Origin of the sequence: Dakarella massiliensis (assembly GCF_001182045.1) — a bacterium.
GTDB classification, from domain to species: Bacteria; Pseudomonadota; Gammaproteobacteria; order Burkholderiales; family Burkholderiaceae_F; genus Mesosutterella; species Mesosutterella massiliensis.
Map to the genome: position 1 here is coordinate 288,358 of NZ_CVTY01000007.1, position 461,373 is coordinate 749,730.

The window sequence follows — 461,373 nt, forward strand, 5'->3', positions numbered from 1 at the left end:
GTACTGGCTGATGACCCGGAAAAAGCTCTTTGACCGTCCGAGCGGCACGTCCTGGCTCTGGTGGGGCATCATCGCCTTTATGCTGTCGACGCTCGGCGCGACGCTCCTCACGCGTCACACGGTGGAGCCGCTCGCGAATCTCTCGCGCGCCGCGAAGGCGCTCGGCCGCGGGCAGACCCCTGAAGAACTCCCTGACACCGGCCCGACCGAAATCCGTGAGGTGAACAAATCCTTCAACATCATGGTGAAGGACCTTTCCCGCATGGAGGAGGACCGGGAGTTGCTGCTCGCCGGCGTGAGCCACGACCTCCGCACCCCGATCACAAGGCTGCGGCTCGAAGTCGAACTCGCGGATCTCCCCGAAGACTCCCGGAACGCCATGGTCCAGGATATGGAACAGATGGAAAACATCGTGAACCAGTTCCTCGGCTACGCGCGCCGCTCGAATACGCCGCTCGAACTCGTGAATCTCGGCGAAGTGGTGGCCGCCGCGATCAGCGCGAGCCGCATGCAGGAAGATCCCACGGTGTCGCTTGACAGTGTGATCCGGAAGGATGTCTACATCATGGCGCACCCGGCTGAAATCGCGCGTGTCGTGCAGAATCTCCTCGTCAACGCGAGCAAATATGGGCGCGATCCTGAAGGGAAACTGGAGATTTTCGTGAATACCGGGCTGCAGGGCGGAAAGGCGATTCTCTCCGTCGCGGACCGGGGTGACGGGATTCCGGAGGCCGAGATGGAACGCGTGCTCCGGCCGTTTGAGCGCGGCGAGCGGGCCCGCACCGGATCTACAGGCTCGGGCCTTGGGCTTGCGATTGTGGACCGCATCGCGCGGCGCAGCGACGGTCAGGTGAAGCTTCACACGAATAACCCGAAGGGGCTTGTCGTGGAAATCCGCTTCCCCCTCGCCTCGCCTCCGAAAGCGTCGAAGGGGCGGGATGAAGCGGACGCGTCAGCGAAAGGCGATCAGAAGATTTCCGCCTGAAGGCTCGGCTCAAGAAGGACAGCGGCAGTCGCTTCGATCGCCTGCCCTTCGCCCACTTCACCCATGCCTTCCTTCGTCTTCGCCTTGACGTTCACGTCCTGCTCGGCAACACCGAGAATCCGCGCGAGCTGCGTGCGGATCTTTTTCTTCCACTCGCCGAGCTTCGGCTCTTCGGCGTAAATCGTCGTATCCACGTTCACGATTTCCCAGCCCGCGTCGCGGACTTCGCCCACCACGATCTGAAGGAGACGGCGGCTGTCCGCATCCTTCCAGCGTTCGTCTGACGGCGGGAAACGCTCTCCGATATCGCCGCGGCCCGCGGCGCCAAGGATCGCATCCGTAATGGCGTGCAGCAGCACATCGGCGTCCGAGTGCCCGAGAAGTCCCTTTTCGTATGGGATCAGAATGCCGCCGAGGTAAAGCTTCCGGCCGGGTACCAGGCGGTGAATGTCGTAGCCTTCCCCAATATGAAATGCCATCTGTGTCTTTCTCCAGTCTCCCCTATTGGGGCGTTACGGGTGTTTGCGGTGCCGGCCTTCGGCGATCGCTTCCGCGATCAGCGCGTCATCCGGCGTCGTGATTTTAAAGTTTAACGTGCTGCCCGGGACAACGGAAACCGGAGCCCCGGCGCGTTCCATCGCGGAGGATTCGTCCGTGACCCCTTCGGTCCCGCGTCTGAGCGCGGATAGGAGCTCAGACAGCCTGAACGCTTGAGGCGTTGCCGCGCGCCAGAGCGATTTGCGGTCACGGGTCGCGAGAATCCGGCGGTCTGGCGACGCTTCCTTCACGGTATCCGCCATCGGCATCGCGAGGATCGCGCCGTGCCCCGCCGACAGCACCTCATCCCGGAGCTTCCGGATATCCGCAGGATCCACAAAGGGACGCGCTGCGTCATGCACCATGACCCAGTCCGTGCCGGACGCCGGGAAAACAGAGCCGCCTGAGAGGGTTTCGAGGCCGTTCATCACAGTGTCCGCGCGGGTTTGGCCGCCGCGGCGGACGACCCTCACGCCTTCGGGGAACGTTTCCTCATCGATCCAGGCGTCTGACTCTGACACCACGACGAGGATCCCGGAAAAAATGCCTGAGCCGTGAAGCGCCCGGACCGTGAGAGAAAGAACCGTTTCACCCGCGAGCCTCAGATACTGCTTCGGAACGGCGAGCCCCATACGGCGCCCGACACCGGAGGCCGGCACCAGGGCATAAAAACGGCTTTCTTCCTCTTTCACTCCACTCTTCCTTTCAGTCACGCTGGCGTTCAGTCCGGGCGGCGCACTTCCCCTCCAAACACAGGGATCGAACCGCCGCCCGAGTCTTTCTATAATCTTCAGGAATTGTAGCGATCCGGCACCGTTCGCCCAGACCGTAATTTCCCGTCCTTCAGAATTTTTCTTCATGACGAAAACACGTTTCCCCGGCCTCCTTGGCGACAGTCTCTTTGATAAACACCCGACACTCAGCCGCACGATGACGCTTCCCGCAGGGTCGCCCGACAGTGTCGCGATCGCGGAGGCCGCGCGGGAATGCGCGGAACAGGGCTCGATCCTCGTCGTGATCGCGGCGAACGCTTCTGACGTGATCCGGCTTGAGCAGGAAGTGGCGTGGGTCGATCCCTCGCTTTCCGTCCGGACGTTCCCCGACTGGGAGACGCTCCCTTACGATCTCCTCTCCCCGCATAAGGATCTGATATCGGAGCGGCTCGAAACGCTTTACCGGCTTTCATCCCGCGTTCCCGGCAGACGGTCTGACTCGGGGACCGCGATTGACCTGCTGCTCCTCTCCGCCTCAACCGCCGCGCTCCGGATCGCGCCGACCTCCTTTATTTCCGCGACCACATTCTTCTTCCGCCGGGGAGACATCCTCTCCACCACGGATCTGAAGCACCGGCTGATTCTCGCCGGCTACTCAAACGTTTCTCAGGTGATGGGGCCGGGTGAATTCTGTGTCCGCGGCGAAATCGTCGATATCTACCCGATGGGCGCGCCGAACCCGTACCGGATCGGACTCTTCGATGACGAGATCGAAACGATCCGGGTGTTTGATGAAAACACGCAGCATACGACCGGGGACGCAGAAAGCATCCGCATTCTCCCCGGGCGCGAGTTCCCGATCGATGAAGCGGGTGCCCTCACGTTCCGCAAAAACTGGCAGACCGCCTTCCCGAAAGCCGGCACCCGGTCTTCCGTCTATAAGGACATCGCAAACCACGTTCCGAGCCCGGGGAGCGAATACTATCTGCCGCTTTTCTTTGACGAGACAGCGACGATTTTTGATTACGTAGGAGAGGACGCCCGGTTCTTCCTCACAGGAGACGTGAACGCGGAGCTTGAGCGGTTCTATCACGAGACCGAGGCGCGGTACGAGTTCCTTTCGCATGACGCCGAGCATCCGGCGCTGCCCCCAGAACAGCTCTTCCTGTCGCCTGAAGCGTTCTTCAAGGCGCTCAGCCCCTTTGCCCGCTGGAAACTTGTGACAGCGGGAGACGGAACGCCCGTCTTCCCCGATCTCTCCGTTGACCGGAGAGCGAAGGATCCGCTTGAGCCTCTGAAGGCATATCGCGCGAGGACGCAGACTGAGAAGCGGAGGCTCCTCATTTCCGCGTCGTCCGCCGGGCGAGAAGAGACGATTCTCGAACTCTTCCGTGAGTATGGGCTTGCCCCGGACCGGGTGCCGGGGTTCAGCGCGTTTATCGACTCGGATTCCCCGTTCTCGATCACCCACGGGCCGCTTTATGACGGCTTCCTGATGGATCAGCCGAAGATCGCAGTGGTGACGGAGACCGAGCTCTACAAGGCGAATCCCCGCCGCAACGTGAGGCGACGCGACCGGAAGACAAACGTCGACTCTATGATCCGGGATCTCTCGGAACTCCGGATCGGGGACCCCGTGGTCCACGTGGAGCATGGCATCGGGCGCTATCAGGGGCTGATCACGCTGGACACCCAGGATGGGCCCGCCGAATGCCTTCAGATTGATTACGCGGACAGCGCGAAACTTTATGTACCGGTGTCGCAGCTGCACCTCATTTCCCGCTACTCCGGGTCTGACCGCGACCACGCGCCGCTTCACCACCTCGGGAAGGGCGAATGGGAAAAGGCGAAGCGGAAGGCCTCCCAACAGGTGCGGGACACCGCGGCGGAACTCCTTCACCTCTACGCGCACCGGGAAAACCGCCCCGGAATGGTCTTCAAGGTGTCGCCGACCGATTACGAAGCGTTCGCGGAAGGTTTCCCGTTTGAGGAGACGCCCGATCAGCAGGCCGCGATTGACGCGGTGCTCGACGATATGCAGAAGGGGAAACCGATGGATCGCCTCGTCTGCGGCGACGTCGGGTTCGGAAAAACCGAAGTGGCGCTCCGAGCCGCCTTTATCGCGGTGATGGGAGGCCACCAGGTCGCGGTGCTCTGCCCCACGACGCTGCTCGCGGAGCAGCACGCTCAGACCTTCCGTGACCGGTTCGCGGCGTGGCCTGTCCGGATCGCGGAGCTCTCCCGCTTCCGAAGCGGCAAGGAAACCGCGGCGGCACTCGCGGGTCTCGAGACCGGCTCAGTCGACATCGTGATCGGCACGCATAAGCTCCTCTCAGACACCGTGAAATTCAAGAACCTGGGACTCGTCATCATCGATGAGGAACATCGGTTCGGCGTGCGGCAGAAAGAGAAACTGAAGTCGCTCCGGGCTGAGGTCGACGTCCTCACGCTCACCGCGACCCCGATTCCCCGCACGATGTCGATGTCACTTGAAGGCGTGCGGGACTTCTCCGTGATCGCGACGGCGCCCGAGCGGCGGCTGGCTGTAAAGACCTTTGTACGGCCGGAAAGCAACGCGCTGATCCGCGAAGCCATTCTCCGTGAGCTGAAGCGCGGGGGCCAGGTCTACTTCCTCCATAACGATGTCGACACGATCCAGACGCGTTACGAGCGGCTGCTCGAACTGGTTCCCGAGGCCCGCATCGCGGTCGCCCACGGACAGATGCCGGAACACGCGCTCGAGCGCGTGATGCGCGAGTTCTATCAGCAGCACTACAACGTGCTTCTCTGCACGACGATCATTGAGACCGGCATCGATATTCCGACCGCGAACACGATCATCATTCACCGGGCCGATAAGTTCGGTCTCGCGCAGCTTCATCAGCTGCGGGGCCGCGTTGGGCGAAGCCACCACCAGGCCTACGCCTATCTCCTCACGCCGCCCGAGGCCTCCATCACGAAGAACGCTGAGAAGCGGCTTGAGGCGCTCCAGAATCTCGAGGACCTCGGGAGCGGCTTCTACCTCGCGATGCATGACCTGGAGATCCGGGGCGCGGGTGAGGTGCTCGGCGAACGGCAGTCGGGTGAGATCGCGAACGTCGGCTTCGACCTCTATAACCAGATGCTGAAGGAGGCGGTGCGGGCGCTGAAGCGCGGCGAAACGCCGGATGTCGAGCATCCGTTCGCGTCCGTCGCGGAAATCAATCTCCACGCGCCGGCGCTGCTCCCGTCTGACTACGTACCGGACGTGAACCAGCGGCTCGGGTTCTATAAGGAACTCGCCGCGGCCGAAACCCCGGACGCGATCGACGCCGTGGTCGAGAATCTCGCTGACCGCTATGGCGAGATTCCGCCCCAGGCGAAGACCCTGATCGATGAGCACCGGATCCGGCTCCTCTGTGAGAAGCTTGGAATCCGCAAGGTGGACGCTTCGGAAAAAGTGATCTACCTCACGGTCGCCGATAAACCGAAATTTGAGCCGCTTAAGTTCATCGACCTCATGCAGAGCCGGCGCGACATGCGGATGACGGGCCCGAATCGCGTTCAGATTTCCCAGTCAACGGGGAATATTGAGTCACGGATTGCGGCGGTTAAGGGAATTCTGGGTAAACTTGAGTAAATTTACCTAACCCCAAAAACCTTAAGGCACCCCCGTGCGAAGGAGTCTAGCGTGACGATGACGCCGCTTTCTTACGATCTCGTGATTCAGGGAAAGGATCTTTCCCGCAGCAACCTTCCTGCGGAAGCGGCGGGTCTCGCCGGCTTCATCGCGGAAATCTCGCCGGGGGCCGTGAGGCTTGAATCCGTGAATCCGCTCACCGCGGAACCCGTGATCGGGAGACTCCAGGAAGCGGGGCTCGACGCCGCGATGGTGCGTCATGGCCTGAAACTCACGGAATTCCGCCTCCTCGCGAGTGACCTCGACAGCACGCTGGTCGCGATTGAGACGCTCGACACGGTGGCGAAAAACGCGGGCTACGGCGACACAGTGGCGCAGGTAACCGAAGCCGCCATGCGGGGGGATATCAAGGACTACGCGGAAAGCCTCCGCTTTCGGATCGCCGCTGTGAAGGGCTGCCCCGTAAAGGCGTTCACGGATTTCGCGGAAACGATGCCGTACAGTCCCGGCGCGGAACGCTGGGTGAAGAGCTGCCGCGCAGCCAGTCTTGAGTGCCACATTGTGACGGGCGGGTTTGATGAAGTCGCGGCCGCGGCCGCGGAGAAACTCGGCGCGAACGGCTTTCACTGCAATAAGCTCGGGATCCGGGACGGGGTGCTGGACGGCACCGTGACGGGCCCCAAAGAAAACGGCGGGAAGATTGTGGACTCGGACGGCAAGCGTCACATTGTGGAGCAGCTTGCGGCGGACCGCGGCATCCCGGCCTGCGATGTCATCACGATGGGGGACGGCTGGAACGATGTGAAGATGCTGGAGTTCGCGGGGCTTGGTATCGCGTACCACGCGAAGCCCCGGGTCCGCGCCCTCATCCCGCATCAGATCAACAGCCTCGGGCTCGACTCCGCACTGAACTGGTTCGCGGACGGCCCGTATTGGGCAGAGCGCGCCGGAGTCTAAAATCCTATCCATACGCGATCCGAACGCGTCCCTGACAGAAGAAGAGGCAGAACACCTATGAAGCGCTTCACGATTTCGCTTGATGATGATCTCGCGGTCCAGCTCGACCGCCTGATGAAGGAACGGAATTACAGCAACCGCTCTGAAGTCTTCCGGGATATTCTCCGCGACATCATCGCGAAAGAGGACCTGACGCGGGGGGATGCCCAGGCGCTCGCCGTGGTGAGCTACAGCTTCAACCACCATAAGCGGCAGCTCACCGAGCGGATGAATGAAATCCAGCACGCGAATATCGGGCTTGTCGTCACCGCGATGCATATCCACGTGTCGCACGAGGTGTGCTCCGAAACCATCATTCTCCGGGGACCGGTGTCCGAGATCCAGAGTCTCGCGCTCTCGATTGTCTCGGCGCCTGGTGTCCACTACGGGAAGATCAACCTGATCCCGGTGGAACCGGATGAAGAGAATCATGACCACCCGCATGACCATGAGCACAGTCATGATCACGCGGACGGACACAGCCACGCGCACCCTCACACGCATCCCCATACGCACGAAGACTAAGCGTCATACTGACCCGGCGGCGCTGTCCTCTCCTCCGTGCCGCCCGGCCACATTCTTTTACCGATCTTCCGTCTCTGCATCACACTTCTGCCGCTGCGCTGATGCAAAGTGTCATATTTCGTCCCTACAATAGGGAAAGACAGCCAGAAGTGGGTTCTGAGGCACTGGATTCAGACGCTCTCTCACAGACTGTCCCATCCTTTCCCGCGGAACCGGAATTCCGGTCCGCGATCTGTCGCTTATGGCTGAAGAAAAAAAAGAAGATCAGGGCAGCAACACGCTTGTCATCGTCCTCTCCGTGCTCCTCGCGATCCTTGTAATCGGATTCGCGGGCTGGGGCGCGTGGCTCTGGACGCACCCGAGACTCCCGCCGCTTGAAGGCAAAATCACCGCGGCGTCGATCGACGTCGGAAGCAAAATCCCCGGCCGCATCCGTCAGATCCTCGTGAAGGAAGGTGACCGCGTGGGGCTCGGAGACCAAATCGCGATCGTGACGATCCCGGACACTGAGGTCCGGGCCCGCTCGGCTACCGCATCTCCGATGCGGCAATCGGGCAGCACTCTCAAGGACGAAACAATCCTCGGCACAAGCGATATGTCAGACGCCCGCACAGCGTACGAAGCCGCGATTGCCGCTGAACGCGCTGAGGAAAAGAATTTTGCCCGGGTATCCGGCCTTTACCGCCAGGGGCTTGTGCCCGAGCAGCGGCTGGAAGAGGAACGCGCGGCGCTTGACTCCGCGCGCGAAGCGGAGCGCGCCGCGAAAGAGGCATTCGTCCTCGGGAATCAGGGGACAGCCCCTGCCCCGGCTTCTCCCGCGGCTGGCAATAAGGGAAAGAGTGCCGATACGAAAAACGACGCGGTGATCCGCAGCCCGATGAATGGCGAGATCTCCCACATCTACCTCGGAGCCGGTGACGCCGCGCCAAGCGGGTTCCCGATCGCGACGATCGCGGATCTCTCCTCCCCCTGGGCCGCGTTTTCGGCTCCCGCAAGCACCGCGGCCGGCCTCAAGGAGGGGGACGTGATTCATATCCGGATTCCGGCGATCGGCGGCCCCGCTCATGAGTTCCGGATTGAGACGATCCGCGAGCGGCGGAACGCGAAGGGCGGCGACGCGGAACCGTTTGAGGAAATCCGGGCGCGGCCCCTGAAACCGATCCCCGGGCTTCAGCCCGGGATGTCCGCGCTTTTCGAGCGCCGCTCCTCATAACACAAAACCGCTTCAGACTATTGAATCTGAAGCGGTTTTTCGATTCCGGCGGAAAGAAAATTTGGCCGGTTATTCTTCCACCTGGAGCGCCACGAGGTCATGCTCTTCGGTGCGGACAATCTTCGCGCGCACGAATTCGCCAGGTTTCACCGGGCGGGTGACCGTGGCGTACACGACGCCATCCACCTCAGGGGCCTCGTGCGCCGTGCGGCCGACCGCGACGCCGTTCTCATCCTCAGGCTCATCAATCAGAACGGTTTCAACGTTCCCAATACGGCGCTTCAGCTTCTCCGCGGACACCTCGGCCTGCACTTCCATGAAGCGGCGGCGACGGTCTTCCTTCACGTCATCCGGTACGGCATCCGGGAAGTCGTTTGCCTTCGCGCCGTCAACCGGCGAATACGTGAAGCAGCCAACGCGGTCAAGCTCCGCCTCGCGGATAAAGTCGAGAAGGTGCTGGAACTCTTCCTCCGTTTCACCGGGGAAACCAACCACGAAGGAAGAGCGGATTGTGAGATCCGGACAGATCTCGCGCCACTTGCGGATCCGCTCAAGCGTCTTCTCGGCGTGCGCCGGACGGGCCATACGGCGAAGCACATCGGGGTCCGCGTGCTGAAGCGGAATATCGAGGTACGGGAGGATCTTCCCTTCCGCCATCAGCGGAATAATGCGATCCACCATCGGGTACGGGTACACGTAGTGGAGGCGGATCCAGAGACCGAGACGGCCGAGCTCGACGCAGAGGTCTTCAAGACGGGTATGCACGGGGCGGCCGCCCGCGAAGGCGAGCTTATAGCCGAGGTCAGAACCGTAGGCCGATGTGTCCTCCGCGATCACCATGATTTCCTTCACGCCGTCTTCCTTCAGGCTCCAGGCTTCACGCATGATGGAGTCCATCGAGCGGGAGTGAAGCTTGCCGCGGAGCTGCGGAATGATGCAGAACGTGCAGTGATTGTTGCAGCCTTCGGAAATCTTAAGGTACGCGTAGTGCTGCGGGGTCAGACGGACACCGCCGCCCGGAACGAGATCGAGGTACGGCGCGTGAGGAGCCGGAAGGTGCTGATGCACGAGCTTCACCACATCCTTCTCTTCCTCCGGTCCCAGAACGCCGAGCACCGCGGGGTTCCGCTTCATCACGAAATTCGTCCCGTCCGCGTCCTTCTTCCCGCCGAGGCATCCCATCACGATCACGCGGCCGTTTTCACGGGTCGCTTCGGCGATCGCGCCGAGGCTCTCCTCAATCGCCTCGTTGATGAACCCGCAGGTATTCACGATCACGAGATCCGAATCCCGGTAGTTATCGACGATCGAATAGCCTTCGCTCCGGAGCTCCGTAATGACGCGCTCGGAGTCGACAAGCGCCTTGGCGCAGCCAAGGGACACAAAACCGATCGTCGGAATCCGACGGGGCGTTTCGTTCAGCATGGAAGAAGATTTCCTTTTGATTTCAGTCTTTAAGTAATGGGGAGGCGATTATAAGGGATCAGAGCGCTTTGGGGTCAATCCAGGCAAGCGCCGCATGGCGCCCCGTTTCGCCGTGATCGCGGCGGTAGCTGAAGAAGTGAACCGGATCCGCGTAGGTCGAGAACCCGCAGTCCGCGATATCCTCGCGCTTCACGCCCTGCGACACGAGCGCGTCTGACGCGAGCCCCGCGAGGTCGCAGAGCCACTTCCCGGCTTCCGCCTTCGGTTTAAAGCGGGAAGCGGCGTCAGGAAGCCGCGCCTTCATCGCGTCGAGGACATCAGTCCCGACTTCGAAGTCATCCGCTCCGATCCGGGGCGCGAGCAAGGCGAGAATCCGGGCGTCCGGATCCGACAGTTTTTCCCTCATCAGCTTCACACCGTCCTGCAGGATACCGGCGGCGAGCCCCCGCCACCCGGCGTGAAGCGCGACCACGATTCTTCCCGCCGGATCCGTGAGGATCACGGGGAGGCAGTCCGCGGTCTGAATCGCGAGAACCACACCCGGGGTCATCGTCCAGCTGCCATCCGCCTCTGCTTCAGGCACCGCGTCATCCGCGTGCACGATTGCCGTTCCGTGCACCTGATGCAGCCACTTCGGGTCAGACCCCGCGTAGTCCGAGAGGAATCCGCGGTTCGTCCGGACGCAGACCTTCGCGTCTCCGCAGTAGAGACCGACATTCATGCCGCAGATACCGTCCTCGTTCCCGAAGGGGCCCGAGGACACCCCGCCCTCGCGAAGCGTGAAACAGGCGTGAACAGAAGCCGGTGCCTGCCACTGAGGAGTCAGAACGGCAAGCTCCGGTTTTTCAAGATTGGAAGCCATGGGATTAGTCGCTGCAGAAAAAATTAAGGATTGGGGGCTATTGTAGTCAGCCCGCCGCGCCCGCCCGAGGCTCTGAGACCCCGGGCCGGGGGAATGCCGGAATTATTCCCAGTCGGGCGCCGCGCCTAGCGGCGCCTCTTCATCAAACACCGTGACCGGCTGATCGAGCGGCCCGAAGCCGAGCGCCTGCATAACTTCCGTGAGATCCGCGGGAGGAGCCGCGAACCACTCCATCCGCTCGCCCGTCACCGGGTGCGTGAGCCCGAGGCGGCTCGCGTGGAGGCACTGACGCTTGATCGAGAAAACCGTGCCGTCATCAATCGGCTGGAGTCCGCCGCGGTACACGGGGTCTCCGAGGAGCGGGAGCCCGAGACTCTCGCAGTGAACGCGGATCTGATGCGTGCGGCCGGTTTCAAGGCGGCAGGCGACCCAGCTGATCACGCGCTTTCTGGCGTTTCCAAGAGCCACACGGGCGATATGGGTGCGGGCGGAGCGCATCGAGCCCGGCACGTCAACCGCAAACCGCATCGGGTGACGGGGGTCACGGCCGATCGGGCGGTCGACGAGCGTCCGCTCCGGGGCTTCGCCTCGAAGCAGCGCCCAGTACTCACGCTTCACTGTGCGTTCCTGAAGCTGACGGACAAGTGACGTTTCCGCCTCGAGCGTCTTTGCGACCACCATAAGGCCGGTCGTGTCGCGGTCCAGGCGATGGACAATGCCGGCGCGCGGCAGCACCCGGAGTTCCGGATAACGGAAAAGAAGACCGTTCAGCAGCGTGTCGTCCCAGTGCCCTGCCGCCGGATGAACAACGAGGCCGGAAGGCTTATTCACTACGATGATCGCGTCATCCTCGTACGCCACGTCAAACGGGACATCCGCGGGGGTAAAAGCGAGTTCCTCAGGGGACGGCTGCGCGGTCACCGCGACCACGTCTCCCTCATAGACCGGATCCCGCACCTTATCGACCGGTTTTCCATTTACCGTAACCGCGCCCTGCTTGATCCACGTCTGGAGACGGGAGCGCGAAACTTTAGGCATCAGGGCTGCGAGTGCCTTATCGAGCCGCTCCCCGGAGTTTTCCGCTGAGACAAGGTACTCGGTAAAGTTTTCTTCCTGTTCCGTTTCGCCCTTGGTCTCAAGGCTATAATTGACCACACTTTTCAATTTCTGGTTTCCTAGTAAATGAAGAAAGCATTGCGCCGCACCGCCCTCGGCATTTCGATGGCTGCCGTCATCACGCTCACCGCCTCCTGCTCCTGGCTCTCGACTGTGAACGATGATAAAACGATCAACTGGTCCGCTGACAAGCTTTACACCGAGGCCCGTGACTCGCTGGATAACAGCAACTGGTCGCAGGCCGAAGAGTACTATACCAAGCTTGAATCCCGGTATCCGTTCGGACGCTATGCCCAGCAGGCTCAGATCGAAATGGCGTACGCCTACTGGAAGGACGGCGATCCCGCCCAGGCCATTCAGGCGTGCGACCGGTTCCTGCGTTCGTACCCGAATCACTCCGCGAGCGACTATGTGCTCTATATGAAGGCGCTCGCCACGCTGAATGAGGATGACGGATTCTTTGCCCGCCTCACGCATCAGGACATCTCGGACCGCGACGCGCAGGCCGCGCGTGACGCCTGGGATACGTTCCGCGAGCTCGTGCAGAAGTATCCGGATTCCCGTTACGCCCCTGAAGCCCGCCGCCGTCTGAATGAACTCATTCTGGCGCAGGCGAATCACGAAGTGAAGGTGGCGAGATTCTACTTTATCCGCCACGCTTATGTGGCCGCGGTCGCCCGCGCCCAGCGTGTAATTACGGATTACTCACGTACGCCGTACCGTGACGAAGCCCTTCAGATCATGGCGGACAGCTATGGCTACCTCGGCATGAAGGATAACGAGAAGGACGTCCGCCGCGTGATCGCTCTGAATAAAGAGCATCCCGAAACGCAGGTGAAGATGCCGAAGATTGAGAAGCCGACGATTGAGGCTCCGAAGAACGTGCCTTCGACCCAGGTCCGTCAGCAGGCGAAGTAAAAAGCCATCGCTGAAGCCTCACAGTAATTCAATTAAGCCCCCGCTTCCTCAAACCTGAACTCCCGTGACATAGTTCTATATTGACTTAAACGTCATGGGAGGTTTAGGCAGGTTTAAAAGCTCAAGCATGTCTTGGGCTTTTTTCGTCAGAGGCTCCACAACCCATGTAGCTCTCGTTGGTGCCCTCACCGCTCTGATCCTCTTCAATGCGGCCAGTAACTTTTCCACCGAGTTATCGGGGAGTTTTAATTCCTGAGTTTCTCTTTTTTTAGCCTGCACTGTTATAGCCATCCTCAGAGACTGAGCGATTATGTGTACCATCAATTTGCCCATGTAAGAGGTTTGGGTTGCCTGCAGTCGGTCTCCTCCGTTAAGGACTTTAAACTGTCGGAAAGCCACCTCAACGATATTCCTGCGCCTGTAAATTCTTAGAGCCTCGATCGGATCTTCGAGCCAGTCGCTGCGGATAACAAAGCAGCCGGCAGTGCGTTCCCAGAGTCTGAGAGCCTCGAGGTTTTTCTCCCATATTTTCCTTTCCTTGCCGTCTTGCTCTTCTTTGCACTCAGTTATGAAGCGGGCAGCGAAGTTCCAGTCATCTCGATCTACGACTTTTCCATCGCGTTTTTTATCTAAGACCTTATCTATTTTCTTTAGTAGCTGCTTCTGCTGAGAGAGCGCAATTTCCGGGAACCGATACAGATGCACGAAGCAGTCACGATTTACTGAGCCGGCCTCTGTGTTTTGCTTCCAGTCTTCTTTTATGGTTCGGCAATAAACTTCATACTCACTGTTGTAAAAAGCGAGGTCGCAAAGTGCTTCACGGAACTTTGTAAATTTATCTTTTAAACCCTTTTCCACGATAGGAACGCCGGCGACGAAGCTGACATCGGTATTAAAAAGATTCTGAAGATTCATTAGGGAAGAGTAACCCCGGTCGGTCACCAGGACTGTCTCGTCAAGATCAAAGCCGTAGCTTTTCATCTGAGCCAGGATGGATTTGTAGACCGACTTATCGGTTATCGAGCCTTCGTCTTCTCTGGCATAGCAGACGTCTCCGTTCAAGAAATCCACGGCAAGCGTAAGGTTTATCTGTTTGAGTTCAGGATTCTGTTTGGCGTGCCCGTAAGCCGCATCCTCGATTGTCATAGAGAAGGTACTTATTGCCGTGGAGTCCAGCGCCATATACATCTTTTGCAGAGTTGAAGGCGGCATGGCCGAGCCCTGCTTCTGAGCCTTTTGTTTTATTTCCTCAAGCCATTTCTGATAATTCTGCTTGGATCGGTCAAATCGTAAACGGAAATAATTAACCATGTCCTCATGGTCGACTTGAGCAAGCAGTTCGCTGATGCGCTGAGAGCTTAAAGGAGCGCTTACAGGAAGCCAGTTGTCGGGAAGCCAGTCTTCATAGCCGTTCATGGCGCCCCCGTCTAAGAGCTGATAGACGGCCAAAGCCAGAAGGCCGGTTCCTAATTGTTTTCCGAACGCCGCCTGCAGGTTTTGCAGAATTCGGTTCTTGGAGGCGAACTGCCAAAGGGCCCAGGTGGCAGCGTAAGAAAGGTTGTTTGAAGCCCATGACTGCTCGCGCTGTTGAACTTCTTCTGCAGCATCCTGCTCGGATCTTTCAACGAGGGTACGATTTTCAAAGTAAAGCGTCTTGCCTTCATACTCAGGATGATTGGATAAGTACTTTTTGCCCAGTCTAAGTCTTCCGGTTGCTTCATTGAGCGTGCCGACATAAATCCTTTTGGCAATTCTTGACTGTTTCTTCACCGGATCCCACTCATTTCTATAGCCATAAACATAGGTGGAATCTCCTTTTCTGAAGGTGGAGAAACGGAAATGGTTGTCTGGTAGAGTTCTTGGTCGAGCCATAATAGTCTTTATCAATATTTATAGACTATAATATCAAGAATTACCCTTAATGTCAATCTCAACTATTTAAATTTACTAGGAATTTTTTCCAGAATGAAAAAATCCCGGAGCTATGTTCCGGGAGTTTGGGCTCAAAGGAACGCGGGGGCTTTTCTTTGCCGCGGAAGAAGAAAAACCCTTCAGCGCCTCGTCGTGTGCCGTCTTAAATATGGGGTGCGATTGATGGAGGGAAGCGACTTCTCCCGTTCCCCTCCCCTGTGTCCGAGCCGTTCTGCCAGGCGCCGCCAGATCCCTCTCAGATCCCGCGGCTCCTGTTCTCAGCAGGCAAAAGAAAACCTCCGGGAGAAGAGGAATCTTCTTACCGGAGGTTTCTGAATCCAGCTCGCCCGGAACCGCGTCCCGGGAGATTCTTAAAGACGGCTTTATAACTTCTCTTCGTCAGTCAGCGAATCCGTGCCGAACTCACCTTCGAGGCGGGAGACAACCAGGGCAGAAGCCGCGTCACCCACGACGTTAATGGAAGTACGGATCATATCGAGAATACGGTCAATACCGGCGATCAGAGCCACAGCCTCAAGCGGAATGCCGACCTGAGTGAAAACGAGGGTCGTCATAATGAGGCCGGCACCCGGGACGCCAGCCGTACCGATAGCGGCCATCACGCCCATCAGAACGATCGTGACCATGTCGGTCATCGACAGGTTCATGCCGAAGATTTCAGCAGCGAACACAGCGCAGACGCCCATGTAAATGGCCGTACCGTTCATGTTGATCGTGTTGCCGAGCGGAATGGAGAACGAGGCGATCGTCTTCGAAGCACCGAGCTGACGGGAAGCGCGAAGGTTCACAGCGAGAGCAGCGGCGGACGAGCAGGTCGTGAAGGCGACGAGCCACGGTTCAAAGATGCCCTTCAGGAAGGTCTTGATCGGCATACGGATCACGAACTTCACGAGGAAGCCGTAAACGATGATGCAGAAGAGAGCCGTCGCGATGAAGGAAGCGAGGATCAGCTTGCCGAGCGGCAGCAGAACCGCGAGACCGTGCTTGGACACCGTGTAGGTGATCAAGCCGAACACGCCGATCGGAGCGTAGTACATCACGACGTTCGTGAGGCGGATCATCACGTCGCCCGTCAGCTCAAAGATCTTGAGCAGGGGCTTGCCGCGTTCGCCAAGGCCGGCGAGGCAGCTGCCGAAGAAGATGGCGAACACGATGATCTGGAGCATGCTGCCCTTAGCCATGGCTTCCATTGGGTTGATCGGGACGAAGTTGAGGAACGTCTCAACAATGCTCGGGGCCTTCACAACCTTGGCAACCGCGCCAGTCGTGGAAAGATCGAGACCGAGGCCCGGGTTGATCACTTCAGCAATGCCGAGACCGAAGGCCACAGCGATAGCGGTCGTGATCATGTAGCAGAGAAGAACCTTCACAGCTACGCGGCCGAGCTTGGAAATATCGGTAATACCAGCGGCGCCGGCGACGAGGGTCGCGAAGACGAGCGGTACCACCACCATTCGGATCAGTCGAATAAACAGGTCGCCAAACGGCTTGAACCAAGTGGTGCCAACGTCAGCCGAAACAAACGCGCCCACGACGACGCCGAGCACGAGGCCGACGCACATCTGGACCGGCAGACTTAGCAGCCAGCTCTTTTTCTTCTTTTCTGCCATACATCCTCCCACATACCGGCGGATTGCCCGCCGTCATTAGTTTGTGTCCTATCCCGATCTCCCCCGGAAAAACTACCTCTGAAGGGAAAAACATGACCTTCGAACGGATAGGACTTATTTTCAGATTCTCCGTCAATATTACACTTTGAAGAAAATCTGCAAAATAATGTTTCTGAATTCTTAGCGTCTAGGTACTATTTGGTATGCCTTTTACATTCAACAGGTTATAAGGCTGCTTATCTCTTTTTCTCTACGGCATTTACCGTATTCCGCTGACTTCGCAAAAACCGGACATATTAAATAAGCTATTGATTATTTTTAATTTAATCGGCGTATTAAGCATAAATCCCTATTCGTGTCACTTTAAATTTGACACAAGTCAAGACAAAAACAGTTGAAAAACAATGAATCCCCTGTTTTCGGGGCTCTCAGTGGGTCATTCCGCGCGGATGCCCGGACGGCGGGATCTGGCGCATGGTCATCTTCCGGTCATTTTTGTTCACGATTGTCACGCTCCGTAAAACGGTTTGCCGGCAGTTTTTGTCCTACACTCAAGTGAAAATTGCGTTTCCTCTGAAGAGGCGCCGCAAAGGCTGTCCCTTCGGGAACTCTTTCCAATAAGGGAATTACGGATGAAATACCGTCTGATCTTCCTCGCCGTGGCATCCGCGTCGCTCGCGCTTTCGGGCGCCTCTGCCTATGCCGCTCTCCCCGCAGTGAACACTGCGGTTTCCGCTCCCGCGTCACACAGCGCGGGGTCTGAATTCTCCTGGTACAAGGCAGCTTTCCCCTGGGATCACTCCGACCTGAAGCCGGACCCCGCGATGACGTACGGTGTCCTCCCGAACGGTGTCCGCTACGTGATCCTGCCGCATCAGACGCCGAAAGGCCGTGTGTCACTCTACCTCGACGTTCAGGCGGGCTCCTACTTTGAGACTCCGGAGCAGCTCGGCTACGCGCACTATATCGAGCACATGGCGTTTAACGGCACAAAGCACTTCGCGCCTGGCTCCCTGATTCCTTTCTTTCAGAAGAACGGCATGAGTTTCGGGGGAGACACGAACGCGTCGACAGATCCCGTGGAAACGATCTACACGCTGGATCTCTCGTCCGGGTCATCCGATCAGCTGCAGAAAGGTCTTTCGATCCTTCGCGACTACGCAGACGGCCAGCTCTTCATTCCGAACGAGGTGAAGGAAGAGATGGGAATCATCCTCTCTGAAAAGCGGGCCCGGGATTCTGAATCCCAGCAGGCTGAGGACGCGTTCCGGAACTGGTTCTACCGCGGAAGCAAATTCACGGACGCGACAATCGGAAAAACAGAAACCATCAAGGCCGCGAATTCTGACAATCTCCGCCCGTTCTACGACACCTGGTACCGCTCGGACCGCATGGTCGTGATCGCGGTGGGTGACGTGAACCCGGAGAAAACCAAGGCCGAGATTGAGGCAGCGTTCGGTTCCATGAAGAAAGCCACCGCGTCGGACCCCGGCGCCGTGATCCCGTCGCTTGGGAACCCGACCGCATCTGGCGTCCGCGCCTGGGTGAGCACCCGGAAGGAATCCACCACCCGGATCATGGTCTATGTCATGCATCCACGCCGCCACGAATCGCCCTCCCGCGCGGCATCCGAACAGGATGTGGCAGACGGAATCGCCTCCTCCATCTTTGAGCGGCGTCTCCAGCAGCGTGAGGAGAAGTCTCCCGGCATCTGGCGCGGCGCGGGGTTCAGTTCCGATATCCGGAGCAGCCTGACCCCGGAAGCCGTCATGGTCGCGGTAACGTCGAACGACGGTTGGAAAAAAGCCCTGACGGGGCTTGAAGAAGAATCCGCCTCGGCGATCAAGTACGGCTTCACGAAGGAAGAACTCGATCTCGCGCTGAAGCGCTACGAAGAGAAGCTCCGCGCCGCGGTGCAGAACTATAACGGCTATCAGAACTCCGATATCGCGGGGGCGATCGCCTGGGCCATCAATTCGGATCAGGTGGTGACGAGCCCCGAGCAGGATCTCGAGTTATTCAACTCTATTAAGAAGGACATCACGCTGGAGCGCGTCAACGCCGCTTTCCGTGACGCGTTTAAGCCCGGAAACCGCACGATTCAGCTTTCAGGCGGCGCGAAAGCGACGACCGCTGAAGTGGTCAAAGTCTGGGAGGATGCAGCGTCTCAGCCCGTGAAGCCGCTCGCCGAGCAGTTGACCGTGAAGTTCCCCTACCTCACCCTCCCCGCGATGCCGACGGGGGCCGAGGCCGCCGCCTGGGAGCCGATCCTCTCCGGCAAGGCCTTCCACACCCGGGTTGCGGCGAAGGACCTGAATCTTCAGATTGAGGAAGCGACGCTTCCGAACGGGATCCATCTCTACCTGCAGCCGCTCACGATGGAAAAGGGCACCGTGCAGGCAAGCCTCATTTTCGGCTCCGGCACGCAGACCTACGAGGATATCGACGCCTGGAAACCGAAACTCGCTCAGTCCGTTCTTCAGCAGCATGGCGTCGGGAAACTCACTCAGACGCAGACCGCGGATACCCTCGGAACGAAGGGGATCGCGGTCGCTGAAAGCTATTCGCCTGACCACTTCTCGATCAGCGGCACCGCCCAGAAGGGCGACCTGAAGACGATGCTTGAGGCGCTCTGGACCCAGTACCAGCAGCCGACCGTGGACGCCGCGGATCTTACGCGGGTGAAAGAGTCGCTCGCCCAGAGCCGCCACCTGCTCTACGAAACCACCGCGGGCGCCGCGAGCTGGATGCCGCTCGCCTGGTTCACGGGAGATCTCGAACGCGTGAGACCGCTGTCGCCCACGAATCTCGACCGCTACACGCTTCCGACCGTGCGCGAAGTGATTGCTGCCTCCCGCACCGTCTCTCCGATCGCGATTGTGATTTCGGGTGACTTTGATAAAAAGGCCGCGGTGGACGCCGTGGCGCAGCTCTTCAACGCTGAGAAGACGGGCGCCGAATCCGGCGTCAAGCGTGAGTCGCCGCTCAGCTTCCCCTCAGGCCGCGAAAACCGTGTCGTGATCGCGGACACCGCGCCGAAAGCGTTCCTGAACGAGGCGTGGCGTCTCCCGAACACCGACGGGGCCGACCGGAAGACCGTGATGACGTACCGCATGGCGGCTTCGATCCTTTCCGATAAGCTCCGTGAGATGATCCGTGAGAAACTCGGCGCGGCCTACAGCCCGTGGAGCTTCTACTATCAGTCTCCGCGGAACGACGGCTTCGGCTTTATCTGGACCTCGGTGCAGACATCCCCGGACCAGCTCGCGCTCGTCCGCAAAACGCTCGGCCAGGTGATGGGAGACCTTGCCTCCAAAGGCGTCACGGAGGATGAGCTCGAGAAACTGAAGAAACCGATGATCACGGCGCTTCAGACGCAGCGGAAACTGAACGTCCGGTGGGAAGCGCTTCTCAGGCTTGAAGTGACCGAGAAGCAGCCCTGGATCAAGTGGAATGAAGAGGATATTCCGGCGCTGCAGGCGGTAACCGCGGATGATGTCACCGCCGCCCTCAGGCTCGCCTTCAAGAGCCAGCCCGCGATTCACATCATCACGACGGAAGATAAGACGGAATAAATCCCGGCTCCTCTTCTGAGTTAAAAACAATGCCCCGGCAGATTGCAGATCTGCCGGGGCATTTTGCTGGATTCGAAAAAACTCAGCCTCTGATCAGGCTTCAGACGCCTTGATCAGCGTTTCAAGCGCGGTCTTCGCAGCCTCAAGCTCCGGAGCCCAGAATTCAGGCGCGAGCTGCACCGCGGCGACGAGATTCCGGACAAAACGGCCGGCTTCTTCACCAAAAAGCTGATCCTTCTGATTCGCAAGATCCGTGAGGAAATCGGCGAGCACGGGCTCCAGCCCCTCACTCTTCAGGAATCCGGATTCCGGGTGATCGGAGAAATAGTTAAGGTACCAGTGAGCCTTCTGGAGATCCTCCGTCGGACGGCCTTTGAAGCGGCAGCGGAGCACGTACTTCAGGGCGTTTCCCGTCGTGAAGTCGAAGTGCGAGGTGAGCTCGATCACTTCGCGGCGGTAATGCGCGGCGTAGTGGGAAGGATGGTTCACGGCCTCTTTGGACGCACCGGCGACTTCTGAAATCGGCATGTTTTTGGGTTCCTTTCGTTTTTATTCTGAGAAAGCTGATCGCCTATCGTAACGCAGAGCGCCGGTTCCGGGCGACGCAGCTCAATATGAATGGAAGGAAGAAAGTCAGTTCCCTTCCTCCGGCTTCTTTTTCCTGCGGCCCGCGGTTTTCTTAGGCGCCGCGGCCTGCTCAGGAAGATAGGCAAGCGCCCGCATCGGGTCCTGCGTCCGGCAGAAGTCCGGAAGACTCTCGACCACGGTTCTCCCGTAGGAGTTCCACTTCGTGATGATCCGGGAGTCGCAGAGAATAAAGACTCCGTGATCCGTTTCGCTTCGGATCAGGCGGCCCGCACCCTGACGGAGCAGTGTCACCGCTTCCGGCACCTGGTAATCAAAGAACGGTTTCCCGCCCTGATCCCGGATCCACTTGCAGCGGGCAGCGACCACCGGGTCATCCGGGGGCGAGAACGGAATACGGTCAATCACGACAACCGACAGCGTCTCGCCCTTGATATCGATACCTTCCCAGAAACTCATCGATCCGACAAGGACAGAGGCCGGATCCTTCCGGAATTCCTCGATAAGGCCGCGTCTTGTACCGTCCCCCTGACGGAGAACGCGAAGCGGCATTCCGTCTTCATTCGCGAGCTGCTTCACGGTGTCCGCAATGATGTCCACGGCGCGGAGACTCGTGCAGAGGAAGAAAGTGCGTCCTCCCGCCTTTTTGACAAAGGGCCAGGCGCTCCGGGCGACAGACTCCGGGAACGCCGGGGAATTTGGTTCCGGGAGTCCCTTCGGTAGGTAAAGCGACGCGAGGCTGAAGTAATCAAACGGCGAGGGCCAGCTCGCGGTTTTCGCGTCGGGAAGCCCAATCTCCGTAAGGAAATGGCTGAAGTCTCCGGCAACCGAGAGTGTCGCTGACGTAAACACCCAGGCTTCGCCCTTTTCGTGCCGCAGCCGGTTCAGATCCTCCGCGAACGAAAGCGGCGTGTTGTAGAACCGCGTCCCGGTTCTTCCCTGCTGCACCCAGCGGACTCTCGGGGATTCGCCATCCGACACCGCCTCCGCTTCCGATTCAAGCCCGGGGAGTCTCAGCGGCTTCCGGTCAATCCCTTCAGGGACCGCTTCCGCGGCGGCCGCATCCTCTTCCTGACCCGCCGCAAACATCAGCCAGTCATTCACCTGCTCGATAAAGTTTTCGCAGCGGGGGAGAAGGAGATCGATATCCGCGTTCCGGCCCTTGTTCGCCTTGAGGACTTCGCTCAGATCGGAGAGCGCCCGCCCCAGCTGCTCGAGATCCGGGATCAGAAGCCCGAGATCCGGAATATCGTCGACCGACTTCCGGTCCCCTTCCAGGAAGTCAAGCTTGGTCGACACGGAAAGCGCCACTTCCTTCGCGGACCGGTCGACTTCGCTCGTCACGACGTCCCAGTTCGCGCCGTCCTTCGCGTTGGTTTTTCCGAGCTGCAGCGTGTCGCGCGCGAGTTCCAGCACCGCGTTCGTTGAAAAGAGATCACCGAAGAAGTCTGTCGCGATCCCGGGGAGCTGATGCGCCTCATCAATCACGGTGAGCGGCATCGAGGGGAGGATCTCGTCTGCTCCCTCATCCGCGATCGCGAGCGAACTGAGGAACAGGTGATGATTTACGACGAGAATATCGGCTTCCTTCGCCTCACGCCGCGCTTTTGTGAGGAAGCAGTCATCGTAAAGCGGGCACTTGGTGCCGAGGCAATTCACTTTGGTCGACGTGACAAGCGGCCAGATCATCGCGTTTTCAGGGATGTGGCCAAGTTCCGAGCGGTCACCCGTCTGGCTCGTGCGGCTGAAAATCTGAATATCGCGGAGATAGCCGACGTCTTCCTTTGACGGCACCCAGTCCACTTCTTCGAGCCGCTTCTTGCAGATGTAGTTCGAGCGCCCTTTGAGGAGCACCGTGTTCGCGTGAAGGTCCAGCGCTTCGAGAATGAGCGGCAGGTCCTTTGAGTACAGCTGATCCTGAAGCGGCTTCCCGGCGGTCGAGACGAGCACCCGGATACCGGAAAAAAGTGCCGGAACAAGGTAGGCGAACGTTTTGCCGGTACCGGTGCCGGCTTCCGCGACAAGCGTCCCCTTCTCCTCAATAGTCTGCGCGACAGCCTCCGCGAACTCCCGCTGACTCTCGCGCGGCACAAAGGACGGGAGCTTCTGCGTGAGAAGACCATGCGGGCTGAAGGCCTCGCGCACGTGCTGCACGAGCCGCGAAGGCTTTTCAGCCTCCCCCGCTGGCCCCAGCGCCAATTTCTCTTCACCCGCTTTCATGTTTCCTGACCTGTTCCTATTTAAAGAAGGTCTGAGCGCCTGGACTTCCCTCCGCTCTGATCTCCTGAATCCGTGAGCGGGTTTATCCCCGCACGCCGGCCGCTTCCGCGGCAGTATTCTCGCATTCTAATAGTTCGGGTGCCGCTCTTTGACACGTATGCCCGCCAAATGGCGGATATCGGGAAAAAGCTGTACCCTAACTGAGTATATTTATGTATCCGGAATAAAAAACGAGCGGGATCGATGAACCGCGGTTCTGAATGCCGCGCGCCCGCGTATCCGGATAACTGACCCCACGACGGACGCGTTGCGCCCGCGGTTTTTGAGAGAGAAGAGAAAGGACTATGAAGACTTACGAAAAGTCCCATAAGCTCGACCACGTCTGCTATGACATCCGCGGTCCGATCATGGATGAAGCGAACCGGATGATCCGGGCGGGTGAAGATGTAATGAAACTGAACATCGGAAACCCGGCCTATTTCGGATTCAAGACCCCGGAACCGCTTCTCAAGGCAATGGCGGAAAATCTCCCGAACACCGAGGGCTACACCGATTCCCATGGTCTCATGAGCGCGCGCCGCGCGATCGTCGACTACTGCAAGGAAAAGGGCATCCCAAATGTCGGCGTGGATGATGTGTTCACCGGAAATGGCGTAAGCGAACTGATCACGCTCTCCATGCAGGGGCTTCTCGATAACGGAGATGAGGTGCTCGTCCCCGCGCCTGACTATCCGCTCTGGACCGCGTCCGTGACGCTCGCGGGCGGTACCGCGGTGCACTATATCTGTGACGAAAAGAGCGGCTGGCTCCCTGATCTCGACGATATGCGTAAAAAGGTGACGCCCCGCACGAAGGCGATCGTCGTGATCAACCCGAATAACCCCACGGGCGTTGTGTATCCGCGCGAAATCCTCGAAGGGATCGTGAAGATCGCGCGTGAATTTGATCTCATTCTCTACGCGGATGAAATCTATGACCGCCTCGTGATGGACGGGATCGAGCACGTGGCGCTCGCCTCTCTCGCCCCGGACCTGCTCACGGTGAGCTTCAACGGTCTCTCAAAGTCCCACCTGATGGCCGGTTACCGCGTGGGCTGGATGTGCCTCGCGGGCGACAAGCGCCGCTACAAGGGCTATATCGAAGGCATCAATCTCCTCTCCGCCATGCGTCTCTGCTCGAATGCCCCCGGTCAGTCACTGATCGCTCCGGCGCTCGCTCAGCGCGAGAGCACAAAGGAGATGCTCGTTCCCGGCGGCCGCGTTTACGAACAGCGCGAATGCATTTACCGGATGCTGAATGACATTCCGGGCGTCTCCGCCGTGCACCCCCAGGCCGCGTTCTACATCTTCCCGAAGATCGACGTGAAGCGCTTCAATATCCATGATGATGAACTCTTCGCGCTCGACCTCCTGAAGCAGGAAAAGATCCTGATCACGCATGGCCGCGGCTTCCACTGGATCAATCCGGATCACTTCCGCATCGTCTACCTCCCGCAGGTTGACGTGCTGTCAGCGGCCTGCGAAAAGATGAAGCACTTCTTTGAGCACTACACGCAGGCCTGATCCGGCAGAGCGTCACGTCTCACAGCAAAAAAGCTTCCGGTTCAAAGCCGGAAGCTTTTTTGTTTCTCGCCCGAAAGAAAAACCTTCGGGACTCTGACACTTTTACTGGAACGGGTTAATCGATTCGCTCCGCTCTTTCCGCTCAGCCTCATACTTCTTCTGAAGCTCGATCCGGTTCTGACGGTCCTGCTCATTCCGGGTCGCGCGTTCGGCGCGTTTCTGCGCAAGGTCAGCTCCCTTCTGCTCGGCCTTCGCCTTGCGGTCAGCGGCTTCTGCCGCGCGCTTATTGTAGGATGCGACATTTTCGGGTTCTTTCGCGGCCTTCGCGGCATCCGCCGCGCGGCGCTCCGCGACACGCTCTACCGTCTTATCGTGCTGCTCGACACGCTTCGCGGCAGCCGCGGCATCCTCAACCGCTTTGGCCTGACGCTCCGCGATGTCAGCCTGACGGCGGGCATAGGTTTCTTCGTTCTGAAGTTCCTTTGCCTGCTTCTCCAGGGCTTCACTCTGCGCCTTCGCGACCCGTTCCTCAGCGCGGATCCGGGCTTCCATACGGGATTCGGCGCCCATCATGCGCTTCGTCGGGGCGTTGTCATCGAGGACCGCGCCGATTTCACCCGCGCTCGCTTCTTTCCCCGCCTCAATCTTTGCCTGGAGCTGACGCTCTTTTTCCTTCTGCGCGTTTTCGGCCCGGAGCCAGTCCTTCGCCTCAAGCTCCACACGGCGGAATTCCTTCTCCCGGTCGTAGGAATTCACGCGGTTCTTTTCCCAGCAGGCGCTGACGAAAAACCGGTCAATACAGGCATCGTGCTCAATCGCTTCCTGCTTCTTCAGCGCCGCGCGGTTGCGGTCAACGTCCGCGAGCGCGGCTTCCGCTTCATCATGCGTCTTGATAGAGCCCGCAGGCCAGCGCTGGAGGATGCTTGAGTCCGTCAGACGGTCAGAACCCGTTTTCGGAGCCGGCGTGAGACGCGCGGGATCCACATCGGCACCCGGCGCGGCGTTCGCTTTCGGTGCCCGGATCGTGGAGCCTGAAGTCATCACGGAACCGGATTTCCCAGCAATGCCGGTGCCGGCCGCGAAGACAGAACCTGAAATCAGCGTAAGCGTGAAAAGACAAACTGCAGACCGGGCAAAATGCATGGGAATAAAACCTCTGTACTGGGACAATCCGGAGTCAAGATCGGGATTTTCAAGTTTAGCGCAGGACGCCTGAAAAATCGAAGCCCCGCCCGTAAGGATTCGGTCTGAATCGCATCCGGCTGTAAAAAAGAGGAGAGAAGCGCCGCTTCTCCCCTCTCAATTCAAACTGCCGCGAGACCGATCAGCTATTCAGCGGACGCCCAAGAATCGTGAGCGCGGCTTCCCGGATCGCCTCAGCGAACGTCGGGTGGGCGATTGTCGTAAGCGCCACATCCTCGCACGTCGCTTCGGTCGCGAGGATGAAGGACGCCGCTGCGATCAGTTCTCCCGCTTCAGACCCCAGGATATGAATCCCGAGCACCCGGTCATTCTCGGCGTCTGCCACGATCTTCACGAACCCGTCTGTCTGCCCCTGAGCCCGGGCGCGGCCGTTAGCGGAGAAGAATGCCTTTCCAGCCTTCACCGTGTAACCCTCATTCCGGGCCTCGGCCTCCGTGAGTCCTACCCAGGCGATTTCAGGATGCGTGTAAATCACGGAGGGAACAAGCCGGTGATTGATCACCGGATGCTCACCCGCGATCTCTTCGGCGACCGCCACGCCTTCGTCACTTGCCTTATGCGCGAGCATCGGTCCGCGCACGAGGTCTCCGATCGCGTAGACTCCGGGGAGATTCGTGCGGCACCCCTCATCCACTTCGACAAATCCCCGGGCATCCGCCTTCAGCCCCACGGCTTCCGGGTTCACGGACTGCAGCGCCGGGACGCGTCCGATCGACACCATCAGCCGGTCAAACACCGCTTCCTTCTCTTCGTCTCCCGTGCGGTAACGAACCGCGACGCCGTCCGCCCGCTTTTCGACGGACTCCACACGGCACCCGAAGTGGAACGTAAAACCGGTCTTCTTATAAACCTGAAGCGCGGCGCGTGAAATCTCTTCATCCGCGATTCCGAGGAACCCGGGAAGCGCTTCGAGCATCGTTACTTCAGCACCCAGCCGCTGCCACACAGCGCCGATCTCAAGCCCGATCACGCCGGCCCCGATAATGCCGAGGCGCTTCGGAACCGTGGTCTGCTCGAGGCCTCCGGTCGACGTGAGAATCGTCTTTTCGTCCGGCGTAATCCCGGGAAGCATGCGGGGAACGGATCCCGCGGCCACCACAACGTTAGCCGCCGTGATTTCGGTGCCGTCCGATAGCCCGATCTTCCAGGCACCGGGCTTTCCGCCCGGGAGGAAGTGCGCGGATTCCGGGAAGAATTCGACCCCGTTTTTCTTAAAGAGCCAGAGAACGCCGTCGTTTGACTTCCGGACCACTTTGGCGCGGCGCGCCTGAATCACATCGAGATCAAAGGACGCCGGTCCGACATTGACACCGAGTTCGCGGAATGTCTCACCCGCGGACTCGTAGGCGAGAGAGGACGCGAGCATCGCCTTGGACGGAATGCAGCCGACGTTTGTGCAGGTGCCGCCAGGGGCAGCTTTGCCATCCGCGTCCTTCCAGGGATCCGCCGCCGCGGTTTTAAACCCGAGCTGGGCTGCGCGGATCGCGCACTCGTATCCACCCGGGCCCGCGCCGATCACGAAAACATCAAAATCAGTTCCTTCAGCCATCAGGCGACTCCCTTAAAGAAAGATCCGGACAGGATTCTCAATGAGTGAACGGAAGAAGAGCAGCGCGTCTGACGCCGTTTCCCGCTCCACCATGCGGCTGTCGAAGGAAAGCGCGGCGACCGCCACCCGGCGGGGCTCCCACGTGCTGTTCTTCCAGACCGCGGTTTCCTCGGCCCGGTGCACCGCGAGCGTCGCGGCCTGAGGCGGCGTCACAGCAGGGGTCGATGAAATCGTTCCGGCCCCCCGCCCCGTGATCAGCGTGATGTCGCCAAGCGACAGTTCCTGAGGCGTGAGGCTGCCGGCTTCAGCCCGGCTCCTCAGGTCTGACACCCGGCGAAGGAGCCCTGCGATGCCTTCGCGTCGGGACGCGACAACGGCCGGGTAAATGGTGCCAAGCGCCGTGTCCACAGCGAGATTCACGAGCGCGGTGCCTGAAGAGGCAGCCGGCGCGATCGCGGGGAAAGCTTCCGCCGTGCGGGAAAGCGCGGCGGCAAACACCGCGGATGCTTCAAGCGGCACGCCTTCACGCGCTTCAAACGCAGCGGACTCGTTTTCAATCAGGTCAAAGAGCGATGTGACATCCACCTTCTCGAAAAGCGTCACGGCGGCCGTTCCGAGGCTTAAATTCAGCCGGACTGAGGCCGCCGCTGACGCGACGCGCGAAGTGTCCCGCGAAACCGCGTGGGACGCGGGGAAGAAAACCGAAACCGGGGGTTCTGCCGGCGCGGCTGCCTGTGGCGCAGGAATCACGGCCGGCGCTGCCGGAACAGGAGCCGGCGCGGGTGTCGGAAGAGAAGTGGCCTTTGCTTCCACGTCTGCCTTTGTCACACGGCCGCCGACCCCGGTGCCCTGAAGCGCCCGGGCGTCGATCCCGGCTTCAGCCGCAGCCCTGAGGGCGGACGGCATCACGCGGGACTCAGCGGGTTTCTCTGCCGGAGCCGGAGCGGCTGCCTCAGGAGCCGGCGCAGGCTTGGGAGCGGGGGCCGAAGCTGCTGCGGCAGCGGCCGGAGCGGTCTCGGTCTTCGCCGCTCCCTCCTCCACCTTCGCCACGACATCACCGTTCTTCACCGTATCCCCTTCCTTCACGAGGATCTCGGTCACCACACCGTCGCACGGCGCGCTCACTTCGAGCACCACCTTATCCGTCTCAAGCTCAACCAGAACCTGATCCTCTTCCACCGCGTCACCCGGCTTCACCTTCCAGCCAAGCACCTCAGCGCTCGACACCGATTCGGATAGTTCCGGGACTTTGATTTCAATTTCACTCATGCTTATCTCTCCGGGGCGGCGAAATCTTCCGCCGCCCTCCGATCAGGTTGTCGTTATTCGCCCTTCACACCGCGCCAGGACTTCACAGGCGTACCGAATGCGGCATCCAAGAGCGCTGCCTCCTCGCGCTTGAAGCGCGCGGCGTAGCCCGTCGCAGGGGCCGGATTCTCATCACGCCCGGCGTAGGAGAGCCTCACGCTGCTCGGGATCAGATCAAGGAGCTGCGGGAAGAGCGAGTTCCACGGTCCCTGGTTCCGAGGTTCATCCTGGCACCAGACCACTTCATCAAGCCCCGGGTAGCGGGCCAGTTCGGTCGTGAGCAGTCCCGCGGGGAACGGATACAGCTCTTCCACACGGATGAGCGCCACGTCGTTTCGCGAAAGCTCCTCACGCTTCTTCAGGAGGTCGTAGTACACGCGGCCGCTCGCGAGCACCGCGCGCGTTACGCGCGCCGGATCCACTGCCGTATCACCGATCACCGGCTGGAAACCGCCGGATGTGAGGTCACTTAAGGGGCTCGCGACATTCGGATTACGAAGCAGGCTCTTCGGCGTGAAGAGAATCAGAGGCTTACGGTACGGACGCAGCACCTGACGCCGCAGCACGTGGAAAATCTGAGCCGCGGTGGTCGGCTGCACAACAGAGAAGTTGTCGCCTGCCGCGAGCTGCAGGTAGCGCTCAACACGGGCGGAGCTGTGTTCCGGGCCCTGTCCTTCGTAGCCATGCGGAAGCATGAGGACGATGCCATTCTGACGGCCCCACTTTGCTTCCGCTGACGAAATGAACTGATCGATGTTCACCTGAGCGGTATTCGCGAAGTCACCGAACTGCGCTTCCCAGATCACGAGAGCGTTCGGGGACGCGGACGCGTAGCCGTACTCAAAACCCATGACGGAGTATTCGGAAAGCGGCGAATCCTCTACCGTAAACGGCGCCTGATAGCGGGAAACGTGCTGCAGCGGAATATATTCGCCCACGTCACGCTTCGCGCGATCCTGATCATGCAGCACCGCGTGACGGTGAGAGAACGTGCCCCGGCCCGAGTCTTCGCCCGAAATCCGGACGGGGTGACCTTCAGAGAGGAGAGACGCAAAAGCGAGGTGCTCCGCCATGCCCCAGTCCACCGGAGCCGCGCCTTCCGCCATCTGACGGCGGCTGTCGAGCACACGGATCACGAGCGGATGCAGCCGGAACGCTGCAGGCACCGCGGTAATCGCGCGCCCTAGCTCAGTCAGCTTCGCGACCGGAACGCTCGTCGCGGGCTCAGTCTTCGCCTTCCCGATCCAGGGGCTCCAGTCCACCACGTGCTTCGCGCGGAGTGACTCAGGAATGACACGCGGATTTTCACTCTTCTTCAGGCGGTCGCGGACATAGCGGTCCATTTCCTGAGCACGGCCTTCGGGGATCGTGCCGTTCTCTTCAAGCGCCTTGCCGTAAAGCTCACGCACCGTGGGATGCACCGCGATCTTCTTATACATCAGCGGCTGCGTAACCGCCGGCGTGTCCTGCTCGTTGTGGCCGAGGCGCCGGTAGCAGACGATATCGAGCACCACGTCGCGGTGGAAGCGGAGACGGCACTCCATCGCGATCTGCGTCGCGAGCGCCACGGATTCCGGCTCATCGCCGTTCACGTGCAGCACCGGGGTTTCCGTCACTTTCGCGGGGTCCGTGCAGTAGAGCATGGAGCCCTTGTCGCGGGGGTCAGATGTCGTAAAGCCGATCTGGTTATTGATCACGATATGAACCGTGCCGCCCGTTCCAAAGCCTCGGGTAGAGGCAAGGTTCAGCGTTTCCTGCACGATACCCTGGCCCGAGAACGCGGCGTCGCCGTGAACGAGAATACCGAGCACCTGGTTCCCTTCGCGGTCACCAAGCTGATCCTCGCGCGCCCGGACAGAACCGAGCGCCACCGGGTCCGCGGCTTCAAGGTGCGAGGGGTTGAATTCCATCGACACCCAGATCGGACCTGAGGCGGTCGGGACCGAGTTCTCAAAACCGTTGTGATACTTCACGTCGCCGGACGGGAGGCTCTCGGCGGACTCCTTTCCGTCGAATTCGTCGTAAAGCGCCTGCAGATCCTTATTCTGAATATTCACGAGAACATTCAGGCGGCCGCGGTGCGCCATGCCGATCACTATTTCCTTCATCCCGCGGGACGCGGCATCCTCAACGATCCGGTCCATCGCGACGATGAAGGATTCACCGCCTTCGAGCGAAAAACGCTTCTGACCCGTGTAGCGCTTATGAAGGAAGTGTTCCAGCCCTTCGCTTGCGGTGAGCCGCTCAAGGATATGCACCTTCGCTTCCGGCGTGAAGGACGGAGCGGAACGGATGGACTCAAGCCTCTGCTGCCACCAGCGCTTCTCTTCCGGATCCGTGATGTACATGAACTCCGCGCCGATCTTTCCGCAGTATGTCTCGCGGAGCGCTTCGATCAGTTCCCGAAGCGTCATCGAGGCACGGCCGAAATACGTGTTCGCGGTCGAGAATACCTGATCGAGGTCCGCGTCGGTGAGCCCGTAGTACGAGGGATCGAGTTCCGGAATCACCCGGGCCGGCTGATTCTTCAGAGGATCCAGGTCCGAGATTTCGGCGCCGAGATTCCGGTACGCCGCGACAAGCTGCTGCACCGCGACCTGGCGCTGCGCGAAGGCGAGCACCTCATTCTCCGGAATGCAGCTCGGGCGGGCTTCAGCCCCCGCCCGGGCGATGACGCCTGAATCCGGAACCGCGCCGGTCTCAAGCTGCGTGAAGTATGTCTGCCAGGCTTCTGCCACCGCGCCCGGTGACTCCTTCCACCGTGCGTAAAGCTTCTCAATATAGGAAGCGTTGCTCCCGAGCGCCGGCCCTGCGGCGGCCAGATTCATCTGATCCATCTTCTAGAGACTCCCTTCGCCCGCACAAAAACGCGCGCGGCTCTTTTACGTGTCTCTATTTTGTCCCGAAATCAGAATGAATGACAGGACACAGGAAACTCCTGATTTACGGTACTGCTTTTCACTGTAAAAGCCGTTTTTCTGCGTGTAGAATCGCAAGAGAACACCGCCGGAAACACACAAAATCAGTACCGGCCGGCCGTTTCTGAACACCTGGCGAAGATCGTCCCCCGCGTTCCCGCCGGGCGATCCCAAAATCCAAGGAAGGAGATTGATCTAAATGGCTTGTCCTGCAAATCATCCGAAGCTAAATAAGACTGTCCGCGTCGCCGTTACGGGTACCGCCGGCAACATCGGCTACGCTCTGCTCTTCCGCCTCGCAAGCGGTGCCGTGTTCGGACCCAATACGCCGGTTCAGCTGCAGCTGCTCGAACGCGATAACGAACAGAGCAAGGCCGCCCTGCAGGGTGTCTGCATGGAGCTCTTCGACTGCGCCTTCCCGCTGCTCACGAAGGTGGTGACGACGAGCGACCCGCGCACTGCCTTTGACGGTGCCAATGCCGCCTTCCTGATCGGCTCGATGCCGCGCGGCGCCGGTATGGACCGCTCGGACCTGCTCCTCGCGAACGGCCCGATCTTCCAGGAACAGGGCCGAGCGCTTGACGAAGCGGCTGACCGCAATGTCAAGGTGCTCGTGGTTGGCAACCCCTGCAACACGAACGCCTACATCGCCTACCACCACGCCCCGAATCTCGATCCGAAGTGCTTCAGCGCCATGATGCGTCTCGACGCGAACCGCGCCGTCGCTCAGCTCGCTGAGAAGACCCAGAAGCCGGTCTGCTCGATCCAGGGTGTCCGCGTCTGGGGCAACCACTCGAACTCCATGTACCCGGATATCACCGCGGCCACGATCGCCGGCACTCCCGCGACCGAGCTCGTCGATGAAGCCTGGTATAACGACTACTTTCTCCCGACCGTCGCGACGCGCGGCGGCGCGATCATCAAGGCCCGCGGCAAGTCCTCTGCCGCCTCCGCCGCTTCTGCCGCGATCGACCATATGCGCGACTGGTGGAATGGCTCTGACGGCCGCGTGGTCACGATGGCGGTTCCCTCTGATGGCTCCTACGGCATTCCGGAAGGCATCGTCTGCGGCATGCCCGTGATCTGCACCGGAAACGGCAACTACGAAATCGTGAAGGATATTGAATTCACGGCTGCCGGCCGCGCCCGCCTCGATAAGACGGTGGCTGAGCTCGTGAAGGAAAGCGAAACCGTTGCTCCCCTGCTTGCGGAGTAACCAGACGCGAGAAGCCGTTTAGGCCTGGTTCTGACCAGGTGCCTCGCGGCTTCCCCCTTCCATACCGGCCGGGCGTCGCCCGGCCGATTCTTTTTGGTTAGTGACAGAAAAACCGAACCCCGATGCCTATTGCTTCTGAAATCCAGTCTCTTCTTGATCAGCTCCGGACCGCCCCCGCGGCCGATACCCCGCCGGACAGCGGTGCCCTCACCGTGATTGTCGACACGAACGTGCTCCTCGACTTCTGGGCGTTTCATGATCCGAAAACCGAGGCGCTGCTTCAGCTGATTGAGGATGGGGCCTGCACGATGCTGCGGGATGAGGCAACGGAGAAGGAATTCGCGGAAGTGATTCACCGGCCGGGATTCAAACTGTCCGCGGAAGATCAGACCGCGATTCTCACGCACTGGTTTCAGATCGCGCGCCGCCCGGCATCCCCAGCGAGAGACGCGCTTGCCCGGTGCCGCGATCCTCTTGATCAGAAATTTTTTGACCTCGCCTCAGGCTCCGGCTGCCCGCTGATCGTGAGCAAGGATAAGCTCGTGATGAAGGCCGGCCGCCGCTCCAAAAAAGAAGGCACCGCGGTGATGCTGCCGGAAGACGCCGCACGCTGGATTGAGGCGCAGCGGAGATGCTGAGATCTCAGGCTTTCGGGGATTCCGCTTCTGACACCTGAGTAACTTCGGCATTCGATTCCGGCTTATCGCCAAACGCGTCTTCACTCGGAAGCGTCTCAATATCGGAGAGACTCCGGTCCACGCGCTCCGTCCGTTTCTGAACCCGCTCCACCGCTTCCTGCGCCTGGCGGAGCCGTTTATCCACCGCGTCCATGGCTGCCGCGAACGCCTGGAACTCACTCTTCACGCGCCCAAGCAGCTTCCACACATCCGCGCTCCGCTCCTGGATCGCGAGCGTCCGGAATCCCATCCGGAGGGAATTAAGGAGAGATGAGATCACCGTGGGGCCGGCAGGGGTCACGCGCCACTTCTGCTGCAGCTCATCAAAGAGCCCCGGAATCCGGAGCACCTCGGCGTAAAGGCTCTCAGTCGGCAGATACATGATCCCGAATTCCGTCGTGTACGGTACCTTGAGGTACTTTTCCGCGATGTCCTTCGCGAAAGCGAGAACGCTCGTGCGAAGCGATGCCTGCGCGGACGATTCGGCGTCCCGGTCACCCGCCTCGCGCGCCGCTTCAAGCCGCTCCCAGTCTTCGCGCGGGAACTTCGAGTCAATCGGAAGCCACACTGGCGTAGAAGCATCCGGGCCCGGCATCCGGACCGCGAATTCGACCCGCTTCCCGGTTCCGGGAACGGTTTCCACATTGGTGCCGAACTGATCCGGCGTGAGGATCTCGGATAGGATCGCGCCGAGCTGCGCTTCGCCCCAGGTGCCGCGGGTCTTCACGTTCGACATCAGGCGGCGGAGGCTGTCCACGTTTTCCGAAAGCCCCTTCACTTCGCCGAGCCCCTCCTCAAGCGCCTGAAGCTGGGTCGCCACAAGGCGGAAATTTTCCGAGAGCCGCGTCTGAAGCGTTGTCTGAAGCTTCTCCTCGACTGTTGAACGCATCTGCTCAAGCTTCGCGTCGTTCTGCGCCTGAAGCGCGGTGAGTTTCTGGAACACCGTTTCGTTTACCGCGTTGATCCCGGCAGCGAGCGACGACTCCATCGAGGTGAGGCGGGCTGCCTGGCTCTCCGACCCCTTCCGGATCAGATCAAGCGACTCCCGTCTCACCGCTTCCATCCCCTCGCGGTTCAGGCTGTTCGCCTGGGTAAGCCGCATCTCAAGCCGGTTCTGACGCGCTTCCGCCACGTCTGAATTCCGGTCGAGCGCGTCCCGGATCGCGGCTTCAAGCGCCGCGGTATCCGTCTCCTCACGCTTTTCCCCGAACGCGATCTTCAGTAGAAGCACCGCGCAGAGCGCTCCGAGCGCGACTGACAGCATGAGAAGAAAAGAATCCATGAGGAAGAGCTCCTTGAAACGAGAGAAAAACAAAACCGTTCCGTGATTGTAGAAAACCGGAGAGGAAAAAGAAAAAACCGGCAGAGGAAAATCCCCTGCCGGCCGAGGTTCTGAGCGAGTGAATCGCGTCAGAGCACGTGCTTCAGGAAGGCGCGGGTACGCTCTTCACGCGGATTCACGACCACTTCGTCCGGCGTTCCCTCTTCGACGATCACGCCGCCATCCATAAAGATCACGTGGTCCGCGACCTCACGGGCAAAGCCGATCTCATGGGTCACGACCACCATCGTCATGCCTTCACGCGCGAGCTGCGTCATCACGGCGAGCACTTCGCCGACGAGCTCCGGGTCGAGGGCCGAAGTCGGTTCATCAAAGAGAATCGCCTTCGGATCCATCGCGAGAGCCCGGGCAATGCCGACACGCTGCTGCTGGCCGCCCGAAAGCCGCACCGGGTATTCATCGGCGCGGTCCTTAAGCCCCACGCGGTCCAGCATGGCGAGCGCCTTTTCACGGGCTTCGGCCTTCGATTTGTGACCGACAACCACCTGACCGATCATCACATTCTCGATCACCGTGAGATGAGGCCAGAGGTTGAAGCGCTGGAACACCATGCCGAGATGCTCGCGCAGGTGATTGAGATTCGTGCGGCGGCTCGTCACTTCGATGCCATCCACTAGGATGCTCCCCGAGTCCGCTTCCTCGAGCGCGTTGATACAGCGAAGAAGGGTCGATTTCCCGGAGCCTGACGGCCCGAGAATCACCACCTTTTCACCGCGCTTCACATCGAGGTCGATCCCGCGCAGCACCTCAAGCTTTCCATAACTTTTCTTCAGCCCTCGGATCTGAATCATGACGTCGGAAGACATGTTTTTCTCTTCAGCCATTATTTGTCGTCTCCCTTACCCATATGTTTTTCGAGCGCGTGGATGCCGCAGGCGAGCGCGAGCGTCATCACCCAGTAAATCGCGGAAATCGTGAGATACGGTTCCCAGTAACGGGCGGAGGCGCCAGCCACTGTGCGGGCGGCGTACGCGAGTTCCGTGAGACCGATCGCGGAGACGAGTGACGAGTCCTTCAGGATCGCGATCGCGTTGTTCCCGAGAGCCGGAAGCATGCGGCGGAAGGCCTGAGGAAGAATGATGTGACGCATGCACTGCCAGTACGTCATGCCGACCGAACGCGCGGCCTCAGCCTGCCCTTTATCGAGCGACTGGATGCCGGCACGGAACACCTCACTCATATAAGCGCCGGCGTTCAGCGAAATCGCGAGGAAACCGGCGATCAGCGCGCCGTAGTTGCTTCGGAGGTCGCGCGCGAGCTCGCCGCTCACGAGGAGCCCGTCCACCGGGTGCACAAACACCGGGAGGACCGCAAAGTACATCAGGAAAATCTGAACGAAGAGCGGTGTGCCGCGGAAGAAGCTCACCCAGATCGTCACGGGCCACCGAACACCGAAGTAGAGCAGTGCCTTGAGAGGCTGATGGCGGGCCTGCGCCATGCGGGCCATGCCGAGAATCATGCCAAGAAACACGCCGCAGATAACGCACGCGAGCGTGAGCTTGACCGTCATCTCCGCGCCTTCAATAAAGAGCGGCCAATAGTCGGAAAGGACGTCGAAACGGAACATTTGAAGTCAGTCAGTGCGGGAACCGGAGGGCATCAGTCAGACGCTCAGGTTTCCGGATAATGAAAAGCCCCGGCTCCGGCGGAAGTGCCGCGGGAACCGGGGCGGAAAGCCCGGCGGATTACTTGATCGGGAGCTTCGGGACCGGCGTGTTGCCGAACCACTTGTGATAGACCTTCGCGTAGGTGCCCTTCTTATAGACCTTGCGGAGACCATCGTTGATCTGGGCGAGCAGTTTCGTGTTGCCCTTGCGGACAGCGATACCGAAGTACTGTTCCTCGAAATTCGGGTCGCGCGTCATGTTGAAGTGCTTGCCGGGGTTCTGCTGCGCATAGTACGCGAAGACACCGACGTCACCGATCGCGGCGTCGACGCCGCCCGCGTTCAGCTCTTCAAGCGCGAGAGGGGTGTTGTCGAAACGCTTGATGTTGGGGCTCGCCTTGCCGAAAGCCTTCGAGCAGACGATGTCGCCCGCGGAGTTCGCGACAACAGCGACTTTCTTCCCCTTCAGGTCATTGATCGACTTCACGCGGAGGTTACGCTGCGTGAGGATCAGCTGATGCGCGGCGAAGTACGGGAGCGAGAAATCCACCGTCTGCTGGCGCTGCGGGGTGATCGTGATGCCGCTCATGATGATGTCGCGGTCGCCGTTCTTCACGGATTCGAAGATCACGCCCCAGAGCGTGTTCTGGAACTTCACCTGGAAGCCCGCGGCCTTCGCGATTTCCTTCATGAGGTCGATATCAAAGCCAACGATCTCTTTGGAAGGAGCCTGGAATTCAAACGGACGGTAGGTCGCGCCGGTGCCGACGGAGTAAACCGGGGCAGCGATGGCCGGAGCAGCAGTGAACACCGCGGCGGCAGCGGCCGCAGCGAGCAGGGAACGCCTCTTCATGAGCGAATCTCCTTTTTCTGGATAAGGGACCCACAGGCAGCGCGGCCGGAATACGGGTGAGCGGCAGCGCGGCCTCAAGCGGGAACTTAAAAATCGAGAGGTAATCTTAGTACGGAACCCGGCCGAACGTCGAGAATTTTTTAGTAAATTCAAGCGCCAGTCGGCGCAGAGTCCAGATATGACAATGCCCTGGTCCGACGAATCAGATCAGGGCATTACTGCTAACTGTCAGCTGCCACCTGGGCAGCGGAACAATTACTTGGCAGCGGCGGAAGAAGCCGGAGCGGAAGCAGCAGCGTCAGCCGGAGCGGAAGCAGCGGCAGAAGCCGGAGCGGAAGCAGCGACGGAAGCGTCAGCAGCGGCGGAAGAAGCGGGCATAGAAGCAGCGGCGGACGGAGCAGCGTCAGCAGCGGAAGAGGCCGGAGCAGAAGCCTGCTTGGAGCAAGCAACAGCCATCATGGCGATAGAAGCGGCGGCAACAATCTTCAGAGCGGTATTCATTTTTGAGACAATCCTCTAAAACAAACGTCCATCTAGGATGGAATCTATAAACTATAAACTGTTCCCCCCAGAAGTGGAGTGCGTAAATGTCGCTGCATTTCTGGTGAACGGAGCCATTCTATCTACTTTCGCGTGTGAGTGCCAACGGAATTAGGATAAACGCCAACCGGATATAACCCGGTAATGTAAACCCTAATACCGCCGGCCCGACGCCGAGACAGCGGGACTCCTGGGAAACTTGATTAAAAAAGCCCCGGAAAATCCGAAACTTGCCTTTTCATCCTGGGCACTGCCCAGGAATCAAAACACAGGGGAGATTGTATTCCGCCCCCACCCCCTTGGCTATCACGCAAATTAGGATGGTTTTGCACCGTAAGCACATACCCTGATAGGCCGCTTTTTTCCTATTTTATCGGTGTCTCCTTTTTCCTCCGGCCGTTTTTCCCTGTAGCGGGAATAAGAACTTGGCCCCCGGAATTGTCCACAAAACCGGGCTCAATGCCCCGGTTTCGGCGTCTGCAGAAGCGGTATCCTCCGCTCCCTAATCTTTCTCATAACCCCCGGCGGCCGCTCCGGGTTTCTAGAACCAAGGTCTCAAGGGGAAGCGGGGGACCGCCCCTCTCCCATCTCGTCAATACGGGATCCCGGGAGTCTCCGGAACGAGCCTGAAAGTGCGGTTGGAGGAATCGGAAAACCAGGGTTTCTTTTCCTCTCTCTATATATATTAGAGGGGGTCGGTTTTTCCCTCCTGGAAACCCCACCCGGATCCGGCTTCCAGCCCCGAAAAAAGAGGCCCTTCCCGATACAGGAAGAGCCTCGTCAAGAATTCATTCCACTGCGGTACCGGCATTGCTAAGCAAGCCAGTGATGGATGAACTAAAACACCCGTCAGTATAGCTTCGCTCCCACGCCTTCGCAGAAAACATTACGTAATTTTACTTTCCGGGTAATGTCCCCTTTCGGGGCCTGATTGAACGCGGAGTGTAGAAGACCAGGATTTCCGTCCGACACAGGACCCGCTGTCACAGCCCAGATATAAAGAAAAATCCCAGAACACAGGGTGTTCTGGGATTTCGGAATTTTGTGGTGCGCCCGGTAGGATTCGAACCCGCGACCCCCTGGTTCGTAGCCAGGTGCTCTATCCAACTGAGCTACGGGCGCAACTCAGGATGTGAATCTTATATGCGGAAATTACGTTTGTCAAATTTTTTCTTCACTTTTTTCTTCCGGATTTGCCCCGGAATTCCAAACAGGAAGAAAAACAGAGAGTTCCAGGCATCTCTAGCTTTACGGCCTCCCGCCACTCACGCCCATCCACCCGGCCTCTTCCCCCTGAAGCACGGCTGCCCGGTGTAACGCCCCCGGCAGAATCCGATAATTTTGCGTTTTACGCATTCAGAGTTTGCGGAATCCGCTTTTACTTCTACGTCTTCCGGACTACATAATGTAGCCATCAGTTCAGGATAAAAACCTTGGGAGCAGAAGCATGGCACGGATGGATGAATTTGACTGGCTCACGGAAATCAACCGCGCGAGCATTGTGACGAATCTCCGGTCGGGACTTATCAATCGGAGCACCGCCGTGATGGCGGCAGACGCCCTGAGGGGCGTTGTGTCCGATGTGAAAAGCGGAAAGTCCCCCCGCGCGAAACGCGTGATTCTCTATGAACCCCTTCTCATCGCGAAGGCCGGACCCGAAGTCACCGTGATTCATGCCGGCCGTTCCTCTCAGGACATGCATTCAACATTCCGGCTCGCGATGCTGCGGAGCGCGACGCTTGACCTCATGGAGTCGCTTGACGGGACGCTTGATGACCTCGCGCTCTTCGCCCGGAAAAACGAATCAACGCTTCTCCCCGCTTACACAAACGGGGTCGCGGCGCAGCCCACCACGCTCGCCCATCTCGTTTCCGGCTACATCGCGGGCTTTGCCCGGGACCGCGAGCGGCTGAGCGAATTCTATATCCGCATGAATGAGTGCCCGATGGGCTGCACCGTGCTGAACGGCACCGGGTGGCCGCTCGACCGGAACGGGATGTCAGACTTCCTCGGGTTTGACCGTCCGAGACGGAACGCTTTTGACGCGACCCAGATTTCGCAGGTGGATCTCCCGGTGGAACTCGCCGGCATCGTGGCCGCGATCGGCCTTCATATCGGGGAAATGATCGGCGGGATCATGACGCAGTACGCGCAGCCCCGCCCCTGGCTCCTCCTAAGCGAAGGGGGCGATAACACCTATGTATCTTCCGCCATGCCTCAGAAGCGGAACCCGGGGCTCCTCAACAACACCCGCGCGGAAGCCTCTGACGCCGTTGCAGCGGCCGAAGGCGTGTTCCTCCGGGCGCATAACGTGGTCTCCGGCATGATGGACGGAAAGAGCGCCGGAAAGAACACCGGGATGGCGGACACCGCGTCCTCCGCCCTCACGAAGCTCCGGCGCGTGATCGCGGGAATTGTCGTGAACCGTGACCGGGCGCTTGAGGAACTGAATCTCGACTGGACCGCAAGCCAGGAAATCGCGGATCAGCTCATGCTGAAGCACGGTCTTCCCTTCCGTATCGGCCACCACATGGCAAGCGCCATGGTGAGCTGGGCCCGCGCGAATAACGTCCGTCCGAGTGACTTCCCGTATGACGAAATGAAGGCGCTCTACCGGAAAGAGATCGAATCCGAATTCCCGGACGCGTCGCCTGACCTACCGATGACGGAAGCCGAATTCCACTCCTGCCTCGACCCGAAGTCGATTCTTGAGAAGCGTCAGACCGCAGGAAGCGCGAATCCGAAGGAAACCTCCGCGATGCTCTCCGAACAGGAAGCCCGTATCGCCTGGTACCGGGAGAACACCGCGATGGCCCGCGGCCGGATCGCGTCCGCGCATCAGGCGCTTGCGGACGCCTTTGACGCGATCCGCTGAAGCTTCAGACCCGCGCCGTTCACTTTTACTGATTCCTCAAAGGAGGATTGATCATGAGCATATTTCTGCCCATACTAGGGGTTGGCGTGACTATTCTGGCCGGCTGGGCCATGATCCGCCGCTACCAGACGCATATCGTGCTGCTTTTCTCAGGCCTTGTTCTGGTCGCTGCCGCCGCGTTTCTCGCCGGCGTCGATATCCTGCCAAAAGGCGTGAAGTCCTCCGGTTTCGCGGGGTTTGATATCTTCAATCTCCTCGTCTCGATCGGTAAGAAGCAGGCCTCCGGGATCGGCTTCCTCATCATGGCGGCCGGCGGTTTCGCGGCTTATATGGAGCGGATCGGTGCGGCGAACGCCCTTGTCCGCATCACGGTTTCGCCGCTTCGGAAGCTGAACAGCCCGTACCTCGTTCTCGTGCTCGGGTACCTCATCGGTCAGATGCTCGTCATGGTGATCCCGAGTGCCGCCGGTCTCGCGATGCTGCTCCTTGTCGCGCTGTACCCGATTCTGAAGGGCGTCGGGGTGTCCCCTGCCGCCGCTGTTGCCGTGATCGGCACGTCGGCCGGCATGACGCTCGGCCCCTCCTCAGGCACCGCGAACCTCGCGGCTAAAGTCGCCGGGCTCGACCCGATCATCTACTTCGTGCAGTATCAGCTTCCCGTCGCGATCCCGACACTCATCGCGGTTGCTGTCTGCCACTACTTCGTGCAGCGCTATTACGACCGAAAGGGGGACGATGTCTACCAGGACGCCGATCAGGTCCAGGCAAAAGAGGTGCCGTCGGTGCCGGTCTGGTACGCGGTCTTCCCGCTTCTGCCGATTGCCCTGATGATCATCTTCTCGAAACTCGTCATTTCGACCGTGAAGCTCGACACGATCGCCGCACTCTTCCTTGTCTGGGTGCTCGTGATCCTCGTTGAGCTTATCCGGCTCCGCAGCCCGAAAAAGATCTTCAAGGACGCCATGGCGATGTTCCAGTCGATGGGGAAGATGTTCGGCGGTATTGTCGCCCTGATTATCTGCGCGGAATTCTTCGCGAACGGCCTCAAGGTATCGGGCGTCATCACGGCGCTCATCGATTCCGCCCAGGGGATCGGTGCCGGGATGCTCGAGATGGCGGTGATCCTTGCCCTGATCGTGGGTCTCGTCACCTTCCTCACCGGGTCCGGTGTCGGCGCTTACTCGAGCTTTGCTGCCCTCGCTCCTGATGTGGCGCATGGCCTTGGCGGCACGGTGGCCTCGCTTGTGACCCCGATGCAGTTCGCGTCCGGCATGTTCCGCGCGATGTCCCCGGTGGCCGGTGTCATCATTGCTGTTGCCGGTGCCGCGGGTGTCACCCCGATCGCGGTCGTCCGCCGCACCTGGCTCCCGATGGCGGTCGGCATGATCGTGACCTTCGCCGCGAACGCGATCTTTATCGGCTGACCAATACACTCTCTTTCCCCGCCCCGGATGAATCCCGTCTGGGGCGAAACTATGGATTTAGCACCGCATGCCTTTCTCTGAATCGTTTTCCACTGAAAAGAAACACGCTTTCAGAAGGAGCTGAAATGAAATCTCTGATTACGCTTACCGCGGTTCTTGCCGCGATGCTCTCGGTGTCCGCTGCCGCGGACGCTTTGCCGCTTGATACCTCCGTAAAGCCTGCGGTGACGCGGCTCGCGAACCCGGCTCCGAAAACCGGTCTCTATGTCGGCAACTCCTTCACGTACTACAACTGCGGGCTCGTCGGCTACGTGCGGGGGTTCGCGAAGGCCGCGGGCATCCCGTGGCGCGCCCGGCAGATCACGATCAGCTCAGGCCGCCTCTCCTATCACCCGATGGCGCAGTATCTCGCGCCGCATGAACTCGACCCTTATGCGAAGGGAAGGGTGAAGGACGGAAAACTCACTGCCCCGATGTTTGACGTGGTCTTCATTCAGGCGCTCAGCACGGAGCCGATTGACGCGAAAAGCATTCCGACCTGGAAAAAGTATCTGAAATCTGAAATCGCCGAAGTGAAAGCCGCGGGGTCTGAACCCGTGGTGGTCGTTACCTGGGCGAAAAAGGATCAGCCGGAAGACACGAAGAAGCTCGCGGACTCGATTATTTCAGCCGCAAATGAAAATGGGGCCGCGGCGCTTCCCGTGGGACTCGCCTTCGCGGAAGCCCATGCCGGTCGTCCGGATATCAACTTCTATGCGCCCGACAAAAAGCATCCGTCAGCCGCGGGCTCCTATCTCTATGGCGCCGTGGCTTACAGCTTCCTCTTCCACCGGTCACCTGAAGGTCTGAAGTTCCTCGGTGGGTGCGATAAACCGCTCTCCGAAGCGGACGCCGCGTACCTGCAGTCAGTCGCCTGGAAGACCGTCAGAGCTTTCTACGGCTGGTAGTCATCCGGAATACATTTCCGTTCTACAATAATTCAACAAAGAGGAGCGGCTTCCCTTAACGCCTCTCCTCTTTGCTATATCCACTAAAGGAGAAACATAGATGCAGAGACGCTTATTGCTCAGTTCCGCTGCCGCAGCCGCTCTCGCCGCCGCGCTGACCGCCTGCGGAAAGAAGGAACCCGCGGCTTCCGCTGCCGCCGCTTCGAGCGCCGCTTCCGGTGAACTTCGCCCGATCACGATCGGCGTTACGGCCGGCACGAGTGAGGAAGTCGCTGAAGTGGTGACGAAGGAAGCCGAAAAAGCCGGACTCAAAGTCACAGTGAAGGTGTTCGGCGACTACCAGACGCCGGACGCTGCGCTCGCGAGCGGTGAAATCGACGTGAACAGCTACCAGCATGAGCCCTTCCTTCAGGCCTACAACGCGAATAACAAGACTGACCTCGTTGTGGCCGGAAAGACCTATCTCGCCCCGCTCGCCCTCTACTCGAAGAAGATCAAGAGCGCCTCCGAGATCAAGGACGGCGCGACGATCGCTATTCCGAACGATCCGTCGAACGGCGGCCGCGCGCTTCAGCTCCTCGCGAAGCAGGGCTGGATTGAACTGAAGCCCGATGTCCCCGCCACCAAGGTGACGAAGGCTGATATCACGAAGTACGTGAAGAAGATCAAGATCGTCGAAATCGAGGCCCCGCAGCTGCCCCGTTCGCTTGACGACACAACCGCTTCCGTGATCAATGCGGGCTACGCCTTTGCCGCGAACCTCACGAAGAAGGATCAGATCGTCGCGGAAGACAATACGTCTCCGTACGTGAACATCATCGCCGTGAAGAAGGGCCGCGAAACCGATCCGTCGATCGTGAAGTACATCGAAATCTTCCACACGGAACCCGTGAAGAAGTTCATCGAGGATAAGTACAAGGGTCAGGTCATTCCGGCGTGGTAACTGACCGCCGCTAGAACCTCCCGGAATCATTCCGGCATAGCGTCCGAAGGGGATCCTTCGGGCGCTTTTTTGTCCGGACAGCGGCTTTGGCTATATAGTAAAAGGCATTACGTATACGAAAAAAGACTGATAAGAGATAAAACACAATGATTGAGAACCGCCCTGACTCCTCAGATCCAGATCCCAAGACCGGGATTATCGGGCGGATTCTGTCGTCATTTGAGTCGCTTTCCGCGATCGGCGCGGTTCCCGGCCCCCGGGCTGTAACCGCGCTTGCCCGTCTCCACCGCGCGGACTTTATTGCCGGGCTCTCCGTGATCGGGCTTCTGCTCCCAGAGGCGGTCGCCTATGCCGTCATCGCCGGAATGCCGCCCGCCTCCGGTCTTATCGCGCTTTTCTGCGGTCTCGCCTGTTATCTGCTCATCGGCCGCAGCCGCTTCGCGATTGTGTCCGCCACGAGCTCCTCCGCTCTCGTGCTCGCGGTCGGTGTCGCGACACTCTCCGCGGTCCAGGCGGACGCGGATCCCGAGACCCTTGCCGCCGTGCTTGTCATGATGACAGGTTTCTGGTTCCTGCTCGCGAGGCTCCTTGGCTTCGGGCGCGCCTCTAACTTTGTCGCGAAACCGGTGCTCCGGGGCGTCACGATGGGACTCTCGCTCACCATCACGCTGATGCAGCTCCCGAAGCTCTTCACGCTGACACCCGACACCATGTCACCTTTCGGGCGGCTGTTCCACACGGTTCAGGCGCTTCCGACGCTCAGCCCCGCGCCGCTTCTCTTCGGCGCGGCGGCGCTTCTCGTCCTCCTCTTCTGGCGCTGGCCGAAGCAGCCCGCGAGCCTCTGGGTAATCGCGGTTTCGGTTGCCGCGACCTACGTGATCCCATTCCCCGAGTACGGCATTCCGCTTGTCGGGAATATCGACCTGCACCGGAACGCCCTGTCGCTTGAAAGTCTCGCGAACGCTGACTGGATCGGCGCTATTCAGATGAGCGCGGCGCTCTGCCTCATGGTGTACGCCGAGTCTTACTCAAGTATCCACGGGGCAGCGGCACGGCACGGTGACTCTCCTGACACGAACCGGGACCTGATCGCGCTCGGCACCGCGAACGTCGTCTCAGGTTTCTTCGGCGGGCTCGCCGTGGGCGCGGGCTACTCCGCGACAAGCCTGAACGAGGAGTCCGGCGCGAAAAGCCGGCTCTCTGCCGCTACCGCTCTCGCGGTCTGCGTTCTGGCGATCATTTTCCTTCTCCCGCTGGTTGAGCGGATCCCGGAACCGATCCTCGCCGCCATTGTGATCAACGCGGTGTCGCACGGTCTTTCCCCGAAACCCCTGCTCCCCTACTTCCGCTGGAAGCGCGACCGGCTGCTCGTCATCTCGTCCTTCCTCGCGGTGGCGATCCTCGGCGTGCTGAATGGTCTGCTGGTTTCTGTTGTCCTCTCCGTGGTGTTCATTCTCTTCAACGCTGCGGAGCCGCATGTCTCTGAACTCCGCCATCTCCCGGGGTCCCACAGCTACGTGAACCGCCTGATCTTCTCCACCGCGACCCCGGTGCCCGGGATTCTGATCCTGCGGCTTGATCAGCCGATGTTCTTCGCTAACGCCGAACCGATGATGAAAAAGGCGAAAGCGATATATGAGATGCGGCGCCAGACGGAAAAGATCTCCATTCTGATTCTGAGTCTCGAGGAATGCGCGGACCTTGACGGCACCGGTATCGAAGCGCTTCAGATGTTCGCGCGGGACCTCGCGCGCTCGAACTGCCGGCTCTTCATCTGCCGGCTCCACCGCCGGGCCCGTGAAGCGCTTTCTCACGCCGTGATTCCGGAGCTTCCGCTCACCTCGCTCTCGTTCCTCTCGGTCGACCGCGCGGTGAAAGCCGCGGTTGAGCAGAAAAAGACGGAACTTGAACTCCTCACGCGCTACCGGAAAGCCGCATCCTTCCGCCCCGAGGACGATTAGATCCGCACAGGCTTTTTCTGAGCGCTTAAAATGGCGCAGCCTCTTTTCTTCGCCTGAAACGGACTCTCTCCGCTTCAGGTAACGGGCGCCGCAGCACCCTCTTATCTCACTGATTTTCAAAGCGACATGCCACATAATCCTCAAGCACTGGAACTCCTTTCGCCCGCAAAGAACGCGGACATCGGTATCGAGGCTTTCCGCCACGGCGCGGACGCCGTCTATATCGGCGGGCCGTCCTTCGGCGCGCGGTCCGCTGCCGGGAACAGTCTTGAGGATATTTCTCGTCTCTGCGAAACGGCGCACCGCTTCCGCGGACGCGTCATGATGACACTCAACACCATTCTTCGGGACGAAGAGATCGAACCCGCGGCGAAGCTCGCCTGGGACGCCTGGAACGCGGGTGTTGACGCACTGATCGTCCAGGATATGGGGCTTCTCAAAGCAGATCTCCCGCCGATCCAGCTGCACGCCTCGACGCAGTGCGATATCCGGACGCCTGAAAAAGCGAAGTTTCTTGAAGAAACCGGATTCTCTCAGATCGTGCCGGCGCGTGAACTGACGCTAGAAGAAATCCGCGCGATCGCGGATGTCCTCACTTCGGCCCGGATTGAGTTCTTTGTGCACGGGGCGCTCTGCGTGAGTTACAGCGGCCAGTGCTACGCGAGCGAAGCTGTGAAGTGCCGGAGCGCGAACCGCGGCGCCTGCGCCCAGATCTGCCGCCTGCCCTTTGACGCCGCGCTTGAGGACGGCACGGTTCTCGCGCGCCACCAGTACCTGCTCTCTCTTAAAGACAACAATCAGAGCGGGAACCTCGCGGAACTTGTCGCGGCCGGTGTCCGGAGTTTCAAGATTGAGGGGCGGCTGAAGGATATGGACTACGTGAAGAACATCACGGCGTTCTATCGGAAGAAACTGGATGCATTCCTCAATACCCACCCCGAATACGCGAAGGAAAGCGTGGGGGATGTCCGTTTCTCTTTCACGCCGGACCCTGCGAAGACCTTTAACCGCGGCGCGACGGAATATTTTGTCCACGGCCGGATTCCCCATATCGCGACTATCACGACGCCGAAAAACGCCGGCGAACCGATCGGCACGGTGAAAAAAATCAATGCCCGCTCGATCGTGATCCGCGCGAACGAACCGCTTCATAACGGCGACGGTCTTACGTTTTACGATCAGAAGGGGGAACTCTCAGGGCTTCTCGCGAACCGTGTCGAGCCGCTCGAAGGACGGACAACGGAAATCTTTACGCGTGAGTCTCCCGCCAAACTCGCGAACCTCCGTCCGGGAACGCAGATCCTCCGGAACCACGATCAGGCCTGGACCCGGGAGCTTGAAGGGGACACCTCGATCCGCAAGATCCCGGTGAAGGTTGAGGCTTCCGTTGACCCGAAGGGTATTTCGCTTTCGATCGAGGACGCTGAAGGATGCCGCGCGGCGATCCGCGAAGCGATGACGCTCGATCCCGCGAAAAACGGCGTGAAATCGCTTGAGCAACAGAAAAACGCGCTTTCAAAGCTCGGCGACACCGACTATCGGGCCGATACGATTGAGCTTCACGAGGACACGCCGCTTTTCATCCCGGTTTCGGTCCTGAATAACCTCCGCCGGTCACTCGTCGACAAGTTTGAGGAAACGAGGCGCGGCGCCTTTACGCGCTGGGAACGGGCGCCCGTGAAGGTCGTTCCCTTCCCCGTGAAGACGCTCGACTACCGCGCGAACGTCTATAACAGCCGCGCGAAGGCGTTCTACGAAGAGCGCGGCGCGACGGTCACTCAGATGGCGTTTGAAACCGGTGAAGTCCGGGGAGAGGCGGAACTCATGCACTGCCGCCACTGCATCCGCTATACGCTCGGTATCTGCCCGAAAGATGCGATCAAGCGCGGCGAAAAGATCCGCCCGACCCCGATCATCCTCACCTCCGGCCCGATGAAATTCATCGCCCGCTTCCACTGCGGCCCGTGCGAAATGACACTCCACGGTGAACGGACCCGCGGGTGACATTCCGGTCTCCGGCGAAAGAGCCGGCAGCGCTTCCCCCATCCCGCCGCCGGTTTCATTTAGGACTTCAGCCGTAAAGACTACCTCTTAGAGCATTTACCGTAAATGCGGTATTAACAAAATCAATTTGTAGCAGATAATGGCTTTTACCTGTTATTTAATTAAAAGAAGATTCAAATGGATTATGCGTTCAAAGGCGGAGTGCTCTTCGTCAACGTAAGCGCCATTCAGGCGCTCGCGCTCGCGGTGCTCACGTACTATTTCGGCGTCTGGGTAAAGAAGCACGTCAGCATCCTCGAGAAGTACTCGATCCCGAGCCCGGTGGTCGGCGGCATTCTGTTCTCCATCGTGCTGTCGATTCTCGACGGCATGAACATCATGAAGGTGCATTTTGATTCGTCGCTGCAGACGCTTCTGATGCTTGCCTTCTATACGACGATCGGCCTTATGGCGAGCCTGAAGCTGATCAAGAAGGGCGGCACGCTCCTCATCTCCTTCTTCATCGCGGTTTCTGTCCTCGTGGTGCTGCAGAACCTCGTCGGCATGTCGATTGCCCAGGCGATGGGGCTCGATAAGCATTACGGCATTCTCGCCGGTTCCGTCTCCATGATGGGCGGTCTCGGCACGGCCGCGGCCTTCGGTCCGTTCTTTGAACACACCTACGGCGTCACGGGCGGCACGGCGGTCGGCATCACGGCTGCCACGTTCGGCATGGTCGCGGCGCTTGTCCTTGGCGGCCCGTTCGGCGAATGGGTGATTCACCGCTACAAGATCCAGACCCCCAAGCAGCCGCATGAGCCCGAGGAAAAGCTGATGCTGCCTTCTGACACCGAAGTGTCCATCACGTCCGAGCAGCGCGCGAACACCCCCACGTTCACGGACGAACTGATGAAGGCCGGCTCCATCGTCGCGCTCTGCATGGCGCTCGGCACTGTGGTTTCGAGCTACCTCGGTCAGTACATCACGCTCCCGGCCTATATCGGCTCCATGATCGTGGCCGCTATCGTCCGCAACATCGGTGACTTCACCCACTCCTTCTCTGTTGAAGGCAAGGGTCTCAACGCTGTCGCTGACATCAGCCTGATCCTCTTCGTCACGATGGCGATCAATTCGCTGAAGCTCTACGAACTCGTGAATCTCGCGATTCCGATGATCGTGATTCTCGCGGCCCAGACCCTGCTGATGCTCTGCTTTGCCTGGCTCGTCTTCATCAAGCTCTTCGGCAAGGAGTACGACAACGTGATGCTCGCTGTGGGCGGCATCGGTTTCGGCATGGGCGCTACGGTGAACGGCCTCGCGAACATGCAGGCGATCGGCGAAAAGTATGGTTCCTCGGCCCGAGCCTGGCTCATCGTGTCGATTGTCGGCGCCTTCCTGATTGACCTTGTGAACGCGCTCGTGATCACCTACATGGGTACGCTCTGAGTTTGATGTCTTCCGGGCGGCTGCGGCCTCCCGGAAACCACGCTCCAAAAAACGCTCTGGATCGGATGGATCCAGAGCGTTTTCATTTGCCCGAAAGACAGGGCGCGGCTTTACGCCTTCGGCGCCGTCTGATCGATGATATCGAGTGACGCTTCAATCTGCAGACCGTCAAACTTATTCGCGACATCCTTATTCGCGAGAATCATTTCGTACACCGCGTCCATCGCGGACTGCGTGGATTCGCGGATCGGGTATCCAGCCATGGTGCGCCCGATAAAGACTGAGGAAAAGATATCGCCGGTCCCGGAGAAGCTGAGCGGAATGAGCTTATAGGGAAGGACAAAATGGTGATCCGCCTTCGCGTCGTACCCGCAGACCACGGAGCCCTCTCCTTTCACCTGCATGCTCGTCACCACGACAGACCTCGCGCCCTGATCGCGGAGCTTCGCGATCAGCGCCTTCGCGTCATCCATCGAAATCGGGTCCTTCGAATAGGGAATGCCGGCGAGGTAGCAGGCTTCCGTGTAATTCGGGAGCAGGAAGTCAGAGACCGGGATCAGTTCCCGCAGGAAGCCGACTGTCTCCTCAGGGAGCCCCTGATAGAGCGAGCCTTCATCCCCCATGATCGGGTCTGTGAAAACCAGCGCCCCCGCAGTGCGCTGCGCCTGGCAGAAGTCGCGGACCAGAGACGCCTGTTCGCCGGATGTCATGAAGCCTGTCGACACCGCGTCAAAGTGGAACCCGAGGTGCTGCCAGATGCGGAGCGTATCCCGCATGTAATCCGTCGTATCGAGGAAAGCGTATTCACCGTACGCGAAGTTATTCGACACCAGCGCGGTCGGAAGGTTATAGAGGTCGTAGCCCAGGTGCGTGAGCACCGGAAGCATGGCAGAAAGCGCCACTTTGCTGTAGCCCGCCACGTCCGTGATCAGAAGCACCTGCTTCCCTTTTCCGTTTTTCTGCATCAGTTCTTTCCTCTTTTTTCACTCTGCTCCGCGGCCGCTTTTCCGGCCGCCTTCGGACTTTTATCGCGACGGCTGTGCTTAGCCTCCCGCTGCGCGGCAGATTCTCTTTCCGTCGTTCGGATCAGTTTTTCGCGTTCGAGTTTCGCCTTTTCATCCATCATGCACTTGCCGTAGGCGAACATCAGCGCCAGCACGCCGACACCCCCGATGGTGAGAGGGCTGTCTGACAGGTGAGCGGCAATCCAGGCGGCAGCGAGTCCTACAAAAACACTGACGGCCGCCGGAGCGAATCGGATTTTCGGCATCTCGGTAAACCTTTACGCATAAACAGCTGATCGGTCCATTCTATAGGGAGAGCGAAGAGCCTGTGCCGGACCGCGCGTAAGCGGATAAATCGTGACGCTCTTCCCCCTCCCTCCCAATCAACCGGATATTAGCGGCAGATCTGTCAAAAACTCTTCAAAATTCAATCACTCAGAAAACGGCTCCCCGGAAAACTGAAAGGCCCGGCATCTCTGCCGGGCCATCCCCCATCCGGAAGCCGCCTCAGATGAGGCAGCACCAGAAATTCATCAGCGGATGATCAGAATCGGGCACTCCGCTTCAGCCGCGACGCGGGTCGCGACAGAGCCGAGCACCGCGCTCTTGAAGTTCGTGAAGCCGTGAGACCCCATCACCACAAGGTCAAGCTTTTCCTTATTCGCGTAACGCGCGATCGCGTCACCCGGATTCCCGACGAGCCGCACGGCCCGGGGCTGGATCCCGATATCCTGCAGCGCCGGAATCGCGCTGGCCGTGGCGTATTCAAACTCCTGCTGCTTGTACTTCTCCGCATCTTCCATCGAGACCGTCGGCGCGTCACAGTCGTTCGCCGCGGTCATCAGATCCGCGTAGAAGTCTTCCACGGCGCTCAGCACCTCAAAATCGGCCTTATTGCCGAAGAGCTCACGGTTCTTGCCGATCCACTCTATCGCCTTCAGACCATATTCGGAGCCATCAACCGCGATGCCGACGCGAAGCGCGTCCTGCGCGGGAGCGGGTTTCTCACGGACCAGCAGCACCGGGGTATCGCATCCCGCGAGCACGGCGTTCGTCACGGAGCCCATAAAGAGCTTCTTCACGTTGGTCTTACCCTGGGCACCCATCACGACGAGGTCAGGCTTATAGGCGCCGATCTCTTTCACGATTTCTTCGGAAGGCGCGCCGACCACGCATTTTTCTTCAACCTTGATGCCCTTGATGCCAAGCGGTGAGCGGACCATCACGAAAGCCTTTTCAGCTCCGGCCTTGATCCAGCTGTCATACACATCGGTGTTCCAGATCTCCGTCACCACACGGCCGCGGGGAGCCGCCACATAGAACGCCTCAACCGCAGGCTTCTTCCCGATCATCGACGTACGTGACGCAATAAATTCAGCCGCATAGCGGCTGTAGGAGCTGCCGTCAACAGGGAGCAGTATTCTCATATCCATCTCCTTCCGTTCAGTTGGCCGGCGTGCTCATTCTGACTACAGGCACTACCGTCCTGATAATTGTCTTTTTTGCAACCTTTCCTTCACTCTCAAGTATACGCTTGTAAAAATAAGTTGTTAATAATTAGGGACAAATGCTAGTTTTTATCCTATAAGAGGTAGATCTGCCTCCGCAGGCTTTGTCAGGCGATGCTGAGAAGGTCTTCCCAGCGCGTCGTGTAGCAGGGCGAGAGCAGGCCGCGGCACATTTTCCAGCGGTCTGAGGCGATCGAGCTCCCGGTCACGATTACTTTCTTCCCGAACCGTCCCGTCAGGTCATCAAGCGTCCGCATAAGCCGCCGGCTCCGGTCGTCCTCTTCTTCCGTAAAGAGATCCAGCTGCGGCGAGATCCCGGGCTCCAGCCCCGTCAGCATGACACCCGCCTTCTTGAAGGCGAAGCCATCCCGCCACTTCGCGCGGACCACCCGGACCGCGGCATCGGTGATTTTCAGCGTATCCGCGGTTGCCCGCGGGAACGCCGCCACGCCGGCCGCAAAGTACTGGGGCACGTTCGGGTTGAAAATATTTGTCTGAAAAAAGACTTCAACCAGTGAAGCGGCCATTTTCTGGGAGCGCATCTTCCGGGCGGCCTCCGCGGCGTGCGTCGCGACACTTGCTTCCACCGCCGCGCGGTCCGCGACCGGTTCCGCAAACGACCGCGACCGCATGATCTGCTGCTTCGGGGGCGGCGCGGCTTCAAGCGCGAGGCACGGATGCCCGAGGAGCTCCTCATGCGTTCTCGCGAGCGTCACGCCGAACTGCTTCCGAACAAGCGAATTCGGGAGCCGTGTGAAGTCATACGCGGTTCTGCCCCCCATCCCTTCAAGCCTCGATCCGATCCGGCGTCCGATTCCCCAGATTTCCTCTACCGGGACGAGCTTCATCGCGCGCTCCTGCCGCTCTGGGGTCAGGCTCTCCCAGTCGAGCACTCCGCCAAGCCCCTTATAGGTTTTCGCGAGATGATTCGCGAGTTTCGTGAGCGTCTTCGTGCGGGCGGAACTGACGCAGGTCGGAATCCCGACTCCCCGCAGCACCCGGCTCCGGATCGCGGTGAGAAGCTCCGGGATCTCCTTCTCCACCCCGGTGAGATCAATAAAACACTCATCAATCGAATACGGCTCAATCGCCGGCACGAGCCGCGACACCGTTTTCATCATGCGGGCGGAAAGGTCGCCGTAGAGTTCATAGTTGGATGAAAACGCGACCACTTTCCCCGATCGGATCAGATCCCCGATCTTGAAGGCCGGCGTGCCGTTTTTGATACCAAGCGCCTTCGCTTCGGCGCTTCGCGTGACCACGCAGCCGTCATTATTCGAGAGCACCACGATCGGTGTCTTCAGCAGATCCGGCCGGAATACCCGCTCGCAGCTCGCGTAGAACGAGTTCGCGTCGACCAGCGCAAAACGAGGCTCCTGCAGCATCTTCCGCCCCCTTCCCCATGCCTCTTTTTCCCGGAGCCTGGCTTTCAGCGGCGCGAGGCCGCGGAGAAGCTCTGGATCACATTCGTCACGACGCCGATGAAGGACCACTCATCGCACTCGCCCGGAATGATCGTCCGGTAGAGACCGCTGCTGTTCTCGGGATGCAGCTCCATTTTCCCGTCCCGCTTCACGAGACGCTTCACGGTGAAATCCGTGTTGATCCGGGCAATTACAATGTCGCCGTCCCGGGGCTCAAGAAGGCGGGAAACCACAAGCAGGCACCCAGGCGTGATGCCGGCATCCACCATCGAGTCGCCGGTCACATGAACGACAAACGTGTTTTCGGGGTTCGGGGCGAGAAGGTCATTGAAGTCGAGCGGCTCATGCGCGTAGTCATCCGCAGGGGACGGGAAACCGGCCTGGACGCTTGAAACCTCATACTCAATCTCGGCGTGGGAGAGCTCCGTCTTCATCACCATGGCGCCTGGCGGAAGCTCCGCCGCGCTTTCGACATCAAGCACGTGGCGCATCCACATGTTGCCGCCCGCTCTCCTGAAGGTTTCTTTCTGAAGCGGTGTCACTGAGACCTGAAGGTGCTCGGTAAGCCCCTTCCCCTGCCCTTTCTTCCGGCCGGTGCCGGGTCTTCTGCCGCCCCACCCGGAGCGCGGCTTCGCGCCGTCTGCTTTCTTTTCCGCCATTTTCGAGATCCTCTTTCTGACAGCCTTCCCCGGGAGTTTTTCGATTCCCGGACAGCCATCATGATTAATTCAGTATTTTTTTCAAGATTACTTTACCTCACTTCCTCTCCGGCGGAAAGCGGAAACGGAGGAAATGAAAAGGACTGGCAGTGGGAAAGGCGGGAGGAAACCGAGGCGCGCATCCGGACAGATGGCAAAAAAACAGCCTGGGCAGGAAGGAGAGGAATCTGCCCAGGCAATAATGCAACAACCATTGGAGTTACGCTCCTATATTACGGATTTCCTTAAGAAAAAACGATAGACCGCTAGACCCAGCAAGGATCCTCCACCGGTAGTAGATCGTCTTAGGTCTCAGGTCCTAGAGGGAAAGGATTGGAGAACACGGCGGAACACCGCCACTCCCCAGAGTTTATATTTTCAGGATTTCATATAAAAACAATTTTTTATTATTTTTCATCTGTTTAATATATTTGATACCAAATATACGCTATCCGAAAGTATCTAGGAAAATGTCTCAGTTGTTTCACAAATAATATTTTTGAACCTAAGATGAATAAAGTCTATACATTCAGGATGTGACCGGTTTCATAGCCTGCCTGAATCAATTTTTACCAGGACAATAAAAATGTATAACTTTCTCCTTGCCTTTACGGTGTGCGGCGCTGCCGTGATCATCGGCGAGCTGGTGTCTTCCTGGACAAAAGCCTGGGTGCCCTCCGTCTTCGTGACGGCCTGCCTTTTCCTGCTCGGCTACTGGACGGTCCTCCCCCACGACCTCATCAAAGACTCCTACCTCATCCCGTTCGGCGGCACAATCTGCGTGATGGTGATGATTGTTCACCTCGGAACGATTATTTCCATGAAGCGGCTGCTGGAGCAGTGGAAGACCGTGGTGACGTGTCTTCTCGGGCTCCTCGGCATGTGCGTTGCCGCTTTCTTTATCTGCCCGCTCTTTATGGACCGGACGCTTGTGATCGCCGGTCTTCCCCCGCTCACGGGCGGCATCGTGGCAGCCACAATGATGCAGAAAGCCGCTATGGAGGCCGGCCTCACGGTCGCCGCGCTTTTCGCGATTTCGATGTACTGCATTCAGGGTTTCGCGGGTTACCCGCTCACCGCTTTTGCGCTGAAGAAGGAAAGCCGCCGGCTTCTTGAAGGCTACCGGAACGGCACCCTGAAGGCGTCAGAAGCGGACCGCGAAGCGATGCAGAACGCGATTGAGCTCGCGGCGGGCGGCGACAACGTGAAGCGCCTTCCGCTTCAGGTGCCGGAGAAGTACAACAGCTCGATCGTGATTCTCACGAAGCTCGGGCTCGTCGCCTGGGTCGCCTCGGTGATCGGCAAGTACACCGGCGTGTCTGGCGCCATCTGGGGCCTGATCCTCGGTGTCATCTTCTGCACGCTCGGGTTCCTTGACCGCGATTCGCTCCACAAGGCGAACTCCTTCAACATCATGATGCTCGGCCTCATCTGCTTCGTCTTTGACGGCCTGAAGGACATGACCCCGGAACTGCTTTTCGGCATGATCGGCCCGATGATCGGCTTTATTCTCGTCGGTGTTGCCGGCATGACGCTCTTCGCCTTCATCGCGTCGAAGATCCTGCACCGCAGCTTCTTCCTCTGCTTCGCGAACTGCCTTACCGCGCTTTACGGTTTCCCGTTTGATCAGATCATCACGGATAACACCTGCAAGACCGTCGCGAAGAACCGCGAGGAATACGATTTCCTGATGGGAAAGCTCTTCCCCTCGATGATCGTCGGCGGTTTCGTCACCGTGACCATCACCTCGGTCTTCATCGCCGGCATCTTCGTAAAGATGTTCTGATGAAGACGGCTGTTCTCTCTTGATTTCGCTTTGCCCGAGGCCCTCCCGTCTGACCGCGGAGGGCCTCAGCACATTTATTTTCTCAGGCTCCGGCACCGCGCCGGGCCTCTGTGTCAGTCAGAAAGGAATTGAAAATGGATCTGAAAGCTTTGGCAGAAAAATTCAACCCGTACCAAATCGAGATGCGCCGCTATTTCCACGCGCATCCTGAGGCAAGCACGAAAGAAGTGGAGACCGCGAAGAAGATCCGCGAAGAACTGACCCGAGCCGGGATCGAATGGCGCCCCTGCGGAAAGAACCTGACGACCGGCACGCTGGCCACGATTCACGGCGGAAAGCCCGGCAAGACTTTCCTGCTCCGCGGCGATATCGACGGCCTCTCCGTGAAGGAAAAGACCGGTCTCCCCTTCGCGAGTGAGAACGAAGGCTTCATGCATGCCTGCGGTCACGACTGCCATATCTCGATGCTCCTCACCTCGGTGATGATCGCGAACAGCATCAAGGATGAAATCCCCGGCACGATCAAGTTCATCTTCCAGCCGGCTGAGGAAGTGGCGCTCGGCGCCCTCGATATGATGGCGGACGGTGTTCTGGACGGCGTCGACGGGATGTTCGGCATGCATGTGTGGTCCGAACTCCCCGCGGGGACCGTGTCGCTTGAAGCGGGCGGCCGCATGGCGGCAACCGATCAGTTTGAAATCACGATCACGGGAAAGTCGGGCCACGCGGCGCTCCCTCATAAGTGCGTTGACGCCACGCCCTGCATGGCAGCCACCATCATGGATCTGCAGACCGTCGTGAGCCGCCAGGTGAACCCGGTGAGCCCGCTCGTTCTCACGGTCGGCAAGGTCACGTCCGGCACCCGCTGGAACGTGATCTCGGGATCCGCGAAGATCGAAGGCACGGTGCGGTCGCTTGACTCCGAGTCCCGCGATATGGCGGAAGAGTCCGTCAAGCGGATTGCCGCGAACACCGCCGCTTCCTACCGCTGCACGGCCGAGGTGAAGTATGACCGCCTCTGCGACAACGTCTATAACGATCCGGAAATCACCGCGTTCGGGCGCGAGGCCGCGAAGACGATCCTCGGGCCTGACTCGCTTCCCAACACGCCTCCCACGATGGGGGGCGAAGACTTCGGCTTCTACTGCAGCAAGGTAAAGGCCGCGTTCGCGCTCTTCGGTGTCGGAAACGCCGCCTGCAACGCCTGCTATCCGCAGCATTCGGACCACTACACGGTGGACGAGTCAACACTCGTGAAGGGTGCCCTGCTCTCCGTTCAGACGGCACTTAACTTCCTGAACGCCAATAAGTAACGCGGTCTGCCTGACCGCAGCTCACTCAGGAACAGCGTCTGAGTGACACGGAACCTCCTCCGGGGCCCCCGCCCTGCGAGGAGGTTTTTTATGAGGTATTGCCTGCCGCCGCCTCATCCGTCCGGTTCCCTCCCAGTTAATATGGGTAGAACACAAAAATTCCGAGGGAGGGCATCGAGATGAACTTCAATTCACTTCGCGACGCGTATCGCGAGGAAGTGATCAGGACGCGCCGCGCTTTCCACGCGGCCCCTGAACTCAGCGGACACGAGTGGAACACGGCTGAGCGGATCCGCGCCATTCTCACCGGCGCCGGCATCCCCTGGGAACCCTGCGGAAAGGAGCTTCCGGGGACGCTTGTCACGATCGACGGGGTCGGGGCCGGAAAGACCATTCTTCTCCGCGCGGATATCGACGCGCTGCCGATTGAGGAAAAGAATGATGTTCCCTATAAGAGCGGCACGAAGGGCGTCATGCATGCCTGCGGACACGACTGTCACATCGCGATGCTGCTTTCCGCCGCGAAAATCCTTTACGAACACCGGACCGTATTCCCGGGCCGCGTGAAATGCATCTTCCAGCCAGCGGAGGAAAACTCCCGGGGCGCGCTCGACATGATCGCGGGCGGCGTGCTGGACGGCGTCGACGCAGCATTCGGAATTCACGTCGCCTCCTCGGTCCCCTCCGGAAAAATCTCTCTTCGCAGCGGTCCTTCCACCGCCGCGACTGACTTTTTCAGGATCACGCTTCACGGCAGAAGCGGTCACGCCGCGCGGCCTAACGAATGCATCGATGTCGCGCCCGCGATTGCCTCTCTCATTCTTGAACTTCAGACCATCAAGAGCCGGGAAGCGAATCCGCTTTCCACTCTTGTTCTCACGATCGGCACCATTCATTCCGGCTCCCGCTGGAACGTGATTTCAGGCGAAGCCTCGATCGAAGGCACCGTGCGGAGCTATGACCCCGCGGTCCGGGATCTCGCGGAAACATCCCTCAGGCGGATTTCAGAGGATGTCGCGGCCGCCTACCGCTGCACTGCTGATGTGACTTACGACCGGCTCTGCGACGCGCTGGTGAACGATGAAACGATGACCGGCATCGCCCGCGAGGCGTCCGAAGCCGTGCTCGGTGCCGGGAGCACCGTGATCAACCCGCCTGGCACCGGGGGCGAGGATTTCAGTTTCTACGCAAACCTCGTGCCGTCATCCTTCGCACACCTCGGGGTCCGGAACGAGGCCTGCGGCGCTGATAAGCCGCAGCACTCGGACTGCTACATGGTGGATGAGAACGCGCTCGTTGATGGGGCCCTGATTCACGTGGCCACCGCGCTTCGCTTCCTCACCGGGTCCACTGGACAGAATTAGCTTAAGGGACGACTGAGACTATGCTGGATATTGAAAAGCTGAAAACCGAGTACGAACCGTACGTGATCCGCATGCGGCGCTACTTCCACGCGCACCCTGAGCTGAGCGGAAAAGAACTGAAGACGTCCGCCGCGATCCGCGCGGAACTGGACACCGACGGGATTGAGTGGCGGAGCTGCGGAAAGAGCCTCCCCCAGGGGACGCTTGGGACAATCAAAGGCGATCTGCCCGGAAAAACAATCCTCCTCCGGTCCGATATCGACGCGCTCCCGATCACGGAGGCAACGGGACTTCCCTTCGCGAGCGAGAACCCGGGCGTCATGCACGCCTGCGGGCATGATAACCACATCGCGATGCTGCTCACCGCGGCGAAAATCCTCGCCGCGAACCGGCATGAGGTCCGGGGCACAGTGAAAGTCCTCTTTCAGCCCTCCGAAGAGGTCGGAATCGGCGCTCTCGACATGATTGAGGACGGGGCGCTCGAAGGCGTCGACGCGGCGTTCGGCATGCACGTGTGGCCTGAACTCGCGTCCGGCCGCGTGTCGCTCGAACCCGGTGCCCGGATGGCGTCCACGGATCGCTTCCGCATTGATATCAAAGGAAAAGCGGGGCACGCCGCGGCGCCTCACCTCTGCGTCGACGCGACACCGGCCGCCGCGTTCCTCGCCGTGAACCTGCAGACACTTGTCTCCCGATCAATCAGCCCAGCATCTTCCGCCGTACTCACGGTCGGAAGCCTCCACTCAGGCTCCCGCTGGAACGTCACCTCCGGGAGCGCCTACCTCGAAGGCACCGTGCGGTGCTTTGATGAAGAGACCCGGAAGACGATCCGCGAAGGCATGAAGAGAATGGCGGACCGTGTCGCTGCAGCTCATGGCTGCACCGCGGAAACCACCTACACCTGGCTCTCGGACGCGGTGATCAATGACCCGGATATCACGGCGGTCGCGGCAGGGGCCGCAGCCGAAGTGCTCGGACCTGACGGTCTCGCCTCTGTTCCCCCGACGCTTGTCGGCGAAGACTTCGCGGTCATCATGCATCGGGTGCCGTCCGCTTTCGGATTCTTCGGTATCCGGAACGAAGCCGTGAAGGCTGCTTTCCCGCTTCACACGGATCGCTGCACGTCTGACGAATCCGGCTTGATCGGCGGGGCATTGATTTTCGTGAAAACCGCGTATAACTTTCTTAATCGGTAAAACGCTTTAAGAAGAGGCGGATCATGGGCACCATGAATGGATATAACACCGGGCTCCGGGCCCGCGAGGCGCTCGAGCGGCTGAAACTCGGGAACGACGCCTATGTGAACGGGCAGCGGTTCGGGGATCTCTCAGACGCCCGAAGGCTCGATACCGCGGAGCACGGCCAGAACCCGTACGCGGTGATTGTCTGCTGCTCAGACTCACGCTCGATCCCCGAAGTCGCTTTTTCCTGCGGTATCGGCGATATCTTCGTGATCCGGGTGGCCGGCAACGTGATCGATAACCATCAGCTCGGGTCGATCGAATACGCCGCCTCCCACCTCGGGATCCGCCTCATCGTGGTGCTCGGCCACACGCACTGCGGCGCGGTGGGTGCCGCGATTCACCACGCGCCCGAGGGGTACGTGAAGACAATCACGGATGAAGTGCTGAAGGCGATCGGGGACGAGAAGGACGAGTACAAGGCCGCCTGCCTCAACGCCGAAGGCAGCGTAAAGCGGATTGAGACGTCGCTTGAGATTCAGCGGGAAGAGTCTGAGCATGGACTCGCTGTTCTCCCCGCTATCCTCGATATTGAGACCGGCAAAGTCAGATTCCTCCGGGAACTCTAAAATTCAGATCCTGTTCCGTGAACCCCGATCCGTTCGGACCGGGGTTTCGTTTTTTCCGCCTGAATTTCTTCTTTTCCCATGACCGCAGTCCTTATCTTCCTCGCGACACTTCTTCTCGTGATCACCCAGCCCCGGGGACTCGGGATCGGCTGGAGCGCGGCAGCCGGCGCCATCGCGTCACTCCTTCTCGGAACCGTGACGCTCTCGGATATCCCGACCGTCTGGTCCATCGTCTGGAATGCTTCCGGGACGCTCATCGGGCTCATCATCATCACGCTTATCCTCGATGAAGCGGGGTTCTTCAAGTGGTGCGCGCTGAAGGTCGCACGGGCTTCAGGCGGAAGCGGCGCGAAGCTTTTCACGCTCATTATTCTTCTCGGCGCAGTCATGTCCGCGTTTCTCGCGAACGACGGCGCGGTGCTGATTCTCACCCCGGTGGTGCTCGCGCTTCTCACGCCGCTCGGCGTTCCGAAGGTGCATCAGCTCGCTTTTGTAATGGCAGCGGGGTTCATCGTGGATACTGCGAGCCTTCCGCTCGTGAGCTCCAATCTCGTCAACATTATTTCAGCGGACTTTTTCCGCTTCACGTTTACGGACTATGCCCGCGTGATGATTCCGGTTGATATCGCGTCAGTTGCCGCAAGTCTCGCGGTGCTCTGGATCGTTTTCCGGCGCAGCATCCCGAAGCGGGTCGATATCACGAAACTCCCCGCGCCGGACTCCGTGATCCGGGATCCCCTCCTCTTCCGAGCGGGGTGGGTGGTGCTCACGCTGCAGCTCGTCTTCTGCTTCGCATCATCCTTCCTCCGGATTCCGATTTCCGCCGTGACGCTGACATCCGCCGCCATCCTTCTCCTCCTCTCACGGAGGAACCGCGTGGTGCCTGCGGGGCAGGTACTGAAGGACGCCCCCTGGTCCATCGTGATCTTTTCGCTTGGCATGTATCTCGTGGTGTACGGCCTGCAGAATGACGGCGCGACCTCTCTCCTCTCCGCCGCGCTCAGCCGAATCGGAGACTCGGGAACCGGAGCCGCAGCGTTCGAGGCGGGATTCATCGCGGCCGCGCTTTCTAGCGTCATGAATAACCTCCCCTCCACCATGATCGGGGCGCTTTCGATCGACGCGGCGTCCGTTTCTGACGCGGTCCGGACCGCGATGGCCTACGCGAACGTGATTGGCTGCGACCTCGGGCCGAAGATCACTCCGATCGGAAGCCTGGCCACGCTTCTCTGGCTCTCGCTTCTCTCGCATAAAGGGATCCGTGTCACCTGGGGTTACTACTTCAGGCTCGGCGTCATTCTTACGATCCCGGTGCTCGCGGCGGCGCTCGCCGCCCTCGCGCTCGTGATCTGACCGCAAAGAAAGGGCCGGAAGAACGGGGGCCTTGCCGCCCCTCTCCTTCCGGCCTTCAGATCCAGTCAATCCGGATCAGCCAAGCTTCACAAGTTTCCAGATCTGCGAGATCGTTTCCGGAGCCGGTTCTTTCGCCCGGTCCGTGAAGTGCGTGTGAAGCAGGTGATGCGCGAGTTCGCTGTTCGGTTTTCCGAGGAACTCGTCATAGAGCCTGATCACATCCGGGTTCTCGTGACTCTGACGGTAAACGCGGGCGCGGTCGATCTGATACACGGTCTTCGCGCGGGCTGCGGCGTGCGAGAGGTACGAATTCTTGATCCGCGCCGTGCCGCCGCCATCGATACAGCCGCCGGGGCAGGCCATCACTTCGATGAACTGATAATCCGCCTTTCCGGACTTCACGCGCTGGATCAGTTCTTCCGCGTTCCGGAGACCATTCGCGACCGCAATCTTCACGCTGCCGCCAGCACCGAGATCGACCGTCGCTTCCTTGATCCCCTCCATGCCGCGGACCGGGAGATACTCGATCCCGTCGAGATTCTTCCCCGTCACCACGTGATGCACCGTGCGGAGAGCAGCTTCCATCACCCCGCCCGTCACACCGAAAATCATGCCGGCGCCGGTGTTTTCCGCCATGAAGGGCGAATCGTATTTCGAGGGTTCGAGAGTCGGAAGGCTGATACCGTAGCGGCGGAGAATGCGCGCGAATTCCCGGATCGTGATCACGAGATCCGTGTCCGGCATACCGTCACGCGCGAGCTGCGGCCGCGCCGCTTCCTCTTTCTTTGCCGTGCAGGGCATGATCGAAATAAAGCGGAGCTTCTTCGGATCGATGTTATGGGTCTTCGCGAACCACGTCTTCGCGAGCGCCCCGAAAATCCCCTGCGGCGAGCGGGTCGTGGAGAGATTCCCCATCATCTCGGGGTGATGCTTTTCCACGTAGGTCACCCAGCCCGGGCAGCAGCTTGTCATCATCGGAAGGGTGCCGCCCGTACGGAGCCGGTTCAGGAACTCGTTCCCCTCCTCCATGATCGTGACGTCCGCACCCCAGTTCACGTCGCAGACAAAGTCCGCTCCGAGCATCTTGATCGCGGTGATCAGCTGCCCCTCGGTGTTCTTTCCGGGCTCAAGACCGAATTCATCACCGATCGTCACCCGGGCGGACGGCGCGAAGGCGACGATCGTCTTGATTTCCGGATCGTCAAACCAGTCGATCGCGGTGTCGCACTGATCCTTTTCGCCAAGCGCCCCCGTCGGGCAGACAAGCGTGCACTGGCCGCACTCAACGCAGCCCGGAGAGTCGATCCAGCGATCCGCCCCGGCGATCCCGACACCGCGCTTCGTCCCGATGTCATCAAGCGTCAGAGCGCTGATCCCCTGCACTTTGCGGCAGACCTCAACGCAGCGCCCGCAGCGGATGCACTTATTCACGTCGCGTAGCAGTCCGTGCGCGCTCGTATCCACCGGACGCTTCGCGATGAAGCGGCCGTTGCAGCTGTTATTCTGCAGCCCCACATAGAGCGCCACGTCCTGCAGCTCGCAATTGCCGTGACGGACGCAGGACGCGCAGTCCTGGTCATGATCAGAGAAGATCCACGCAGCCTGCTGACGCTGGCGGTGACGGACTTCAGGCGTATGCGTGAAGACCGCCATGCCTTCGAGCATCGGCGTCGTGCAGCTCGTCACAAGCTCCCGTTTCCCGGGCGTTTCTTTCCGCTCGATCTCCGTAATGCACATGCGGCAGGTGCCAGGCGTGTGATCCAGCGGCAGCAGCGCGCAGAGCGTCGGAATGAAAATCCCGAGGCGCTTCGCGACCTGCAGAATCGTTTCCCCTTCCTCAAACGTGACGGGGCGGTTATTGATCCAGGCGTTCATCAGTTCGTCCCCCTCGCGGATGCGGTCAGGTTTTCGGTGTCAGGGCTGCGATGCAGCGCTTCGTTTCCGGGAATCGGGCGCGGTGTAGCGACAGCCATCATGCGGTAGCAGCGCATGCAGCGGTCCGCTTCGTAGCGGGCGACGTCGTCTGAAAACGTCTGATCCACCTCGCGGAAATTGCACTCACGGGATTCCACAGGAATCGTCGGAACGCGGTGCCGGGGCATCTTTTCCATCGGGACCGTCGGGCCGCCGTCCTCAAGAAGCTCACAGTCGCGGATGATTTCCCCCATCCTCGCGCGGGGCGTAAAGCCGACTGACCCGCGGGAGAGGTATTCATCAATCGAATTCGCGGCCTGCTGCCCTTGCGCAAGACCGCCGATCAGCGTGGTCGGTCCCGTCGCGCAGTCGCCGCCCGCGAATACGCCGGGGCGCGTTGTGGCAAGCGCCGGATTCACGCTGATGTTGCCATAGCGGTCCAGAATCACGCCGTCCGCGTCTGAAAACACGTCACGCTCGAGCTTCTGCCCGATCGCGGCGATCACCATGGCGCACGGCACATCAAATTCGCTTCCTTCCACCGCGCGGACCGCTGGGCGGCCGCGGGAATCCGTGCCCCGGATTTCCATCTTCGTGAGTTTCACGCCGGTGACGTGCCCGTTTTCGGAGAGAATCCCAACGGGGTTCGTGAGGAAATGGAATTCCACGCCTTCATCCCGCGCGGCCTCAATTTCCTCGCGGTCAGCGGAGGCCTGGGCCTCGGTGCGGCGGTAAACGATATGCACTTTCCCGGTCGCGATACGCTTTGCCGTGCGGCAGCAGTCCATCGCGACGTTTCCGCAGCCCACCACGACGACGTCCCCATGGATCTGGGGCGGGAGGCCGTCCGCAACCGATTTCTCGATTTCAAGAAGGAAGTCGATGCCGTTCTGATAGCCGGCGAGCGACCGGTCCTCAGCGGGAAGCCCAAGGTACGCGCCTTCGGCGCAGCCGATTCCGAGGAACACGGCGCCGTACCCGTCATCAAAGAGACTCGACACCGTGAAGTCGCGTCCTAGCCGCTGTCCGAAGTGCCATTCACCGCCGAGCTCTCCGATCGCGTCCGTTTCTTTCTGAAGCAGCCCCTTCGGGAGCCGGTACGGGGGAATGCCGCGAAGCGCCATGCCGCCCGCCTTTTCATCCTTATCGAAGATATCGACTGGGTAGCCCTTCATGAGAAGGTGATACGCGCAGTTCAGCCCTGCGGGACCCGCGCCGACCACGGCCACCCGGGCCTTTGAGTAGTCGATCACCGGATCCATGCCGTGGAAGAGGTCCGAAATCGCCGCTCCGGCGTTATCCGACACATAGCGCTTGATATCCTTGATCGCGACGGAACGGTCAACATAATTCCGGCGGCACGCCGCTTCGCACGGGCGCACGCAGACGCGGCCGCAGGTGGCGACAAGCGGATAGTGGTGCAGGAGCACCCCCGCCGCGAGATCCGGATGCCCGTCCTTCACGTAGTCGATATAGCGGGGAATATTCACGTGCGAGGGGCAGGCCTCGATGCACTTCGCCGTGATCGTCATATACATATCGCCTTTCAGCGGCGCCGCGGTGCTGATCAGGCGGTCCCTGAAGTATTTCAGCGCCCCGATCATCGCTTCCGGGGTCGTGCGTCCGATGCCGCAGAGACTCGTGTACTTCATCTGCTCAGCGGAGTCGAGCATGTGGTCCCAGTTGACCGTATCGCCCCGGCCTTCCACCGCGTCGCGGAGGCACTCCGCGAGCAGAATCGACCCGGTGCGGCAGGGCGTACAGGCGCCGCACGAATTCTCGCGCGCGAGCGCGTAGTAGCGAAGCAGCACTCCCGCGAGCGACACATTGGGGTCGAAGACGAGGAAGCCGAAATTACAGACCACCGCGTCCACCGGATTTCCCGGGTTAAAGGTCTCGATCTTATCGAGCGGCAGATCGAGGGGCGCGGCGCGCCCCCCTTCCGTGTTGTCGTACTTAACGCCTTTCCAGACGCCGTATAGGATCTTTCGCATAGGTTCTCTTTAAGTCGGAAGGCTCGCTGCGGGATCTCGCGCCCCGGCATCAGCCTTCCTTTCCGCGGCAGACACAGGGAGTCACCTCCCGGAGAGCCTGCCGTGCGTGCGTCTCCTCTTTGGCACGAATTGCTGGTTTTCCAGTCTGCTTCTTGCTTCGGGCGGTACCTGGAGTCCTCGCGGGGAAAAAATTCAGAGTTTCTTCCCCCGCCGGCTCTTCTCTTTTATCCGCCGTCTGACTTCACCATCATAGTAAGAAGCCCGCGCTTTTTGACCCGGCTTTGGCAGTACCCGGAAGTACTCCGAAAGCAGAGCCGGGAAAGCATATCCTCAGAGTCAGAGTTCCGCCACTGCCTCGATTTCAACGAGGCACCCGAAGTGAAGCTCCGGCACCGTCACCACGATCCGGGCCGGGCGATGGTCGCCGAAATACGCGGCGTACTCCTCGTTCACCGGACCCCAGTATTCCCCCTTCGTGGTATAGACGCGGCACTGAACGACCTTCGAGCGGTCGCTTCCCGCAGCCTTCAGCACGCGGTCGACGTTCTCAAGCGCCTGCCTCGCGTGTGCCCGGATATCGCCCTTGCAGACTTCGCGCGTATCCGGGTCAAGCGACAGCTGCCCTGACACATAGACCATGCCGTTTGAGATAACACCCGGCACGTAGTGCCCCGAATTCACCCCTTTGAAATGAGGATCCACGTATTTCATTCTGACGCTCCTAATTCTTTTTAATTATGTCTTACGGGTATGGATTGTAATGATTTTGGGGAAGAGAGACGAGAACTGCGCGCCAGAAATCTGACTCGGAGTAACCCGGAAAATGGCTTCCCCCGCTCTCAAACCCGGAGCCTGAACACGGGATCCCGGTGTCATCCAAAAAGCCTAGAATTTCCCGTTCGGATTTCGCGCCGCAGCTTTCTCCTGTCCGTTATGTTCCGCGGATAAGAGTGCTCCTCGGTCCGGCACCGAAAAGATTTGAAACAGTTGGAAAAACTGGAATTCAGACGGCTTTTTCACCATCTGTTAAAGTGCAGTACTGAGTTTTCGTTTTTTTATTTTTATCAGGGATCCTCTGACCTCAGATTCTTCATTATGCGATACGCTATTTTCGCGGCCGCCGCGGCCGCGCTTCTCACAATTTCCCTCGGGGCCTCTGCGGCGCCCGGAGTCTCAGTCCTCGAAGTGTCGAAGCCTGTCGGGCTCTCATACCTGATCGGAGAAGCGAAGAATCTGGAAATCGTGAAGGTAGAGGGCCGGATCGTGAAGCAGCTGGAAAAGAACCGCTTCCTCCTCACCGATCGCTCGGGGCACGCGGTTGAAGTGGTGCTGGACCCGAAATTCGGGCTTCCGAAGGTCGGAGCGCTCTGCCAGCTTTTCGCCCGGGTGCATAAGGGCGATAACGGCGTGGTGCTTCACGCCTGGTCGCCCCGGGTGATCGCGGATAACGCCGGCTGACCGCCCTCCCGGCTCCTTCGCCTCATTCGCCAAAGCGGCCCCCTTATAATGAGGGTCGCTTTTTTGTTTTTACTTTTTCTCCATTCAGGAATTCCATTCCCACTGCTGCCGCCATGTTTACCGTTACGCGTTACCACGACATCTCCTGCGGCCATCGGGTGTGCGGGCACGAAAGCAAGTGCTCCCACCTCCATGGCCATAACTACCGCATCACGTTCTGCTGCGCGGGAGAACTGGATTCGCTCGGGCGCGTGATCGACTTCTCGGTCATCAAGGAGAAGCTCTGCGTGTGGCTGGAGGAGCACTTTGATCACCGGTTCCTCATCTGGACCGAGGATCCGCTCGCGGATGCCCTCCTCTCGCTTGACCCGAAGGTGGTTCAGGTGCCGTTTAATCCGACCGCGGAAAATATCGCCGAGTATCTCGTCACCGTGGTGAGCCCTGAGCAGCTCCGCGGCACGGGCGTCAAGCTGATCCGCTGCGACGTGGAAGAAACGCGGAAATGCACCGCGACCTATACGCTTTGATTCGGGAAAGATAGGAACTGCTGCCAGAATGGAAGAAATCCGTTATTCCATCAACGAAATATTCGCGTCAGTACAGGGTGAAGGGCTGCTCGCCGGAACACCCGCGGTCTTTGTGCGGCTTCAGGGCTGCCCCGTGCACTGCCCCTGGTGCGACACCAAGTATTCCTGGAAAGAGGATGGCTCCGGAACCACGAAGATTCCGCTTTCCGAAGTTCTCGTGAAAGACAGCCGTCCGAGATCCGCGGACGCATCCCTTGATGAACTCGTGAATCTCATTCTGGAACGCTGGCCCCGTATCCCGCTCGTCGTCATCACAGGGGGAGAACCCGCTGAGCAGCCGATCCGGCCGCTCACCGAGCGTCTGATCGCAGCCGGGAAACGCGTATCGCTTGAAACCTCCGGGTTCCTTGAAATCGATGTAGCGCCTGAGACTTTCGTCACGGTGTCCCCGAAGATCACGGTCCCGGGCGGCCGGGTGCTCGACTCGGCGCTGGAGCGCGCGGACGAAGTGAAGATGGTGATCGGGGATGAATCAGACCTCGCCGCGCTTGACGCGATCACGGATAAGATCCCCGCGTCGACCCCAATTTCCCTTCAGCCGCTCTCCATGGAAGATTCCGCCGCGTCACTCTGCTTCCGGACCGCGGTGGAGCGCGGCGGCCGCTACCGCGTCTCGGTTCAGCTCCATAAGGTGCTCCGCGTTCGCTGAAACACGGTATCAGGGGGAGGAGTTCCCCTCCCTCACCGGTGTTTCCCCTCCCCTCTTTTGACGCAAATTTGAAATCGGCGCATTACTCTCCTGAGAGATTTTTTTAACTACGGCGAAGGCCCTGTTTTCTTCGCCTCTTTTCTCAGGATGTCATGACGACCCTCAATGAGACCCGCACGGGATCCGCGCTCACCGACGACGAAATCCGTGCGAAGTATGAAGCGCCTTTCCGGCACGGCGCGGGAATGGCGGACAGCCGGGCAAAACGCCTCGCCGCGGCCCACTTCATTGAATCGCTCCGGGAGGATGGCATCCCGATCAGCCGGGCCTGCCGTATTTTCGGCATGCCGCGAAGCTCCTTCTACTACCGGAAGGAAAACGCGCTCGTGTCCGTCAAGAAACGCCTTGAGTCGAACCTTGAACTTGCGCAGCGGATCCGGGCAGCACAGGAAGCAGCCGGCTGGACACTCGGAAGCCGCCGTGTCGCTGAAGCCCTGAAGCATGACGGGTACCCGAGAAAGCCCGGACACAACCAGGTCGCCGAAGTCATGCGGTCCGCGGGTCTCGGCCCCCGGAAAACAAAAGAGAAAGCCTGAACAAAATTCTTCTCTCCGGAAGAAAATGAGCGCCGCGGCGAGTCCCCCCGTCCGCGGCGCTCTTTTTGTCTTCCGGCCGTCCTGCTCTCAGGCGATCGCGCCCCAGACAAAGAGCAGCACGAGCTGCCCCGACAGAATCCGAAGGAACATCGAGACCGGGTACACGGTGGAATAAGCGGCCGCCGCGATGTTTCTCCCTGAAAGCGTCCCGATATAAGCAAGCGCCGGAGTATCCGTCATCGCGCCCGCGATGAGACCGGCAGCCGAATGGAAATTCAGGTGATAGACACGGAGCGCGATAATCCCGGCGATCAGCGCCGGCACCACCGTGATCACAGCGCCGAGCCCCGCGTACAGAAACACGCGGCCGTTTATCAGAGCCTCAGCAAAACCGTCCCCAGCCGCGAGCCCGATGCTCGCGAGGAAAAACACCATCCCGAACTCCCGCAGCATCAGGTTCGCGGACGGCGTCATATAGGTGATCAGGCGGAGTCTCGGCCCCCAGGATCCGAGAAGAATCGCGATCACGAGCGGACCTCCCGCGACACCGAGCTTCACCGGAACGGGCATCCCAGGGAAGGTGATCGGGAGGGACCCGACGAGAATCCCAAGCGCGATGCCGATAAAGAGCGAGAGCATATTCGGGTGATTCAGCTTCTGCTCCTCGTCGCCCAGGCGTTCAGCGAGACGCTTCACGGAATTTTCAGGTCCCACGCAGTAGACGCGGTCCCCGAGCTGCAGCGTGAGGTTGTGATAGGGGAAAAGCTGGAGGCCTGAGCGGAAGACCCGCGTGATGTTCACCCCGTCAAGCCGGCTGAGGTGAAGATCTGCCATCTGAAGCCCGTTCACCGAGGGGCGGGTCACGCGGATGATGCGGCTTGTAACCGGGGAATGCTCAATATCCGTGGCGAAGTCCTCCGCCTCGGAGCCAAAAAACGCGATGATCGTCTGGCGATGATCTGGGTTGGACACGATCCGGAGCGTGTCCCCTCTTTCCACCACGGTGTCCGCGCCCGGGCTTAAGAGCTCACCGCCATGAAGAATCCGGCTGCAGATAAAAGGCTTCCCGATGATTTCCGCGATCTCCCGGATCGTGCGGCCGGCAAGCGCCTTGTTTGTGAGCTCGACGTGAAAGAAAACCGGCTTATCTTTCGCGCCTTCAGTCGCGTCCCACGCTGCCTCTTCCTTCTCGAGATCAATCCGGAACACGCGCCTCAGGAACCGCACGGTGAGCACCGCGCCGATCACGCCAAGCGGATACGCGCAGGCGTAGCCGATCGTGATGTCTTCTCCGGAATAACCGAGTTCAGAAAGCATGTCCCGCGCGGCGCCCAGCCCCGGGGTGTTCGTCACCGCGCCGAAGTGGATACCGAGCATCTGGGGAAGTGACACAAGCCCCGGAAGGACCGCCGCGAAAAGGAGCGTAAGGAGGAGCCCCGCGAGGATGATCCCGATCGTGAGGAGATTGAGTGTCCGGCCGTTATGCGTCCGGAATGAATTGAAGAAAGACGGCCCGACCTGAAGCCCGATAAAGAAAACGAAGAGCACGAGACCAAAGTCCCGGATAAAGGCGAGCACCGCCGGGTCCACCCGGGCTCCGAGCGCCGATGCCACCAGTCCCGTGAAGAGGACAAACGTCACCCCGAGCGACACGCCCCGGATCCGGATCCGCCCCAGCGCCATTCCGGCCGCGATGACCAGCGAGTAGATCAAAGCCGCGTGGGCGGGTGACTGCGTATCGGTGAAGAGCGCTGTGAGCCAGGACATCAGAAAAACTTCTCCCTTCTTCTTTTTTATATACGCGCGGATCCGCAGATGAAACCGCCAGAGGAGCGGAGCCGGCTGAGCCCCGATTGTAAAACGAAGAGAAGGCGGTCTCTTTTAAGGCAAAGAAAAACCGGGCGGAGCGGGATTGCAGTTCCGCTCCGCCCGGTCCGGTGTCAGACACTATTTACGCGCTTCAGAGCTTCGTATCGAAAAGCGCCTTCTGCTGCGTAAACTCGATCATGCCGTAGACACCGCCCTCACGCCCGATGCCGGACTCTTTGTAGCCGCCAAACGGCGCCGCGGTGTCGCGCGGGCTCGAATTCACGTAAACATTCCCGGCTTCGATCCGGTGCGCCACGGCAAGCGCCTCATCCTTCGGCCCGAAGACGCCGGCGTTAAGACCGTAGCGGGTATCGTTCGCGATCGCGACCGCCTCATCCACCGTGCGGTAGGTGAGCACACAGAGCACCGGCCCGAAGATCTCATCCTGCGCGATCGTCATGCTGTTCTTCACATTCGTGAAGATCGTCGGGTGGATGTAGAGGCCCTTTCCTTCCGTGGGCACTTCACCGATCAGGAGCTTCGCACCCTCCTCGACGCCCTTCGCGATATAGCCCGCGATCTTCTTAAACTGGGCTTCGGAGGCGACAGGACCGAGCTTCACCTTCTTATCCTGCGGATTCCCGACCGTGTACTCGCGGGCGATTTCCTTCAGCTTCGCTTCGATCGCCGGCGCCTCAGCCTCCGGAATCAGGAGGCGGCTGAACGCGGTGCAGGTCTGTCCGGAATTGAGGAAGATCGAATTGAAGAGGATATGAATCGGCTCATCGTAATTCGTGATCCCCGGGAGCATGACGTACGGGGACTTCCCGCCGAGCTCGAGACTCACGCGCTTCACGGATTCGAGCGCGTGCTGCGCCACGGTGACGCCGCCCTTGGTCGACCCGGTGAAGGACACCATATTGACGAGCGGATGCGTGGAAAGCGAATTCCCGATTTCGCCGCCTCGGCCTGTAACGAGGTTAAAGACGCCCTTCGGGAAACCGGCCGCCTCGATTGCTTCCGTGAGGTAGTAGGCAGAGAGCGGCGTATGCTGGCTCGGCTTCAGGATCACGGTGTTCCCCATGAGGAGCGCCGGAACGATCTTCTGAATCACCTGACCGAGCGGATAGTTCCAGGGTGTGATGCAGCCGACCACACCGACCGGCTCGCGGTACGTGGTGGAGGCGCCCATCTTTTCAACGAGCGGCACCGTCGGCGCGAGATCAATATAGGAACGGGTTCTCGTGTACTGGTACTCCACCTGGCTTGAGCGCGTGAACCCGACCGGGCTCCCGAGCTCCTCGACGGTGATCCGGACGAGATCCTCTTCACGGGCACGGAATTCGGTGAGGAATTTCTCCATCAGCGCGATGCGGTCCGCGAGCGGCGTGTCTCGCCACGCGGGGAAAGCGGCGGAAGCGGCTTTCGCCGCCCGGTCGACATCCTCAGCGTTTCCGGCCGGCACCCGGGCGATCACGCTGCGGCTTGCGGGCTTCTCCACTTCGATCCATTTATCGGACGCTGACGGCACCCAGGCTCCGTCGATATATAGCTTCTCGAAATCCATCTTTCCTCCTTTCATCGGAAAGTTCCTATGGATTTATTGTGAACCCCTAAGGAACTCTCCTGATTAATAACGAGGGTAAACCCTTCATCTATCGTAATCCAGTTGCAGACCGCAGGTTTAACAGGTCTAATTAACCCGATTCCCTAATTTTTAGAGAAAACAACAATCCGCCGCCCTGAGTCACTTGCGGGCACGGAAAAACCTAAATTCAAAGGAAGGTCATCGTGGTCAACGTTAACCGTCGCGCCCTTATCGGCGCCGCCGCCTCTGCGGCTCTGTTGTCATCCATCCCTCAGTCAGCTCTCGCCTTTGGGCAGCGCCCGATTACGATCGTGGTGCCGTGGCCCGCGGGCGGCCCTCTGGATGTCTCTGCCCGCATTCTCGCGGACGCGGTTAAGGGAGACCTCGGCACTGTGATCGTTGAGAACCGGCCGGGTGCCGGCGGCACGCGCGGCGTGAGTTCTGTTGCCCGTGAGAAGCCGGATGGCCGCACGCTCGTCGTCGGCGCCGTCGCGACCCACGCGATCAACCCCTCGCTCTTCCGTCACCTTCCTTATGACCCGGTGAAGGACTTCACCCCGGTCACCCTGATCGCTCACGTGCCGAACGTGCTCGTGATCACGCCCGCCTTCCAGAAGAAGACCGGCATCCGCACCGTGAAGGATCTGATCGCCTACGCGAAGAAGAACCCCGGGAAGCTGAACTACGCCTCCGGCGGCAATGGCTCCGCGGGCCACCTCGCCGGTGAGCTCTTCAAGGCTGACACCGGTGTCAACATCGTCCACGTGCCGTTCCAGGGCGCGGGCCCCGCGAAGCTCTCCGTGATGAGCGGCCAGACGCAGCTGATTTTCGATAATCTCGCCTCCGCCACCGCGAATATTGAGGCCGGGAAATTCATTCCGCTCGCCGTGACAACCGCGAAGCGCGCGAAGGCGCTCCCGAAGGTCCCGACGCTTGAGGAATGCGGCCTGAAGGGCTTCAACATTTCCACCTGGTACGGCCTCTTCGTTCCGGCGAAGACCCCGACCGCGACCGTGGATAAGCTGAACGCCGCTTTCACGAAGGCGCTGCGCTCAAAGGAAGTGGACGCGCGCCTTGATAAGCTTGGCGGCGAAGCTGCTCCGACCACGTCCGCTCAGTTCGCGGCTCTCATCCGAGAGGAAATCCCGAAGTACGCGAAGATCGTGAAGATCTCCGGCGCGCACGTCGACTGATAACCCGGAAAAGCGGGGGGATCCTCGTCACCCCGCTCTTCTCCGGACGGTTTCTTTTTCGCTTCAATCTGCCGGAAATGGATCTGGGCAGAGCTGGTTTCCGGCTCTGCCCGTTCTTGCCTTCAGTGCGGGAGCATCTCACCCCCCGGCAGTTATCTGATTGATTGGCTTTCTCTTAAAAAGCGAGTTTTTCTTTTGCGCATCAAAAACGAGAGAGATTTCTGGGCGGGCATACTCTTCGCCGCCTGCGGTCTCTTCTTCATCATCACGGCCCAGGAGAACGAGCTTGGGTCCGCGGCCCGTATGGGCCCTGCCTATTTCCCGACGCTCCTCGCCGGCTGTCTCACCGCGCTCGGCCTCTTCTGCTCCGTGAAGGGACTTTTCTCCACGGGCGGCGCTCAGGATGGCGGCCGTGTCGGGCGCTTCCACTTCGGCCTCATGATCCTCATTCTCGGGGCGATCGCGCTTTTCTGCGTACTGCTCCCGTTCGCGGGCTTCGTCATCTCGATGGCCGTGATGATCGCCGTCTGCTCGCTCGCGAGCGGTGAATTCCGGGCAAAGGAAGTGATCGCGCTCATCGTGGTTCTCTGCGGACTCTGCTGGGTGATCTTCGTTTACCTCCTCGGTATGACGATCCCGGTGTTTCCTGAGTTTATGGTGGGGGAATAAGCGATGGATCTCGTTTCGAATCTGCTTCTGGGGTTTGAGAACGCGCTGTCTCTCACGAACCTCATCTACTGCTTTATCGGCGTGACGGTCGGTACGCTGATCGGCGTGCTGCCGGGCATCGGCCCGGTCGCGACGATCGCGATGCTGCTCCCGATCACCTATACGCTCGACCCGTCTGCCGCCCTCATCATGCTCGCCGGCATTTACTACGGCGCTCAGTACGGCGGCTCTACCACCGCGATTCTCGTGAATATTCCGGGTGACGCTTCCGCTGTGATCACGTGTCTCGACGGTCACAAGATGGCGACAAAGGGGCGCGCCGGCGCGGCGCTCGGTATCGCGGCGCTCGGCTCCTTCTTCGCGGGCTGCGTCGCGACTCTCGTGATTGCCGCTTTCGCCCCGCCGCTGATTCAGGTCGCGTTCAAGTTCCAGCCGGCCGAGTACTTCAGCCTCATGGTGCTGGGCCTCGTCGGCGCGATCGTTCTCGCGAACGGCTCGCTCATCAAGGCGTTCTGCATGACGCTTCTCGGGCTTCTCGTCGGCCTCATCGGCACCGACATCAATTCGGGGGCGCTCCGCTTTACGTTTGGTCTTGAGGATCTCCAGGACGGGCTTAACTTCGTCGCGATTTCGATGGGTATCTTCGGCTACGCCGAGATCATGAATCACCTCGAAGCGCGTCAAACCAGGAACTTCAATACGGGTTCGGTCGGCAAGGTCCTTCCCACCTGGGCGGATATCAAGAACTGCTTCGGCCCGATTGTCCGCGGCACCGCGATCGGTTCGATCCTCGGCGTGCTGCCGGGCGGCGGCGCCCTGCTCTCGTCCTTCGCCTCCTACACGGTTGAAAAGAAGATTGCCGGAAAGAACGCGGATCCCGCGTTCGGCGAAGGCAATATCCGCGGCGTCGCGGGCCCGGAAACCGCGAATAATGCCGGAGCTCAGACATCCTTCATCCCGATGCTGACGCTTGGCATTCCGAGCAACGCCGTGATGGCCCTCATGATCGGCGCCATGATGATTCACGATATCCAGCCGGGGCCGCTCGTGATGAGCTCGAACCCAGGCCTCTTCTGGGGCCTCATTGTCTCGATGTGGATTGGGAACCTGATGCTGATCATCCTGAATCTTCCGATGATCAATATCTGGGTAAAGCTCCTCAAGGTGCCGTACCGCTGGCTCTTCCCCGCGATCATCGCGTTCTGCGTGATCGGCACGTATTCGATCAATAACAATGTCTTCGATATCTGGGTGTCGATTGTCTTCGGGCTTCTCGGCTACCTCTTTATCAAGCTCGGGTGCGAGGCAGCGCCTTTCATTCTCGGCTTCATTCTCGGGCCGATGATGGAAGAGAACCTGAGACGCGCGTTGCTGCTCTCGCGCGGCGACCCTTCGGTCTTCGTCACGCGCCCGATCTCCTGCGGCCTCCTCATTGCCGCCGCGATCCTTCTCATCCTCGTCCTCGCCCCTTCCATCCGGAAGAAACGCGAAGTGGCGTTCCAGGATGATGACTAGGCTTCAGGTCACCGATTAACGTCTGACAAACCGGTCCGGGATTCACTCCCGGGCCGTTTTTTTCTTTCCGGTTGTGAATTTCTGTATATAAACAGAAATCAGTCTCAACTAGATATTCCGGATTATCAGTTATTTACTGAAATTTCACTTTCCCACCCGGTATACCATTGCCAAAGCCTGTTTCAACGGGTAAACTCTTCGTCGGATTCAGATACCTCTTTTGGCTTAGACGTCACCTGTCAACTCCGGCGAAGATCGGAAGAAAAACGTCTTTTTTGTATTACATATAAAAACAACAACTCCTGAATCCCGGCGGTCTCTGAGAAAGCCTTTGCCTGAATGAACCGAGAGACGGGGGAGCGATTCCCCGGGTGTTCCGCTTCAGGCGTCTTCAGGGCTCTCCCCGAGGCTAGAAGTAAATAGGAGAACCAGAGATGATTTTTCACCCCGTATCCCGGAGGTCCCTCTTAAAGGCTTTTATGGCTGCCGGACTCCCGATGATGCCTGTTGCCCGCGCGGTTGCCGACGCGATGAACAGCAAGGACACGTGCACCTGGTGCGCGTGCGTGATCAACTGCGGACAGCGCTGCGCGCTCCGCGTCTTTTCGCATAACGGGCAGGTAATCCGGATTGAAACGGATAACTCGCAGCCTGATACGCTCGGCCCCCGTCAGCTCCGGGCCTGTCAGCGCGGCCGCTCGATGCGTGAACGGATTTATTCGCCTGACCGCCTCCGCTTCCCGATGAAGCGAGTGGGAGAACGCGGCGAAGGCAAGTTCGAACGCATCTCGTGGGATGAGGCGCTCGACACGATCGCGAAGGAATGGACCCGCATCAAAAACCAGTATGGGAACGACTCGATCTACTGGCAGTACTGCTCGGGGCAGCAGTCGCTTGTGAGCTCGCGCCGCGCCTGGCAGCGCCTGATGAACCTGATGGGCGGGTACCTGCAGTACTACGGCTCCTACTCCAACGCTCAAGGGGCCGCCGCCTTCCCGAAGACCTACGGCGGCCGCCCGAGTTCCCTCCCGAGCGAAATCGCGAACGCCGAACTCTACGTGCTTTTCGGCAATAATCCGTCTGTCACGCGGCCGTCAGGCGGCGGCAAGGGTTTCCAGATTGACGCCGCGCTCACGCGTCACCGCCCGAAGAAAATCATCGTGATTGACCCGGCGTTCACGGATACCTGCACGGCGCGCGCCGACCAGTGGATCCCGATCCGCCCGGGGACGGACGCTGCCCTCATCTCCGCTCTCGCCTATGAATTCATCACGAATGGCTGGATCGATCAGGCGTTCCTCGACCGCTACTGCGTGGGGTTTGATGAGAAGACGCTTCCGAAATCCGCCCCCGCGAAGTCAGACTACAAGTCCTATATCCTCGGCGCGGGCCCCGACGGCACGGCGAAGACCCCGGAATGGGCGGCCCCCATCACCGGCATCCCGGTGGATGTGATCCGGAGCCTCGCGCGCGAAATGGCGATGACGAAGCCCCTCTTTGTCTCCCAGGGCTGGGGCCCGCAACGTCAGGCAAACGGCGAAGCCACCTGCCGCGCGATCGCCATGGTGCCGATTCTGCTTGGCCAGGTCGGTCTCCCCGGGACGAACACCGGAGCTCATGAAGGAAACACCTCCTTCCCCGCGGTCTATCTCCCGATCGGAAAGAACCCGGTTCAGGCCAAGATTCCGGTCTATATGTGGACGGACGCGATTCTCCGCGGCCCCGAAATGACGCGCCGCAACTCGGCGCTTCACGGCGCTGAGAAGCTCCGCACCGGAATCAAGATGATCGTGAATTCGGGCGGCAACACGCTGATCAATCAGCACGGCGACTGCAACTGGACGGATAAGGTGCTCCGCGACACGTCGAAGTGCGAATTTATCCTCGTCTGCGACAACATGATGACGCCGTCCGCGCGCTACGCGGATATCCTGCTCCCCGATACGCTTGGGCCTGAAACGAACGACGCGGCGTGCCAGGGCGGCTCGCACGGCGACGTGGCCTGCATGCTCGCGATCCAGGAAGCCGTGAAGCCGATGTATGACCAGAAATCGTCCTTCGAGATCTGCAGGCTTCTCGCCGCGAAGCTGGGGCTTGAGGAGAAGTTCACCGAAGGCCGCTCTCAGATGGACTGGGTGAAGTGGTGCTACGAGGAAACGCGTAAGAAGGTGCCGCAGCTCCCCGACTTCGCGACCTTCTGGAAGGACGGCATGGCGAAGGTCTGGGGTTACCGCAAGGACCCGATCGCGCTTGAAGCGTTCCGGAAGGACCCGATGAAGCACCCGCTGAAGACCCCGAGCGGCAAGATCGAAATCTATTCCGAACAGCTCGCGCGGGAAACCGCGGACTGGGAGCTTCCGGAAGGGGATGTCATTTCCCCGATTCCGATCTTCTACCGGACCTGGGATATGCCGGGTGACCCCGAAGGAAAGGCTTTCCCGCTGCAGTGCTTCGGGTTCCACGGGCACGGCAGGATTCACTCCACGTTCCATAACCTCCCGAAACTCCGCTACCTGCACCCCGACATGGTGGTGATGAACCCGATCGACGCAGAAGAGCGCGGCATCAGGGATGGAGAAAAGGTGGTGGTCTTCAACCGCCGCGGCGGCGTGATGCTGCCCGCCCGGGTAACGCCCCGCATTATGCCGGGCGTGATCACGATCCCGCAGGGCGCCTGGTATAAGCCCACGATGGTGAACGGAATGCGGATTGACGTCGGCGGCTGCATCAATACGCTCGCCGGACACCGTCCGAGCGCGTACGCAAAAGGCAACGCGCAGCACAACATCCTCGTCGAAGTGAGAACGGCCTGAGGCCGGAATCAGGAGCAGAAAAATGGGACAGAAAGGATTTTATTTTGATCAGACCCGCTGCACCGGCTGCCGGACTTGCTCCGTCGCCTGCAGTGACCTGCATAACTACGCGCCGGATATCGTGCTGCGCCGCGTGATTGAGTTTGAGGGCGGCACGTGGAAAGTGAACACCGACGGGACCTGCACGCAGAATGTCTTCGCGTACTACACGTCGATCGGCTGCAATGAGTGCGAGAACCCGGTGTGCGTGAAGGCGTGCCCGACGGGGGCTCACCACAAGCGGACCGAGGACGGCCTCGTTGTGATCGATACGGAGAAATGCATCGGCTGCGGCATGTGCGCGAAAGCGTGCCCGTACGGCTCTCCCGTCCTCGACACCGCTGCGAAAAAGATGCGGAAGTGTGACGGCTGTGTCGCGAGAACCTCAAAAGGCGGCATGCCAGTCTGCGTTGAGGCGTGCCCTGAGCGGGCGCTTGAATTCGGGGATATCGAGGAACTTCGGAAGAAGCACGGGAATAACGCCGCGATCGCGCCGCTCCCGGATCCCGCTGAAACGAAGCCCTGCCTCACAATCAGGCCCTGCGCGTCCGCGAAGCCCTCAGGCTTCAAAGGCGGCACTGCGCATCGGTTCTGATTGGTAAGTCAGAAAATTCACCTCTGAATCCCGTCCGCCGTCATCGGCTGGGCGGGATTTTTTTACGCGCCTCTTGAAATTTTCATCCCCTGCCCCCATTTAATTATTTATTGAAGTTTTACTTGGGGACGGCGTGTGCCGTCCGCTAGTCAGGAGATGCAATAGAAAATGGCTGCACAGGTTCACGGCTTCCAGACCGAAGTAACGAAGCTACTCAAGCTGCTCGCAAATTCCCTTTATTCCAATAAGGAGATCTTTCTCCGCGAGCTGATTTCAAACGCCTCTGACGCGGTTGATAAGCTTCGCTTCCTCTCGATTCAGGATCCGCTCCTCACGAAGGACGATCCGCTTTTCCATATCCGCGTGAAGGCGGACGAAGCAGCCGGCACCCTGACGATTTCCGATAACGGTATCGGCATGACGCTTGACGAAGCGAACGAGCACCTCGGCACGATCGCGAAGTCGGGCACTGAAGAATTCTTCCGCAATCTCTCGCAGGATCAGGCGAAGGCCTCCCAGCTGATCGGTCAGTTCGGTGTCGGTTTCTACAGCGCCTTTATCGTCGCGGACCGCGTGACCGTAGTGTCCCGCTCCGCGAAAGCGGCCGCGAACGAAGCCGTCCGCTGGACCTCTGACGGAAACGGCACCTATGAGTCCGAGCTCACGACGAAAGACACCCGCGGCACCGATGTGATCCTGACGCTCAAGGATTCTGAGAAGGAATTCCTGAACGAATGGACGCTCCGCGGCATCATCACGAAGTACTCCGACCACATTTCGACCCCGGTCTGGCTCTGGGAAAAAGAGACGCCGGCAGACGACAAGAAGGAACCCACCTGGAAGTGGGTTCAGGTGAATGACGCGAAGGCGCTCTGGACGCTGCCCCCGAAGGACGTGAAGGACGAGCAGTACAAAGAGTTCTATAAGCATCTGACGCACGACTACGATGATCCGCTCACCTGGGCGAATAACCGCGTTGAAGGCGACCTCGAATACACGAGCCTCCTCTATATCCCGAAGACCGCTCCGTGGGATCTCTATAACCGCGAGCAGAAGAACGGGCTGAAGCTCTACGTTCAGCGTGTTTTCATCATGGATAACGCCGAGGAGTTCCTCCCGAACTACCTCCGCTTCGTGAAGGGGCTCGTTGACACCGCTGACCTTCCGCTTAACGTGTCGCGCGAAATCCTTCAGGACAGCGCGGTGACCCGGAAACTCCGCCGCGCGCTTACGAAGCGCGCCCTCACGATGATCGGGAAGCTCGCCGAGGATAAGACGAAGTACGCTGAGTTCTGGAGCCGGTTCGGCCGCGTGCTGAAGGAGGGCCCGGTTGAGGACCGCTCGAACCAGGAAGAAATTCTGAAGCTCCTCCGCTTCGCATCGACAAAGTCCGGTACGAACACCGAAGACGTGTCGCTCACCGACTATGTCGCCCGGAAGCCCGAGAAGCAGAAGCACATCTACTACATTACGGCCGGCAGCTACGAAGCCGCCGCGAACTCGCCGTACCTCGAGACGCTGAAGAAGAAGGGGATCGAAGTGCTCCTCCTCTGGGACCGCGTGGACGAGTGGCTGATGGGCAACGTCGAAGCGTTCGACGGCAAGACCTTCATCTCCGCCACCGCGAAGGACCTCGACCTTGGGGAACTCGAGGACAAGGAAGAAGAGAAGCAGAAGGAAGAGTCCGAGAAGCAGCATAAGGGACTCGTTGAGCGCCTGAAGAAGGCGCTCGGCGGCAAGGTTCAGGACGTGAAGGTGACGGCCCGCCTCGTTGACTCCCCAGCCTGCGTGGTCGGAGCCCAGGATCAGATGCTGACGCAGCAGATGCGCCGCATGCTCGAAGCCGCGGGTCAGGCGGTGCCTGAAGAGAACTACACGCTTGAAATCAACCCCGATCATCCGCTGATCGGACGTATGGCTGCTGAAACCGACGAAGCGAAGTTCACGCAGTGGGCGAACTTCATCTTCGCCGAGGCGCAGCTCGCTGACCAGGGCACGCTGAAGGATCCGAGCTCTTTCATCAAGAGCCTGAATGAACTCCTTCTGAAGTAATTCGCAGTACCTCCGGAGCTGCACCAGAAACAGATCCGGAGCGCTTTGCTTAGTCTCTCTCTTGACTGCCGGAAAGCTGAAAAATCAGCTTTCCGGCCTTTTTTTATGCTGAACGGCCGAAATTTCACCCCTTTAAAGCCCGAAAAAGGCGGTTCTCCGGAAAGAACCGCCCTTCTTCACCTCTGATCCGCTCTGGAACTTACTTTCCGGCTTTCTTTACAACGGAGTCTGCCCAGTCAAACATAGAGTCCAGGTCATAGTCGCCCGCGTGGCCCTTCCCCCACTTCACGGCGAAATCCACGTCTGCCCCCTTTTCCGCGAGCTTCAGCGCGACAAAAGCGGGCACCGCGAGCACCGTATCTCGATCCTCAAAGCCGTGCCGGATCCGGAAGTGAGGCGCGATCGTCACGTCTTTCCTTGAAATCGAGGTGAAGGGATCGAGAAGCGCGACGGATTTCGCATCCGCCATCGCGTGATGCTTCGGATCCCGGGCAGCCGAAAACGCGGTGAAATGACGAGGTCCGTTTTTCACGGTCCCGAATTCATCGTTTTCACCCGACCCGGCATCAAACCAGTCGAAAGCCGGCACGGGTTTCAGGCGGTTCACTTCCTTCGCGTAAGTCTTCATATCGATCGCGGTGACATGCCCATCCTTCACGGTGAGGCACTTGAACCGGCTGATATCGGCTCCGGACTTCAGCGCTCCCTCCGCGCTCGCGATATAAAGCGACCGGATATAGTCCGCGAAAGTCCCGGTGCCATCCGACTTCAGTATCAGAGGCTTTCCAGCCGCGTCCTTCAGGGCGAAACGGTTAAGCGTCGCGGGGAACGCCCGCGCGAGCACCTTGGAAGCCGCGATCTGCTTCGCGCTGAGCGGAAGCCCGGCTGCGGCTTCAGTCGGCGCGTTATCGGGGCGGGCTACCGGCGCGGCGCCTTTTCCGGCAGCCTTCGGCGGCTGCATCATGCCGCCCGGAATCTTCCCCTGGTGATACACCGTCTCATCCTTGAACACCCATTCGTAGGCTTCGTCCGCGTGACTGAGGAGCGTGATCGGGCAGAAAACGATTGCGGCAAAAATATCATCCCGGGCTTTCGCGGCTCCGATTTTCTTCAGATACGGCAGATATCGGGGATCATTCCCGGTTGAGCCAAGGAGCACGGAAAGCGCGCCGCCCGCGCTCGTGCCGTCAGAAATAATCCGCTCCGTATTCCCGGCCGGCAGCTTATTTTTCACCGCCCGGAGATAACGGACCGCAGCCTTATAGTCGACGATGAGAGCCGGCGCTTTCCCGATGTAGCGGCCCGATGCGTCCTTTGTGGTCCGCCCGCGGATCTCAGGTGACACAACCACGTAGCCGCGGGCAAGCGCCGCGAGAAGCGCGCTTTCGCCGCCATCAAAATTCGCTTTCCTGGGATCCGCGATGTTCCCCGGCATATAGCCGCCGACCGAATTCGGAAGGAAGATCGGCGCGGTGTCCTTCGTGTACCCATTCACCGAGCCGCCCTTCAGATACGCTTCCGGCACATACACCGTGAGGCGCTGGCAGGAGGCACAGCTCGGGCGCTTCACGTACGGAATCTTCGCGTAGGTCTGCCAGGAGACAGTCACGCCATTCAGCGCCGCGGATTCTGTGACGCCGGTTTTCGGAAACTGAAAGCCCGAGGAAGCCAAAGCGGGAGCCGCGCTGACGGCGAGTGAAAGCCCCATCGCGAGGGCGAATTTCTTCATCTTCAATTGAACATTCCTTCCTGGAAAAAGATGCAGAGAGAAAAGAGCTTAGCGAATCTTCCCGGCACTTGATGCCGCTCCTTGAAAACCAACCCAATACACTGATTCAAAAGTATTTAATCACTGATTCGGGATGTATGCCTTTCTTTAAAACGAGTGTTCTTTTAAAATAAAAGTTACTCGGATTTTTCATCAGGCCGCAGATCATGCCCCCTTCTCCCACCGCCCCGCGGATTTCGCGCTTTGAAAGAAAACGGAAAGACGGCACGCGATATGTCTATGAGCGGGAGACCCGCTACAGCCCGGAGAAAGGCTACACGGAGACACTGAGAACTTCGCTTCTCTATAAGATCACGGCGTCAGGCGATCGTATCGCGACAAACGGCGTGGGACGGGAAACGCGACCTGCGGCTGACGACGCCGCCCGGGCGGGGCAAATCAGGCTCGCGCTCCGCGGCGCCTTCGGAGACAAAATCGGCCGGGCGGTCTTCTCTGAAGCCCGGGAGTTTCTTAAAACCCGGCTTGAGCCATCGGACAGGGGAGAGGCCAGCCGGATCGCCGCGCTTTACCGCGAAGTGGGGCTTGATCCTGACGCTCAGTCTGAGTTCCTCCGGCGGTTATCACCTGTCGACGGGAAATCCATCGGGATAGCATTCGGCCCCCGGCTTCCCTTTCCGCTCTCGGTTCCCAATACCGACCGGCTCCCGGGGCTCATGGATGTCCGGCTGATGCCCCCGCTTCAGCTGTTGATCAATTCCGCGTCAGGGCTTCCCGCGGCGTTTTCCAGGAAAAGCGCTTTCTTTCTTGATCCTATCCGGTCCCCGAATCTTCTCCTTGCGGGAGAAAATCCCCGGTCTGAACTCCTGAACCGCAGTTCGCACTTTCTGCTGAAACTCTCGGCGGGTCACCCGGCGATCCTGCCTGTCATTAACTCCCGTCTCCCGGAACTCGACTGGAAGAGCGATGTGCTGCCCGGGAATCCCGATCTGAAGTCTGCGGAAACCTCAGCAACCCTTCCCTTTCTCCCGGGGAAACGCCCTGCCCGGCTCTTTATTCTTCGGTCAAAAAACCGGCAGAACAACTTCGCCTCTGCCCTTTCCGCCGCGGTTCACGACGCAGCGGACGCCATCACATCGGGGCTCATGCCGTTTGACGCTGAAAACACTCTTCATAGCCGCTATCTCAAATTGATCCCCGGCCGCAGCCCTTCCCCCTCTCTCCGGATTCTTGACGCCCGGATCGCAGATGACGCGAAGCGCTTCGGTATCTTTGTCATCGCGACCGATCTGAAGATCTCTGCCCGGACCGCGCTCAGTTTCATTCAGGCACGGGACCGGATGGCAGAATTTTTCAGTGACCTCACGCGGCACCCGGATCGGGAGGCTTTCTGCGTCTGGACTCCGGAGCGGCTCGCCGGACGGGACTTCGTGAGGATCGTGTCACTCATGATTGAAGGGCCAGCAGTCTCTCCGGTTCTCACCGCTTCCCTCCCCTCTTCGCGCTAAACCGGAAACGGCTTTCCGGCCATATTTCAAAAACCCGGCCGCTATACTCGAAAAACTGATGAGGCCCCGCCGGTCATCGGCCTCACCCTCTACCTATCTGCGGAGCCGCCCCGACGCGGACGCTCCGGTGTTTTCCTGGTTTTGGCTTGGAATCATGCGGAAACTCTCTTACAAAGAAAAATTTATCCAGATGGACCGCGAGGCGGCAGCGACCGCCATCTGCGCGTTGATCATCATGGCAGCCTTCTGGGCCGCGCTTCTCCCCCTGAAGGATTCACCGGAAACCTTATTCGAGATGCCGCTCTGGTTCTCGGTCTCCTGCCTCGGGGGCTACGTGCTTTCTGTCGTCGCCGTGATTGTCCTCGTGAAGCGATACTTCCGGGATTTCGATCTCGATCAGGACGCACCCGAAGCGACTGAAACAACCAAGGGAGACGCCGCATGACGAACCCCGTGATGACACTCGTACCGGTGATGGCATTCCTCGCGCTGCTGCTTGCCGTGGGGTTTATCGCGAACAGGTCGCTCCGGAAGTCAGAAGACTTTGAGCGCGATTACTTCATCGCGAACCGCAGCCTCGGAGGCGTTGTTCTCGCGATGACGCTCGTCGCGACGTACGGCTCCGTAAGCTCTTTCGTCTCGGGACCGGGAGTCGCCTGGAATCTTGGTTTCGGCTGGGTCGCGTTTGCCGCGCCGCAGATCATCACCGGGTTCCTGCTCCTCGGCGTCGTCGGGAAAAAGCTCGCGGTGCTCGCCCGGCGCACGGATTCCCTCACGATCATCGATATTCTCCGCGAGCGCTACAGCTCAAACACGCTCTCCATCATCTTTTCCGCCGTGCTCCTCATCTTCTTCACCGCGATGGTCGTGGGGCAATTTATGGGCGGGGCTCAGATTTTCGCCGCAATCACGGGGCTCGACTATAAGCTCGGCCTCGTGCTCTTCGCTGCGGTCACCGTGATCTATACGTCATCCGGGTTCCGCGCCGTGGTGTGGACTGACGCGGTCTGCGCGGTTCTGATGCTCACCGGAATGGTGACGCTTGGCTACACCATTCTCGAGGATGGCGGCGGACTCTCGTCCATCATGCAGACGCTTTCAGCCGCGGATCTGACCCCAAATGGCGTCAGCCGTCATCTGCTGCCGGATGCGGGCGGGCTCCTCCCCTGGTCGCTGCTCTTCTCCTCCTGGCTCCTCGTCGGCTTCTGCACGGTGGGGCTCCCGCAGTCTCTCGTCCGATGCCTCAGCTATAAAAGCACCCGGGACCTCAGCCGCGCGATGGTGGTGGCGACCGTGATCTGCGGCGCGCTGATGATCGGAATGACGCTTCTCGGCGTTCTCGCGCGCGGCGTGATCCTCGAAAAACCGGTCTCAGGGACCGACGCCGTAATTCCGCTTCTCATCGTGAATCACATGCATCCGCTGCTTGCCGGCATCACGATCATCGGGCCGCTTGCCGCCACCATGAGTACAGTAAGCTCGCTCCTCATCGCGGCCTCTTCAACCGTGGTCCGCGATCTCTATGAGAAGAGCTTCGGAAAGAACCCCGCGGATATTTCGCATGACGCGAGTAAGAAAATCAGCGTCTCGATCACACTGCTCCTCGGCGCGGTGTCGATTCTTCTCGCCATGTACCCGCAGAGCATCGTGGTCTGGGTGAACCTCTTCGCATTCGGGGGACTCGAAAGCGCGTTCCTGTGGCCCGTGGTGCTCGGGCTCTTCTGGCCCCGTATGAATGCCTGCGGCGCGATGGCGGGCGTGATCGGGGGCCTGGGGCTCTATACGCTCGCGATGGCGACCGGGTTCCACTTCTATCACTTCCATAACATCGTGATTGGAACGGCAGCCGGGCTCCTCTTCTCGGTGATCGGGAGCTACTTTGGCACCCCCACCACGCGTTCCGTGAAGGCGGTCTTCTTCCCGCATAAGATCTGACACGGCAATTCCCGCCCATCAAAAACGCAGAAGGTTTTTCAGGCCTTCTGTGTTTTTTTGTTTTCCCCTGAAGAGATTCAGAACGACAGCTCCGCGAGTTCGTTGATCTTCGTGCGGAGCCTCCGGAAGCGGTTAATCAGCGCGATATGAAGGGCACTCGTCTCAATCGCCTTGAAGTCACCGCAGGACACCCGGTCCATGTGGGACTGAACAAGAGCGAGTTCGTTATCGTTCAGCGTCTTCCGGGTCGCGAGCAGCTTCTTATGAGCCGCCTCGCGCTTCACCGGGTCGTCCGCCGACAGGTAATCAAGCGCGGTCTTCAGGTCATCCGCAATTCTCGCGTGCGCCTCAAGAAGCTCCTTCTCACCCTGTTCATCAAAGAACCGCTCTTTCTTCACCTTATGCTCACCCAGCCCGGCGACTACCTTATCGATTTCGTGACCGATACTCTGAAGATCCGCATTCTTCGCGTGAAGCTCTTCCCAGCGGGCAATTTCAGACGGCGTGAGACTCGTCTGCACGATTCGGGAGAGGTAGCTGTTCACCGCGTGACAGCGCTGCCGGATCATCGGGTAGTCCTGCCGCAGGAGCATCACGGCGCCCACAGCCGGGTTCTTTGTGATGAGGCCCCCGGTCTTCCGCCAGAATTCACTCACGAACCAACAGGTTTTCTCAATCTCTCCTTCGGCGAGATGGAACGCGGTCTCGGGGTCGGAGAGCGAGTCTTCCGTCAGCGACTCGGTCCCCGTGCTTACCATCGGAGCGGCCGGCAGCAGCCGATCCACGAGCGCCGCGACCGGGTTCAGGATGACGAGACCCAGGACGCCTGAAATCGCGTTGAAGACCACATGGAACCAGATCACCTGGTCCGACGCCATCGATTCAAACGCGCGGCTCACCTCCGGAATGAGGATCAGTGCGGCTGCGCCGAGCACGAAACAGAGCCCCCGGAAAATGGTGTTCCCCATCGGGGCGCGGCGCGTCATCGCGTCACTCCCCATCGTGGTCGCGGAGGCGAGGAACGCGGTGCCGAGGTTTGCACCGAGCACGATCCAGAGGCCTGAAGACACCGTGAGAGCCCCTGCCGCCACGAGTCCCGCGTCAATAATTACAACCGCGAGCGACGAGAAGCAGAGAAAGGCGAGCCCGATACCGAGCACCGTGCAGAAGAAGGCATTTCCTTCAATCGGGTGAAAGAGCGCCATCATGGCAGCACTGTCTTTGATCGGGGTCGTGATGTGGCCGATCAGGGTGAGTGCGAGCATCACCACTCCAAGCCCCATCAGGACCCGCCCGAACTGACCGGGCGCGGTGTCCGACTTCTTCATGAAGAGATAGACACCGACCGCGATAAGAAGGGGCGACACCGCGTCGATGTTGAGCGACAGGACGCGCACCATGACAGCCGAACCGAAGTTCGCGCCAATCACCGCGGCGAGCGCGATCGCGGTTGAAACAAGGCCCTTCTTCTGAAGCCCCGACACGAGAAGCGTCGCAGCGGTGGAGCTCTGAAGAAGAGAGGAAAGGACGAACCCGGCACCAAACCCCGAAAACCGGTTCGTGAGCCACCGTCCGAGGAACGACCGGAGCTTCGCGCCGAAGGTCCGCATCATGCCGGTGCGGATCACGTACGTGCCCCACATGAGGAGCGCTACAGCGCCCGCGATATTGATGAGAATGACGATTTCTGCCACGGCTTCTCCTCAAGAAAAAGTTTCCGGGCCGTCCCGGACTGAAGACAGGCGGAATTTTATGCCTGAAAACTATTTTTGATGCACAAAATTATGTTTTTATTCAGCTTCGTTTAAGACTTCTGTTGATAACAAAAAACAACTAAATCTATATGTAACAAGGTATTGCAGACCCATCCACAATATGCACCCCATATGTTGATTTTTGAGACACATCATAATTTCCGGCAAGTCCAGCATTTACCGGATTTGCGGGCATTTCGGGGCGTTTTGCATAACACTATAGATAGTATGTGTGGCTTGTCATCAAAGGTACATATTGGCATACCGAGTGAAAAAAGCCTTACTTACTGAACAAACGATTGGTATACTGAAGTCCCCAGGAGAACGTTTATAAAAGGAAGAAAAATATGAAATATCGTTGCACAGTTTGCGGACACATCTATGATGAAGAACGCGAAGGCGTGAAGTTCGCTGACCTGCCCGACACCTGGACCTGCCCGACCTGCGGCGCACCGAAATCCAAGTTTGTTCCTGTTGTTGAGGGCCAGACCTGGGCTTCCGAGCACGTTCTTGGCGTTGCCAAGGATGTTCCCGAAGACATCAAGAACGACCTCCGTGCCAACTTCAACGGCGAATGCTCCGAAGTCGGTATGTATCTCGCGATGTCCCGCGTTGCTTTCCGTGAAGGTTATCCGGAAATCGGTCTGTACTATGAAAAGGCCGCTATGGAAGAAGCCAATCACGCTTCCCGCTTTGCCGAACTGCTTGGCGAAGTTCTGACCGACTCCACCAAGAAGAACCTCGAAATGCGCGTTGAAGCTGAATTCGGCGCCACCGAAGGCAAGACCGATCTCGCGAAGCGCGCGAAGCAGGCGAACCTCGACGCCATTCATGACACCGTTCATGAAATGGCCCGCGACGAAGCCCGTCACGGCAAGGCCTTCAAGGGCCTGCTCGACCGCTACTTCGGCGAAGGCAAGTGCTGCAAGTAATCTGCTGACTGTCCGCAGCAGTTCAGAGCTCCCGCTCTGACATAAGCACTGAAAGAGGCGTTTCGAAAGAAGCGCCTCTTTTCGTTTGCCCGCCGTTTTTCTTCCAGCCCGGCTTGGGTTCTGAATTCTAAAGGCAAAAGAAAACCCGCCTGGTGCTGTCACCGGGCGGGGCTGCTCAAGTCAATCAATGTGGTTACTGAAAGCTAAAAAAGGAGAAACTCATTTTCCGGGTTTCTCCTTTTTCTCTCTAGGAGCACTTCGCGAGCTTCTTCCAAAGGCCTTTTGCCGTATCGTATTCTTCTCTTGAAATCCGGCCATACGCAATATCGGCGTGGACTGTAACGAAATCACCCGGCTGAAGTTCTCCCAGCAGCCGCGTTGTTACCGTCTTCTTCATTCCAAGAGCTTCAACGATCGCGGAAGCCGCGTTGACGCTCACAACCCTTGCGGGCATTCCAATGCACATGTTTCCCTCTCCAAAGACACAGTGCGTTTGAGCGGATCCTTTGCACACGCAGACCCACCCAGTCCCTTTCGGAACTACAAAAATTCTATTCGTAATTCCTATAGAAAAAAAGAGTTCATAAGCCGTACGCTGAAGGGATTAGACTTTAGGGTTTAGATATCTGATTTCTATTAACTTTTTATGTATTACTGATACATATTCAGGAAATTCCTTCAGAACTTTAGCGTTTTCACCCGCTTTGAGCCACAATATCTGTAAGGGACTGTCCCATAAAGAGGGTTGGCCTGAAGGAGGTAGCAATCGGTTTCGACCGGTTTGAAGGGCTGTAAGAAACACCCCGCTCCCTCCTAAGTTGTAATTTTCATCATCCCCTCTCCTCTTTTCAGGATCGGATCCCCTGAACCATTGAGGAGGCGTGATTATGGAAAGCGAAAATGCCACTATCCAGCAGGAACCCGCGGCTGCCGGCACGGTTTCTCTTCCGACTGACTTCCGACTGAGGACTTCGGCCGGAAAACGCTTGATGAGGCGGAAACCTTTGCGGATTCCATCCTGAAACGGATCCGGGTGAAGGACGCAGAAGGCATCAAGGCTGACCTCACCTCCCTCCTCTCAGGCGCCGAACTCCTCACATCCGGAAAGAAGGATGACCGGGGGCTCCTTGCCACGCTGCCCGTGGTCGGAAAGCTCTTTGAAGCCTCGGGCATCGCTTCTCCTGAAGCCGAAACGCTCATGAAGTCGATCGGCGTGATCAGCGGAAAACTCGACGCCGCGCAGTTCGGGCTGATCAAAGACAGCGCGACGCTTGAAACCCTCGCCGCGAAAAACAAAGCGATCGGCGCGTCACTCGCTGAGCTGCTGGAAACGGGCGCTGAAGCGCTCAACACCGCCCGCAAGGCAGGAACTCCGCTTGACTTCAGCCGCTTTGAAACGGTCCTCCGGGGACTCAGCGGCATACGGGATGAAACGGAACGGATGGCGCCTCAGATCCGCCTGATCCAGGAGAATGACCGGGCGCTCGCCGGGAAGATCCAGTCGATCATCTTCGTACTCCTCCCCACGTGGCGGGAAGTCATGCAGACTGAAATCGAGCTCCGTGAGGACGGCGGTCCGCATGAACTGAATATCGACGGAAAGAAACCCGAAACGTTCCAAGAAGAGGCTCTGAGTGAAGCCTATCGGAAGCTGATCGCGGGGCTTGGTGAGGCGATCACGCTCGGGAGTGAGGCGGCGAGACTTCGCGAACTCGCGGATATCGGTCTCCAGCAGCTGAAGCGGGAGATCGTATATCTGGTTCCAAAAGCGGCAGCGACCGCCGCGCCAGAAGTCCGTCAGTCGCCGCTTCCGCCCGCTGAATAGCGTATCGGGACTAGCTTTCTCATCCACAAGGCCGCGGAACGCCGTTCCCGCGGCCTTTCCTTATTCCACCGCGATAACCGTTTTCCGGATGCCTTCCGGAATCTGCACATCCCAGATCCGGACCTGGATTCCAAAGGCTTCTGACAGGCTTTCTTCTGTCAGCACGTCTGACGCCCTTCCAAAGACCGGCGCTTTTCCCTTCCCGAGGAGTAGCGCGTCATCCGCGAGTTCCAGCGCGTGATCCGGATAGTGCGTGATAAAGACTGAACTCACTCCCTTTCCGCGAAGGGATTTCAGGGTCGACAAAATCCGCCGCTGGTTTCTGAAATCCAGCCCCGCCTCGGGTTCGTCGAGAAGGAGAAGTCTCGGGCCTGCAGCCAGCGCCCGGGCAAAAAGCGCGAGCTGATATTCGCCGCCTGAGATTTCACTGCAGAGCCGCCCCGCGAGATGCCGGATTCCGATGGTATCAAGCGCTTCAAGCGCCGCCGCTTCATCCGTTTCATCCGGTTCCCCGAATTCTCCGTGAAAGGCGATCCGGCCGAGCTCTGTCATTTCAAGCACGGTGACAGCGAACGGCGGCACCTTGGCCTGCGGCACGTAGCCGATCAGACGCGCGAGCCCTGCCGGGGAAAGGCTCTCTGACTTCCGGTCGCTGAAAAGCGTTTCCCCTTCGGTCCAGCGGAGGTGCCCGAGAAGAAGCCGGATCAGGGTCGTTTTCCCCGCGCCGTTCGGCCCCAGAACCGCGAGGATCCGGCCGGAACCGGTACCGTCACCAAACCGGAAGCTGACGCCTTTCAGCACCGGATCCCGGTGCCCATAACGGAAAAGCCCATTCTTAACCTGAAGTTCCATCGCGTGCCTCCTTTAAGCCTTCACGCCGCCCGTCCTGCGGAGCAGGTAAATAAAGGCGGGCGCCCCGATGAGAGACGTGAGGACAGAGACCGGGACTTCAGCGTCAAACACCATCCGGGCTCCGGCATCAACCGCAATGAGAAACAGTGCGCCAAGCAGAATCGACCCCGGGATCAGCCGCCTCACGGAACCGCCGAACAGCATCCGCGCGGCGTGCGGAATCAGGAGTCCGACCCAGCCGACCAGGCCGCAGAGCGCAACGATGGATGATGTAATCAGGGCGGAAGCGAGAATCGCAGTGAATCTCAGACGCCTCACCGGAATCCCGAGTGACCGGGCTTCATCCTCGGGAAGCGAGAGCGCCGCGAGTTTCCAGCGGTAGAGATAAAGAATCACGGTCCCGAGCGTCACAAAGGGGAGCGCCATGAGAATTCCGGACCATGTGGCAGACGCGAGACTCCCCATCAGCCAGAACGTGATCGAGGGAAGAACAGACTCTGGATCCGCCGCGAATTTGATCAGCGCCACGAGCGCTGAGAAAAGCGCGCTCACAACGATGCCTGAGAGGATCAGCATGAGAATCCGATTGGATCCCGGAACCCGGGACACCGAGGTCACAAGCGCTACCGCCGCGATCCCGAAGAGGAACGAGAGCGTCTGAATCCCGAGTCCCGACCACCCGAGGAGTATCGCGAGCGCCGCGCCGCAGGACGCCCCTGTCGCGACACCGAGCGTATCCGGGGTTGCGAGCGGATTCCGGAACAGTGTCTGAAAAGCGGCCCCCGACACCGCAAGACCTGCTCCGGCGATCACCGCAAGCACCGTGCGGGGAAGCCGGAGCCCGATCACCACGGTTTCCGCGGTTGGGTCCGGCGCGGCCTGAAAGACACCGGGGAACACAGCGTGGAGAAGCACTTCCGGGATATCGCGGAGCGGTACCGGGTAAGCGCCGGCCGCAAGCGACACCATCACCGCCGCGATCAGCAGCGCCGTGAGCCCGACGCCCCACCGGGCACCAAGCCCCGGCAGTGTCCGCGATCCCGTTCCCATACCGCTTACCTCGCGAGCTTCAGCGCCGTTCCGGTACCGCGTCCGGGGTCGAAGATCAAACGGATTTCAGCTTCCGACAGGTGGATCCCGAAGAGCTTTGAATAATAGTTTTCCGCCTCGCGCTCGATATTGATGTCGGAGAAGAGCGTCGGATAAGCGCATTTCGCGAGCCAGAGGAGCGTCACCGGCGTGTCCGCGGATGGCGTAAAGGTCCGGTAGGTGCCAAGCGGCATCTTGAAAACCTGCTTCTCCCGGACGGCCTTCACGGGCTTCCAGTCGTGATAAGCGTTCCGATACAGATCCTGAGGCTCAGCCGGCGTGAAATTCGTGATGAAGATGAGATCCGGATCCCAGGCGTAGACCTGCTCCATCGTGATCACCGCGTTCTGGTTCTGCGCCCGGATTGAAGAGGCAACGTTTCTCGCGCCGACCGCGTCGCACCAGTACTGTCCGAAGAAGTGAGAGCCCGAGGTGACAATCCGGTCCTTTCCATACTGGAAGAGGAAAAGTGTCTTCGGGCGCTTCGGCTGCGGGATCCGGCTGACACGGCTCCGGATCCGGCTCACCACGGAGGCTGAGTAGCCATGCACCGCTTTCGCTTTCGCGCCGCTATCCTCCGGGAACACCTGGCTCAGCAGCATCACCCACTCATCAAACGTCTTGATAACGCTGTAATTCCACTTTGTCGCGCTGACCGCGATCACCGGAATATGCGCGGCCTCAAGTTCAGCCAGTGTCTTCGGGTTTGAGGCGTTCGCGAACACGACCTGAGGCCGGAGCCTGAGAAGCACTTCGACATTCACCGTATCCCCGGTCATAAAGTCGGTTCTGACCTTCAGGATATCGGGATAGATCCGGGAAAGGATCCCGTGCCTCGCGGCACTCATGGAAACAGGAGACATGCCGGCGAGCTTTCCGCAGCCGCCAAGGAAAATCGCGGCGACAGAAGCGAACGGATAAATATCCGCCACCACGACCCGGTCTATCCGGAGGGGCAGCGTTACGCGTCTCCCCAGGTGATCCGTCACCACACGGGTCGGTTCCGCGGCAGCCCCGCGGGCCGCCAGGGCTCCGAGTCCCACGGCGCCTGCCTTCAGGGTATCGCGTCTTGTCATCAGCAGCATGGTTTTTCTCTCCTGCATCCTTCAGTATGTCGTCTTTTTATCTTTTTTCGCTGCCGGAAAAATTGAAGGGCGGAAAATTTCCGCCCTTCTGAGTCTTCGGTTTCTTCCGGGCATTCCGCTATCTTAGCCGGAGCGGAATGCCTGAGAAACGTTCTGAAAACCGGCTTTCTCTTTATTCCGATCGTTTCTCCGCCTTTTCGTGGAGCAGCGCGCTTCGGACCGTGTAGTCGGAAAGCGCGCGGCGGGCTGCTGCGATAGTCCCGAGCTTCCGGAGTTCAGGCGTGCAGGACGAAGTGATCAGCCGATCCCCCTGCCAGCGGAAACAGAGCAGCTTTCCGCTGCCATCCACGCCCGCCGCTCCGGCGCTTCCGATCGCGTAGCCGTACTTCCCGATCCCGGTGAAGGTATCCGCGGCATCCGGAATACCCGGCTCAAAAATATCGCGTCCCTGATAAAGGGCCGGTTTTTCGCCGAGAGCGATTCCCCGCAGCGTCGGGAAAATATCCCGATGGCTCACCCACTGAGACGAAGATGGCACCGCCGCGGGCTTAAACCCGTCAGGGAGCCAGAAGAGAATCGGAACGCCGTTCGCGTGGTGATACCAGCCGTTCGGCTGGTAGCTGAAGCGGGCATTGTGGTCACCGGTCGCGGCAATCAGCGTGTTCTTTCCCCAGGGTTCGCTTCTTACCCCCTCCACGAAATTCCCGAGCGCGTTTGCGGCATAGGAGTACGTCTGCAGCATCGAGACCATCTCATCATGCGGCTTCTGGATCAGGAACGGCGGGAGTTTCGCGGGATCCACTGCCGCGCCGGTCTCGTGATCGGGAAGGTGATGCGGCGGGTGGTTCGTCGCGGAGAGAATCATGAGAAACACGGGTTTCCCGTCCTTCGACGCTTTTTCAAGCAGCTCCTTCGCGTAGCGGAAGGTCCACTTGTCACCCACACCCCAGACACCCATTTCGGCTTCCGGGAACCGGCCCTTGATTTTCGACGCGCCAATCACCTCGTCAAACCCGTGGAGCGGGAGCGAGCGGTTCAGTTCCCGCCAGTTTTCGGTGCAGGACGTGAGGAAGATCGTCCGGTAACCCGCCCTCCGGAACGCGAGGACGTTAGAGAACGGGAACTGCTCATGCCCATAGCGGCTCTGCGAAATCGGAGAAAGCGGGGAATCGTAAAGGAGCCCCTCAAGCGACACGAAGGTGCCATTCCCGACCGGAATCCCCTGATGGGAGACGTAGCCCGACTTCATGGAGCGGGCGAGCGCCCCCAGGGTGTCGTTGGTCTTCGGGTCGTAGGAGTCAAATTCGTCCCGCCCCATCGATTCCATGAGAGCAAAGATCACGTTCGGCTGCTTCGCGTCGCGGGTCACGGGAGCCGGATTCTGCGGCAGCGAATCCTTCAGCGCGCGTTCTGCCGCTTCCGGATCCGCAAATCCCAGTTCACGAAGACCCGCCGCGGGTCCCCCCTTCAATTCAAGCGCCTTCTGATCCTTCGTCGCCACATAAAGCGCCTCAGTGCCGTTCGGCACGGTGGCGTTCACAAACGGAATCGGGGAAATGGAGAAATCCTGAAGCCTGAGCGGGAATTTTCCGAGGCTCCCGCGCATGGCGACACCAAGCAGCACCGTGAAAAGCACGGCGATCAGTGTGACCGCGGTCTTCGGACGCCGGAACTCCGGTACCCGGGCGTGGAAGAGCGACGGAATGAAAAGCGGAATGCCAGTCGCGATCGCGATCACCGCGAGATACGACATCACGGGCCAGTCAGAAAGGATGGTCTTCGTGATCGCCGTCGTATCGTCCTGCAGGAACCCAAAGATGATGGATGAGATCGGCGTCCGGTAGAAACCGTAAAAACCGAAATTGACCGCGTCGAGGAGCACGGAGAGAAAAACGCCAAGGACAAAGAACGCCTTCGCGATTTTTCCGGACACGGCAGCCTTAAGCCCGAGAAGCCAGAAAAGCCACGCGGGGAAAAGAAGAATCGATACCCACTTCAGATCGACCCGGGCCCCGAGCACTAAAGCGGGGAGCTCATCCGCGAAACTGATTTCAGGCGATCGGTACGCCAAAAAGAAGGCGAGCCTGAAGCCCGTCATGATGCAAAGCAGTGCCGCTGCCGCTGCAAGACCCCGGACGAGCCCCTGCAGCCACATTTTCCTTTCCATGAAGCCAGCAATATTCCTTAATGAGAATCAGTGACTCTACCACGCTGAAAGAAAAATGGCTGTCAAAAATCTGCCCCCGGAATTCCGACGCGGGGTCAGTTTTCTTCCGTAAAATGGCAGGCGTCTGATTCCGGACCGTCCGGCCCTTCGCTGCAGATCGGGATCACGGCGCGGATACCGGCACCGACCGCCCCTTCTCCCGCCTCAACGCGGGGCGCCGGGTGAATCCCCCGCTCCCCGAAGTAGTGCCTCGAGTCGCCCCAGGAATCAAACCCCACGGTGTCACCCGCCCACCGGACGCGGCCCGTGAGGCAGCGCTTGCATTGGTCAGACGTGTCCTCAATACAGGGTTTCCCGTCGTAAAGCTGATAGTCCGCTCGATGCTCGGGGAGCGTCACGATCGGCATCAGGATATTCGCGCCCGCTTTAAGACCGAGCTCCCGCCCCCGCTTATCCAGCCCCTGAAGCGCCGTGGTGGCCGCGATATTCACGTCCTTCAGCGCGAGGCGGGTCGCCGCGATCATGTTGAGCCCGAGGATAAAGCGGCGGCGGCAGGCGGCATCGGTATTCCCGCCCTCCGCCTCCACCCGGTCACCGAGCGGTGTCCCGCGGGACACGATGTAGGGGCCCATCCCGATCATGTCGATCCCGAGCGCTTTGAAGTAGAGGATGTCATCCGCGAGATTTTCCGCGGTCTGCCCCGGAAGCCCGATCATGACGCCGGTCCCAACCTGGTAACCGATTCTCTTCAGAGTCCGGAGACAGGCGTCCCGCACGGACCAGAGGTGGTGGCCGTCCGCGGGGTGCAGAGTCGAATAGAGATCGGGGTTCGATTCCTCGATCCGAAGGAGATAGCGGTGAGCCCCCGCCTCGAACCACCGCCTGTAGGTTTCTTCCGTCTGCTCACCGACGCAGAGCGTGATGCCGAGTTTCCCATCCGTCACGCGCTTGATCCCGCGGAGCGCTTCTTCAACGAAATCGATAAATTTCGGATCGGTCCGCTCGCCAGACTGCAGCACGACAGAACCATAGTGGTTCTCGTACGTCCACTTCGCGATCCCGAGGATTTCATCGAGCGTCGACTCAAAGCGGTGAACCGAACTGTGGCTCTTCCGGATTCCGCAGTAGAGGCAGTTCTTCACGCAGATATTCGAAAACTCGATGAGACCGCGGTAGTAGGAGACGCAGCCGACTTTCTCCGCTTTGACCCGATGAGCCGCCTCGCAGAGGAGCTCCCGCTCGGGATCTCCCTCTTCAAGCCCCACCGCGTACGCGAGGTCTTCCCTCGTCCACTCGTCCCGCGAAATGATGTCAGAAAGCCTTGTCATGCGGCGTCACTCCGGGCGGCTGCCGCTTCCCGCCACGCCTCAAGCGCCTCGGGGAACGGCGAGAGCGTCCGCTCCAGCACCCCCTGGAGGTGCGAAATCGCGATGCCGTAATTCGTCATCGGGATGCCCTGCTTCCTGCACTCCCGGAGCCGCGCGAGCATATGGCGGCGGGTCACCATGCAGCCGCCGCACTGGATCACCACGCGGTACGGCTTCAGATCCGTCGGAAAGTCTTTTGATACGGCAACCGTGATCTTCATCGGGCCGCCCGCGTTTTTCGCGAGCCAGTTCGGGATCTTCACGCGTCCGATATCCTCGCCCTGCGGGTTGTGGCTGCAGGTTTCGCAGATGAGGACCGGGTCACCGGGCTTCAGCTCGGGAAGCACAGCCGCGCCGCGCGCGAGTTCTGCGAGGTCGCTTTTACTCCGCGCCATGAGAATCGAGAACGTCGTGAGCGGAATCTCAGGCGGCACCTGGGCCGCCACCCGCTTCACCGCCTGGGAATCCGTGATCACGATAGCGGGCGGCACTTTGAGTTCGGAAATGACATCCGCGACCTGCGTTTCAAGCACAACGAGGCAGCGGGATTTCTGATCGAGAAGCTCCCGGATAGACTGGACCTGAGGCGGAATGAGGCGCCCTTTCGGCGCACCGAAGTCAATCGGCACCACAAGAATCGCCGTGCGTCCTTCGGGGATCAGCCCGGAAACGAGCGGCTGATCCGGTTCCCAGCCCGCTTCGACCGCTTTCACGATCGCCGCGCGGACTTCCTCAATTCCGGTTCCGAGCTTCGCCGAGCAGGCAACCGCCGGGATCTTTTCCGCGGCCGAGAAGTCAAGCGCCATTCTCTCCGCGGTACCTTCAGGGACGCGGTCCGCCTGATTGAAAACCACAACAGCCGGTGTCCCGAGCTCCCGGATATCCTTCAGAAGCTTCCGGTCCGCGGCGGTGACGCCGGTCACCGCGTCAACCACGAGAAGCGCGAGATCCATCCAGGAGAGGACCCCGAGCGACTTCCGGACACGCTCCGCGCCGAGCGCCCCAGTATCATCGATACCGGCGGTATCAATCAGCACCACCGGTCCGATCGGATGGAGTTCGCAGGCCTTTTCGACCGGATCCGTCGTGGTTCCGGGAACGTCTGAGACGATTGAAAGCTCCTGATTCGTGAGCCGGTTGATGAGAGAAGATTTCCCCGCGTTCCGGCAGCCAAAAATACCGATATGAAGGCGGAGCGCCTTCTGAACCTGAAGCGTGATCGGAACGGAATTCATACGGATGGAGCCTCCCGGCGTGAAGTCAATAGAGAGTGATGGCGGCCGCAGGAATTCCGCTCGCCCTGCCCACTCTGATCTGCTCATTTTACTGAGGAGAAGCGGGGTATCAGAGATCTCCGCGGGCGGGATAATCCCACTCCGTCTTCCTCAGGCAAAAAGGGCGGCATTTCTGCCGCCCTTCCTCTGATGAATCAGGATTTAGCTTTCAGCGTGATCCGTTTTTCATCTGTTTTCCCGCAGCCATAGCCGCATCCGCCGCAGTCTCCGCAGCAGGCAGGCTTTCCGGTCTTTGCCTGGCGGATCACGCGCCGGAGCGCGAGAGCCACGAGAACCACAATCACGGCACCAATAATGTAATTAGCCATATTTTCATTCCCTCCTTTATCAGGAGAATCCAAGCGCGAGGCCGATAAGCCTCACGATTACCGCAACCACCCAGGCAATGGCGCACTGGAAGAACACCATCTTCAGAGCCCACATGCCGCCCAGTTCACGCTTGACGGAAGCGATCGCCGCGACGCAGGGCGTGTAGAGGAGACAGAAAGCGAGCATCGAACACGCGGTGAGCGGCGTAATCGCAGAGGCGAGCTCCGAAATGCCGCCATAGAGCACCGAGAGCGTCGACACCACGCTTTCCTTCGCGAGAAACCCGGAAATCAGCGCTGTGCAGAGCTTCCAGTCACCGAGCCCCGCGGGTGTGAAGATCGGCGCGATCGCGCCCGCGATGAGGGCCAGCATGCTCTCGCCCGTATCCGCCACCATGTTCAGCCGGAAGTCAAAGGTCTGCAGGAACCAGACCACGATTGTCCCGATGAAAATCACGGTGAACGCCCGCTCCAGGAAGTCACGGGCTTTATCCCACATCAGACGCAGGGTGTTTTTGAGACCCGGCATCCGGTAATTCGGCAGCTCCATCACGAACGGCACCGCCTCACCCCGGAAGAGCGTGTTTTTGGACGCCATCGCGGTGAGAATCCCCATCAGGATGCCGCCGAAGTAAAGCGCGATCATCACGAGGCCGCCCGACTTCGGGAAAAAGGCGGCCGTGAAGAAGGCATAGATCGGCATCTTCGCGGAGCAGCTCATGAACGGGGTCAGCATGATCGTCATCTTGCTGTCGCGTTCCGACGGCAGCGTCCGGGTCGACATCACAGCAGGCACCGTACAGCCAAACCCGATCAGCATCGGCACGATGCTGCGGCCCGAGAGCCCGATCTTCCGCAGCAGCTTATCCATAAAGAACGCGACACGCGCCATGTACCCCGAGTCTTCGAGAAGCGAGAGAAAGAAGAAGAGCACAACGATGATCGGAATAAAGCTCAGCACGCTTCCGACACCGGTAAAGATGCCATCCTCAATGAGTGACTGCATCGCGTCATTGACGCCCGATGACGCAAGACCCGTTTTCACGACTTCTGTCAATGCGTCGATCCCCTCCGCGAGCCAGTCCTGGAGCGCCGCGCCGATCACGTTGAACGTGAGCCAGAAGACGAGCGCCATGATCAGGATGAAGGCGGGGATCGCGGTGTACTTCCCGGTGAGAATCCGGTCGATCCGGCGGCTTCTCACGTGTTCCCGGCTTTCATGCGGCTTCACCACCGTTTCGTGGCAGAGCCTGTCAATAAAGATGTAACGCATGTCGGCGATCGCGGCCGCACGGTCAAGACCCCGTTCGGTTTCCATCTGCTGCGCGATACGGTCGATCGTCTCGATTTCTGCCGGGTCGAGTTTCAGCTCCTCCTGAATCAGGCGATCACCCTCCAGGAGCTTTGCCGCCGCGAACCGGATCGGAATTGCCGCCGCCTTCGCGTGATCCTCAATCAGATGCATGACACCGTGAAGCGCGCGGTGCACCGCGCCTCCATGGTCATTTTTCCCGCAGAAATCCTGAAGCCCGGGGCGCTCCTGGTAGCGCGCGATATGGACCGCGTGGCGTACGAGCTCGTCCACACCCTGATTCTTCACAGCCGAAATCGGAACCACCGGCATCTGCAGGATCTGTTCCATTTCGTTGATATGGATCGAGCCGCCGTTCCCCTCCATCTCGTCCATCATGTTGAGGGCGAGGACCATCGGGACGTCAAGCTCCATCAGCTGCATCGTGAGGTAGAGGTTCCGCTCAATATTGGTCGCATCGACAATATTGATGATCGCGCTCGGCCGCTCATCGAGAATGAATTCCCGGGAGACGATTTCCTCACTCGTATAAGGAGAGAGCGAATAGATGCCGGGGAGGTCTGTTACCTCCGTATCCGGGTACCCGCGGATCGGACCGCTCTTCCGATCTACCGTAACGCCCGGAAAGTTCCCCACATGCTGATTCGACCCCGTCAGCTGATTGAAGAGCGTGGTTTTGCCGCAGTTCTGATTGCCAGCGAGCGCGAAAGTGAGTTTTCCCTTGACTGGACGGAGGTGCGCCTCAGGGTCATCGATCAGGCCTTTTTCCTCACCGAGGCCCGGGTGCGGGAGCTCAAGCTGCCGCTCCTCCTCATCAAACGTTTCCACATGCTCTGGCTCCCCCTCGCGGCTGATGTTGCGGATACCGATCTTCCCTGCATCCTCGAGTCTCAGCGTGAGTTCATAGCCATGCAGCCGCACTTCGACGGGGTCTCCCATCGGCGCGTATTTCACGAGCGTCACCCGGACACCCGGAATGAGCCCCATATCGAGAAAGTGCTGCCGCAGCTGCCCCTTCCCGCCGACGGAATTCACCGTCGCACTCATCCCGACCGGGAGATCCCTCAGGGTCTCGGCTGCCGGACCATTCGGGCTTTGATTTTTTGTCATTGGTAATTTTTATCTTTCTATGAGATCCGAGGCTCCGGGATGATGATTGGATTCTGGCTGCCGCGGTCTCTTCATGAGTCTTCCCGCTCAGAAACACTGGACAGAAAGCGGAAAAGACACATCTGGTTTTGAATGTTAATGATATTCGGTTTCACTTCGATCTGTGACGCAAAGCGCTTGATAATCCAGCGGAAAATCATTAATCTCTCAAAGCAGTTTGTCCGCCCGGCGGGCCGCCTGCGCGCTTTCACCCAGCCCCGCCTTTTTCCCTCCGAAACATCAGCTCCAACGGGAGCCTCTGCAGCATGGATCAGAAACCTGGTTTCGATATCATCGGCGACGTACATGGGCACGCCTCGCTTCTTGAAAAGCTTCTCAGAAAGCTGGGCTACGTGAAGTATGGGAAGACCTGGGGACACCCGGACGGCCGGATCGCGGTGTTTACGGGAGACCTCATCAACCGGGGGCTGGAACAGGTGGAAACCGTGAAACTCGTGCGCCGCATGGTGAGGCACGAAACCGCGTACTGCGTTGCCGGGAATCACGAGTACGCCGCTCTCTGCCGGTTCTGCGGCATCGGCCACGTTCATGGAACGGATTCCCGCATCACTTTCTTTGACTCCGCCGTGAAAGACCCGAAGACGCTTCAGAAACTGATGAAGTGGATCCGGACGCTCCCGCTTTGGCTTAATCTCGGTGAAATCCGCGTGGTGCATGCGTGCTGGGACCCGGACGCGATCCAGTCGATACTCGACGCCTGTGTCCGGGAAGGCGCGCTTCCGACACTCGGGCTCTATGAGGATGTCTTGCGGAGTTCGGGAGAGGAGTCAGATGCCGGACAGTCTCTCATCGCCGCGCTTGATCAGACGCTTAAGGGGCCTGAGGTCTGGCTTCCAAAGACACTTTCATACAAAAACGCGGAAGGCAAAGCGGTGACCCGAGTCCGCGTCAAATGGTGGGACCGTGGAATCACGACATACGAAGCCGCAGTGATTTCGGATCCATCGCGCTCTTTCCCGCTTGAGGATCTCCGGGAAAATCCCTTTGTGTTCAAACCCACCGTGCCCACGTTTATCGGCCACTATTCGCTTTCCGACACCGGGAACTTCGCGCCGCTTGACACTGCGGTTGCCTGCGTGGACTACGGAGCCGGAAAAGGCGGCCCCCTCACCGCCTACCGCTGGAACCGGGGTGACCGGCTGCCGCTGGATAAAAAACGGTTCACGGTGGTCTATCCGTAAAACGCGGAAATTACTTCCCCTATCTTTCAGACATCTGCCATGCAGCACTTTCTCAGCACCTTTCTCTACGTGATCGCCGCGCTGATCCCGATGGTGAATCCGCTTTCGGGTTCCATTTTCTTTCTCTCGCTCACTTCTGACCTCGGTCCGCGGGAACGCGCCTGGCTTGCTGCCCGGGTCGCTATTTACTCCTTCATCCTGATCGAGATCTCGGTTTACGCGGGCGTCTTCATCCTGAACTTTTTCGGAATTTCGATTGATGTGCTTCGGGTGGCGGGCGGCCTCGTGCTCGCGTCTGCCGGCTGGAAAGCGATTTCGAGCTTCGGGGGCGGAGAGAAGAAAAGTGAAAGCCGCGGCTCAGACGAACCGCTTGAGAAAGAACACTTTGAGCAGCGGGCTTTCTTCCCGCTCACGCTTCCCCTCATGGTGGGACCTGGCGCCATGTCAGTCTGCACCGCGATCGGCACCACACTCCCGACGACGTTCGCGAATACGCTCGGACTTAACTTGGCGTCAGCCGCGCTCTGCGTCGGTATCTGGGTCTGCTTCCGCTATGCCGGCCAGATTTCAAAGCGCCTCGGCGCCGCGGGGGCGGACGCGATCGTCAAGGTGTTCTCTTTCATCCTGATCTGCATCGGCATTCAGGTCCTCTGGGCCGGATTCAGCGGTCTCTGGACCGAGCTCGCACGGACAAGTCTCGCCTTCCTCGCGAAGTAATTCCGATAAGGAAAGAGCGCTGGAATAAATCCGCGCTCTTCCTCTTTTACCGAAACGTGAGGTGTTCCGGCATCCTGTCGGACTGCCTCGAATTTTTAATCCGATAAAGATTAATTTATTAAACAGAATCAGTTTACTTATATTCCATAAGGAGGCTGGTTTCCCGCCATCTTCCTTCATCGCGGCATGATCCTGAATCGGGGTACGGCGGATCTCCAGAAATTCGGCATTATCCTTCCAGAGCGCGATCCACCCGTCGATCTGCGTCGTGTCGTCCAGCACCACATCGAGATGGAACACCCCATCCGCGTCCTTCTCGAGTTTCTGCTCCCGGTTAAACGGCGTCTCCTTCAGATTCAGCGCGAGCACCGGGCTCCGGAAAGCGATTTCAAGCCGGCATTTCTTTCCCGTGCCGAAATTGAAGTTGGAGTGCCGGATATAGTCAGCGAGCCTGAAATCCTTCGGGCGGTCCGCTTCGATATCAAGAAGCCGGATATCCATGATGCGGTGAAGCGCGAGGTTTCGGAGATCCTCATACCCGGCGTAACGGCAGACGAGATAAATCCGGAGATCCTGCTGCACGAGCGCGATCGGCGAAACAACGGAAACTTTCTGCTTACCGTTCTTATTTGAATAGTTGATTTCCAGCTTCCGGTTCCGATAGAGCCCTTCCGTCGCGATCGAGAAAATCCGGGGCTTGATTTCCGGGGGAAGCGTCGGGATGCTCGTGAAAACAAGCGCTACCTTGTTCAGCCAGGAAGCCGCCGGGGTCGCCGCGGGGTGACTGAAGAGCTGGTCTCTCGCGGCATCAAAAACCTGAGAGAGCGAGGTGGAGATCGTGGTGGGAAGCAAATACTGCAGATACTGACCGGCAAGCGAGAGCAGCAGGCTTTCCTCAGGTGTCAGCTTCAGATCCGCGAATTCCGACTTCGGACTCGACCTCCGGTATCCGTAGGGCTTTGAGCGGCTGTCGCACTCCACATGCAGGCTCTCGGTTTCTGAGATTGACTTCAGGTAGCGCTGCAGAGTCCGGATCGGGATGTCGTACCCCGCCGAGAAGAGGCTGTTCCTGATTTCAGACGCTGTGATCAGCCGGTTTCTCGGAATCAGCTTCAGAATTTCAATAATGAGCAGAGCTTCCTGCGAAATAGAACTGACCCTGGCCATGCGTGCTCCCGGAATAAGAAAACTGAAAAAAGTGTAGGACTTTTATCTCTCCGATGCGGCGAGAAAAGCGCCTCCTGATGGCATGCGTCAAAAACTGACGCATGCGGCGGTACCTTAATAACATAACAAAGGAGGAGTTATGAACACCACAGATTTCAGTATCAAAGTTCTGGGCAAAACGATGCCCCTCACCGTCCTTGAGGCTCTCGGCCTTCTGGAAGCCGGCATCAAGACCGGTTTTGAACCAATTGCTGTAGCGCTTTCAACGCATCAGTCGCATAAGATCCGTACGCGGCTCGCCTCCTACCCGGAGCTTCCGCTTGAGGCGCTTGAGAACCTCGCGACGGATCCGGCGTCTGACGTCCGGGAAATGCTCTGCTCGAACTCCGACGCGGTCTCGCACCTTCCGTTCAGCTATCTTGCGGAACTGATCGGCGATGACCCCTATCTCTTTGAACTCGCGTCTCAGAGCGACCGGTTCAGCGAAAGGAAGGACCTCGATGAGATAGCGGAGTACTATCAGGGGAACGAGGATCCAGCGGTGCGACGTGTGGTGCAGGCAATTTTCGACCACACAATGCCGCTTAAAGGACAGAATAAAAAAGACTCCGAAGAGAATTTATAACAAAGGCAAAACCCGGGTCGCAGTGATGCGATACCAGAGTTAATAAAAAGGAGAAGGCGGATCGGCTTCAGAGCTGATCCGCCTTTCTTCATTCCGCGCCTCGCGTTTATTCCTTCACTGAGGCGCCGTGTGATGCCGCGAGTTCGCGCCTCGTGGTTTCGAGGTGCGCCTTCATGATCGCGGCCGCTTTATCGCCGTCCCGCATCCGAAGCGCCCGAAGGAGCTCCTCATGCTCTTCGTACGACTGAGTTTTCTCAGCTTCTGTTAGATGCACAACGCTTCGCGATATTTTCAGAAGCTCATCAAAGAAGAGCCAGAGAATCACCGCGATCTGGTTATCGCCGATCTCCGCGATTTTCAGATGAAACTGCCGCCCGGCGTCCTCTTTTTCCTTTTCACTCGCCTCACTTCTCAGCACGGCAATCAGCCGGGCGAGCTCATCAAAGTCTTCCGGCATTCCCTTCCGGGCAGCCTCCCGCACCGATACCTGCTCGACCGCGATCCGGATATCAAGGAGATCAATCAGGGTTTTGAGTCCCGGGGACGCGAGGAACGGTCCCACTTTCGCGAGTACCTGCCCAGGGTCAAGCTTCTGGACCACAACGCCCTTCCCCTTCACCTGATTCACGATCCCGATGTACTGAAGCGACTTGATGGCGTCCCGGATCGGAATCCGGCTGATGCCGAGACTGTTTCCGAGCTCGCGCTCTGAGGGGATCATGGTCCCGGGGGGATATTCCCCTTTCAGAATCCGGTCCCGGAGGATTTCAGCTGCCTGGCGATAAAGCGGCTCGCTTTCGCGGCTGAGCGGCTCTTCCGGCTCGGTTTTCTTTCCGTTCATCATGGCTTCAACTCTCTAAATAGACTGGCTCTCTTAGGTGCTGCCCCTGGGGCGGTCTGAAACTCTTCCGGTTTCTGCTCCGCTCTCTTTATATTTCCTTCCGCGACAAATATCTGATTCCATGGGAAATCCCTGAAAAAGCTCATTCCATGCACCAATCCAGAGCTTGGCGGAACCTCTTAGGAATCAGCGGATACCGCAAAGATAAGAATATTCTATTCGTGGTATACCAAAATAGCATCCTCTCCATTACTTTTAATTCCGGGTCCTTTGTGATACTCTTTGTTGCCTAGGTTAAATAGCATAGTTAATAAATAATAAGAACTAGGCAAAACCTAGGTAAATCACCTTATTTTGAATTGGAGAGGTACATCATGCATTTCGGTCACAAACTGATCACTTTCGCGGTCGGCCTGGCCATTGCTGTTGGCGCTCAGGCACTGCCCCAGGTCAAGATTCTTGCCACGGGCGGCACGATTGCCGGTACGGCTTCCAGCAGCACTCAGATGACGGGCTATAAAGCCGGCAACCTGGGTGTTCAGGTTCTGATCAACGCGGTCCCGCAGATCAAGCAGTACGCCGAGGTGTCCGGTGAGCAGGTTTCCAACATCGGTTCTCAAAACATGACGGACAAGATCTGGCTGAAGCTTGCCAAGCGCTGCAACGAGCTGCTCGCCGATCCAAATGTGTCCGGAATCGTGATTACGCACGGCACGGATACGCTGGAAGAAACCGCTTACTTCCTGAACCTCACGGTTCACAGCGATAAGCCGATCGTGATTGTCGGCGCCATGCGTCCGGCTACCGCCATATCGGCTGACGGCCCGATCAACCTGCTGAACGCCGTGAAGCTCGCGGCGGATCCTCAGTCGAAGGGCCGCGGCGTTCTGATCGCCATGAATGACATGATTAACGGCGCGCGCGACACGACGAAGACCGATACGACGAACGTCGCGACCTTCATGTCGCCTGAACTCGGCGCCTTCGGCTTCATCGCTTCGGGCCACAACTACTTCGTCCGTCAGACGACGAAGCGTCATACGTCGGGTTCTGAATTCGATGTGTCGAAGCTCGACTCTCTCCCCCGCGTCGATATCGTTTACTCTCACTCGAACGCGGACCGCGTGCCGATTGACGCTTTCGTGAAGGCGGGTGCCAAGGGCATCATCATGGCCGGCACCGGTGACGGCTCAGTGCATGAATGGGAAGAACCCGGGATTGTTGACGCCACGAAGAAAGGCGTGATCGTGATCCGTTCCTCCCGCGTGCCGAACGGCCCGGTAACGGAATCTCTCCAGCGCTACGCGGATGAAGGCATGCTGCAGAGCGGCACGCTGAATCCCCAGAAATCCCGTGTTCTGCTTCAGCTCGCTCTGACGAAGACGAACGACCCGAAGAAGATCCAGGAATACTTCGAAGAGTACTGATCAAGGGTTAAGCGCCCGACAAGAGTTTCAGTCCTCGGGCGCTTTGCTCTTCCCTCAGTCTCTCCAGAGAAAAAATCCCCGGATGGCTTCTGCAGAGTCATCCGGGGCTAGGAGAGAAGATCAATAAAAATCTAGGCGGTTATTCTCTCTTATCAAGACGTTGCAAGTCTGTATCCGGAGATGCAGTTCTGCCGGATTTTTTCTGTTTCCCCCGCCTCACCCCCTCCCGTACTCCTCAAAAAGCGACCTCAGCTCAGGAATCAGTTTCCTCGCCGCGGGTTTCGCCTCTGCCGCAATCTGCAGCTCAATTCCTTTGAAAAACGGCACCACCGTGAGTTCATTCCGACGGATTTCCCGCTCTATCACTCCCGGATCCGTGCCGAAAAAGATCCCGGCCCCCGATTTCGCAAGCATGATCCCGGTTTACATATCCGGAACAAAATGCGTCCGGGCGGTTTTCCCAGCGAGTTCGAGCGACTTCAGCATCGCGCGGTCAGCCTGAAGAAAAATGACCGGGATACGTCTGAAATCCTCAGGGCTGTAAGGCACTCCGGTCCGCCGGATCAGGCCGGGGGACGCGGTGAGCACCCAGGGCACAGACGCGATCCGGTTTCGGGGCGATGTTCCATCAGCGATCCTGGCCGTAATCGCGAGATCCGCGGATTCCCGATCGGCCTCAGACACGGTGAGGGAGAACGACACCGCCCCCTCATCCGCCGCTTTGGAGAAGAGCGGAAGTATCCGGGCTGCCGCGACTCTCGGGTCACGGAAGACCGTCAGTGTCACGGGTTCAGGCTTCTCATCAGATTCAAGGAGTGTCCTGACAGATGTCCGGATACCGGCGGCAAGCCTCGTTCCAAACGCGGTGAAGAAAACACCGGTCGGCTCCGCCCGGTATATCGGCTGATCAAACCGGCTCTGAAGATCATCCAGCCGCCGTTTGACAGAGGAAGGCGCGATCCCGCGCCGTTCCCCAACCTTCGAAAAACTCCCCAGCTCCTCAAGCTGAAGGAGCATCAGCCACGTATCCGGAATAAGCGATTTTTTCATTCGATCGACTCGATAAAAGGATTCTGCCGGCAGGCCTCTTCGAGAAACCGCACCAGATCCCGAAGCACCCCGGGGGCGGTTTCTTTCGCGATAAACGCGCGAAGCGGAAGCGGGAGAGAGTGCCACTGCGGGAGCACGTGAACGAGTTTCCCCGAGTCGAGATAGGGAGCCGCGAGGTACGCGGGAACCAGCACACCGATACCCTCCCCCGAGAGCGCGCAGAAAAGCGCTGAAAGATGGCTTCGGAGCGAAACTCTCGACTCCGCGTGAACCCGTCTGACCGATTTTCCCCGGGTGAAGGTGAGAAATCCGGGATCCACCGCGTCTTTCGGTCCGAAAAAGAGATGCCTCTCCAGATCCTCCGGATTTTCAGGCGTCCCATTCGCCTCAAGATACTCGGGGGCTGCGACACAGATCCGCGTCAGTGCCCCAAGCGGATGTGTTTCCACGTCTTCCATAAAGTATTCGCCGTGTCCCACCCGCAGATCGACCCCCTCCCAGAGCGGGTGGTACGTGCCGTGTGTCAGCCGGATATCGATCCGGAGCCCGGGGCGGCTTTCCGCGAACCGGACGATCAGAGGAGAGAGCAGCGTGACACCGGTCGTCGTGGGTACCGAGACCGCAAGGCTCTCATACCCGGGCTCTTCCGCCGTCACAGGATCCGCCTGGTAAAGGCTTGAAGCCGGTTCCTTCCATTTTCGGAACCGCTGGATGCCGGCGTCAGTCAGCGTAAAGACGCCATTTGTCACCCGAAAAAGCGGCTCCGCCGCTTCCCGCGTGAGGGCGTTAAGGAGCGTTTCCGCTTCTTCCGCGTGAAGCCCCAGCGTCTTCCGCTCCTTTGTAAGACTCCGCGCCTCCGCGCAGGCGCAGAAAAGCACCCGTGCGAGAAGCCTTTTCCCCGCGTCTTCCTTCATCACACTCTCCTCCGAAACCGGCGTCTCTATTTTAGAGGAGCGCCTCTCGGGCACCGCTTCAGCCGCTTCAGACAACAGGTTTTCTCCTGCCAATAAAAAAGGCTTCCGGTGAACCTCGTCCGGAAGCCTCTGAAAAAGCTCTTCCGGAATCCGAAAGAGTGAGAGAGAAAGAAAAATTAAGAATGACCCTCGCCCGGCAGCCGCTCATGGCTGCCGCCAGGCGGGGAGGAGAGAACTTTTTTACGAGGCTTTCGCGCGAGCTGCCGCCTCATCTGCGCCGACCCGTCCCCAGATCACCGCGGCTCCGAGCTGGGAACCCGACAGATAGTCGTCATAGAAGAGACCGCCGATCGCGTTCCCCGCGGCGTAGAGTCCGGGGACCGGCTTCGACTCCGTATTCAGCACTTCTCCCTTCAGGCTGATCTTCGGGCCGCCGAAGGTGGCTGTCATACCGCCGGAGAAGGGAACCGCAAGGAACGGCCCCTTTTCGATGGTGTACGGCTTCTTCATTGTGGCAGGCACCTTGAGCGCAGCGCCGCGCCCGGCGTGAACTGCGTCGTTATATTCAGAGACCGTCTTTTCCAGCGCTTTCGCGGGGACACCGATCTTCGACGCGAGTTCCCCGATCGAATTGGCTTCAAAAATCGGAGCCTTGGCGGCCTTATAGCGATCGATTCGCATAGCCACAATCGGAAGCTTCACAACGGACGAGTCGAGAATGGTGAAGGCTGAATTCCGGATCGTGTCCTTTGCCGTATGGCGGGCGATTTCGACGTAGGTCGACGCTTCATCCACGTACCGGTTCCCGAGCGTATTCACGCAGATCCCGAAATTCACCATCTGGGACGGATTCGCCTTGGTGGGTCCATGGATCGGACCGGCATGGAACTGGTCCATATTCACGTACATCGGGAAGAAGGGAGCCGTGAGAAGAATGTTTTCGCCAGTGAGAGTCATCGAACCCCGGATCGGCATCCAGGCCACTTCGCCTCCCATGAACTGGGTGACAAGCGCCTTATTCGCGTGGAAACCGCCGGTCGCGAGAATCACGCCGCCCTTCGCGTGAATCACAAGCGGCCCCTCGGGCGACACCGCTTTAACGCCCGTGCAGCGAAGCATATCGTCATGCAGCAGCTCAACCACCTTGGTATTGAACATCATCGGAACGTGCAGTTTCTCCACTTCCGCCATCATGTTCTCCACCATCTGGGAGCCGCCGGGACCGGCCTTCGAATCCACCTGATGGCTGCGGCCAAGCATCGGCTTGATCTGCATCGGAATCTTTTTCCAGCTGAGGTGGCAGCGGTCAGTGAGCCACTGCACAGCGCCTGCAGACTGCTCGCAGTACATCTTCGTGAGTTCCGGGTCACCTCGGCCCTTCGACACCATCATCATGTCCTGATAGAAAGAGTCAAGGTCATCGGTGATGCCGTCACGCTTCTGAACCCAGGTGCAGGCCGCGTTGACAAAGCCGCCCGCGTAAATCGTGTTACCCATCGGAACCGCGGACTTCTCAATGAGAAGCACCTTCGCGCCCCGGTCCGCGGCTTCGATCGTCGCCGCGAGCCCGGCGCAGCCTGCGCCGACCACGATCACGTCATAGGTAAGCTCCTTCGCTTTAGGAGCCTTCGCCGCATGAGCGGCAGCAGGAACCGCGGCGGCCGCGGCAGCAGCGGTACCCGCGAGGCCCGCTTTGAGAAAATTTCTTCTGGATGCAAAAGCCATGATTCATCTCCTTAGGCTGAGATCTTTCTAAAGAAGATCTCTTCTTTTTGGCTGAGAGGAATCTTATTAGGCTTATCCGGAAAACTTAATTACGCAAAACTATATTATATATTAAATTATTGATTTTAAATGTTTAAATAAAATTATTAAAATCAATTTCCGGAAACATTATCAGAATGCTTTGCGTAAATTGACCCAATCCTCGCCCGCTATGCCCAACGAAAAAAGCTGATTCCGGAACGGTATCCAAGAATCAGCTTTCTTTGGCGTTTCAGAAAAAAACGGTATTCGATCTCAGTTCTTTTCGACGAGGCACTTCACGAGTTTCCGGGCTTCACTCAGCGCATGCGTCGGATAGTCACGGTCCCAGGCCGCGCGTTCCGCCTGCGTCATCAGGCGGCCCCGGGTAAACGTCGGGTCGTAGGGGTCTGCGGCCCAGGGCTCTGAGAGAATTCTTCGGAGACTGTAGACCGCACGCTCGCGCTTCTTCGCGTCACCGGTTTCGTTAAAGAACCCCTGCACATTGAGAGCCCGGTCTTCCAGCGCGATCTGAAGCGTAAGGGTGTACTGCAGAACGCCCTCTTCCGTCACGTTCTTGATGATCGTGTAAATAAAGGGGCGGCCGGATGCCGTGCTGCCGCTTCCGACACGGATCAGGCCCTGGCTTTCTTCCAGAATCTCGTGGACATTCTCGATCACAGAATCCACGTCTCCAAAGGGAAGCGCGTCTTCCCGCGGGATCAGACTGAAAAACGCGACACCGTCAGACTCTTCGCTGTTAAATCCATAGATCTCAGCGTCCTCCGGATCCCCTTCCATCCGCTCCATACCGAGATACTCGGCCGGAATCACAAGGGAGACGCCGGATGCTGTGATCTCCCGCACCGACGCTGTCTCCACAGCCTTTTCGTCATAGGCCGCCTGAATGAGAAAATTCTCCATGTCCTTCACTTCCCTCAATGCGGCTCCTGCCGCGTAGCTCTCAGCTTTATAGCATCAGACTGAATTCTCTGCGATAGAGGATTTATCAAAAACTTGAGAAAATCCGTGCAATTTTCGGGATTCTCCTTTTTATGATCAAAGTATCGGTTGAACCAAAGGCGGAGTAAGTCAGTTTCTCTTACCCGCCCCACAATAGAGAGGAACGGATCTTATGACGAGTTTTTCAAGAAGGAGTGTTCTGATGGCTGCTGCGACTACGACTGCTCTTGCCGGTGCGGCGGGAAGCGCTGAGGCAAAGCGTCCCGAGCGGAACGCGGAGTTTGACGCGATTGAAAACCGGATGCTGGATCTCGGGAAGCGCGGCACCACGCTCAGTACCAATCAGAAGTACTTTGTGCTCCTCGCGGTAGCGACCGCTGTGGCGGCCGAAGGCGGCGTGCGGGATATCGCGGAACGCGCGCTCCGCGATAAGGTTCCCGGAACGCTGATCCGCGAAGCCATTTTCCAGACCTCTCCCTATGTGGGTCTTGCCCGCGCGAAAGCCGCGCTCCGCGAGGCCTACGCCGCGTTCCGTCACGCGGGCGTCAAGGTTGAGGCAAAGGGCGCTACGGTGAACGATCAGAATCGGTTCGAAAAAGGCCTTGACACCCAGGGCGGAATCTTCGGCCGCGATCACATTCTGAAGATGCACGAATCCGCGGCCGAGGGCGAAAAGGGCCTCATCGTCGATGACCTGACCGCCTGGTGCTTCGGCGACTACTACACGCGTGAAAACATTTCGATCAAGGACCGTGAGCTGATCACGTTCGCGTCCATCGCGGCGCTCGGCGGCTGCGAGCCGCAGCTGAAGGCGCATATCGCGGCGAACCTCTCGGTGGGCGCGACAAAGCAGAATCTCACCGATGCTCTCCGGGTCGCGGATCCCCTGCTCGGTTTCCCGAGAACGCTTAACGCGCTCGGGCTCGTCCGCGCGGCAAAGTAACCGCGGCATCAGCGGATAAAGCGAAGGCCGGGGCGGTTGAGACACCGCTCCGGCCTTTTGCTTTTTCTGAAATCCGGTGATTCTTTTCCCCGTTATTCCGAAGACAGCTCACGGATCCGCTTCTGATACGCCTTTCTGAGGCAGGCGGCGTTCTTGCAGGCGTTCCGCTCATTCCGGTACCAGTCCATCTGCTTTCTGCGGGACCAGCCCTGGTCCGAAGACTTCGCGCGGACCTTCACCCAGACTGCGTTCAGCTGCCGGTCAAGGTGCGAGAGCTCGGGGCTTCCGCAGACGAGTTTATCGGGGACGGAGGTCGCTTTGGCGCAGTCGTAGCTCGGACCATTCGGATCCCGGGGCGCCGCGGGAGCGGCAGACTCTGACGCGGGCTTTTCGCCTGAGGCCGCCAGCTGTGCCTCCTTCGCTTTCGCAATCAGAGCGTCACCCGCTTTGGCTTCGGCGCCGAGGGTTTCGGCGGTCCGGATCGCGCCTGAGAGCGACTGCGGAATGACCAGAGACACTTCGTGAGACGCGCCTCCGATCAGGCGGAATTCCATCGGGTCAGCAGAGAAAAGGATGGTGCCATCCTTCTGCACTTTCGGAAGACTGCGGAGTGCCGCGGCGGAGGTCTGGCCGAGCTCCTGCCATCCCTTCAGGGCCGCCGGGTCACCGGAAGGTGCGAGCACCCAGGCGGGCGCCTCGCCCTTAGTCTTTGCTGCGGACTCTTCCGCGAACGCGGCGTAAATCTTTTCAGAGCCCTTCCCCACCATGAATTCCGGATCCTGATCCCAGGCAACCGCGGGGACGGTCTTCACGATTTCGGCAGCTTCTGGCGACAGTTTCCAGCGGATCTCCGCCCGGCAGACATTCTTTTCACCCCCATCCGTGGTTTTCGAGATGACCGCCTGCTCCGGCGTCGCCGCGGCACCGCCTCCCACGGCCTTCACAACCGCCTCCTTCAGCTTCGCGAGAGTCTCAGGATCCTCGCAGGACGGAGACTGCGCGCTGCAGCCTGCCGCGAGAAGGGTGAAAAGAAGAATTCCTGCCGCCTGAAATTTCATTTCGCCTCCGGGAAAAGGTGTCGGATTAAAACTTATTTTTACATTTTAGCCTGTGACGCAGATCATTCATTTTTCTGAAGAAAAAAATCCCCGGATTTCCGGGGTTCCAGCGGTTTCAGTCCTCCCAATGGATTCAGAAAAACCTGGGCTCCGCCAGTCAGCCGAACCCAAACGGGTTGATAAAACCGCGGCAGTGTCGTAAACTCTTAAGGGTTTCTACTTTAGTGTGAAGGTGACACACTTCTGAAGAAACCTGCAAAAAGTCCTTTTGTAGCAACAAAAAACGGGAGACTGCGTCAGCGGTTCTCCCGTTTTCCGTTTCCGGATCCGTTTCTGATGATCACCTGAACTCCCGTGACATAGTTCTATATTGACTTAAACGTCATGGGAGGTTTAGGCAGGTTTAAAAGCTCAAGCATGTCTTGGGCTTTTTTCGTCAGAGGCTCCACAACCCATGTAGCTCTCGTTGGTGCCCTCACCGCTCTGATCCTCTTCAATGCGGCCAGTAACTTTTCCACCGAGTTATCGGGGAGTTTTAATTCCTGAGTTTCTCTTTTTTTAGCCTGCACTGTTATAGCCATCCTCAGAGACTGAGCGATTATGTGTACCATCAATTTGCCCATGTAAGAGGTTTGGGTTGCCTGCAGTCGGTCTCCTCCGTTAAGGACTTTAAACTGTCGGAAAGCCACCTCAACGATATTCCTGCGCCTGTAAATTCTTAGAGCCTCGATCGGATCTTCGAGCCAGTCGCTGCGGATAACAAAGCAGCCGGCAGTGCGTTCCCAGAGTCTGAGAGCCTCGAGGTTTTTCTCCCATATTTTCCTTTCCTTGCCGTCTTGCTCTTCTTTGCACTCAGTTATGAAGCGGGCAGCGAAGTTCCAGTCATCTCGATCTACGACTTTTCCATCGCGTTTTTTATCTAAGACCTTATCTATTTTCTTTAGTAGCTGCTTCTGCTGAGAGAGCGCAATTTCCGGGAACCGATACAGATGCACGAAGCAGTCACGATTTACTGAGCCGGCCTCTGTGTTTTGCTTCCAGTCTTCTTTTATGGTTCGGCAATAAACTTCATACTCACTGTTGTAAAAAGCGAGGTCGCAAAGTGCTTCACGGAACTTTGTAAATTTATCTTTTAAACCCTTTTCCACGATAGGAACGCCGGCGACGAAGCTGACATCGGTATTAAAAAGATTCTGAAGATTCATTAGGGAAGAGTAACCCCGGTCGGTCACCAGGACTGTCTCGTCAAGATCAAAGCCGTAGCTTTTCATCTGAGCCAGGATGGATTTGTAGACCGACTTATCGGTTATCGAGCCTTCGTCTTCTCTGGCATAGCAGACGTCTCCGTTCAAGAAATCCACGGCAAGCGTAAGGTTTATCTGTTTGAGTTCAGGATTCTGTTTGGCGTGCCCGTAAGCCGCATCCTCGATTGTCATAGAGAAGGTACTTATTGCCGTGGAGTCCAGCGCCATATACATCTTTTGCAGAGTTGAAGGCGGCATGGCCGAGCCCTGCTTCTGAGCCTTTTGTTTTATTTCCTCAAGCCATTTCTGATAATTCTGCTTGGATCGGTCAAATCGTAAACGGAAATAATTAACCATGTCCTCATGGTCGACTTGAGCAAGCAGTTCGCTGATGCGCTGAGAGCTTAAAGGAGCGCTTACAGGAAGCCAGTTGTCGGGAAGCCAGTCTTCATAGCCGTTCATGGCGCCCCCGTCTAAGAGCTGATAGACGGCCAAAGCCAGAAGGCCGGTTCCTAATTGTTTTCCGAACGCCGCCTGCAGGTTTTGCAGAATTCGGTTCTTGGAGGCGAACTGCCAAAGGGCCCAGGTGGCAGCGTAAGAAAGGTTGTTTGAAGCCCATGACTGCTCGCGCTGTTGAACTTCTTCTGCAGCATCCTGCTCGGATCTTTCAACGAGGGTACGATTTTCAAAGTAAAGCGTCTTGCCTTCATACTCAGGATGATTGGATAAGTACTTTTTGCCCAGTCTAAGTCTTCCGGTTGCTTCATTGAGCGTGCCGACATAAATCCTTTTGGCAATTCTTGACTGTTTCTTCACCGGATCCCACTCATTTCTATAGCCATAAACATAGGTGGAATCTCCTTTTCTGAAGGTGGAGAAACGGAAATGGTTGTCTGGTAGAGTTCTTGGTCGAGCCATAATAGTCTTTATCAATATTTATAGACTATAATACCAAGAATTACCCTTAATATCAATCTCAACTATTTAAATTTACTAGGAATTTTTTCCAGAATGAAAAAATCCCGGAGCTATGTTCCGGGAGTTTGGGTGATCAGATCAGCCCCGTAACGAGCACGATCACGACGAGGATCGGGCACGCCACGACGAGAAGCAGCCTGAAAATCCGGAACCACCGATCACTCGGCACCAGGGGAACCGAAAGCGCCTCACGGAACTTCGGCCACACAACCAGCCCCGCGAGAAGCGCCACGATGAGGCCGCCGATCGGAAGCGAAATGTTGGAGGTGAGGAAGTCGCACCAGTCGAAAACGTTCTTCCCAAGGAACTTCGTGTCGGCAAGCGGCCCGAAGGAAAGCGCGCAGAAGAAACCGATCACCATGATGACAAGCGTGCTGATAATGGCACCCGTCGTCCGGGAAACATGGAATTCATCGACGAGGAACGCGGTATCGAGTTCCAGCATCGAGACTGAGCTCGTCAGAGCCGCGAATGTGAGGCAGGCAAAGAACGCCACGGCGAACAGCCCGCCAAACGGGAGCTGGGCAAAAATCACCGGCATCGTGACGAAGGTGAGTCCGGGACCCGCCGCCGGATCGAGATGGAAAGCGAACACCGCCGGCATCACCATCAGGGCGCCGAGGATCGAGGCCGCAGTCGTGAGCCCCACGATCTGCGCGCAGGACTTCAGAATGCGGCTCCCCTGCGGGAGGTATGAGCCGTAGGTCATCATGCAGCCGCAGCCAACGCAGAGCGAGAAGAACGTAAACCCGAGCGCGGCGTAAAGACTCTTCCAGGTAAACGCCTCCGGTTTCCAGGCAAAGAGATAGCTGAGGCCTTCGGACGCTCCGGGGAGTGTCAGCCCCCGGATAATGAGGATCAGCATCAGGATAAAGAGCGCGGGCATCAGGATGCGGGAAAGCCGCTCAATCCCCTTACTCACTTTGAGCGCGACAACGCCCGCGGTAAGCGTGAGGAACAGCGCCTGATAGCCAACCGCGAGAAGCGGGTCTCCAGAAAGCGCGCCGAACCGGGCACCGAGCTCCGCCTGGCTTGTGACGAGCCCCCGGCCGAGAATCGCGTCGACGAGATACGCGATCGTCCAGCCGCCGATCACCGAGTAAAAGGAAAGTACGAGAAGACCGGTCACCACGCCGAGATACCCGGCCGGCACCCATTTGGAGCCGCCGAGTTTCCGCATGGTCGTCACGATAGAGCCGCGCCCCATGTAGCCGAGCGTAATTTCCGCTGTCAGGAACACAAAGCCCAGCGTGAGGGACAGGATCACGTACGGGATCACGAAGACCGCACCGCCGTTGCTTCCCGCGAGCCACGGGAACTTCCAGATCGCTCCGAGTCCAACGGCCGCCCCGGCTGAGGCGAGCACGAATCCGGCTTTCGAAGCCCAAGTCGCACGTTCTGGCATAGCTGCCCGCTCCTTTGTTTTTGTAAGGTATGAGTTAAAACCTTACCGCAGAGAGCGAAGAACAGGCAAACGTGAAAAGGCGTATCCGAAAAGGCTTAAGGAATCTCGCTCAGTCCCGCGACACGGCGCAGAAGCGGGATTTCGCGGGAAAGTACTGTCGGCTCACCGTGGCCCGGATAGAACCTGGTTTCGGGCGGAAGCGTGAGCACCCGGTCCCGGATGCTGGAAGCGAGTTTCGCGTCATCCCCGCCCGGGAAATGCGTCGCGCCGACCGCGCCATGGAACACGGTGTCACCCGAAAACGCGTAGCCGCCCGATTCCGAATAAAGAAGCGTGCTGTCCTCTGAGTGACCGGGTACATGGATCGCGCGGAGTGAAACCCCGGGATTCGACTGCAGCGAAAACACGGCCCCGTCCTGGAACGGGATCGCGCCCTCCACGGTGAAGGGACGGCCCATGGGGCCCGAGAGATTGAAAAACGTGCTCGACAGATACCGAAGCCCCGCTTCATGGATATAAACAGGCGGGTGCCCGAACGCCTCCCGGACGGCATCGATCGCTCCGATATGGTCAAAGTGACCGTGCGTGAGGAGGATCTTCTCAATCGTGAAGCCTCCGGGCCGGATCGCATCGATGATCCGATTCGGCTCCGCGCCCGGATCAATCAGAAACCCGTGTTTCGTCTCAGGATCGATATCGAGATAGGTATTTTCAATATCCGGTGTCGAAACTTCGATACGCGTAATCATGCCGTTCTCTTCAGTTATTCCCGATCAAAATCAATGCTGCAGCCGTCAGGCCCGCAGGTGAAGCCGGACCCGAAGGGTCCCCGCTGTCTTTCTCTATCCTCTTCCTCAAAGACCTGCTTCAGACCATCCTCCCAGCCCGCCTGGTCGAGCGCACCGGGAACGGAATATTTGCCATTGATAATGAAGAACGGGACCGAGGTGACTCCGGTGGATCTTGCCGTCATTTCATCCTCACGGACCGCGTCCGCGATAATCCGGGCTTCGGTTCCGGCATCCAGCGGTGCGTCAAGAAACGCCCTCACCTGCCCAGAAGGAATCCCGGTTTCTCCCGCGAGGCGGCAGAGCACCTCGGGGTTCCCGAGCTCCAGATGATCCGAGAAGTATGCCCGGAAAAAGCGTTCGCTCAGCTTCTCCGCGGCATCCCGGCCGAAATGCGCCTCAACAAACTTTCTCACCCGGTGGGCATCGAAAGTGTTTGACTGAATCGCGTCGCCGTACGCGAAAGGCAAGCCGGCCGCCGCGCCCGCCTCATCCACTTCTTTGATCCGGCCCTCAGCCTCTTCCCAGCTGAGACCCCGGGCAAGGAGCCGCGGGAACGTGGTTTCGCCCCCCATCTTCGGAGCGTTCGGCGCGAGTTCGTAGGCTTTCATCTCAAACTCAGCCGCGCGGCCGAGCGACTTCAGCGCGGCTTCGAGATTTGTTTCCCCGATCCAGCACCATGGGCACGCAAAGTCTGACCAGAATGTAATTTTCATCGCGCTCCTGCTCCTTTATCTGTTGACCGTACCGGCCGCGGGACCGCGGGCGTAACGGCTGTTAGAAGAAAGAATAGCAAAGGGACCGCATCGCACCGAGGCTTCTTTCACCCTAGAGTCAGCGGACCGGTGACGGCGCTGGTTTCGAGAGTTTCAGGAGTTCCGCGCGGCTCGCCGCGGCCGCCGCAAGATAGTCAGAATCTCCCGTGATCCGGGCAAAGACCGCGGCGGCGAGCTCCCGCCCCGCTTCCACGTCGCTCTGCCAGTGCGCGCCGCAGATCGCGCGGCTGTCACCCGCGCCGTAACCAAGCTTCAGAACCGGGACCGGATCGCCTGGGGCGACCGAGGTCAGCGCGAGCGCAAGCGCCCAGGCCATCGTGGTGTGACCTGACGGGTAACTCGCGAAGCGGTCAAATTTTTTCGCGAGATCCGGGCGGCACGTGGCGTCTTCCGGATGCGGAACCACGGGGCGGGGCCGTCTGAAGACTTCCTTTCCGGCCTTAAGTGACGGATAGACGCGCTTCATCGTGAGAAGGAGAAAAGCGTGTGTCGCAGGAGTCGCGTCTTTCGATATCTGAATCCCAAGAGGCTTTGAAAACCGGGCTTCAAAGGCTTTAAGCGGCGACATATCGGCGTCTTCCGCGGCCTGAAGGCCCCGGGGAGCCTTCCGAAGCGAAAGCCCCTCACGGTAGGAAGCGTCATCCGCGGCGCTCCGCCAGGTGCCGGCGGCAGGCGGTCCGGGGAGTAGCTCCGATGCGCTGATCGCTTCGGGGTACAGCGCGTTTCCTGCCGCAAACGCCGGGAGAGCCGCGGCCCCCGCGGCGAGCGAGAAAAGAATGAATGCCGCTTTCTTCATGCCGGTTCCTTAAAAGTCAATATGTCGGTTCGGATTTTTCAGGCGGTCATTCTATCGGATTGATGGCTCCGGGCTCCCGGTCCTCCGTGGCTTAGAATGGCTGAAGCCCGCTCACGACTCCGGAAAATCCACTCCTCTTTATGATCCGTCTTTACCACCAGAACCTCGCCTATCACCTGAGACGGGCAGCAGAAAACGCCCGTTCGGTTCTCATCGTGACACCGTACGTCAAAATCCGCGCGATTGAGGCGATTATTCCGCGCGGCATCTGGTTTGATGAGCTGACACTCGTGACACGCGGGGCACCGGACGACTTCGCAAGCGGCATTTCGGATCTGGACGCGCTGGACGCGGTCTGGTTGCTCGGGGGTGAGGTCTACCGGATTCCGAATCTTCACGCGAAGTACTACCGCTTTGACCGGATTTTCTTCACGGGAAGCGCGAATCTGACGGGGCGCGGTATCGGCGTAGGGCTCGATCAGAAGTGGAATGACGAAGTCCTCGCCTCAGACTTCACAAGCCGCGAGAGTCATGAGCTCGAACATGACTGGCGGATGGCCGCGGTACGGATTCCGCGGGACGCCGCGGGAGAACTTCGGGCATTTGTCGAAAGACGGCGGCGCGAGGGGTTCCTTCCGGACTGGTTCCGCCGGTGGGCCGCGCAGGAAGCGGGGCCGCTCCCGCCTGGGTGGCTCCCCGCCTGCCCTTTCCCGAATCTGCTCTACGACATCTTCCGGGGGCGGGATATCCGGGATCTCCTTCCTCGGGATACCGATGCCCGTTTTATCCGGGAACTCGCGGCCGAGGATCTCGCGGCGCTCGTGCCGCCCCCGGCACTCAGGTCGCCGGAAGAAATGGATCTTTATATCGGGACGCGGCTCGCCGGAAGCCCGTTTCTGAAAACCATTCAGTCGCTCTTCAGAACGGAAACCGGTCCGGGGCGTCCCTTCCTCAGTTTCGGCGCTCTGAAAGAGATGGTGAGAAGCCCGGCCTTTCAGGCGAATATCCGGGCGTATGACCAGGTGGAAGTGATCGCCCGCTGGCTTATCTACTTCCTCCCGGACACGTATTTCATTCCGTCAGGGCTTCCCTTCGCGCTGGGCCGCCGGAAGCGGATCCCGAATAGCTTCCGGACGGAAGATCAATAGAAACGTGTCAGGCCTCAGGCTCCGTCACGTAGGCCTTAAACATGTCATAGATTTCAGCAGGAAGCGGCACGGGCTTCAGCTCAGCTTTCTTTACAGCTGCCACCTTTACGCGGCCGTCTGTCAGCAGCTCATCCCCCCGCCACACGGACTGATTGAGGACGACGCTCGCGCGGCCAAGCTTCTCCACCCGGGTCTTCACGGTGAGAAGATCCTCGAGCTGCGCCGCCCGCTTGTATTTGATTGAAAGCTCCGCGACCAGAATCACGATCCCCTGCTCCGATTCGAGCTTTCTCTGATTCAGTCCATCCGCCCGGAGCGCCTCGCTTCTCGCGCGCTCCATGAACTTGATGTAGTTCGCGTGGTACACCACACCGCCCGCGTCCGTATCTTCCCACTGAACCCGGACCGGATACTCAAACACTTTGCTTTCAGACATTGTTATCTTTTCCTTTTGATACCTTCAGACAGAGACAGCCCCCGGAGACCGCCGCAGCCTGACTTTTCAGCTGCCCCTGAGTATACGGTGTCAGGATCCGATCGCCGCATCCATCCGGATTACCGGCTTTCGGTCTTCAGGAAAAAAATTAAGGCAGGAAGCCTGAGCGGCTTCCTGCCAGAAATTACCGTTTCCTCTCCCGAAGAGAGACCTCTCACGGAGGGGCGGCTGATTCTTACGCCGGAATCACGAGGAGCGGAACAGAACCGTCTGCCGCCACACGGCTCGTCACGGAGCCGAGAATGACGGAGGCGACATTATCGCGGCCGCGGGTCCCCATGATGACGAGATCAAGCTTCTCAGTCTTCGCGTAGTTCGCGATCTCGGTGCCCGGATCCCCCGTCAGGGCCACTTCCGTCACCGGGAAGTTTGCCTGTTCAAAAATCGGGCGGATCGTCGACATGGCTTCGTTCTTCCCCTTCTCTTCGATTTCGGGGATCAGCTGCTGAATTTCATCCATATTCTTTTCAGCGGCTTCACGCTCTGCCGGAATTTCAGGAAGCGGCACATCCGTCGGATATTCGTACGCGATCGCCTCAGCCACATCCACCACCGTGACCACGCGGACATCCGGCTTTTCGCCGAACATTTCGCGGTGAGCCACGATATAGCGGGCAGCGGCTTCGGAGTAGGGTGACCCGTCAACCGCCACGCAGACCTTCAGTTCCTTTCCGGGTTCAGAGGTGTACTCGCTGCGGATCAGCATCACGGGTACCGTGGTGCGGGCGAGAACCGCCGTGGAAACAGAGCCAAGGAAAAGCTTCGCGAAGTCTGAGAGGCCCCGGGATCCCATCACAATCAGATCCGCCTGCTCACGGTCCGCTTCTTCCGCGATCACCTGAGCGGGGTTTCCGATCACCACTTTTTCCTCAGTCTTCACATTCTTCAGAATGTCACGCACCTTCTTGAAGGCGGCTTCTGACTGGTGGTTGGTAGCGGCAGAACGCCGGAGTTTCAGCGCCGGAATCATCAGTTCGGCCGCCTTCTGCACATTCAGAAGACAGACCTCAGGATTGAAGTTCTGAAGCTCCGCGCGGCGCGCGATCACGTGCGCGGCATGGACACTGTATTCACTGCCATCAACCGGAAACAGAATTTTCATATTGGCTCCTTATAGAGGCGCAGCGCAGTCCGGCCTTCCTCCCTGAGCGGCCGATTCCGCTTTTGCCTGGACATCCCGGAGCTATCTCACTGAAGTGATAGTTTCCCTCTCCAGAAACACCCCGGGACTATATCAATCATTATATCTGTATTGCCCTGAAGTTCTTTTTTTTGTTATCCCGTACGGCATCCCGTCTTTTGCCGGTCACAGCCATCGCTTTTCCGCTTAAACTAAAAGGTTGTTGTCCGTTTTTTCTGCCCCTGACAAGGAGACACTCCCCATGAACCTTCGGCCTGAATTTCTGAGTCCCTTAAGAACGCTGACCGGAATTGATTCACCGTCAGGCGACGCCGAAGGGGTCACGAAGGCGGGCGACGTGATGGAGGGGATTTTCAGAAACCTTGGCTGGGAAACCGCTCGGCCTGAAGTCGGTTCCTACGGCCGCGCGTGTATTTTCCGGAATCTTCCGGAATCCGAGACGGTGGATCTCATGCTCTGCGCGCATCTGGACACCGTGCACTCAAGAGGAAGCGCCGCGCGCTACCCCTTCAGAATCGATGAGGGACTCGCCTTTGGCCCCGGTGTCGCGGATGACCGCTCGGGGCTCGCCGCCATCGCGGCTATCGCATCCGGCCTTCCCGCTGCCGTGAAAGACCGTCTTTCGCTTAAGGTTGTGCTGACGCCCGCTGAAGAAATCACTCCGCGGGAACACGCTGAGTTTCTCGAAAATGCGTCACGCGGCGTTCCGGCTGCTTTCATTTTTGAGCCTGGAAGGCCGGATGGCAGTTTTGTCCGGGCCCGGAAGGGATCGAGCACCGTCCGGGTGGACTTCCACGGGGTGCCGGCGCACGCGGGGAACCGTCCTGAGGATGGGCGGAACGCGATCGACGCCATGGCTGCCGCGATCCCGCAGCTGAAGCATCTCGCGTCTGAAATCGACGGGACGGCGATCAGCACCGGCCTTGTCTCAGGCGGCACAACGGCGAACACAGTGGCTGAACACGCATCGGTCACGTTTGACCTTCGGTACGGCTCGGACAGGGACCGCGATGAACTGATTTTCCGGATGCGGAAACTCTTTCTCACGGGGTTCGCGGACGGTGTGACATCAGACCTCATAATCGAGAGTCTCGGCCCGGCGCTTCCGCTTTCCGCGGAGTCCGCGTCTCTTATCACGCTCATCAACCGGGCGGCCGCGACGCTTCGCCTTCCCTCCCCTGTCTGGGTTGAAGCGGGAGGCGCGTCTGACGGAAATGAGCTCGCGTCTTTCGGTGTCGCCGTGATCGACGCCCTGGCGCCATCCGGCGGTCTGCTCCATAACCCGAATAAAGAGTATCTCGATCTCGCGACGGTCGAACCGCGTCTCCGGCTGATCGAAAAGGCGCTCGAACTTCTCGCGGCCGCGAAAACCGGGGCCTCTTCCGCCCGATAAAAAACGGGAAGGCGCTTCACGAGCCTCCCCGTTCTGTGACTGGATACCGAACGCGGGTCAGACGCCTTCAGGCGTTTTCCGGCTTTCGATCTTGATATCCTCGCCCCGCATGACGCCAAGCACCCAGCAAAGACCGCGCGCGAGCCGTGCGGCCGGTTCATTGAAGTGTCCGCCCCGCTCCCAGATCAGCGCCGTGGGAATTCCGGCCTCACGGCTGAGTCCGGCAATCGCAGATGTGACTGAGGCGTTTTCTTTGAGGTAAGGGTTCCGGGAGTGGCTCTCGGTGTCACCAAGCGACAGATACACCGCCTTCGGCGACCCCTTGATTCCCTGCTCTTTCGCGAACGGCAGAAACCCCGGGAACCAGAGCGAGCCGGAAGCCGAGACGAGATACGGGAAGTCGTCCGTCATGAAGAGCGAATAGGCGGAGAGAAGCCCGGACATCGAGTAGCCCGCGAGAATCAGCGTGGAGGGATCCAGGGCGAGGTGCTGCCCCGCAAACGGGATCACTTCCTTCTCAAGAAACTCGAGATACTGTGGCGCGCCGCCCGTGAAGTGGTCGGTTGATGCCATCACGGGGCCGTGAGCCCAGGGGGACAGATCCTCTTCCCAGTGAAGATCGGAAATCGTGACCAGATTCACTTCCGGCGCGCCGAGATTCCCGAGCAGCTCGAGCACCGTTTTCCCCTGTTCCTGATACTGGGTCGAGAAAATGACAGGCACCGGATATTCGCTCTCCCGGTAGACCTTCACCGTGCGGCCTGAAAGCGTTTTGCTCACAACGTAAGCCATCTTCTAACCATCCTCCTTCATTTGGTTCTTTCATCGTAACGCAAAGAGCGCAGATGCCTGACACTGAGCCCTCTTTCCCCTCCCTCTTTCGGGAAAAAGGCAATATCCGCGAGAACACCCCGGAGCCGTCCTAAAATAGTCGGACATCATCGGGACGGGGGCGAGCTTCCCCATCCCTTATCAACTGGAGAACCCGACATGATTTCCGGCACGCTGTCCGAGTGGGAAACCCTGAAGTCCTACCTTCCTGAAGTCTTTTCGCGCGCTTTCGCTTACCTTGCGGCGCATGGCGGCGACCTCGAAACCGGACGTCACGAAATTGAAGGTTCGGCATTTTACGTGAATGTTGAGGAAGGGATGACGCGTGACGCTGCTGACCGTAAGTTTGAGGCCCACGCGCGCTACATCGATATTCAGCTGCTGCTTGAAGGCGATGAGCGTCAGGACTTCATCACCCACGCGAATCACCTGACGCCCACAGATGATCGGCTTGAACGGGACGACATCGCCTTTTACCCGGATCTCGATCCGGCGGAAACCGTGACGATGAAGCCCGGTGACTTCGCGATCTATTTCCCGGGAGAGCGCCACGCGCCGAACCTCGCGGTCAAAAGCCCCGCCATGCATAAGAAGGCGGTGTTCAAGATCCGGGCAGATCTCGCGGAACTCTGACCCCCGGCAATCTCGTCCGGATACACGAAGGGCGGCTTTTCAGCCGCCCTTTCCTATGCCTTTGCCGCGCGATGCCGGAATTACGTCTCCGTCACCACGAGCACAGCCTTCACGCGCCCAAGCACCTCCGTTTCAGGCGGCATGGCGCTTGCCGGGTCATCCTCGAGCCCCCGCATGAGACGCGGTTTCCCATCCGGCTTAAACGTGTAGCGTCCGATCCGCTTCACGCCGTTATCCTGGACGAGATAAAAGCCTTCCGCCTGAGCGGTCTTCACGCTCCGGTCAACAATGAGAACGGAGCCGATCGGGATCAGCTGCCCCAGCGCCGGATTATCCATCCGGTAAGCGCTGATCGAGCCCGGTTTCAGACCGAACGACTCGATCGCGGATTTCGACAGCCGGACCGACTGCAGCACCCCTTCGCCGCGCGACGGGATGAGCGGCTCAACCGTCAGCTCCTCTTCAGACTTGGAAGGCGCGCCTGTGGTTCCGTTCACGAGTGACCGTGCCGGAAGCCCCAGCAGCTTCTCAAGCGCAACAATCTTATCTCTGGTCGGGCAGCTTGCCCCTGTCATCCAGCGCGATACCGCCGCCTTCGACACATCCATCGCCCGTGCGATTTCTGTCTGGTTATAGCCGCTGCCCTGAATAGCATCATTTACACGCGCAAGGCGTTCAGCGCGAAGCCCTTCTGTTGTGGCCATAATTCACTCCCCACTTCTATCAGGACAGCCTCCCGCATCTCCTCCGCGGCCGTGTGTTTGCCGCGGTCCGGTGAGCGAACCGACGCGGAGAAACTCTCCCGCGTTTCTGCTCATCCGGCCGATGACGGATGACTGCATAGTTCTTTCATTCTTTCTTATATGGGGCTCATTCTCTGGAGCCGAAGCTGAACAAAAATCCGGGCAATGAAGCTCGCGCCACAACCTGCGCGAATTAACCGGAGACTCTCTTTTTGTCTACTTATATTTTACAACAAGTTTACGATTTAAGTGGGTTTTAATTATTTTTACTTACTGTTTAACTTAATTTTTTTATTTTTTCGTATCACATGTAAATTTGACGAAGTTTTGACTACGGACATCTTTTTTCAACATTTAAGCCAAATTTATTTGTGAAAAAGAGGTCCCTGAAAAACGCCCTCCGGTCACTTTGGGAAGAAGGTAAGAATTCCGGATCCCACGAACTGAATACCGATCGAAATAAGAAGAAAACCCATGATTTTGGTGAGGACCCGGGTGCCGGACGGACCCAGCGCCTTTGAGCAGGAATCGGCGCCCCGCATGACAGCCCAGGTCAGGAAGGAGGAAAGCGCCGCTGCCGCGGTCACCGCGGCAAACATCGCGGCTTTCGTCTGGAGGCCGTCCGCCTCCGCGATCTGAGTGGAGAACCCAATCACTACGGCAATCGTCCCGGGCCCAGCGATTCCCGGCATCGCGAGCGGGAAGAATGCGCATCCGTCGTTCCCTTTTTCGCCGTGATCGGTATCATTCGGCGTCTTCGCGCCGAACAGCATCTGGTTCCCGATCACCGCCACCACAAAACCGCCCGCGATCCGCATGGCACCGTAGGAAATGCCGAAGAATGAAAGCAGGAGATTTCCGGCGACGAGACTCGCCACCATGATGAAAAACGCGTCGAGCGCAGCGTGAGCCGCCTCACTCCGGCGCCGCCCTGAGCTCCAGCCTTCAGTGAGACTGAGAAAAAGCGGGATCTTGGTGAGCGGATTCGTGATGACGACAAGGGACACGAGCGCGCCGAGAAAAAAGGATGAGGTAATAGCGGATTCCATGAGTACGGCTCTTGAGTTTCAACCGACAGAATCATCGTCTTTTCTTATCTATTACGCAAAATGAATGTTGAATATTGATGTTTTCAACAGTATTTTTATTGTTTTAATAACCTCACTCAGATTTGTTGCTATCCGGGATCCCTTAAGTGATCAGACCAAGCCTTTATGTTGCTCGCTGGTTCGTTAGGATCGGAGATAAGGTTTCCTATCACTCAAGGAATCAGAAGCATGTCAGGATTTCTCAACCGGATTGCAGAAGGACTCTTTTTTGAGACGGATCGCCGTCAATACTGGGACTACCGGCAATTCGGGCTCCAGGGCGAAGAGTTTGCGACCAAAGGTCCGGAAGGCACATCCATTTCCGGTCTTTGGCTCAAAGCTTTGCCTCAGGACGGGAAAACGCTTCAGGGCACCGTGCTTTATGCCCATAACTGCACAAGGAACTATGGCTATCATCTGCCGCAGGTCTCGTGGCTCGTTCCTGCCGGCTGGAATGTGGTTCTCTACGATCCGGAAGAAACCGGCCGTTCCACCGGAAAACTCACTCTGAACGGCATGGTGGATGACGCGGAAGCCGTTTACCAGTATGTCCGCGGTCAGCGAGGCGTTTCAGCCAAAAAACTTGTCCTCTTCGGGCAGGGACCGGGAGGCGAATCTCTGCTTCGTCTTCTCCACCGCCACCCGGATGGCGCGGCAGCCATCGTTCTTGAAGCTGTGACAGCCACGCACCGCGGGTGGATGATTCGCCGTTACGGACCAGGTGTCGGACATTTGGGCGCAGCGCTGCTACCCTCAACCATCACAGAAAACCCCATTGACGCGCTTCGGGAACTGAAAATCCCTGTCGCTTATCTGTATCCGGGGCGGGATGATTCGGTTCCTGAAAAAGAAATGGATGACATGCTGAAGGCTCTGCCTGAAAACCGGGAAATCTGGATGGCTCTGAAGGAAAAGCATCTCACCGCATTCGGTTATCCGACGGAATGGCGGGATCACTTCATTCAGTTCGCGGAAAAGTCGATCGCGAAGTAATCCGCCCTCCTCATATTTCAGGCGGTCTTCCCGAGCCTCGCGGCGTCAGTCGCCGCCTTGAGATTCTTTCTCGCGTAAGCCCAGACGCTGAGAGCACAGACGAGCGACACCGCACCGCCAAGCGACACCAGAACCCATCCTCCGTTATCCCAGAGAATCGCGGCAAGCGTTGAACCCACGGCTGCAAAAATAAAGTTATTCACGACAAAGGCGGTATTCAGCCGGCTCCTCGACTTTGGGGCAAGCAGAAAGAGCGTTGTCTGATTCAGAATGCCGATTCCCTGGAATGAAAGCGACATGAGAAGCGCGGCGAGCACCACCATCAGAATGGAGTGGCTTCCAAGAGAAGAAACAAGCATAGCAGCGACACCGAGCGCGATAAAACACCCCTGAGCCGGAATGCCGACACCCCGGTCCATGAGTCCCCCGACCTTCGCCGCAATCAGGGCGCCCGCAACACCCACGAGGCTCACAAGCCCGATTTCGAGTGTGTTGTAGCCAAAAGGAGGAGCGGCGAGAAGGAAGGTGATCGCGGTCCAGAATAGCTGCAGAGCACAGAAACCAAATCCCCCGATCAGCAGCACCGGTCCGACATTCGGTACACGGCGGGCTTCCGTGAAAACGGAAAGAATGAGTTTCGGATACGGCATTTTCACGCCGCCTGGCGCCGTCGGAATCCTCTTCCTGAGCGCAAAGATGAGGATGATATTCAGAACGGCTGCAACAATATAGATAGAGCGCCATCCCGCGAGATTCGCGATAAAGCCGCTCACGGTCCGGGCAAACAGAATGCCGATCACGACGCCGGATGTCACAATACCGACAATCCTTCCCCGGTCCTGCGGAGCGGCAAGCCCGCCCGCCATCGGAAGAATCACCTGCCCGGACACGGTCGTAAAACCAACCAGCGCGAGTGACAGCCCCAGCACTCTAAAGTGAGGCGCGAAAGCCGCGATCACGAGGGACACCGCACAGAGCGCGAGAAGCGTGGTGACGAGTTTCCTGCGATTCGCCATATCGCCAAGCGGCACCAGAAGCAAAATTCCGAGTGCGTACCCCACCTGAGTGGCTGTCATCAGATGGCCGCCGACCGACGCCTGCACGCCGAAATTCTCCGCGATCCGCGCGAGGAGCGGCTGCGTCCAGTAGAGATTCCCAACCGCAACGCCTGCGGCCGCCGCGAAAAGCAGCCTGAACTCCCGTGACATAGTTCTATATTGACTTAAACGTCATGGGAGGTTTAGGCAGGTTTAAAAGCTCAAGCATGTCTTGGGCTTTTTTCGTCAGAGGCTCCACAACCCATGTAGCTCTCGTTGGTGCCCTCACCGCTCTGATCCTCTTCAATGCGGCCAGTAACTTTTCCACCGAGTTATCGGGGAGTTTTAATTCCTGAGTTTCTCTTTTTTTAGCCTGCACTGTTATAGCCATCCTCAGAGACTGAGCGATTATGTGTACCATCAATTTGCCCATGTAAGAGGTTTGGGTTGCCTGCAGTCGGTCTCCTCCGTTAAGGACTTTAAACTGTCGGAAAGCCACCTCAACGATATTCCTGCGCCTGTAAATTCTTAGAGCCTCGATCGGATCTTCGAGCCAGTCGCTGCGGATAACAAAGCAGCCGGCAGTGCGTTCCCAGAGTCTGAGAGCCTCGAGGTTTTTCTCCCATATTTTCCTTTCCTTGCCGTCTTGCTCTTCTTTGCACTCAGTTATGAAGCGGGCAGCGAAGTTCCAGTCATCTCGATCTACGACTTTTCCATCGCGTTTTTTATCTAAGACCTTATCTATTTTCTTTAGTAGCTGCTTCTGCTGAGAGAGCGCAATTTCCGGGAACCGATACAGATGCACGAAGCAGTCACGATTTACTGAGCCGGCCTCTGTGTTTTGCTTCCAGTCTTCTTTTATGGTTCGGCAATAAACTTCATACTCACTGTTGTAAAAAGCGAGGTCGCAAAGTGCTTCACGGAACTTTGTAAATTTATCTTTTAAACCCTTTTCCACGATAGGAACGCCGGCGACGAAGCTGACATCGGTATTAAAAAGATTCTGAAGATTCATTAGGGAAGAGTAACCCCGGTCGGTCACCAGGACTGTCTCGTCAAGATCAAAGCCGTAGCTTTTCATCTGAGCCAGGATGGATTTGTAGACCGACTTATCGGTTATCGAGCCTTCGTCTTCTCTGGCATAGCAGACGTCTCCGTTCAAGAAATCCACGGCAAGCGTAAGGTTTATCTGTTTGAGTTCAGGATTCTGTTTGGCGTGCCCGTAAGCCGCATCCTCGATTGTCATAGAGAAGGTACTTATTGCCGTGGAGTCCAGCGCCATATACATCTTTTGCAGAGTTGAAGGCGGCATGGCCGAGCCCTGCTTCTGAGCCTTTTGTTTTATTTCCTCAAGCCATTTCTGATAATTCTGCTTGGATCGGTCAAATCGTAAACGGAAATAATTAACCATGTCCTCATGGTCGACTTGAGCAAGCAGTTCGCTGATGCGCTGAGAGCTTAAAGGAGCGCTTACAGGAAGCCAGTTGTCGGGAAGCCAGTCTTCATAGCCGTTCATGGCGCCCCCGTCTAAGAGCTGATAGACGGCCAAAGCCAGAAGGCCGGTTCCTAATTGTTTTCCGAACGCCGCCTGCAGGTTTTGCAGAATTCGGTTCTTGGAGGCGAACTGCCAAAGGGCCCAGGTGGCAGCGTAAGAAAGGTTGTTTGAAGCCCATGACTGCTCGCGCTGTTGAACTTCTTCTGCAGCATCCTGCTCGGATCTTTCAACGAGGGTACGATTTTCAAAGTAAAGCGTCTTGCCTTCATACTCAGGATGATTGGATAAGTACTTTTTGCCCAGTCTAAGTCTTCCGGTTGCTTCATTGAGCGTGCCGACATAAATCCTTTTGGCAATTCTTGACTGTTTCTTCACCGGATCCCACTCATTTCTATAGCCATAAACATAGGTGGAATCTCCTTTTCTGAAGGTGGAGAAACGGAAATGGTTGTCTGGTAGAGTTCTTGGTCGAGCCATAATAGTCTTTATCAATATTTATAGACTATAATATCAAGAATTACCCTTAATGTCAATCTCAACTATTTAAATTTACTAGGAATTTTTTCCAGAATGAAAAAATCCCGGAGCTATGTTCCGGGAGTTTGGGAAGCAGTGCGTCCGCCGTGGTGAGGCCCTGCCCCTCAGTTTTTTCTCCGGCCATTTTCCGCAGTCCTTTATGATTCCTTTATCTTTCCCGACATTATGCGACTGACCGGATCTGAGGACAGAGCTTAGAGACAGAAAAAGGGCAGAGAAATCTCCCCGCTCTACAAAACACTGAGGTTCAGTTCATCGTCCGACGCCAGGAAAAAAGAAGGGAGAGGAGAAGTTCCCGATTATTTTCCATTCCTCCCCTCCCCGGCCTCCCTGGATTACCGGAGACAAACCATGTTTCTTAGTAGAGAATCCCCGCGATGCCGAGACCGGTCGTCACAGCCACGATAGTTGCCACGAGCCCCGGAATCATGAAGGAATGGTTAAGAACGTATTTGCCGATATGCGTCGTTCCGGATCCGTCAAACGCGATGGCGGCAACCAGAGACCCATAGGTCGGAATGAAGAAGTAGCCGTTCACAGCCGGGAACATGCCGATCAGCGTCTGAGGCGGAATGCCAAGAGCAGCGCCGAGCGGCATCACAGCGCGGGCCGTGGCGGCCTGCGAGTAGAGCAGCACGGAAACAAAGAAGAGCACAAAGGCAAAGGTCCAGGACATCGCCTGAGCAATGCCGCCGACCGCGGCAAGAAGATCCGCCTTATTGGCGCCGACAAAGGAGTCACCGAGCCAGGCAAGACCGAAAATGCCGATCATGGCAACCACACCGGCGCGCATCGTCGGGGGTCTTCACGATATCGTCCACTTTCGGGCGGCAGGTCACGAGGATCGCCGCGGCGTTCACGAGCATGAAGATTTCCAGAACGGTCGCCATACCGAGCGGCTTGGTTTCACCGCGGAGCGTACGGAGTTCCGGAATAAGACCGGATGCCACAGCGATCGCGACAAAGACGAGGAACACAATAGCGGAACGCTTGGCGTGCGGCTTCAGCACCTTATTCGCGCCATTCGGATCCGGCATCTTCACGAGCCCCGCCTTCACACGGGCCTGGAATTCGGGGTCATCCGCGAGGTCTTTCCCGAGGAACATGGAGACAAAGCCCGCCACGATGACGCCCAGCAGCGTCGACGGAACGCAGATCGCGAGAATCTGGGCAAGACCGAAACTCGTCCAGTTATAGGCCGCGAACATACCGAGCATGGCCGCCGTGGCTGCCGAGACCGGGGACGCCGTAATGGATTGCTGAGAGGCAATCGTAGCCACCGCCATCGGGCGCTCCGGGCGGATACCGGCTGACATCGCAACCTCATAGATCACAGGCTGCAGCGGATACACCACATGTCCGGTTCCCGCGAGGAACGTAAAGAGCCAGGTGACGAGCGGCGCGAGAATGGTGATGTACTTCGGATTCGCGCGAATAATTCTTTCTGCCACAGACACCAGAAAATCGATGCCGCCGGCCGCATCCATCGTCGCGGCGGCTGTCACAACAGCAAGAATGATCAGCAGCACATCGACCGGCGGCGCTGTCGGCTTCACGCCGAAAAGGACCGCGATCAGGAACAGGCCGACACCGCCCCAGATACCGAGACCAACACCGTTAAACCGCGCGCCGATAAAAATCACGGCAAGCACGATCACGAGCTCAATCCAGAAAAATATTGACATAGATGACATGGAACCGCTCCGGGGGTGACCTGCTTGTTTTCCCCTTAGCGCTCCCTCCTCTCTCTTGGTTGCTTTGAACGGGCAGGGTTTTTATGCCCCGCCTCTTTTCTCCTTGCCTTCACTCGATTTCAGTTCGCAGAAGGTCTGACTATCTACCTATTCCATACCTCAGAATAAGTAAAATAGCCTAGGCAAATTATTGGAGAAGCCCGCTGCACGGTAAAGGTTCAAAGACGCTCAATAAGTGGAAAAAACAGCCATTTGTGCGGAAACTGATCACTTCAGGCGCGGACTCATACTGAGGAGGAAAGGCCATGAGGAAAATCGAAAACCTGGAAAACCTCCGCGTGTTCTGTGAAGTCGTAGAGACAGGAAGCGCGAGAGAAGCCTGCGAAAAACTCCATATTGAGCCAAGCAACGCCTTCCGGATTATCCGGGCCATGGAGAAAGAGCTGAAGACGAAGTTTTTCGACCGAAGCCAGCGCCCGATGAAGCTGACGCCTGAAGGCAAGCGCTACTACAGCTACGTTTTCAGAATCCTGCAGCTGGAAGAGGAACTTGAAGAGGAGTTATCGGATTCCGCTGACTCTCTCGCCGGGCCGATTCACGTGGCGTCGACAGCCGGGTTCCGTGAAAGCCTGATCGTGCCTTCCGCGGTCGAATTCCAGATGAAGCATCCGGGAATTTCGATCGAAGTCAAAGACATGGTGTCAGGCGTTTCCGAATTTCTGACAACCCCGGATAACGAAGCGAACGATATTGTCTTTATGTTCCGGCCGCAGGATGAGCTCCCCGAAGGCGCCATCCTCCGCGACTGCGGGCCGATGCATTTCGTCGCCTGCGCCTCACCGGCCTACGTGGCGCTGCACGGTGAGCCCGAGCGGCCATCTGACTGTATGCGCCACACGGGACTCCTCCTCAGACTTCCGAACCGGACCTCGGTTTCCTATCTCTCCAAAAACGGCGTGACAGAAAAGCTCGACAGGAAGCAGACCATGGCGTTTACGAGCCAGGTGAACGCGCGTGACGCGATTCTCCTCGGCGCAGGAATCGTTCCCGACATGGCGTTTGATCAGTGTGTGGACTATCTGAAAGACGGCCGTATCGTTCCGGTAATGCGGGGATGGACAAGGCCCCCTCGGCACTGCTGCGTGATCACGACAGAAAAGGCGCTTCGGAAAAAGCGCGTCAGGCTTTTCGCTGACTGGCTGACTGTCCGGGCGACAAAATACACGGAGGATATGAATAAGGCCTTTTTTTCCTTCCCGAGAAAGGGCCTCTGAAAAAGCCCGGATCCGTATTCGATCCGGGCTTTGTCCGCCTCGTTATTCATTCATATCCGTCGACGCCCTGCGCTCTGAGATGCGGTATCGCGGTCCGGATGAGCGTAATCGCGCCGAGAAGATTCGTTTCCAGAATCGCTTGGATATCGTCATCCGACAGCTCTTCCGCAGCGCCGAAAAGACCGTTGCCGGCGTTGGAGCAGATCACGTCAATCCTGCCGTGCCACGCGAAAGCGGCGTTCACCGTCCCGATCACGGTGCCGCCTGAGGCGGGCAATCTCGTGCCCGAAGCCGCTTGAAACGCCGGTAATCAGCCAGGTCTTTTAAGTCATCAGAAAATGATTCCTTTAAGTTTTTTCGATTAAAGAGAGGCAAGGAAGGTCCTGACACGGCGGCGGAGCGCTTCACCGCCGTCTGCTGCGGCTGACCCCGTAACCGCGAGTCCCGATGTCACACGCGCTTTCGGCGCGAGATGCTTCACGGTTCCTACCGTTGCCCCGATACCGCTCCCTTCATGCGTGCAGAACGGGATCACCGTTTTTCCTGCGAGATCCGCGGTTTCGAGGAACGTCTTCACCGGCATCGGCATCTCACCCCACCAGATCGGATATCCGATAAAGAGGACATCGGTATCCGTCATATCCGGAATCGGCTGCTTCAGAGCCGGGCGGCAGTCTTCCTTCAATTCCTTCGCCGCCTGATCGGTGCAGGCCCGATAGTCATCGGGATAAGCCGCGGCAGGGTTAATCGCGACCACCTCGCCCCCGGTCTCTTCCGCGATCACGTCCGCGAGTTTCGCCGTGTTGCCAACCTTAAGCGGCACGATTGACCCCGACACCCAGTTCATACCGGGGCGCGAAAACCGCGCCACAACGACTTTCTTTCCGCTGAAATCCATACTGTCACTCCTCCTATTTATTTCTGGTACCCCAGGCGCTTAAGCCAGGCGGTAATCTCAGGCTCCACCGGCTCGTTTCTCGCGAAACGCGTCCCGAGAATGCCGAGCCCCTCGCGTACCTCGGCCTTCTTCTGAAATGACCGGATCAGACTCGCCGTATTCCCGATCCCGCTCCCCTCATGGGTCACAAACGGAACAATCGTTTTCCCAGAGCAGTCAAGCTTCGAAAGCACGCCCCGCACGAGATACGGCATCTCGCCGTACCAGATCGGGTGCCCCCAGAAGATCACGTCGTACCCTCGGATATCCGGGATCGCTTTCGCGTCCCACGCCTTCCCGGCCGAGCGTTCCTCACGCGCAATCGCTGTGGTCTTCCGATAGTCAAACGGATAAGGCGTTACCGGCTCAATCCTGAAGAGAGGGGCCCCGAGCGTCTTCGCGATGATCTTCGCGAACTTTTCCGTGTTCCCAACCGGGAGATTCACCATGTCGCCCAAGACATAGTTCATGCCAGGCCGAGAAAAATAGACAATCAGAATTTTCGGAGCCTTCGTCCGAAGGGCAGGCTTTGCTGAAGCGCCGAAACTCATGAATCCAGGAACCGCCAACGCGGCTCCTGCTTTTAATAATGACCTTCTCTTCATGCCTTTTCCTCACTTTCCGGCTGCTGACTTTCCCCATCCGGTCTACGGGGAAACTGTAGTCTCAAGGCTCTTCAATGGGTTACGGGGAAATTTCTGTTTTACTTGCTTATTTTTATCAGCCCTGAAAAGCCTCTAAACCTTTTCTCTCTACTATTAAAATGATCAAAGCCTTATTTCCCCAGTCAGAAAATCCACATGAATAACGCTGATTACGCTGAGCGTCTGCGCTCAATCGCATCCCTTCACATGAAGCTGCTGCCTGAAGCCGGAGAAAGCCGCACGCTCTGCGGCGTCACGCTGCACCGACGCGATGAATCGAACTGTGCCGCCACCTGCTCGGCTCACCCTGGAATGGGGCTTCTCGTGCAGGGCGCGAAACGCGCCCTGATGGGTGGGAAAACGGTGGAATACACGGCCGGGGAATGCCTCGTGGTTGGGGTCGACATGCTGGACAGCTTCCAGGCGCTTGGCGCGACGCATGAAACGCCGTTCCTTGGCGTGTCATTTGACCTAGAAGAAGATGAGGTGGTGAAGATCACGTCCGAAATGGACGCCTGCGGCATTCCGATCCCGAAGCGCGCTGACGCGGAGGATCTCTCCGGAGCTGCCTGGATCATGCAACCGGACGTGAAGGTGATTGACGCCTACGCGAAACTTGTGGAACTCTTCGAAACGCCGGAAGAAGCCCCGATTCTCGCCCCGCTCATCCGGCGCGAAATCATTTTCCGGTTCCTGGTGAGCCAGGGCGGGGCCGCGTTCCGGCAGATCTTTACGGTCGGCGCGCCGGAGTACCGTATCCGGAAGGCCGCCTTTGAAATCCGCAAAAACCTCCGCAATTCCATTGACTTCCGTGAACTCGCAAAGAGTATCGGCATGAGTCATGCCGACGTTCTACCGGTATTTCCGCGAGGTCACCGGGCAGTCACCGCTCCAATACCAGAAATCACTGAAACTTCAGGAAGCCCGAAGAGCCATACTCTCAGGACTGCCGGTGGCGCAGACAGGTTATGAATTCGGGTACGAATCTCAGGCGCAGTTCTCACGCGACTACCGCAGCCAGTTCGGTCTCAGCCCCCGCGGCGACTTTGAACAGTTCCGGAAAGGCGAGGAATTCTGGCGTCAGAACGCCGCGAACTGCAGCTGGCCTGAAAGCCCTGAAGAGGCGCAGAAAAACACCTATCGGGCAATCAGCTAAGACCAGGGTAAGTTTCTCAGCGGAAACTCCCGCCTGAAACCGCATCAATATCGAGGAGAACTTGATTATGGCTTTTTACGGAAGCGCCAAAGGCGCGTCATTTGAGGATCAGATCCGGATGCTTCACACGGCTGAAGTGAAAGGATCTGAGGAGTACTACGTGCTGATCGCCCAGGCGCGCGAGCACGGCCTCAACGACCTCGCGGACGCCATGCAGGCCAACGCGAACGAAGACGCGGCGCACGGCGGCCGCTATGGCTCCATGCTGGGAGAAGGCGTGAGCGCTGAGGACGCCATCTGGGAACGCGCCCGGGCTTTCTGGCAGGCAGAGGCAAGCGCCCGACCCGCGCTTCAGGCGATCGCGGACAAAGTCCGCGCCGCCGGCCGTGACGATATCGCGGACGCGATCGAAGACACCATTCCTGAAGAGGACGGCCACGCGAAGCGCCTTGAAGCGGTTTTCAAGGCTCACGGGAAGACTCTGAAGTAAAGGAGCCGCATCTGCCGAAAGAAAACGGGAAGAAGCTTTTTGCTTCTTCCCGTTTGTTTTTAATCTGTTTATTCCGTTCAGCGCTTCCGCCTGTAAGAACGGTGCTCAGTCATCACGCCGAGAATCCTGATATTGCCGTCCTTCGAGTGGATCACCGGATAGAGATTGTTGCTCGGCAGTAGATCAAATTCAGGCTTTCCGGAAACGGGATCGGTCTTCGGTGAGTACTGCATAAACACCGCCCTGCCGGCGCCTGACGGAAGAGCTGCCACGCAGTCCCCTGAGACCGGAGCGATCGGTTCAATAATCACGACATCGCCCGCTGTGAAATGAGGCTCCATCTGCGTATCCTCAATTCTGAGCGCGAAGGAACCTTCCGCCAGCCGATGGTCCGTAATGGTCCAGCCCGTGGGCTCCCCATCCTTTCCGCGGCTTCGCAAAGCCACTTCCTCGCCTGTCAGCACCGGAATCCGGTTCGGATGAATCGCGCTGTCAATATCGGTTTCAATCTCGTGCGTAAAGGAAGCCGCTTTCCTCGCGAAAGCCGCGAGTTCCGGGGAGAAGTCATCAATCGCGCAGCCAAGACCCTCGGCAAACTTCACCGCGGCCGCGAGGCTCACCGGCCGACGGCCCAGGAGCAGCTGATTCACCATGCCGGCTGTGCCGATACCATAACGCTCACCAAACTCCCGCTGGGAAATTTTTGAACGCTTCAGAAAAACGGCTCTGAGCCGATCGTTATCGCTCGTCATGCCGGGCGCCTCTGACTTTCGTAATTGTTAACACTTCTATAATATCAAATTTGGGTGCCCGATATCAATTCCTCACAGAGTCACTCGGCGGACTTTTATCCGTTAAAATATTTCTGATCTACTTTGGAACGCCGACAAGCCACGGCTGCACGGGCATCGGCGTGGGTTCCCGTAGTGTCTTTCCGGTTTCCCATTTGGCTGCGGCGCGGGCCTTTCCGGAAATCGAAACGACATCAATCCGCCAGACAGCGAGGGCAGGTAACCGGTTTGTAAACTGGATTGCGTTCCGGGCATCGGAGTTCCCGGGAGCGTGACGCCTCACCAAAGCAACCATCGCCTGAGCGCGCTCTTCCGGATCCGTAACGATTGATGCTGTGCCTTCCACGATCGCGCTCGCGTAGTCAACCGTATAAAGTTCCGGAACCGTCATGTCCTTCCCGATACAAGTAAGGGATACCCGGCGGTTCATCTTCATGTTGTCTGACTTCCGGCCGCCCGGTTTTCCGGTGGCATGGAAGTAAATCCGCTTCCGATCAGCCGCAACCGGAGTGATGGGAACGCCATAGGGGTTTCCCTCGTCATCAACCGTGGCAAGCACTGCGTGATCAGTCCCCTCGACGACCTCCCAGGCCTGATCCACCGTGAGTTCACGCTCTTTACGCCTCATCGGGCGGTCTGCTGTACTGCCGTTCTGTTCTTTCATATTCACGAAATCTTTACGGTGTATACGTTAAGCATAGCTTTTCGGTATGCTATAGGGTCGAAAGCAAAGCTCTACAAGTTTGCGCCGCCTTCTTTCTGATTTTAAGTTTCGTGGGACGGTTTTCCTCTTCGGGAATACGGGTAAGGCCAATACCCCAGAAAATCGGAAACGAGGGCTTTAAAACCTCTCATAACTATAAAATGTTCAGCATCATCAAAGCCTCGGATATCACGGCCTGGTTCCTCGGCAGATCGGGCCGCGTCATGACGAAAGCGACACTCTCGTCGCTTTTCTATCTGTCGGAACGCCGCTCGCTGCTTGAGCGAAACCTGCCGCTTACGGGAGGAACTCTGGTTTCTCTCCCGGAAGGGACTGCTGTCCTTGAAATCAAGGAAATACTCGAGTCCGCGAAGCCGCCGCTTGCCTGGCTGACCCGTATCGGGACCCTTCCGGACGGCCGTCTGAAGCTGGACCTGAGACGGCAGCCGCCATCACTCCCGGTAAGCGAAACCCGGATTCTTGAAGAGGCGATCAGCGAACTCGGATCGCTCCCCCTTCCCTTTTTCGGTTCCCCCGCGCAGATCCGCGCTTACTACCCGGAGTGGACGGAACCCGTGGGGTCGGATCCTGTGCCGATTACGGCTGAAGCGCTCTTCGCCGCGCACGGGAAACCTTTTAACCGGTCCCATCTCCCCCGCGGCTGAACTCTGAAAAATCGGTTTCCGTTGGCGCTTCGCCCTATAATCAGCCCGCCCGGTCTGTTGAACCAATCACTGATATAGAAGAGGAGCGCATTTCCATGACGGATTCCCACGCAAAGCTTTTTGAGCCATTCACTCTGAATAACGGCGTCACGCTGCAAAGCCGGCTTGTTATTGCCCCTCTCACGCTTTACTGCCAGAACCCGGACGGAACGATGAGTGAAGCGGAACGCGATTTCATTTCAAGCCGCGGCCGGAATTTCGGCATGGTGATCCATGGCGCAACGCTCGTGAGTGATAACGGCCAGGGATTCCCCGGTCAGCCCCGCGCGATCCGTGATTACGACCTCCAGGCTCTGAAGGAACGTGTCCGTCTGACACACGCGAACGGCGCTCTCGCCATCGCCCAAATCCACCACGCCGGTATTCTCGGGAATCCCGCCTTTCTCCACGATCACGTTCCGGTGGGCCCGAGCGAAAACGAGGAACGCGGCGCGCGGGCTCTGATGCCGCCTGAAGTCAAAGCCATCATCCGGGCCTTCGCTCACGCTGCAGAGCTCTGCCTCGTCGCGGGATATGACGGCGTGGAAATCCACGGTGCCAACCGCTACCTGATCCAGCAGTTCTATTCCGGCGCGACCAATCACCGCACGGACGAATGGGGCGGCTCGAACGACGCCCGCATGCGGTTCCCGCTCGCAGTGCTCGACGCCGTGCTTCGCGTAAAGGAACGCTCCGGGAAGAAGAATTTCATCATCGGCTACCGTCTGTCGCCTGAGGAACCTGAAGAAGCCGGCATTACGATGAAGGAAACGCTTGCCCTCGTTCAGGAACTTATCAAGCGGGATATCCAGTACATCCACGTGTCTGAGAAGGAATTCTTCCAGAACGCCCGCCGCGGCGCGGACGACACCCGCTCAAGGCTTGACCTGATTCACGAGACGATCGCCGGAAAGACCGCTCTGATCGGTCTTGGGAACCTCTTCACAGGGGATGATTTTGATAAGGCGATCGGCACCGGCTGGGTTGAACTCGCCGCCACGGGGCGCGCCGTCATGCTGAACCCGGATCTCGCCACGCTGATCCGCGAAGGGCACGATTCTGAAATTCAGACAAAACTCGATCCCGCGAAGGAAGCGTCTTACCACTGCCCGAAGGTGCTGTGGCCGCGCCTCCCGCAATAAAATTAAATTTGGTTTTTCACTAAGAAGCCCGGAAGTTCATTTGAATGCCGGGCTTTTTTCCTGTCTTCATCTGGCCGAAAAAAGCCTCACAGCTCGTAATACCCTCGTCTACTATTACCGGAAACGCCAGGAGCACTGACTCTCAATCCGTTCCCCTGGTTTTTGAATAAAAAGGGTCCTTTTATGACTAACGATTACAGCAATCTCTTTCTTCCCTACACACTGAATAACGGCGTCACGGTCCCGAACCGGCTCGCTGTCGCCCCGCTTACGCTCTACTGCCAGAATCCGGATGGAACGGTGAGCGACGATGAACGCGATTTTCTGAAGCATCACGGCGAAGGTTTCGGACTCTATGTAACCGGAGCGACGCTCGTGGACGCCGGAGGTCAAAGCTTTTACGGTCAGGCCCGGGCGCTTTCAGAGGCTGACCTGCCGAGCCTCCGGGAAAGAGTGGAAATCGTCCGGTCACTTGGGGCGATCCCGATCGCGCAGCTGTTCCATGGAGGAATCCTCGCTAATCCCGACTTCCTTCCGGACCGTCAGCCGCGGGGACCTTCCGCCACGCCGGACGGAAAGGCATCGGAACTCACCGAAGCTGAGATTGAGTCACTGATTCAGAAGTTCGCGTACGCAGCTGAACTCTGCATGAAGGCGGGATACGCCGGTGTTGAAGTGCACGGAGCCGGTCCCTTCCTCCTCCCGCAGTTCGTGTCAGAGGCTACGAACAGAAGAACGGATCGCTGGGGCGGGTCGCTCGAAAACCGGCTTCGGTTCCCGCTCGCGGTGCTTGACGCCGTCATCGATGTCAAGGAAAAGGCAGGACGAAAGGATTTCATCATCGGCTATCGGATCACGCCTGAACAGCCGGGTGAAAAAGGTATCACGATGAAAGAGACCCTTGCCGCGGTGTCTGAGATCACCAAACGCCCGATTCAGTATCTCCATGTGTCGCAGCAGAACTTCTTCCACGCGGTTCGGCGTGGAGCGGATACGTCAAAGTCCCGGATGGAACTGATTCACGACGCGGTAGCGGGACGCTCTGCCGTGATCGGGGCCGGGGAACTTGTGACAGGGGCAGATTTTGAACGCGCTGTGACATCCGGCTGGACGGAATTCGCGGCCGCCGGGCAATCTGTCATGTTGAACCCGGATCTCGCGCGCCTTGTCCGTGCGGGACGGGATGACCTGATAGATCGATTCCGCGATGAATCCAAAAATGACAGCTACCACCTTCCCAAGGTGCTCTGGCCCTGGGTTCCGGATAAAGACGGCCCCGCAAAGCTTCCGTAAATAACCTCATCGGAAAAGCCTCCTGGCATCACTGCCCGGAGGCTCTTTTTTTCCCGGGATTCAAAAAGTTAAGGCGTGGAAAAAATTAATAAAAATTAATAATGTAATGTTTTTAATCCTTTATTGATCTACGGATTTCATGAAAAAACTCATAACTATCAGAAGATTTTCGTTATTTTTGCCGGTATTTTTAATTGAGAAGTGGAATCATTATTTATAATATTTTGTTTAATTTTAATGAGTTACAAGTTAATTTTATAAGGATTGATTTGTAATTATTAAATGTAATTGACGTTTACTTCCGTAGAGTGGATAATGGCATAGTCGTTTTAACCGACGCTTTGTCCAGTTATCACATCGAAGGTTAGTAAATTAATAAGATACTTATTTCTTCAGTTGCGGCTGCTGTGCTGGCCACCGTTTCTGGTGCGGCTCTTGCGGATTCCGCTGTTTACGTTAATAAAGCAGATATATCGGTACCGGATACTGATGTCGCCAATCAGACCGTTTCCAGCATCTATCCCTATGGCATCTCCTCCTACAACGGATTTGAGGCCTCCATTACCAATCCGACGATTGCCGTAACTGTCACCAGTTCAGGGAACGATCCGGAAGACGGGGCACTCGGCACGGCATACGGCGTGTTCAACATTCCCGGAAAGCAGAATAACGATGCAGAAGTTACTGGGGCTCTCTTAACCGTGGGCGGGGACACTTCGACGGTTTCCTTCACGACCTCTGCCAACGGTGTTTCGAGAGGCATTTATGCCGCCGGTGGCCTGGGAAGCGACGTGATTGTGAACGGCGCCTCCCTTACACTGGACGCTACCAGCGCGGAAAGCGTAGCGCATGGCATCGTTGCCCTGAACAACAGCACGGTTACCGTGAACAGCGACACGATCAATATCTCTGCGAACGGCGCTACCCGGGCTCGTGCGATTGAAGCTTCGGGGAGCACCGGCATCGGAACTGTTATCCTTGGAAAGGATTCTTCCGTCACAACTCTGAATGCCACCGCCAAGAACGGCACGGCATTCGGTATCTTTGCCGGCCCGAAGGTTGGCAGCACGGTTACCGTGAACGGCAAGTCTCTCACCATCAACGCTCACTCGGATACGGACGACGCCTACGGCCTCTTCGCTCAGAGCTCTGTGACTCCTGACTACGAGGGTAACGTTTCCACGATCAACATCAATGCCGAAGACACGGTGATCAATGTCACGTCCGACGCCGGTGAGTCTCACCAGTACGGCATCATCGCCATGTCGAACTCCCGTGTGAACGTGAACGGCAACCTGACCGTGAACGCTGGCAGCGGCGACGCCATCCTGACCCGCGGCGGATCAGTTATCACGATCAACCCGGACAAGGACAAGACCGTCCAGCTGACCGGTAATATTGAATACAACTACAACGAAGCTAACTCCGGTAATATCGCTGATTCGACCGTCAATCTCAATCTCTCGGATGCCAACTCTTTCTGGACTGGTAATGCGGTTCTGAGTAACGGCGGGGCAAGCGACTCCTCCAACGACACCGTGGCGGGGCTCAACCTCAATCTGTCTAACGGCGGTACCTGGAATGTAGCCAATTCGGCAACTGCCACGACTTCCGAATCCGGCGCTTCCACGACTCCGCTCGCGATCAATAATCTGTCGCTCAATGACAGTACCGTGAACTTTACGGACGCCTCCCAGGCCGCCAAGATTGAGAATCTGTCTGGCACCGGCGGTCAGGTGAACACTGCGGTCGAGAAGAATGCTGACGGCACCTACAAGACCTCGACACTCTCCGCTGATAAGGTTGATACCTCTTCCGGCACCCCGACCCTGAACATGAACATGGTCGGCACGAACGGCACGACGGTGAATTCTGACGTGATTTCCGCGGATGAACTCGCCTCGCTGACCGCCGCTGCCGCAACCGGCGCTCTCGCTACCGAAACGACGCGTGTCGCAACCGTTGCTGAAGGCGATGTGAACGGCGCTCTGACGATCACGGAAAACACTGACGGCACGACTACCGTCGCCGCTCCTGTCCGCAACACCAAGCTCGACAGCCTGCAGTCGGTCGGCGCCATTTCGATGACGCTCCTCCGCCACGACCTGAATAACCTCACGAAGCGTATGGGCGAACTCCGCGACGCTCCGAAGGGGGTCGGTGCCTGGGCCCGTGTCTACGGCTCCAAGCTCTCCTAAGGTGACAGCAACCTCACGAGCAAGAACAACTCGGTCCAGGTCGGTGTTGATACCGACATTGCCCAGACCGGCTGGAAGGTCGGCGGCGCGTTCATCTACACGAACGGCAAGGCTGATTACACCGGCGGTGACGGTGATATGGACGCTTACAGCATTGCGGCCTACGGCACCTGGTTCGGCTCGAACGGCGTGTATGTCGACCTGATCGGCAAGTACACCCGCATGAGCACCGACTACGAATTCGGCAACATGAAGGGCGGTTACGACAACAACGCCTTCACGGTGAGCGCTGAAACGGGCTGGCATAAGGATCTCGGCCAGTACGCCTTCGTTGAACCGCAGGCTGAACTCACCTACGGCACGGTTGGCGGCGCTGATGACACGGCTTCCAACGGCGTGAAGATTAACCAGAGCGACTACAACTCGCTCATCGCCCGCATCGGTGTCCGCGCCGGTGCGAAGTTCGCTGAAAACAAGGGGCGCATCTACGCCCGCGTGTCCGGCAACTATGACTTCCTCGGCGACCTGAAGATGTCCGCTCAGAATGCCTCTGCCCGCAGCAACCTGAAGGACGACCTCGGCGGCTTCTGGTTTGAGTATGGTGTCGGTGCCAACTTCAGCTTCACGAAGAACACCTACGGTTACGTCGATTTCGAACGTACCGCGGGCGGCGAAGTGGATGAGGACTATCGCTGGAACGTCGGTATCCGTCACACGTTCTAATCAGCTTTTCGCTTCTCTCTGAAGCAAACTCCTGATACCGAAATCCCCCGGGAGATCTCATTCTCCCGGGGGATTTTTGCTGCGCCATGAACAAAAAAACCGGGCGGATTGCTCTGCCCGGATCTGAAAAAAGAATAGCTCAGGAAGTCATGCGAAACACAAAAGGAAAACCTCATCCGGCGCGCGGAGCCTGCCGACTGTACGGAACGCTATGACGACCGGACTGACGCTCCGTTTAGACCCTGGAAAGCCGCTTCTGCTCCCAGTCTCCAAAGGCAGACTGCACGCAGACGGCAGAAAGCGCCGCGCGCCTGTCTGACGGGAGGTTTCACACTCATATCCTCCCTGTCTGGCGATTCCTGATTTTCAGAAGGGATCACCTTTGAACTGGATAAAAGTTTAAATATATTTTTGCTATCTCTACAGTGAAAATTTGTAAAAGCACCCCGATACCCTCTGTGATTCGTCGCCTTATCGTTCTTCTGACTGATACTGAAAAGCGGAGAAATCCCGTTTTACCCGGGTCTTATGTAGTCCGGAGCGAATACAAATTCACCCCAGTCTGGCTCTTTCCATAGCGTCATGATTCTGCCTTGAGATCAGTGAGATACTGCCCTCAATCTCCTGAATCATCAGCTGTTTTTCAGAGAATAACGAAGCGGGACCGTGATTTTCATCGCCCGGCCGGTTTCGCCAACCGATTCCCCGATAAGCGCCGAAGCAAGGACGTCACCCGCGGCATCCAGCACGGAAAACCCGGATCCTTTCGACACCGAGGCTTTCAGGATCTTTCCCGCGGGGCTCAGCGAAAACGTGATTTCAAGAACGCCTTCTGTGCCTGAACGGCGGGCGCTCTTCGGGTAACGCTTCTTTCGCTCCACAAGGGCGATCAGTTTCGATGCCACATCAGATGTCTTAACCGCGGAGGGCTGAGGCGCCGCAGGAAGAGCGGCCGGCGACTTTTTTACGGCGGGAGCCGCGGCTCTCGGGGGAGGCGCTGCCGGAGCGGAAACCGCGGGATGCGGTGTTACCGGGCGGGGAGTCTCAGGAACCGTGGGAGCGGCTGCCGGTTTCGGCTCCTCGACAGTCACCGGGCTTACGGCAGTACGCGACGCGATCACCCGGGGTTTCTGAGCCTCCCGCTTGACGGGCGGCGCAGCCGTCACCGGTTTTGCCTTGGGGACCTGCTTTACCTCAGGCACTTTCCTCACTTCCGGCACGGGAACCGGCGCGGGCTTCACGTTTTCCGCGATCCGGAATTCCATCGCGAAATCCGGTTTCGGGACCGCGCTCCGCTTCAGTTCGAAACTCTGCGTCGCGAGCAGCGCAGCGGTCAGCACGAGAGCCCCCGCCGTCAGCCATCGGCCGCCGGCACGTGACGAGAGGAGCACAGGATCCGCTGTTTCACCCACCATCACTTTCCTCCCTCCTCTGTCCGGATCACAAAGCGGCCGGACTTCTTTTCCTTCGCCACATCCACGACCTTAACAAAGGCCGCGAACGGCGCTTTCTTATCGACCGCGAGGTTCAGCACCGCGTCCGCGGGCTTTGAATCAATGAAAGAAGCGAGCCCTTCCGACGTAATCGCCTTTCCGTCCGCCCAGATCGAGCCATCCGCTTTGACCGCTACGAGCAGCTCCTCAGGCACTTTCGACACTGTCGCTTCGGTCGACTCCGGAAGCACGATATCAAGCACCGGTTTTGAGCTGAAAGTCATCGTCATCACGAAAAAGATGACCAGCATGAAGATCACGTCGATCAGCGACGTGAGATCGATGCGGGGTTCCTCATTTTCATCATCAAACATAGCGGACTCCCGCCTCGCGCGGCGTCTCCGCCTGGGCCTTCGCTTCTTTTTCAAGCGTCGGACGGCCGCCCTGCACCAGTTCAAGCGCGCGGTAGCTATGCTCCACCGCCTCGATCCGGAAACCTTTGATACGAAGCAGCAGGCAGTAGTAGACCATGAGCACCGGAATCGCGATCACGAGACCCATCACGGTTGTGAGAAGCGCCTGCCAGATGCCGGACGCGAGCGCCGCGGGGTCCGGTGCCTGGTTCACGGCGATTGTCTGGAAGACTCCCACCATGCCGAGCACGGTGCCGAGAAGGCCGAGAAGCGGCGAAATCGCCGCGATGAGCTTCAGCCAGCACATGCTGTTATTCACGGGGGCGAGGTGCTTATGAAAGAGGTATGCGACCTCAGCCCGGATATCGTTTGAATGGGATCCATGCGTAAAAACCACTTCCCGGACCACGCAGACGAGCGGATTCAGGTTCCCCTCCGTCCGCTCGCGGAAATGCCGGCCGCCGTCTGCCTCCGCTTCGTGGATCGTCGAACGGAAGCCCCGGCCGGTCCGGATGAGATAAATCACAGTCCAGATCGTGAGGTAAAGACCCGCGGCAGCGACAAGAATCAGCGCTACACCTGCGGGTCCGATCAGTTCGTACATTTTCGCTAAACCCATTCTGGTGCCTTCTTTTTTATGTTTATGCTTTAAAAGCGGGAAGCCGGTGCATGTACCGGCTTCCATTTTTTTCGTCTGCCTCAGTCCGGAATCGGCGTCCGCTGAGAGCTGAGAATCCCAGCGGCCCAGGTTCCGGCTTCAGAGAGATCCGTCTGATCGGGGTGTGAGGCTGACGCCTTCAGTCGGGCTTCCACTTCTGGCGTCATCATCCCGGCCTCCTGCATCATGCGGACCACATCGTCACTCACGCGTCCCCGCCACATCCGGATCCCGAGGAGATCGGCTCCGGACGCCGCTGCCTCGCCGCGAACCCGTTCGAGGAACGACTGGAACCGTGGGGATGTCGGATCCCCGCCCATCGTGCCGAAAAGCGCGAGCGGGGTGCCGGATGCGCGGACCATCACGGCCTTCGCGTCCGCGCTCATCACGCCCATATCAATCCAGAACCCGAGAAGCACGAGACGGTAGGCTGAAAGATCACCCGCCTCAGACGCCTTCCTGAGGACAGAACCTGGGATTGACGCGGCAATCGCGCGGGCCACGGCTTCGGTGTTCCCGGTGCCGGAGCTATAGGCGACGAGTACGGGTCTCGTGTCCGTCATCAGGCGGCTCCGAGCTCAGCCTTCAGCGCGAGGAACGCGTCGCGGGCCTCAGGGATCAGCTGATGGTTCTCACGGCCCACATAGACCTGGAACATCGATTCGCCTTCTTCATTGAAGAACGCGAGGAAGTGGCTTTCGCGTCCCATGAAGGGAAGCGTGATGAAACCGATCGTCTTCACGGCGTCCGCCTTCAGGTGGCCGCCGAGCGGAGAGCCATGGAAAATGTTGTAGTAGCCCATCCCGTGCTTCCCTTCCGCGAGTTTGCAGCTCACTTCGATCACGTTTCCGAGATGCTCAAGGAAGAACGTGGCGGAGGGCCAGGCGCAGGCCGAGCTCCAGACCGCGTCAAATTTCGATCCATCCGCATAAGCCCGGGAATCCGCGGGAAGGTGTTTCGAAGCCTCAAGCTCCGTGAGTCCGGTCGCGGCGGCAAGCGTTTTCAGCGTCGCCGGGGCTTTGGAGGAGAGCACCGCGGCCACTTTTTCTTCCATCGTTTTTTCCGTCATTCAATTAATTCCTTAAGTAGGTGGAGTGAAAAAATCTGTTCTGTGTCAGAGCAGCTTCCTGGGGCTCATCCCCGGGAGAGAAAGGGGTTTCAGGCGGCTCGCGCCAGAACCTCGTTTCTGATCGGAAGCGTGAGCCGCCGTTCGCAGCAGAGTTTCAGGAGTTCGAGGTCATGCGTGATCACAAGCACCGCCTTCCCCTCCTTCGCCATGGATTCAAGCGCCCGGGCAATCCGCCGCATGTTGACGCCATCGAGCCCCGAAGTAGGTTCGTCGAGAATGATCACGTCAGGATCCTTCGCAAACGCAAGCGCGATCACAAGACGCTGCTTCTGTCCCCCGGAAAGTGACTGGGGGTGGCGTTCCGCGAGCGACTCAAGGTGAAAGAGCGAGAGAAGCGGCATTGCGTCTTCCCGCTCAGCCGGGCGTCCGGCCGCGGCGAGCGACGACATCACCTCACCGAGCACCGTTTTCATGTGGAGCTGGTGATCCGCGTTCTGCAGCACGATCGACACCGAAGCGAGAAGTGTCTTCGCGTCAGCTGGTTTGCCGCCAAGCAGGAACCCGCCCTTCAGGGGCTTCGCGAGCCCCGTGAGAAGACGGGCAAGCGTCGTTTTCCCCGCGCCGTTATGCCCGATCACCGCGGTGATCCCGGGGTGAACGCCAAACGTCGCGTCATCAAACACGGGGGGCTTCCCCTTGTAGGCAAAGGTCACGGCATCCGCCGCAAGCACCGGGCGGCCCGATGCCTCCTCGTTTCTCGGGAGCGTCTCCCGGACATCCGGCACCGCGGCGGACCGAAGCCCATAGCGGCGGCAGAGTTCCGGGGTCAGAATCGAAAAATCCCCCTCTTCCGCCATCCTCCCGTCCTCCATCACGATCACGCGGTCCACGGCTCCGGAGAGCCAGTAGAGACGGTGATCCACGACGAGGATCGCCTTCCCTTCCTTCTTCAGCCGGATGATTTCAGAAGCGAGCGCCTCGGTTGACTCCGGGTCGAGATTCGCGGTCGGCTCATCAAAAATGAGCGCCTTCGGGGCTGTCATCGTGATGGATGAGAGACCGACCTTCTGCTTTTCGCCTTCGGAGAGTTCGTGGATCGATGAGGAAAGCACGCGGCCGATCCCGAACCGCTTCACAGCGTCCTCGATCTTCCGGCGGATGCCTTCCCGGGACGTGCCCCGCCACTCTTCCGCGAACGCGAGCTCGTCCTCGACATTCAGCGCGAAGAACTGGTTCTCCGGGTCCTGGAAAAGCGTTCCGCAGTCCGCCGCGATCTCAGGAAGCGTGCGGCTCGCGTTCGGGATCCCCGCAACGCGGATGCTGCCTGTCACCTTCCCGCCGTAGTACCCGGGAGCGAGACCGTTGATCAGACGGATCAGCGTGGTTTTTCCGCAGCCGCTGACACCCGTCACAAGGACCGTTTCGCCGGGCTTCACGTCGATCGAGATATCAGTCACGGCGTCCCGACCCGTGAAGGGATAGCGGTACGTGACGTGATCAAGCGAAATCAGAGGTTCCATCACAGTCTCATTTCTCATCGGTGCGGCCCTCGCACAGCACCAGGGAACGCGATTTCAAGCGCGATCGCCGCGGCGATCACGAGAAGCGTCGTGACCATCAGCCAGGTATCCGCGCGGCCCCAGACGGACTCCCGGTAGGGGGTCATCCGGGCACGGAGCCCAAGCCCCTTCATTTCAGCCGCGATACCGAGTTCATCGGACGTTTTAAGGGTCCGGAAGAGAATCGGGGAAAGAAGAAGCCGCATCGCGAAGAACGGATGAATCACGCACGCCACGGGACCCAGCTTCCAGCCGCGGATCCGGACCGATTCCCATACCTGGCGGATATCGTTCGCGAAGGTCGGGATAAAGCGCAGCATGACAGCCGCCGGAAGATAAATGCAGAACGGCAGCCGCATCGACTGCAGCGCCCAGAGCACCGACTGGATCCGGGTCGAGAAGGCGAGCGGAAGAATCACGTTCATCATCGTGAGACCGCGGAGGAACGGGATCGAGAGGCTCTTCATATCGAGGCCGCGCGCCATCGCGGGGAAGAAATGCGCGAGTACCATCGCGCAGCCGACCGACATCGCCATCATGAGCGCCATGAGGATGTAGGCAGCCGCCGACACTTTCCAGCGCCGGGCACTCGCGAGGTAGACCGCTGACGCCGCGAAAAGCGCGAATTCAGCCCAGAACCCCGAGAACGCGATCGTCGCCGCGGCCGCAGCCGCCGTCACCGCCATCTTGGATCGGGCGTCGAGCGACGTGAGCCACGTCCTCTCTCCGGCGCTAAGACTGAATGATCCCTGCATGATGCAATTCCTTTACCACCCGGGCTCCGGTGAAGAGTCCGGCAAATGAACCGATGTAGCCGATCGTCACAAACGGCACGACCATCCAGACAAGGGCCGGCGTTTCGCGGGTGAAGAGGAATGAGACCCCGAGCGACAGGACTTTCGCCGCGAAATCCGAGACCCCAACCCCCGCGAACACACCGAACCGGCTTTTCGGGCCTCCCGCGAGACGCATCGCGCCTTCACCGAGAAGCGCCGCGGCGAACGCTGTCGGAATCAGCGTGACACTCCCTCCGAGGAGCATGAGGCTGATCAGCATGTTCACCGTGGTGAAGAGAAGCAGCGTCCACTGCTTCCTCACCTTGTAGAGCATCACAACGACGAGCGTCGTGAAAACGAGATTTTTCAGCAGCAGCGTTGCGGGATTCATGCCGCCCCCGGCAAGCGCGATGAGAAGCGAGGTGAGTTTCGCCGCGGCCGCAAAAATGCCGATCGCGACGAGCTCACGCGCAGCCCAGTAACGGGGCCGCGGGGCGTCGGGGAGCCTTCCCTCCCCGAAAACCGCAGTGTTCATCATGAAAGCCGCACTCCTCTCTTAGAACTTCGCCGTAAGCTTCAGGTTCAGGTGCCGCTCGGCTTCCCAGGTGGAAGCGTTGTAGTGGTAGCCCTTATTGAAGATGTTGATCACTTCAGCGGAGAGCTTATACGCGCCCTGCTTCCCGAACTGGTAGCCGACCGCGAAGTTAGCGGTCGTGAAACCAGCGGTCCGGGTGGCCACGCCGGTCGTACGCGAGTAGCTCTTCGTTTCGTTCTGGCTTCGGGCATAGAGATCCGTGGTGAGCGTGCCGCCCGGGATCGCGAAAGCCGTACGGACACCGTAACGGGCCCAGAATTCAGGCGTGCCGCTCTGATAGGTGGAGAAATCACCCCACTCGAGCTGACGGCGCATCCAGGTGAGCGAGAGATAGGGCTCAATATGTTCCGTCGCCTTCCAGGAGGCCGCGAGTTCGAGACCGCGGGTCTTTGCCTTATCGGCGTTGACATAGCGCCTGTTGACACCGTCCGCGAGGTATTCCGTCGTGATGTAGTTCTTCGCGTCGGAATAGAACGCAGCCGCGTCAATCACCACCGGGCCGTTATTGAAGCGGGCACCGATCTCGAAGTTATTCGACGTCTCAGGCTTCAGATCCGGGTTTCCGTAAAGGGTTCCCTGACCGCCCATTGAGGTCGCGAGATAGCGCTCCTGAAGGATCGCGGCGCGGAACCCCTGAGACCAGGTCGCGCGGAGCGCGAGGTTATCGATCCCCTTCCAGATGAGGCCGGCGTTAAAGACCGCGCGGCTGTTGTCGCTCGACCCCGTGTCACCGGCGGACCCGTCATCCGTATTCACGTACGTCCTATTCAAAATCGAAATCGTGCGGGGACCGACCGTACGCGTAATGCGGGAGTAACCGTTTTTCGACGCCGTCGCGGTATTCATTTCGGAATCCACCCACGTGTAGCGGACACCGTAATTCGCGGTGAGATCCCAGGGGAGCTGCGTCTCCATGGAGGCGAAAACAGCGTGGACGGTTTGCTTGCCTTCATTCACGCGGTCCGTCGTGTAGTCCATGTCGGACGCCATGCCGGATCCCAGGCTCTGCTTCATCACCACGTGAACGCCGGTATCCGCGGAAAGCTTATCCTGCGAGTATTCGTAGCCCGTGATCAGGAAATTGCGCGCTCCGAGCTGCCAATCCATCTGGATCGAGGTGCCGAGAGTCTTCACGCGGTTATCCGCCGTGTTGTCCATCGTCATCCCCTGGCTCACATGGTTCAGCATTTCCTTGTCGTTCTTCTGCCAGTAGCCGTCCCAGCGGACGCGGGAGAGGTACTTCGAGAGGTTCTTCCCTTCAGCGAAAAGCCCCACCTTGTCGCGGCGCAACTTCGGCACATCAACCGAGAAGGCGTCCGGAGACATCCCGAAGACACCCCCGTGGATCGAGGAGTCAAACGTGTCAGCTGTGAGACCCGCGGCCCAGTGATCAGTAATGTCGTAAGCGAGATAGAGACCACCCGACTTCGCGCGGAAATTCGTGTTTTCCTGCTTTCCGTAGGGAGTGCGGATATCGCCGTGGCTCTCGTAGCTGCCATTCAGCCGATAGTGGAAACCGTGCGTGGAGCCCGAAATCGTCGCGCCTTCGCTTAAACCGCGGCCCGCGCCGTTGTAACCGATCGACGCCTCGGCTTCAAAGGGCTTATCGCCCCCTTTCTTCGTGATGATATTCACGGCGCCGCCGATCGCGTCAGAGCCGTAGAGAACGGAGGCCGGTCCCTTGATCACTTCGATACGCTCGATCTCCGTCGGATCAATGAGGATCGGAGCGCCGGACATCGACTTATGCTCCGAAATCTTCTGACCGTCGATCATCACGAGCGTACGGAACGCGTCCTCACCTCGGATGCTGAGGCGCTTCAGCCCCTGCGTTCCGTCATTCATGATCTGAACGCCCGGAATGTCTTCAAGTAGCTCGCCCACCGTCCTGGCCGAGGACCGGCGGATGTCATCCGACGTGATGACGGAGACGCTCATCGGAACGTCTTCCAATTCCTGCGCGACACGGCTCGCGGTCACAACGACTTCACCGGTTTTTTCCGCGGTTTCAGCCGCTCCGGCGGCTGTCGCGAAAGCCGCGGCGGTGAGCGCGGCGATGAGCGTGAGATGATGTTTTCCTTGCATTTTTTATTAATTCCCTGCTGGAATAGAGATCCCCTTCACGGGGTCCCGTCACTTTGAGGCTGAGGCGAGAAGATCCATCAGCGCCTGGGTAAGACGTCCCTGCCAGAACTGGCCGGAGACGGTTAGCTGGTAGCGGCTGCCATCGGGTTCAATCAAACCGGCTTCAAGCCAGTTCTCAATCGCCGGGCGCCAGAGTTCAGAGAAGGCGATCGGGTAAAGGCGTTCGAGCGCCGCCGGGTCGAGGAAGTTGAGTTCCGTCTGCTCGTTCAGCGCCCGGGCCTCTTCCCAGAATCGGCCGGGAGCGGTGATCATGGCAACCGGCTTAACGCCTGAGGCCACCGTCGCCTTCCACTCGTCCACATTCCGATTCACCATGTAGCCGTAGCCTGACACGGTGCCGCCGGCACCGGGGCCGAACGCGAGACAGTCCGTACGGCCCTTCGCGAAATAGTTGTAGAAATTCCGTTCGCGCGTCGCGCGGGCCCAGTGGCTGATCGAGAGACGCTTCCAGTGAGAGGCTTCCATCGCGCGAATGCTCTCTTCGAACATCAGTCCCCGCATTTCGGAGTCCGGTCCCGCGGGGAGCTTGCCCTTTTCGATATAGCGGTAAAGTGGTGCGCCCGGGAAGACGCGGAGCTGATAGCAGTCCGCACCGTCAAGCCCCAGATCCACCACCATCCGGAGGTCTTCCTTCCAGGTGTCGAGCGTCTGATAGGGGAAGCCGTAGATAAGATCCACGACCACCGCGGCCTGGTTGTAGCTCGTCAGGCGCTCAAGCTGCCGCACGAGTTCTTCCTTCGTGGAACGGCGGCCGACAGCCTGACGGATCTTCGTATCAAAGGTCTGGACACCGAGCGAGAAGCGGTTCGCACCGCCCTCCATGCAGGCTTCCATCCGGTCCGGCCCGAAATTCGAGAGGCGGCCTTCAAACGTAATCTCGCAGTCGTTCGCGAGCGGCAGATTCTTCTTCACCGCGCGGATCAGCCGCACGATGTCAGAGGCTTCGAGCGCGGTCGGCGTGCCGCCGCCGAAATACACCGCCTCAAGCGGCCGTCCGGTCTGAACGTTGCGTTTATTCCAGAGCTCCAGCTCCCGGATCAGGAGATCCGTGAACGCGCGGCTTTCCTCCGCGTTGCGGTAAGGCTTGATATAGAAGAGACAGTAGAGGCAGCGCGTCTCGCAGTACGGCACATTGATATAGGCAACCGTCCGGCGGCCGCGGACTGTATCGGCAATTTCCTCAATACGGACCGAGAGCTCCTCCTCCGGCACGAGACTCGCGCTCATCCCGGCGTGCGTCATGATCTTCGGGTCAAACGCATCGCGAAGCGGATTTCCGGTAACCCGGGCACGCCACGACGCTTCTTCCGGGTTTCCTCCACGCTTCATCACGTGGACCGGCATCTTCATTTCCATCGTTCTTCCTGTTCAATCAATGAGTTGCGGCTGGCGGAACAAACCTCACCCCGCCTTTGTACCCGTAAAGATATACTTCGGATCCTTTTTTGTCAATGATAATTATTATCATTGTAATTTTCATTAACTTTGTAAGAGACGATATCAGTTGCTGTTTTTCCCCGGAATCCGGCTGTTCCGGCGCGAAAAAAAGGCCCGCAAACCTGCGGGGCTTCATAGTCTCTAAAGGATGGGGTTCAGAAAAACTGCCCCTTCTCTTTTTCTCAGGCGCGGCCGAACACCTTCTCGAGATGCGCTTTCAGACGTTCGATATCGGACTCAATCGTCGGATTCTTGATGACGTCATTGCACATAAAGGACGGGAGCGGCTTGAGACCGATGAACTGGTTCGCCTTATGGAGACCGAAGAAAGTGGCGTCAATCCCCTTCCCTTCAAAGAACTCATCCTTCGCAAGGAACGCGTTCAGCGGCGCATTCCAGGTGGAGCTGATCATGTAGTGACCCTGCAGCTTGCCGCCGGTGCCGTAATTGATATCCGGCGTCTCACGGTGACGGCCGTCGCCCGTAATCATCGGCTGGCCGCCGAACACATCATCTTCGTACGACTTCAGCGCGGCCGGGGCTTCCATCCACCAGGCAGGCGTCTGATAAATCACGGCGTCAAGCCACAGGTACTTCGCCACCTCATCCTCAGTCTTCCAGCCATCCGCGAGCCGCGTCACCTGCACTTCGTGCCCGAGGCTCTCAAGCGTCGCCTTCTCGATTTCCGTGAGACGGTGGTTAAGCGCTCCTCCGTTTCCGCCTTTGAACGGCATGCCGGCGTCGACAATCAGAATCTTCATTTTCTTTTTTCCTTCGTTGCTGAGAAAGGAACCGGTTTCATAGGTTCCCGCGAGTATCATTCGCCACGAATTCTACTTTTGCGGCCTCAGAGCGTGAGGCTTTGGGCCTTGAAACACCTTCTTTCTGTCTCCGGATACAGAAAAACAGCCTCAACTGTCAAAAGGCGGACTTTTTTCTCCTCCGCAGGAAGTATAGATATCGATAAAAGCTATAACCAGATATGAAAACAAAATATTGGAAATAACCAGAGCATTTTCATAAACTTGAATCACAGGGGCAATAGCCCTCGGATTATGAAAAGAACAGAGGAACCTTCATGAACAAACGTAATTTTCTGAAGTGCGCGGCGCTCGCTGCCGCTCCCCTCGGACTCCCGGCTGCCGCAAGCGCTGCCGGATCGGCCGCCCCGGTGCCGTCTGACACCCCGGCGCTCACGTCCGGCTGGGACAAGGTTTTTCCGAAGAACCCCAACGTTGACCATAAGAAGATCACCTTCAGGAACCGCTATGGGTTCACGCTCTCGGTGGATCTCTACACGCCGAAAGGCGTGAAGGCAGGGGTCGAGCTCCCGGCCATTGCGGTTTCGGGGCCGTTCGGCGCAGTAAAGGAACAGAGTTCCGGGCTCTACGCGCAGGAAATGGCGTCGCGCGGCTTCGTCACGCTCGCCTTTGATCCCTCCTGGACCGGAGAGAGCAGCGGCTTCCCCCGCAATATGGCGTCTCCTGACGTCAATACCGAAGACTTCAGCGCCGCGGTTGACGCGCTCGGCATCCTTCCGATCGTCGATCAGAAGCGGATCGGCATTATCGGGATCTGCGGGTTCGGCGGGTTCGCGCTGAACGCCGCGGCGATGGATACCCGCGTCCGCGCGGTGGCATCTGTTGTGATGTACGACATGAGCCGCGCGATGGGCTGGGGCATCGGCGCGGGGCGCGACCGCTATACGGAAGCGGATCGCCGAGCCGTGAAGGCGTTCCTGAACGAAAAGCGCTGGGAAGACGCCGCGAAAGGCTCGATTCCGCCAGGCGGTCACGACCTCGCGGTGGATAAAGCCGAACACGTGACGCAGGGGAATCGGATTCTTCCCGAAACGCTCCCCGCGGACGCGGATCCTGTCACCAAGGAGTTCTTTGATTACTACCTGGTGAAGCGCGGTTTCCATCCCCGGTCCGTCAATTCGACGAGCGCCTGGTGCCGGACGATGCCGCTCTCCTTCATGAATATGCCGCTTCTCACTTATATCAAGGAGATTTCGCCCCGCCCCGTCCTGATCATCACGGGCGAAAAAGCGCATTCCCGGTACTTCGCGGAGACGGCCTATCAGAACGCCGCGGAACCGAAGGAACTCGTGATTATCCCGGGCGCGAACCACGTGGATCTCTACGACCGGAAGGAACTCATTCCGTTCGCGAAGCTCGAAAGCTTCTTCACGAAGAACCTCGCGCCTTCCGCCGCTTCACGGTAGACTTTGGATGGATAGCGGCGATGCAGGTTCGCCGCTCAGGATGAAAAGGAGGCAGCAGGATGGCTGACTTTAGAGATCGAAGCGCCATGCTTCTGGAAGAGCTTCTCGACTCGGGATTCCGGGTGGAAGATGCCGAGCGGCTCCGTGACCTTCTGACGGTCGGCTGCCGCAATTCAGCGATTGAAGAACTGAAGGAAAAGCGTGAGTCGCTCCTTCGGTCGCTTCACGAGAAAGAGTCCTCGATCGACTGCATCGACTCCGTCCTCTATAAGATCCGCCGGGGTGAGCTCTGAGAAGGAGCCTGCTTCCATCGGTTAAGCAAAGCCCCGTTTTTGCAACGGGGCTTTCTGTTATTTCGCGGGACGGGCGCCGGGCCGCTCCGGGTCCTCTTTCAGGGCTTCCGCCGCGGCATCCCGCGCCGCCGCTTCAAACTCACGCTCCAGATCCGCTTTCAGCACCTCAAGCAGCCGGGTCGCCGCGGGCGTAAACACCTGATACTTCCGCCAGATGATCTTCATGCCGCTCGTCTTCGCCGGCACAATCGGCCGGAAGCAGAGGTCAGAGGCCGGGCAGGTATCAATCAGGTGGTCAAACACCACGGCGTACCCGAGCCCCTCCCGCACCATGATGCCGGCGTTATAGGCAAGATTAAAGGTCGCGACGATATTCAGCCGGTCCGCGGTGTCCCCGAGCCACCGCCTGAGGTCCTGCTGCAGCCCCTGGCGCGAGCAGATCAGCGGGTGAAACGGCAGATCCTCCACCGGCACCGCTTTCCGGATCGCGAGCGGCGCGTCTCGCCGCATGACAAGCCCCCAGCGGTCCTGTCCCGGGAGATCGAGGTAGTTGTACTTCGAGAGATCGGCGTCATTCACAATGATCGCGAAGTCAAGGAGCCCTTTATCGAGCTTCGCCGTGATGTCATCGGCGTCCCCGCTCACAAAGTCTGGGCGGATGCCAGGATACCTCTCATGAAGCCGCTTCACTGTGCGGGCGAAGTACTTGATGGAATCAGACTCCGCCGCCCCGATCGAGACGCTTCCGGAATCCAGATCATTCAGGGCCCGGAACTCCTCCTCAGTCTTATCAACGAGCGCAAGGATATCCTCGGCCCGCTTCCTGAGAAGCATGCCGGCATCGGTAAGCCTGATACTGTAATTCGTTCTCTCGTACAGCTTCCGCCCGAGCTCTTCCTCGAGGTCCTTCAGCTGTTTTGAGAGCGTCGGCTGCGTCACAAACAGCCGCTCAGCCGCCCGCGTCATATTGCCTTCGCGGGCCATTGTCACGAAGTAGCGAAGCACCCTGATTTCCATTGCGGCCTCCTGTGGACCGTGATGCCGTTCGTCTCGCGGCATCCCCTTGAAAAAATTATAAACCTGTCAGGGTCTTGCCATAGACCGCGCTTATGACTGAACACAGTTATTGAGGATATTCAAAACTGTTTTCCGCCATTAATTGACAACTTTTAAACCTAGTTTAATTTAGTTAACTTTTTAAGGGGAGGCTCTGTTTTTCCGTTGATCAATCAACCGAAACTAAACTTTTATTTAAAACAAAATCATCAGGATAAGAACTATTAGCCGATTAAATGCAACACAGGGATGATCGGCCACCGGACAACCGCCATAGGGTCATCCGAAACTCATTTAAGGGCTCTGAAAATCAGTTTCACGGCATTAAAAATCAGGTTTTATCTGAAACGACATATATATGACCCTTCTTATGCGTCACAAAAACCGATAAAAATGCCTTATTTTCAGCTGTATTGACTCTGCTTCAAGCGTTTTCCAATTACAAAATTGAAAATATCCGGAATCCGGGTTTTACAAACCGATATTTGTAATACCAAATTAGATGAGTCAATAGCTAAAAGCCATAACTTCCAATTAATTATTACTTATTGGAATAGCGAAATCCGGTTTCTCAGGGATTTCTGCTAAATCTTCTCATTTAAGGCCTTGCGGAGGCCTCCGGACGAAAAAATGACCCGCTTTTGCCCCGGATTTGATCCGAAAGATGATAATTCCATTTAACCGGGCTGAAAAGTGGTTGTCAGTAATTTACCAGAGTCAATGGTCCGGATAAAGAGGAGGCAGGTGTCATGACAGATTTCATCCGGTTTACGGCGGGCGGCAGAACCTTCAAGGTAGAGCTTGCGGATACGCCAGCCGCGCGGGCTTTCAGAAAAGTACTTCCGGCGAAGCTCCCGATGCTCGAACTGAACGGGAACGAAAAATACTTCCACTTCAGGGACCGCACGTTCCCGGCAGCGCCCGCGGTGCATGCCAAGGCGGGTGACGTGATGCTCTATCAGGACGACTACGTCGTGATTTTCTATATGACGCCTGAAAATTCCCCCTACACCTACACCCGGATCGGCCGTGTGACGGACACAAAGGATCTGATCCTCGCGCTGGGAAGCGGGAATGTCGATGTATCGTGGGAATAAGCGCGGTTTATTAAACAAAAAGTGTGTCATTAATTCACTTATTTCTGCTTAAATACCACAAGAGAAAACCGTCCATTCCTTTGAAGGAATGGACGGTTTTTTTCTGAACTGAAGTTCAGGCTCGGCTGCTCACCGGGCGGGTCCCCAGGCGCCGGGGCCGGGCCCAGGAGCCGGACGGGGTGCCTGACGCGGCCCAGGCGGAGGAGGAGCGAACCGGGGATCCGGCAGGAGCCGGACGGGGTGCCTGACGCGGCCCAGGCGGAGGAGGAGCGAACCGGGGATCCGGCGCGGCCTTCGGAGGGCGCGGCGGATGACCGAATTCCATCCGCTCAAACGTCTGCCGCTGCGGCTGATCGAAATGCGACACCATGCGGCGGCGGGTAAGCGCCACGCGATCCAGATCTGTCGCGAGAACCTGCGCGAAATGCGCCTGCTCGTCCGCTAGCGCCTGATGATCGGTCGCGTTCCTCACACGGCGCCAGTGCTCATGGCGGTCAACCGCGAGCTGCCGCTGCGCGGCGATCCAGGAGTCGAACGTCGGCTTCTGATACGGACGGATCCGGAGCGCCTCAGCAATATGACGCCCCATCCAGTCCACCTGCTCAGGAGTCGCGTTGCCCCAGCCCGGCATCGCCGGAGCGGGCGCAGGGCCCATCCCGGGCTGTCCGGGAGGCGGCGGGGTCAATTCCTGGTCCCTGCTGCGCGATCGCGGCAAGCGGCAGCGCCGCAAGCCCTAAAAGCATCAGTCTGCGTTTCATATCGTTCGTCCTTCCTGCTTTTCTGCAGGAATTGGATGAGGACCCGGTGCCCCGAGGGAATGACGGGGAGATCCTCATCTCGTGCTTTCGAGCGAACCTCAGTGGCAGCCGCAGGCGTGGAACGCGTCCGGATTATTCACGAGTTTCCCCGTGAGGAATCCGCGGACCGCCTCGTCGGCGTTTCCGGAAGCGCCCGCGATGAGATTGAGATTCATCGACTCAAGAGCGCTCACCGCGCCGAAACCGATTCCACCGCAGATCACGGTGCCCACGTTGAGGTCCGCGAGGAGCCCTGCCATGGCAGCGTGTCCGGATCCCGTGGCCGGCACTTCCTGCACCTGAATCACTTTGCTGTTTTCCACGTCATAGACGCGGAAAGCCGGTGCGTGACCGAAGTGCTGGTAGATTTCGCCGTTTTCAACCGGAATTGCAATACGCATTGTCTTATCTCCTTATGGGAAGGACCCGGAAAAGGTTTCCGGATCCGTCCGTTTCCTGAGGGGGCGGACGGCAGCATTCAGGTTCCCCGCACCCGGACAGGCGATCAGCCCGGAAAATTTCCGGCGCGGTTCCTGTCCATCTCGGGTAAAAACGATTATAGGAAGCGGGGCCTCCCGGAATCGTTAAGAAAATGCCATCCATTGCTACAAAAACCATTGAACGGTAATAAAAACGAAAGCCCCGGATCCGGCCCGTTATCAGGACCAGAATCCGGGAGCTCTGAGCATAACCGTTATGGGCGTCGCGCGGGAGGTCAGGATGACCGCGCGCGGCGCCGTCTGATCATGCCTCTCAGAACATACCCATACGCTTTTCGTTCAGCGAAATGAAGATGTTCTTCGTCTGGGTATAGGCAGACAGAATCGAGAGATAGGTCTCGCGGCCGATACCGGACTGCTTGTAGCCGCCGAACGGGGCGTGAGCCGACAGTTCGTTATAGGTGTTCACCCACATACGGCCGGTGTGGACGCCGCGGGCCACACGGATCGCGCGGTTGATATCCTGCGTCCAGACTGCGCCGCCAAGGCCGTAAACCGAGTCGTTCGCGATCGCGAGCGCTTCTTCTTCGGTGTGGAACTTGATCACCACGGCAACCGGTCCGAAAATTTCTTCCTGCGCGACGCGCATATCAGGGGTCACATCGCCAAGCAGCGTCGGAGCCATGAAGCAGCCCTTGTCGAGACCGTCTTCCGTCAGACGGCGGCCGCCGGTAATGACGGTAGCGCCTTCTTCCTTACCGATATCAACGTAGCTGAGAACCTTCTTCAGCTGACGCTCATCAACGAGAGCACCGACCTGCACGCCTTCTTCCCACGGACGGCCCACCTTAACCGCTTCGAATTCCTTCTTCAGGGCAGCAATGAACTTGTCATAGATCGTGTCCTGAACAAGGATGCGGGAGCCGGCGCAGCAGACCTGGCCCTGATTGAAGAGAATGCCCATCTGAGCGCCTTCGAGCGCCTTATCAAAGTTGCAGTCGTCGAAGATGATGTTCGCGGACTTGCCGCCGAGTTCAAGCGTCGCCGGGATGATGCGCTTCGCGGCAGCCAGACCCACGTTGCGGCCCACTTCAGTGGAACCCGTGAAGGCGAGCTTCGCGAAGCCCGGATGCTCGAGGATCGCCTGACCAGCCACGCGGCCGGAACCCGGGAGAACGTTCACAACGCCGGCCGGGAGGATATCCTTCAGGAGCTTCGCGAGTTCAAGAATGGAGAGCGGCGTGTCAGAAGCCGGCTTGATCACGACCGTATCGCCGGCAGCGAGCGCCGGGGCGAGCTTCCAGCAGGCCATCAGGTACGGGAAGTTCCACGGAATGATCTGACCCACAACGCCGAGCGGCTCGTGAAGCACGAGAGAGAGCGTGTTTTCGTCAATCTGAGCGGCGCGGCCTTCGGCAGCGCGCAGCACGCCGGCGAAATAGCGGAAGTGATCGGCACCGGCCGGGATATCAATATTGCGGGTCTCGCGGAAGGGCTTGCCGTTATCGAGCATTTCCACCGTGGCAAGACGCTCGACGTTCGCGTCAATCGCGTCCGCGATCTTCAGAAGCAGAGCGGCACGCTCAGCAGGCGACGTCTTGCTCCAGGTCTTGAACGCTTCGGTAGCGACCTTGACCGCGCGGTCCACGTCTTCCGGGGTCGCGGCAGACACATCGGCGAGCTTTTCGCCGTTTGCCGGACACACGGTCGCGAAAGTCTTTCCGTCAGAGGACGGCACGAATTCGTTATTGATGAATAGACCGTAGGACGCATCACAAATGTTGTTCATAAACACTCCTCATGTTAAGCGGGGTCCGCTCTTCCCCTGCCCTGGAGCCGCGCGGTGACCGCGCTCACTCCGCCGGTATCCCGGCTAAGAGCTAGTGGCAAACCCTCAGTTAGACGATACTACTCCGTCTTTTCTCAAATGTCTGAAACGATTCTAGGCAAACTGGAAAAAAGTGGGAGGCCTTTTTCCGTGACAAAAAAGGGGACATGTGCCTAGATCAATAATGCGCTTTCCTTAATTTTTTCTTAATTGAAAACAGAGATGTAACACGAAATGAAATAAGTGAAAATCCTTAAGGCGTTACGATTTTCCGTCTTCAGGCAGTTTTCATCGGTTCCCGGCAGCAGCCTTCCATGTCCCGTCCGGCCGGGATTTTTCGCATTTGAGAATCATTAGCAATCAACAGCTTCCGTCATCCGTCTGACCCCGGGGAGGATTTTACACGCTTTCAAAAACTGTCCCGTTCCTACCAAATTTATGGTAGCCTCACTTCGTTGAAATGTTTTCTGACACAGATCCGCTGGACCCGTTATGGCTGAGAAGAAGATTTCCGAAAAATCAGAACTCCGGTCCCGCCGCAGGAGCGGCCAGGGGACAGACTGTCTCGTTCAGATTCTTCTTAACGCCTATAAGGGGTCGGATGAGGCGCTGCCTCCCGAGCTTGAAAGCCTGAAGGAGGAGCTTCAGGGAGAGCTCACTTCCCCCGCGCTTCTGAAGGCCGGAAAGCCGCTCGATCATCATTCGATGGGCTTCTTTCCCCATATCGAAAAAGAGGCGTATCAGCTCGCGCGGATCGGCAAGACGGATACCGAAATCCACGATTCCATTCTTTCCCGCCACGGCACCCGGGTAACGCGGGAGTTTATTGAGGCCGCGGTCGGAAAGCTGCAGGGCGGCACGGATCTCTGGAGCGAGGGACCGGCGCCTGAGACGCTGCCCATCCTCTTCATCAAGCCCATCAAGGTAAGGAAGCAGGATGGCGGCCGCGTGACCGAGCTCCTCGCCGCACTCGCCTTTTCCTTTGATAAGAAGGGCGTTCCGGTGTCACTTGGCGGCTGGATCGCCGGAAACGCGATTGAGCTTCCCCGATCCGTTTTCACGTCACTTCGTGTCCGGGGACTCTCGGACGCCGCATTCATCGCCGTGCCGCCCGACGACACGGAGCCCTTCTGGTCTGACGCGGCGCAGCGATTCTTCCCGCAGGCGACGATCATCCAGGATCTTTCCGCCATGTACTATCCGCTCACGCTTCCCTTCGCAAAGATCAGCAAAGCGCGGCTCACAAGGGAACGGAACCGGATCGCGGCCGCTGTCGCGGAAGAAGACTGGGAGAAGGCAAGCGGCGCACTGAACACCGCGGCAGATGACTGGGGAAAGGTGAATCCCGCGCTCGGTGCCGCGCTTCACTTCGCAATACCGGTGCTCCTTTCGCTCTTCTCGCTCCCCGCCCCGATCCGGCGCGCGGTGCTCCAGGGAATCGATATGCACCCGATCGCGGATGAGATGATCTCGCAGGAGAAATTCCGCCAGACCGGACTGCGCGCAGACCCCATGAAGCGGCTGTACTTCGCGCAGCTCCACAGCGAACCCGACTGGGCAAAGCCTGTTACACGGTTCAGTCAGGTGCTCCGGGAAATCGGAAAACTTTCAGAAGGTTCCTGATTTCTCTCGCAGCGGCTGCTTCCGGCCATAAAAAATGGGGCGCGTTCTGATCACTCACCTGTTCAGAACGCACCCCCCGCTCAGCGGCCTCTCAGGGCAAGCAAGAGACCGCTTCACTCAAAAAAGCTTCCGAAGGCCTGACCACCATCAACCTCCTCCGAAAGCATTCCCCCTGGAAAGCCCGAGGGTTCGGAAAAATCCCTAGGCTCTCGGCTGTGCGGCCAGCGTCCGGTCCGAACGGGCCGCCGGGAAAGGCCGCATTTCCTGCGAACGGAAAATCAGGAATTCGCAGTATTCGACACCGCGATCGCGACTTCGGTCGGCACCGGTTCAGAGGCCTTCACGGGCTTCTTCTCCGATTTCGGCTTCGATTCCGACCGAACGTCTGCCTGAGGCTCTGCCCCGGCTTCAGGCTGCGCAGCCGCGTCTTTCGTGTCTTTCGTGTCTTTCGCCGCCTTCTCAGCCTTCTTCGCCTCCTGGCGGGCTTTCTTAGCCGCTTTTTCAGCTGCCTCGCGGTCCGCCTTTTCAGCTTTCTTCGCGGCTTTCAGACGCTCCTTTTCCTTTTCCTTTTCCTTCTCTTTCTCTTCACGCTCAAGCTCCGCAAGAACCTTTTCGTTCTTCTTCGCCTGACGGGCCGCGGCCTTTTCAGCCGCGCGGCGCTCTTCGCGTTCCTCGAGATACTCCATCAGTTCATCCACGGTCGCGAATACATCATGCGGCTCGTCGACGACTTTGCTTTCGATATGCTGCTTCGCGACCTGCGCGAGGAACAGCGTGAGTCCGGTTTCAATCGAAAGCCCAGCTTCGTGGAAAGCCTCTTCCGCCGCGTCATAGAGGTCGTGCTCAAGCTTGAAGCGGATTTCAGCGCGTCCATGCTTCTTCGTCATATTTTCGTTTCCTTATTCACAAACGGTGCGGAGAGGCTCACCGGGGTATCAGCCATCATGGCGGCCCCCGTCACAGCGCCCTTGCGGGTTCCGGGGAAAACCGGGCGGCCCGAGTCTTCAGGTACAGCCGCCGAGTGCGCTTCGTTCAGCACATCAAGCTTTTCCTTCCGGCACACCTGATTCAGGTGCCACTGCAGCGTCACCACAATTTCGTAGCGGTTGATGAGTTCACGGACAAACTGCACGAGGGCGAGGTAGAGTTCAGACCCGCGGAGCGAGAGGCCAAAGCGGTTCACGTCAGACAGCACCGCTTCCTGGCTCTGATCCACAAGCTCAGAGAGGTTCTTCATCCGGGTGTGAAGCGGCGTGAGGTCGCCACCAACCTTGCAGAACGTCGCCACGTCGCGCCGTGCCGCATCCACTTCAACAGAAAGCCGCTTCAGGTATTCAGCGAGTTCCCCCGTAAAGACACGGTGGCGGTTCGCGACATGATCCCGCGTGAGAGTCGACGTGCGGGCGAGCGTCCGGGCTATTTCACGCATACCGGTGAAGCTGCGGTAGTAGAAGTACTTCGCGTCGCTGTCCGCGCGGTCTGTCGGATGCTTCGCCATCTGGTAGTAAAGCGAGCGTTTTTCGGTGAGCTCGTCGAGGCATTCGCTCGCGCGGTTCACAACACGGCGCAGCGTCCGCTCATCGTCATTCAGGAACCCGTAGACCATCGCGCCGTAGAGTTCTGACGCGTTATCAAAGTGGCGCGGAATTTCGTGATCGAGCATCGTACGGATACCGTCGCGGTCCGTCAGACGGATCCTTTCCTTCTCAGCCTCTTCGACCTTGTTCGCCCAGAAGTTCGTCTTCACGATGACAGCGATCGCGAGCACCATCAGAAGCACGGACACCACTTCACCGCCCTTAAGCACCAGGGTCGCGGCGATCGCTGCGGCAACGAACGCGGAGAATGCAGTGACAAACCAGCCGGAAATCACGGTGATCACACCGGACACACGGTACACAGCCGTTTCACGGTCCCAGGCGCGGTCAGCGAACGACGATCCCATCGCCACCATGAAGGTCACGTAGGTAGTGGAAAGCGGAAGCTTAAGGGACGTCGCGGACGCGATCAGAATCGCAGACACGATGAGATTAAGAGACGCGCGGATGTAGTCAAACGGCAGCGCTTCCTCGCCCTTCTCAAGCGGTTTCGGCTCAAAGCGGCTCGCAAGGAACTTGAGGAACGGCTTCGGGAGGACTGAGGTGAGGAAAGCTCCCACCTTCATCGCGCCCTTCACCACGATACGGCCCGGGAGCGTCGCGCCGAACTGTTCCTTTTCACCCGCGGCAGAAGAGCTGAGGTTCACAGAGGTTTCAATCACGTGACGTGCGCTCTTCGACGTGAAAAGCGTGACCACCATGATGACCCCCGAGAGAAGAAGCAGCGCGGTCGGTGCCGGGATTGCCTGCTCGAGACCCGCCATCGTGAAGGTAGAGGCCGAAGCGCCGGCTCCAGCCGCTTCAAAGATGTGAGCGCTGTCAAGCGCCGCGATCGGAACACCGACGAAATTCACGAGGTCGTTTCCGGCAAACGCGAAAGCGAGCGCGAAAGTACCGGCGAGAATGATGATCCGGAAAACGTTCGTCTTAAAGAACATCATCCCAAGCTGCAGGAGAATCGAGCAGATGACGAAGATCCCAAAAACGAGCTCCGTGCCATAAGCGTCAAAAAACGCGAGCACGTCAGGCGTCATGAAGGAAGCGCCCTTCGCTCCCTTCATCACGAGGAAGTAGAAGATCATCGCGAGCGAAAAACCGCCGTAGATGCCGCCGAGTTTCTTGAAGAGACGGTCATAGCGGAAGGTGAAGATCACGCGGGTGATCCACTGCACGATGACGCCAGCGAGGAACGCGACAACGACCGAGACGAGAATCGCGGAAATCATCCCGAGCGCCTTCGAGTCACTGATATAAGCGCCGAACCCAAGCGCGGACTCGCCGTTCTGGATCAGACGGTTGATCGCAACGCCGGCCGCCGCGCCGAGGAGCTCGAACACGATCGAAACCGTGGTCGAGGTCGGGAGGCCCATCTTATTGAAGACGTTCAGCAGCAGGACGTCCGTCACCATTACCGCGAAGTAAATGGCAATTACGTCAGAGAACGAGAACATCGAGGGATGGAAAACGCCGCTGCGGGCAATTTCCATCATGCCGCCCGAGAACGTCGCGCCAAGCAGCACGCCGACCGCGGCAACACCGAGCACCACCTTAAAGGGCGCGATGCGGCTGCCGACAGCGGAATTCAGAAAGTTGACGGCGTCGTTACTGACGCCCACGAAAAGGTCCACCGCGGCAAGAATCGCGAGGAACACAAGGAGAACAAGAAAGAATGTATCCATAATGGTGAGTGATGGAAGTAGGAATCTGTTGTCGGAAGCTGGAGATCAGGCCCGTCAGATGCCAGTTTTTTACTTGCCCATAAAAAACCGGTAAGGCCCACTCCGCCTCCATTAGCGGTGCTGAGTATGCCGGGCGAATATGTCAGAAAGGCTTCAGCAAGATGACAGTTCCGTGACAGATTTATGACGGAACCATGACAACGAATAAAATCAGTGGGTTGCGTAAACAGAATTCGTCAAAAAATGTCTCGGAAATCGGGTTTGAACCGTGAAAAAGGATCGGCCCCGGCGAGGATCCAGGCTCATCCTCAGCCGGCAGCCCTTCATAATTCAGTTTCAGGTATCAGGAGGAAACCACATCATGACAAACGACCGCTGCTGCGCCTGGGGCGCCTCGGGGTCCAGAGCGATGCGCGAGTATCACGACACCGAGTGGGGTGTGCCGACGATTGACGAAAAGCGTCTGTTTGAATTTCTGATTCTGGAATCCGCTCAGGCCGGTCTCTCCTGGGCCACGATCCTCGGGAGACGTGAGGGATACCGGAAAGCCTTCGCGGGGTTTGATCCGGAGGCTGTCGCTTCTTTCCGTGAGGCAGATGTCAATCGCCTGCTTCTCGACCCGGGCATCATCCGGAACCGGATGAAAATCGAGGCCGCGATTACGAACGCCCGGGCTCTCATTGATATCCGGGAAAGGACAGGATCCTTTGTCCGCTGGTACTGGAGCTTCACGGATGGATGGCCGATTGAGAACGCGTGGACGGATGAGTCGCAGGTGCCTCCCTCCACGCCGTTCTCCGACCGGGTCGCGAAGGAATTCAAAGCGAAGGGCTTTCGCTTTCTCGGCACCACGATCCTCTACTCCTTCATGCAGGCGACCGGCATGGTGAATGATCACGTAACGCGCTGCAGCCGGTACGAATCTATACGCACGCTCGGGCTCTCATTCGGAAAAAATATTTCCTCCTCTATAGGCTAGAGGCAATACCTAGAGAGTGTCTTTGCGCTAGTCTTTCCTACGTACTGTTTTTCTGTAAGGAGAAAGTCATGGAATTCCGTGAAACGCTGGCCCGCCGTCGTTCTTCCAGAGCCTATGAGACGACGCCCGTGTCAGATGAAGCTTTGGACACGATTCTTGCCGCGGGCCGCGCGGCTCCGGTCGGCATGGGGGAATACGGCACCGTGCACCTCACGGTGGTCACCGGACGCGAAAAAATGGCGGAACTCCGGAATTTCTTCATGGCATCAGAAAGCCACGATCCGCTGTACGGCGCCCCCGCCTTCATCGTGGTTTCCGCGAAGCCCGGCACGGTAGGTACGCTTGACGCCGGAGCGATCATTGAAAATATGCTGCTCGCCGCGGCGGACCTCGGCCTTGGAACCTGCTTCATCGCGGGCTGCCTTCTCGGAACGAAAGACCCCGCGAAACTCCGTTCGATTCTTCAGATCCCTGAGGGGTTTGAAGTGAAGTCCGGCATCACGCTGGGACACATCACGGACTCCGTTCCCGCAAAGACGCTCACGGAACGCTTCAGCTGCACCCGTCTCTGATCAGAGACGCCTTAGAAAAAATAAACAGAGAATCCGATGACGAATGCCCTGAAGATTGAAACCTTCCCCTACTACTTCGCGATCGCAAAAATCCGGAATCCCGCTTCTATCAACTGGAAGTCACCGTTTGTCTTTGTCGGGAAGACGGATGATGAGCTTTCGCTTGTGGCGCTTGAGTCAGAGGTGCCTTCTGACGCCTATCCCGTCGACCGGGGCTACCGCATGATGCGGGTCGCAGGGACGCTCGACATGTCACTCACCGGCATTCTGGCCCGGATCTCCAAGGTACTCGCTGATGAGGAGATCCCGATTTTCGCAGTCTCCACCTACAACACGGACTACATCCTGGTGAAGAGTCATACCTTCAGAAACGCGATCCAGGCGCTCAGCCGCGCGGGGTACCTCGTGTCGAACGAAATTTCCTGAATCCTGAGGTACGCGGGACTAAAATTTCCGGTATCCGGTGAAACCGGCGCGGCATCCGCCGCCCCGGTTTTTTTCCGCCCTTTGAAAGCCTCCCGCGGAGCTTTTCCTCCGCGATGCATCTTTTTATCGGGACCTTTCCGTCATGGAATTTTCTAGCGCCATTGCATTCCGTCATTCGATCCGGTATTTCTCAGCCCGCCCTGTTCCGGATCCGGTTCTTCAGGCGATCGCGGAAGACGCGACAAGGGCCCCCTCACAGCTGAATGGCCAGGACTGGAAGATCTGGATTTCAACGGGAGAGAGTCTCGACGCAATCCGATCGGAATTCGATGAACGAAACCGGGCGGGTATTCCGCCTTCAACCGACTTCGCGAACCTTCCGCTCTCGGAGCGCTCCCCCGAAGTCCGGGCCCGGATGGAAGCGATCGCGGCAGAGCGTGAGGCTCTGGGGCTTGAGGCTGATAAACGGGCAAGCCAGGCTGTGCTTTTCCACGCGCCCGCGGTCGCTTTTATCACGATCCCCAAAGTGCATTCCGAGTGGATGGTGCTTGACGCCGGAGCGCTTGAAGCGTTTCTGCTCCTTGCAGCGGCCTCACGCGGTGTCGGCAGCATTCCGGCCTTTAATCTGGTGCGTTACCCCGATATCGTGAAGCGCGTTCTCGGTATCCCCGATAACCTGATTCTGGCGATCGGGATAGGACTGGGATACCCAGCTGACTCCCCGCTTAACCGTCTCCGGACGGGCCGCGCGCCACTGAGCGAGATTCTCACTTTAAAACACTGAAATTCCCATTTGGAAAAATACAAAAAGACACTGAAGACCCTGTAATTAGTATCACTGACACTTAAATTACCGTAGATCCGAAAATCTTTATTCCGTGATCAGAGTTCCTGATTTCAGGCCATAAAAAACGGGAGGGGCAACCCTCCCGTTTCTGTATCCGGCGATGCATTTCTGCCCCGTCCGGTTTCTGCCTAATCCTCTTCGCTGGACGATGAATTCACATCCCGGTCGAACCCGGCCTAGAGCGTATCAAGGAATGACCGGAACCAGACGGACCCGCCCATCCTCGCGAACGTATCCCGCTGCTCAGTGGTACAGCGGATGTGAAGCACCATTTCCTTCGTGTGGAGAGATGCGGGCCGGCCCCGTCTTCGGGACCGAGGGGCGGCTTCTGCCGCCTCTTCCGCATTTTTTTCTTTTTCTTCTTCCTGCTGCATTTCAGACCTCTTATCAGCTTTCCGGGGGGACCGGTCAGCGGTTGACTGCCGGTTCATGGTTTTTCTCTAATTTTAATGGCTCAGAAAGAAAAAAGTCCAGTAAAAAAATAACTCGATCAATAAAAAATCATTTATTCTCAATAAGATCGAGCATAGCTAATAACATAAAAGAGATACAGAAAATTTATTTTCCGTGATACTTAAATATAACCGTTCTCATCTTTTTTTGTTACTTCAAACGGTTGAATTTAACGAGTTTCGGAAACACGGGGCATTTGGCCCAGAGCCGCACAAAGATTCCGGTCGTGAGAGCGGAAATCACGGTGCCTTCGCGCACCCCTTCGATGCGTCCGAGGAAGATGAGACCGAGAACGCAGGCGATCGCGACAAGCGACCAGTCAAAGATCGCTTTCATGCGTCCGAGTGATATTCCGAAGCGTTTCGAAGCCTCAATCACGAAGCCGTCGCCCGGAAGCGTCACCGCGCAGCTCGCGCCCTGGAAGACAACGCCCAGCGCGAGGAAGGCGTTCCCGAGAAGATTCTGGGCGATCTTCGCGGCATAAGGCCCTGGGGGGACCGCGGCGAGGGCCCACATGAAGAAATCAATGAGAAAACCGAAAAGGAGAACAATCGGAACCTGGAGCAGATTCCGGGTGAACTGAAAGCGCTTTCCCATCACCGCCCAGAGGAGCGCGAAGAAAAACACATTGAGACCGATCGACGCGGCACCGAGTGTCAGCGGAGTGAAGAACGTGACCGTATAGGGTGAGGATGAGAGCGGTGTTGTGCCGAGCCCCGCCCGGGTCGTCATCGCGATCCCGAACGCCACCGAACTCATACCAATAAAAAGACATCCCCAGCGGCTCACAAACTGCTTCACGCGCAGCCCTCCTTCTTAAAACCTGTTGAAAAAGAAAAAACTGCCCGCCTCGGGTTTCCGGGAGGCGGGCAGCCAGACCGACCGGTAAGGATACCGGACAGAAAGAAAAAAATCTGTTATCCGGGCAACGCGCAGAGCGCTTCGAAGTCCTCATCCAGCGTTTTTTCGGCTGCGGCAAGCGCGGTTTTCTTTCCGCGGACCCAATCAGAATCCGCTCGGATCCCGTCCTCGGCCTCGCGGAAAAGGCGCGTGAGCTCAGTCGGCTGCGGACCGCCCCGGGTCGCGCGGCCGTTCACGATCGAGCGGGGATCCAGCGCCGAACGGAAATCGTATTCCGTGAGCGGGAAGGTCTTAGGAATCCCCTCTTCTGTTCCGGAGGCAAGTTTCTCATAGAGCGCCTTCGCGTCCTCATACGGAAGTGTGAGCGGGGTGTAGTCCCGGCTTCTGGCAAATGTCACAAGGTCGCTTGCGAAGTGATGCCCCTCTCGGAACGGCACCCCGTAGTCCTTCATCAGGACATCCGCGATGTTCTGGCTCGCGGTCCAGTCAAGATTCAGTTCCTCCAGAGCCCGCTCGGGGTTCACTTTGAGAAGGGTGAGAACGTGAGCGAAAGCCCGGAGCACCGCCGCGCCCTCCCCCATCACCGTGCAATTGATTGCCTCATCCTTCGGGTCATACATCCCTGGCATCAGATCGTGCGCCCGGAAGATCGTTCCCGTGAGTTCCCCAAGCACCTGATTCGCGTCCCGCCGCACATCGATCAGCGACCCGGGGTTCCGCTTCTGCGGCATGGCGGTCGACGCGTACGTGCTGGACACGAGGATCCAGGGGCGCGGCTGCGCGTACTGCGTCATGATGTCCTCAATAAACTGCGTGATGTGCAGCATCGGCTCAACGAGCTTGAGACTGGCCTCCACCGCGGTGTCGGTCGACGAAATCTGCGCCGCGTCGTACGCGTTTTCAACGAGCCCCTCAAATCCGAGGAGCGACGCCATCGACTCACGATCAAGCGGCCAGGGGGTCCCATTCAGCACCGTGGTCCCCATGGGACTGAGATTCAGACGGGCCCAGAATTCCTTAAGCGACTCGAAGTCGCGCCTGAAACCTTCAAGGTGTCCGAGCCAGGTGTGCCCGAGCGAATTCGGCTGCGCCGCCACCCCATTCGTATAGCAGGGAGCGATCGTGTCCCGGTTTTCCTTCGCTAGGCGAAAGAGTGTCTCACGCACCGAGTTCAGCGCGGTCATCACTTCAAGCGTCTGATCCCGAAGCATCGCCCGCTGATACACCGCATGCATATCCTGGGAAGACCGCCCCGCGTGGATCAGCGTGACATCGATCCCGGCCTCCGCGATGAGAAGGGGCTCATAGCGCACATACATCTTGGGACGGGGGTTCCCGGGGGTATTGCCTTTCTCGATCACACGTCTCTGAGCTCTCGCCCATCCCGGGGCCCGCCTGGGGTCGAGAAGCCCGCTTCGGGTATTCACGACAAACGTCGCTTTGTTGATCTGGGAAAGCCAGAAAAACTCATCCCGCGGCGGTCTATCGCCAGTCCAGGGAGCAGCGTCCGCGAGGCGGCCGGCCTCGCCGGTTGAAGGAACACCGAGCGTCATTTCTCATCTCCTTAATCCGCGCGGCCGAATAGAAATGAAGCGCGGTGAGACCGGCGCTTCTCCGACCGTCATGCCCCTTATGTTAAGACGAAACGCCTGCATTCAGGGCCGCGGGACGAAGCGTCAGACAGCTTATCTTCTCTGGATTTCTTTTGATGTAATAAAAGTATTGACATCTAAATTTTTCTTCGCTATATTTCTTCTTAACAGATAAAACAACACTTATTACATCAATAAGGCAGAATTCAAAATGGCAAAAATCGCAGTTGTCGCCGCGAACGGCAAAGCTTCCCGCAAAATTATCTCTGAAGCCCTTTCCCGCGGTTTCGACGTAACCGCTTTCGGGCGTCACGAAGAGAACAATACGGAGGCGAAGACTTACGTCCGTAAGGACATTCTCGATCTGACGCGAGAGGACCTCGCCGGGTTTGATGCCGTAGTGAGCGGGTTCGGAGCTTTCACGCCTGAAACCTTCCCGCTCTACCAGACCACGACTGAGCACCTCGCGGATATCCTCTCCGGCTCTGACACCCGTCTGCTCTTCGTCGGCGGTGCCGGTTCCCTCTACACGAACCCGGAACGCACGGAAACTCTCGCGGATGGGAAAGACTTCCCGGAGGCGATCCGTCCGCTCGCCCAGGCGATGAAAAAGGCGCTTGGCTACCTTCGTACGAGAAACGATGTCCGCTGGACCTATATCAGCCCGGCTGCGGTTTTCCTCGCGGACGGTCCCCGCACGGGATCCTATGAACTCACGGGCGAGGATTTCACGGTGAATAAGGACGGAAAGTCTGAAATCTCCTACGCCGACTACGCGATCGCGATGGTGGATGAGATTGAGCGCGGAAATCACATCCGCGAGCGGATTTCGGTCCGCTGGGCTTAAAATCCCCACCTTCCCCAAGAGCGGTTACCGCGTCAGGCGTCATGCGAGATGCCTGACGCTTTGACGCATTTACACTTCAGGAGAATCAGGGCTCTATGCAGATTTCCACCAAATTCACGACTGCTGTGCACGTGCTGATCGCGATTGAGTACTTCAGGGATGATGAAAAGATCACGAGCGATATGCTCGCGGGAACGGTGGGCAGCAACCCCGTGATCATCCGGAACATCATGTCGCAGCTGAAGGAAGCCGGCCTGATTGAGGTCCGCCGGGGACCTGGCGGCATCACGCTTCTGAAGCCGCTTGAAGCCATCACGTTTCTTGACCTCTACCGGGCCGTGGAAACCGGGAGCAGCGCGCCTCTTTTCCACTTTCATGAGCACCCGAATCCCGCGTGTCCTGTCGGACGCGCGATCCATGGAAGTCTGGACGCGACGCTGGATGCCATTCAGGCGTCCTTTGAAGCTGAGCTGAAGCGTCACACCGTGGCGGAGATTTACGAAAAGGCGGTGGAGACTATCGCGAAAGAGGGCGACGCATCCGAACCCTCCCCTGTCTGACCTCCCTTGTAAGACATCCAAATCCACGGAAAGTCTCTCCGCACTTTGAATGCGGAGAGTCTTTTTTATTATCCGTTTCAACCGATTATGACGATTCAGAACACGGCCGATACCGCCGGTGTTAAAGTGAATTCCGAAGCACCCTGTTCTACAAAAAATCAAAGGAGAGCAGCGCATGGCACCATCAGTTCACCAATACATCCGGATTTCAGGACAGGCTCATGAGCGAGGCGTCGCTTATGGGTCTTTCGCGAAGGAACGGATTCTGAAGGTTATCGACGAATACAAAGTCCTCTTCGACAAAGAAGCGCATCTGCCGTGGAAAGATGCGGTCCGGATGGCAAAACGCTACGAACCGGCAATCCGGGCTTACCGGCCGGACCTGATCGATGAGATGAAAGGTATCGCCGAGGGGGCCGGCGTGCCGTTCGATGTGATTCTGACGCTGAACTGTCGCTCGGAAGTGATGTTCGCGAAGAGCGAAGCGCCGGCAGACGACTGCAGCGTGATCGGTGTGCCGCCGGAAGCGTCCGGCAACGGAAAAACCTATCTCGCGCAGAACTGGGACTGGTGGTCGATCGGAGCCGGAACCACGGTGATTCTTGAGGTGGACGAGCGGCCCTATCCGAAAGCCCTCATCGTGACTGAAGCGGGTCTGGTCGGAGGAAAGGGACTCAATGCGGCCGGGGTCGGCGTATCGCTCAACGCCATGTCAGTGAAGAAAGGACAGATCGGCGTGCCCCTTCATGTGATTCTCCGGAACGCTGTGCAGCAGCCGACCGTCCCGAAGGCGATTGATACGATCGCGAAAGCGAAGCGCGCGGGCTCCGCCTGCGTGGGGCTCGCGAGCGCGGACGGTCTTGTGGTCGCGGTCGAATACGCGCCTTCTGACCTCGATATCCTTCTCTCAGACGGTCACCCGCTCTGCCACACCAATCACTGGCTCTCCCCCTACATGCTCTCGCAGGGAGAGGCGACCCGCTATTCATTCACATCGACTTTTACGCGTCTTGACCGCGTCCGGCGTCTCACCCGCGCGGAAGAAGGTCATCTGAAGCGGAAGACACTGTTCCGGATTCTTTCGGATCACGCCGGGAATCCGGACGGCGTCTGCCGTCATGACGACATGTCGCTGCCCGAATACCACCGTCACACTTCTCTTTGGTCCATGGTGCTCGATCTCGACGATCGCACGCTCTGGCTGACTGAGGGGTCGCCCTGCTGCACGAAAGCGAGATCCTACACGCTGAAGTAATCTTCTCAATACAAAACGCGCCCCTGCCTGACACTTTCAGACAGGGGCGCGCTGTTTCCCTGGCGGGATGACAGTCTTCTGTTCCCGGTTACTTCACAAAGAACGGGAAGATGTAGAGAACCACCGCGATCACGCAGGACGCTGACACAATCACTTTCCAGACCAGGTACTCACGATCCATCGCGCGTTTTTCTTCAGGCGGCGGCACATCATCCGCTCCGGACGCCGCGAGATCCAGTGTGAATTCCCCGGCCTTGCCGTATTTCCACCGGCAGACGAGATAAATCGCGATACCGAGCACGCACCAGAGCACACCCGTGATGAAGGCGTCCGCGTCGAGCTGCGTCATCATCAGCACATAGATCACCGCGCTCACCGGAGCTCCGATCTTGATCCACGGAGCCTTGTAGCTCCGCTTCAGTTCCGGGTGCTTCTTACGGAGAGCGAGCGCGGCAATGATGCCAAGCACGTAGTAGAAGAGATCCGCGAAAAGCGAGAGCGACGCGATATATTCAAGCGAATTTGTCGCGATCAGCGCGACAGACAGCACACCGAGCACAATCACGGCGACATACGGCGTCTGATATTTCTTACTAGTGATCGCAAAGACCTTCGGCATGGAGCCGTCACGCGCCATCGTGAAGAGATAGCGGGGAGGCGTCGAGATCGAGGCGTTCAGCGTGGAGAAGTCGCCGCCAAAGGCAATACCCGCGGCAAGGAGCGCGAGCGGGAAGCCGAGAATTCCGGCCGCCTTCATCGCCTGGGCGAACGGCGCTTCCGCGTCCGTGAGCGACGCGATCTGATCCGGAGGCGTGATGCCGACGAGGTACCACTGGAAAAGTGCGTTTACCGCAAAGACCACAAACGGGGCGAGGAACATCGCGCGCGGCACATTGATGTGCGGGTATTTGATTTCTTCCCCCATTGCCACGCAGGCCTCAAACCCGGCAAAGCACCACCAGATCATGCAGGTCGCGGAAAAGAATCCAAGAGGCGTTGTCGCGTGAAGGAACTCCGGAGCCCGCACAAAGGACGGCAGATGGACATTCGGAATCATCGTGAGGAACCAGATGAAGGCGACGCCCCAGAAGAAGAACATGAAGCCGTTCTGCAGCTTTCCGGTGAGCTTCACGCCGAAAACATTAGCCACAATGAAGCCCGCGGTCACAATGGAGGCGAGCACCACGTCGGATATCGGCAGGTCATAGCCAAACGCGAGGAAAAGCGTTCGGAAGTAGTAACTGAAAGCGAGCGCTTCGCCCCCCGTCACTGCGACAAGCGAAATGATGAAGTTCCAGCCCGCGAGCATTCCGGCCGCGCGTCCAAGACCAAGAGACGCGAACTGGTAGGTGCCGCCTGCGTAAGGAAGCGCGGCTCCCATTTCCGCGTATAGGAGCGCCGGATAAATACTCACCGCGAGCGCGAGGAGCGTTGCAAGAATGACCGCTGGCCCGAGCGTGCCGACAACATTGGAACCCGTTGTAAAGAGACCGACACCGATCACAGAGCCCGCCGTGATCGTCACCGCCTCCCGCATGCCGAATGTGCGTTTCAGACCCCCGGCCTGGGGGCTTGACGCCTCAATTCTGGTTTCTGTCATAGGATTTATGTTTTTATATTGATTGAAGTTGGATGGACTGCCTGATCCGCGGGGCAGGAAGCCCGACGGGGCAGGCACCTTCCATGTTAGTGCGGCACTGTGACTCGAAGGAGCGCTCCAAAGCCGTTCTCTGACCACGGTCGACTGAGATAAGGAAAACGTCTGAGACTTTCCCCCGCTTTCTCTCTTTTCGGGTTTTCATCAGACATTTTCCGGATATCACCATCAAGTAACGTTTTTAAATTTCAACTACGCTATTTTTCGTTCACGTTTTTTGCTGAATAAAACCGTGAACCGTTCCCCCCTGACCGCCATACGAAACGCTCTGTGCCACCTGCCGCAACATTGATACCTATAAATAAATAGAGCTTTTACAGAAACCCGTAAATCCAAGACAGAAGCCTCCATCATGATGAATAAATTACGGAATTTCTTCCTGGAATCCCTATTTTGTGATACATAAATATTTTTAAAAAGGCGTAATGTATGAATTGCGGAGAAAAGAAAAAGAAGAAACCCCGAGAGCATTTCTTCCTTCTTCTCTTCTCCGCGAAGCGGGTTTAGGAGCAGCCGGAAGCCGGTTCCGCTATTTTCCCGAAGTCCTTGCAGCGGAAGCATCACGGCGAATCCGGAGACACTGCTCCGGCATCTGTAGAAGCATGAGTGCGTACAGCCTCATCCCGTGACTCTCTCCTCGGAGATGAGGTCTTTTTCCCTCCTTCCCTGCAAGTTCTCCTCATGGAAGGAGGGATATTTCTTTTCCCCTCATTTGTCTCCCCGTTCACATTTCCCCCTCAGAAGCCTGGTCTTCAAAAAGACCCTCGGCCGGTTTTGAATCTGGCTCTGTCCTCTCTTATTCTTCACACTGTTTTGACGCGCTTTGAACGGGGGTTTCACACGGCAGGGAACACACTTTAACTGTCTCCCTTTATCTGCTGCCAGACTTCCGTCCGTCGGCACTCCGAATCCCGTGAAAAGACGTTTTCTTTCCGCTGCAGCCGAAGCGATTATTCCGGCTCTGCTGCTCGCGGCGCTCATCATCCTTCACCCGGTCTCCATTGACCTCGCGGTGGAGCGTTTCTTTGCGCCGGATGGAACGTTTCCGCTTCAGAACAGCGCAGCGCTGCTTTTCTTCCATAAATGGGCAAAACTGCTCACGGTGTTCGTGGCTTTGGGAGTTATCGCGATCGCGGTAAAAGACCGGGCCAAGATCTCCCCCCGGATTTCTGTCACTGAAGCGGGCTATCTTATTACCGCAATACTCGTCTGCGTCGGGACAGTCTCAGTGCTGAAAGATATGACCGGGGTCTACTGCCCGGTTTCCACGACGTTCTTCGGCAGCACGCATCCGATTCTTGCCCCTCACTTCGGATTCAGCCTTTCAGCCTCTGGCAACTGCTGGCCCGGAGGCTTCGCCGGAACCGGTTTCAGTCTGATCCCCTTCTGGTTTGCTTTCAGACGCCGCCGTCCGACCCTTGCCCGCGCCGGTCTCTTTTTCGCTATCCTCTTCGGAACGGTCTGCGGTGTCATTCAGATGATGCGGGGATACCACTTCCCGAGCCACAATGTGGCGACGTTCCTTCTTGACTGGAGTCTCTCCGCTCTGGTCTACCTCGCGTTTCTCGCGGCTTCGTTAAAGCGTTGCCATGCGGCTCGCTTCATTCGGATTCCTCAGAAAGCCTGAACGCTGATCCGGTTTGAAAATCAATAAGAGGGACGGTTCCCCAGAAACCGCCCCCGGAAGAGGTTTGCTTCAAAATGTCTGAAATGTCTTTTCTCCTCTCACTCCAGGCGCTTCATGGTACATTTTTTGATTCCATCATGATGGCGGCGACCCGGGTCGGGAACGCGGGAGAAATCTGGATAGCACTCGCCGCGGTGCTTTTATTTTCAAAAAAGACCCGCCCGGTAAGCATCGCGATCATCGTCAGTCTGTTCGCTGATCTCTTTATTTCAAATGGCCTTCTGAAGTTTCTTTTTGCCCGTCCGAGACCCTGCGCCATTGAGACAGGGGTCTCTATGCTGCAGGCGTGCCCGCCTTCTTTCTCATTTCCTTCCGGTCACACGGCTGTGTCATTCACGGTGCTCGGTGTTCTGCTCGCAAGCAGGGAATTCAAAATTGCTCTCGCGGCGCTTCCCGTCGCGCTTCTGATCGCCTTTTCGCGGCTCTGGCTTTTTGCCCATTTCCCGACAGACGTTCTGGGGGGTGTTGCCGTGGGACTCGTGCTTGGATATGGCACCTGGCATCTCCTTCTCCTGATCCCCGCATTCAGGCGGTTCTGGAACTGGTCAAATGAAGAAGCACTGACGCAGGCCTGAATAAAACAGCGCCCCGAAAAATCACTAACGGGACGCTGTTTTTATCGGAAGCTCGGGATAACCAATTATTCTTCAAAGGTACCGCGAACAATAATTTCGCAATTCCGCATCATCTGACGCCCCTTGGCAAAAACATCCGTAAGTTCAAGATTGTCATCAAAAAGCAATGCATCTGCCGTTGCTCCATCGGCCACCCGACCTTGAGTAGATAGCCCATGCGAATCCGCAACATTTTTGGTGATAAAGGGAAGAACATCCTCGAGCTTCTGCCCCTTTTCCCTGACAAGCTTCTGAATAGTTTCAAGATTACATTCAATCCCGCAGACAGCCAGCCCTACCATTTCCCCCTTGTCATTGAAACGAGGTTTGGAGCCATGACCGTCTGAGCTCATCGTAATGCGGGCAGGGTCAACCCCTTCGCCAACCGCTTCAATAAAGGCATCAGCCGGGGAGTCGAAGCAGCAGGATCCGCCTGTTGTGATATCGATATAGCCGCCTGCTTTGGCAAACTGCACAGCGGAATCAAACACATACTTTGCCCTTGCGCAATGAGTCGGGCGAATATGGCGAATCGGGAAACCGCGGTCCACTATTTCCTTAAACATTTCAAATTCGCCATGAAGATTTCCGGAATGAACATGCAATACACCGATTTTTCCGGAAATCATGCCGGCAAGACGAATGTCAGCCAGTAGCTGAATAACCTGATCAACTGTCGGGAAGGATGAGCGGTGATCGCCAAGCGCAATCTTGACTCCCAGGCACTCCGGAACCATAAAGATATCTTTTGCGGCCTCACCGCTCATCGTGGTCGGAGGAAAGCGGTAATTGCTCGTATACATCCATGTGGACACCCCTTCTGCGGCCAGCGCACGAATTTTGGCAAGCAGATTTTCAATTGAGCGGGTAATAAAGTCTGTCCCTGATACCCCAACAAGAGAAGTGGTTCCACAGGCAACCAATTCCGAAAGCACCAGTTCCGGTGTTCTGGACACGGGACCGCCTTCTCCGCCGCCTCCTGTAACGTGAATATGCTGATCAAAGAATCCAGGCGTCAGCAGTTTCCCTGCTGCATCAATTGTCTCAAGCCCTGGCATTACTACGTTGAGATCTTTTCCAACCGCAGCAAAACGGCCATTCACCATTAAAACGTCCTGAACCCCCAGACGTTCCGGCGCATATACCTCGGCGTTTCTAATCAGAACTGCATTCATCATTTGACTCCTGTCAGAAAGAGAATGGGATCAGGCTGCCGGCATTTTTTACGGCAGCCCGGGTTCCGTTCGTTCAGAGGAAGGCGGCTGAAGCCGCAATATTGGTAATCAGAGCAAGCACCATTACGGGAATCGTGCGGCGCACGAGCTGGAACGGTGTGATGCCCGCGATTGACGACACGGCAATGGTGACGCCCGCAATCGGGCACATCGTACGGGCAATACCCGCCGAAAGCTGTACAGGAACGGCAAGCACAGCCGCGCTCATACCGACAGAAGAGGCCGCCTGCGGAAGGAGCGGAGAGAACGCAAAGAACGCCGCATTTCCAGAACCTGTAACCAGGGTCGCAAGAACCATAATGGCGATCATGATGAAGAGCATGACCCAAACGCCGGCCGATTCCATAGACGCGGCGGCGTTGATCATCGTTGTGATACCGCCGACCTTCGTCATACCGAAAGCAAAAAGCTCAGCGCAGCAAATAAGGGCTACAGTTGATGTAAAAACTTTGCCCATACCTTCATACACAGCCTTTGTCCTTCCAATCGAATCTTTCACACCCCGGGTTGTGATGAGGTCAACAACGAAAGAAACAAGAATGGAAATGATGATGGCGGTCTGAAGCGAGAGTTTCACGGGCTGATAGACCATCGGGCTGAAAATAATCAGAAGAACAAGGGGCAGCATCGGAAGAATCGAATACCAGACAGGACCCGCACCTTCAAAGGCCTTTGCTACATCTTCCTGGGTCCCGGCACCGCCTGTTTCAACACCGTCCTTCTTATCAAACCACCGCTGAACAAAGAAATGCCCGATTGCTACTACAGCGATTACGCAAAGTGCAACCGGAATCTGGTTCTGAACAAAATAGGTAACGACGTCTGTATTCAGAAGGTCTGCGGCCCGCATCGCGTTTGAGGATGACGGTCCAAGATCAAGGCAGCAGGTCGACCCAATCACCGCGGCAGCGGAGGTCTTAGAAACTCCCAGAGCGACGAGCAGCGGGAAAATTGAAGCCATCAACAGCAACCCAAGGCCGACCGCGCTGTTAATGAAAAGTGCCATAAACTGACCAACGACGTAGGTCACGGCAAGAAGCAAATAGGGTGAGCGAATCGCTGAGAGCGGCTTCACACAAAGCTTCACAAGAGCCTTGGATGCCCCAATCTTATCCATGTAATACGAGAAGCCCGCAATCCACATGATGTTGAGACCCAGACCTGGGAGGCGTGTTTTCATGCGGTCAGTGAAGGCCTGCGCAAAATCAAATCCAAGGAAATGGGTGGATGCCTTTGCCGGCACCGGATCAACTCCAAAACACGCAGCAACTGCGAGGAATAAAAGACCCGCAATCAAAAGAACGGTAGGCGGGTAATAGTTTTTGAAAATACACCACGCAACCGCCACTATCACTGCGAGCGTTATGACGACACCTAGCATGCTTCATCTCCTTTGTGGTTGATGCATAACCGTTGAGGCACAGACCCTGATGCCCCTTTTCCTCTGCCATCCTGGTGGTTAGGGAGCGGAAGACCAGGCTTATCCGGACGGACAGCCTCGCGGAGGCGTGAGCTGAATAGAACTCCTCAGCATTTTTTTTGAGATGACGTTATATGCACGCCTCAGCGTAATACCGCTTAAAGACTACTCCCAATTATTGATTCGGTGCCAAATCTCCGTTGCCTCTCCGTGATCAACGATGTGATAGCGATCGAAAGCAGCCGCTGTCGGACACGCGTGATTCGGGAGAATGCGAAGCCGGGTATCCAGCGGGAAATCCGCTGCTGAAATCGGCTTCCCGTCGCGCCGGGCAATGATGCCGTGCTCCTGGTTCGCTGACGCCACCCAAAGCTCCGGAATCAGGTTTCCATTGATATCGCAGACCGCTCCGTAACCCCAGTCAACCGCCTGAGATGCCGTACCGCGGTCCCGGCTCATCGCGAGCCACCCACCATCCGTAATCAGCCAGCCCTTCTCCTGCTGCCGGCCAATGACAGAAACAAACACGGACTCAGCGATATCTCCGATCTCGCAGACCCCCACCCCATGCATAAAGAGATCGAAGATGGTTCCGACACCGCTTCGGTATTCTGTGACGCCGGGAGCCTTTTCAGCGGCGCAGAGCGTAGGAGTAGAGCCGACACTCACGATTTCAATCGGGAAGCCGGCGGCGCGAAGATCATCCGCCACACGGTTAATTGAAGTCACTTCATTCTCGGCCGCAACTTTCAGCTCCGCTTCACCGTGCGCCGAATAACTGCCGCCCGTGTGCGTCAGGACTCCGACAAGCGCCGCGCCATCCTTCAGATGCCGGGCCACCTCAAGGATTTCAGGGCTTCCCGGTTTTAAACCGGAACGATGCCCATCGCAGTCGATTTCAATCAGTACCCGAAAACCGGTGCCGGCTGCCCGGGCATAGTGACTGACGGCGTCCGCCGCCTCAACGCTATCGAGAATGATCTTGCAGTCGGCTCCGGACTTATTAAGCCGATCAACCCGGGGCAGCTTATGCGGGGCGATTCCGACAGCGTAAATCAGATCCGTGATTCCGTGAGAGGCAAAAAATTCCGCCTCTTTCAGTGTGGAAACCGTAGCGGGACCGGTCGGTCCCTCAATCTGGAGACGGGCAATTTCCAGACACTTATGCGTTTTCAGATGCGGACGCCAATGCACACCGAGCTTCGCGCAGGATGATTTGGCTCGGGCAATATTCCGGATAAGTTTGTCGCGATCAATCAAAAGCGACGGTGTATCGAGCTCTGTGAGCTTCATAGGCGCGGCCTCGAGGAAGAGAAAGAAAATTTATTTTTTTATTCTCCCCCACCCACGATAGTCTGAATCACGCATAAAATCAAAACAGTTTTGATAAAAAATCAAAGATAAGTAGCAGGAAGACCGATTTTCCAACCCTATTCCTGCCTTCTCTTTCCGGTTTTTTCTGATTTTTTAGGACTGAGAATTTATGAAACGCTTGTTGCTGCTCCTTCCCGCTCTGATTTTTGCCGCCTCGGCCGCGTCTGCCGCTGACGCTCCCCGCGGGAATACCCGGTTTGAAAGCTTTTCCCAGGTGAAGAAGATTCTGCTCAATCAGGTCTTCAATGATCACCGCACGACGATTTACTGCGGCGCGTCTTTCACGCCGGATAAGCAGGTCATCCTGCCGAAAGGATTTATCGCGGCCAAATCCCCGAAACGGGCGAACCGAATCGAATGGGAGCACATTCTGCCGGCGGAAAACTTTGGGCGGGCCTTCACGGAATGGCGTGAAGGAGCGCCGGAATGCGTAAAAGGAAACGGTAAGCCTTATAAGGGCCGTGCCTGCGCAAACCGCGCGAGCGCTGAGTATCGTCTGATGCAGGCTGATATGTATAACCTCTACCCCGCAATCGGCTCCATCAATGCTGCACGGCAGAATTACGACTACACGCAGTTCGCGAAGGGGACCCCGAACACTTTCGGCACCTGCCCGATGAAGATTGAGGACCGGAGGGCTGAACCTCCGGACACCGTGAAGGGACTCGTCGCCCGCACGTATAAGTACATGGAGTGGGCTTACCCGAAGTACCGGATGAGTAACCAGACCCGTCAGCTGATGAACGCCTGGGATAAGACGTTCCCGGCCACAGCCTGGGAGTGCGAGAGGGCGGACCGCATCGCGGCAATTCAGGGGAATGAGAATCCCTTCACGCAGGCTGCGTGCAAAAAGCCCGCAAAATAAACATTACTTGTCACTGCTTTCCGGAGTACCACACCTCCGGAAGGTCTCTTCCAGGAGGGTTTCGGTTTGAGCCGGGCAACTGATCTTGAACTCTTCTCCGCGATCGCGAAAAGCGGAAGTCTTTCTGAGGCAGCGCGCCGTCTCGGACTGACCGCTGGCGCTGTGTCGCGCCGGCTCGCCGCGCTGGAAACCCGGTTAGGCTGCCCCCTGGTGCTCCGCAATACCCGCGGGATGGCGCTTACCGGGGAAGGAAAGCGGTTTCTCGCGGGCGCGGACGACATCCTGGAACGGATTGCCGCTCTTGAAGACGCCGTGACGTCTGCGCGGGGATCTCTGAAGGGAAAGCTTCGCATCAACTGCAGCTGGGGGTTCGGAGAACGGGTTCTCAGCCTCGCGGCAGCAGAATTTGCCGCCGAGAATCCTGAAATCGAACTCACCCTCCTCCTCTCCGATCCCCCTCTCGATCCTGTTCAGTCCGGACTCGATCTTGTCATTCATATCGGAGAGCTCCCCGAGAGCCGTTTTCACGCCAAGCGCCTCTTCCGGAATGACCGTATCCTTTGCGCATCTCCTTCCCTGCTTCAAAAAACCGGAGGCTCCGTCACGTCACCCGCGGATCTCGCGAAACTCCCCGCGATTTCAATCGATGAGGACCGTCTGCCCGGAAACATCTGGGAGCTGAAAGGAAAAAACGGCGCTGTCCGAATCCGCTTTCAGTCAACACTCCGCACGAATTCAAGTGAAACTGCAACCCGATGGGCTGAGGCTGGTCTCGGCGTTATTCTGAGAAGCCGCTGGGCGGTGTCTGACGCCCTTCAGTCCGGGAAACTGACGCAGATCCTTCCGGATCTCACAATGCCGAGCTCAGGTTACGCGTATTACGCCGGTAACCGCCTCGCCTCCCCGGCCCGGTCTTTCCTTCGCTTTCTGGTTCCCTGGCTTAAGCAAAGAGGAATCGCCTCATGACGGAGAACCTCTCAGAACGCTTCCGTATGCCGGAATCGGTTCCTCCGAATCCTGACCTCGCGTCCCGGCTCCAGGAGCTCGCCCAATCGACTAATCGCCCCATGAGGGGTGCCGGGCTTCTGCTTGAAAAGGACGGGAGCACCCGGATTCTCACAGCGCTTTCGGACGAGGGGTTCCCGGAGAATGCCGGAATGCCTCCGGCCGCAATCTCATGGGGCACCTTTTATCGGAATCTTGAAGAATCCGGAGGGCGCCTGAACCCAGAGACTCCGGTGGAGACGGCGGGTGGACGAAGGGTTGATTTATCCCTCTTTTTCGAACACTCCGCTCCCTCCTGGGCCGCTAAGCCGGGAAGGAATCAGAATCTCTGGCACGGCGCTATCCTGCGGGAACTCCAGAGCGCTCCCGTGTCCGTCATCAATACCTGGAGAGAACACTTCCGCGATTGGCGTCCGGTTGAGCTCCTTGAAACGCGGGCAGGAACCCCGTTCTCATTTGAAGCCCGAACGGTTGGCGCGCCCTATCCGGTTCGGACATTCACGCGTCCGCTCATAGCCGCTCTGATGCCAGATGTCGAGCAGACTCCGAGAATCCCATTCAGTCTCGGGAAAAATCCAGACTTCGAAGTGCTGTACGAAGATCAGGATTCGATCGCGATCCTGAAACCCTCAGGTATCCCGTCGGTCCCTGGGGTTCTTGAGCCGATCAGCATGAAATCGGTTCTCGAAGAAGAGACTGGCCCGCTTTACACCGTTCACCGGCTTGATCAGGGAACATCTGGTGTGTTGCTCTTCGCCAAAAACGCCGCGGCAGCAGCAAGCCTCTCGGACGCTTTTGCTTCACGGCTGACCCGAAAAACCTATTCCGCAATTCTCGAAGGCGCAGCAGGAGGTTCGGGAAGTGTGAAGACCCTCCAGCTTCCCCTTGGCGGAGATCCGTTCGATCTTCCGAGGCAAATCGTGCTCTCGGAATCCAACCGTGGAAAGAGCGCGAAATCTGCCGCAGAGATCATCGCGGTGAGTGAACACCGTGGATTCGCCCGTACACTCGTCCGACTGCATCCTGAGACCGGGCGCACACACCAGCTCCGGATCCATATGGCGTTGGGCTTCGGATGCCCGATCCTCGGGGACGCGCTCTATGGAAAGAAGGGTCTCCTAGAACTCCAGGAACCGAGGCTTTATCTGCACCTCGGGGAACTGACCTTCCCCCGGGTATCTGACGGAAAACCCGTCACGGTGAGGAAAAATTCCGGATTCAGTTCTCTTCTCTGAGATCGCATCGCCGGAAATAAAAATCCCGCAGAGCCAAAACCCTGCGGGATGAAATCAGAATTCCTGATACCAGGATCGCTGATTAAGCCTTGAAGGCGAGCTGAAGCGGCGGAACAACCTGCTTCTTACGGCTCATGACACCAGCCATCCAGCCGTTCGCGTCCGGCTTCAGGGCGACGCGGACGATATCAGCGTCGTCAGACTCCATCAGAAGCTCGGAACCTTCCTTCATGATGTCCGTCAGAACGAGCAGAACAGTGTCGCGGCCTTCAGCCTTCACTTCCTTCAGCTCAGCAGCGAGCTGGGCCTTCAGTTCCGGCGTGATAAGGTCAAGCGAAATGAGGGAAAGCTGGCCGATACCGACCTTCTTGCCGTTCATATCGAAGTCCTTGTAGTCGCGGAACACGAGGTCGCGCGGGGTGGCGTCGAGATTGCTGCCGGCCTTGAACGTTTCAATGCCGAGCGCTTCGATATTATCGACACCAGCGATAGCAGCGAGTTCCTTCGCGGCGCGGATATCCGTCGGCGTGCAGGTCGGGCTGCGGAACAGCACCGTGTCAGAAAGAATCGCGCAGAGCATGGCACCGGCGATATCCTTCGGCACTTCAACCTTGTAGTAGTCGTACATCAGCTTCACAATCGTGTTGCTGCAGCCAACCGGCTGAATCCAGCATTCGAGCGGGTAGTCGCTCGTCACGTCGCCGAGCTTATGGTGATCGATGATGCCGAGCAGACGGCACTTCGGGAAGTCATCCGGAGCCTGGGCAAGATCGGAGTAATCGACGAGATAAACCTCGCGGCCTTCGACCGAATGCACCACTTCCGGAGCCTTGAGACCGAAGCGCTTCAGCACAAAAGCGGTTTCGGGAGAAGGATCACCCTGAGCGCCGGAAACAGCATCAATGCCGCGGGCGCGGTAGAGATACGTGGCGGACAGTGCAGAAACGATGGAATCGGTATCCGGATTCTTGTGGCCTAGAACCAAAGCGGTCATGACTAACTAACCTCGAAAAAAGATGGGGACTGGGGACAGTCGGACGCGTCCCCTGTTTGCAGTGTGTAATTGAAGAATAGTACAACACCGCCCGGCTTGTGTCATGAAGGATAGCCCCGTATTGAAGTCGGCGTGAGCTCTGAATTGTCTCAGAAAACTGATGGATACCTCCTATCCGCCCGTTCCCTGCCGCTCTCATAAGGCGTGACGCATGAATGGGTTATCTCACCCCGCCCTCATTCATTCTTCAGGCGAAACAGCGGCGTCCTTCTAAAGCGCACTTTCTAATTAAATCAACAATGAAGACGTTAAATCAAAAAACAGCCTCAAAAAAATTTGCCTTTTTTAATTTTCATGTGTAATATTTCAATTCTGAGTTGCGCCCGTAGCTCAGTTGGATAGAGCACCTGGCTACGAACCAGGGGGTCGCGGGTTCGAATCCTACCGGGCGCACCAAACGAATTCAGGAAATCCCAGATAGTTCCGCTGTCTGGGATTTTTTCATGCCCGAAGCCTTTATTCTTTCAAAACTGACCTTCCGCCTTTTCTGAATCCCGAAAAAATAAAAGGCTGACCCACAATGAGTGAATCAGCCTCTCAGCACTTTAGCGCCTGACCTCAGTTACTTCGTATAAAACCGCGTCAGATAATCCGCAAGCGCCGTGTCCCAGCTCGGCATCTTGTAGTTCAGTGTGTATTCAAGCTTCTTCTTCGCCAGGCGGGAATTTGCCGGACGCTTCGCAGGAGACCGGAACTCTTCAGATGTGCAGGGAATCACCTTCTGCTTCACATGCGCGAGCTCAAAAATCCGGCATGCGAAATCGTACCAGGTCGCCTCTCCTTCGCAGGTGAGGTGATAGGTTCCCACCAGCTCCGGATGACGGAGAAGCTCATTCAGGGCCTGGGCGACAGCGATCGTGCTCGTCGGATTGCCCCTCTGATCATTCACGACCTTCAGAACCTCGCGGGTACCATCCGCAAGAGAAAGCATCTTATCGAGGAAACTCGGACCGCCGGGACCGTAAAGCCAGGAGACGCGGGCAATAATATGGTTCGGGCAGTGAGTTCTCACGGCCTGCTCGGCCGCCCATTTGCTCTGACCGTATACGCAGTGACCGCCTGTCGGAGCATCGAATTCCGTATAGGGAACGGGCGAATCGCCCTCAAACACATAATCTGTTGAGATGGCAATCAGCTTCGCGCCGTGGCGGTAGCAGGCAGAGGCCACATTTTCGGTGCCGACCGCATTGATCCGGTAAGCCTGATCAATTTCAGTTTCGCACCTATCAACGGCTGTCATGGCTGCGCAGTGAATCACGACGTCGGGCTTATGGAGAGCAAGGCACCGATCAAAGGCGGCGGCATCCGTGATATCCGCTGTTTTGTGATTGGTTGGGATCACTTCGACCCCCTGCAGCTCATGCTGCAGGGTACGGCCGAGCATGCCATCCGCGCCGGTAATCAGTACTTTCATCGGTCAGAACTCCAGGGCGTCCTTGAAGAACGGAGCGATCTGATCTTTTGCAGACAGAACCGGTTCTTTCTTATAGGGCCAGTCAATCCCAATCGTCGGGTCATTCCAGCGGATTGAGCCTTCATCTCCCGGGTGATAGAAGTCCGTGCACTTATAGTGGAAATGCGCGACATCACTCAGCACGACAAATCCGTGCGCCATTCCCGGCGGAATCCAGAGCTGATTCTGATTTTCCTGGTTCAGAATGGCTCCAAACCATTTGCCAAAGGTGGGAGATCCCTTACGGATATCCACCGCCACATCGAACACTTCTCCAAGAGACACCATAACGAGCTTCCCCTGCGGATGCTGCTTCTGGAAATGGAGACCGCGGAGAATCCCCTTCGTGGACTTGGAGTGATTGTCCTGAACAAAGGGCAGATTGATGCCTGCGGCTTCGTAACGCTCCTTCTGCCAGGTTTCGACAAAATACCCGCGTTGATCGCCGAAGACCTGAGGCTTGATAAGCAGCACGCCTTCGATCGGTGTCTTTACGACTTCCATTATTTATCTCCTTCGATCAAGTTCAGCAGATACTGACCGTAGTGATTCTTTGCGATCGGTTTTGCCAGTTCAGCAACCTGTTCACTCGAAATGTAGCCCTTCCTCCAGGCGATCTCTTCCGGGCAGGCAATCATCAGCCCTTCACGGGACTCAACCGCGTGAATAAACATGGCCGCTTCAAGCAGGGATTCATGTGTCCCGGTATCAAGCCAGGCAATGCCCCTCGACATCAGTTCAACGCAAAGATCCTTGCGTTCAAGATAGGCCTTATTGACATCCGTGATTTCCAGTTCCCCTCGGGCGGACGGCTTCACCTGCTTCGCGATTTCGAGCACGTCAGGATCATAGAAATAAAGCCCGGTTACGGCGAAGTTCGACTTCGGGTGCTTCGGTTTTTCTTCAATGCTGATAGCCCGATGCTGATCATCAAACTCAACAACGCCATAGCGCTCCGGATCCGTCACGTGATAACCGAACACCGTAGCTCCGTGATCCCGGCTCATCGCGCGCTCCAGCATCTCAGCGAGCCCGTGTCCAAAGAACAGGTTGTCTCCAAGAATCAGGCACGTGTGGTAGCCCTTGATGAAGTCCTCGCAGAGCGTAAACGCCTGAGCGAGCCCTGCCGGCTTCTCCTGGACAACGTAAGTAAAGGAGCAGCCCCACTGGGAACCGTCCTTCAGCAGTTCCTTGAAAAGGTGCTGCTGATCCGGAGCCGTAATAATGGCAATCTCGCGGATACCCGCTTTGATCAGAACTGATATCGGGTAAAAGATCATCGGCTTGTCGTAAACCGGCATCAGCTGCTTGCTGACGCTGCGCGTGAGCGGATAAAGACGCGTTCCGGATCCGCCGGCAAGCACAATGCCGCGCCATTTATTCTTGTTGTTTTCCACAATCAGCTCCTTCAGGACAGCTCGTTTCTGCTGCCGTAATTGGTCTTAAGCCAGTTCTTGTATTCGCCGGTCTGAATGGACTCAACCCATTCACTGTTATTGAGATACCACTCAATGGTCTCGCGGAGCCCATCTTCAAACTGATGCTTCGGCGTCCAGCCAAGTTCCCGCTCAATCTTCGAGCAGTCGATCGCGTAGCGAAGGTCATGCCCCATACGGTCAGCAACGTGCGTGATCTGTTCCTTATAAGACTTGCCGTCCTCTCGCGGACGAAGCTCATCCAGAATCTCACAGATCTTCGTGACAATCGTGATGTTGTTACGCTCCGAGCGGCCGCCCACGTTATAGGTTTCGCCCACCCGGCCGCGGGTCAGCACGTCGTAAATCGCTTCGCAGTGATCTTCCACATGCAGCCAGTCGCGGATGTTTTCACCCGATCCATAAATCGGGAGAGGCTTCCCCTGAATTGCGTTCAGGGTCATCAGAGGAATCAGTTTTTCAGGGAACTGGCGGGGACCGTAATTATTCGAGCAATTCGTAATCACAGTCGGCAGACCATACGTTTCATGAAAAGCACGGACAAAATGATCACTCGACGCCTTGGAAGCGGAGTACGGGCTGTTGGGCGCGAACTTGGTTTCTTCCGTAAAGGCCGGATCCGTCATGGAAAGCGTCCCGAACACTTCGTCTGTCGAAATGTGATGGAAGCGGAAAGCGCTCTTCTTTTCCGCCTCAAGGCCGTTCCACCAGTCTTTCACGCAGCGAAGCAGGATGCTGGTGCCCATCACATTGGTGCGGACAAAGGAGTCCGGATCAACAATGGACCGGTCAACGTGGCTCTCCGCGGCGAAGTTCACCACCGCGTCCGGCTGATATTCAGGAAGAATCTTCCGCAGCAGCTTTTCGTCACCGATATCGCCGTGGATAAACACGTAGTTCGGATTGCTCTCGACATCCTTCAGATTCATCAGGTTGCCGGAATAGGTGAGCTTATCGAGATTAATAACTTTGTCGCCCGCGGCAATTCTCTGAAGAACGAAACAGGAACCAATAAAACCGGCTCCTCCGGTTACCAACAGTGTCTTCATGCTTGCTCCACTAACAATTGCTACAGAATGGTCCAGATCTTGAGGATCCCAAAGAGCAGATACTCGGACTTGGAACCATAATTTTTAACTTTGAGAAAAGGAATTTTTCCGAACAGGTAGACCCATCTTTTTCTGTCATGCTGCAGCAAAAAGTATGGATACGTTCTGATCGCATAACTCCTGACCACGTTAGCCCGATCTTCCATCAGATCAGATTTTTTGTGGGTCGTATTGTCAGGCGTATTCCTGTATTTAAGCAGCGGTTCCTGGAGGTTATGGAACATCGTCACCTCCATCAGTTTCACCCACAGCATGTAATCTTCGGCTGGTGAGTAAACCGCTTCCCACCGGATGTGATTTTTCAGCAGTACATCCTTGCGGATCATGGCCGCCGAATGAATCACTGCACAGTCAGAGAGAAGTCCTCTCTTAATATCTTCGTTACTTTCAGGAACTCTGAGCATCCGGCCGCTGGGAATCTCATCTGCCCAGCTGCTGCAGACTCCAACATCGGGGTGGGAATCAAGGTAAGCTGCTTCTTTTTCCAGACGGGTCGGGTAACAGATATCGTCATGATCCAGAATGGCGATATAGTCGCCGGAAGCGAGCCCGAGAAGCTTATTCCGGCTCTCAGAAATCCCCAGATTTTCTTCATTGCTGAAGAACCGGATCCGCGGATCGGAAAATCCCTTCACGAGACTTTCAAGCTCAGCATTGTCCGGAGAATCATTCAGGAGCAGAAACTCAAAATCACTGAATGACTGAGCCAGAACGGACTCAATCATTTCTTTCAGCTGATCGGGTTCCGTATTGTAGAGAGGGGTCAGAACCGAAATTTTAGGCATTCAGAATTCCAATTAGTCTGTTTGGCTGGGAAAGGCACCTTCGCTTTCGGCGGTTTTGGTCCTTGCAGGTCCATCCTCTGCAGGATGCGTCTGCTGAACAACTGAGACCCGCTCAAATCTGAATCGCCCGACTGAGACTGATCTTATAGGAGGTCAGCTATTTCCGGTAAATAATTTATCGTAATGATACTGCTTTTTACAGCTTAAGACTAAGTAATAATAAGAATTACAAAATGCGGGTTAACCGATATTTCCTGAAGAATCTGATTACCGATAAAACATTCTTGATAACCGGAAAATATTATCAGAACATTTACGTATTCAAACACTTAGTCAGCATTCAAAAGCCCCGAAGAAAATCTTCGGGGCTTTTGCCGACCGTCTAACCTGATACCCGCCTTTCAGCGGTCAGTTTTGTTACACGATGGTCCGGGGCGGCTGATCGTACACGGTCACCTCAGGTACAGCGCCCTTCCAGAGCGACACCTCGACATTGGCGGTTGACGCCAGATTGCCGCGGGCAAGCTTGGAGGTCGGCTTATCGAGCACCAGAGTGTTCGAGTTGCCTCGAACGTCCACAACCCCATGAGCTGTCTGACGGGGATTGAACCATCCGCCGTGATGCACCACGATAACACCCGGGATAATCCGATCCGTAAGAACGGCTCCGGCTAGAATCTGACCGCGGCGGCTCTTTACGAGGCAGATATCACCGTTTTGAATGCCGCGGGCCTTGGCGTCCTTCGGATTGATCCAAACAGGCTCCCGGTCTTCAATCGTTCCACGGAGACGGGTGGCCGTGCAGTCAAGCTGACTATGCATGCGGTAACGACTCTTGCAGGCCATCAGGGCAAGCGGGAATTCCTTCGTCGCTGTGGCAACACCCTCAGTCGGCTGGAAATAGGTCGGATGCCCCAGGCTGTCGTTATAGTGGTAGCCGGCAATCTTCGGGGAGAAGAGCTGAATCTTTCCGGATTCGGTAGAGAGAGGATGAGCCTTAGGATCTGCCCGGAAATCGGCAAACGCCACATAATTCCGGTTCTCTTCAGTCACCGGGAAGAGGAGATACCCCTTCTTTCAGAAGGTATCAAAGTCCGGCATCTTCTGACCCAGATTCGCTCCCATCTGGCGCGCGTCGTTATAGAACTTGCGGATCCAATCCATTTGGGAGCGCCCTTCCGTGTAGGCCTGCTTAATGCCAAGCTTGTCAGCGAGCGCTGAGAAAATCTCATAATCAGGCTTCGATTCCCACTGAGGTTCAATTGCCTGCTTCATGGCAACAAAACCATCATTGGAAGAGGTACCGATATTCGTGATGTCGTTGTGTTCAAACGCTGTGCAGGCGGGAAGCACGATATCCGCGTGCCGCGCTGTAGCTGTCCAGACGATATCCGTCACGATCACGGTATCCGGCTTTTTGAAAGCCTTGGCAAGCTGATTCGTATCCGGATGATGGACAAAAGGATTGCCGCCAGCCCACATTACAAGATGGAATTCCGGATAGGTAACCTTCTTGCCGTCATAATCAATGACCTTACCGGGATGCAGCAGCGCATCCGTCACGGCAGCCACAGGGAGAACCTTGCTGCCCTTCCAGGGCTTTGTCACCGGGCGAACCGGCTTCACGCTGCTCGGAATCTGGCTCATAAACGGCGCTTCGCTGAGCGGGGAACCGCCGGACGAATAGTGATAATTGGTGCCGAGTCCGCCGCCCGGAAGGCCGATCTGTCCAAGCACCGAGCAAAGTGCCGCCAGCATCCAGTGGCTCTGCTCGCCGAAATCAATACGCTGAATACCCCAGCCGATCATGAACATCGTGCGATGTTCCTGTACTTCGTGCGCAAAGGAGCGGATCTTAGCCGCGGGCACGCCGGAGATCTTTTCAGCCCATTCAGGTGTCTTTTTGACGCCATCCTCTTCACCCACAATGTAACGGCGGAGTTCAACCCAGCCATAGGTGTATTTGTCGAGGAAAGCCTTATCGATCTTACCCGTGGCGTCCAGTTCGTAAATCATGGCCGCCATCACAGCCGGATCAGTGCCGGGATTCGGATGAATCCACTCAGACCCCATGTATTCTCCCGTATCCGTTTCAACTGGATTCACGGAAATGGTTTTCGTCCCCTTCTTCTTCAGGGCACGGAGGTAACCGGCGTAGTTGTGGAGCGTCGTGTACCAGTCAATATCATTCGTCACGACAGGGTCACAGCCCCAGAAAACGACGCGCTCCGAATCTCGGATCACCACATCCCATGTCGTGGAACGGGGATTCCCCGAACCAACCACATAGGGGAAGATCGTGTTTACAGCCGCGGACGAATAGCTGTTGCGACGTCCGACGAAACCACCCATCAGGTTCAGAAGACGATGCTGACACGGAATAGCGGCGTTGAGCTTCCCGGTTGACATCCAGCCGTATGAGGAACCGTAAACCGCGGACGGGCCATAGTTGTCATAGGTATCGCGGATTGCTTTGGCTGCGAGTTCAAGGGCCTTATCCCAGGAAACCCGAACCCACTTTTCATTTTCGTCACCGCGTGTCGCGCGGGAAGCCGGGCCATTCTTCAGGTAGGACTCACGCACCATCGGATAACGGATACGGGCCGTGGAATACGGCATTTCCGCAATCCCCTGAAGGTTGACCGAAGGCTGATAGTCATGCTCAAACGGCTTGCAGCCCACAATACGGCCGCCCTTCACTACCGGGCGGACAATGCCCCAGCGGAAAGCCGTGATCGATTCACCTTCGTTCAGCTGGGCCTTCCCGAGATTAAATGAACCCGTAAGAGAAAGATCTGATTCCGGAAGCGGATTCTCCGGGAAGATGGCCGCACTCTCTTTTGCGGCAGGATACCCGGGATGCTCTTTCGGGCTCTCAAACTCAATAAAGAAGAGCCGTTATGCACATATATCGCTATACAATTACAAATAGTCTTAAAACGAATAGCGGGAATTTACGTCATTTACCGTGATGCATATAGCTTCTATAAAAAGCTGTATTTCTATAGTATATTTTTATATTCAGAACGGCTCAGATATCTTTTTATATTTTATTTATATGATTGATTAAATTTAATTATTTTCAAATCCATTCCTTAAGGGAGATAAATTTCAGCTTTCTGTCCCAGCTTTCTCTATTAGTAGCACAGAAATTCAGGTATACCAGTTTTATTGACCTGAAAATCGTGATGATAAAATCGGGCGTGTTTTAGTCTGTGCGCATGGAAGATTCAGAAATGAATTGTTACATTTGAAGCGCGTAAAGACTCCCACTAATGCATTGGAACTACCTATCCAAACGTCCCAGCGAATTTTTACCAGCTGTTTTAAATTGCTTTGCTCTGAGGATGGTTCAGCACTGATCAGCACCGTCGGCCGGTCTTTTTACGTGTGAAAGTTAAATCATAAATTTATGCTTTGAAGCCGACCAGGAATTAAACATCAGTCTTATGCCATGCGGCAGCTCAATCTCAGGCCTCCAATTCAGCTCCCTCCGGGCAAGAGTGATATCCAATACATTTGCCGGTACATCCTGTTTTCGTCCTTCTTTAAATACAATTTCCACTTTTTTATTCAGGATCTTTTCTATATATCCGATAATCTGGAGAAGAGATGCTCCCTGGCTGGACCCTATATTAAATACGGTGTGATCACCTGAATAATTCATACAGGCCTTACATGCTTCCAATACATCGGAAATATATATGAAGTCCCGTATAACTTCGCCCGTTCCCCATATTTCTATAGGTTCATCAAGAATAGCTTTCCGCAGGAAATTAGCGATAACACCCTGATTGGAATATGCCGGCTGCCCCGGGCCATAAGGGTTTGAAAGCCGGAGTGATTGATAATTAAGACCGTATTGGTGGTGGTAATAGAAAAAAAGATTCTCAATCGTCAGTTTCTGAATGCCATACAAGGATATGGGATTGCAATCATGCTCTTCTGTTATCGGAAGCTTTTCCGGCACTCCATACACCGTACCTCCTGAAGATATAAATATAATCTTTTTCAATTCTCTTGAATTTTTTGCCGATTCCAAAAGATTGACAGTCGGGAGGACATTATCCGTGAATTCGGAATATGGGTCTAAATTAGAAGGCTTGGTTGTACTGATTAAATGGAAAATGTAATCAAATCCATTTCTGCACAGGCTGTCTATTAAATTTTTGTCTTTAAAGTCTCCGTAAACAAACTTAGCCTTTAAGCCATAGTCAAGAAAATCTTTATTTTTCCCCGAACCAAAAACTGTTACGTCATCCCCCAAACTTATCAGTAGTTTGGCTAAATTTATTCCTAAAAAACCAGTGCCGCCCAGTATCAGACATTTCATAACAATATCCTATCCCTATATATTAAACTTCCTTAAAAATAAATACATAGAGCTAAAATCCAACAGCAATTATATTTTTCACGTAAGCACGAATAGACTTCATTTCAGCTTCAAAATCTGTCGTGAAATATTAAATCCATGGAGTGAGTAAGGATTATCATATTGTTGATTTTTATTTGAAATACAAAGCAAACTACCATTCTTAGCAGACACAGTCAGCATTTTTACATTCCAACAAAGCGGGTAAGCAGTAAAAATCCTTCTGCCCGACCTTATCCGGGGTAAAAATCATCCCGTGAAATAACGATTCTTCTCAGCCCCCTTGAGGAAAGGATCTGCACTTTTCAATGATATCCGGAATGATCCCGGTTTTAAGGCTTTCTAAAAAAAACGGTCCCGGGAAATGGCTCCTGGGACCGCTCACTCTGTGTGCCGGTTAAGGATTTTTAGAAGAAGTACATTCCGGCGGTTACCACAATCAAGGCAAGGACACAGGGAAGCGCCGTGCGCTTCACCACTTCCATCGGATTCACATGCGCGATGCCGCAGAGAACAATCAGACCACCGGCAATCGGGGAAATCGTGCGGCCGATACCAGCAGAAAGCTGAGCGACCGCACCAAGCTGAACAATGGTCATACCGAAATCAGCCGCATGAGGCGTGATCGCTTCATTGAAAGCGAGGGCTGCCGCATTTCCTGATCCGCAGACAATGGCCATGATGAACGGTCCAAGAACAGCTGACGCCATAGCGACTGACTGCGACCCTTTCATCGCGTCAATCAGGGAACCGGTAAGACCGATCGACTTCATACCGGCCGCGAAAAGGGACGCCGCAGCGATCAGGATCACCACATTATTGAATCCATCCCCCGCTCCCTTGCAGAACTGTTTTGACACTTCGCCCGGATCCTGTTTATGCAGGATGGCGACAATCAGGCCAAGAGCCGTACCGATCAGCATGCAGACCGGAACCGAGAAGGTTTTGGTCGGAAGCCAGCCCACTTCCTTCGAGGCAATCACCAGAAGGAAAAGCGGGACAATCGGAATGACTGCCATGATCGGGTTGATATGGAAATTCTTCAGGTCCACCTGGGAGTCTTCAGGACGGAAATCAGCAGTTCCGACTCCTTCCTTGATGAAGTGACTGAGAATCGCAAGCGTGATCGCGGCAACCACCGCGCCGCAGGCCGCGGGGAGCGCTTCGCTGAAAATCACGATCATCGCGTCAGGTGACGAAATCTCACCCGCCTTGAACGCAATATCCGCCACCTGCGGGTTGAACATCAGCCCCGGGCTGATCGCGGAGCCCCAGGTCCCAAGGAACACGGCGGCCGCTGCCATCACCGGGTTCACGCGAAGAGCAATAAGAGAAGGAATCAGAAGCACGCCAACCGCGGCTGCAACGCCCGCAGCTGACGGTAGCACGATATTCAGAAGCCAGGTGATGATGGCAGCCCCTGGAATCACAATCGCCGGCACATGAGTCAGAGGTCTCACGAGCGCATTAACGAGATGATCAGAGCAGTGCGTGTAAGTCATCACAGCGCCGAATCCCATCACGGTCACGATGGTCGGCACGAGTCCGCCATTCACCAGCTGCTTCACAAAGGCATCCACCGCGGTGCCGATCGTGACATTGGATCCCGCGGCGAGCCAGCCGATCCCGGCCATCAGAATGCCTGACAGCGCCAGAACCAGTCTTGCCTCGTAATTCTTATAAATCAGATAGAAGGTCAGAATGACTATTGCCAATCCAATCCAGATCATGATGTGTTCTCCTGGTATTAATTTTTTGGCAGCCCGGAAAATTCGGAATCGGCTGCCGTTTTGCTTCTCTCTTACATCGGTTGATTTTTTTCAGTGACTCCAGCGGGTTTTAAGCAGTGTTCTGACATCCACCGCTCTGGATGGGAGACCAAAACGCCGTACCGCATCCTCTCCGTAAGATGTCGTCACGATGGTTCCGCCTCTCCCCACAACCTTTCCCTCTTCGAGCACAGGCTGTCCGGCAATAAAGGTCGAAACGGCCTCTCTTGATACAGGGTCCGCGATCGTAATATCGGCATCGGCTCCGGCTGAGAAGTGTCCCTTGTCTGCCAGCCCCAGTCGGCAGGCCGTCTCAAAGCTCGACTTCAGAACGAATTCCTGCAGCGTGATCGCCCCGAAATCAACAAGCAGCAGCCCGTTTTTCAGAATGACATTTCGGGGAATACCGCCGCCGTCGGTACAGAAGGAATTGACGAGAAAGGTTCCGTCCTGTTTCTTCTGCGTAGCGAAATAGAACCGCGACAAGGCCGGATTTACTTTGAAACTCACCGGAACATCCATACCGCGGGCTTTCAGGATCTCAATTCCCTTCTCGGGATTTGCCAGCGTGACAAATCCATCCACCACTTCGTGGACCGCGGCATAACCGTCAGCCACCGCTTTCAGAATTCCTTCCGCACTGATGTCATACCCGTGACTTTTAAGGCATGACCTCGTAACGCCGCTTTCCGGAACATCATCCCGGCATTTGGCGCTGCAGCCGTTGATAGGAGAGAGGTAGGACTCCGTCTCAATCTCCGGGTGACGGCTGAGAAGATCTGCGGTTTCCCGTATTTCGTCCTCAAGCGGCGCGACATTGCCGCGGCACTAGGCATTGATATGGGCAAGATGAAACGGGCGGCCTTCGGCTGCCGCAATAACTTCCCGAACTCCTTCAAGATTAGATCCATGCTCGGTGGAACCCGCGTGAATAGCGAGGAACGTATACGAGTCGCAGCAGATCCGGATCAGGCGCTTCATCGCGTCCGGGGTCATGGGATAGTGCCCGCCAAGGAGTTTCACCCCATAAGCACCGGATTTCAGAGACTCCTGGATCGCCCGATTCAGCTCGTCATCCGAGGGATCCGTTCCTGAAATATTGAGCCCGGGCTTCAGCTGCTGCAGCACTGCGATCGTGAGCCCTGCTCCTTCCCGCTTCATGCCATCAAAGACCGTTTCAAGGGGACCCGCCATTTCCATCGCGGTCGTGACACCGGCTTTAGCCATCATGCGGAACGCTGAACTTCCCCCGAGCCAGGAACTCGCATGCATATGACTGTCGATAACACCCGGAATGACGATCAGACCATCCGCTTCAATAATCCGAGCGGCTGCCGGAACGTCAGTCCCCAAATACGCAATCTTTCCGTCCTTAACCCCCAGGTTCAGGACGCGGTCGATATGGTTCTTCCAATCTGCAACCCGACCGCCCTTGATCAGCAAATCCAGCATTTTCTCTTCCTCTACGGGACACAGCGGCTCTTCCCTGCTGTTTTATTTGAGAAATGCTAGAGATAGCTAATTCTTTTGGCTAATACTTTTTGTATGAGGAATAATTATGAAACTTCCTAATTCATTCCTTTCCGGAGTACTCTTCATGCGAAGCCGAATTCTTCATCATTTAGAGGCGATTCTTAAAACTGGCTCCATTGCGGAAGCCTCCCGCCAGTATTTCATTGCACAGCCTTCGCTTTCCCAATTCGTAAAACGGCTTGAAGAGGAACACCGCATTACGATCTTCGACCGATCGCAGTCACCCTGGGTGCTGACGCCGGAAGGACGGTACTTTCTTGAGACCGAGAGGAGAATTGACGCGATCCGCCGCGAGCGTGAACAGTATCTAGAGGACCTTCAGGGAGGAGCGGCTGGCGAACTGCTGATTGGCTCCACTCCCTAGCGGTCTGAAACCATCCTCAGCCGGATTCTGCCGGAATTCGCGAGACGCTTTCCCAAGATCCAGCTCCGGATTACGGAAGGGACCACAAAAGGAATCGCCGATGCTGTAGCGTCCGGCGCCGCAGACTGCGGTTTTGTTGTATCGCCGATGGTGACTTCTGAACTCGACTCCGTAGTTGTCACCCACGAGGCCGTCTGGATCGCTCTGCCGCTCACCCACCCGCTTGCCAGAAATCAGCCTCATCCAGCGCAATTCCCGCTTCCCGAGATTTCTTTTGCCTCGCTTCGGGATACGCCGTTCATCATCATGAAACCGGGCCAGGCATTCCATAACTACTTTGAGTCACTCTGCCGAAAGTTTTCGATAGAACCCCGGGTGCCCCTGGAAACCCAATCCATCACAACGGTTCCTGCCTTGGTCGCGGCTGGTGTCGGCGCTGCGCTGGTCCCGGAAACCATAAAAGATCAACTGCTCAGTCTTCCCCTGGCTCTCTTTTCCCTTGGCAGTGAACTTCACGAAAGCCGACTCTGCCTCGTAAAGAAACATGGCCGCTATGTTTCCACACCGACCAAGCTTTTTTATCGGACAGTGACAGAGGTTCTGAATCTTCCGGAAGATGAACAGAAAGATGCCGAATGGCTCTGATACTGATAGTAAATTTCTTTCTTTGAGATCAAAGATGTAACGGAAGTCTCAGCCGCATAATTCTCACTGATTCAAAAAAGCAACAATTAATTGTTTAATAACAGGGTATTAGACATGAAATATAAATAAGTTGTTTTACAGCATTAAATAAAACACGCTTTAATTTGATCTTTCATCAATTTTTACCCGGTTATTAATAATAATTAATAATTTTTATTTATATTTAATTTTACAACTTAACATCTTTTTAATAAGTTGAACGCCGGGCTAAAAGATGTTTTTTTAATACACAAAAAACCTCTCCGAAGAGAGGTTTCCTGTACTTGCGGATGATGACGCTGTTAAGCGAGGACAGAGGTCCTTTCGGTTAGCCCCTGAACCTGAGCCGCCTGCTTATTCGGCATGATCGAATCGCGAGCGTTCTGGATGTGGAGGAGCATTGCGGCGCTCGCCTGCGTGGCATTCCCTGAAAGAATTGCATTGAGAACCCAGCCGTGTTCTTCGGTCAGAATCTCAACATGACGCTTCTTATGCGCTTCAAAGATCTTTGTAATCAGGAACATGCTCTGTTTCATCTCAGAGAGAAGCCTTTCCAGACTCTCATAGTAGAAATGATTGTGAGCAGCCGCGGCGATTGCGAGATGAAACGCGCAGTCGCGGTCCATATCGCTTTCCTCTTCCTTGGAAGCCTCACCGGTGGTGTTCTTATAGTAGTCGTCCACCACGTGGTAATAGGCTTTCTGGATCCGCTCGCGGTCTTCCGCGGTCGCGCGTTCAGCGGCGAGTCTTGCGATCTCGCTTTCCAAATGCGCGCGGTATCCGTAAAATTGGTTGATATCGCTCCAGTTATCGACCTGATCAATCTTCACGGCGCCCTGACTCGTGCGGATCACATAGGATCCGGAGCCCTGGCGGGACTGAATGATGCCTTCGGTACGCAGCTGGGCAAGGGCAATACGCACAACCGGACGCGACACGCCGAATTCCTTAGCTAACCTCTCTTCGGGGGGAAGCTTCGCACCGATCGCATACAGGTTATCTACGCAGATCTGCTGGAGCAGCTGCTGATATACGTAGTTGCCAAGTGAGGGGGCGGGTTTAGTCATGGCATTTCCTTTCTTGTCTTACAGACAAGCGGGAATTATTTTTTAAACTTGTAATATTAATTTGTAAAGTATTAAAACTGCTCTGATGACCGGGAACGACACTTATCGTCTCATCGCAGGGCAAAGAATTTTACCCCGAAAAGTCGGTGGCTGTCATCAGGTAAGGAGCTATGAAACTTAGAAAAAAAAACTGACAAATATTTATTTTTTCCGATTTTTCAAAACCAATTTTGATTTTCTTCAGGCGGAAGCTCCCTGATCTTCACTGAAGTGTTGGCAGTATGAAAAACTTTCAGTATTTCAAAAATTTATATGTATGACGTGAAAACTTAGCTGAAAATCTCACTGCTTCCTTACAACTTCATTATTTCATGTCTGCAAAAATGTTGTACGGCTTAAGTTATAAATTTCGGTAATGCATTAATCCTGTTTTTACCGGAATCCGGAACTAATTTCTGTGTGTGTTTAATTTTCAATACATTGAAAACAAATAACATATTTAATTCGTGTAATTTTTGTTCTCGATTATATTAGTGAAAATACCTACAAAATAACCCTCCACTGATTATTACATCATCTACGAAATGAGGGGGGCTTCAACAAAAAAAGGGAACCTCGATAGTTCCCTTTCCCCGGATCCGACGTGATTCGTCTTCTCAGACTCCAGGTTTCTTCCCCAGGCGCATCCAGGCATCCAGCAGAAGCTTCACATGGGTCTGCACGTGCGGGTCATACCGAAGGCTCTGCGTGACTTCTGACTCAGTCAGGGGCTTTGCTCCCCGGGTGACAATCTCATTTATTTTGGCCGCGAGATCTGCTGAATCCCCTTTTCTGAAAGCGGTAACAGCGGGCGGGGTCACGACTTCGCAGCACCCGGTCTCGTCCGTCATCACGATCGGGGTGCCGCAGAGCAGGCTTTCGATGCCGACAAGCCCAAACGGCTCATACTGGGAGGCCATGATCGTATAGTCCGCAGCCCGATAGCACTTTTCAATTTCCCTGCTGTACCCCAGGTACGAAATGTGCTCACCTTCGTTATGGATTGGGCGCCCAACCACGGCAAGATGGACCGGGAGATCAGTGGACTCGAAGAAAGATGACAGGAATGGGTACCCCTTCCGTTCGTGACTCGAGGATGGGAAAAGAAACACGATCCGGTTTTCCGGAAGACCGAAAGACCGCTTCAGTTCGAGCCGTTTCTCAGCCGACACCGGCGTAAAGCGCTTCGTATCGACTGGGGGATAGATCACGCGGATCTTTTCGCCCGGTATCCCGTAGTAGTCCTCAATTTCACCCGCCATCTTTTGCGAGTGAGCGATGATGAGCTTCGCGCGCTCAAAGGACCGGGTTTCCAGTCTGATTGCCCGGCGATCAAAAAAGGTGGGGGTCCGTCCGGCATCGTGAAGGAAACCGATATGCGTCCCGCCGCAGGCCACAACGTCGCCCGCATCCGTTCTGGAGCAGCTGAGAATAAAGTCAAGCGCGTGTTTCGGGCACTCACGGTGGAGCCACCAGTTAAACGACTCATCCTGGATCTTATTCGGCAGGAAACTGAGCGGGCAGACAATAAGCTCTACCATCGGCACGAGATCGAGCGCCGGATCAGCTTTCTTGGTGAAAACCGTGACCTCGTGCCCCTGTCTCAGAAGCTCGCGAACCACATCCTGAGCGTATCGTTCCATGCCGCCCGACGGGGCGAACTTATTTGTGATGATCCCGATCCGCATAAGGTGTTACCGTCCTTTAAGGTTTGCGACGTACTCTTCCCAGCCCTTTTCACGAAGAACGCAGGCCGGGCATTTCCCGCAGCCATAGCCCCAGTCGTGAAAGTGCGTGTGATCGCCCTCATAGCAGGTATGCGTTTCGTCACGGATGAAGCTGACAAGTGCGTCGCCACCGATCGTCTCAGCGAGTTTCCAGGTTTCCGCTTTCGAGAGATTCATCAGCGGCCGCTCAATCCGGAGACTCGTTTCCATACCGAGATCAATCGCGAGTTCAAGCGCTTTCATCGTGTTCTCGCGGCAATCCGGGTACCCGCTGTAGTCCGCCTGACCGACTCCCGTGAAAATCGCTTCCGCCCCAAGCTTCCAGGCATACGCCGCAGCATAGGTGATGAAAATCAGATTCCGCCCGGGAACAAAGGTGGTCGGCAGATGAGTCTTCTCATTCATCTCGATCGCCTCGGGCTTCGTCAGAGCGCAGTCAGAAAGCTGCCCGAAAGCCTTCAGATCGAGAAGCAGATCATCCTTCAGGGAATGCGTGCCAAGAATGGACTCGATCCTGGCGCGGATCCGTTCCCGGCATTCAAGCTCAACCCGGTGGCGCTGACCATAATCGACACCGACGGTGTACACCGCGTCATACTGCTTCAGCGCGGCGGCAAGACACGTGGTCGAGTCCTGTCCGCCGGAAAAAAGAACCACTGCGGTCCGTGACATTCGCTAAATCTCCTTGCTGCTGGAATCTGTTTCGTTTACTTCTGATCTTTCACGACTGGCTCAGCGGCCGGTTCGGGAACCGGGGCTCCTGAAAAGGATGAGTCCGCGACGGTCGGTGCCCCGGCCGTTGAAATCCGCTCGAGAGGCGCCCCTGCCATCAGAGTCCGGGGGGTCGCGAGCGTCGGGAACCGGATCGTCATGGCACCAGACTTCGCGACAGCAATAATTTCCCCGTCTCCGAACACCTTGTGTCTGACACGGTCACCGGGACGCCAGGAGCTGCTTTCAAGCGGCTCCCCTGTAAGGAACTTGTCCTTATACATCAGCGCTTCCTTCGCGCTCTCCTCGAGTCCCGGTTCAAGCGGGCGTACAAGCTTCACGAGATTCCGGTCAAGCTCAAAAAAGAACCGGCTTGGATAACGGAAAGTGCTGGCTTCACTCGTTCCCTGAGAGTGGCAGAGTATCAGAAGATCCTTCGCACGGGTCATGCCGACATAGCAGCACCGGCGTTCCTCCTCCATCTCCTCCACGGTGCTCGTGCGGGAGCTCGGCATGATACCTTCTGAAAATCCCCAAAGGAAAACAACCGGGAACTCAAGCCCTTTTGCCGCGTGAATCGTCATCAGCTTCATCGCGGGGCCCTTCTGCTCCCCAATATCCTCCGCAAAAACCGATGCCCGCTGGAGGAATTCCGGGAGCGACGTCGGATCATCCGCGTCACTCTCGTAGTTCGCAATCGCCTGCCTGAGCTCCGCGAGATTATTGAGCCGCTCATCCTCACCCGAAAGCTGAAGGGACGCTTCGTAGCCCGAATCCGCCATGATGAGATTGAAGACATCACTCACCTTGCGGGCGGCTGCGCTCGCGCGCGCCTTCTCAATGACCGCCACATACTCCCGGATCGCCTTCGTGTTGAATGGCTTCTCGTCAATGTGGCGCTTCAGTGCCTCGTAGTACGAGATCCCTTCCCGCATTGCGAGAACTTTGAGAGCATCCGCCTTCTTCGGGCCGAATCCCCGCTTGGGAGAATTCACGGTACGAAGGAAAGCCGCGTCGTCCCCCCGAGTCAGCATCCGCATGTAGCAGAGCGAGTCCTTCACTTCGCGTCTCGCGTAGAAAGCGACGCCGGACCATACCCGATACGGAATACCCGCGCGGACAAGCGCTTCCTCAACAGCGCGCGAGCTTTGCCTCGAGCGGTACAGCACCGCGAACTCTTCCCAGCCTCGATCCGCCTTATGAAGATGGAGGAGCGCCTTGACAAACCAGGCGAGCGACTCTTTCTCCGTCTTTTCCCCGTCAAAAACGACCAGGCTTGGATTCGCAGGATCCGCGTCCCGCCGGATCGGCACGCCTTCCACCGGGAAACGGTCCCGGTTATGACGGATCAGCGAGTTTGCCGCACCGATGATCGCGGGGAGCGACCGGTAATTCTGCATCAGCTTGATCGTGCGGCAGTTTTTGTGGCTCTTTGGAAACCGGAGCATGATCGCGGGAGAAGATCCCCGCCAGGTGTAGATCGTCTGATCCGGATCACCGACGACGAAAAGATTGCCATTCAGTTCGGAAAGAATATTGGCAAGCGCCGCCTGATCGTTACTCACGTCCTGGTACTCATCCACCATGACGTACTGAAGCCGTTCCTGCCACTTCTGCTTTACGGACGGAAAGTGATCAAGGATGTAAAAGGCTGCCCAGATGACATCATCAAAGTCGAGCCCGAAAATCTTCCGCTCAGCCCAGAGGTAGCCGTAGAAAACTTTATCCGAGATGTCCGGTGACTGCAGCGCCTTCTCCCGAAGTGACTCAGGGGATGTCAGCACCAGATCCCGGATATAGTTTGAGTCGTCCTTGAAGTTCCCGATCACATCCATCGCGGCTGAAAACTTCATGAGGTTTCCTGGAATTCCAAAGGTTTCGTACACCTCATTCAGCAGCTCAAGCTCATCCTCTTCATCAATCACGATGAAGTCCTTCGGGATACCGATCACGTAGCCCTCGTCCTTCAAAAAACGAACGCAGAAGGCGTGGAAGGTACAGATCTGCCCCAGATCGAGATCCCCTGTCATCGCGCGGATCCGGGCCTTCATCTCCTGGGCCGCCTTATTCGTGAAGGTCACGCAGAGAATATTCTGCGGATTGATGCCGAGATCGCGCACAAGATAGACATAGCGGCTCGTCAGTGTCCGCGTCTTACCGGCACCGGGACCTGCAATCACGCAGACCGCGCCTTCCGTGGTCTCAACGGCGAGGCGCTGCTCGGGGTTCAGTTCAGCTTGCTGCAAAGCGGGAAATTCCTCTGAGGAAAAGATAAGCGGCCAGGATAGACCGTGTCCGGTATCCTGAGTCAGACCATTATTCAGATAACCTGTTTATTTTAAAGAGCTCCGGGCGGCTGCCGGAGGTGCGCCTATCAGATCTTTTTCTTCGTAGCAGAAAAGCTGCGTCACGCGGCCCTTCTCATCCACCTCGGCGCCAAACCTCGGCAGATGGCCGTTAAAAGCCGCTACCCGTGTGAGGAACGTGCTGAGATGCTTCGCCGGAGTCCCTTTGGCACCGCTCTCATCATCCGCTATGCGGGAGAGGAGCGTCACAGCCTCGCTCCAGGGGATACCGGCCGCGATCAGAAAGGGGACCGCCACACGAAGCAGCGGCAGCCGGAATTTCGGCGGAAGGGATTTTTCTCCTTCCATCAGAGCTCGAAGCTTTTCTTCAGGCGGCATTTCGCCCTGCTTCGCAAACGCTTCAAGGCGTGAGGCCTTCTCGCGCCACTCTGGCGGCACATCGGGCGACGCTTCAATCAGTCCTTTGAACCGGGTGGCCTCTTCAAGGCAAACCCGGCGGAGAGCAGGAAGCAGCCGGTTAGTGAAAAGCACGCTTTTCACTTCGGGGATCGCGTCTGTCATCTGGCGGGAGTCTTCGAGCGGCAGAGCGCTCTTTCGAATCATCTTTCCGTTTTTATCCCAGAAAATCTGAGTCACCGGGTCAGAAGCGTGTTTCGCAAGCACTGCGTTTCCCTGTTCCGGGGTCGCTTCTGGCGGATAGGCGAATTCAAAATAGGCCCGGTCCGCGTTCTTTCCCCGGTCGCCGATCCCGGAGGCTGCGCCGAGCTGCCAGGCGAAAGGAATCCGGATATCGGGAAGAGCGCCAGTGATCGGCGTAAACGCCTCCAGGGATCCTGCCCTCATCGGCTGACAGGTGAAGAGCGTGATAAAGCCGGCAGGATCATCAAACCCAAACGCGATCAGAGCGGGACCGAGCGGCCCCCGGAAAACCGGCTTTGGCTTAACGGTCTTTTTCGGAACAGCAGGAGCCGGGCGCTTCCCGACACGAACCCGGTCCCGGGACGGCCGGTAGCTTTCCGCTTTTGCTGCTCCCTGCACTGCATGGATACCGTGCCTCACCCGACGGATAATGAGAATCGCAAGAACCACCGCCAGTACCACGCCCAGGGCGATCCAAAAAAACGTATCTCCCACGATTCCCCTCCTTCCGCCTCCGACTGAGGCTCATAACTGCTGATATTCCGTCTTATCGGTAGAGTGTCGTATAGTCCGGTTGATTTTTCAAGCAGACCCGCTCCGGCAATTGCCGGACTGGCAATTTTCTTTCGCCCCCCGCGCCGGGTAAACCATGGCAAGGTGACCTCTCTGATGCCGTAGAATAACGGATCTTCAGAGCGCTTCTCCGGTCGGATACCGGGAGGCTCCAATTCCCCGGAATGTCTTCACTGTTATGTCTGTTATCACCTCTATCCCCAAAGCTTTCCCAGACGTAAATTCGTGCATCGTCTATACGTTTGACAAACGTTTTGTCCCGTATTTCTCGGTAGCTTTGCAGTCGCTGATTGACCAGGCATCCGGGAAAAAAAGAGATGTCCTTTGCTTCCATATTGATTTGCCGGCAGAGAGTGAAGAGCAGCTTCGCAGACAGTGCCCTCAGAATATTTCATTACGTTTTATCAACGTAGCCGACGCAGTAAGCACTTACTTTCCCGGGAACAGTTTTCGGGGAAAAGGCAACTGGCCTATCGCGACCTACTATCGGATGCTGATTCCCACACTCTGCCGGGAGTACCAGACGGTTCTCTATCTGGACGCTGACACAATCGTGGCTGGAGACATCGATCCGCTCCTTCAGCCCGCGCAGGGAGATGAACCTGCGGCCTGTGTGCCTGAAAGCCTGACTTTCTCACGCTCCTATGGGAAAAACGACATTGACCGGCAGAATGCCACTCTGCATCTGAAATACCCGGAAAAGTATTTCAATGCCGGCATGGTGGTTTTTTACCCCGGGAATATCGACGCGGCGGCGTTTAATGCGGAGGTCTCTGACACTCTGGCTCACAGAAACCTCCCGATGCTCGATCAGGACTGCCTCAATATCATTCTGAACACCCGGGTTCGGATGCTTGATATCCGCTATAACCTCACGGTGCACACCTGGCCGAAGCTCCCCCCGCTGATCGGCGACCGAACTCTGAGACGCACGATTGAGTCTGCGCTTCAGTCTCCTGTTGTCATTCACTACACCACCGCGGAAAAGCCCTGGCGCTCCAAACTCTATCCCTATTACGACAAGTGGTGGAAAGCCGCCAGGGAAACGCCTTTCTATGAAACGATTCGCGCGGCCGCGAATGTTCATCACCGGGATGATCTGCTGAAGTTCTGCTACCACTGTCTGCTGTCCCCAATCTCTAAAAGCCATCGGGAGTCTGCCGCCAAGTACGGTTACCGGTTCTTCTCCCGCTTCTGACCTGATACGGGGAAGAAATAATCCGAAGGAATTAAATTCCTACTTCATGCGGCCACCCCGCATCTAAAGGATTTATTTGGCGATTTTGATGAAGCGCATACCTCATCCCCTAAAATGGGATGATAGTGGTAATAGCCTCCTCGTATTGCGGTCTGAATAAACGGGGCGACTAATCCGCTTTTGTCTTCTCTAACAGGGTCTCTTCCGTGCTCAGGTCGCCAGCAGACACAATTCATCTATCGAACGGCGTCAGAATGCCCTGCCTCGGAATCGGTTCGTGGCAGGTCCCGGAGGGCAACGCGCTCCTCAATTCGCTTAGCGACGCCATTCATGCCGGCTATCGTCTGATCGACACCGCGTCGATCTATGGGAACGAGCGTGCCGTAGGCATCGCCATGCGGAATTCCGGTGTTCCCCGGAGTGACTTTTTTCTGGTCGACAAAGTCTGGAATGCGGACCGAGGGTACGAAAAGACACTGGACGCCTTCAGGAAAAGCACGGCGCTTCTAGGCACGTCTTATCTCGACCTCTACATGATTCACTGGCCCGCGACTCACGAAGAGCCGATCACCTGTCAGGCAATCAATGCGGGAACGTGGCGGGCGCTTGAAAAGCTGTATCGCGACGGCGCTGTACGCGCGATCGGGGTCAGTAACTTCCTTCCGCATCATCTTGTGCCGCTCCTTGCACGCGCGGAAATCACGCCGATGGTGAATTCGCTTGAATTTCATCCCGGCTACCCGCAGTTTCAGGCGCTTCGCTTTTCACACGAACACGGCATGAAGGTGCTGGGCTGGGCGCCGCTCGGGCGCGGCGCGTTGATGGAGGATCCGCTCCTTCAGAGCATCGCCGCGAAGCACGGCAAGACGGTTCCTCAGGTTGCCCTTCGCTGGGCGCTGGAGCACGGTGTAGTGCCGATCCCGAAAAGCACGTCCAAAGCCCACATCGAGGAAAATGCCTCGATCTTTGACTTCACGCTGCCACTGGACGAAATGCGCGCGATCGACAGACTGCCGCTCACGGCCTTCACGGGGCTTGATCCGGACACCGTGAACTACTGAGCTTCCCCGATTTCCCGACTTTTTCTTTGAAGCCCGGTCAGAACACAACCCTGTTCTGACCGGGCTTTTCGGCGTATTTCCAGGCACAAAAAAATGACTTCGGATAGACCTAAACTAAAGTACTAGGACTTTAGTCTTGATTTTTAGGGCCAAAGTGCTATATTTCCATCATCGGTTGGACGTACGCAGCCAGCCGCTCATCAATTTTCTGGAGAGAAATCATGGGTTCTATGGAAACTAGCCGCAGAAATCTTCTGAAAGCCGGCACCGCCGCTGCCGCAGCCGTTGCCGCTGCGCCGCTCGCGGCTCAGGCCGCTGTTTCGGCTGAAAACACCAAGTTTGACGCCACGTATGACGTAGTCGTCGTGGGCTCCGGTTTCGCCGGCATGGCCTGCGCTTATAAGGCTGCCAAGGCAGGCCTTTCCGTTCTCATGATTGAGAAGATGGGCGTCTTCGGCGGCAACTCCGCGATCTGCGGCGGCAATATGGCCTGCCCGGTGAATCCGGTTCAGAATGCTCATGTACGGTAAAGAAGCAAGCAACCGAAAACAATAGATAGACCGCCAGCACTACACTATTCCGAACCAAAGACCAAAAGATAAGCATTTTGAGAAAATCTAAACTTTTGGATTTTCCTACAATGCCGACTACGGCGGAATCCCTCCCACTCCTTATATATTTCTTTCTGTATACATTGAATTTGTATTTAGTAAAATGCAGACAACACCACGGATCGGCTTTTGGCTGGACAATTCCAACCAAACACCGCAGCAGACAGTAGAAACCATTCTGAACGTTAGGAAGCCGGTATGATTGTTACATATAAGGGGAAGAAAAATTTCTTTTAGATACTTGTTTTCCTAAAACTGATGTGATATAATAATTCAATTCCAGAAAAGGAGTAAAAAATATGCGGCAAGGTATTCTTAAATAAAACTATAATCAAATAGTGGGAACAAAGGATTATGATAGTCCCTTTTGTAGGGGCTTAGTTTTTTGTACCCAATTTAAGAATACTTTTGCCTTATCAATTTTGACATATCCCCAAAAACAGCACTCACAAACAGGTGTATGCTGTATATGTGTATGTCCGCAAATTATCATCCCCAGTGGTAAAAGTATTTTACTGCTGGGGATTTTTATGCCCTTCGGGGCAGTAAAGGGAGGACAATCACATGAAAATAATCAATATTGGAATTCTTGCCCATGTAGACGCTGGAAAGACGACCTTGACGGAGAGCCTGCTATATGCCAGCGGAGCCATTTCAGAACCGGGGAGCGTCGAAAAAGGGACAACGAGGACGGACACCATGTTTTTGGAGCGGCAGCGTGGGATTACCATTCAAGCGGCAGTCACTTCCTTCCAGTGGCACAGATGTAAAGTCAACATTGTGGATACGCCCGGCCACATGGATTTTTTGGCGGAGGTGTACCGCTCTTTGGCTGTTTTAGATGGGGCCATCTTGGTGATCTCCGCTAAAGATGGCGTGCAGGCCCAGACCCGTATTCTGTTCCATGCCCTGCGGAAAATGAACATTCCCACCGTTATCTTTATCAACAAGATCGACCAGGCTGGCGTTGATTTGCAGAGCGTGGTTCAGTCTGTTCGGGATAAGCTCTCCGCCGATATTATCATCAAGCAGACGGTGTCGCTGTCCCCGGAAATAGTCCTGGAGGAAAATACCGACATAGAAGCATGGGATGCGGTCATCGAAAATAACGATAAATTATTGGAAAAGTATATCGCAGGAGAACCAATCAGCCGGGAAAAACTTGTGCGGGAGGAACAGCGGCGGGTTCAAGACGCCTCCCTGTTCCCGGTCTATTATGGCAGCGCCAAAAAGGGCCTTGGCATTCAACCGTTGATGGATGCGGTGACAGGGCTGTTCCAACCGATTGGGGAACAGGGGAGCGCCGCCCTATGCGGCAGCGTTTTCAAGGTGGAGTATACAGATTGCGGCCAGCGGCGTGTCTATCTACGGCTATACAGCGGAACGCTGCGCCTGCGGGATACGGTGGCCCTGGCCGGGAGAGAAAAGCTGAAAATCACAGAGATGCGTATTCCATCCAAAGGGGAAATTGTTCGGACAGACACCGCTTATCCGGGTGAAATTGTTATCCTTCCCAGCGACAGCGTGAGGTTAAACGATGTATTAGGGGACCCAACCCGGCTCCCTCGTAAAAGGTGGCGTGAGGACCCCCTCCCCATGCTGCGGACGTCGATTGCGCCGAAAACGGCAGCGCAAAGAGAACGGCTGCTGGACGCTCTTACGCAACTTGCGGATACTGACCCGCTTTTGCGCTGCGAGGTGGATTCCATCACCCATGAGATCATTCTTTCTTTTTTGGGCCGGGTGCAGTTGGAGGTTGTTTCCGCTTTGCTGTCGGAAAAATACAAGCTTGAAACAGTGGTAAAGGAACCCACCGTCATTTATATGGAGCGGCCGCTCAAAGCAGCCAGCCACACCATCCATATCGAGGTGCCGCCCAACCCGTTTTGGGCATCCATCGGACTGTCTGTTACACCACTCCCGCTTGGCTCCGGTGTACAATACGAGAGCCGGGTTTCGCTGGGATACTTGAACCAGAGTTTTCAAAACGCTGTCAGGGATGGTATCCGTTACGGGCTGGAGCAGGGCTTGTTCGGCTGGAACGTAACGGACTGTAAGATTTGCTTTGAATACGGGCTTTATTACAGTCCGGTCAGCACGCCGGCGGACTTCCGCTCATTGGCCCCGATTGTATTGGAACAGGCATTGAAGGAATCAGGGACGCAACTGCTGGAACCTTATCTCTCCTTCACCCTCTATGCGCCCCGGGAATATCTTTCCAGGGCTTATCATGATGCACCGAAATACTGTGCCACCATCGAAACGGTCCAGGTAAAAAAGGATGAAGTTGTCTTTACTGGCGAGATTCCCGCCCGCTGTATACAGGCATACCGTACTGATCTGGCCTTTTACACCAACGGGCAGAGCGTATGCCTTACAGAACTGAAAGGGTATCAGGCCGCTGTCGGCAAGCCAGTCATCCAGCCCCGCCGTCCAAACAGCCGCCTGGACAAGGTGCGCTATATGTTTCAGAAGATAATGTAACGTCTTGCGCAATGCAAGCGTTCATTGCTGGCTATTGCGAAATATCATTGATAAAATCAGTATCAGAGAGGAGAAACTATTTTGAACCAGGAACAGACGAATATTACAACAGGAAAGCAAATACGTCATCTGCGAACACAAGGCTCAGGGCATCAAGGACTCCCGCGAGCTCTTCATCAAGGACTGCCTGAAGGACGGCCTCGGCATCAACCACACCGAACTGCTGAACGTTCTCGTTGACCGCTGCAACGACACGGTGAAGTTCGTTCAGGACTGCGGCGCTGAATTCGTGCCGAACAAGATGCTGTTTGAAGGCGGCCACTCGGTTCCGCGTTCCTATGAAATCAAGGCGGGTTCCGGCTCCGGCTACATCGTCCCGATGTATGAAACCCTCTCGAAGCTGAAGAACGTCAAGATGCAGAGCCGTACGAAGTTTGACGACTTCGTAATGAATAAGGACGGCCGTGTGGTGGGTGTTGTCTGCCGCGAAGGCTATCGCTTCAACCGCAAGCTCGCGAGCGATGACGTTGAGAATAAGACCGGCAAGCGTAAGGTCTACGGTGCCCGCCGCGCTGTGATGCTCGCGGCTGGTGGTTTCTCCCGCGACATCTGGTTCCGTCAGGTCCAGGATCCGCGCGTTGTGCCGTCCACTGATTCCACGAACCAGCCGGGCGCCACTGCCGGCGTGCTCCTGAAGGCCCTCGAAATCGGCGCCACGCCGCTTCAGATCTCCTGGCTGCAGTTCCTCCCCTATTGCAACCCGCATGAGGACGGCTTCGGCGTGACGGTGAACTTCACGAACCACGCCTGCATGGACCTCGGCATGGTGGTGAATAAGAAGACCGGCAAGCGCTTCATGGATGAGCACGCCGGCCGCAAGATCAAGAGCGACGCGGAACTCGAAGTGATCGGCACGGATAAGAACTACCCGATCGCGATCTGCGACGACGCCATTGTTCACGCGATCAACCCGTCCTTCGTGAAGGCTCCGCTCGCCGCGAAGACTGTCTTTGTCGCTCAGACGCTGCCTGAACTCGCTGATCACTTCGGCATCAAGAAGGACGCGTTCCTTGAGGAAGTGAAGCGCTTCAATGGCTTCGTGAAGGATGGCGAAGACAAGGACTTCCACCGTATTCTGAAGTTCAACAACGGCCTCAACATCTCGAAGCCTCCGTTCTACGGCGTTGAAGTGGCCCCGAAGATCCATCACACGATGGGCGGCCTCCTGATCAACACCAAGGCTCAGGTGATCAGCTCGAAGACCCACCAGCCGATTCCGGGCCTCTACGCCGGCGGCGAAATCACGGGCGGTGTCCACGGCGCTTCCCGCCTCGGCACGGTCGCTGTGCTTGACGCTCTGACCTTCGGTATGGTAGCGGGCGAAAACATCGCGAAGTAACCGACTCTCCTCGCTGCAGCTCCCCCCGCCCTCTCCCGGGCTGGAAAAATGCAGCCGCCCCCGGATTCCGAAAGGAACCCGGGGGCGTTTTTTCTCTCTGACCGAAAGGCCTCTCCCCTCGCGGAGATCAGCCGACGAGAACCTGCTTCAGATCGAGAACGCGGTCATCTGCCCCGCCTCTGAGACCAGCCAGTCAGGAAGCGAAAAGACCCCAACCGTGTGATCCTCGGTCCCCGCGTCTTCCTTCGTCCGTTTCACCGCGATCCGGACCTGATTCTTATCCTGGATGTCCTTCGGGTTCACCGGGAAAATCGTCCCATCGCTCCCCTGAGCGGACTGCAGAAGCTTTCCGTTCAGCGCGAGCGCGAGCTGCCCGGCGGAGTTCCCGAGGTCAAGCATCAGCGTACCGCCGTCAGGCACCGGGGGAAAGTCCGATCGATCCGCCTCGGTGCTGTAAAGCAGCGGGCCTTCGCCGGCAGACGCGTCCCAGTCCTGCGGAGCCGAAAGCGGCGTCTCAGGTTCTTCGCTCCGTTTCACCTGCCAACCCTCTTCTGACGCCGCAGGAAATCGCTCCGGCGTATCCGCAGCCGTCACCTCAACCACCGCGGGACGCGTGATCTTCGCCATCAGAACGGGACCAATCGCGGAACCGAGGTCAAGCGTTTCTTCCGTGAGAGCCCTGATCGATTTCGCGGGGAACGGGAGTCTCAGAATCCCGTCCCAGCCCGGCTCATCCGGAGAAAGCTCGATCTGCCAGACTTCACGCCCGGATGACAGATCAAGCGACACGCCCTTTTCAACCCGAGTGACCGCCGTTTCCGAAAAGAATCCGGGACGCCGCATGCGAAGTGACGGAATCCCTTTCTGAAGCAGCTCCGCGTTGATCTCATCCCAGGGATCCGCGCGGCTCGTGTACTGCTCCACCCGGGCGATCTGGGACCGGACGGTGAACGAGTTCCGTCCCTCCGCTTCGCGGATCGCGGAAGAACCGGAAAGTCTGGGGCCGGAAGCCGCGATCGCGCCGCCGAAAATCACGAAATTAAGAAGCAGATCGAGAGTCGACGCACTGTAGCCCCGGATTTCAGAAAGAATCAGGGCGTCAGTGAGACAGCCGCCGGCTGACAGCCGGTTTCCGGCAAGCTCTCCCGCTTCCAGCTCCTCAAGCGGGCGGCAGACGGGAATCGCGCCGATGTTTCTAGCCGCTTCGCTCCAAACACCGGCCATTTCGACACTCCGGTCGGATTCGGGGTCGAAAATGATGAGGCAGTCACAGTACGGTGTGCCCTGAAGAGTCTTTGCCGCTTCCATCACGTACTCCTTATTCCTGGCGTCTGAGGAAGAGAGGGAATCTGCCTCACATTTTTTCTGCAACGCCGTATGCTTAGAGTTATCAGTAAACCTGCGCCGCGAAGGAATCCTCCATTGGCGCGCCGGTTGCATTATAGGGGAGAGTCTGACGGTTCCTGACCCTCAGCTTTTTCTCCTCTTTTTATCTCTCTAAGGAGCTGCATTTATGGCTGATATCGTTGCCCGTTACGTTGGAAACAAGCGTGTTGAAGCGGAAAATCCCCGCTCTGGCGGCCGTCTGACTTTTGATCAGGGGAAACCTGACGGGCTCGGCGAATCCTATGACCCGGTGGAGGGACTGCTCGGTGCCTTCGCGGGCTGCACGCTTACGATGATTGCCTACGCGGCTGAAGCGAACGGCGCTGATGCGAAGGGCGCCACCGCTGAGTGCGACTGCACGATGGCGGAACGCCCTCACCGCATTGCCTCCATCACGCTCACGATCCGCATGCCGCAGGCTGAATACACGGATAGCCAGAAGAAGGTGATTCAGAAGTACGCGGATGCCTGCCCGGTCGGTCTCGCCCTTTCCGATAAGATCGATAAGAAGGTCGAAATCCTCTGGCCGTAACGCGGTCTGAGGATTTCCCGGCATCTGCCGGGCCGAAGCTGAAAAGCGCAGGGACGCGAGCCCTGCGCTTTTTTGCTATCCGCCGCCAGTCCCACCGGGCATAGAATCATTACTGTAGACAGATTTTCCGCGCGAAAAACGCGCCCGACGCTTTTTGCCGCGTCTCTCAAAGGATATTGAATCTTGCTGCTCTCCATTCTTGTGATCGGTTTCGGTGCGGGCTGCGGCGCTGTTCTCCGCTGGGCGCTCGGGCTCTGGCTGAACAGCCTCTTCCCCGCCATCCCGCCGGGAACACTCGCCGCGAACCTGATCGGCGGCTACGTGATCGGCGCCGCGATCGCGTTCTTCGCGGCGCTTCCTGAACTCTCGCCTGAATGGAGACTGCTCGTTGTCACGGGGTTCTGCGGCGGTCTCACCACGTTTTCCACGTTTTCCGCTGAAACCCTGACTCTCCTCACGCGGGGCGAATTCGCGCTCGCCGCGATGGAGGTCTGCGTTCACGTCGGCGGATCCCTTATCGCTACGCTGGCCGGCATGGGCACCATTGCCATGCTTCGCCACCTTTAAAGAAGGAGCTGTCCATGCAGAAGGGATATCAGATTTCGTTTTTCACTGAGCAGAGCAGAAGAAAGGACGGACGTCCCATGGGGAACTGGATTCTTGAAACCGCGAAGAATCTGGAGATCCCGGGCGCGACGCTCTTCCCGGCAGCAGAAGGTTACGGCCGGGACGGGTGGCTTAAAAGCGCGAGTTTCTTTGAGTCCGGCGAGCAGAGTGTTGAAGTCCGCGTGGCCGTGACAGAAGCCGACGCTGAGCGCCTGATCGAGCGGATCCGGTCCGAAAATCTCGGGGTTTTCTGTGTGAAAACGCCGATCGAATTCGGAATTTTGTAACAAATATCCCTATCAGTACTTTAAATAGGAACGAAAAGGCTCCACAGGCTGTGGGTTTTCCCGTAAAATATCGCCCTCACCTTTCATTTCTTTGGACTTTTTACCCTATATCGACTGACTGATGATCACTGCTCTTCTCGCGCACCCCTATCCCCGTTTCTCTGTAATCAGCATCCCGCTGCTTGAGGGATTGAAAGAACAATTCCCTCAAATGGATATCCGGGCGCTTTATGACCTTTACCCTGACAGTTCAATAGATCTGTGGGAAGAGAGGAAAGCAGTCGCTCATTCGTCCCTTATCCTCGTCGTGCACCCGGTCTTCTGGTACAGCGTCCCGGCGCTTCTGAAGAAGTGGTTCGACGAAGTGCTCGCCTATGGCTTTGCCTACGGGAACGGCGGCGACGCCGTGAAGGGAAAGGGCGTCCTCTGGATTCCGTCACTCGGCACCGGGTATCGCGACGGCGAATTCCCGGGCGAAGTGGAAATCTCGGAAGTTGAAGCTCCGATCCGCCGCATGTGGACTTTCTGCGGTGCGAAGTGGCTGGATCCCGAGATTATCGATTCCCGGCAGCCGCTCACCCCCGAGCAGTTCTCTTCAATCATCGATTCGCTCGCTGACCGCATCGCTGACTGGGAGTCCTACCATGTTTGAACTCGCCTGGTCGAAGCTCCTTGAATTCTGGGGCGGGTTCCTGACGCACGCCTCGGCGCTCCTTCCCCCGACAAACTCCATCGCGGCGGGTATTTCGTTCGCGCTGATCGCGGCGGTGATCCTCGTTCCGATCATGTCCCGGGTTGGACTCGGCACCATGATCGGGTATCTGCTCGCCGGTATTGTGGTGGGTCCCTATGGTCTCGGACTGGTCGAAGAAGTCGAGACGATCATGAATTTCGCTGAGTTCGGCATCGTACTCATGATGTTTCTGATCGGTCTGGAACTCGATCCGAAGCGACTCTGGGAAATGAAGCTGCCCGTGTTCGCGGGCGGACCGCTTCAGATGATCCTCTGCGCGTTTCCCTTCGCGCTGCTCCTCGATCTCGCGGGAATGCCGTGGCCGGTCGCCGTGCTGTCTGGATTCGCGCTCGCGATGAGCTCCACCGCGGTGGCGGTGCAGGAGCTCTCATCCCGCAGCATGATGGGGCAGCCCGTGGGGCAGAAGGCTTTTTCGATTCTGCTCTTCCAGGATCTCGCCTCGATCCCACTGATTGCCTCGATTCCGGTGCTCGCACTCACGATGGGGAGCTCAGACTCAAATGGCGCCGCGAACCCTGGCGCGATTGACACGCTGATCCGCGCCGCAATCGCCCTCATTTTCATGGTGGGTGTCGGACGATTCCTCACCGTGCCTTTCCTCCGCTTTACGATCCGGAGCGGCGCACGCGAGATGCTCACAGCCTTTGCGCTGCTCCTCACGGTAGGCTCGGCCTGGATCATGCAGGCCGCGGGGCTCTCTTCCGCCATGGGCGGCTTTGTCGGCGGTCTGCTCCTCGGCAGCTCGGGTTTCCGACACCAGCTGGAAGCTGAGATTTCGACCTTCAAGCAGCTCCTCCTCGGTCTCTTCTTTGTGACGGTCGGCATGAGTATCGACATGCATCTCGTCATGTCGGAACCCGTGAAGGTAATCCTCGCGCTCGCGATTCTCCTGATCGTGAAGACCGGAATGCTTTTCGCCCTGGCTTTCGCGATGCGGCTGAAGGGCCTCGCGAACAAACTGAATTTCGCGGCGTCCCTTTCCCAGGGCGGTGAATTCGCGTTTGTTGTCTTTTCGCTCGCGCAGGGTCAGGGAGTGCTCTCAAACTCGTGGGCCGCCATTCTCACGGTGGCTGTCGCCTGCTCGATGGGAACGACACCGATCCTGATGCAGCTTGCGTCCAAGTGGCTCCAGCACCGGGCGCGGCGGCTGGATGATGAAGAGGATGACCGCGAGGAACTCGCCACAGCCCCGGATCTCTCCGTCATCATCGCGGGCTACGGTGATTTCGGCGCGATCGTCGCCCGAATGCTCGTTGCCATGGGGATTACGCCGACCATTATCGATAACGATCCGGACCGGATCCGGCAGGCAAAACACTTCGGCACCAAGGTGTACTACGGAGACGCGAGTCAGCTCGCCCTGCTTAAGGCTGCCGGCGCTGATGAGGCGAAAATTCTCGTCATTGCGGTCGGTCCCGGCGGAATGACAGAAAAGATCGCGGATCTCGCGCATGAGGCATTTCCTCACCTGCACATCATTGCTCAGGTGTCGACGATCGAAAACCATCTCGAACTCCTTGCGAAGGATATTGAGGGGTATCTCGTCAATTTCGAGCCTGCGATCGAGGCAGCCCGCTCGTGCCTTGTGAGGCTGAACGTGCTTTCGCCCTATGAAGCGCGCGAAATCGGCGATATTTTCAGACGCTACACCGTCAAACTTATCCGGGAAATGGTGGATACCGGCGGCGATATTGATCAGGCGGTCGCAGCCTACCGGTCAAACGATGAGACGCTTGAATCCGTGATGAAGCAGATACGGACGTATCGACGGGAACGAATCGCCGCGATCCGCTCGAGATCCATGCATCTCGCGGAAACTCCCGGGCCTATGCCGAAAGCCGCGGAACCTTCCTCTGACGAGAAACCCACGGAGCCTGCTCCTCCGGATCCCGCGCAGGTGAAGAAACAGGCTTCCATGAGGGAAGACGCTTTTGCTGCCTGGCCGCCTCTTGAAGAAGAAAAACCGTCAGACAACCGGACGCCTGAACCCGCCGCGGCCCCGGAACCCAGGCCGGCATCAGAACCGCAGCCGACCGCTGCCTCTGCTGATGCGTCTCGCGCGGACGCCAAACCGCAGGATAAGAGCCCGGAAGGAACCGCTCCGGCATCCGTCGCCGCGGCTCCGAAGGCTGACGCTCCGGCCCCGGATGAAGACACGCTTGATCCGGCGTCCGCCGCAGCGAAGAAGGCTCAGGAAGAAGCGCTGAAGGAAATCGCGAAGGAAGCCGCGAAGGCACCGCCTCCGAACCCCGAGGAGCTCCCTGTGTCCGACTACTTCCGGATTTATCAGGGCGACACTGAACCCCCGGCTTCCAAAGAGAACGGTAAAGCCTAGCCTCTCTTCTGTCTTCCTCCCGGGCGGTATGATTCAGGGCTGAAATAAAGGCGGTCCGCGCGGCACGCGGCCGCCTCTCCCTGCAGTCACTTATTTGGAGGAGACGCTTCTCATGACGGAAATCTTTAATTCCACCGAGCTGCGGCGCGAGCTTCATCCGCTTGCCGAGCTGGGACTCAACACCAAAAACACCGCGCAGTACGTTCTCGATCACCTGAAAAAAATCGGCGTTGAGGCTCATCGGATTGGAAACACAAATGGTGTCCTTGGCGTCATTGATTCCGGCGTTCCGGGACCCACCGTCATGCTGCGGGCTGACATGGACGCGCTCCCCTTTGAGGTTGACGGAAAGAAAACGGCAATCCACGCCTGCGGTCACGATGGTCACACGGCAATGCTTCTTGAAGCCGCGAGCCGCCTCGTCGGAAATATCAAAAAGGGCAAGCTGAAGCTGCTTTTCCAGCCCGCTGAAGAAACGCTGGAAGGCGCCAATGTGATGATCAAGGAAGGGGTGCTTGATGGCGTCGACTACCTTATCGGGGCTCACGTCCGCCCGATTCAGGACCTTGAAATCGGAACGCTCTGCCCCGCGGTCAACCACACCGCATCCTGCCCCTGCGATATTTATATCCACGGAAAGAGCGCTCACGCGTCCCGCCCGCACCTCGGCATCAACTCGATCTATGTCGGTACGGCGATCGTGAACGCGATTTCCCAGATTCAGCTGCCCCCCAATATGGCCTGGTCTGTGAAGCCGACGCAGTTTGACGCGAATGACGGTGCCCTCAACATCATCCCCGCTTCCGCTCACCTCGGGATCGATATGCGGGCTCAGACAACGGAACTCATGAAGCAGCTGATTGAGGAAGTCCGCCGCGCCGCGGAATCCTCCGCAGCCGCGTTCGGCGCCACGGTTGACGTGAAGTTCGCGACGCTCTGCCCTGCCGCGAACTACGACCCCGAAATCACGGATGAGCTTGCGGAGTGCATCCGCGAGGTGGCTGGTGACGACAAACTCGCCCCGGCCTGCGGTGGCGGCGGTGAGGATTTCCACTTCTATAAGATCGCGCGTCCTGAGCTGAAGAACGGTTACTTCGGTGTCGGTGTCGGCGTGACGCCCGGTCTTCATAAGCAGAACATGACGTTTGATGACAAGCTCCTGCCGCTCGGCGCCGCGGTCTTCGTGAAGTTCGCGCTCCGGCATCTTGGCTGATCACTGAAGCTGCATCAGGCAGGTCAGATCCGGCGGCTCGGGAGTCCGAACCGCCGGATTTTTTCTCCCCCGAAGCCCTTCCGGCCCGGCCCTCTGCGGCTAAACTGTTTTCACCTGTTTTTTTATTTCATTCGAGGTGAAACTGAATGCCCTGCACCACGATCCTTGCCGGTCCGAAAGCGACTGAGGACGGCGCGCTTTATATTTCGCGGAACGAAGACTGCTCACCTGACGACGCGAAGCGTCTTGTGTATCACCCGGCGGTGAAGAACACCGAGGGCTCTGTCTTCCGCTCCTTCCGGAATGACTTCACCTGGCCTCTGCCGCCAGAGTCCCTCGCGTACCTTTCGGTCTCTGACTCCGCGACCGACGGCGCTTCCGAGGGCGAAGCCGGTTTCAACGAAGCCGGTGTCGGCATCACCGCGACAGAAACAATCTTCGCAAGCGCCGCTTCCCTCGCGATCGACCCCTATCTTCCGAAAACCGGCGTGATCGAGGATTCGCTCGAAGACTCCGTACTCCCCTTTATCCATTCGGCGCGCGAAGGCGTGCTGCTGCTCGGGAAACAGGTGGAAACTGCCGGTGCCGGTGAGGGCTGCGGCGTCGCCTTTGTCGACTCGAAGGAAATCTGGTGGTTTGAAACCTGTTCCGGTCACCGCTGGGCCGCGGTGAGGCTTCCGGACGATGCCTGCTATGTCACGGCGAATCACGCGAGACTCCAGGAGTTTGATCCGGAAGATACCGAAAACTGCCTTGGCTCCCCGGATCTCATTTCTTTCGCGGAAGAGCACGGTCTCTGGAAAGCCGGTGCCCGTCCCTTCAATGTGAGAAAGGCTTATGTGGACGAAAACACCGTCCGGGATACGTACTACAACTTCGCCCGGAACCGCGTGCTTCTCGAGAAGTACTGCCCGTCGCTTCGGCTGAAGCCTGAGGAAGACCTCACATTCCCGGTCTTCGTGAAGCCGGAATCAAAACTTACGTTTGCTTCAATCGCGTCCGGTCTCCGGAATCGCTATGAAGGGACGGATTCTGATCCCTATCAGACAGATAACCCGCACACGGCCTGGAGACCGATCTCGGTCTTCCGCTGCAGCCAGAGCCACATTCTGCAGCTGAAACCCTGGCTGCCGCTCGCGGTGGGCGCTGTGACCTGGGTGTCCTGGGGAATGCCGTCTCTTGGCGTCTTTGTCCCCGTGTTCCAGGGAGCCAAGTGGTTCCCGAAGGCATATGGCATCGGAACGCACGACGCGGACAGCATCTCCGCCGGCTGGGCTTTCCGAAAGGCCCAGACGCTTGCCATGACGGACTATCGCGCCTTTGAGCCGATTGTCCGCCGCGTATGGGATGCCTGGGAGCGGGAGGCTGAAGAGCGCGTGAACCGGATCCAGATCCGCTACACCGCGCTCGTAGAGAAGAGTGTTGAAGAAGCTGACCGCTTCCTGCAGCTGGAGTCGGATCGGATTCTCGAAGACGCTCTCACCCGGGCCCGTGCGCTTGAGAACGAACTGATGACGCTCCTCACGCGGAAAATCAGCGCGAAGTTCCCGTTTAACGGGGCCTGACGGAATTCTGTTCTCCCACGCTGACATCAAGGCCGGAAGGTTCTCCCCTTCCGGCTTTTTTCTGACCGTTTGCTGGAGCCGCGTTTCCGCTCCCGAAAGCACCAAAACCCCTCCCCGTCAATGCCCTGACGCAATTGATGTATATCTTTTCTCACGGCTCTGATCATTACCTATTCCGGCCTAATCCCTGAAACCTATTCGCCTATAATCGATCGTGCCGGCGGCATACCGGACGCAGTCCGGAAGGCTGTCCGAAACCGATTTATCCGAAGTTCCATGTGTTTCTCTTTTCTGTGAAGGAGATCAAGAAAATGGCTTTTTCTTCGTATTACCCGCAGCTCGTCTCTCAGCGCCGTGAACTTCATCAGTGGCCGGAACCCGGCTGGACTGAATTCACGACCACTTACTATCTCGTTAAGAAATTGAAGGAGTGGGGGTACGACGTCCTCCTCGGGACGAAAGTCGTGAATCCTGATGCCGTTCTCGGCCGATCCGAAAAAGACGTGGAGGCCGGTCTTCAGACCGCCCGTGATCATCACGTTCCGGAAGAATTTCTGAAGGCCACTGAGGGCTACACAGGAGCTGTCGGCATCTTTGATTCCGGCCGCCCGGGCCCGACGCTTGCTATGCGTTTCGATATCGATTGCATCCCGGTTCAGGAAACCACCGATGCCGCTCATATTCCGACCAAGGAAGGCTTCCGCTCGAAGCATGACGGCTACATGCATGCCTGCGGCCACGACTGCCACATGTCGATCGGGCTCACTGTCGCGAAATTCATCGTTGACCATAAGGACGAACTCTGCGGCCGGATCAAGATTGTTTTCCAGCCGGCAGAAGAAGGCGTCCGCGGCGCGAACGCGGTCGCTGAATCAGGCGTCCTTGACGATGTCGACTACTTCGTCGGAAGCCACATCGGCATGGTTGCGAAGTACGGCGAAGTCGTGATTGATCCCTGGGGCTTCCTCTGCACGACAAAGTTTGATGTCACCTACACCGGTAAGCCTGCTCACGCCGGTATTGAGCCGAACGCCGGCCGGAACGCTCTGGCTGCGGCCTGCTCCGCTACGCTTCAGCTTCTCGGCATCCCCCGTCACGGCTCCGGCATGACCCGCGTGAATGTCGGCATGCTGAACGCCGGCAAGGGTCGGAACGTAATCCCGCCGAACGCTACTATGGTGATGGAAGTGCGCGGTGAAACCGCCGAAATCAATGACTACATGGCGGAACAGGCCATGGCGATCATCAAGGGGAATGCCGTTTCCTACGGTGTCGAATACGACGTCCGGAAGATGGGTGCGGCCTGCGATATGAAGAACGATCCCGACATGATCGAGGCGCTCCGCGATGTGGCAAAGGGAATCCCCGAAATCAAGACAATCACGGAGAAAGCGAACTTCGGCGGTTCTGAAGACGCCTCGCTCCTCGCGCGCCGCGTGAAGGATCATGGCGGCAAAGTCGCGTTCTTTGTGAACGGCGCTGACCGCGAAGCCGGTCACCATCAGTTCAATTTCGACGTGAATGAAGAGGCGCTTGACACCGGCTTCAAGATGTTCGCCGGCATGGTGAAGAAGATCTGCGGCCGGAAGTAACACTTCTGCCGCTGTCATTCAGCGCGGCTTCAGAGTCAAGTCTCTGAAGCCGCGTTTTTTGCGAATAGTTTTTGCGTCTTCCGCAAACTGTGCAAAAATGAATTCCCCTCTTCGGATCCGCTAACCATGCCGAAATACGATGATCTTGGCAGCTGGAAAATCTTTCTTTCGCTCGCGGAGTCCCGGAGTTTCTCAGTCACCGCGGAGGCTTTCGGAGTGGAGCCGTCAACCATCAGCCGGACTCTTGGAACGCTGGAAAATTCGCTCGGCCAGAAACTGGTTGACCGCTCCGCGAGGCCCCTTGAACTGACCCCCAAGGGGCTCTGGGCCGTCAAACGAATCGCGCCGATCATCCGATCTCACGAGAAACTGATTGACGAGATGACGGAGGACAGCACGGGGCTTGAGGGGCAGATCCGGGTTTCCGTTGCTCCTGGCTTTGCGACGCGGTATCTTGTGCCGATGCTCGCCCGCTTTTCCGAACACTATCCGAATATCACGTTTGAAATCCAGGTTGGCATGGGTGCCGCAGATCTGAAGAAACAGAAAACCGATGTCGCGATTATTACCGGCAATCCGGAGGATCCAAAACTTATGACGCTTCCCCGGGGGCGGAATATCTACCTGCCGCTTGCCTCCCCCGCCTACATCAAGGCGCACGGCATGCCGCTTGAACCCGCGGATCTCGCTCACCACACCGTGTTCATCTATTCAGGCCCCGTCCGTGAGCAGACGAGAACTCTGAGAAAAGGGACTCTCGAGGCTCCGGTACCCGCAGGGAAGACGCTTCTCAGCCCGGATATTCTGTCGATCCGTCAGGGGCTGATTGACGGACTTGGCGTATCGCTTGATATGCCTCTCGTTCAATGCTGGGAAGCGATCCGCGATGGAACTCTTGTTTCGATTCTTCCCGGATGGCGCCGCCCGCAGGCGGAATGCTTTGTGGCCCTCTCCCGCTCCAGCTGGCATATCAGACGGTGCCGGATTTTCGCGGAGTGGTTCGCGTCTGAACTGAGGAAACTCTTCCTAAGCTTTGAAGAGGCGGTTGAAGGCATTGTGCCGCTTGAGGGACCGACCGGCACAAAATCTTCGGATTCAACCGGATAGCCGTCCTGAACGTTTCATGTGCAGATTCGTGCGGCTTATCGGCCCAAGCTTTGAATCATTTTGCAGAGTCATCCTGAGCTACGCGTTTCCTTTTCAATCGATACAATTAATCAGTCTTTCTCCTTTTTCATTAAAGGCATTTTTATGGTTTCTCCGATTCGCAAAGTGGTTTTCCCTGTGGCGGGGCTTGGAACCCGTTTTCTCCCGGCAACCCGGGCGGTTCCAAAGGAAATGATCCCCGTGGTTGACAAACCGCTGATTCAATACGCAGTCGAAGAAGCCGCAAAGGCCGGTATCACTGACATGGTTTTTGTGACGGCTGCGGGGAAAGAAGCCATCATGAACCACTTTGACTATTCCTATGAACTCTGGAATGAGCTGCAGTCAAAGGGAAAGAAGGAGCTTCTCGATGTCGTCCGTTCCATCTGCCCGCCTGGCGTTCATTTGATTTTCACCCGCCAATATTCCCCGAAGGGGCTGGGGGACGCGGTCCTCTGCGCGAAGCCCGTTATCGGAGACTCTCCTTTTGCGGTGATTCTTCCTGATGATCTTGTCGACTCCCCGAGCTCCTGCATTGGGGAACTAATCGCCAAGCGGGAAGAGAAAGGCGGCGGAAACGTGGTCGCTGTGCAGAATGTCCCTCGGGACAAGACAAACCTGTACGGTATCGCAAGTGTTAAGGCGGACGCCCCTGAGTCTGTTATCGGTCTGGTCGAGAAACCGAAGCCTGAAGTGGCACCCTCCACGCTCGCTGTTATAGGCCGCTATGTTTTCGAACCGTCCATTTTTGACTATCTGGAGAAAGTCACACCTGGAGCCGGCGGTGAGATCCAGCTGACAGACGCTATGGAGGCCTCGCTCGAAAGTGTCCCTATGACTGCCTGCAGATTTTCCGGACGGCGCTTTGACTGCGGTTCCAAGCAGGGATTTATTACCGCTACGGTTCATTATGCGAAGAAGGCTGGATTCGATACATCAGGAGACGCAGAGTAACTCTCTGCTGATACCTGACTGATCTAATTGAAAAAAGGGAGAACTGAAGTTCTCCCTTTCTAGTATCCGAAACCTGATTGCTGCTACATAAATTTCTTAAGATAGACCTGCAGCTTTTTGCAGTAATGTTCTTTCCTTTTCCCTGAAAGACACTTTGCAAAAACGCAATACTTAATGAGTTTTGGAACTGAAATTTGGCGGATATTCTTTTGCTTATCGGATGGGCCAACTATTTTCAGCATGCTCTGATAATTATGGGTGTCATAGCGCTTGAAAAGACAAGCGTTCAAATTTCTTAATCTCAGGAAAGTATTCCCATAATAAACATCACTCAGAGAAGATGGGATCGCTATCACCGGATAGTATCCATCATTTTGTGCAGCATAAGCCCAGATCCGCTCAATCCCATGCAGCAATGTACCGTCCGGGGCAAGAGGTTCTTCCGGCATCTCGTCATACGTCCAGGGACGCGAGAGTATTGTCCTAGATGCTTCTTTTTTGATCCAGAAAACGGATCCGAAAGGAGCGATCACCAGCCCTTTTTCAACAGGAACATCAATACCAAGCTTCTCCCAAAGTTTTTCAAACGCAGATAAATTCGGCCCGATTTCATCACCCCAAACTCCCGGAACATAGCTCCGGGATTTTTTCATTCTGGAAAAAATTCCTAGTAAATTTAAATAGTTGAGATTGACATTAAGGGTAATTCTTGATATTATAGTCTATAAATATTGATAAAGACTATTATGGCTCGACCAAGAACTCTACCAGACAACCATTTCCGTTTCTCCACCTTCAGAAAAGGAGATTCCACCTATGTTTATGGCTATAGAAATGAGTGGGATCCGGTGAAGAAACAGTCAAGAATTGCCAAAAGGATTTATGTCGGCACGCTCAATGAAGCAACCGGAAGACTTAGACTGGGCAAAAAGTACTTATCCAATCATCCTGAGTATGAAGGCAAGACGCTTTACTTTGAAAATCGTACCCTCGTTGAAAGATCCGAGCAGGATGCTGCAGAAGAAGTTCAACAGCGCGAGCAGTCATGGGCTTCAAACAACCTTTCTTACGCTGCCACCTGGGCCCTTTGGCAGTTCGCCTCCAAGAACCGAATTCTGCAAAACCTGCAGGCGGCGTTCGGAAAACAATTAGGAACCGGCCTTCTGGCTTTGGCCGTCTATCAGCTCTTAGACGGGGGCGCCATGAACGGCTATGAAGACTGGCTTCCCGACAACTGGCTTCCTGTAAGCGCTCCTTTAAGCTCTCAGCGCATCAGCGAACTGCTTGCTCAAGTCGACCATGAGGACATGGTTAATTATTTCCGTTTACGATTTGACCGATCCAAGCAGAATTATCAGAAATGGCTTGAGGAAATAAAACAAAAGGCTCAGAAGCAGGGCTCGGCCATGCCGCCTTCAACTCTGCAAAAGATGTATATGGCGCTGGACTCCACGGCAATAAGTACCTTCTCTATGACAATCGAGGATGCGGCTTACGGGCACGCCAAACAGAATCCTGAACTCAAACAGATAAACCTTACGCTTGCCGTGGATTTCTTGAACGGAGACGTCTGCTATGCCAGAGAAGACGAAGGCTCGATAACCGATAAGTCGGTCTACAAATCCATCCTGGCTCAGATGAAAAGCTACGGCTTTGATCTTGACGAGACAGTCCTGGTGACCGACCGGGGTTACTCTTCCCTAATGAATCTTCAGAATCTTTTTAATACCGATGTCAGCTTCGTCGCCGGCGTTCCTATCGTGGAAAAGGGTTTAAAAGATAAATTTACAAAGTTCCGTGAAGCACTTTGCGACCTCGCTTTTTACAACAGTGAGTATGAAGTTTATTGCCGAACCATAAAAGAAGACTGGAAGCAAAACACAGAGGCCGGCTCAGTAAATCGTGACTGCTTCGTGCATCTGTATCGGTTCCCGGAAATTGCGCTCTCTCAGCAGAAGCAGCTACTAAAGAAAATAGATAAGGTCTTAGATAAAAAACGCGATGGAAAAGTCGTAGATCGAGATGACTGGAACTTCGCTGCCCGCTTCATAACTGAGTGCAAAGAAGAGCAAGACGGCAAGGAAAGGAAAATATGGGAGAAAAACCTCGAGGCTCTCAGACTCTGGGAACGCACTGCCGGCTGCTTTGTTATCCGCAGCGACTGGCTCGAAGATCCGATCGAGGCTCTAAGAATTTACAGGCGCAGGAATATCGTTGAGGTGGCTTTCCGACAGTTTAAAGTCCTTAACGGAGGAGACCGACTGCAGGCAACCCAAACCTCTTACATGGGCAAATTGATGGTACACATAATCGCTCAGTCTCTGAGGATGGCTATAACAGTGCAGGCTAAAAAAAGAGAAACTCAGGAATTAAAACTCCCCGATAACTCGGTGGAAAAGTTACTGGCCGCATTGAAGAGGATCAGAGCGGTGAGGGCACCAACGAGAGCTACATGGGTTGTGGAGCCTCTGACGAAAAAAGCCCAAGACATGCTTGAGCTTTTAAACCTGCCTAAACCTCCCATGACGTTTAAGTCAATATAGAACTATGTCACGGGAGTTCAGGCATCACCTACCACCGTAAATGGACCAAAATTCGGAGGAGGAGAAAAGATCATCCCTAGCGATTGTTCGCGGGAGAGGAGACTGATGCAGTTATTGACGTAATCTTTAGAAAACAAAACTCCGTTCCAGCACAACCGATCGAATGAGTCCCCTACAATCTGCCTTAATTGAGGAGATTTCTTATCCTTAACACAGCAGATATAGTCGTATTGATCAAAAATATCCCGGGCAGCTATGCAATAAGCCGCAAAATCCCGTCCCTTGTTAATCTTGATCCGGTATTCAATATCAAGATCGTAAGTGCTGAATGCTTTTCGGTATGCTTCTAACGTCTCTTTTTTAGTAGAAATCAGGCAGATATGGGTTTTAGATGGAAGATTCAGGATATAGGGAATATATTTATCAACAGAGTCTTCATAGTATGCAAAGAAAATGGCTGCTATTTTCTTTGATTCCAGTAGTTTGTCAATATTTTCGGATCTATCATCTGGGATCGTCTGATTAAAATGAATATTACTGTTCAAGACACTTAGCTGCGTGGTGCCCAGCAGGTCTTCATATATTTCGCTCACAGGATATCCCAGTTTATCCAGTTTTTCCATCACAAGCCGAGGTATTTCTCCGCCTGTAACTTCAGTCCAGACTTCAGGTGATGAGCTGAATAGTTTTCTTTTTACCAAGGGGTATCGGCAGTTAATATAATCGTAAGCCTGATAATACGAAGGATTCATTATTCCTTCAGGTTTATAAACTGTGTCCCAGCTAAAACCAAGAGACTCAAGATAAGCTGTGAATTGAGTCTCATGCCAATAGACTTCTTCCAAAAACTTATCGTAGTAGTGAAGGTTTTTCCAATATTTTTCGAATCCCTCGGATTCGATAACAGGACGCCTCAGAACGATAAAGAAAGACTGGATATGCTCTCGGATATACGAGTCCGGCTTATCAGGCAGAAGCTGGGATTTTTTGATCTCCACCTGACGAGTCAGTCCCCAGAAATCACAGGGATTGCCCTCCATTTTTTGGAAACTTTCTGAGAACGGATACACTGGGCCATAGCAGCTGCAGTTTGTCAGAATCAGCTCATCGAACCGTCAGACCTCACTCCACCCAAGATGATCGAAAGCTGCCTTCCATGCGCCAAAATCAATTCCTCGATTTTCACGCTGCAAAACATCTACGCCAAGACGCTCAAGCGCCTTTTTTCCTTCCGAGGACAAATTTCCATTGGCGATAACAATAATCCTGTCAGCAACCTCCTGAAGTCCCTTCAGATACGTCAGAACATATTTTCTGACAATTCCATTTTTTTCCCAAAAGGTATAAAAGGCTAATCGTTTCATAACAGGCTCTAAGAGGTTTCCAGTTTTCGGACTTGTCGATGACAAATAAAAACTGGATTCACAGACTGGTGAAGAGATTTTACTGCAGATGACTCAGGTCACTAATCTGAAGAAAAAAACTTAATACTGCAAATATTTGATTAATAATATTTTTTTATTTTATTATTCACCAAAATTTAATCGGCTGAATGTTTATCTTTACACTGAATGGATATTAAAAAACCGCCGTTTGACGCGGCGGTTCTCAGATGAATTAAATATCTGATGTCACTCAGGCATCTTCTCTCAGTCTGTTCTCGGCCTCCCGCGACAGTTTCTTCCCAAACTCAACACCCGGCTGATCAAACGGATTGAGACCAAAAAGCGTTCCAAGCATTGTGATCTTATGTTCATACATCGCCATCAGCGCTCCCAGCGTCTTAGGCGTGAGGTCACTGATGCTGATCGTCGTGACACCGTTAAACCACGGCATAGAAGGGTCACGGGTAACAAGGGCTTCCGCCTGAGCTCTGGCATTCGCGATCATGACGCGATGCAGTTCTTCATGGCTATGCCCCGGCTTCTCGCAGGAAATCAGGTCAATGCTCGTTCTTCCGGTCCCTTCACGCAGCCACTGATAGAAAGAATGCTGTGACTCATCACCGTGACCGCCCCAGACAGCCTGTCCCGTATTGCCAACAATCACAGTACCGTCCGCCTGGGTAGTCTTCCCGAGACTCTCCATCTCAAGCTGCTGCTCCCAGGAAACAAAGATTCTCAGTCTCTCGTCATACGGCAGCACACACTGAAGCGTGATATTGAGTCTCGTGGCGTTCCAAAAAGCAATCAGGGCGAGCAGTGCGGAAATGTTTTCGGCCACCGGTGCATCGTAGACATAGCGATCCATCTCATAGGCACCCGACAGGAACTGATCAAAAACATCAGTGCCAAGAGCAATCATATCGGGGATTCCGATACAGCCCCACACAGAAAACCGGCCACCAACCCAATCCCAGAGCGGATATAAGTTTTCCTCCGGAATCCGAAGATCCTTATACGCATCAGGATTAGCGGAGACCGCAATAACGTGGTGATCACGGGAGCTTCCGGTAATTCCAGCAGCCGCAAGCCACTCATCAACGACAGACGCGTTGACCAGTGTCTCCCGGGTGTGGAAACTCTTGCTCGATACAACGACGAGCGTGCGGAAGGGATCAAGACCATAAAGAATCCGGTCCAGCTGGACCCCGTCAACACCTGACAGGAAATGAACCTTGATTGGCTGCGGCAGCCCCATCAGAGCGTGATAGACAGCGCGAGGTCCGACCTCAGAGCCGCCGATACCAATATTGATGACATCTGTGATCGTGTCTCCGCGGCATCCTGTCCATTTGCCGGATCTCACGGATTCCGCGAAAGCATAGGCCCGATCCCGCGCCTCTTTGACCTCATCAAAATGAGGCGACGCCGGATCCTGAGAGCGAAGGGATGTGTGAAGAGCTGCCCGGTTCTCAGACTTGTTCACGATTTCGCCCTGAACCATAGCGTGATGGGCTTCCATCAGGCCAAGACCATTTGCAAAATCAACCAGTCTGGCGAGATCATCCTGCGTCAGTCTCTGGCGGCTGAAGTCCACCCGCAGTCCGCACGCTTCAAAAGCAGTGACTCCGTCCCCGTCACGAAGAAACGGAAGGAGCGGCTGAGCAAATTTTCTTGGGCTATTCATTCTTTTTCTCTGAACAGTTTCATCAATATGAATCACATAACGGCCATTGTACCGGGTTGGCATATGGTTTTCACCTAAATAAGCCTACCTGTCCGATAGAGAAAAAGCTAATTGTTCAGCCTGCTTTATTTCTTCAAATGTATTGCAGTTATCAAAGGCAGAAATATCGGGAAAAACAGCCGTCGCAGCTCCGATTTCCTTGAACCATTGCCGAACCCGATGATTGCCGGCAACGTTGTAGGCCTCAAGCTCAGGAAAGAGGTCTGCCCTGACACAGGCAAACGTGGGCTGAAGCGCCCCATCCGCCTCTGCAATCGCGGCACGGGATCCGGCAGCGTCTGCTGCGGAAATAAGTTTCTCAGCGAGATCAGACGGGAAAAAAGGGCAGTCACAGGGAACGGTGAAAACCCAGGTTTCATTCCGGGACTTCTCAGGGAGCCCTGCGATCGCGGCTTCCAGCCCTGCCAGAGGGCCAGGAAAAGAATCTGTACGGTCCGGTATAAGCTCTGTATCTGGAGGAAGGACCTTCCGGTATTCGTCAAATGACCGATTGGCACTCACCAGAATCCTGTCGATCTGAGGTGAAAGCCGCCGATAGGCGCGAAGTGCCAGCGGCTCTCCCTGAAAAGGAACAAGCCCCTTATCAGCCCCGCCCAGCCGTGTGGCGCGGCCTCCCGCAAGAATCAATCCAATCCGCATCATTTCTTGTGGTGCTTCTTCAGCTTATTTTTGGCTTTCTTAAGTTTGGACTTCTTTTTTCTATTGGCTTTCTTCCGTCTCCAGGCCTTGATCGCCGTTTCCGGAACACCATCCTTCACTTCACCGCCAATCGGATCAGTCCACAGAATCTCAATCGGGGAATTAAGCGCCTTAGCGATGCTTTTCGCCATCCGCTCGAGGCAGTCCCGTTCAATCGGGCTTGGAGAATCGGATTCGACCCGGACAGTCAATCCTTTCTCGCTTCTCTGAAGCGTAACCCCGGTAACCGCCGACCGATGGCTCTTATCCAGACCTACCGCCAGACAAAGGAAAATGCCGGCCTGCGCCGCCTTTTTCCAGTCATCATCTGACAGACGGATGAAAAAGGGATGCGATTTGCCGTAATACTTGCTGCTATAGATGATCGCCGCGAGGAGGTGCGTTTCACGCTGCGTAAAGCCGAGGAGATCGGAATCCGCGACGATATAGGCGCTGTGCTGACGCTGCCTGAGATAGGAAATGGAGATGCCGGTTTCCTGAAGCCAGGAAGCGTATCCCAGCAGCGCCTCCCACTCTTTAGGCAGATCAGTGAGCCCCAGCTCCCGCGCCTGTGAGAACAGACTGCGGGACAAGAAGGACACCTGTTTGGCGTGGCGCACGTCAATCTGGAAAGTCTTGGCAAGGCTCTTCACAGCGTGGCCTCGCTGCTTCGACTCCACCGCCCGCCCGGGAATCAGGCCCTCCGTCTCGAGGTACTGGATGAGAACCCCGTCACGGAGTCCGCGATCCGTAATCGAAATCTGATTGAAACCGAGTTCTTCCATCGCTGTGAGGAAGATCGCGGCTCCCGGAATAATGACGCCGACACGCTTCTGATTCATGCCGGGAAGCGCTGCGCGCTCGGCAGCTGTCGAGCTGCAGATCTTATCAACAACAGCCCGGACTTCATCAATCGTGATAACCGTGATATCGGACGACACTGAGGTCTGCTCCGCGGTACGCATAGATAAGGCGAGACTCGCGATCGCGCCGGCCGTTCCGGAGCTCGCGATCAGCTCACGGGGCTTCTTTGCCAGAAGCCGCTTAAACGGCATTACAGACTTATCGCGGACATAGTCCTGGACCTCACGGAACTTCGCCTTCGGCACGGCATCGGGAAAATCTTTGAAAAAGAGATCCGCGAGCCGCACACAGCCAACACGAAGTGACTCAGCCGCGAGCAGCTCCCCTTCCCGCGACACGGAGAACTCCGTACTGCCGCCTCCGATATCCATATAAGCACGCGGATAGTCGGCTCTGGGAAGGGACGCCTCAACGCCCTTCGTGATCAGACGGGCCTCTTCCGGCCCTGAAATCACGCTGAAATCGATTCCGGTCTCAGCCTTGACCCGCTCAGTGAATTCCTTTCCGTTTTCCGCCTCGCGGACAGAAGCCGTAGCGACCGCCACCACCTTGCTCACGCCGTAGGAGCGGCACGTTCTCGCAAAGGTTTTCAGTACCGAAACCGTGCGCTCAATCGCCTGCGGCTGCAGCGCCTGATTTTCGAACGCCCCTTCGCCAAGCCGAACCATCGACTTGACGCAGTTCAGAACCTGAATCCTCCCATCTCCGCCGACCTGACTCACCAGAAGCCTGAGCGAGTTGCTTCCCAGGTCAATCACCGCAACACGCCGGGCCCCCTCAGGAAGAGGCACCTGTGAATCTTGTTCGGACGCATCAGCCGCGTCCGGCAACTCCAGATAGGAGGATGGTTTCATACTGTTTTCCCTTTGTTCAGGACCCGTACTTTTCGCTCATCAGCGCCTGGGCATCAACGAGAGGCTTGCCTTCAGCCGGAAGGATGCGTACATACTCATCCCCCTCAAGCTTCCAGGTACGGGCGTTATCCGCAAGCTGAAGCTTCAGCACTTCGTTCGCGATACGCTCCTTCAGGGCTTCATCGAGCACCGGTGTCACCACTTCGATACGGCGATCGAGGTTGCGGCCCATGAGGTCAGCCGATCCCATGTAGCATAAGCTCTTCTCAGTATCTTCAAGAGGTCCGAACCAGTACACGCGGGCATGCTCAAGGAACTTGCCGAGAATCGCGCGCACGGTAATGTTGTCAGAAATCCCCTTGATGCCGGTCTTAAGGCAGCAGATGCCGCGCACGAGGCAGTCCACCTTGACACCCGCGATCGAGGCTTCATAAAGCAGCCGGATCATATCGGGGTCAACAAGCTGATTGCACTTCAGCACAATACGGCCATTCCCCTCACGCTTATGGCGTTCAATCTCAGCGCGGATAGCGCGCTCGATTCCGCTTCGCATGCAGGTCGGAGAAACAAAGAGCCGGCGATAGTTATCGCGGACGGCGTATCCGGTCATCACGTTGAAGAGGTCCGTCACATCGGAGCAGATATCCTGCGCAGACGTGAGAAGGCCAAGGTCGGTGTAGTTCTTCGCGGAGCCGGGGTTGTAGTTGCCGGTGCCGATATGAACGTAGGAGCGGATGCCGCTCGCTTCCTTACGGATCACGAGGCAGAGCTTGGCATGCACTTTGAGCCCCACGAAGCCGTAAACCACGTTCACGCCCTGGCGCTCCATTTCTTCCGCCCAGTTGATGTTCCGCTCTTCGTCGAAACGGGCCTTCAGTTCCACCACGGCGGTAACCTGCTTCCCGCGCTGACGCGCTTCCATCAGCGCCTTCACGATCGGGGAGTTATTGCCCACGCGGTAAAGCGTCATCTTGATACCCAGCACTGCGGGGTCCTTGGCCGCCTGCTGCACCAGATCCACGACTGAAGTGAATGTCTGGTAGGGGTGGTAAAGCAGAATGTCGCGCTTCGCGATGTTTTCAAAGAGCTTCTCAACCGGCTGAGTATCCGGGTTGAAGCTCGCGAAATACGGCGTGTCCTTCAGCTTCGGATAATCCAGATCGTTCAGAGCCATGTAACCCGCAAAGGCCATCGGACCCTTGACGCTGTAAACCTGGAAGGGCTTCAGCTTCATCTTCTGAATGATGAATTCCGTGATGTTCGAAGGCATACCGTGCTCGGTTTCAAGGCGAACCACACCGCCCCACTGACGGCGGGTCACGGAGTCACGCACAGCCTCAAGCAGGTCGTCCGCCTCATCCTCTTCAATCTCCACGTCCGTGTTACGGGTGATGCGGAACATGCCCTTGCTCACCACCTGGTAGCCCGGGAAAAGCAACGGGAGGAATTCGCCGATGATTTCTTCTGTCGGCACCACATCGATTCGGCGGTTTCCAAGCGGATCATCCGTCTCCATCTCATCCCCCTCGCTCGTCACAAAGAAGAAACGGGGAATGTTATGCGGCACGCGGAGACGTGCGTAGTGATGCGTGCCGTCGCGGCTCTGCAGTTCGATCAGGAAGTTGATAGAGACATTCGAGATTCTCGGGAAAGGATGCCCCGGATCGATCGCCTGAGGCGTGAGAATCGGATAAATCTCCGTCTGGAACCGCGCGAGAAGCGTTCTCTGGGCATCAGGCGACAGCTGATCATAAGAAGCGACCCGGACGCCTGCCTCGGCAAGGGCGGGCTGCAGTTTCTCGGTCCAGTGAGCAGCCGCTACATCAATAAGCGCCAGCGCCTTTTTGCGAATTTCCGTCAGCTGACGGGCGGGCGTCATCTTGTCAGGGCCGGAAGAACCGGAACCCGTCTTGTACTGCTTAAAGATGTTCGCCACGCGGACCATGAAAAATTCATCAAGATTCGTATAGAAAATCGAGAGGAACTTCACCTGATCGAGCAGAGGGCGGTTCGGCTCAATCGCGGTTTCGAGAACGCGCTTATTGAAGTCGAGCCAGGAAAGCTCACGGTTCGTATAGAGAGCAGGAGAAGTGAGCGAAGTTACCTTGCGCTGGGCACGCTTCGGGCGGGCTGACGCGGCTGTCTTCGCAGCGCGGGATGCGGCGGCCTTGACCGGGCGGGATGTGGCAGCTGCAGCAGGCTTCGCGGCTCGGCGGGTGCGCGGACGGCGTGCTGCCGGCTTGGCACTCTTCTCTGCTGTAACAGGGGACTCAGTAACCTGAGCAGGTGCATTCTGATCGGAAGTTTTCTTGGAAACTGGCATATGACCCTCGCGCTGACTCTCTTCAGCTCAAAAAGCCGTTATGGGAATCTGTCTATTTTTCGGAGCTTCTTATAGGCTAAAAGAAGCCGTAAAGATAACCTTAGCACCAGAAAGTGACAAATGCATTACAACCCGCAAAGTTGCGGGGATAGGCTCTTTCAGGAGGGGGTAAAAACCGATCGGAAAGCGATTGATAAATCAGAGGAAACAGGCGGAGGAAGAAACGGGAAAGAAATTTTCCGGATTCCAGAACGGAAAAAGGCCAGCTATCATTAGCCGGCCTCTCATCGTCACATCAGGAATTCTGGAGCGGGAGACGAGTCTCGAACTCGCGACCTCAACCTTGGCAAGGTTGCGCTCTACCAACTGAGCTACTCCCGCAGAACGAGGATATATTTTACACAGTCTTATACAAAAAGCAAATGCCGTCACAAAAATACGGTATAAACTATTCTATTCAGTCTGTATTGGCCTTCCTGCTGAGGCGGCCTGTCAGACTACAATAGGCGCACCACTCACTCAGTTTTACAAAGCAGGCTCGACACTATGAATTCCAGGCTTCTCTGCACCGTTTCCACCGCCCTGATCGCGCTTTTTTCTGCCGCCGCCGGGGCAGCGGTTCCTGATCATTCAGCAGCCTTCTGCCCCGCGAAGGGCAAGATCTCAATCGTCGACTTTGAAGCCAGCTGGTGCACACCCTGCAAGATGATGAAACCTGCCTGGAAAGCCGTCGAAAAAGAGTACAAGGGGAAAATTTCCTTCGTCCATATTGATATCGATGAGCATCCGGATATCTCGAAGGCCATGCAGATCAGCGCTGTGCCGACCCAGATCCTTTTTGACCGGCAGTGCAAATTTATTGACGCTCATTCGGGCTATCTGTCCGAATCTGACCTCCGCGCCACATTTAATAATGTTCTTAAGAAGTACTGAGTGGTATCCTTTCAATAAGGTCTGGTAATCTGTAGAATAAATCGTTACTAGCAATCTGTAACGAACGGATAACCTTTTATACCTTTTCTTAGCAGTCAGCCATCAATCGGCGCCGCTAGAATGAAAGAAATAAAGCAGGGATCCGGCCCTGACGCTGCAGATCCCGCTGCGGAGCTTTGCTTTGTGAGGTCTCCGCCTGTTCACACAGAAGGAATACATATGAATCTCAGATTTCTTGCCCTTCCGGCTGCGCTCGCTGCCGTTCTTGCCCTCTCCGGCTGCGCTAACGACAACGCGCGCTACCGCGCGGATGTCTACGGTCCGGGTTCCCTTAACCAGGCTCAGGCTGTGAAAACCGTTGAAATTCTGTCGGTTCAGACGACCCGCATCGCGCTCCCGAATGAAACCAAGAACTCTGCGGCCCAGCTCGCCGGTACCGTTGCCGGCGCCGCAGCCGGCATGATTCTTGGCAATCAGTTCGGCCATGGCCCGGGCTCCCGTCAGGATGCCCGCATCTTCGGCGGTATCGCGGGCGGCATTCTCGGTAACCGCGCCTCCAACCTCGCGGCCGGCGAAACCGATTACCAGCAGGGTGTACAGATCACCTTCCGGGACGGGAATCAGATGTTTACCTCGGTTCAGGTCGGCAATCCCTGTGAGTATCAGCTCGGAACCGCTGTGATGATTCAGGAAACTGCCCGCGGCTCCCGTATTCAGCCGAACAATCCGGGCGGCTGCGGATCCGCGACAACGTCTGTCGCTCACTAAGCCAGAGGCTTGGTTTTCCTGGGCGTCTCACACGTGGGACGCCGTTTCACCTTTTAAGTGAACTTCCGGGCTTCTGAAGGATAAAAGCATGAAAGAATCTCTGGTTCTCGCGATCTTTACAGTTGGTCTTGCCGCAAGCAGCGCGGCATCGGCTGCCGGCGCGGTTCCCCCGGACTACGTTCCGCCGTCCGCTTCTTCTGCCGGTGTTCCTCCTGACTACAATCCGAACACGGCAACGACTGTGACCGCTCCCCGCGGATTCACTCCGCCCACTGCCGTGAGCCAAGTTCCTCCGGACACGCAGAATTCTCAGACCGCCACGGTTACGGACGGTCGGGTTACGACAACAACGACCTATCCGCCGACCCCGATTATCAAGACAGAATCCGGCGTGCTGAACAGCCTGAAGCCCCGCGCGCCCCAGCTGCCGCTTTCCGAGCAGATTGATCTCATTCGCCGGAATCAGGCCGATATCGCGGAAAGGCGGGCGGCAGACGCAGCCCCGCGGCTCAGGGTCAGACAGCTTCCGATTATTACTACGGGCGTTAGAACAGTTTTTTTCGTTTTATCCGTTCTTGACGCAGTGCGTCAGAAACACAGAAGCTCCGGAATACCTGATTCCGGAGCTTCTTTTTTACTTCAGGCACAGATATTTACCAGCTCATAATCTGGCCATCCGTCCGTTTCTCAGTGCCGCCCACCAGGACTCCTGTCCGGCTGTCCCTCAGAATGGCCTGTCCGCGTCCCATCAGCACCTTATCTGCTATCAGAGTGACATCGTGTCCTCGTCTCTGGAGCTGCCGCACGATATGGTTCGGCGTATCCTGCTCAACCTGAACCTTCTTCCCGCCGACCCACTGCCAGCGCGGAGCGTCGAGCGCCTGCTGCGGGTTCAGCCCCCAGTCAACCATATTCATGACGAACTGCACGTGAGCCTGAGGCTGCATATAGCCGCCCATAATGCCGAAGGGACCCAGGGCTTCACCGTTCTGAGTGAGGAAACCCGGAATAATGGTGTGATACGGACGCTTCATGCCGGCAAGCCCATTCGGGTGCTCGGGATCAAACCGGAAATTAAAACCGCGGTCATTAAACGAAATCCCGGTTGACGGGTCGACAATTCCGGATCCAAATCCATAGAAATTGCTCTGAATCATCGAGACCATGTTTCCCTCGCCGTCCGCCGCGCAGAAGTAGACGGTCGAGTTGTACCGGGGATCGCCCACCTGAGGATCTATCGCTTCTTCACCAATCAGGGCCCGGCGGTCCGCCGCATAGCGTTCCGAGAGCAGCTGTTCAGGCGTTACCCGCATGAAGGAGGGTTCCGCCACATATTCCTTCGTATCGGTAAAGGCGAGTTTCAGAGCCTCAATCTGGCGGTGGATCGTCGCCGGATCCTCACGGTCACCAAGCTCCATGCCCTTCAGAATCTGAAGCGCCATAAGAACCGTAATGCCGTGTCCGTTCGGCGGCAGTTCCCAGACATCCACCCCGCGGTAGTTGACCGAGATCGGATTTACCCATTCCGGAGAGTAAGCGGCGAGGTCTTCGCCCGTGAGGAAACCGTTATGAGCCTTCATAAAGGCATCCGTCCGCTCCGCGATCTCACCCGTATAGAAAGAGCGGCCGTTCGTCTTCGCGATGCTCCGGATGGTGTCCGCCATGGCCTGGCTGCGGAAGATTTCTCCCGCGCGAAGCGGGTGACCCTGAGGAGCAAAAGTCTTCATCCAGCCCTCAAACTCAGGGCGATCCTTCGCGAGCGGCGCAAAGCGCTTAAAGGCGTCATCCCAGAGGCGGCTGATGTTAGGCGACACCGGATAGCCGTTTTCAGCGTAGTGCGCGGCCGGCTCCGCCACGGTTTCAAGATCGAGAGCGCCGAATTTTTCATGCAGCGCGCACCACGTTGCGACCGCTCCCGGCACATCAATCGGTTCTACTCCCAGCATCGGGATCTTATCGAAACCGCGCGCTTTAAGAGCGTCAATCGACGCCGCTCTGGGAGCCGGGCCTGACCCGTTGATCCCATACATCTTTCCCTTGTACCAGACAATCGCGAAACATTCGCACCCGAGGCCGTTACCGGATGGCTCCACCACGGGCTGCGACAGCGCCATCGCGACCGCAGCATCAATCGCGTTGCCTCCCTTCAGGAGTGTCTGCAGACCGGCAGATGCCGCGCTCGGGTTCCCGGCGCAGCACATGCCGTTTTTGGCATAGACCACATTGCGGGTCGACGCGTACGGATAATGAAGCGGATCAAATTCAATCATTTCTTTGCCCCTCAAAAGTTAATCGCTGAGACCGGCCGTGAAAAAACGGCGGCGGACAGGCGCATCCGTTATTTTTGCGCCTTCCGTACGCCGTTGCGTTATTCATTCAGGACGGAAGCCTTTTATCCGACGAAAGGAACGAGAATACCGGCAATCAGAACCGAGACTGACGACACAGTCGCAAAGCCAGCCACCAGGTACTTCGGGAGAATCGCGTCAAGAATCACCTCGCGTTCAGTTTCCGTCTCACCGACCGCTTTGGCGACTTCGTTTGCGATCAGATAAGTCGCCGGGAAGCCAAGCAGCTGGCAGACAGAAACCGCGAGCGCCATATTCTTCGACCCCAGAATCTTCCAGAACGGAAGAAGCCAGAAAGCGAGATACAGCACGACAAAGACGGCCGCGAAAATGATGAGTGTATTGACGCCAAGCCCCAGGAGCTGCGAAGGCTTGATCGTCGCGAGACTTGGAATAATCGTCGCGAAGCAGGCCACATTGAAAATACCAAGCGACTTCGCGTGAAGCAGGATGTTCTTCGGCACAAGACCCAGAGAAGTCACGACAACACCGAGGAGCAAAGCCCAGATCGGAGCGGAGATGTGAGTCATCTTGCCGATCACAAAGGAGAGCCAAGCGAAGAGCGCCGTAATCGCGAGAGACACAAAAACACCGTAGTACTTCTTATTGCGCTCGAAGAAGTTGGGATTCGAGAGCGTCCCGTCCTCCTTCTTCGGCGCTTCTTTCTTGTACTTATTCACGCCGGTCTTACGGAAATCCGCAACCACTGATTCCGCTTCCTTGATACCGAAGTGGGAGGCAAAGGGCGTGCCAAAGAATTTCTGCACGGCGTACACGATCGTACCGAGGGCCGCGGCCAGAGCGAAGCCATGCTCAAGAGCTGCGGTCGTCATGATCTGGGTCGCCACAATGCCGCCATTCACGATCGGGATCGTGACCAGCGCTTCATTCTTGCCGATCACCGGGATTAGAGCGAACCCGGTCACGACAACGAGCGCCATCGCGATAAAGGAAACGGCGAGCGTCCGCCACTCATCAATCAGCTCACGGAGATTGATGGTGGTGCCAAGCGAAAACACAATGAAGAGAATGGCCCACTTGCCGAAATCCGCCAGACCCGCCTGCTTGATGATGTCAGGCGGAATGATCCCCGTAATAAAGGCAATCAGGAAAAGAAGCAGGCTCACGAAAACGGAGGAAACCTTCGCCTTGGTAAGCACTGAGAGAAAATCTCCGATACCGAAGAAGAGCAGGCATATAAAGAGATAGAAGAACATATTGTTGAACATGACAGCCTCTTATTACAGGGTTCGGGACCCTTTTTTCGTAGACGCGTGGAGGTTGGGTTCCATTTGTCCGGGGGATCGTTATAAAGATGTCCTTCAAATATCTTACGTATTCCAAAAAAGAAACCCGGAGCGAAGTTACTCAGTTATCCCTAGGCGACACGGTACTAGATCATGTTTTCTGTAGTCTCTGATTGTTTTTTCTGTTCCCGATTTCCCCCGTTCCCAAAACTAGGTACGGCTGAACTGCGGTATTCTTCTCCTTTCGGATGACCAAACAACCTTGGATCAAGAAGGCAAAATAATTCCATGTCCAAACGCTTGACTGAAAACAAACCGGCTGACACTCCTGTTACCGCGGCCCGTCCTGTCAAAAACACTGACACCCTGCCCCGCCGCATCGCCTCCTGGCTCGGACTGCTGCTTCTTATCGCCTTCCCCGGGGTCACGTATTTCATAGAGCCTCGGTTCGGCGTTGCGGCGTCCGCCTGTCTTCTGATCCTCGCGACTCTGCTTCGGATTCTCTATAAGCCGAACGCTCTTACCGGGATCATGGCAATGGTCACGGCGATTCTTGGAATTCTTGTCGCGCTTTCGCAGAGCCTTCTGATGCTGAAGTTCTGGCCGGTTCTCGCGGTGATTCTCGTGATCTTCGCGCTCTTCATCGGACTCGGCAAGGATGACGGCATGGTCGCCAAAGCGGTCGCGGGTCCTGAAGGCGCGAAGACGGATCCTCAGCGGGTCTACGCCCGGAGCCTCTCCTACGTCTGGATCGTGCTCTTTGTGCTGCTCGGCGCGGTTGCCGCGCTGACCTGCTTCTGGGGCAATCTCAAGTCCTGGGCTTTCTGGAATGGCGGTGTCGCCTGGTTTGTGATCCTGATTTTCTATGGCACGGAGCGAGCCGCCCGCGGCTTTATTCTTCGGGATCTCGAACGCCAGGCGGAAAAGAACCGTGCGACGCTGCAGCAGATGCAGCAGAAGAAATAAAACGCTTCAGCTCTGGCGGCCGGACGCCGCCAGAGTTTCTAGCACCTCAGGCTCCGGTCGCCATTGTGTGACCGGGGCCTTTCTTGAAAGCGCGGTCACCCGCATCCAGCCGTCCGTGAGGTCGGTTCTGACCACCATGCCCCGGATCCGCGGCTCGTGATCTTCCCAGTAAAACGCTCTCGGGCAGTCCGCCTTGACGGCGCACTCATAGGCCCCCCAGGCCCTGAAAAAAACGGTCCCGATATCAGGCTCCGCTTTGACACGCGCCGCTGTTTCGTGATTAAAGGCTACGTCCGCGTAGCGAAGGAGAGGACGCGAGAGGTCTATCTTCTCGAGATCCGCCGCACAGATTTCGGAGTCAATGAGACACGCCACGCGGCTCCCGCTATGCGTGATCGATGTCCGAAGCACACCGCCCGGAAGCACGATCCGGGGAGCGCGGGGCGGATCCTCAACAATCTGAATCGCGTGACGCGGAATATCGGGGTACAGCTTCTCAGCGAGCAGCCGGATCAGAACCCGGGCCCAGATATGCTGGTTACGGCGGAGAGTCTTCGTGAAACGCGCGGCCCGCGCGAGCTGCTCATCCGAAAGAAGCCCGAGACACTCAGGTGTCACAGGCCTCTCGGTGATCTCAATCTCCGCGTAAACGGGAAGTGTTAGACGGCTTTCCATCTGCCCTGCTTAGTGGGTCGTATCAAGCCTTGCGGTACCCGTGAAGCGGCTCGCGCCTGAATTCACTTCAGCGATGTCGCCCGTTCCCTTCTTCCAGAAGAAAATCCGTCCTTCGTCAGACGTGAGCAGCCGGTCGCCGACCTTAAGCAGGATCGGACCCACGCCCTGAACCTTGGCGCCGCCCGTCACCTCAATCCACTCACGGCCGTCTCCGGGCGCGGCAGCTTCAGCTGTCGCGGTCAGCGCGCCAGGCTTTACACCGCAGACCGGAACCGCGGTTCCGGGTGTCATCGAGCAGCGGCGGACAGGATAAGTCTTCCCATCCGGGGCCTGCAGCGTACCGTCACCCGCGAGTCCCTCCGGGAAAAGCGTAATGCGGAGATCAGGAATCAGATCCTTAGCCTTCGCCTCACCGATTCCGCCGTCTGTCCTGAGGTTATCAATCGACGTGTAAGCCTGCCAGGTTTCCAAGGCCTCCGGAATCAGCGGCATCGGCTTGGCTTCAGGCACCCGGAATTCGTACCCGGCATGAGTCTCAATCCACTGACGGAGCGACTGATGAAGCGTCGCTCCGCCGCTCGGTTCCGTGACATTGATGAACGCCGCATCCACTTCGCGGATCGCGATCAGGAAGTCTCGCTTCCCGAGCTCAGCCATATTTCCGATATCGAGAGCAATACCGGGAACATCTCCCGGGAAAGCCACGCTTTTCACGCGAAGCTGAATGTCGTCCGTTCCGGCTCCGACAGCGCCGGGAGCTGAAACCATCGTGCTTTTCGCCTCTTCAAGCCACTTGGAGACCGGTTCAACACCGGACGGCGTTTCGATCCCCACGCGGGTTGCCATCGCTTCAGGAATCCGAAGAACCAGTCTGCGGCTGAGAATCGCGGAGTCTTTGTTCCGGGCGTCGAGCGTAATCAGAATTGCCGGGCTCCCGTCATCGATTCCCTGCCCTGTGATCACGAATCCCGGCTGCATCGGCACAGGAGCCGCCGCGGCCGCGTCAAATTCTGTCGAAAAGGACGTCGTGGGAGCGGGTGACTGAGTCTGAGCAACCGGTGCCGGTTTCTTCACGTCAGAGGTCGATAGATCCGTCACAGGAGCGGTTCCGGGAGTCACGGTCTGAGACCCCGTCCCCGAAGTCTCTCCGCCGCCGAGAGGCGGCTGCCAGATCGGCACCGGCGTCTCACAGCCAGAAAGGAGAAGCAGCGCTGCAGCTGCCGCGGCTGCGGTACGAGAGACACAGGAAACTTTCTTCATCGTTTTCTCCTTAAATAAACTGTTCACGGACGTTCTGAATCGGGTTTGGAGCCTTTTGCGTTATTTCTCGGCGGAAGCGCTCTGAGAGGCGGCGGGGCTCTGCGCAGCGGCGGCAGCCGACGCGGAGAGGCACCCCGAAGCGGGGGCCGTCTTCCTGGAAATAGAGCACCTGCGTCTTCACGACCTGCCAGATGCAGTACAGCACCACGATCGCCGCGATGACCCGAAGCACCTCGAAAAAGATCCGCTTCAGTTTTTCGTCGTCCAAAATTCCTCTCCCTCTTGATTCCGAGCTCTCAACGGCCCCTATCAGAATAATCCCTTATTCTACCTGCTCACGCCTCAGGACTTCCCGAGACTGATCGGCGCTTTTGCTTTTGGCAACACAATTGTCATCACGCAGCCGTGACCAATAGCGGTGTTCGGGGCCGCCATGGCGTGCCCTTTATGACGCTCAGCGATATTCGCCACAATGGAGAGCCCAAGCCCCATGCCAGACATTTTCCCGGTGTGAAGCGGCTCAAAGAACAGATCCGCCTTTTCCTGCGTGAGCTCGAGCCCGTTATCCGCGACTGACAGATGCCACATGCCATCAACATCCTTAAGCGAGATATGGATCTGAGGATCCGGGCAGCCATGAAGCGCTTCTGACGCGTTTTTCAGGAGATTCAGAACTGCGAGCTGGATTTCCCAGGCATCCACCTCAGCCCAGGAGTACGGCAGGCAGGCAAGCGTAATAGGCGTCGCGTCTGGATAGATATGGTGAAATTCCTTCGCCGCTTTCTCGAGCACTGGCTTCATATCGAGCACCTGCATCACAGGATCGGGGTGCTTCGCGTAGCCTCGGACACGGTCAACAATCTCTGACGCCCTGGTCCCCTGCCCGACAATTTCCTCAAGCGCCCCTTCGAGAACCTTGAGGTCCACGGGGCCGCGGTGAAGGCGCCGCAGCAGGCCGTTTCCGAAATTATTGATGGCACCGAGCGGCTGCTTCAGCTCGTGCGCGATCATGGAGGACATCTGGCCGATGATGCCGGTACGCTCAATCGCGGCGATATGCTCACGCGACGCCGCGATTTCCTGCTCGTAGCGCTGCCGCTCCTTCATCGATTTCCGAAGCGCGAGAGTCTTTCGCCGCACCATCATCTGAAGCACTGCGGCGTATGACACCACCATCAGGATGAAAATCAGCGCAACCGCCACCTCTGCCGCGTTTTCTTTCACAAACCGCTGGATGCTCCACTGCGCGAGATACTGATACGGCCCGATTTTCAGGCGGTAAAAAACATCGAGAACGCTCTGCATGGAAGCGGGCAGTGCCCACTGAGCCTCTCGGCCTGAATGCGGCATCAGGTAAAGCGCGGTTGCCATTGTTTTCTGGGTATTGCCGTCAGTCTTCTGAAGAGACGCGACGGTAAGCGATGGAAACACATCGGTCGAATGCGAGCACTGAAGCTCGGTTTCCCGCCTCAGGTTGATAATCCGGAAGTCGGAGAGACTGATCTTCTTCTGACGCTCGAGCGCCTCGAGCACGCAGGCTGGAAGAATACCAGCCGCGGCTTTCCCGGAAAGCACGTCGCGCGTCACATTTTCATACGGCGGTCCCGTGAAGTAGAGCTCCTGAAGGTAACCCGGCGCGTAGCCGCGGCGCGAGAGCTCATAAAGCGGAACCAGATACCCTGGGAATGAATCCGGACTGATCGCGGCAACCGTGTGATCACCGAGCTGCGCGAGTGACTGCACATCGAGACTCTGCGCCTTGGTGAAGAAAACCGCGGAGGCAACGCTATTCACGTCACGCGCTTCAACCGGCCAGAAAGACGCGATCAGACGGAGATTATTTTCCATCTGCGCCTGAGCAATGAAGTCTGACTGCCCGATCACGAAATCCACGTCACCGTTCCGGATCGCCTCAGCAAGTTCCCCTCGGGTGAGCGTCATGAATTCCACCCGTCGGGAACCGAAAGCCTCGCGGATACGGTCTTTCGTGCGATCGAGGAACCCGCCGTCGCCTGGCTGCAGCACAGTCACTGCGGTTGTCTGCTGGATTCCGATCCTCACTGCGGCGTTCATGTCCGCGGGAGACGCGGGGCCGTCCGCGAGCGGCCCGGGGCTCATCATCTGAGGCGCATAATCCGGATCCAGTACCGAGCGGCTCGGCATCGGCACCGCTGTTTTTCCCGCGGCCTGCGACCGGGGAGCCACGAGTTCCGCCGCGATCGGTTCAGCCGCTGCCGGAAACGCGATCGCCGCCGCCATAAGCAAAGCGACGGCTTTCTTCAGCGAAACACCCGCGAGACGCGAAAAGGCATGCCGCGGAGAAAATCCGCGGCATGCCTCAGTGTATGTCGGACGATCAGATCGCATCAGCGAAACGCCGTTCCGAAAATCAGACTCCAGGGATCGGAATGTGCTTTCCGGGCTTACGGTGATCCAGGACGCGGATCACTTCGTAGTCGCTCACGAGACCGGCAGGAGTCTGAACGGTCTTTACATGAAGATTCACGATCAGGATGTCATCCGCGTTCAGACGGAAGACACCGTTATCGATGATACGGAGGAAGTCTTTATCCGCCATACGGGCGCGGATCGTCTGTTCACCATCGAAGAAGGTCCAGATCTGATCATCGCGGAAGTTGGAGGTCGGGAGCATCAGGGCACGGGTGTGGATATCATCCACGAGCACCACTTCCTCTTCCTTCGGAACCGCGTAGAACGCGGCATCCTCGCGCGCGAGCTTCACGGTCACATTGCCGGTCGCGCGGTTACGGATCTCAATTGCCTGCACTTCCGGATTCTTGAAGACACCGGCAAGCTGCTCAACCGCCTCGCGTACACCGAGGTGGCGGAAAAGCTTGTAGGTATGGGTCGACACTTCATAGGTATCGCGGCCGCAGGTGATAAGAACGGTATCATCCTTCAGCGTGACCGCGTCAATACGGCGGCCGGCGATCTGCTTCAGCAGCTGGAAGAGCCCCAGCAGAGACGTGTTTTCAGTCTCAAGCCAGCCCAGCGCCTCACCGACAGAAGATTCCGGCGGATTGATGAACTCAGCGACACCAGCCAGCTGAGCGCGGCGCGCCATGCCGAAATTCTTCCTGAACCCGAGATCAACGCTATAGGCCGTGAGCGACGGATCGCGGCGCACGTCCACTTCCGGATCAATCAGATAGCCGTAGAGCGCCCGGGACCCCATCGTCAGCAGCTGGTCCACGCCGATAATCGCCTGCGCGAGCGGCTGATTGGTAGTAGTCGTTTCAACCTTCTGCGCACCGGCAAAGGCAATATCAAAAGCGGCAATCATGGCTTTAAAAAAACCTCAGTTCAGGTTTCCACGGAGAACGAAAGAAATCTTTCGCTCGTGTACGGGTAACAAAACCCGGCGCATAAGGGACCGCCGGGCGGAAAATTCATAAAATGATAAAACGGAATGCGGGAGGCTGCACCTCACGGTGTTCCGCTTCAGACAGATTCTTTTATTGAACCGGGGGGATCAGAGGCCGGATGTCCGCCAAATCAGACGCCAATCCAGAAATCGAAGGCTGCGCAGTGATCCTCTCCTCGGAAAGGACCGCTCCGGGCATCGCGCCTCTCGAGTCGCTTGGCCTCCCCGCGCTCCTCGATGGATCCCAGGGGCGGAACCGGGGGCCTGAAGAGAAATCCGCGCTTGATGCTTCAAACGACCTCGAAGCGATCCACGCCTGGCTCGCTTCGCGCGCCTCAAACCCCAACACCCGAAGCGCTTATCAGAAAGAGGCTGAACGGTTTCTCCTCTGGTGCATCATGGAAAAAAACACGGCTCTCAGTTCGGTAACCGTCCCTCAGGCCTCTCAGTATCTCCGGTGGCTTGAGGATCTCGCGCGTCTCACGCCTGAAGCCTGGAGCCGGAAGTGGCGGGTTCCGGCCGCACAGTGGATTGGAAAGAAGAGCGAAAGGCGGGATTCCCCCGCGTGGCGCCCTTTCAACGGACCGCTTTCCCACACGAGCCGGCGTCAGGCTCTGACAGTGGTGAAGCTCCTTTTCAGTTTTCTCACGAAAACCGGCTACCTCCGCACAAATCCCTTTGATCAGGTCCCGCAGCGTGTCCGTTTTCTCCCCGGGGAAGGTGCGCCGAAAGAGTTTTCTGACCGATCACTCACACCTGAGCAGTGGAGCGACGTCCTCCGGTGCCTTGACGCCATGGAGGACGGGATCGAAAAGTCGAGGCTTGAAGCCATTCTCATGATGGGAAAGGGACTCGGTATGCGGGCGAGCGAAATGCTCTCCGCTACGGCGGACTGGATCACGCAGCGCCGGATCGGAAACGAATCCGTCACCATTATTGAGGTAATCGGAAAGGGGGACAAGGTCCGCCGCCTGCCGCTTCAGCAGGAGCATCTCGACGCCTTCAACGCCTATCTGAAGATCCGGGGGCTTCCCCCGATCGGAAGCTGCCCCAAGGGAACCCCGCTTCTCGCGAATCTCGGAAAGGGAAAGCGGCCGAAGAACTCGACAGACGCCCTCTCCCGCTCCGGACTTCACCGCATACTGAAAAAATTTCTTGAGGAAGCAGCGCTTCTCGCGGATCAGAAGAATCCGATCGACGGCGCGAAGCTCCGCACGGCATCCGCTCACTGGCTGCGGCACACCTTTGCTGAAACCGCCCTTGAATCCATGCCGGTGAATGTCGTGCAGACGGCGCTTGGCCACTCGTCTCTCTCCACCACATCGCTCTACCTTGTGCCGGCGGACGCCCGGGTGATCCGGGAATTCAAGAAGGTGAAGCCAATCTGAGGCAGCCAGTCAGCTCCTGAAAACCGAGCGGTAGCTTTCCAGAATCTTTTCCAGCGCGAGCTTGTTATTGAGGGGCACTGAGGAAGCCCGCTTCAGGGACTCCGTTTCATCAAGCCAGTGAAAGAGCCTCTGAAGGTCCGCGCCCGGCGCGATTGACTGCAGTTCCGGTGTCTCGCCGACAAAGTAGGACGGCTGAAGACCGGACTTCACGCGGATGAGATCCGTGCCCCAGCGGGAAAGAAAATCCGCGCAGGCATCGAGCTTCCAGCCAGTGCCGACACCCGGAGCGACCTTGGTGATATCAAGCCGCTTCCCGGTCTTAAGGAGGCCGAGGAAAAGCGCCCTCGCCTCATCCGGAACGATCTTATGACCGCGGATCACGGCAAGCGGATTTCCGCCCGCTTCGGCAAGTTGCTCATCAAAGTCTTTCAGCCCCTTGGCTTCAAGCCAGGACGCTGCGGCTTCCGGGTCCGGCTTCCTCGCGTGAAGCAGAACGCAGCGCGAGCGAAGCGTCGGGAGAATAGCGTCGAGATCCTCCGCGATCATGATGAAACTCAGGTCAGGCGGCGGCTCCTCCACCATCTTCAGAAGGACTGAGGCGGCGTCCGGCCGGATGCGGTCCGCAGGCGAAATGAGATTGACGCGCCTCGGGCTCCGGTGAGGCTTCAGCGCCACATAGTCCCGGAGCTCACGGACAGATGCGATGGAGATTTCGTCCGACAGTTTCTTCCCGGCACTTTCAGGGATGGGCAGATCGTGCCTCGCAGCCTCCTCTTCCGAAAGCAGAAAACGGATATCCGGGTGAGTACCGGCTTCCGCGAGCCGGCACCCCGGGCACTTTCCGCAGGGAGTACCGTCCGGCGCCGGATTCTCACACATCAGGCTCTTCGTGAAAGCGAGCACGAGCTCATAGGTGCCGATATCCCGGGGTCCGCTTACGATAATGCCGCTCGGCATCCGGTGTCTGAAGATTTCCAGATCCCGGCTGAGCGCTTCCTGCCAGGGGTAAATCGCGAGCGGCATAGGTTTTTCCTTCGCTGGTGTGAAGAAACGGGAGAAACAGAAAGGGGCGGCAGAGCCGCCTCCTTCAGGATTCCCCCCGTTATTTCTTCAGAATGTACTGATTCACGGCGGCGTTATGTTCGCCGAGCGTTTCTGAAAACTTGGAGCGGCCGGCCCCGGACGCGACAAAATAAAGATACTTCGTGTCCGCCGGATGCATCGCGGCGTGAATCGCCTCACGTGACGGGCAGGCGATCGGCGTAGGCGGAAGGCCGCGCTGGCGGTACGTATTATAAATATTGTCTTTCAGCAGATCGTCTTTCGTGATGTTCTTCGGGTCAGAGCGGGTTTCAAGCCCCTTCGCGTAGAGCACCGTGGGATCGGTCTGAAGCGGCATTCCGATTTTCAGGCGGTTATAGAAGACACTCGACACGAGATATTTCTCCTGCCCCTGCCCCGCTTCCTTGTCGATAAGAGACGCGAGAATCAGCGCCTCATACGGCGTCCGGATGAGAGCGGTAGCCGCCGTATCGCGGTTCTGCCACTCAGAATCCAGAATCTGCTTCTGATGACGCACCATCTTCGCGAGAAGCGCCGCGTCAGACTGCCCCGGCTTGTAGTAGTACGTGTCCGGCGCGGCGAGCCCTTCGTAATAACTGACAGAAGCGGATTCCCTGAATTTTTTGCGGACTGAATCAATATCCTGATCAAACCCGCTGAAAACCTCCGGATCCGCTTTCAGAGAAGCGTCCGAAAAATCCGCAAGCTTCCGATCGAGATCCGGGCTCTCCTTAAAGAGTTTCTCAACCCCCCAGATATTCGCTCCGTCCGGGATCCGGATCACAAGATAACTCACGCGCCCTGCGGCGAGCTTGAAGAAAAGCGAAATCAAAGGCGACTTCGGGGAAAGCTGATAGCAGCCCTTCTTCAGACCCGAAGAGGAAAACGCGCTCGCTGCCGACACCACGGGGTACAGGATCACTTCCGGTGTCTGAACGCCGGAGAGACGGAGTTTCCTCACCGCGTCCGCTGTCGTTGTGTCTGTCCGGTCAATAATCACCGAAAGCACACCGTTTTTCGGAACGGTCGTCCAGGATATGGGCTGGAAAATAAAAAGCAGGGCCAGGAGAATGACCACTACAACGGTGGCTCTCCGGTCAAATCGGATCCGTTTCATGAAATAACGCAAAAATCAGCAAATACGGCAGACGGGCCTGAATGCTTTCCCCGGACCGCTGCGGAAACAAAACTTTTCTGATGATAAAAGATTTCTGAATCCGGTTCGGGCGGGAGAAGCCCCGGAGCCGTATCGAAAAGTTTCAGATAAAGAAACAGCGCTTCGCGCTCCTTACCAGACAAAAGAAACCGGCTTCCCCGGTGTAACAGGAAAGCCGGCAGGTCCCGTGATTCCCGGACGAATCCGGGATCAGAGAGACACTCAGGCGCGGTTCATCGCGTGAAGTTCCTGCAGGCTGCGGACTTCGACATCCTTCGCGTGCTTCTGGCCTTCAACCGCTGCGGCTGCGCCCGAAATCGTCGTGTAGTAGACAACGCCGAGCTGCGCAAGCGCCGTCTGACGGATCTGACGCGCGTCGCTGATCTGGGTACGGGATTCGTCAGCCGTCGCGATCACGAGCTGCACGTCACCGTTCTTGATCATATCGACCACGTTCGGACGGCCTTCAGAAACCTTATTCACCACACGGCAGGGAATCGCCGCATGCTGCAGAAGAGCCGCCGTGCCGCGCGTCGCGACGATATTGAAGCCCTGATCACGGAGGTGCGTGGCAACCGACACCGCGCGGGCCTTATCGACATCGCGGACCGAAATAAACGCCGTACCCTTTTCGGGGAGACGGTCACCGGCGCCGAGCTCAGCCTTATAAAGCGCTTCGCCGAACGACGCGCCGACACCCATCACTTCGCCGGTCGACCGCATTTCAGGCCCAAGGACCGGGTCCACACCGAGGAACTTGGTGAACGGGAACACGGCTTCCTTCACGCACATGTACTTCGGCGTTACCTCAACCTTGACTCCCTGAGCCTTCATCGTCTCACCGACCATCACGCGGGCCGCGATCTTCGCGAGCGGCTCACCGGTCGCCTTGCAGACAAACGGCACGGTACGCGAGGCGCGCGGATTCACTTCGAGAATGTAGACCTTCGGGTTCTCGGAGTAGGCGTGCTGCACGGCGAGCTGCACATTCATGAGGCCCTTCACCTTCAGCGCCTCAGCAAGGAGTCTCGTCTCACGCTTGATCTCTTCAACAAGCTCAGGGCGGAGGCTGTAAGGCGGAAGCGAGCACGCCGCGTCGCCCGAGTGAACGCCGGCCTGCTCGATATGCTGCATGATGCCGCCGATCCGGACTTCGTCGCCGTCACTCACAGCGTCAACGTCCATTTCCACCGCGTCATCCAGGAACCGATCAAGGAGCACCGGGCTGTCGTTGCTCACCTTGATCGCCTCACGCATGTAGGCCTCGAGATCCTTCCGGCTGTGGACGATATCCATCGCGCGGCCGCCAAGCACGTAAGACGGACGCACAACAAGCGGGTACCCGATTTCGTCCGCCATCACAATGGCGTCTTCCTCGGACCGGGCCGCGCGGTTCGGCGGCTGCAGGATGCCAAGGTCAGCAGCAAGCTTCTGGAACCGGCCGCGGTCTTCCGCGATATCGATTGAATCCGGAGTCGTACCGAGAATCGGCACACCTTCCTTCTCGAGCTTCCGGCAGAGATTGATCGGGGTCTGACCGCCGTACTGCACGATGACGCCGAACGGCTTCTCAATGCGGCAGATCTCGAGCACGTCTTCGAGCGTCACCGGTTCAAAGAACAGGCGATCCGACGTGTCATAGTCAGTCGACACCGTTTCCGGATTGCAGTTCACCATGATGGTCTCGTAGCCATCTTCGCGGAGCGCGTGAGCGGCGTGGACGCAGCAATAGTCGAACTCGATACCCTGACCGATGCGGTTCGGACCGCCGCCAAGCACCACCACCTTCTTCCGGTCATCCGGATCGGCCTCACTCGCGCCGTGGTAGGTGGAGTAGAGGTAAGCGGTTGTGGTCTTGAATTCCGCGGCGCACGTATCAACGCGCTTATAGGAGGGGTGCAGCTTCATCATCCAGCGGTCTGAACGCACTTCATCCTCAGACACGTGGAGGAGCTTCGCGAGACGCCGGTCGGAGAAGCCCTTCTGCTTGAGGAAGAGGAGCTCCTCCCGCGTGAGCGAGGAAAGCGTCCGGCCTTCAAGCCGCTTCTCAATATCGATGATTTCCTGGATCTGGATCAGGAACCACGGATCGATATTCGTCGCTTCCTGAACTTCCTTCAGCGTCATGCCGATACGGAACGCGTCACCGACATAGAAGATACGCTCGGGACCCGCGTCGGAAATCTCGTACACGATCTGCTCGCGGTCAGACGTCTTGCTGTCAAGACCGTCCTTACCGGTCTCAAGCCCGCGCAGCGCCTTCTGGAAGGATTCCTGGAACGTGCGGCCGATCGCCATCACTTCGCCCACAGCCTTCATCTGCGTGGTCAGGCGGTCATCCGCCTGCGGGAACTTCTCAAAGGCGAAACGCGGCATCTTCGTCACGACGTAGTCAATCGTCGGCTCGAAGGAAATCGGGGTCTTGCCGCCTGTGATGTCGTTCCGGAGCTCGTCAAGCGTGTAACCCACGGCGAGCTTTGCCGCAACCTTTGCGATCGGGAAACCCGTCGCCTTGGAAGCGAGAGCGGACGAACGCGACACACGCGGATTCATTTCGATCACGATCAGGCGGCCGTTCTTCGGATTCACGGCGAACTGCACGTTCGAACCGCCCGTATCCACGCCGATCTCGCGGAGAATCGCGATCGAGGCGTTACGCATGATCTGATACTCTTTGTCGGTCAGCGTCTGGGCCGGAGCAACGGTAATCGAGTCACCCGTGTGGATGCCCATCGGATCGAGGTTCTCAATTGAGCAGACTATGATGCAGTTATCCGCGTGATCGCGGACCACTTCCATCTCGTACTCTTTCCAGCCGAGGAGCGACTCTTCAATCAGAAGCTCGTGCGTCGGGGAAAGCTTGAGACCGCGCTGGCAGATCCGCACGAACTCTTCCATGTTGTAGGCAATGCCGCCGCCCGAGCCGCCGAGCGTGAAGCTCGGGCGGATGATCGTGGGGAATCCCACGGTCTGCTGCACTTCGAGCGCTTCCTGCATGTTGTAGGCGATGCCGGACTTCGCGCATTCAAGGCCGATTTTCTCCATCGCTTCCTTGAAGAGCTTGCGGTCCTCAGCTTTTTCGATCGCTTTCGGCGAGGCACCGATCAGTTCGATCCCGTACTTATCGAGCACGCCGTGATTCTTCAGATCGAGCGCGCAGTTGAGCGCCGTCTGACCGCCCATCGTCGGCAGAATCACATCGGGCCGTTCCTTCGCGATGATCCGCTCAACCACCTCCCAGGTGATCGGCTCAATGTAGGTCGCGTCCACGAGCCCCGGATCCGTCATGATCGTGGCGGGGTTCGAGTTCACGAGAATGACGCGGTACCCTTCTTCCTTCAGCGCCTTGCAGGCCTGAGCACCGGAGTAGTCAAACTCACAGGCCTGGCCGATGATGATCGGGCCAGCGCCGATGATGAGAATGGATTTTATGTCCTGACGTTTTGGCATTTCGCTATCCTGTCTGCCGCCTTTCCCCGAGTGGCCGTAGCGCTCCCCGGGCAAAGGCCAAAATTAAGAATTACCGGAAAATTACCTGGCCGCCTTGCTTTCAGCGTATGTACGGACCATCTGTCCGAAACGCTCGAAAAGCGGGGAAATGTCCTGAGGTCCCGGACTCGCTTCAGGGTGACCCTGGAAGCTGAAGGCCGGAGCGTCGGTGAGCTCCATTCCCTGGAGCGTGCCGTCAAAGAGCGACTCGTGCGTCACACGGACATTCGCGGGAAGCGTGGAGGCGTCGACCGCAAACCCATGGTTCTGGCTCGTGATGTAAACGTGCTTCGTCTTCACATCGATCACCGGGTGATTGGCGCCGTGGTGACCGGTCTTCATCTTCACGGTCTTTCCGCCCACCGCGAGACCGAGGATCTGGTGCCCGAGGCAGATGCCGAAGAACGGAATGCCGGACTTCAGAATCTTTTTCGCGGTTTCAATCGCGTACGTGCAGGGTTCCGGATCTCCCGGGCCGTTTGAAAAGAAGAAACCATCCGGGGAATACTTCATCGCGTCTTCAAAGGAAGTCTTCGCAGGCAGCACGGTAACGCGCAGTCCCTGATTCACGAGAAGGCGGAGAATGTTCTGCTTCACGCCGAAGTCATAAGCCACGATGTGGAAGGGGAGCTCAGGCTTCGTGTAGGAGGTGGCGCCCGTGTCGTTATCGATCTGCCAGGTGCCTTCGGTCCACTCGTACGGGGCCTTGGTGGTCACGACCTGAGCAAGGTCCTGACCCACCATGCCGGTGTAGCTCTTTGCGGCTTCCACAGCGGCGTTCAGCTCATCCTCCGTCAGCGTGCCGTTCGCCGCCGTCAGAATACAGGCTGCCTGCGCGCCGCGATCGCGGATGATCTGGGTGAGGAGACGGTTATCGACTTCCGCAATGCCAACCACGCCGGAACGCGTGAGGTATTCGGAAAGCGTTTCCTTCGCGCGGAAGTTCGAGACGATGGGAGAAAGGGTTTCGATGACGAGGCCCGCTGCGTAAATGCGGCCCGATTCGGTATCTTCGTTATTCACGCCCACGTTGCCGATATGCGGATACGTGAGATTGACGATCTGACCGGTGTAGGACGGATCTGTCAGGATTTCCTGATAGCCCGTCATGGACGTATTGAAAACGACTTCAGCGATGGCACGACCGGGCGCGCCGATGGAACGGCCGCGGAACAGCGTTCCGTCGGCCAGGGCCAGTACAGCCTCAGGCCGGTTGTCTTGAATGAGTGAGCTCACGTGCTTCTCCCGTTACGTTAAACAGTGTGCCCGGCGGGCAACCGACGGGTTCCTCGCTTTCGGGGCGCACGAGCCGGAACCAGCTTTGAAGGGAAAAGAAGGCACCGGCTTACAGATTGTGTTGCTCGAGACCTCCGAAACCGAAAGTCTGTCGCGGTTAACTGATTATTATACTGTGAGACGAACGTCTCTGGAAATGCCTGGTACCCGGGACGGGACTCGAACCCGTATGCCGAAGCGAGGGATTTTAAGTCCCCTGCGTCTACCAATTCCGCCACCCGGGCACTCGCTGATGCAGATATGAAAAAAGGAAGCCCTTGAAAGCTTCCTCTTCTCGAATATGGAGCGGGAGACGAGTCTCGAACTCGCGACCTCAACCTTGGCAAGGTTGCGCTCTACCAACTGAGCTACTCCCGCATCAGTACGCCTGCTGAATTATGGAGGCGCGAGGCAGAATCGAACTGCCGTGAACGGATTTGCAATCCGGTGCATAACCACTTTGCTATCGCGCCACCACTCTTCCTCAGCACTACTGAAGAATCCTGGAGCGGGAGACGAGTCTCGAACTCGCGACCTCAACCTTGGCAAGGTTGCGCTCTACCAACTGAGCTACTCCCGCATAGGGATACAAATTTTACGGATAAAAAGCCGTTTGTCAAGGGTTAGAGCTCTAAGATTTTTTCCCTCTTCTGGTTTTTCGTTACGATTCCGCCCATAACGGATTGACACGCACCTATATAATTAATGAGATAGGACTTCCATTTACTTAATCAGAAAAGCCATGCCGCTGAGCCGCCGAAATCTGCTGACACTGCTTCTGACAGCCGCGATACCCGGGCTGCCGGCGGCTGTCTGCGCGCAGCTTCCGGATCCGGCTCTGAGAAAGACGGAGTCGAGCGAGGATACGTCTTACCCCGCGATGCCTGAGGTACAGGCTTACATTGAGGAAACGGCCGCGGCAACGCAGCTCCCGAAGTCTTTCATCGAGGACGTTCTCGCGCAGGCCACGTATTCAGCCCGCGTGGAACAGCTGATGACGCCGAAACCTCGGAAGCCGAACGCGCCGAAAACCGCGGTCCGCGGCGACTGGCGGGTTTATCAGCACCGGATGGTCGGAAAATCCCGGATTGAGAAGGGATCGGAATTCCTTGAGGAAAACGACGAAGCCTTTGGGAAGGCGGAGGACCGCTATGGCATTCCGCGTGACATCGTAGCGTCGATCATCGGCGTTGAAACGGTGTACGGCAGAAACCAGGGCAGTTTCCGCGTTCTGGATTCCCTCTGCACGCTCACTTTCGATTACAAGCGCCGCGCGGACTACTTCAGGACGGAACTCACCGAGTTTCTCCTGCTGCTTCGCGAGCAGCATCTCGATCCCGCCACGGTCTATGGGAGCTTTGCGGGTGCCATCGGCATGGGGCAGTTTATGCCTTCCTCGGTGCGCAAATACGCGGTCGACTTTGACGGGGACGGTCAGATCGATCTCGTTGGGTCGAGCGCGGATGCGATCGGCTCGGTAGCAAACTACCTCGCAAGCCACGGCTGGGTCCGGGGGCTTCCGCCGTTCTTCTCCTGCACACCGGACAGCGACGCCGATATGCGCCTTGTGACCGGCGGTATCGCCACCGATACGACGTTTGACCACGCGCTCCGGGCCGGGTTCATTCCGGATTTTGAACTCAATATCCCGGGCGACGAACCTCTGATGATCGTCGATCTCCCGTACCGCGACCAGGATGGAAAGCAGGCGACGGAGTATCGCCTCGGAACCCGGAATTTCCAGACGATTCTGAACTATAACCACAGCTATTTCTACGCCAGCGCCGTGTCTGATCTCGCGGAGGAAATCGAAACGATCTCGATGGACAGCGCGGCGGCCAGCATGGCGTCAGGCTCCGCCTCTTCCTGAAGCCGACGATCATTTCCCAAAACGCGAAAACCGGCCCCGGTTCCGTACCGAGGTCGGTTTTTTTCTTGCCTCTCCCGAAGGCGAGCAGGACTGACGTATCAGACGATCTTCATATCGAGCGTACCGACACCCGCGATGCCGCCCTTCAGAATATCGCCTTTCTTCACGGGACCGACACCGGCCGGCGTTCCGGTGAAGACAATGTCACCCGCCTTCAGTTCCCAGAATTTCGAGAGATGGCTGATCAGCTCAGCCGGCGTGAAAAGCATCTGATCGATATTGCCGTCCTGCTTTTTTTCGCTGTTCACGTAGAGCCAGATCCCCAGATTCTGCAGTTCCGGTGTCCGCTCAATCGGGCGGAGCGCTGTGACGGGAAGCGCGCTGTCAACGGTCTTCCCCTTTTCCCAGGGCTGTCCTTTGTCACGCATCCTGAAGTGCCAGTCGCGGCGCGTAAAGTCGCATCCGACCGCGAAGCCGTAAATCGCCTTTTCGGCTTCTTCGGGCGTGAGGTCGCGGCCGCCAGACTTCAGCGCGACAACGAGCTCAATCTCATGCTGGAAATTATCGGACTGAGGAGGATACGGAATTTCGGCCACGGTTCCTTCCGGAACCGGCACAACCGCGTCAACAGGCTTCAGGAAGATCACCGGCTCGTCCGGAGCGTTCAGCTCCTTATTGTGGGCCGAGTAGTTGTGACCGATGAAATACACGCGATGCAGGGAGAAGTAAAGATTCTTCTCCCCCACGATCGGCAGAACGGCCTGAGGGGGCGGTGCAAAAAGAAATGACATAGGAACTCCTCTGATAAAGGGCGGCTCGCGCCGCGTCCGCATGATGTTTCATTCTATGCCTGCTGCCCTCAGGGCTTCGGCGGAAAAGCCAGATCAGGCTTCTTCCTCATCACGCTCAGGCTTCACGGGGTTCGGACGGCCTTTCCACCAGAGATAAGCCTGATAGACGTAGCCCGACACGGCGTAAATGCAGAAGATGATGAAGATCGAGAGTGACGGATTGCTCGAAATAATGATGAAGAGAATCGCCGCGACGAAAAGGAACCAGAACGGCACGGTTCTCACCACGGCAAGGCTCTTGCCGGAGAAGAACGGCGCGTTGCAGACCATCGTGAGGCCGGCGAAAACGGCGAGCACCGCGGCCATCCAGGGAAGAGCGTCGCCCGTCCAGGCGGGGAGCTTGTTATCCACCGCGAGCCACACAAACCCCGCGATCAGGGCGGCAGCCGCCGGGCTCGGAAGCCCCTGGAAGAAGCTCTTATCCACGACCTTCACATTGGTATTGAAGCGGGCAAGACGGAGACCGGCGCCCAGGCAGTAAATGAAAGCCGCGGCCCAGCCGATCTTCCCAAGGCCGGAAAGCGCGAACTGATAGATCACGAGGGCCGGCGCCACGCCGAACGCCGTCATATCCGCGATCGAGTCATACTGGACACCGAACTCGCTCTGCGTATGAGTGAGGCGGGCGACACGGCCGTCACAGCCGTCAAAAATCATCGAGAAGAAGATCGCGATGGAGGCAATATCAAAGTGCCCGGCCATAGCCTGGACAATCGCGTAAAACGCGCAGAAAAGCGACGCCGTCGTAAAAAGGTTCGGCAGAACGTAGATGCCCCGCGTGCGGACAATCCTGATATTGCGCTTTCCGATTTCGGTAAGCGGAACTCGCTGACCCGGGATGTGTTCTGAAGTCATTTTTATCGTCTTTTTCCTGAATAACTGAATGCAGACGCGGACGCCGGGTCTTATCCTGGCATCCGCTTTGCTTTTTTTGGGGGAACGGTCAGAGCGCCGAAGCCTTACTTCGCGGAGGTATCAGCGTCTTTCGCGGAATCAGCCGCGGCAGGAGCGGCTGCCTCAGTCTCCGCGGGAGCGGCAGCAGCCGGCTCGGACTCCGTGGGCTTGGCCTCCGTAGGAGCAGCCGGAGCTTCCGCTTCAGCCGCAGGGGCTGAGGAAGCTGCGGGGGCCGCGGCCGGAGCAGCGGGAGTCTCACTCTGAGGAGCCGCAGGCGCGGTCACAGAGGTCTCATCCGACTCCGCGAGCGGAGCCTCGGGTTCATCCAGAGCCTCGCCAAGAACCGCGAGGACGGTTGTCGTGCCCCAGACCTTTTCACCGATCACCACCTTCGGACGGGCGTTCAGCGGGAGGTACATATCCACGCGGCTTCCGAAACGGATGAAGCCGTAACGATCGCCCCGGTTCAGATGATCGCCTTCCTTCACGTAATTCAGAATGCGATGCGTGACGAGCCCCGCGATCTGAACAAACGTCACGAGGTTTCCATCATCCGCCCGCACCACGAGACCGCACTGCTCGTTCTCAGCGCTTGCCTTATCGAGCGATGCGTTGAAATACTTGCCCGGACGGTACACCTTCTTCAGCACGGTGCCGTCAACCGGAGACTTCTGGCTGTGGACGTTGAAAAGATTCATGAAGACGGAGATCAGAATCGCGTCGCGTCCCGTATAGGGATCCTTCGCCTTTTCAACCTTCAGAACCTGGCCGTCAACGACGGAAAGCACGAGTTTCTCACCCTGGGGAATCTCACGCGCCGGGTCCCGGAAGAACTGAACCACAAGAATGAAAAGCGCCCAGAAGACGACGCTCAGAAAGCCCCAGCCCATCGCTGTCGCGAGGAGCGCCAGAACGCCCGTGCCCGCCATGAAGGGCCAACCCTCTTTTGCAAAGATGGGATGGGGATAGATTCTTTTATCCATAGATATTGATCTCCAGGATCTCACCAAAAACGTATTTCCGATAGGGCATTCTATCAGGGTGACCGCGCAATTTCTCTACGCCTCCCTCGTATCCGTTTTCATTCCGCGAGAGTGTCCCTTCTGATACGAGGCCGCCCCGGAGAATAAGGATTCCCCGGGGCGGCGGAAAGCGTCAGTTACGGCCGAGCGTGACGGATCAGTTCTTGCTGCGGTCAACCAGGCGATGAGCCGTGATGAAGGGCATCATCGCGCGGAGCTTCTCACCCGTGGTCTCGATCGGATGACGGGCGGTCTGCGCGCGCATCGAACGGAGCACCGGATAGCCGAATGCGCACTCTTCAAGGAACGCCTTCGCGTAGACACCGGACTGAATATCCTTGATGCACTGTTCCATCGCGGCACGGGAGGTTTCGTTCACAACCTTCGGGCCCGTCCAGTACTGACCGAATTCCGCGTTGTTCGAAATGGAGTAGTCCATGTTCGCGATACCGCCTTCGTACATCAGGTCGACGATCAGCTTCATTTCGTGGAAGCATTCAAAGTACGCCATTTCAGGCGCGTACCCGGCTTTCACGAGCGTCTCAAAGCCTGTCTTCACGAGTTCAACGACACCGCCGCAGAGCACGGCCTGTTCGCCGAAGAGGTCAGTTTCCGTCTCTTCGCGGAACGTCGTTTCGATGATGCCCGCCTTGCCGGCGCCGTTGGCGGAGGCGTAGGAGAGCGCGATATCCATCGCGCGGCCGGACTTATCCTGGAAAACAGCTACGAGCTGCGGTACACCGGCACCGGCGGCATAGGTGGAGCGGACCGTGTGGCCCGGCGCCTTCGGAGCGACCATGATGACATCGAGGTCCTCGCGCGGGATCACCTGACCGTAGTGAATGTTGAAGCCGTGGGCAAAAGCGAGCGCCGCGCCCTGCTTGATGTTCGTCTCAACCTGCTCGCGGTAGGTCTTCGCGATGTTTTCATCCGGGATCAGCATCATGACGACGTCAGCACCCTTCACAGCATCCTCTACAGACGCGACTGCGAGGCCGGCTGCCTCAGCCTTCTTCCAGGAGGCGCCGTTCGGGCGCAGACCGACCACCACATTGACGCCGGAGTCATGCAGGTTCAGCGCATGGGCGTGTCCCTGGGAACCGTAGCCGATGATCGCGACCTTCTTGCCCTTGATGATGGAAAGGTCACAGTCCTTGTCGTAATAAACCTTCATGCTTTTTCTCCAGAGGCGCTGGGCCTCGTCAGATGGAAGACCGGCTTCGGTCTTCCGGTAAATTCAGATCAGTAAATAAGAAACTCTTTTGCTGCTAGGACTTCAGAATGTGTTCGCCACGGCCGATCCCGAGAACGCCTGACCGGACAGTTTCGAGAATCTGCTTCGGATCAATCGCGGTGAGAAATGCGTCAAGCTTTCCGGCGTCGCCGGTGATCTCGATCGTGAAAGAGCGTTCCGTCACGTCGATGATGTGACCGCGGAAAATATCCGTAAGCCGCATCATTTCATCGCGCTCACGGCCCGCTGCCCTGACCTTTACGAGCATCAGGTCGCGTTCCGCATAGGGAGCCTCAGTCAGATCCACCACCTTCAGCACCTCAATCAGCTTATTGAGGTGCTTTGTGATCTGTTCCACGAGCGCTTCGTCACCGTGGCTCACGATCGTCATGCGCGAGAGGTGTTCAGACTCAGTCGGCGCGACCGTAAGGCTGTCAATGTTGTAGCCGCGGGCCGAAAAGAGTCCCACGACGCGCGAAAGCGCCCCGGAGCGATTCTCGAGGAGAATCGAAATCACGTGTCTTTCTCCGCTCATTCTCATTCCTCCCTCAGAATCATTCGGGTGAGACCTTCGCCAGGCCCAACCATCGGGTACACGGGTTCATCACGCTTGATCTGAACATCGAGCACGCAGCATTCGTTCCGGTTTTCCCCGAAAGCATCCTTAAGCGCCGCGTCGAGTTCCGCGTACGTGCGGCAGCGGTAGCCGACGTGCCCATAGGCTTTGGCAAGCGCCACAAAGTCAGGCTGCGGATCCAGCGTCGTTTCGGAAAGCCGTCCGCCGCAGTAAAGCTTCTGCCAGACCGCCACCATGCCGAGGTATCCGTTATTGAAGATCACAATCTTCGGCGCGAGGCCGTAACGCTTGCAGGTGATCAGCTCCTGGATACACATCTGGATCGACCCGTCACCCGTGAAGCAGACGACCGGCTTATCCGGGAACGCGACCGCAGCGCCGACCGCGGCGGGCAGTCCAAAGCCCATCGTGCCCTGACCGCCGCTCGTCAGGAAGTGTCTCGGTTCATCGAGCTTCAGGTACTGGGCGGCGTACATCTGATGTTCGCCCACGTCGGTGGTATAGATCGTGTCCGCGGGAGCTGCGGCCTGAACCTTTTCAACCAGCGCTTCCGGCATGATCGACTTGCTGTCAGCCGGGTAATCAAGCGACTTCCTCGACCTCCACTCGTCAATCTGATTCCACCAGGGCGTGAGCAGCTCGGTGTTCTGCCGATAGTCCTCTTCCTCAAGAAGGCTCACCATGTCAGCGAGCACCGACTTCACGTCGCCCACGATCGGGATCTGAGCCTTCACGCGTTTCGAAATGGATGAAGGGTCCACATCGATATGAATGACAGTTCTCGGGCGGCTTTCAAAATCCGGGACATTGGAGACCAAACGATCTTCCATCCGGGAGCCGAAATTAATGAGAACCTCGCTGTTCTGCAGCGCGTAGTTCGCTTCCAGCGTTCCATGCATGCCGGCCATGCCGAGGAACTTGCGGTCCGAACCGCGGAAACCGCCAAGCCCCATCAGGGTCGAAATCACGGGAATTCCTGTCAGCCGGGCAAACCGATTCATCAGTTCAGAGGCATCCGACAGCACCACGCCGCCGCCCACAAGGATCAGCGGGCGGGCTGAGTCGAGAAGCGCGTTGAGCGCCTTCCTGATCTGCCCCATGTGACCGCGGATAATCGGCTTATAGGTCGGGATATCCACTTTCTCGGGATAGTCGAAAACGCATTTCTGAAGCTGAATATCCTTCGGAATATCAATCAGCACGGGACCCGGACGGCCGGTCGTCGCGATATAGAAGGCTTCTTTGATCGTCTTCGCCAGATCCTCCACATGACGCACGAGGAAATTGTGCTTCACGCAGGGGCGGGTAATGCCCACGGTATCGCACTCCTGGAAAGCATCGGTGCCGATGAAGGAGGTGCCTACCTGGCCTGAAATAATGATGAGGGGGATGGAATCGCTGTAGGCGGTCGAGATGCCGGTCACGGCATTTGTCGCGCCTGGACCAGACGTCACGATAAGGACGCCAGGCTTTCCGGTAGCGCGCGCATAGGCATCCGCGGCATGCGCCGCGCCCTGCTCGTGCCCCGTCAGGATGTGCCGGAAAGCGCTTTGCTTGAAGATTTCGTCATAAATCGGGATGACCGCTCCGCCCGGGTAACCGAAAACCTTCGTCACCCCTTCCTCGGCGAGCGCCCGACAGACGATCTCAGCGCCTGTAATCGGCGTTCCGGCCGCGCGGGCGGCCGTCTCACTGGCATTCATATAGTTGCGTTCCTTTCAAACCTAATCTGGATTTGATTGGGAGACCTCCGGGACTGCTTTTGGCCAGCCTGTCGGTCAACTCGAATTGCTGCCGCATCTGCTCAGGTCCGTTCTGCGGATCGATTGATACGTGTTCCTGGTTTTGATAAAACCAATAATAAAAAAATATACACTTTTGAACATTGGCTTGCCAACAGGAAACTCAGCAGAACTACAGGGAAACAACTAGACAGAACCGGGTATTATCAATATTCTTTCAATTCGTAGCAGAATTTCTGAAGGACCTCCCGGCGCGACATTTCCTCTGCCTCTCGAGAGATATTTCGGTTCTTCTTCGGAGAATCTCACAAAGATCCCCCTCTTCTCCGGGGCTCTCCTCACAAAAAAATCAAGGACAGCAACATGGCGAAATCAACCGAATGGGGCTCGCGTATCGGCTTCATTCTCGCTTCCGCGGGCTCAGCCATCGGCCTCGGCGCAATCTGGAAATTCCCCTTCTGGGCGGGCGCGAATGGCGGCGGAAATTTCATCATTCCCTATATCATCTTCACCTTCACGATCGGTGTTGCTCTCCTGATGGCTGAGGCCTCGGTCGGCCGGGCCGGCCGTGGCTCCGCTGTTCAGGCGATGAAGAAGATGGGAGGGCCGTTCTTCGCGATCGCCGGTTTTATTGGTGTGATCTCCTCCTTTATCATCCTTTCCTACTATTCCGTGGTCGGCGGCTGGTGTGTGTCGTACCTCATCGGGTCGCTCTCGAACAGCGTGCTTTCGAGCGACGCGGAAACGCTGAAAGAAGGCTTCGCGGTACTCGTGTCGGATCCGGTAAAAAATGTCTTCTGGCACTTCTGCTTCCTCACGCTCACCTGCGGCGTCGTGGCGCTTGGCGTTGAGAAGGGAATCGAGCGGATCGCGAAATTCCTGATGCCGCTCCTCTTTATCCTGATGGTGGTGATCCTCATCCGAAGCCTCACCTTCCCCGGCGCGATGAAAGGGGTGGAATTCCTCTTCGCAATCCACCCAGAGACGATGAGCGCGTCCACCATTCTGAACGCGCTTGGGTTTACGTTCTTCTCGCTCTCACTTGGCTGCGGCACGATCGTCACGTACGGCTGCTACGTGAAGGAAACGACGGATATTCCGTCCTCTTCCGGATGGATCGCGTTCCTCGCACTTCTCGGCTCCATTCTTTCCGGTCTCATGATTCTGCCCGCGGTGTTCGCTTTCGGGCTCGATCCGAACGCCGGTCCGGGGCTCGTCTTTGTGACGCTGCCGATTGTGTTTGATCATTTCCCGGGCGGAGCGTTCTTCGCGGTGCTTTTCTATATCTGCCTTCTCACGGCCGCCCTTACGAGCTCGATCTCCATGCTGGAAGTCGTGATCGCGTACCTGGGGAACGAGTGGAATGTGAGGCGCCCGCGCGGGTGCTTTGCCTGCTGGATCGCGCTTTTCCTCTTCGGCTGCGTTTCCGCCCTTTCCTTCGGGCCGTGGTCGGATGTGAAAGTTTTCGGAAAGACTCTTTTTGACGCGCTCGACTTCCTTTCCTCGAACATCCTGCTCCCGATGGGCGGTCTCTTTATCGCGCTTCTCACGGGCTGGATCGCCTGGCCGAAGTTCAAGGAGCAGCTGAACTACGTGAAGAACCGGGGCACGGCCTACACCACCTTTATTCACGCGATGGTGGCGATCATCGCGCCGATCGTCGTGCTTCTCGTGATCTATCAGGGGTGCTTCGCCTGAGAGCACCCCCGTTTTCAGACCCAGTAAGAAGGGGGCAGTTCACTCATGAACTGCCCCTTTGCTTTTTCAGAACCCTCCCTGATTTTCGTACCGGGAAACCTCGATCAGATTCCCATCCGGGTCCCGGAAGTAAACCGAGCGGATGGGGCCCGCGGCGCCGGTGCGCTTCACGGGTCCGAGTTCGATCGGAACACCGTTTTCAGAAAGCCGCTCCCGCACGGCATCGAGCGACCCCTCCGTGATCAGGCAGAGATCCGCGGATCCCGGCGTGGGGCGGAGCGCGTAAGGCGCGATTTCTGCCCCTGCCTGATGGAGATTGATCTTCGTATTTCCAAACTGAAGCGCGAGCCGCTCTTCTCCAAACCGCACGGGTTTCATGCCAAGAACCGCTTCATAAAAACGCACTGTCGCCTGGGGGTCCCTGACTGTCAGCACCAGGTGATCAAGCCGCACGACAAGCGGTTCGTCGTTTTCAGTCATCGTTTTTTTTCCTCCACCCAAAAACTAAGACCCGACCGCAGGTAACGCGGGCGGGCCTCGAAGGCTGCCGGGCGGACAGCCCCGCGCGGCGTCAGAACCGGAAACTATCAGTCCTCTTCCGCCTTTCTGCGCTTATCGGCTTCCTTCGCGAGACGCTTCTCTTCCTCAAGCTGGCTGAGATACGCGTCATCGATGTCACCCGTCACATACCGGCCGTCGAAGCACGAGCAGTCGAAATCAGAGATTTCCGGGTTCATATCGGAAAGTGCGCCTTTCAGGCCGTCGATCGTCTGATAGACGACCTTATCAGCGCCGATGATACGGGCCACTTCATCCGCGCCCTTGCCGTCGCCGCAGAGGAGTTCCGAGCGGGTCGGCATATCAATGCCGTAGACATTCGGAAAGCAGACACGGGGAGCGGAGGACGCGACATACACCTTCTTCGCACCGGCGCTGCGGGCCATGGCCACGATTTCATCCATCGTGGTGCCGCGGACGATCGAGTCATCCACGAGCAGCACGTTCTTATCCTTGAATTCGACCGGCATCGGGTTCAGCTTCTGGCGAACGCTCTTCTTGCGGACCGTCTGGCCCGGCATGATGAACGTACGGCCGACGTAGCGGTTCTTGATCAGACCCTCGCGGTACGGTAGGTTCAGGCGGGAAGCGAGCTGCTGCGCGCACGGGCGGGCAGAGTCCGGAACCGGCATCACAACATCGATGTCCTTCAGCTCAATCTCGTGCGCCACCGTGTCAGCGAGATATTCACCGAGACGCAGGCGGGCGCCGTAAACGCTGATGCCGTCAAGCACGCTGTCCGGACGGGCAAAATAGACGAGCTCGAACGCGCAGGGAGTGAGCTTCGGATTCTCAGCGCACTGGCAGCGCTCGATGTTGCCGTTCAGATCGATCCAGATCGCCTCGCCCGGCTTCACATCGTCCTCGAAATTGAAGCCCGTGCCGGTAAGAGCGACGGATTCAGAGGCCACCATGTACTCGGTGAAGCCGCGTTCGTTCGTGTAGGAACCGTAGCAAAGCGGACGGATGCCATTCGGATCGCGGAAAGCAAGAAGTCCCTTTCCGGCAATCAGCGCGACGCAGGAGTATCCGCCGCGGATACGCTTATGAACGCCGCGCACCGCCTGGAAAGCCTTCTCGGCGGTAAGCGTGGTGCCGACCACGAGGTGGCTGATTTCATCCGCGAGGACGTTCAGCAGCGCCTCACTGTCACTCGACGTATTGATGTGACGGTGATCGAGCTCATAGAGTTCCTGCTTCAGGCGCGAAGCATTCGTGAGGTTCCCGTTATGCGCAAACATGATGCCGTACGGGGCATTCACGTAAAAAGGCTGCGCCTCGTCAGACGACGTGGAGCAGCCTGCAGTGGGATAGCGGGTATGCGCAATGCCGGCATTCCCGAGGAGGTTTCTCATGTTGCGGGTACGGAAGACTTCGCGCACGAGACCCATCGCTTTATGCTGATGGAAGGTCAGACCGTCCAGCGTTGCGATGCCGGCAGCATCCTGACCGCGGTGCTGAAGGAGAAGAAGCGCGTCATAAAGGCGCTGATTTACGGGGCTGTCAGAGACCATCCCTACAATGCCGCACATAGCTCTTTTATTTCCTCGAGAATGATGGAAGGAGAGAAACTGCTTATTTTACTTGAAAGAAAAGAAAGCACACTGATGAAAAAGCGGAAAAGCTTCCTCTATTTAAGCGATCCCGCATGATCTTCCAGCCGGTACTTCGCGTTCCACAGGGCTTTTGCCGCGTCCTGCTGCTTTTTCGCGATGTCCGCGATCTGCACGAGCGTATTCGGCATCAGCGGGCGGCACATCACGAGCCCTTTTTCAGCGTACGGAATCAGTTCGCTCTGCTGCCACATCCGGGATTCCGGGGACGAAGTGAAAGAGGCAACAAAAACGCCGGCCATCACGATCACCGCGCCCCGGATAAAACCGAAGATAAACCCAAGCGCTCCGTCACCGACACCGCCTGAAACCGCCTTGATCACCAGCCTGAGAAGAGAACCGAAAATCGCGAACGCGGCAAGCGTCACGAGTATCACAATCACCGCGCCCGCCGCGGTCCGTCCCACCGGCCCAAAAGACGTGATCGGCAACACCTGCCCCACATCCGCGGCGTGCCGGAACGCGAAAATAAAGCCCGCGATCCAGCTGGCGACCGAAAACACTTCCTTCACAACGCCGCGCCAGACACCGAGAATGGAGGACGCCGCGAGTACCGCGAGTATCACCCAGTCGAGCTGATTCAGTGTTCCGCTGTCCATATGGAAAATCCGAGCCTCTGAGAGGCAGAAAATTGAAAGGCGCTATTTTGCCTGATGTACGCCGCCCGTACGGATACCGGCCATAGCGAGTTTCGCTTCGGCAGCTTCCGCCTGATCACGCGTCTTGAAGGGACCCGCGATCACACGGGTGAGTGTCGTGCTGCCGGACTTCACGCTTGAAGTGCTGAGCGACACACCGTTCGCACGGCCGTTTGCCACAACCTTCTTCGCCGCCGCGGGATCCGAGAACGCCCCGACCGGAATCACCCAGCGCTGCTGGGAGGCGTCAGCCGCGGCCTTCTTCGCTGCGGCTTCTTTCTTCTGCTGCTGCGCGATGGCAGCCTGCAGCTGATCATCGCGGGCAGCCTTCGCGGCCTTCGCTTTCTTTTCGATTTCAGCCTTCTGGCGCACGTTCTCTTCCTGCGCAGCCTTCATCCGGGCCTTGGCCGCGTTATCCGCGGCGAGTTTCGCCTTCGCGATATCGGCCTGAGTCTGGGACTGGGGAACCGCTGCGGCAGGAGCCTGCTGAGTGCTCGGGGCGGCCTGCGCCATTGGCTGGGCAGCGCCCGGAGCGGCGGGAACCGTGGCTGAAGCGGAAGGCGACGCAGCAGCGGGAGAAGCCGTGAGCTGAGGCATGGCCGCCGTCGCGACCGCGGCGGACGCCGGCTGCGCCTGTGCCGACAGGGAAACCGCGGGAGGCGACGGGATCTCGGTCTTCGCGGGAGACTCCGCTTTCACCGCCCGTTCACTCACAACAAACGGTCCGGCAATCACGATCGCGGAAAGAATGACAGCGGCTCCGACCGCAATCCGGCGAAGCCGAACGCCGCCCGGAGCATCGCTCTCTGTATCGGACCGCTTCACGGCATTGACTCCGTTTTCCGGAACCGCTTTCGGAGCCTGCGGCTCCTCTTTCTTTTTATGCCAGAAACTGATCCCCATTACCCGCTTCTCCACAACCGCTCCGGCCGGGATCCTTCCTCAAAGAAAGATCCGCGCCGGAGAAATGCCTACTCTGTCTGTTTTATTTTCGTCTAGGGGACGATATCCACCTGGAAGCCGTCTTTCCGGAGAGCTTCAATCGCGGCAGAAACCGTCACGAAAGACCCGAATACGATAATTCTATCAGCGTGAGAGGCTTCTCCCCTCGCAAATTCAAGCGCGAAGGGAATATTTTCAAAATTTCTTACATGTTCGGCCGGAACACCGGCGCGGAGAAATTCCTTTTCAAGGTCATCCGCGGTGCTCGCGCGGGGACCGGTAAGCGACGCGATCCGCCACTCATCGATCCCATCCTTCACGATGCCGGCGACATGGAACCGGTCTTTATCCTTCAGCATGCCGACTACCGCGATCGTTTTCCCGGGCGTCTTATAAAGCGGCGACGCAAGGTTCCGCGCGAGTTCATGCGCGGCGTGGGGATTGTGGCCCGCATCCAGAATAATCGCGGGGGACTCGGCAACACGCTGGAAACGCCCCGTGATCACCACGCGGCGGAGTCCCGTTTCAATGGCCTCACGCTCCACATGGATGGCCTTCAGTTCGTCAGCGGCCTCCAGCATCGCAAGAGCCCCGGCCGCGTTCGCGATCTGCATTTCTCCGGCAAGCGCCGGACGGGGAAGCGCCTTGAGTGACCAGGTGCGTCCCTCGTAGTCAAACGTGCCGTCCTCATGCTCCACCGCACGGAAGTCGCGGTTAACGCATCGGAGATCAGCTCCGATCTCTTCGGCGTGCCGCAGAAGTGACACCGGGGGCTCAGGATCCGCACAGACCGCGGCGTGCCCCGGTGCCGGCCGGTAAACGAAGGATTTTTCGCGCCCAATCGACTCACGGTCAGGCCCGAGGAAAGCCGTGTGGTCAATTCCGACAGTGGTCACAATGGAAACCGTGGGATCGATCGAATTGATGGCATCCAGCCTTCCGCCAAGACCGATCTCAAGCACCACCGCGTCAAGCTTCGCGTCCATAAAGAGCTTCAGGATGCCAAGCGCCGTGAATTCAAAGTAAGAGAGAATCAGGTCACCCCGCTTCTCTTCCACTTCCTCAAACACGCGGCAGAGCTCCTCATCCGTTGCCTCACGCCCGAGAAGCCAGGCCCGCTCGTTAAACCGCAGCATATGAGGCGACGTATGCATCCCGACCCGGAGCCCGGAAGAGCGGAGAATGGATTCGAGCATCGCGCAGGTGCTGCCTTTCCCGTTTGTTCCGGCCACGGTGAAAACCGGGCAGTCAAAGTGAATGCCCATCCGGGAGATCATTTCCGTCATCCGGCCGAGCCCAAGATCAATCACCTCGGCTCCGCCATGCATTGCTTCGATATAGTCGAGCCACTCACCGAGCGTCTTCCTGCTTTCCATTTTTTTCCTGAGACCTATAAGAAAATTCCGGGCTCTAATGCAGAAAGCCTCCGGAGCGGTTTTCTCCGGAGGCTTTGCCGAGCCAGGCTAGATTTTAAACAGCCGCAGGCAGGTCATGCGCCCGCGGGGGCCGTTTCGCGAGCATCGCAAGAACGCGGCCGATCGTGGAACGCATCTCGCGGCGGTCGACGATCATATCAATCGCGCCCATCTTGAGGAGGAACTCAGCGCGCTGGAAGCCTTCTGGGAGCTTCTCACGCACAGTCTGCTCAATCACGCGCGGACCGGCAAAGCCGATCAGAGCCCCAGGCTCCGCAATCACGATATCGCCCACAAAGGCGAACGATGCGGAAACACCGCCCATCGTCGGATCCGTGAGAACCGAGATGAAGGGAAGACCCGCTTTGGAGAGCTCAGCCACAGCGGCAGACGTCTTCGCCATCTGCATAAGAGATTCGAGCCCCTCCTGCATACGGGCGCCGCCAGACGACGCGAAGCAGATAAAGGGGCAGTTATGGTCGATCGAATAACCGACACCGCGGACAAAACGCTCTCCGACCACAGAGCCCATCGAGCCGCCCATGAAGCCGAACTCAAACGCGGCGGCAACCACCGGGTAATGCTTCAGCTGACCGGCCATCACGACCAGAGCGTCGGTTTCCGTGGTTTTCGCGCGGGCTTCAGCGATACGCTTCGGGTAGGGCTTGGAGTCAACAAACTTGAGCGGGTCTTTCGCGAGGATTTCAGCGCCGATTTCTTCTTTCGGGCTATCGTAGTCGAGGAACGCCTCGAGACGGGCGCGGGCCCCCATTCTCATGTGATAGCCGCACTTCGGGCACACCATGAGAGAGGCTTCCAGTTCGTGACTGTAGATTACCTGATCACATTTCGGGCATTTGTTCCAGAGGCCTTCAGGAACGCGGCTCTGCGTCGCGTTGGTTTCTTTCTTGATTTTCGGTCGAAGGCGGTCAATCCAGCTCATCGAAAGCTCCCTTTTGCTTAAGTCACACTAGGGTACAACAAAAAAACCGTGCGGGGGTACCCGCACGGATGGTAATCCGAAACAGTCCGGCGGTATCCGGGCCGCTCCGAAGTGTCTTAAATACCGCTACGCGGCGTCAAGCGCCGAGCGGATTCCCGCGAGCCATCGGCCGGCAGCGCCCACGGCATCATCCGGCGTCTTATCCATCTCACGGATCAGGGCGGAACCAATGATGACGCCTGAGCAGATGGACGCGATCTCGCGCGCCGTTTCTCCGTTGCTGATTCCGAACCCCACAGCAACCGGGCATTTCGCATAACGCTCGATTCTCGCCACATTCTGTCTCACAGAGGCGATATCAAGCCGGTTTCCTGCCCCCGTGGTTCCCTTAAGAGACACGTAGTAAAGGTATCCGGTCGCGAGACGGCAGACCTGCTCGACGCGTTCATCTGAGGATGTCGGCGCGAGAAGAAAAATCGGATCCATACCGGCCTTCTTCACCGCCTCATAAAACTCCGGCACCTCATCAAACGGGTAGTCGACAATCAGAACCCCATCAACCCCTGCCTCGGCCGCGTCGCGGATAAACGCTTCCTGCCCTCGGCACTCCACCGGATTCGCGTATCCCATGAGAACGATCGGCGTGTCACTGTCCGTCTTCCGGAATTCCTTCACGCAATCGAACACGAAGTCGAGATTGGAACCGCGGCTGATCGCGCGCTCGGACGCCCGCTGTATCACCGGACCGTCCGCCATCGGGTCAGAAAACGGCATGCCGAGCTCGATCGCGCTCGCACCGGACCGGACGAGTTCGTGCAAGAGCGGCACCGTGGATTCGAGCGACGGGTCACCTGCGCAGATATACGGAATCAGGGCCTTTTTCCCGGCAGCCTGAAGGGACGCAAAACGCTTTTCAAGACGGCTCATTTCTCTTCTCCTTCATGCGCCTTAAGGTACTTCGTCACGATTCCCAGATCCTTGTCACCGCGGCCCGAGAGATTCACGAGAATCTTCTTATCCTTCGGGAGCGTCGGGGCGAGTTTCAGCGCGTAGGCGAGCGCGTGGCTCGACTCAAGCGCCGGGATGATCCCTTCAATGTGGCAGAGCTTCTGGAAAGCGTCCATCGCTTCGTCATCCGTGATGCCCACGTACTCGGCGCGGCCAATATCCGCGAGATAGCTGTGCTCGGGACCGACCCCCGGGTAATCAAGCCCCGCGGAGATTGAGTAAGCCGGCGTGATCTGGCCATCCTTATCCTGGAGCAGATACGTGCGGTTCCCGTGCAGAACACCCGGCTTCCCGCATTCGATCGACGCGCAGTGCTTCCCGGAAAGCAGTCCGAGACCCGCCGCCTCAACGCCGATCAGCTTCACGTTCGGCCGGTCAATGTAGTGATAGAAAGCGCCGATCGCGTTTGAGCCGCCGCCCACCGCGGCGACGATATAGTCCGGATCCCCGCCCGTCAGTTCAGGGAACTGTGTCAGGCACTCCTCAGACACAATCGCGTTGAAGTTACGCACCATCTCAGGGTACGGTGCGGGCCCCGCGACCGTGCCAATGATGTAGAACGTATCGTCCACATTCGTCACCCAGTCACGCATCGCCTCATTCAGCGCGTCCTTCAGCGTGCCGCTGCCGGTCGTTACCGGACGCACCTCAGCCCCGAGGAGCTTCATGCGGGTGACGTTAGGCGCCTGGCGTTCGATATCTTCCGCGCCCATATAGACACAGCACTTCATGCCGTAGCGGGCGGCCACCGTTGCGGTCGCGACGCCATGCTGCCCCGCGCCCGTTTCCGCGATCACACGCTTCTTCCCCATACGGCGGGCGAGAAGCGCCTGCCCCATGGTGTTATTGATCTTATGGGCACCGGTGTGATTCAGGTCCTCACGCTTCAGATAGATCTGAGCGCCTCCTGTCACCTCCGATAGCCGCCTGCACCAGTAAATCGGGGAAGGACGGCCGACATAGTGCTTGAGCTCTTCGCGCCACTCCTTGTCGAATTCAGGATCATTACGGTAATGCTCATAGGCATTCTTCAGCTCCGTAAGCGCATAGATCAGCGTTTCCGATGCGAAAACGCCGCCATAAGGACCAAAGTGTCCTTTTTTGTCAGGCATGTTGTACATGTGCGATTCCTTTATCGACAAAGAAGCCGGAGAGGAGATCTCTCCCGGCCGGAGACGCCCGCGCTGCAAGCACTCAGCGAAGCGCTCCTAAAAAATCTTGGATTTTCTGTCTGGACTTGATTCCCGGGGAATCCTCGACACCGGAACTGACATCCAGCGCCGCGGGGTGAAGGAGCGAATAGGCTGCCGCGGCGTTTTCCGCGTTCAGCCCTCCGGCGAGTACAAGAGGCAGCGTGAGAGACGCGGCTTCAGACCGGGCCAGCTCCCAATCAAAGGCGGTGCCGTTGCCGCCAGGCACCGCGCCGGAATCTGGCGCAGGACAGTCGGCAAGAATAGCCGCCGCATCCGGGTAGCGGGCTTCGGCCCGCAGCAAATCCCCCGGTTTTTCAAAGTGTACTGCTTTCATGTAGGGAAGCCCGAAGGCGCGGCAGAACTCCGGAGTCTCCTCTCCGTGAAACTGCAGGAGCACTTCGGGATGCCGGCGCGTCACCGCGGAAACCTCGTCCGGATCCGGATTCACGAAGAGAAGAACAGGGGTCACGCGTTCCGGGAGCATCCGGATCAGGGAGTCGAGCCGGTCTGACGGCACATAGCGGGAACTTTTACGGAACAGCACGAACCCGGCCGCGTCGATTGGGAGCGACGCGACACTGCTGATATTTTTTTCATCAGTGAATCCGCACACCTTGACCTGCACCGCGTGCGGTCCGGAACCGCTGCTCCGGAATAAAAACCGGCCCTGCATCCGAAAAACTTTCCTCGCAAAAGAAAGCAATGTGAAAAAAGTTTATCAAAAGCGGCAGGATATAATCAGAAAGGTCCCATGAATGTGGGGGAATAGCGGGGGAGCCCGGCCGCGTCCCCGGCCTCTCCGTAATTCACGCCGACGAGATAAAGCCCGTCAGGCGCGTAGGTCGGAGCCGCGAGCGCCCGGTTGCGGGCTTCGAGGACATCGGCGAGCCACCCGACCGGTTTCTTGCCGATTCCGACATAAACCAGACTTCCGACCAGATTCCGCACCATGTGCTGCAGGAAGGCATTGGCTTCAAAACGGATGCCGATCATGTTCCCGCGGACCGTGAACCGGATTGAGTCAATCCGGCGGACGGGAGATTTCGCCTGGCACTCGGCCGCGCGGAAGCTCGTGAAATCGTGCTCCCCCAGAAGGACCGCCGCGGCCTCTTCCATCTTCTCCACGTCGCACGGACTGAAGCACCATCCGGCCCGTCCGGCAAGAAGCGGCACCCGGACCGGCTCATTCACGATCCAGTACTCGTAGGTTCTCCCGATCGCGGAAAAACGGGCGGAGAAATCCTCTGGCACGGGTTTTGCCCAGCGTACGGCGACCGCGGACGGAAGAAAACTGTTCGTTCCCCTCACCCAGGCGTTCATCGGGCGCTCAACCGGAGCGTCGATATGCACCACCTGCCCCGTCGCGTGAACTCCGGTGTCAGTGCGTCCCGCGCAGATTGTCGGAACCGGCTGCCCGATACCCGCGAAAGCCCCGAGCGCTTCTTCAAGCGTCTGCTGCACGGTCGGCCGGTCAGGCTGCACCTGCCAGCCGCTGAAAGGGGTTCCGTCATACTGAATTCCAAGCGCGATCTTCATCCGTTCAGACTCCGCGCTCTTTCTTCACCGCGGGCGGCAGCTCATCGAGGAACTTTTTCGCCTCAGTGCTGAGTTCCGCGACACCGCCTTTTGCCACGTCGGTCGCGAGTTCCCTCGCCTCATCAACCGCGCCACGGGACAGAAAGTCCCGGGCGAGCTTCAGCTGCGAGGCCAGCATCTCACGATAGGCGGTCTTGGGATCCAGGGGTTTCTCTTTCTTTTCAGGCTTCGGAAGTTCAGACCCTGCGGGCGGCTGGGATTCATCAGCCGAGCGAAGGCCCCCGCGGATCGCGGCAATGCTTTTCGCCGCATTATCCGCCGCTTCATGAATGCCTGAGCTGCCAGTCGACGCTTCCTTTTCAGCTGCCATCACGGCGTCCACCGTATCTGTCACGGCTTTCAGCCCGGCCTCTTCCGTCTTCACCGCCGAATCCCGGGTTCCGAAAGGCACCACCGTCACCGGGTTCCAGAGTTCCTCCTGGGCGTTACGGATTTCCTCAAGCTTCTTATTGCGGCGGCCGCGTCTCATAAACCAAAGGAGCGCGAGCATCAGAATGGCCGCTCCGAGGGCTGCGTATGAGGCCCAGGACGAGTCCTCTTCCTGATCGACCGGGACCGGAACATGGGGCACTGCGGGAATTTCCTGAGTCACGTCAGAGGCCGGAGCGGGAGTCGCGCTCTGCTCAGCGCTTTCCGGCGCTGTAATCGACGGCATCGGGGCCGACGCTGACGGTCCGGGCGTGTCGCCCAGAGCGGGAAGCGAAGCTGCAGCGATCGCTGCGGCCAAGGCCGAAGCGAATAATCGTTTCAGAACCGGCATTTGATCAAAAATCCTTTATTCCTTCGCCTGACAAACCGCGGTCTTCTGACCGCGCTCCGCAGGCATCTGTCCCGCCTAATTCTAAAGAAACCGGCCTCCGGACGTATAGCAGTATGAAATCCGCGGTGTCCGAACAGATTTTCTCCGGATAAGCGAAGAGCTCCGGGAGTGACGCTCCAGGAGCTCTTTTCTGAACTTCAGAGACATCCGGAGGCAGGAGTGCGCTCCGGATGCCTTAAACAGCTCAGGCCGCCTTCTTGAAGTCAACCAGAATGCGGAACATACGGCGAAGCGGTTCAGCGGCGCCCCAGAGGAGCTGATCACCCACCGTAAAGGCGGAAATATATTCCGGTCCCATCGCGAGCTTTCTGATACGGCCGATCGGCACGGAAAGCGTACCGGCGACGGTGGACGGCGCGAGTTCGCGGATCGAGACCTCACGCTCGTTCGGGATCACCTTCACCCAGGGGTTCGCGGCGGCGAGCTTCGCTTCGATCTCTTCAACTGACAGGTCCTTCTTCAGCTTCACGGTGAGAGCCTGGCTGTGGCAACGCATCGAGCTGATACGGACACAGAGACCTTCAACAATCAGGGAACCGGGCTGCGGCTGAGCCGGACGGCCGAGAATCTTATTCGCTTCCGCGCCGCCCTTCCATTCTTCGCGGGACATGCCGTTTCCGAGATCCTTATCGATCCAGGAGAGGACAGAGCCGGCAAGCGGAGCGCCGAACGCGGCGGTCGGGAATTCAGGAGAGCGGAACTGCTCGGAAACGCGGCGGTCGATCTCAAGGATGGAGCTCTTCGGGTCGGCAAGCAGATCCTTCACGGAGCCGTAGAGGCTTCCCATCTGAAGGAGAAGCTCACGCATGTTCTTCGCGCCGGCACCGGAGGCTGCCTGGTACGTCATGCTGCTCACCCACTCGACGAGGTCTTCGCGGATCAGACCGTCCATCGCCATCAGCATGAGGGAGACAGTGCAGTTGCCGCCGATAAAGTCGACACCGCCGTTCTTCAGAGACTCGCGGATCACGGCGTCATTCACCGGATCGAGAACGATCACGGCGTTAGGCTCCATACGGAGGGCGCTCGCGGCGTCAATCCAGTAGCCCTTCCAGCCGGCAGCGCGCAGCTGCGGATGGATCGCCTTCGTATAGTCACCGCCCTGGCACGTGAGGATCACGTCGCAGCGGGCGAGGTCATCGATCTTATTCGCGTCGAGCAGCACCGGCTCCCCATTCGGAAGCGCAGGGGCCGCGCCGCCCGGGTTCGAGGTCGAATAGAAAATCACCTTGTCAGCGAACGCGAAATCGTTTTCCTCACGCATTCGGTTCGTCAGCACGGAACCGACCATGCCGCGCCAGCCCACCATACCTAGGATCATGTTGTTTCTCCCAAATTCCGCCCTGCGGAGCCGCCCGCAAGGGGGCAGGCGAGGCTCCGGGACACTTTGAATTATTTGAAAAGCCTGAGATTCCGATTAAAGAAAATCAGGCTCGCTCTTACAGCTTACCCCCTGAAGGGCTGTCCTTGCAGGGGGAGTCGGGTTAGCGAGAAGTAATGCGGATGTCAGCGAAGCGCGGCGCGGATCGCATCCCCCATCCCGGAGCAGGAAACCTTCTCGCAGCCTTCGCTCCAGATGTCACCGGTGCGGATACCGTCAGAAAGCACCTTGCGGATCGCGGCCTCAATCCGGTCAGCCTGCTCATCCATGTGGAAGGCATAGCGGATCATCATGGCGGCGGATTCCACAGTGGCGATCGGGTTCGCGATATTCTTCCCGGCAATATCCGGGGCCGACCCGTGAGAGGGCTCAAAAAGCCCGGTGCCCTTCTCGTTCAGGGACGCGGAAGCGAGCATGCCGATAGACCCCGTGAGCATCGCGGCTTCGTCAGAGAGGATGTCGCCGAAGAGGTTGCCGGTGAGCACCACGTCAAGCTCAGTCGGTGCGCGGACGAGCTGCATCGCGGCGTTATCGACGTAAAGGTAATCAAGCTTCACTTCGGGGTACTGCTTCGAAACCTCCGTCACCACTTCGCGCCAGAGCTGCGAAGTCTCAAGCACGTTGCTCTTATCCACACACGTCAGGTGCTTGCGGCGCTGCATGGCGGTACGGAAACCGACATGCGCGATCCGCTCCACTTCAGGGCGGGAGTAACGCATCGTGTCGAAACCTTCCTCAGCGCCCTTGAAGGGGCCGTCCGGCGCCTCACGGCGGCCGCGCGGCGTACCGAAGTAAACGTCACCGGTGAGTTCACGGACAATCACAAGATCAAGACCCGACACCACTTCCGGGCGAAGCGTCGACGCGGACACGAGTTCCGGATAGCAGACCGCGGGGCGCAGGTTCGCGAAGAGGTTGAGGTTCTTTCGGAGACCGAGAATCGCCTGCTCGGGGCGGAGCGCGCGCGGCAGCGTGTCATACTTGAAGTCACCCACGGCGCCAAAGAGCACCGCGTCCGCTTCCTTCGCGAGCGCCAGTGTCTCAGGCGGCAGCGGATGCCCGTGATTCGCGTAGGCGACACCGCCCACATCCGCGTACTCGTACTCAAAATCCTCGCCCAGCGCCTTCAGCACCTTCACCGCCTGCTCAACAATCTCGGTACCGATGCCGTCACCCGGGAGTACTGCAATTTTCTTTGTCATAACGTGCTTCTCAATTTTTCTTTAAAAGGTTTACAGAAACGGCCGCTGCCTTACTCCGCGCCGCCAGGGAAGGTCTTCACGAGCCAGGGCTTCTCAGCGAGACGCTTCGCCTCGAACTCACGGATCGCCTCAACGTTTGAGGAAAGGGTGATGCCCACGTCATCGAGCCCCTTCATGATCGCCTGACGGCGGAATTCGTTGAATTCAAAAGGCGTCTCACGGCCATCAGGCTCAATCACCACCTTCTTCTCAAGATCCACCGTGAGCTTATAGCCCTCGGTTCCTTCCGCGCCGGCAAAAAGCCGGTCAATCGTCGCTTCATCGAGCGTCACAAGCACGAGCCCGTTTTTCAGTGAGTTGCTGTAGAAGATATCCGCAAACGACGGCGCGATGACCACCTTGAACCCGTACTGAATCAGGGCCCAGGGAGCATGCTCGCGGGACGAGCCGCAGCCGAAATTCTTCCTCGCGAGAAGAATCGTCGAATCCCGGTACTGGGGCTTATTCAGCACAAAGTCCGGATTCAGGGGGCGCTTCGAGCAATCCATGCCGGGCTCTCCCTTATCGAGGTAGCGCCAGCCATCGAAGAGGTTCGGACCGTACCCGGTCTTATAGATCGACTTCAGGAACTGCTTCGGAATAATGGCATCCGTGTCGACGTTTGAGCGGTCGAGCGGGCAGACGATTCCGGTATGACGTACGAATTTTTCCATGATTTTTCCTTTCCGCTCCCGATTACTTGAGATAGTCGCGAATATCGACGAAGTGACCCGCCATCGCGGCGGCGGCTGCCATCGCGGGGCTCATCAGATGCGTGCGGCTGCCCTTGCCCTGACGGCCTTCAAAGTTGCGGTTTGAGGTTGACGCGCAGCGGTCGCCCGGATTCAGCTTATCGGCGTTCATCGCAAGGCACATTGAGCATCCCGGTTCACGCCACTCCCAGCCGGCGTCACGGAACACCTGATCAATTCCTTCAGCTTCGCACGCGGCCTTCACGAGACCGGATCCCGGCACCGCAAGCGCCTGCTTCATCGTGGGGGACACCTTCCCGCCCATGCGGCGGATGATGTCAGCCGCGGCCCGGAAGTCTTCGAGACGCCCGTTCGTGCAGGAACCGATGAAGGCGTGATCCGGACGGATCTCCTTAATCGGGGTGCCGGGTTCAAGACCGATATAGGCAAGAGCCCGTTCCCAGCCTTCGCGCCGCACGGGGTCCGGCATATCCTTCGGATCCGGCACAACGCCCGTGATCGGAGCCACCATTTCAGGAGACGTCCCCCAGGTCACCATCGGCTCAATCTCTTCCGCCTTCATGTCGACCACGATATCGAAATGCGCGCCTTCGTCAGAATGGAGCGTATTCCAGTAGGCGACCGCCTTGTCCCAGAGCTCACCCTCGGGCGCGAGCGGACGGTTCTTGATGTACTCAAGCGTTTTCTCATCCACCGCGACGAGACCCGAGCGGGCACCGGCCTCAATCGCCATGTTGCAGAGCGTCATGCGGCCTTCCATTGAGAGGCCGCGGATCGCGGAACCCGCGAATTCAATCGTGCAGCCCGTGCCGCCCGCCGTACCGACGCGGCCGATAAAGGCAAGCGCGATGTCTTTCCCGGTGATGCCGGGCTGAAGCTTTCCCTCAACCCGCACCAGCATGTTCTTATTCTTCTTCGTGAGAAGAGACTGCGTGGCGAGCACGTGCTCAACTTCCGATGTCCCGATACCCATCGCGAGCGTACCGAGAGCGCCGTGTGTGGACGTGTGGCTGTCACCGCAGACAATCGTCATGCCGGGGAGCGTCGCGCCCTCTTCCGGCCCGATCACGTGAATGATGCCCTGACGGCGGGAAAGGAACGGGAAGAATGCCGCCGGAGGATTCTTTTTCAGGTTATCGATCAGAGTCGTCACCTGAAGCTTTGAAATCGGATCCTCAATGCCGTCCAGTCCCTTATCCCAGCCGGTGGTCGGCGTGTTGTGGTCCGTTGTCGCCACGACAGAAGTCATGCGCCAGGGCTTGCGATGCATTTCGGCAAGGCCTTCAAACGCCTGGGGCGACGTCACTTCGTGCACGAGATGGCGGTCGATATAGAGAAGCGTGGTTCCGTCAGGCTGTGACTTGATGACATGCTCGTCCCAGAGCTTGTCGTAGAGGGTCTTTGCTGTCATAGCAGTGATTCCTTCGTAAAGAAATAGGTATTGCGATGTGGCGATCCCCGGCCTGCGGCCGATTCTTTTTGTGGCTCTCGCCGGGGTACCGATGTTTCTCTCAGCGGCCGTTGCGGCCGCCTGCTCCGGTTTATAGGGCGGAGCCGCCCTTCGTTAGTCGTTCGCCCGAGGCGCAGGCTAGCAGCAGGAAATCCGCCGCGGTGAGGGCCGCGAGCGCTTCAGCGATGGGGGACGCGCGAAGGCCGACGCACGGATCATGACGTCCGGTCGTCGAGACTTCAACGAGGTTCCCGTGAATATCACGGGTCATCTGGGTCTTGCGGATTGAGGGAGTCGGCTTCACCGCGATATCCGCCACGATCGGAGCGCCGGTCGTGATTCCGCCGAGAATACCGCCCGCGTGATTCGTGGCAAATCCGTCAGAAGTCATCTCATCGTTATTTTCGGATCCCCGCATCGAGCAGACATTGAATCCTTCGCCGATCGACACCGCTTTCACGGCGTTGAGACCCATGAGAGCGGCCGCGAGTCTCGCGTCAAACCGGTCATAGATAGGTTCGCCAAGCCCCGCGGGGAGAGACGAGATTTCAAGATGGATTTTCGAACCGATCGAATCGCCCTCGCGGCGGAGACCATCCAGAAGCGCCTCAGCTTCCTGAATCAGACCGCCGTTCTCCGTTGCGGCAAAGAAAGGATTCTTTTCACGGGCATCCCAGTTCTCCACCGGGAAGAGGATCGGTCCAACCTGAGTGACACACGCGCGGATCTCGGTTCCGAAGGCCTCACGGAGAAGCTTCTTCGCGATGGCGCCGGCAGCCACGGTCGGCGCGGTGAGGCGGGCAGATGACCGTCCGCCGCCCCTCGGGTCGCGGATACCGAACTTCGTCCAGTAACCGAAGTCCGCGTGTCCGGGTCTGAATTTTTCAGCGATGGCGCTGTAGTCGCGGCTCTTCTGATCGGTGTTGCGGATCAGGAGCGCGATTGGCGTGCCGGTCGTACGGCCTTCATAGACACCGGAAAGAATTTCCACGGCATCAGGCTCCCGGCGCTGCGTCACAAAGCGGCTTGTGCCGGGGCGGCGCCTGTCGAGCTCAGTCTGGATGTCGGCCTCAGACAGCATCAGTCCAGCCGGGCACCCGTCCACCACGCAGCCGATGGCGGGCCCGTGGCTTTCACCGAAATTTTCCACCCTGAAAAGGCGTCCGATCGAAGAACCCGGCATGCTTGTCCTTAAAGACTGATGTCCTCTGTTGAATCCGCCTGAAATGGCGGTGTTTCCGTACAGCGTTCTTTTGATTGTATGTGATTTGCCGCGGTTTTGGGGAGTCTTCTGAATTCAGTAAAACCGAATATGATGAGGCATTCCATCATCCACCTAAAAAATGAGGTTTCCCGAATGACTGATCCGATCCAGGCTGACTGGCTCCTTGCAACGCTGGAAGACGCGCGGGACGCGCTTGATACCGCGATCGACTCCCTTTCCCGCCACCCGGAAGAAGCTGAGGAAATTCTGACGGAAGAGATCGCGGCGGCCTACGCCAAACTGAACTACGCGGTGAACACTGCCCGATGCGGGGCGGAAGGCCTTGACACGATGGAGGATGACGAACTGGTCGCGTATCCAGTAAAAGAGCTGCCGTTCTGAGGCAGCTCATCCGATGCTTTACTCTTCGTCCGCCCGATCTTTCGGAGGGCGAAGATCCCGCGGGCGGAATCCAAAGAAAACCATGCCCGCGCCGTAAACCGCCGCACCGAACGCGCAGATCGCGAGCACCTTCGCCGCACGCCGTATCCAGGGATCGGAAAGCGCTGACCAGTCGATATTCCACTGCACGCCAAGCAGCACGCAGAGCATCACAAATGACGAGCAGATGATCGCGAGGAAGTGCTTCTTCCACCCGGGGAGCGGACAGTAAATGCCGCGCTTACGAAGCAGATAGAGCAGCGTGCCTGAATTCACGAGGCTCCCGAGACCGACAGAAAGCGCGAGTCCCGCCTGATGGAAAAGCGGAACCGTGATGAGGTTAAAGACCTGCACGCAGACGAGGCTCAGCGCCGCCACCCGGACCGGCGTCCGGATATCCTTTCTCGCGTAAAACGCCGGAGCCACGATTTTCATCGCGATAAGCCCAAGAAGCCCTACCGAGTAACCGATCACACCGTAAGCGGTCTGGCGGACATCCTCTCCGGTAAAAGCGCGTCCTCCGAAAAGGAATGCGACAAGCCCATCCGCGCAGGCGAAAAGCCCGATCGCGGCCGGAATGCCTAGAAGCACAATGAGCCGCAGACCATGGTCAAGAAGTTCGTTATAGCGATCCTCATTTCCGGCAGCGTGGGCGGCTGAGAGTGATGGGAGAAGCACCGTGCCCACCGCGACCCCGAGAAGCGCTGTCGGGAACTCCATCAGGCGGTCCGCGTAGTTAAGCCAGGTGACCGCGCCTCGCTCGAGGTGGGACGCGATATTCGTGTTGATCAGAATGGAGAGCTGCGCCACGGCAACGCCGAAAAGCGCTGGCACCATCTGCTTCATGGTCATGATGACTGACGAATCAGCGAGCGCGGTTCTGAATCCGGTGAAGGACGGAATCATGCCGATTTTCTTCAGCGCTGGAAGCTGAAACGCGAGCTGCGCGATACCGCCGAGAATCACCGCGATCACCAGCGCGTAGATCGGCTGCGACATGTGAGGCGCGAGAAGCAGCGAGCAGGCGATGAAGGAGAGGTTGAGAAGCACCGGGGTGACCGCCGGAATCCGGAAACTCTTATAGGTGTTCAGCACCGCGGCGCTCATGGCAACCAGACTCATAAACGCAATATAGGGGAACATCCACCGGGTGAGCGACGTGGCGAGAGAAAATTCCTCCGGATCCGAACGGAACCCTGCCGCGATCAGCCAGACCAGCACCGGAGCGATCAGAACGCCGAGGATGCTCACCAGAATGACAACCGGGGCCAGAATCGAAAACACATGATCCACGAAGCGCTTCGTCCGCTCTTCGCCCTCCGTCTGGCGGACAGAAGCCACCATCGGCACGAAAGCCTGCTGGAACGCTCCTTCCGCAAACAGCCGCCTGAGCAGATTCGGGAGCCTGAACGCCACGTAAAACGCGTCAGTCTGAACGGACGCGCCGAAGAATCGGGCGATCAGCATGTCGCGCACGACGCCCGTAATGCGGGAGACGAGCGTAAGAAGCGAAATAGAGGCAGCGGCTCGGAATAGATTCATGAGTGAAAAGACAGCGGCATTGTCCCGACTGACGGCATCCGGGCCGTCGGCAGGACAGGTGTTTCCGGAAAAGAAAGGGTGAGTTTAGCGCTTTTAAGCAGATACCTCTCTTCTTATTGAACAAAAAGTCTTTTTCTGCTATATTTTGCGTTTCTGCCGCACGGCAGACTGTAAACATAAGCCCCACCGGGATCGAGATTCCGCCGGGCAACTTCGAAAAGGAAATTCAAAATGGCAAATACCAAGCAGGCTCGCAAGCGCGTTCGTCAGGACATCGAGCACAACCTCCGCCTCACCGCTCAGCGCACCCGTTATCGCACCGCCATCAAGGCTGTCGAGAAGCTCGTCGCCGCTGGCAACAAGGCCGCTGCTGCTGAAGAATTCAAGAAGACCTCCGGCATCCTCGACCGTCTCTCCTGCCGCCACGTTCTCCACAAGAACGCCGCTGCCCGTCAGAAGAGCCGTCTGTCTGCCGCTATCAAGGCGATGGCCTAATAGCGTCCGATCCGGAAGGAGCACTGGTCTCCTTCCCGCCGGAAACAAAAGCGCACTGATTTCAGTGCGCTTTTTTTGTATTCAGTAAAGATGAATCGCAGCCGGCAGGCGTAGTGGAACCCGATTCTCATTACCTTTTTCGTCTCACGACATTATCATGAAAAGAAACAGGATTGAGAATTGAAGTTATGACACCTTTTTATTACGTCGCCCTGTCTTTCATCGCGCTCTATCTCGAGATCCGGGCGTATCAGATTCTTCGCGGAAAGAATCCGGGGCTGCGGATCTTTCTCGCGGTTCTCATCGCGCTCTCGATGGGACTCTACCCCTACCTCATGATGCTCGGGGTCACGCACCCGTGGCCGAACGCGCATGAGGCGCTCTCAGTCATCGGATTCTTTTTCAGCACAGCGGCATTTTTCTCTGTTTTCCTGCTGATTCTGGATGTCATCTGGCTGATTTCCTTCATCATCACACGGCTCTTCCGCGGGCGGCGCGGCGGGATCCGGATGCCGCTTAAGCTCTACGGCGGTCTTCTCGCGCTCTGCGCGGTGTTAGCGGTCTGGGGCGGCTGGAACGTGAAGACCGATCCTCCGGTGAAAAATGTTGCCGTCACCGTTCCCCGGCTTCCTGCTGATCTCGATGGCCTGAAAATTGTGCAGCTCACCGATATTCACGTTTCTCCGCTTTATGAAAAAGAGCGGTTTACGGATCTCGTGAAGAAAGTGAATGCCCAGAATCCTGACTTCATCTTCATTACGGGCGACATTGCGGACGGCACGCCGCAGTCACGCCGCGCCATCATGCCGTTCCTTCACGATCTGAAGGCGAAGATCGGTGTCGTGATGATTCCGGGGAACCACGACTACTACGTGGATTACACCGCCTGGCGTCACTATTACAAATCGATCGGCGTTCCATTCCTCGAAAACGGGCATGTTGAATTCCGTAAGGGAGACGATGTCATCACGGTGGTCGGTATGACGGACCGTTCCGGTATCCAGTACGGCTACCCGGGACCTGATATTGAAAAGGCGACGTTTGGTGCTGACGCGAGCAACGCGCTTCGCATCGGACTCATCCACCGGCCGGAAGACGCCGCCAAATGGGCTGATCCTCGCTGGGGGCTTGATCTCCTGCTCGCGGGACACACGCACGGCGGTCAGATCTTCATCATGTATCCGTCTGTCTGGCTCCAGAACCACGGCTACGTCCGGGGGCTTTACCACATCGGGAACATCCCGTTCTATGTGTCGCCTGGCATCGGCTCCTGGAGCGGCACACCGACCCGCATCGGAGCGCCGACTGAAATCACGCTTCTCACGCTCCACAGCCCCGAGAAGACACACTGAGTCCGCGGGACACTCTCACGAAAATGCCGGCGTTCTTTTTAAGGAACGCCGGCATTATTTTTTATCCTTCGTCTTTCGAACGCTTTCTAGGCCGCGCTGAATGACGCCGGAAGCACGTAAAAGAACACCGACAGGAATTGCAGCAGCGTGCCGGCAAAAACGAAGACGTGCCAGATCGCGTGATTAAACGGAATCCGGTTCATCACATAGAAGAAAACGCCGACTGAGTACGCGAGGCCTCCCGCCACAAGAAGCCAGAGACCGCCCGCGGGAAGAGCCGCGACAAGCGGCTTGATCACGAGAAGCACGAGCCACCCCATCGCGAGATAGATCAGGCAGTTGATAAAGTTTCCCCGCTTCATGAGAATCGGCTGCAGAAGAATACCGACCGCCGCGAGCACCCACTCCGCAATGCAGAGCGTCCAGCCAAGCGTCCCCTGAAGCGTAATCAGGCAGAACGGCGTATAGCTCCCCGCAATCAGAAGATAGATCGATGAGTGATCAAAGACCTGAAGGATCTTTTTCGCTTTTCGGTTCGTAATTGCGTGATAAAGGGTCGATGCTGTGTACAGCACAATCATCGAAGCCCCGAAAATTGCCACCGCCGTTACCGCAACCGCAGACTGGCTGCGGAGCGCGGCAAGCGTCACCATGAGAATCAGCCCAACCACGGAGAAGATCGCCGCGACGCCGTGCGTCACACTGTTCGCGATCTCTTCGCCGAGGCTGTAGCTAGCAGTCTGATCAGCCATCTATATTGATTTCCTATTGGAAAGCCGGATGGCATGGCTCTGATTTTTCTTCAGAACCGGAACATGAATCGCCGTCCGACGTGTTTCATTCTGGACGGGATGACCGCGGGAAAAACTCCCGCTTTTTAGGTAAAAACCCGATTATCTATAACGGAATGTTGCCAGAAGCTCCTGCGGCAATGTTTCGTCACAGGATCTCCACTTCGGGGGTGAGCTCGATTCCGAATTTCGCGTTCACCGCATGGATCACTTCGTCGCAGAGCGCCTTCACTTCTTTCCCGGTCGCCCCTCCCCTGTTCACGAGTACCAGCGCCTGGCGATCCCAGACCGCGGCGTTCCCCAGAACACGGCCTCGGAATCCGGCTGCGTCGATGAGCCACCCGGCCGCAAGCTTCGTCCGCCGTCCCCCCAGAGGGTAGGCGACGAGCTGCGGATAATCTTCAAGCAGCGCCCTCGCCTGCAGTTCCGGCACAACCGGGTTCTTGAAGAACGAGCCGGCGTTTCCGAATTCCTTCGGATCGGGGAGCTTTGCTCGGCGAAGCGCTTCGACCGCGGCGAGCACTGAGCGCGGCGTCACTTCCTTTCCTTCAAGCGCGGTGGAAAGCCCTTTATAGCCCGTCACCGGGGTCCAGTCCTTTTCGTTCGGGAGCCGGAACGTCACGGAAACGATCACCCAGTTCTTTCCTTCCTCGCTCTTAAACACAGAGCTCCGGTAACCGAAGTCGCACGCTTCCGTGGAAAGCGTCCGGAATTCACCGCTGTCGAGATCAAAAATCTCCACCGCCTCAATCCGCTCCGCGGCTTCAATCCCGTAGGCCCCGATATTCTGCACCGCCGCGCCGCCGACTGACCCCGGAATCAGCACGAGATTCTCGAGCCCCGGGTGCCCGGATTCCGTCATCCGGCACACAAGCGGACTCCAGTTTTCACCGGACCCTGCTCTGAAGCGGTACTCTCCGGCATCACCCCGCGGAAGTTCCTCAACTCCCGTTATGCGGTTCAGGGCCACGAGCCCATCAAAATCTTTCGTGAAAAGAATATTTGACCCAGCCCCGATAATGAGGAGCGGCTCATCCTTCTCTCTCACAGTCCGCAGCGCTTCAAGATCCTCACGGGACTCAAGCCTCACCAGGCGTTTAGCCCGGGCTTCGACTCCGAAGGTAGTGAAGGGAGAAAGAGAAATCTGGTGTTCCACACGCATGGTCAAATCTTCTGAAAGAATGAAAATCCGGGGCAGAGCCCCGGGAAAAGTTCTTTATAACGCAGTTTGCCGGAAGAGGGAGAGGATTCCGCGGAGCACCTCTTCCCCTTTCCTCCCTATTTCCTGAGCCGCTCGGTCACCCGCCGCACCACTGAGTCGGTATCGAGGCCGCACAGTCTGAAAAGCGCGTCAATCGAGCCGTGCGGAAGGAACCGGTCAGGGACTCCGAGCTGCAGCACCGGCACTTCGGCATCAGCCTCCGCCAGCACTTCAAGCACGCCGTCACCCGCGCCGCCCTCAATCACGCCCTCTTCAGCAGTAACGAGAAGATCCGCGCGCCGTGCCGCGTCAAGAATCGCCTCACGGTCAAGCGGCTTCGCGAACCGCATATCGATCAGCCCCGCCCGCAGCTGCTTCACCGCGTCCGTGAGCCGCCAGGTCATCGCGCCGAACGAGAGGAAAATCACCCGCTGTCCCTCAGGGACATCATCCGGGAGGCGCACCGCCTCAACGCTTTTCCCGATCGGAATGGTTTCGCCGTTCACTGCCGTCACCGGGGTTCCGGGCCCCTTTCCGCGGGGATATCGGACCGCGGTCGGCGTGTCGAGGCTATACGCGGTGTTCAGCGCGAGCCGGCACTCATTTTCGCCTGACGGCGTAAACACCGTGAAACCGGGGAACTGCCTGAAGCAGGCAATATCAAAGAGGCCATGATGCGTCGGTCCATCCGCGCCGACGATGCCGCCGCGGTCTACCGCGAAAAGCACCGGCAGATGCTGAAGCGCCACATCATGCTCAATCTGGTCATAGGCACGCTGGGCAAAGGTGGAATAAATCGCAACCACGGGCTTCATACCCCCGCAGGCAAGACCCGCCGCGTAAGTCACGGAATGCTGTTCCGCGATCGCCACATCCCGGAACCGTGTCGGGAAGCGTTTCGCATACTCATCCAGGTCAGAGCCTTCCGTCATGGCCGGGGTGATCGCGTACGTTCTCGGATCCTTCTCCGCAGTGTCGCAGATCCAGCGGCCGAACACATTCGAAAATGTCGGAGCCGAACTCTTCTTCGCCTGAACACCCGCCTCGGGATCGAAGTGGCTTACACCGTGGTACGTCGTAGGATCCGCTTCCGCAAGCTCGTACCCCTTCCCTTTCTTCGTCACCACGTGGAGCACAATCGGTCCCCTCTGCGTCTTCAGATTCTGAAGCACGCGGACCAGGTACGAAATATCGTTTCCATCGATCGGCCCGAAATAGTTGAGATCAAACGTGGAGAAGAGGGATGAGGGAGGCGACACAAAATTCATCGCCTGCTTCTCAAAGCGCTTCGCGAATTCCCAGAGACTTGGAAGATGCGACAGCACCTGCTTCGACCGCTGCCGCGCGCCGAGGAACGCAGGGGTAGAAACGAGCTTCGTCAGATTCTTCGAAAGCGCGCCGACCGGGGCTGAGATCGAATAATTGTTGTCATTCAGAATAATGAGGAGGCGGATCTGATCCTTCCAGGATCCGGCGTCATTCAGGGCTTCAATCGCCATGCCGCCAGTGAGCGCCCCGTCGCCGATCACAGCGACATGCCACCGCTCGGTCGCGCCCTGCAGATAGGACGCGACCGCCATGCCAAGCGCCGCGGACACTGAGGTCGACGCATGCCCTGTGCCAAAGGCGTCATACGGGCTTTCAGAGCGCTTCGGAAAACCCGAAATGCCGCCCGTCTGCCGGAGCGTCGCCATTGCCTCGCGCCGCCCTGTGAGGATCTTATGCGCGTAAGCCTGATGCCCCACATCCCAGACAATAGGATCGTCCGGGGTATTAAAAACGTAGTGAAGCGCCACAGCAAGCTCCACCGCGCCGAGACTCGACGCCAGGTGACCGCCCGTCTGCGAGACTGAGTTCACAATGAAGTGACGGAGCTCAGCCGCGAGCAGGGGGAGATCCGCGCTGGAAAGCTTCCGCAGATCCTCCGGGGAATTGATCGCCCCGAGGAAACGGTAGGGGTAAGCGTCCCGGGCGTTGATTTCGCCTGCCGTCTCAGTTTTCTTTTCTTTCAGGTCTGTACTCATCAGCGGTCCCGATTGACGACATAGCCCGCAATTTCCGCAAGCCGCTTCGTCGAGCCGGCGTAACCCGGCAGTGATTCAATCTGATCCAGAGCCGCAAGCGCTTCGCTGCAGCTCTGCTGAGCAAGGCTTCTGGCCCCCTCAAGTCCGAGAAGCGACACATAGGTGGGCTTCTCTTCTGCTTCGTCCTTGCCGGCGGTTTTTCCGAGAGTCTCCGCGCTCCCTGTCACATCAAGCACATCATCCACCACCTGGAACGCCAGTCCGATCGAGCGTCCGAAGTCTGAAAGCGCGTCCAGAAGTTGCCGCTCATCTGCTTCAGGGATGTCACCCGACACTGCGCCCATCAGAACCGCGGCCCGGATCAGCGCTCCGGTCTTCATCGCGTGAAGTCTACGCAGATCCTCAAGCGCGATCGCGGCATTCCGGCTTCCGGTAAGCGACAGATCGTACGCCTGACCTCCACACATGCCGCGGGATCCGGCTGCCTCCGCGAGAATCCGGGTAAGACGCACTGCTGACCGCGGCTCAACCGGAGCGTCCGCGATCACCCGGAACGCCTCTGCCTGAAGCGCATCACCCGCAAGCACCGCTTCGGCAAAGCCGAACTTCGCGTGGGTGGATGCCTTGCCGTGCCGCAGAAGATCGTTATCCATACAGGGAAGATCATCATGTACGAGCGAATAGGAATGGATACATTCAAGGGACAGAGCTGCCGCGTCAGCTGCCTCAGGCTTTGCGCGGGTAATCGCGGACGCCGCGTAGCAAAGCAGCGGACGGACGCGTTTTCCCCCTTCGAGGATCGACCAGCGCATCGCTTCATGAAGCCCCTGCGGAAAGACATCCGAGCCCGGAATCCCCACTTCGGCAACGCTTTCAAAGTGCGCCTGCCGTTCCTTCATCCAGTCCATGAAAGACACTTCAGACATCTGGTTCTCCTTGGCGTTCATTGGATCAGAAAGGAACGTCGCCGAAATCATCCGCGGGCGCGGCGGGTGCGGCGGCCGCAGCGGGCTCCGTCCGTGACGCGCTGTCAGGCCGGAGGTCCGACGCCTTAACCGGGGAAAGCTTTCCCTCTTCATCCAGCTTCCGGATCCGCTCCTCAGCGCGGTCAAGCTTCGCCCGGCACGCCTTCGTGAGCGCAATGCCGCGGGCATAGCTGTCGACCGACTCTTCAAGCGTCAGTCCGCCCTGCTCCATACGGCCGACAAGCGATTCAAGTTCGCTCATCGCTTCTTCATACGAGAGCTTCTCCGGGTCCTTCAGCGCCTTAACCGACATCCGTACAATCCTCAAACCAAAAAGAATTCACCATGGGGGTATTTTACCGGGCTTGATGGGTATGCAACACCCTTTCCAGAGCCAATACACAGCGGGACACTATGTGAAGTCCGTATCCCGAAGGATCGCTGCTATTCTCACCTGACGGGCATCGCTAAAATGTAAAAATCTTTGCCGCCATCGGCGGCTGTTTCCGGTTTTCAAAGGTTTACCCCATGCAGTCTCTCTGGATGCTTCTCGCGTCGCTTTTCTTCGCTCTTATGGCCGCCTGCACCAAGTGGGGTGCCGCAGACTACGGAACTTTCACGCTTGTCTTCTACCGTTCCGCGATTGGCTGCATCGCGATTGCCGCCTGGATCATCGCGACAAGACGGGAAATCCGGACGCATTACCTCTGGGGACACTTCAAGCGCTGTTTCATCGGCATTGGGAACCTCGCTTTATGGTTCTGGACGCTAGGCAAGCTGCCGCTTGAAACCGGCATGACACTGAACTACACAAGCCCGCTTTTCATGGCGCTTTTTGTCGTCGCGGTCTCCTATAAGAAAAAACTCCCGGTTGCCTGGAGCCTGATCGCCGCGATTGCTGTCGGGTTTGTCGGCATTCTGATGGTGCTTCGGCCCACTGTCTCTGCGGGACAGGAGCACATCGCTCTGATCGGTCTTGCCTGCGGCATCCTTTCAACCTGGGCGTATCTTCAGGTCCGGGATCTGAATAAACTGCATGAACCGGTCTGGAGGATTGTTTTCTACTTCACGTTTTTCGGTTCCCTCTTTGGGCTCCTTGGCTCGTTCTTTGAGCCGGGCGGCATTTCAGTTGTGCCCTCTTTCCGCGGTATCGCGGCGCTTGCCGGTACCGGGCTCTTCGGGCTATTCGCGCAGCTCTGCCTTACGCGGGCATTCGGCGCTGGGAATCTTCTCCTGACCTCTGTGCTTCAGTTCTCGGCGATTGCTTTCTCTGCCGTCATCAGCGCGGTGTTCTTCGGAGAGTCGATTCCGCCAGTCGCGATTCTTGGCATCGCGGTCATCATTGCCGCTGGCTCCGCGGCGACACTTCTCACGAAGAGCCACATGAAAGCCATCGATCACAAGTAGAGAGGATGCGGCGGGTGATACACGCGCGGCGCTAAAATGTGCGCCTTCATTGATTAACTTCATTACCCGCCTGCCGCGGAGCTTCGCATGCGATCATTCTGGATGCTCGGGGCGTCGTTCTTCTTCGCCCTTATGGCTGCCTTCGTCAAAATGGGGGCAAGCCACTTTTCATTCTTTGAACTCGTCGGTTACCGGTCGCTTTTCGGTGTGATTCTGATTGAAGGGTGGATCTTCGCCACTCACCGCACCATCCGGACACCCTACATTTTCGGGCACTTCAAGCGAAGCTTCATTGGCACCTTCTCGATGACGATCTGGTTCTATTCGATGGGGTTTCTGCCGCTCGCGACAGGTCTCACGCTGAACTATACGAATCCGATCTTCATGGCGCTCTTCGTATTTGTGATGGTGCTGAGGCGGCACGCGAAAATTCCCTGGGGACTGATCATCGCGACCATTGCCGGTTTCGCCGGCGTTGTGCTGATGCTGCATCCGACGGTTGAAACCGGACAGATCAAACCGGCTCTTATCGGTCTCTGCTCGGGATTTCTCGCCGCTTTTGTGGGGCTTCAGATCCGGGAGCTCGCGAAACTGCACGAGCCGACCTGGAGAATCGTGTTCTACTACACGTCGTTCGGCACACTCTGGGGCTTTATCGGTCACCTCATCGCGCACGGGAGCTTCTCCGCCATCAATATGCAGAGCCTCCTCCCGCTCACCGGCATGGGCATCTCGGCCACCATCGCTCAGCTCTGCATGACGCAGGCCTACGGCGTGAAGAATATTCTCGTGTCGTCTGTGCTTCAGTACTCCGCGATTATCTTCGCGACAATCTTCGGCTACTTCTTCTTCGGCGACCCGATTTCGCTTGACGCAGGCCTCGGGATCGCGATCATTATCGCGGCCGGCATCGTAGCAACACTTTTTATCAAGAAAAATCAGGCAAAGCACGGCTAAGGATCTCGCGCGGGAACTTCCCGCGCTATCCTTTACCGATCAGTAACTTTTTCCAGAAGGATACCCGGAACGCCATGACTCTCCGCCGTTCGATTTTTGCCGCGGCCATTGCCGCCATGATCTCGACCACTGCTTTTGCTGCCCCTGGCGCCGCCGCGTCTCTTGCCGGCACGAGCTGGATGATGGAGCTTCCGAAGGGCTCAAGCTGCGAGGTACCGCCTGAGATTCAGTTCAGGAAAGACGGCTCAATTGCCGGAAACGCTGGCTGCAATGACTTCAAAGGAAGCTGGAAGGCGGATGGAGACTCGCTTTCCGTGAACTATCAGCCGACCACGGATCGCCGCTGCGCGAAGGCGTTCCTCGAGCCTGAGGCCGCCTTCACCGCGGCTCTGAAGGGCGTGAAGACCGTGAAAAAGGATGGCAAGGGGCTTCTTCTCATCAGTTCGGAAGGGAAGACCCTGCTTCGCATTGTGCCGTCAGTCGCCGGTGCCTGCGACTAAGGAAGCTTTTTTCTGTGAAGAGGCGGAAAACCGCCTCTTTCCGTGAGCGAGCAATTAGTTATTGTTCGCCGGGCTGTGGCAGATCGTGCAGTTCCAGCGCTGGGGGGCAACGGTCATCTTGCCGTCCTTGCCCTTCACCCAGTGGTTGGCCGGCATTTCCGTGCCTTCCTCACCCTTCTTCGCCTTGCCGATACGGCCGTAGTCGTCGGCGTGGCACATCACGCACATGTTCTTGTCCTTCGTGATTTCCATGCCCTTCGTGTCATGCTTGATCAGGACATTCACGGGACCGGCGGAGGCCGCCGTCTGAGTCTGGGCCGCAGCCGCGTTGCCGGCGAGCGCCACACTGAACATAGCTGCAATACCGCTCAGAACCGCAGCCTTAAGAGCTTTTTTCATCATGATTAATTCCTCTTTTCCGCCTCCGGATCCCGCCGACTGGCGGCGGAGAACCGGAAGCTGGTTACGGTTAGATATCAGGCCTTCTCAACACGGATTGCGCACTTCTTGTAATCCGGTTCAAGAGAGAGCGGGCAGGTCGCGTCGAGGCAGAGCTGGTTCATCTGAACGTTCTCGTCAAAGAACGCAGCGAACGTGATGCCGCGGGTAACCGGCATACGGCCGCCGATGCAGGCCTTCGCGAACACCGTGGCGCGGCGGCTCGTGATCTTGATGCGATCGCCGTCCGCAATGCCGCGGGCCTTGGCGTCAGCCGCGTTCATGTAGAGCATGCCTTCCGGCAGGGCCTTATGGAGCGCCGCGACACGGCCGGTCATCGAACCGGTGTGCCAATGCTCCATGAAGCGGCCCGTATCAAACCAGAGGTCGTAGTGCGAATCCGGCACTTCAACCGCTTCAGCGTACGGACGGAAGAAGATCTTCGCCTTGCCAGGCAGCGGCTTCGGGGTCTTATCCGTCACAGCATCGAGGTTGCCGGACGGAATCGCCTTCATCAGCGGACCGTAGAAGAGGAAGTCAGCGCCGTTGCAGAACAGGTCATACATGCCGTTGAAGCGGTAAGAAATGCTCTTGCCGTTGATGTAGGGCCAGACAATGCCGTGTCCCTTCACCACTTCATCGAAGTGAGCGATCTGGTGAGCGCCCTGCGTGAACTGCCAGTACTCTTCGTACAGAGCCTTTTCCGGGAACCAGCCGTCACCAAGATCCTCAGCCGTGCCGCAGTGAACACCCTTATAGAGCGGATCCGGCCAGGCAACCTTCTTCGCGAAGGCATTGTGGAAGACCACATCGTAGAGCGAGGCCTCGGGGTCAATACCCATCGCCTTTGCCTTGTCGAGCACATTCGGGAGGGTCTTGCCGCCCGGCAGCTTCTGCTCGCACCAGCATTCCTTCACCTTGAAGCGCTTCGCGAATTCCAGCATCATCCAGACGTCAGACTTGGCTTCGCCCGGAGCCTGCACCATCTGAGACCAGCCATTTGTACGGCGTTCGCCGTTGCCGTAAGCGCCCCACTTTTCGAAGATCATCGCGGCCGGCAGGATAAGGTCAGCCGCGTTCTTAGCGGAGAACGTCGGGTAGGCATCCGCCACCACGATGAAGTTCTCGGGCTTACGGGCAGCCTTCAGCCAGTGCGTGGCGTTCGGGAGGGACTGGAAGATGTTCACAACCTGCGTCCAGAGAACGCGCATCGAGCCGTCTTCAAGACCGCGGACCATCTTCATCGCGTCAAAGCCCACCTGGCCGTTCAGCGTGCCTTCAGGCAGACCCCAGACCTTTTCAGCCTTGGCGCGGTGCGCGGGATTCGCAACCAGCATGTCAGACGGCAGACGGTGAGAGAACGTGCCGACTTCACGGCAGGTGCCGCAGGCAGAGGGCTGACCGGTGAGCGAGAACATGCTGCTGCCCGGCTTCGCCTGCTTGCCCATCAGAAGGTGGATGGCGTAGAGCTGCTCATTGATCCACGAGCCGCGCTGGTGCTGATTCGTGCCCATGCAGCCAGTCGACAGCACACGGTTCGCCTTGTCGCAGTAGACGTCCGCGAGCATCTTCAGCTTCTTAGCGAAGTCAGAGGTGGACTCGTCAGGATTGCCCTTCGCGACGCGGGAAACGAATTCGAGCGTATAGGGTTCAACACCCTTCTTGAAGTCTTCGATCGTGATCTGCCAGTGATTGCCGGCGGGGCCGCCCGCATTCTTCTGCTCAACAGCTTCGCCCGGAGCCTTGCGCTGGGCGATAGCTTCGTCCTCAGAGAGGACCTTCTTCACCTGCTTCGCCTGGGTATCACGCTCAGCCGGATAGGCAAACTTCTCGGTCGGACGCATGCCGTAACCGATGTCGTACGGACCGGTCGCGAAGATGCAGTGCTTCTCGATGAAGTCCTTGTCGTAGCAGCCGCGGTGCATGATTTCGCGAAGAATGTAGTTCGCGATCGCGAGGTCCGTGTTCGGCTTGAAGATGATATCGACGTCAGCAAAACGGGAGGAGAGCGTCGGGTGGGTCTGGATATTGAAGATCTTGTAATCCGGGTTCGCGCGCTTCGCGGCAACGATACGGTTCCAGAGCACCGGATGGGCTTCCGCGGGGTTGTTGCCCCAAAGCACCAGGTTCTGCGTGATTTCCAGATCGTGATAGCAGGCGGACGGCTCGTCAACACCGAAGGTCTGATACATACCGACCACGGCGGAGGCCATGCACAGACGGGCGTTCGGGTCGATATTATTCGAACGGAAGCCAGCCTTCAGAAGTTTCACAACGGCGACGCCTTCCGGAATCGTGTACTGACCGGAACCGAAAATGCCGACGCCGGTCGGGCCGAGTTCCTGATAAGCCTTGCGCCAGTGCTTCTCGAGCTCGTCAAACGCTTCCTTCCAGGACACAGGCTCAAACTTGCCGTTCTTATCGAACTTGCCGTTCGTACGGCGCATCAGGGGCTGCGTGAGACGGTCCTTGCCATAGATGATCTCGGAGTTGTAGTAGCCCTTCATGCAGGTGAGACCGCGATTCACTTCGCAGTCCGGATCACCCTTCGTGGCAACAATCTTGCCGTTCTTCGTGCCGACCAGGAGGCCGCAGCCCGTGCCGCAGAAACGGCACACGCCCTTCGTCCACTTGATGCCCTGCTCAGCGGCAGCGGCTTCATTCGCGGCAACAACAGTGATCGGGATACCTGCGATCTTGGCAGCGGAAGCTGCGACGCCAGCCTTCATCAGGCCGCGACGGCTCACGCGGACCGCAGAAACCGGGTTCTGGTTCTCCATTTGCTTCTCCTCTTTATACCCCGCAGAGCGGCTTATTAAGTGTGTGCCGCTTTCTGTCGGGTGGCGTCCGCCGGCGAATGCTGCAGGAGTCTCCCGAACTCCTATTTCCCCGGGTTTCAGCCGTTGATAAAACTGCTTTAAATACTGCTTTGTAAATTACTGTTGTTCTTCTTCCGTATCTTCCAGGTTCGCGACCAGAGAGACATTCTGGATGCCGGGAAGCGTGATCAGGTCCTTGAAGAGATCCGCCTCGCTCTGAATCGTTTCACCTTCAATCACGGCAATAAAGAGTTCGGCGTCAGGATCACGGTGATAAATCTCGAGTCCCTTGCCTTCCACGCTTTGCACGGCCTTCTCCAGTTCTCCCGGATTTGCCGTGACGAGTACGCCTGAATAAAACATCTTTCTTTTGTTTCCTTCGTGTGAGATGAACACATCCGGCAGCCTGTTTTCCCCGAGTGAAACCGAGGTGCTGCCGCAGGGAAACTCTCCTGACAGAGCCCTTGCCCGGGCTCTACCCCGTAGTGAGGAGCTTCCTTAGCGCTGCGGACTTAAGCCGGCAGTCCTAAACAGACTCCCTACGGTAGGTTTATGAAAACTGTATTTTAAAGACAGGAATACTCCCTGAGTAGTCTCTCAGGGATTTCACTGAATCGTATCGAAATTTATACTTTCTACCCTATATAGCTATCACAGTTAGGTTTTGGGATTAAAGTCTTATATATCCCTTTATTCAATTTATTCATAGCGTTAATAAAAAAGGAGCCCCGAAGGACTCCTTTCTCCGGATCTATCCGGTCTAATGAGCCGCCTCCCAATTCTCACCTACGCCGACCGACGCAATGAGAGGGACACGAAGTGTTGCAACTCCGTCCATAATTTCGGGAAGTTTCTCTTTCACGGTCTCCACCTCATCCTCCGGCACTTCGAGGACGAGTTCATCATGCACCTGCAGCACCATGCGGCTCTTAAGACCGGAGGTTTCGAGCCACTTCTCAACCGCCACCATAGCCATCTTGATGAGATCAGCGGCCGTCCCCTGCATCGGAGCGTTAATGGCCTGACGTTCCGCGCCGGCCCGGACCGCGGCGCGTGAGCTCGTGATATCCGGAAGCCAGAGGCGACGCCCGAAAGCCGTTTCCACGTATCCGCGTTCATGGGCGAGCTTCCGGGTTTTTTCCATATACTCACGAACTTTCGGGTAACGCGTGAAGTACTGATCGATATAGCCCGCGGCCTCGCCCCGGCTGACACCGAGATTCTGCGCAAGACCAAACGCGCTCATCCCATAGATCAGGCCGAAGTTGATGACTTTCGCCATCCGGCGCTGATCCGGCGTAACAGCGTCCGGCGCGACACCGAAAACTTCTGAAGCTGTGGCGCGGTGCACATCCATCCCGTGCCGGAAAGCCGAAATCAGTCCCGGATCTTCGGAAATATGCGCCATGATCCGAAGCTCGATCTGGGAATAGTCGGCAGAAATGATTTTGCAGCCCTTCGGAGCGATGAAAGCCTCACGCACCTTGCGCCCTTCCTCAGTCCGGACCGGAATGTTCTGCAGATTCGGGTCCGAAGACGCCAGCCGTCCGGTTACCGCCGTAGCCTGTCCGAACGTGGTGTGCACCCGGCCGTCTCCCTCGAACACCATCTTCGGGAGCTTATCGGTATAGGTGCTCTTCAGTTTGCTGAGAGCTCGGTACTCAAGAATCGTCTTCGGAAGCGGATAAGTGAGCGCAAGTTCGGAAAGAACATCCTCTCCCGTTGAATATCCGCCGGAGGCGGTTTTCTTACCAGCCGGAATCGCAAGCTTCTCGAAAAGGATGTGAGAGAGCTGCTTAGGCGACCCGAGATTAAATTTTTCTCCCGCCTCGCTCCAGGCTTTCTCTTCAAGCTTCTCGATCTCTTCACCCAGCGCCTCGCTCTGACGGTGGAGCAGCTCTGTGTCGATCAGCGTTCCGGTCCGCTCCATACGGAAGAGTACACGCTCGGTCGGAAGCTCGATCTCTTCATAAATACTCGTAAGCTTCTGCCCCGGGTCTTCCGCAAGCTTCATTGTGAAGCGGGCGTGAAGCCCACGGATCGCGGCCGCCTGCTCGACGCCGCACCGGGCTGCCTTTTCGGGTTCCACTTCGTGAGTCGCCTTTTTCGACGCGCCTTTTCCAAACACCTCTTCGGTTCCCGGAATATCGCGGTGCAGCCAGCGAAGGCTCAGACGCTCAAGCTCATGGCGGTTATGCGATTCAAGCACATAATCCTCAAGCCTCGTGTCATCGAGCCGGCCGGCTCCGGGGGCGAGAAGACGGATCCCTTCATTCGCCATCACGTGAAGCATAAATTTGGCGCTGTGCGCGACTTTCCTCGCCTTTCCCTCAAGCCAGGGCTTCAGCCCCTCAATCACCGCCTGCTGCTCAGGAGTCCGAATTCCGGACTCGCCTGTCAGCGGCACGTACCAGCTCCCCGCGGGGCCCGCGCTGATCGCGAGACCCGTCAGACGGGCTCGGAGCGGCTCCGTGCTGTCCGTAAAAATCTGCAGCCCCGCAGGAATCACCGAATTCTCCGCGGCAGAGAGCGCTTCAAGCGCTTCGCCGAGTGTCGGCTGATCCACGATCAGCTTATAGGCGACCGGATCCTCTGCGGACGTCGGTGTGAGCGGCATCAGATCCGAATCCACCTTCGGGGGAAGCGCCGCGAAGAGATCCATCTGAGCGCCAGGCTGCGGTCCCTCTTCGCCCGGCTTCTTCACTGCCCGCGCGAGCTGCTTCTTCGCTCGGCTTCCGCCTGTCTTCATTTCCCAGCGGCGGTAGAGCGCCTCAAGCGTCTCCTCATCCGGATCCCGGATCACGAGATCCGCCTCTGTCTTCACTTCCGGAATTTCGACCGCGGTCCGGATGGTGACGAGATCCCGAGCCTTCTCGAGGAACGGGAGCCCCTCCCGCAGGTATTCGCCGATCTTCCCCTTCACTTCAGAGGCGTGCTCGCGGACACCGTCAAGACTCCCGTACTCAGAGATCCACTTCGCCGCGGTCTTCGGGCCGCACTTATTGATTCCGGGAACGTTATCGACCTTGTCTCCCATGAGCGCGAGGTAATCAATGATCCGGGAGGGAGGAACGCCGAATTTCGCGGTGACACCCGCTTCATCGAGCACCTCGTGGCTCATCGTATTGATCGTCACGATTTCGCCATCCTCAACGAGCTGATTGAGATCCTTGTCGCCGGTCGCGATAAAGCTCTTGATGCCGCAGGCCTTCGCCCGGGTGGCGAGAGTTCCGATCACGTCATCCGCCTCAACGCCCTCCTGAACGATGAGCTTCCAGCCCATCGCCACGACAAACTCCTGAATCGGGCGGATCTGGCTCGCGAGATCATCCGGCATCGGCGGGCGGTTGGCTTTGTATTCCGGAAAGATATCGGATCGGAACGTCTTCCCCTTCGCGTCAAAAACACAGACGCCGAAATCCGGTTTCACGATCGCCCGCACGGCTCCCAGCATTGAGACGAAACCCTTGATAGCCCCTGTCGGCTCTCCGGCACTGGTTCTGAGATCGGGCAGCGCGTGAAACGCCCGGAAAAGGTAATTCGATCCGTCTATTAATAGCAGCGTCTGTGACATGGTCTGTTCCTGTGAAACGGGACTCCCTGAAGATGGCGTCCGGGAACAACTCTAAACGGGTTTCCCGTTTTCTGCATTGCCTCGCCACGAAAAAGGTCATCCGGCTCTGTCATACCCCGTGGAGCATGGCACAATAATCCTAAAAGCCGCGCACTATGCGGCGCACGAACAGCCGAGTTCCCCATTGGGCCCCCGGTGCATTTCAAACCCCAAGGAGGGATTTCATGCTTAAACAATTTGCCCTTGCGGTTATCGCATCCGCCGCTATCGCTCTTCCAGCGATCGCGGCTCCGGCCACTCCCGCCCCCTCCGCGGATGCCGCGGCCAAAGCCGCGAATCCCGAGGACGCTAACCCTCTGCTTCCGACGAAAGCCGATATGGAAAAGGCCCGCGCTGAGCACGAGGCTGGCAAGGCTCCTGAGCCCCCTGCCAAAAACACTACCATTCAGCAGGTACGTGATCAGAATAACCGCGTGGTCGAGTACATCGTGACGCCGGGTTCCACTCATATCCCGTATACGATTGAGAACCGTTCGGAACGTCCCGCTGACGACACGCCGGGCGGCAATCCGAAGAGCACCACCGGTACGACCCGTCAGATTCATTTCGGCTGGTAGCCGCCTCTTTCACGGACAGACATCATGGCTGTATTTACTACCGTTCCTGAAATCTCCGCGAAAGACTTTATTTCGCGCTGGCCGGCCGGCGCTTTCCGCTCGATCACGCCGATCGCCTCCGGTATCGAAAACACGAATTACTTCGTCGATACGGACACCGGCCGCTGGGTGCTGACGATCTTCGAGAAGCTCACGGATAAGACGCTCCCCTTTTATCTCTCGCTGATGGAGCACCTTGGAGAAAAAGGCTGCGCGGTCGCGCGCCCTCTCCGGACGAAGAACGGCGACCTTTTCGATCACTATGACGGAAAGCCCGCTATTCTCACGAACCGCCTGCCGGGAGAAGACGGCCGGGAAGTCACGGCTCCGACCTGTGCCTCAATGGGCGAAACGCTTGCCCGCATGCATCTCGCGGTTCAGGACTTCAAGCTCTGGCAGGAGAACCCCCGGGGTCTCGCCTGGTGGATAGAAACCATTCCGAGAATTCTTCCCATTGTGCCGGCCGACATCCGAAGCGGTCTCGCCCACGAGCTTCAGGCCCAGATCGCCCTTCAGGGAGGAGAGGCCTGGAAAGCGCTTCCCGCCGGAGCCTGCCACTCAGATCTCTTCCGCAATAACGCGAAAGTCTCCGATATCGGTACCGGGCACGAACGGGTAACCGGGGTTTTCGATTTCTTCTTCGCGGGCTGTGTCCCCTTCATTTATGACCTCGCGGTCACGATGAACGACTGGTGCACCGATATGAAGACCGGGGAATTCATTCCGGAACGCGAAAAGGCGTTTCTCGACGCATACGCTTTCGTGCGTCCCCTCTCGGGACTCGAAAAGCAGATGTGGCGCGGGGTGCTTTGCGCCGCGGCATTCCGCTTCTGGGTGAGCCGTCTTTCTGACTTCTATGAACCGCGGGACGCCGCGCTTCTGAAGCCTCACGACCCGGAAGAGTTCCGCCGTATTCTCGTGAACCGCCAGGTCTGTGATCTGTACTGGCCTGAAGCCTCGACCGACTGAGCCCATGAGACTATTTGAACAAATCCGACTCGGCACGGGCTGGTTCCGCGACAGTCTGAAAACTGTCAGGCTGCAGCCCCTGTCCTTCACTGCTGTTGTCATCGCCTACGCTGGCATCATGGGGCTCCTCGGCCTGATCCCAATCGTAGGCATTGTGTTCGCGGGGTTCTTCTGGCCGTTCGGCACCATCATGATTGCCGGGGCGGGCCGCGACACGCTCTCGGGGAAAATTCCGAGCACGCGGCCGCTCGCCGAATCCTTCGCCAAACCGGATACGCGCCTGCGTCTCGTCCGGGCCGGCATTCTTTACTCGATCGTTCTTGTCACGGCAGCCGCGATCTGGCAGTTCCTCGGCGCGGATGAAATCGCGCAGTGGCAGATCACGAAAGATGACCGCGTGGTCTGGAGCTCCGCGCTTCAGCATATTCCGTACGGGGCCATCATCGCCTCCACGGCTTTCTACATTCCGTGCATGATGGCAATGTGGTTCACGCCGCTCCTCATCTATCTGAAGAATATGACGATCGGAAAGGCGCTTTTTTATTCGTTCACCGGCTGCCTCACCAATCTCGCGGCCGTGATCACAGCGCTCTTCCTTGCCTTCTTCACTTTCTCCGTGATGATCGGCTGCGCCTCGGTGCTGCTCGGTGTCATGGGAGCCGGATCCATCGCGATCTTTGTTCTCCTCCCGGTCACACTCCTCGGAACGGCAATTTTTTACGGTACCTACTACCCGATGTGGCGCTCTGTCTTCAGTGAGGTGTCTCACAGCGACACCGCGCCTGACTATGAGATGCCCAGGCGGGTCTGATTCCGGCAATCTTCTGGAGATCATCCATGGCGTCTGTCAACCAGGGTACGGGGAGGAAATCCTCCCCCGCGTCCTTTACATCCATGACGCCGCCTGAAGCCCGGGCGGCATACGAGAAGCTGGCCGCCGCGACACTCAGACGGGCAGAAGTGGAAACGGTCCGCGATATCGAGATCCCAACCGAAACCGGCACCTTCCGGGGACGGCTTTACCGCCCGATGGGAGCCCCGGTTCCGGGAGGCGCGGTGCTTTTCTTTCATGGCGGCGGCTGGGTGATCGGTTCTGTTGACACGCATGACGCCGCGGTCCGGAGTCTCGCGGCTGCCTCAGGGCTCACCGTGATTTCCGCGGACTACCGGCTGGGACCTGAGTTCCCGATGCCAGCTGCGGCGGATGATGCGCTCGCGATTTTCCGTTTTGTTGAGTCTCACGCATCTGACTACGGCATTGACCCCGGAAAACTGGCTCTTTCGGGTGACAGCGCCGGAGCGTCTCTTGCCGCGTCGACCGCGGTTGCCGTCGCTAACACTCCCCAGCGCCCGGCGGCTCTCCTTCTCTTCTATCCGTCGCTTGATCAGCGGCCGGAAGCGGAGTCTCTCGCATCCCGCCGGTTTTTTCCCGAGGGCGGACCGGTAACGAAATCGCTTTCTGACTGGTTTGCCTCGTACGCGCAGAAAGGCGTGAGACGTGACGATCCCCGGGTGTCCCCAATGGCTGCCCGGTCACTCGCGGGACTGCCTCCCACGATGATCATCACCGCGGAGCACGATATCCGTCACGACGAAGGAAGGCTTTTCGCGCAGAGGCTCGACGCCGCTCGCGTTCCTGTCATCTGGTGCAGTATCCAGGACGCCGCGCACGGATTCCTTGAAAAGATCGGGAGCCACGCCGCGAAAGAGGCGCTTCAGGACGCCGCGTTCTTTCTGCGGCAGCGACTCCTGACTCCCTAAGACCTACTCTGAAAAAAGCTCCGGCTGCGAAGGCGTGTCACGTACGCCTTCGCTCCGAGACACCGATAAACCAACGAGTCTGACCCCCGACGCGGGAATCGGGACATCCGAAAGCAGCTCCTCAGAAAGCCGCCTCACCTCACGGGGATCCTGTATCGGGTGCCCCGCCATTTTCGATCGGGTAATCTGACGGAAATCCGCGAACTTCAGTTTCAGTGTCAGCGTGTCACCGAGGAACCGGTTGCGGGCGAGCCGCTTCATGAGGCTCATCTCCACGGGCAGCAGCTCCCGAAGCACGTCTTCCGCGCTACCTGCGTTCCATTCAAGCGTTGTTTCAGCGCCGACTGACTTCCGGTCACGGTTCGGGTTCACCGGCCGGGGATCAATTCCGCGCGCAAAGCTGTAATAGATTTCCCCGGCAGAGCCGAAAAGCCGCACCAGTTCCGAAAGCGGCTGCCGCCGCAGCTCCTCTCCGGTTGAAATCCCAAGGCCATGCATTTTCTTTGCAGTAGCAGGCCCGATTCCCCAGAAGGACTCAATCGGAAGCTGATCAATAAAGCGCAGAGCGTCTTCCGGCTTCACCTCAAAGAGTCCGTCAGGCTTCTTCCAGTCACTCGCGATTTTCGCGAGAAATTTATTAAAGGAAACGCCGATCGACGCGACAAGCGAGAGTTCCTCTCGGATTTCACGCTTGATTCTGAGCGCCGCTTCCGTGCCGCTCGCAAACGGAATCGGGCTCTCCGTGATATCCAGAAACGCTTCATCGATCGAAATAGGCTGCACCAGAGGCGTGTAGCGGCGGAAAATAGCCTGGATTGCGCCCGACACTTCCTTATAGCGCTGCATATTCGGGTGGATGAAGATGAGATTCGGGCACAGCGCCTTCGCGCGGTAGGACGGCATAGCGGAGTGAACGCCGTAACGCCTGGCTTCATAACTCGCGGTCGCAACCACGCCCCGCCCTTCTCCTCTTCCGACCGCTATCGGACGGCCCCGGAGCTCCGGGTGGTCGCGCTGCTCGACAGACGCATAGAACGCGTCCATGTCGACGTGGAGAATTCTTCTGTAAGCCATATGGAAAAAGAATACAACTGCCGTCCTGCTCAGCAGACTCCTTTAAGGTATCATGAGTGACCTTGCCCCGGGCTGCAACGCGGTGTCTTTTCAGCCCTTTTCAAGGGGCTCGCCGCATCACACACTAGCTGTCTCCCGGCAGGAGTCCGGATAATTCTCGCATGTCTTCAGAAAAACCATCGGCCAAACTTCATATTGATGATGAAATGAAGGGGACTGCCGACTTTCCTCTTTATGGCGAACGGATCGCTGACATCCTGCCGCCCGAGCACTTTCTCTGGCAGCTTCAGGGAAGTTTCCCTGGGTTCGATGATGAGCTTGCCGGGATGTACCGCTCGCAGAGGAGCCTGAAGCACATCTCGAAAGCGAGCTGGCCTGAAGACATTCTGATTCCGGGCGACTTCTACATGCAGGGAATCGTGATTCCGCAGCTGCGCGGACTGCTTCCCCCGCTCTCATCAGACCCTGAGGATCATCCCGAAACCGGCACCGTGGAGGTGCAGGAAGATAGCGGCCTTGAGGGACAGGAAGAGGAAGCAGCGGAAGATTTCGATCCGGAAACCGGTTTCTCGGAAGAAGGCGAAGAGGAAGAGTGGCAGGACCCCGTGAGCGGCGAAAATTTCGAACAGGTGGTGTCGAGCATTCAGTCGCGGCTCGCGGCCGGCAGCTGGGAAGTCTATAAGGACGTGATCGCGTATCCTCCTGAAGTCTTCCGTCAGATCGTGCGGGACGGAGAGGGGCTTACGGGCTTCATCCCCAAGGCTCTCCTCAATAACCTCCACACGCTTGCTTTCTGGCTTTCATTCTCGGGACTCGATTTCGAACTCCATGGAGAGCGGTGTCTCGGCTGCTTTATCTTCCGGGGACAGAACATCGCGGGCGGCATGTCGCTTAACCTCGGCTTTGTGACGAAGAACTCGTACTACGACTACGCGATCCCGCTCACCGTGCACGCGTCACTCGAATACATCATCGAGAGTTCCACGGAATTCATGGCTCAGGATCCGGCCACTGAACCCCCGATGAGCGAAAAGGAAAAGGCCTCCGTGAACGAGGATCTGAAAGACGCCTGGAAGCGGGTCTTCCCGGTGATCGTGCATCTCTTCACGCATTTCCCGGAGGATCTTTCGGTCCGCCGCCGCGGAAGCCCATCACGCGCCATCATGAAGCCTGAAGGGATGAACAGCCCCGTGGTGAACTACTGGAAGTGGGTTCCGGAAGAGGAACATTTCCGCCACGATCGGGTTCCGGCGCTTCTGAAGGGAAAACTCCGGAACGTGTTCCTCCGCGAATTCGTCGAGGGGGAAAAGAACAGTCCGATCGAAGTGGCTCCTGAACCCGGTGTCCCGCCGACACTGAACTGAGAGTCCGGAAAAACGATTTTCAGGCAAAAATTTCGGGAGGCGACTTGATGTCGGCCTCCCGTTTTTTATCCTGATTCAGGCTCAGCCTCTCGTCCGGGTCTTCATGAGACGCTGACGATCGCGTTCCCACTGCTTCTTCGACTCATCAGCGCGCTTCTCGAATTCCCGCTTACCCTTCGCGAGCGCGAGGGTCATCTTCACGCGGCCCCGGCTGAAATGAAGATCAAGCGGAATCAGCGAATAGCCCTGCCGCTCCACGCGGCCGATCAGGCGCATGATTTCGCGGCGATGCATCAGCACTTTGCGCGTACGGGTGGGATTCGCGCGCTCATGCGTTGAGATTTCATCCGTCGGGTTCATATGGGCGTTGCTCAGCCACAGCTCGCCGCCATACTCATAGACGTGGCTGTCGCCGATCTGCACGCGGCCCGCGCGGACGCTCTTCACTTCCCAGCCTTTCAGAACCAGACCGCATTCAAACTTTTCTTCAATCGCATAGTTGAAATGCGCTTTTCGGTTGACGATATGTGGATTGTCAGATGGCACAGCTTTTACCCGAAGGATTATGTAAAAAAACACGTAGAATGACGGATCATTTTAGCAATGTATGGCGTGATACGTCCGGAGGTGAAGGGATGACGGAAGAGCTGATTCAGATCCGCGTCTGCGGGATTGATAAGGATGGTGCGGGACGCGAGTACAGCATCGCGGTTCCATCCGGATCAACCGCGATGGAGGCTGCCCAGGAAGGAGCCAGGAAGTTTGGGCTTCAGATGCCGGAAGAGGCCGCGCTGTCGCTCTGGGGACGCCGCGCGGATCCTTCAGCCCGTCTTTCAGACGGTGACCGCGTTGAAATCACGCTCCCTCTCACCATTGACCCGAATGACGCCCGACGGCTCCGGGCTGCCCGCGCGGGACACCGGGCGGCTTTTGCCCAGGGGCGTCACGGCGGAAAGCACCGCCTCGCCTGAAGCAGGGGCCTAGATTTCCTTTCCGGCGAACTGCGCCTCATAGAGCTCCGCGTAGCGGCCCCGCCGCGTGAGCAGCTCCTCATGCGTCCCGGACTCGGCGATTCGCCCTGAATCCATGACGACCACAAGATCCGCGTCCTCAATCGTTGAAAGGCGATGCGCGATCACAATACTCGTGCGGCGCTCCATCACGCGCTGCATCGCGCGCTGAATCGATTTTTCAGTCCGGGTATCCACGCTCGATGTAGCCTCATCCAGAATCAGGATATCCGGATTCGCGACAAACGCCCGGGCGATAGCAAGCAGCTGCCGCTCACCCGCGCTGAGTGTCACGCCGTCGCGGCCGATTCTGGCATCGAGCCCGCCGGGAAGCGCCCGGATCAGATCATCGCAGTGACTCATCTCGGATGCCCGCATCAGCTCCTCATCCGTCGCGTCACGTTTCCCGTAGGAAAGGTTATTGCGGACCGTATCCGAAAAAAGCACGGTATCCTGCAGCACAACGGCAATCCGCTGCCTCAGGCTCTGATGCGAATACCCGCGGATATCGTGACCTCCGACCAGGATTGAACCGCTGTCCGGCTCATAGAACCGGAGAAGAAGGTTAGAGAGCGTCGTCTTTCCGCTTCCCGTCGCGCCGACAAGAGCGACCTTCTTTCCGGCCGGCACGGTGAGGCTGAGATCATGAATCACGGGGTGCCCGGGTTCGTAGGAGAAGTTCACATGCCGGAACTCAACTTCTGAGCCTGAGATGACGGGCGCTTCCGCGCCGTCCTTCGGCTCGGGCTTCTGATCAAGAATATAGAAAACGCGCTCCGCGCCGGCCACCGCGGTCTGAAGCTGTCCATACACCATGGAGAGCTCATTCACCGGGCGGCTGAACTGCCTCACGTACATAAGAAACGCGGCAATCACGCCCACGGTGATGATGCCCTTGAACGCGAGCCATCCGCCGAAAGCCGCCACGATGACAAAGCTGATATTCCCGATCGCGTTCATCACCGGGCCGAAGATTCCGCTCAGGGTTTCAGTCCGGACCCCGGCCTTTGTCAGACGTTCAGACGTCTCTTCAAACGACCGGACAACGGAAGCCTCCCGCCCGTAGGCCGAGACCGTACGGAATCCCGCGACCGTTTCTTCCACGGTGCCATTCAGGGTTCCGAGCTCCTTCTGCCGGCTTCTCGAGTTCCGGCGGACCGGTTTGGAGAGAAGGCTGGTTGAGAGCACCGTCAGCAGTACGCTTACGATGCTGAGAAGCGCGAGCTGCCAGCAGAACCAGAGCATCACGGCCGCCGTTCCGGTAATCATGAGGATCCCGGAAATAAAGGTCGGAAGCGACATCGAGACGGTGGACGAAATATTATCGATGTCATTTGTCATCCGGCTCATCAGGTCGCCGTGGGAATGACGGTCAATAAAGGCGATCAGCAGCGTGATCGTCTGACTGAAGAGATCCCGCCTCAGACGCTTGATGAGACGCTGCCCCAGCTTCGCGCAGAACCACCCCTGCATGGTCTGCAGAATGCTGTAGAAGACAGAGAGTCCGGCAAAGAGCGCGAGAATCCTGAGGAGACTCCCCTCTCCCTCCCCCGCGATGATATCGACCGCATGACTCTGAAGCGCCGGGATGATCAGCGCGCAGGCGGTTCCCATCAGCACCACCGCGAGAATCACGGTGAGCAGCATCTTCTCGTGGCCAAAGAACTTCAGAAGCCGGATCAGGGATTCACGGCCGTGCTCCGCTTTCTCATGCTCAGCGAACCAGGAACCCCGGCGCGAGCCGCCCGAATTCTTCTTTTCCATCTCACGCCCTCCCCGACTGAGAGGCCGCGATTTCCTGATACGCGGCGCAGTTCTGAAGAAGCTCATCGTGAGTTCCGACTCCGGCTATCCGTCCCTTCTCAAGCACGATGATCCGGTCGGCCCGGCGAGCGGAGGAAATCCGCTGCGCGACAACGATCTTCGTAACACCCGGGGCAAACCTAGACAGGGCGCTGAAAAACGCGGCCTCGGTTTTGGTGTCGAGAGCGCTTGTTGCGTCATCCAGAATGAGGATTTCCGCTGGCTTAAGAATCGCCCGGGCCAGCGCGATCCTCTGCCTCTGACCTCCTGAGAGGCTGGTACCGCCCTCAGTAAGCAGCGTATCGTAACCTTCCGGCAGCTTCGCAATAAATTCATCCGCCTGCGCGGCCACGGCTGCCGCGCGGATTTCCTCATCCGTCGCGTCAGGCTTCCCCCAGGCAATGTTTTCTCTCACCGTGGCGCTGAAAAGCTCACTCTTCTGAAGCGCGAAGGAGACTTTCCTGAGAAGCGCCTCACGGCTATAAGATCTGACATCCAGCCCGTCAATCAGGACGGTTCCGGCGTCCGGGTCATAAAAACGGGGAATCAGCCCCACCAGCGCGGTTTTTCCGCACCCCGTCGCCCCCATGACAGCAACAGTTTCCCCGCTCCGGATCCGCAGCGAGACATCAGAAAAAATGGGAGACGCGAGTCTCGGGTACCCGAAAGTGACACCCCGGAATTCCACTTCACCCTGAGGACCGGGGCCTGTCTCCGCGTCACCGTAGCGGAAACCCGGCGTTACGGTCAGTACTTCCTTCAGACGCCGCCAGGAAGCAAATCCCCGAGCGATCATCTGAGAAAGCATCACGAGAATCAGAATGGAAACGAGAAGCCGCCCGGTGTACGTGATACCCGCCATGATTTCACCCGGTGTCGCCGCGCCCGACCCCGTCAGAACAGAGCCCCGGTAGAGCAGCGCCACCACCACGAGACTCATCAGGAGATTCATCGCTGGGCTCAGGAACGAAAAGGCGAGCAGAATCTTCAGCTGCATCCGGATCAGGCGGTTATTGGCTCTGCCGAAGCGGATCCGCTCATAAAGCTCGCGGCCAAAAGCCTTGATCACGCGAATTCCGGAAATATCTTCCTGCAGGATTTCATTCAGCTGATCAAGCCTCGACTGAAGCTTCGGAAAAAGCGGTTTTACCCAGGCGACACACCCTGCGGCGCAGAACGCCATCACGGGGACCGCCGCGAGAACTATCAGCCCGAATTCCGGGTTCAGCCGATGCATGAAGTAGATGCTTCCCGCAATCATCAGCGTGGTGCGGACGCCGCCCCGGATCAGCTGGGAAACGAGCGATTGCACCTGAGAGACATCGTTTGTCATGCGGGTAATCAGGGTGCCGCTCCCGAAGGAATCAAGCTGAGGAAAGGAAAACCGCATAATCCGCCGGAACACCTTCTTTCTCACATCGTTCCCGATGTTCTGTGACGTGAGGTTCACGAATACGCTGTTCAGCGACCCGCAGACAGCGCCTCCCGCCACAATGGCGATCATGGTGAACCCGAGAAGCAGAATATCCCGGGCGCTCCCCCGGCCTCCGTCCGTCAGTCCGAGAACCCCCTTATCGACGAGGGTCTGCATAAGAGAGGGCAGCAGGAGGTCCGCCGCTACTTCAGCCGCCATAAAGAGCACGGCTAAGAAGGCAAAAACCCGATACTTTCTGAAATACGGCCACATGGTCTGAATACGCGCGGTTAGGGGAACCGGGAAATGCCCGGAATACAAAAGCCTTTATGTTAACGATTCTTATTTACGTTTGTAAGGATCCGCCGCGAAAAAGACTCCTCATTTAAAACCCGGGGCTTTTTCCGCTGTCATTGAAACCATTCTCCGCTTCTTTCCGTCGTTTTGCCCGGCCAGCCCCTTCCGGGCGGGGATGCAGCATTAAGTCTCTCGCAGGAATACAGGGGTATTTTCCATGGTGGATATTTATTTAATAATCTATTCAGGCAAAAACAAACCCTGCCTCCTATTGAAGAAGCAGGGCTGCGCGTCTGGCGGAAGGGGTGAGATTCGAACTCACGGAAGTTTTGAAGCTTCGTCGGTTTTCAAGACCGATGCATTAAACCGCTCTGCCACCCTTCCATTGACGATGGATTTCGAATTCTACCGTCAGAGGGGGATAAAGGCAAATGCCTTACTCCCCATCGCGGAGAATCAGACCTCGCTCGGGCCGTTCTCAAGATTAAAGGCGTGATGCAGCACGCGGACCGCGAGTTCCGTGTACTTTTCATCCACCACGAGGCTCACCTTGATTTCGGAGGTGCTGATCATCATGATGTTGATGCCCTCTTCCGACAGCGCCTTGAACATGCGGGAAGCCACACCGGAGTGGGAGCGCATGCCGATGCCGACCACCGAGATCTTGGCGATGTGATCGTTCGTCTCGACGGGGCCGCCGCCGACAACCGGGATCACCTTCTTATTCAGCACTTCAAGCGTGTTTTCAAGGTCACCGCGCGGCACCGTGAAGGTAAAGTCCGTCTTTCCTTCAACGCTCACATTCTGGACAATCATGTCCACTTCGATATTCGCTTCAGCGATCGGTCCCAGAATGTTCGACGCGACGCCGGGCATGTCCGGAACGTTATGCAGCGTAACCTTGGCATCGCTGCGGGAAGCGGCAATGCCGGACACGAGAGCTTTTTCCATCATTTTGGGATCATCCTCATAGGTAATCAGGGTGCCGGAGACGGCCTCGACTTCGACCGGCAGATCCGGATCTGTGAGGCTAGAAAGGACTCGGCAGGGAACCTTGAACTTGCCCGCGAATTCAACGGAGCGGATCTGCAGCACCTTGGAACCGGCGCTCGCGAGTTCAAGCATCTCCTCAAAAGAAATATTGTTCAGACGCTTTGCTTCCGGCACGATGCGGGGGTCGGTCGTGTAGACGCCGTCCACATCCGTGAAGATCAGGCACTCGTCAGCGTGAAGCGCAGCCGCGATCGCGACAGCGGACGTGTCCGAACCGCCGCGGCCGAGCGTCGTAATGTTGCCCTCGGGATCCACACCTTGGAAACCTGCCACCACAACCACGCGGCCGCGCTTCAGCTCCTCACGGATTCTGAAATCATCGATCGTATCGATGCGGGCCTTCATATAGGAGTTATCGGTGTGAACAGCAACCTGCCATCCGGTCAGGCTCACCGCGTCGACCCCGATATCTTTCAGAGCCATCGCGAGGAGGCCGATGGACACCTGCTCACCGGTTGTCGCGATGACATCAAGCTCGCGGGGATCCGGGCGGGGGGACACTTCCTTAGCTAGGGCCAGAAGGCGGTTGGTCTCGCCGCTCATCGCGGAGACAATGACCACCACCTGGTGGCCTGCCTGGCGCCACTTAGCGACACGGCGGGCGACATTGCGAATGCGCTCGGGAGAGCCCATCGAAGTGCCGCCGTACTTGTGAACAATCAGAGACATGGTTTGTTTCTCAGTGGGACATAAATTAAGGTCCCGAAAGAGGAAAGCGGGAACATTCACCCGCCTCCGGTTTCGGGAAGCGTATTAAGAAAGATAGCCCAGAGAACCCTCTGCCGGGTATAAAACTTTCACTGATCCCCTGAATGCAGTAGGGAAAGTTATTTACTTTTTCAGGATTATATGCCAAAGAGCGGCTTATCCGGCTCCCAGGAGACTACCCAGCGGTCCGGAGACGTACGTCCGGTGCCGTCCGGATGCTCAAGCTTCCGGACTTCAGGGCCGAGCCCTGCCGCGTAAATCAGATCCTCGCCGCACCAGAGAAGCGGGAGATCCCCCCGCTCAAAGGATGGGATACCAGCCGCCTGATAGAGATGCTTCAGATTGCGGCTCGGGCGAAGCCGGTAGAGCTTGATTTTCTCGCCGCCCCGCCTGGCCCTGACTTCAAGGGGGCCCGTCCGAAGCAATTCCCCGGGGAATCCATCCTCATCCGCTTCCGCGGGTCTGAAGGCGAGAACACCGCCCCAGGGGGCCAGTTCCACCTCGCGCTCGCCGTTCCAGATAAAAGCAACGGTTTTCGACGTATCGCGGACCGGTTTCGCGTAAGGATGCAGAACAATATCCGCACCCCAGCGGCGGATATCCCAGGCGCCAAGCCGGATCGTAAGCGCGGTGTCTGAGTGTGTCTGCTTCGCCTGACGGAGCGCCTCGATCAGCGTCGCGCGCGGCGGCGGCTCAATCCCGTATGAGGAAATCCAGGCTCTGAGGCAGAGCGCCTGACGGGGAACCGAGAGATTGAGAAGAGAGGCGATCTTCAGCGCCCGGGGACGGGTTTTATCCGTGCAGCGGGCAACATCTTCTGCCGCCACCGAGTGAAGCACGGTGCCCGCCTCCGTCACGAGTTCCACCGAGCGGCTCGCGGCCTTTCTGAATCCGGGTCTCGCCTTATCGAGCACCGGCAGCACTTCATGCCGGATCAGGTTCCTGAGAAACGCCGTATCGTCGTTACTCTCATCATCCACCCAAGCGAGCTCCCGGGCCTTCGCCCAGGCTTCAATCCAGGCTCTCGGAATATCGAGCCAGGGCCGGGCAAGAAGCAATCCGTTTTCGCCGAACTCACGCACAGCGGGCATACCGGAGAGTCCGTCGACCCCGGCCCCCCGCATCCACTGAAGGAAGAAGGTTTCCAGCCTGTCATCCTGGTGATGCGCGGTGAGGATGACATCAAGCTTCAGCTCACGCGCCGCGGACGCGAGAGCCCGGTAGCGTTCTTCTCTTGCCGCCGCCTCAAGCCCCTTCCCCTTCCGGTCCACGCGGACCTGGTAGGCCGAGAACGGAATGCGGCGGGCGTCGCAGAACGCCCGGCAGGTGGATTCCCAGGAGTCGGCATTTTCCGAAATGCCGTGATTCACGTGAAGGGCATAAAGGCCTTCGATCAGGCTGCCCCAGCGGCGGGACCGTGTCAATCGGTGCGCGGCCTCAAGAAGCGCCATGGAGTCGCGGCCGCCTGAAAAAGCGATTCCGACCTGAAGCGGCCGCTCAAGAGGCTGAAGGATATCGTCAGAACGGCCCCGGATCGTGGCGCAGACCTGTTTCAGGCTTTCCGCCAGCGCTTCAAGAAGCTTTTCCTCAAGCGTCCGTACGCCGGGAACCGCGTTCTGTGCTTTTCGCTCCATCCTCTCTCCCTCCGCCCCTCACCGGGGGACGTGCTTAATTGGCCTCTTTCTTCTCCGCCGCTTCAGCTGCTGCCGCGCCGGTCGCTTTCGCCGCGCGGGACTTCGCAGGCTTCGTTTCCTTGGTGTCCGCCGCTTCCTTCGCATCAGGAGCCGCCGGAGCCGCGGTCTTCGCTGCCGCTTCGCGTTCCGCCTTCGCCTCAGCGATCTTCGCGGTCTTCGCGGCATCGCGGGCCGCGATCGCCTCGGCGCGGATCTTCTCCGCTTCGGCGGCCGTTACCGTCTCGTACTCGCCGTAACGCATGATGCGGTTCAGACGGCGGGCGATCAGCTTCTCAGGCGTAAAGCGGCGCAGATATTTCATCCGGTCCGTCAGATTCTTGCGGAGCGTCTTCGCCATCAGTTCCGGATCGCGGTGAGCGCCGCCCATCGGCTCCAGCACGATCTCATCGATCAGCTTCAGTTCCTTCAGGCGGTCAGCGGTCAGCGCGAGAGCGTTCGCGGCTTCAGAGGCGCGGCCCGCGTCCTTCCAGAGAATGGAAGCACAGCCCTCAGGGCTGATCACGGAGTACGTCGAATACTGCAGCATCAGAACAGAGTCCGCCACAGCGATCGCGAGCGCGCCGCCGGAACCGCCTTCACCGATGATCGTCGTGATGACCGGAACCGAGATATGCGTGAGCTCAACGAGATTCCGGCCGATCGCCTCAGACTGCCCGTGCTTCTCAGCGTCAATGCCGGGGTAAGCGCCCGGGGTATCAACAAACGTGATGATCGGGAGACCGAACTTCTCGGCAAGCTTCATCAGGCGAAGGGCCTTCCGGTACCCTTCGGGGTTTGCCATGCCGAAGTTGCGGTACGTACGGCTCTTGATGTCGCGGCCCTTCTGATGCCCGATCACCATCACGGGGTCGCCGCCGAGACGCGCGAGACCGCCGACAATCGCCGGATCATCGCTGTAGCGGCGATCACCATGCAGCTCATAGAAATCGGAGAACATCATCCGGATGTAGTCGAGCGTATACGGGCGGTTCGGGTGGCGGGCCACCTGGGAAATCTGCAACGGGGTCAGTTCCGCGTAGGTCTGCTTCAGAAGCTCGGCAGACTTCTGCTCGAGACGGTCGACCTCTTCACCGATATCCATTGACGGATCCGACTCCTGCATGGAGCGCAGTTCGTCAATCTTTTCGTCAAGAGCCTCAATGTCCTTTTCAAAGTCAAGGAAAGTTTTTTTCACGATTTCATCCAATAGATAGCCGGCGGCCGGAAGCGCTGAGGCTCCCGGGACGCGGGCCTTGTCTTTCCGATATTCCTTGTAGTTTAGCGGCTATGGGCTGAAAAGAAAAAAGCGGGACCTCATCCGTACGGACGAAGCCCCGCGTTACCCGGCATCTTACTGAGCCTCAGCCGGGACTCTTTTTACGCTCTGCGCCAGACTGTGCCTTCCGCCTTGTCGAGCAGCGTAATGCCCTTCGCGAGCAGCTCGTCCCGGATCTCATCCGCACGGGCAAAGTTCCTCGCCTTCTTCGCGGCCGCGCGCTCGTCGATGAGGCGGCGGATCTCCGCCTCATCAAGCCCTTCGGTCGCTCCCTTCAGGAACACCGCCGGATCCTTCTGCAGGATATTCAGCACAGCGCCGAGCCCCTTCAGCTGCCGCACGAGAGCCGGATCCCCGGTACGGTTCACTTCGGTCGCGAGACTGAAGAGCTGCGCCACCGCTACCGGCGTATTGAAGTCATCATCCATCGCGTCCGCGAACGCCGCGGCATTCGGCTCATTCCAGTCAAGCGGCTTCCCGTCACCCTCGCGCCCCTGGAGCGCCTCGTAAAGCCTCGTGAGCCCCTTATGAGCGTCGACGATCAGATCCGGATTAAAGGAGATCGGGCTCCGGTACTGCGTCCTGAGAAGGAAGAAGCGAAGCACCTCTGACCCGTTTCCGGCCCCGAACTGCTCATCCGTTTCCTTCAGTGCGTCGCGGATCGTCCAGAAGTTGTGGAGCGACTTGCTCATCTTCTCCTCGGTGCCATCCGCGGAACGGACGCGGAGCGGACCGGAGTGCATCCAGTAGTTCGCGAACTTCTTCCCGTTCGCCGCTTCGCTCTGCGCCACTTCGTTCTCGTGGTGCGGGAAGATGAGGTCAGGGCCGCCGCCATGAATATCGAAGTTTTCCCCGAGGTAATGGCAGCTCATCGCCGAGCACTCGATATGCCAGCCCGGACGGCCGGCGCCCCAGCGGCTTTCCCACTGCGGCTCGCCCGGCTTCGCCTTCTTCCAGAGCACAAAGTCGAGAGGATCACGCTTCCCCTCTGCGACATCGATACGCGCGCCGGACTGCAGGTCATCGATACTCTTTCCGGAAAGCTTCCCGTAGGCCGGGAACTTGCGGACCGCGTAATCCACGTCTCCGTCGCCTCCAACGTAGGCGTAGCCCTTATCAACGAGTTTTCCAATGATGCCGAGCATCTGCGGAATGAAATCCGTCGCGTGAGGCTCATAGGTCGGAGGAAGGCAGCCGAGGGATTCCATATCTTCCTGCATCGCCTTCGTGTAGAAATCCGTCAGTTCTTTTGTCGAAATGCCTTTCTCGGCCGCGCGGCGGATGATCTTGTCATCCACATCCGTAACGTTCCGGACAAAGGTGACCTCGTTCCCGCGCTCCATCAGCCAGCGGCGGATCACGTCAAACGCCACAAAGGTGCGGCCGTGCCCGATGTGGCAGTAGTCATAGACCGTCACCCCGCAGACATACATCCCCACCTTTCCCTCTTTGATGGGTTTGAAGGTTTCCTTTTTGCGGCTCATTGTGGAGTAGAGCGTCAGAGGTTTCGTGATAGTCATATGGGCAGTGCCCCTCCAGGACAGAATTGGCTCTCGGATCGGAAAGCCTCGGACGCGGACCGCGGGACCTCTCTTCCCGCGATTCCGGTGCTTTCCCTTTCGAGCGGTTAAAATCGTGGGAAAAGTATAGCCGTTCAGAATCGCCCTCAGCGGACAGCGGTCCCGGTTTTGCCCGGCCGCTTTGCGGCTTTTCTCATTTTTTCTAGGTCTGATACCTCATGCTGAAGCACACTTTCAGAAGCGCGGCGCTTGCCCTCTTCATTAGCCTCGCGGCCGTTCCGGCTTTTTCACAGACGGTCCTTTACCCGATTCCTGAGCAGCAGAAGGCTCCGGAAACCGAGCAGGACTACCCGATCTTCGTGAACCGGATGATCGCGGACGGGAACTACACAAAAGCGCTTCAGTACGCGGATGAGGGGCTCGCCAAAAATAAGCGGAATGTCGCCCTGATGTTTAAGCGCGCGACGATTCTCGAGCACCTGGGGCGGCGGGATGAAGCGATGGCGGCCTATCAGCAGCTGATCAACGCTTACCCCGAGATTCCGGAGCCTTATAACAACCTCGCCATCCTGACGGCTGACGGCGGCAAGGGCGATATCGATCACGCGATCGAACTCCTTGACCGGGCGATCACCGCGAATCCGAATTTCGCAACGGCGCACGAAAACCTGGGAGACCTATACGCGCTGAAGGCTCTGCAGAATTACCGTCTTGGGATGCCGGCGAACACCCCTGCTAACCGCGACGCCCGCCGCCGCGTGAGTGAAAAAATCGCGATGCTGCAGATCGCGACCGGGAACGACCCGGATCCGGATCTGCTGAAGCAGCCGGGCGCGGAAAAGATCCCGGCGCTTCAGGAAAAGCCCGCGGCGAAGGCGGACCCGGTTGAAGCGAAGCGGAGCGCCGCTGCGGCTGCCGTGCTGAAGAACCGCGCGGCAAAGAAAACCGCTCCGGCCAAAGCGGCGTCCAATACGGTGACCACGACCACAGGCGGCATCACGGAAACGGTTCAGAAACTCCCCGCTCCCGCGGCTGCCGCCCCGGCACAGGCTTCAGCACCGCAGCCTGGCAGCTACAGCGCGAAGGAAAACGGCACCGGGAGCACCACGAAGAGCACGCTCTTCAAGCCGCTTCCCGAACTGAACTGAGACTCAACACTCCAGGCGTGAACCGCTACAATGGGATGCCTCTCAGGCGGGAGTCCAAACCGGTCCTTTTTTCCGGTTTCTTCCCCCGCTGAGACACTTAATTACCAGTTACCAGCAAGAGGACTGACAGCATGATTCGTCTTACGACCAACCAGGGCGCGATTGAACTTGAGCTCGACAGCGAAAAAGCTCCGATCACCGCGAAGAACTTCGAACGCTACGTCACCGAAGGTTTCTACGACGGCACCATCTTCCACCGCGTCATCAAGGGCTTCATGATCCAGGGCGGCGGCTTCACGGCCGGCATGAGCGAGAAGCAGACTCACGATCCGATCGTGAACGAGGCGAAGAACGGCCTGAAGAACGACAAGTACACGATCGCGATGGCCCGCACGAGTGACCCGGATTCCGCCACCGCCCAGTTCTTCATCAACGTTGCCAATAACGATTTCCTCAACTACAACCCGGGCAATCCGGGGTATGCTGTTTTCGGCCGTGTGACGAAGGGCACCGAGGTGGTGGACGCCATCGCCAAGGTCCGCACCGGACGCCGCGGCTGGTACGACGATGTGCCGCTTGAAGACATCGTCATCCTCAAGGCCGAAGCGCTGTAACAAGGCCTCCGGGCGCAGCCTGCGCCCGGGGAACGGACCTGCAAAGGAAAAGGAATCGCTTGAGAAATGGCTGAAATGATTGCGCCGGCTCTTGCCGGCACCAAAGAAATAGCTCCGCTTGAAAATCCGGTTTTCATCTCGGACCTGCATCTCGCCCCGGAGCACGATAAGACGCTGATGCAGTTCTTCCGCTTCATGAAGACACAGGTGCCTTACTACAGCGAGCTTGTGATTCTCGGCGACCTTTTCGATTTCTGGCTCGGTGACGACACCATTTCGTCCGCGGAGTCCGTAGTCAAGGCGCTCGCCTACGCCTCCTCCATCGGGAAGCGCGTTCTGATTGCCCAGGGGAACCGTGACGTGATGCTCGGCCGCGACTTTGCCGCGGCCTGCGGCGCCACGCTTCTCGCGCCTGAAGTCGCGGTGAAGTGCATTGGGAAAACCATCCTTCTCTCGCACGGCGATGAGTGGTGCACGAAGGACGAGGAGTATCAGAAGTTCCGCGCGATGACCCGTGACCCGCAGTGGCAGCTCTCCGCACTCAGCCTTCCGGTTGAGAAGCGTATTGAGCTTGCCCGCCAGGCGCGCGCTCAGTCCGAAACCACGAAGGGCAGCAAATCCGCCGCCATCATGGATGTGGTGGATGTGGATGTCTACAAGGCCGCCAAAGCGCATAACGCGGATATCGTGATTCACGGTCACACACATAAGCCGGCGAGCCACGAACTCGCGGATATCGAGCGCTGGGTGATTCCCGACTGGGATCTCGATTCCGGTGAGGGGAAAGATCACTGGGGCTATATCCGCACGGTGAACGGTCAGCGTCTGCAGATCATCATGTAAGCCGCACGCAGCCCGCGCTGATGAAGGAGAAGATTCCGAGCCTCACGCCCGGATCTCCTCCTTTTTTTGTGTCCGCGTTATTCTTAGATTCAGCCGGAATCCGCTCTTACTCCTGAAGGAGACTCTATGTCTGCGACACCTAACCCCATGACCGATACGCTTCGCGCCCACACCTCAGTCCGGGCCTTTACTGATGAACCGGTGAGCCAGGAAGATCTCGAAGCGATATATGAATCCGCCCGCGCGGCAAGCTCCACCTGCTTTCTGCAGGTCACCACGGTTATCCGGATCACGGATAAAGAACTGAAGGCGAAGCTCGCGGAACTCGCCGGCAATCAGAAGCACATCATCGCGGCGCCCGAATTCTGGGTGTTCTGCGCGGATTATCACCGCGATCAGGTCCTCGTGCCGAAGGCGGATCTCGGCTGGACCGAGCAGCTGATTGTGGGTTGCGTGGATGCCGCGATTCAGGCTCAGAACGCCTTTGCCGCGCTTGAAGCCCTGGGACTCGGCGGGGTTTACGCGGGCGGCATCCGGAATCATATTGAGGAAGTGGACCGTCTCCTTAAGCTTCCGCAGAATACCTTCCCGGTGGTCGGCCTCGCGTTCGGGCACCCTGCGCATAAGAATGAACTGAAACCCCGGCTCCCCGCTTCCATCACGCTCTGCGAAAACGCCTATCAGGAACCCGATCCGGCGAAACTGAAAGCCTACGATGAGCAGATGAGGAACTATTACCAGCATCGCTCGTCCAACGCGAAAGACACCGCCTGGTCTGATGAGCTCGAAAGAATTCTGCTTCGCGAACGCCGTCCGTTCGTCCTCGGCTTCCTGCAGAAAAAGGGATTCGCGGAAAAGTAAGAGAATCCTCTTGCAAAAGTAAACCGGCATTTTCAAGGGGGCCTCCCCGAAAAATGCCGGTTCTTTTTTGCGAGGCGGCTCAGGCAGCCTGACGGACTTCAGAGCGCCGAGTCAAGGAATGACCGTTCCGCAGGGTCTTCAATCGCCGGAGCGTCCGACTCATCAAGGCCCTTCAGTTTCGCGATTTCGCGCTCCAGGCGATTAATCGTTTCGCGCTGGACATCAAGTTCCTTACGAACCTGATTAAAGGCCCGCGTCACCGGATCCTCAGCGCCTTCAACAACGCCGTATGCGCTGAAGTGCTCGTGCTCAGCCTGTTTCGCGGCTTTCTTTTCACCGGCCACATGACCCGGAACGCCGACAATCGTCGCGTTCGCCGCGATCGGCTTCAGGCAGACCGCGTTCGAGCCGATTCTGGCGTTCCGTCCGACAGTCCATCCGCCGAGCACCTTCGCGCCGGCACCGACAATCACACCGGGTTCCAGCGTCGGATGACGCTTTTCACCTCGCCCGAGACTCGTGCCGCCGAGCGTCACGCCCTGGTAAATCGTGCAGTCATCCCCCACCTCAGCGGTTTCACCGATCACGGTGCCCATACCGTGGTCAATAAAGACACGGCGTCCGATTTTTGCTCCCGGATGAATCTCGATCCCGGTGAGAAACCGGGCCACATGACTCACCCAGCGGGCGAAGGTGTACCAGCCCTGGATCCAGCACCAGTGACTCAGCCGCCAGAACTGCACCGCGTGAAACCCGGGATAGGCGAGGAGCACTTCAAGCGTGCTGTGGCACGCCGGGTCTCTCTCCCGGATAATCTGGATATCTTCTCTCACTCGCTCAAACATGGAAATCAGTCCTTAAGGTTCTGGCAGGATTCGCCTATATTACCCGACTTTTTCACTCGGGTTTAAGTGGGCGTCAAAATTTATCCCTGATCGGATTTCTTCCCGGCTTTCTTCTGTCCCTTCCTTTCGGTTTTCGGGCAGATGATGGCCGCGCACACGCCCCGCAGCATATCGACCTCTGGCTGCGTAAGCCCCGCGCGGGCGATAATCCGGCGGGTCATCGGCATCAGAAACTTGGGTTCTGCCGGATTGAGAGCCCCGCAGGCTGTCATCGCGCGGGCCCAGTGCTCAAGGAAGCCTTCGATCGCGGGCACTTCTGCCGGAGGATCCCGGTCAAAACGGGTTTCCCAGTCGTAGAGCTTGCCTTCGTTTCCTGCACGGCTGCGCTGTGTCATATGGAGTTCATACGCGGTCACCTGCACGGACTGCGCGAGATTAAGGCTCGGGCTCTCAGGATCCGCGGGGATGGCTGCGATCCCCTGACAGACCTCGATCTCCGCATTCGTGAGACCGCTGCGTTCCGTACCGAACACAAAAGCGATGTCACCGGGTTCAGACGCAAGGAAATCGCAGGCGCGGGAAACCGCGGAACGGAGTTCCTCGATCGGGGGACCGTACTCGCGGTCATACCCCGAAAGCGCCCAGGCAAAGGTGACTCCATTCAGCGCCTCAGTCAGCGTCGCGACTGAATGGCTCTCCCGCAGGACGTCGACCGAGCTTGTCGAAAGCGCGATCGCGTCCGGATGCTCCCGATAATCCGGGTGCTTCGGATTCACCACCCAAAGGTCTCTGAAGCCCATCGTTTTGATTGCCCGGGCGGCGGCACCGATGTTCGCGGGGAGACTGGGGTCGCAGAGGACAAACCTCACCCGGGAAGCATTGTTAGGAGTCTGCATTTCCTGATACTCACGCATAAAGCTGAATTGAAACCTGAAGATGGTAACAGCTTTAGGCGAGGGTGCCGCCTCCCATCCCCGCTTTTCCGCTGTATCCTTCTGTCGCCGGAATTATTTTTACTCGTTAAAATAACGGTCTCTTTATTGCAGGGAAAAATCACGCCTGGGCACTCTATCGTCCCCCCTCGTTCTCTTTTCCCCGATCTTCTTACCCCATTAACAACCAGGTGCATCTGAACATATGGCCAACATAGACATCGCCATCCGTGCGGCCCGCGAAGCAGCCGACATCATCAACCAGGCTTCCCGCAACATCGAAAACGTCAACGTCCAGACGAAAGCTCTTCATGACTACGTCACCGACGCGGACAAGGCCGCCGAGCGCGCTGTCATCGATATTCTGTCTCACTACTGCCCGGATCACGCCATTCTTTCCGAAGAGGCTGGGCTTGTCGGTCAGACGAATTCCGAGTTTGTCTGGGTCGTGGATCCGATCGACGGCACGACGAACTTCATTCATGGCTTCCCGCAGTACGCCGTGTCGATCGCGCTGAAGCGCGGGAACGACATTCTTGAGGCCGTGGTCTACGATCCGCTGAAGGATGAGATGTTCACCGCGACCCGCGGCGAAGGTGCCCGCCTCAATAACCGCCGTATCCGCGTTTCCGGCCGTACAAGCTTCGGCGCTTCGCTGATCGGCACGGGCTTCCCCTTCCGCGGCGGTGATGACTTCGAGGGCTATGCCCGTGTCTTCACCTCTGTCGCGAAGCAGACGTCCGGCATCCGCCGCGCCGGCGCCGCCTCGCTCGACCTCGCTTATGTCGCCTGCGGCCGTCTCGACGGCTTCTGGGAAAGCGGTCTGAAGCCCTGGGATATTGCCGCTGGCTCTCTCCTCGTTCTTGAAGCCCGCGGTCTCGTGACTGACTTCGATGGGGATGACCACTATCTCGACACCGGCTCCATCGTCGCCGGTACGCCGAAGATCTTCGGAACGCTCTTCCCGATCGTTACCAACAAGGTCGCCTGAGTACGGCAGAGGTCTGAAACTTCAGACACTCTCTGAATCGGGGCGGTTCATTTCAGAATGAGCCGCCCTTTTTCTATTCTCTCTTGGCATACAGGATAAAATTTCACCCTGCCCGCTTTTTTCAATCCCCGGGAGACGCTTTACAAAGTGACCAAGCCCAGCCTTAACCAATCCACAGAGAACGCTGATCTCTCCACACTCACCCCTGCCATGCGGCAGTTTATTGAAATCCGCACAGAGGTCGCGAAGCAGCATCCGAATATCCTGCTCCTCTACCGGATGGGAGACTTCTACGAAACGTTTTTTGAAGACGCGGTGGAAATCAACAGGCTTCTCGGCATCACGCTCACGAGCCGCGGCAAGGGAAAGCCAGATGCCATTCCGATGGCAGGCGTCCCTTTCATGACGCTGGACTCGTATCTCGCGCGTCTCGTGAAACTCGGGAAATCCGTGGGCATTGTGGAGCAGATCGGAGACCCGGCAGCAGTCAAAGGCACGATGCCGCGGAAACTCGTGCGGATCGTGACCCCCGGCACCATCACAGAGGATGAACTGCTTCCGGCGAAGGCGGACGCCGCGCTGATCGCGGTCTGCCCTCCCTCCGGGAAAAAGTTCCCGCAGTGGTCCGTCGTGTCCCTTGTTCTTTCCAGCGGCGCGTTCAAGGGCTTCTGCTGCACAGAGGACGAGCTTCCGGGCGAAATCGCCCGTATCTCGCCTCAGGAAATCCTGATCCCGGACTCCTGCCGGGAGACCGCGAAGTCTTTCTCAGGAGCCGCGCAGCTCACCCCGCTTCCCGACTGGCATTTTGATCCGAAGCACGGAACCGATGAACTGCTCCATCACTTCAATATGGAGAATCTCGACGCCTGGGCTGTGAGCGAAAAGCCCGGGGTTCTCGCAGCCGCCGGCGCCATTCTGGGGTACGTGGAACAGACTCAGGTGGACGCGGTGCCGCATATCCGTCCTCTTGTCTTTGAGGAATCGAGCCGTTTTGTCGGCCTTGATCCCTCAAGCCGCCGGAATCTGGAACTCACGGAACCGCTCCGAAGCGAAAACGGGCCGACCCTTTTCTCCACGATCGATCACTGCCACACCTCGATGGGATCCCGGATGCTGCGAAGCTGGATCACGCAGCCGCTGCGGGATCCAGCGGTTCCCCGCGCGCGGCACGAAGCCGTTCGGGAGATGATTGAAAACGAATCACTCCGCGACGCGCTTTCCGAGCCCCTTAAGAACCTTCCGGATCTGGAACGCGTGGCGTCCCGTATCGCTCTTGGTTCCGTGCGGCCGAGAGAACTTTCCGGGCTCCGGGACGCACTCCCAGCTCTGCAGAGGCTCTCTGAAGCCGCCGCGCTCTCACGGGTTCCGCTTATCTCCGACACCGCGGCGATCCTGAAACCCGATCCCGCGCTTACCGATCTCCTCGGCAGGGCGCTTCTTGAGCTTCCCGCCGTTACGCTCCGGGATGGGCGCGTGATCGCGGATAGCTTCAGCGATGAGCTGAAAGAACTCCGGGAACTCCGGGACAATGCCGGCAATGTGCTCGCGCAGATTGAGGCGCGGGAAAAAGAGCGGACCGGCATCCCGACACTCCGGGTGGAATATAACCGTGTCTCCGGCTACTACATCGAGGTCTCCCGGGCTCAGGCCGATAAGGTGCCGGATGACTACCGCAGACGTCAGACACTGAAAAATACCGAGCGCTTTATTACGCCGGAACTCAAGTCCCTTGAAGACAAAGCGCTCGCCGCCAAAGACCGGGCGCTCGCGCTCGAGCGAAGCCTCTATCAGGGGCTGATTGAGTCCTGCAGCGGGTACGTTGACGCGCTTACGCGGGCCTCAGAAGCCGCGGCGACGCTTGACGCCCTCCTCTCTTTCGCTAAGCACGCGGCCGATATGGAGTGGACGTGTCCCGAGCTCTCGGACGCCCCTGGACTCGCAATCGAAGGGGCCCGGCACCCCGTTGTTGAAAAGGCGCTGGAGCACTATGTGGCAAACGACTGCTCGCTTGAACCCGGGCGGCGGCTTCTCGTGATTACCGGCCCCAATATGGGCGGCAAGTCGACCTATATGCGCAGCGTCGCACTGATCGTGATACTCGCGCTTGCCGGCTCCTGGGTTCCGGCGAAGCACGCCCGTATCGGTTCGATCGACCGGATTCTCACCCGCATCGGCGCAAGTGACGATCTCGCGCGCGGTCTCTCCACCTTCATGGTCGAGATGGTTGAGGCCGCCGCGATTCTTCATCAGGCCACTGACCGGTCACTCGTTCTCATGGATGAAATCGGCCGGGGCACGTCAACCTTTGACGGCCTGTCGCTCGCTGGCGCCATCGCGCGGGAACTCGCGGATCGGATCCGCTGCTACACGCTTTTCGCGACACACTACTTTGAACTCACGATGCTCGCGCAGACCTGCGCTGAAGTCGCGAATGTGCACGTCAAAGCGGTGCAGAGCGGCGGAAAAGTGGTTTTCCTGCACGAAGTCACCGAGGGTCCGGCAAGCCAGAGTTACGGCATCGCGGTGGCTCAGCTCGCCGGGGTTCCGCAGCATGTGATCCGCGAAGCGAAGGCGATGCTTCGGGAATTGGAGAAACGGGCGGAAGAGAATGGTCCCGAGCCGGATCTTTTCTCATCCCCAGCAGCTTCGCTTCCGGAACCCGAGATCGAACTGGAAGAGGAACGTGAGAGTCCTGAGGTGGAGAAGGCCCTCTCCATCCGGGATGATCTCCTCGCGATCGACCCGGATACTCTCACTCCGCGGGAAGCGCTCGCTTCGCTCTACGAACTCATCCAGAAAGCAAAGAAGCAGGATTGATCGAGAGAAGGACACATAGCAGGGATCCGGATTCACCGATTCGGATTCCTGCTCATCCCCTGACTCTCCATTTCTGTTTGCTGCTTCTCTGACCAACAGGCGATTATCTCCTCCCACGCTTAATCAGAGACGGGATCTCTTGTTCCCTCTAGGAAACCATCTGTTTTTTCAGCTGTTCCCCTCGCTTTTCCAACAATTTCGGGACACTTTTTCCGGGAGAGAAGACACTGACACAGATGCTTTCCTTCCCATCTGAATGCGGCTCAAAAAGGCTCATTCGTTGTTTTCTTTCATGCTAGATTGATGTTCAACGTGATTGAGGAATGGGGCATCAGGTTGCTTCTACAACTGCAGAAATCCCCGATACCTAAAGAAAACCTCAAGCCTGAAAACCGACATACAGATTGATGGAGTAACACCATGGAATACAAGTTCACGAAAGACAATTTCGAAACCGAAGTGCTGAAGAGCGATAAGCTCGTGCTGATCGACTTCTACGCCGACTGGTGCGGCCCCTGCCGCACGATGGGTCCGGTTGTTGACCAGATTGCCAAGGACTACGACGGCAAGGTGAAGGTTGGCAAGATCAATGTCGACGAAGAGCACGAAATCGCGGCGCAGTTCGGCATCCGTTCGATTCCGTGCTTTGTCTTCATGAAGGATGGCGAAGTGGCGGATCACGTGGTCGGCGCTGTTCCCGGCACCGAGCTGACCTACCGTATCGACGAGCTGACGAAGGCCGCCTGATTCGAGAGAAAAAAGAAGGGACCGCCGGCTGACGATCCCTCTTCTTCAGGCACTGAGGCGAAGCAGACTTCGCCTCGGTGCTTTTTCTTTACTGGTGCACCGATCAGGTGATCAGTCCTTCAGGAAGTAAGTCACGGTCGTCACGACACGGACCTTCTTCTCATACGGCGTGCTCTGATTGGCATCCGTAATGGAAAACTGTCCCTGGTTCGCGGACTTGATCTTTCCGATATGGGAACCCGAGTCCGCCGCGAACTTCTGCGCCACCTCACGCGCGTTCTTCGTCGCTTCCTCAACCATCGCGGGCTTCACCGTGTTCAGTTTGGTATAGAGGAACACCGTATTCCACTTATCCGTGGTCACCGGAACGCCTTCGCCAATCAGCTCCTTCTGAGCCGCCATCAAACGGCGAACCTGATCCACTTTCGTGGAATTTACCGTAATGGAACCGGTGAGCGTATAGCGCGGACCGCGCATATCCATACCCTCCGCGTTCCGGTCCTGAATTTCCGGAGCCCCAAAGCTGAACTCGGAATCCTCTAGCCCGCTCTTCTTCAAGAACGCCACCACTTTCTGGCTGTCCGCCTCAACCTTCGTATGCGTGGTGAGGAGGTTGTCGCCGGTTTCCTTGAAGGTAATCGGCCAGATCACCTGATCCGCCGGGACTTCCCGCTCAGCAAGCCCCTTTACCGTGACAACCCGAGTCTGCCCCAGATACTGGGACACGCCGGTATAAAACATGCAGCCAAGAAAGATCAGACCAACCGCTACGCCGGCACCAATCAGCCCGCCAGTGGTCCATCCGGAATTTTTTTCCATCACGCAACTCCTTCAATCCGAGAGATCAGAAGGAAAAGCCTCAAAAAGCTTTTCTTTCCCACTATTATTAGGGAGCTTCCCGGAATTGAAAAGACCGGCTTTTTTATAAAGTGTTACAGAAAAGGCATAATATGCAATTAGATCAGGAATGGGATGACGTTGAAGTAGACGAAGGCGGTATCGATCCGAATGATTTCTCCCATTACCTCGAGACCGATGAGGTGCTGAGAGGATTCGCGATGATCGCTCTTAAGCGCGGCTACGAAATGATTGACGCGGGAGAGGATCAGGGCGTTGTGGCTGAGGCGCTGGTTCTGCTCTTCCACGAGTCTGAAGTGCCGGATGCCTTCGATATTTTCAGCTGGGCCTCTGACTACTTTGAAAATGTCGACTGGAACGACTTCATGAATACCTATGTTTCAAGCCCCGCAGAAGGTCTCTTTTCAGAAGAAGAAGCCGGAGCGATCCGTGAGTCGCTTGACCGGGCGCTTGAGCAGACCCAGATTGAAAACGCCTGAGAGCATTACCCCGCATTCGGTTCTATGCTCCCACGAGCTTTTCCCGATCCAGTACAAGGCGGCTTGCGGGGAGCAAATAAAGGAAAAACGCGAAAACGAGCGACGCGGGAGCCGCGCCGAGAACTGAGAGCGGGATAGCGCCCGCGATTGACCAGGGAATCAGAGGCGCGATCACAATCGCGCTGTCCTCAATATCCAGCGCGAGCTTCTCCTGATCCGGTCTCACGCCAGTGCAGAGGTCATGAGTCAGCATGGCGGCGAACGACTGATTGCAGGAGACTCCGCAGGCAAGAATCGCGGCCAGCGTCACCGCGCTGACAATTGATACCCGGGCCGCGACTCTTTCGATCATCCCCCGGATCCCCTGAAGCAGCCGGGTACGAATGAAAATCCCGGCGTACGTCGCTGAAATACAGACAATCGCGATCCCTTTTGCGAAGGACACCATGCCGCCCCCATTCATCAGATGGGCAACGGTGGCATTTTCTGACTGGTAGCCCAGCACAAGCATGCTGAGAATGTCAGATATCCCCATATGCTGAATAAAGAAACAGATGAGTGAGGCCGCCGCGACGCTGATCCCCATGGTGAGTCTGACGTTGACGCGAAAGAGTACGAGCCCCACCACAATCAGAGCAGGGATCACCGTGATCCAGGAGGAGACAAAGACTGAAGCAAAAATCCCCCGGATTTCCGGAACCTGGCCGCTCCCGGGATAAAGAAACCCCATCAGAAGGTAAAGGAGAGACGCCAGAAAAAAGGCCGGCGCACCGGTCACCAGCATTCTCTTCAGGTTGCGTCTCAGGTCCGTATGCGTGATCGCTGAAACCAGCATGGCGCTGGTTGACATCGGAGACCACCGGTCACCGACAAAGATTCCTGACATCACAGCACCCGCTGTGAAAAGCGGCGGAACGCCAAGCGACGCCCCGATCGTCATAGAAATCACGCCCATGGTCGCGACGGTGCCGAACGACGTTCCCGTGAGAACCGAGAGCAGCGTATTCGCAAAGAAAATGAGAACGAGGAAATATTCCGGGCGGATGAGATCGGAAACAAAAATCACGATATCCGGAATCGTGCCCGCCGCCCGCCAGCTCGCGGTCAGCATGCCGATAAAGAGAAACGTGATGAGGATGCCGCTCACCGTGCGGACGCCCTCAAGCGACATCTCCCAGACTTCCCTGAGGCCATACCCCCGGAAGACCGCGAAACCCGCGAAGAGGAAATATCCTCCCGCGAGCGCGTAAAGAATGGAAAGTCCGGACGCGACGCAGAAAACGAGAAGCGCGCCGAATAACAGAAGCACTACGGCCTGAGGCATCGCGTCTCCAATCTCAGGGATTACTTTTTCGGAAGAGTGGCAGCGGCCGCCTTTTCAAGCGCGGCCTTCAGCGTTCCGACATGGCTCGGCGCTCCGGCCTTTGCCGCGTAGAGGAGCGTTACCCGATCGGTGCCTTCCGGAATGGAACGAATGAATTCACCGACCTCGGGAGACGATTCAAGCTCCTTCGCGTAGCGCTCGGAAAACGTCTCAAAACGCCCTTCCTTATCTTCGTGAAACCACTTCCGGAGATCCGGGGATGGCGTGATTTCTTTGGCCCAGCAGCTGATATCAGCATCCGCCTTCTTCACGCCTCGCGGCCACAGACGGTCAACCAGGACACGGTAACCATCTTCCGGCGACGCAGGTTCATAAATTCTTTTGAGAGCAAATTCCATAGTGACTCAGTCTCCAAAGACATTACTCAGACGTAATGCCCTATCTTAGGCGGTTTGGAAGCGTCTATGGATCCCTCTTTTTGTTTTTGGGAAACGGCATCCTGAATATCGGGTTCCCTGCGTATCGTCATCGGCAGGGCTATGGCATAAAAATTACAATCTCTCATCAGGCAGATGACGCGGTTCCATTCCCCGTCACTCTTCGTCTTTTTTCTCTTTCCCCGCATCAGGAGCTGTCAATGGAATTTTCTGGATGGCTTGGCTTTCTTTCAGCCAGCATCTTTCTCGCGTTTGTCCCCGGACCGGATAACATTTTTGTTCTCCTGCAGTCCGCGACAAACGGCTTCAGATCCGGTTTCTTCGTGATTCTGGGGCTCTGCACGGGGCTGGTGTTCCAGACACTCTGCGCCACGCTGGGTCTTGCGGCTGTGGTCGCGGCGAGCACATGGCTCTTCGGAGCTATCTGCGTGCTCGGGGCACTCTATCTTCTTTATCTCGCCTGGGGAGCCTGGCACGCTCCGATCGTGGCTGAACCCTCTGCCCGGGTTTCATCCCTTGCCCCGCAGGCCGCCTGGCGGCGCGGAACACTGATGAACATCACGAACCCCAAAGTGCAGATCTTTTTTCTGGCGTTCTTTCCTCAGTTTCTGTTCGAGGGGGCCGGCACCGCGCCGGTTTGGGTACAGATGCTCATCATGGGAATCACATTCATCGCAGCGACGCTGCTTGTCTTCACCTTGATCGCGTTTTTTGCCGGGGCTTTGTCTCTTCGGCTGAAGAAACCCATGTGGCAGCGTGTGCTGAACAAGGGATCCGCCGTTATCTTTGTTCTTCTCGCGCTCTCAGCGCTTTATCAGATCGTGTCTCATCAGACGGGAGCGTAATTTTCGGACCATGCCCCTCAGACGCAAGCCGGGGTACTGAACCAGACAGTCTTCGATTTCTCGAATCGGCCTCTCCGATGAAATTCTCTGTCACTGCGCCTAAGAAAAAATCCCAGCCGGTATCGGCTGGGATTCTGGAACTTGGGGTGGCGGGAGCAAAGAATCCCCTATTATCAGGGCTTACAGACGGGTTAAAAAAATTTACCCATCATCTTACCCATCATAAAATTCTTGCTGGGCGCCGAGGATTCAAGTGCAACTTTCCTCATTTTCCCTTGCTGACATTTTTCTACGGTCGCTCAGGAAAAGGGTAAAAACCTCTAAAACCCCCTTTTTCTCCCATCTCTTATTTTATCTTGCGGTCCAAAAAATTTTGCACGCGCAAAAAAATCGTTAAAGACGCGGTCTAGGTTCGGCTGAGTTTTTTATTTTTACCCGCCTCGGGGTGGTCAATCCTCTCGTTCTGTCTCTTATCTCACCGACAGACGGTACAGTTACAACCATCCGTTTTTTCCGAGCGGAACCCGAGTCTGCAAAATTTTCTGTATTTCCAGGAGAAACAGTTCGTTAATCTGCTCTTCTACCTTCTGGTACTGTTGTAGGTGTCGTAAGTAAGTTTTCTGTTGCATCCGCTGCGGCGCGGCCAAATGCCCTCCCTCCATCCGAGATAGGATTTTTTTCTTTTTCAATCGAAGCCTTTCCATTTTGTCGGCTTGGGCACTCCAGTAAGTAAGCCGCATGCAGTGCCGGCAGCCCACGTCTGAACCAATGTACAGCGTTCCTACTCGCTGTCCGCATCTCGGGCACACAAACCATCGGCGTACCCCACCGAGATGGCAAGGTTGCTCAATCGTTTCGACCGAAACCGCTAGATGCTGCCACGGTCGATCCTTTGCCTCTCGAACCTGAAAGGTTACGCGTACGCTGTTGCCCTCCAGCCCGATCAATGCACTGCCGTATGAAGAATCACCAACCTTCCAATTGATGACCCGTGGTGCCTTTAACAATGCAGCCTTATTCACCTTGATCCAACTCATCGGGATAGAGCGCATATCTTCTACTGCGTACCGTGTGCGCTCAGGGCGCCTCCCACTTCCAAAGCCTCCCATTTTCTCAAATCCATTGTGAATGCAAACCGTCAGCCTTTGATAACAGTTTGATTTTCATTTAAAAATCGTTTATTGCTTGAATCATCCTGATTCCCTCGAATTTCCTTCAACTTGAGCAACATGGAAAGTGTTCGTTCAAATTTTCTATCTAAGTGGGCTTCATATCGTGCGATTTGCTCAAAAGGAAAGCCGTGAAATGAACTTCCTGCTGCCTGCTGCCGTATCTCGGTAACGCAGTTCGTGATTTCTTCTGCGTTATCTACTTTCTGAGAAACTTCGTTCAGGATGAAGTTTTCAATGTCCTCTTTGGTATTCGAGCAACGCGAGGTGGCGTACCAAAGATCCTGAAGATCCTCAGCCAGCAAGCCGAACGCCTGCCGGGCCGCTCCTTTCCCTCCCTGAGCCAGCCGCTCCCCCGCAGCCTTCAGCGACTCCCTCATTTCTGCCAAATGCTTTTTGTGCTCTCGCAAGCCATCTTCGTCTAGGGCCAGAAGTGACCGCAATTCCCGCTCTATTTCTCCACCATCATCCCCAGAATCATTAATGTGAAGATGGAATGGCCATGAGGTATTGATTAACCTCTTGGGAAAATTAATTGTGCGCTCCAATCCGTCGTTAAGGCTTGCCGCTTCGGCAGTCAGTACGCGGCGCTTTCTCCAAACGATAGAGGCGAGTTCTTCAACCAGCACATTCTCAGTCGGACCTTGAGGCAAATATTCGGCTATGAACTTATCCCGAAGTTCTTCAAAGGCCTCTTTTGATTCATGGGGAAGAACCGTTACAGATGAACGCAGACCGTGCTTGACTGAATTGAAACGTGTCATTTCATACCGCTTATTTTCATCATTGTCAGTCATAGTGAATTGTCCTAATTGATTTTTGAGGAAAAATCTATTCGCTTTGGACGTCTCCAAACCGAATTCCACCACCATTAAACAAGCTGATAGGTTGGAAGCTTCCCGGATTTTTTTATGCGAATGAGCTTCTTATCGTTGACGTTCCAACCTTCATGGTGCTTGAGCCACCAACCCGACCTTTTCCGGTCAAGTGCATAACCGCAGACCAAACCGGCCTCCTCGAAGATTCCGAATACTTCAGAATTGACGGCATGGGCCTCCACCCATTGAGCAAGGTCCCGGACAGTGAATGGACGTTTTTCAAAATACCCATGAATGGCATCAAAAACTGCTCCGACTTGCTCACGTTCCGGATCCTCCGTCATCACTTCAAAAACACGCTGCGCGGGGTCTGGGCGCCCCAGCCAGAGCAAGGGGTACCGGCAAAGGTCTGACCACTGAGAGTAGGAATTCAAGGTTCTCAGCGAAGGGGTTTTGGGCGAGCCTGCACGAATCCATGCAGCAATGATCGTCAATGCGCACGAAACATACTTTCCCCTTTGTTTCTTGACTTCTTCAAGCAATTCCGGCCGTTTATACTGCCTCGTCACCGGTAGCTCTTCGGTCGGGTTAAGGTAGATGGGCACCACACGCCTTGTCATATCACGGATTGGTCCTACGTTATTGCCGCTTGATAGAATCAGGGTGCGGGTGCTGAGTTCAGTTACGCGGCTTGCCCCTAGAATTCGCCCACTGACTACAGGTTCTGTCAGGACCATGCAAAGACTTTTGTGCGGAAAGATATCTGTGGTTAGATTGTCAAACATGATGACCGGAGGAGCCGGAAGCAACAGTGAAATTAAAAGTTTCTGACATTCTTCATCGTTAGTCGGGAAGTTTGATGCGCCAACATCATCTCCCGTAGCGAATATCGCAATGAGGTAGGTCAGGTAAGACTTCCCAGATCCCGGCAGATGAGCCCGCACATGAAACATGGGGGCCACCCTCAATTGGGCACGTATGACCGCCGTCAGTATTGCTGCGACCGCTGCGCTGCGGTCGCATTCTTCTTCAAACGGAAATTCCTTCAACAATGCCTCAATTCCATTGAGGGCTCTTTCTGCGTCTTCTTTGGTTGGAGCCTCTGGCACCGTGAAGTCACTGGCCTTAAAGTCACCGTAAAGTTTCGTTTCGGGGTCGTAACCCGACTCCGTTCTAATAGCACCATCCTCCTTAACTGAAGGCTGACGGGTAATTCCTATGAGTTCGGGCAACGGGGTGTGGTTACCGCCTTCCAAAATGGCCTGCAGATATTTGGTAGGAGGGTCACAAACCGACATCTGCTTGCTTCGCCCGTCATAATGCTGCCAGCGCGTCAGGGAGCTTAGGTCAACCAGTAAACAAGAAGCATTAACCTCTTCTACCGCAAGCCTCCCTTCTAAGCCGCAGCGCACCACTCGGACAATTCGTCCGCTTCTTTGAAAGAAATAGCCGGTTTGAGCCAGCACCGTGTTTACTGCAATAACGATTCGTTTCGCTTCTCCCGGTCTAATCGTGATCCGAGGGAACATATATGCATCCTCTGGATTTACACCGAGGAATTCAAGCAAGTCTTTGATGTTTCGCCCAGCGCAGTGACCGTGCAGACATTTGAAGCCACCGACCGGATGATGTTCGTCAGGCTCCCAGTATTCGGCGCCTGTATCAGCCATATCTGTGTGCTCGGACCTCCAAGGACAGGTGATCTCGTATTTGCCTGAAGAGGTTCTTTTCTTCACCATACCCTTGGACTTCAGAGTTTCGAGGACGATATTGAACTCTGGAGACGGAGTGAAGACGGAGCTGCCGCCGCTGACCTGGCTGGGCTGAATAATGGGAATAGCTGTAGTCTGTAGATGCTCTGGCGTTAACTTAAGGCCAAGTCCTGCAAAAATTTCTTCGGGCGTATAACAGCAACCGGGTTCCCAAACTCTGAGCCGACATTGGAAAGGCGGGTGTTTCTTTCCATTGCAACCGACGGGAAGCCTCATGAGACGGGCCGTGGGGCCGCCGGCGCCAGGATCAGAAAGCCCTGCAGCAATAATGGCTTTAGAAAGCTCATCGGCCTTTCTGGGGTCTGTGATTGGCTGTTTTAAAAAAAAGCCAACTTGAAAATTATTCTCCGAAGTCTCGAGAACATAAGAAGGGGCAAGTGTGATCCGATCAAAAGGGATCTGCGCCTTATTATCCTGGCGGGCAATAACTTTGGGAGTCACATCGTCAAGCCCAATGACATACTGCGCGCTGAAGAGTTCTTTCTTACGCGAATATTTGCCAGCCTTATCCGGCCGAAAGACTGAAAGCGTGTAATAGTTGTTCTCGTCAGCAGCAGACGGGATACTCTCATTCACAAGCCGAACAGCTGTCCAATTGCCATGGCAAGGATCACCATGGAACCGTACACCAAGAGGACAAGGGCTATTTCCTTCACCTGCTTGATAAGCCAAGCCTTGAAACGCGATTTTAATGAAGTCTGCATTTGAAACCTCCAACGGTTTTTGAGAAAGATGCTCGGAAGAGAGCACGAAGTCCGTAGCGCCGTGCTTGTCAATGTCAGTCATGGCAGGTATCTCCCGTAACATTTGATCGGGCTGCCACTAGCTCTTTTACAAGCACCCGAATCTCATCGTTTGTCAGCCCTTGGATGCGGGCGCGCTTGACGGCCTCTATTTCGGAGACAAGCCAGGCAGAACTGCGGACTCCGATCTTGACAGGCGGAGGAAGCAGACCGTTGGCAATGTAGGCATACCAGGTTGAATTGGCGAGAATCCCGGTTTCCTGCTGCGCGGCTGGTTTCCGGTAAAAGACATCGTGGGTCATATTTGAATCTCCTTAGAGATCTGTTTTTCATGGAACGCATTAAACCTGGTGCCACAGGTTGTTTGCAGACCACGCGATGACTTAACAAAATCAGCATGTTATATGATTATTTATCGTTTTATGGCACTCGAGAGTTTGAAGATGCGCAAGGGGGAGGGGCGCCCAAATCGGAGACTGGGTGAAACAGGGGGCAAAATTCAGGAGATGGAACGTCAGATCTGTTTCTTCTCGGCCATCCAACGAAGAAATATCTGGTGCTCTTTAAAGGCAGCGGGTTGTCGCTTTAGACGGGATACTATTTTCTTGGTCTGGTCTACAGAAATACCATTTTTTTGAGCGACGAATTGATAAGCGCCCCCTACAGGATGCATTTTTATTGCCTGATCGACCTCGGCCCAGATGCGGTGCGCGCGGGCGATGGGGGGCTCAGTGCTCTTGTCGGCCCAGAGCAGGATGGCTTTCTCAAGAGGATCGAGGGTGTAATCAACCCCATCAAAAGCGAGCACATCGGCCAGTAAAGTCGGGTGGTGAGAATCTTCTGCTCTCAGAACCCATCCGGTTTGCTGCTCGTGTTCGAGGAAAAGCAAAACCCGATGATTCCCGGACAAGACAACTCCGAGAAGAAAGCCAGTAGTCTGAGGCTGTTTGTCAAAAAGTGGACGGCAATCAAATGCGTCAGTTAAGAACTGGATTACCCGGTCGACAGAGAACTGAAACGATGTCTGCAGGGATGGATTTATAGCAATGATGTCTCCGTGGTGTGCCGGGCAGACGATGAAGGTCGCGTCTTTCCTGCCGTAGGGCTGGATGACGTCAAGGTTGATGCATTGTTGCTCACACCTATCGCAGTTTGCTGTTTTCGACGGAGGCGCCGGTTTTACCAGATCTGCGTCAAGCAACGCCTTCCACCTGCTATCGGACCAGCCGCCCTCTTCTCTCTGCTGTTCGCTAAAGGTAAGAGTTCGCCTTTCAGGAGAAACAGAAGCCAGGAGCTGACGCAGTGGATCATCAGAAGGAAGTGGCGCTGGTTCTCTCTTCTTTGGGCGTGCCATCACCCACCCTCTTATGCGGCTCGATGCCTGACATGATAAACATTTGTTGAATCATGCTATCAATCTCAGCCGAAGCCAGGTTGCACCAACAAGGACATGTCACAGCCACTCGCTTTGATCTGGTGGAACCGTTTTCGGTCTTGTACCTGACTTTGATTTCGGCCTGAGATACCTTGTAGGGGTCAAGAGACTGACGTTTCTTGAATTCGGAGAGCATCTCCTGAATATCCTGCGAACCGCCTTTAGGAGGCGCCTCGAAGATAATCCTGCGGTTTTTCGCGATATGAGTAAGGCGCAACTTGGCGATATCCGCCGAGACGATCCGACTGGTGGGAGGCCAAGTGAACGAAAAATCTGATGAAAGCAACGGAGTCAGATCATATACACTCAGGTCTGTTTTTGAACAGGAAAGCTTGCTAATCCCCAGGCATGATTCTGCGAAAATGGCCTCCAGGTCTTCGTAAAGCTTTGAGAATCCCTTGCAGTATATCGACAGAGATTCCTCAATCGAGTCGTATAGAAAAACCAGCTTCTTGGCGCGTTTAACGGGCCTGGATGTGAGCTTTCCACGTTGCCATTCTTCGCTGCTACGAGCAAAGTCTTCAAACGACGCGAAGAAATAGATGCGATCGTCGCGCTCGATTTTTTCGACATCACAACTTTTCCCGCGGCTATCCGTCTTTGCCAGAAAGGCGCCAATTCTTTCCTTGAGTGCCTCACACGCTTCGCGAGATGTATCCAGACCATCCGCTGGGACATTGTTGCGTTTTTTCCAAAAACGGCTCGAAATACGGTCTGCAAATGCTAAATCGACAGCCTGTGGCCAAATACTTTTGCGCTCGATAAAAGTCCTGAATACCCTAGTTTCAATGGTTTCGGCTTCTTTTTTGCATTCATCCCCGTTTTTTTCTATTGGTGCCAGAGTGTCGAAGCTGAGCAGAGTCTGAATCGCGTGAAGGCCAGTTTCATCAGACATCGCGATCACTTCGCCGAGCTCGCTTTCTACCTTATCTCGGACCTCCGGCTGCAGTCCCTGCCAGGCGACGATCTTACCCTGTCGCGAGCTTGATCTCTTTGCAAGGGCTGAACTTTTGCAACCGTAGACAGAGCCGAAATACCGGGCCACAAGGTCTGCGGGGTATTTCCGAAGAAAGGTTTGAATGGAAAGCGTTTGGCTCATGGGGCCCCCGAGAATGAAAACGGGATCTTGACGAGAAATTGACTATCCGACATCAAAACAGACCCAACTATAGAAAATAGCTTACCCGAACCGCAGAGAACTGACTTTCCTCAAGAAGGTAAATGTTTTATCCGAGTCTCGTTTTTTGATCCTACGGGTCCTGCCAATCCCTCCCGGCTCATGCCACTCGCTTTATTCTTCCTGTTGTATTGTCCATACGGTAGTTCAGGATGTCACCCTTTACGATGTGTTCGGCAACTGCGACCGCTGTGTCGCGATCCACCGCAAACCATTCAACCGGTTTGTATGGAACGCCTTTAGAGCTGATGATCGTGATGTTGACTCGCTGCTTAGCCAGAAAAGCATGGATCAGGTATTCCACCTTCTGGGGATTGAGGTTATAGCAGTCAAGGGAGGCTAGAACTCTGACCGGCGCCTCAAGATAGGTAGGGTCGTTTTCCGCGTTCTTAATTCTTTCGTTGACGCTTTGGGTCGAATACCCGATTTTTACGAGCCGCCCCTGATTCTTAAGGTCTGCAAGAGCCGGAGCCTTGGTTTCGCTAGCGAGGATATAGATGCAGCCTGTCGCCCGATCTTTGCGAGAAAGGCCTAAGAAATTATTTTCCACGGTTGAAGGATCGGGAATAATGCGGCGCCCGTTGCTGTCTTGATAAAGCGCTCTCGCAAGCGAGAGCTTCAGGATGTTGGTTTCAACTCCATTTTCAAAGATGACGCGATAGCGAGGATTGTCCTGCCCTGCTCGGTCCTGCCCCTCTTTCAGGACGCTGTCCACAAAACAAAGAAGGCCGCTCAGGATGAAGAAATCGCCAGGCACAATCTGGGAACTGCTTTTGAAACAGGCCGTCTGAGCCTTCCTGTTGATGATGTCACGCTGCATATCCCGGAAGAGTTTTTCAAAGTTATAGAAGTCTTTGCAAGGCTTCCGGTTCGCAATTTCGTCCGGCCAGTGTCTTGCGTCTGCCCGCTGCTCGGTCACATGCTCGATCTGAAAAATAGAGGGATCCGAATCCCCCAAAAGCGCTCCGGCGGCGTTCAATACATCATCAAAACTGGATACCGTGGCAGAAACTGGAAGACTGTCTTCTTTGGCGTGTTCTTTGGTGTGGACGCTGGTACTTGCAAGAAGGCCATAGCAATCGAGGTCAGAAACTTCTGCTGCAAGCTTTGCATTTCCCTGAAAGGTTTTCAGGCGCGCTCCAAGCTGCATTTCATTGATATCTGTCGCACCGTAGAAAGGGGGGCGGCCCGTCCGCTCCCGAAAAGCGTTGATTTCCTCGAACTGTCTGCGGGCAAGCGAATCGGCTGGCGCAGACTTTTTCTTCATCTCGGGCTTCAGGTCATTCAGAATCCCCTGAGGATCACAATTTCCTGAAATAATGTCATCAAAGGAAAGCGGGGATTTGAAGTCAGGCATTACTTTTCCCTCTCTTTCAGGCCTGCTGGGCCAGCTTCTCGGCGCGCTTCTTCGCGATGAAGGCAAGTACCTCAGCGAGCCGTCTCTCATAGGCGTCCTCGGAAGAAAGCGAGGGCTTCTTGCCGCCATGTTCCTGCACAAACTCTTGAATATTAGGCCAGAGGAGAACCGCTTCTTCTTCTGTGACACCTGAACGGTTTGAGACCACGATATCCTGAATAGTCTTCAACATCGGGGCGTCGACCGACTTGGAGAGGATCTCATAGGCTCCCTGGAAGGGATTGATCTTCGAAATGAGATCGATATTGAGTTTTTCGATGTTGATGAATTTTTCACCCACCTTGAGAAACTCGGATACACGGCGCTGCGGATCACGGCCTTCTTGATTCTCATCCCCTCCGGCAGAGCCTGAATCTAGAGAGTCCGAGACCATGGAGCCTGAATCGTCAGCTATTTCTACGCCTGGAGGAAGCTCGTCCTCGGGAACGAGGCCGCCGTTGCTGTGGATCGCCATGGCGGTCTGCGCTGCCTTCGCAATGGTCTTGGCTTCATCCGGGGTGATGTCAGGATAAAGCTGAGTCACTATCTTAGGGAGCGTTTCCTCCGTGAAGAGCTCTGGCGTGCTTTCTCCTGTGATCATCGGAGCAATAGCCCTGGTGTTCTGCAAGGCTGCAGTGATGACGTCTTGAGTGCCACCGTTGGCAAGAATCTGAGCGACCCTGGCGCTCACAGGCGCCTCCGAATCATCGATAATCACGGTGCCTGGCGGGAGAGCTTCCCCCGACCCGATGAGGGAACGAGGCTTGAAGGTAATATTGGGAGCAAGAATCTGCTCCATCAATAGCGATACCGTGATCGCCTTCAGCATGTTGTTGACCGAGTTTCGAACGTCCTCATCCTCTGCATCGGGCTGTGCGATGAGGTTTGTAAACTGCGCGTGAGTCTTGCCCTCACAATCACGGGTAGCGCGACCGATAATCTGGATGATCTCGGTAAGCGATGAGCGATAGCCAATTGTGAGTACGTGTTCGCACCAGGGCCAGTCGAAGCCTTCTTTTGCCATGCCAAGCGCGATGATGATGTCCATCTGGCTCGCGTTCTTGATGTTCCGGAGATAGGTCAGAACGTTTTGACGGATCGGCGTATCGGTTACTAGGTCGGCTACAAAGAGAATCTTTCCACTGCGGGTTTTCACGCGATAAATGCCAGTTTCAGGATCCTGTCCCTGCACATCGCCGATGACATCCATGATGCGATCTACTTCATCCAGCTTCTGGCCCGTAGACTCCATCGAGTTGACGTTTGGGATGTGAATGATGGTCTTTTTCGTAACATCCAGGACTTCTTTGAGCGCGTCAAAATAGCGTCCCTGATAAAAGTGGTAACCGATGCCCAGAGACTTCAGATATTTGTAGCCGTTCAGCTGTTCGTAGTAGGTATAGGTGACCTGAGTGAACTTTGCTTCATCCTCCGGCGTCAGAATCGGTACGGCGTCACCCCGGAAATAAGAGCCTGTCATCGCGACGATATGGGCGGTGGAGCGCGCCATCAGATCACTCACAATGCCGCCCAAAATGTTGCCTTCCTCTGCCGAGGCATGGTGAAATTCGTCGATTGCGACCAACGTCTGGTTAAACTTCCGAGCACTTCCGGCTCGGTCATAAGCAAACCGAAAGGTTGCATGAGTGCAGATGAGGGCTCGCGCCGACGGATCTTCGAGGAATTCGATCACGCGGTCTACCTTACCCTCGTTTCCTGGAGTGCAGAGGTTGTAGCGAGGATCGACCTTCCAATCGGCAAAGAAACCATGAGAGGTAAGGTCTGTATCCTTAAAGGAACCGCCAATCGACATCTCGGGCACGGCAATAATGACTTTTTTCAATCCCTGCTTGAACAACTTATCGAGCGCGATGAACATGAGAGCACGGGACTTACCAGAAGCAGGCGGGGCTTTGATAAGAAGATACTGCGCATCCCTCTTTTCATAAGCACGGGCTTGCATCTCACGCATGCCCATGTTATTTGGAGCCGTGCTTTTGCCGGTCTGGGCATAACGAACGGTAAGAATATCTGTCATCTTGTTCATTCCTCATTAAAGAGGGAAGAGTCGTCTTCGTGGGAAACCAGCTTTTCGTAGCGCCTGAAGAGATGCGATAGACGCTCTTCATCGCTCTGGAACGGTTTCCTACGGTAAAGGCGTTCAACCGCGACATCAAGCTCGTAATGAGCTTTTCTCAGGTCGGAGGGCATTTTGTCCGGATCATAGAGATCAGCAAGCGTTGTCCCAGGATAGGACTCGCGGATCATGAGGATGTTGCGAGCGAGATTTTCAATCTGCTCTCGCTGCTTTTCCGAGACCTGCGGCCAAGGGAAAGTGTTGTAGCAGAGATTGCGAGAATAGCGATACCGCGATTCTAGCCGCCCGCATACTGTCCGCATCCATACCATGTGCATGCGGGATTCGAGAATGCCGAAGTCATAGGGAGTACCGTTTGGCACCATATGGCAAAGATCCGTAAGGATCGTGTCGCTACCGATGAACCCCATAGGAATATATTCCCGTCGTTCAGAAGAAACGCGCGGAACAACAATGCAGCTTTCTGGGTTGTTCAGGTCCCGGAACTCATGAGGCCGTTGTGCAAGCTTGCGGCAACCAGGATCTCTGCTTGCAAGTCTCACGGACCTACATCGCTCTATTCGTTCGGCCACTAATTGAATTTTTAGAATCTCTTCTGGCGCACTGTGAAGCCACAGGCAAAATCGTTCTTCACTATGGAGCAGTTCGCGCGATCCGATTAGCTTTTTGATATACGGACGGAGCTTTTCAACAGCCCAAAATGTTGCATAGTCTGCAGGCTCGATGATGAGGTTACCGCCATCGTTCGGCATGTTTCCCAAGAACATCGGCTTATCTGCTGAAATAGCTGAAGAAGCCTTTCTTATGAAAACAGATTCTTTCGCATCTAACAGATAAGCGTTGATCTGGTTTACTTGTACCGTCACTGGCTCTGCCTGCGGATTTTCATACTGATAGAGGAATTTCCTCTCCCTTTCCTTCTTGCTGAAACCGACAACAACACAATAAACCCCGGCATTCCCGCGGGCCTCGTTCCGCCACTGGAAAGTCTGATGGGCGAAGTTGATATGAACGCCTTCGCTGAAAAGTTTTCCCCACAGGGGTGCTACCTGCTCCCCCTGGCAAATAGAGTTTGTTGAAACAAAAGCGCACTCAATCCTAGGATTGACCGACATAAGCTGTGTTGCCTTCTGGTACCAACAGGTCACATAGTCAAGTTTTCCCGCATCTTTAACATCAGGGAAAATTGCGAGTACTTCCGCTTTTTGCGACTTGCTGATGCGCAACGCGCCACCAAAAGGCGGATTGCCAATAATGTAACTGAGTTGCTTTGCTGGAAAGACTGTGGTCCAATCGCTTGTGAGTGCATTGACACAGGCGATATTTGCTTTGGCCTCAAGCGGGAGCGATGGCGACACCGCTCCGAGCAATGCGCCAAACTTCTGCTTCATGACATGCTCCATGAGCCACATGGACACGCGGGCGATGTACGCAGGGAATTCTTCCAGTTCCATCCCGTAAAAATGGTCGATTGAAACCTTCGAGTACTGGTTCATCCAGTCGGTCAAAAGAGATCTACCGCGATCTGGATCTGTATCCAGGATTGCCTTGACCGCCCTAAGTTCGAGCATCTTCAGTTCTCGATAGGAAACCACAAGGAAGTTGCCGGATCCGCAGGCAGGATCTCCTATCCTGATCGAAGCGAGCTTCTCCTGAAACTCCTTTAGCCGCTTTTTTCTCAGAGACTTTGTCTTGATGCCAAGAATGTTTTCGAGCTCTGCATTAAGCCCGTCAAGAAACAAAGGGCCAATCACTTTGAAGATGTTCTTTTCGCTTGTGTAGTGCGCCCCGAGTTCACGCCTGAGTTCAGGATCCATCACCGACTGAAACATGGAACCGAAAATGACGGGTGAAACTTCCCTCCAGGAGAGCTTGCCGCCAGCAATCAGATGCCGTCTGACGTTTGTATTGAACTTCGGAATGCCGCCCCGTTCGCTGAAAAACTCTTCATTCACAAAGGGGAACTCTCGAATCGTCGCGGGAAGGTTTAGACGGCGCCGATCCTGTTCTGGCGTGCCCAGGGCCGCGAAGAGCGTCTCGAAGAACTGTGGAAGATCGCTTCCATCTTTCGCAGTCATGGATTCAAGCGCCACTGTCATCTGCCCAGGCTTAGGGAAAATTCCCGTATCCTCTGCGAAATAGCAGAAGAGCAACCGAGCGAGAAAGACGTTCAGCCCGTGTAATTCGTCATTCTCATAATGATTCAACTCTCGTATCGCATCGTAGAGTCGCCCCATTTTTTCGCAGGCTTTAATGTCTGCAGGATGTGCAGCATATGCGAGCGGCTTCTCGTATTGACCTGTAAGTGGAAGGAAGAAATCAAAATTGTTTGCAAGATCCGAAAAATCGATATCGATGCTGTCGTCTACCCGGCGATCATAGGCTACGAGTCTTTCAAAGTCGGTAACGATAAAGAAACGAATCTTGTATCTTTCCAACTCGGGGGCGTTCAGAAGGCTTTCAAGCACCTCGTTAGGGTCCTGCCCCTTCGCCTCCCGGAAAAAAATCTGTTTGGTTAGGCCATAGTCGCCTTCGCGAAGAGCAATATTCCGGTCTGGATCGTTATGTTCGAGCTTTTGGATAGTGGCCCTGGGAAATCCGTAAAGCTTCAGGAACTTGAAGAAAAAGGTGCGGTCAGGCTCTCCTGAGGTGATTTCTCTGAGGCCTTTGATGATCTTCGCCTGATTGAGCGCCGCCATTGTTAATCCTGCCAAATCGGTTCACGTGGAAGAAAGGGAAGCTGCCGCCATCTCCGTCGATTTGTTCATGAGCAGCCCCGTTGAAAATGTGTAACAGCCCCGAAACGGTTGGGTTCTCCCAAAGCCGCTTTCACATAGCTCTCAATTCTACTGATGCTCGTAAGCACCTGGAAAAAACATTGAAAGGCAAAACAGCCAGACACAAAACAACCCAGGGCTGCTGTCCGAGAGGTTTCTCTGGTTTTTTACCTTTTTTCCCGCGGTCTCAAGAAAATGTCGACACACGCTCAAAAGCTAGTTCAACAAAAAATCAGGTTTACTCACTCGAAACTTTAAGAACCACCCGGGTTATTTATGGATCTCCGACATGCAAAAATTCCCCCAGGCTTCCATGATCCGCCGGCGCTCTTTGGCTAAGGGAGCGCGATCGTAGGCGCCGTTGTAGGCATCATTCTTTGCGTGGAGCAAGCACATTTCCACGGCCTGCTGATCAAAACGGCGATTGTTCTCCAATTCATCATCTTTCGCCCACGTGCGGAATGAAGCGCGCGCCGTACCATGCAGGGTGATCACGCAAGGTTTGCCCATTTTTGAAGATTTGATGGGATCTATCCAGCCCCGATGGTCTTTTTGTAAGCGCTTTTCGTGAAGACCTCGCAAAAACATGGTTAAAGCTGCATCAGAAAAGGCGCTCCCATGAGAGCTGGGGAAGACATAAGGACTATCTTCATAACGCACTAGCCCCTTCAGGAGCTGTAAAGCAAAGGAGGACAGAAATATAGTTCGGTCTCTATTGGGCACTTTAATTTTGTCATGGTCCAACGGAATAACCCATATTCCCTGTTCCAAATCAATTTCGTCCCACTGAGCCATTCGCACGGCTTGAGACCGAGCAGCGGTCAAAATGGCAAATTCACAGGCCCGCGCCGACATGGAATCGTATCCATGAATCGTTGCCATCAGTCTGGGGATCTCTTCGACCGGACATGCCGCATGGTTTTGCTTGGGCTTTCTGTTCTTCTGAAACGGCTCCATTAATACGCCGAGCGCTCCTGCCATATCGGCAGGGTTTTCCCTATTCTTTCGTTTATGAAATGCGATCGCCCATTGAAAGATCTTTCGAGCATGCGTACGTGCTTTTTTGGCCGTTGACGGCGCCGACTGCCAAATGGGAGACAGACATTCCCGGATATCCTCCGGAGTAATTTGATCAATGTTCTTGGCACCGATAATGGGGAAAAGGTGTCTGCTGAGGATTTGGCGAGTGTCTTTTTCCCCGCGATGATTCTTTGACCAGTAGCCATGGTTAACGCGATCCTCCACCCACTCATTGGCTATTTTTTCAAAGGTCTGCTTTTTTTGTTCGAGCTCTGCCTGAGCTGCCTGCTTAGCAGCCAGTCTTGCTGCCCTCTCCGATTGTCTTTCATCTATTGGGTTGGTCCCTTTGGCAATTGACGCACGTGCATCAGCAGCAGCCTTTCGTGCCTGTGCGACAGACACTTCAGGGTAATTACCTAAAGCATAATCATGGCGCCCGCTTTCGTCTTTGTATCGGAGGAAAAAGAACTGCTGATGGGGAGTTTTTCTGATGTAAAGCCCTTTCACTCCGCCAATAGAAAAGGTTCCGTACCCCAAATGCTTAACCTCAAGTGCCGTCAGCTCTTTTGTGATTTTTGGCATGGGAGGAACCTCCTTTTTATGATGGGTAAAAATATATGTGATTTTTTAACTCTTATTTACCCATCATACCACCCATCATAAAAACATGGATTTCTTTAGACAGACTTGGACGGCTATAGGCGGAATTCGCTTGTAATTTATTGATTTAATAAAAAATCCCAGACGTCCTAAGACAGTCTGGGATTAGTGTCTGGTGGAGCTGGCGGGAGTCGAACCCGCGTCCGCAAATTGTCCAAAGACGGTTCTACATGCGTATCTGATGAACTTTAAATCTCATCTTCATCCATGCCCACCAGCAGGCCATATGAAGACCAGCCGCTTGATCTTAATCCTGCCGTCACGGCTCCAACAGGATCCAGCCCGAGTATATGGCGCTGCTGTCAGTTTTTAGGCTGACCCGGCCCTCAGGCGAACCGGTGCAGCGTCCCGCTGGTATTAAGCAGCGAGAGCGTAACGCTTGTTATTGGCGTTTATTACTTTTCCGAACTGTTTAACGAGGATCTCGGACCTCGACATGCCCCGTGCTCCTTCGTAATCCACGTCGAAACCAAGGCAGCCCCAAGGAAGGTCTATTCTACCCGCTTTTATTTTTTCCGGTGAGACCGAGGACGCTTTATTTTCCAAAGAGCCCGAGAAGTCTGCGGATCTCATCCTCGCGGACTCCCTTTCTTGCCACAAGATCGATACGCATCGTACGGTAAGGTTCTTCCATTGGATCCGCCTGAATCTCTGTCTTATAAGGAGATCCGGCAAAAAGCGATCCCGGCACCGCGCTGAAGCCCGCGCCTTCAGAAACGAGACGGATAATCGTTAAAAAGTCCCCCGCCTCCTCAATACCGATCGGAGCCTGACCGGCATCTGACAGCCATGAAAGCATCCGGTCTTTGCAAACTGATTTTTCAGGAATTACGAGGAACGGCACATCGTCGAGATCCATCTGAGACTCCACCGGAATATGAGAGTCCGGATAAATCAGCATGATGTCCTCAAAGAAAAGAGGCCAGCGGTTAAACGCGTCGTCTTCCTCGCCCCTGACAGTAAAGCAGGCGTCAAGCTCTCCCGACATAACCGCGTCGAGCACATCGGTATCCGATTCCTCAATGACCTGAACCTGACCATCAAACGTTTCATGAATCTTTGGAAGAACGGTTTTCAGCCGGGATTCAAGGACTTCCTTCGAAGCCCCGATTTTCAATATTTCTGCAGATGCCATGCCGGAACCCTTTAACTGTGTATAAGTGAGCGTGACTATTATTCCTGCCGGAGGGCCTCCTGTCATCAGGGAGATGGTGAATGTCCTCCGGGATACCTGACGCGGCTGACATCAAACGCCGTAAGAAAAACCGGAGAGAGGCTGCCCCCATCTCCGGTTTCGTTCTGAACGCCTGACCTGTTTTACTTCACATACTTCAGGTACGCCCCGTAGCCTTCCTTCTCCATTTCCTCTTTCGGGATAAATCGGAGAGACGCGCTGTTCATACAGTAGCGAAGTCCGCCCTTATCAGACGGCCCATCCGGGAAGACATGCCCGAGATGCGACCCGCTTGCTGCTGATTTCACCTCAGTTCTCACCATGCCGTACGACGTATCCGTCGTATTTTTCAGAACGGACTCTGAAATCGGCTTCGTGAAGCTCGGCCACCCAGTGCCGGAATCAAATTTGTCTGAAGAGGAGAAAAGCGGCTCTCCGCTCACAATATCCACGTAGATCCCTGCCCGGTGCTCATTCCAATATGCGTTATGGAAAGGCGGCTCGGTGCCGCAGTTCTGCGTGACGTCATACTGTTCTGGTGTCAGGCGATCCTTGAGACTCGGCGATCCGGCCTTTCGAAATCCCTTATGGGTCGGCTCATACTTGGCTTTCTCAGCCTCTTCCATCAGGCGCCGCGGAATATGGCAGTAGCCGTCCGGATGCTTCACAAGAAAATCCTGATGGTATTCCTCAGCCCGGTAGAAGGATGTCAGCGGCTTCACTTCAAGCGCCAGAGGCTTTGAATATTTGGCTGAGAGCTTCTTTACCTCATCCTCAATGATGGGTTTGTCGCCTGGATCGGTATAAAAAATACCGGTCCGGTACTGGGTTCCGATGTCATTCCCCTGACGGTTAAGGCTTGTCGGATCGATGGTTTCAAAGAAGAGACCGAGAAGGAATGGCAGATCAGCTTTTTCAGGGTCGTAAATAACGTGCACTGTTTCCGCGGCTCCGGTTCGGCCGGTACACACGTCTTCATAAGTTGGATTGGCAACGGTGCCATTGGCGTATCCGGACTCAGACACCCTGACACCAGCAACCTTCGACATGAAGTGTTCAGTTCCCCAGAAGCAGCCGCCGGCGAGATAAATCTCCTTCTCTCCCGCCCGGGGCTTTTCCGCGGGAAGCATTCTTGTATCTTTTTCCATGGATTGAGCTCCTCCCCTGCTGCAGGCAATCAGAAGAGAAAACGAAGCCGCTCCCAAGGCCAAAGTCCGTCTCAGCATCGTCTCTTCCTCCCTTCGGGATTAATAACCATTTTCAATATCAGCAGTATAGCGTCCGAATCTTTTTCTCATAAGGGCTTCAGTGTCACAGACAGCATTGAAGATATCTGACGCAAATTCAGTCAGTTTCCTGTTCCAAGAAGACTCCCAGTGCATAGAGTTTTCCGACAGAAATAAGCCTCTCGCTTTTCTGAGTCTCCATTTAAAATGATTCCCGTTTTCTACCACCCCCAACATAAAACACAGGGTTGCCATGACCAGCTTGAAAGAAATTCCCGGACTTGATAACGCTAAGCTAGAAAAGGCGGTTGCTATCCGCAAGGCTTATGACGAGAACCAGATTTCACTTGAAGAAGCGCAGCGTCAGCTGAAGAGCGAAATCCAGTCTCTGAAACCCTGGGAGATCGCCCAGATCGAACAGAACATCAGCCCTGAAGAAGGCGATGAAGCCTGCCGTCTGAATCGGATTTCCGACATTTTCAAGATCTACGGTCCCATCATGGATCGCAGCCGTCCTGAGCTGCCCGAGGATCATCCGATTGCCCGCTACTTCTAGGAAAACGACAAGGAACGCGGCATTGTTAAAGAGATCGAGGATCTGGCGCAGTATCCCGTGATCCGCAATCAGTGGCTCGATATTTATGATCGCCTCGCCGAGATCAAGAAGCATTTTTCCAGGAAGCAGAATCAGCTTTACTCGGTGCTTGAAAAGAAGGGCTTTGACCGCCCGTCCACTCATATGTGGCTCTTCGACGACACGATCCGGGATGAAATCCGCGATAACCGCGCGCTTCTCGAAGCTGGGTCTGATGACGAATTCCTCTCCCGTCAGCAGGATCTGATTGACGATCTGACCGATCTTATGAATAAGGAAGAGCAGATTCTTCTTCCGACTTCCCTCATGCTGATCAGCAGTAAGGAGTTCGATGACATGCGCTCGGGCGACGCTGAGATCGGCTACGCCTGGCTTGAAAATACCGGCGCTGCCCTTGCGGCTGCCCCGGTTGCTTCGGCTCCGGCCGCCGCGGCTGAAGCAACGGACTTTGTCGGCGACCTTCAGAAGCTTCTTGCTAAGTACGGTCTGGCGTCTGGAGCCGGCTCTGATGAGAAGCTTGAAATGCGAAACGGGAAACTCACGCTTGATCAGGTGAACCTCGTACTGCAGAACCTGCCTCTTGATATCTCCTTCGTCGACGAAAATGATCTCGTCGCGTTCTACTCCGATACGGAACATCGTATCTTCCCCCGAAGCAAGAACGTGATTGGCCGTCAGGTGCGTAACTGCCACCCGAAGACGAGCATGAAGTATGTGGAAGAAATCCTTGCGAAGTTCAAGGCCGGAGAAGAGGATGTTGCTGACTTCTGGATCAATAAGAAGGACGCTTTCATCTACATTCGATACGTTGCCGTGCGTGATGCGGATGGCAAGTTCCGCGGCGTTCTTGAGACGATGCAGGACTGCACCCGTATCCGCGAACTGACGGGATCCCGCACACTGCTCACCTGGAGCAACGAAACCCATGCCCCCGAACGGGTCTATGGCATCTCGGAACCCGGTACCAGCGACGACGCCCCGGTGACAAAGGATGGCAACCTGACCGGCAAAGCGTCTGACGCAGCCGAAACCCCTTCCATCATTGACACCCTGACGGAATCCACCCGACTTGAGGATATTCTGAATGCCTTCCCCTGGCTGAAGGATGAACTGTCTACCATTTCGCCAGTCTTCAAAGCCCTTAAGACGCCGCTCGCAAGGATCATGATCCCCAAGGCCACGGCTGGTGACATGAGCCGCCACAGCGGTCTTTCTATTGATGAGCTGAAGTCCGCTTTGCTTGCTCTGATTGCCAAGCACTAAAAGAAGCCTTTTAAGCTCTTTCAATCCCCTTTGACTTCCTATGGGAGGTCTGAGGGGATTTTATTTTCTTTGCTCATGTATTTGTCTTGACGGAATTCCTCTCTAAGCCTGCAGCTCTGATCCAATGACAAATCGATGCAATATCCGTAGGTGAAACAGGTTAATATTGTCAGGATTCAGGGCACTTCGCTGAAAGAATCAGCAAATGCCCTCCCGTTTATGACCGCTTTCTACGTGAATTCCGAAACGGTCACGGCAAGGGAATTAAGTCATTAAAAATAGTACTTGATTCCAATCTAGGCAAGATCGGTGTCAAAGCGCTGTTTTTCAACGTTTTTGAGTCAGATATTCAGCCTTATCTGTTTGATACCCTCTCCGTATGCCCTAAGCTTGCCGCTTATTTAGTTTTTAAGGCCTTTCATGATACTGAGGAATCTTTTTTCTGGTTCAAGCCTGAAAAGACTCTTAGGCTATTTGCCCCCCTATAAAGGCATCATCGCGCTTTCCATTTTTTTCATGGTATCAGCAGGCGCAGCATCTTCTTTGATCGCCTGGCTGCTGGGCAAACTGACAGATGTGGGGTTCTATAACCAGGCCGCCTGGATTATCGTCGCAGCACCGCTTGGACTGATTGGCGTGTCTTTCCTCCACGGCGGCAGCATGTTTATGAGCAACTATCTGCTTGGGAAAGTCAGCCAGTCCGTATCTGCCACACTGCGTCAGCAGATGTTTCATCGGTTGCTGCGGTGGCCTTCTGCTGCCTATCAGAACAACTCCACCGGTGCCATCACGTCCAAGTTTGTGTTTGAAGCGAATGCCATGCTTTCAAACGCAACAAAATCCTGCATCATTCTGGTCCGTGATTCAAGTCAGGTAGTCGGTTTGGTGGCCACTCTCTTCTGGCAGGACTGGAAGCTTTCGCTCGTTGCTCTGATTATCGGACCTCTGATCTTCCTGCTTCTTAGATATGTAGCGATAAAAATGAAGTCAGTCATGGCCTCGTGCCAGGAATCTTTTGCCAGTATTCTTTCACGCGTTAAGGAAGTATACGAAGCACACCGTCTTATCAAAATTTCCAATACATATAAGGCTGAGTACGACCGTTTTGCTCACATCAATAATGAAATTTACAAAATGATGGTGAGGATGACGAAAGTCACAACGCTTGGAACTCCGGCGTCTCAGCTCCTCTGCATGATCGGTATTGCGGTTGTTCTGACTTTTGCGGTATTTCAGATGCAGAACGGCGCTCTCGACCGGGGGCAGTTTGTTACGTTCCTTGCTGCTCTCCTGCTCCTGATTCCTCCGGTCAAAAACCTAGCTGGCATGAATACAGGCTTCATCATGATCAGGATGGCAGCGGACAGCATTTTTGCCACCCTGGATGAAAAGGAAGAGGAAGATAATGGCAAAACCGAACTGGATTACTGCAGCGGACAGGTAGTCTTTGACCATGTTTCTCTTCGCTATCCCAGCGCTGAAAGAGATGCTGTTCATGACTTCAACCTGACAGTCAATCCCGGCGATTCGGTTGCTCTTGTAGGCTTCTCGGGATCAGGAAAGACCTCTCTGGTGAACATGATCCCGCGGTTCTGGAATCCAACGTCAGGACGTATTCTCATTGATGGCTATGACACCCGTGATATCACACTAAAGAGCCTGAGAAAACAAATCGCCATTGTCTCTCAGGATGTCATTCTCTTCGACGATACGATACGGAACAACATTGCCTACGGTGTTCCTGACGCGACAGAAGCTCAAATTAATAAGGCCATTGATGATGCGGCCCTGAGGGAATTCATCGATGCACTGCCAAAGGGTTTGGAGACTCCGGTTGGTGAAGCAGGAAATTTCCTCTCAGGGGGGCAGAAACAGCGCATTTCTATTGCACGCGCCATTCTGAAGGATGCCCCGATTCTGATTCTGGATGAGGCGACCAGCGCTCTGGACAGCTTCAGCGAAACCCATATCAAAAACGCTTTGGCAAAACTGATGAAGGGCAGAACAGTGTTCATTGTCGCTCACAGACTTTCAACAGTATCCGGAGCCACAACTATTGTTGCGATGGCTGAGGGGGAGGTGAAAGAGATCGGGACGCGGGATGAGCTACTGAAGAAAGGCGGTCTCTTCGCGAATCTCTGCCACCTGCAATCTCTTCATGTTTTGGAATCAGAATGATCAATATACTGAAGCATAGAGACGAAAACCTAGTGAGGCTTTATAAGTACTTTCTTCCTTATAAAGGCAAGATAGCTGTCGCCAGTATTTTTCTGATTGCCACCGCATTAACTTCATCCGCTACAGCCACACTTTTAGGTAAGCTGACCGATGTGAGCTTTTACCAAGGCGGTAGCTGGCTGGTTTTTGCTTTGCCTGCTGCATTGATCGCGGTCACTCTGGTCTTTGCCATTTCGACAGTCCTGAGCGCCTATATCATGTCTCAGGTAAGCCAGTCTGTACTGGTGACTCTACGAAAGGAACTCTTCAACAGCGTACTACATTGGCCTGAATCCCAATACCAGAAAGTATCTACTGGTCTCATAAGCTCAAAGTTTGTAAATGAATCTACCCTCGCCCTTTCCGGAGCAGCAGATTCAGTGACCGTCATGATTCGCGACACCGTCCAGATCATTGGTTTGCTATGTGTCCTATTCTGGCACGACTGGATTCTGACTTTGGTCACGTTTGTCATTGGGCCGGCGTTGTTTATAGTACTTCGTCTGCTATCCAAAAAAGTCAAAGTCGTTGTCAAACAAAGTCAAGAGACGCTGGGTAATATGATCTCCCGAATCCAGGAGTCATATGAAGCGGAACGAATAGTCAAAATCAACGACTCCTATGATTTTGAAGATGAACGATTCTCAAAAGTTAATATGAGAATCCGCCGTTTGGCTCTAAAAACGAATATTCTGCAGGGGCTTCCAACGCCACTGACGCAGATTCTGACAATGGTAGCGGTTGCGTTCGTCGTGGCAGTAGCGCTGATTGAAGCTCAGGGGGGAGCGCTAACATTCGGTCAGTTCGTTACTTTCCTGTCCGCTCTCCTCCTTATCAAAGCCCCGGTTCAACACCTTGCAGGACTTAACTCAACATTTGCCAGTATCTCAGTAGCAGCCAAAAGTATCTTTGATGTCATTGATGCAAAACCCGAACTGGATACTGGAAAGAAAGAACTTAAAGAAATTCACCAAGGGATTGCCTTCACAGACGTGCATCTCAGATACCCTGGGCAAGAAGCAGACGCACTGAAGGGAATTTCTTTTACCGTCAAAAATGGTGAGTCAATCGCCTTGGTCGGGCAATCTGGCTCAGGAAAGACCTCGATCGTAAACCTTCTGCCCAGATTTCTGGAAGTAACTGGAGGAAAGATAACAATCGATGGTATTGATATCAGAGATTACACACTCGAAAGTCTACGGTCTCAGATGTCTCTCGTATCACAGGATGTATTCCTCTTTGAAGATACGATAAAAAACAACATCACATATGGTGTGAAGAGTTTAGTAACTGAAGAAGAAATCAATGACGCAATAGATGCAGCTGATCTGAGAGGACTAATTCAAAGCCTTCCTAAAGGCATCGACACATCCGTCGGAGAAGGGGGAAAACTGCTTTCAGGTGGACAAAGACAAAGAATTTCAATTGCCCGGGCAATCCTAAAGAATGCTCCAATTGTTATTCTCGATGAAGCCACCAGTGCGTTGGATAGCAAAAGCGAGAATGATATTAAAAATTCTTTAAAAAAACTTACCAAAGGTAAAATATCAATTACAGTCGCCCATAGATTATCAACCATTGAAGATTGCAATAGAATCTATGTAATATCTGATGGCAAGATACAGGAGGAAGGACCACATAAGTTACTTTTATCACTCAATGGAATATACGCCAAACTTTGTCGAATGCAAAAAATAAAGTAGTGTATTGCCCCCTTGATTCAGGGCAGTCTTTCTAATTTAATTAAGGACCTGTCATTTAGGATCTAGGGCGCAGGAAAGGTCCGGAAGCCTGCTTTACCAATTTAATTGCCAATGGCGGAGCGGAGATCATTTTCTCGCTGACGCGGTGGCTTTGTTCGAGAGTCTCGGGATAGCCATGCAGTTCACGGTAATCCTTTGGAGACAGGCAACCCAATGCCAAGTGAGGATGATGTCTGTTGTAAAGATCCTGTACTTTTCCTAATGATTTCATTGCGGTATAAGCACTGTTTAAATCAATAAAAGGCAGATAATCCCGCTTCAGGATTTTGACAAAAGCCTCAGCTTTGCCGTTGCTTTGCGGGTTGCAGACCGGAGTTTTGCAATCAATCAGTCCCAGTCTGCAAACGAGAGCCTGAGTGGATATGGATGTGTAGGCTGCCCCGTTATCCGTCAGAAATTGCACAGGGACGTGATTTCCTGAAAGATTTCCAAATCTTCTTTCTGTGGCGATAATCAAGGCGTCCTGCACCATAGCGGAGGTCAATCCCTTGCCTGATTTTGCGACAAGAGAAAAACACTCCCTGTCACAGCAATCAATTACGAAGGTGGCGGTGACGATCTCACCATTCAGGCATCTGAATTCGAGACCATCAGAGCACCAGCGGCGATCGGGTTCAGCGACAGCAACATGTCCCCGGTGATCGGAGGAAAGGCCATGCAGCGGTTATTTCTGAGGCAAAGTCAGATTAAATTGATGGATTATCCGGAAGATTCCTTTATGGTTTACCGGTGGTTTGCCCAGGTTCCTGCGTCTCTGGGTTATGACCGCGCTGATTCGGCGGTACCCAAACGAAGGGAATACCTTAAGCACTCCCATTACGTCAGAAAGAATGGATTGGTCAGACTCTGCCGAGTCCGTCCTGTTGGCTCACCATTGTTGAGCCTTTGGGACACAGCTGAGAAAATGATTTTCCGCTTTGGAGCAGTCAGTTGAAAAAGATAGCTGTAGATATCGGAAGGGATGATCTTGCCAAACGACGAATTTTTGAAAGCGCTGGGCCTTTCTGTTAGCAACTGAAGCTCTACAATCCAATCAACAAAGTCTTTCCTGATGTCATAGCTTCGCTTGTGGTTTGACACGAGTTTCCCTGTCGCATCGAAAAAATATGTCAACGGACAAGAGGTTTGAGCCAGTAATTGAACCGACCCCCAGAAATGCGACACTTTTGAGGAGAACTTGCCATGGCAAAACCATCAAAAGAACAGCGTCTGGAAGCTCTGGCTTTGTTTAGTGCCGGCAATAGCGGTGTGAAGGTCGCGCAGAAGCTGAACATCAGCTATGAGCTCGTTAAAGACTGGCTGCTCCGATTCAAATTTGGTCATACGGATTAGACGGAAAAAAAGTCAAAGTATTTCTCCAACGAAGAAAAATTGCTGCTGATGAATTTGTATTTTGCAACGATACCGGGAAGGAGGAAATTCGCGGCCAAGTACAATATTCCTGATACTCTTTTTAAATCCTGGCTTTTGTCTTGTGAACGCTATGGGAGCCCGGAGAAAGCTTTTGCTGTACACCATCCGCGGGGCTGGCAAATGACTCCTGCGGCGGCTTGGATTATCAAGTCTTTGAAAGATAATCCCGACAAATCCAGGTTGGAAGCGGCAGAGCGAGTCGGAGTCAGCCAAAGAACGATCAATCGATGGATTCGTCGATATCGTTTATCCCGGGAATTCAGACAGTTCATTGACAAGCTCGTGGAGAATAACTCCGAGGACGCGGCAATGAATGCTCTTGAGAAATCCAAAGTTCAAGCTGAAGCCTTATCGAAGCTGGTTCAGGAAAAGGCTGAGGCATTACCAATGACCATGAATGCCAAGGTGGACAGCATTAAACAGCTGGTCAGCTTTGGTATGTCGGTTCTAAAAGCCTGTCAGGTCTTTAACGTCTGCCGAAGGACTTATTATCGCCATTTGAAGCCAAGGGAAGAAAAGGACTCATCTCTGGTTCCGGCGATCAGGAATGAGCAAGTCCTTCACTCCTAAGCTTACAGAGCGAAACGGTTGGCCAGGTTCCTGAGTATGCGCCTGGAAACTCCGATCAATCACAAGCGTGTGGCTCGGCTTATAAGAGAAAACGATCTGAATTCCCGGGTTAGGCTGCCGAGATTTAAGCGCTGCCGTCTCGAACCGAAGATTCCAGATAGTCGGCCTTGCATTGATAAGTTAAACAGGGAGTTTTTCCCTAAAGAACCTAGGAAGAAATTGGTCACAGACATGACTTTCTTTCATGTAGAAGAAGGTTGGCTTGTTCTGTCCACGATCAAGGATCTTTGTACCAAAGAGATTATTGCTTGGGGTTTTGATACTGGCGCTACCAGGGAGCTGGCTGAGACCACACTCTCAAAGCTGGCAGGTCTTGGTCCTGCGCTTCTTCATAGTGATCAAGGTACGGTTTACACCGCTCCCCTCTATAGGGATCTGGCAAAATCGTTGAACATTGATCTGTCCTACTCCCGCAAGGGAAATTGTTTTGGCAACGCCTGCATGGAGAATTTTTATGGGCATCTGAAATCGGAAACAATCTATCAGATGCCCAAAAACAGATGTTATGTTTTACCAAGAGCCGATTTGAAGCAGATAATCGATAAATATATTCGCTGGTACAACAAGGAAAGGGTTTCAGGAGAAATTAGGGTACCTTTCCCCTGCAAACTTCTTAAAATTTAAACAACAGGAAACTGTCGCAATTTAGGGGGGCGGTTCAATTAGGGGTCAACATACACTGTCCGCTAACAAATTGTCAGAGCAGCTGTTCCGTAATCAATCTGCATGAGATCACCGGGGTAACTCTCAACTCGTCTGTATGCCTTGGCAACCTGCTCCGTCCGCAATTGTTTACGCAGTGCTGAGGTGGCTCTCTGAATCGTTCTCAGACTGGGCACCTTGAAACCTTGTTTGCCAAGTTCCTGGCGGGCAACATCGCAGTTTCGGTGCCTGCGGTAGAGATACTCCACCAGCTCCTGATGGTTATCAATAAATTTATTTCTGTGTCTTGTAATTGGCTTTAAATCAGAGGAATCCAGCTCCCAATAAACTTGGATCGTCCTTCTGCTCAGGCCGGTTTTTCTTGCTGTTTCTCGTTTTGATAAACCGTCCATTCGACATTGTTGGATATCCTCGTATTGTGAATAAGTAATCATTGCTTTATTCCGCAAAAAATGGGAATAAGCATTTTCTTTTTTCTTATTGGACACGTCCATAAAGCCTCCAGGTTAGGTGGAGGTGGACTACTTTCTCGTGTCGTTAGTGGATCACTTTATCGTGTCGCGTAACATCAAAGGGCTTGTCAGGCAACGTAAGCATTCGGGGTCACTCTTCTGCAAACAGCTCCTCAATCGTTTTGTCCCGAAAGTAATAGTGCTTGAGTTTGCTTTCCTTCCAACAAAACTGAACGAGACGCTTATTTAAAGCGACGTAGTCGCCATCAAACGCGATTGATGGAATAAAGCAGTTCCGTCGGATCCAACCGACCACATTTTCTACGGAACCTTTTTCGTAACCTGAACTTGCATTGCAAAACTCAGCGACAAAGCCATAGGCATGCATGAACAGCTTGAAGTCATTGGTAAGTCGACGAGGGTGATCCATAGCATCCCAAACATCAGTCTCATAAGGCAGCTTGTCTCGGAGAATGATCTTTGAGACGGATGTTTTCATGTTGTCACAGCGGATCCTCTGGGGAACTCTCCCAATCTCTTCAAATATTTGCAATAGCCCTTTTGCCAGGCATTCGAAATTTTGCGCAGGCAGAAGATTGGCCATCCGCAAGTTGGAGTAATGCATGGTCAAAATCAGAATTGCACGCTTGCAGGGAGTGCCATTGATAAACATGTGCACTTCGCCGAAGTCCAATTGAGCCTCATCTTTCCGATGTTCGAGTTTCAGGTGCTTGCGTTTTCTTTCCTGCCTTATCCGGACTCTGATTTTCTTAAATAACCGCTCAACAGTTCTGATCGATACGTTGATAGGATGTAGTGCGCTCCAGGGGAAAATTTCCTTCGTTGGTGTCGCCAGTGAAAAGGATGTATTTCCGGACGGTCTTTTTGTCAATATTGCGCGTAGCGGCTATGGCAGAAACTGACATGCCGCTTTGGGCAGCCTTTTTGATATCATCAATTTGGTCCATGTTTAGCATTCGTGCGCCTCTCTTGGTGTGGTAGCCAGAGAAGCATGATTGAAAAACGTGGACTTTGTCGTTTAAAGAATCAAATTTTTCACGGCGTCCTTCGGACGCCCTGAAAAAACATGTTCCTTAATGACGGAAATGAGGATTTCTTATCGACGCTTTTGGACGGTTCTTATTGTCGCAAAACACCGGTACAATCGCATGTCTCTATGTAAGTCTGGAATAATGGCGAAAGTTATTTTCACAGCTAATGCTTCATTAGAAAACAGGTTTATTTTTTATTTTGTTGATTAACAAATTTGTAAGATATTTTAGCTCTAAGAAAACAAAAGAAATAATTAAAACAAAGACTATCCTATTCAAAACAGTTTGATATACGGTTTCTGTATTCCAAATTTCCCTAAAGAGATAATCGAGAGCATGAACAGAGAATATAATCATGGTCTGAGCACCTAACACCATAAAGGGATAGGATAAGATCTTTTTTTCACTAATAGATTTACAAATGCAACAAACAGAGAAAGAGCCAGCCATGCTTTCTATAATCGTTAATATATTTTGAGGGTAAGACCAAGCCGCCATATTTATAAATTGGATATTTAGAGCTGGGTATAACCATAAAGGCAAGCATACGATAAATATGAGCTGTGAATATTTACTAATTTGAGGTTCAAACTGTTTCCACAGCATTCCAATATAAATAAAAAAAACGGAAATAAAATTAGTAGTCATCCCCTGGATAAGGATAATTTTATTTACACTTAAATATAGCCCTAAAATCGCAATAAAAATTATCAAATAGAAAACATCTTGTTTCTTAAAATAGACAGATAATACATCAATTATCAATTTTGACCAAAATAAAGAGATCAGAAACCATGGAATTCCAATACGAAGATGTCCATTATAATCATCGCCCAATCCCCAATAAATCATTGAAATACCATCACGTAACAATAATTTTATAATTGAAAGATCTATGCGCCCTATCTGATACAACGATATAAACATCCAGAAGATCAGTATGATAATTACGGGGAAATAAAGATGTTTAATATTTTTTTTAAGATGTAATAGTAACTCATCTTTAGATCTAGCCGCTCTAAATGTATAACCGGATAGAATAAAGAATAACGGCATATGAAATGAAAAAATAATAGAAATTAAAGGAGATCCTATTTGAGGACAATGGCCTATTATTACAAGTAAAATTGCAATACCCTTGGCTATATCAATCCATGCGATTCTATTTTTATTTATAGCTAATGGAGAAGCGATTGTTTTAATTAAATTAAACATAATTTAGTTCTTTTAGATGGCGAATTATCAATTCAAGGAAAATCCTGAGAAAAATAGTTACCCACAAAGCCATCCGTAATAGAGATTGTCAAGATAACTATAGAGTGTCTATGAACCACTATCATTATCTTCCTTTTGAGGACAGATTAATGATTCTGACTTTTATGATCTCGTGTGTCAAGCGCAATGAAATCTTCCCCTAGGAGGGTGCGGACGAAAACTTGGACCATATTTAACTATTTAGGTCCTTGTTATGTACACACTAGAAGAAATCAAAAGAGCTCCGAATCTCTGAAGCCACCGAGCAGTACTCGATAGGTAAATCAACAATCAGGTACTGGCTCAATCAGGCAAAAGAGAAATCAGACTGCGTCACGCTGCCTAACACAGGAATTTCCAAGCCCATGGCCGACCCTAAGCTTCCTAAGGGTGTGACCTACCTTGAAGCCTTTACCGCCGTTAACGCCAAAACATTCCTGAGCGAGACTGACTTCGGTCAATTCTGCCGTATAAATGGCTATCTCGCTTCCACTGTGGATGCCTGGGCCAAGTGGTTCAGAAACACCCGGATGCCGTAGACAAGCGGCAGCATGATGCCCAGGCGTCCGCTATTACCGAACTCAAGAAGGAAAACGCAAGGCAGGCCCGGGAAATCTCCAGAAAAGACAAAGCATTGGCTGATGCCGCAACGATGCTGATGCTGTCAAAAAAAGCCGAGGCGATCCGGGGGGAAAAGAAAAACTGATCAGTGCCCAGGATCGCTGGGAAATTATTTCACTGGTCGAATTCGGTCAATCGGAGGGACTGTCGCAGAAGCAATCCTGCGATGCGGTTGGGATCACTCCGCGTACATTGCAAAACTGGCGGCATGCCCCTGATGGCGATGGACGGCTCGACCGGAGCAACTTTACGAGCTCCCGGCAAATCCCTGAAGATTTCCTGGAGCAGATCGTGGAACGATTCTGCCGAGAGGACGTGCGCGACCTCAGTCTGACGCAGGCTTTCTATAAGCTTATGGATGAAAATAAGGAGTACTGGTGTTCTCTTTCTACGCTTTATCGCCTTTTCAGAGCGCGGGGATTTAACGCGCGCCGCGCTCCTCCTACCCGGGAGGCCCGTCTTCGCAGCAGACCGACCACTTACACCGCGGAGAAGCCCAATGAAGTATGGACCTGGGATATCGACTATCTTCGCTCCAGCACTTACATGGGCAGGTTCTACTACGCGTACGTCATTGTTGACGTCTATAGCCGTAAGGTTGCGATCGCCAGGGTTTTCGACTCAGACAATGCTGATTTTGCCGTGCGCTTTCTCAGGGATGCCTTCAGAAAATATGGATTCGGGCCCGGACAGCTTGTCGTGCACTCAGACAATGGCGCGAGCATGAAAGCCGCGCCCACTATGGCTTTGCTTGAGAAGAACGGAATTACCTTCTCGCACAGCCGTCCGCGAGTCAGCAATGACAACCCGTATTCTGAATCCTTCTTCCGCACGCTCAAGTACAGCGGTGATTGCCTGTATCCCCGAGACGGCTTTAACAGCATCGGGGAAGCTGAGCAATGGGTGCAAAGTTTTGTAGAACATTACAAAGAGCACCACCGACATAGCGGTATCCGAATGGTTACACCCGGACAGCGCTACCGCGGCGAAGATGCGGAGGTGCTGCGCCGCACAGGGAAACGATGCTGGAGGCCCGCAGAAACTACCCGGAACGCTGGATCAGCGATACCGTGCTGAACTGCACCTCGATCGGCAGGGTATGGCTCAACTCCGAGAATGGAAAGCTTGAGGAAAAGCCTTTGTCAGGGGTTGCTTGAACAAACACTGCAACTTATTTTTTTACGAAAATTTTCGGTGAAAGATTATTTGACATTCTCCGGAATCTTCTGGCATCACGTCACCAGAGGCATCAAGATTTGGAGAAACTTCCGGAACTAAATTCTCTGCCTCAATCCCGGAAGTCTCCGAATAAGAACTAGTCGTACGACTAGTTCTTAAAATTCCCACTTTTTTCTTAATCGTCATAGCTTTCCCCCTAAAGGAATTTTAGGTTAGAGAAAGTGTCCTGTGATCAATGAGGGACGAAACATAAAACATTAACAACCTATCACCATCCTGCTGTACTTTCCGCTGATTTTTTTCAACAACCAAGCTACAGATATACAGATAACGCATGTTGCAATAGCAATTAATAATGCAGCCAACTCTGCCTGCCAAAAATTCAATCCGGAGAAAAAACTCTTGTGAGGATGCCGTTCCAGATGAAGAATCATAAACTGATGGAGGAAAAATATTGAAAATGAATATTTAGCTAACACTTTTAATGCGAATGAAACAAAAATAATACTCTTTTTAGCCAGCCAACCGAATAAAAACAAATAAAAAGAACAGAGCGCAATTTTCCCCAGTACCATTAGAGATGGATCATCAAATTTAATCTCCCATGTTGGCATTTCTTTTAAGCGAATATTGCCATCAATCGACATAATAACAATAATTAGCAGAAACGTTCCATATATAAGAGATAATTTATCGTTGTTTGAAATATTAATAAGCCTATCATACACAATAGCTATCATTATACCAAATATGTAAAAACTGAACCAAAAAAACGGCTGACAAAAATGGATTAAAGCACCTTCGACCAACTATAACACTCACAACAATACTTAGCATAAAAATTAATATTTTTTTCGTTTATTTAATTCAATAAAATTAATAAAAATAGGTGATATAGCAAACATCACCATTATAAATGGAACATACCAAAATGACCAGTATAGATAACTATAAAATATAAAATTATTGTCAATATTATAATAAACTAAGCTCGCTCTGTATAAAACAAAAATCGACGAGATAATAAAATAAGGACAAAACACCTTTAGCAATTTATTTTTAATGAATACTTTGTAATCAAACCCTCTTTTGTAAAAAAGAGCATAAAAAAAATCCCGATATGAATACAAAGTATGAAGTTCCACCATCAAAAAATGCTGATCTTAAATTTTCTATGCTTTGCCAATGCGTTTCCCAATTAACACCTCCGTAAAATTTAATTAGCATCAATATATGTTGCCAAACTATTATAAATATAGCAAATCCCCTAAATAAATTAACATCATTGTAATATTTAATTTTTGCTGTTTGATTATTTACGGATGATATTATTTCAGACATATTTTAATTTATGCGATAAAATATTAAATAATAAATTTCAATAAAACTTTTGCAAGAATGGATTTATTATATATGGTTAATTATCAGAACAAGCAAGAGATTACTGAATAAAAGACTTCAATCGTGCACCTCTAATAGACGTCTTCTGGGCATGTGACTCAAAGCATTGAGCCATTTCTGAAATTCTGTCTGATAAATTTTATTGTACTCACTCCCTTTGGGAAAAAGTCTCTAGCGGACCGTAGGCATTACGTTGCTTCCTTTCTCCAATGGATGGTGAGGTAAACAAGAAATACACATAGGCTTTGAGATCTTTCTCTAGTTTTTCAGCCAAGGAAAATTCTTTTTCGCGATCTAAGGTACTCGTGCGCTAATCCTTATCTGACAGAGACGTCTCAATTACGAAAGACACATCGGCTGCACTGCAGTTTTGGAAGCGTTTTTCCCGTCACAGAGAAATCCAGATTTCCTATCGACTTGAGTCGTGAGGCAGATTCCGTCCTTTTACCCAATGACAGTATCACCTTCCCAACCTCCTAGGCAAGACCTGTTCTGAGCTTCCCGGGGTCGCTCTTCAATGGTGTTGAGTGATCTGGATTTATACCCGCCTCTTGACCATTCTTTTACGGTGAAGCGTTTTACCGTGGTGTTGGAAGTAACGGGACATTCTTAGGTCATCCACAAAACAATCCAGAAAGCCTAAAAATATTCCTCGGTAAATTGTCGTGACGCTGATTCTAAGATTCGGGGATGCTCCTTTCTGAAGAGGTATTGAATCGGCTCCGGTGACCAGGATTTTTCAACAAGCAGATTTGAGATAAGTTCTGACATTAACAGGTTAAATTTCGGAATATTTCTCCTTCTGCAATGCATTAGCTACCTTTAGCTTCAGTTCGCAGGAAATCGTAGAAAAATTTCCCCAATCTCGCAAGCAATTTCAGACTATGATTTGCCTGAAATAGAAAAAGCCAGATTCTTTACTCTGTCCTGAAGAGTAAGATAGTTATAGTGGCGCATGAACTCCCTCTATAGTTATCTTGACAATCTCATTATGGAAGTTTCATGGGCCACTTTTTTCAAAGGCTTTGCACTTGAGGTGATAATTCGCCAAAGAAATCTTGATAATTAAATTAAGCACTGGAACAACAGAAGAAGCAAGTGAAATTAAAGGAACCGAATCCAGTAGATTACCGAAATCAATCCTTTCTGTCGCCTCCTAGAACTTTTACTTAACAAATCCTAGGTATGAGAGGAAAGTTAACAAACGTAATTATTATATTTTATATTTTAATATTTATTACAATATATTAATTTATAAATAAAAATTAAGTTATTAATCTTCAAATAAATAGTTTTAAAAAATTAAACAAATAATTTGTTTATTTCAATTTCAAAAAATTCATTAGTTATTGAATCACAATTAATTTCAGTTACTTTACTAGTGTTGATAAAATCAAGATTCTTGACTGAATATATTTTCATTGAGAGATCTGCATCATAATCAATTTCTAAGGATTTAAATCTAGTATAGAGTAACAACATAGAAACCCCTACAGAGCTTAGAAAAACACCAAGTCCTGATGCCATGGATACAATGGCACAAGAATAATGAGCTAAGACATATAGCTCATCTAGAGGCATAAAACAGACCTGATCTGCTTGATTAAATTTATTAGCATGTTCTTTTGATGTGTTAACAATAACTGATAACCCTTTACTATGAGCCTTGGTAATTATTTTATTCCAAATTTCATATGGTAACTCTCGTAAACTTGTTGCCTCAGGGCAGAGTAAAACAAATCTTTTTTCGTTAATTCCCCAGTATAAAAGCTGATTAGTAACTAATTTAGCTAATTCTTGAGAATAATTAGGCGTATTAGTTATATTATCGTGCGAACCAAGCCCCATACTATCCTTAATGTAATCATTAAAATTTACATCCTTTCCTTTCTTATATAAAAGTTTCATGTTTTCTGCGATATGATAGGTAGGAGTAAATAAGGTCATATCGCCAAGATTAGAGATAGGAGTTTTAAAGAAAGTATTCAGATCGTTTTGTGATAACTCAATAAATTGATACATATCATCGTTCAAAAACATTCTGTAAAGATAAATATCTTTTGGACGCCAAACTACGACAAGTGGTTTTTTTGAATGATTTTTTTTAGCCCAAGCTGAAAAATAAGATAGATACAAAAATGTTTCTCCAATATTATGTCGTATGATAAAAATATTATCGTATCCAGGTTTAATTGTCTTTTGTAGATTACGCAAAAATTCCTCTCTTCTGTTTTTAATATAAACCGGTATACCTAATATTTTCACTATTTTTTTCTCATTTTTCTTTCTTGAAAATACTCTTATTCCCATAAAGTTTATTTTAAAAGTATCATACTCGCTTACTCTCGTTACTAAGCCTTCAAAATAGGTTTTCGAGTTGCAATTGTGATCATGTTTTATAAAAAACTTCTTTTTATATATACAAAAATTAAAAATTTTAACTACGTGAGGAGAAGTGGGAGGCCTGTTCTCAATATTGGTTTCCGGGAAGAAGCCTCCTCTACCAAAAATGTTTTCAATCAAATCTTTTCGTTCAGTTAATTTACGATTGTGAGGTATTTTATTAAAAAATTTTATTGTCTTATATTTTCTATGATACTGATCAATAACTTTTTGTAATTTCAACCCGAGATCAATGCCATTCCATCTTAAACTGGATATTTCCCAATTGAATAATTGGATTTCATTGCAATGAGTTTCAGAAATAAATGGTTTATTTAAAGAGCTATCCTCTCTCCTTAGAATGGATGGATTAATTGCGTAGAGTCTATCTCCAGCACTAACAAGTACATCGGATAATCCAGATCTAAGGGTAAATACATATGCACATTTTAGGCTGATAGAAACAACATCTTCTAAGGATAATTTTTCCTCAAATGCTGAAATTGTTTTTTTGAAATTATATTTATTCGAATTTACAACAACGCAATAACCTAACTTTTGGATCTCTTTTACTATTATTTCCCAAAAATCAAATGGTAATTCTGTAGCTGTTTGAGCTTCAGGAGCAATTAATACTATCTTTTCTACTCCACCATATCTTTTACAAAAATCTATTGCATTTTTCGTTAAAGGCAGATGCCCATTAGGTATAGAAAAACGAAATGTTTCATCGATCCCCATATTACCCGCCCAACGATAGCACCAATATCTAGGATACGTGAATATATTACTTATTTGGTTATCGCAAATAAAAGGGTGTGATTTATTCGGTAGGCAAGAAAAAACCGCTTGAAAAGTCATATTTTCTAGCCATTCATAATCCATTGAACTTAACTTTTTTTCTCCGAAAAAATATTTTTTTAGCTTTACATTTTTCTTTACTAACCTATCAATATCATAAACAATATAATTTTGTTTACTAACTCCCCATAACTTCATTAAAAATTCTTGCTGAGGCCTAACAACAAAATTTAATTCTTCCCCATATTTTTCGTAGAAAGCATCTTTGGCTCCAATAGCATAAAAAACATCTCCTAGATGCTTATGAAGAACCAATGTATACGATCCATTTTTGCAACACTTTGTGATATTGTTTACTTCATTGAGTAGATCATATATCACTAAATTTAATCTATATTTATTTTGATCATTAGGAATAAGATTTGGATAGTAAATATTGGTATTCATATTATAAATATAATTTTAAGGCTATGGATTCGTAATTTTTATGTGTTAGTTCTGGGTGTCATGGAAACATGATTTCAGCTGATAGCTTGATTAATCCATTTTTTACACATCCTTTTAGCATAGCAGATTTTATAATTCTTTTAAATTTAAACCTTTTAAATGATAGCACGTTATCTCTGTTTTTAACGGCCCTTCGGGCATACGTGTCGATAAATTGGATCGCTCGGTGCTATTTTATTAAAAGCGAGTCTGAGGATGAAAGGACGAATTAAGAAATGTTCCCTCCATTATCTGTCAAAGTAACTTTCGCCACTCTTCCAGCCTTACATGGAGTGGTAAAATATGCGATATTCGCAGAAGATCATAGATAATCTTGTGGCCCGCATTCTGAGCAAAGAACTCTGAATCTCTGAAGCCACCCGGCAGTATTCAATAGGCAAATCAGCAATCAGGTACTGACTCAAGAAAGCAAAAGATAAATCAGTCTGCGTCACGCTGCCTAACACAGGAATTTCCAAGCCCATGGCCGACCTTAACGTCAAAACATTCCTGAGCGAGACCGCCTTCGGTCAATTCTGCCGTAAACATGGCTATCTCGCTTCCACTATGGATGCCTGGGTCGAATGGGGTTCAGCAAACCCCCAGATGCCGTAGACAAGCGGCAGCATGATGCCCAGGCGTCCGCTATTACCGAACTCAAGAAGGAAAACGCAAGGCAGGCCCGGGAAATCTCCAGAAAAGACAAAGCATTGGCTGATGCCGCAACGATGCTGATGCTGTCAAAAAAAGCCGAGGCGATCCGGGGGGAAAAGAAAAACTGATCAGTGCCCAGGATCGCTGGGAAATTATTTCACTGGTCGAATTCGGTCAATCGGAGGGACTGTCGCAGAAGCAATCCTGCGATGCGGTTGGGATCACTCCGCGTACATTGCAAAACTGGCGGCATGCCCCTGATGGCGATGGACGGCTCGACCGGAGCAACTTTACGAGCTCCCGGCAAATCCCTGAAGATTTCCTGGAGCAGATCGTGGAACGATTCTGCCGAGAGGACGTGCGCGACCTCAGTCTGACGCAGGCTTTCTATAAGCTTATGGATGAAAATAAGGAGTACTGGTGTTCTCTTTCTACGCTTTATCGCCTTTTCAGAGCGCGGGGATTTAACGCGCGCCGCGCTCCTCCTACCCGGGAGGCCCGTCTTCGCAGCAGACCGACCACTTACACCGCGGAGAAGCCCAATGAAGTATGGACCTGGGATATCGACTATCTTCGCTCCAGCACTTACATGGGCAGGTCCTACTACGCGTACGTCAGTGTCGGCGTCTATAGCCGTATGGTTTGTGAGAGCCAGGGGGGTCGACGCTGACAATGCTGATTTTTCCGTGGTCTTTCACGGGGATGCCTTCCGAAAATATGGATTCAGGCCCGGACAGCTTGTCGTGCACTCAGACAATGGCGCAAGCATGAAAACCGCATCCACTATGGCTTTGCTAGAGAAGAACGGAATTATCTTCTCGCACAGCCGTCCGCGAGTCAGCAATGACAACCCGTATTCTGAGTTCTTCTTCAGCACGCTCAAGTATCAAGTACAGCGGCAATTAACTGTATCCTCGAGACGGCCTTGACAGTGTCGGGGAAGTTGAGCAATGGATGCAGGACTTTGGAGAACATGACAGCGAACACCACAGACATCAGGGCATCCGAATGGTTACACCTGGACAGCGCTACTGCGGCGAAAATGCGGAGGTGCTGCGCTGACGCAAAGAGGCAAAGCTGGAGGGGCGCAGAAACCACCCAGCGATACTGTGTTGAACTGCACTCCGATTGGCAGGGTATAGCACAACCCCGAAAATAGGCGGCTTGAGGAAAAGCTTCTGCCAGAGGCTGCTTGATCAAACACTGCAACTTATTTTTTAAAAACAATTTCGGCGAAAGATCATTTGATGTTCACCGGAGCGGGTTGAAAAAAAAGCTTGCGCTTGAGAGTCACACGCAGGAACGAGGTATCTCCACTCTGCTAAGGGGCTTGATTTCTATACGAGGATCTCATGAGCTGAAAAATAATCAATGTATTATCTTTCAGCCCATTTAAATTATTACTAGAATACTCTGACGAATATCCACTCACAACCATCTAAATCAATTTGATCTCCGGGTTCAAGAATAACAGCACAACCTGGCAATAAATTGTTTAAATTAATCTGTTTAGATCCTTTGATCAATACAGCTATAATGAAAGAACTTTCATTATTTTTAAAATTTTTCTTTCCGACCAAATGCTGTGTCGAATACATCCGTTCAACAATTTGTTCTTCGCCGTTATATTGGCGCACAGACGATTTTTGATGAATGTTAAGACAAGCTAAGGCCTTTTCAACCTGAAGAGGTCTTTTTTTCCCATTCTTGTCAATTCGATTAAAATCGAAAAATCTGTATGTTGCATCACAATTTTCTTCTATTTCGAAAGAAAGTGATCCTCTAGAAGCAGCGTGTAATGTACCTCCAGTAACATAAACATAATCACCTTTTCGTATAGCAAGAGTGTCTACCCCTTCCAGACAACGCGCTTCAGATATAAGACGTGCCATATCTTGCTTTGAAGAGGCAGTACAACCGTTGTACATATATCCAGATTCAGGCGGTTCTATTGTAAAAAAAGATTCATTTTTTCCAAATGTTTTACCAATCAGCCTCTTTGCCATTTCGTCATCTGGATGTACTTGGATAGAAAGATTATCTGCAGCTTCTACCAAAGCCATCAGAACTGGCAATTCATCATAATTCTCTAAACCATATCTTTTTCTGTTTGAAATAAACCAATCATGGATATTTTTCCCAGAGAAAGATCCAGAGATAATTTCAGATTTAAAAGAAGAATTGTCAATGCAAGCATAAAGATGCCCAATTTTTTCACATGTACTTCCAGAGAATGGAGTCAACTTACTTCCACCCCAAACCGTTTCATGAACTATAGGTTTTAAAATTTGCATTTATCCCACCTTTTTTAAAGATTCTTATCAATGACAAATGAAAAATTGATTGGTCCTTCATCCCTATTGGGACATACAGAATAGGCACAACGCAAACCTGAGGGTTTTGTATCATTCATTAAAATGCGTTCTCCCATTGGAATCCCAAATAAAATATGGTCATAACGAACGCTATTCTTTTTCAAGAATTGCTCTGTCCTCATCTTAGCACCAGGCTCCCTAGCAGTAAGTATAATAACCACATCCTCCTTCGGTATAGATTGAAGAAACTCCAGGGCTCCAGGAAGAAAGCGATCTTCTCCTGTCTTGTAACCATTATGAATTACAAGAGTTCCATCAAAATCTAAAATCCATGTATGAGAAAGAGGAGAAAGAGAAAGAGTTTTTTTATTCATTAATTGTATTCCTCTAACCAATCATTAAAAAGTCTTAGCCCGTTATAGTATGCAACACACATGGAATCAAAATCCTCCCATGCATGAGATGCTAATGAAAGCCAAATAATAGCATGAATTAATTTTATTTCTTTTTCTGTTCCTTCTCCATTAGGAATTCTGTCTAACAAATTACTCGTCAAGAATTCCCACTGACCAGAACCTATAGAGTATTCAACTTTATCTTCTTCTATATGAAGAGTGAAATTTTTTACATTAAATTGGTCAAAATTTCCATTTATTGCATAATAGACTTTAGCCCAATCATATCGCACATCCCCCAAATTCTTCGTTTTCCCAAAATATCCTCTTGGATCTATGAAATATATGTTTCCAGTTTCATCGAGCATTGTATTCGTTAATTGGCAATCGCCATGATATAACGTATAGTGCGTTTCCATCAAAGTATTTAAAACTGCCTCTCTAAGCTCAGATTGCTTCATTAAAACATTTATGCATTTTTTTCCATTAATATATATATATTCTTTATCTGAAAAAGGGATTGCATATGATATTGATACTAATCTGTTAATTGTTTTTGTAAAGTATTCTGTATACAGATCCCAAGAGTTAGCATCTGACTTGGCCAATGAATGTAGATGACACAGAGCATCAATCATTCTATTCAGTGATAGCTCTTTACCATGTTCATCTAAATTGCTTAGGAATATATTCTTCCCCCTAATTCTACTAATTGTCATAGGGGCTTCATTAATAAGGGATGGAATATTTTTAAACCCCAAACCTAAAGCAAGTTTGTACCAAGATACTTCTCTTTTTATAAATGTTTTAGCCTCATCGGTTAATCCAGTCTTTATGACATAATTTCCTTTAATCTCTATATGATTATAAGGTCTACACCGGTCTATATTTGTATCAAGTTTCTGGTATGAACTAAAAGTTCCTATATCAATACAATTATCTATTTTTAAAGCTTTAATGGGAAAACTCTGCTCAGACAACCAAGTGGTAAAAGACCCCTCTTCTGGTAGCGTTCCTAATCGTGATTTTTTATCAAAAATATATAATCCAATTACACCATTTTTATCAGATTTCTCATGAACTAGCTTATTATTCTGAACAGACCATGAACACGCAAAATCTGAAACACCGATTTGGCAGCCGCTAAAATCCTTATCATAAACAAAATCTTTAGGTGGAATAATATCAGACCAAATTAACATTATTGGTTCGTTATCGGATATTAAACTTAGCGCTTTTTTTATGCCAGAAACATTACCCTTTGTTGTGGAATGAATTAGAATATAGTTTTCGTTTTTAGCAAATGTCAGTAAATACCGATCCAAAACCTCATATTTATAATCTCCTATAACAATAAAACCATCTGCCTGTGATCTAAATTGATCAAAAATATTAAACAGAATAGGTTTGTTTGATACAGGAATAAGTGTTTTAGGCTTATTTTCTGTCAGCGAAAGCATCCTTGTACCTAAACCACCTGCTTGAATAATAACTTTCATTTTAAAATCCTAACAATTAAAGAATCGATTTAATCTGCTTAACGCATTCAAGATATGTTTTATTTTTACCAAATAAACAAGAAGTTCCTAGGACGAAACCTACTACACCTAATCTGGACCATCTCCTAATTCTTTCGGCTGTGACGGCACCATCTAGCCAAATTTCATAATTATATTTATTTTTTAATTCAAGTAGCCTCTCTATTTTACCATCAACATAATCAAGATAGCTCCTACCGGCATGCCCCGGATTCACCCCTAATATAAGAACTCTGTCGGCTGTATTTAATAGTTCCTCAACATAAGGAATTGATGTACCCGGATTGATAGCTATACCCGTAGTTATTCCATGATTTTTAATTTTTTCAAGTGTCGTGGCCGGGTCCGAATCGGACTCAGGATGAATATATACCGCATCAACCCCTATTTCATATAGCATTCCTAAATAATTGTGGGGTTTGCTGACCATTAGATGCACATCAACTTCTTTTGATGTTGCGCCAGTGATAAATTTCATATCCTGGTATCCCATTCCAAAGTTGTCTACAAACTCTCCATCCATAATGTCAATATGGAAACTGTCAATTCCCGCATCTTCAAGCTCTTTAACTTCCCTACTAAGGCAATCATATTCCGCACACATCATAGAAGCCGTAAGCTTTGGTAAAGTTTTAGTGGAACTCATACCCATTCCCTTATAAATAGAGATAAATTTTCTTAATTATATATCTACTCACTAGAGGGTGACTCACTATTCCCCCTAAATTTCGACAATTCCTATTATTTAGATTTTAAGATGTTTCCTGGAAAAAAGTCCTCTAGATCCTCCTGAATCCGTTCCTTGATGCAACAGTGAATATTTTATTGATGACCTGCTTCAACGTAGTCCCTGACAAAATGCAACTACTGATTTAGGTAATCTGAAAGATCTTTTCCGATTTCAGATTACCGATTCAAGAAAAATTCCCCATGCAAACATTGTTAAAACAATAGCACTTATGCGGGATCAGGACAGTTTAATATGGCGAATTATCACTTCAAGTGCAAAGCCTGAAAAAAAAATAGTGGCCAATAAAGCTTCCATAATAGAGATTGTCAAGATAACTATAGAGGGAGCTTGAGCCACTATCATCATCATCTTCGGGACTGAGTATTTATTTCGGCTTTAACGATTTCAGGCAAATCCCTGTCTGAAATTGCATGTGCGATTGGGAAAAATGTTTCTACGATCTCCCGCAAACTGAAGCGAAACAAGGCTGTATCGACCCAGGATAGGGCTTCAGCTGCCTATGATCCCTGTCGCGCAGGCCCGATATCAGAGGCAGAGAAAGCATTGCGGAAAGAGAAACATTCTGAATGTCTGACTCGTTGCTGACAAGGATTGTCTCAAATCTGCTGGTTAAGAAATTCTGGTCTCCGGAGCAGATTCAATACCGTCTCAGAAAGGAGCTGCCGAATCTAAAGATCAACGCCACGACAATCTACCGAGGAATCAATTCTGGCTTTCTGGAACACTTTGCGGATGGCCGAAAGATGTCCCGGCACCTGCGGCACCACGGTAAAACGCGTCACCGTAAAGGCCTGGTCGAGAGGCGAGGAAAGATCCAGATCACTCACAGCATTGAAGAGCGACCCCAGGAAGCTAAGAACAGGTCTCGCCTGGGGGATTGGGAAGGCGATACCGTCATCGGGAAAAAGGGCGGAGCCTGCCTCACGACTCAAGTCGATAGGAAATCTGGATTTCTCTGTGACGGGAAAAACGCTTCCAAAACTGCAGTGCAGCCGATGTGTCTTTCGTAATTGAGACGTCTCTGTCAGATAAGGATTAGCGCACGATTACCTTAGATCGCGAAAAAGAATTTTCCTGGGCTGAAAAACTGGAGAAAGATCTCAAAACCAAAGTGTATTTCTGTTTACCTCTTCATCCATGGGAGAAGGGAAGCAATGAAAATACCAACAGTCTTCTTAGAGACTTTTTCCCAAAAGGAGTGAGTATCGATTAAATTTCTCGGGCGAAGTTCAGAAACGATTAAATGCTCTGAACTTCAGACCCAGAAAACGTCGCAATTGGAAGTGTCCAGCTGAAGTCTTTTATTCAGTAACTTTTCACTTGATTTGATAATTCACCATTCAAAAATTTTACCAAATCCGTAGTATGAATCAGTGTAAACCGTACCATGCCCAATAAGAAGATCTGGATCATAACCTGTTAGCTTTAAGAGAGCGGTCTCAACAAAAACTCTTGAGCCATCAGTTTCAGGAACCTGCGCAATAATCTCTTTGGTTCACAAGACAGAAATATCCATCCTTTTGTCAAACTGTATGAGAAAGTAGTCAACATCTTTTGGGGACAATCTATAGGCAAAACATTCAGCATCTGAGTCCTTGCTTACCGGGAGAAAATAATATAACTGGCCTCAATCATTTATATAAAATGTTTTAAGTTTATTTTCATTAACTCTATTGTTGCCTAAAAAGCTCCCCCTCCTTTTCTCAATTGCGCCGCGCTCTGACGTCGGTAAAATTTTCTTCGCCTTAGATCTCCATACAAAAAACATCTCGGGCGATATGCCGTACTGCCGCAAACTTTATTTCCTTACACATAGGTCAGTCTGATAATTGACAGATTTTGTTCAGCGATCCAGCGCTCCTGGTTTCCCCGAAGACAACCACTGGAGACTCCTCTTATGGAATCACCTCCCCAAAGTCATCGAGATTTGGAGAAACTTCCGGAACTCAATTCTCAGCCATAATCCCTGAAGTCTCTCAATAAAAACTAGTTGTACTTCTGGTCGCAAGACTAGTTCTCAAAATTCCCTCTTTTTTTCTTGAATGTCATAGCTTCCCTCCTAAAGAAATTTTAGGTTAGAGAAAGTGTCCTCTGATCAATGAATGGGGCGCTGCAAGTCAACTTAGAGTTTTATTTATACCACTCCGGAAAAATTTTTTGATAATTGTGATGGCTTGAATCAAACGCATAATAAATTTCAGAAAACATTTCTTTGTCAATTTTTGAGGGATTACAAATAAAATTATTCTGTAAATTAATACACGACTCTGACGATAAATTTTGATTAAGTGGATCTTTTACAAACTTAATATAATCTTCTACAAACTGAAGTTCGCCACGAAAAATTCTCTGATATGCCTTGAATCTAAGAGACTCCTGCCAAGGTATATCTTGATAAAAAACTCCAAAACGATCCAATGATTTAATTGGAGGCTCAGGTGCAGTAATCAAAAACTCGCCAAAAGGAACATTGTAAGATTGATAAGAGTGAACTCTAAAATTATGGGAATTTCTATCTACTTTAAAGTTTTTGAATACCGTCTGATAAAAACCAATTACATCAATATTTTTTTTAGAGTAAGCTCTTTCAATTAATCTTTGCCCCGTAAAAAAATTCGTTGACATATCGACAAATGCTACTTTTGATCCTGTTATATTCAGCGAATTTAAATAATCGCAATATTTATTAAATTCTTTTTTAGCCAAATCTCTAAAAAATTCCTGATGAGTTAAAAAAAGTTCAATCTGTTGAGCTTTGTTTAATTTACTAACATCTATCGATAGTTCTCTTTTTATTTCTTCATCATAGTAGTTAATAAAAGTCAGATAACAGTCCTCCTCCTCTGTTGATGAATTTCTTTTATCATTAAAATCAAAGTTATAGTCTGTAGCCAAGCATATAATTCTCGGCGTGTAAATATAATTAGTTCTTATTTTATTTTTTGTTAATAAATCTAGCGCTCGCTTTAAAACAAATCCATCTCGAGCAACAAAAAGAAAATCACTTATATCATCTTGCTTTGACTGTCTTAATAACCACTGGAGATACGAAACAATCAAAGGTCCACCACAGAGGTACCCAATTTTTTCCCAATAGCTAAAACCAAAAGTTCTATTATGCCAAGCATAAAGCCCCAATATTAATGACGTAGAAAAATCAGAGATAATATTGTCATGATAATATTTCAGGGATGGATCACTATTACAGAATATAGAATAAGAGCTTTCAATTTTTAATGATTTTATTCCTACTCTACCTGCTGCAACACAATCAACTTGCTCATTATCACCAACATGAACTATCTGATCTGAGCTAATATTCAATTCTTTCAAAACAGTTAAATATAAATCCGATGTGTACTTAAGTTTTTTATATTCCGACGATAAAAATAATCTGAAATCACTATACCCACTTTTTATTAAAATTTCCGATATCACATTTTTTGGCAGATACATATCTGATATTAAAATAATAGTCTTTTTTGATTTCCTACAGTAATCATAAATTTCTTTTATGGAATTGTTCGGAAATAAACATTTACTCTCATATTCCAATTCGAATTTTTTATATTCTTTAAACCTAGAATCAATACATTCATAAATTTGATCAAAGGTAACCTCCTGGCATGTTTCATTTTCATATAGCTGGCACGCTTTGATAAAAGCATTTATTCTATATTCTTTAAAATTTAGTGTACCAAATTTATGATCTTCATCTATTTTTGTAAATATATCTTCCGGCTTTAATACAGATCTAATCAGTAAAGTATCAAAAATATCAAACGATACATATTGATATTCTGATATTGCCTCAATTATTGATTTATTATCCATTTTTTATTTTACCAATTCAAGAACAGTCTCGATAAGATCTTCTTCAGAGAGTTTATCAGCATCGATCTCGCGAATTAGCTGATAATCAATAGGAGTGATATTTTTTATTGAGTAGGTTTTTAACATTTCTTCTGAAGACATCCTATAACCAATAGTAGGTGTTTGTTGAGTATATAGCAGAATCTTAGGGATTTTTAAAGTTGAAAGAGATACAACCAAACCACTGATAAGAGCAATAATGCACTTAGCTCTAGAAGATACATAAATCGCCTCTGCCAGTGAAAGATTCGTTGTTTTTATTCCCGCATAATGAAAATCTTCTTTCGTTAGGTTTATTAGAATATCTATATTTTTCTGTTTTATTCTTTCAGCTATAGTTTTCCAAAATATTGGTCTTAGCTGCGTTGCTGTAATAGCTTCAGGAAACAGAAATACAAAATTGTCTTTATTTAGATTGATATTTGAAAGTTTTTCATTGGCAGATTTTACTAATGAATTACTAAATTCCGGATTTTTAAATTTTATTTTATCGTTTTTTATATGAAGGCTTGACTTTATATAAGAATAAAAGTTAACATCCTCACCTGACGATATTAGTTTTCTGAAATTTTCAAATCTATCTGGTGTTGGATTAAAAATCCTATGACCTTCATATTCGACCATATCCGAGCTTCCTATACTATCCAACTCGGAAGGCACCAAATCAATATACCGGTAAATTCTATCTTTACCATACAATAAATAAAAATCAATATATCTTTTTTCATTTATTACCACAACAGGTTTTTTTGAACCATTCGCTTTAATATATTCATCAAGTAAGTTTAAATATAAGTATATTTCTCCAATATGATGCTTATAAATATATGCGTCGTCGAAATCTATATCACTTAATTCTTCAATTATTTTTGAACAAACTTTATTTTCATAAGAATTTAATTTCTTTTCAATGGAATCTATATTATATTCATTGCTATTTGTTTTATTTTTTTCATCAGGTACTGAAGAAAATTTAAAAAAATGTCTTATTTTTTTACCATTAATATTTATTCTTCTATAAACAAGATTATTAAAAATAAATAACTCTATTAAATTTAATTTTGAAAACAGATTAATTTTTACAATCCCATTTGCGAATATTAATTTTTCATCTTTTTTTACCTTACCTCTTAAACTTATACGTATTTTTCTAAACTGCAACATTTTGTTTCTCCCTAATTATTTTGATATAATATTTACACGATGTATTAAATTATAGGGGGGGGTAATATTCAACTTTCAGTTACCAGCTATTATATAAATTATATTTTTTGCTTGCTAATTTAATTTCCTCGATCGCATCACCTTAATAAAATTAAAATTTACACGGGCATCTTCTATCACTATCTTCACTTTTTGACACCTCTAGATCTGCGGATATGACTTAAATTACGTATGATACCTTATATTTATCGCCTCGAGAAGTTAATGAACATACTGTGAAAGACTACGTTCACTGATCAAGGTGAAGCGTCTGATATTATCAGAGTTACGCTGATGGCAAACTGCCCCACTTCGCACAACCGCTTCGCGTGGAAGTAATGGGCGCTTCATTAATTAAATCACCACATTTTGAGTCTATATAAACCAAGTTTCTGGAAAATTATAGTATTGCCGGAGCTATGTATCTAGTTCCGCCTTTCAACCTGCTTCCCCTCCCATTAACCAGGATTTCCCAAGTTTTTGTCAACGGACAAGAGGGGCCACCCAGTAAAATTGTACCGTCCCCCCCCCCCCTAAATTGCGACAGTTTCCTGTTGTTTAAATTTTAAGAATTTTGCAGGGGAAAGGTACCCTAAATTCTCCTGAATCCGTTTCTTGTTGTACCAGCGAATATATTTTCGATTATCTTCTTCAAATCGTCTCTAGGTGAAACATAACGACTGTTTTGGGGCATCTGATAGATTGTTTACGATTTCAGATGCCCATAAAAATTCTCCATGCAGGCGTTGTCAAAACAATTTCCCTTGCGGGAGTAGGACAGATCAATGTTCAACGATTTTCCAGATCCCTGACGTAAACCGTACCTTGATCACTATGAAGAAGCGCGGGACCAAGACCTCCAAGCTTTAAGAGTTTGGCCTCAGCCAGCTCCCTGGTAGCGCCAGTATCAGAATCCCACGCAATGACAAAGATCCTTGATCGTGGACAGAACAAGCCAACCTTCTTCTACATGAAAGAAAGTCATGTCTGTGACCAATTTCTTCCTAGGTTCCTTAGGGAAAAACTCCCTGTTTAACTAATCGATGCAAGGCCGACTATCTGGAACCTTCGGTTCGAGGCGGCAGCGCTTAAATCTCGGCAGCCGAACCCGGGAATTCAGATCGTTTTCTCTCATATGCCGAGGCACACGCTTGTGATTGATCGGAGTTTCCAGGCAAGTACTCAGGAACCTGGCCAACCGTTTCGCTCCGTAAGCTTAGGAGTGAAGGACTTGCTCATTCCTGATCGCCGGAACCAGAGATGAGTCCTTTTCTTCCCTTGGCTTCAAATGGCGATAATAAGTCCTTCGGCAGACGTTAAAGACCTGACAGGCTTTTAGAACCAACATACCAAAGCCTACCAGCTGTTTAATGCTGTCCACCTTGGTATTCATGGTCATTGGTAATGCCTCTGCCTTTTCCTGAACCAACTTCGATAAGGCTTCAGCATGGACTTTGGATTTCTCAAGAGCATTCACTTGCCGCGTCCTTGGAGTTATTCTCCACGAGCTTATCAATGAACCGCCTGAGTTCCCGGGATAAACGATATCGACGATTCCATCGATTAATCGTTCTTTGGTTGACTCCCACTCGCTCTACGCTTCCAACCTGGATTTGTCGGGATTGTCTTTCAAAGACTTGATAATCCAAGCCACCGCAGGAGTTATTTGCCAACCCCGCGGATGGTGTACAGCAAAAGCTCTCTCCGGGCTCCCATAGCGTTCACAAGACAAAAGCCAGGATTAAAAAAGAGTATCAGGAATATTGTACTTGACCGCGAATTTCCGTCTTCCCGGCATCGTCGCAAAATACAAATTCATCAGACGCAATTTTTCTTCGTTGAAAAAATACTTTGACTTTTCTTCCGTCCGATCCGTATGGCCAAATTTGAACCGGAGCAGCCAGTCTGTAACGAGTTCATAGCTGATGTTCAGCTTCTGCGCGACCCTCACACCGCTATTGCCGGCACTAACAAAGCCAGAGCCTCCAGACGCTGTTCTTTTGATGGTTTTGCCATGGCACGTTCTCCTCAAAAGTGTCGCATTTCTGGGGGTCGGTTCAGTTGACAGACATCGCTTCCCGTTCGTCGAACTTTAATTTTCCTATAAGCTTCTCATCCCGATCGTCTGATACCAGAAACGTTTTGCCGAGTGCAACCCCCTTTCTCTCAACGAGTAAGTAACTGGACATTCATTCTTCAAGACATCCGCAGTGTTGAATGCACATACAAAAAGCCCCGAAACTCAAATGAGCTTCGGGGCTTTCTTACAACTGGCGGAAGGGGAGGGATTCGAACCCTCGATAGGGCCAGGCCCTATGCCGCCTTTCCAGGGCGGTACATTCAACCACTCTGCCACCCTTCCAGGATGGGTTCCACTAAGGCTTTTAAGCCCGTCCCGAATAAAGGTTTACGTCTTCAGGACAACCAGCGTTACCGGCTAGCGAGACTTGAAATTATACGGATGCATATCACATTGTCAAGGCATAGCCACAACATTTTTTTGATTGCTGACATAGGGACCTCCGTCACCGTCCCAAAGTCATCCTTATTCATCCTGTCATGCGTTCTTCTTTTCTTCTAAAATACTGTCCCCTACGACAAAAAGAGACGCCGAAAACGTCTCTATTCATAAACTCTGTTTCTCTAGAGGTACTTGTTTCATGGCACATGTTGTCTGTGATGGCTGCGTTAACTGCAAGCACACTGATTGCGTGGACGTCTGCCCTGTAGACGCTTTCCGCGAAGGTCCCAACTTCCTCGTGATCGATCCTGATGAATGCATCGACTGCGCGGTCTGCATTCCGGAGTGCCCGGAAGCGGCAATTTTCGCGGAAGAGGATGTTCCTGAAGATCAGCAGGAATATATCCAGATCAATGCAGAGCTTTCCAAGCAGTGGCCCTCCATCACCCGCAAGAAGCCCGCTCCTGATGACTGGGAGAAGTGGTCCGGCGTGCCGAATAAGCTTCAGTACCTGAAGAGGTAAGAGAACGGTGGCTGATAAGACTCAGAGCCTCGCAGACCGCATAAACGACGCGCTGCCGCAGACCTTCTGCCGGCAGTGCGGCTTTGCAGGCTGCCGTGAATACGCCGAAGCGGTTGCTGCCGGCCTTGCTCCCATTAACCGCTGCCCCCCAGGCGGCGATGAGGGCATTCATGCGCTTTCTCTTATCACGCATCAGCCCTATCAGCCTCTTGACCCTGAGTACGGACGCGAGCTTCCCTTTGCTGTTGCCCGGATCCGCGGTGACGAATGCATTGGCTGCGGCCGCTGCCGCAAGGTCTGCCCGGTAGACGCGATCACAGGTGGCCCCAAGCGTCTTCACGCTGTGATTGAGGATGCCTGCACTGGCTGTTCACTCTGTCAGGCCGCCTGCCCGATTGCCTGTATCAGCATGGTAGAAAATGGAGAAGATTGGACGCTTGAAAAAGCGTCTGACGCTTCAGACCGTCATCAGGCCCGCAAGTCCCGCCTCGAGAGAGAATCCCGGGAACAGGAAGCCCGTTACGCGGCTCTGGGTCAGGGTGATCTTGTCCGCAAGAAGGCGGCTATTGAAGCCATTCTCGCACTTGCCGCCAAAAAATAGGTTTCATCCAAATTCGGGAGGTGCTTTCACGTGAATTCAGCCGATATCCGGGAAATTTTCAGGCGCCTCGCCGAACTTCGTCCTGATCCCAAAAGCGAACTGAACTATCGGACGCCTTTTGAGCTCCTCGTTGCCGTGGTGCTTTCCGCGCAGGCCACCGATAAGAGCGTAAATGAGGCCACCAAGGTTCTTTACGCTCACGCGAACACCCCCGAGGCGATTCTCGCGCTCGGTGAAGAGGGACTCATCCCTTATATCAACAGGATCGGTCTCTACCGGAACAAAGCGAAACACGTGATTGGCCTCTGCAGCGAGCTGATCAAGCGCTTCAACGGTGAAGTTCCCGAGGACTTTGATGCGCTCTGCTCCCTTCCTGGTGTCGGGCACAAGACAGCAAACGTTGTTCTTAACGTCGCGTTCGGGCACCCCACAGTTGCTGTAGATACCCATATCTTCCGCGTCGCAAACCGGACCGGCATCGCCCCGGGAAAAACACCGGATGAGGTATCAGAAGCTATCGTCCGCGTCTGCCCGAAGGAATATCTCCATAACGCGCACCACTGGCTGCTTCTTCACGGCCGCTACTGCTGCACCGCGAGAAATCCGAAATGCTGGGAATGCCCGATCCGGGATCTCTGCGAATTTGACGAAAAAACACCCGCGCCGGAGGAGAAACCCATTCCCCATATCCTTCCCAAAAAAGAAGGCAGGAAACCGCGCGCCGCTTCCGCTTCCCGGAAGAAAAAGTCATCCTGACGCTTTTCCTCCATCACTGAGGACCGGTTGCAGTTTCCGCTTTCTCTCAGCTCCGCTAACATAGGTAGATTACGTTTTGAAATTTCCTCTCGGAATTTCGACTCGGTTTATTAGCGGCTAAAGAAATAGAGACAGCATATATGGAAGGAACGAAGCACCTCACGCCCAGGTATTCCCAGATGGCCCTTGGCCTTGCGGACGACATCCTGGGACCGATTCTCGCTGACGGCTCAAAACCGGATTTTATTTCTTTCGGCGGCGGTCTTCCCTGCCCCGAAGGCTTCCCTGTTGAAGCTCTGCGGGAAGCCTCTGACTGGTGCCTGAAGACCTATCCGAGCCGGTCTCTGCAGTATTCGGGACCGGAAGGAGAACCGGAACTCCGTGAGCAGATCGCCGCTTACGAAACTTCCCGCGGAAATCCGACGTCGCCTGACGAGATTCTTGTCACGTCCGGCAGTCAACAGGCGCTTGATCTCTGCGGCCGGGTTTTCTGTGACCCGGGTTCAAAGATTCTGATTCAGCGTCCTTCCTATATCGGCGCCCTGGAGGCTTTCAACCTCTCTCAGCCGACTTACGTCGAAATGCCGTCTGATGCTGAAGGAGCGGCTCCTGCTGAAATCGGAGAAGAAGCGCGCGGTGTCCGGTTTGCCTATACGCTCGCCACTTACTGCAATCCGACCGGCCAGACAATGAGCGCTGAGCGCCGGAAGCAGCTGATTGAAAAAGCCGAGCAGTACGATTTCTGGATCGTTGAAGACGATCCGTATGGTGAACTCTGGTACGAAAAGAAGCCGCCGATCTCTATCCGGAATCTGGCGCCGCACCGTACGATCCGACTCTGCTCCTTCTCAAAGATCCTCGCCCCGGGGCTTCGCCTTGGCTACATCATCGCGCCGCGTGACGTGATTCAGATGTTCTCGAAAATCCAGAGCTACGCCGTGCTTTCCACTCCCTGCATCAATCAGCTCGTTGCAGCCCGGGTGCTCGCAAGCGGTCTTCTGAAAACGCATCTCCCTGAAGTCCGCGCGATCTACCGCGAGCATTCGTTCGACATGCAGCAGGCGCTTTCTGAATTCATGCCGAAAGACCCTGGCATCAGCTGGACCAGACCTGAGGGCGGCATGTTTATCTGGCTTACGCTTCCGAAGCCGATTGATACCTTTGCCATGCTTCCCAAAGCGCTCCGGATGAAGCTCCTCTATGTGCCGGGATTCGCGTTCTACCCGAATTCCCCTGAACAGAACCATATCCGCCTTTCCTTTGTGACTGTTCCGAAGGAAAAGACGATCGAAGGTGTTCAGCGTCTCGCAGCTCTCGTGTCAGACGAACTCCGCCGCCTCTGATCCCTCAAAGCAAAAAGGAACACCACGCCATGGCTCTGCCAAAAATTGAGATTCTGACGACAGGCGGCACGATTGCGGGAAAAGGAGAGAGTGAAACCGGTTCTTCCTACCACGCGGGGGAAGTCCCTGGAGACGAGCTCGTCCGCTCAGTCCCTGGGCTCAGCAAGGTTGCTGACATTACGGTGCGGGAAATCACTTCCATCCCTTCTCAGGACATGACAGAAGGCGTATGGCTTGCCCTTCTCTCCGCGATCCGTGAGGACGCGGAGAGGTTTGATGGGTTCGTCATCACGCACGGCACTGACACGATGGAAGAAACAGCTTTCTTCCTTAGCCTCACCGTGCCGGCAGGAAAATCCGTTGTGATCACGGGCGCCATGCTCCCCTCTACCGCTCTTTCTTCTGACGGTCCTAAAAACCTCTATAACGCGGTTTCTGCCGCCGCGTCTCCCAAATCGTCTCGCTATGGTGTCATAGCCGCAATGAACGGGGAACTCTTCGCTGCCCGGGGGCTCTTCAAATCAAAGACGGTGGCGCTCGACACCTTCAGTACCCGTTTCGGAGGTCCGATTGGCTGGACGCAGGGCGGTGTCACGCATTTCAGCGTGAGTCCCGCGCCTGAACGATCCCTTCCATCTTTCCGGGACCTCGGGGCAATCCGCGAGAGCTCGCTTCCCAAAATCGCCTGCATCGCGGTCTGGGCTGGTAGTGACGGCGTTGCCGCATCCGCCTATATGGATGCCGGCTATCAGGGGTTCGTCATTGAAGGGTTCGGTGACGGCAATATCCCCGGAGGTCTCCTCCCCACGCTGCGGCTCGCCGCGGAATCGGGACTTGCTGTCGTACGGTCCAGCCGCTGCGCTTATGGTCCCGTGCTGGAAGCAGGAGAAATTAACGACGCTGAAAACGGATTCGTCTGTGGCGGCGCGCTTTCTGCCGCTCAGTGCCGTATTCTTCTGCAGCTCGCTCTCCTTAAGAACCCGAGAGCCAAGCGGACAGACCTCCAGAAACTCTTTTTCCAGTTTTAACCGACGCGAGACTATTCTCCATGCCGATACCCAGTGAATTCACCCCCATTCTGCAGTCACTCCCTCTTATCTCATCCGAGTGGGATGAAGAGAACCGCACACTGGTTCTCACGACCAGCCTTCGCTATCCGGGCACCGAAGAGTCTTTGATGATCTTTGTGACTGAAGATGCTTCTATCGGCGGCTGGCAGGTGGATGACGGGGGATCTGCCGCGCTGCTCCTCTCTGACGCTGGCATCGCGCCGAACGCTCCCGGCATCACGGCGTATCTCAAGACCGCCTACGAAGAAAATGTTCTCATGATGGATGAGGGGAATAACTTCGGGATTCCGGTGTCGGACGCGGATGACCTCCTCGAGTCAGCCCTTGAAGTCGCGTCTGGCTCCCTGATGCTTTACGCCGTCGGCCGCTTTGGAGCCGTCTCTGAGTAATTGACCTCGCGATGTCTGAGTCTCTCAAACCCGCTTACCGGGGACGCTTCGCGCCTTCCCCCACGGGGCTCCTTCACGCGGGGAGCCTCCTCGCCGCACTCGCTTCCTGGCTTGATGCCCGGGTGCACGACGGCACCTGGCTGATCCGGATTGAGGATATCGATCCCCCGCGGGATATTCCAGGTGCCGGTGAGAAGATTATTGAGACACTCAGCCGTTTCGGTTTTGAGTCCGATGAACCAGTGCTTTGGCAGCATGACAGGCTTGACGCCTACCGGGACACTGCCGCCCGGCTGGTTTCTGAAGGAAAAGCGTTTGGCTGCGCCTGCTCGCGGCACGATATCGCGGAGTGGCATCGGATACATGGGGGCGATCCTTCGGTCTACCCCGGGATCTGCCGTAACGGCACTGGCGGCCGTAAGCCCCGCGCCATCCGCTTCCGGGTTGATTCGGAGCCAGTCTCCTTTACGGACCGGCGTCTTGGGACACTCTCCCAGAATCTTGAAAAAGAGCTTGGCGACTTCGTGATCTGGCGAGCTGACGGGCTCCCCGCCTATCAGCTCGCGGTCGTCATGGATGACGGTCTGCAGGGGGTGACAGATATTGTCCGGGGGGAAGACCTCTATGGAAACACACCGCGTCAGATCGCCCTTCAGAGAGCCCTGGGACTCCCGACACCGCGTTACCTTCACCTCCCGCTTGTGCTGAACGACCGGGGTGAGAAGCTCTCCAAACAGGGAGGGGCGACACCGGTGGATCCGGAGTCGCCCCTCATCGAACTTGAACGTGCCTGGCGGTCTCTGGGATTCGGAACGCTCGGAGCAGATTCTGTTCCCGCTTTCCTTCGCACCGCGCTTCCGCTCTGGCGCGAAGTCTGGGGAAACCGTTAGTCGTTCTTCCGGTTTTCTTCCGGAAGCCGCACTTCAACCGTCGTGCCCTTGCCAGGTTCGGAATCGATCACGAGTTCAGCCCCAATCTTCTTCGCGCGCTCTTCCATGATGGAAAGACCCACATGACGGGCTTTTCGCTCCTCAGCGAGCTTCCGGTCTATACCGACGCCGTTATCCCGCACGCTTGCCACAAAGTCGCGGTTATTCGTGATCCGGACTTCAACCTGGGAGGCTTTGGCGTGCTTCCGGATGTTGGAAAGCGCTTCCTGAATGATGAAGGTCACCTGGAGCTTCTGCTTCTCGGTGAGATTCGGGCCGTTCCCTGAGAACTGCACCTTGGCGCTGACGCCTGACTGCGCCTCAAAACGCCGGGTCACGGTGAGCAGCGCGGTCTTGAAGTCTTCCTTATGAATCTTCTCGCGGAAGTTGAGGAGCAGCTCGCGGACGTTTTCGTAGCTCTCCTGGACACCCGCCTTGATCTGCTTCACGGTCTCATCCACCATCTGCTTATCGTTCCCCGCGAGCGCTGACTCAAGGAGCTGCACCTGCATGTTGAGGAAGGAAAGCGTCTGGGCGATCGAGTCGTGCAGACCCTGCGCCATGAAGGTACGCTCCTGAACCACGGCAAACTGCCGCTCGCGTTCATTCAGCCGGTGATTGTCAATCGCAATGCCGAGATGCGTGCCGAAGGACTCGAGCTGCCGGAAGGCGGGCGACGCGATATCGCGGTTATCGCGGAAGAACACCTCAAATGTCCCGAGGCTTGTCTGGCCATTCCGGATATGGAACCCGTAAGACACCTGGAAGCCCTCTTTCACGAGTTCCTTCGCGGTGTCACGTGTTCCCTTCAGCAGATCAAACCGTGTGGGAAGCGGCTTCTGATACGCGCGGTAAATCGGCGCGTCCGTGTCGCTCTCGCGGGATGACAGTTCCAGGAACCGCCCGGAGAGTCCGGAAGAGGCCACAATGGAAAGCTTTCCGCTCTCATCCACCAGGCGCACCGCGCAGGCGTCGCTCCCGGTGTAGCTCCGGATCCGGTCGATAAAGCCTTCATTCATGTCTTCGATCGACACGGCCTGCGAGAGGAACGTCGTCATCTCGTAAAGCTGCGAGAGGTTCGTGTTCTTTTCCTGCACTGAGGCGGTCTTCTCCGCGACCTTCGCTTCCAGATTGTCGTAAAGATCCTCGAGCCTCGACGCCATCCGGTTGAAGCCCTCCCCGATGCGGCCGAATTCATCATTCGTTCCGACGTTCACCCGGGCGGAAAGATCTCCCGCGCGCACCTTATCAATCACCTCCCCGAGCTTATTCACCGGACGGATCACCCAGCGCTTGAGGAGGAAAAGAATCACGAAGAGGCTCCCAATAGCGAGCGCGATGATCAGCGTCTGCAGATACCGCATCTGCCAGAGATACCGGACGCGGTAATCCTCAATCCGATCCTTCAGGTGATTCAGAGCGCCGGTGTAGGAGTTAAAGATCTCGGTGTCAATCGTCGCACCGTTCTCCCGCTGCTGAAACAGCTGCGGACGCGCCTGAGTCTCCCAGACCTGGGTCGCCTTATTGATGGAGTCCTCGATATCCGGCGTATTCGGCACCTTGAAGGGTGACCAGAGATCGATATCGTGAAGCCCCTTGATCAGCGTGTTCGAAACCCGGATTTCCTCATCAAACATCTCCGGCGCGTAATTCGTGTTCGTGAAGACATTCGCGCGGTGGAAGTGGATCTTGATTTCGTTTACCTGGTTCAGCGCGGCGGCGGACGACTCCGCGTTCCAGCTGAGCAGCATCGTATAGGCCACAACACCGACCACAAAAGAGACCCACGCCGCCGTGAGTGCGAGAAGCCTCATCGAGAGGCTGTGAAACTTCTGAACCTGCATAGGAAATATTTCCGGATTTTTGCTGCCTGAACCGGGCAGATAACTGTAGAAAAATTCGCTGAATACTATACAAAAGAAAAGCCGCGCGGCGAATAATTATTTTTCCGCCGCACGGCTTCAAAGGGACTAGTCCCTCTCTCGTTCAGCTCAGAGGAGCCTTACATTCCCCTCTTCATCCTCAGGGGGCAGGTTTTCAACGGCAGGAGACGGATCCTTCCCCGCGGGCAGGGCCCGGAGCCCCGTTACCCGGATCAGGCGGGGCGAGACACCGCGTCCCTTTCTCGTCCGGTGCAGCGTGTATTCGGCAAGCTTCGCGCCGCTCACCGTCTCTTCACGCGGCTGCTTCGCGCGGCCCTCGCCGATCACTGCGACACCGGAGGCGGTAATCGGGATAGCCGCGACAATCTTCTCATCCGGCTCAAGCCCCATCAGGGAAACGCCGAGACCGCCGGAAGGCAGCATCCGCATTTCGGAGATCGGGAAGACAAGAAGTCTGCCGTGCTCGGAAAGCACCGCGATAAATTCGTCCTCCGTCTTGATCGGCACGGGTTCCAGTGCCCGCCCTTCGTCCACGCGGACAAAGGATTTGCCGCTCCGGACACGCGCCGGCATATCACCAAGCTTAGAAATAAAGCCGTATCCCTTCGTTCCGGCGAGGAACATCTTCTGATCGGCCGGACCGCAGAAGATACCGACAATCTCGGTTCCCGGCTCAAGATCGATAAAGCTCGTAAGCGGAAGCCCGTCGCCGCGCGACCCGGGAAGCGCCGACACGGCGATCGAGTAGGAGCGCCCGGAACTCGAAATCAGAATGAGCGTCTCCGTGCTCCGGCATTCGATCGAACGTCCAGGTCCGTCACCGATCTTGTAATTCATGAGCGAAATATCATGCCCATGCCCGGACCGGGTTCGGATAAAGCCCTTCTCGGAGAAGACAATCGTGACCGGCTCATCGAGCACCTGAGGCGCGGCCTGAAGCGGAGCCGCCTCTTCGACAAGCGTCCTGCGGTCATCCCCATAGGTCTTCGCGTCAGACTCGATTTCGCGCGCCACCGCGGTGGCAAGACGCCGGTCAGACGAGAGAAGCCGCGTCAGACTCTTCTCTTCATCCCGGCAGGACTCAAGCTCAGACTTGATCTGAGCCTCGGACAGCCGGGAGAGCTGCCGCAGCTTGATTTCCAGAATGTCCTCAGCCTGACGCTCGGAGAGGCTGAAGCGTCGCATCAGTTCGGGCTTCGGTTCATCGCTCTCTCGGATCACCGCGATCACTTCATCCACGTGAAGCAGCGCGATGGCGCGGCCTTCGAGAATATGGATCCGGTCCTGCACCTTCGCGAGGCGCGCTTCCGTTCTGCGGCGGACCGTCGCCACTCGGAACGCCACCCACTCGGAAAGAATCTCGAGAAGCGGCTTCTGGCGGGGTTTCCCGTCACTCCCGATCATCACGAGATTCATCGGCGCGTTGCTCTCGAGACTCGTCTGCGAGAAGAGCGATGCGATAAAGGCGTTCCGATCGACCTTTGATGTCTTCGGCTCAAAAACGAGCCGCACCGGCACGTTTTTATCGGACTCATCACGGACGTGCGAAAGGAGCGCGAGCATCGCACTCTTTGTCTGCTGCTGCTCCGGAGTCAGCGTCTTCTTCCCGGCCTTCGGGCGCGGGTTCGTGATCGTCTCGATTTCAGAAAGCACCTGAGCGGTCGAGGTCTGAGGCGGAAGCTCCGTCACAATGAGACGCCACTGGTTATGCGACATCTCCTCAAACTCATAGCGGGCGCGGACACGAAGCGTGCCGCGGCCGGTCCGGTACGTTTCCCGGATCACCGAGGGAGAGGAAATAATCTGACCGCCGCCCGGATAGTCAGGAGCGGGGAGCACCGCGAGCACGTCATCCAGCGTCGCGTCAGGCTTCTCAAGAAGCAGCTCGCAGGCCGCCGCCACTTCCCGGAGGTTATGCGGCGGAATCTCGGTTGCCATACCGACCGCGATGCCGCTCGCGCCATTCAGCAGCACAAACGGGAGACGCGCCGGGAGCACTGCCGGCTCCTTGAACGCCCCGTCGTAATTCGGGATGAAGTCCACCGTGCCGAGATCGATTTCGGAAAGCAGCAGTTCGGAAATCTTCGTGAGGCGGGCTTCCGTGTAGCGCATGGCAGCCGGACCGTCACCGTCACGGCTTCCGAAGTTTCCGTGACCGTCCACAAGCGGATACCGAAGGCTGAAAGGCTGCGCCATGCGGACCATGGCGTCGTACGCCGACTGATCACCGTGCGGATGGAATTTACCGAGCACATCGCCGACCACTCGGGCGGACTTTACATAATTCTTGTCAGCGGAAAGATGGAGCTCCTTCGCCATATCGAAGAGGATTCGGCGCTGCACAGGCTTCTGCCCGTCGCAGACATTCGGGAGCGCGCGGTCAGTCACCACCGAAATGGCGTAATCGAGATACGCGCGGCTCGCGAACCGGGCAAGCGTCAGCTTCCCCTCATCCTTTTCGTCTGTCTCGTCCTCGCCGAGGAACTGTCCCATCAGCTGCAGGGCAGACGTTTCCTCAGCGGTTTCGGGTTCATTCCCGGTATCCGTGTCAACTTCGTTCCCATCTTCGTCCACGGCTTCCATCTCTTCAGAATCCTGTTCCTCACCATCCGCAAACAGGGATTCTGTCGCGCCGTCTTCCGGATTCATGTCTTTCTTCGTCATTCAGTGCTGTTCCTTGTTTATCAGATGTCCGCGCGGGCCCGGTCACCATAGCGTTCAAGCCACGTTCTCCGGGCTCCCGATTCCTTATGCCCCATCAGCATGGTCATCACGCTTTCGGTCTGAGCCTTGTCGACTTCACCCCAGGAGATCGGAAGGAGGCAGCGGGTATCCGGGTTCAGGGCGGTTTCTCCGAGTTCCGCCGCGCTCATCTCACCCAGGCCCTTGAATCGAGCAATGGTGAGATCCTCAGGATTGATCTTTTCCTTCGCGAGCTTCTGCTGCGTCCGGGCGAGTTCCCGGTCATCCAGGCAGTAGATCCGCCGCATCGGGCGGCGTCCCCTCGCCGGCACATCCACACGGAAGAGCGGCGGCATGGCCACATATACGTGCCCTGCCTCAACAAGTCCCGGGAAATGCCGGAAGAAAAGCGTGAGAAGAAGCACCTGAATATGAGACCCATCGACGTCCGCGTCAGCAAGAATGCAGATCTTGCCGTAGCGGAGGTGTGAGAGATCCGCGTCAGACGCTTTCTTATGCGGGTTCACGCCAATCGCGGTCGCGATGTCATGAATCACCTGGCTTGAGAAGAGTCTCGTCGGTGACACTTCCCAGGTGTTCAGAATCTTTCCCCGAAGCGGAAGCACGGCCTGGAATTCCTTATCGCGGCCCACCTTCGCGGAGCCTCCGGCGGAGTCACCTTCCACGAGATAGAGTTCGTTCCTCGTGATATCCGAGCTCTCACAATCCGTGAGTTTCCCCGGGAGCACCGCGACGCTTGAGCCCTTCTTCCGGTCAATCTTCGGCGCAGACTGCTGACGCTTCTGCGCCTGGTGAATCACGAGCTCAGCGAGCTTCTTCCCCTCTTCCACGTGGTCATTCAGCCAGAACTCAAACTGCGGCGTCACAAAGGCGCTCACGAGTTTCAGCGCGTCGCGGCTCGTCAGCTTATCCTTCGTCTGTCCCTGGAACTGAGGATCCAGCATCTTGCAGGAAAGCACATAGGACGCGCGGGAAAAGACGTCTTCCGCGAGAAACTTCACTCCCTTCACCGCGAGCTGATGCGCGTCGATGAAGTTCTTCATCGCCTGAAAGAGACCGTCTTTCAACCCGTATTCATGCGTGCCGCCTGAAGGGGTTGGGATGAGGTTCACATAGGACTCACGGACAAGCGGGCCTTCCTCTGTCCACGCGACCACCCAGGAGGCACCTTCGCCTTCTGAAAAAGCCTCGGTATCAGGACCGGCAAACCCTTCCGCCTCAAACGCGGGCACCGCGGGCGGAAACGCCATTTCAGACGCCAGATATTCGCCGAGCCCCCCTTCGTAAAGCCAGCGCTGATCGGTTCCGGCAATCTCGTTATGGAAGATCACTTCGCATCCCGGCATCAGAACAGCTTTCGAGCGGAGCAGCCGCACGAGCTGTGACACCGGGATCGCGGGAGAATCAAAGTATTTCGGATCCGGCCAGGCGGTTACCCGGGTCCCGGTCTCGCTCTTACGCCTCGGGCTCTTCCTGGAGGCGAGCGGCTCATCAACAAACCCATCCTTAAAGGTAATCCGGCTTTCAAGCCCGTCACGCCAGACCACCACTTCCATACGGGTGGCAAGCGCGTTGGTCACCGAAACACCGACACCGTGGAGACCGCCTGAAAACGCGTACGCGCCGCCTGACGCCTTATCAAACTTGCCGCCCGCGTGGAGCGACGTAAAGACCAGTTGCACCACCGGCTGCTTCTCAGTCGGATGCATGCCGACTGGAATGCCGCGGCCGTTATCCTCAACCGTTACCGAATTATCCGGATGCAGCCACACCTCAATTTTTGACCCAAACCCGGCGAGCACTTCGTCACTCGAGTTATCGACCACTTCCTGAATAATATGAAGCGGGTCGCAGGTGAGGGTATACATCCCCGGTCTTTCTTTCACCGGTTCGAGCCCCTTCAGGACCCGGACGCTCGACTCTACGTAGCTGCCAGCTTGTTTGCGTGTTGCCATGTTTTCTCTGAAAGGGGAAGAACGGGATCCGGCCCATTCTTCAGGTGACAATAGGAAGCAGCCTGGGAACCCGGAACGGGTTCTCAGGCATCTGAGACGTTCAATATTACCGCAAGACCTTTGCCTGACGCCTTCGGAGTCAGAAAGCCTATCAGGCGGAGACGCCTGATAGCGCGGTCTCAGAGGTCCTTGATGAGGGAAAGGAACTCAAGCCGGGTCGCGGTGTTCTTGAGGAAATAACCCCGCATGACAGAGGTCGTCATCGCGCAGTCATGCTCTTTTACGCCGCGCCACGACATGCACTCATGCTTCGCTTTCACGATGACCGCGAGGCCATACGGCTTGATGAGTCGTTCGAGTTCGTCGGCGAGCTGCACCGTCGCCTCTTCCTGAATCTGCGGGCGGGAGAAGATCCAGTTCGCGAGACGCGAGAACTTGGAAATGCCGATCACGTGGTCTGACGGAATCACACCGATCCAGCACTGTCCCATGATCGGAACAAGGTGATGCGAGCAGGCGCTCCGGATCGCAATCGGTCCGACCGTGTAGATCTGGTTCAGCTGCTTCACGTTCGGGAACTCGGTGATCCGGGGGCGCTCCGTATAACGGCCGGAAAAGACTTCGCCGAGATACATCTTCGCCACGCGGTGAGCGGTCTCACGCGTGTTGTGATCGTTCTCTGTATCAATAAGGAGGGTTTCGAGCACGCCCTGGATTTTCTCCTCGAGCTCTGCCTCGAGCTGCGGCATTTCACCTTCGCGGATGTACTGCGCGATATTGTCGTTCGCGGCAAAGGGCGCGCCTGCCTCCCTGATGCGTTCACGAATCACGCTTGAAATCGGCTTTTCCTGATTGATGCCTTTTTCCATCCTTCTTACCTTTATTGATAGACGAGTCGCAGATACTGATTCAGTTCGAATCGGTTTTGGCGCTCAGCGGGAGCACCAATCTGAGAAGATTAGTGGATTTCGGAAATTCACATGCCGCCTGAGACAAAGGTATCAGCAGGCTCGGAATTTTCTTCTTGGTGTATTGCAAAAATGAAAAAATCCAGAACCTTATCATTCGGTTACTGGATTATTGGCAGTACCATCCGCTGAGATTCTGAGGTGTAAAAAATCAAGAACTTACGGATAAATCCCAAAAATGTTCATACCTCTCTGCCGACAGAATGTCGGTTGAGACGTCTTAGACGTCTCTGTTCTTGCCAGTACCGTCATTCTCAGCCGGTCGGATATCTTACCTCAGCCACAAGCTGAAGTGAAGGCTGTCAGGCAAATATCCTGGTTCTATCTCTTTCTTACAGTACGTTGAGACGTCATCACAGAGCAGCGTTTAAACCTTACGAAAACGCTTTAATTTTTACCCGGTTGGAATTGTTCGGATAAAAAAATGGTGCCCCCGCTGAGACTCGAACTCGGATCTAACCCTTAGGAGGGGCTCGTTCTATCCAGTTGAACTACGGGGACACCAGGGTTCCCGGACAGTATCCGGGAACAGGGGTGACATTGTAGCCAAAAAAAGGTTTTTCCGCGACACACCGGATTTAACCGCCTTCCATTTGCGGTAGGATGATTCCGAAGCACGCGGTTTTCTTCTTTTTTAAGGCTTCAGCGCAAAACATGCAGATCCCATTAGATAACCTCAAAAGCAGCCTCCGGGACCGTATCGATCTTCTGATCAAGATCGGGTTCGGTGTCGCTGTGGCAATCGGCTGCTACTTCGTGGTCGCTCCGTTTGCGACAGCGATTCTGATTTCCGCCATGCTCTGCGTCGTCACCTGGCCGTTCTTTATCCGGGTCGACACCATGCTCGGGCACCGGAGGACGCTGTCCGCTGTGCTCATGGTCGCGTTCCTTGCCGTGATTGTCCTGATCCCGCTCACGATTCTTGTCGTGTTCCTTGCGCAGCAGGTATCGACAACCATCATTCTGATCCGGGACTGGGTAGCAGCCGGAATGCCGCTTCCCGATTGGCTCTCCACGCTCCCCTGGGTTGGTGAATATCTCCACGCCCCGGTTGGGAAGATTCTCGAGTATCCGGAAGTCACCACCGCGCTGAAGCAGATCGCGACAACCGCCTCAAAAGGTATCCTCACCTCAACCGCGTCGATCGTGAATGTCATTATTCAGATCCTGCTGATCGCGGCTATCGCCTTTGTGTTCTACCGGAACGGCGAATCGCTCGCGAATAAGGTCCAGGGGATTCTCGATAAAGTAGGCGGCAATCTTTCGAACGCATTCAGCTCAATCCTTGTCAATACGACACGCTCTGTCGTATTCGGGATTTTCGGTACCGCTCTTGGTCAGGCGCTCCTCGCCTATATCGGCTTTTTTATCTGCGGCATTCCGAATAAGACCCTGCTCGCGTTCCTCGTCTTTATCCTTTCCATGGTTCCGATGGGACCGCCACTCGTCTGGGTGCCGGTGGCCATCGCGCTCTACCTGAAGGGAGAAATGGGGTACGCCATCTTCCTCGCTCTCTGGGGAACGTTCGCGGTGTCAAGCGTCGATAATTTCCTGAAGCCCATGCTGATTTCGCAGGGGACCCCGCTTCCGATGGCACTCGTGTTCCTCGGCGTGTTCGGCGGTCTTCTCTCTTTCGGGTTCCTTGGCATTCTGCTGGGACCGATCTTCCTCTCGCTCGGGTCCGCGCTCTTCACGGCCTGGCTCGCGCAGCCGGTGAGAACCGATACCGGCCGGTCATCGGCTCCTCCCCCGGAGACGCTTCCGGACGAGAGCGGAACACCGCCCGCGAAGGAATAGTTTCTCTCTAATGGAAAAGCCTGAAACCCACTCAAGGATTTCAGGCTTTCGTCATTCAGAAACAGGCTTTTCTGATCAGATGCACATATCGTGCTTCCGATAGTGCTTCAACTCATCAATCGACTCCTGGATATCCGAAATCGCCTGATGCTTTGTTGACTTCACAGAGGTCCACACATCCTCAGGCTTCCAGCGGCGGACGAGCTCCTTGATGGACGAGACGTCGATCGAGCGATAGTGGAAGAAGTTTTCGAGCCTCGGCATCCAGCGCGCCATGAAGCGGCGGTCCTGACCGATCGTGGAACCGCAGAGCGGGCTCTTTCCGGCGGGGACAAAGCGGGAGAAAGTTTCGATGCAGATATCGGACGCTTCCTCCTCATCAATCGTGCTCGCGAGCACGCGGTCAATCAGACCGGACTTCCCGTGCGTCTTCGTATTCCACTCATCCATCGCGTCGAGGATTGACTTGTCCTGATGGATCGCGATCACCGGTCCCTCGTGAATCACATTCAGCTGCGCGTCCGTGATGATGGCCCCGAGCTCAATAATCCGGTTCACCTCGGGCTGCAGGCCCGTCATTTCAAGGTCGATCCAGATGAGGTTCGTTTCAGAGAAGAGCGGATCCCGCTTCGTATCTGTCATTTGCATTCCTTTTTACCAAACACGCGGCGGCCGTCTTCCGGACCGCGGTCTGTCATTTTCGCACTTTGCGCGGATCGCCGCCGGAATTCTATTTGCGGCTCCGACGTTTCCGGGGTATGTTTGCAGAATCAATCACAAAGGATCCTACATGGCCCGACCCGCAAAACCCAAAAAATCCGCCGCTTCCGAGTCCCTGCTGACGGGACGCGTCACACGGAGCCACGGACGGCACCACTTCGTGCAGGGGCCTGACGGGGCACTCTACGAGGCCCACCGGCGGGGCCGGAAGGGGGACGTCGTGGTTGGAGACATGGTGCGCTACTCAGAGCCTTCTGGCGGCGTTGTGGCGATCGAGGAAGTGCTTCCCCGCACAAGCCTCCTCTTCCGGAGTGACGAATGGCGGACCAAGGAACTCGCGTCCAACATCGATCTTGTCGCGATTGTCTACGCGAGCCGCCCGACCTTCAACCCGTGGTTCATCTGGAAGGCGCTCCTCGCTGCGACGAAAGCCGGAATCACGCCGATCGTGATCCGGAATAAAACGGATCTTGAAGAGGGACAGGAAGAGGCGGACGCCGCTCTCCGGCAGCTTGAAGCGCTGGGATACGAAACTCTTTCCATTTCCGCGGGATCAAAGCCTGAAGAAGCAAAACCGATTCTTGAATCCCGTTTCGCTCATCACAGGACGCTTTTTGTCGGTCAGTCCGGCATGGGAAAGTCCACGATCCTCAATCTCCTCATTCCGGACGCCGGTGCCCGGACACGGGAATTCTCCGAAGCGCTCGACCTCGGGAAACAGACCACCACCGTCACCTGCTGGTACGACTATGGGGAAGACGGGGCCATTGTGGATTCCCCCGGGTTCCAGGAGTTCGGGCTTGAGCATCTCGATTTTGACGATGTGATTCTCGGGATGCCGGATATCCGGCAGTATGTCTCAGGCTGCCGCTACTTCAACTGCCGTCATCTGAATGAGCCTCAGTGCGGCGTAAAGGACGCTGTGGCGCGGGGCGATATCGATCCGAAGCGTTACGAGTTCTACCGCGACACCGTGGAGCGCATACTGAAGCGCCCGAAGTACTGAGACTCCGGGCGGTTCTGATTGTCCTGCCAGGGCGCTATATTACGCCAGCGCTACTTCTGGCACTTCGGGCAGTAGCGCGTGCCGCGTCCCGCGATCTTCGTCAGCTGGATCTCGGTCCCGCAGACTGTACAGGGTTCGCCGTCGCGGCCATAAACCCGGAGATTCTCCACGTTTCCGCCTTCATGCCCGGCCCCATCGAGGAAGTCCCTGAACGTCGTACCGCCCGCATCAATCGACCCCAGCATCACGGATCGGATCGCGTCGCAGAGCTTCGCGGATTCCGCCTTGGTCACCCGGTCCGCGTGTCTTGAGGGACGGATGCCGGCAAGAAAGAGCGCCTCATCCGCGTAGATATTCCCGACCCCGGCGACCACCGTCTGATCCAGAATCACCGCTTTGACAGAGCGGGAGGTACCTTTCAGCTTCCGGTAAAGATAGTCCGGCGTAAAGGCGTCCCCGATCGCGTCGGGGCCGAGCGTGTCGTAACCCGAAATGCCGGTCTTTCCTTCGCTCGGAATAATCCAGAGATCACCAAGCGTCCGGACATCTCCGTACGTGAGCTTCCCGCGCTCAAGGCTGAACCGGATCCGGGTATACGGTGGATCCGGAAGCGACTCATCCTCCTGAAACACGAGACGCCCCGTCATCCGGAGATGCACCATGAGGCTCTCCGGGCCATCCAGCCTCAGAATCAGATACTTCCCCTTCCGGTCCGCGGCCCGGAATACCCGGTCCGTAAGAGCGCGTCTGAAGGCGTCCTCCGTCCGGTTCTTGATAAAACGGGGAAGATCCACCGTCACCGCCGTGATTCTGTCCCCGGGAAGCTTGGAGTCAAGGTAGCGTCTTACGGTTTCAACTTCTGGCAGTTCCGGCATTCCGATTCTCCTATCTGAAAAGAAAAAGCGATCAGTCCTCTTTCTTCGGCACAAGCGACGTGAAGAGCCCCGTGCCCATCGCGTTCTCGGGCTTCGCTTCATCCACCTTATCGAGCTGCTCCGCGATCTTCGCTCGGGCTTCGTCCACTTCCAGCCGGTCCTCCGCCTCTTCCTTCACGGCTTCATTCGCGACCTTGAGGAAATCGGGAATAAAGATGTCAGACTCGGCGATATCGCCCTCTTCCACTGATTCCACGCGCATCACCTGGATCTCAAAGCGGAGCGTCCAGCCGGCGTAGGGGTGATTGCCGTCGAGCACCGCCATGCCGCCGCCGACATCCGTAATGATGTAGCCACGCCCGTCATCCACCGGCACACCAGGGATATGCGAGAACCGCATGCCTTTCTTCGGATTCTCGACCCCGAGCTTATCGACCGGGACAAGGTGCACGAGGTTTTCATCAAAATCCCCGAAGCTCTCCTCAGGCTCAAGCACCAGATCAAAGCGATCGCCTTCCTTATGCTTCAGGAGCGCCTGATCCATGCGCGGGAAGACATCTTCCTCCCCGGCCCGCAGCCTCACGCCTTCCTCTCCTGTCTGATCGACGATATGGTCCCGGAGATCCCAGACCGTGACGAATACAGTGACGAGATCACCCTTCTCAATCTTCTTAGTCATTCTTTCCTGATTTCCTATTCTTTCTGCCGCGGTTTGCTGACCGCGGCAGATGCGTTATTTCTTCTCTTCTGAATCCCGGCTTCCGACTTCATGCATCACCGATCCCTCGCGGGCATTCTCAGTCAGACGCCTGAGGAGTCTCGGATCATTGATTTTCAGCAGTCCCTTCGGATTTTCGCCCCAGGCGTTTTCCCCCGCGCGGCTTTCCGTGATGAGAAGCGGAATAAAACCGATCGGGAAAAGCGCGAAAACGAGAATGGCCCAGAAGCCCGAGTGCGACATGTCGTGAAGGCGGCGAACGGTCGCGCAGACCGCGAACCAGAGTCCAATCGCGATCAGACCGCCCCCGAGCATCGGGGAAGCCCCGGACCGGAGCCCAAGCCACGCGGCCGCGAAGCCCGCCATGATAACAGCGAGCCAAAGCGCGAGTGCGCCTCCGAATCGGGCGCGCGTGAGCCGCTCAGCGGTGGTCCAGGCGGCAATGTCCTTCAGTAACGGCGTTTCAGATAAAAGCGCCACAGAGAGAATCCTCCAGAATTACATAGAAAAAGGCGCAGCGAAGCCTCTTCTCACCCCAAATTCCCGGATGAGGAAAGGCTTCCCGCGCCCTTCAGTGGATCAGATGCGAGGGCATTCTGTCCAGAGGACAGTTACTCCCCCGCTCTGCTGATCAGCGGGTCTGTTCGCCAAGAAGCGTCAGAATCTTCGGCGCGACGCCGGTCGTATCCGGACCGCCATTCGCGTTCAGCACGGTCACCCGGGTCTGATTGCCTTCGTCCGTCAGCTTGATCTGATAGGTCGGCGGCTCAACCGTCTTCGTCTGGCTGAAGAGGTTCGTAAAGAAGCCCTGTTCGCGCTTCTTCTCAGCTTCGTACGTCGGATCCAGATACTTCACGAGGAACCAGCCCTTCGTGCGGTCGCGGTCAGACACGGTGAAATTCATGCGGTCAATCGCGAGGGCCGTACGGCGCCAGGCGTGATCGAACGGTTCCTTGATGATGATTGCGGCGGCCTTGCCGTCAGCGCCATTCACGATTTCGCTCTTATAAACCGGAGCCGCGGCCTTCGCGGCCGTTCCCGCGGTCTTCTCAAGCGCCGCCTGCTTCGTCGACGGGAGATCCGCCTTCTTCAGATCGGGGTTGAATTCAGACTCAATCTTCTGAGCGAGCTTCGTCGCCATTTCGGCTTCGAGCTGCGGGTCACGCGGACCCGGCTGCCACACCGTCTGGTCGCCCTGATTGCCCTTCACCACTTCCACCATCGAGCGGTGCGTGATGTAGACATCCGTCGATCCATCCGGATTCCGTTCAAGGCGGCAGCGGTACTGATCGCGTTCGCCGGTCGAATAGACGGCGTCAATCAGCTTGCCAAGCGTCGCGCGGATGATGTCCTGCGGGAGACGGGCCTTGTTTTCAGCCCATTCCGTTTCGATGTAGCCGGTCTTCGGATCCTGATTCTTGATCGTGAGGCCGACAGAAGCCCAGAAGTCCTGCACCACGGGCCAGAGCTGCTGCGCCGGCACCTGGGTGTGGACCCAGCGGATATCGCCGTCACGCATCACCTTGGCGGTCACGGTTTCGGGAAGCACAGTCGACTGAGCGGCGGTGGCGCGATTCGCGGCTGCGGCCTGCTGGCCCTGCTGCATGCTGCTCGCCGACACGTCACGCGTCCGCTGCGGGACGTTATAGAGGTTATCGTGCGGAACCTGGGAGAGATCCGGCGGAACTTCAAGCGGCGCGCGCGAGTTGCTTGACTCGTACTGAACCTTGTCGTTCGTGAACTGGGCACCGAGGTAAGAACAGGCGCTCAGGGCAACCGGAGTGACAGCAAGCACTGCAACACGCAGTAATTTCATCTTCATAACAGAATCCAAAAACCTCTTTTTACCGGGCAGCCTATGCGAGAGATCTCTCAGAAGGCCGCCCGGGGCGAGTCAAAAAGTAGTGAATTAAATGAGCCCGGCAGAAGCGAGCGCCGCCTCGACCTTCTTCTGACCCGCGGGAGTGAGCCAGGTGAGCGGGAGACGGATACCGGCCGGAATCTTCTCCATGCGGTTCAGAGCCCACTTCACCGGAATCGGGTTCGATTCGCAGAAGAGCTCCTTATGAAGCGGGAGGAGACGGTTGTTGATCGCGCGGGCCGTGGCGATATCGCCCTTAAGCGCTGCCTCAACCATTTCATGCATCAGCTTCGGCGCGACGTTCGCGGTCACCGAGATCACGCCCTGGCCGCCCGCGAGCACGAGGGCGAGAGCCGAGTCATCGTTACCGGAGTAAAGCGCGAAGTCCTTATCCTTCGGAAGCGCGGCGAGCAGCGCCTCAGCCCGGGCGAGGTCACCCGTCGCGTCCTTCAGGCCGACAATGCCGGGAACCTCAGCGAGGCGCAGCACGGTGTCGTTCGTCATATCGCGGCCCGTACGGCCCGGAACGTTATAGAGGATCACCGGCAGCCCGCCCTCACGCGCCACGGCGGAGAAATGCTGGAAGAGACCTTCCTGCGTGGGCTTGTTGTAGTAAGGGACCACCTGCAGGGAATACTGAGCGCCGACTTCAAGCGCTTCACGCGTGAGGCGGATCGCTTCAGCCGTGCTGTTCGCGCCGGTACCGGCGATCACGGGAACGCGCCCTGCGACAGCCTCAACCGCGGCCTTCACCACCGCCGTATGTTCCTCAAAGGAAACCGTCGGGCTTTCGCCTGAAGTTCCCATCGAAACGATGGCGTCAGCTCCCTCGCTCACCTGCCAGTCAATCAGCTTCTGATAGCAGTCATAGTCAATAGAACCGTCATCCCGCATCGGGGTCGCAATCGCAACCAGAGCACCAGTAATCATGTTTTCTGACCTTTTGTTTCAGAACTGCCTCCGCTTCCGTGTCGGGTCACTCCCGAGAGCCGTCCGGAGACTTCGATTGGGTGATTTTAAAGCAAAGTCCTCATACTTTCTTCTAGGGGAAAGCGGCGAGCGGAAACCGCTCAGCCTCCCCCTCGTCCTTCTCCCGGACGGCCACAATCCGTTCGACAAAGGAGTTCGCGGCCCGCCCTTCCTCAAACGCCGTCACGGTGAGCGGGGAAACGAGCGTGAGAAGCTCACCTGACTTCAGCCAGTGATCGGGATTCGCGGGTTTCCCGTTCGCCTCGGCATGCGCCTTCGTGAACGTCTGATAGATCAGGACGCCGCCCGGAGCGAGGTGCCGCACGAGTTCCGGGAAAAGCGGACGGTTCAGGTAATTCACCACGATGATGCCGGAGAAGAGCTCATCCCCAAGAGGCCACACGCCCGTCTCAAGATCCGTCTTCCGGAACTCAATCTCGGGGAACCCCGACGCGCGGAGCGCGAAGTCATCATCCCGGTCCACCGCGAGCACCGGGTAGCCATAGAGCGCCGCGAGCACCGAGTGCCGCCCGAGACCGCACGCGGCATCCAGCACCCGGCCGCCGTCCCGCGGAATCGCGGGAAGAAAGCGGGTAACCCAGGAAGAAACCGAAGGGAGTGATCCGTTTTTTGCCGTCGTCATGCTGCGAAATGCTCCTTTCCGAACCGCGTCATCAGAGACCGATGAAGAAATTCACGACCGCACGGCCAAACGCCACCAGCGGCCCCGTGAAGAATCCCGCACCGCCCACAAGGCAGAGCGCGAGAACAATCCACATCCCATAGGGCTCAATCCGATCGAGATACTTCCCGACGCTCCAGGGGAGAATGCCGACCGCCACGCGGCCGCCATCCAGCGGCGGGATCGGGATCAGGTTGAAGGCCATGAGGAAGATATTGATGCTGATGCCGTAGACCGCCATCTGAAGGAAGAACTGTTCCTGGACTCCGGCGATCACGAGAAGCTTCAGGATGATGCCCCAGATCACGGCCTGCAGGAGATTGCAGCCCGGGCCCGCGAGCGCGACCCAGATCATGTCGCGCTTCGGATTGCGGAGTGCGCCGAAATTCACCGGCACGGGCTTTGCCCAGCCGAAGATGAAGCCGACACCGCCCGCCGCGGCAGAACCCGCGAGCATGATGAGCGGCAGAATGATCGTGCCGAAGGGGTCGATGTGCTTCGCCGGATTCAGCGTCACGCGCCCCATCATCCACGCCGTGTTATCGCCGAACTTCCGGGCGGCGTAGCCATGCGCGGCTTCATGCATCGTGATCGAAAAAATCAGCGGAATCGCGCAGACCGCTATGAGTTGAATGATCGAATTCATGGTACAGAGAAGTCTAACAGCGGGGCAGGAAAATCCGGCTCCGCTGTCTGCGTAAAATTGATTGCAGTTTCTTGCAGGAATGAGGGCAGCGCGTGCCCCCGTCTCCTAGAGAATACCCGCAAGTGCCGGAAGATGCTTCCAGACGGGATCCAGGTCCGCGGGGAGCGGGTGAATTTCACCCGGTCGCGGCCTTCCGCCCCCGATCGTATGGAAGTCAGACCCGAGGCTCGCGTAGAACCCATACTGGCGTGCGATATCGGCGAGCTTCGCTTCGGTTTCCGACCCCTGGCTCCCTGAGCAGACCTCGATTCCAAGGCCGCCCGCCTCGTGAAATTCCTTCATGAGCTGACTGAGCGGCGTTTCTTCCGGAAGCTTATAGCGGCCCGGGTGCGCGAGCACCGGGATGCCGCCCGCGTTCAGGATGATCGAAATCCCTTCTTCAAGCGACGGCCACACCGTTTTGATAAACGCGGGACAGCCGTCCCCGAGATAAACATCAAACGCTTCCTGAACGGTCTTCACGTAGCCATTCATCTTCATCCAGCGGGCGAAGTGGGCGCGCGAAAGCGTCCCCTTCTTCGCCGCGAACCGGAGCGCGCCTTCGTAGGCGTCCGGGAACCCGAGTTCCCCGAGGCGCTTCCCGATATCTTTCCCTCGGTTCACACGCTTCTCCGCCACATCGGCGAAAACGCGCGCGAGCTTCCCGTCCTCATACCGGATCCCCAGCCCCACCACATGGATTGAGCGTTCGTTCCAGAGTGTTGAGACCTCAATTCCAGGAACAAACGTGATGCCATGCTTCACTGCCTCGCTCTTCGCCTCCGGGAGTCCATCCACCGTATCGTGGTCTGTGAGCGCGAGGAGCTTCACCCCGCACGAGTCCGCGAGCGTAACGAGCTCCGCGGGCTTCAGCGTTCCGTCGGACGCCGTGGAATGCGTGTGAAGATCGGTTTTCATTTAAAAGCCTTACGTAATGCGTGTGACTCGCTTATCTTAGGACATCGGCAGAAATCGGGGAGAGAAGCGCTATCCCCTTTTTGGATTTTGGGAAAAGTGATTAGGTACGGTTTTCAGCTTCTCCCGCGTCGCTTGAAATTCCCCCTCTCCGCCCCCATATAAGGTTTTTAAGACTCATTGATTTCTCTTCTTTTCATAAGGGAAAAGGACACGGCAACGTATGTTTGACACGCTCGAGCACTTCTACTTTCCTAAGGCCAATGCACGTGGCAGCGCGATCCGTCTGCAGGAGACCTGGCAGACGATTCTGGAACGGCGAGCGACCCGGAACCCGTGCAGCGTCTGCTCGGCGAAATGACGGCCGGAGCCGCGATGCTCGCGGGCTCCATTACGTTTAACGGCCCGGTGCTGCTCGAGATCGCGGGTGACGGCCCGGTGCGTCTCGCGATGGTGGAGAAGCCGGATCTCGGGATCCGAGCCGTGGTGCGGCTGAATGAGGCTGAGGCGGATAAGATCCGCCCGGATTCTGACCTCAATTCGCTCGTCAACGCTCACGGCAAGGGCCGCTGCGCGCTGACGCTTGTGCAGCCGGATCCGTCGCTCAGAAGCCAGAGCTACCAGGGGATCGTGGACCTCGCGGGGTCGAAAACCGTGGCTGAGGCGCTTTCCGCCTATATGACGCAGTCGGAACAGGTGGAGACCCGGATGTGGCTCTCGTCCGACGCCACCGCGGCCTCCGGCCTGATGCTTCAGAAGGTCGCGGCGGAAGGCGGCAAGGGCACGGACCCGGACTTTGATCCGGAAGACTGGAACCGGGTGCAGAAGCTCGCCGAAACGGTGACCCCGGATGAGCAGCTGAAGCTTGAGCCGCGTGAAGTCCTGAAGCGCCTCTTCTGGCAGGAGAATCCGCAGATGGGAACGCCGAAAGCGCCGAAATTTGAGTGCGGCTGCTCACGTGACCGCGTGGGCGGCATGATCCGAGCGCTCGGGGAAGAGGATGCCCTCGCGCTTGTCGAAGAGCAGGGAAAGATTGAAGTGACCTGCGAATTCTGCGGCAAAACCTACGCGTTTGACCCGATCGACGTTCATCAGCTTTTTGATGAGCACGCGGCAAAGGGCACCGAAACCCGTCACTGACCGCTGCGGCTCTGCTTAAAACAATGGGCAGGAATCCCAAGAGATTCCTGCCCATTTCTTTTCCTGCGTCCGGTCTGAGGCGAAGCGGAAAACTACTTCTTCTCCGGCTTCTTCTGAGTCTTCGCCGCGCTGCCCTTGGCATCAAGAGGATCATGCGCCGCGAACGCCTCAGGCTCCACAGCAGGCGCGTCGTCCGTTTCCGTCGGATTCGCCTTCTCAAGCGCCCGGCTTTCCGCCTTCACGGCCTCAGCCGCGCGCGCCGCCTCTTCCGCTGCCTGCTTCGCCTGCTCTTCAGGCGACGCCTTCACGCGGAAAAGCACTTCGCCGTTCCGGACCATATAGAGCTCATGCCGCGCCCGTTCCTCGATAGCGGTCGTGCCTTCCTTAAGAGACCGGACTTCAGCGACAAGCGCTTCGTTCTCAGTCTTCTCGTGCTCGATATCCTGCTTCGCCTCGACGAGCTTATGCTCAAGCTCCCCGACATGAAACCACCCGCCCTGGCCGAACCAGAGCGGTTTCTGAATGAGGAGCGCGAGAGCCCAGACGGCGACGGCGAGCCAGATGCGCCACTTACGCATGCTGCGATTGCCTAAGAAAACGCTTTCCGCTTCAGATCGAGAACGCCTTGCGGCCCGGATACACAGCGGCTTCACCGAGACGCTCTTCGATACGGAGGAGCTGGTTATATTTCGCCATACGATCCGAACGCGACATCGAGCCGGTCTTGATCTGGCCAGCGTTGAGGCCGACCGCGATATCAGCGATCGTGGAGTCCTCGGTTTCACCGGAACGGTGCGACACCACAGCGGTATAGCCCGCGCGGTGAGCCATGCGGATCGCTTCAAACGTTTCGGAAAGCGTGCCGATCTGATTCACCTTGATGAGGATCGAGTTCGCGACACCCTTCTCGATACCTTCAGCGAGGATCTTCGGGTTCGTGACGAAGAGGTCATCGCCCACGAGCTGAACCTTCTTCCCGAGCGCCTGCGTGAGCTTCGCCCAGCCTTCCCAGTCGCCTTCCGCCATGCCGTCTTCGATCGAGATCACGGGGTACTTCTGGACCCAGCCCTCAAGCACCGCGATCCACTCTTCAGCGGTGAAGGTCTTGCCCTGCTTCGTGAGGGTGTAGAGGTTCTTCTCCGCGTCATAGAACTCGGAGCTCGCGCAGTCGAGACCGATCGCGATATCGTCGCCCGGACGGAAGCCGGCCTTCTCAATCGCCTCAACGATCAGCTCAATCGCTTCCTCGTGGCTCGAAAGAGCCGGAGCGAAACCGCCTTCGTCACCGACCGCCGTGCTCATGCCGCGGCTGTTCAGGATCGACTTCAGGGCGTGGAACGTCTCAGCGCCGTAGCGGACCGCTTCGCGGAAGGTCGGAGCGCCGAGCGGAATGATCATGAATTCCTGCAGATCGAGGTTGTTATTCGCATGAGCGCCGCCGTTGATCACGTTCATCATCGGGACGGGGAGCGTCACAGCGCTCGTACCGCCGAAGTAGCGGTAGAGCGGAAGGCCGGACTCTTCAGCCGCCGCGCGGGCAACCGCCATGGAAACGGCGAGAATCGTGTTCGCGCCGAGACGGCCCTTGTTCTCCGTGCCATCAAGCTCAATCATCGTGCGGTCGATATAGCTCTGATCCGACGCCTCAATCCCGAGCACCGCGTTCGCGATGTCTTCGTTCACGTGACGGACGGCCTCAAGCACGCCCTTGCCGCCGAAACGCTTCGGATCCTTGTCGCGGAGCTCGATCGCTTCGCGGACACCGGTCGACGCGCCGGACGGAACCGCCGCGCGGCCCATCACGCCGGACTCAAGCCACACATCGCATTCAACGGTAGGGTTGCCGCGGGAATCGAGAATCTCACGGCCGACAACATCAACGATTGAACTCATGTTCTTTCCTTCCTTTTCTGCAGAAATGCCAAAGACAAACTAAAGCCGGGCGCTTCGCCCGGCCTCTTTTTTATGAGAACTGCTCTTCGAGGTACATGCCCGGCTGCTTCACGATGCGGTCAATCGCGGTAAGCGTCGCGAGAAGCTCCGGCATCCGTCCGAGCGGCACGGAGTTCGGGCCGTCGGAAAGCGCCTTTTCAGGGTTCGGATGGGTTTCCATGAAGATGCCGGCGACACCCACGGCCACAGCCGCGCGGGCAAGCACCGGAACGAACTGGCGTTCGCCGCCAGAGCTCGTGCCCTGGCCCCCCGGAAGCTGCACCGAGTGCGTGGCGTCAAACACCACGGGGCAGCGCGTTTCACGCATGATCGCGAGCGACCGCATGTCGGAAACGAGGTTCCCGTAGCCAAACGACGCGCCGCGCTCGCACACCATGAAGCGGTCTTCCGAAAGACCGGCTTCCGCCGCGGCAAGCTTCGCCTTCTCGACGACACGCGCCATATCGTGCGGGGCGAGGAACTGCCCCTTCTTGATATTCACGGGCTTCCCGGACTGGGCCACCGCGCGGATGAAGTCAGTCTGACGGCAGAGGAACGCAGGCGTCTGGAGGACATCCACGACACAGGCCACTTCGGGGACTTCCGCTTCGGTGTGGACGTCTGTCAGCACCGGAACGCCGACCGTCTCGCGGACCTTCTCAAGGACAGCGAGGCCCTTTTCGACCCCGATCCCGCGGAAGCTCGTGGCGGATGTGCGGTTCGCCTTATCGAAACTCGCCTTGAAGATGTAGGGGATCCCAAGTTTCTCCGTGATCTCCTTCATGCGGAACGCGATATCGAGGCAGAGCGCTTCGCTCTCAATCACGCAGGGACCCGCGATCAGGAAGAACGGGCGGTCAACGCCGACTTCAAATCCGCAGAGCTTCATTCAGCCTTCTCCTCAGCCGCTGCCTTGCGATCACGCTCAGCGATGGCGGCCTTCACGTAAGCCGTGAAGAGCGGGTGTCCTTCACGCGGGTTCGACGTGAATTCCGGATGGAACTGCACACCGATGAAGAACGGGTGATTGTGGATCTCCATGATCTCGGGGAGATGATCCTTCGGCGTACGGGCCGCGATCACCATGCCCTTCTCCTCGAACTGGGAGACGTAGGAGTTGTTCACTTCATAGCGGTGACGATGGCGTTCGGCCACATGGTCACCATAGATCGAATGCGCGAGGGTGTCGGCTTCCACCGGGCACTCCTGACGGCCAAGGCGCATCGTGCCGCCGAGGTCAGAATCTTCGTCGCGGTGTTCGACCTTGCCCGTGCGGTCAAGCCACTCGGTGATGAGGGCGACAACCGGATGCGGCGTATCGACATCAAACTCGGAGGAATTCGCGCTCCCAAGGCCGCAGACGTGACGGGCGAACTCAATCACCGCGCACTGCATACCGAGGCAGATGCCGAGGAACGGGATCTTGTGGGTGCGGGCGTATTCGATCGCCTTGATCATGCCTTCAACGCCGCGCTTGCCGAAGCCGCCCGGAACGAGGATGGCGTCGACGCCTTCGAGGCACCCGGTGCCGTTCTCTTCGATGTCGGTCGAATCGACGTACTTCACCTTGGCGTGGGTGTCCGTCGTGATGCCGGCGTGGATCAGGGCTTCGTTCAGCGACTTGTAGGAATCGGCGTAGTCAACATACTTCCCGACCATCGCGATCGTGACAGAGCCGTTCTGCGGCTCCATGTAGCGGTGAACGATGTTCTTCCACTGGCTGAGATCCGCTTCCTTCGCCTTGATGCCGAGTTTTTCACAGACGATATCGTCGAGGTGCTGCTCATGCAGAATCAGCGGCACTTCGTAAATCGTCTTCGCGTCGTACACCGAGATCACGTGATCCATCGGGACATTCGAGAAGAGGGAGATCTTCGCGCGTTCGTTTTCCGGAATCGGACGGTCAGCGCGGCAGAGGAGCACGTCAGGATAGACGCCCTCTTCACGCAGCTTCTGCACAGAGTGCTGGGTCGGCTTCGTCTTCAGTTCGCCGGCGCTCGCGATGTAGGGGCAGAGCGTGAGGTGCATGAAGCAGGTGTTGTTGCGGCCGACGCGGAAGGAGAGCTGACGGATCGCCTCAACGAACGGCAGGCTCTCGATATCGCCCACCGTGCCGCCGATTTCGATCACCGCCACATCGGGGTGGCCGTCGAGGGAATTACGGACGCCGCGGAGGATGAACTCCTGGATCTCATTCGTGATGTGCGGAATCACCTGCACGGTCTTGCCGAGGTACTCGCCGTGGCGTTCCTTGTGGAGCACGGACTCGTAGATCTGGCCGGTCGTGAAGTTATTCGTCTTATGCATCTTCGTGGAGATGAAGCGCTCGTAGTGGCCGAGGTCAAGGTCGGTCTCCGCGCCGTCTTCCGTCACAAAAACTTCGCCGTGCTGGAACGGGGACATCGTACCCGGATCCACGTTGATGTACGGATCAAGCTTGATCATCGTCACCTTGAGTCCACGGGATTCCAGGATGGCAGCGAGGGAAGCCGCAGCGATTCCCTTGCCGAGAGAAGAAACAACACCGCCAGTCACAAAAACGAATTTGGTCATCGTGCTCTCACGAAAAGATGAAGAACTTTAACCCGTCAAATTATAAAGGAGGCGATCTCCCATTTGGAGCTCGCCCCCATCACGAATTTGCGGATTGAGTCAGGAAAAAACAGGAAATTATACGCAATTCAACGATCAAAGCGAATGCGGGGATCCGGATGAATCTCGCAGGCGTCCCATTCGGGCTGTATCGACACGTGGTCAATCCCGAATTTCACGGCCATCTGATGCCGGATCGCGTCGAGCACCGTGGGCCAGTGATCAGGGTCCGGGATGTGGACGTGAGCCTGGATCGCGGAGTGCCCCGGGGCCATCGTCCAGACGTGAAGGTCATGCACCCGCATGACACCGGGCACCGCGGCAATCGCGTCACCCACCGCTTCGTACTCCACACCTTCCGGCACGGCATCCAGCAGCACCCGGGTCGACTCTTTGAAGATCCCGATTGTCGCGCGGATGAGGAGGCAGGCCACAATGATCGAGAGCAGCGGGTCCACGATCGTGGGGCCGCCCATCCAGACAATGAAGCCCGCGAGAATTGCGGAGACGGATCCCAGAAGGTCTCCCATCACGTGAACGAGCGCCGCGCGCGTATTTACGTTCTTTTTATCGCGGGAAAGCGACCAGGCGACGCCGATATTCACGACGAGGCCGATTGTCGCCACCATCATGACGGAGCCGCCTGAGACCGGCTCCGGATTCATCATGCGTTTCCCCGCCTCAATCACGATCCAGACGATCACGCCTGACATCACGATGCCGTTCACGAACGCGGCGAGCGCCTCAAGCCGCCCGTGGCCGAACGAGTGATCCTCGTCCGCCCCGTGCCGCGAAAAGATATTCGCGACGAGCGCGAAGAGGAGTGACATGGAGTCTGTCACCATGTGACCCGCGTCACCCACCAGGGCGAGTGAGTTTCCGAGCCAGCCCGCGACAAGCTCAATCGCGGAGAACCCGAGCGTCAGCGCGATCGCGAACCCGAGGACCGAGGTCTTTACCTTTTCCCCGCTGTGGTCGTAGATCGAGTCGCCCGCTTCATGCGACGAGTAAGGTTCCGTCTGGCGGTGAAAGACTGCTGCCATGGTGACATCCTTTTTCGTATTTCAAAATCAGAGAAACGCCCCTTGGGGAGCATTCTCCACAAGGGGCGCTGAAGAATCAAGCAGCCGGCAGGGGGAAAGCCCCGGCCGGTAACTGATCCGGGATTACTTGGAGGACTTCTCGTCCGCCTTATCGCCAGTCAGCATCGGAGCCATGGAGCCCGCGCCACCCGCAAGCAGACCCTGCTTCGCGTAGATGCCGAGCTTCGCGCGCGTGTCGACGATGTCGAGGTTACGCATCGTGAGCTGACCGATACGGTCCACAGCCGTGAACATCGAGTCACCCTTCTCCATCGTGAGACGTTCGGGTTCGTAGGTGAGGTTCGGGCTTTCGGTGTTGAGGATCGTGTAGTCATTGCCGCGGCGCAATTCAAGCGTCACTTCGCCGGTGATCGCGCGGGCAACCCAGCGCTGAGCGGATTCGCGCAGCATGATCGCCTGGCTGTCGAACCAGCGGCCCTGGTACAGCAGACGGCCGAGGCGGATGCCGTTCACGCGGTACTGCTCGATCGTGTCTTCGTTATGGATGCCGGTGACGAGGCGCTCGTAGGCGATGTGGAGCAGCGCCATGCCGGGGGCTTCGTAAATGCCGCGGGACTTCGCTTCGATGATGCGGTTCTCAATCTGATCGGACATGCCGAGACCGTGGCGGCCGCCGATGCGGTTCGCTTCGTACATCAGCTTCACGAGATCCGTGAACTCAACGCCATTCAGGGCGACCGGGCGGCCTTCTTCAAAGCTCACCGTCACCGTTTCCGGCTTGATCTCCACCGACTCATCCCAGAAGGCGACGCCCATGATCGGGTCGACAATCTTCATGGAGGAGTTGAGGTGCTCGAGGTCCTTCGCTTCGTGCGTCGCGCCGAGCATGTTGGAGTCGGTCGAATAGGCCTTCTCAGCGGACATGCGGTAGCTGAAGCCTTCGGCCTGCAGGAACGCGCTCATTTCAGCGCGGCCGCCGAGTTCAGAGATGAACGTCGTGTCAAGCCACGGCTTGTAGATCTTCAGATTCGGGTTCGCGAGGAGACCGTAGCGGTAGAAGCGCTCGATATCGTTGCCCTTGTAGGTCGAACCGTCGCCCCAGATGTTCACGCCGTCCTCACGCATCGCGTTCACGAGCATCGTGCCCGTCACAGCGCGGCCGAGAGGGGTCGTGTTGTAGTAGGTCTGGCCTGCGGTGGTGATGTGGAAGGCGTTCGCCTGGATCGCCGCAATGCCTTCGGCAACGAGCTGCGGACGGCAGTCGATCAGACGGGCCTTCTCGGCACCATACTCCATCGCGCGCTTCGGAATGGACTCGTAGTCGTTTTCGTCAGGCTGGCCAAGATTGGCCGTGTAGGCGCAGGGAAGAGCTCCCTTCTTCTTCATCCAGTGCAGAGCGCAGCTGGTGTCGAGACCGCCGGAGAACGCAATGCCGACCTTCTGGCCGACCGGAACGCTTTGGAGAATAGTTTGTGACATTGACGTATCAGAAATTGTTTCCGGCTCAGCCGTGAGCCGGACATGGACAGGAAACGGAGACGGCGATCTCCGTCATATGCTTAACCTTTTTATTATCACCGGAATCCCCGGCCGAGTGTTAACCGAGCCGTCATTTTTTTGGGATCCCGGGATGAGCCGGAACGCTAGCGCTTGATCCCGGTCCGTTTTTCTAAGCACTTTTCCGCACGGAAGAGAGCGCCGATCGTTTTAGCGTCATCGATTTCGCCCGTTTCCGCCATCCGGACCGCTTCCTCAAACGGAATCCAGGCGAGGTCGAGGAACTCCCCCGGATCGAGATGCCGGCTCCCTTCCCGCGGGTTCTCGGCGAGATAGAGCGAAATCACTTCATTCGAATACCCGATCCCAGGACAGATCGTGCCAAGCGGCGTCCACGTGTCCGAGGCGTACCCCGTCTCTTCCTCCAGCTCACGCGCGGCACAGAGCGCGGGATCCTCCCCCGCCTCTAGCTTCCCGGCGGGCACTTCCCAGAAGACCCGCCCGAGCGGATACCGCCACTGACGTTCCAGCAGGATCTTCCCCTCCTTCAGGAGCACCACCGCGGCGGCTCCCGGGTGACGGAGGTATTCGCGCGTCGACTCCCGCCCATCCGGAAGCTTCACCCGATCGCGGTACACGTGGAGCAGCCGTCCTTCAAACACCGCTTCTCCCGAGAGTCTCGACTCCCGGAGTTTTTCATCCTCTTCCTTCAGCCGGCTGCGATCCATACCGCGTTCTCCTCTTAAAAAGACAAAAGCCTGCGGGAACGCATTCCCCCGCAGGCTCATAAGAAAAAAGCCCGCAGGAGAAATTCCCTGCGGGCTAATTCTATTTCTTTTCCGATGCGGGCACCGAAGCGCCCGGCATCAGAGAACAGCCGACAAAACTGATTACTCAGCCTTCTCGACGTTCTTGCGGACGAGACGCTCGCGGATGCGGGCGGTCTTGCCGGCGCGGTCACGCAGGTAGTAGAGCTTCGCGCGGCGGACAGCACCGCGGCGCTTCACTTCCACAGCGCTCACGAGCGGGGAGTAGGTCTGGAACGTACGTTCCACGCCTTCGCCGGAAGAGATCTTGCGGACGGTGAAGGAGGAGTTGAGGCCGCGGTTGCGCTTGGCAATCACGACGCCTTCATAGACCTGAACGCGGGTGTGGTCGCCGTCGCGGATCGTGACGGAAACAGCCACCGTGTCGCCGGGGCCGAAAGCCGGAATCTGCTTGTTGAGGCGGGCGATTTCTTCCTGCTCGAGGACTTCAATAATATTCTGTGCCACTTCTAAATCTCCAGAACCATCACTTCGTCATTTGGGTAATTTGTTGGTTGACGAAGTAGGATGGGTAAATAATTAAAGCGCGTCAGGCGGCATCGCCCTTTTCCGCGCTTTCCTTCATCCGGCGGACAATCTCGCGAAGCGACTTGAGGTCGTCCTTTGAAAGCGATCCGCAGGAACGTGCAATTTTAATCAAATCAGGGCGGTTCTTGCAAGTCGCTTCGAGCGCCTTATCGCGATTCCACCGATCCACCACGGCGTGGTTCCCCGAAAGCAGCACCTCCGGCACCGGTTTTCCGCGCCAGACTTCGGGCCGCGTGTAGTGCGGATAGTCAAGGAGCCCGGTCGAAAAGGACTCGTCCTCGGTCGAAAGCTCCTTGATCGCGCCCGGAATCCGGCGCACCACCGCGTCGATCAGGCAGAGCGCGGGGAGCTCCCCTCCCGAAAGCACAAAGTCCCCGATGCAGTACTGCTCATCCACATAGCCCTCAAGGAACCGCTCGTCGATCCCTTCGTAACGGCCGCAGACGAGCGTCAGGGGATCGGACGGTGCCACCATGTGGGCGATATCCGCGTCTTCAAGCTTCTTTCCGCCCGGCGCGAAAGCGATCACGCGGCCGCGGTTTCCACTCGCCCGGATCCGGTCAATCGTCTTCGCGAGGGGATCCGCCATGAGGATCATGCCGGGGCCGCCGCCAAACGGCCGGTCATCGACCGTGCGGTGCGGGTCATGCGTTTCATCCCGCGGGTTCCAGAGGTTCAGCGTCCAGAGGCCGCGCTTCATCGCGCGCGCCGTGATGCCGGACTCCGTCACCGCGCGGAACATCTCGGGGAAGAGACTCACTACATCGAATCGCATCATGCTGCCGCCTTCCTCCCTTCCCTTACGACCAGTCCGCGTGCCACTCGACCTGGATCAGTTCCGAGTCGAGGTCGATATCGAGCACATACTCAGGAATCAGCGGAATCAGGTGACGCTTCGCGCCCTTCACGGCGAGAAGGCTCTGGACGCCGTTCGTTTCAAGCGTTTCCACCGTCCCCAGCTCTTCGCCTTCCTTATTCACGACGCGGCAGCCGATCAGATCCTCGTCCCAGAATTCGCCTTCCGGCAGCGGCGGAAAGTCCTCACGGTCAATCAGGATCGTGCCCTTCCAGTTCTGAGCCTCTTCAGGCGACTCACAGCCCTTCCACTTCGCGATCAGGCCCTTTCCGTGAGGCTTCACGCCTTCCACTTCAAGCGGCCGGGGTTCCGCGTCCCGCGGCCCCCTGAACCACCACTTCGTGCATTCCAGCAGCAGCTCTTCATCGGTTTCCGGCGCGACACGGATCCAGCCCTTAACGCCGTAAGGCGACAGCGACCGCGCGACTTCAATCAGATCAGCCATTCAAGCGTCCCCTGAAAATTCCAGACAAAAAAATAGACCCTCTTCTCCCAACGCCTAGATACCGGGTTAAGCACTCGCAGCGGCGAGACACGTAACACGCCGCAAAACCCGGACGTCAGGAGAAAAAGGGTCGATCAGAACCAGGAGCAGATGCCGGAAGGCAATCAGACAGCCGCTCCGCGCGGTTCTGAATCTGAAGCTCTGAGCCTTAGATTAGGCAGCGGCTTCTTCAGCGTTCTTGGCGTCAGCAGCAGCCTGAGCAGCAGCCTTCTTGGCGGCGTTCTTGGCGGCGGTGGCAGCCTTCTCTTCGGCGCTTTCCGGAGCGGCGAGAGCGACGCGGTTCTTGAACAGGCGGGCCACGGTGTCGCTCATCTGAGCGCCCTTGGAGAGCCAGTAGTTCACGCGGTCTTCTTCAAAGTGAAGACGGACGTCGGCACCGGCGGCAACAGGATTGTAGTAACCAAGACGCTCGATGGAGTGGCTGTCGCGACGCATACGGGAGTCGGTCACAACAACGTTGTAGAAAGGACGCTTCTTGGAGCCGCCGCGAGCCAGACGGATAACAACCATGCTAATTACCTCGTAACTTATCAAAAGTCAGTTGAAAATCAGCCGGTTCCTTCTTGGGTATGGACCCGGCTGACAAAAAATAAATCGACCCGGCGCGTGTATGCGCACGAGTCAGGAATTTGGCATTTTATGCGAAAAGGAGAAACACTGCAACTCTCTGCCCCTCCGGGATAAACCCATTGGGACAAAGAGATGCATCTCTTTCAGAGATCCTGCTTCAAGTCCCCAGTCGCTTCAGCTGCCGCGCGCTGAATCCCCTTGCGGTCAGGCTTTCCGGACCGGGTCTGGGGAATCTTCGGAACAAACACCGCGTGACGGGGCTTCCAGTAGGGAGAAAGCCCTTCACGCTTCAGAATGGCGCGGAAGTCAGGGAGCGCGATCGGGTGATCGGACTCCACTTCCACGGTCACCGCGCTTCCGAGATCCGCATCCGGAAGCCACGTGACCGCAAAGGGGGCCGGCATTTCAGACCGGATCGCGTCCTCAAGCGCCTCAGCCGGCACCTTGATTCCGCCCGTATCGATCACATTATCGACGCGGCCGAGCACACGGAACTCCGTGCTCCCTTCCGCGAACTTCACGATATCGTTCGTCTCGATTCTCGGAACATCGATCGCCGGAGCGCAGATCACGAGTGTCCCGCGGGAGGATTCGGAAAGCGTCACACCGGGGAGCGGCTCGTACCAGGGACCGGCCTTCGGCCCTGAGAGCGGCCGCAGCGCAACGTGTGAGAGCGTCTCCGTCATCCCGTAGGTTGACCAGACGTGATGCGGGAAGGTCTTCAGAATAGCGGCGAGCGCGTCATCCGTCGCCGCGCCTCCGATAATGAGCTCCTGGACACCTCGCATCAGGGCTTCTTCCTTCGGGGTCCCGAGCGACGCCTTTACCTGAAGCGGGACGAGCGCCGCGAAGACCGGGGATTCAGAGAGCCCCTCAAAGGGGTGGCGCGACGGATCCTGCACGATCACGCGGAGCCCCGCGAGCATCGCGCGGACCACCACCATCTGCCCCGCGATGTAATCCATCGGAAGGCAGAGGAGCGCGGTGTCGCCCGCTTTGAGACCCAGTCTCTCCACCGTCATGCGGGCGCTTGCGAGCATGGCGGTCTTCTTCGCGTGAATCGTCTTCGGCACACCGGTGGAACCCGACGTATGAAGCGTGACTTCAGGATCCGGGCCGCACCAGTGGAGGCAGAACTCAAGGACCTTACGGATTTCGTCGTTCGTTTCCGTGCGGAGCGCCTCGCGGAATCCCTCTTCACCGGAAATCACGCGGCCGTTGATATCGATTGACTGAGGAAGCATCTTCACCTCCGATCCGCTTACGGGAGGCGGGGAGACTTGGAGAAGTCAGGCTTACGCTTCTCGAGGAACGCCTTTCCGCCCTCCTGGGCTTCGTCCGTCATGTAGTAAAGCATCGTCATGTCGCCCGCGAACTGCTGGAGACCGAGCTCACCGTCAAGCTCCGCGTTGAGGCCGAACTTCAGGAACCGGAGCGCGAGCGGGCTGTACTGCTGCATCTGCTTCGCCCACTCAACGGTCGTTTCCTCAAGCTTATCGAACGGCACCACGGTGTTCGCGAGTCCCATTTCAAGCGCTTCCTTCGCGCTGTACTGGCGGCAGAGGAACCAGATCTCGCGCGCCTTCTTCTGCCCTACGATACGGGCGAGGTAAGACGCCCCGAGCCCCGCGTCAAAGCTTCCGACCTTGGGTCCGGTCTGACCGAAAATCGCGTTTTCAGAGGCGATCGTGAGATCGCAGACCGTGGCTAGGACATTGCCTCCCCCGATCGCGTAGCCATTCACCATCGCGATCACGGGCTTCGGAAGCGACCGGATCTGCTTCTGAACGTCGAGCACGTTGAGGCGCGGCACGCCGTCCGGGCCCACATAACCGCCGCGGCCCTTGAAATGCATATCGCCGCCCGAGCAGAAAGCCTTGTCGCCTTCGCCTGTCAGCACCACGACCGAAATATCCTCACGCTCGCGGCAGATCGCGAACGCCTCTCCCATCTGAGCGACCGTCACGGGCGAGAAGGCGTTACGCACTTCAGGGCGGTTAATCGTGATCTTAGCGATGCCTTCAAAGAGTTCGAACCGGATGTCGGAATATTCCTTGATCGGTTTCCAGGCAAAAGTCATCTTCAGTTCCTCAAAAAAATGTCATGCAAAAAATCGGAAGGGGAGGCTGAGCTCAGGTAAAAAATCAGCTCAGCACTCCCCTTTCCGCGCCGTCCGGGAAAATCCAGGCGGCGCGCTAGTGTTCCTCAGCGGTTTTCCGCCGCTTGATAACGTTCGTCACACGGGCAGTGGAAACGAGGTCTCCCGCTTCGTCAAAGAGATCCACGTTCCAGACATGCAGCCGGTACCCCGTGCGAAGCGCTGTCGCCCGGGCGGTCACAAGGCCTCCGACCGGCACTGCTTTCACGTGGTTCGCGCTCACATTGATGCCAAGCGGCATCGCGTCCTCTCCCGCGATACGGCGGGAGCCCGCGCCTGCCATCGTTTCCTCAAGCGCGAGCATCGTGCCGCCGGAGCAGTAGCCGTAAGGCTGCGCCACCGCTTCCGTCACCGTGAAGCGGGCCTCAACCTCTCCTGCCTTCACTTCAGGCAGGATCTCAAACCCAAGCGTCTTCTGAAGTCCCACGGCTGCCACGCTCAGAGCGCCTTTGTGAGTTCTTCAACAGCCGAGGCGGCATCCGCAACGAGACCGTAATCCGCCACGTCGAAAATCGGAGCCTCAGGATCCTTATTCACCGCGACGATGACTTTCGACCCCATCATGCCGGCGAGGTGCTGCAGAGCGCCCGAGATACCGAACGCGATGTAGAGATCCGGGGCCACGATCTTACCCGTCTGCCCCACCTGCCACTCGTTCGGGCAGAGACCGTTATCGACCACAACGCGGGTTGCTCCGATCGCGGCGCCGAGCTTATCGGCGAGCGCCTCAAGCGCCTTGAACCCGGCTTCACCGTCAAGACCCTGGCCGCCCGCCACCACGCGCTTCGCGGTGAGGAGGTCAGGACGGTCGCTCTTCATGATTTCAGCGGAACGGAACGTGTTCTTCGCGAACGCCTCAACCGGAGCGAGGTCTTCGACAGAGGCCGCGCCGTCATCCGCCGCGGCTTCAAAGGACGTCGTACGGACCGTGGCGACGACCGGAGCGCCGGAGGTCTTCACCGTGGTGATCACGCCGCCCGCGTAGATCGCGCGCTTGAAGGTCGAGGCGTCAATCACGTCCGAGATTTCAGTAAGCGGCGAGACGCCAAGCTTCGCCGCGACACGCGGCATCGCGGCGCGGTTCAGGAATCCGAGCGCGAAGAAGATGTGCGTGTAATTGGATGCGACCGCGAGCACCTGGGAGGCGAGCGTCTCGGGGGACAGGTGGTCAAGCGAGTCAGAATCCGCCGCGAGGACCCGGGCGACGCCATGCAGTTTGGCTGCGGCGTCAGAAGCCGCGCGGGCTCCCTTTCCGGCAATCAGCAGATCGACGTTTCCGTCGATACGGTTTGCCGCCGCGACGGCGGCACGGGTCGAAGAAGCGCGGAAGCTTCCCTCAGAAAAATCACTGACAACAAGAATCGACATTTCTATTCAATAGTTCCGAATGGGGTTAGAGGACCTTCGCTTCGTTGCGGAGCTTGTCAACGAGTTCCGCGACGCTGGAAACCTTGACGCCGGCCTTGCGGGCGGCGGGGGCTTCATACGCGGTGACCGCGAGCTTCGGCGCGGTATCGGTGCCAAGGGACGCGGCTTCAATCGTTTCGACAGGCTTCTTTCTCGCCTTCATCATGCTCGGCAGCGTGACGTAGCGGGGCTCAGCGAGCCGGAGATCCGCCGCGAACGCGGCCGGAAGCGTGAGAGCGCGGACTTCCGTGCCGTCACCCGTCTGGGAGCTCACGACAAGCGCGCCGTCTTCGATCGCGATCTTATCGGCGTTCGGTCCGAACGGCAGATCAAGGAGCGCAGTCGTCATCGCGCCGGTCTGCTCGGCGTCATCATCAATCGCCTGCTTGCCAAACGCGATCACATCCGGATTCTCTTTCCCGATCACGGCTGCGAGAATGCGGGCCACGGCGAGCGGCCCAAGCGCCTCGTCCGTCTTCACATGAATGCCGCGGTCAGCGCCCATCGCGAGCGCGACGCGGAGCGTATCAACCGCCTTCGCGTCACCGATCGTCACGGCAACCACTTCGTCCGCCTTGCCGGCTTCCTTCAGCTGCACGGACGCCTCAACCGCGATTTCATCAAAGGGGTTCATCGAACGCTTGACCATGGGCTTCTTATCAATATCAAGCCCGCTGCCGTCAGGCAGAGCGTGGACCTTCACGTTGTAGTCAACAACTCGCTTTACTGCGACCAGCACCTTCATTATGAAAAAACTCCTTGCGCTTTCAGGGCGCTTCGGGGAGTTCCGCGCGAAGCGCCTTCTGTTTAAGAGATGGCAGGAATTATAAAGGGACAGAAATCCGGGATCCGGATTAAAAAATGCGACTTTCGGCGTAGAGCCATCCGTAACCGGGAGTCCCAAATATCGGGGTTCGCTGCCCACAGAGCCCGTTTAATCTGTCAGAATAAAAAGATGTTGCCGTGATCCGGATGTGAGCGCTGATCCCGCGCTCTTTCCCGGCTATCCGCGGCCCCGCCCGCTGTTCGTTCCTCCCGGAAGTCCTGCTGAGTGTGTGTTTGCCTCCTTCCGGATGCTGGTTCAAACCGCCGGCCGTGTCAGATTCGTGTTTTTCTCTTTTTGTTATCCAAGTAATCTCTTGAGGAGATATCCATGCTTTCTGATATTGAAATCGCGCATTCCGTCAAACTGAAACCGATTGAGCAGCTCGCGCACGAAATCGGTCTGACTGATGCCGAATTCGAACCCTACGGCCGTGACAAGGCGAAGGTTCATCTGAACCCGGAGCGTAAGCCCCACGGGAAACTGATCCTCGTGACGGCGACGTCCGGCATGCCGGCCGGCTCCGGAAAGACCACGACTTCGATCGCCCTCGCCCAGGGCCTCCGCAAGATCGGGAAGAACTCCTGCCTCGCGCTCCGCGAACCGTCTCTCGGCCCGTGCTTCGGCATGAAGGGCGGCGCGGCCGGCGGCGGCTACTCTCAGGTTCTCCCGATGGAGTCGATCAACCTCCACTTCACGGGCGACTTCCACGCGATCACGTCCGCGAACAACCTCCTCGCCGCGGTCCTCGATAACTGCCGCTACCGCGACCAGCTGAACATCAAGGAAATCACCTGGAAGCGCGTGCTCGACATGAATGACCGTCACCTCCGCTTCATCGTGACGGGTCTCGGCGGCTCCGCGAACGGCATTCCGGCGGAAACCGGTTTCGATATCACGGTGGCCTCCGAACTGATGGCCGTGCTCTGCCTCGCGAAGAACGAGGACGACCTCCGCGCCCGCATCAATAAGCTCGTCGTCGCGACGAAGAAAGACGGCACGCCGCTCACCTGCGGTGAAGTGGGCTGCACGGGCGCTCTGATGGCGCTGCTCCTTGAGGCGACGAAGCCGAACCTCGTTCAGACGATCGAAGGCGGCCCCGCCTTCATTCATGGCGGCCCGTTCGCGAACATCGCCCACGGCTGCAACTCGGTTGCCGCGACGGAAGCCGCTCTTACGGTCGGCGACTACGCGATCACGGAAGCAGGCTTCGGTTCTGAACTCGGCGCTGAGAAGTTCTTCGATATCAAGTGCCGCTCCGCTGACCTCCACCCGAGCGCCACGGTGCTCGTCACGAGCCTCCGCGCTCTCCACTGGCACGGCGGCGTGCCGCTTGCCGAGATCGGTGAAACGAATCCTGAAGCGCTGAAGAAGGGCCTTTGCAACCTCGATCACCACATCCGCAACATGCAGGCCTTCGGCCCGAACGTCGTCGTCGCCCTGAATCACTTCGCAAACGACGATGAGGCGGAAGTCGAAATCGTCCGCAGCCGCGTGAAGGAATTCGGCGCGCGGTTCGCGATTTCGGATGGTTTCGCAAAGGGCGGCGAAGGTGCCATGGATCTCGCGCGCGAAGTGGTCGCGGCCTGCGAAGGCGACCCGAAGCCGATCAACTTCGCCTACGAAGCTGACGCTCCGATTCTCGACAAGATCCAGTCGGTCGTCACCCGCTGCTACGGCGCGGATGGCTTTGATCTCTCCGAAAAGGCGAAGAAGGATCTGAAGCAGATTGAGGAGTGGGGCTTCGGCCGTCTCCCGGTCTGCATCGCGAAGACTCCGCTTTCTCTTACGCATGACGCGAAGCGCCTCGGCGCTCCGAAGGGGTTCCGCATCCCGGTTGAACGCCTGATCCTCAACGCGGGCGCTGGGTTCGTTGTCGTGACGACGGGCTCCATCCTCCGCATGCCGGGTCTCCCGAAGGCTCCGAACGCCTTCAAGATCGACGTGAAGAACGGTCAGATCGCGGGCCTCTCCTAAGCGTCAGACAGTTGCTCTCCGCCCCGCCTTCAGAAGGCCGGGCGGACTGAAAACCCCATAAAAAGACGGACCGCAGCTTTTCGAACTGCGGTCCGTTTTTTTGTATCCGAAAACTTTTTTCTCAGCGGTCCTGATTCTTCAGCTTCTCATCCGGGTAAAGGAACGGTATCGCGGCCTTCGTGTAGATCACGAGCGAATAAAGCGTCAGGATCACGGCGATCCAGATAAGCCAGGAACCGATTTCCCCGATATTGATGGGCCCGAGCGGGTCGTACCAGAGGAGCAGCGGGATCGACACCATCTGGGCGATCGCCTTCACTTTTCCGTACCAGTTCACCTTGGTGTGGGAGGACGCGCCGATCTTCGCCATCCATTCGCGGAGCCCCGTCACCGCGATTTCGCGGCCGACAATGATGAGCGCGACCAGCATCCCGACGCGGTCGAGCGCGAGCAGCGCGATGATCGCCGCGCAGACGAGGAGCTTATCCGCGACTGAATCCAGGAACGCCCCCATCGGCGTCGTGAGATCGTATTTCCGGGCGATATAGCCATCGAGCGCGTCCGTGATCGCCGCCACGCAGAAAATCACGCACGCAATCACGTTCTGGGCATGCTGGCTGAGGAACGGAATATAGAAAACGCCGACTACGAAGGGAATGAGAGCGACACGGGTCCAGGTGAGCGCCATGGGCACGTTGAAGCGTTTTCTTTCCTTCGGGGCGGAAGCGGTGGGGGAATTTGAATCCATTGGTACGACAAGAGCCTTTGCGATAGAGCTGAATAACAACACGCGGGAACATTCTAGCGCTTTAAGGGCGCGAAACTTCTCCTTTTCACACGGATCGTCAGGCAGACGCCTCGCCGTGAAGGCTGAGATAGATCTTCTCGGCGAGTTTTTTCGAAATGCCGTCAACCGTTTCGATTTCCTCTACCGACGCGTTCTTCAGACCCTTCATGCCGCCGAAACGGGCGAGAAGCCTCGAGCGGCGCTTCGCGCCGATCCCTTCGATATCCTCGAGCTGGCTCCGGTTCCGGGTCTTCGCGCGGCGGGCCCGCATGCCGGTGATCGCGAAGCGGTGAGCTTCGTCACGCACCTCGGCGACGAGCATCAGCGCGGCCGAATGCTCTCCGAGCACGAGCGGCGCGCGGCCGCTGTCCTTCGGGAAGACTAGCGTCTCAAGGCCCACCTTGCGGCCTTCGCCCTTCGCGACGCCGACGATATGCGACGTATCAAGCCCCAGGTCCTCAAACACTTCGCGCGCCATCTCGACCTGACCGCGGCCGCCGTCAATCAGCACCACGGTCGGGAGCACCGCCTCTCCCCGGGACACGGGAAGGTAACGCCTTGTCACCACTTCCTTCATGGCCGCGTAGTCGTCCCCTGCCTTCACGTCATCGATATTGAATCGCCGGTATTCCGAGCTATCCATCTTGAAGTTCCGGAACACGACACAGGACGCAATCGTCGCTTCGCCTGACGTGTGGCTGATATCGAAGCACTCCATCCGGAAGTCCCGGAGGTCGCCGCTCTCAGGCATCATGCCGAGCGCGTCAGAAAGCTGCTTCAGGCGCGCGGTTTCGTTCTGCTCGATCGCGAGGCGGCTTTCGAGCGCAATGCGGGCATTCGCCTGCGCCATCTCGAGCCACCGCTTTCTCGGTCCCTGTGGATCATGGATCACCGGGACCCGGCGTCCGGCGATTTCGGTGAGGAGTGACGACATCTCTTCCGGATTCCTGGCGTCCGCCGTAATCACAAGCGTCGGCACAGGAAGGTTCTCGTAGTGGTGCGACACAAAGGCTTCAAGCACTTCGCCCGGATCCTCCGCCGCGGTGCCGCGTGCGAGTGTCGGGAAGAACGCCTGATCACCGAGATGCCGGCCTCCCCGCACCATCGCAAGATTCACGCAGGCAGCGCCCGACTTGATATAAACCGCGAGAATATCGGCATCCGTGTCGCCGCCTGTCGTTTCCACCGTCTGCCCCTCAAGGACCGTGGAAAGCGACGCGATCTTGTCCCGTGTCGCCGCGGCCGCCTCAAACCGCAGCTCAGACGCTTCCTTTGCCATCTGGCCCTGGAGCTCATTCAGGATTTCAGAACTGTTCCCTTCGAGGAACCGCTTCGCGCGCTTCACGTCGCGCGCGTAGTCTTCCGCTGAGATATTCCCGACGCAGGGCGCGGAGCAGCGCCCGATCTGCCCGAGAAGGCAGGGGCGCGACCGGTTCTGGAAGACACCCTCCTCGCAGGTTCTGAGAAGAAACACCTTCTGCAGGATCGAGATGGAATTCCGGACCGCGGCACTGTTCGGGAAGGGGCCGAAGAAGGAGCTCTTCTTATCGACGCCGCCGCGGTAAAAGCTGATCCTCGGGTATTCTTCATTCCCGATCTTCAGGTAGGGATAGGTTTTGTCATCCCGGAAAACGATGTTGTACTTCGGGTCGAGCGACTTGATGAGGTTATGCTCAAGGAGCAGCGCCTCGGCCTCTGACCGCGTCACTGTCGTCTGCAGCCGGTGAATCTGCGACACCATCAGCGCGATGCGGGGCGAGAGGTCGCTCTTCTGGAAGTAGCTTGAGACCCGGCGCTTCAGATCGCGCGCCTTTCCGACATACAGGCAGTTGTCATCCGCATCAAAATAGCGGTACACGCCGGGAAGCGGCGGCAGATTCTTCAGGATCGCCTGATAATCAAAATCGGCTGGAGGGATTCCCTTTGGCATGACATATTTAACCTGATCGAAGGCAGCGGAAGCGGCCGGGAAGCGTTGCGCTTCACCCTGCTCCGCGGCCGGCAAGAAACTTAAGAGACAACCGGACGGTAACGAATGATAGAGGCTGCAGGAAAAACGATTGAGCCCCGGGTGACGTGCGACATATTCTGCCACGTGATCGATAACTTCGGAGATGCCGGAGTCTGCTGGCGGCTCGCCCGCGGACTCTCGGAAGAGGAAGGGTTCCAGGTGACCCTTTATATCGACGACGCGGTGACGCTTTCCAAAATCTCATCCGGCGTCCCGCCAGAGCTCCCAGCATCCGGCGCTTCATCGTCCGGCATCCTCGTCCGACGCTGGGAAGACTCGGAAACCGCGGTGCCCTCTGACGTCGTGATTGAAACCTTCGGCTGCCGGCTTCCTGACAGTTTTGAAGAAGCGATCGCGCGGGAAACACTCCGCGGGCACAAAGTCGCGTGGCTGAATCTCGAATACCTCTCCGCCGAAGACTGGGTGGAAGAGTGTCACGGTCTCCCCTCACCTCACCCGAGGCTCCCCGTCACGAAGACCTTCCTCTTCCCGGGATTCACCCGCCGCACGGGGGGCGTGATGATTGAGCACGGACTGCTAGACGCCCGGGACCGGTTTTCCGCCTCTGACCGGCATTCGCTTCTTGAAACTCTCGGCGCGAAGAAGCCCGACGCCCCGTTTAATCTCTTCTTTTTCTCGTACCCCACGGCGCCGATCGGGCAGCTCGCCGAAGCGCTTGCGTCCGACCCCCGCCCCGTGCAGGTGATCGCGGCACCAGGCCGCGCGGGAGAGATGCTGGGAGAGGCGCTAAGCCGGCTCAGCGCTCCGCAGATCACCTTTTCTCCCGTCCCCGCGGTTCCGCAGGAGTCGTTCGACCGGGTGCTCTGGGCATGCGACGCGCTGATTATCCGGGGCGAAGATTCGTTTGTCCGGGCGCAGCTCGCGGGGAAACCTTTCCTCTGGACGATCTACCCGCAGGATGAGGACACGCATATCGTGAAACTGAACGCGTTCCTCGACCGGATGGCGGTGGAGTATGGGGAAGACGCGGCCCGCGTCTGGCGGGAAACGAGTCTCGGATGGAATCAGGCGTCGCTCACTCCGGGTCTCTGGTCCCGGTTCCGGGATCTCACGCCCGAACTCACGCACGGCAGCCTGCTCTGGTCCCGCCATCTCGCATCTCTGGGATCCCTCACCCGTGCGGTCGCAACGGCTGCCAAAAAAGGACTAAAATAGTTAGCTTGAAATTCTTTCATGCCGGGCTTTCGTTTGCCGATCTCGATGCAACCCTTATGTGCCAGGCATTATTAAAGGTAAAAGTACATCTATGAAAACCGCACAGGAACTCCGCGCCGGCAACGTCTTCATGGTCGGTAAAGAACCGATGGTCGTTGTTAAGGCTGTCTATTCCAAGGGTGGCCGTGGCGCCTCTACCGTCAAGATGAAGATGCGCAATCTTCTCACTGGCGCCAACACGGAAACCGTGTACCGCGCTGACGACAAGTTCGAAGACCTCGTTCTCGAGCGCAAGGAAGTGACCTACTCCTACTACGCTGATCCGTCCTACGTCTGGATGGACGCTGACTACAACCAGTACGAAGTCGGCGAGGATGCCATGGAAGAAGCGAAGAAGTATCTCCAGGAAGAAATGCCTGGCGAACTCACCTTCTACAACGGCCAGCCGATCTCCGTCGAACTCCCGACGAAGCTCGTCCGTGAAATCGGTTACACCGAGCCCGCCGTCAAGGGTGACACCTCCGGCAAGGTGATGAAGCCCGCCAAGCTGAAGGACACCGGCTACGAACTGCAGGTTCCCGCCTTCATCAACGTCGGCGACAAGATTGAAATCGACACCCGTACGGGTGAGTACAGCAACCGCGTGAAGTAATTCCGCGCCGGGCCGGAGAGACTCCGGCACCGATTTGCTGCACAGGGCCTGAAGTTCCGCTTCAGGCCCTTTTCTTAATCTCAGGACATTTTTCGCGATGTCGCTCAAGAAACAACTGAAGAAGCTTGGCTATAAGAGCCGCGCGCTGCAGATCAAACTCACGGAAGCGGTAACGGATCCGCTCCGGAAGCGAAACGCGGCAGACCTTGGCATTTTCCGCCCGCTTCCGATTCCGGATCCGATGACGGTGTCTCTCACCGAGGCGCTCATGAACCGGCACACTGACCGGCAGTTCGCCGAGCAGACGATTTCCGATCAGATGCTCTCGAACCTCCTCTGGGCGACAGACGGCATCAACCGGAAGGACGGCCGCCGCACGACACCCTCTCCCTTCAACTGGCAGGGGATTGAGATCTATGTCGTGAAATCAAACGGCGTCTGGCTCTGGGAACCGGAGCGGACGAGTCTCCGCTTCATCAAGGGAGGCGATCTCAGAACCGCCGTCGCCCCGGTGGATCCGCTCGTCTCCCGCGCTCCGGTGCACCTCGTCTATGTCGCGAATCTCGAGAGCACAACGATCCGCGCGACCGAGTCCGCAAGTGAATTCCTCGCCTTTATCCGAAGCGACCGCTTCAAGCGGATCGGCACCTGGACCCAGTCCTCGGTCCGGAATGCCGTGATGATCGATGTCGGCGCTAAAGTGCAGGCCTGTTACCTCGCCTGCGCCGCGATGGGGCTTGGCACCGTCTGCCGCATTACGCTTGACCGAGGCGCGGCGCGCGAGGCGCTCTCGCTTAAACCCCGCCAGATCGTGATCGCGTCGCAGTCTGTCGGACACACGCTCTAAGCACACTTTTCTCCGGAATACACATCCGGCGAAATCCAGACAGCGAAAAGCCGCAGGCGTGAAACCTGCGGCTTTTTGTCTTACGCGGTCCGCGTCAGATCATCAGATCTTCGCGAGACGCTCCAGCGCTTCAACGGTGTCTGCGGGAGAACCGAACGCGGTCATACGGACATAGCCTTCACCGGCAGCGCCGAAACCGACACCCGGCGTGCAGACCACGGCGGCGTTCTCGAGCACCTTATGGAAGAAGCCCCAGGAGTCCGTGCCTTCCGGCGTCGCGACCCAGAGGTACGGGGCGTTCTTCCCGCCGATCACTTCAAGACCCATGCGGGTGAGGCCTTCATGCATCACCGCGGCGTTCTTCTGATAGATCCCGATCGTCTGGCGGATTTCCTGCTTGCCTTCTTCGGAATACACCGCTTCGGCGGCGCGCTGCACGATATAGGGGCAGCCGTTGTACTTCGTACCGTTTCTGCGGCTCCAGAGGGGCTTCAGAGCGACCTGGCCGCCCTTGCCGTCCGAGATCTTCAGTTCTTCCGGCACCACCACGTAGGCGCAGCGGAGACCCGTGAAACCGGCGGTCTTCGAGAAGCTGCGGAATTCGATCGCCACCTCGCGGGCACCCTCAATTTCATAGATGCTGTGCGGGACGCCGGGTTCCGTAATGTAGGCTTCGTAGGCGGAGTCGTACAGAATCACGCTGCCTTCGCGGCGGGCATAGTCGACCCAGGCCTTCAGCGCGTCACGCGTGAGCACCGTGCCTGTCGGGTTATTCGGGTAGCAGAGGTAGATCACATCCGGACGGACCTTCGGGAACTCCGGCACAAAACCGTTCGCCTTCGTGCAGGGCAGGTAAACGATGTTCGACCACTTGCCGTTCACGTAGTCACCGGCGCGGCCGGCGATGACGTTCGAGTCCACGTAAACCGGGTACACCGGATCCGTCACGGCAATCACGGCGTCGTTCGAGAAGAGCTCCTGGATGCTGCCGACATCCGACTTCGCGCCGTCGCTCACAAAGATTTCAGACGCGTCCACCTTGATGCCGCGGTCCTGATAGTCATTCTTCGCGATCGCTTCGCGAAGGAACGCGTAGCCCTGCTCGGGGCCGTAACCGCGGAAGGTCGCCGCATTCCCCATCTCGTCCACGGCAGAGTGCAGCGCGCGGATCACCGCGGGGGCGAGAGGCTGCGTCACGTCACCGATACCCAGGCTGATCACGCGCTTCTCGGGAGCCGTCTTCTTGAAGGCCGCGACCTGATGAGCGATTTCCTGGAAGAGATAGACGCCAGGGAACTTGAGAAAATTGCCGTTAACAGTTGTCATGATGTTTCTTTATCAGTTTTTTTGAGCCCGGAGCAGCGCCTTCGGTATTGAAGACCGTGCTCAGACGAGCAGGGGATAAAAGTTTTTCTGGTGAATTTCGAGTTTAACGGAATTGAGGTGCCTTGAAGCGCCAAACGGGACCCGAAATACGGGAAGTTTCCGCAATATCCTCCGCCATATCTCGTGCCCTGCGGGATAACGGCCTGAAAACTCCCGCTGTTCTATAATTTACTTACTAATCAATCAGTAAAAAAGCCCTTCCGTCCGAATAGGACACGAAAGGGCTTAACGCATAGCCATAAGCATAACAGGGGAGCAGACATGCCGGGATCCAGAAATCGGGACGACTTCATCGCAGCCGCAAAGAGCCTCTTCGCCTCACGGGGGGTTGATGGCGTCACGATGCGAAACATCGCGGACGCTCTCGGACTCACACAGGCCGCGCTCTATTACCACTTCACGAGTAAGGATGAGCTGTATCTCGCGGTGCTGGAGCGCACGGCGGAAGGCACGATCGCGAACCTCAAAGCCGCGGTGAAATCGCACCGGAAGCCTGTGGAACGGCTCCGAGCCCTCCTCACTGAACTCTGCCGGGCGCTCTACGAGGATCAGGACCGAGGCCGCCTCCTTCTCCGGTCGCTGATCGACGAGGATAAGGAGCGGGGCAAGGTGCTCGGGGAAGGGGTGTTCGGCGAAGGCTTCAGGCTCTTCCAATCCGAAGCCGCGAAGATCTGGCCTGAGCTTGACTCAGGCGAAATCACGCTTTCCCTCATCGCTTCCTGCTCTTACGCCTATACGCTTTCCGATATGCGGCTTCACCTTCCGGGGATCGCGAAGGAAACGCCCTCCCCTGTGGCCTACGCCGACCACCTCATCCGGGTGCTGAAGATTGGGGACGCGTCATGAAATCCGGTTTTCTCGCCGCGCTTCTCGCGATACCGCTCATCCTCTCCGGGTGCTCTGATCAGCCGGGGAGCCCCGCGGCGGACAGAAAGGCTGAGCCGCTCCAGGTGGAAACGATCCGCCCGGTGACAGAAACGAGCGCCCCGAGAGAATTTCCGGGGTCTGTTGCCGCCTCACGCCTCCTCCCCATGGCATCCCGCCTCCCCGCCTACATTCGGTCCGTTCCTCATCAGGAAGGGGATCTCGTGAAGCGGGGTGAAGTGATTGCGGTGCTCGATGACTCTGACGTCCGCTCGATCCGTGAGCAGGCCTACGCGGATGTGAAGGCCGCCTCGATCCGGCTCCGCGACGCGGAAACCGATGTACAGAAGTTTGAGGGGCTATACCGGGATGAAGCAGCGAGCGAAATCGAGCTCCGCAAAGTGAAGCTCCTCCGGGACCAGACGGCTGAAACGCTCCGCGCCGCGCGCGCCCGCCTTACGCAGGCGAACGAGCGCCTCGGTGACGCCGTGATCCGGGCTCCGGAATCGGCGCGCGTTCTCTCGATTCAGCTGCAGCCCGGAACGCTCGCGGTCCCGGGGCTTCCGATCGTGACACTCGAGTCGCTGGACGGCCAGGTGTTTGAGATTCATTTGCCAGCCGAGCTCCTCGGCTCCGTGAAACCGGGCGACCCCGCGGCTGTGACGCTGGATGGCCGGACGGCCCCCATCAAAGGCACCGTCACACAGGCCGTGCATTCCGCGGACCCCGTGACCCGCACTGGAGTGGTGAAAATCGCGCTCCCGAAGGGAGACCGGATTCTCACCGGGACGTTCGGCCGCGCCGCGATCGCCGGTAACGCGTCCGAAAAAGGCATCTTTATTCCGAAATCCGCGATCACGAACCGGGGAGGGCTGGATGGCTGCTTTGTGATCCGGGACGGACACGCGGAATTCCATTGGCTGAGGCTTGGCACCACGCTCCCTGACGGATCGCGTGAAGCCGATGCCGGGCTGAAGGGAGATGAGATTCTCATCAAATCCCCGCCTTCATCGCTTACGGACGGCGCACCGGTAAAAGCGATACCTGATCCTGCCGCCGCAGCCGGAGCCGCGCCGTGAGTAAGCCGCTGAATCTTCCCGGTCGCTTCGCGCGATGGTTCGTGGACTCAAAACTCACGATCCTCATCATCATCGCGTCACTTGCCGCCGGCATCATCGCCATGCTCACCACGCCCCGCGAAGAGAACCCGCAGATCTCGATGCCGGCCGCCGAAGTGATCATCACGCTCCCCGGCGCGAAGCCCGCCGAAATCGAGGACCTCATCGTGAAGCCCGCGGAACGCGTGATCAACCAGATCCCAGGGGTTGATCATGTGTTTTCAACCGCGATGGATTCGGCTGCCGTGATCAGCGTGCAGTACAAAGTGAATGAAAACAAGGAAGCGAGTCTCGTGAAGCTTTACGACCGCTTCCGGAGCGCGAGGAACGAATTCCCGAAAGAAGCATCAGACGCCCGGATCATCAGCGCGGACGCGGATGACGTGCCGATTCTCGCCGTAACACTCACGGGCGGCGGCTACGACGACTACGCGCTGCGGCGGATCGCCGAGCGGTTTGTGGAGGGGCTCACAAGCCTCAAGGATGTCTCCACGTCCTACGTTTACGACGGCCGGACGCGGGAGTTTGAGGTCACGATGGATCCGAAGAAACTCGCATCCTTCGGGATCCCGGCTGAAGCCGTGCGGCTCGCCCTCAAAACCACGAATATCGCGGCGCCGCTTGGCGCTGAAGCGGCGGCGGATACCGGCCGCACGCTTCGCTACGACGGCTTTGTGACATCCGCAGCCGACCTGAAGCGTCTCGTGATCGCGTCTCCCGCAGGGCGGCCAGTGCTTCTGCAGGATGTGGCGGAAGTGACTGACGGGCCGTCATCCGAACGCACGGCCCTCAGCCGCTGGGCTCCGGGACCGGCTTCCAAACTCGCGAAGTCTGCCGCGGGCGAAGCCCCTTCTGTCACCTTCGTGGCGGCGAAGAAAAAGGGCACCAACGCCGTCGTGGCGACAGAAGCGATGCTCGGCCGCATCCACCGGATGCAGGAGCAGTTCCTTCCGAAAGATGTTCACCTCATCATCACGCGTAACGACGGCGCGAAGGCGAACGAAGCCGTGAACTCCGTGATCGGTCATATCGCGGTGTCGATTGCCGCGGTCTTCGCGATCACCTGGATATTCCTCGGGTTCCGCGCGGCCTGCATCACCGGGATCACGATCCCGCTCATTCTGTCGCTCACGCTCTTCATCAATGAGGCGGCAGGGCTCACGATCAACCGGGTGTCGCTCTTTGGGTTTGTGATCGCGCTCGGGCTCCTCGTCGATGACTCAATCGTGGTGATTGAGAATATCGACCGGCATTACGCGGCGGATCCCACCGCGGACCGCGCGACGCTCGCCGCCCGCGCGGTCTCTGAAATCGGCTACCCGACGATCCTCGCGACCTTCACCGTGATGCTGGTTTTCTACACGCTGATTCCGTCGCTCTCCGGGATGCCGAAGCAGTACTTCTTCCCGATCGGCTTCATGGTGCCGACCGCGGTGTTCAGTTCCCTCATCATCGCGTATTCCGTCGCCCCGTGGGCCGCGAAGCGGATCCTGAAGGTACCGGATCATAAGGAAGAACCAAGCCCGGACGGCCATCCGAAACTCGGAAAGCTCGGTCACTTCTACTATCGGACCGCCGGGTGGCTGGTCGGGAACCCGAAGCGAACCAAAATCTTCCTCGCGGCGCTCACGCTCCTTCTCATCCTCTCGTTCCTGATGCCCGCCTGGCAGTTCATCCGGCCGCAGGGGATCTCGGGACCGGTGTCCTTCTTTGGCGTTGAGACCGGGTTCCTCCCGAAGGACGACAAGAACACCTTTAACGTCTCGCTCAAACTCGCGGACGGCACACCGCTTGAAGTGACGGACCGCGCGGTGCGGGATACCGAAGCGATCGTGAAGCAGATTCCGGAGGTGACGGATGTCCTCTCCTGGTCCGGGATGCCCGGTGTCCCCGACTTCACCGCCATGTTCCGAGGCAGCACGCAGCCCGGAAGCAACATCGGCGCGGTGCGCGTGAATCTCGTCGATAAGGGCGAACGGCACCGGACGTCGATTGAAATCGCGGCGAAGCTCCGAAAGGACCTGAAGGAAGTCTCCGCCCGGTACCCGGAATCCACGATCCAGGTGGTGGAGGATCCGCCGGGACCCCCGATGCGGGCCACAGTGCTTGCCGAAATCTATGGGAACGACGGTGAGCAGCTCCGGGCCGCAAGCGAAAAGGTGAGAAACGCCTTCCGCTCCACGTACGACATGGTGGAGACGACGACCACGGAACCGACCGATATCCCTGAGGCGCGCTTCGAAGTGGATCAGGAGAAGGCGTCGCTTGCCGGTGTCTTCCCCGCGGAAGCCGCTCTCGCGCTTCGCCGCTATACGGCGGGGGAAACGGTGGGCTACGGACACGCGCCGGGCGAACGGACCGCGCAGCCCGTGATTCTCCGGGCGGACTATGGGAACAAGGTGGATCCGGCGGAGCTTGGCGGTCTCACCGTGAAGAATAAACTGGGGCTCGATGTACCGCTCTCCGAACTCGTCCGTGTGACGCACACCACGGCTCCCCGCCCGATTCTCAATAAAGACGGCACGCGGGTGGTGCTGGTTGGCGGTGAACTCGGGAACTCGGTTCCGGCCTACGCGGTGCTCGATCTCAACCATCGGCTTAACGGGATGCCGGTCGGGAACGGTGACCGTCTCGCGACCGGAAACCTCGGCCTCACGCCAGTCCGAGCCGACCTTTCCCGCGCCCCGGTGCAGCTTCTCTGGGATGGCGAGATCCGGATGACGCTTGACTGCTACCACGATCTCTTTATCGCGCTCTCAGCCGCCGTCATGCTGATCTTCTTCATTCTCGTCGCGTACTACCGGTCGTTTATCCTGCCGGCCGCCGTGATGTCCGCGATTCCGGTCTGCTTTATCGGACTCTTCCCTGGGCACTGGCTCACGGGACAGATCTTCTCCGCCACATCGCTGATCGGCCTTGTGACACTGACAGGCGTCCTCGTCCGGAATTCGCTTCTTATCGCAGACTTTGTGACGGAATACATGCGGGAAGGGATTTCGGTGCGGGAAGCGGTGCTGCTCGCCGGCGCTGTCCGTCTCCGCCCGATTCTTCTCACGTCGCTCTCCATTATTTTCGGTTCCATCATCATGCTGATTGACCCGATTTTCGGCGGCCTTGGCTGCTCCTTCATCTTCGGAACGATCGCGTCCACGGTGTTCACGATGGCGCTCACTCCGGTGATGCTTTACTGGTACTACACGCGCTGGCCCTATAAGGAGGCGAAGGATGAAGAGTAAAAGAACCGTTTCACTCGTCCTCCCGCTCGCGGCGGCTGTCTTCGCGGCCCTCACGCCTGCCCCAGCAGCCGCGGAATCGATGTCTGCCGCTGCGGACGCCGCCGTTGCCGCGTCCCGCCCGCTTAAAGCCGCGGGAAGCCTCAGCGCCGCGGCGCGCGAGAATCTCGACGCCGCAAAGGCAGAACGGATGCCGTCTGTCACACTCTCCGCGAACCACTTCCGGTTTGAGAGCGGGCTCGGGATGAACGTGAACCTCTTTGGGTTCTCGGCGTCCGTCCCCGTGACCGAGAACCATACGACGGGGTACGCCGTATCCGCGGCCCTTCCGCTTTACACCGGAGGCCGGATCTCAAAGCTCATCGAAGCGGGAGAAGCCGCGGCAGACTCCGCGTCCTACTTCGAAAAGACGACAGAAAACGAAGTCCGCTATCAGGCGTCTCTCCACTATGTGGCGGTCGCAGAGGCGGAGGCGCTCCTGCGCGCCGCGGAGAAGCACGAAGCCGCGGTCGCAGCGCATAAGAAACAGACCGAGGCGCGGCTTAAAAAAGGGATGGCGGTGAAGAACGAACTCTATGCCGCCGAATCCGCGCTCGCCACGGCGCATGACGCGGTGATCGCAGCAAAGACCGCCCTCTCCACCGCAGAAGCGTCCTATAACCGGCTTCTCGGGCGGGAGCTCGATGAACCTGTGACACTCGACCCGATTCCGGAGCCGCTCATCTCAGAAACGCTTCCGGAACTGACAGACGACGCTGTGCGCTCAAGCACAGAGCTCGCGTCGCTCTCAGAACAGGTCAAGGCGGCGGACGCCGCAGCCGGGGCCGCCCGGGCCCGCAATCTTCCGCAGGCCGCGCTTGTCGCAGGCTACGGGAAGCAGAACGGGCACTATCTCACGGAAGAACGGAGTTCCGGGTGGATTGCCGGTGTGGTGGTCTCCTGGACCATATTTGATGGCGGCATCGGGTCATCGCGCGCTGCGGCCAGCGAAAAGACCGCGGGAGCGCTCACCGATGCCCGGGCTGAGGCGGAGTCAGTCTTAAGACTTGACATGAGAACCGCGTGGCTCTCCTGGGAAGAAACCGAATCGCGGCTTAATGCCGCCAAATCCTCTCTCCTGTTCGCAGAAGAGAATCTCCGCGTGACCTCTGAACGCTATGGCGCGGGGCTCGCCCCGCACACCGAAGTGCTGGATGCCGAATCCATGCGGTCCGCCGCAGAAGCGCGGGTCATTCACGCGGCCTCAGAACGCGTCCGGGCGTGGCTTCGCATCAGGAAGCTCTCCCACTCGGTCTGAACGCCTCCTGAGGCCGTTTAAAGCCCGTTTCAACCTCCTTCCAAAAGCGCTACCTGCAGGTTTGATCTGCTCCCAAAATTTAGGATTCATTAAATAAAAATCCTATCTGAGGAAGATAGAATCTTTCGGACGAAAGGTGCCGCTCTTGTCTTGGTTCACCCGCAACTTGAGTACCTCCCGGTGAATGTCAAATGATCTTTCGCAAAAATTGTTCGTAAAAAGTAAGTTGCAGTGTTTGTTTAAGCAGCCCTGGACAAGCGCTTTTCCTCCAGCTGTCCATTCTCGGGGTTAAGCCACACCTTCCCGATCGGCGTGCAGTTCAGCACGGTATCGCCGATCCAGCACTCCGAGTGGTGTTTGCGCGCCTCCAGCATCGTCTTCTTGCGCCAGCGCAGCACTTCCGCGTCCTCGCCGCGGGAGCGCCGGAGGCTGCCAAGCGTCTTTTTGTCACGCAGAGCGCGGTTTCCCACGCCGTGGCCGAACTAGAGGCCTTTATACGGGCTACCGGCACTCACGGACGGCTAACCCTCACGACAGAAGGCCGCGCAGTGCTCGAGGCACCGGAATCGATTTTCTCAGCTATGGAGAAAGGCGAGAAAAAGGTTCGGAGACTGCGGGCGCAGAAAACGAGGTTACTGCGAATCGGCTGCCCCTTTCTCATCCTGCAAACGATCCTCACGCCCAAGCTCGCCCACTTTCATCACCACCATTCCGAGGTAGAAGTGCGGCTCACGATTGAAAACTGGATGCAGCTGATGCTCGATCCGCTGCTCTCCGAACACGACATCGGGTGCTTCCGCTACAGCTTTTTCGCGAGCCGCAAGAACTTCGGGACTCTCGAGGGTCGGACGCTTTCGCTCGAGGATCTGAGCAGGCTACCTATGGTCATCCTCAGGTCCGGAAACAACACGAGCGACTGCCTAGGTATTCGCCACTGTGGGACTGCGACTGCGGGTAAGCGTCAAGACAGACACCCTGTCCTTCACCGAGGAGTATACCCGGGCGGGCTTCGGGGCGGGGGGGCTTATCCCCGAGCCGCCCCTGCCCTCGGGACGCTATACCATGCTCTACCGAAACGAAGTCAAGTTGCCGCAGACGGCCAAAAACTTCCTCGGGGCGTTCAGAACTGAGCCGCCCCCCATCCTAAAAGTTGCGTCGCTTCGACCTTCCCCTGCGAGGGCCTGCCGCCCAGCCCCCGCGCCTTTTTCAGAACCCGCTTAAGGCTAGGGCTCAGAAGTGATAATCCAGCCCCAAGAAAACCTGCGTGGCCTCCAAGACATAGCCGCCCCTTCCTTGGGCAAGTTTTTCAGCCTTGCCCGAGGTGAAGGACTGGGTGGCCGCAACGTAGCCGATCACCTTCTTACTGAACCAGTACTCCCATGCCGCCGCGAGCACGGTGCGATCGAAGTCGACGTCATGGTCGCGCGCGAGCTTGCCGGTAAAGTACTGGGCATCCGCGATGAACTTGTTCTTGCCTATCGTATATGTCGCGCCCAGTAGGAAACTCTCGCCGTTGAAGCCTCCGTCCTCAATGCGACCCTTCACGCCGTCGAGCTTACTCGCCGAGAGCTTGCCGCCGGTCGAGAAATTCGACTGATAGCCCGCGCCTGCAAAAAGCTTGAGGGCCGGAGTGACCGCCCACCAGCCGCCCAGCTGATACATGCGCGCGTCAGGCTTGCGGCTATTCGCCGCGTGCTTGGAGTCCACGTTGGCAAAGGTGAGAGAAAGGTACAGATCCTTCGACTGGTAGTTTCCTGCCAGGGCGAACGTGTGGTTCTTGTCGTTCCACTCGACAGAGTCGTTATCGGTATCACCCAATGAGTAGGAGGCCCCAAAGCGGAACCCGCCTAGGGAAGGGGAGCGATAGTGCAGACCATTGCTCACGCGCGAGGAATTCGCAAAGGTCGACCCGATAGAGGCGTTGCCGTAGGAAGTGCCAAACGGATCATAGCGCAGCAGACCCATCGAGTAAGGCGCCACGGTGGACTGCACGGTGCCCGCGCGGCCCGCACCCAGCTCTCCGTAGGGACCATCTACGGCGAGAATAGAGCGGCGGTCAAACAGCTTGCCGCTAGTTGTGTTCGCACCGGTATCAATGTAGTAGCCCGCTTCGAGGTAACCCTTTACCTTCCAGCCATTTCCAAGGTCCTCGGTCATGTTGAAGCCCCAGCGTGGGGTCGAACGGCCGTTTCTCATTTCAAGGGTGTCGTCCCCCCCCTTAACATGGGTGTAGACCAAACCCGTGTCGGCCCGACCGTACATCTCGACCTTCGCCGCGGCCCGAGCCGCCTGAGGGATCGTCAGGGCAGCCGCCATGACGGCGCTGAGCAGCGCCACAGTCAGTTTCGATAGTTTCATTTGCTCTCCTTTTCTTGTCTTCGATTTGAGTGAAAATAGCCGCCGTCATGCCGTTAGAGGCCATGGCGGCTCTGCTCCTTCCGCAGCCCTGCCTCGGGCGGCGCATACTGCCTGAAAGCTTCAAGAGATCCAGCGAGTCCCTTCATCGCGGTCTGCCAGAACTGAGGATCCGAGCAGTCCGCTCCGAAATGGGCGAGCACCAGCTGATCGACCGTCATTCGCCCGGTGTCGCGCAGCATCCGGACATAGAATGGATAGAAGTCCGCCCCCATATCCCGCCACTTCTGAAGCAGGATTTGAGAAAGCAGAAAGCCCACAGTGTAGGGGTAGTTGTAGATCAGCTGATCAGTCTTGTAGTAATGCAGCTTATAGGCCCAGAGACTCACGTCGGGCAGTGCACTCTCTCCGTACCACTGATGCCAGGCGCGGGTCATGAGCTCCCGGCACCGCTCGGCACTCACCTTGCCCGAGATCCGCTCGCGCAGGAACTCGAGCTCGAAGCTATACCGGACGGGCACGTTCATCATGAAGTTAGCCCAGCTCTTTAGATCCTGCCAGAGCATCGCAAACTGACCGGCGCGGTCAGAGCGCCGGTACAGATAATCGCGCACCACAGCCTCGTCGAAAGTGCTCGCCATTTCCGTGAGCGTCATAGGAAACTCCGTCTGCACCGCGGGCAAATCCCGCATGATCCAGTAGTGAAAGGCATGCCCCATCTCGTGAGACTGCTGGATGACAGAGGCGAGGCTGCCCTGATAGGTTGAGAAAATCCGGGGCATCCGGAACTCTTCGAAGCGCGAGTAGAAGGCTCCCCCAATCTTGCGATTCGAGGGCTTTGCATCGATCCAGCGCTTCTCGCGCATCATCCGAAAGAACGCTTCGATCTCGGGACTCACAGCGCGCAGCGCCCCGCACACCGTCTCAAAGCCATCCGAATAGGAAATCGGAGGGGGAACCGCGTGAGGAGCGACCTGCGGCGCAGGGGCCATCAGATCCCAGAACGGCAGCACCTTGCGCCCCAGCCACGGCGCGCGTAGCGTAACGCAGGCGCGCACGTCGTCGAGCCGAGCGCGGATCGCACTGAACATCGCCTCCAGACCTTCCTGGGAAAGCCGGTTCTGGTGCAGTGAAACTTCGAGCGCGGAGACTCCCGCGCGGCCGAAATACTCGAGCCGAAAGCCGTGCAGCGCGGCGAGCAGCTTCGCGTAGGCATCTCCCCGCACCTTGTAGTGCTGCTCAATCCCCCGGCCCGTCGTCTCGCGCAGGACCGGATCCGGATCGCCCTTGAGAATCGCCACCATGCGGGCCGCTCGAACCGTCACCGGCGTGCCATCGCTGCGGCGGGCCTCGATCGCCACTTCCTTCTGCAGGCGCTTGAACTCAGCTCCGAGGGGCTTGAACTCTGCAGCCTCGCGCTGCGCCTCCTCCTCGCAAAGGTTGGCGGGCAGCCGGCGCTTCCAGTGCAGCGCGCGCTGGTCCATTTCAAAACGCCAGTGCGCAAGCGGCACGCGCTGCCAGAGCGGGTCTCCACGATCCAGAGCATCGATCGCCTGGAAAAGCCCCGCCGAGGCGGCGTCAAGCCTCGCTTCAGCCCGAGCAATCGCTGCATTTTCCGGATCAATTCTCGCATCGGTCGAGTCTTTCGCCCCTAGGCACTTCACGAAGGCCCGAAGCGAAGACAGTCTCATGAGGGCTTCCTCATAAAGGCCGAGCTCGGAGAGCAGCTCCTCTTTCTTCGGCCTGGCCGCGCCTTCAAGCGCCACGGTGAGTTCAGCAACCCGTGCGGCGGAAACGCGCCAGCGCTCCGAGCCGATGTCACCGTAGGCATCCTGCATCTGCCACTCAGGCGCCTGCAACGTGTTTTCTTCCCTTGCTTCTGTCATTTCTCGCGCCCTCTCCGGATCAAAGCGTGAACAGGAAAACGATGATCTGATGCGCGATCAGCCCCACGATGCAGGGGACGGAGGCACGCTTGACAAGTTCAAGCGGATTCATCTTAAGCATCGCGGCGATGGCCACCACTACACCGGCGACCGGAGACAGAGGCCTGGCAATGGTCGAAGCCTGATGCATCGGCAGCACTAGCGCCACAGGATTGACCCCCATGTCCTTTGCGATCTTCGGCACCATCTCGACGATCGGATAGAAGGAAGCGCCGTTGCTGCCCGCAATGATCGCTACAGCGGTGGTGATGAGGACAAAGAGGATGGACATGCCCAATACGCCAAAGCCTGCGGTGTTGGCAAGCCCCACAATCGCGTCGAGCATGCCGAGGGACTTGAAGCCCTGGGCGAATACGCCGGCCGCAATCACGAGCGAGACGACGCCCGACATGGAGCGGCCCATCGCCTGCAGGAACACTTTGCAGCCCGCGCTGATCTTGTCAAAGCTGAATTTCCAGCGGAAGGTCTCGATCACCATGCCGATGATCACGCACAGGAACATGAGCGTGATGATGTCGAGCTTGATACTGCTCACGACATAGGGCGAAAACACCACCACGAGGATCATAGGCAGGAACGGAAGAATCGCGTAGAACTTCGGAGCGTCGACCATCGGCTTCTTGATCGCCTCATCAAACACGAGCGCCTCCCCCTTGTGCTCGGCACAGTTCCAGTCCTCCCTGCGATCCAGGTAGCTCTGCCAAAAAAAGTGCGCCACCGCCATGATGGCGATCACCGGCAGCCCTGCTGGAATCTTGTAGAAAAAGACATAGTCGAGGATCGTCAGCGAACAGGCCTTGGACGCCGCGGCGGTCGAGCCCCCAATCAGCACGAGGGAAACGGCCCCGGAGGTCACGAAAATGGCACCGATCGCTTTTTTGTTCAGGCCGATCGCCACAAGGGCCGGTCCCATGAGCGCCATGCACAGCACCCCTAGGCCGACGGCCGACGTGATCACCATGGAAACGGCCTTGCCCAGCAGGAAGCCCACCACAAGGACCATGTACGGGTTCCTGAAAAGGGAAAGTGGCTTGATCGCAATCCGCACGAATGCGTCATTCGCACCAATATGGGTCATGTAGGAAGCGAAACCCACCATCGCCATAATGAGCAGGCCCAGGCTCGAGAGCCTATTGGAGAACATGTAGCGGATGAACTCCACGACATTGAAGATGTCGCTGCCAGTCGGAACCGCGCCTTTCTTGGGCAGGAAAGTTCCTATGTCAAAGACCGCGGCGCACAGCAACATGAACGCGCCGCTCGCAAACAGCACGAGCGGGGCATACTTGCCCCTCAGGATGGCCCAACCCACGACAACCAGAGTGGCACAGCCGATTGCAATGCCCAACATGATTATCTCCTTAAAAAAATAGACAAAGTCCATTTTGGGGAGTCTGACGGCTGCAGTAAAGATGAAAACGGGTTTATTTAAGGTTTTATGGGATAAACTCTTAAGTATTTTCACCTATTTATGAGAAAATAACGATGAGCCGATCAGGAAAAACGGCCATAATTCGGATTGAATATTAGTATTAACCTTAATGGTATAAGTAATAACTCTTAGTTAAGCGCATTCCCTAATTCCTCAGCCGGCTTTCAGTGGGAGAATTTTTCGAAACGGCAGGTTCAGGTCTTCAGATAGAAACTCTTCGGTGGCAGTCATAGAATGGACGGAAAATACGCAGAGCCGCTCCCCTGTTGGGACAAAGATGGGATTTTTGATGTGTCCGGAGGAGAATTCCAGTCGGGGAAGGAGAGGCTCGCAGCGCTGTGTGCGATGGCCGACGCGCTTTCCGGTCTTAGGGCGGGCGGCCCCACGCTCGAGGAGCTTGCGCGCGTGGTCGATGAGGCCCGGGAGCTAGTCTGGACGCTGCTCACAGCCACGCGCGGAGCGCTGAGCCTCTCCTCTTCGGACGTGCGTGCGTCAGCCGAGCGCCACGAGCTACTGCGCCTTTCGGAACAGGTTGAACGGGCCGCCTCGCTATGCCGGGACAAGCTGAGGTTGCTGCCAGCCAGCTCCGCCGAACTGGCGAAACCCGAAATCCGAGCTCAGCTCAATGCCTTTGCCCTTCCCGATCCGTTCTACGCTGAGCGCAACACGCTTCGAGGCCGGGTCTACGAACCTCTGTCGGCGCTCCACCGCCAGCTGTGCAACCGCATGATCCTGAAACTTGACTCGGAGACGTCAGGCGAGGTCCCAAGACGCTTTAGCTTCTCCCAGGCCCTTTCGATTCTCAAAAACTCAAATGACCCGAGGCTGCGCAAGGCAATCTTCTGCTCGATGAACGCTTGGATCGCAGAGCGCGGAGAGCTTTTCGCCGACCTGCAGAGCGCGGTCGAAGGTTGCCGCAAGGAAGCGGCCACCCAGTCCGGACTCTCAAACTTCGGCTACATGTTCCGCACCGAGCACATCACCCCCGAGACGTATTCGGCGCTGTTTTCTGCTATCCGTGGAGCACTGCCGAAGCTGCGCCGCACGGTCTCACTGCGCGCCCCGGTGTTCGGACAACCTCGACTGCATACGAGCCTACTCTTTGCCCCGCCTCCGCCCGGCTACTTAGGAAAGGCCTTCGCGCGAGGAGCCAATAGCATCATGACTCTGCCAGGGCTGCTACGCGCAATCCGCTCGGCCCTCACACCTATCATCCCCTTTTTCGACCAGTTCGTCTCCGACGAGCTCGAGCATCACTGGATCGAAACCCGCCGCTTTTCAAACCGCGCAGGCGGCGGGTGGTGCGACAACCTGCCCACGCTGGGGGCGGTCGCAGTCTTCACCGATGTCTCTCCGGGCATGCCCTCGGCTTTCTGGCTGTCGCACCTACTCGGCGTAGCAGGGCTACATCGGCTGCTGATGAGGGCTCCCATGCCACTACGGTGCGTTCCCCTCACAGTCGTGGAAACCGCAGGAATGCTGGTAGTCACGGCGCTCGAAAAACACTTCTACAGCCACTTCAGCGGCGGCTCCTCGGAACGCGCAGCGCTCTGGTTTTCGATGATGACGCTCACCAACGAGCTAATCACTCTGCCCTTCCGGCACGAACTCGCCAAGCGCATCCAGGCCGAACTTGGAAAGCGTAAGCTCGCTGCCAGAGACTTCAACCACCTCACCGAGGAGATTTGGAAGGCATTCTTTGCAGACACTACACAGAACTTTGATGAATATATCTGGGCCTACAAGCGCCATTTTTATATGATGAGGCCCTTCTACGACTTCCAGTACACTTTCGGCTTTCTCGTTTCCCGGCAGCTTCTGGCGCAGCTTGCTGAATCTGGCGACGGAACTCTCTATGAGCACTTTTTTCTCGCGCTCGCGCATCAGCCCTGGGAGGAAGTCTGTAGCCAGTACCTGCAGAAAGATATCCGTAGCCCCTCCTTCTGGGAGGAAGCCATCGTCCTCGCTACCGAGCCCCTAAGACGGCTCGAGGCCTCTCCCAGACTCCTCGCCTACTTCCAGAACCAGCTCTGAGGGACCACTCCGAACAAATTCCCGCAGAGGCCTTAAGATGATACTTCTGCACCCGCCCGTCGCCTCCCCATGCTGAGAAAAATTCCCCTGGAGTTTCTTCTGCCTGTCTCATCCTGCGCTCCTTTCATCGATGACTTCACCATCGTGGTCACCAGCCTCTACCTATTCGATCTGCAGTAGGGCCTGGATGATTTTTCCTGGGCGACGACTGCCCCACCGCACAGCCCTTCCCTGCTGAGCAGCTGACCACGAAGCAGCAGAGCCAGGAGCTGACCGGCATGATGATGGTTTGGTACACGGAGTCGCTCGCTACCGTGATCACAGATGTTCTTCTTCTCATGGAGCACTCCTGCTACCTCCTGATGCCCGTCACCTCTTTCCTACGCCTGCGGCAAGCGAAAAAACCGCGGGAGCGCTTACCGATGCCCGGGCGGAGGCTGAGTCTGTTCTCCGCCTTGACATGAGAACCGCGTGGCTCACCTGGGAAGAAACAGAGTCGCGGCTCAGCGCTGCCAAATCCTCTCTCCGGTTCGCGGAAGAGAATCTCCGCGTAACTTCGGAACGCTATGACGCGGGACTTGCCCCGCACACCGAGGTGCTTGACGCCGAATCCTTGCGGTCCGCAGCTGAAGCGAGAGTTGTCCACGCGGCTTCAGAACGCATCCGCGCATGGCTCCGTCCGCATCAGGAAAAAAATCACCCACTCGGTCTGAACGCGCTCTGAGCCATTTAAAGCCTGTTTCAACTATCTCGCAAAAGCGCCGGAGTTTCCCCAGCGCTTTTTTCTGCCTCCGACACTGGAAAAAAACAACAGATCGACTTTTTCCCTGGCAAAAGTCAGCCGTGACAGAAAAACGAAAAAAATCCCTATCAGAGCGTTCAGCCTTGACAAGGCACCGTGTTTTCTTCCAGATAGCAAAAAAGCCAGAAAATCATCAAATCTTCTGGCCTTTCCCACGTTTCCGTGTAGTATTTTAGTTGGCGGGGGTGGTAGGACTCGAACCTACGGATATCGGATTCAGAATCCGATGCCTTAACCAACTTGGCGACACCCCTGTCTTTTTAAGCACCGGTCGCTCACGCTTCCGACACTCCCTAACCGGCGTTCCTTGCGGAACACTCAGTTAAAACTGGTGCGGTCGATGAGAGTCGAACTCATATGGATTTCTCCGCCACCCCCTCAAAGTGGTGCGTCTACCAATTTCGCCACGACCGCATTAGATTGTTAATACGTTTTGCGCTGTTTTGTTTTGCGCGTCACGTAGGATTGTTATTTTACCTAGGAATTTCGTTTTGGGAAGGGGTGGTAGGGTTATTCCTAGTATCAGCCGTATTGGAGGCAGCCGGAGCCGGGGCAGCAGCGCCCGAAGCCGCCGGAGCGGACGGGGCAGCAGCGGGGGCAGACGGAGCCGCGGCCGGAGCAGACACGTCAGCCGGAACGGAGGACAGCGTGCCGAGCACGCCGCCGTTATCGCTCGCCTGGCGGGCATTGTGATGCGCGAAAGCGCCGGAACCGATCGTGATCGCGATCGTGGACAGGAAGAACACCGCGCCGATGATCCAGGTCATCTTCGACAGGAAGCTGCCGGAACCGGCGGCGCCGAAGATCGAGCCCGAAGCGCCGGAACCGAAGGCGGCGCCGAGATCAGCGCCCTTGCCGTGCTGCAGCAGCACGAGAACGATCAGGGCAATGGCGGAAAGCACCTGTACGACCAGGCCAATGCTCATTAATAAGGACATTCTTTTTCCTCTATAAACCGATATCACCGCACTGCGGCGCAAATCCGATAAAAGTTCCCTGCGTCGAGCGACGCCCCGCCTACCAGGGCGCCGTCCACATCAGGCAGAGCGATGATCTCTGCAGCGTTTTGGGGCTTCACGCTCCCGCCGTAAAGAATGCGGATCGCTCCGCCCTTCACAGGGTCTGCTTCCTCGAGCGCGCCGCGGATCACGGCATGCACGGGTTCAATCTGGTCAGTGCCCGCCGCGACGCCGGTCCCGATCGCCCAGAGGGGCTCATAGGCCACGGCGCCCGCTTCGAGCGCTTCAATTCCTGCAACAGAAAGGACTGCGGCGATCTGTCTCAGAACGACTTCACGGGTACGGCCCGCGTTCCGTTCCTCGAGCGTTTCGCCCACGCAGAGAATCGGATGAAGCCCGGCGTCATACGCCGCCTTCACTTTCTCTGCCACGCGTTCGTCCGTTTCGCCGTAAAGCGTCCGGCGCTCCGAATGCCCGACAATGCACCACCAGGCACAGAGGTCACGCAGCATATAGCCGCTCACCTCGCCTGTGAAGGCACCCGTGCCAACCCGGTCGCTCACGTCCTCGGCTCCGACATGGAATTCACCCGAGACGGGCTCCGAGTCAAGCTTCGGCGTGAACGCGAGAAGGTACGCCGACGGAACACAGAGCCCGCTTTCACAGCGGACCGCGTCCTTGCGGCAGAGCTCCCGGAACTCCCTCAGCCAGGCGTCTGACGACGCGAGGGAGCCGTTCATTTTCCAGTTTCCAACAACGAGCGGAATACGGCTCATAGTCTCCCGATCCTGTTTCAGAAAAGACTGAATATTTTACTTGAAGAAAGTTCTTTCGAACAACTGACGCAGATCAAGTGCTGAGAAAAGCCGGCCGTCACTCCGAAGGGCGTTTGCCGCCATTTCTGGAATAACGGACCGGCTTCGATCCTGAGCGGAGAGGAAGACGGCTTTTCAGCCCCCTCCTCTTCAGGCGTCAGATGTCAGACATCAGGGGCATCAGGCCTGCTGAATGTCAGAGCCTTCCTGAGCGGCGCGCTTCTCATCATTGATGAGCGCCTTCATGGACAGACGCACGCGGCCCTTTTCGTCAGCCTCGATCACCTTCACGCGGACCTTCTGGCCTTCCTTCAGGTAATCGGTGACCTTGTCAACGTGGACATTCGCGATCTGCGAGATGTGGAGCAGACCGTCCTTGCCCGGGAGGAGCTGGACGATAGCGCCGAAGTCGAGAATGCGGGTGACCGTACCTTCGTAGATCTGGCCCACTTCGACTTCCGCCGCGATTTCCTCAATGCGGCGCTTCGCTTCTTCAGCCTTCGCGGTATCCGCGGACGAAATCGTCACGGTGCCGTCTTCCTCGACGTCGATCTTGCAGCCCGTTTCCTCAACGAGACCGCGGATCACGGAGCCGCCCTTGCCGATCACGTCACGGATCTTCTCCGGATTGATCTTCACGGTGATCATGCGGGGAGCGTAGGTGGAAAGCTCACGCTTTTCGCTGCCGACCGCTTCCTTCATGAGGCCGAGGATGTGCATACGGCCATCGTGAGCCTGCGCGAGCGCGAGCTTCATGATGTCCTCAGTGATGCCGTCGATCTTGATATCCATCTGGAGGGCGGTCACGCCGTCTTCCGTACCGGCAACCTTGAAGTCCATGTCGCCGAGGTGGTCTTCGTCACCGAGAATGTCGGTGAGAATGGCGAACTTGTTGTCTTCCTTGATGAGGCCCATGGCCACACCGGCAACGAGGCCCTTCAGCGGAACGCCGGCGTCGATCATCGAGAGGCAGCCGCCGCAGACAGAAGCCTGGGAGGAGGAGCCGTTCGATTCGCAGATTTCAGACACGATACGGATCGTGTACTGGAAGTCGTCGTAATCCGGGAGCACAGCGGCGAGAGCGCGCTTCGCGAGACGGCCGTGGCCGATTTCGCGGCGCTTCGGGGAGCCAATGCGGCCGGTTTCGCCCGTGGCAAACGGGGGCATGTTGTAGTGGAAGATGAAGCGATCGCGGCTCTCAGCGGTGAGGCCGTCGATGATCTGCTCATCCTGCTTCGTGCCGAGCGTCGTGAGGGCGAGAGACTGCGTTTCGCCGCGGGTGAAGAGCGCGGAACCGTGGGTGCGCGGAAGGACGCCCATGCGGATTTCGATCGGACGCACCGTGCGGGTGTCGCGGCCGTCGATACGGGGCTCGCCGCGGAGAATACGGTCACGCACAAGGTGCGCTTCCATTTCAAACAGAATGCCGTCCACTTCGTTCTGATCGAACGTGGGTTCGGTGCCGGCGGCCTCAGCGTCCTTCTTCAGCGTCTCATGCACGAGCTCGTACACGGCGCGGATCTTCTCGGAACGGGGCTGCTTCTGGCGGATATCGTAGGCGGCCTTGAGACCGTCGAAAGCGAGTTCGCGGATACGGGCAATGAGAGCCTCGTTCTTCGCGGGCGGCTGCCAATCCCAGGCGGGCTTGCCGGCTTCTTCGACGAGGCTGTTGATCGCTTCGATCGCGACCTGCATCTGCTGGTGGCCGAAGCTCACAGCGCCGAGCATCACGTCTTCGGGTAGACGATCGGCTTCAGACTCCACCATCAGCACGGCGCGGGACGTACCGGCGACGACGAGGTCGAGCTTGGAATCCGCCATCTGGGAGACGTGCGGGTTGCAGACATACTGGCCATTGATGTAGCCAACGCGGCAGCCGGCGATCGGGCCCTTGAAGGGGATGCCGGAAATCTGCAGAGCGGCGGAAGCGCCGAGCATGGCGGGGATGTCCGGATCCACTTCGGGGTCAGCGGACACGACCGTGCAGATCACCTGCACTTCGTTATAGAAGCCATCCGGGAAAAGCGGACGGATCGGACGGTCGATCAGACGGGAGGTCAGCGTCTCGTGCTCAGACGGACGGCCTTCACGCTTGAAGAAGCCGCCGGGGAAACGGCCGGCCGCGTAAGCCTTCTCGACATAGTCAACGGTGAGCGGGAAGAAGTCCTGGCCTTCCTTCGCTTCCTTCTTCGCAACAACAGTGGCGAGCACCACGGTGTCGCCCATCTGCACGACGCAGGCGCCGGAGGCCTGGCGGGCCACTTCACCGGTCGTGAGAGTAACGTCGTTGTCGCCGAAACGGAAAGTCCGGGAGACCTTATTGAACATTGTCATATTGACTGTATTCCTTAAAGAAGTTTTCCTTTCTCTTGACAGGTCAGCCTATGTCGTGACGGCACGCTGCGGCATGGATTCCCTCTTGGCCAGAGGTCCGGGGGCGTCCCCCCGGATGTCCTTCAGACACTTTCTGAAGGGATCCATGTCGCAACGCGCGAAGCCATCAGCGCCTGCCGGATAAGAAAAACACTTTTATTAAAAGAAAACTGCGGCCCGCTCAGGTAAAAACTTGAGCAGAACCGCAGCCATCGAACCATACTGCAGATGCAAAATTACTTGCGCAGACCCAGAGAGTCGATCAGCTTGCGATAGCTCTCAATGTTGGTACGCTTCAGGTAATCGAGCAGCTTGCGGCGGCGGGACACCATCATGAGCAGGCCGCGGCGGGAGTGGAAGTCCTTCGCGTGGGTCTTGAAGTGCTCGGTCAGGCCATTGATACGGGCCGTGAGAAGAGCAACCTGAACCTCGGGAGAACCGCTGTCGCCTTCAGCGCGCTGATACTGCTTGATGATTTCCTGCTTGTTGATTTCAGACATTTGTCTAACCTTAAAAAATAAAACGAGCGACTACAGGTGTTAGAACCTGCATCGTGGAAAGCGCTGATTGTAGCGCAAAAAGAAAGTTTCCGCAGAGAGCGGCGGGGCGTCTCTCTCCTTCTTCCCGCCCCGCTCGCTGACGCGGAAACCCTGCTTCTCTTACGGAGTCGGCACCGCGCCGATCTGCGCGTTCACCGGGTCCGCCTTCTTAAGCTTATTCAGCGCCGCGATATAGGCCTTGGCGCTCGCCGCAATAATATCAGGATCGGCTCCGACACCGTTCACAACGCGGCCGTCGCAGGAAAGACGCACGACCACGTCGCCGATCGCTTCACTCGTCCCCGTAATCGCGTTGACGGAGTAAAGATCCAGCCGGGCTCCTGACTTCACGTGCGCCTCAATCGCCTTGAAGACCGCGTCGATCGGGCCGTTGCCATAGGCTTCGGTCGTAATCTCACCGCCCCCTTCCGTCATCACCACTTTCGCGTGCGGCCGCTCGTCCGTCTCGGACTTCTGATCGAGGCTCACAAAGCCGTAGTAGTTATTCATCGGGTGGGAGCCAGACGGCGCGAAGAGCGACTGAATGTCCTCATCAAAAATCTCGCTCTTCTTATCCGCGAGGTCCTTGAAGCGGAGGAACGCCTCATTGATTTCCACTTCGCTCGTCACCGGAATGCCGAGCTCCTGGATACGCTGCTTGAAGGCGTTGCGGCCGGAGAGCTTCCCGAGCACGATGCGGTCCTTCGACCAGCCTACGTCTTCGGCGCGCATGATTTCGTATGTCTGGCGGGCCTTGATCACGCCATCCTGATGGATACCGGACGCGTGCGCGAAAGCATTCGCGCCGACGATCGCCTTATTCGGCTGCACCGGGAAACCGGTGACAGACGAGACGAGTTTCGATGTCGGCACGAGTTCCTTGGTGTTGATCCGGGTTTCCAGCTTGAAGTAATCCGGGCGGGTCTTCACCGCCATCACGACCTCTTCAAGCGCGCAGTTGCCGGCACGTTCGCCAAGGCCGTTAATCGTGCACTCAAGCTGCCGCGCGCCGCCGACGAGAACGCCTGAAAGCGAATTCGCGGTCGCCATGCCGAGGTCATCGTGACAGTGCACGGACCAGATCGCCTTATCCGAATTCGGGACGCGGGTGCGGATATCGAGGATGAACTGACCGAAGAGCTCAGGGATCGCGTACCCCACCGTATCCGGGAGATTGATCGTTGTGGCGCCGGCCTTGATCGCCTCTTCGCAGATCCGGGCGAGGAACGCGGGATCGCTTCGGGACGCGTCTTCCGCCGAGAACTCCACATCATCCGTGTATTCACGGGCGAGCTTCACGGCCTTCACGGCGCGCTCCACCACCTGATCCGGCGTCATATGAAGCTTCATCTCCATATGAATCGGGCTCGTCGCGATGAACGTGTGGATGCGCTTCCGGGCCGCGCCCTTGATCGCTTCGCCGGCGCGCTCAATATCGCGCTCAACCGCGCGGGAGAGTGAGCAGACGGTCGACTCCTTCACGAGCGAGCTGATCCGCTGAATCGCGAGGAAGTCGCCGACCGACGCCGCGGCGAAACCCGCCTCAATCACGTCGACCCCGAGACGCTCCAGCTGCTGCGCGATGCGGACTTTTTCGTCCCCGGTCATCGTTGCGCCAGGGCTCTGCTCGCCGTCGCGAAGGGTCGTGTCAAAAATTACAAGCTGGTCCATTCAGAACCTCCAATCAGGTGTTTTTAGGAGCTTTCTCCGGGAACCCGCTCCGGATCCGGTCTCCGCTTGGTTATTGAAAACAACAATATCACGCACGTATAAAAAACGCCCAATTCCGGGTCAGGAATCAGGCGTATGTGAGAAGCTCTTATCTTTGTGAGGGAAGCGGGCGCGTGATGCCTCGCCCGCGTCCTACACTGACGCGGAGCCTCTCCTTACATTAGGAATAGCCAGTCGATAAAGATGAAGGTGGGAACAAGAATCCCCACGCTCCAGGCCATGTAGCCGAAGAACGACGGCATCGCGACGCCGCGGTCCTTCGCGATCGACACCACCATGAAGTTCGGGGCGTTGCCGATATAGGTGTTCGCGCCCATGAAGACGGAGCCGAGCGAAATAGCGAGCAGCGTCACCGCATCCGGTCCCATCAGCACAGTCGGATCACCGCCCGCGAGGTTAAAGAACGCGAGGTAGGTCGGTGTGTTGTCAAGGAACGACGACAGCATGCCGGCGAGCCAGAAGAAGGCGGAATTGTTCAGCGTACCGTCGCCGTTCGAGACGAGCGCGACGAGCGGCGCGAAAGCACCCGCGGACCCCGCCTTCAGCATGGCGAGCACCGGTCCCATGCAGACGAAGATACCGGCGAAGAGCTTCGCCACTTCAAAAATCGGATCCCAGGAGAACTGGTTCTTCTCGCGGACCTCTTTCGGCGTCAGAACGAGAGAGGCGATGATGCAGAGGACGAAGAGCGCGTCACGGGCCATGCCCTGACCGGTGAGCGTCACGCCGAAGAACGTGATGGAGAAGCCGGATTTCCAGACACCGGAGAGCAGCACCGCGCCGATCACCACCGCGAGGATCATGAAATTGATGCCGCCGCGGATCTGAATCGCGGCCTTTTCACCGCGCTTCGTATCAACGATCGGAGCGCCGTTCGGGTGCTCTTTCTTCCAGCAGATGCTGTCGATCACGAGGTAAACAACGGAGAGAATGCCGATCGCGGTGAGCATCGGGATCAGCATATGCTGCGCCGTCCAGAAGAAGCTCACGCCGCGGAGGAACCCCATGAAAAGCGGCGGATCGCCAAGCGGCGTAAGCGAGCCGCCGATATTCGCCACCATAAAGATGAAGAAGATGAACGTGTGCATCCGATACTTGCGATGCTCCGTCGCCTTGAGGAGCGGACGGATCATCAGCATCGCGGCGCCCGTCGTTCCCATGATGTTCGCGAGCGCCGCGCCCGTGATAAGGAACGCGAGATTCCCAACCGGGCGGCCGGTGAAGTTACCGCTGATATGAATACCGCCGGCCACGACAAAGAGCGTGCCGACGAAAAGAATAAACGGAATGAAGTCACCCACCAGCGCTTCATTCAGGGCAACGATGCCGTTATGAAGCCCGAAAGCGAGCGAGAGCGGAATAATCGTCACCGCGGCCCAGGCAAGCGACACCTTGCCGAAGTGGTTGTGCCAGAAATCCGGGAAGATCAGCGGCACGAGCGCGATGGAAAGAAGAATGCCGGCGAACGGAATCGCCCACACGATGGACAGATCGGATCCCTGCATTTCGGCTGCATGGGAGACTGCCGGCATGATCGCGGCCATCAGGGGCAGCGCGTATCGAGCCAGTCTTTGTAACAACATCAATCGCTCCTCAGGTGAGTTCTGAAACTCTCTCGGGCCACACGCGCTGTCAGGGAGTGTGACCGGGACAGTTTGCAGACGCCTCTCCGGGCGACTTTCAGTGGCGAGACAGCATTTTGATTGTAACGAAAGTTTTTCGCACTGAATGTATGTTTTACATGAAATTTCCGGCTCATGCAAAAGAAATTCGGGACTTTTCCGGTTTTTCGAGTCTACGAAAAAGGACCGGCTGAAAAGCCGGTCCCTAGGTTTCCGATCGGAAACTGCAGAGGCTTACTTCGACGCGGGAGACGCCGGTTCTCTCGGATCCAGTCCGAAAACCTGGCGCAGATAGGCGAGATACGTCGGATCCTCGCACATGCCTTTTTCAGGCGTATCCGAGATCTTCGCGACAGGCTGGCCGTTCGCCTCAATCATCTTGATCACGATGTTAAGCGGCTGCGGTCCCACGTCATTCATGAGGTTCGTCCCGATCCCGAAGGAGAGACGGATGCGGTGCTTGAAGTGGCGGTAGAGATCGAGCGTCTTCGGGATGTTGAGGGAATCCGAGAAGATCAGCGTCTTGCTCTTCGGGTCGCACTTATTCGCGGCGTAATGCTTGATCATCGCCTCGCCCCAGATGAACGGATCCCCGGAGTCATTCCGCGCGCCATCAAAGAGCTTGCAGAAATACATGTCGAAGTCCTTCAGGAACGGCTTCAGGCCATAGACATCCGAAAGCGCGATCCCAAGGTCACCCCGGTACTCCTTTGCCCACATATCGAAACCGAACGTCTGGCTGTCGCGGAGACGGGGGCCGAGCGCCTGGCAGGCCTGGAGGTATTCGTGCGCCATCGTGCCCATCGGCGTGAGACCGAATTTCTTCGCGAAGAACACATCGCTCGTCCCGGCGAAGTGGCTTCCGAGCGTATCCGACATATAGCGGATCACATACTCCTGCCACGCGCGGGAAAAGCGGCGGCGCGCCCCGAAGTCCGAAATAAAGAGCCCGTCGTTATCCGGCTCCTCAAGCACCATGCGGCACTTTTCCTCGAGTCTCCGGCGGCCTTCCGCGAACCCATCCATCGGGTCGTGGTGCCGGAAATAGACTTCGCTCACAATCGCGAGCACCGGGATCTCAAAAAGAATCGTGTGGAGCCACGGTCCCTCGATCGAAATATCGATGCCGCACTCGTAGTCATCGCTCGCCGTGACCGTGATGTACTTCCGCTTCAGGTGGAAGAGGCTCAGGAAATCGACAAAGTCGCGCCGGATATAGCGAAGCCCCGCGAGATACTCAAGCTCACTCTCGGGGAACTTGAGGCTGCAGAGATGATCGATCTCTTCATTGATTTCGCGGAGGTAAGGCCGGAGATCCACTCCGTGGTTCCGGCACTTGAACCGATAGCGCACAATGGCGCCGGGGAACTGATGCAGTACGCACTGCATCATCGTGAACTTATAGAGGTCCGTATCAAGGAGCGACTCGATAATCATCCTTTCTCCTCCCCCGCTCTGGGGGCCAATAATCCGGCAGCCTCCGGAAGGATTCAGCGCGCTGAAGACTCTTCCGGAGCGTTTCTATCTTTCCTACGCATTGTCGCACAGCGGGCGGAACCGGGGAGGACGGCCCCCGTCCCCCATTCCGGCGTTCGGATTTCTGCCTAGCGCCGGAAGCGGGATCTTATTCTTCCCAGTCGATGAGATCCGCGTCGGTCGCGGGAACCCGCTTCTTCGCGTCGACGTAAACCGGGTCGCTCTGAAGCGACTCCATCGACTCAATCGCGCGCCGCGGAGCGAGGCGCGAAGCGCGGGCCGCGAACTGCGGGGTCGCCTTCCGCTCGAGCCCGGAGAGGAGGTCGTCCGTCTGCGCCGCGTCGTTACAGAGGATCAGCGCGTCGCACCCGGCGCGAAGCGCAGCCTCAGCCCGCTGCACAATGCCGCCGAGCCCAAGCGCCCCGCCCATCGCGAGGTCGTCTGAGAAAATCACGCCCTGGAAACCGCACTTTTCGCGGAGCACATCCTGAAGCCAGCGGCTCGAGAACGTCGCGGGGATCGCGTCCACGTCCGGATACATCACGTGAGCGGTCATCACGGAGTCGAGCGCTGAGCCAAGCCACGCGTAAGGCTTCGCGTCCTGGCCGATGATTTCCGCCTGGAAACGGGTATCTTCCGGCAGCTCCTTATGGCTGTCGGCATTTGCCCAGCCGTGCCCCGGGAAGTGCTTCCCGCAGGTCGCCATGCCGGCCGCGTGCATGCCGTCGATCATCGCGAGCGCGAGTTCCGCGACCACTTTGGGGCTGCGGGAGAAGGAGCGGTGACCGATCACGCGGGAGTGCCCCCAGTCGAGATCGAGGTCCGGCGCGAAGGAGAAATCAACGCCGCGCGCGAGGAGTTCCGCCGCGAGCACGTAGCCGTGAGACCAGGACGCGCGGAGCGCCTCCCCCGCGTCATGCTCATACATCCTGCCGTACTGGGCGAGCGCCGGAAGGCGCGTGAACCCGTCGCGGAATCGCTGCACGCGGCCTCCTTCGTGGTCCACCGAAATCAGAACGCCGGGTTTCACCTCATGAATCTCGCGGCAGAGCGCCCGGAGCTGCTCCGGGTTCTCAAAATTCCGCGTGAAGAGAATCACCATGCCAACGAGCGGCGACGCGATTCTGCGGCGGTCGTCATCCGTGAGCGTCGTGCCGCTCACATCCATCACTACGGGTCCCAGCATTCCTTTATTCCTATTCTTTTCAGTCAATCAATGATTCGGTTGTTAAAACCCAAGGCGCGCCTCCGGATGACGCGCCTGGAGAGAGTCCCCTCAGGCTCTCAGAGTCTCTTCAGTTCGGAGAGTATGCGGCGGGTATTCAGCGGCCGGTCTCCGAGAAGGCTCGCGATCACGCCCCGGAAGAGGCTTTTCGCGGTCCGGGCCGAGAGGGGGTTCGAGAAATCCAATTTTACGACGGACTTCAGCGTGTCCGATGTGTAAAAAGTGACACCCTCTGGCGCCGAGGTTCCGGCGTACACGAGCTCCTCCCCCCGGAGCACATAGAAGCCATCGCGGAACTCCGTGGGGAAACCGTACCCCGCGTAGCGGAGGAGCCTGAATTCAAACGTGCGGAGCGCGGCTTCGATCGCGGGAGCCGTGTTTTCGGTCGCGAGCACCTTCAGCGCGTCCCAGTACGCGACAAAAAGCCGTTCCTCGGGATCCTCACGCGGGGTGAGCCGAAGAAGGAGCTCATTCAGGTAGAAGGCGGAGAGAAGCGAGTCTCCCTCCACCGGAGCGAAGCCCCCCATCCATTCCACCTTCATGAGGGTCTTTGTCGCTCCGCTCCCGTTCCAGCTGATGAGGAGCGGGGAAAATTCCGAGAGGATTCCCCGCATGGGGCTTGTCGGGCGTTTCGCCCCGCGGGCCCGGGCGAGGATCCGCCCGTGATGCCGCGTATAGAAGTCGACGAGAAGACTCGTTTCGGACCACGGTTCCATCCGGAGGACAAAGGCGGGTTCACCGGTGACCCGGTCACCGCCCTTCCGGTTGATGTACCCGCCTAACAGCGTCTGGGGATTCGTGTTTCCCGCCATGATTCCGGTTTACTCGTACCCCAGGGTCTTCAGAGCGCGGATATCGTCGCTCCAGCCGCGGCGGACGCGGACCCAGACTTCGAGGTGAACGGGTTTTCCGAGCATCTTTTCGACGTCGGCTCGGGCGAGACGCGAGATTTCGCGAAGCTTCGCGCCCTTTTCGCCGATCACGATCGGACGGTGCCGCTCGTTATCAACGAGAAGCGTCGCGATGATTTCCGCGGACTTATCCGTTTCATCCCACTTATCGATCGTCACGGCGATCCCGTAGGGGAGCTCGTCGCCAAGAAGCCGGAACGCCTTTTCGCGCACCGTTTCCGCGACGAGGAACCGCGGGCTCTTATCTGTATAGAGATCGGGGTCGTAGTACGGAGCGTCTTCCGGCAGATACTTCTTCGCTTCCTCAAGAAGCTCCTCGCACTGTTTGCCCTTCTTCGCCGACGTCGGAATGATCGCGGCGAACGGGAACTTCTGCATCGACTCCGCCATGAGCGGGAGGAGCGCCTCGCGGTTCTTCAGTTCGTCCGTTTTATTCAGCACCAGAATCACCGTGCTTTCGCGCGGGATCAGGCGAAGCACTTCCTCATCCGCCTTCTTCCAGCCGATCGCGTCGATCACGAAGAACACGACGTCCACTTCAGAGAGCACGCCCCGCACCACATTATTCATGTGGTGAATCAGGCCGCCCTTATATTTGCTCTGGAAGCCCGGGGTATCGACAAACACGTACTGCGCGTTGTCGCGCGTCAGGACGCCGAGCACGCGGTCACGCGTCGTCTGCGGCTTATGGCTCGTGATCGAGACTTTCTCGCCCACGAGGTAGTTGATCAGAGTGCTCTTCCCCACATTCGGGCGCCCCACGACGGCGATGTAGCCGCAGCGGAACCCCTTCGGGTAAGGCCTTTCCTCAGGAATCACGACAGACGGTGCCGCGTCTTCCTGCTTTTCTTCATTCGCCATCTCAATATTCTCCAGAAACACGGTTCAGGGCTCGGAGCACCGGCATCAGGCGGACGCCGGCTTCAGCTTCGCGGCTTCAGGCTTCTCCTGAAGAGCCTTCAAGGCGGCCGCCGCGGCATGCTGCTCCGCGTCACGCCGGTTCGTACCGGTGCCATCCGTCCGGATGCCGAAATGCTCCACCACGCATTCGCAGACAAAGGTCTGCGAATTGGCCTGCCCCGTGCAGCTCACGACCCGATAGGCCGGCAGCGGCAGGTGATTCCCCTGAAGGACCTCCTGCAGCTTCGTCTTCGGGTCTTTTCCCATGCGTTCGGGGAGGTCCGCGAGGATCTTCGCGTAGAGCCTCAGGATGACGGTCTGAGCCTGCTCAAAACCGCCGTCCAGAAACACCGCGCCGAAAACCGCTTCCATGGCGTCCGCAAGGATCGAGGGGCGGCTGCGACCGCCTGACTTAACCTCACCCTCGCCCATCAGGAGGAAATCACTGATACCGACATCGGCCGCGATTTCGTCGAGCGCCTTTTCGCAGACGAGATTGCTCCGGACGCGCGAGAGGCGCCCTTCGCTGAAGTGCGAATCGAGTTTGAAGAGCTCGTAGCCGATCGTGCACCCGAGCACCGAGTCCCCGAGGAACTCAAGCCGCTCGTTATGATCCGCGCTGAAGCTGCGGTGCGTTGTCGCGCGCCGCAGCAAAGCTCTGTTTTTAAACTGATAGCCGATCCGTTTCTCCAGCTCCTGCAGTTCTAGCATAGTCTTTGTTGCCTCGTATTCCAGCTTATTCAAAGTGTCCGACGCGGGACATGTGGAAGATGTTCAGCCAGATGAAGAACGCCCGGCCGACAATATTTTCTTCCGGAACAAAACCCCAGTAACGGCTGTCGTCGGAGTTGTCGCGGTTGTCGCCCATCACGAAGTAGTGGCCGGCAGGCACCGTGGTTTCAAAACCGGTATCCGTATAGTGAATACGGCCCGGGTGCGTCTGCGCTTCCATCGGGGTCGTCGCGTCCGGAGCCCGCGGATCCACGAGCATGCGGTGGACGTGGCCCTGAAGTGTCTCCTGTCGTTCGTTAAGCGTCACCATGAATTCCTGATCCACGTAGTCGCCGATCGGTTTCTGCGGCTGCTCAACGCCGTTGATATAGAGGATCTTGTTGCGGTACACCACCTTGTCGCCCGGGACACCCACGACACGCTTGATGAGGTCGGTGCCAGGCTGCATCGGGTGATCAAACACGATCACGTCGCCCGCCTTCGGCTTCGTCCCCTCGGTGAGCTTGGTATTCAGCACCGGGAAGCGGATACCGTACTCGTACTTGTTCACGGCGATGAAGTCACCGGACTGCAGCGTCGGGAGCATCGAGCCAGACGGAATGCGGAACGGCTCCACCACGAAACTGCGCACGACGAAAACGAGCAGAATCACGGGGAAGAGCCCGGCCGTCCACTCGAGCCACACCGGCTGACGCTTCGCCTTATACTCCACCACCTTCCGTTCGTCGGAGAGCACCGGATCCGCCGGATCCATCCCTGGGTGCGCGGCGTCAAACTCCGCCACCGCGGCTCGCGCGGCTTCCGCTCGCTTCTTCTTCCAGACGAAAATGTCGCCGAACCAGAAGACGCCCGTCACGACCGTGAGGATCAGCAGTATCAGAGGAAAATCCATTCCTTGCTCCTAAGAGTTTTCTTATTCTTGCTTCGATGAGCCGGGCGGAAAGCCCGCAGCCGCGCTGCTTTTTCAGTGAATGCGGCCGAACCGTCTCATATTGTGGAAATTGGCCCAGATGAAAAACGCCCGGCCAATAATATTCTTTTCCGGGACGAACCCCCAGTAGCGGCTGTCTTCGGAATTGTCCCGATTATCGCCCATCACGAAGTACTGGCCTTCCGGAATCCGGCAGACCACGCCCCGGCGGCTGTAGCGGCAGCTGTCGGTCGGGCTCATGCCAGCGACCGGCTGCACTTCGGACGAGATATTGGGGTTAAGGACGATCGCGTGCTTCTTCCCGCCGAGCTTCTCGATCCGGAGAATCTGCCAGTTGTGTTTATAGCCCTTCGCAGCCTCGACCGCTTTGCGAGGGGGGCGCGTAAGCGGCGCGGGTTCTCCGTTCACCACAAGCTTCTTATCGAGATACACCACCTCATCCCCCGGAAGCCCCACCACGCGCTTAATGTAGTCGAGTTTCGGATTCGGCGGATAGCGGAACACGATCACGTCGCCGCGCTCAGGCGACGACGCGTCGATCACTTTGAAGTGCGAGAGCGGAAGCCGGATCCCGTAGGAGAACTTATTCACGAGAACAAAGTCCCCCGGGATCAGCGTCGGCTCCATGGAGCCTGAGGGAATCCGGAAGGGTTCCACGACAAAGCTCCGGAAGATAAAGATCACGAAGAGAATCGGGAAAAGCCCCGCCGAGTACTCGAGCCACTTCGGCTGCTGCGCGGTGCCGCCGGATGACAGATGGCGCGCGGGCGCCCACACCCAGCGGTCAAGCACCCAGAGGATGCCTGACACCGCGGTGATCAGAGCGATTGGCAGCGTGTAGTCCATGGCGATGGCTTCCGGTTTCGCGGCGCGGCTTGACTAGCCGTTCTTATCCGTCCCCATCTGCAGCACGGCGAGGAACGCTTCCTGCGGGATCGTCACGTGACCCACCTGCTTCATGCGCTTCTTACCGGCCTTCTGCTTCTCAAGGAGCTTCCGCTTACGCGTGATGTCGCCGCCGTAGCACTTCGCGAGCACATTCTTGCGGAGCGCCTTCACGTTCTCTCGCGCGATGATCTCAGCGCCGATCGCGGCCTGAATCGCAACGTCATACATCTGGCGCGGGATCAGTTCGCGGAGCTTCGCCGCGATTTCGCGTCCGCGGCGGCGGGCGCTCGAGCGGTGAATGATCGAGGAGAGCGGATCAACCTTGTCGCCGTTGATCAGCATGTCGACCTTCACCACATCACTCGCGCGGAATTCGAGGAAGTCGTAATCCATCGAGGCGTAGCCGCGGGTGAGCGACTTCAGCGTGTCGAAGAAGTCG

394 protein-coding genes, 11 tRNA genes, 1 other RNA gene and 9 pseudogenes (2 of these 415 cut by a window edge) are annotated in these 461,373 nt (G+C 56.6%); 154 read left to right on the forward strand and 261 right to left on the reverse strand.

What is annotated here, in order from left to right:
- Positions 1-985, forward strand: the 3' portion of a protein-coding gene (locus tag BN1936_RS07655) for an ATP-binding protein (protein ID WP_049687083.1). The gene continues 440 nt to the left of window position 1, outside the view; only the last 985 of its 1,425 coding nucleotides appear in the window; its start codon lies beyond the left edge, outside the window; it ends in the stop codon at positions 983-985.
- On the opposite strand, the gene ispF is transcribed toward BN1936_RS07655, so the two are convergent.
- Together ispF and ispD are read right to left on the reverse strand one after the other, a co-directional pair.
- On the reverse strand, positions 967-1,464 hold the full coding sequence (gene ispF, locus BN1936_RS11775) for a 2-C-methyl-D-erythritol 2,4-cyclodiphosphate synthase (protein WP_022444287.1): 498 nt from the start codon (positions 1,462-1,464) through the stop codon (positions 967-969). The two genes, BN1936_RS07655 and ispF, sit on opposite strands and share 19 nt — an antisense overlap.
- A gap of 33 nt (positions 1,465-1,497) precedes the next feature.
- Positions 1,498-2,214, reverse strand: a complete 717-nt coding sequence (gene ispD / locus BN1936_RS11780) for a 2-C-methyl-D-erythritol 4-phosphate cytidylyltransferase (protein WP_049687084.1) — start codon at positions 2,212-2,214, stop codon at positions 1,498-1,500.
- Positions 2,215-2,380: 166 nt separating this feature from the next.
- On the opposite strand from ispD, the gene mfd reads away from it, so the two are divergent.
- From mfd to BN1936_RS07685, 4 genes are all read left to right on the forward strand, one after another.
- A complete protein-coding gene (gene mfd / locus BN1936_RS07670; protein WP_049687085.1) occupies positions 2,381-5,854 on the forward strand; it encodes a transcription-repair coupling factor in 3,474 nt (1,157 codons plus the stop codon).
- 57 nt (positions 5,855-5,911) lie between these two features.
- The gene (gene serB / locus BN1936_RS07675; protein WP_049687086.1) at positions 5,912-6,811 is read left to right on the forward strand and encodes a phosphoserine phosphatase SerB; all 900 of its coding nucleotides are present in this window, start codon (positions 5,912-5,914) and stop codon (positions 6,809-6,811) included.
- Between the two features lie 57 nt (positions 6,812-6,868).
- Positions 6,869-7,375 (forward strand): nickel-responsive transcriptional regulator NikR, encoded by a 507-nt coding sequence (nikR, locus tag BN1936_RS07680; protein ID WP_022444281.1) that lies wholly within the window; start codon positions 6,869-6,871, stop codon positions 7,373-7,375.
- A 241-nt stretch (positions 7,376-7,616) separates the two neighbouring features.
- Positions 7,617-8,588, forward strand: coding sequence for an HlyD family secretion protein (locus BN1936_RS07685; RefSeq protein ID WP_049687087.1), 972 nt, complete (start codon positions 7,617-7,619; stop codon positions 8,586-8,588).
- A gap of 69 nt (positions 8,589-8,657) precedes the next feature.
- Here the strand turns inward: BN1936_RS07685 and rimO are convergent, their stop codons facing one another.
- The 3 genes from rimO to BN1936_RS07700 form a co-directional block, all read right to left on the reverse strand.
- Positions 8,658-10,013, reverse strand: a complete 1,356-nt coding sequence (gene rimO / locus BN1936_RS07690; protein ID WP_049687088.1) for a 30S ribosomal protein S12 methylthiotransferase RimO — start codon at positions 10,011-10,013, stop codon at positions 8,658-8,660.
- A 58-nt stretch (positions 10,014-10,071) separates the two neighbouring features.
- On the reverse strand, positions 10,072-10,875 hold the full coding sequence (pgeF, locus tag BN1936_RS07695; RefSeq protein ID WP_022442749.1) for a peptidoglycan editing factor PgeF: 804 nt from the start codon (positions 10,873-10,875) through the stop codon (positions 10,072-10,074).
- A gap of 102 nt (positions 10,876-10,977) precedes the next feature.
- Positions 10,978-12,030: an RluA family pseudouridine synthase gene (locus BN1936_RS07700; protein ID WP_232422087.1), complete on the reverse strand. Its 1,053-nt coding sequence runs from the start codon at positions 12,028-12,030 to the stop codon at positions 10,978-10,980.
- Between the two features lie 27 nt (positions 12,031-12,057).
- Here BN1936_RS07700 and BN1936_RS07705 point away from each other — a divergent pair, with 27 nt between their 5' ends.
- The gene (locus BN1936_RS07705) at positions 12,058-12,909 is read left to right on the forward strand and encodes an outer membrane protein assembly factor BamD (protein WP_022443139.1); all 852 of its coding nucleotides are present in this window, start codon (positions 12,058-12,060) and stop codon (positions 12,907-12,909) included.
- A gap of 75 nt (positions 12,910-12,984) precedes the next feature.
- On the opposite strand, the gene BN1936_RS07710 is transcribed toward BN1936_RS07705, so the two are convergent.
- Both BN1936_RS07710 and BN1936_RS07715 read right to left on the reverse strand, forming a co-directional pair.
- Positions 12,985-14,781, reverse strand: a complete 1,797-nt coding sequence (locus BN1936_RS07710; protein ID WP_148521168.1) for an IS1634 family transposase — start codon at positions 14,779-14,781, stop codon at positions 12,985-12,987.
- A gap of 422 nt (positions 14,782-15,203) precedes the next feature.
- Positions 15,204-16,451, reverse strand: a complete 1,248-nt coding sequence (locus BN1936_RS07715; RefSeq protein WP_022443140.1) for a dicarboxylate/amino acid:cation symporter — start codon at positions 16,449-16,451, stop codon at positions 15,204-15,206.
- 632 nt (positions 16,452-17,083) lie between these two features.
- Here BN1936_RS07715 and BN1936_RS07720 point away from each other — a divergent pair.
- A complete protein-coding gene (locus BN1936_RS07720; protein WP_049687090.1) occupies positions 17,084-20,026 on the forward strand; it encodes a M16 family metallopeptidase in 2,943 nt (980 codons plus the stop codon).
- A gap of 93 nt (positions 20,027-20,119) precedes the next feature.
- On the opposite strand, the gene BN1936_RS11335 is transcribed toward BN1936_RS07720, so the two are convergent.
- Both BN1936_RS11335 and BN1936_RS07730 read right to left on the reverse strand, forming a co-directional pair.
- Positions 20,120-20,554, reverse strand: coding sequence for a DUF3310 domain-containing protein (locus BN1936_RS11335; protein WP_022443142.1), 435 nt, complete (start codon positions 20,552-20,554; stop codon positions 20,120-20,122).
- A gap of 105 nt (positions 20,555-20,659) precedes the next feature.
- Entirely contained in the window at positions 20,660-22,831 is a 2,172-nt protein-coding gene (locus BN1936_RS07730; RefSeq protein ID WP_022443143.1) for an ATP-dependent DNA helicase, read from the reverse strand.
- Positions 22,832-23,175: 344 nt separating this feature from the next.
- On the opposite strand from BN1936_RS07730, the gene BN1936_RS07735 reads away from it, so the two are divergent.
- A complete protein-coding gene (locus BN1936_RS07735; protein ID WP_049687091.1) occupies positions 23,176-24,393 on the forward strand; it encodes a pyridoxal phosphate-dependent aminotransferase in 1,218 nt (405 codons plus the stop codon).
- Between the two features lie 102 nt (positions 24,394-24,495).
- Here BN1936_RS07735 and BN1936_RS07740 read toward each other — a convergent pair whose 3' ends face one another.
- The 4 genes from BN1936_RS07740 to BN1936_RS07755 all read right to left on the reverse strand — a co-directional run bounded on the left by BN1936_RS07740 (position 24,496) and on the right by BN1936_RS07755 (position 31,290).
- Positions 24,496-25,536 (reverse strand): hypothetical protein, encoded by a 1,041-nt coding sequence (locus BN1936_RS07740; protein ID WP_022443145.1) that lies wholly within the window; start codon positions 25,534-25,536, stop codon positions 24,496-24,498.
- 181 nt (positions 25,537-25,717) lie between these two features.
- Complete coding sequence (gene lpdA, locus BN1936_RS07745) at positions 25,718-27,145, reverse strand: dihydrolipoyl dehydrogenase (protein WP_022443146.1); 1,428 nt, start codon at positions 27,143-27,145, stop codon at positions 25,718-25,720.
- Between the two features lie 12 nt (positions 27,146-27,157).
- Positions 27,158-28,414, reverse strand: coding sequence for a 2-oxo acid dehydrogenase subunit E2 (locus tag BN1936_RS11215; protein ID WP_053101845.1), 1,257 nt, complete (start codon positions 28,412-28,414; stop codon positions 27,158-27,160).
- 53 nt (positions 28,415-28,467) lie between these two features.
- Positions 28,468-31,290 (reverse strand): 2-oxoglutarate dehydrogenase E1 component, encoded by a 2,823-nt coding sequence (locus BN1936_RS07755; RefSeq protein ID WP_232422088.1) that lies wholly within the window; start codon positions 31,288-31,290, stop codon positions 28,468-28,470.
- A 280-nt stretch (positions 31,291-31,570) separates the two neighbouring features.
- On the opposite strand from BN1936_RS07755, the gene BN1936_RS07760 reads away from it, so the two are divergent.
- Positions 31,571-32,587 (forward strand): malate dehydrogenase, encoded by a 1,017-nt coding sequence (locus BN1936_RS07760; RefSeq protein ID WP_049687092.1) that lies wholly within the window; start codon positions 31,571-31,573, stop codon positions 32,585-32,587.
- Between the two features lie 122 nt (positions 32,588-32,709).
- The gene (locus BN1936_RS07765) at positions 32,710-33,225 is read left to right on the forward strand and encodes a PIN domain-containing protein (RefSeq protein ID WP_022443996.1); all 516 of its coding nucleotides are present in this window, start codon (positions 32,710-32,712) and stop codon (positions 33,223-33,225) included.
- Between the two features lie 4 nt (positions 33,226-33,229).
- On the opposite strand, the gene BN1936_RS07770 is transcribed toward BN1936_RS07765, so the two are convergent.
- From BN1936_RS07770 to BN1936_RS07795, 6 genes are all read right to left on the reverse strand, one after another.
- Positions 33,230-34,546 (reverse strand): DNA recombination protein RmuC, encoded by a 1,317-nt coding sequence (locus BN1936_RS07770; RefSeq protein ID WP_049687093.1) that lies wholly within the window; start codon positions 34,544-34,546, stop codon positions 33,230-33,232.
- A gap of 128 nt (positions 34,547-34,674) precedes the next feature.
- Entirely contained in the window at positions 34,675-35,397 is a 723-nt protein-coding gene (locus BN1936_RS07775; RefSeq protein ID WP_086936891.1) for an amino acid ABC transporter ATP-binding protein, read from the reverse strand.
- A 32-nt stretch (positions 35,398-35,429) separates the two neighbouring features.
- The gene (locus BN1936_RS07780) at positions 35,430-36,173 is read right to left on the reverse strand and encodes an amino acid ABC transporter permease (RefSeq protein ID WP_049687094.1); all 744 of its coding nucleotides are present in this window, start codon (positions 36,171-36,173) and stop codon (positions 35,430-35,432) included.
- Between the two features lie 118 nt (positions 36,174-36,291).
- Positions 36,292-37,065, reverse strand: coding sequence for a basic amino acid ABC transporter substrate-binding protein (locus tag BN1936_RS07785; protein ID WP_049687095.1), 774 nt, complete (start codon positions 37,063-37,065; stop codon positions 36,292-36,294).
- Between the two features lie 255 nt (positions 37,066-37,320).
- Complete coding sequence (locus tag BN1936_RS07790) at positions 37,321-37,566, reverse strand: hypothetical protein (protein ID WP_049687096.1); 246 nt, start codon at positions 37,564-37,566, stop codon at positions 37,321-37,323.
- Between the two features lie 1,084 nt (positions 37,567-38,650).
- Positions 38,651-38,727: transfer RNA gene (locus BN1936_RS07795), tRNA-Arg, on the reverse strand.
- 325 nt (positions 38,728-39,052) lie between these two features.
- Between BN1936_RS07795 and BN1936_RS07800 the strand changes: the two genes are divergently transcribed.
- The 7 genes from BN1936_RS07800 to gltS all read left to right on the forward strand — a co-directional run bounded on the left by BN1936_RS07800 (position 39,053) and on the right by gltS (position 49,184).
- Positions 39,053-40,480, forward strand: a complete 1,428-nt coding sequence (locus tag BN1936_RS07800) for a lyase family protein (RefSeq protein ID WP_049687097.1) — start codon at positions 39,053-39,055, stop codon at positions 40,478-40,480.
- Positions 40,481-40,533: 53 nt separating this feature from the next.
- On the forward strand, positions 40,534-41,904 hold the full coding sequence (gene dcuC / locus BN1936_RS07805) for a C4-dicarboxylate transporter DcuC (protein ID WP_049687098.1): 1,371 nt from the start codon (positions 40,534-40,536) through the stop codon (positions 41,902-41,904).
- 125 nt (positions 41,905-42,029) lie between these two features.
- Positions 42,030-42,851 (forward strand): SGNH/GDSL hydrolase family protein, encoded by an 822-nt coding sequence (locus BN1936_RS07810; protein ID WP_049687099.1) that lies wholly within the window; start codon positions 42,030-42,032, stop codon positions 42,849-42,851.
- A 100-nt stretch (positions 42,852-42,951) separates the two neighbouring features.
- Positions 42,952-43,794, forward strand: coding sequence for a MetQ/NlpA family ABC transporter substrate-binding protein (locus BN1936_RS07815; RefSeq protein WP_049687100.1), 843 nt, complete (start codon positions 42,952-42,954; stop codon positions 43,792-43,794).
- Positions 43,795-43,940: 146 nt separating this feature from the next.
- On the forward strand, positions 43,941-45,755 hold the full coding sequence (locus tag BN1936_RS07820) for a SulP family inorganic anion transporter (RefSeq protein ID WP_049687101.1): 1,815 nt from the start codon (positions 43,941-43,943) through the stop codon (positions 45,753-45,755).
- Positions 45,756-45,881: 126 nt separating this feature from the next.
- On the forward strand, positions 45,882-47,759 hold the full coding sequence (locus BN1936_RS07825; protein ID WP_049687447.1) for a peptidase U32 family protein: 1,878 nt from the start codon (positions 45,882-45,884) through the stop codon (positions 47,757-47,759).
- A 177-nt stretch (positions 47,760-47,936) separates the two neighbouring features.
- On the forward strand, positions 47,937-49,184 hold the full coding sequence (gene gltS / locus BN1936_RS07830; RefSeq protein WP_049687102.1) for a sodium/glutamate symporter: 1,248 nt from the start codon (positions 47,937-47,939) through the stop codon (positions 49,182-49,184).
- 110 nt (positions 49,185-49,294) lie between these two features.
- Here the strand turns inward: gltS and BN1936_RS07835 are convergent, their stop codons facing one another.
- The 5 genes from BN1936_RS07835 to BN1936_RS07855 all read right to left on the reverse strand — a co-directional run bounded on the left by BN1936_RS07835 (position 49,295) and on the right by BN1936_RS07855 (position 53,779).
- Positions 49,295-50,149: a PfkB family carbohydrate kinase gene (locus tag BN1936_RS07835; RefSeq protein ID WP_049687103.1), complete on the reverse strand. Its 855-nt coding sequence runs from the start codon at positions 50,147-50,149 to the stop codon at positions 49,295-49,297.
- Entirely contained in the window at positions 50,149-50,454 is a 306-nt protein-coding gene (locus tag BN1936_RS07840) for a hypothetical protein (protein ID WP_022444484.1), read from the reverse strand. The genes BN1936_RS07835 and BN1936_RS07840 overlap by 1 nt, the downstream gene beginning before the upstream one ends.
- A 267-nt stretch (positions 50,455-50,721) precedes the next feature.
- Complete coding sequence (locus BN1936_RS07845; protein WP_049687104.1) at positions 50,722-51,615, reverse strand: universal stress protein; 894 nt, start codon at positions 51,613-51,615, stop codon at positions 50,722-50,724.
- Between the two features lie 188 nt (positions 51,616-51,803).
- Positions 51,804-53,081, reverse strand: coding sequence for a Y-family DNA polymerase (locus tag BN1936_RS07850; protein WP_049687105.1), 1,278 nt, complete (start codon positions 53,079-53,081; stop codon positions 51,804-51,806).
- Between the two features lie 44 nt (positions 53,082-53,125).
- On the reverse strand, positions 53,126-53,779 hold the full coding sequence (locus BN1936_RS07855) for a LexA family protein (RefSeq protein ID WP_022444481.1): 654 nt from the start codon (positions 53,777-53,779) through the stop codon (positions 53,126-53,128).
- Positions 53,780-53,839: 60 nt separating this feature from the next.
- Between BN1936_RS07855 and BN1936_RS11475 the strand changes: the two genes are divergently transcribed.
- The 7 genes from BN1936_RS11475 to BN1936_RS07885 all read left to right on the forward strand — a co-directional run bounded on the left by BN1936_RS11475 (position 53,840) and on the right by BN1936_RS07885 (position 61,444).
- Positions 53,840-54,067 carry a hypothetical protein gene (locus tag BN1936_RS11475; RefSeq protein ID WP_148521217.1) on the forward strand — a complete coding sequence of 76 codons (228 nt, stop codon included), beginning with the start codon at positions 53,840-53,842 and terminating at the stop codon, positions 54,065-54,067.
- Positions 54,068-54,404: 337 nt separating this feature from the next.
- Positions 54,405-55,604, forward strand: coding sequence for a hypothetical protein (locus tag BN1936_RS07860; protein WP_049687106.1), 1,200 nt, complete (start codon positions 54,405-54,407; stop codon positions 55,602-55,604).
- A gap of 134 nt (positions 55,605-55,738) precedes the next feature.
- The gene (locus BN1936_RS07865) at positions 55,739-56,917 is read left to right on the forward strand and encodes a M20 metallopeptidase family protein (protein ID WP_022444477.1); all 1,179 of its coding nucleotides are present in this window, start codon (positions 55,739-55,741) and stop codon (positions 56,915-56,917) included.
- 179 nt (positions 56,918-57,096) lie between these two features.
- Positions 57,097-58,281 (forward strand): M20 metallopeptidase family protein, encoded by a 1,185-nt coding sequence (locus tag BN1936_RS07870; protein WP_049687107.1) that lies wholly within the window; start codon positions 57,097-57,099, stop codon positions 58,279-58,281.
- Positions 58,282-58,301: 20 nt separating this feature from the next.
- Positions 58,302-59,477 carry a M20 metallopeptidase family protein gene (locus tag BN1936_RS07875; protein WP_022444412.1) on the forward strand — a complete coding sequence of 392 codons (1,176 nt, stop codon included), beginning with the start codon at positions 58,302-58,304 and terminating at the stop codon, positions 59,475-59,477.
- A gap of 23 nt (positions 59,478-59,500) precedes the next feature.
- Complete coding sequence (locus tag BN1936_RS07880; RefSeq protein WP_022444413.1) at positions 59,501-60,091, forward strand: carbonic anhydrase; 591 nt, start codon at positions 59,501-59,503, stop codon at positions 60,089-60,091.
- Positions 60,092-60,169: 78 nt separating this feature from the next.
- Complete coding sequence (locus BN1936_RS07885; RefSeq protein ID WP_022444414.1) at positions 60,170-61,444, forward strand: arsenic transporter; 1,275 nt, start codon at positions 60,170-60,172, stop codon at positions 61,442-61,444.
- Between the two features lie 75 nt (positions 61,445-61,519).
- On the opposite strand, the gene BN1936_RS07890 is transcribed toward BN1936_RS07885, so the two are convergent.
- The 3 genes from BN1936_RS07890 to BN1936_RS07900 form a co-directional block, all read right to left on the reverse strand.
- A complete protein-coding gene (locus tag BN1936_RS07890; RefSeq protein ID WP_049687108.1) occupies positions 61,520-63,319 on the reverse strand; it encodes a [FeFe] hydrogenase, group A in 1,800 nt (599 codons plus the stop codon).
- Complete coding sequence (locus BN1936_RS07895; RefSeq protein ID WP_049687109.1) at positions 63,319-65,352, reverse strand: FAD-dependent oxidoreductase; 2,034 nt, start codon at positions 65,350-65,352, stop codon at positions 63,319-63,321. The genes BN1936_RS07890 and BN1936_RS07895 overlap by 1 nt, the downstream gene beginning before the upstream one ends.
- Positions 65,353-65,688: 336 nt before the next feature.
- Entirely contained in the window at positions 65,689-66,063 is a 375-nt protein-coding gene (locus BN1936_RS07900; RefSeq protein ID WP_049687110.1) for a RidA family protein, read from the reverse strand.
- Positions 66,064-66,447: 384 nt separating this feature from the next.
- Between BN1936_RS07900 and BN1936_RS07905 the strand changes: the two genes are divergently transcribed.
- The 4 genes from BN1936_RS07905 (at position 66,448) to BN1936_RS07920 (ending at position 68,642) form a co-directional block, all read left to right on the forward strand.
- Positions 66,448-66,810, forward strand: a complete 363-nt coding sequence (locus BN1936_RS07905) for a hypothetical protein (protein ID WP_022444420.1) — start codon at positions 66,448-66,450, stop codon at positions 66,808-66,810.
- Between the two features lie 113 nt (positions 66,811-66,923).
- Positions 66,924-67,337, forward strand: coding sequence for a 6-pyruvoyl trahydropterin synthase family protein (locus tag BN1936_RS07910; protein ID WP_049687112.1), 414 nt, complete (start codon positions 66,924-66,926; stop codon positions 67,335-67,337).
- A gap of 28 nt (positions 67,338-67,365) precedes the next feature.
- Positions 67,366-68,046 carry a radical SAM protein gene (locus BN1936_RS07915; RefSeq protein ID WP_022444422.1) on the forward strand — a complete coding sequence of 227 codons (681 nt, stop codon included), beginning with the start codon at positions 67,366-67,368 and terminating at the stop codon, positions 68,044-68,046.
- Between the two features lie 152 nt (positions 68,047-68,198).
- On the forward strand, positions 68,199-68,642 hold the full coding sequence (locus BN1936_RS07920; protein ID WP_049687113.1) for an IS3 family transposase: 444 nt from the start codon (positions 68,199-68,201) through the stop codon (positions 68,640-68,642).
- 87 nt (positions 68,643-68,729) lie between these two features.
- Here BN1936_RS07920 and BN1936_RS07925 read toward each other — a convergent pair whose 3' ends face one another.
- Positions 68,730-70,409 carry a putative transporter gene (locus tag BN1936_RS07925; RefSeq protein WP_049687114.1) on the reverse strand — a complete coding sequence of 560 codons (1,680 nt, stop codon included), beginning with the start codon at positions 70,407-70,409 and terminating at the stop codon, positions 68,730-68,732.
- Between the two features lie 193 nt (positions 70,410-70,602).
- Positions 70,603-72,018: an aldehyde dehydrogenase family protein gene (locus BN1936_RS07930; protein WP_022442731.1), complete on the reverse strand. Its 1,416-nt coding sequence runs from the start codon at positions 72,016-72,018 to the stop codon at positions 70,603-70,605.
- 221 nt (positions 72,019-72,239) lie between these two features.
- Between BN1936_RS07930 and BN1936_RS07935 the strand changes: the two genes are divergently transcribed.
- From BN1936_RS07935 to htpG, 6 genes are all read left to right on the forward strand, one after another.
- Entirely contained in the window at positions 72,240-73,232 is a 993-nt protein-coding gene (locus BN1936_RS07935; protein ID WP_407919252.1) for a Bug family tripartite tricarboxylate transporter substrate binding protein, read from the forward strand.
- A gap of 195 nt (positions 73,233-73,427) precedes the next feature.
- On the forward strand, positions 73,428-73,901 hold the full coding sequence (locus tag BN1936_RS07940; protein ID WP_022444141.1) for a tripartite tricarboxylate transporter TctB family protein: 474 nt from the start codon (positions 73,428-73,430) through the stop codon (positions 73,899-73,901).
- A 3-nt stretch (positions 73,902-73,904) separates the two neighbouring features.
- A complete protein-coding gene (locus BN1936_RS07945) occupies positions 73,905-75,416 on the forward strand; it encodes a tripartite tricarboxylate transporter permease (protein WP_049687116.1) in 1,512 nt (503 codons plus the stop codon).
- A gap of 479 nt (positions 75,417-75,895) precedes the next feature.
- Entirely contained in the window at positions 75,896-78,229 is a 2,334-nt protein-coding gene (locus BN1936_RS07950; RefSeq protein WP_082164593.1) for a DMSO/selenate family reductase complex A subunit, read from the forward strand.
- A gap of 22 nt (positions 78,230-78,251) precedes the next feature.
- Positions 78,252-78,863, forward strand: a complete 612-nt coding sequence (locus BN1936_RS07955; protein ID WP_022444138.1) for a DMSO/selenate family reductase complex B subunit — start codon at positions 78,252-78,254, stop codon at positions 78,861-78,863.
- A gap of 168 nt (positions 78,864-79,031) precedes the next feature.
- The gene (gene htpG, locus BN1936_RS07960) at positions 79,032-80,915 is read left to right on the forward strand and encodes a molecular chaperone HtpG (RefSeq protein ID WP_049687118.1); all 1,884 of its coding nucleotides are present in this window, start codon (positions 79,032-79,034) and stop codon (positions 80,913-80,915) included.
- Positions 80,916-81,114: 199 nt separating this feature from the next.
- On the opposite strand, the gene BN1936_RS07965 is transcribed toward htpG, so the two are convergent.
- On the reverse strand, positions 81,115-82,644 hold the full coding sequence (locus BN1936_RS07965) for a subtype B tannase (protein ID WP_049687449.1): 1,530 nt from the start codon (positions 82,642-82,644) through the stop codon (positions 81,115-81,117).
- 206 nt (positions 82,645-82,850) lie between these two features.
- Here BN1936_RS07965 and BN1936_RS07970 point away from each other — a divergent pair, with 206 nt between their 5' ends.
- From BN1936_RS07970 to panF, 3 genes are all read left to right on the forward strand, one after another.
- On the forward strand, positions 82,851-84,149 hold the full coding sequence (locus tag BN1936_RS07970) for a hypothetical protein (protein ID WP_049687119.1): 1,299 nt from the start codon (positions 82,851-82,853) through the stop codon (positions 84,147-84,149).
- 154 nt (positions 84,150-84,303) lie between these two features.
- Complete coding sequence (locus BN1936_RS07975; protein WP_049687450.1) at positions 84,304-84,594, forward strand: YhdT family protein; 291 nt, start codon at positions 84,304-84,306, stop codon at positions 84,592-84,594.
- Complete coding sequence (gene panF, locus BN1936_RS07980) at positions 84,591-86,084, forward strand: sodium/pantothenate symporter (RefSeq protein WP_049687120.1); 1,494 nt, start codon at positions 84,591-84,593, stop codon at positions 86,082-86,084. The genes BN1936_RS07975 and panF overlap by 4 nt, the downstream gene beginning before the upstream one ends.
- A gap of 77 nt (positions 86,085-86,161) precedes the next feature.
- Here panF and BN1936_RS07985 read toward each other — a convergent pair whose 3' ends face one another.
- The gene (locus BN1936_RS07985; protein ID WP_022444131.1) at positions 86,162-87,778 is read right to left on the reverse strand and encodes a Na/Pi cotransporter family protein; all 1,617 of its coding nucleotides are present in this window, start codon (positions 87,776-87,778) and stop codon (positions 86,162-86,164) included.
- A gap of 407 nt (positions 87,779-88,185) precedes the next feature.
- Here BN1936_RS07985 and BN1936_RS07990 point away from each other — a divergent pair, with 407 nt between their 5' ends.
- On the forward strand, positions 88,186-88,770 hold the full coding sequence (locus BN1936_RS07990) for a ferritin family protein (protein WP_022444130.1): 585 nt from the start codon (positions 88,186-88,188) through the stop codon (positions 88,768-88,770).
- 247 nt (positions 88,771-89,017) lie between these two features.
- On the opposite strand, the gene BN1936_RS07995 is transcribed toward BN1936_RS07990, so the two are convergent.
- Positions 89,018-89,236, reverse strand: a complete 219-nt coding sequence (locus tag BN1936_RS07995) for a HypC/HybG/HupF family hydrogenase formation chaperone (protein ID WP_022444129.1) — start codon at positions 89,234-89,236, stop codon at positions 89,018-89,020.
- Positions 89,237-89,374: 138 nt separating this feature from the next.
- Positions 89,375-89,707, reverse strand: a complete 333-nt coding sequence (locus BN1936_RS11480) for a hypothetical protein (protein ID WP_148521219.1) — start codon at positions 89,705-89,707, stop codon at positions 89,375-89,377.
- 42 nt (positions 89,708-89,749) lie between these two features.
- On the opposite strand from BN1936_RS11480, the pseudogene BN1936_RS08000 reads away from it, so the two are divergent.
- Positions 89,750-90,595: pseudogene (locus BN1936_RS08000) on the forward strand (hypothetical protein); the annotation flags it as partial.
- Positions 90,596-90,655: 60 nt separating this feature from the next.
- Here the strand turns inward: BN1936_RS08000 and BN1936_RS08005 are convergent.
- The 8 genes from BN1936_RS08005 to feoB form a co-directional block, all read right to left on the reverse strand.
- Entirely contained in the window at positions 90,656-91,447 is a 792-nt protein-coding gene (locus tag BN1936_RS08005; RefSeq protein WP_049687121.1) for an ABC transporter ATP-binding protein, read from the reverse strand.
- A gap of 12 nt (positions 91,448-91,459) precedes the next feature.
- Complete coding sequence (locus BN1936_RS08010; RefSeq protein WP_022444126.1) at positions 91,460-92,497, reverse strand: FecCD family ABC transporter permease; 1,038 nt, start codon at positions 92,495-92,497, stop codon at positions 91,460-91,462.
- A gap of 5 nt (positions 92,498-92,502) precedes the next feature.
- Positions 92,503-93,621, reverse strand: coding sequence for an ABC transporter substrate-binding protein (locus BN1936_RS08015; protein WP_198290758.1), 1,119 nt, complete (start codon positions 93,619-93,621; stop codon positions 92,503-92,505).
- Positions 93,622-93,793: 172 nt separating this feature from the next.
- On the reverse strand, positions 93,794-95,788 hold the full coding sequence (locus BN1936_RS08020; protein ID WP_082164532.1) for an LTA synthase family protein: 1,995 nt from the start codon (positions 95,786-95,788) through the stop codon (positions 93,794-93,796).
- 95 nt (positions 95,789-95,883) lie between these two features.
- Complete coding sequence (hydE, locus tag BN1936_RS08025) at positions 95,884-97,116, reverse strand: [FeFe] hydrogenase H-cluster radical SAM maturase HydE (protein WP_082164533.1); 1,233 nt, start codon at positions 97,114-97,116, stop codon at positions 95,884-95,886.
- A complete protein-coding gene (gene hydF / locus BN1936_RS08030; RefSeq protein ID WP_232422089.1) occupies positions 97,113-98,477 on the reverse strand; it encodes a [FeFe] hydrogenase H-cluster maturation GTPase HydF in 1,365 nt (454 codons plus the stop codon). Before hydF ends, hydE begins: the two co-directional genes overlap by 4 nt.
- A 107-nt stretch (positions 98,478-98,584) precedes the next feature.
- On the reverse strand, positions 98,585-98,758 hold the full coding sequence (locus tag BN1936_RS11340) for a FeoB-associated Cys-rich membrane protein (protein WP_082164534.1): 174 nt from the start codon (positions 98,756-98,758) through the stop codon (positions 98,585-98,587).
- A 19-nt stretch (positions 98,759-98,777) separates the two neighbouring features.
- Entirely contained in the window at positions 98,778-101,180 is a 2,403-nt protein-coding gene (feoB, locus tag BN1936_RS08035; RefSeq protein WP_049687123.1) for a ferrous iron transport protein B, read from the reverse strand.
- A gap of 305 nt (positions 101,181-101,485) precedes the next feature.
- On the opposite strand from feoB, the gene BN1936_RS08040 reads away from it, so the two are divergent.
- On the forward strand, positions 101,486-102,421 hold the full coding sequence (locus tag BN1936_RS08040) for a metallophosphoesterase (protein WP_049687124.1): 936 nt from the start codon (positions 101,486-101,488) through the stop codon (positions 102,419-102,421).
- A 39-nt stretch (positions 102,422-102,460) separates the two neighbouring features.
- Positions 102,461-103,138, forward strand: a complete 678-nt coding sequence (locus BN1936_RS11785) for a MarC family protein (RefSeq protein ID WP_022443856.1) — start codon at positions 102,461-102,463, stop codon at positions 103,136-103,138.
- Between the two features lie 501 nt (positions 103,139-103,639).
- Here BN1936_RS11785 and BN1936_RS08045 read toward each other — a convergent pair.
- Positions 103,640-104,305: pseudogene (locus BN1936_RS08045) on the reverse strand (helix-turn-helix transcriptional regulator); the annotation flags it as partial.
- 139 nt (positions 104,306-104,444) lie between these two features.
- Here BN1936_RS08045 and BN1936_RS08050 point away from each other — a divergent pair.
- Positions 104,445-104,930, forward strand: coding sequence for a hypothetical protein (locus BN1936_RS08050; RefSeq protein ID WP_022443858.1), 486 nt, complete (start codon positions 104,445-104,447; stop codon positions 104,928-104,930).
- A 106-nt stretch (positions 104,931-105,036) separates the two neighbouring features.
- Here BN1936_RS08050 and BN1936_RS08055 read toward each other — a convergent pair whose 3' ends face one another.
- The gene (locus tag BN1936_RS08055; RefSeq protein WP_022443859.1) at positions 105,037-105,774 is read right to left on the reverse strand and encodes a FadR/GntR family transcriptional regulator; all 738 of its coding nucleotides are present in this window, start codon (positions 105,772-105,774) and stop codon (positions 105,037-105,039) included.
- Between the two features lie 371 nt (positions 105,775-106,145).
- On the opposite strand from BN1936_RS08055, the gene BN1936_RS08060 reads away from it, so the two are divergent.
- Positions 106,146-107,198 (forward strand): type II asparaginase, encoded by a 1,053-nt coding sequence (locus tag BN1936_RS08060; protein ID WP_049687126.1) that lies wholly within the window; start codon positions 106,146-106,148, stop codon positions 107,196-107,198.
- 216 nt (positions 107,199-107,414) lie between these two features.
- On the opposite strand, the gene BN1936_RS08065 is transcribed toward BN1936_RS08060, so the two are convergent.
- The 5 genes from BN1936_RS08065 to BN1936_RS08085 all read right to left on the reverse strand — a co-directional run bounded on the left by BN1936_RS08065 (position 107,415) and on the right by BN1936_RS08085 (position 111,829).
- Positions 107,415-107,612, reverse strand: coding sequence for a hypothetical protein (locus tag BN1936_RS08065; protein WP_049687127.1), 198 nt, complete (start codon positions 107,610-107,612; stop codon positions 107,415-107,417).
- A 9-nt stretch (positions 107,613-107,621) separates the two neighbouring features.
- Positions 107,622-108,248 carry a LysR family transcriptional regulator gene (locus tag BN1936_RS08070; protein WP_049687128.1) on the reverse strand — a complete coding sequence of 209 codons (627 nt, stop codon included), beginning with the start codon at positions 108,246-108,248 and terminating at the stop codon, positions 107,622-107,624.
- Positions 108,245-109,162, reverse strand: coding sequence for a LysR substrate-binding domain-containing protein (locus BN1936_RS08075; protein ID WP_049687129.1), 918 nt, complete (start codon positions 109,160-109,162; stop codon positions 108,245-108,247). The genes BN1936_RS08070 and BN1936_RS08075 overlap by 4 nt, the downstream gene beginning before the upstream one ends.
- 240 nt (positions 109,163-109,402) lie before the next feature.
- The gene (locus BN1936_RS08080) at positions 109,403-110,887 is read right to left on the reverse strand and encodes an FAD-dependent oxidoreductase (protein WP_049687130.1); all 1,485 of its coding nucleotides are present in this window, start codon (positions 110,885-110,887) and stop codon (positions 109,403-109,405) included.
- Between the two features lie 294 nt (positions 110,888-111,181).
- Positions 111,182-111,829 carry a hypothetical protein gene (locus BN1936_RS08085; protein WP_049687131.1) on the reverse strand — a complete coding sequence of 216 codons (648 nt, stop codon included), beginning with the start codon at positions 111,827-111,829 and terminating at the stop codon, positions 111,182-111,184.
- Positions 111,830-112,070: 241 nt separating this feature from the next.
- Between BN1936_RS08085 and BN1936_RS08090 the strand changes: the two genes are divergently transcribed.
- On the forward strand, positions 112,071-112,811 hold the full coding sequence (locus tag BN1936_RS08090; RefSeq protein ID WP_232422090.1) for a carboxymuconolactone decarboxylase family protein: 741 nt from the start codon (positions 112,071-112,073) through the stop codon (positions 112,809-112,811).
- Between the two features lie 92 nt (positions 112,812-112,903).
- On the opposite strand, the gene BN1936_RS08095 is transcribed toward BN1936_RS08090, so the two are convergent.
- The 6 genes from BN1936_RS08095 to BN1936_RS08120 all read right to left on the reverse strand — a co-directional run bounded on the left by BN1936_RS08095 (position 112,904) and on the right by BN1936_RS08120 (position 119,856).
- Positions 112,904-113,869, reverse strand: coding sequence for a lysozyme inhibitor LprI family protein (locus BN1936_RS08095; RefSeq protein WP_022443868.1), 966 nt, complete (start codon positions 113,867-113,869; stop codon positions 112,904-112,906).
- Between the two features lie 365 nt (positions 113,870-114,234).
- Positions 114,235-116,031 carry an IS1634 family transposase gene (locus BN1936_RS08100; RefSeq protein ID WP_148521168.1) on the reverse strand — a complete coding sequence of 599 codons (1,797 nt, stop codon included), beginning with the start codon at positions 116,029-116,031 and terminating at the stop codon, positions 114,235-114,237.
- Between the two features lie 133 nt (positions 116,032-116,164).
- The gene (locus BN1936_RS08105; RefSeq protein ID WP_049687133.1) at positions 116,165-117,496 is read right to left on the reverse strand and encodes a sodium-dependent transporter; all 1,332 of its coding nucleotides are present in this window, start codon (positions 117,494-117,496) and stop codon (positions 116,165-116,167) included.
- Between the two features lie 95 nt (positions 117,497-117,591).
- Positions 117,592-118,245 (reverse strand): MBL fold metallo-hydrolase, encoded by a 654-nt coding sequence (locus BN1936_RS08110; RefSeq protein ID WP_022443870.1) that lies wholly within the window; start codon positions 118,243-118,245, stop codon positions 117,592-117,594.
- Positions 118,246-118,259: 14 nt separating this feature from the next.
- Positions 118,260-119,000, reverse strand: coding sequence for a DsbA family oxidoreductase (locus BN1936_RS08115; RefSeq protein WP_049687134.1), 741 nt, complete (start codon positions 118,998-119,000; stop codon positions 118,260-118,262).
- A 118-nt stretch (positions 119,001-119,118) separates the two neighbouring features.
- The gene (locus BN1936_RS08120) at positions 119,119-119,856 is read right to left on the reverse strand and encodes a phosphatase PAP2 family protein (protein ID WP_049687135.1); all 738 of its coding nucleotides are present in this window, start codon (positions 119,854-119,856) and stop codon (positions 119,119-119,121) included.
- A 140-nt stretch (positions 119,857-119,996) separates the two neighbouring features.
- On the opposite strand from BN1936_RS08120, the gene BN1936_RS08125 reads away from it, so the two are divergent.
- Positions 119,997-121,004 (forward strand): phospholipase D-like domain-containing protein, encoded by a 1,008-nt coding sequence (locus BN1936_RS08125; protein WP_049687136.1) that lies wholly within the window; start codon positions 119,997-119,999, stop codon positions 121,002-121,004.
- 7 nt (positions 121,005-121,011) lie between these two features.
- On the opposite strand, the gene ybgC is transcribed toward BN1936_RS08125, so the two are convergent.
- Positions 121,012-121,440: a tol-pal system-associated acyl-CoA thioesterase gene (ybgC, locus tag BN1936_RS08130; RefSeq protein ID WP_022443874.1), complete on the reverse strand. Its 429-nt coding sequence runs from the start codon at positions 121,438-121,440 to the stop codon at positions 121,012-121,014.
- Between the two features lie 235 nt (positions 121,441-121,675).
- The gene (locus tag BN1936_RS08135) at positions 121,676-122,602 is read right to left on the reverse strand and encodes a universal stress protein (protein ID WP_022443875.1); all 927 of its coding nucleotides are present in this window, start codon (positions 122,600-122,602) and stop codon (positions 121,676-121,678) included.
- 280 nt (positions 122,603-122,882) lie between these two features.
- Here BN1936_RS08135 and BN1936_RS08140 point away from each other — a divergent pair, with 280 nt between their 5' ends.
- Positions 122,883-124,034 carry a M20/M25/M40 family metallo-hydrolase gene (locus BN1936_RS08140; protein WP_049687137.1) on the forward strand — a complete coding sequence of 384 codons (1,152 nt, stop codon included), beginning with the start codon at positions 122,883-122,885 and terminating at the stop codon, positions 124,032-124,034.
- Positions 124,035-124,091: 57 nt separating this feature from the next.
- Here the strand turns inward: BN1936_RS08140 and BN1936_RS08145 are convergent, their stop codons facing one another.
- Positions 124,092-124,826, reverse strand: a complete 735-nt coding sequence (locus tag BN1936_RS08145; RefSeq protein ID WP_022443877.1) for an alpha/beta hydrolase-fold protein — start codon at positions 124,824-124,826, stop codon at positions 124,092-124,094.
- A gap of 198 nt (positions 124,827-125,024) precedes the next feature.
- On the opposite strand from BN1936_RS08145, the gene BN1936_RS08150 reads away from it, so the two are divergent.
- On the forward strand, positions 125,025-125,498 hold the full coding sequence (locus BN1936_RS08150; RefSeq protein WP_022443878.1) for a YhcH/YjgK/YiaL family protein: 474 nt from the start codon (positions 125,025-125,027) through the stop codon (positions 125,496-125,498).
- A gap of 80 nt (positions 125,499-125,578) precedes the next feature.
- On the opposite strand, the gene BN1936_RS08155 is transcribed toward BN1936_RS08150, so the two are convergent.
- Entirely contained in the window at positions 125,579-126,202 is a 624-nt protein-coding gene (locus BN1936_RS08155) for a helix-turn-helix domain-containing protein (protein ID WP_022443879.1), read from the reverse strand.
- Between the two features lie 443 nt (positions 126,203-126,645).
- Positions 126,646-127,290, reverse strand: a complete 645-nt coding sequence (locus tag BN1936_RS08160; RefSeq protein WP_022443880.1) for a MarC family NAAT transporter — start codon at positions 127,288-127,290, stop codon at positions 126,646-126,648.
- A 228-nt stretch (positions 127,291-127,518) separates the two neighbouring features.
- On the opposite strand from BN1936_RS08160, the gene BN1936_RS08165 reads away from it, so the two are divergent.
- Positions 127,519-128,322 carry an alpha/beta hydrolase family protein gene (locus BN1936_RS08165; RefSeq protein WP_022443881.1) on the forward strand — a complete coding sequence of 268 codons (804 nt, stop codon included), beginning with the start codon at positions 127,519-127,521 and terminating at the stop codon, positions 128,320-128,322.
- 17 nt (positions 128,323-128,339) lie between these two features.
- On the opposite strand, the gene BN1936_RS08170 is transcribed toward BN1936_RS08165, so the two are convergent.
- The 4 genes from BN1936_RS08170 to BN1936_RS08180 all read right to left on the reverse strand — a co-directional run bounded on the left by BN1936_RS08170 (position 128,340) and on the right by BN1936_RS08180 (position 133,085).
- Positions 128,340-129,530, reverse strand: a complete 1,191-nt coding sequence (locus BN1936_RS08170; protein ID WP_082164536.1) for an MFS transporter — start codon at positions 129,528-129,530, stop codon at positions 128,340-128,342.
- 4 nt (positions 129,531-129,534) lie between these two features.
- Positions 129,535-131,331 carry an IS1634 family transposase gene (locus BN1936_RS08175; RefSeq protein ID WP_148521168.1) on the reverse strand — a complete coding sequence of 599 codons (1,797 nt, stop codon included), beginning with the start codon at positions 131,329-131,331 and terminating at the stop codon, positions 129,535-129,537.
- 418 nt (positions 131,332-131,749) lie between these two features.
- On the reverse strand, positions 131,750-132,184 hold the full coding sequence (locus BN1936_RS11865; RefSeq protein ID WP_022443883.1) for an anaerobic C4-dicarboxylate transporter family protein: 435 nt from the start codon (positions 132,182-132,184) through the stop codon (positions 131,750-131,752).
- Complete coding sequence (locus BN1936_RS08180) at positions 132,129-133,085, reverse strand: anaerobic C4-dicarboxylate transporter family protein (protein WP_267900976.1); 957 nt, start codon at positions 133,083-133,085, stop codon at positions 132,129-132,131. The genes BN1936_RS11865 and BN1936_RS08180 overlap by 56 nt, the downstream gene beginning before the upstream one ends.
- A 305-nt stretch (positions 133,086-133,390) precedes the next feature.
- Between BN1936_RS08180 and BN1936_RS08185 the strand changes: the two genes are divergently transcribed.
- Positions 133,391-134,359 (forward strand): LysR family transcriptional regulator, encoded by a 969-nt coding sequence (locus BN1936_RS08185; RefSeq protein WP_022443885.1) that lies wholly within the window; start codon positions 133,391-133,393, stop codon positions 134,357-134,359.
- 46 nt (positions 134,360-134,405) lie between these two features.
- Here BN1936_RS08185 and BN1936_RS08190 read toward each other — a convergent pair whose 3' ends face one another.
- From BN1936_RS08190 to BN1936_RS08200, 3 genes are all read right to left on the reverse strand, one after another.
- Complete coding sequence (locus BN1936_RS08190; RefSeq protein ID WP_049687138.1) at positions 134,406-134,636, reverse strand: SDR family NAD(P)-dependent oxidoreductase; 231 nt, start codon at positions 134,634-134,636, stop codon at positions 134,406-134,408.
- Between the two features lie 84 nt (positions 134,637-134,720).
- Positions 134,721-135,257, reverse strand: coding sequence for a flavodoxin (locus tag BN1936_RS08195; RefSeq protein ID WP_022443887.1), 537 nt, complete (start codon positions 135,255-135,257; stop codon positions 134,721-134,723).
- Between the two features lie 17 nt (positions 135,258-135,274).
- Positions 135,275-135,766, reverse strand: a complete 492-nt coding sequence (locus tag BN1936_RS08200) for a flavodoxin (protein WP_157274786.1) — start codon at positions 135,764-135,766, stop codon at positions 135,275-135,277.
- 330 nt (positions 135,767-136,096) lie between these two features.
- On the opposite strand from BN1936_RS08200, the gene BN1936_RS08205 reads away from it, so the two are divergent.
- The 3 genes from BN1936_RS08205 to BN1936_RS08215 all read left to right on the forward strand — a co-directional run bounded on the left by BN1936_RS08205 (position 136,097) and on the right by BN1936_RS08215 (position 137,586).
- Positions 136,097-136,912: an AraC family transcriptional regulator gene (locus BN1936_RS08205; RefSeq protein ID WP_022443889.1), complete on the forward strand. Its 816-nt coding sequence runs from the start codon at positions 136,097-136,099 to the stop codon at positions 136,910-136,912.
- Positions 136,848-137,096: a helix-turn-helix domain-containing protein gene (locus BN1936_RS11600; protein ID WP_232422109.1), complete on the forward strand. Its 249-nt coding sequence runs from the start codon at positions 136,848-136,850 to the stop codon at positions 137,094-137,096. The genes BN1936_RS08205 and BN1936_RS11600 overlap by 65 nt, the downstream gene beginning before the upstream one ends.
- A 67-nt stretch (positions 137,097-137,163) precedes the next feature.
- On the forward strand, positions 137,164-137,586 hold the full coding sequence (locus BN1936_RS08215; protein ID WP_022443891.1) for a ferritin family protein: 423 nt from the start codon (positions 137,164-137,166) through the stop codon (positions 137,584-137,586).
- A gap of 77 nt (positions 137,587-137,663) precedes the next feature.
- On the opposite strand, the gene BN1936_RS08220 is transcribed toward BN1936_RS08215, so the two are convergent.
- Both BN1936_RS08220 and BN1936_RS08225 read right to left on the reverse strand, forming a co-directional pair.
- Positions 137,664-138,338, reverse strand: coding sequence for a LexA family transcriptional regulator (locus BN1936_RS08220; protein WP_022443892.1), 675 nt, complete (start codon positions 138,336-138,338; stop codon positions 137,664-137,666).
- A 118-nt stretch (positions 138,339-138,456) separates the two neighbouring features.
- A complete protein-coding gene (locus tag BN1936_RS08225) occupies positions 138,457-139,041 on the reverse strand; it encodes a pyridoxamine 5'-phosphate oxidase family protein (protein WP_022443893.1) in 585 nt (194 codons plus the stop codon).
- A gap of 200 nt (positions 139,042-139,241) precedes the next feature.
- On the opposite strand from BN1936_RS08225, the gene BN1936_RS08230 reads away from it, so the two are divergent.
- From BN1936_RS08230 to BN1936_RS08250, 5 genes and pseudogenes are all read left to right on the forward strand, one after another.
- Positions 139,242-139,745 (forward strand): hypothetical protein, encoded by a 504-nt coding sequence (locus tag BN1936_RS08230; RefSeq protein ID WP_022443894.1) that lies wholly within the window; start codon positions 139,242-139,244, stop codon positions 139,743-139,745.
- Positions 139,746-139,840: 95 nt separating this feature from the next.
- Positions 139,841-140,926, forward strand: coding sequence for an oxidoreductase (locus BN1936_RS08235; RefSeq protein ID WP_049687140.1), 1,086 nt, complete (start codon positions 139,841-139,843; stop codon positions 140,924-140,926).
- Between the two features lie 183 nt (positions 140,927-141,109).
- Positions 141,110-142,219, forward strand: a complete 1,110-nt coding sequence (locus BN1936_RS08240) for an oxidoreductase (RefSeq protein ID WP_022443897.1) — start codon at positions 141,110-141,112, stop codon at positions 142,217-142,219.
- Positions 142,220-142,626: 407 nt separating this feature from the next.
- Positions 142,627-144,417 (forward strand): hypothetical protein, encoded by a 1,791-nt coding sequence (locus BN1936_RS08245; RefSeq protein ID WP_049687141.1) that lies wholly within the window; start codon positions 142,627-142,629, stop codon positions 144,415-144,417.
- A 15-nt stretch (positions 144,418-144,432) separates the two neighbouring features.
- Positions 144,433-145,140, forward strand: a pseudogene (locus tag BN1936_RS08250) (autotransporter domain-containing protein); the annotation flags it as partial.
- A gap of 632 nt (positions 145,141-145,772) precedes the next feature.
- On the opposite strand, the gene BN1936_RS08255 reads toward BN1936_RS08250, so the two are convergent.
- The 11 genes from BN1936_RS08255 to BN1936_RS08310 all read right to left on the reverse strand — a co-directional run bounded on the left by BN1936_RS08255 (position 145,773) and on the right by BN1936_RS08310 (position 155,986).
- Entirely contained in the window at positions 145,773-146,555 is a 783-nt protein-coding gene (locus BN1936_RS08255; protein WP_049687142.1) for a TonB family protein, read from the reverse strand.
- Positions 146,555-146,947: an ExbD/TolR family protein gene (locus tag BN1936_RS08260; RefSeq protein ID WP_049687143.1), complete on the reverse strand. Its 393-nt coding sequence runs from the start codon at positions 146,945-146,947 to the stop codon at positions 146,555-146,557. The genes BN1936_RS08255 and BN1936_RS08260 overlap by 1 nt, the downstream gene beginning before the upstream one ends.
- Entirely contained in the window at positions 146,940-147,605 is a 666-nt protein-coding gene (locus tag BN1936_RS08265) for a MotA/TolQ/ExbB proton channel family protein (protein ID WP_049687144.1), read from the reverse strand. Before BN1936_RS08265 ends, BN1936_RS08260 begins: the two co-directional genes overlap by 8 nt.
- An 80-nt stretch (positions 147,606-147,685) precedes the next feature.
- Positions 147,686-148,207, reverse strand: coding sequence for a flavodoxin family protein (locus BN1936_RS08270; RefSeq protein ID WP_022443485.1), 522 nt, complete (start codon positions 148,205-148,207; stop codon positions 147,686-147,688).
- The gene (gene hutX / locus BN1936_RS08275) at positions 148,207-148,713 is read right to left on the reverse strand and encodes a heme utilization cystosolic carrier protein HutX (RefSeq protein ID WP_022443486.1); all 507 of its coding nucleotides are present in this window, start codon (positions 148,711-148,713) and stop codon (positions 148,207-148,209) included. Before hutX ends, BN1936_RS08270 begins: the two co-directional genes overlap by 1 nt.
- 89 nt (positions 148,714-148,802) lie before the next feature.
- Positions 148,803-150,233: an ABC transporter ATP-binding protein gene (locus tag BN1936_RS08280; protein WP_232422091.1), complete on the reverse strand. Its 1,431-nt coding sequence runs from the start codon at positions 150,231-150,233 to the stop codon at positions 148,803-148,805.
- Between the two features lie 14 nt (positions 150,234-150,247).
- Positions 150,248-151,027, reverse strand: a complete 780-nt coding sequence (locus BN1936_RS08285) for an energy-coupling factor transporter transmembrane component T family protein (protein ID WP_049687145.1) — start codon at positions 151,025-151,027, stop codon at positions 150,248-150,250.
- On the reverse strand, positions 151,005-151,586 hold the full coding sequence (locus tag BN1936_RS08290) for an MptD family putative ECF transporter S component (RefSeq protein WP_232422092.1): 582 nt from the start codon (positions 151,584-151,586) through the stop codon (positions 151,005-151,007). Before BN1936_RS08290 ends, BN1936_RS08285 begins: the two co-directional genes overlap by 23 nt.
- Before the next feature lie 18 nt (positions 151,587-151,604).
- Positions 151,605-153,728, reverse strand: coding sequence for a TonB-dependent receptor plug domain-containing protein (locus BN1936_RS08295; RefSeq protein ID WP_049687146.1), 2,124 nt, complete (start codon positions 153,726-153,728; stop codon positions 151,605-151,607).
- Between the two features lie 48 nt (positions 153,729-153,776).
- Complete coding sequence (gene hutW, locus BN1936_RS08300) at positions 153,777-155,144, reverse strand: heme anaerobic degradation radical SAM methyltransferase ChuW/HutW (RefSeq protein WP_082164540.1); 1,368 nt, start codon at positions 155,142-155,144, stop codon at positions 153,777-153,779.
- A 263-nt stretch (positions 155,145-155,407) separates the two neighbouring features.
- Entirely contained in the window at positions 155,408-155,986 is a 579-nt protein-coding gene (locus BN1936_RS08310) for an NAD(P)H-dependent oxidoreductase (RefSeq protein WP_022443492.1), read from the reverse strand.
- A 317-nt stretch (positions 155,987-156,303) separates the two neighbouring features.
- Between BN1936_RS08310 and BN1936_RS08315 the strand changes: the two genes are divergently transcribed.
- Both BN1936_RS08315 and BN1936_RS08320 read left to right on the forward strand, forming a co-directional pair.
- Positions 156,304-157,452: an alpha/beta hydrolase gene (locus BN1936_RS08315; RefSeq protein ID WP_022443493.1), complete on the forward strand. Its 1,149-nt coding sequence runs from the start codon at positions 156,304-156,306 to the stop codon at positions 157,450-157,452.
- Between the two features lie 59 nt (positions 157,453-157,511).
- Positions 157,512-157,745: a hypothetical protein gene (locus tag BN1936_RS08320; protein ID WP_124944585.1), complete on the forward strand. Its 234-nt coding sequence runs from the start codon at positions 157,512-157,514 to the stop codon at positions 157,743-157,745.
- 57 nt (positions 157,746-157,802) lie between these two features.
- Here the strand turns inward: BN1936_RS08320 and BN1936_RS08325 are convergent, their stop codons facing one another.
- Complete coding sequence (locus BN1936_RS08325) at positions 157,803-158,762, reverse strand: LysR family transcriptional regulator (RefSeq protein WP_082164541.1); 960 nt, start codon at positions 158,760-158,762, stop codon at positions 157,803-157,805.
- 788 nt (positions 158,763-159,550) lie between these two features.
- Here BN1936_RS08325 and BN1936_RS08330 point away from each other — a divergent pair.
- Complete coding sequence (locus tag BN1936_RS08330; RefSeq protein WP_049687149.1) at positions 159,551-159,898, forward strand: cyclophilin-like fold protein; 348 nt, start codon at positions 159,551-159,553, stop codon at positions 159,896-159,898.
- A gap of 115 nt (positions 159,899-160,013) precedes the next feature.
- Here BN1936_RS08330 and BN1936_RS08335 read toward each other — a convergent pair whose 3' ends face one another.
- The 4 genes from BN1936_RS08335 to BN1936_RS08345 form a co-directional block, all read right to left on the reverse strand.
- Complete coding sequence (locus tag BN1936_RS08335) at positions 160,014-160,553, reverse strand: hypothetical protein (protein WP_049687150.1); 540 nt, start codon at positions 160,551-160,553, stop codon at positions 160,014-160,016.
- The gene (locus BN1936_RS11605) at positions 160,501-160,656 is read right to left on the reverse strand and encodes a hypothetical protein (protein ID WP_022443595.1); all 156 of its coding nucleotides are present in this window, start codon (positions 160,654-160,656) and stop codon (positions 160,501-160,503) included. Before BN1936_RS11605 ends, BN1936_RS08335 begins: the two co-directional genes overlap by 53 nt.
- A 98-nt stretch (positions 160,657-160,754) precedes the next feature.
- Positions 160,755-161,096, reverse strand: a complete 342-nt coding sequence (locus BN1936_RS08340) for a NifB/NifX family molybdenum-iron cluster-binding protein (RefSeq protein WP_049687151.1) — start codon at positions 161,094-161,096, stop codon at positions 160,755-160,757.
- 352 nt (positions 161,097-161,448) lie between these two features.
- On the reverse strand, positions 161,449-162,924 hold the full coding sequence (locus tag BN1936_RS08345; RefSeq protein ID WP_049687152.1) for an aldehyde dehydrogenase family protein: 1,476 nt from the start codon (positions 162,922-162,924) through the stop codon (positions 161,449-161,451).
- 531 nt (positions 162,925-163,455) lie between these two features.
- Between BN1936_RS08345 and BN1936_RS08350 the strand changes: the two genes are divergently transcribed.
- Positions 163,456-164,586 (forward strand): transposase, encoded by a 1,131-nt coding sequence (locus BN1936_RS08350; protein ID WP_022443599.1) that lies wholly within the window; start codon positions 163,456-163,458, stop codon positions 164,584-164,586.
- A gap of 278 nt (positions 164,587-164,864) precedes the next feature.
- On the opposite strand, the gene BN1936_RS08355 is transcribed toward BN1936_RS08350, so the two are convergent.
- Together BN1936_RS08355 and BN1936_RS08360 are read right to left on the reverse strand one after the other, a co-directional pair.
- The gene (locus BN1936_RS08355; RefSeq protein WP_049687153.1) at positions 164,865-165,473 is read right to left on the reverse strand and encodes a hypothetical protein; all 609 of its coding nucleotides are present in this window, start codon (positions 165,471-165,473) and stop codon (positions 164,865-164,867) included.
- Complete coding sequence (locus BN1936_RS08360; protein ID WP_082164542.1) at positions 165,470-167,863, reverse strand: inorganic phosphate transporter; 2,394 nt, start codon at positions 167,861-167,863, stop codon at positions 165,470-165,472. The genes BN1936_RS08355 and BN1936_RS08360 overlap by 4 nt, the downstream gene beginning before the upstream one ends.
- Before the next feature lie 361 nt (positions 167,864-168,224).
- On the opposite strand from BN1936_RS08360, the gene BN1936_RS08365 reads away from it, so the two are divergent.
- The 4 genes from BN1936_RS08365 (at position 168,225) to BN1936_RS08380 (ending at position 170,624) form a co-directional block, all read left to right on the forward strand.
- Positions 168,225-168,842 carry a DNA-3-methyladenine glycosylase I gene (locus BN1936_RS08365; protein ID WP_022443603.1) on the forward strand — a complete coding sequence of 206 codons (618 nt, stop codon included), beginning with the start codon at positions 168,225-168,227 and terminating at the stop codon, positions 168,840-168,842.
- A gap of 68 nt (positions 168,843-168,910) precedes the next feature.
- Positions 168,911-169,414, forward strand: a complete 504-nt coding sequence (locus tag BN1936_RS08370) for a nitroreductase family protein (protein ID WP_022443604.1) — start codon at positions 168,911-168,913, stop codon at positions 169,412-169,414.
- A gap of 36 nt (positions 169,415-169,450) precedes the next feature.
- Complete coding sequence (locus tag BN1936_RS08375) at positions 169,451-169,840, forward strand: ACT domain-containing protein (protein ID WP_049687154.1); 390 nt, start codon at positions 169,451-169,453, stop codon at positions 169,838-169,840.
- Positions 169,841-169,982: 142 nt separating this feature from the next.
- On the forward strand, positions 169,983-170,624 hold the full coding sequence (locus tag BN1936_RS08380) for a nitroreductase family protein (protein WP_022443606.1): 642 nt from the start codon (positions 169,983-169,985) through the stop codon (positions 170,622-170,624).
- A 239-nt stretch (positions 170,625-170,863) separates the two neighbouring features.
- On the opposite strand, the gene BN1936_RS08385 is transcribed toward BN1936_RS08380, so the two are convergent.
- The 3 genes from BN1936_RS08385 to BN1936_RS08395 all read right to left on the reverse strand — a co-directional run bounded on the left by BN1936_RS08385 (position 170,864) and on the right by BN1936_RS08395 (position 173,554).
- Positions 170,864-171,061: a hypothetical protein gene (locus BN1936_RS08385; protein ID WP_148521221.1), complete on the reverse strand. Its 198-nt coding sequence runs from the start codon at positions 171,059-171,061 to the stop codon at positions 170,864-170,866.
- Between the two features lie 229 nt (positions 171,062-171,290).
- A complete protein-coding gene (locus tag BN1936_RS08390; RefSeq protein WP_022443608.1) occupies positions 171,291-171,941 on the reverse strand; it encodes a YczE/YyaS/YitT family protein in 651 nt (216 codons plus the stop codon).
- Between the two features lie 116 nt (positions 171,942-172,057).
- Positions 172,058-173,554, reverse strand: a complete 1,497-nt coding sequence (locus BN1936_RS08395; protein ID WP_022443609.1) for a lyase family protein — start codon at positions 173,552-173,554, stop codon at positions 172,058-172,060.
- 250 nt (positions 173,555-173,804) lie between these two features.
- Here BN1936_RS08395 and BN1936_RS08400 point away from each other — a divergent pair, with 250 nt between their 5' ends.
- The 3 genes from BN1936_RS08400 to BN1936_RS08410 all read left to right on the forward strand — a co-directional run bounded on the left by BN1936_RS08400 (position 173,805) and on the right by BN1936_RS08410 (position 176,255).
- The gene (locus tag BN1936_RS08400; protein WP_022443610.1) at positions 173,805-174,440 is read left to right on the forward strand and encodes an NAD(P)-dependent oxidoreductase; all 636 of its coding nucleotides are present in this window, start codon (positions 173,805-173,807) and stop codon (positions 174,438-174,440) included.
- A 95-nt stretch (positions 174,441-174,535) separates the two neighbouring features.
- On the forward strand, positions 174,536-175,000 hold the full coding sequence (locus BN1936_RS08405) for an Rrf2 family transcriptional regulator (protein ID WP_022443611.1): 465 nt from the start codon (positions 174,536-174,538) through the stop codon (positions 174,998-175,000).
- A 175-nt stretch (positions 175,001-175,175) separates the two neighbouring features.
- Complete coding sequence (locus tag BN1936_RS08410) at positions 175,176-176,255, forward strand: acyl-CoA--6-aminopenicillanic acid acyltransferase (RefSeq protein WP_022443612.1); 1,080 nt, start codon at positions 175,176-175,178, stop codon at positions 176,253-176,255.
- Between the two features lie 88 nt (positions 176,256-176,343).
- On the opposite strand, the gene BN1936_RS08415 is transcribed toward BN1936_RS08410, so the two are convergent.
- Complete coding sequence (locus BN1936_RS08415; RefSeq protein WP_049687155.1) at positions 176,344-177,855, reverse strand: APC family permease; 1,512 nt, start codon at positions 177,853-177,855, stop codon at positions 176,344-176,346.
- Positions 177,856-178,825: 970 nt separating this feature from the next.
- Between BN1936_RS08415 and BN1936_RS08430 the strand changes: the two genes are divergently transcribed.
- A complete protein-coding gene (locus BN1936_RS08430; RefSeq protein ID WP_049687158.1) occupies positions 178,826-179,539 on the forward strand; it encodes a phosphatase PAP2 family protein in 714 nt (237 codons plus the stop codon).
- A 74-nt stretch (positions 179,540-179,613) separates the two neighbouring features.
- Positions 179,614-180,174 carry a phosphatase PAP2 family protein gene (locus BN1936_RS08435; RefSeq protein WP_049687159.1) on the forward strand — a complete coding sequence of 187 codons (561 nt, stop codon included), beginning with the start codon at positions 179,614-179,616 and terminating at the stop codon, positions 180,172-180,174.
- Between the two features lie 65 nt (positions 180,175-180,239).
- Here the strand turns inward: BN1936_RS08435 and iadA are convergent, their stop codons facing one another.
- From iadA to BN1936_RS08450, 3 genes are all read right to left on the reverse strand, one after another.
- Positions 180,240-181,391, reverse strand: coding sequence for a beta-aspartyl-peptidase (gene iadA, locus BN1936_RS08440; RefSeq protein ID WP_049687160.1), 1,152 nt, complete (start codon positions 181,389-181,391; stop codon positions 180,240-180,242).
- Positions 181,392-181,461: 70 nt separating this feature from the next.
- Positions 181,462-182,829, reverse strand: coding sequence for a C4-dicarboxylate transporter DcuC (dcuC, locus tag BN1936_RS08445; RefSeq protein ID WP_049687161.1), 1,368 nt, complete (start codon positions 182,827-182,829; stop codon positions 181,462-181,464).
- Between the two features lie 204 nt (positions 182,830-183,033).
- A complete protein-coding gene (locus BN1936_RS08450; protein ID WP_049687162.1) occupies positions 183,034-184,161 on the reverse strand; it encodes an alanine racemase in 1,128 nt (375 codons plus the stop codon).
- Between the two features lie 190 nt (positions 184,162-184,351).
- Between BN1936_RS08450 and BN1936_RS08455 the strand changes: the two genes are divergently transcribed.
- From BN1936_RS08455 to BN1936_RS08465, 3 genes are all read left to right on the forward strand, one after another.
- Positions 184,352-185,107 (forward strand): endonuclease, encoded by a 756-nt coding sequence (locus BN1936_RS08455; RefSeq protein ID WP_049687163.1) that lies wholly within the window; start codon positions 184,352-184,354, stop codon positions 185,105-185,107.
- A gap of 66 nt (positions 185,108-185,173) precedes the next feature.
- Positions 185,174-186,073 carry a LysR family transcriptional regulator gene (locus tag BN1936_RS08460; RefSeq protein ID WP_022442948.1) on the forward strand — a complete coding sequence of 300 codons (900 nt, stop codon included), beginning with the start codon at positions 185,174-185,176 and terminating at the stop codon, positions 186,071-186,073.
- Entirely contained in the window at positions 186,070-187,347 is a 1,278-nt protein-coding gene (locus BN1936_RS08465) for a pseudouridine synthase (protein ID WP_049687164.1), read from the forward strand. The genes BN1936_RS08460 and BN1936_RS08465 overlap by 4 nt, the downstream gene beginning before the upstream one ends.
- Positions 187,348-187,429: 82 nt before the next feature.
- Here BN1936_RS08465 and BN1936_RS08470 read toward each other — a convergent pair whose 3' ends face one another.
- Entirely contained in the window at positions 187,430-188,341 is a 912-nt protein-coding gene (locus tag BN1936_RS08470; RefSeq protein ID WP_049687165.1) for a manganese-dependent inorganic pyrophosphatase, read from the reverse strand.
- Positions 188,342-188,720: 379 nt separating this feature from the next.
- Between BN1936_RS08470 and BN1936_RS08475 the strand changes: the two genes are divergently transcribed.
- A tRNA-Arg gene (locus BN1936_RS08475) sits at positions 188,721-188,797 on the forward strand.
- 166 nt (positions 188,798-188,963) lie between these two features.
- Here BN1936_RS08475 and rfbD read toward each other — a convergent pair.
- The 11 genes from rfbD to BN1936_RS08530 form a co-directional block, all read right to left on the reverse strand.
- Positions 188,964-189,815, reverse strand: a complete 852-nt coding sequence (gene rfbD, locus BN1936_RS08480; RefSeq protein WP_053101847.1) for a dTDP-4-dehydrorhamnose reductase — start codon at positions 189,813-189,815, stop codon at positions 188,964-188,966.
- Positions 189,816-189,818: 3 nt separating this feature from the next.
- Positions 189,819-190,358: a dTDP-4-dehydrorhamnose 3,5-epimerase gene (rfbC, locus tag BN1936_RS08485; RefSeq protein ID WP_022442952.1), complete on the reverse strand. Its 540-nt coding sequence runs from the start codon at positions 190,356-190,358 to the stop codon at positions 189,819-189,821.
- The gene (gene rfbA / locus BN1936_RS08490; protein ID WP_022442953.1) at positions 190,358-191,251 is read right to left on the reverse strand and encodes a glucose-1-phosphate thymidylyltransferase RfbA; all 894 of its coding nucleotides are present in this window, start codon (positions 191,249-191,251) and stop codon (positions 190,358-190,360) included. Before rfbA ends, rfbC begins: the two co-directional genes overlap by 1 nt.
- Before the next feature lie 11 nt (positions 191,252-191,262).
- Positions 191,263-192,339: a dTDP-glucose 4,6-dehydratase gene (rfbB, locus tag BN1936_RS08495; RefSeq protein WP_049687166.1), complete on the reverse strand. Its 1,077-nt coding sequence runs from the start codon at positions 192,337-192,339 to the stop codon at positions 191,263-191,265.
- Positions 192,340-192,359: 20 nt separating this feature from the next.
- Positions 192,360-193,184, reverse strand: coding sequence for a glycosyltransferase family 2 protein (locus BN1936_RS08500; RefSeq protein WP_022442955.1), 825 nt, complete (start codon positions 193,182-193,184; stop codon positions 192,360-192,362).
- A gap of 417 nt (positions 193,185-193,601) precedes the next feature.
- Entirely contained in the window at positions 193,602-194,237 is a 636-nt protein-coding gene (locus BN1936_RS11790; protein ID WP_232422094.1) for a molybdopterin dinucleotide binding domain-containing protein, read from the reverse strand.
- Positions 194,238-194,261: 24 nt separating this feature from the next.
- Positions 194,262-196,070: a molybdopterin-dependent oxidoreductase gene (locus BN1936_RS08505; protein WP_407919253.1), complete on the reverse strand. Its 1,809-nt coding sequence runs from the start codon at positions 196,068-196,070 to the stop codon at positions 194,262-194,264.
- Between the two features lie 511 nt (positions 196,071-196,581).
- Positions 196,582-197,517: an NAD-dependent epimerase/dehydratase family protein gene (locus BN1936_RS08515; protein WP_022442957.1), complete on the reverse strand. Its 936-nt coding sequence runs from the start codon at positions 197,515-197,517 to the stop codon at positions 196,582-196,584.
- A gap of 446 nt (positions 197,518-197,963) precedes the next feature.
- Positions 197,964-199,286, reverse strand: a complete 1,323-nt coding sequence (gene dcuC / locus BN1936_RS08520; RefSeq protein ID WP_022442958.1) for a C4-dicarboxylate transporter DcuC — start codon at positions 199,284-199,286, stop codon at positions 197,964-197,966.
- 90 nt (positions 199,287-199,376) lie between these two features.
- Positions 199,377-199,943, reverse strand: coding sequence for a hypothetical protein (locus BN1936_RS08525; protein WP_049687168.1), 567 nt, complete (start codon positions 199,941-199,943; stop codon positions 199,377-199,379).
- A 210-nt stretch (positions 199,944-200,153) separates the two neighbouring features.
- Positions 200,154-200,777 carry an amidohydrolase family protein gene (locus BN1936_RS08530; protein WP_049687169.1) on the reverse strand — a complete coding sequence of 208 codons (624 nt, stop codon included), beginning with the start codon at positions 200,775-200,777 and terminating at the stop codon, positions 200,154-200,156.
- A 145-nt stretch (positions 200,778-200,922) separates the two neighbouring features.
- Between BN1936_RS08530 and BN1936_RS08535 the strand changes: the two genes are divergently transcribed.
- Together BN1936_RS08535 and BN1936_RS08540 are read left to right on the forward strand one after the other, a co-directional pair.
- Positions 200,923-201,222, forward strand: coding sequence for a LysR family transcriptional regulator (locus BN1936_RS08535; RefSeq protein ID WP_157274787.1), 300 nt, complete (start codon positions 200,923-200,925; stop codon positions 201,220-201,222).
- A 12-nt stretch (positions 201,223-201,234) separates the two neighbouring features.
- Positions 201,235-201,867, forward strand: a complete 633-nt coding sequence (locus BN1936_RS08540) for a LysR family transcriptional regulator substrate-binding protein (protein ID WP_082164543.1) — start codon at positions 201,235-201,237, stop codon at positions 201,865-201,867.
- A gap of 341 nt (positions 201,868-202,208) precedes the next feature.
- Here the strand turns inward: BN1936_RS08540 and BN1936_RS08545 are convergent, their stop codons facing one another.
- From BN1936_RS08545 to BN1936_RS08565, 5 genes are all read right to left on the reverse strand, one after another.
- On the reverse strand, positions 202,209-202,973 hold the full coding sequence (locus BN1936_RS08545) for a FadR/GntR family transcriptional regulator (protein ID WP_022442962.1): 765 nt from the start codon (positions 202,971-202,973) through the stop codon (positions 202,209-202,211).
- A gap of 656 nt (positions 202,974-203,629) precedes the next feature.
- Entirely contained in the window at positions 203,630-204,700 is a 1,071-nt protein-coding gene (locus BN1936_RS08550; protein ID WP_049687172.1) for a glycosyltransferase family 4 protein, read from the reverse strand.
- 6 nt (positions 204,701-204,706) lie between these two features.
- Positions 204,707-205,411, reverse strand: coding sequence for a 7-cyano-7-deazaguanine synthase QueC (gene queC, locus BN1936_RS08555; protein ID WP_022442964.1), 705 nt, complete (start codon positions 205,409-205,411; stop codon positions 204,707-204,709).
- A gap of 35 nt (positions 205,412-205,446) precedes the next feature.
- Positions 205,447-207,696 (reverse strand): ATP-dependent helicase, encoded by a 2,250-nt coding sequence (locus BN1936_RS08560; RefSeq protein ID WP_022442965.1) that lies wholly within the window; start codon positions 207,694-207,696, stop codon positions 205,447-205,449.
- 87 nt (positions 207,697-207,783) lie between these two features.
- A complete protein-coding gene (locus tag BN1936_RS08565; RefSeq protein ID WP_049687173.1) occupies positions 207,784-208,890 on the reverse strand; it encodes a hypothetical protein in 1,107 nt (368 codons plus the stop codon).
- Between the two features lie 256 nt (positions 208,891-209,146).
- Here BN1936_RS08565 and BN1936_RS08570 point away from each other — a divergent pair, with 256 nt between their 5' ends.
- The 5 genes from BN1936_RS08570 (at position 209,147) to BN1936_RS08590 (ending at position 215,721) form a co-directional block, all read left to right on the forward strand.
- On the forward strand, positions 209,147-210,166 hold the full coding sequence (locus tag BN1936_RS08570; protein ID WP_022442967.1) for a glycosyltransferase family 8 protein: 1,020 nt from the start codon (positions 209,147-209,149) through the stop codon (positions 210,164-210,166).
- A 254-nt stretch (positions 210,167-210,420) separates the two neighbouring features.
- Complete coding sequence (locus BN1936_RS08575) at positions 210,421-211,227, forward strand: aldo/keto reductase (protein ID WP_022442968.1); 807 nt, start codon at positions 210,421-210,423, stop codon at positions 211,225-211,227.
- A gap of 221 nt (positions 211,228-211,448) precedes the next feature.
- On the forward strand, positions 211,449-211,757 hold the full coding sequence (locus tag BN1936_RS08580; protein WP_022442969.1) for an FAD-dependent oxidoreductase: 309 nt from the start codon (positions 211,449-211,451) through the stop codon (positions 211,755-211,757).
- A gap of 645 nt (positions 211,758-212,402) precedes the next feature.
- Complete coding sequence (tet(W), locus tag BN1936_RS08585) at positions 212,403-214,322, forward strand: tetracycline resistance ribosomal protection protein Tet(W) (RefSeq protein ID WP_000691721.1); 1,920 nt, start codon at positions 212,403-212,405, stop codon at positions 214,320-214,322.
- A 151-nt stretch (positions 214,323-214,473) separates the two neighbouring features.
- The gene (locus tag BN1936_RS08590) at positions 214,474-215,721 is read left to right on the forward strand and encodes a flavocytochrome c (protein ID WP_325058622.1); all 1,248 of its coding nucleotides are present in this window, start codon (positions 214,474-214,476) and stop codon (positions 215,719-215,721) included.
- 147 nt (positions 215,722-215,868) lie between these two features.
- Here the strand turns inward: BN1936_RS08590 and BN1936_RS08595 are convergent, their stop codons facing one another.
- Positions 215,869-217,029, reverse strand: coding sequence for a hypothetical protein (locus BN1936_RS08595; RefSeq protein ID WP_022443276.1), 1,161 nt, complete (start codon positions 217,027-217,029; stop codon positions 215,869-215,871).
- A 205-nt stretch (positions 217,030-217,234) separates the two neighbouring features.
- Between BN1936_RS08595 and BN1936_RS08600 the strand changes: the two genes are divergently transcribed.
- The 10 genes from BN1936_RS08600 (at position 217,235) to galU (ending at position 228,091) form a co-directional block, all read left to right on the forward strand.
- Entirely contained in the window at positions 217,235-217,639 is a 405-nt protein-coding gene (locus BN1936_RS08600; RefSeq protein ID WP_049687175.1) for an OsmC family protein, read from the forward strand.
- A 183-nt stretch (positions 217,640-217,822) separates the two neighbouring features.
- Entirely contained in the window at positions 217,823-218,206 is a 384-nt protein-coding gene (crcB, locus tag BN1936_RS08605) for a fluoride efflux transporter CrcB (protein WP_049687176.1), read from the forward strand.
- 14 nt (positions 218,207-218,220) lie between these two features.
- Positions 218,221-218,532, forward strand: coding sequence for a DUF190 domain-containing protein (locus BN1936_RS08610; protein ID WP_049687177.1), 312 nt, complete (start codon positions 218,221-218,223; stop codon positions 218,530-218,532).
- Positions 218,533-218,653: 121 nt separating this feature from the next.
- Positions 218,654-219,184, forward strand: a complete 531-nt coding sequence (locus BN1936_RS08615) for an NAD(P)H-dependent oxidoreductase (RefSeq protein WP_022443275.1) — start codon at positions 218,654-218,656, stop codon at positions 219,182-219,184.
- Positions 219,177-221,621: a cation:proton antiporter domain-containing protein gene (locus tag BN1936_RS08620; RefSeq protein WP_049687179.1), complete on the forward strand. Its 2,445-nt coding sequence runs from the start codon at positions 219,177-219,179 to the stop codon at positions 221,619-221,621. Before BN1936_RS08615 ends, BN1936_RS08620 begins: the two co-directional genes overlap by 8 nt.
- 112 nt (positions 221,622-221,733) lie before the next feature.
- On the forward strand, positions 221,734-222,834 hold the full coding sequence (locus BN1936_RS08625) for an amidohydrolase (protein ID WP_022443273.1): 1,101 nt from the start codon (positions 221,734-221,736) through the stop codon (positions 222,832-222,834).
- Positions 222,835-222,980: 146 nt separating this feature from the next.
- Positions 222,981-224,399 (forward strand): C69 family dipeptidase, encoded by a 1,419-nt coding sequence (locus BN1936_RS08630; RefSeq protein ID WP_049687180.1) that lies wholly within the window; start codon positions 222,981-222,983, stop codon positions 224,397-224,399.
- A gap of 311 nt (positions 224,400-224,710) precedes the next feature.
- Positions 224,711-225,991, forward strand: a complete 1,281-nt coding sequence (locus BN1936_RS08635) for an amidohydrolase (RefSeq protein WP_049687464.1) — start codon at positions 224,711-224,713, stop codon at positions 225,989-225,991.
- A 126-nt stretch (positions 225,992-226,117) separates the two neighbouring features.
- Positions 226,118-227,098 (forward strand): LysR family transcriptional regulator, encoded by a 981-nt coding sequence (locus tag BN1936_RS08640; protein ID WP_049687181.1) that lies wholly within the window; start codon positions 226,118-226,120, stop codon positions 227,096-227,098.
- A 144-nt stretch (positions 227,099-227,242) separates the two neighbouring features.
- Complete coding sequence (galU, locus tag BN1936_RS08645; RefSeq protein WP_022443270.1) at positions 227,243-228,091, forward strand: UTP--glucose-1-phosphate uridylyltransferase GalU; 849 nt, start codon at positions 227,243-227,245, stop codon at positions 228,089-228,091.
- Positions 228,092-228,174: 83 nt separating this feature from the next.
- On the opposite strand, the gene BN1936_RS08650 is transcribed toward galU, so the two are convergent.
- Entirely contained in the window at positions 228,175-228,744 is a 570-nt protein-coding gene (locus BN1936_RS08650) for a rhamnan synthesis F family protein (protein ID WP_049687182.1), read from the reverse strand.
- A 93-nt stretch (positions 228,745-228,837) separates the two neighbouring features.
- Between BN1936_RS08650 and BN1936_RS08655 the strand changes: the two genes are divergently transcribed.
- A complete protein-coding gene (locus BN1936_RS08655) occupies positions 228,838-230,634 on the forward strand; it encodes an IS1634 family transposase (protein WP_148521168.1) in 1,797 nt (598 codons plus the stop codon).
- A gap of 17 nt (positions 230,635-230,651) precedes the next feature.
- On the opposite strand, the pseudogene BN1936_RS11355 reads toward BN1936_RS08655, so the two are convergent.
- From BN1936_RS11355 to BN1936_RS08695, 6 genes and pseudogenes are all read right to left on the reverse strand, one after another.
- Positions 230,652-231,998 (reverse strand): annotated as a pseudogene (locus BN1936_RS11355) (rhamnan synthesis F family protein).
- A 271-nt stretch (positions 231,999-232,269) separates the two neighbouring features.
- Complete coding sequence (locus BN1936_RS08675; protein WP_049687465.1) at positions 232,270-233,703, reverse strand: glucose-6-phosphate isomerase; 1,434 nt, start codon at positions 233,701-233,703, stop codon at positions 232,270-232,272.
- An 84-nt stretch (positions 233,704-233,787) separates the two neighbouring features.
- Positions 233,788-234,405 (reverse strand): molybdenum cofactor guanylyltransferase MobA, encoded by a 618-nt coding sequence (gene mobA, locus BN1936_RS08680; protein ID WP_049687185.1) that lies wholly within the window; start codon positions 234,403-234,405, stop codon positions 233,788-233,790.
- Positions 234,402-236,159 carry a Ppx/GppA phosphatase family protein gene (locus BN1936_RS08685; protein ID WP_082164546.1) on the reverse strand — a complete coding sequence of 586 codons (1,758 nt, stop codon included), beginning with the start codon at positions 236,157-236,159 and terminating at the stop codon, positions 234,402-234,404. The genes mobA and BN1936_RS08685 overlap by 4 nt, the downstream gene beginning before the upstream one ends.
- A 16-nt stretch (positions 236,160-236,175) precedes the next feature.
- Positions 236,176-238,482, reverse strand: coding sequence for a polyphosphate kinase 1 (gene ppk1 / locus BN1936_RS08690; protein ID WP_049687187.1), 2,307 nt, complete (start codon positions 238,480-238,482; stop codon positions 236,176-236,178).
- A gap of 305 nt (positions 238,483-238,787) precedes the next feature.
- Positions 238,788-238,863 (reverse strand) — tRNA-Gly (locus BN1936_RS08695).
- Positions 238,864-239,028: 165 nt separating this feature from the next.
- Here BN1936_RS08695 and BN1936_RS08700 point away from each other — a divergent pair.
- The 3 genes from BN1936_RS08700 to BN1936_RS08710 all read left to right on the forward strand — a co-directional run bounded on the left by BN1936_RS08700 (position 239,029) and on the right by BN1936_RS08710 (position 240,850).
- Positions 239,029-239,415 carry a thioredoxin family protein gene (locus BN1936_RS08700; RefSeq protein WP_022443335.1) on the forward strand — a complete coding sequence of 129 codons (387 nt, stop codon included), beginning with the start codon at positions 239,029-239,031 and terminating at the stop codon, positions 239,413-239,415.
- Between the two features lie 219 nt (positions 239,416-239,634).
- Positions 239,635-240,183: a glycine zipper 2TM domain-containing protein gene (locus tag BN1936_RS08705; RefSeq protein WP_022443334.1), complete on the forward strand. Its 549-nt coding sequence runs from the start codon at positions 239,635-239,637 to the stop codon at positions 240,181-240,183.
- Between the two features lie 88 nt (positions 240,184-240,271).
- Positions 240,272-240,850 carry a hypothetical protein gene (locus BN1936_RS08710; RefSeq protein WP_022443333.1) on the forward strand — a complete coding sequence of 193 codons (579 nt, stop codon included), beginning with the start codon at positions 240,272-240,274 and terminating at the stop codon, positions 240,848-240,850.
- Here BN1936_RS08710 and BN1936_RS08715 read toward each other — a convergent pair.
- Together BN1936_RS08715 and BN1936_RS08720 are read right to left on the reverse strand one after the other, a co-directional pair.
- Entirely contained in the window at positions 240,837-242,453 is a 1,617-nt protein-coding gene (locus tag BN1936_RS08715; protein ID WP_022443332.1) for a gamma-glutamyltransferase family protein, read from the reverse strand. The genes BN1936_RS08710 and BN1936_RS08715 overlap by 14 nt on opposite strands.
- A 122-nt stretch (positions 242,454-242,575) precedes the next feature.
- Positions 242,576-243,760: a hypothetical protein gene (locus tag BN1936_RS08720; protein ID WP_022443331.1), complete on the reverse strand. Its 1,185-nt coding sequence runs from the start codon at positions 243,758-243,760 to the stop codon at positions 242,576-242,578.
- A 306-nt stretch (positions 243,761-244,066) separates the two neighbouring features.
- Here BN1936_RS08720 and BN1936_RS08725 point away from each other — a divergent pair, with 306 nt between their 5' ends.
- Positions 244,067-244,744, forward strand: a complete 678-nt coding sequence (locus tag BN1936_RS08725) for a COG4648 family protein (RefSeq protein ID WP_022443330.1) — start codon at positions 244,067-244,069, stop codon at positions 244,742-244,744.
- 6 nt (positions 244,745-244,750) lie between these two features.
- Here the strand turns inward: BN1936_RS08725 and BN1936_RS08730 are convergent, their stop codons facing one another.
- From BN1936_RS08730 to BN1936_RS08750, 5 genes are all read right to left on the reverse strand, one after another.
- Positions 244,751-245,419, reverse strand: coding sequence for a 4'-phosphopantetheinyl transferase family protein (locus tag BN1936_RS08730; protein ID WP_049687188.1), 669 nt, complete (start codon positions 245,417-245,419; stop codon positions 244,751-244,753).
- Between the two features lie 9 nt (positions 245,420-245,428).
- Positions 245,429-246,679 carry a hypothetical protein gene (locus BN1936_RS08735; RefSeq protein WP_049687189.1) on the reverse strand — a complete coding sequence of 417 codons (1,251 nt, stop codon included), beginning with the start codon at positions 246,677-246,679 and terminating at the stop codon, positions 245,429-245,431.
- A 10-nt stretch (positions 246,680-246,689) separates the two neighbouring features.
- Positions 246,690-246,947: a hypothetical protein gene (locus BN1936_RS08740; protein ID WP_049687190.1), complete on the reverse strand. Its 258-nt coding sequence runs from the start codon at positions 246,945-246,947 to the stop codon at positions 246,690-246,692.
- Between the two features lie 74 nt (positions 246,948-247,021).
- Complete coding sequence (locus BN1936_RS08745; protein ID WP_082164547.1) at positions 247,022-249,046, reverse strand: sensor histidine kinase; 2,025 nt, start codon at positions 249,044-249,046, stop codon at positions 247,022-247,024.
- 22 nt (positions 249,047-249,068) lie between these two features.
- A complete protein-coding gene (locus BN1936_RS08750) occupies positions 249,069-249,983 on the reverse strand; it encodes a hypothetical protein (protein ID WP_049687192.1) in 915 nt (304 codons plus the stop codon).
- 200 nt (positions 249,984-250,183) lie between these two features.
- Here BN1936_RS08750 and BN1936_RS08755 point away from each other — a divergent pair, with 200 nt between their 5' ends.
- Positions 250,184-251,452 carry a tyrosine-type recombinase/integrase gene (locus BN1936_RS08755; protein WP_022443268.1) on the forward strand — a complete coding sequence of 423 codons (1,269 nt, stop codon included), beginning with the start codon at positions 250,184-250,186 and terminating at the stop codon, positions 251,450-251,452.
- A gap of 9 nt (positions 251,453-251,461) precedes the next feature.
- On the opposite strand, the gene BN1936_RS08760 is transcribed toward BN1936_RS08755, so the two are convergent.
- From BN1936_RS08760 to BN1936_RS08800, 8 genes are all read right to left on the reverse strand, one after another.
- A complete protein-coding gene (locus tag BN1936_RS08760; RefSeq protein WP_049687193.1) occupies positions 251,462-252,475 on the reverse strand; it encodes a hypothetical protein in 1,014 nt (337 codons plus the stop codon).
- Between the two features lie 79 nt (positions 252,476-252,554).
- Entirely contained in the window at positions 252,555-253,631 is a 1,077-nt protein-coding gene (gene mltG / locus BN1936_RS11220; protein ID WP_082164548.1) for an endolytic transglycosylase MltG, read from the reverse strand.
- A gap of 261 nt (positions 253,632-253,892) precedes the next feature.
- Positions 253,893-257,120 carry a carbamoyl-phosphate synthase large subunit gene (gene carB, locus BN1936_RS08775; RefSeq protein WP_049687195.1) on the reverse strand — a complete coding sequence of 1,076 codons (3,228 nt, stop codon included), beginning with the start codon at positions 257,118-257,120 and terminating at the stop codon, positions 253,893-253,895.
- 81 nt (positions 257,121-257,201) lie between these two features.
- Positions 257,202-258,395, reverse strand: coding sequence for a glutamine-hydrolyzing carbamoyl-phosphate synthase small subunit (gene carA / locus BN1936_RS08780; protein ID WP_022443054.1), 1,194 nt, complete (start codon positions 258,393-258,395; stop codon positions 257,202-257,204).
- Between the two features lie 201 nt (positions 258,396-258,596).
- A tRNA-Leu gene (locus tag BN1936_RS08785) sits at positions 258,597-258,679 on the reverse strand.
- A 57-nt stretch (positions 258,680-258,736) separates the two neighbouring features.
- Positions 258,737-258,812: transfer RNA gene (locus BN1936_RS08790), tRNA-Gly, on the reverse strand.
- 21 nt (positions 258,813-258,833) lie between these two features.
- A tRNA-Cys gene (locus tag BN1936_RS08795) sits at positions 258,834-258,907 on the reverse strand.
- A gap of 31 nt (positions 258,908-258,938) precedes the next feature.
- Positions 258,939-259,014 (reverse strand) — tRNA-Gly (locus BN1936_RS08800).
- Between the two features lie 162 nt (positions 259,015-259,176).
- On the opposite strand from BN1936_RS08800, the gene mltB reads away from it, so the two are divergent.
- Positions 259,177-260,304 carry a lytic murein transglycosylase B gene (mltB, locus tag BN1936_RS08805; protein ID WP_022443055.1) on the forward strand — a complete coding sequence of 376 codons (1,128 nt, stop codon included), beginning with the start codon at positions 259,177-259,179 and terminating at the stop codon, positions 260,302-260,304.
- Between the two features lie 98 nt (positions 260,305-260,402).
- Here mltB and BN1936_RS08810 read toward each other — a convergent pair whose 3' ends face one another.
- The 6 genes and pseudogenes from BN1936_RS08810 to ilvB form a co-directional block, all read right to left on the reverse strand.
- A complete protein-coding gene (locus BN1936_RS08810) occupies positions 260,403-261,095 on the reverse strand; it encodes a fumarylacetoacetate hydrolase family protein (RefSeq protein ID WP_022443056.1) in 693 nt (230 codons plus the stop codon).
- A gap of 93 nt (positions 261,096-261,188) precedes the next feature.
- Positions 261,189-262,010 carry a CDP-diacylglycerol--serine O-phosphatidyltransferase gene (gene pssA, locus BN1936_RS08815; protein ID WP_022443057.1) on the reverse strand — a complete coding sequence of 274 codons (822 nt, stop codon included), beginning with the start codon at positions 262,008-262,010 and terminating at the stop codon, positions 261,189-261,191.
- Between the two features lie 377 nt (positions 262,011-262,387).
- Positions 262,388-263,032, reverse strand: a pseudogene (locus BN1936_RS08820) (phosphatidylserine decarboxylase); the annotation flags it as partial.
- Between the two features lie 196 nt (positions 263,033-263,228).
- A complete protein-coding gene (gene ilvC, locus BN1936_RS08825) occupies positions 263,229-264,245 on the reverse strand; it encodes a ketol-acid reductoisomerase (RefSeq protein WP_022443059.1) in 1,017 nt (338 codons plus the stop codon).
- Positions 264,246-264,339: 94 nt separating this feature from the next.
- On the reverse strand, positions 264,340-264,840 hold the full coding sequence (ilvN, locus tag BN1936_RS08830) for an acetolactate synthase small subunit (RefSeq protein ID WP_022443060.1): 501 nt from the start codon (positions 264,838-264,840) through the stop codon (positions 264,340-264,342).
- 2 nt (positions 264,841-264,842) lie between these two features.
- Positions 264,843-266,585, reverse strand: coding sequence for a biosynthetic-type acetolactate synthase large subunit (gene ilvB / locus BN1936_RS08835; RefSeq protein WP_022443061.1), 1,743 nt, complete (start codon positions 266,583-266,585; stop codon positions 264,843-264,845).
- Positions 266,586-266,987: 402 nt separating this feature from the next.
- On the opposite strand from ilvB, the gene BN1936_RS08840 reads away from it, so the two are divergent.
- A complete protein-coding gene (locus tag BN1936_RS08840) occupies positions 266,988-268,322 on the forward strand; it encodes a sodium-dependent transporter (RefSeq protein WP_022443062.1) in 1,335 nt (444 codons plus the stop codon).
- Between the two features lie 66 nt (positions 268,323-268,388).
- On the opposite strand, the gene BN1936_RS08845 is transcribed toward BN1936_RS08840, so the two are convergent.
- From BN1936_RS08845 to aroC, 16 genes are all read right to left on the reverse strand, one after another.
- Positions 268,389-268,802 carry a VOC family protein gene (locus tag BN1936_RS08845; RefSeq protein WP_022443063.1) on the reverse strand — a complete coding sequence of 138 codons (414 nt, stop codon included), beginning with the start codon at positions 268,800-268,802 and terminating at the stop codon, positions 268,389-268,391.
- Positions 268,803-268,909: 107 nt separating this feature from the next.
- Positions 268,910-270,412: an amidophosphoribosyltransferase gene (purF, locus tag BN1936_RS08850; protein WP_022443064.1), complete on the reverse strand. Its 1,503-nt coding sequence runs from the start codon at positions 270,410-270,412 to the stop codon at positions 268,910-268,912.
- Between the two features lie 98 nt (positions 270,413-270,510).
- Positions 270,511-271,092 carry a CvpA family protein gene (locus BN1936_RS08855; RefSeq protein ID WP_022443065.1) on the reverse strand — a complete coding sequence of 194 codons (582 nt, stop codon included), beginning with the start codon at positions 271,090-271,092 and terminating at the stop codon, positions 270,511-270,513.
- 42 nt (positions 271,093-271,134) lie between these two features.
- Positions 271,135-272,034, reverse strand: coding sequence for an SPOR domain-containing protein (locus BN1936_RS08860; protein ID WP_049687197.1), 900 nt, complete (start codon positions 272,032-272,034; stop codon positions 271,135-271,137).
- Positions 272,035-272,126: 92 nt separating this feature from the next.
- Complete coding sequence (gene folC / locus BN1936_RS08865; RefSeq protein ID WP_049687198.1) at positions 272,127-273,449, reverse strand: bifunctional tetrahydrofolate synthase/dihydrofolate synthase; 1,323 nt, start codon at positions 273,447-273,449, stop codon at positions 272,127-272,129.
- 94 nt (positions 273,450-273,543) lie between these two features.
- The gene (gene accD, locus BN1936_RS08870; RefSeq protein ID WP_022443285.1) at positions 273,544-274,431 is read right to left on the reverse strand and encodes an acetyl-CoA carboxylase, carboxyltransferase subunit beta; all 888 of its coding nucleotides are present in this window, start codon (positions 274,429-274,431) and stop codon (positions 273,544-273,546) included.
- 126 nt (positions 274,432-274,557) lie between these two features.
- A complete protein-coding gene (gene trpA / locus BN1936_RS08875) occupies positions 274,558-275,358 on the reverse strand; it encodes a tryptophan synthase subunit alpha (RefSeq protein ID WP_022443284.1) in 801 nt (266 codons plus the stop codon).
- Entirely contained in the window at positions 275,355-276,560 is a 1,206-nt protein-coding gene (gene trpB, locus BN1936_RS08880; protein ID WP_022443283.1) for a tryptophan synthase subunit beta, read from the reverse strand. Before trpB ends, trpA begins: the two co-directional genes overlap by 4 nt.
- 73 nt (positions 276,561-276,633) lie before the next feature.
- Complete coding sequence (locus BN1936_RS08885; protein ID WP_157274788.1) at positions 276,634-277,257, reverse strand: phosphoribosylanthranilate isomerase; 624 nt, start codon at positions 277,255-277,257, stop codon at positions 276,634-276,636.
- A 113-nt stretch (positions 277,258-277,370) separates the two neighbouring features.
- Positions 277,371-278,168, reverse strand: coding sequence for a tRNA pseudouridine(38-40) synthase TruA (gene truA / locus BN1936_RS08890; RefSeq protein ID WP_049687199.1), 798 nt, complete (start codon positions 278,166-278,168; stop codon positions 277,371-277,373).
- 4 nt (positions 278,169-278,172) lie between these two features.
- A complete protein-coding gene (locus BN1936_RS08895; RefSeq protein WP_148521226.1) occupies positions 278,173-278,988 on the reverse strand; it encodes a hypothetical protein in 816 nt (271 codons plus the stop codon).
- 244 nt (positions 278,989-279,232) lie between these two features.
- The gene (gene asd, locus BN1936_RS08900) at positions 279,233-280,369 is read right to left on the reverse strand and encodes an aspartate-semialdehyde dehydrogenase (protein WP_022443571.1); all 1,137 of its coding nucleotides are present in this window, start codon (positions 280,367-280,369) and stop codon (positions 279,233-279,235) included.
- Between the two features lie 185 nt (positions 280,370-280,554).
- A complete protein-coding gene (leuB, locus tag BN1936_RS08905) occupies positions 280,555-281,631 on the reverse strand; it encodes a 3-isopropylmalate dehydrogenase (protein WP_022443572.1) in 1,077 nt (358 codons plus the stop codon).
- Between the two features lie 50 nt (positions 281,632-281,681).
- Entirely contained in the window at positions 281,682-282,344 is a 663-nt protein-coding gene (gene leuD / locus BN1936_RS08910) for a 3-isopropylmalate dehydratase small subunit (RefSeq protein ID WP_049687201.1), read from the reverse strand.
- Positions 282,345-282,366: 22 nt separating this feature from the next.
- A complete protein-coding gene (gene leuC / locus BN1936_RS08915) occupies positions 282,367-283,794 on the reverse strand; it encodes a 3-isopropylmalate dehydratase large subunit (protein WP_022443574.1) in 1,428 nt (475 codons plus the stop codon).
- A 130-nt stretch (positions 283,795-283,924) separates the two neighbouring features.
- Positions 283,925-285,016, reverse strand: a complete 1,092-nt coding sequence (gene aroC, locus BN1936_RS08920; RefSeq protein WP_082164550.1) for a chorismate synthase — start codon at positions 285,014-285,016, stop codon at positions 283,925-283,927.
- 174 nt (positions 285,017-285,190) lie between these two features.
- On the opposite strand from aroC, the gene BN1936_RS08925 reads away from it, so the two are divergent.
- Positions 285,191-285,439 carry a hypothetical protein gene (locus tag BN1936_RS08925; protein ID WP_022443576.1) on the forward strand — a complete coding sequence of 83 codons (249 nt, stop codon included), beginning with the start codon at positions 285,191-285,193 and terminating at the stop codon, positions 285,437-285,439.
- Between the two features lie 18 nt (positions 285,440-285,457).
- Here the strand turns inward: BN1936_RS08925 and murJ are convergent, their stop codons facing one another.
- Positions 285,458-287,020 (reverse strand): murein biosynthesis integral membrane protein MurJ, encoded by a 1,563-nt coding sequence (gene murJ, locus BN1936_RS08930; protein WP_022443577.1) that lies wholly within the window; start codon positions 287,018-287,020, stop codon positions 285,458-285,460.
- Between the two features lie 231 nt (positions 287,021-287,251).
- On the opposite strand from murJ, the gene rpsT reads away from it, so the two are divergent.
- Positions 287,252-287,515: a 30S ribosomal protein S20 gene (gene rpsT, locus BN1936_RS08935; RefSeq protein WP_022443578.1), complete on the forward strand. Its 264-nt coding sequence runs from the start codon at positions 287,252-287,254 to the stop codon at positions 287,513-287,515.
- Between the two features lie 188 nt (positions 287,516-287,703).
- Complete coding sequence (locus tag BN1936_RS08940; protein ID WP_049687202.1) at positions 287,704-288,867, forward strand: metallophosphoesterase; 1,164 nt, start codon at positions 287,704-287,706, stop codon at positions 288,865-288,867.
- Between the two features lie 86 nt (positions 288,868-288,953).
- Here BN1936_RS08940 and trhA read toward each other — a convergent pair whose 3' ends face one another.
- From trhA to BN1936_RS08965, 5 genes are all read right to left on the reverse strand, one after another.
- Positions 288,954-289,619 (reverse strand): PAQR family membrane homeostasis protein TrhA, encoded by a 666-nt coding sequence (gene trhA, locus BN1936_RS08945; RefSeq protein ID WP_022443580.1) that lies wholly within the window; start codon positions 289,617-289,619, stop codon positions 288,954-288,956.
- A gap of 187 nt (positions 289,620-289,806) precedes the next feature.
- A complete protein-coding gene (murB, locus tag BN1936_RS08950) occupies positions 289,807-290,820 on the reverse strand; it encodes a UDP-N-acetylmuramate dehydrogenase (RefSeq protein WP_053101851.1) in 1,014 nt (337 codons plus the stop codon).
- 116 nt (positions 290,821-290,936) lie between these two features.
- Positions 290,937-292,883, reverse strand: coding sequence for a 1-deoxy-D-xylulose-5-phosphate synthase (gene dxs / locus BN1936_RS08955; protein WP_082164551.1), 1,947 nt, complete (start codon positions 292,881-292,883; stop codon positions 290,937-290,939).
- The gene (locus BN1936_RS08960) at positions 292,883-293,809 is read right to left on the reverse strand and encodes a polyprenyl synthetase family protein (protein WP_049687471.1); all 927 of its coding nucleotides are present in this window, start codon (positions 293,807-293,809) and stop codon (positions 292,883-292,885) included. Before BN1936_RS08960 ends, dxs begins: the two co-directional genes overlap by 1 nt.
- A gap of 25 nt (positions 293,810-293,834) precedes the next feature.
- Positions 293,835-294,161, reverse strand: coding sequence for an exodeoxyribonuclease VII small subunit (locus BN1936_RS08965; RefSeq protein WP_022443584.1), 327 nt, complete (start codon positions 294,159-294,161; stop codon positions 293,835-293,837).
- A 215-nt stretch (positions 294,162-294,376) separates the two neighbouring features.
- Between BN1936_RS08965 and BN1936_RS08970 the strand changes: the two genes are divergently transcribed.
- The 3 genes from BN1936_RS08970 to BN1936_RS08980 all read left to right on the forward strand — a co-directional run bounded on the left by BN1936_RS08970 (position 294,377) and on the right by BN1936_RS08980 (position 296,712).
- The gene (locus BN1936_RS08970) at positions 294,377-295,255 is read left to right on the forward strand and encodes a DMT family transporter (protein ID WP_049687204.1); all 879 of its coding nucleotides are present in this window, start codon (positions 294,377-294,379) and stop codon (positions 295,253-295,255) included.
- Between the two features lie 87 nt (positions 295,256-295,342).
- Positions 295,343-296,212, forward strand: coding sequence for a DMT family transporter (locus BN1936_RS08975; protein WP_049687205.1), 870 nt, complete (start codon positions 295,343-295,345; stop codon positions 296,210-296,212).
- 74 nt (positions 296,213-296,286) lie between these two features.
- Positions 296,287-296,712 (forward strand): META domain-containing protein, encoded by a 426-nt coding sequence (locus BN1936_RS08980; RefSeq protein ID WP_022443587.1) that lies wholly within the window; start codon positions 296,287-296,289, stop codon positions 296,710-296,712.
- Positions 296,713-296,766: 54 nt separating this feature from the next.
- Here BN1936_RS08980 and BN1936_RS08985 read toward each other — a convergent pair whose 3' ends face one another.
- The 4 genes from BN1936_RS08985 to polA all read right to left on the reverse strand — a co-directional run bounded on the left by BN1936_RS08985 (position 296,767) and on the right by polA (position 303,543).
- Positions 296,767-297,114: a nitrate reductase cytochrome c-type subunit gene (locus BN1936_RS08985; RefSeq protein ID WP_049687206.1), complete on the reverse strand. Its 348-nt coding sequence runs from the start codon at positions 297,112-297,114 to the stop codon at positions 296,767-296,769.
- A 74-nt stretch (positions 297,115-297,188) separates the two neighbouring features.
- Positions 297,189-299,930 (reverse strand): nitrate reductase catalytic subunit NapA, encoded by a 2,742-nt coding sequence (gene napA, locus BN1936_RS08990; RefSeq protein ID WP_022443589.1) that lies wholly within the window; start codon positions 299,928-299,930, stop codon positions 297,189-297,191.
- 156 nt (positions 299,931-300,086) lie between these two features.
- Positions 300,087-300,332: a chaperone NapD gene (locus tag BN1936_RS08995; protein ID WP_049687207.1), complete on the reverse strand. Its 246-nt coding sequence runs from the start codon at positions 300,330-300,332 to the stop codon at positions 300,087-300,089.
- A gap of 397 nt (positions 300,333-300,729) precedes the next feature.
- A complete protein-coding gene (gene polA, locus BN1936_RS09000; RefSeq protein WP_049687208.1) occupies positions 300,730-303,543 on the reverse strand; it encodes a DNA polymerase I in 2,814 nt (937 codons plus the stop codon).
- 224 nt (positions 303,544-303,767) lie between these two features.
- On the opposite strand from polA, the gene BN1936_RS09005 reads away from it, so the two are divergent.
- From BN1936_RS09005 to BN1936_RS09020, 4 genes are read left to right on the forward strand one after another with little or no spacing between them, the layout of a single operon-like run.
- Complete coding sequence (locus tag BN1936_RS09005; RefSeq protein WP_053101853.1) at positions 303,768-304,160, forward strand: hypothetical protein; 393 nt, start codon at positions 303,768-303,770, stop codon at positions 304,158-304,160.
- Positions 304,161-304,184: 24 nt separating this feature from the next.
- Positions 304,185-305,168 (forward strand): homoserine kinase, encoded by a 984-nt coding sequence (locus BN1936_RS09010; RefSeq protein ID WP_022443593.1) that lies wholly within the window; start codon positions 304,185-304,187, stop codon positions 305,166-305,168.
- A gap of 4 nt (positions 305,169-305,172) precedes the next feature.
- The gene (locus BN1936_RS09015) at positions 305,173-305,979 is read left to right on the forward strand and encodes a BPSS1780 family membrane protein (protein WP_049687209.1); all 807 of its coding nucleotides are present in this window, start codon (positions 305,173-305,175) and stop codon (positions 305,977-305,979) included.
- A gap of 26 nt (positions 305,980-306,005) precedes the next feature.
- Entirely contained in the window at positions 306,006-306,929 is a 924-nt protein-coding gene (locus BN1936_RS09020) for an alpha/beta hydrolase (RefSeq protein WP_082164552.1), read from the forward strand.
- Between the two features lie 3 nt (positions 306,930-306,932).
- Here the strand turns inward: BN1936_RS09020 and dinB are convergent, their stop codons facing one another.
- The gene (gene dinB / locus BN1936_RS09025; protein WP_049687211.1) at positions 306,933-308,003 is read right to left on the reverse strand and encodes a DNA polymerase IV; all 1,071 of its coding nucleotides are present in this window, start codon (positions 308,001-308,003) and stop codon (positions 306,933-306,935) included.
- Positions 308,004-308,164: 161 nt separating this feature from the next.
- Here dinB and BN1936_RS09030 point away from each other — a divergent pair, with 161 nt between their 5' ends.
- On the forward strand, positions 308,165-309,367 hold the full coding sequence (locus BN1936_RS09030) for a hypothetical protein (protein ID WP_022443549.1): 1,203 nt from the start codon (positions 308,165-308,167) through the stop codon (positions 309,365-309,367).
- Between the two features lie 81 nt (positions 309,368-309,448).
- Here the strand turns inward: BN1936_RS09030 and smpB are convergent, their stop codons facing one another.
- Positions 309,449-309,913: an SsrA-binding protein SmpB gene (gene smpB, locus BN1936_RS09035; RefSeq protein ID WP_174703607.1), complete on the reverse strand. Its 465-nt coding sequence runs from the start codon at positions 309,911-309,913 to the stop codon at positions 309,449-309,451.
- An 89-nt stretch (positions 309,914-310,002) separates the two neighbouring features.
- On the opposite strand from smpB, the gene BN1936_RS09040 reads away from it, so the two are divergent.
- Complete coding sequence (locus BN1936_RS09040) at positions 310,003-310,338, forward strand: RnfH family protein (protein WP_022443547.1); 336 nt, start codon at positions 310,003-310,005, stop codon at positions 310,336-310,338.
- A gap of 9 nt (positions 310,339-310,347) precedes the next feature.
- On the opposite strand, the gene BN1936_RS09045 is transcribed toward BN1936_RS09040, so the two are convergent.
- The 7 genes and pseudogenes from BN1936_RS09045 to cysS all read right to left on the reverse strand — a co-directional run bounded on the left by BN1936_RS09045 (position 310,348) and on the right by cysS (position 320,121).
- Entirely contained in the window at positions 310,348-312,141 is a 1,794-nt protein-coding gene (locus BN1936_RS09045; protein WP_049687212.1) for an ABC transporter ATP-binding protein, read from the reverse strand.
- A 1-nt stretch (position 312,142) separates the two neighbouring features.
- Positions 312,143-313,867 carry an ABC transporter ATP-binding protein gene (locus BN1936_RS09050; protein WP_082164555.1) on the reverse strand — a complete coding sequence of 575 codons (1,725 nt, stop codon included), beginning with the start codon at positions 313,865-313,867 and terminating at the stop codon, positions 312,143-312,145.
- Positions 313,868-314,185: 318 nt separating this feature from the next.
- A tRNA-Ser gene (locus BN1936_RS09055) sits at positions 314,186-314,275 on the reverse strand.
- A 72-nt stretch (positions 314,276-314,347) separates the two neighbouring features.
- Entirely contained in the window at positions 314,348-315,613 is a 1,266-nt protein-coding gene (locus BN1936_RS09060; protein ID WP_022443531.1) for an aspartate kinase, read from the reverse strand.
- A 176-nt stretch (positions 315,614-315,789) separates the two neighbouring features.
- A complete protein-coding gene (gene tilS / locus BN1936_RS09065) occupies positions 315,790-317,286 on the reverse strand; it encodes a tRNA lysidine(34) synthetase TilS (protein ID WP_022443530.1) in 1,497 nt (498 codons plus the stop codon).
- A gap of 262 nt (positions 317,287-317,548) precedes the next feature.
- Positions 317,549-318,523, reverse strand: a pseudogene (locus tag BN1936_RS09070) (acetyl-CoA carboxylase carboxyltransferase subunit alpha); the annotation flags it as partial.
- A 179-nt stretch (positions 318,524-318,702) separates the two neighbouring features.
- Positions 318,703-320,121: a cysteine--tRNA ligase gene (gene cysS / locus BN1936_RS09075; RefSeq protein ID WP_022443528.1), complete on the reverse strand. Its 1,419-nt coding sequence runs from the start codon at positions 320,119-320,121 to the stop codon at positions 318,703-318,705.
- A gap of 218 nt (positions 320,122-320,339) precedes the next feature.
- Between cysS and BN1936_RS09080 the strand changes: the two genes are divergently transcribed.
- The 4 genes from BN1936_RS09080 to nfsA all read left to right on the forward strand — a co-directional run bounded on the left by BN1936_RS09080 (position 320,340) and on the right by nfsA (position 323,587).
- Positions 320,340-321,269 (forward strand): tetratricopeptide repeat protein, encoded by a 930-nt coding sequence (locus BN1936_RS09080; protein ID WP_049687214.1) that lies wholly within the window; start codon positions 320,340-320,342, stop codon positions 321,267-321,269.
- A gap of 131 nt (positions 321,270-321,400) precedes the next feature.
- Entirely contained in the window at positions 321,401-321,883 is a 483-nt protein-coding gene (locus BN1936_RS09085) for a peptidylprolyl isomerase (RefSeq protein WP_022444682.1), read from the forward strand.
- A 66-nt stretch (positions 321,884-321,949) separates the two neighbouring features.
- Positions 321,950-322,726: a UDP-2,3-diacylglucosamine diphosphatase gene (locus tag BN1936_RS09090; RefSeq protein ID WP_022444683.1), complete on the forward strand. Its 777-nt coding sequence runs from the start codon at positions 321,950-321,952 to the stop codon at positions 322,724-322,726.
- 126 nt (positions 322,727-322,852) lie between these two features.
- Positions 322,853-323,587, forward strand: coding sequence for an oxygen-insensitive NADPH nitroreductase (gene nfsA, locus BN1936_RS09095; RefSeq protein ID WP_022444684.1), 735 nt, complete (start codon positions 322,853-322,855; stop codon positions 323,585-323,587).
- Between the two features lie 98 nt (positions 323,588-323,685).
- On the opposite strand, the gene cysE is transcribed toward nfsA, so the two are convergent.
- Together cysE and BN1936_RS09105 are read right to left on the reverse strand one after the other, a co-directional pair.
- Complete coding sequence (cysE, locus tag BN1936_RS09100; RefSeq protein ID WP_022444685.1) at positions 323,686-324,432, reverse strand: serine O-acetyltransferase; 747 nt, start codon at positions 324,430-324,432, stop codon at positions 323,686-323,688.
- 80 nt (positions 324,433-324,512) lie between these two features.
- Positions 324,513-325,328: an RNA methyltransferase gene (locus tag BN1936_RS09105; RefSeq protein WP_049687476.1), complete on the reverse strand. Its 816-nt coding sequence runs from the start codon at positions 325,326-325,328 to the stop codon at positions 324,513-324,515.
- A gap of 241 nt (positions 325,329-325,569) precedes the next feature.
- On the opposite strand from BN1936_RS09105, the gene BN1936_RS09110 reads away from it, so the two are divergent.
- The 3 genes from BN1936_RS09110 to trxA all read left to right on the forward strand — a co-directional run bounded on the left by BN1936_RS09110 (position 325,570) and on the right by trxA (position 329,919).
- Positions 325,570-326,355: an inositol monophosphatase family protein gene (locus BN1936_RS09110; protein ID WP_049687215.1), complete on the forward strand. Its 786-nt coding sequence runs from the start codon at positions 325,570-325,572 to the stop codon at positions 326,353-326,355.
- Positions 326,356-326,502: 147 nt separating this feature from the next.
- Entirely contained in the window at positions 326,503-329,172 is a 2,670-nt protein-coding gene (gene mutS / locus BN1936_RS09115; protein ID WP_022444688.1) for a DNA mismatch repair protein MutS, read from the forward strand.
- Between the two features lie 420 nt (positions 329,173-329,592).
- Positions 329,593-329,919 (forward strand): thioredoxin, encoded by a 327-nt coding sequence (gene trxA / locus BN1936_RS09120; RefSeq protein WP_022444689.1) that lies wholly within the window; start codon positions 329,593-329,595, stop codon positions 329,917-329,919.
- Positions 329,920-330,030: 111 nt separating this feature from the next.
- Here the strand turns inward: trxA and BN1936_RS09125 are convergent, their stop codons facing one another.
- On the reverse strand, positions 330,031-330,738 hold the full coding sequence (locus BN1936_RS09125) for an SIMPL domain-containing protein (RefSeq protein ID WP_022444690.1): 708 nt from the start codon (positions 330,736-330,738) through the stop codon (positions 330,031-330,033).
- 131 nt (positions 330,739-330,869) lie between these two features.
- On the opposite strand from BN1936_RS09125, the gene BN1936_RS09130 reads away from it, so the two are divergent.
- Positions 330,870-331,256 carry a hypothetical protein gene (locus BN1936_RS09130; protein WP_022444691.1) on the forward strand — a complete coding sequence of 129 codons (387 nt, stop codon included), beginning with the start codon at positions 330,870-330,872 and terminating at the stop codon, positions 331,254-331,256.
- 22 nt (positions 331,257-331,278) lie between these two features.
- Here BN1936_RS09130 and BN1936_RS09135 read toward each other — a convergent pair whose 3' ends face one another.
- Positions 331,279-332,580, reverse strand: coding sequence for a Na+/H+ antiporter NhaC family protein (locus BN1936_RS09135; RefSeq protein WP_022444692.1), 1,302 nt, complete (start codon positions 332,578-332,580; stop codon positions 331,279-331,281).
- Positions 332,581-332,600: 20 nt separating this feature from the next.
- A complete protein-coding gene (locus tag BN1936_RS09140; RefSeq protein ID WP_022444693.1) occupies positions 332,601-332,978 on the reverse strand; it encodes a DUF488 domain-containing protein in 378 nt (125 codons plus the stop codon).
- A 239-nt stretch (positions 332,979-333,217) separates the two neighbouring features.
- Here BN1936_RS09140 and BN1936_RS09150 point away from each other — a divergent pair, with 239 nt between their 5' ends.
- Entirely contained in the window at positions 333,218-333,862 is a 645-nt protein-coding gene (locus BN1936_RS09150; RefSeq protein ID WP_022444694.1) for a LysE family translocator, read from the forward strand.
- 494 nt (positions 333,863-334,356) lie between these two features.
- On the opposite strand, the gene BN1936_RS09155 is transcribed toward BN1936_RS09150, so the two are convergent.
- The 13 genes from BN1936_RS09155 to msrB all read right to left on the reverse strand — a co-directional run bounded on the left by BN1936_RS09155 (position 334,357) and on the right by msrB (position 351,249).
- Positions 334,357-334,899 carry a hypothetical protein gene (locus BN1936_RS09155; protein ID WP_049687218.1) on the reverse strand — a complete coding sequence of 181 codons (543 nt, stop codon included), beginning with the start codon at positions 334,897-334,899 and terminating at the stop codon, positions 334,357-334,359.
- Positions 334,900-335,000: 101 nt separating this feature from the next.
- Entirely contained in the window at positions 335,001-335,828 is an 828-nt protein-coding gene (locus BN1936_RS09160; protein ID WP_022444695.1) for a hypothetical protein, read from the reverse strand.
- Between the two features lie 74 nt (positions 335,829-335,902).
- Entirely contained in the window at positions 335,903-338,407 is a 2,505-nt protein-coding gene (locus BN1936_RS09165) for a hypothetical protein (protein WP_022444696.1), read from the reverse strand.
- Complete coding sequence (locus BN1936_RS09170; RefSeq protein ID WP_022444697.1) at positions 338,400-338,666, reverse strand: helix-turn-helix transcriptional regulator; 267 nt, start codon at positions 338,664-338,666, stop codon at positions 338,400-338,402. The genes BN1936_RS09165 and BN1936_RS09170 overlap by 8 nt, the downstream gene beginning before the upstream one ends.
- A gap of 212 nt (positions 338,667-338,878) precedes the next feature.
- Positions 338,879-339,718, reverse strand: a complete 840-nt coding sequence (locus BN1936_RS09175; RefSeq protein WP_022444698.1) for a hypothetical protein — start codon at positions 339,716-339,718, stop codon at positions 338,879-338,881.
- Positions 339,675-340,898, reverse strand: a complete 1,224-nt coding sequence (locus BN1936_RS09180; protein ID WP_022444699.1) for a hypothetical protein — start codon at positions 340,896-340,898, stop codon at positions 339,675-339,677. Before BN1936_RS09180 ends, BN1936_RS09175 begins: the two co-directional genes overlap by 44 nt.
- 178 nt (positions 340,899-341,076) lie before the next feature.
- Complete coding sequence (locus BN1936_RS09185) at positions 341,077-342,333, reverse strand: GIY-YIG nuclease family protein (RefSeq protein WP_049687221.1); 1,257 nt, start codon at positions 342,331-342,333, stop codon at positions 341,077-341,079.
- Between the two features lie 16 nt (positions 342,334-342,349).
- The gene (locus BN1936_RS09190) at positions 342,350-344,410 is read right to left on the reverse strand and encodes a DEAD/DEAH box helicase (RefSeq protein ID WP_086936895.1); all 2,061 of its coding nucleotides are present in this window, start codon (positions 344,408-344,410) and stop codon (positions 342,350-342,352) included.
- 5 nt (positions 344,411-344,415) lie between these two features.
- Entirely contained in the window at positions 344,416-347,169 is a 2,754-nt protein-coding gene (locus BN1936_RS09195) for a DNA methyltransferase (protein ID WP_049687223.1), read from the reverse strand.
- 348 nt (positions 347,170-347,517) lie between these two features.
- Positions 347,518-348,849, reverse strand: a complete 1,332-nt coding sequence (locus tag BN1936_RS09200) for a tyrosine-type recombinase/integrase (RefSeq protein ID WP_049687224.1) — start codon at positions 348,847-348,849, stop codon at positions 347,518-347,520.
- Between the two features lie 191 nt (positions 348,850-349,040).
- Positions 349,041-349,409: a transfer-messenger RNA gene (ssrA, locus tag BN1936_RS11360) on the reverse strand.
- Positions 349,410-349,462: 53 nt separating this feature from the next.
- A complete protein-coding gene (locus tag BN1936_RS09205; protein WP_022443987.1) occupies positions 349,463-350,062 on the reverse strand; it encodes a LysR substrate-binding domain-containing protein in 600 nt (199 codons plus the stop codon).
- Between the two features lie 182 nt (positions 350,063-350,244).
- Positions 350,245-351,249 carry a peptide-methionine (R)-S-oxide reductase MsrB gene (msrB, locus tag BN1936_RS11940; protein ID WP_022443986.1) on the reverse strand — a complete coding sequence of 335 codons (1,005 nt, stop codon included), beginning with the start codon at positions 351,247-351,249 and terminating at the stop codon, positions 350,245-350,247.
- A gap of 331 nt (positions 351,250-351,580) precedes the next feature.
- Here msrB and BN1936_RS11610 point away from each other — a divergent pair, with 331 nt between their 5' ends.
- From BN1936_RS11610 to msbA (BN1936_RS09225), 4 genes are all read left to right on the forward strand, one after another.
- Complete coding sequence (locus tag BN1936_RS11610) at positions 351,581-351,883, forward strand: hypothetical protein (RefSeq protein WP_198290759.1); 303 nt, start codon at positions 351,581-351,583, stop codon at positions 351,881-351,883.
- A 57-nt stretch (positions 351,884-351,940) separates the two neighbouring features.
- Positions 351,941-353,185 carry a PAS domain-containing protein gene (locus BN1936_RS09215; protein ID WP_198290760.1) on the forward strand — a complete coding sequence of 415 codons (1,245 nt, stop codon included), beginning with the start codon at positions 351,941-351,943 and terminating at the stop codon, positions 353,183-353,185.
- Between the two features lie 420 nt (positions 353,186-353,605).
- Complete coding sequence (gene msbA, locus BN1936_RS09220; protein WP_022443984.1) at positions 353,606-355,363, forward strand: lipid A export permease/ATP-binding protein MsbA; 1,758 nt, start codon at positions 353,606-353,608, stop codon at positions 355,361-355,363.
- On the forward strand, positions 355,360-357,105 hold the full coding sequence (gene msbA, locus BN1936_RS09225; protein WP_049687226.1) for a lipid A export permease/ATP-binding protein MsbA: 1,746 nt from the start codon (positions 355,360-355,362) through the stop codon (positions 357,103-357,105). The genes msbA (BN1936_RS09220) and msbA (BN1936_RS09225) overlap by 4 nt, the downstream gene beginning before the upstream one ends.
- 55 nt (positions 357,106-357,160) lie before the next feature.
- Here the strand turns inward: msbA (BN1936_RS09225) and BN1936_RS11365 are convergent, their stop codons facing one another.
- A complete protein-coding gene (locus BN1936_RS11365) occupies positions 357,161-357,826 on the reverse strand; it encodes a DDE-type integrase/transposase/recombinase (protein ID WP_082164559.1) in 666 nt (221 codons plus the stop codon).
- Positions 357,827-358,347: 521 nt separating this feature from the next.
- On the opposite strand from BN1936_RS11365, the gene BN1936_RS11490 reads away from it, so the two are divergent.
- The 3 genes from BN1936_RS11490 to BN1936_RS09245 are packed head-to-tail and all read left to right on the forward strand — an operon-like array spanning position 358,348 to position 359,832.
- The gene (locus tag BN1936_RS11490) at positions 358,348-358,497 is read left to right on the forward strand and encodes a helix-turn-helix domain-containing protein (RefSeq protein ID WP_148521228.1); all 150 of its coding nucleotides are present in this window, start codon (positions 358,348-358,350) and stop codon (positions 358,495-358,497) included.
- Between the two features lie 48 nt (positions 358,498-358,545).
- Positions 358,546-359,148 (forward strand): helix-turn-helix domain-containing protein, encoded by a 603-nt coding sequence (locus tag BN1936_RS09240; protein ID WP_049687229.1) that lies wholly within the window; start codon positions 358,546-358,548, stop codon positions 359,146-359,148.
- An 18-nt stretch (positions 359,149-359,166) separates the two neighbouring features.
- The gene (locus BN1936_RS09245; protein ID WP_082164560.1) at positions 359,167-359,832 is read left to right on the forward strand and encodes an IS3 family transposase; all 666 of its coding nucleotides are present in this window, start codon (positions 359,167-359,169) and stop codon (positions 359,830-359,832) included.
- A gap of 62 nt (positions 359,833-359,894) precedes the next feature.
- Here BN1936_RS09245 and BN1936_RS09250 read toward each other — a convergent pair whose 3' ends face one another.
- The 4 genes from BN1936_RS09250 to BN1936_RS09265 form a co-directional block, all read right to left on the reverse strand.
- The gene (locus tag BN1936_RS09250) at positions 359,895-360,365 is read right to left on the reverse strand and encodes a hypothetical protein (protein ID WP_022443678.1); all 471 of its coding nucleotides are present in this window, start codon (positions 360,363-360,365) and stop codon (positions 359,895-359,897) included.
- A gap of 109 nt (positions 360,366-360,474) precedes the next feature.
- Positions 360,475-361,017, reverse strand: a complete 543-nt coding sequence (locus tag BN1936_RS09255) for a DDE-type integrase/transposase/recombinase (RefSeq protein ID WP_049687231.1) — start codon at positions 361,015-361,017, stop codon at positions 360,475-360,477.
- A gap of 88 nt (positions 361,018-361,105) precedes the next feature.
- Positions 361,106-361,291, reverse strand: coding sequence for a hypothetical protein (locus BN1936_RS09260; RefSeq protein WP_148521235.1), 186 nt, complete (start codon positions 361,289-361,291; stop codon positions 361,106-361,108).
- Between the two features lie 258 nt (positions 361,292-361,549).
- On the reverse strand, positions 361,550-362,590 hold the full coding sequence (locus BN1936_RS09265; protein WP_049687232.1) for an acyltransferase family protein: 1,041 nt from the start codon (positions 362,588-362,590) through the stop codon (positions 361,550-361,552).
- Positions 362,591-362,994: 404 nt separating this feature from the next.
- On the opposite strand from BN1936_RS09265, the gene BN1936_RS11495 reads away from it, so the two are divergent.
- From BN1936_RS11495 to BN1936_RS09275, 3 genes are read left to right on the forward strand one after another with little or no spacing between them, the layout of a single operon-like run.
- Positions 362,995-363,168 (forward strand): hypothetical protein, encoded by a 174-nt coding sequence (locus tag BN1936_RS11495; protein ID WP_022442678.1) that lies wholly within the window; start codon positions 362,995-362,997, stop codon positions 363,166-363,168.
- Positions 363,141-363,335, forward strand: a complete 195-nt coding sequence (locus tag BN1936_RS09270; protein WP_049687233.1) for a hypothetical protein — start codon at positions 363,141-363,143, stop codon at positions 363,333-363,335. The genes BN1936_RS11495 and BN1936_RS09270 overlap by 28 nt, the downstream gene beginning before the upstream one ends.
- A complete protein-coding gene (locus BN1936_RS09275; RefSeq protein WP_232422113.1) occupies positions 363,335-364,327 on the forward strand; it encodes an IS3 family transposase in 993 nt (330 codons plus the stop codon). The genes BN1936_RS09270 and BN1936_RS09275 overlap by 1 nt, the downstream gene beginning before the upstream one ends.
- A 359-nt stretch (positions 364,328-364,686) precedes the next feature.
- On the opposite strand, the gene BN1936_RS09280 is transcribed toward BN1936_RS09275, so the two are convergent.
- The 3 genes from BN1936_RS09280 to BN1936_RS11505 all read right to left on the reverse strand — a co-directional run bounded on the left by BN1936_RS09280 (position 364,687) and on the right by BN1936_RS11505 (position 369,460).
- Positions 364,687-365,238, reverse strand: a complete 552-nt coding sequence (locus BN1936_RS09280; protein WP_049687235.1) for an acyltransferase family protein — start codon at positions 365,236-365,238, stop codon at positions 364,687-364,689.
- Between the two features lie 268 nt (positions 365,239-365,506).
- Complete coding sequence (locus BN1936_RS11945) at positions 365,507-365,770, reverse strand: acyltransferase family protein (protein WP_148521239.1); 264 nt, start codon at positions 365,768-365,770, stop codon at positions 365,507-365,509.
- A 1,362-nt stretch (positions 365,771-367,132) separates the two neighbouring features.
- Entirely contained in the window at positions 367,133-369,460 is a 2,328-nt protein-coding gene (locus tag BN1936_RS11505; RefSeq protein WP_148521241.1) for a hypothetical protein, read from the reverse strand.
- A gap of 623 nt (positions 369,461-370,083) precedes the next feature.
- Between BN1936_RS11505 and BN1936_RS09295 the strand changes: the two genes are divergently transcribed.
- Together BN1936_RS09295 and BN1936_RS11950 are read left to right on the forward strand one after the other, a co-directional pair.
- Positions 370,084-370,281 carry a hypothetical protein gene (locus BN1936_RS09295; RefSeq protein WP_049687238.1) on the forward strand — a complete coding sequence of 66 codons (198 nt, stop codon included), beginning with the start codon at positions 370,084-370,086 and terminating at the stop codon, positions 370,279-370,281.
- The gene (locus BN1936_RS11950; RefSeq protein ID WP_407919254.1) at positions 370,281-370,823 is read left to right on the forward strand and encodes a helix-turn-helix domain-containing protein; all 543 of its coding nucleotides are present in this window, start codon (positions 370,281-370,283) and stop codon (positions 370,821-370,823) included. Before BN1936_RS09295 ends, BN1936_RS11950 begins: the two co-directional genes overlap by 1 nt.
- A 733-nt stretch (positions 370,824-371,556) precedes the next feature.
- Here the strand turns inward: BN1936_RS11950 and BN1936_RS11510 are convergent.
- The 4 genes from BN1936_RS11510 to BN1936_RS09320 are packed head-to-tail and all read right to left on the reverse strand — an operon-like array spanning position 371,557 to position 375,047.
- Positions 371,557-372,447: a type I phosphomannose isomerase catalytic subunit gene (locus BN1936_RS11510; RefSeq protein WP_022444736.1), complete on the reverse strand. Its 891-nt coding sequence runs from the start codon at positions 372,445-372,447 to the stop codon at positions 371,557-371,559.
- A gap of 14 nt (positions 372,448-372,461) precedes the next feature.
- Positions 372,462-372,842, reverse strand: a complete 381-nt coding sequence (locus BN1936_RS11380; RefSeq protein WP_082164562.1) for an HAD family hydrolase — start codon at positions 372,840-372,842, stop codon at positions 372,462-372,464.
- A complete protein-coding gene (locus BN1936_RS11385; protein ID WP_022444735.1) occupies positions 372,842-374,362 on the reverse strand; it encodes a nucleotidyltransferase family protein in 1,521 nt (506 codons plus the stop codon). Before BN1936_RS11385 ends, BN1936_RS11380 begins: the two co-directional genes overlap by 1 nt.
- A 16-nt stretch (positions 374,363-374,378) precedes the next feature.
- Positions 374,379-375,047 (reverse strand): ribulose-phosphate 3-epimerase, encoded by a 669-nt coding sequence (locus tag BN1936_RS09320; protein ID WP_022444734.1) that lies wholly within the window; start codon positions 375,045-375,047, stop codon positions 374,379-374,381.
- Between the two features lie 471 nt (positions 375,048-375,518).
- On the opposite strand from BN1936_RS09320, the pseudogene BN1936_RS11970 reads away from it, so the two are divergent.
- Positions 375,519-376,481: pseudogene (locus BN1936_RS11970) on the forward strand (IS30 family transposase).
- An 801-nt stretch (positions 376,482-377,282) separates the two neighbouring features.
- Here BN1936_RS11970 and BN1936_RS09330 read toward each other — a convergent pair.
- The 5 genes and pseudogenes from BN1936_RS09330 to BN1936_RS09350 form a co-directional block, all read right to left on the reverse strand.
- On the reverse strand, positions 377,283-378,986 hold the full coding sequence (locus tag BN1936_RS09330; RefSeq protein WP_022443764.1) for a succinate dehydrogenase iron-sulfur protein: 1,704 nt from the start codon (positions 378,984-378,986) through the stop codon (positions 377,283-377,285).
- Between the two features lie 3 nt (positions 378,987-378,989).
- On the reverse strand, positions 378,990-380,189 hold the full coding sequence (locus tag BN1936_RS09335; RefSeq protein ID WP_049687244.1) for a hypothetical protein: 1,200 nt from the start codon (positions 380,187-380,189) through the stop codon (positions 378,990-378,992).
- A 572-nt stretch (positions 380,190-380,761) separates the two neighbouring features.
- A pseudogene (locus BN1936_RS11960) lies at positions 380,762-380,866 on the reverse strand (IS3 family transposase); the annotation flags it as partial.
- 578 nt (positions 380,867-381,444) lie between these two features.
- On the reverse strand, positions 381,445-381,705 hold the full coding sequence (locus tag BN1936_RS09340) for a hypothetical protein (protein WP_049687245.1): 261 nt from the start codon (positions 381,703-381,705) through the stop codon (positions 381,445-381,447).
- A gap of 794 nt (positions 381,706-382,499) precedes the next feature.
- A tRNA-Ser gene (locus BN1936_RS09350) sits at positions 382,500-382,590 on the reverse strand.
- Positions 382,591-382,888: 298 nt separating this feature from the next.
- Here BN1936_RS09350 and fdxA point away from each other — a divergent pair.
- From fdxA to gluQRS, 7 genes are all read left to right on the forward strand, one after another.
- Positions 382,889-383,212 (forward strand): ferredoxin FdxA, encoded by a 324-nt coding sequence (fdxA, locus tag BN1936_RS09355; RefSeq protein WP_022444410.1) that lies wholly within the window; start codon positions 382,889-382,891, stop codon positions 383,210-383,212.
- Positions 383,213-383,219: 7 nt separating this feature from the next.
- A complete protein-coding gene (locus BN1936_RS09360) occupies positions 383,220-383,813 on the forward strand; it encodes an RnfABCDGE type electron transport complex subunit B (RefSeq protein ID WP_049687247.1) in 594 nt (197 codons plus the stop codon).
- 30 nt (positions 383,814-383,843) lie between these two features.
- A complete protein-coding gene (nth, locus tag BN1936_RS09365) occupies positions 383,844-384,569 on the forward strand; it encodes an endonuclease III (RefSeq protein WP_022444408.1) in 726 nt (241 codons plus the stop codon).
- Between the two features lie 140 nt (positions 384,570-384,709).
- Complete coding sequence (locus BN1936_RS09370) at positions 384,710-385,912, forward strand: aminotransferase-like domain-containing protein (protein ID WP_022444407.1); 1,203 nt, start codon at positions 384,710-384,712, stop codon at positions 385,910-385,912.
- Between the two features lie 29 nt (positions 385,913-385,941).
- On the forward strand, positions 385,942-386,940 hold the full coding sequence (locus BN1936_RS09375) for an asparaginase (RefSeq protein ID WP_022444406.1): 999 nt from the start codon (positions 385,942-385,944) through the stop codon (positions 386,938-386,940).
- A 20-nt stretch (positions 386,941-386,960) separates the two neighbouring features.
- A complete protein-coding gene (locus BN1936_RS09380; RefSeq protein ID WP_022444405.1) occupies positions 386,961-387,371 on the forward strand; it encodes a hypothetical protein in 411 nt (136 codons plus the stop codon).
- A gap of 11 nt (positions 387,372-387,382) precedes the next feature.
- The gene (gene gluQRS / locus BN1936_RS09385) at positions 387,383-388,261 is read left to right on the forward strand and encodes a tRNA glutamyl-Q(34) synthetase GluQRS (protein WP_022444404.1); all 879 of its coding nucleotides are present in this window, start codon (positions 387,383-387,385) and stop codon (positions 388,259-388,261) included.
- Here gluQRS and BN1936_RS09390 read toward each other — a convergent pair.
- The 5 genes from BN1936_RS09390 to BN1936_RS09410 form a co-directional block, all read right to left on the reverse strand.
- Positions 388,258-390,144 carry a histidine kinase gene (locus BN1936_RS09390; RefSeq protein ID WP_022444403.1) on the reverse strand — a complete coding sequence of 629 codons (1,887 nt, stop codon included), beginning with the start codon at positions 390,142-390,144 and terminating at the stop codon, positions 388,258-388,260. The two genes, gluQRS and BN1936_RS09390, sit on opposite strands and share 4 nt — an antisense overlap.
- A 147-nt stretch (positions 390,145-390,291) precedes the next feature.
- On the reverse strand, positions 390,292-392,676 hold the full coding sequence (parC, locus tag BN1936_RS09395; RefSeq protein ID WP_082164598.1) for a DNA topoisomerase IV subunit A: 2,385 nt from the start codon (positions 392,674-392,676) through the stop codon (positions 390,292-390,294).
- Positions 392,677-392,867: 191 nt separating this feature from the next.
- On the reverse strand, positions 392,868-394,841 hold the full coding sequence (locus BN1936_RS09400) for a DNA topoisomerase IV subunit B (RefSeq protein WP_022444401.1): 1,974 nt from the start codon (positions 394,839-394,841) through the stop codon (positions 392,868-392,870).
- Between the two features lie 179 nt (positions 394,842-395,020).
- The gene (folE, locus tag BN1936_RS09405) at positions 395,021-395,710 is read right to left on the reverse strand and encodes a GTP cyclohydrolase I (protein WP_022444400.1); all 690 of its coding nucleotides are present in this window, start codon (positions 395,708-395,710) and stop codon (positions 395,021-395,023) included.
- 524 nt (positions 395,711-396,234) lie between these two features.
- Positions 396,235-396,310, reverse strand: a tRNA-Arg gene (locus tag BN1936_RS09410).
- A 153-nt stretch (positions 396,311-396,463) separates the two neighbouring features.
- Here BN1936_RS09410 and BN1936_RS09415 point away from each other — a divergent pair.
- The gene (locus BN1936_RS09415) at positions 396,464-397,606 is read left to right on the forward strand and encodes an AI-2E family transporter (RefSeq protein ID WP_157274790.1); all 1,143 of its coding nucleotides are present in this window, start codon (positions 396,464-396,466) and stop codon (positions 397,604-397,606) included.
- A 75-nt stretch (positions 397,607-397,681) separates the two neighbouring features.
- Here BN1936_RS09415 and orn read toward each other — a convergent pair whose 3' ends face one another.
- On the reverse strand, positions 397,682-398,248 hold the full coding sequence (orn, locus tag BN1936_RS09420; protein ID WP_022444398.1) for an oligoribonuclease: 567 nt from the start codon (positions 398,246-398,248) through the stop codon (positions 397,682-397,684).
- 148 nt (positions 398,249-398,396) lie between these two features.
- On the opposite strand from orn, the gene rsgA reads away from it, so the two are divergent.
- The gene (gene rsgA, locus BN1936_RS09425; RefSeq protein WP_022444397.1) at positions 398,397-399,332 is read left to right on the forward strand and encodes a ribosome small subunit-dependent GTPase A; all 936 of its coding nucleotides are present in this window, start codon (positions 398,397-398,399) and stop codon (positions 399,330-399,332) included.
- 50 nt (positions 399,333-399,382) lie between these two features.
- Here the strand turns inward: rsgA and mutM are convergent, their stop codons facing one another.
- From mutM to BN1936_RS09465, 8 genes are all read right to left on the reverse strand, one after another.
- Positions 399,383-400,207, reverse strand: a complete 825-nt coding sequence (mutM, locus tag BN1936_RS09430) for a bifunctional DNA-formamidopyrimidine glycosylase/DNA-(apurinic or apyrimidinic site) lyase (RefSeq protein ID WP_049687251.1) — start codon at positions 400,205-400,207, stop codon at positions 399,383-399,385.
- 31 nt (positions 400,208-400,238) lie between these two features.
- Positions 400,239-400,886, reverse strand: coding sequence for an FKBP-type peptidyl-prolyl cis-trans isomerase (locus BN1936_RS09435; RefSeq protein WP_049687252.1), 648 nt, complete (start codon positions 400,884-400,886; stop codon positions 400,239-400,241).
- A 54-nt stretch (positions 400,887-400,940) separates the two neighbouring features.
- Complete coding sequence (locus BN1936_RS09440) at positions 400,941-401,405, reverse strand: DUF805 domain-containing protein (protein WP_022444394.1); 465 nt, start codon at positions 401,403-401,405, stop codon at positions 400,941-400,943.
- Between the two features lie 151 nt (positions 401,406-401,556).
- Positions 401,557-402,747 (reverse strand): outer membrane protein assembly factor BamC, encoded by a 1,191-nt coding sequence (bamC, locus tag BN1936_RS09445; RefSeq protein ID WP_022444393.1) that lies wholly within the window; start codon positions 402,745-402,747, stop codon positions 401,557-401,559.
- Between the two features lie 87 nt (positions 402,748-402,834).
- Positions 402,835-403,716, reverse strand: coding sequence for a 4-hydroxy-tetrahydrodipicolinate synthase (gene dapA / locus BN1936_RS09450; protein WP_049687253.1), 882 nt, complete (start codon positions 403,714-403,716; stop codon positions 402,835-402,837).
- Positions 403,717-403,828: 112 nt separating this feature from the next.
- On the reverse strand, positions 403,829-404,398 hold the full coding sequence (locus BN1936_RS09455; RefSeq protein ID WP_022444391.1) for a class I SAM-dependent methyltransferase: 570 nt from the start codon (positions 404,396-404,398) through the stop codon (positions 403,829-403,831).
- Positions 404,399-404,429: 31 nt separating this feature from the next.
- The gene (locus BN1936_RS09460; protein WP_049687254.1) at positions 404,430-405,083 is read right to left on the reverse strand and encodes a site-2 protease family protein; all 654 of its coding nucleotides are present in this window, start codon (positions 405,081-405,083) and stop codon (positions 404,430-404,432) included.
- A gap of 105 nt (positions 405,084-405,188) precedes the next feature.
- Positions 405,189-406,040 (reverse strand): PHP domain-containing protein, encoded by an 852-nt coding sequence (locus tag BN1936_RS09465; RefSeq protein WP_022443297.1) that lies wholly within the window; start codon positions 406,038-406,040, stop codon positions 405,189-405,191.
- Positions 406,041-406,260: 220 nt separating this feature from the next.
- Between BN1936_RS09465 and BN1936_RS11520 the strand changes: the two genes are divergently transcribed.
- The gene (locus tag BN1936_RS11520) at positions 406,261-406,398 is read left to right on the forward strand and encodes a hypothetical protein (protein WP_022443296.1); all 138 of its coding nucleotides are present in this window, start codon (positions 406,261-406,263) and stop codon (positions 406,396-406,398) included.
- Positions 406,374-407,177, forward strand: a complete 804-nt coding sequence (hslO, locus tag BN1936_RS09470; RefSeq protein WP_148521243.1) for an Hsp33 family molecular chaperone HslO — start codon at positions 406,374-406,376, stop codon at positions 407,175-407,177. The genes BN1936_RS11520 and hslO overlap by 25 nt, the downstream gene beginning before the upstream one ends.
- A gap of 92 nt (positions 407,178-407,269) precedes the next feature.
- Here the strand turns inward: hslO and BN1936_RS09475 are convergent, their stop codons facing one another.
- The 16 genes and pseudogenes from BN1936_RS09475 to BN1936_RS09550 form a co-directional block, all read right to left on the reverse strand.
- The gene (locus tag BN1936_RS09475) at positions 407,270-407,755 is read right to left on the reverse strand and encodes a septum formation initiator family protein (RefSeq protein ID WP_022443294.1); all 486 of its coding nucleotides are present in this window, start codon (positions 407,753-407,755) and stop codon (positions 407,270-407,272) included.
- A 31-nt stretch (positions 407,756-407,786) separates the two neighbouring features.
- Positions 407,787-409,070, reverse strand: coding sequence for a phosphopyruvate hydratase (gene eno, locus BN1936_RS09480; protein ID WP_022443293.1), 1,284 nt, complete (start codon positions 409,068-409,070; stop codon positions 407,787-407,789).
- A gap of 70 nt (positions 409,071-409,140) precedes the next feature.
- Entirely contained in the window at positions 409,141-409,998 is an 858-nt protein-coding gene (gene kdsA, locus BN1936_RS09485) for a 3-deoxy-8-phosphooctulonate synthase (protein WP_022443292.1), read from the reverse strand.
- Positions 409,995-411,662 carry a CTP synthase gene (locus BN1936_RS09490; protein WP_049687256.1) on the reverse strand — a complete coding sequence of 556 codons (1,668 nt, stop codon included), beginning with the start codon at positions 411,660-411,662 and terminating at the stop codon, positions 409,995-409,997. Before BN1936_RS09490 ends, kdsA begins: the two co-directional genes overlap by 4 nt.
- A gap of 128 nt (positions 411,663-411,790) precedes the next feature.
- Complete coding sequence (locus BN1936_RS09495) at positions 411,791-412,744, reverse strand: cation diffusion facilitator family transporter (protein ID WP_022443290.1); 954 nt, start codon at positions 412,742-412,744, stop codon at positions 411,791-411,793.
- Between the two features lie 123 nt (positions 412,745-412,867).
- Positions 412,868-414,223 carry an argininosuccinate synthase gene (argG, locus tag BN1936_RS09500; protein ID WP_049687257.1) on the reverse strand — a complete coding sequence of 452 codons (1,356 nt, stop codon included), beginning with the start codon at positions 414,221-414,223 and terminating at the stop codon, positions 412,868-412,870.
- A 164-nt stretch (positions 414,224-414,387) separates the two neighbouring features.
- A complete protein-coding gene (locus BN1936_RS09505; RefSeq protein WP_049687258.1) occupies positions 414,388-414,969 on the reverse strand; it encodes an NUDIX domain-containing protein in 582 nt (193 codons plus the stop codon).
- A 162-nt stretch (positions 414,970-415,131) separates the two neighbouring features.
- Positions 415,132-415,515 (reverse strand): 50S ribosomal protein L19, encoded by a 384-nt coding sequence (gene rplS, locus BN1936_RS09510; RefSeq protein WP_049687259.1) that lies wholly within the window; start codon positions 415,513-415,515, stop codon positions 415,132-415,134.
- An 82-nt stretch (positions 415,516-415,597) separates the two neighbouring features.
- Entirely contained in the window at positions 415,598-416,371 is a 774-nt protein-coding gene (gene trmD, locus BN1936_RS09515) for a tRNA (guanosine(37)-N1)-methyltransferase TrmD (RefSeq protein ID WP_049687481.1), read from the reverse strand.
- A 25-nt stretch (positions 416,372-416,396) separates the two neighbouring features.
- Entirely contained in the window at positions 416,397-416,897 is a 501-nt protein-coding gene (gene rimM, locus BN1936_RS09520; protein ID WP_022443991.1) for a ribosome maturation factor RimM, read from the reverse strand.
- 327 nt (positions 416,898-417,224) lie between these two features.
- Positions 417,225-417,467: pseudogene (gene rpsP, locus BN1936_RS09525) on the reverse strand (30S ribosomal protein S16); the annotation flags it as partial.
- Positions 417,468-417,670: 203 nt separating this feature from the next.
- Complete coding sequence (locus BN1936_RS09530) at positions 417,671-418,771, reverse strand: AMP-binding protein (RefSeq protein ID WP_022444036.1); 1,101 nt, start codon at positions 418,769-418,771, stop codon at positions 417,671-417,673.
- Positions 418,772-418,788: 17 nt separating this feature from the next.
- Entirely contained in the window at positions 418,789-419,607 is an 819-nt protein-coding gene (gene menB, locus BN1936_RS09535) for a 1,4-dihydroxy-2-naphthoyl-CoA synthase (protein WP_022444035.1), read from the reverse strand.
- A gap of 115 nt (positions 419,608-419,722) precedes the next feature.
- Positions 419,723-420,121, reverse strand: coding sequence for a PaaI family thioesterase (locus BN1936_RS09540; RefSeq protein WP_049687261.1), 399 nt, complete (start codon positions 420,119-420,121; stop codon positions 419,723-419,725).
- 2 nt (positions 420,122-420,123) lie between these two features.
- The gene (locus BN1936_RS09545; RefSeq protein ID WP_022444033.1) at positions 420,124-421,053 is read right to left on the reverse strand and encodes an electron transfer flavoprotein subunit alpha/FixB family protein; all 930 of its coding nucleotides are present in this window, start codon (positions 421,051-421,053) and stop codon (positions 420,124-420,126) included.
- Positions 421,054-421,078: 25 nt separating this feature from the next.
- The gene (locus BN1936_RS09550; RefSeq protein WP_022444032.1) at positions 421,079-421,837 is read right to left on the reverse strand and encodes an electron transfer flavoprotein subunit beta/FixA family protein; all 759 of its coding nucleotides are present in this window, start codon (positions 421,835-421,837) and stop codon (positions 421,079-421,081) included.
- Between the two features lie 408 nt (positions 421,838-422,245).
- Here BN1936_RS09550 and BN1936_RS09555 point away from each other — a divergent pair, with 408 nt between their 5' ends.
- Entirely contained in the window at positions 422,246-423,892 is a 1,647-nt protein-coding gene (locus BN1936_RS09555) for a formate--tetrahydrofolate ligase (RefSeq protein ID WP_049687262.1), read from the forward strand.
- Positions 423,893-424,013: 121 nt separating this feature from the next.
- Here BN1936_RS09555 and pgsA read toward each other — a convergent pair whose 3' ends face one another.
- Both pgsA and uvrC read right to left on the reverse strand, forming a co-directional pair.
- Complete coding sequence (gene pgsA / locus BN1936_RS09560) at positions 424,014-424,640, reverse strand: CDP-diacylglycerol--glycerol-3-phosphate 3-phosphatidyltransferase (protein ID WP_022444030.1); 627 nt, start codon at positions 424,638-424,640, stop codon at positions 424,014-424,016.
- Positions 424,641-424,737: 97 nt separating this feature from the next.
- Complete coding sequence (gene uvrC / locus BN1936_RS09565) at positions 424,738-426,609, reverse strand: excinuclease ABC subunit UvrC (RefSeq protein WP_049687483.1); 1,872 nt, start codon at positions 426,607-426,609, stop codon at positions 424,738-424,740.
- Between the two features lie 105 nt (positions 426,610-426,714).
- On the opposite strand from uvrC, the gene earP reads away from it, so the two are divergent.
- The 3 genes from earP (at position 426,715) to BN1936_RS09580 (ending at position 429,365) form a co-directional block, all read left to right on the forward strand.
- Positions 426,715-427,866, forward strand: a complete 1,152-nt coding sequence (gene earP / locus BN1936_RS09570; protein ID WP_022444029.1) for an elongation factor P maturation arginine rhamnosyltransferase EarP — start codon at positions 426,715-426,717, stop codon at positions 427,864-427,866.
- Between the two features lie 91 nt (positions 427,867-427,957).
- Complete coding sequence (gene efp / locus BN1936_RS09575; protein WP_022444028.1) at positions 427,958-428,518, forward strand: elongation factor P; 561 nt, start codon at positions 427,958-427,960, stop codon at positions 428,516-428,518.
- A 97-nt stretch (positions 428,519-428,615) separates the two neighbouring features.
- Positions 428,616-429,365 carry a nitroreductase family protein gene (locus BN1936_RS09580; RefSeq protein WP_022444027.1) on the forward strand — a complete coding sequence of 250 codons (750 nt, stop codon included), beginning with the start codon at positions 428,616-428,618 and terminating at the stop codon, positions 429,363-429,365.
- A 102-nt stretch (positions 429,366-429,467) separates the two neighbouring features.
- Here BN1936_RS09580 and BN1936_RS09585 read toward each other — a convergent pair whose 3' ends face one another.
- Complete coding sequence (locus BN1936_RS09585; protein ID WP_022444026.1) at positions 429,468-430,691, reverse strand: LL-diaminopimelate aminotransferase; 1,224 nt, start codon at positions 430,689-430,691, stop codon at positions 429,468-429,470.
- A 321-nt stretch (positions 430,692-431,012) separates the two neighbouring features.
- Between BN1936_RS09585 and BN1936_RS09590 the strand changes: the two genes are divergently transcribed.
- From BN1936_RS09590 to BN1936_RS09605, 4 genes are read left to right on the forward strand one after another with little or no spacing between them, the layout of a single operon-like run.
- On the forward strand, positions 431,013-431,597 hold the full coding sequence (locus BN1936_RS09590) for a TetR/AcrR family transcriptional regulator (protein ID WP_022444025.1): 585 nt from the start codon (positions 431,013-431,015) through the stop codon (positions 431,595-431,597).
- Positions 431,594-432,694, forward strand: a complete 1,101-nt coding sequence (locus BN1936_RS09595) for an efflux RND transporter periplasmic adaptor subunit (RefSeq protein WP_022444024.1) — start codon at positions 431,594-431,596, stop codon at positions 432,692-432,694. The genes BN1936_RS09590 and BN1936_RS09595 overlap by 4 nt, the downstream gene beginning before the upstream one ends.
- The gene (locus BN1936_RS09600; RefSeq protein ID WP_049687263.1) at positions 432,691-435,969 is read left to right on the forward strand and encodes an efflux RND transporter permease subunit; all 3,279 of its coding nucleotides are present in this window, start codon (positions 432,691-432,693) and stop codon (positions 435,967-435,969) included. Before BN1936_RS09595 ends, BN1936_RS09600 begins: the two co-directional genes overlap by 4 nt.
- Positions 435,959-437,263 (forward strand): TolC family protein, encoded by a 1,305-nt coding sequence (locus BN1936_RS09605; protein WP_049687264.1) that lies wholly within the window; start codon positions 435,959-435,961, stop codon positions 437,261-437,263. The genes BN1936_RS09600 and BN1936_RS09605 overlap by 11 nt, the downstream gene beginning before the upstream one ends.
- 239 nt (positions 437,264-437,502) lie before the next feature.
- Here the strand turns inward: BN1936_RS09605 and BN1936_RS09610 are convergent, their stop codons facing one another.
- The 4 genes from BN1936_RS09610 to dcuC (BN1936_RS09630) form a co-directional block, all read right to left on the reverse strand.
- Positions 437,503-437,733, reverse strand: a complete 231-nt coding sequence (locus BN1936_RS09610) for a hypothetical protein (protein ID WP_049687265.1) — start codon at positions 437,731-437,733, stop codon at positions 437,503-437,505.
- Between the two features lie 760 nt (positions 437,734-438,493).
- Positions 438,494-439,621, reverse strand: coding sequence for a porin (locus tag BN1936_RS09620; protein ID WP_022444020.1), 1,128 nt, complete (start codon positions 439,619-439,621; stop codon positions 438,494-438,496).
- A 53-nt stretch (positions 439,622-439,674) separates the two neighbouring features.
- On the reverse strand, positions 439,675-441,504 hold the full coding sequence (locus BN1936_RS09625; RefSeq protein WP_022444019.1) for a M3 family metallopeptidase: 1,830 nt from the start codon (positions 441,502-441,504) through the stop codon (positions 439,675-439,677).
- Between the two features lie 19 nt (positions 441,505-441,523).
- Positions 441,524-442,915, reverse strand: a complete 1,392-nt coding sequence (gene dcuC / locus BN1936_RS09630; RefSeq protein ID WP_022444018.1) for a C4-dicarboxylate transporter DcuC — start codon at positions 442,913-442,915, stop codon at positions 441,524-441,526.
- A 315-nt stretch (positions 442,916-443,230) separates the two neighbouring features.
- On the opposite strand from dcuC (BN1936_RS09630), the gene BN1936_RS09635 reads away from it, so the two are divergent.
- Entirely contained in the window at positions 443,231-445,030 is a 1,800-nt protein-coding gene (locus BN1936_RS09635) for a hypothetical protein (protein WP_049687267.1), read from the forward strand.
- 289 nt (positions 445,031-445,319) lie between these two features.
- Positions 445,320-445,754 (forward strand): TolC family protein, encoded by a 435-nt coding sequence (locus BN1936_RS11870; protein ID WP_267900986.1) that lies wholly within the window; start codon positions 445,320-445,322, stop codon positions 445,752-445,754.
- 407 nt (positions 445,755-446,161) lie between these two features.
- Here the strand turns inward: BN1936_RS11870 and BN1936_RS09655 are convergent.
- The 15 genes from BN1936_RS09655 to lepA all read right to left on the reverse strand — a co-directional run.
- Positions 446,162-446,246 (reverse strand) — tRNA-Leu (locus BN1936_RS09655).
- Between the two features lie 59 nt (positions 446,247-446,305).
- Complete coding sequence (gene secG, locus BN1936_RS09660) at positions 446,306-446,770, reverse strand: preprotein translocase subunit SecG (protein WP_082164565.1); 465 nt, start codon at positions 446,768-446,770, stop codon at positions 446,306-446,308.
- Positions 446,771-446,793: 23 nt separating this feature from the next.
- Positions 446,794-447,567, reverse strand: a complete 774-nt coding sequence (tpiA, locus tag BN1936_RS09665) for a triose-phosphate isomerase (RefSeq protein ID WP_022444011.1) — start codon at positions 447,565-447,567, stop codon at positions 446,794-446,796.
- Positions 447,568-447,786: 219 nt separating this feature from the next.
- Positions 447,787-449,940: a polyribonucleotide nucleotidyltransferase gene (gene pnp, locus BN1936_RS09670; RefSeq protein ID WP_049687269.1), complete on the reverse strand. Its 2,154-nt coding sequence runs from the start codon at positions 449,938-449,940 to the stop codon at positions 447,787-447,789.
- A 275-nt stretch (positions 449,941-450,215) separates the two neighbouring features.
- Complete coding sequence (gene rpsO / locus BN1936_RS09675; RefSeq protein WP_022444197.1) at positions 450,216-450,479, reverse strand: 30S ribosomal protein S15; 264 nt, start codon at positions 450,477-450,479, stop codon at positions 450,216-450,218.
- A 159-nt stretch (positions 450,480-450,638) separates the two neighbouring features.
- Positions 450,639-452,189 carry a 2-isopropylmalate synthase gene (locus BN1936_RS09680; RefSeq protein WP_022444196.1) on the reverse strand — a complete coding sequence of 517 codons (1,551 nt, stop codon included), beginning with the start codon at positions 452,187-452,189 and terminating at the stop codon, positions 450,639-450,641.
- A 215-nt stretch (positions 452,190-452,404) separates the two neighbouring features.
- Positions 452,405-453,832 carry a sodium:proton antiporter gene (locus BN1936_RS09685; protein ID WP_049687270.1) on the reverse strand — a complete coding sequence of 476 codons (1,428 nt, stop codon included), beginning with the start codon at positions 453,830-453,832 and terminating at the stop codon, positions 452,405-452,407.
- A gap of 273 nt (positions 453,833-454,105) precedes the next feature.
- On the reverse strand, positions 454,106-455,308 hold the full coding sequence (gene pncB, locus BN1936_RS09690; protein ID WP_022444193.1) for a nicotinate phosphoribosyltransferase: 1,203 nt from the start codon (positions 455,306-455,308) through the stop codon (positions 454,106-454,108).
- A 187-nt stretch (positions 455,309-455,495) separates the two neighbouring features.
- Positions 455,496-456,560: a beta-N-acetylhexosaminidase gene (nagZ, locus tag BN1936_RS09695; RefSeq protein ID WP_049687271.1), complete on the reverse strand. Its 1,065-nt coding sequence runs from the start codon at positions 456,558-456,560 to the stop codon at positions 455,496-455,498.
- A gap of 71 nt (positions 456,561-456,631) precedes the next feature.
- A complete protein-coding gene (gene recO, locus BN1936_RS09700) occupies positions 456,632-457,384 on the reverse strand; it encodes a DNA repair protein RecO (protein WP_022444191.1) in 753 nt (250 codons plus the stop codon).
- Positions 457,385-457,393: 9 nt separating this feature from the next.
- A complete protein-coding gene (gene era, locus BN1936_RS09705) occupies positions 457,394-458,344 on the reverse strand; it encodes a GTPase Era (RefSeq protein ID WP_022444190.1) in 951 nt (316 codons plus the stop codon).
- Between the two features lie 45 nt (positions 458,345-458,389).
- The gene (gene rnc, locus BN1936_RS09710; protein WP_022444189.1) at positions 458,390-459,094 is read right to left on the reverse strand and encodes a ribonuclease III; all 705 of its coding nucleotides are present in this window, start codon (positions 459,092-459,094) and stop codon (positions 458,390-458,392) included.
- Between the two features lie 25 nt (positions 459,095-459,119).
- Positions 459,120-460,007, reverse strand: coding sequence for a signal peptidase I (lepB, locus tag BN1936_RS09715; protein ID WP_022444188.1), 888 nt, complete (start codon positions 460,005-460,007; stop codon positions 459,120-459,122).
- Between the two features lie 72 nt (positions 460,008-460,079).
- A complete protein-coding gene (lepB, locus tag BN1936_RS09720) occupies positions 460,080-460,892 on the reverse strand; it encodes a signal peptidase I (protein ID WP_049687272.1) in 813 nt (270 codons plus the stop codon).
- Positions 460,893-460,925: 33 nt separating this feature from the next.
- A protein-coding gene (gene lepA, locus BN1936_RS09725; protein WP_049687273.1) for a translation elongation factor 4 crosses the window boundary here: on the reverse strand, positions 460,926-461,373 show its end. It continues 1,355 nt past the right edge of the window; only the last 448 of its 1,803 coding nucleotides appear in the window; its start codon lies off the right edge, out of view; its stop codon occupies positions 460,926-460,928.

What these genes read in the sequence shown, in the direction of transcription:
- BN1936_RS07800 (WP_049687097.1), top strand. Translation starts at nt 39,053, where the DNA reads ATGGCACGGATGGATGAATTTGACTGGCTCACGGAAATCAACCGCGCG.
- BN1936_RS09375 (WP_022444406.1), top strand. Translation starts at nt 385,942, where the DNA reads ATGGCTCTGCCAAAAATTGAGATTCTGACGACAGGCGGCACGATTGCG.
- BN1936_RS08545 (WP_022442962.1), bottom strand. Translation starts at nt 202,973, where the DNA reads ATGACTAAACCCGCCCCCTCACTTGGCAACTACGTATATCAGCAGCTG.
- BN1936_RS08310 (WP_022443492.1), bottom strand. Translation starts at nt 155,986, where the DNA reads ATGAAGATTCTGATTGTCGACGCCGGCATGCCGTTCAAAGGCGGAAAC.
- rsgA (WP_022444397.1), top strand. Translation starts at nt 398,397, where the DNA reads ATGGCCCGACCCGCAAAACCCAAAAAATCCGCCGCTTCCGAGTCCCTG.
- hydF (WP_232422089.1), bottom strand. Translation starts at nt 98,477, where the DNA reads ATGAGCAGATCAGAGTGGGCAGGGCGAGCGGAATTCCTGCGGCCGCCA.
- BN1936_RS09160 (WP_022444695.1), bottom strand. Translation starts at nt 335,828, where the DNA reads ATGACTGACAATGATGAAAATAAGCGGTATGAAATGACACGTTTCAAT.
- BN1936_RS08050 (WP_022443858.1), top strand. Translation starts at nt 104,445, where the DNA reads ATGAACACCACAGATTTCAGTATCAAAGTTCTGGGCAAAACGATGCCC.
- BN1936_RS08810 (WP_022443056.1), bottom strand. Translation starts at nt 261,095, where the DNA reads ATGTCATTTCTTTTTGCACCGCCCCCTCAGGCCGTTCTGCCGATCGTG.
- BN1936_RS08325 (WP_082164541.1), bottom strand. Translation starts at nt 158,762, where the DNA reads ATGGAAATCAGGGTGCTTCGCTACTTCGTGACAATGGCCCGCGAAGGC.
- BN1936_RS07920 (WP_049687113.1), top strand. Translation starts at nt 68,199, where the DNA reads ATGACGACCCTCAATGAGACCCGCACGGGATCCGCGCTCACCGACGAC.
- rfbC (WP_022442952.1), bottom strand. Translation starts at nt 190,358, where the DNA reads ATGGAAGTCGTAAAGACACCGATCGAAGGCGTGCTGCTTATCAAGCCT.
- BN1936_RS07870 (WP_049687107.1), top strand. Translation starts at nt 57,097, where the DNA reads ATGAACTTCAATTCACTTCGCGACGCGTATCGCGAGGAAGTGATCAGG.
- BN1936_RS08225 (WP_022443893.1), bottom strand. Translation starts at nt 139,041, where the DNA reads ATGAAAGAACAGAACGGCAGTACAGCAGACCGCCCGATGAGGCGTAAA.
- BN1936_RS09530 (WP_022444036.1), bottom strand. Translation starts at nt 418,771, where the DNA reads ATGCTTCCTCAGTCAATCGATATCAACGGCCGCGTGATTTCCGGTGAA.
- aroC (WP_082164550.1), bottom strand. Translation starts at nt 285,016, where the DNA reads ATGCCGGGTTCTTCGATCGGACGCCTTTTCAGGGTGGAAAATTTCGGT.
- BN1936_RS08600 (WP_049687175.1), top strand. Translation starts at nt 217,235, where the DNA reads ATGGCTGATATCGTTGCCCGTTACGTTGGAAACAAGCGTGTTGAAGCG.
- leuD (WP_049687201.1), bottom strand. Translation starts at nt 282,344, where the DNA reads ATGGAAAAATTCGTACGTCATACCGGAATCGTCTGCCCGCTCGACCGC.
- BN1936_RS07735 (WP_049687091.1), top strand. Translation starts at nt 23,176, where the DNA reads ATGAAGACTTACGAAAAGTCCCATAAGCTCGACCACGTCTGCTATGAC.
- BN1936_RS08720 (WP_022443331.1), bottom strand. Translation starts at nt 243,760, where the DNA reads ATGTTCAACAATATGTTCTTCTATCTCTTTATATGCCTGCTCTTCTTC.
- BN1936_RS07840 (WP_022444484.1), bottom strand. Translation starts at nt 50,454, where the DNA reads ATGCCGAAAATCCGATTCGCTCCGGCGGCCGTCAGTGTTTTTGTAGGA.
- BN1936_RS09505 (WP_049687258.1), bottom strand. Translation starts at nt 414,969, where the DNA reads ATGGATCGCAGCCGGCTGAAGGAAGAGGATGAAAAACTCCGGGAGTCG.
- BN1936_RS07925 (WP_049687114.1), bottom strand. Translation starts at nt 70,409, where the DNA reads ATGTCCTGGCTCACAGCGCTCTTCACCGATACGCAGTCACCCGCCCAC.
- BN1936_RS09680 (WP_022444196.1), bottom strand. Translation starts at nt 452,189, where the DNA reads ATGGACCAGCTTGTAATTTTTGACACGACCCTTCGCGACGGCGAGCAG.
- BN1936_RS07790 (WP_049687096.1), bottom strand. Translation starts at nt 37,566, where the DNA reads ATGAATACCGCTCTGAAGATTGTTGCCGCCGCTTCTATCGCCATGATG.
- hutX (WP_022443486.1), bottom strand. Translation starts at nt 148,713, where the DNA reads ATGACGGAAAAAACGATGGAAGAAAAAGTGGCCGCGGTGCTCTCCTCC.
- dxs (WP_082164551.1), bottom strand. Translation starts at nt 292,883, where the DNA reads ATGAGTACAGACCTGAAAGAAAAGAAAACTGAGACGGCAGGCGAAATC.
- panF (WP_049687120.1), top strand. Translation starts at nt 84,591, where the DNA reads ATGACGAACCCCGTGATGACACTCGTACCGGTGATGGCATTCCTCGCG.
- BN1936_RS08085 (WP_049687131.1), bottom strand. Translation starts at nt 111,829, where the DNA reads ATGGAGAATTTTCTCATTCAGGCGGCCTATGACGAAAAGGCTGTGGAG.
- dcuC (WP_049687161.1), bottom strand. Translation starts at nt 182,829, where the DNA reads ATGCTAGGTGTCGTCATAACGCTCGCAGTGATAGTGGCGGTTGCGTGG.
- BN1936_RS08205 (WP_022443889.1), top strand. Translation starts at nt 136,097, where the DNA reads ATGAATAACGCTGATTACGCTGAGCGTCTGCGCTCAATCGCATCCCTT.
- BN1936_RS08170 (WP_082164536.1), bottom strand. Translation starts at nt 129,530, where the DNA reads ATGTCACGGGAGTTCAGGCTGCTTTTCGCGGCGGCCGCAGGCGTTGCG.
- BN1936_RS08355 (WP_049687153.1), bottom strand. Translation starts at nt 165,473, where the DNA reads ATGACGAAGAAGCATGGACGCGCTGAAATCCGCTTCAAGCTTGAGCAC.
- tilS (WP_022443530.1), bottom strand. Translation starts at nt 317,286, where the DNA reads ATGGAGCGAAAAGCACAGAACGCGGTTCCCGGCGTACGGACGCTTGAG.
- BN1936_RS08710 (WP_022443333.1), top strand. Translation starts at nt 240,272, where the DNA reads ATGAAAGAATCTCTGGTTCTCGCGATCTTTACAGTTGGTCTTGCCGCA.
- accD (WP_022443285.1), bottom strand. Translation starts at nt 274,431, where the DNA reads ATGAGCTGGATTGACCGCCTTCGACCGAAAATCAAGAAAGAAACCAAC.
- BN1936_RS09685 (WP_049687270.1), bottom strand. Translation starts at nt 453,832, where the DNA reads ATGTTGTTACAAAGACTGGCTCGATACGCGCTGCCCCTGATGGCCGCG.
- BN1936_RS08530 (WP_049687169.1), bottom strand. Translation starts at nt 200,777, where the DNA reads ATGCTGGATTTGCTGATCAAGGGCGGTCGGGTTGCAGATTGGAAGAAC.
- BN1936_RS07895 (WP_049687109.1), bottom strand. Translation starts at nt 65,352, where the DNA reads ATGCGAAAGATCCTATACGGCGTCTGGAAAGGCGTTAAGTACGACAAC.
- BN1936_RS07890 (WP_049687108.1), bottom strand. Translation starts at nt 63,319, where the DNA reads ATGAACGCCTGGATCAATAACCGCCCCGTCACGTTTGAGGAAGGGGAA.
- BN1936_RS09335 (WP_049687244.1), bottom strand. Translation starts at nt 380,189, where the DNA reads ATGTTGCAGTTTAGAAAAATACGTATAAGTTTAAGAGGTAAGGTAAAA.
- BN1936_RS08610 (WP_049687177.1), top strand. Translation starts at nt 218,221, where the DNA reads ATGCAGAAGGGATATCAGATTTCGTTTTTCACTGAGCAGAGCAGAAGA.
- BN1936_RS08455 (WP_049687163.1), top strand. Translation starts at nt 184,352, where the DNA reads ATGAAACGCTTGTTGCTGCTCCTTCCCGCTCTGATTTTTGCCGCCTCG.
- BN1936_RS09130 (WP_022444691.1), top strand. Translation starts at nt 330,870, where the DNA reads ATGCAATTAGATCAGGAATGGGATGACGTTGAAGTAGACGAAGGCGGT.
- BN1936_RS09265 (WP_049687232.1), bottom strand. Translation starts at nt 362,590, where the DNA reads ATGTTTAATTTAATTAAAACAATCGCTTCTCCATTAGCTATAAATAAA.
- napA (WP_022443589.1), bottom strand. Translation starts at nt 299,930, where the DNA reads ATGGAGAACCAGAACCCGGTTTCTGCGGTCCGCGTGAGCCGTCGCGGC.
- BN1936_RS07885 (WP_022444414.1), top strand. Translation starts at nt 60,170, where the DNA reads ATGACCGCAGTCCTTATCTTCCTCGCGACACTTCTTCTCGTGATCACC.
- BN1936_RS09555 (WP_049687262.1), top strand. Translation starts at nt 422,246, where the DNA reads ATGCTTTCTGATATTGAAATCGCGCATTCCGTCAAACTGAAACCGATT.
- BN1936_RS08100 (WP_148521168.1), bottom strand. Translation starts at nt 116,031, where the DNA reads ATGGCTCGACCAAGAACTCTACCAGACAACCATTTCCGTTTCTCCACC.
- BN1936_RS08365 (WP_022443603.1), top strand. Translation starts at nt 168,225, where the DNA reads ATGACAAACGACCGCTGCTGCGCCTGGGGCGCCTCGGGGTCCAGAGCG.
- BN1936_RS09165 (WP_022444696.1), bottom strand. Translation starts at nt 338,407, where the DNA reads ATGACTGACATTGACAAGCACGGCGCTACGGACTTCGTGCTCTCTTCC.
- BN1936_RS08125 (WP_049687136.1), top strand. Translation starts at nt 119,997, where the DNA reads ATGATCCGTCTTTACCACCAGAACCTCGCCTATCACCTGAGACGGGCA.
- rnc (WP_022444189.1), bottom strand. Translation starts at nt 459,094, where the DNA reads ATGCTAGAACTGCAGGAGCTGGAGAAACGGATCGGCTATCAGTTTAAA.
- BN1936_RS11785 (WP_022443856.1), top strand. Translation starts at nt 102,461, where the DNA reads ATGCAGCACTTTCTCAGCACCTTTCTCTACGTGATCGCCGCGCTGATC.
- BN1936_RS07730 (WP_022443143.1), bottom strand. Translation starts at nt 22,831, where the DNA reads ATGAAAGCGGGTGAAGAGAAATTGGCGCTGGGGCCAGCGGGGGAGGCT.
- BN1936_RS08840 (WP_022443062.1), top strand. Translation starts at nt 266,988, where the DNA reads ATGGCGAAATCAACCGAATGGGGCTCGCGTATCGGCTTCATTCTCGCT.
- BN1936_RS08070 (WP_049687128.1), bottom strand. Translation starts at nt 108,248, where the DNA reads ATGAAAAAATCGCTTATTCCGGATACGTGGCTGATGCTCCTTCAGCTT.
- BN1936_RS08095 (WP_022443868.1), bottom strand. Translation starts at nt 113,869, where the DNA reads ATGAAATTTCAGGCGGCAGGAATTCTTCTTTTCACCCTTCTCGCGGCA.
- BN1936_RS08060 (WP_049687126.1), top strand. Translation starts at nt 106,146, where the DNA reads ATGCATTTCGGTCACAAACTGATCACTTTCGCGGTCGGCCTGGCCATT.
- trxA (WP_022444689.1), top strand. Translation starts at nt 329,593, where the DNA reads ATGGAATACAAGTTCACGAAAGACAATTTCGAAACCGAAGTGCTGAAG.
- BN1936_RS09030 (WP_022443549.1), top strand. Translation starts at nt 308,165, where the DNA reads ATGTCTTCAGAAAAACCATCGGCCAAACTTCATATTGATGATGAAATG.
- BN1936_RS08065 (WP_049687127.1), bottom strand. Translation starts at nt 107,612, where the DNA reads ATGCTTGCGAAATCGGGGGCCGGGATCTTTTTCGGCACGGATCCGGGA.
- BN1936_RS08105 (WP_049687133.1), bottom strand. Translation starts at nt 117,496, where the DNA reads ATGCCAGAACGTGCGACTTGGGCTTCGAAAGCCGGATTCGTGCTCGCC.
- BN1936_RS08075 (WP_049687129.1), bottom strand. Translation starts at nt 109,162, where the DNA reads ATGAAGGAAGACGCGGGGAAAAGGCTTCTCGCACGGGTGCTTTTCTGC.
- BN1936_RS09490 (WP_049687256.1), bottom strand. Translation starts at nt 411,662, where the DNA reads ATGACCAAATTCGTTTTTGTGACTGGCGGTGTTGTTTCTTCTCTCGGC.
- tpiA (WP_022444011.1), bottom strand. Translation starts at nt 447,567, where the DNA reads ATGAGCCGTATTCCGCTCGTTGTTGGAAACTGGAAAATGAACGGCTCC.
- BN1936_RS08340 (WP_049687151.1), bottom strand. Translation starts at nt 161,096, where the DNA reads ATGCGTATTGCAATTCCGGTTGAAAACGGCGAAATCTACCAGCACTTC.
- BN1936_RS07815 (WP_049687100.1), top strand. Translation starts at nt 42,952, where the DNA reads ATGCAGAGACGCTTATTGCTCAGTTCCGCTGCCGCAGCCGCTCTCGCC.
- BN1936_RS08270 (WP_022443485.1), bottom strand. Translation starts at nt 148,207, where the DNA reads ATGACGGACACGAGACCCGTACTCGTCGCCTATAGCTCCGGCACCGGG.
- BN1936_RS07915 (WP_022444422.1), top strand. Translation starts at nt 67,366, where the DNA reads ATGGAAGAAATCCGTTATTCCATCAACGAAATATTCGCGTCAGTACAG.
- BN1936_RS11475 (WP_148521217.1), top strand. Translation starts at nt 53,840, where the DNA reads ATGATTAATTCAGTATTTTTTTCAAGATTACTTTACCTCACTTCCTCT.
- BN1936_RS08015 (WP_198290758.1), bottom strand. Translation starts at nt 93,621, where the DNA reads ATGCTGCTGATGACAAGACGCGATACCCTGAAGGCAGGCGCCGTGGGA.
- BN1936_RS08410 (WP_022443612.1), top strand. Translation starts at nt 175,176, where the DNA reads ATGGCACCATCAGTTCACCAATACATCCGGATTTCAGGACAGGCTCAT.
- BN1936_RS08535 (WP_157274787.1), top strand. Translation starts at nt 200,923, where the DNA reads ATGCGAAGCCGAATTCTTCATCATTTAGAGGCGATTCTTAAAACTGGC.
- argG (WP_049687257.1), bottom strand. Translation starts at nt 414,223, where the DNA reads ATGTCACAAACTATTCTCCAAAGCGTTCCGGTCGGCCAGAAGGTCGGC.
- BN1936_RS09550 (WP_022444032.1), bottom strand. Translation starts at nt 421,837, where the DNA reads ATGAAGGTGCTGGTCGCAGTAAAGCGAGTTGTTGACTACAACGTGAAG.
- BN1936_RS08405 (WP_022443611.1), top strand. Translation starts at nt 174,536, where the DNA reads ATGCAGATTTCCACCAAATTCACGACTGCTGTGCACGTGCTGATCGCG.
- earP (WP_022444029.1), top strand. Translation starts at nt 426,715, where the DNA reads ATGATAGAGGCTGCAGGAAAAACGATTGAGCCCCGGGTGACGTGCGAC.
- folC (WP_049687198.1), bottom strand. Translation starts at nt 273,449, where the DNA reads ATGGAAAGCAGGAAGACGCTCGGTGAGTGGCTCGACTATATCGAAGCA.
- BN1936_RS07990 (WP_022444130.1), top strand. Translation starts at nt 88,186, where the DNA reads ATGAAATATCGTTGCACAGTTTGCGGACACATCTATGATGAAGAACGC.
- BN1936_RS08055 (WP_022443859.1), bottom strand. Translation starts at nt 105,774, where the DNA reads ATGATGAACGGAAAGAAAACCGAGCCGGAAGAGCCGCTCAGCCGCGAA.
- BN1936_RS09320 (WP_022444734.1), bottom strand. Translation starts at nt 375,047, where the DNA reads ATGAGTTCCACTAAAACTTTACCAAAGCTTACGGCTTCTATGATGTGT.
- BN1936_RS07970 (WP_049687119.1), top strand. Translation starts at nt 82,851, where the DNA reads ATGCCCCCTTCTCCCACCGCCCCGCGGATTTCGCGCTTTGAAAGAAAA.
- serB (WP_049687086.1), top strand. Translation starts at nt 5,912, where the DNA reads ATGACGCCGCTTTCTTACGATCTCGTGATTCAGGGAAAGGATCTTTCC.
- BN1936_RS08415 (WP_049687155.1), bottom strand. Translation starts at nt 177,855, where the DNA reads ATGACAGAAACCAGAATTGAGGCGTCAAGCCCCCAGGCCGGGGGTCTG.
- mltG (WP_082164548.1), bottom strand. Translation starts at nt 253,631, where the DNA reads ATGAAACGGATCCGATTTGACCGGAGAGCCACCGTTGTAGTGGTCATT.
- cysS (WP_022443528.1), bottom strand. Translation starts at nt 320,121, where the DNA reads ATGACTATCACGAAACCTCTGACGCTCTACTCCACAATGAGCCGCAAA.
- cysE (WP_022444685.1), bottom strand. Translation starts at nt 324,432, where the DNA reads ATGTTTGAGCGAGTGAGAGAAGATATCCAGATTATCCGGGAGAGAGAC.
- ybgC (WP_022443874.1), bottom strand. Translation starts at nt 121,440, where the DNA reads ATGTCTGAAAGCAAAGTGTTTGAGTATCCGGTCCGGGTTCAGTGGGAA.
- BN1936_RS08235 (WP_049687140.1), top strand. Translation starts at nt 139,841, where the DNA reads ATGACGGATTCCCACGCAAAGCTTTTTGAGCCATTCACTCTGAATAAC.
- BN1936_RS08980 (WP_022443587.1), top strand. Translation starts at nt 296,287, where the DNA reads ATGACTCTCCGCCGTTCGATTTTTGCCGCGGCCATTGCCGCCATGATC.
- BN1936_RS07855 (WP_022444481.1), bottom strand. Translation starts at nt 53,779, where the DNA reads ATGGCGGAAAAGAAAGCAGACGGCGCGAAGCCGCGCTCCGGGTGGGGC.
- gluQRS (WP_022444404.1), top strand. Translation starts at nt 387,383, where the DNA reads ATGTCTGAGTCTCTCAAACCCGCTTACCGGGGACGCTTCGCGCCTTCC.
- BN1936_RS11510 (WP_022444736.1), bottom strand. Translation starts at nt 372,447, where the DNA reads ATGCAAATTTTAAAACCTATAGTTCATGAAACGGTTTGGGGTGGAAGT.
- uvrC (WP_049687483.1), bottom strand. Translation starts at nt 426,609, where the DNA reads ATGCCAAAGGGAATCCCTCCAGCCGATTTTGATTATCAGGCGATCCTG.
- BN1936_RS08335 (WP_049687150.1), bottom strand. Translation starts at nt 160,553, where the DNA reads ATGGGCCCTGCGCCCGCTCCGGCGATGCCGGGCTGGGGCAACGCGACT.
- BN1936_RS08705 (WP_022443334.1), top strand. Translation starts at nt 239,635, where the DNA reads ATGAATCTCAGATTTCTTGCCCTTCCGGCTGCGCTCGCTGCCGTTCTT.
- ilvB (WP_022443061.1), bottom strand. Translation starts at nt 266,585, where the DNA reads ATGAATGCCAGTGAGACGGCCGCCCGCGCGGCCGGAACGCCGATTACA.
- BN1936_RS08975 (WP_049687205.1), top strand. Translation starts at nt 295,343, where the DNA reads ATGCGATCATTCTGGATGCTCGGGGCGTCGTTCTTCTTCGCCCTTATG.
- BN1936_RS08230 (WP_022443894.1), top strand. Translation starts at nt 139,242, where the DNA reads ATGTTCAGCATCATCAAAGCCTCGGATATCACGGCCTGGTTCCTCGGC.
- BN1936_RS08370 (WP_022443604.1), top strand. Translation starts at nt 168,911, where the DNA reads ATGGAATTCCGTGAAACGCTGGCCCGCCGTCGTTCTTCCAGAGCCTAT.
- rfbB (WP_049687166.1), bottom strand. Translation starts at nt 192,339, where the DNA reads ATGAAGACACTGTTGGTAACCGGAGGAGCCGGTTTTATTGGTTCCTGT.
- carB (WP_049687195.1), bottom strand. Translation starts at nt 257,120, where the DNA reads ATGCCAAAACGTCAGGACATAAAATCCATTCTCATCATCGGCGCTGGC.
- BN1936_RS08380 (WP_022443606.1), top strand. Translation starts at nt 169,983, where the DNA reads ATGGAATTTTCTAGCGCCATTGCATTCCGTCATTCGATCCGGTATTTC.
- BN1936_RS09150 (WP_022444694.1), top strand. Translation starts at nt 333,218, where the DNA reads ATGGAATTTTCTGGATGGCTTGGCTTTCTTTCAGCCAGCATCTTTCTC.
- BN1936_RS08175 (WP_148521168.1), bottom strand. Translation starts at nt 131,331, where the DNA reads ATGGCTCGACCAAGAACTCTACCAGACAACCATTTCCGTTTCTCCACC.
- BN1936_RS09015 (WP_049687209.1), top strand. Translation starts at nt 305,173, where the DNA reads ATGAGACTATTTGAACAAATCCGACTCGGCACGGGCTGGTTCCGCGAC.
- BN1936_RS07755 (WP_232422088.1), bottom strand. Translation starts at nt 31,290, where the DNA reads ATGGATCAGATGAATCTGGCCGCCGCAGGGCCGGCGCTCGGGAGCAAC.
- iadA (WP_049687160.1), bottom strand. Translation starts at nt 181,391, where the DNA reads ATGATGAATGCAGTTCTGATTAGAAACGCCGAGGTATATGCGCCGGAA.
- BN1936_RS08725 (WP_022443330.1), top strand. Translation starts at nt 244,067, where the DNA reads ATGTCCAAACGCTTGACTGAAAACAAACCGGCTGACACTCCTGTTACC.
- BN1936_RS08630 (WP_049687180.1), top strand. Translation starts at nt 222,981, where the DNA reads ATGCCCTGCACCACGATCCTTGCCGGTCCGAAAGCGACTGAGGACGGC.
- gltS (WP_049687102.1), top strand. Translation starts at nt 47,937, where the DNA reads ATGGATTATGCGTTCAAAGGCGGAGTGCTCTTCGTCAACGTAAGCGCC.
- BN1936_RS08960 (WP_049687471.1), bottom strand. Translation starts at nt 293,809, where the DNA reads ATGTCTGAAGTGTCTTTCATGGACTGGATGAAGGAACGGCAGGCGCAC.
- trmD (WP_049687481.1), bottom strand. Translation starts at nt 416,371, where the DNA reads ATGCGATTCGATGTAGTGAGTCTCTTCCCCGAGATGTTCCGCGCGGTG.
- msbA (WP_022443984.1), top strand. Translation starts at nt 353,606, where the DNA reads ATGATACTGAGGAATCTTTTTTCTGGTTCAAGCCTGAAAAGACTCTTA.
- bamC (WP_022444393.1), bottom strand. Translation starts at nt 402,747, where the DNA reads ATGAAGATGAAATTACTGCGTGTTGCAGTGCTTGCTGTCACTCCGGTT.
- BN1936_RS08255 (WP_049687142.1), bottom strand. Translation starts at nt 146,555, where the DNA reads ATGGTGGGTGAAACAGCGGATCCTGTGCTCCTCTCGTCACGTGCCGGC.
- BN1936_RS07880 (WP_022444413.1), top strand. Translation starts at nt 59,501, where the DNA reads ATGGGCACCATGAATGGATATAACACCGGGCTCCGGGCCCGCGAGGCG.
- BN1936_RS08320 (WP_124944585.1), top strand. Translation starts at nt 157,512, where the DNA reads ATGGCTGACTTTAGAGATCGAAGCGCCATGCTTCTGGAAGAGCTTCTC.
- BN1936_RS08675 (WP_049687465.1), bottom strand. Translation starts at nt 233,703, where the DNA reads ATGAATAGCCCAAGAAAATTTGCTCAGCCGCTCCTTCCGTTTCTTCGT.
- BN1936_RS09125 (WP_022444690.1), bottom strand. Translation starts at nt 330,738, where the DNA reads ATGGAAAAAAATTCCGGATGGACCACTGGCGGGCTGATTGGTGCCGGC.
- BN1936_RS07865 (WP_022444477.1), top strand. Translation starts at nt 55,739, where the DNA reads ATGGATCTGAAAGCTTTGGCAGAAAAATTCAACCCGTACCAAATCGAG.
- BN1936_RS08115 (WP_049687134.1), bottom strand. Translation starts at nt 119,000, where the DNA reads ATGAAAATTACATTCTGGTCAGACTTTGCGTGCCCATGGTGCTGGATC.
- mfd (WP_049687085.1), top strand. Translation starts at nt 2,381, where the DNA reads ATGACGAAAACACGTTTCCCCGGCCTCCTTGGCGACAGTCTCTTTGAT.
- BN1936_RS08595 (WP_022443276.1), bottom strand. Translation starts at nt 217,029, where the DNA reads ATGGAAGCGGCAAAGACTCTTCAGGGCACACCGTACTGTGACTGCCTC.
- BN1936_RS09465 (WP_022443297.1), bottom strand. Translation starts at nt 406,040, where the DNA reads ATGAAAACCGATCTTCACACGCATTCCACGGCGTCCGACGGAACGCTG.
- BN1936_RS08575 (WP_022442968.1), top strand. Translation starts at nt 210,421, where the DNA reads ATGCCCTGCCTCGGAATCGGTTCGTGGCAGGTCCCGGAGGGCAACGCG.
- BN1936_RS09205 (WP_022443987.1), bottom strand. Translation starts at nt 350,062, where the DNA reads ATGGCATCTGCAGAAATATTGAAAATCGGGGCTTCGAAGGAAGTCCTT.
- parC (WP_082164598.1), bottom strand. Translation starts at nt 392,676, where the DNA reads ATGGGACAGTTCCTCGGCGAGGACGAGACAGACGAAAAGGATGAGGGG.
- BN1936_RS08285 (WP_049687145.1), bottom strand. Translation starts at nt 151,027, where the DNA reads ATGCAGGGATCATTCAGTCTTAGCGCCGGAGAGAGGACGTGGCTCACG.
- BN1936_RS08640 (WP_049687181.1), top strand. Translation starts at nt 226,118, where the DNA reads ATGCCGAAATACGATGATCTTGGCAGCTGGAAAATCTTTCTTTCGCTC.
- truA (WP_049687199.1), bottom strand. Translation starts at nt 278,168, where the DNA reads ATGAAGATCGCGCTTGGAATTCAGTATGACGGAACCCCTTTCAGCGGC.
- folE (WP_022444400.1), bottom strand. Translation starts at nt 395,710, where the DNA reads ATGGAAAAAGGCATCAATCAGGAAAAGCCGATTTCAAGCGTGATTCGT.
- BN1936_RS08395 (WP_022443609.1), bottom strand. Translation starts at nt 173,554, where the DNA reads ATGACGCTCGGTGTTCCTTCAACCGGCGAGGCCGGCCGCCTCGCGGAC.
- BN1936_RS08040 (WP_049687124.1), top strand. Translation starts at nt 101,486, where the DNA reads ATGGATCAGAAACCTGGTTTCGATATCATCGGCGACGTACATGGGCAC.
- BN1936_RS09200 (WP_049687224.1), bottom strand. Translation starts at nt 348,849, where the DNA reads ATGCCAAAAATCACAAAAGAGCTGACGGCACTTGAGGTTAAGCATTTG.
- BN1936_RS08465 (WP_049687164.1), top strand. Translation starts at nt 186,070, where the DNA reads ATGACGGAGAACCTCTCAGAACGCTTCCGTATGCCGGAATCGGTTCCT.
- BN1936_RS07965 (WP_049687449.1), bottom strand. Translation starts at nt 82,644, where the DNA reads ATGAAGAAATTCGCCCTCGCGATGGGGCTTTCACTCGCCGTCAGCGCG.
- mutM (WP_049687251.1), bottom strand. Translation starts at nt 400,207, where the DNA reads ATGCCGGAACTGCCAGAAGTTGAAACCGTAAGACGCTACCTTGACTCC.
- BN1936_RS09435 (WP_049687252.1), bottom strand. Translation starts at nt 400,886, where the DNA reads ATGACTAAGAAGATTGAGAAGGGTGATCTCGTCACTGTATTCGTCACG.
- BN1936_RS09050 (WP_082164555.1), bottom strand. Translation starts at nt 313,867, where the DNA reads ATGTGGCCGTATTTCAGAAAGTATCGGGTTTTTGCCTTCTTAGCCGTG.
- BN1936_RS08360 (WP_082164542.1), bottom strand. Translation starts at nt 167,863, where the DNA reads ATGGATACATTCTTTCTTGTTCTCCTTGTGTTCCTCGCGATTCTTGCC.
- BN1936_RS09635 (WP_049687267.1), top strand. Translation starts at nt 443,231, where the DNA reads ATGGACGGAAAATACGCAGAGCCGCTCCCCTGTTGGGACAAAGATGGG.
- BN1936_RS07740 (WP_022443145.1), bottom strand. Translation starts at nt 25,536, where the DNA reads ATGCATTTTGCCCGGTCTGCAGTTTGTCTTTTCACGCTTACGCTGATT.
- BN1936_RS08845 (WP_022443063.1), bottom strand. Translation starts at nt 268,802, where the DNA reads ATGACTGAAAACGACGAACCGCTTGTCGTGCGGCTTGATCACCTGGTG.
- mobA (WP_049687185.1), bottom strand. Translation starts at nt 234,405, where the DNA reads ATGATGCGGATTGGATTGATTCTTGCGGGAGGCCGCGCCACACGGCTG.
- trpB (WP_022443283.1), bottom strand. Translation starts at nt 276,560, where the DNA reads ATGTACAACATGCCTGACAAAAAAGGACACTTTGGTCCTTATGGCGGC.
- menB (WP_022444035.1), bottom strand. Translation starts at nt 419,607, where the DNA reads ATGACTTTTGCCTGGAAACCGATCAAGGAATATTCCGACATCCGGTTC.
- eno (WP_022443293.1), bottom strand. Translation starts at nt 409,070, where the DNA reads ATGAGTTCAATCGTTGATGTTGTCGGCCGTGAGATTCTCGATTCCCGC.
- pgsA (WP_022444030.1), bottom strand. Translation starts at nt 424,640, where the DNA reads ATGGATTCAAATTCCCCCACCGCTTCCGCCCCGAAGGAAAGAAAACGC.
- asd (WP_022443571.1), bottom strand. Translation starts at nt 280,369, where the DNA reads ATGATCCTAGGTATGGTGGGCTGGCGCGGCATGGTCGGTTCCGTGCTG.
- BN1936_RS07930 (WP_022442731.1), bottom strand. Translation starts at nt 72,018, where the DNA reads ATGGATTTCGAGAAGCTATATATCGACGGAGCCTGGGTGCCGTCAGCG.
- hydE (WP_082164533.1), bottom strand. Translation starts at nt 97,116, where the DNA reads ATGACAAGGCTTTCTGACATCATTTCGCGGGACGAGTGGACGAGGGAA.
- pgeF (WP_022442749.1), bottom strand. Translation starts at nt 10,875, where the DNA reads ATGGCTTCCAATCTTGAAAAACCGGAGCTTGCCGTTCTGACTCCTCAG.
- rfbD (WP_053101847.1), bottom strand. Translation starts at nt 189,815, where the DNA reads ATGAAAGTACTGATTACCGGCGCGGATGGCATGCTCGGCCGTACCCTG.
- BN1936_RS07875 (WP_022444412.1), top strand. Translation starts at nt 58,302, where the DNA reads ATGCTGGATATTGAAAAGCTGAAAACCGAGTACGAACCGTACGTGATC.
- BN1936_RS07685 (WP_049687087.1), top strand. Translation starts at nt 7,617, where the DNA reads ATGGCTGAAGAAAAAAAAGAAGATCAGGGCAGCAACACGCTTGTCATC.
- fdxA (WP_022444410.1), top strand. Translation starts at nt 382,889, where the DNA reads ATGGCACATGTTGTCTGTGATGGCTGCGTTAACTGCAAGCACACTGAT.
- kdsA (WP_022443292.1), bottom strand. Translation starts at nt 409,998, where the DNA reads ATGAAGCTCTGCGGATTTGAAGTCGGCGTTGACCGCCCGTTCTTCCTG.
- BN1936_RS09085 (WP_022444682.1), top strand. Translation starts at nt 321,401, where the DNA reads ATGATTCGTCTTACGACCAACCAGGGCGCGATTGAACTTGAGCTCGAC.
- BN1936_RS08995 (WP_049687207.1), bottom strand. Translation starts at nt 300,332, where the DNA reads ATGTTTTATTCAGGCGTACTCGTCACGGCAAATCCGGGAGAACTGGAG.
- BN1936_RS09020 (WP_082164552.1), top strand. Translation starts at nt 306,006, where the DNA reads ATGGCGTCTGTCAACCAGGGTACGGGGAGGAAATCCTCCCCCGCGTCC.
- lepB (WP_049687272.1), bottom strand. Translation starts at nt 460,892, where the DNA reads ATGGACTACACGCTGCCAATCGCTCTGATCACCGCGGTGTCAGGCATC.
- ilvC (WP_022443059.1), bottom strand. Translation starts at nt 264,245, where the DNA reads ATGAAGGTTTATTACGACAAGGACTGTGACCTTTCCATCATCAAGGGC.
- BN1936_RS08860 (WP_049687197.1), bottom strand. Translation starts at nt 272,034, where the DNA reads ATGGGGATCAGTTTCTGGCATAAAAAGAAAGAGGAGCCGCAGGCTCCG.
- nikR (WP_022444281.1), top strand. Translation starts at nt 6,869, where the DNA reads ATGAAGCGCTTCACGATTTCGCTTGATGATGATCTCGCGGTCCAGCTC.
- mltB (WP_022443055.1), top strand. Translation starts at nt 259,177, where the DNA reads ATGCCGCTGAGCCGCCGAAATCTGCTGACACTGCTTCTGACAGCCGCG.
- BN1936_RS11520 (WP_022443296.1), top strand. Translation starts at nt 406,261, where the DNA reads ATGTTTGACACGCTCGAGCACTTCTACTTTCCTAAGGCCAATGCACGT.
- BN1936_RS08385 (WP_148521221.1), bottom strand. Translation starts at nt 171,061, where the DNA reads ATGCAGCAGGAAGAAGAAAAAGAAAAAAATGCGGAAGAGGCGGCAGAA.
- pnp (WP_049687269.1), bottom strand. Translation starts at nt 449,940, where the DNA reads ATGACAATGTTCAATAAGGTCTCCCGGACTTTCCGTTTCGGCGACAAC.
- BN1936_RS08165 (WP_022443881.1), top strand. Translation starts at nt 127,519, where the DNA reads ATGTCAGGATTTCTCAACCGGATTGCAGAAGGACTCTTTTTTGAGACG.
- leuC (WP_022443574.1), bottom strand. Translation starts at nt 283,794, where the DNA reads ATGACAGCAAAGACCCTCTACGACAAGCTCTGGGACGAGCATGTCATC.
- BN1936_RS08145 (WP_022443877.1), bottom strand. Translation starts at nt 124,826, where the DNA reads ATGGCTTACGTTGTGAGCAAAACGCTTTCAGGCCGCACGGTGAAGGTC.
- BN1936_RS07950 (WP_082164593.1), top strand. Translation starts at nt 75,896, where the DNA reads ATGGCTGCCGGACTCCCGATGATGCCTGTTGCCCGCGCGGTTGCCGAC.
- BN1936_RS08685 (WP_082164546.1), bottom strand. Translation starts at nt 236,159, where the DNA reads ATGAAACCATCCTCCTATCTGGAGTTGCCGGACGCGGCTGATGCGTCC.
- BN1936_RS11495 (WP_022442678.1), top strand. Translation starts at nt 362,995, where the DNA reads ATGGCCGACCCTAAGCTTCCTAAGGGTGTGACCTACCTTGAAGCCTTT.
- htpG (WP_049687118.1), top strand. Translation starts at nt 79,032, where the DNA reads ATGGCTGCACAGGTTCACGGCTTCCAGACCGAAGTAACGAAGCTACTC.
- BN1936_RS09190 (WP_086936895.1), bottom strand. Translation starts at nt 344,410, where the DNA reads ATGACAGATATTCTTACCGTTCGTTATGCCCAGACCGGCAAAAGCACG.
- BN1936_RS09040 (WP_022443547.1), top strand. Translation starts at nt 310,003, where the DNA reads ATGACGGAAGAGCTGATTCAGATCCGCGTCTGCGGGATTGATAAGGAT.
- BN1936_RS09005 (WP_053101853.1), top strand. Translation starts at nt 303,768, where the DNA reads ATGCTTAAACAATTTGCCCTTGCGGTTATCGCATCCGCCGCTATCGCT.
- BN1936_RS09580 (WP_022444027.1), top strand. Translation starts at nt 428,616, where the DNA reads ATGTCGCTCAAGAAACAACTGAAGAAGCTTGGCTATAAGAGCCGCGCG.
- BN1936_RS08120 (WP_049687135.1), bottom strand. Translation starts at nt 119,856, where the DNA reads ATGAAGAAAGCGGCATTCATTCTTTTCTCGCTCGCCGCGGGGGCCGCG.
- leuB (WP_022443572.1), bottom strand. Translation starts at nt 281,631, where the DNA reads ATGACAAAGAAAATTGCAGTACTCCCGGGTGACGGCATCGGTACCGAG.
- BN1936_RS08010 (WP_022444126.1), bottom strand. Translation starts at nt 92,497, where the DNA reads ATGGGAACGGGATCGCGGACACTGCCGGGGCTTGGTGCCCGGTGGGGC.
- BN1936_RS08650 (WP_049687182.1), bottom strand. Translation starts at nt 228,744, where the DNA reads ATGAAAAAATCCCGGAGCTATGTTCCGGGAGTTTGGGGTGATGAAATC.
- BN1936_RS08750 (WP_049687192.1), bottom strand. Translation starts at nt 249,983, where the DNA reads ATGATTGCCGCTTTTGATATTGCCTTTGCCGGTGCGCAGAAGGTTGAA.
- BN1936_RS08620 (WP_049687179.1), top strand. Translation starts at nt 219,177, where the DNA reads ATGTTTGAACTCGCCTGGTCGAAGCTCCTTGAATTCTGGGGCGGGTTC.
- BN1936_RS08985 (WP_049687206.1), bottom strand. Translation starts at nt 297,114, where the DNA reads ATGATGAAAAAAGCTCTTAAGGCTGCGGTTCTGAGCGGTATTGCAGCT.
- BN1936_RS08855 (WP_022443065.1), bottom strand. Translation starts at nt 271,092, where the DNA reads ATGGACAGCGGAACACTGAATCAGCTCGACTGGGTGATACTCGCGGTA.
- BN1936_RS08435 (WP_049687159.1), top strand. Translation starts at nt 179,614, where the DNA reads ATGTCTGAAATGTCTTTTCTCCTCTCACTCCAGGCGCTTCATGGTACA.
- BN1936_RS08330 (WP_049687149.1), top strand. Translation starts at nt 159,551, where the DNA reads ATGACAGATTTCATCCGGTTTACGGCGGGCGGCAGAACCTTCAAGGTA.
- BN1936_RS07955 (WP_022444138.1), top strand. Translation starts at nt 78,252, where the DNA reads ATGGGACAGAAAGGATTTTATTTTGATCAGACCCGCTGCACCGGCTGC.
- BN1936_RS11610 (WP_198290759.1), top strand. Translation starts at nt 351,581, where the DNA reads ATGACCAGCTTGAAAGAAATTCCCGGACTTGATAACGCTAAGCTAGAA.
- BN1936_RS09605 (WP_049687264.1), top strand. Translation starts at nt 435,959, where the DNA reads ATGAAGAGTAAAAGAACCGTTTCACTCGTCCTCCCGCTCGCGGCGGCT.
- BN1936_RS07765 (WP_022443996.1), top strand. Translation starts at nt 32,710, where the DNA reads ATGCCTATTGCTTCTGAAATCCAGTCTCTTCTTGATCAGCTCCGGACC.
- BN1936_RS08580 (WP_022442969.1), top strand. Translation starts at nt 211,449, where the DNA reads ATGGGTTCTATGGAAACTAGCCGCAGAAATCTTCTGAAAGCCGGCACC.
- polA (WP_049687208.1), bottom strand. Translation starts at nt 303,543, where the DNA reads ATGTCACAGACGCTGCTATTAATAGACGGATCGAATTACCTTTTCCGG.
- BN1936_RS11505 (WP_148521241.1), bottom strand. Translation starts at nt 369,460, where the DNA reads ATGAATACCAATATTTACTATCCAAATCTTATTCCTAATGATCAAAAT.
- BN1936_RS09060 (WP_022443531.1), bottom strand. Translation starts at nt 315,613, where the DNA reads ATGTCTCTGATTGTTCACAAGTACGGCGGCACTTCGATGGGCTCTCCC.
- BN1936_RS07845 (WP_049687104.1), bottom strand. Translation starts at nt 51,615, where the DNA reads ATGAGAATACTGCTCCCTGTTGACGGCAGCTCCTACAGCCGCTATGCG.
- BN1936_RS07705 (WP_022443139.1), top strand. Translation starts at nt 12,058, where the DNA reads ATGAAGAAAGCATTGCGCCGCACCGCCCTCGGCATTTCGATGGCTGCC.
- BN1936_RS08140 (WP_049687137.1), top strand. Translation starts at nt 122,883, where the DNA reads ATGAACCTTCGGCCTGAATTTCTGAGTCCCTTAAGAACGCTGACCGGA.
- BN1936_RS11945 (WP_148521239.1), bottom strand. Translation starts at nt 365,770, where the DNA reads ATGTCTGAAATAATATCATCCGTAAATAATCAAACAGCAAAAATTAAA.
- BN1936_RS09140 (WP_022444693.1), bottom strand. Translation starts at nt 332,978, where the DNA reads ATGGAATTTGCTCTCAAAAGAATTTATGAACCTGCGTCGCCGGAAGAT.
- BN1936_RS09195 (WP_049687223.1), bottom strand. Translation starts at nt 347,169, where the DNA reads ATGGCGGCGCTCAATCAGGCGAAGATCATCAAAGGCCTCAGAGAAATC.
- BN1936_RS11380 (WP_082164562.1), bottom strand. Translation starts at nt 372,842, where the DNA reads ATGAATAAAAAAACTCTTTCTCTTTCTCCTCTTTCTCATACATGGATT.
- BN1936_RS09390 (WP_022444403.1), bottom strand. Translation starts at nt 390,144, where the DNA reads ATGCAGGTTCAGAAGTTTCACAGCCTCTCGATGAGGCTTCTCGCACTC.
- BN1936_RS07770 (WP_049687093.1), bottom strand. Translation starts at nt 34,546, where the DNA reads ATGGATTCTTTTCTTCTCATGCTGTCAGTCGCGCTCGGAGCGCTCTGC.
- BN1936_RS08315 (WP_022443493.1), top strand. Translation starts at nt 156,304, where the DNA reads ATGAACAAACGTAATTTTCTGAAGTGCGCGGCGCTCGCTGCCGCTCCC.
- BN1936_RS08755 (WP_022443268.1), top strand. Translation starts at nt 250,184, where the DNA reads ATGTCCGCCAAATCAGACGCCAATCCAGAAATCGAAGGCTGCGCAGTG.
- BN1936_RS09090 (WP_022444683.1), top strand. Translation starts at nt 321,950, where the DNA reads ATGGCTGAAATGATTGCGCCGGCTCTTGCCGGCACCAAAGAAATAGCT.
- BN1936_RS08295 (WP_049687146.1), bottom strand. Translation starts at nt 153,728, where the DNA reads ATGCAAGGAAAACATCATCTCACGCTCATCGCCGCGCTCACCGCCGCG.
- purF (WP_022443064.1), bottom strand. Translation starts at nt 270,412, where the DNA reads ATGTGCGGCATTGTAGGGATGGTCTCTGACAGCCCCGTAAATCAGCGC.
- BN1936_RS08400 (WP_022443610.1), top strand. Translation starts at nt 173,805, where the DNA reads ATGGCAAAAATCGCAGTTGTCGCCGCGAACGGCAAAGCTTCCCGCAAA.
- BN1936_RS08220 (WP_022443892.1), bottom strand. Translation starts at nt 138,338, where the DNA reads ATGACGAGCGATAACGATCGGCTCAGAGCCGTTTTTCTGAAGCGTTCA.
- lepB (WP_022444188.1), bottom strand. Translation starts at nt 460,007, where the DNA reads ATGGATTTTCCTCTGATACTGCTGATCCTCACGGTCGTGACGGGCGTC.
- dapA (WP_049687253.1), bottom strand. Translation starts at nt 403,716, where the DNA reads ATGATTACTGGTGCTCTGGTTGCGATTGCGACCCCGATGCGGGATGAC.
- BN1936_RS08265 (WP_049687144.1), bottom strand. Translation starts at nt 147,605, where the DNA reads ATGGGTTTAGCGAAAATGTACGAACTGATCGGACCCGCAGGTGTAGCG.
- BN1936_RS09110 (WP_049687215.1), top strand. Translation starts at nt 325,570, where the DNA reads ATGGCCAACATAGACATCGCCATCCGTGCGGCCCGCGAAGCAGCCGAC.
- nfsA (WP_022444684.1), top strand. Translation starts at nt 322,853, where the DNA reads ATGTCTGCGACACCTAACCCCATGACCGATACGCTTCGCGCCCACACC.
- BN1936_RS08925 (WP_022443576.1), top strand. Translation starts at nt 285,191, where the DNA reads ATGACTGATCCGATCCAGGCTGACTGGCTCCTTGCAACGCTGGAAGAC.
- BN1936_RS08020 (WP_082164532.1), bottom strand. Translation starts at nt 95,788, where the DNA reads ATGGAAAGGAAAATGTGGCTGCAGGGGCTCGTCCGGGGTCTTGCAGCG.
- BN1936_RS09625 (WP_022444019.1), bottom strand. Translation starts at nt 441,504, where the DNA reads ATGACAGAAGCAAGGGAAGAAAACACGTTGCAGGCGCCTGAGTGGCAG.
- BN1936_RS09460 (WP_049687254.1), bottom strand. Translation starts at nt 405,083, where the DNA reads ATGAATTCGATCATTCAACTCATAGCGGTCTGCGCGATTCCGCTGATT.
- secG (WP_082164565.1), bottom strand. Translation starts at nt 446,770, where the DNA reads ATGTCCTTATTAATGAGCATTGGCCTGGTCGTACAGGTGCTTTCCGCC.
- BN1936_RS07775 (WP_086936891.1), bottom strand. Translation starts at nt 35,397, where the DNA reads ATGATTCAGATCCGAGGGCTGAAGAAAAGTTATGGAAAGCTTGAGGTG.
- BN1936_RS11605 (WP_022443595.1), bottom strand. Translation starts at nt 160,656, where the DNA reads ATGAAACGCAGACTGATGCTTTTAGGGCTTGCGGCGCTGCCGCTTGCC.
- BN1936_RS09155 (WP_049687218.1), bottom strand. Translation starts at nt 334,899, where the DNA reads ATGAGTTGGATCAAGGTGAATAAGGCTGCATTGTTAAAGGCACCACGG.
- BN1936_RS09250 (WP_022443678.1), bottom strand. Translation starts at nt 360,365, where the DNA reads ATGGACGTGTCCAATAAGAAAAAAGAAAATGCTTATTCCCATTTTTTG.
- BN1936_RS07910 (WP_049687112.1), top strand. Translation starts at nt 66,924, where the DNA reads ATGTTTACCGTTACGCGTTACCACGACATCTCCTGCGGCCATCGGGTG.
- BN1936_RS07715 (WP_022443140.1), bottom strand. Translation starts at nt 16,451, where the DNA reads ATGGCAGAAAAGAAGAAAAAGAGCTGGCTGCTAAGTCTGCCGGTCCAG.
- BN1936_RS08345 (WP_049687152.1), bottom strand. Translation starts at nt 162,924, where the DNA reads ATGAACAACATTTGTGATGCGTCCTACGGTCTATTCATCAATAACGAA.
- BN1936_RS11385 (WP_022444735.1), bottom strand. Translation starts at nt 374,362, where the DNA reads ATGAAAGTTATTATTCAAGCAGGTGGTTTAGGTACAAGGATGCTTTCG.
- BN1936_RS08180 (WP_267900976.1), bottom strand. Translation starts at nt 133,085, where the DNA reads ATGTCATCTATGTCAATATTTTTCTGGATTGAGCTCGTGATCGTGCTT.
- BN1936_RS09185 (WP_049687221.1), bottom strand. Translation starts at nt 342,333, where the DNA reads ATGCCTGACTTCAAATCCCCGCTTTCCTTTGATGACATTATTTCAGGA.
- msrB (WP_022443986.1), bottom strand. Translation starts at nt 351,249, where the DNA reads ATGGAAAAAGATACAAGAATGCTTCCCGCGGAAAAGCCCCGGGCGGGA.
- BN1936_RS08895 (WP_148521226.1), bottom strand. Translation starts at nt 278,988, where the DNA reads ATGCCGGTTCTGAAACGATTATTCGCTTCGGCCTTGGCCGCAGCGATC.
- ispF (WP_022444287.1), bottom strand. Translation starts at nt 1,464, where the DNA reads ATGGCATTTCATATTGGGGAAGGCTACGACATTCACCGCCTGGTACCC.
- dinB (WP_049687211.1), bottom strand. Translation starts at nt 308,003, where the DNA reads ATGGCTTACAGAAGAATTCTCCACGTCGACATGGACGCGTTCTATGCG.
- BN1936_RS09170 (WP_022444697.1), bottom strand. Translation starts at nt 338,666, where the DNA reads ATGACCCACGATGTCTTTTACCGGAAACCAGCCGCGCAGCAGGAAACC.
- BN1936_RS08550 (WP_049687172.1), bottom strand. Translation starts at nt 204,700, where the DNA reads ATGCGGATCGGGATCATCACAAATAAGTTCGCCCCGTCGGGCGGCATG.
- BN1936_RS08200 (WP_157274786.1), bottom strand. Translation starts at nt 135,766, where the DNA reads ATGAACTATGTCTTGGGCGACATGGTGAATCTCCCGGTTGGGAACACG.
- BN1936_RS09175 (WP_022444698.1), bottom strand. Translation starts at nt 339,718, where the DNA reads ATGGCACGCCCAAAGAAGAGAGAACCAGCGCCACTTCCTTCTGATGAT.
- rpsT (WP_022443578.1), top strand. Translation starts at nt 287,252, where the DNA reads ATGGCAAATACCAAGCAGGCTCGCAAGCGCGTTCGTCAGGACATCGAG.
- BN1936_RS08155 (WP_022443879.1), bottom strand. Translation starts at nt 126,202, where the DNA reads ATGGCCACAACAGAAGGGCTTCGCGCTGAACGCCTTGCGCGTGTAAAT.
- BN1936_RS09240 (WP_049687229.1), top strand. Translation starts at nt 358,546, where the DNA reads ATGAATTTGTATTTTGCAACGATACCGGGAAGGAGGAAATTCGCGGCC.
- hutW (WP_082164540.1), bottom strand. Translation starts at nt 155,144, where the DNA reads ATGGAAATGAAGATGCCGGTCCACGTGATGAAGCGTGGAGGAAACCCG.
- BN1936_RS07835 (WP_049687103.1), bottom strand. Translation starts at nt 50,149, where the DNA reads ATGCAGAAAAACGGAAAAGGGAAGCAGGTGCTTCTGATCACGGACGTG.
- feoB (WP_049687123.1), bottom strand. Translation starts at nt 101,180, where the DNA reads ATGACAAAAAATCAAAGCCCGAATGGTCCGGCAGCCGAGACCCTGAGG.
- BN1936_RS07780 (WP_049687094.1), bottom strand. Translation starts at nt 36,173, where the DNA reads ATGTTCCGTTTCGACGTCCTTTCCGACTATTGGCCGCTCTTTATTGAA.
- BN1936_RS08730 (WP_049687188.1), bottom strand. Translation starts at nt 245,419, where the DNA reads ATGGAAAGCCGTCTAACACTTCCCGTTTACGCGGAGATTGAGATCACC.
- BN1936_RS09585 (WP_022444026.1), bottom strand. Translation starts at nt 430,691, where the DNA reads ATGACAACTGTTAACGGCAATTTTCTCAAGTTCCCTGGCGTCTATCTC.
- BN1936_RS08005 (WP_049687121.1), bottom strand. Translation starts at nt 91,447, where the DNA reads ATGGAACTTCAGGTTAAGAATGGGCTTTTCCGTTATGGGCACCGGGAT.
- BN1936_RS08735 (WP_049687189.1), bottom strand. Translation starts at nt 246,679, where the DNA reads ATGAAGAAAGTTTCCTGTGTCTCTCGTACCGCAGCCGCGGCAGCTGCA.
- recO (WP_022444191.1), bottom strand. Translation starts at nt 457,384, where the DNA reads ATGGCGGGAAACACGAATCCCCAGACGCTGTTAGGCGGGTACATCAAC.
- BN1936_RS08700 (WP_022443335.1), top strand. Translation starts at nt 239,029, where the DNA reads ATGAATTCCAGGCTTCTCTGCACCGTTTCCACCGCCCTGATCGCGCTT.
- BN1936_RS09595 (WP_022444024.1), top strand. Translation starts at nt 431,594, where the DNA reads ATGAAATCCGGTTTTCTCGCCGCGCTTCTCGCGATACCGCTCATCCTC.
- BN1936_RS08615 (WP_022443275.1), top strand. Translation starts at nt 218,654, where the DNA reads ATGATCACTGCTCTTCTCGCGCACCCCTATCCCCGTTTCTCTGTAATC.
- BN1936_RS07720 (WP_049687090.1), top strand. Translation starts at nt 17,084, where the DNA reads ATGAAATACCGTCTGATCTTCCTCGCCGTGGCATCCGCGTCGCTCGCG.
- era (WP_022444190.1), bottom strand. Translation starts at nt 458,344, where the DNA reads ATGGCGAATGAAGAAAAGCAGGAAGACGCGGCACCGTCTGTCGTGATT.
- BN1936_RS09180 (WP_022444699.1), bottom strand. Translation starts at nt 340,898, where the DNA reads ATGAGCCAAACGCTTTCCATTCAAACCTTTCTTCGGAAATACCCCGCA.
- dcuC (WP_022444018.1), bottom strand. Translation starts at nt 442,915, where the DNA reads ATGTTGGGCATTGCAATCGGCTGTGCCACTCTGGTTGTCGTGGGTTGG.
- BN1936_RS08135 (WP_022443875.1), bottom strand. Translation starts at nt 122,602, where the DNA reads ATGAAAATTCTGTTTCCGGTTGATGGCAGTGAATACAGTGTCCATGCC.
- BN1936_RS07785 (WP_049687095.1), bottom strand. Translation starts at nt 37,065, where the DNA reads ATGAAGAGGCGTTCCCTGCTCGCTGCGGCCGCTGCCGCCGCGGTGTTC.
- BN1936_RS08080 (WP_049687130.1), bottom strand. Translation starts at nt 110,887, where the DNA reads ATGGCTTTTGCATCCAGAAGAAATTTTCTCAAAGCGGGCCTCGCGGGT.
- BN1936_RS08260 (WP_049687143.1), bottom strand. Translation starts at nt 146,947, where the DNA reads ATGTTTGATGATGAAAATGAGGAACCCCGCATCGATCTCACGTCGCTG.
- BN1936_RS08745 (WP_082164547.1), bottom strand. Translation starts at nt 249,046, where the DNA reads ATGCGATCTGATCGTCCGACATACACTGAGGCATGCCGCGGATTTTCT.
- BN1936_RS09135 (WP_022444692.1), bottom strand. Translation starts at nt 332,580, where the DNA reads ATGCCTCAGGCCGTAGTGCTTCTGTTATTCGGCGCGCTTCTCGTTTTC.
- pssA (WP_022443057.1), bottom strand. Translation starts at nt 262,010, where the DNA reads ATGACTTCAGAACACATCCCGGGTCAGCGAGTTCCGCTTACCGAAATC.
- BN1936_RS08470 (WP_049687165.1), bottom strand. Translation starts at nt 188,341, where the DNA reads ATGACCGCTTTGGTTCTAGGCCACAAGAATCCGGATACCGATTCCATC.
- dcuC (WP_049687098.1), top strand. Translation starts at nt 40,534, where the DNA reads ATGAGCATATTTCTGCCCATACTAGGGGTTGGCGTGACTATTCTGGCC.
- rpsO (WP_022444197.1), bottom strand. Translation starts at nt 450,479, where the DNA reads ATGTCTGAAATCAACAAGCAGGAAATCATCAAGCAGTATCAGCGCGCT.
- BN1936_RS09455 (WP_022444391.1), bottom strand. Translation starts at nt 404,398, where the DNA reads ATGACGACGGCAAAAAACGGATCACTCCCTTCGGTTTCTTCCTGGGTT.
- BN1936_RS09045 (WP_049687212.1), bottom strand. Translation starts at nt 312,141, where the DNA reads ATGGAAAAGAAGAATTCGGGCGGCTCGCGCCGGGGTTCCTGGTTCGCT.
- BN1936_RS08570 (WP_022442967.1), top strand. Translation starts at nt 209,147, where the DNA reads ATGTCTGTTATCACCTCTATCCCCAAAGCTTTCCCAGACGTAAATTCG.
- BN1936_RS08375 (WP_049687154.1), top strand. Translation starts at nt 169,451, where the DNA reads ATGACGAATGCCCTGAAGATTGAAACCTTCCCCTACTACTTCGCGATC.
- BN1936_RS07975 (WP_049687450.1), top strand. Translation starts at nt 84,304, where the DNA reads ATGCGGAAACTCTCTTACAAAGAAAAATTTATCCAGATGGACCGCGAG.
- BN1936_RS08970 (WP_049687204.1), top strand. Translation starts at nt 294,377, where the DNA reads ATGCAGTCTCTCTGGATGCTTCTCGCGTCGCTTTTCTTCGCTCTTATG.
- trhA (WP_022443580.1), bottom strand. Translation starts at nt 289,619, where the DNA reads ATGGCTGATCAGACTGCTAGCTACAGCCTCGGCGAAGAGATCGCGAAC.
- BN1936_RS08240 (WP_022443897.1), top strand. Translation starts at nt 141,110, where the DNA reads ATGACTAACGATTACAGCAATCTCTTTCTTCCCTACACACTGAATAAC.
- BN1936_RS08350 (WP_022443599.1), top strand. Translation starts at nt 163,456, where the DNA reads ATGGCTGAGAAGAAGATTTCCGAAAAATCAGAACTCCGGTCCCGCCGC.
- BN1936_RS09080 (WP_049687214.1), top strand. Translation starts at nt 320,340, where the DNA reads ATGCTGAAGCACACTTTCAGAAGCGCGGCGCTTGCCCTCTTCATTAGC.
- msbA (WP_049687226.1), top strand. Translation starts at nt 355,360, where the DNA reads ATGATCAATATACTGAAGCATAGAGACGAAAACCTAGTGAGGCTTTAT.
- BN1936_RS09495 (WP_022443290.1), bottom strand. Translation starts at nt 412,744, where the DNA reads ATGGCAGCAGTCTTTCACCGCCAGACGGAACCTTACTCGTCGCATGAA.
- BN1936_RS08715 (WP_022443332.1), bottom strand. Translation starts at nt 242,453, where the DNA reads ATGATTGAATTTGATCCGCTTCATTATCCGTACGCGTCGACCCGCAAT.
- BN1936_RS09295 (WP_049687238.1), top strand. Translation starts at nt 370,084, where the DNA reads ATGGGGTTCAGCAAACCCCCAGATGCCGTAGACAAGCGGCAGCATGAT.
- ppk1 (WP_049687187.1), bottom strand. Translation starts at nt 238,482, where the DNA reads ATGCCAGTTTCCAAGAAAACTTCCGATCAGAATGCACCTGCTCAGGTT.
- BN1936_RS07860 (WP_049687106.1), top strand. Translation starts at nt 54,405, where the DNA reads ATGTATAACTTTCTCCTTGCCTTTACGGTGTGCGGCGCTGCCGTGATC.
- BN1936_RS08635 (WP_049687464.1), top strand. Translation starts at nt 224,711, where the DNA reads ATGGCTTTTTCTTCGTATTACCCGCAGCTCGTCTCTCAGCGCCGTGAA.
- BN1936_RS07760 (WP_049687092.1), top strand. Translation starts at nt 31,571, where the DNA reads ATGGCTTGTCCTGCAAATCATCCGAAGCTAAATAAGACTGTCCGCGTC.
- ilvN (WP_022443060.1), bottom strand. Translation starts at nt 264,840, where the DNA reads ATGAGCGGAGAAAGACACGTGATTTCGATTCTCCTCGAGAATCGCTCC.
- BN1936_RS09380 (WP_022444405.1), top strand. Translation starts at nt 386,961, where the DNA reads ATGCCGATACCCAGTGAATTCACCCCCATTCTGCAGTCACTCCCTCTT.
- BN1936_RS08500 (WP_022442955.1), bottom strand. Translation starts at nt 193,184, where the DNA reads ATGCCTAAAATTTCGGTTCTGACCCCTCTCTACAATACGGAACCCGAT.
- galU (WP_022443270.1), top strand. Translation starts at nt 227,243, where the DNA reads ATGGTTTCTCCGATTCGCAAAGTGGTTTTCCCTGTGGCGGGGCTTGGA.
- BN1936_RS07710 (WP_148521168.1), bottom strand. Translation starts at nt 14,781, where the DNA reads ATGGCTCGACCAAGAACTCTACCAGACAACCATTTCCGTTTCTCCACC.
- BN1936_RS08185 (WP_022443885.1), top strand. Translation starts at nt 133,391, where the DNA reads ATGAGGAAAATCGAAAACCTGGAAAACCTCCGCGTGTTCTGTGAAGTC.
- BN1936_RS08150 (WP_022443878.1), top strand. Translation starts at nt 125,025, where the DNA reads ATGATTTCCGGCACGCTGTCCGAGTGGGAAACCCTGAAGTCCTACCTT.
- lpdA (WP_022443146.1), bottom strand. Translation starts at nt 27,145, where the DNA reads ATGGCTGAAGGAACTGATTTTGATGTTTTCGTGATCGGCGCGGGCCCG.
- BN1936_RS07825 (WP_049687447.1), top strand. Translation starts at nt 45,882, where the DNA reads ATGCCACATAATCCTCAAGCACTGGAACTCCTTTCGCCCGCAAAGAAC.
- BN1936_RS08515 (WP_022442957.1), bottom strand. Translation starts at nt 197,517, where the DNA reads ATGAAATGTCTGATACTGGGCGGCACTGGTTTTTTAGGAATAAATTTA.
- BN1936_RS07810 (WP_049687099.1), top strand. Translation starts at nt 42,030, where the DNA reads ATGAAATCTCTGATTACGCTTACCGCGGTTCTTGCCGCGATGCTCTCG.
- efp (WP_022444028.1), top strand. Translation starts at nt 427,958, where the DNA reads ATGAAAACCGCACAGGAACTCCGCGCCGGCAACGTCTTCATGGTCGGT.
- BN1936_RS11490 (WP_148521228.1), top strand. Translation starts at nt 358,348, where the DNA reads ATGGCAAAACCATCAAAAGAACAGCGTCTGGAAGCTCTGGCTTTGTTT.
- BN1936_RS09010 (WP_022443593.1), top strand. Translation starts at nt 304,185, where the DNA reads ATGGCTGTATTTACTACCGTTCCTGAAATCTCCGCGAAAGACTTTATT.
- orn (WP_022444398.1), bottom strand. Translation starts at nt 398,248, where the DNA reads ATGACAGATACGAAGCGGGATCCGCTCTTCTCTGAAACGAACCTCATC.
- BN1936_RS08965 (WP_022443584.1), bottom strand. Translation starts at nt 294,161, where the DNA reads ATGTCGGTTAAGGCGCTGAAGGACCCGGAGAAGCTCTCGTATGAAGAA.
- rimM (WP_022443991.1), bottom strand. Translation starts at nt 416,897, where the DNA reads ATGGCTGATCTGATTGAAGTCGCGCGGTCGCTGTCGCCTTACGGCGTT.
- BN1936_RS09620 (WP_022444020.1), bottom strand. Translation starts at nt 439,621, where the DNA reads ATGAAACTATCGAAACTGACTGTGGCGCTGCTCAGCGCCGTCATGGCG.
- BN1936_RS08655 (WP_148521168.1), top strand. Translation starts at nt 228,838, where the DNA reads ATGGCTCGACCAAGAACTCTACCAGACAACCATTTCCGTTTCTCCACC.
- queC (WP_022442964.1), bottom strand. Translation starts at nt 205,411, where the DNA reads ATGTCACGGACCGCAGTGGTTCTTTTTTCCGGCGGACAGGACTCGACC.
- BN1936_RS11865 (WP_022443883.1), bottom strand. Translation starts at nt 132,184, where the DNA reads ATGCGCGCCGGTGTGGTTGCCATGATCGGCATTTTCGGTCTTGCCTGG.
- murB (WP_053101851.1), bottom strand. Translation starts at nt 290,820, where the DNA reads ATGCGTGTGGAACACCAGATTTCTCTTTCTCCCTTCACTACCTTCGGA.
- BN1936_RS08625 (WP_022443273.1), top strand. Translation starts at nt 221,734, where the DNA reads ATGACGGAAATCTTTAATTCCACCGAGCTGCGGCGCGAGCTTCATCCG.
- BN1936_RS08940 (WP_049687202.1), top strand. Translation starts at nt 287,704, where the DNA reads ATGACACCTTTTTATTACGTCGCCCTGTCTTTCATCGCGCTCTATCTC.
- BN1936_RS09260 (WP_148521235.1), bottom strand. Translation starts at nt 361,291, where the DNA reads ATGGACCAAATTGATGATATCAAAAAGGCTGCCCAAAGCGGCATGTCA.
- BN1936_RS11340 (WP_082164534.1), bottom strand. Translation starts at nt 98,758, where the DNA reads ATGGCTAATTACATTATTGGTGCCGTGATTGTGGTTCTCGTGGCTCTC.
- BN1936_RS07905 (WP_022444420.1), top strand. Translation starts at nt 66,448, where the DNA reads ATGCGATACGCTATTTTCGCGGCCGCCGCGGCCGCGCTTCTCACAATT.
- BN1936_RS07900 (WP_049687110.1), bottom strand. Translation starts at nt 66,063, where the DNA reads ATGAAATACGTGGATCCTCATTTCAAAGGGGTGAATTCGGGGCACTAC.
- BN1936_RS08760 (WP_049687193.1), bottom strand. Translation starts at nt 252,475, where the DNA reads ATGCCGCTCGCGATTTACCCCTGGCAGGAAGCGCTCAGCCGGGATCTG.
- BN1936_RS09590 (WP_022444025.1), top strand. Translation starts at nt 431,013, where the DNA reads ATGCCGGGATCCAGAAATCGGGACGACTTCATCGCAGCCGCAAAGAGC.
- BN1936_RS09545 (WP_022444033.1), bottom strand. Translation starts at nt 421,053, where the DNA reads ATGTCGATTCTTGTTGTCAGTGATTTTTCTGAGGGAAGCTTCCGCGCT.
- BN1936_RS08195 (WP_022443887.1), bottom strand. Translation starts at nt 135,257, where the DNA reads ATGGATTTCAGCGGAAAGAAAGTCGTTGTGGCGCGGTTTTCGCGCCCC.
- BN1936_RS07850 (WP_049687105.1), bottom strand. Translation starts at nt 53,081, where the DNA reads ATGCTGCAGGAGCCTCGTTTTGCGCTGGTCGACGCGAACTCGTTCTAC.
- BN1936_RS09415 (WP_157274790.1), top strand. Translation starts at nt 396,464, where the DNA reads ATGCAGATCCCATTAGATAACCTCAAAAGCAGCCTCCGGGACCGTATC.
- BN1936_RS11215 (WP_053101845.1), bottom strand. Translation starts at nt 28,414, where the DNA reads ATGAGTGAAATTGAAATCAAAGTCCCGGAACTATCCGAATCGGTGTCG.
- BN1936_RS08160 (WP_022443880.1), bottom strand. Translation starts at nt 127,290, where the DNA reads ATGGAATCCGCTATTACCTCATCCTTTTTTCTCGGCGCGCTCGTGTCC.
- BN1936_RS08280 (WP_232422091.1), bottom strand. Translation starts at nt 150,233, where the DNA reads ATGGAACCTCTGATTTCGCTTGATCACGTCACGTACCGCTATCCCTTC.
- murJ (WP_022443577.1), bottom strand. Translation starts at nt 287,020, where the DNA reads ATGAATCTATTCCGAGCCGCTGCCTCTATTTCGCTTCTTACGCTCGTC.
- BN1936_RS09370 (WP_022444407.1), top strand. Translation starts at nt 384,710, where the DNA reads ATGGAAGGAACGAAGCACCTCACGCCCAGGTATTCCCAGATGGCCCTT.
- BN1936_RS08290 (WP_232422092.1), bottom strand. Translation starts at nt 151,586, where the DNA reads ATGATGAACACTGCGGTTTTCGGGGAGGGAAGGCTCCCCGACGCCCCG.
- BN1936_RS09475 (WP_022443294.1), bottom strand. Translation starts at nt 407,755, where the DNA reads ATGCGTAAGTGGCGCATCTGGCTCGCCGTCGCCGTCTGGGCTCTCGCG.
- BN1936_RS09105 (WP_049687476.1), bottom strand. Translation starts at nt 325,328, where the DNA reads ATGCAGACTCCTAACAATGCTTCCCGGGTGAGGTTTGTCCTCTGCGAC.
- rimO (WP_049687088.1), bottom strand. Translation starts at nt 10,013, where the DNA reads ATGCTGAACGAAACGCCCCGTCGGATTCCGACGATCGGTTTTGTGTCC.
- BN1936_RS07945 (WP_049687116.1), top strand. Translation starts at nt 73,905, where the DNA reads ATGGATCTCGTTTCGAATCTGCTTCTGGGGTTTGAGAACGCGCTGTCT.
- trpA (WP_022443284.1), bottom strand. Translation starts at nt 275,358, where the DNA reads ATGAGCCGTCTTGAAAAGCGTTTTGCGTCCCTTCAGGCTGCCGGGAAA.
- BN1936_RS08110 (WP_022443870.1), bottom strand. Translation starts at nt 118,245, where the DNA reads ATGATTACGCGTATCGAAGTTTCGACACCGGATATTGAAAATACCTAT.
- BN1936_RS08215 (WP_022443891.1), top strand. Translation starts at nt 137,164, where the DNA reads ATGGCTTTTTACGGAAGCGCCAAAGGCGCGTCATTTGAGGATCAGATC.
- BN1936_RS09400 (WP_022444401.1), bottom strand. Translation starts at nt 394,841, where the DNA reads ATGGCAACACGCAAACAAGCTGGCAGCTACGTAGAGTCGAGCGTCCGG.
- BN1936_RS11335 (WP_022443142.1), bottom strand. Translation starts at nt 20,554, where the DNA reads ATGCCGATTTCAGAAGTCGCCGGTGCGTCCAAAGAGGCCGTGAACCAT.
- BN1936_RS07995 (WP_022444129.1), bottom strand. Translation starts at nt 89,236, where the DNA reads ATGTGCATTGGAATGCCCGCAAGGGTTGTGAGCGTCAACGCGGCTTCC.
- BN1936_RS08450 (WP_049687162.1), bottom strand. Translation starts at nt 184,161, where the DNA reads ATGAAGCTCACAGAGCTCGATACACCGTCGCTTTTGATTGATCGCGAC.
- pncB (WP_022444193.1), bottom strand. Translation starts at nt 455,308, where the DNA reads ATGATTATCGAGTCGCTCCTTGATACGGACCTCTATAAGTTCACGATG.
- BN1936_RS07820 (WP_049687101.1), top strand. Translation starts at nt 43,941, where the DNA reads ATGATTGAGAACCGCCCTGACTCCTCAGATCCAGATCCCAAGACCGGG.
- BN1936_RS08090 (WP_232422090.1), top strand. Translation starts at nt 112,071, where the DNA reads ATGGCTGCTGCGACTACGACTGCTCTTGCCGGTGCGGCGGGAAGCGCT.
- dcuC (WP_022442958.1), bottom strand. Translation starts at nt 199,286, where the DNA reads ATGATCTGGATTGGATTGGCAATAGTCATTCTGACCTTCTATCTGATT.
- BN1936_RS09330 (WP_022443764.1), bottom strand. Translation starts at nt 378,986, where the DNA reads ATGGATAATAAATCAATAATTGAGGCAATATCAGAATATCAATATGTA.